The sequence below is a fragment of the Leptospira licerasiae serovar Varillal str. VAR 010 genome (assembly GCF_000244755.1).
Taxonomy (GTDB): Bacteria; Spirochaetota; Leptospiria; order Leptospirales; family Leptospiraceae; genus Leptospira_B; species Leptospira_B licerasiae.
Genome location: NZ_AHOO02000005.1, coordinates 805,653 through 1,262,586 on the forward strand (window position 1 = coordinate 805,653; position 456,934 = coordinate 1,262,586).

A 456,934-nucleotide genomic window follows, 5' to 3' on the forward strand; every position below is an offset into this window, starting at 1 on the left:
ATTTTTTCGATCGAACTTAGTATGAAGCGTAATATTGGAACCGAATGCAAGGCCGGCCATAATAGCTTTGGTCAAAACTTCTTCGTTTAAGACCGGCAAAGAGCCCGGAAGTCCCAAACATACTGAGGAGACTTGAGAATTGGGAGCGGCTCCGAACTTGGAAGGGCTATCGGAGAAAACTTTGGAATCTGTGTTTAATTGAGCGTGTACTTCCAAACCGATGATTACTTCGTATTCCATTAGGGCTCCCTTGCCTCAGTCCCGAAAGAACAGGAAATTTTTTCCTTATTCTTGAAATTTTTGAGGCTTATGGAGTTATTCTTCCAAGAGGACCAGTACGGGCAACGGATTTTTGAATGAAACAAACTCTTTGTATAGCCAATCAAAAAGGGGGAGTAGGAAAAACCACTACGTCTGTCCATCTAGCCGTCGGTCTTGCCAGAAAGGGGGAAAAGGTTTTACTCATAGACCTGGATGCCCAGAACAACGCGAGTTCCGTGTTTCCGGAATCTTTCTCTAAGGATGGAAAGGATTCATTTTTACTTTTTAGTGAGAAGGTCCCAATTCGCGAGCTGATCTCTTCGACCAGGATTCCCGGTTTGAGTTTGCTTCCAGCTTCTTCTAAACTTTCCCAGATAGATGTTCTTCTTTCCGGAAAAATGGACGGATTTTTTGTTCTAAAAGAAGCGTTAGAAACTGTTACGAATGATTTTGATTGGGTAGTGATCGATTGTCCGCCTAGTCTTTCTTTGATCACCATGAATGCATTCGTTGCCGCAACCGGACTTATTGTTCCATTACAGATCTCTAAGTTTTCGTTGGATGGAATAGAAGCGATCTTAGAAGCTAAAAATCACACTGTAAAAAGGTTTAACCCTGGGCTCAAAATTTTGGGAGCATTATTGACCTTATTCCAACAGAGGACTACGATGTCCCAAACGGTAGTTCCGATGATCGAAGAACATCTCCGTCTATTCGAATCTAAAATACCTCCTTCTGTTGCAGTCGAAGAGGCGCATCTTTTGAACCAATCTTTATTCGAATACCAGCCGAAGAACAAAACGACCAAAGCTTACCAACAATTCACGGACGAGGTTTACTCTTTTGGCGGGTAAGAAGGACTTATTAAAAAAAGCGGCAGGAGCGGCCGTCAAAAAAACATTAGGGGGAGAAGTTTCCCCGGAAGAAAAATCTAATCCTAAAGCTTCCTCGGCTTCCGAGGCGCCCGAGCAAAATTCCCAGCCCAAGGTTTCAGAACCAATTTCCACTGCTACTTCCGATCCGCCGCCATCCGGTTCAGTTCCGGATCAAGGTCCTAAATCCGAGACTTATTCTGCTCCTTCCGAATCGCCTGAAAGCCGGGAAAAACAATTGCCCAAAAAAGAGCCCATTTTCAAGCTAAACAACGGTATGAGGATAGAAGAATACACACAAACGGGACTCCGTGATTCCAACGGAAATAAAAAATGGATCCGCATTCTCGGTGTCTTCTTGGTGTTGATCCTTGTTTGGTGGATCTGGCCTTCTAAACACGAGATCTATATGGACGTGGACAAGATGACTCCGGACAAAGTTTCCGGAATGGGTTCCGAAAAAGAATACCATTTCACTCACGGACAGGACTTTTTCATTTATTATAAAAGAGGCGGTTGGTTCTCCCCGGATAAGATCAAACTTACGATCTACAAAGTGGACGAATCTAAGGAAGAGATCAGCGTTCAAGAAAAAGAATTCAAACGCAGATTCGATAAATTCCAGACCTACTATGACGATTCTTTTTTCGACGACGAAGGTTCTTACGAAGCTGAGATCAAAGACGAGAATGGAGAAATTCTCGTAACCAAAAAATTCACCATCGACTAGATGAAGTTTTCAAAATTTATAATATCCTTTCTTTGCTTCTTTACCTTCTTTTGCGAGTCCGCAGAGAGACCTCATGGTTTGCCTGCAGGTGCAAAATACGATAAAAACATGAACGCCTATATTCTGAACGAGCCGGGGCTTGCCAGGATATATTACGATAATGGAAAGTTGTATTTCGAATGCCCTTTAGATGAGAACAAACTATATCACGGGCTATGCAAATCCTATCTCAGATCCGAAGAAGGTATCTCTTCCCAAGGAAAATACGAGCACGGTTCTAAGATCGGAGACTGGGTTTGGTATTTTGCGAACGGCAAACCTTATATCAAACAAAGATTCGGGAGTCAGATCAAGGACGAATTCGCCCAAATTAACGGGGACGAAGGAAACGAAGAAGGTCCGTACGAGAGATACTATCCGGAAGGAGTCCTGGAAGTAAAAGGCAATTATAAGAACGGACAAAAGTCCGATTTCTGGCAGAAATACTTCAAAGACGGAGAATTGGAATATTCTGGGTATTATTCCAAAGGAAAAAAGATCCGCACTTGGTTCTATTATTTCCCGAACAGACAAACTGAGTCTGTCGAAGTTTTCGACGAGAACGGTAATTTCTTATCTAGAACGATCTTTTCCCCGAGTGGAAAAGTTCTCTGCGAAGTTCAGAAAAAAGAATCTCACTGCGGATAATATGGATCCTAGGCATCTCAAACTGGAGAAGTTTGCAGCCTCGGGATTTTTCATAGTCACAGTCTACTTAAGCGTATACCTTACATTGAATCATTATGCGGGAGAGGGTCTTATACTTTCGCTGTTTGTGACCCATCTCGGGATATTTATCGCGTTCAGAAGAGTATTAGATAGATTAAGCTATTCTTTTTTAGCTTTTTCTCACATTGTTCTTTGCTATTGGTTGGGTAAGAACGCCTTAGAGATTTTGTCTACTATCGATGGATGGAAACAGGGATTCTAAGATTCCAAAGTTGATCGTAAGTAGATTGAATAAGAAAAGAATAAATACGATTACCAATACCAGTACCAAAAGTATCATCAAAGCGATCCTGATAAACCTAACCTGTAGATAACTAATACCCAAGGCTAAATTTTGATAGGCGCTTAACTCTGCACTTTTTCCGAATTTGAGATAATTTCTGATATAAAATGCGGAAACGGCAATGACTGCGACTGCGATCAAGATCCCGAAAGGCTCCGAATAATTTTTTTGGAGAACGAATAGAGGAATATACACTAGATTTCCTATCAAGGTTCCTAATGCCACGATCCCTAAAAAGTGCAGAAGGGCTGTAGCAAAAGAATTGTTCCTGCCACTTTCGGATCTGAATTCAGATTCGTCTTCTCTCAGATTTTTAAGGGAATGAAAACGATCCGCTTCCTCTTTAGAGAAAAGTTTTCCGACGGTGAACATCAGATAAATCATACCTATGATCCAAGCGAACGCTAAGAACAGAGAAGGTATTACCCAGAATAAATCTTCCGTTCTTCCGGAACTTGCCGCTGCCAAAGCGATATTCGGCATACTGAATAAACCGTGAATGAAACCGAAAAAGTATAAGATCCGATTTAAGAAGGCATAGAAGAATGCCCTAAAATAAAGAGAAAGAAAAGAAGTTAGAGATAATACGGCTAAGAATACATAAAAGAAGATCTGCAATCTTTGTCCGAGTAAAACTCTTCCTAATCTGTTTTTGATCTCTTCCGGCTGGGAATCGCTTGGAAGGCTTGGATCTTCTATCTCTTTTATGATCTTTTCGGTCAGAAGCATTTGAGAGATTGCCCCACCTTGAAAATAAAATCCGGAGATAGGCTCTCTTGCTGTTCCGTCTAACAAAGCTTCCATAGTAGAAGTGTCGTTGGTGTTCAGAAAAGTAGGTTGCAGGAAAAGTTGAAAACCGCTGACCAATAAAAGTACGAAAGGAATAATGTAAGTGATGGTCAATTTAATGCGAGATTTCATATCGGATCCGTTGCTAGGGCTATGATTTTACTAAGCTGGATTCTCTCCATCCAAAAAGTTGAAAGAGAAAGACCTGAATTTAAAGTAAGAATACAAAAATCGCGATCATTCCGATACCAACAACTCCTAAAGCGATTAGTACCGTCAAAAGTAAACTAGATTCTCCCGCTTCTAAGGAAGCGCTGGATGCAGAGGATACGCTTGAGCCGCCGGATTTAGAAACCGGTTTTTCGCCGGTGTAAAGTCGGACTTTAATGGAATTTTCTTCTTCGTAAATTTTACCGAAAACGTCGTTACCTATTTTGACTACGGTTTCATTTTCCACACCTTTGTTTTCTGTGGCGACGACCGTTGCCGGAATAGGTTTAATACTTCCGTCTTCCGTTTTTAGTTTCATCGAATCTATAATTCCCATAGTAGTCGGGTCGCTTCCCGTGAGCTGTACTACGATTTGATCACCTGGTTTTAGTTGGTTTACCGGGATCCCGGAAACAGGAGAAAGAATAAATTTGAACTGAACTTTTGCGGCAGTAGGAGGAATCGAAGCATCTATCCCTGTCGGAACTCCAACTGGAATTGTGGGAAGATCTTCTTGAGCAGATGTTTCCTGAGATTCTTCGGAATCTAAAGTCTCAAAGGAAGATTTACCGGATCCTGCTTCGTCAATCTTATCACGATCAATCAAAGAATACCAAAGACTGATATCCGGTTTAGAATTTCCCATAGCCTGGTTTTGGATCTGGTTGATCAGGTATTTGATCTTGTCGTCTTCGCGTTTATTGATGTAATGAATGAGCTGCTCCATAAAATCGTCGGAGCGTCCGCTGCTTGAAAATAATTCCTGAAGTTTATTAGTGAGATTTTTAAGTTGTTTGCCTTCGTATTTGATCTTTTGGCAGACATTGGTGATGTCTTTGAAGGTGGTTCCGGATAACGGAATGTTGATCAACTCGCTGTTTCCTACGGCGACTACTTCGAATCTATCGATCCGACTGGAAACCGGATCTACGATTCCCCCAAATAAGATGTAAAGAGAGGAAGCTCCGTCCCTAGACTGGAATAATAAGGAATATACTTGTTCGGATGGCATAAAATTTCGAATGAAAGACCGATCCTACTATGAGGCCAAATCGGTATCGACTTTTTTTTGACATCCTGCATCGGAATCTGATAATTGTCAAACTAAGGAAATTTGCGGATTTGTTTAATTTCAACCGCCCAACTGATGCATTTCTTCTTTCATAGATCCCCCCTAATCCTACTTCTCACTTCCCGATATATCCGAGGATCCAGAGTTACAGGATTGCTATCGATCAAGTCCAGGATTTCGTTTATCGTGATGGCTGTCGGAGTTGCCCTTCTTATCGTAGTACTTTCCATCTTTAACGGCTTTCAAAGGCAACTTAAGGAATCCCTGTGGCAAGGTGGGGAACATATTACAATTGAAAGTAGTTCTAATGGCGGAGAGATCCGAGATTACCAGAAGATCATCAAATACATACAAAACGATCCGGACCTAAAAGACAGGATCATCTCTGTCGAAGGCGGGATTCAAAGTCACGGACTCATCCAAAGATATAACGTATTTTATCCGGTTCTTATCAAAGCGGTCGCCGTTCCAAGCGTGGACGAATTGATAGAACATAAACTTCATAATTTTCCCAGAGTTGTTCATTACGATAGAGAAGAACTCGGTCATCTGAATCGAGAGAACTATATCATTCTAGGAAAAGAAATGGAGGACCTTTACAATTTCGGTTTAGGCAAACAACTTACTTTAGCGGTCCCCGGGGGGAGGTTTTCTCTCGGAAAAGGTGTAGAAGTAAGCGTCCAGAATTTCAGAGTATCCGGATTTTTTAAAACGGGGAACTATAAGTTCGATTCTAGCTTCGTTTATATGGCCTTGCCTGTTGCTCAGAAATTTTTCAAAATGAAAGATTCCGTAAATCAGATCACTATCAAAGCAAAGTCTTTGGATGATCTTGCGATCAGCAAACGTAAACTATACAAATTATTTAACAGCTTAGAGTTCGAACAAGAGATTGATGCGGCTTCTTCTTTATCCGTAAGGACGATCGCAGAAGAACAAGAAAATCTTTTAGCGGCGTTGCAGTTGGAAAAGACGATCATCTCTATTATCGTTTTCTTATTTATTATCTTGGCTGCGCTCGGAATGGTCGCTTCCGTATATTCTTTGGTACGTGCAAAACGTAAGTCTATCGGAGTGTTAAAAGCTCTTGGACTTCCGGCTTCCGATATACTTTTGATCTTTACATTGAATGCGATGCTTGTCGGGATATTAGCTTCTTTAACCGGAGGGGTCGCGGGAATATTTTTAGCAAACTCGCTCGATAGTATTGTCGGCTACATAGAAGAGATCATCAACATGTTAGGACCTTCTTTCACAGGTTCCGATTGGACGCCTGTAGAGCTCGTTCCGAAACGAATCTATTATTTCGATAAACTGCCTGTGGACATCAATATACCTTTTATCTTTATGGTAACCACTGCTGCTACGATACTTTCCGGGATTGCCGGATACTTCCCCGCAAGATGGGCCGCAAGCCTGAATCCTGTCGATACCATAAGGAACGACTAACGTGAGTATTATTAAGATCCGAAATCTGGTTAAAAAGTATCATATCCTGGAAAAGGAATTTTCCGTGTTAGACGGATTGGATATGGATGTAGAAGAAGGACAGATCTTCTCCATCGAAGGAAAATCCGGGATCGGAAAATCCACGTTACTCAATATTCTTGGCGCAATGGACAGTTTTGATTCAGGAGATGTGGAAGTTTGCGGGATCAATCTGAACAACTTGGACGAAAAAGGAAAAGAAAACTTTCGTGCGGAGAAGATCGCATTTATCTTCCAACATCATCTTCTTCTTCCGGATTTTTCGGCTTTGGAGAATGTGAGCATCCCACTTTTGATAAAAGGTTATTCCACTTCTAAAGCGGAGAAAGAAGCGATCTCCATATTGGAAAAAGTCGGATTGAAAGAAAGGATCCATAGTCATCCTTCTCAACTATCCGGAGGAGAAAGTGCAAGAGTAGGTGTGGCAAGAGCGCTTGTTGCAGGAAAAAAACTCATTCTCGCAGATGAACCTACAGGAAACTTGGATAGAGAAAATTCCAGGAATCTAATGAGCCTGATCCAAGAACTCCAAAAGGATCTTAGATTCAGTCTAATACTAGTGACCCACGATATGGAATTGGCGGCTCTCGCTCATAAAAGAAATCAGATCTTCCAAGGAAAGCTTAAACCCGCAGTGGTCCCACAGACGGTTTAAAGGATCATGGATGGCTGTATTTATTGCGGCTTATCCCGTCTCGACTGGAAAAATCGAGGAAAGATAGGATGTGTTCATTGCATCCAGTTTTTGGGAGAGGAATATACTAAGTTTATTCCTCTCCAGGCTCCTTCCGAATGGGAGCCACCTTCTCATTTCACTGCATTTGACACTTGGGAAAAATTCAAAAAAACAAATTGGGAACAAGGTTTGTCCTATATAGATTCTCTTCGTTTGCCTTTCACGTATAGGTTTCGTATTGCTAGAAATCCGAAAAATTCCACATATACCAAACGTACCGAAAAAACGGACCAGTTCTTAAACCGGTTTTTAGAAGAGAATGATTCCCAAATCGAAGATCTGAATTCGGTAAAAAAACATCCGATCTTAGAATTAAAACAAAGAATTCCCTGGAATTCAGGGACATTAGTGATGGGAGACGAGGATCATATTCGCTGGGAATATGTGACTGATTCCCTACTTGAGTTGAACTCTGTCCTAAAATCCGATTTTTTAACGAAATTCGAGGCGAAAGATAAGTTTGATTTTCAAAAAGGGATCGGATTCATCAATTCCTGTCCTACCAACTCCGGTTTTGGAGACAAACTTTCTGTTTCAATTCCGGCAAGACTTGCGGACTCGGGAGAGATACGGGATTTCAGGCTGCCCACAGACTGGGGCTTCTATCGGGAAGAATTGAAGGGCAGATTGGTCTTTTTCCGAAAAAATTTCGGCCCAAATCGAAAAAATTCCTTTTTCAATTTGGTTTCGTATTTAGCCTTACTGGTAATAAGCGGAAAAGACGGGACAAAAGCCTCATTTGACCTGTAATCCTTTTTGGTTAACTAGTCCGATATATTCTTTAAGGGAGATTCCGGCTCCCAGTTGGAATTTGGATGCGAATACAGTCTAACCTACAGAACCCATCAGGAAGGGCGTGCAATTATGTTGGAATTTACTAAAAGAGCAAAACGAGTAATCAACGAGATCGCGCAGGACGAAGCAAAACGTCTAGGCAGCGAATTTATCGGCCCTGAACATATCTTATTAGGTTTGTTAAAGGAAGAAGATTCGGTCGCGATAAAAATACTGAATAACCTGAACATCAACCTGAACGAACTTCGTAAAGAAGTAGAGCGCAGGACCAGGGAGAACTCCGGCACATTGTTGATGGACATGGCCCAAGGACAGGATCGATACCAAAAAATTATCGAACTCTCTAAGGAAGAAGCCAAACGTCTGAAACACAACTATGTTGGAACAGAACATATTCTTCTAGCATTATTAAGAGATAATAATAATATCGCAGGTGGAGCGTTATACTCCTTTAGCGTGAATTATAATGTGATCAAAGGGGAGATACTTCGTTTATTAGGCGCTCCTCCTACTAGCACAGTGGGAGTATCCAGCCAGCCAACCGCTCAACCTGGAACTCCTCGTGCCGAAAAAACTAAAACTCCGATCTTGGACGAGTTTGCTAGAGATCTTACTCAGCTAGCCAGAGATAAAAAACTGGATCCGGTTGTAGGAAGATCCAGCGAGATCCAAAGGGTGATCCAGATCCTTTCTCGTAAAACCAAGAACAATCCGGTATTGGTCGGAGAGTCAGGAGTCGGTAAGACAGCTATCGTAGAAGGGCTAGCACTTGCGATCGTAGAGAAGAATGTCCCTGACCTTCTTTTCGAAAAACGTGTACTTTCCTTGGATCTGGCAAGCCTGATCGCAGGAACCAAGTATCGCGGAGAATTCGAAGAAAGATTAAAGAAGATCATGAAAGAAATTTCTTCTTCTAATAATATCATCATATTTATCGACGAGTTGCACACTCTGATCGGAGCGGGAGCAGCAGAAGGAGCTGTGGATGCAGCTAATATTCTGAAACCTGCACTTGCAAGAGGGGAACTGCAATGTATCGGAGCTACTACCAGCACCGAGTACCGCAAGTATATCGAGCGTGATTCCGCGTTAGAAAGAAGGTTCCAAGTTGTAAAAGTTGCGGAACCTTCCGTAGACGATGCTATCCAAATCCTTACCGGATTGAAAAAAGCTTACGAGGCTCACCATAAGGTGCGTTACTCGGATCGTGCTTTGGACCAAGCGGTTAGGTTATCTCACAGGTATATCAATGATAGATATCTTCCTGACAAAGCGATCGACATCATAGACGAAGCAGGTGCAAAAGCAAGACTTGCGAACTGTGCTCGTCCTCAAGCAGTAAAAGACTTGGAAGAAGAGATCAAATCACTTTCTCAAAAGAAAGAAGATCTGGTTCGTTCCCAAGAGTATGAAAAGGCTGCTGGAGTTCGCGATGAAGTGAACCGCAAAAAACAAGTTCTGGAAGAAAAGATCAGATCTTGGCAGGAGAAACTGGACGATTTCGCAGTTTCTATCGACGAAGACGATATTCTTTCCGTGGTATCTCAATGGACCGGAATTCCGTTACAAAGAATGGAAGAGAATGAGTCTTCCAGATTACTTCGTTTGGAAGAAGAACTCAAACAAAGAGTTGTCGGTCAGGACGAAGCAATCGAGAAGATCGCAAAATCCGTTCGTAGAGCGCGTACTGGATTCAAAGCAGAACGTAGACCTACCGGATCTTTTATATTCTTAGGGCCTACAGGAGTCGGTAAGACCGAGCTTGCAAAAGCGTTGGCTGAGTTCTTATTCGGAGACCAAGACGCTATGCTTCGTGTAGACATGTCCGAGTATATGGAACCGCATGCAGTCAGTAGATTGATCGGAGCTCCTCCTGGTTATGTTGGTTACGATGATGGCGGACAATTGACTGAGTTCGTTCGTAAAAAACCGTATTCAATCATTCTATTGGATGAGATCGAAAAAGCTCACCATGATATTTTCAACGTTCTTCTCCAAGTAATGGAAGAAGGGAACCTGACTGATACAAAAGGTCGTAAGGTAAACTTCAGGGACGCGATCATCATCATGACCTCTAACATCGGTGCTAAGGAAATTTCCAGCAGCGTAAGACTCGGATTCGAGGATCGTTCGGGAGAAGAGGACAAATACAAGTCGGACCAAGCTCGCGAACAGTTGAAAAAACATTTCAACCCGGAATTCTTGAACAGAGTGGACGAGGTTGTTTACTTCAAACCTCTCAGAAAAGAAGAGCTTATGGCGATTATGGATATCATGATCAGAGACACCAATAAGAGATTATTGGATAAGAAGATCAAGATAGACCTGACTCAAGAAGCGAAGGACCACTTTATGGATATAGGCTACGACGAGAAGTTCGGAGCACGTCCATTACGCAGAGTATTCCAACGAGAGTTAGAGGATTATATGGCAGTCCAAACCTTGAAAGGCGCTTACAAAGAGCCTACCAAGATCACAGTTGCCTTCAAAGAGGGTAAACTAGACTTCTTGGAAGAAGTTTGGACAGATTATAAACCTGCAGATCAAGGTTCAGACGGAGGAAGTTCTCCGAACAATCCGGAGCGTTCCGAAGAACCTGCGCTAGTGTAAAAGATTATTGCCCTCCTACGGAAACGAAAGGAGGGCTTTTGATCTAAAAAGGGAGACTTTCTTGGAGAAGGTGTATGCCGTACCTGATTCCCATTATATTCGTGCTCCTTTACCTTTTGGTCCGTAAGGTATGGTTCCATTTACGCAAGATCAGAACCGTCGCCGGGATCGAAAAAATTTCCCTATGTGTTTTCCAGCCTGATTTATTTCTTCCCGAGGTACGCGTCCTCTACAAATACTACTTCCAAGGCGGGGTCTATTTCGGATCCGGTTATATGCTGTTGGCGGATTTCCTCGATCAGGAGGAATACGAGATATACAGAAACTTGGACGGTTTGCCTGTTTTGGAGACCGGGGATTTTCAGATCGTATCTGAGGAAAGAATAGAACATTTCCTTTCTATACGGTATCCGAGTATAATCGTTTTCATCGACCCGGTGGAGCCATTTCATTCCTTAATTGATTGTCTAAATACAAAATCAATGGGGGTCCCCACCTAAAATTTTTCCCGCCTATAAAAAGTGACCAAAAGATGCACAAAGGAAAAATACTCCTACTTACACTGATTCTATTTGTTTTTTCTGCGGGAAATAGTTTCGCTCAGAGCGAACCGGATTATCAAACGGCATTGGCAGAATTCCAAAAAGGAAATTCTGAAAAAGCTTTAGAGATCATTCGTGTACTTCACGAACAAGGAAAAAGATCTTACGAGACTCATTACTTAGCGGCTTTCTGTCATTATAATGCAGGAAGAAATAAATCCGCAGCCACTCATTGGTCCGAAGCATTAAAACTAAAACCTGGAGATCCTGCCGTAAGTGTGGATTTTGCCAGATATTTGATCCAAGTCGGTAGGAATTCCGACGCATTAGAGATCATTTATAATTCTTACCAAGCTAATCCTAAAAATAGAGAAGTAAGACTATTATATGCGACTGCATTATTATATAATAATAAAGCTCGGGAAGCATTATATATCATAGAAAAACTAAAAGCAGAAGACGGGAACGATTATCGTCCTTTAGTTTTAGAGGCTCAGGTGTATTTCTATTTAGGAAGCGCAGAAAAAGCAGAAGTCAGTTTGAAATGGGCTCAGTCTTTAGTTCCTAATAATCCGAATGTATTAAATAATCTCGGATTAGTTTACGAAAAAGCGGGAAACCAAGAAGCAAAAAGAGGGAATATCAAAAAGGCCCTCGAACAATTAAGAAACGCTAAAGAACAATTGGAATCCGCACTTAAGATAAAACCTGATGACGAAAAAATAAAAGGTAATATCAGAAGAATAGAGGCAAGGATCAATGCCCTTTCCGCCGGGTGAAAAAAAGGTATTATTCCATACCTTAGGTTGTAGGCTCAATTTTTTTGAGTCTGACGGTCTATTCTCTTCTTTGAGTAAACACGGGTATTCCGTGGCTGCCGGGGAAGATATCCCTGATGTGGTAGTGGTCAATACTTGTACCGTCACTAACAAAGCAGATTCAAGAAATCGTAATATTATTCGAAATGCGATCAAAAGATATCCGGGAGCTCAGGTCTGGGTGACCGGCTGTTACGCACAAACAGACAAAGAATCTATAGAGTCAATTCCGGGTATCGCGGGTGTGATTGGTAACGAGAACAAATCCGATCTGCCTAGATTGATCTTAGAAAAAGAAGGTGCAGATCCTTCTCATATCCATTCTGTTTCTGATCGATTTGCCTATTCCGATGTTTTACCAAATGGACATACCAGAGCTTATTTAAAGATCCAAGACGGTTGCGATCGCCAATGTTCTTATTGTAAAATTCCTCAAGCAAGAGGCAAGGGTGTCTCCCGAAATTGGTCGGATGTGCTCGATCAAGTTTCCTTTTTACAAGACAATGGAGTAGGAGAGATCATCCTTACCGGTGTGAACCTGGGCTGGTATAGAGATGGGGAAGGCAGAAAGGCATTTCCTAAAATGCTCGAAGCAATCTTAAATAAGTTAGAATATTCGAGACTTAGACTTTCTTCTATCGAGCCGCCTGATGTGGGAGTGGAGCTTGCAGAACTTCTTACTCATCCTAGATTTACTCCTTTTTTACATATTCCTTTACAAAGTGGAAGTAAAGAAATCCTAAAAAGAATGAAACGTAGTTATACTCCTGAAACTTTCCGTAAAAGGATAGAGCTTGCCAAGTCAAAGGTTCCGGATCTATTTTTAGGAACGGATGTGATCGTGGGTTTTCCTGGAGAAACGGAACAAAACTTTGAGGATTCTACTTCTATCCTAGAAGAATTAGGTTTCTCTAAAATACATGCGTTTCCTTTTTCCGTTCGGAAAAACACTTCTGCAGAGCAATTTCCGGAAACAGTTTCTAAGGAAACTAAAAAAGAAAGAGTTCATTCTCTTATGGATCTTTCTCAAAGACTCCATCGCAAATATGCAGAAAGCCAATTCTCCAAAAAAAGAGAGGCAGTTTTGGAAAGAGGCGGGATCGCTGTTACAGATAATTATCTGAAAGCCGTGATCTCGGAGAGCGATCAAAAGAGCCTAAGCCCAGGACAGTTTTTGACCGTGGAGATCGGAGAATATATCCCCGATGAAGCAGATAAAGAAGGCAAGGTCTCTGCAAGAATCTTGGCAGCAATCGGTTAGTATTTTAGATATTTCTAAAATACCTTGCGCCAGCTGCTCTACCGGACTAATTTTTTAAGACCTGATCAATTCTTCGGAGTAAGTTTCTTCTTCTCTTAGGTCGTAATAACCGTATTCGAATTCAGGACCTGATTGGATCTCTAAACCGTATACATGTTCGCTGATTCTCACAGTTTTAACGATCTCTAGTTTATATTGCTCAGCTAAGAATTTCATTTTATCTAAGGAGATCTTGTCGTTGATCCTTGGTCCGACAGGATATTCGTTTTTGACCCAATCAAGAACGATCAATTTGCCGCCCTTCTTCATGGAACGAACTAGACCGTCCATTGCTTGGCCAGGATCCGCAAAGGTAGAAAGTACTAAAGAAGCAAAAATCACTTCTGGGACCGGGATCCATTCCGGCAACAGGGGACGGTCTGCCTTCTCCATATAAAATGGAGTAAATCTTTGGATATCTTCTCTATTTTTCCAATGGAGCACTTCGTCTAGGAAGTCCTGGTTACATTCTGCTCCCCAGACCCAGCCTTCTTTGTGGATTGATTTCAGAAGAGTTTCCGTCCAGAAACCCAGACCCATCCCGAAATCTACGATATTCTGTACGTCCTTTAGGGAAAAATGTTTCAAAACGATTTCCGGAGGAGTAAGCTCACGTCTCTTACTAGAGAGGAGGAAATTCTGATATTCTGGGTCGTAATAATATTCTATATCGTTCATTTAAATGTCGGAAGTCGTATTATGTCTTATGAATGCTTTCATTAGTCAAGATCAAACCGGAGGGAAAAGTTTCAGTATCTTGCGCATTTTATATTATTTTCCCCACATTCTCCTAAAAACCGAAGTAAAAATTTGCGTTGTAGCAACCGATAATCTAATTCGGAACCTTATTTCCAGATGAAAATTCGACTCCGGATCCTATTTATATTCTTCCTGATGGCATTAGGAAATTCTATTTATGCCCAGGATACCTTTCGTCTGGACAATGATAACGCAAGTGTAGCAAATTCCATCAACGTAGAAGTACTTAAGGATGGTAGATCCGTCCGAATCAGTTGGGAAGCTCCAAGAGAAACAGGCGAAATCATTGTGGCTCGCTCTTCTTCCATCATCGATAATCCTGAAAAATGTTATATCTCCGATTCTCTGGGAAAATTTCCGAGCGGTGTAGCTAACGGTGTGAATCAGATCTACGATTATAATCTGAAACCGGGAACTTATTATTATGCGGTTGTACTTGCGAACCATGTAAGGAAGAAGGATGTAAGATTAGTCGCGAATCGTAACTACACTACGATCCCGATCGTGATCGAAAATAACCCGCAACCTCAGACGAATTATCCTCCGACCAACACTCAGAATAATTATCCCCCAGCTACGAATACGAATCAACCTCCGCCGGAAGAGCAGAAGTATCTTTCGGATAACGCTAGAGTTACCGACATCTCTGTAAAAAGAGAAGGTCAATTCCTTCGTATTTCTTGGGAACCTTATCCTAAAGGAATTCCTGGCGAGACAATCTACACTATTTACAAATCCGCAGAACCGATGTCCAGTATGACATTGATGAGGAAAGCGGAAAAGTTAGCGGAAGTTTCTCATCCGGAAAATACTTTCTTGGATCAGGATCTGACAAAGTCGCAAACTCTTTATTACGGTGTTTCCGTAAAACAAGGTTTGAAAGAAGTTTTACCTTTAGTTCAGAACCAATCTTTTATTCGCCAGTTCTATGTCTACGATCAGGACAAGAGAAAACCTCCTAAGGAAGACGACTCTGTAGTTACGAATCCTCAATTTGCGTACGACGAAATGCACGTGAAGGATCTTAAGGCGAGTGTGGTCGATGGGGGAGTTCGTTTAGATTGGAAATCTCCTGATCGTGCCGACGAAAATACGATCTATTCCATCTACCAAGCAGGAAAACCTTTGTCAGGTGGAGTCTCCACGTTCTTAGGAGGCAATGTTAGAAAACTGGGAGAGGTTTCTCATCCGGATACTAATGTTATGGTTAAAATGAAACCATACTCTGGGACGATGTATTTCGGCGTTACTGTCAAACGAGGAGATCTAGAAGATTTTACTCTAACTCAGGATCAATCTTATGTTGCGATTGGTGGAACGAACCCTACGGATAATAATACACAAACCGCAGAGAACGATAAGCCTAACAAGAACGAACCGCAGGAAGAAGAGCAAGTTCCTCAGGATAATCAGAACAACCAAAATGTTCAGAATAATGAAAAACAGCCTCTGATCGTAGAGCAAGAAGAGCCTAGCGAAGAAGAAGTCGATAGAGTTTTAAGATCAACCTATTGGAAAAACGAATACGGAGAAGCTGTAAAACAATTGGCTCCCTATGCAAGTTCTAACGATATTGATATTAGAGGAAAAGCCAAGTTTTTCCTTGGAATGTCTTTCTATAAAAAGGGCGAATATAACAAAGCCCTAAAGTTCTTCGTACAAAAAGATACGAAAAACTATAATCCGGAACGAACCGAGTTCTGGACCAAACAATGTCTGGCCCGGATCGGCGGAGGAAGAAGATGAACCGTTCCATCATATTAGTTACAGGATTTTTATTCGTATGCGCAGGTCTTCTTACCGGGATTTACACTGCGGTGATCCAAGACACGGATTCTACAAATAAAGGGATTATCGAGAAAGTCAGGGAAGGAGAGGAATTTCTAAAACATTCCAATCCTAAATCTTCAGAAAAGGCTTTGGATATTTTTGCGGAATTATCCTCCAAGGATGTGGGTACCGATCTTTCTTTTAGGATCCAGTACGATCTTGCAACCGCTCTGGATAAGACCGGAGATAAGATGAGAGCTCTCGGTATTTTTAGAGAGTTGAACCAAAAAGAAGGTTTGGCTCGTGAAGAGAAGGCTAAGGTTTCCTACGGCCTAGGAAACCTTCTTCTTCTATTAAACAGAGACGAAGAAGGAAAAGGTCACTTGGAGGAAGTTCTCAGAACTTCCGGTGATAATAAACTTAGATCCAACGCGTTATCCGCGATTGCCGATTATTATATGAAAAAGGGCAATTACGATCAGTCCAGAAAGAACTACGTATTGGCCTTACAAGAAGATCCGGAAAACGTAAAAGCTAGGGTAAGATGGGGAAAATCTTTGCGTAGAATGGGCAAGGATTGGTCCGCTTACGATGTGTACGAAGACTATGTTCAGTCGGATGCATATTTCGATCCGGACAAAGTTGCCGTCGATAAAGAATTCCGTTCCGGACTCTTGGAGAAGGGAAGAGAATTATACGTTCGTAAAGAATATTACTCCGCTATCGAAACCTTAAAAAAAGCATTGGATATCGGTGTCAGCGAAAGAGCTAGAGAACAAGCTTGGTATTATATTGCAGAAAGTTACGATGCTTTGGGAAAATCGGAGCAAGCAATCCAGTATCTTAACAAAATTTTGGAAAATTCGGACGGGACCTTGGACCAAGCTGCAATGTTCAGAAAAGGAACCATCTATTTCAGAGGCGGAAAGTATGAGAAAGCCGCTGCGGTTTTCCAAGAATCCGCTGATAGAAATCCTGATACTCCGGTGGGTAAAAAATCCGCTGCTTGGAAGAAGGAAGCCTTGGATCAGATCGAAGACGACCTGAGATATAAGGACGGAGAAGGCGGCGGAAAAGCAAAACCAAGCGACGACGATCGTCAAGACGACGACTGGAAATATTAATAAATTTTAATGAGCTGAAGTCTGAATAAATTCCTGTTCAGACATTTGGATATGTAACCCTAAACAATCGTAGATTGCATGCGGGATATCCTTTAATGCGTGGATCCTGTCCTTCATTTGTTTTGTGTATTTACCGAATAGAATGGTGGGGACTGGATTTATAGTATGAACGTCGACGGTAAGATCTTCTAGGTTTCCGTGATCGGAAGTCAGAATGAGTTGATCTTGTTCCGGATCCATCGCATCTAAAACTCCGAGTAAAAAGTTCTCCAAGTCGGAGATACATTTTTCGGCTCCTTTCCAATTCATCTTATGGCCTACTTTATCCGTGATAAAATACTCATAGATACATAACGTGTGATCTTTCATCGCGGGAATGATCTCTTTTCCGGTTTTGTAAGGATCTTGGAGCTCTAAAACCGGATCATCCTTATCTATAAAATCCTTTCCGAATTTTCGGAGAAAATCACGGCTGATGTCCATATAGAGACCTTTGCCATCTCTAAGATCATCCATATCCTTTAAAGGTTTGTCAGCAGCCATTTGGATGAGAGTAGAAGCGGACACATGCCTAGGATGTTTTTTTATATGTTCCGCAAATCCGGGAGTATAACAGTTCAGTAAATCCGCTTTAAATCCATGTTCTTCTAAAACACGAATAATGGAATATTTTGCGATGATACGTTTTAAGGTGAATGTAGGGAATCCACTCATATGGCGGTTCAACACCTGGCAAGCGTTGATTCCGGTCCAAAGCGAAGTTTGTCCTGTTGCACTTTGGGGAAGACCTTTGATCCCCATACTCGCGTCCGTTTTCAGATAGGTGAGTTGTTTTAAACGGGAGGGAGAATTTTCAGGGATCGTTTTACCGCCCAAGGGTAGAAAAATCCCCTTTGCATACTTGGAGAACGGATTTTTATCCGGATTGTTTTCCCCAAAGCCTATCCCGTCTATAAATACATAAAATATCATTTTATTGGTCTGAGAAGTATCGATTATCCCACTGAATTAGACTGATTCTTTATGATGGAATCGCCGATACTAGAAACGTGAACCCGCGTAAACATAGCAAAAGATCTCGAATTCTAACTCTGATACTGCTATGTATCGTATTGATTTCCATCCCTTTTTTTCCGAGTGCATGGAAGGACGCGGTTTTCTTTTCCCCTATCCAAATTCTTAGTTTGTATCCTAAACTGAAAAAAGAATCTTTCCTAGACTCAATCCTAGAAAGATTTCAGAACAAGTATTACGACTTGGGTTATAGATTCGAATATTTAATGAGAGAACTCCCCAAACCGGAAACGGACAAGGATGCGGAGGTTCTCGGCAAACTTTTCAGTTCTTCTATCCAATTAAAACAGATCCGCATTTACGATTACAATTATAGGACAATGTATTCTTCCGATCCGAAGGGACCTGGATTTCATAAAGGGCTCAGACTACTCGGAATGCAGGTCCCTAAAGCAAGTTGGGCAGAAGATACGGACGGGTTTTTATTATACAGAAATTCTTCCGGAGATCTTTATCTTCAAATCCTAAAAGAAGACGGAGACAGGATCGTACAAGAAGCAAGCGGTTATAAAAAATCTTTTTTGCCTAGAGACTTCTCGGAAGGAATTTTATATTGGGTCTTTAAAAAAAAGGAAGAGGATTCCGAACTGCTAGAAACAAATCTGAATCCCGATAGTACACTATTTCCGGATAATAACGAAGTTCCAACTTCGGAAGAATCCAAGGTGATGATACATGCACTTTTGGATAAAAATTCTAAATCTCAAAATATTTTAGTCCGTCCTGTTTGGGAGAAGATAACTAAGGCAGATCTTGAAATATTCCTATCACAACCTAGAAAGACAAGAGCAGAAGAGTTGTTATTGATCTTAAGCGCTTTTGGAATTTCTTTGATCTCCCTGGTCTGCGGGATACTCGCCTCTCGAGTTTTGTTCACTATCAGAATGGAGAATCGTTTTTCTGAAAGAGAAGAAGTGATCCAAGTGAAAACCGAGCTAATCCGTTTACTCGGACAATTTAGGGAAAAGACAAAATGATCGGCTTTAAATTCAGACTCATACTCGCTCTATCTTTTATTTTTTCCGTCTCAGTATTATTCTTAGAGCCGTATTTTCCTTCCGGGATTTTTTATAAGTCCAGATTGGAGTCAGTCTTCTCTTCTTTTAATAAAGAGATCTTAGAGCTTGAAAAAAAGATACGTGAATCCGATCCGGAAGAGTTGGATACCAATAATCTATTTCTTCCGGTTCGAAACTTTTTATCATGGGATCCGAACTTAAAAAATACTCCGAACCTGGAATTTTCCGGAGATAAAGAAAGATATCTGTTGTCCCAGGCATGGGAAGGTAAGATAAGCCGTCTTCTTTCTTTGGAAAATGAACCTGTATTATTCGTTCCATTATATACAAAGTCGGTTGCGGTGCTTGCAGTACTCGATAAGGAAAAATTCAAAATTTCCTTGGACGACAAAGTAGAATACTTTGTTCCTGAGCCTAGACTCGGCACATTCCAAGATTGGGAAGAAAAAGGAGATAAGACCGATCCAAGAAAAATTTCGGAAGAAGTCCTGAAGTCTATGAAGGAAGGCGGGAACGACTTCAGGGAAATTCGCCTGGGAGATAAATTATACAGAGCCTATTATGCATTCTATCCGGAGGAGAAAATAGGGTTCATTCAGGGCATTCTTCTTTTAGTTCCTTTTGAGCGTAACATTTTCTTAATATTATTCCCGGTGTTTTTCGGGTTACTATTCTTGTTGGATGTTTGCATTCTTTTTGTAAGAAAAAGTAAATCCTCCTCTTCTTACGCAAAATCGGATGTATCCAAACTCATCCAAACTCTTTCCCAAAGAATAGAAGAAACAAATTTTAAACAGGTAGAAGCCGCAAAATTTCCTGAACTTCAAACTGTGCCTGAAATAGTAACCGTTCCTCCCGTTTTGGAAACGAAACCGAACGCAAGCGGCACATTTTATGTTCTACCATTCGACCTACCTGGAGATTCGTTTTTAACTCCTAAATTTTTAAGAGAGAAGAAGGAACCGATCCATATAGAAAGAGAAGCCGTATCCGCTCCTTCTTCCGTATCTGTCGTCGAAATGCCGGAAGCTTTACAGAAGAAGAGAGATTCTATCTTTACGGACGAATTGGCAAGGCTTGTGGAGAAGGTCAAATCTACTTCTCCTGAAATTCCTCAGATAGAAATATCGGATCGTCCTAAAGATTCAGGACTTTTAGCGAAAGCGCTCAGAGTGACCGGGCTTGCAGAGATCGGTTTAAAAGCAGCGAGAGGTCTTGCGCCTCAACATAAGTCCAGATTTTTCCTTTGGGCAAGGGCTTGGTGGGGAATTCGTAAAACGGATCCGAATGAAGAACTTCCACTTTCTGAAAAGTTCAGAAGCTGGCTGGATAAGCAACCTATCCGTGAAAAAAGAAAGATCTTAGAAGTTTTAGATGAGATCCACCAAGGTCTGGATACTCCAATTTCTTCTTTATTAAAATATTATCTTACGATTTTTTCTTCTCTTCATCTGAAATCTTTCAGTATTCATTTTTATGACAGAAGGAGAGGGGCGTATCTCCCTGTTGTGTCTTACGGTTTACAGCCTTATAGTCGCCAGAATATGATCTTTCTATATGGAGACCAGTTTTTAGGAAAAGAAGTGGGAGATGTTTCTATCATAGACGTCACTGAAGAAAGACGTAACGATCATTTTTTCCGTAAAAAATTCGACTCTGCGGATTTGGACGGAGTGATGAGGATTATTTCCTTCCCACTTTTCAGATCCGGTTTGGATTTTAGGTTTTTCTTAATGTTCCCAGATCCGCCTAATAACGATCTGGCGGAGAAGATAAGAGAGAATGTTGAAAATTCCATTGAACCAGTAGAAGACGCATTTTTACAATTAGAGATCGAGCAGGCTTCTCATGCCATCCAAGACAAAAGAGATTTGGTGCAGATCCAATTCTTACTTCTTCGTTGGGCAACCCATGGAGAAAGGAGCAGATGTAATTTATACAAGATCAAATGTACGGGCGACTTGGATTATTCTTCTATAGACAAATGGAGAAAAGAAGTCCTTGAGGAGATCCAACCTAGGCTTGGATCGGAAGATTACGGTTTTGGAGTTTCTCCTTCCGAAATTTTTGTTTTATCCAGAGAGGAAAGAGAATCCGAACTAAAAATGATTTTGGATTCGATCGGTAAAGAGTATAAGATCACTCCTCTTCCTTATCCGGAAAATGGAAAAAATTTATACACGTATATTTAATATTTTCCTAAATCGGATAGAATTGAATCTGAAATGCGCTTTCTCTGTATTGTAATTTTATTTTGTGCCGGTCTATCTGCTTCTTATTCCCAAGAAGAGAATAGAAGGGAATGGAATAAGGCTGCGAAACAGAAAGTTTCACTTCTTCACCAAAGCGGAAAGGAAGCGGAGAGTCTCCCTTTCTTAGAAGAATACGTCAAAAAAAATCCGAACGAGTTAATCTACAAACTCTACCTGGCTCGGGCACTTTTTTGGAGAGCCGATTTGGAATTGCCCGGTCATTCCGAAGATGTATTTTCAAGAATGGAGAAGGTACGAAAAATTCGGGACAATTATCTGCGAGCTGCGAGTCTTTTCGAGGAGAATGTGGGCTATTTAGGAAAGGTAAGTCCAAGAGATCCCGATTTGGGTAAGTGGACCTTTTTATGGGCTATGTCGGAGTGGTATGCGGGGAGGGAAGACCGGGCCATCCAGCTGTTTAAAAAGTCTTTTAAACATGATTTTCGTTTAAACCAGGCGAATTATAATATTGCGGCGATTTACGAAAGCCTGGGACAGATACTAGATTCTCAAATTTATTACGGAACCTACTTGAAAAACGAAAAGGAACTGAAAGAAGAGGAGTAATGGCTCGTGTCGAAAGAAGATTTCAAATGCTCCTCACAGAGGAAGAATTCGAATTATTAAGGACGGAAGCGGAAAAAAGAGACCTCTCAGCTTCCGAGTTACTTCGCTCTTGTTTCAGGAACGAAATTTTTAAATCGGATTCTTATCAAAGATTAGAAGCATTGAGAGAATTATCCAAAATTTATCCGGAAGCAAAAGTTTGAAGTTATTAGTTTCTTCCGATTGTTTTAGGGAATTGCTGCTTGGAAATCCAACTTCTCGACGTTCCGTATCGAACGCGATCGAATCTCTTACCAAAAAAAATCATATTTTCGTTTTGGCTCTTCCTAGTTTGGATGGAGTTCTTGCAAAAGAATCCGATCCTTTAACTAGAGAGATCATTTGGACCCAGTCCAAAAATCTGTTCTTGGATTTTCTTCCCGTAAGAAAAGAAGAGATCTCTCTTGCGATACGACTTTCTGCCTCTAAGAGTTTAGAATGGAAAGAATGGTTGGAGATTGCTACAGCTTCTTTGGCTGATCTGGACGGGATCTTGTGCATAGATCCTAAATGGAAAGAGCAGAATCTAGTAAAGATCTTACTCGCTCAGGAAATAAACCTCGACGGGGTCGCTTAAAGGACTGAGCTGGTCCGGGCCATTCTCCGGATCATACACTGAGTTATAAGCGGCAACTTTGAAATAATACGTTAGTCCCTTTTGGAAGAATAAAAGTTTTTTATCGTAAGGGTCTTTGCGAGGTTTCGGCTTTTTCTTTTTGGATTTTGGACTTTCGTCATCCTCGTCATTTTCTTCGGGTTTTTCCGCGTTCAAAGAAATGAGTCGATTGTCTATACACTGACAAAGTTTAGGACCGCTCATATCATTACGCTTGGGACAGCTGGAATCATCACCCAGGATCGGATCCAAATACTCACTCATTGGATGTTTGGTCTTTCCCTTAGCGGTTAAAACCGGCATTTTTCCTTTTGAGAGTTCTTTACTGGTGCCTTTTAAGATTCCCACCATACGATTCGGGCCGACTCCATAGTGAATGACATAGCCGCCTTTCTGTTGCACATTCCTTTCCGGGTTTTGGGTCCAGCTTAAACAAACACGAGGACCTTGCGCTTCAGGATCAAAATCGTCAAAATTTACAATTTTTAAACCGGCAGGTTTGACCGGCGGAACCGTTTCTCTATAAGAAAATGTTAATGCTTCTAACTCGGGACTGGACTTAGAGCCGGAGTCCGTCTTAAATTTTACTTTTACTTGGTAATATTTGAAATAATAGAGCTTTTTTCCCCATACCTTATCTAAGGGGATACGATAGCTGGAGGTTTTTCCTTTGGGAGATCTTTCTTCTTCCGTTTCTCTGTACGGATCATCCTCTTTAAATTCTTCGTCTATGTTTCTGAGATCTATAGACCTCCAAGCCGGATACTCTTCCGTTTTGGAGAAAATTTTTGGAGATGATCTGAAATATAATTCTAATACGGAAGATTTAGGAACATTCGCTTTTAATAATACTGCTTCCGGTATTGAGTTGGAGAATTTGGTTTTATAAACAGGAGAGATTGCGGTCCCGAATTTTGCATCCGCGGTAAACGATGATGGATCGTATTTTTGTCCGTCGTATTGAGTGGACAAGACTTCAGGATCCGGACTTCCCTTGGAGACCAAAAAATCATCCAACCATCCGTAAAAACTTTCCCCGATCTTAAACGGTGTGCTGTCTTCCGGATGAAAGCCGATCCTAATAATAGGCTCTTTGGAAGAAACAGAGGCTCTATCCGTTTCTTTTCCGTTTATGTATAATACGATCTCTCTTTGAGCAGGTTTGAAATGGATGATAAAATGATTCCAATCCGATCTGGAAAGTCTGGAGTTCCCCGAAAGTTTGAGTGATAGATGGGTCTTGTCCTCTTTCTGAAAAAAATTACGGAATTCTAATATTGGGATCTCGTCTTTTATCCTGAGGTCCCACCCGAATTTTTTCCCTCTTGTGTAAATGTCTTTGGAGAGTAATACAGCTTCCTTATCTAGGTTTCCCGGCAATAAAAAGAAGGAGATATAGAATTCTTCTTTGATATCCGGGCTTGTAAGTATTCCTTTTGTTTTGCCGGATATTTTGATCCCGGATCTTTTACCCACGAAACCCGCTGATCTTTTTCCGGAATGTGCTTTTGCTGAATCCGGAAGATAAGAAGAAGATAATATTCTATAGCCGCCTGACTTATCGCTCAGATCGGCGGCTTCTTTCTCTTCGAAATCTAAAAATAGATCCGAACCTTCTTTACGATCTCGAGGACTTAATTCTAATTTCGGGGCTCCGTTTTCTGTACTTCCCAAACGGACATATTTAAGAACGAATGCGCTTAAAGAAAATGAGTTGGATTCGGCAGAGATCGAGCCTGAGAAAGAGGAAACAAGACCGACCAAACCTAAGAGATAGACCGGATAAAGGATCTTGTTTCGCATTATTAAAAAGTTATTTTTCCGTTTTTAAACGATGGTGTCTAACTGACCCACCCTTCTTTCATGACGTCCAGCTTCGAAAGAAGTATTCAGCCATTTTTGAGCGATGCGGGTAGCAAGTTCTTTGCCTAAAACTCTTCCGCCTAATACCAATACGTTTGCATTGTTATGACGACGAGACATTTCTGCAGTGAACTCGTCATGGCAAAGAGCAGCTCTGATCCCTTTATGACGGTTTGCTGCAATAGAAGCTCCAATTCCTGTTCCACAAAGTGCGATCAGTCCATCCACTTCTTTTGAAAGTACTTTTTTGCAAGCGTCTGCAATTACCAAAGGATAATCCACGGAGGTCTCGTCCTTTACGCCAAAGTCCAGGATCTCAATCGAGTCCGCCAATTCTTTGCGAAGGTATTCTTTGAGTTCGAATCCGCCGTGATCGGAAGCGATGCCAATTTTTTTCATGTTCTATAGGTACCGTACCTACGTGAATTCTCCGATTCAAGCAATTTACAACAAGGATCGGAAAATAAGGAAAATATCCTTAATCGAAGAGTCCTTCTTTCAAGAAATCGGGAGCGGTCTGGTAGAATTCCCAATGTTGGAAGAATAGGGCCATATAGGTGTTTTGGAAAGTCGATAAGGGAAGAAGCTTTTCCGATAAGGATTGATATTCAGCCTGGTGCAGCCTTGCTAAAAGTTCCTTTTTAGCCTCTAAAAAATTACGTAGGTTTTTCTCTTCATATGCGGATAAACGAATGGTCTTTTCGTCCGAGAGCAAAAAGTTTTCGTAATAAGAGAACATAAGCTCTTTAGTTTCCCTGTGATGAGAATGGTCCGCGAGTAAACTTTCCTTTTCTTCATCGGTTAATCCGGACATACGGATACATTCTAAACTTTGGTACGCGGATTTTGCTTCGTGTAAGGCAAGATTTTCGGCGATCTTGGTTCTTTCTTCCGGAGAAAGTTTAGAAGTATAAAATTCCTTTAATTCTTTGGATGTCCCGCCTTGGGATAAACAATGGTTTATCTTAAGTTTTGTAGGAAAGAATAGAGGAGAAGCGGATATCCGACCGATACCTGCACACACTATAGTTAGGATTAGAAGAATGTATTTCATTCTATTTGTCCGGAAGCTTTAGGCCTTCTTCTCGAATTCCTTCATGTATTCCACTAAGGCAATTACACCTTCCTTAGGCATAGAGTTATAGATAGAAGCTCTTAAGCCGCCGACTAGTCTATGACCTTCCAAACCGTGGAGTCCTATTTCTTCTGCTCCCGCCAAAAACTTAGATTCTAAATTTTTGTCATGCAGAGTGAATACGACATTCATTACGGATCTTGAATTCGGTTTTACCGGAGCATTATAGAAGGAAGTGGTGCCCAGATAATCGTAGAGGATTTTTGCCTTCTCTTCGTTCATCTTTTCGATCTTTTCCACTCCACCTAGATCCTTTAACCATTCGAATACAAGTTTGGACATGTAAATGGAATAAGTAGGTGGAGTATTGTACATGGATTTATTTTTTGCGGTCAAAGCATAATCCATCAATATCGGAACTGTTCTGCCAGAGCGACCAAGTAAGTCTTTGCGTATGATGAGCACACTTAAACCGGAAGGCCCGATATTCTTTTGTGCTCCCGCAAATATTGCACCGAATTTACTCACATCTATTTTTCTGGAAAGAATTTCGGAAGTCATATCCGCGATCAAAGGAGCCTTAGTTATATTCGGGATTGTTGCATAACGAGTTCCTAATAAAGTATTATTAGAAGTGATATACACATAACCTGCTCCAGGATTTACCATGGAGTCGTTTAGTTCCGGAGACTCGGTGTATTTATGATCCTCTCCATCGTAAATTTTTTTGACCGGGTTGAATCTAAGTGCTTCTTCCATAGCCTTTTTTGCCCAGATACCTGTGACTGCAAAATCTGCGGACTCTCCTTCTTTTAGGAGATTTAAGGGTAGGGCGGAGAAGTGAAGGCTAGCTCCTCCGGAAAGAAACATAATTTCGTAATTTTCGGGAACGGATAATAATTCTCTGAGCAAGGAAAGGGAAGTATCCAGGACTTCTTCAAAAAGTTTTCCCCTATGACTGTCTTCCATAATGGACATACCGGACCCGCGATAGTTCAGAAACTCGGAAGCTGCCTTTTCCATGACTGGAGTGGGAAGCATCGCAGGGCCTGCGCAAAAATTGTAGATTCGGCGCTCAAATTTGCTCATGAGGTTAGGGTAAAAATCAGGTCTTGGGAGGCAACTTCTTACTGTTCCAACATTCGGTAAGAATTGAAAAATCCTTGGCAGAGTCCTATCTAGAATCGTAAGATAGCCATTCGTCTCTCCCATCTTTTGGGAGGATTCGTTTTTCAAAGGAGTTCCATAATGTCACGGATTCGACTGGCCGTATTTCTAATCTTCCTCGGAAGTTTTAGCTTTCCGATCCTCGCCCAAGAAGGGCCTAAACTTGGAGAAAAGGAAGTTCGTTCTTCCGGAAAAGTGAACTTCGTCAATAGATCCGCGGCAAGAGCGGACGAAGAGACAAAAGGAAGTAATGCAAGAACCGGAGCCGGATTATCCGAGGCATTAAAGAAGGATCCTAAATCGGCAGCTTCTGCGGATGGGATCACTGCGATCCGTATCCTTCCCGATGAGAAAGAAAAAAAATTCGGCGCCGATCTGATCAGCATCGGTAAAGACGCAGATTACGGACATATCAACTCTATCCAAAGGATACTTTCCGGGTATGTTAAAGCAAACTTTGGATATTCAGAAGCGAATTCGGATACATTAGCGACTTATATACTTTATTACAACGCGATCCATCGTAAGGCGACCGATTATGTGAAGCGTAAATACAACACCGAAGTTGTAAAGAACGCACAAAACGATAAGATCGGTATCGGTAGACGTTATACGGAATGGCCTGGAAAAACTCAGATCATCATTCCCATCGTGTTTAACGTTCTTTCCGACGATGGAAAGGATCTGGATACGGATGAGCTGGAGAAAGAAGTCAATAAGGACCTGGACAAAAAGAAAGAAGGCCAAGACGACAAGAAAAAAATGAACGACCTTCAAAACGAGAAGGCAGAAGAAGAGAAGCGTAAACTCCAGGACAAAAAAGAAGAGAATAGAAAAAAACAAGAAGATGCTTCCAACAAAGAAAGAGAAGCTGAAAGAGAGATCCAGGAACTGAACAAAGATCCTGTTAAGAACAAACAAAAGATCGTTCAAAAACAGGAAGAACGTAAACAGGCCCAACAAGAACAACAAAAGGCCAAAAAAGAAGAGCAACAATTAAAGGAAAAAGAGAAAGAGATCGCGAAAAAAGAAGAATCTCGTAAATCTGATTCCAAGTCTTCCTCATCATCTTCCGATTCCAAAAGTTCTTCCTCCGGAGACTCAAAAAAATCAGAAGCTAAGTCCGACGATAATAAATCCAAGGAAGAGTTAAAACAAGAACTGAAGGAAACCAAAAAGGAACTGGAAACGGTAAAAGAGGAACAGAAGAAAAAAGAAGATTTCGATAAGAACGTTGTCGGAGGAAAAATTCTGTTCTTAAAAACCTTAAAGTACACTTCAGATGGGCATTATAGCAATGAGCTTAATGCATTAGATCCTACCAAAGATGATGTAATCTTCAAAGGAGACTTTAATAAGATTTGCGGGCGCACATTCGAAGTAATCGATGGAAAAGCTCTCGTAGTCGGTTACGAGTCAGATCACTCTGCGGCTCACAAACTTATACTGATAGACCAAGAAACATTAAAGCCTGCTGTTTGGTCTGCAGATTCCGTATTCTGGCGTTCTCCAATGATCATCAAAGGTGAAGAGGTTTATGCCTTTGAAGAAAGAAACGGAAAATATTATTTAAGCCGTTACGACAAAGGTTTAAAGAAAACTGCCGGAAGTGAAGAAGAGATCAGCCCGAACTCCAATGTAACTTTCTTCGGTGAAAAAATTTACGTTACGGGCAAGGAAGAAGGTTCCGGAAAAACGGAGATTGCAGTGTTCAGTAAAGCCGATCTTAAATTGATCAAAAAGATCAAACCTTAAGATTTAGGCTTCATTTATATGAAGAAGGCGGGCTTGGACCCGCCTTTTTTATTTTCGGAGAAGTTCCGCTCCCCTTAATTTTTTCTTAAAAGCCAAGCCCCTAAAAATACGGAGACGATCTCAGTAGCCATACTTAAGTAGATGTATTCGTTTCCTGGTCCATCCAGAAATAAAGTGTATAGTCTTGCGATAAACAATCCTGCAGCACTTGCTACTGAAAGAAGAATTGCCTGGGTCCTAAATTCCTGTTTTACTAAGCCGTAATATACTAAAAGCCCGACCCCGAAACATAATCCGGAATACATCGCCCTAAAATCCGCAAGCGCTGCACTGGAATGTATCGTATAACCGATAACATTTGCCAAAGGAATTGGAAACAGAAGGAATGCCACGGTAAATCCGGCGTATACAGCTAAATTTAGAGCCAGAAAAATTTTGGTGATCCAACTGATAAGTGAACCGGTTTGATCTGAAATGGATTGAGTTTGCATCATTGTCCTCTCATTTAGAATGAGAAGAAGATACATCGTTTACGGAGATAGGTCGTCCGGCGTTATAAAGGCTTACACATTTTTCGATAAGAAATCGGGGTTTTTTGGGTAAGTTTTAGAAAAGCCTCATTGAAAGAAGATCGGTTATTAAAACCGACTGTCATAGCGATCTCTAGAACCGTTTTATCCGTTTCGGACAAAAGCCGTTTTGCATCTTCTATCCTATGATGGTTGATGAGCGCGAAATATCCTTTTCCAATCCTATTATTGATCAGCTCCGAAAATTGGTGAGTGGTCAGGGACAATTCTTTTGCAAGTTCTGCCAAGGACAGATCTTCTCTACGATGTATTTTTTCGGATTCGAAAAGAAAGTTTAGTTTTTCTAATATAGGATCGATTTCCAAACCTTCTAATCTGGTCCTGGAATATTTCGACTTTGCTATATCGGAACGAATGGCCTCCGGAAAATCGAAATATTTCCTGCGAATATAATACACAAGCGATACTGCAAGTGTCACCGTCAAAAGTGCAAGTTTCAGAAAGATAGGATCGAATATCAGTCCAATCATTCCGAAAACGGAGACAATCAAACAATCTAGAGCAAATATCCCAAATAAGATCTTAAATTTCAGTTCAGAGATTTGAGGAAGTATCTTAAAGATTGGAAAAACAAAACCTAGCGAGAATATTCCTGCGCCTATATAAAGGATGCCGATACCGGAAATCGGATCTTGGATATTCCGGTGGATCTCGGTAGATGTAGCAGGTCCGGAATATTCTCCCAATCTAAAAAATAAAACGGCGCCCAAACAAACTAAGAATGGAAGGAAGAAGAGCGAATGAACTGCTTTGTATCTGAAGTCTTCTTTCAAGAAAGCAAGAAGAGTTAAAAAAGCAAAAGTAGGCGGGAGATATAAAAGAGGAAGATTCCAAAGTTTTAGGTTTAGATCCTGGCCTGCATTCTGGTTCAGGACGAGGGAACCAGAAAGTTGCATAAATCCCAACGAGACTAGAGTAAAAGAAAGGTAAACTTGGAATCTATGTTTTCTATCGGAAGGAAATTCTCCGATTGCGAGTAAAAACGAAAGAAATCCTCCGAAGAGGATCATCCCGTCAGAAAACCATCCGAGTAACTCAGGCATGGTCTTATTGTATTTTTGGAATAGATAAGTCGAATCGAAATTAGAATGATAAAAATTATCTCATAGAAGTAAGATCTCTGTAAGCTCTTACAACTCCGTCCGCTAAGGTTTTAGTGAATGTGAGAGCCACTCTTGCTTTTTCAGATGCAATCATTACTTCGTGAGCGTCCACACTGTTCGGATCGTATACCATTTTTTGAGTAAGTTCGTCCGCTTCTACTTGCAGATCGTTTACGGATTTGAATGCGTTTCTCATCGCTTCTGAAAAACTTTCAGCAACGTAATCGGGAGCAACGGGCTCTTTAACATCTCCGTAATGACGTTGGTCGTCTATCTTTACGGAAACCTTGTCTCCTTTAGGAGAAAGAGGAAAACGAGAATCGGAATATCCGGAGTTATAAGTGTACCAAAGTTTGGAATTAAAATCTACGTTCATTTTTCTTTCCTATTAAGCTCTTCCGATCTCTAGGGCTTTGTTGAACATTGCCTTGGACCCGTTGATCATCTGGACGTTTGCCTCGTAAGATCTGGAGGCAGAGATCATGTCCGTCATTTCGGTGACTATATTTACGTTCGGCATTTCTACATAGCCTTTTTTAGGTCCGATTTGGATCGCGTCTGGATGAGTTGGATCATAAGTTAATCTTAAAGGACTCATATCCTTCTCGATTTTCATTACTTTCACACCTTTACCCTCGCCAGGAGAAAGGCCAAAAGGATAAACGGGGCTTTTCCATTTGGTTCTAAGATTTACAGGAGTCAGGATCACTCTGTCTCTACGAAAAGGGCCGTCACCGTTTGTATTTCTAGTAGTAGTCGCGTTTGCGATATTGTTCCCGATCACATCCATACGGAGTCTTTGTGCGGAAAGTCCGGTGGCGGAGATATTAACTGCGCTAAATAGTCCCATCTTCTTCCTCTAAACCTTAGCTATGTCTCTATTGAGATTAAGCCAACCTCATTACGTTCTTCAAATCGCGGAAGTTCGCATTCATTCTTTCGACCATCATCATGTATTGCATTTGAGAATTGGAAGCTTCCATTACTTCTTTCTCGGGATCTACGTTATTTCCATCGGCTCTGACTGTGGTCAGATAATCTATGTTTGCCTTGGGTTGTACGGATTTATAATCTAATGGAGTAAAAAAGGAAATATGACGTTCGTCTTCGATCCTGGTCGGGATTGCTTTAGAAGCTTCAATCTTTTCCGATTCTAACGCTCTTTTGATCATGGATTCGAAAAGTACTTCACTTCTCTTAAAATGGGGAACATCTGCATTTGCGATATTGTCTGCGAGGACTTTTCTTTTTAAAGAGGCGGCGTTCATTCCTCTCTCTAATAAGTCCTGAGTCTTCATGAAATGTGTTTTTTGGAACATAAAGCTCTCCCGTATAAAATTTCGGTTGAATTTCAAAATTCCCAAAGATAAAAAAAGGAATCTGGCCGAAAATTTCTTAGAAAAGGCCAAAAAAGGACTCAAATTGAAAATGGGTGAAAATTCGGAGATTATCGAGATCAAGCCGGAGCTGACAGCCCTTTTTAACGACTATTACGCATTTCGAAACCAGTTAATGGATGCGATCGCCAAAAAACCGGCTAAAATCGTCCTGGATCTAAGTAAAATTCCTGTGATGAATTCCATTTCTATCAGTTCCCTGGTTTGGTTCTGCAAAAACGCCAAGTTAGAAGGGATAGCGATCGATATAAGAGAGATACATCCTGATTTAATGAAAACTTTCGAAGTGCTAAAGATCGACGAATACTTTCAGCGGATCTAAAATCTCAGCTCAATCAGCTTAAACTATACCCTCGTTCCTAGGTTCCAGGGCTTCGGGAATTCCCTGGACATCTTTACTATGCGGTATAGCTTGGCTTCCATGAAAAAAATACTTTTTTCCCTATCGGTCTTATCCTTACTCATAGGCTGTCAACCTCCTCTACAGGAGAGAATCTTAGGTATTTGGGAAAGAACTTCCGTTTGTGCTGCAGACGGACAGTGCAAAAATTCAGAGCCGGGCAAGGCTCCTAAACTCTCTATCTTTAGACCAGGACTTGCGATCTATGAAAATCCGGAAGATCCTGAAAACCAGCGCAGGATAGAATATGAGTTTTACGAAAAAGAAACCAAATCCAGAGAGCCTGAACTTATATTTAGATTTTTGAATTTAGGATTCGACATTCGTTATATCGTTAAAAAAGCGAATAAAGAGACTCTGGAACTATTCAGTCCCGAACTCAATAATACCGAAGTTTATAAAAAGTTAGGTCCTGCTCCCGAATGATCTTTTGTCGGAAGAATATTTTTGTGTTACTTCTAAGTTCTGTACTCCTATTCGGAGCTGGCCTAGGATCTAAGGAAACCGAAACTTCCGACGAAAACCAATCCATAATTGCCCCTTCTCCTGAAGGGGAGTTACCTCTTCCTCCTCAACCCACAGACCAAAGCGAAGTTTCTAGAAAAAAATACCAGATCTTGGCTTTGAATACAGAAACGATCAATCTGCTAAGATCCAATGCTTTGGCTCGAGCCCAAGCAAATATAGAACGTTTGAAAAAGTTGGATCCGGATTGTTTGGAGTATCATTATCTAAACGGTGCGTATTTGTACGTGATCGGAAGATATCCACAATCCAAAAAATCACTCTTGAAAGCTGTGGAGATCAATCCAAGCCATGATCCGTCCTATTATCTTCTTGGAATGATCTTTGTTAGAAGGGGTAAATGGGAATCTTCCGTTCAGTATTTCCAAAAAGCTGTGGAGCTTGCGAATTATAATCCTTTTTACAGATTGAATATGGCTTTGGCTTATTTCGAAACGGGGCAATATCTTAAAGCAAAAGCGGAAGCGGAGAAGGGAATAGAACTCAAACCTAATTACAGAAATCTAAAGCTGATCTTATTAAAAGTGAATTTTCTTTTGGGAAATAAAGCGGATGCACTTGCTCAATGTAAGGAATTTGCAAAAGAAGGTTTTATTCACAGGGAATTCGCTTATATCTATGCAAGACTTGCGATGGATATAGATAAAAATTTCCGTAAGGCGATCAAACTTTATAATCAGTTCCCCGATCTCCCTTTTAATGAGAAAAGATTTTTGGCCCATGCATACTTTCATACGGCGAATTACAGGGCCGCTGCAAATATTTATTCTATAATTTCAGGTTCTAAGATCCTTTCGGAAGAAGATAGGGTCAATTATCTCAGATCTTTGGTGTTTATAAAGGATTACAGAAGATTAGAAAATTTTGTAGCTTCTTGGATGTTGGAAGAGCCCGAAAAAAAATTAAAGATCCAAGAAGCGTTGGATACAGCGGAACTTCTAAGAGAGAACGATCCGAAAGTATACCATATGCTTCCTTCTCGATCTCCTTATTAACCGATTATTCCGCTGCTTCTTGCTTTTTTGTGGGAAATCGAAGAATATAATAAATTACGCATATACCGATCACTGCCATTCCGATCCGAACCTGCAAGAGAGGTGCGAATATCGCACTGACTGTCATTGTGATCACTATCGTGGAAACGGAGATGATCTTTGCTTTAAGTGGGATCGCTTTGTGGATCCTCCAATCTCTAATAAAACTTCCGAAATATTTATTATTCATCAGCCAGTTATAGAACTTTTGAGAAGCCCTTGCATAACAGGCAGCGGTTAAAAGTAAGAAAGGTGTAGTAGGAAGGACCGGTGTAAATATCCCGATAATTCCCAAAATCAAGGATATGGTTCCTATTATGATCAATAAATAACGAACGAATCCATATCTGTGAAGTTTTACTTCGTGGCTATAATCCTTCTGTTCTGCCAATGGAATACCTCTTATCTAAGGTGTTTTGTTTTCAATTCAGGTTAATAAAAAAAGGGAGGCCAAAGCCTCCCTTTTGCAAGAATCATTTCCGTTATTTTCGGAAAATCCTTCTTAGGTATCCTTGAGTGCGGTCACTATTTCTTGGGTGGCTTTTTTACCATCTTGGAAATACATGAGGCAGTTTTCTTGGATGAAGAGAGGGTTAGGAACCCCTGCAAATCCAGGACTCAAGGAACGTTTGATCACGATAATGGTTTTTGCTTTGTCCACATCTAAGATCGGCATTCCGGCGATTGGAGAACCTGGATCCGTTTTTGCCAGAGGGTTCACCACGTCGTTAGCACCGTTGATGATGACTACGTCTACAGTGTTGAATGTAGGATTGATCTCGTCCATTTCCTTCATTTTATCGTAAGGAATATCAGCTTCCGCTAATAGAACGTTCATGTGACCAGGCATCCTTCCTGCAACCGGGTGGATCGCAAATTCAACTTCGATTCCTTTATCGGTAAGTTGGTTGTAAAGCTCACGAACTGCGTGTTGCGCTTGAGCGACTGCCATTCCGTAACCTGGAACGATCACCACTCTTTGAGCCATATCCAGTAACATTGCCACTTCTTCTGCGGAAGTAGCTTTTGTTTTACCAGTATAGATGTCTCCGGAATCTGCAGAAGAAGTAGCTGCTCCGATCCCGCCGAAAAGAACGTTCGGAAGAGAACGGTTCATAGCCTTACACATGATCTGAGTAAGAAGGATACCGGAAGCTCCTACAAGAGACCCAGAGATGATAAGAACATTGTTCCCTAAAACGAATCCTGTAGCGGAAGCTGCAAGTCCGGAATAAGAGTTCAAAAGAGCGATTACCACCGGCATATCCGCTCCACCGATAGGAATTACTAACAGAACTCCTAAAACAGAAGCTACTAGTACGACGTACCAATACCATTCTATTTTAGTAGGTTCGGTTACATTCAAGTAACCTAAGTAAAGCGCACCGATCAAAAATAAAACTTTAACAATCTGGTCTCCGAAGTAACGAACCGCTTTTTCAGAGATCAAACCTTGCAGTTTTCCGAAAGCGATCAAACTTCCTGTAAGAGTTACTGCTCCGATAATACCGGTAGCTGCAGTAGAGATTGTGAACTGAAGATCTGCAAGTTGTTTAGTATCATGACCCGGTTGTAGGATCTCCATTAAAGAGTTTCCACCGACTAAAAAGGAAGCAAGTCCTCCGAGTCCGTTCAGAAGCGCCACAAGCTGAGGCATTCCGGTCATTTCTACTTTAAGAGCGATAAAAGTACCGATTGCAGTTCCGACTAGGACTGCAGCACCTATAATGATGATATCGCTTTGGGTAATGGTCCCGTATTCAAAGAATACTCCCACTACCGCAAGGAACATACCGAAAGCTCCGGTAAAATTCCCTCTTACAGCAGTTTTAGGATGAGAAAGTAACTTTAATCCAATGATAAAAAGGATACTTGAAACTAGATAAATGAGGTTAATATACGCTTTTTCCATTTATGGTTTAATCCTTTTTCTTGAACATTCCCAACATGCGGTGAGTTACTACGAACCCCCCGATCACGTTGACGGTTGCAGCAACGATCGCGATAAATCCTAATACTTGAATAATCCAATGATTTGTAGTATGAAGAGTTAAGATCGCTCCGATGACTGTGATCCCCGAAATGGCGTTAGAGCCTGACATAAGAGGGGTATGTAATAGAGGAGGAATACGGTTGATGACCTCGATTCCTACGAACACTGCGATTAAAAATATCGTCAGGTAGCTTACGAACTGTTCCATATTAGCTTCCTATGGACGGCGGCGGGGAAAATTCCTCAAAACCGATGCCTTAAAATCTGTTCGTTCACTTTTCCGGGACGCCTGCTTCCTGAAAACCCTTTTTTCGAAGCAAGCAGGAGTCGCATTTTCCGCAGGGTTTGCCTCCGATGGGATCATAACAAGAATGAGTCATAGAAAACGGAACACCCAATTTAGAGCCCAATAACACGATCTCTTTTTTGTCTAAGAACTGCAAAGGAGTGCAGATCTCAAGAGGGTGACCTTCGGATCCTGTTTTGGTCCCGATTCGGATCGCGTCCGAATATGCTTTTATAAATTCAGGTCTGCAATCCGGATAACCGGAATAATCTAAAGCATTCACACCAATATAGAGTCTTTTGGCTCCGATACCTTCCGCTAAAGAAACTCCGAAAGATAAAAACAAAATATTTCTACCGGGAACATAAGTGTTCGGGATCTCGGAATGTCCTAAAGAATTTTTAGGCACCTTGATCTTCTTTTCAGTAAGAGAAGAACCTTGGAAAAATTCAGGATTTAATTTTTGGATCAGATGAGGCACTTCTAAAAGTTTTGTGATCTTTTTGGCCGATTTCAGTTCTTGTTTATGTTTTTGATTATAATCGAAGGAAAGAGCGATAGGAGAATAACCGTCTTGGACGGCTTGGTACAAACAAGTGGTAGAATCCAATCCGCCTGAAAAAAGAACGACCGCTTTCGGATTTTTAGAATGAGATTTTGTTCGAACACTGTTCGACCTCGAAGAAGAACTCATTTTTTATTTCTCGGAAGGTCCGTTATAAACGCATGCGCTTGTGCAGGTTTCGTTTAAAGTGATCTTGTATAAAAGAGAAAGTTGAGGTTTAAGTTTTTTCCATAACCAGATGCTGATATTTTCGCTGGTTGGATTTTCTAGACCTTCTATTTCATTCAGAAGATAATGGTCTAGATAGTTTTCGAGCAAAGGTTTAACAACCTTGCTGACTTCCGCGAAGTCCATTAACCAACCCGTTTTTTGGTCCACCTTACCTTTCAGATGTAATTTGAATCGAAAGCTATGCCCATGCATCCTTCTGCACTTATGACCTTCCGGAACGTTCGGGAGGAAATGAGCGGCATCGAAACGAAATTCTTTGGTAAGTTCTATTTCTTCCATTTGGATGTTGGACGAATGGTTGGTTCTGGAAAATGAAAGCCCGGTTTCGGAGCGCCGATCCGGAAATACGCAGACCGACTTCGCAAGTCGGTCTTAAGAAGGCCGAGTAGAGATTACTTTTTAACCAGTTCTTTCAGGATTTCCTGTTTTTTCTGGTCCTTCTGAAATTCGTTTAATACCAGCCACTCACGTTTAATCTGTTTCTCATTAATACCTTTTGCTTCCGCGTATTTTTTGAGAAGTTTAGCTGTTTTTTGGTTCATACCAACCAAAATCCGGGTCGTTTCCCCACTGTCAAGTATAGAAGGTTTGCTCTAAGTGCCGCCAAATCAAAATGAGTTCTAACTTAACCGGCCGAAAAGAACTACGATTATGTCCAGAATACTCCCGAATTGGAACGGAATAAACATAGGATTCTGTAGAATTTCGATAAGAACTGTAGATTGTTGAGTTAGTGAATGAAATTGAAAGGTTGATATTTTTCAACGTTAGTTCTTGTTAATTTAGATCTTTTGTCTCGTCATAAATTATCCAAAAGAGTTACGGGAAATTATTCGGCGGGTAAAATGAAAAATTGGAAAATTTGGCAAAAGATATTATTTTTATCCGCTTTCCTTTCCCTACCGTATCCTTTCGTACTCTATTTTTTGATTTCGGAGCAAAATATTCGAATCGAGTTCGCTGAAAAGGAACTCTCGGGAGTTCACTTATTAAGAAGCGTAATGTATCTTTGGAAAGATCAAAAAACCGATTGGCCCACTAAGATAAAAATTTTCGATCAAGAGAATGAAAAATCGGATTTGCAAGAAGGACTTGTTTCGACTTGGGAAGCATCTAAAAGAGAATTTTCCAAAGGAATCTCTTCCGAACGACAAACAACAATACTTTTAGAACTGAATAACCGTATCGGCGATATTTCGAATCTCATCTTAGATCCGGATCTGGATACGTACTACCTTATGGATATCGTGCTAATTCGTATTCCAATGTTTCATAAATTGTTGGGAGAAATAGAGAGTTTGAATCTTCTCCAGCAAGAAACAAAACTTGAAAGTATCCAAGCCCGCCTTATCGCAAAATCAGGATTGTTGACAGAAACGATTTCCGGAATGGATAGAGGACTTTCGGTGATACTCGAAAAAAGTCCGGAATACGGAGAACATCTCCAGGTTCCTTATTCAAAATTTAAATCCGGCGTGGAGAGTTTAAACGGGTTGATATCCGATACAAACGGTTCAAAGGATTATCGTGGTCGTATGTCGGAAGAATTATTAAAAAATTCTTTAAATACCGAAGCCCTATATAGTGCTGCCTCCGCATCTCTCGAAGCAGGTTTGATAAAAAGAATAAACGGGTTGAAGATACGCAATTATTCCATACTCGGATTCATCTTCATTTTGCTTTCAATTCCTGCCATCGGACTTGCGATTACACTATTTAAAGTTTCTTCTCAGATCGGAAATGTCGTAAAAAGAATGGAAGGTATTGCGATCGGAAAGGGAGATCTTACACAACGTTTGGATGAGAATGCGGGTGCGGAATTCGGAGAAATAGCGATCGGTTTTAACACTTTTGTCGAAAGAATTCGTCTGATCTTATCCGATGTGATCCAAGTGACGGAAGGACTAAAGGAAATTGCCGACCTGAATATGTCCGTATCCTATTCCTTGGAAAAGACATCCACTGATAATTTTTCCTCTATCCAAGAACTAAGTGCAACGACGGAAGAAATTGCATCTTCCTCCGAATTTGTCACAAGTACCGTTGAAGAAGAGATCGAAAGTTTATCTTTTCTAACTGAGAAAGCAGGAGAGCTTTCCAATCTGATCGAAAAGATATCCAGCGGAATCCAATTGGTCAAAACTACGACGGAAAGCATGAAACAAGTCGCAAATGAAAGTGAATCCGATTTGAGTTCTCTAGTAAAAACTATAGACGGTATTTCCGAGAGTTCTGACAAAATCGGCAAAATTGTAGATATTATAAATGAAATCGCCGAAAAAGTCGAGTTACTTGCTATCAATGCATCGATTGAGTCCGCTCGCGCTGGAGAAGCTGGAAGAGGATTTGCAGTAGTAGCCTCCGAAATTACAAAATTAGCGGAACAAACTTCTCAGAGTATATTAGAAATAAGAAAAATAGTTACGAATAACTCGGAAGAGGCAAGAGCAGGAAAGGTCGCGGTTGATACTTCCGTAAATTCTTGGCGGAAGATCACCTCCGGAGTTGATTCGATCTTTTTGGGATTGAATGAAATGATTCTTCTACTTCCCGAAGAAATGAAAATTAAGGATAAATTGGAATCCTCCATCGTGGGTATCAAAGAAAAGTCTATGTCCATTAGCGCTAGCACGAGTGAACAAAAGAGCGCATTGCAGGAAATAGCGTCCAAAGTTTATCGGATTAACGATTCGATCGAAGAGTCGAACGGATCGGCAAAATCATTGAAAGTTCGTGCATCCGAGATGAATTCGCAAACAAATAAACTTAGAGAGTTAGTGGATTCATTTCGAATCCAATAATCAACATTCTTGATAAGGACATTCCGCGCCGGCCGGCTCTACTTCCACGGTTGCATGAGGGATATCGAATTCTTTGGTGATATTGCGGATCTTTTCTTTTAGTTTTTGGGCCTGTGCAATAGAAGTTTCCTGAACACCGACATGGAGAGTAAGAACATGATAATCTCCGTCCATGGACCAAAGATGAAGATCATGAACCGAACGAACTCCTTTCAATTGCAATATCCGGTTTTCTAATTCTTTTGTATCGATCCCTTCGGGGGAAGATTGTAAATGTAACAGAAGTATCTTTCTCAAATTACGGAATGATTGGATCCCGACCCAAAGAGAGATCGCGATAGATAAAATAGGATCCACCCAAGACCAACCGAATAGGATCAAAGCGATACTTCCGAAAAATACCGCAACCCATCCTAATACATCTTCCAGAAGATGAAGGAATGCCGTCTTTGCATTCAGGCCGGAACTATTCTTTAATTTGAATAATGCCGCTCCGTTTACGATCACACCTAATATGGAGAGTCCTAACATTCCCCATCCGTTTGGAGAGCCTGGCTCTTTTAATTTGGAAATCGCAAAAAATAAGATACCGAATGAACCTAAAAATAGAACGAAAGAATTTACTAATGCAGCGGAAAGGCTGAGTCTTCTGTAACCGAATGTGAAAGTTTGGTTCCTCGGTTTTGAGGCGATCTTTTGGAAGATCCAAGCAAGAGCTAAAAACCCGCTGTCACCTAGATCATGAAGGGAATCGGAAAGAATTGCCAAACTATTAAAAAAATACCCGCCTACAAATTCGATGCCTGCAAATCCGAAATTTAACAAAAACGCAAATAAGAATGCACGGGAGTTTTCAGGTTTAGAACTAGAATGAGGATCTCCCGAATGAGAATGCGAGTGTCCATGATGATGATCATCGTGAGAATGATGATGCCCGTGCATGGATCTAGGATAAAGAACATATCAAAATTCTTCCAGCCACTTTTTTAGAAATTGGTTGCAGGATAACGGGTTCTCTTTATCGATAAGAGCAGGTATGAGTGAAACTTCTAAAGAACAAGAGCTCGCGATCATCGCAAGAGAAGTGGCTCCTTGCGTTCGATGTAAATTGAGTACGACTCGGACCCAAACCGTTTTCGGAGAAGGGAATCCGAATGCAGAAGTAATGTTCATTGGAGAAGGGCCGGGCAAACAAGAGGATCTGACAGGTAGGCCCTTCGTAGGAAAGGCAGGAGAATTACTAACTAGAATTATAGAAAGAGGGATGGGTGTTCCGAGAGATAGCGTTTACATTGCGAATATTACCAAGTGTAGACCTACTGTGGATCTAAAATTCGAAAAAGACAGACCTCCCGAAGAAGACGAGGTAATCGCATGTTCTCCTTTTTTACTCAGACAAATTTCTATTATACAACCTAAAGTGATTATTACTTTGGGAAATCCTTCCACAAGATTTATTCTGAGAACAAAAGAAGGGATCACCAAACTGCGGGGAAATTGGGGAGATTTCCATGGAATTCCCGTTATGCCGACCTATCATCCTAGCTACGTAATTCGTAACGGCGGAGAGAACAGCCCTTTAAAAAGAGACGTCTGGGAAGATATAAAAAAAGTCTTGGACCGACTGGATTGGAAACGTCCGGGATAGTATAGATAGATCCGATCCCGAAGTAAAAAGGGATCTGCAGTAAATTTGTTTCTTGCAGATGGGAAAACTAGGATCTAATCTGACCCTCTATTTACGATCGGTGTATCCGGCTGATCTTCGAATAGGGAACTCTTTCAGGAGAATCGAATGGAAAATTCAACGACTCGCGCCAAGTTTGACGGGGCCGGATGGGACCTATTTAAATTATATCTTTTTAATGCTTTAGCTACAATCAGTACTTTAGGCATTTATTCCTTTTGGGCAAGAGTTAGGGTCGAAAGATACTTAAGACAACACACTAGTTTTTTAGGACAAAGATTCGATTTCCATGCTACCGGTATGGAAAGGTTTTTAGGATTTTTAAAAGCGGCTCCGATCGCGATCATATTATTCTGCGCGATTAAATTCCCTTTACAATGGTGGGTTTTTTCCGCTGAGTTGGAACCTCTCTCAAACGTAATTCCGATCTTTCTTTTATTATATATCTTAGGACCTTTTATCTTTGTAGGAAGATTAAGATACCATTTAAGTAGGACATCCTACAATAATATCAGATTCCATTTTGCCGGAAGAGTTCTAGAGCTAGTCAAAATTTTCTTGGTAGGACTTCCGCTAACGATCATCACATTAGGATTTTATTCTCCTTGGTTCACGATCCGTCTGAAAAGATTCCAAATTGAGAATACATATTACGGGAATGCAGGATTCAAATTTGACGGAACTGGGGGAGCCTTGTTCTGGATCCATATGAAAGGTTTCCTACTTCTTATACCTACATTAGGTTTTTATGCTTCTTGGTGGCAGGCGAATGTTTATAACTATTTTTGGAATCAAACCACCGTTAACGGGATCAGATTTAAGTCCAATTTAAAGGGAGAAGATATATTGGTTTATACCATTCTCTCCTATATGGCGATCTTGTTCTCTCTCGGTTTGGCATTTCCTTGGATCGCGGTAATTTGGTATAAATTATTCTACGAAGCGATTTCTATGGAGGTGGAACCGGATTTGAGCCAGATCCAGCCTGAGTTTGACAAAGGAGCCTCCGCATTGGCAGAAGGATTCGAAAGCTCGTTAGAAGCTCTTGCGGACATATTCGATTAATTTCAGTCCAATAAAATACGCATGGAAGATAAACTATACGATGGAAAAACCGCTATTCCTTTTGAAGGGAATCTGGTCGCAGAGAAAGACAGATTGGTCTTTCTTTCGGACCAGAAGTCCTTTAGTTTTCAATATTCTGATATTTTAAACCTAGATCCGGTAGGCCGAGAATTCAGAATAGAGATCCGGAATCCGGAGAATCCTAAGTATAGTTTTGTCGTGGTATTCTATTCAAAGGAAAGTTATGGTTCTATCCAAGCAGGAAGAAGGTCCCAAAATAAATTTCCCCTTTTGAACGTATGGCAGAATGCACACTTTGCTCTTAAGCTTGGAGCATTGGTACTGACCGCATTTTTAGCTTTTTCAGTCTATAACGCTGGACTATCCTACGCTTACTTCTTTGTTCCTACTAGTTACGACAAAAAACAATCGGAGGTAATGTCAGGATGGGTCCGGGATTATTTTTCCGAATGTTCTTCTCCGGCTTTAAAATCCACCATGAAGAAGATCAGCAAAAAGCTGAAGGATCCGGAAGATCCTTTCGATTACGATATTATCGTGATTGATGACGAGGTTTTTAATGCCTTTGCTATGCCCGGCGGGACCATTGTAGTTTTCACGGAATTATTAAAAAAGACCGAAACTCCGGAAGAACTTGCGGGAGTATTGGCTCATGAGATGGCCCATATACATAAAAGACACGGGGTTCGCAGACAAATACGTTCCGCTGGAAATGTTGTTTTATTATCTTTAGGAATAGGTTCCGGTTTTGAAGGAGTGGACATGTTGGAAAACATGGATTCTCTTTACGAGGTATTGAGCGTTACAATCTACGATCAAAAATTCTCCAGAGAGTATGAATCCGAAGCGGATGAGATCGCTTTGGAAAAATTAAAAAAATCGAATCTAACCGGAGAAGGTTTCCTAAACTTTTTTAAAAGGATCCAAGAAGAATACGAGGTTCCTCAAGTAGGAGAGGGCGAAGACGCTGCAAGTGAAAACGAAGTCAAGATCCCCGATTTCTTAAGTTCTCATCCTGCCACAGAGGACAGGATCGAATATGTGAAGAATATCATCTCTCATCCGGAATATCCTAAAGGAAAATTAGGGATTTCTAGCAAAGAATGGAATCGTGTTAGGGAACTTTGTTCTCCGGTTAAACCTAGAAAAGAATTCAAGAATCCTTTGGGTCTGTAAACACGGAGCCGCTCCGTTACTCTCCTTTCTTCTTAGCTAGCCAGTCTGCGATTTTCTGATAAATATCCGAAGGAGCGGACTCGTGCGCGAACAGTGAAAGGTGATCGTAATCTATCTTTCCACCATTGTCTCGCCCTGCTTCAAAGAATTGAGTGAATCCTCTTTTTCTACGATATACTGGGTGTATGGATTCGGAAGTTGCGATATTGTCTAACTTGCCTGCAACGAATAATGTCGGAAAATCCATTAACTCGAAGTCCGCCCAAACTTTTGGATTCTCTTCCAATGAAGGAAGATAGTTCCATAATGTTTGGTAAAGGTATAAGGTGGTCGGATTGTCTTCGTCCAATGAAATAAATTTAGAACAGAAACTATCCTTGTTCTTACAAGAATTGGAAAGGTCGGTCCCGAATCGTTTTTCTTTTTTCATATCGTCTATGAAACTATCGTTGTATTTATAATCCATTCCTGTTCCTAAAAAGAAAACCTTAGAGATCGCAGGATCTTTTTTGGATCGGATATAATGAAGAATTGCCTGTCCTCCGACTGAGACTCCGCCTAAAATATAATCTTTACGATTGCTTAAGCCTTGTACCTGAGAGACTGCCTGAGGGATCAGTTTTTCTCCCACTTCTTTCAGATCTAATCCAGGATATACTTCGAAATGTAAAAGGAAAACGGAGAACCCATTTCCGCTTAACACTCCGATCAGTCCATTATAGTCTCCCAGATATAAAGACTTTTTATTCACGAGGATTGGATCCAAAAGTAGAACAGGTGGATAATCGGAGCTGTGCTTTAAAAAGTTTGTGAGATATACGTTAGACGCAATGTTTGCGGTCTGATTTTTAAAAGTTTCTTCCGTGATCACTGCATATCTAGTGCAGTTTAAAAACGGTAGAATGGAAAATAAGAAGAATATGATTTTATTTTTGAATTTCATTTTATGATCCGGAATTAATTTCTTTTGTTTAACCAGTTTATGATCGTCGGAAACACTTCATCATCCGCTTTCTTACCTACTACTAAGTCGGTATGACCGTAGTCTTCGGAAAAACCTTTTCCTTTAGATAATACGAATAATGTTTTATCCGTAGAACCTAACTGGTCGTATACGTACCTGAGAGAATATGCAAATCCAAGTTTGTCCCTTCTGCCAGCGACCAATAGTACTGGGATCTTAATATTACCGAAAGCTTGCGAATAGATGAGCTTGCCGTCCTCGGAACGAAATTGACCCGTTTCCACGATCTTGTCCATCTGTCTTGCTTCTCGTTTTGAAACCGTTGCAATGGAATCAGTAAAGATCCCGGAAACGATTTTAGGATCTATATTGGGTGCGTGCCAAAAAACTTCTTCGAAACTTCTTTTAGGAAAGATCGGAAGTCCTGTTCCTCCTCTGATCCCGGACCAGGTTTCCGTAGGAACTGCGGGCCAAAGATTCATAGCCCATGTAAAGCTAGACCATAATTTTAAAGCGTCTGATGGAGGATCCATGATCGCAGGAGAACCGATTGCTACGAAGTTTGCTACTCTGTTCTCTCCTAAGCTTCCAAGCCTTGCGTATTGGAGCATTCCTCCCATACTATGTCCGATCCAGTTCACTTTTTCTTTGCCGGTGTTTTTTAGAACATATTGGATTGCGGCGTCCGCATCTTGTTTTATATAGTCATCGATAGAATAATCAAAAGTTTTATCTCCCCAGAATAAAGAAGGGGATCCTGCTTCTTGTTTTCCTCTCAACTCCAAAAGCCAAACATCATAACCTTCTTTTTGAAGATGTGCCACTATGGACGACTTTTCGTTTATCTTAAGATAGATACGATTCGCTATGAATCCGTGACAAAGTATCACAGGATATTTTTTATTAGCGCTTCCTTGCAAAGGAGGAAAATGTTCTAGGGTCAGGTCCCAACCGTCGGAGGTTTTAGGGTGAAGGATCTCTCCTTTTAACGCGATATTCGCGGAACAAGAAACGATTAGCGGTACGCATACGAAGAATGCGAAAAGAAAACGAAGCATACCCGCGATCCTCCTCTTTGCCGAAATGGAATCAAGGAAAATTCAAAATCAAATTTGAAGTAAAGAACGATGTTCGTATTAATCGAAGCGGAATAGATTTAGAAAGGAGTTCACCGACTTCTTAACAGTTGGAAAGAATCGGATCTTATGAAGTAGCGGATTCCACCAACCTGTGGTAATACAAAAATAAGTGTCGTATGGAGCCGTATGATGTATTTTATGATGCTCAGGAGAAAGTATCCAACGCTTTTTTTGCATATATTTAATCAGCTTATTCGGCTCGTCTTGATGGGCCCATTTATGGATCTGGTTGGTGAAGAAGATCCCGATCAGAACAAGTATCCAAAATGTTCTGCCCCAAGGAAAGTTCCCGCTCTCCAAAGGTGCAAAAAAACAATACAAAAGAATAGGAAAAGAGACTAGGCAATTATTTCCGTTAGTTTCCACAAAATCGTGTCGAGTAATCCCTTTGGGGTCTACGTGGTGATCTCTAAAGGGAAAAATAAAAGCAGGCCCGATATAAGGTGTGAATTCGTTTCCGAAACTATCTCCCAAAAAATGAACAAAGCCGGAAAGAAAGTCCGCAGTAATATAAGCTAAGAATAAGAGAACTACAAGTTTGGACAAAAAGATCCAAGGCGCATCGTGTAGAATCGACTGAGACAACTTTCCGAACTCATACAGACATAGTCCGGAAAAAACTAAGAATAAAATGATACTTAGAACTTCCACAAGTCTGTGGATCTTAAAAGGAGAAGGAAATAAAATTTTTAGGAAGTTCATAGTTCTCAATTACACATTGCCAGCCGATTTGCAAAAGTTTTTTTTAAATCCCGCTTTTCAATCTCGCATAAGAAATTCTAATTTGAAAGTTCACAGCATTAAGTATGATTTTACGACGTCTTAAACGAGCTATTTATCCTCCGCTATCCGCCGATCCTGAAAAAGACGTTTCGATCAAACTTCTTTACGGTCTGATGTATGTCACCTTTGCAGTTGCCGTATTATATAGGATCATTCATCCGCTCATTTCGGAAAAACCTAAAAATGTCTATTACTCCTTCTATCTCATTCCGACTGCAGTGATCCTGTGCCACCTTCTTGCTAAATCGGGAAGGGTAAAATTAGGCGCAAATATCATGATCTTCTTACAATGGTTGGCCCTTTGTATAGTGTCTATGAGAGAAGGCGGAGTATACGCCACATCGTTTTCTCAGTTCATGATCATAATAGTTCTCTCTTCTTTGATCTTGGGACAAAGTGGGGCATTATTCTACGCACTTCTTTCTTTTTTCACAGGGCTCTTGAGTATTTACTTAAAATCCAAGGGAATGATACCGGCTCCGAATTATCCTTCGGGCGAATGGTCCGTATTCATCGGAAATTCAGTGGGATTCTTTATGTCCTGGGTCCTAATGAAATTCGGTTTATCAGGATTATCTAAAATAAGGGAGGAATTATCCAGGGCACAGATCGATGCTAAGTTAGGAGGGATCACTCTTAATTTGGAGACTAAGGAAGTAACCTTGTCTAAAGAATACCGCATCATGTTGGGAGATAAAACTGCCAAAGAATCTATGACGATGCTTATGGACCAATTTTTGGAAAAATATATAGAAGGAGAAGATAAACAAAGAATACCGGCTATCCTAATGGAAGGAGCAAAAAATTTCAGCGACCCTTCTTATTCCACCGAATTTATTTTTAGAGCCAAGGGAGATGATGGAAAAACCAGATATATTTTAGCCAAAGGAAAATATAAAGATTCCATAATGGGTTATGGAACCGGTCAAGATATTACCGAAAAACATATAGCAGGCGAGGAAATTAAAGCTAGTCAGGAATTATTCTCCAAAGTATTCAAATTAAGTCCATACGCCACTTCAATCTCCAATTTCGACGATGGAAAATATGTGGATATCAACGACGGTTTTACCGAATTGTTAGGCTTCACAAGAGAAGATGCGATCGGCCGTACTAGCATCGAGTTGGGTATATGGTTGAGTTCTTCCGAAAGAGATTATTTTAAGGAAAAGATCAAGAGGGACGGATTTTTATATAATGAAGAAGTTACGTTCAGAGCCAAGGATGGACGTCTGATCCAAGTAGAATTCTCTACTAGATTCACTGTGATCGACGGAGAAACCCGTATGATCAATATGGTAAAAGACGTTTCTTCTAAAAAAGAAGCGGAAGAATTGAGGATCTTGAATAACGAGATCTCCGCTCAGAATGAATTGATCGCAAAACAAAAAGCGGAATTGGAATCCACACTGGAGTATCTTCAAAAGACCCAAAACCAACTCATACTTTCCGAAAAGATGGCCTCCTTAGGACAACTAGTTGCAGGGATAGCGCACGAGATCAATAATCCGATCGGTGTGATCCGAGCCGCGAATGAATCCGTCAAAAACCATTTTGATCGAGTCTTAGATAGAATGCAGGAAGCAGCTTCCGTTTTGGAAAATCTTGGCAATGAAGCAAAGATCGAATTCCAAACCTTATTAAATAAGGGAAGAGCCTACCAAGAAATTATCCCTCCAAAGGAAGTAAGAGCTAAAACGAAAATTTTAGAATCTAGATTGAAAGAGCTTGGAATTTCAGAAGCTAGAAATCTCGCAGAAGGATTAATAGAAGCTGGATTAGAAGCGGCTTTGGAAGATTTTCCAAAACTATTTATCGGTGAAAAAACCCAACAAGTTATCCAATACGCTTTGGACGAGATCCAAGCGAGCAGAAGTTCCAAATTAGTGGATATGTCTGTAGATAGGACTTCTAAGATCGTATACGCGCTTAAAAACTTTTCCCACTTCAGTAATGGTGGGCCGAAAGCTCCGGTGGATATCAGGGAAAGTATCGATACTGTACTCACCATTTATCAAAACCAATTGAAGTCAGGAATCGAGATCATAAAAGAATATGACGCGGAAATTCCAGTCGTCCAAGGATATTCGGACGATCTGTTGCATGTATGGACCAACTTGATCTACAATGCGGCACAGGCGATGGCCTTCAAAGGAATTCTAAAAATTAATGTAGGCAACAGAGAAAGAGATAAGATCTGCATTGAAATTTCGGATAGCGGGCCTGGGATTCCAGAGACGATCCAAGAAAGAATTTTCGAACCGTTCTTTACCACAAAGGCTCCTGGAGAAGGCTCAGGATTGGGATTGGACATAGTGAAACGTATCGTGGAAAACCACGGTGGATCTATCGGGTTCGAAACTTCTCCTAAAGGAACTGCATTCTTAGTGGTCCTGCCTCAGTGAGTTTTCTTTTTCAGGAATTTTTCTATCTTAGGACGGATCACATAATGACAGTAAGGCTGTGCAGGATTTAATCTAAAATAATTTTGGTGATAGTTTTCTGCGGGAAAAAATTTCTCTAAGGCTACGATCTCTGTCACGATCGGAGCAGCAAATTTAGGACCTGCTTCCGATCTGGAAGCTTCTGCAATTTCCTTTTGAGTTAGGTTTTCGTATAAGATAATACTTCTATACTGAGGCCCTTCGTCGTTTCCTTGTTTGTTCCTTGTAGTAGGATCGTGTGCTTCCCAAAAAATTTCTAAAATGTTTTTGTAAGATATCTTACTAGGATCGAATCCTAATCTGATCACTTCTGCATGACCTGTTAGCCCAGTGCAGATCGATTTATAATTTGGCGCAGGATCATGGCCCCCCGCATAGCCGGATACAATGGACTCTACTCCATCCACCAATTGATAGATCGCTTCGACGCACCAAAAACAGCCTCCACCTAAAACTGCATATTCCAGATCTTTTTGTTCCGACATTCTTATCCTCCTCTCTTATTAGATTTGATTCCGGTCGGAAAGTCCGATCACGGAAACATTTTTCCGAATTTCTATCGAAAAAACGTAAGCGCCAAGCTGGACCCAAGACAGGGGCGAGTATGAAGTTCAAATTAATATTAAACCCCAAACCCATCAAAAGTAAATCTTGGAAGGCAAAGTCTCCCCGAGAATCTATGCCGGTCTGCACTCTGATCCTACCGGAAAAATTGTATAAAAATTATCTGAAGAATTGGAACGGATCCAGGCCAGGAGCAACCTGCTTAAAGGATTTATTGGAACTTTACGGACCAGATCTGCAGTTCCAAGAAAAACTAAATCCGGATTCCGCGCTGATGATGTATCAAAAAAAGGAAGAAGGCAGGCAGAAGGATTGGAGTCGCTTAAATTTTAGGCCTGATCTGGAAGATTGGAATCATTTAGGGAACTATGCGAGAAAACACGGAGTTTCCAAGTGCTACTTGTTTACTTTTTTGTTAAATAGATATTTTTCCGATGCTCCTTCTCCGGAGGTTTCTAAAAAGAAGAAGGTAGCCTGACCGGAAATTTATTCTCTACTGCGGGTCGGATGGACTGTCTGTCCTGAACTTAATTTTGCGATCTCGTCTTCTACCGAAACCAATCTTTGGATTGTCGTATTAAGAAGGATCGAAAAAAATTTAGGATTTGTCTGTCCGATCCTATAGAACATTTCCTGATCCAAGATTCCTATTTTTGCTTTTTCAGTGATCACTCTTGCTGTCGCCGCTCTCGGCACATTATTGATCAACGCGATCTCTCCAAAAAAGGATCCAGGTTCCAAATTTCGGATCACCCTTTCTTCTCCATCATACGACTTTCTGATCTCCAGAGTGCCCGTAAATACAAAGTACATCATTCCGTTGGAAGGATCTTTTTCTTTAAAAACTTCTTCTCCGGCTAGATAGGTCTTAACGGATACGTTATTGATGAATTCTAGAATATTAATTCCCATCTTATGATTCCTTGTTTAGTGCCGCTTCCGCGGGAGTTTCTTCTTGGGTTGTTTCCGAGTTTGAAGCTTCAGGAGTTTCCGAAACGTTCTTTTCGTTCTGAGAGACGGAAGTTTCCATTGTTTTGGATTCTTCTTTTTTATGGATCTCCGTATAAAGAGCTTCCAGTTTCATCTCCGCTCGATTCAGTTTTTCGAAAGTGTTTTTGAGAAGTAAGAGTAGGAATTGCGGACTTGTTTTTTCCAGTTTTTCGAAAACTCCCTTGTTCAGAACGCCAACCTTTGCGGAAGGAGAAAGAACTTGGACCGACATTGCTCTAGCTCTTCCAGAAATCAAAGCAAGCTCCCCGAAAAATTCTCCGGGAAAAACTTCCTTTATGGATTTGTCGCCTATTTCCGGCCGGTTCTTGCTAACCTTTAAATGCCCTTGGAAAAGGAAATACATGTTTCCGTCGGAATCTTCGCCTTCTTTGAATATGAAGGAATCTTTGGGATAAACTTTTGTAAAAACGCTATGAACGAAGTCCAGAATGGTCGGCATTTTATGTAAGACGGGAAAAAACCTGCAGATCCAAACCGGATCCGAAATTTTTCAAAATTCGTTTTAAATGAGCCGTTCTAAAACGCTGTTCGACCGGATTTTAATCGAATCCGTCCAAACTAGCAAGTGTCAGAAAAGAGAGCATAAAACTTATATAAACTATAATTTGAAATACTGCCGCGAAGATGAGATAAACTGCTCTGAACTTTAATCCGATCGTTTTAGTTAGAAAATTTTCCCAGGTGGCTACGATTACTATCGGAAATGCCATGAGAAGTTCAGGTGTTTCGACCTCCGTCTTAAACAAACTCCCTAACTTTGAGCCGATTAGAAATAATATAAGACTTACGACACTGAATAATAAAGCTTTAAGACTTCCTAAACCTTCCTGGGATCGCGAAAACTTTTCCAAAAAAAGATTCCGGAAAGATGCCAGGCCTGCATTATATAAAATTAATACGGTAAATACCAACCAAATTAATCCTGCAATTTCAGTATTCGTAGCAGATTCTTGGCTTCGCTCCATAGGAGAAGAGTAAGTCATTACAAAAATGAATATCGATATTGCGGATAGTACGGATAGAATAAAAAGAATTAGAACAGGATTTAAAATTTTGGACTTCAATTGCGCCTTCCGATTTCGGAAAGGATCTAACGCTCTATATTTCAGGCAAGGAAAAGATATTGTTAGAAAGAAAGATCACCTATTTTCAGTAAGGTGATCTTATTCGTTTATGACTTTTTACTAAGCTGAACTTGAGCGCCAATAATAGCTAGTGCGGCGAACAAACAAGTTAACGCAGGCAAAGGAAAGAAGTATGAGAAATCAATCCCTGTAAATGCCAATAAGCAGAACAGTATCGGATAAAGGACTTTTATAACTTCTTTAGGATTGGATGCGGTCAAACCGCTTAAGATCCAGAGTAAAGCTGCAAATGTGAGTAACGCAATCGATAGATTGACACCCATGCCGAAATAAAAATCGTCATAGGTATGGGCGGAATCTTCTCCGAACATCGGGACTTTTACTTCCGACATGGTCTGTAATAATTCCTTTGCCCTGTCTTGGGTGACATTTTTTCTAGAGGCCATTCCGAAAGAATGACCTAAAACATGAAATAGAAGTAAAAAGACCGCGATTCTTAATAGGATTTTGGCCGACATATTCTCTCCGAGAGTTGGAATCTTTTTAGATCTTACCTGAATATAAACTTTGGCTCGATTTTCAATTCCCTTTTCTTAGTATCAGAAAGGAGAGTCCTTTTCTATCCAGTAAAACCGAGTGAAATGATTTATACGTATTATAATCCAAAATCGCCAGGTTCTTGGTTTGATCTGCAGCTGCGTTCAAAGAAAAAGGGATCCATGGTTTAAATTGGCCGGTTTGTGCCAGTCCGAACTCTGACTGATTGACTCCTGAAAGAACAGGGATCGATTTTTCTATAAAAGTAGAAAGACCGGTCGAGAATGGAAAAAGAGGAGCGGAATCCAAACCAGGGGAATAAATAATCGGTTCGATCGGAGCGACTAATCCGTTATCCGCGAGAACTGCGATATCTAGATCGGATAAATGTCTGAGCACATCTCCCACTTTTCCTCCTAATAGATCGTCGGAGAATAAAGAACGTGCAGCGCCTAATAATAGTAAATCGATCTCTTTACTCTTTGCGATCTCTACGATCCCCGGGACGATCCAGTCGGAAGGAAATCCCACTGTCTCAAAGCTAAATTCGGAACCGGCAGCTTCTTCTCTAACTGCTTGGAAAATTTCATCTTCTTCTAATATTGGGAATCCTTCCGATTTGGATTCCACTGAAACGACGTGTAACGCGACTATGGAAAGATTCTCTTTGGATTTGGAGAATAGGGCCCTTGTTAGCCCGAAAAGTTTTGCTCCCATCTTGGGGTTGGCAAATGAAATTAGAACTTTCATTTTCGCCTCCTAGGTTATAATTTCCCCGGAACTATTTCACTAGATGAAAAATCCCGAGGTCAGAATGAGCCGGGAAGATTGGAAGGAACTCCTGTCTTCTCTCCATGCTTACGAAGTTAGCTGACGGGCTAGGAAAGAGAGATTTCCCCCGTGAGAACGGTTAGCCCCAAAATTTGGGTCCTCCGCTCCGACTTCTGTCGGATTAAGCAGACTCTACATGAAGTGTAGCTAGAAAAAGGAATTTGTCAAGTAGTAGATAAACTGTTTAATAACGGCTTCAAGAAAGGGAAAACAAATGGTTTCAGGTCTATTTTAGGCTAGTTTTCTTTTCCGGAATAACCAAGTGGTCGGGACCAAATACATCAGGATCAATATTACAAATCCTGCTATGCTTAACCATACGTTTATAAAGGCAAGAATCGTTACGAAAGAGTAAATATAGGGACCTTTTATAAAATGTTTGGAGATCATTTCAATTTCTGCAAGATCTGCTTCAGGGTTTCTTAGATATTCTTTTTTAACTCCGTATCTCCAGACTAGATTGAAAGGAATCCCTCCCAAAGCCACCCAGCCTCCATAGATCAAAGCTGCAATTTTGGAATTCTCATTGTCTAAAAGAATATATTCCCCCAACATTTCGGAACAAAAAGGAATAATGATTATATTCAACAAAAGTAAATTGTTTAGGATTGTTAAGTTATGATCCACATACTTTACATATCTGAAAATCGTATGGTGATTGGTCCAAACAACCGTGATGATCATAAAGCTGATCAAAAAACTCAGATAAGCGGGCCAAGCTTCTCCTAAGGCAACCAGTAGATTTTTGGATCCGATCTGCTCAGGAGTAGGGATCTTTATTTCAAGCGCCATTAGAGTTAACGCGATGGAAAAGATTGCATCACTATATGCAACAGTCCGTCCAGATTCTGTCAAAACGGGAGTAGGTTGCGAAGTTGTAATAGTCTCGATTTGCTTTTTCGGTCTAGTCTTTTTGGCGGCCATCTTTTTCATAAAAGTCGGGTTTCCCCGACTTTACTAGATTATTTAATATAAGAACAGCAATAGTCGCTGAGCTTTTTGACGTTTAGTTTAAATTTGGAATTGGCAGGAACCTCAAAAGATTGTCCACCTTTGATTTCCTTCCACTCCGGATTTCCAGGGAGCTGGACCAAAAGATCTCCGTCTAAAATTTCCATAATTTCTTTATCGTCTGTTCCGAACTCGTATTCGCCGGGCATTAGGATACCTAAAGTCTTTTTTTCTCCATTGGAGAATAGCACGGTTCTGCTGGTGACTTTTCCGTCAAAATAAACGTTCGCTTTTTTAATTACTGTTACATTCTCGAATTGTTGCATTTTATAGAATCAAGCTCCGAAGCTAAAAATTTAGTACGAAGGTTAGAGTGATACCAAATAATTTCTTATTTGGAAGTCAGCCAACGCATTCCTTCTTTTCTGGATGGAGTATTGATCAAGTCGATGTTACCGGCTTTCATCTACTTAGTATCTATCGAAAGTTTCGAAAGTACTGACTGAGGGATCACTATTGCGATCTTTTTTAAAGGAGAAGCCATTGCTTTCCGGAACCAGGTTTCGTTTACCCAAGTTTGGGCTTCCGCAGAATCTCCTGCTCTTGCAGCTGCGATGGACGCGGGAACTTCTTACGTTGCTGCAGATTGGGATTGAATATTAGATCAGAAGTCCAAAACAACACTTCTCATTTCTCCCTAATCTTGCGGACCTTCTTCTTTCATTTTGAGAGAAATCGGCCGGAAGTTTTTCTACTTGGCGGACGTTAAATTGTTCCTTAAGGGATATTTTTTGAATATTTTTTCTGTCAGTTGGGCAAGGAGACTGCTTAAAATCCAAAATTCTTGACTTTTTTAGAATCTTAAGGAAACTTGAGAGATAGTTTGGCACTCTAACATGCAGAGTGCCAATAAGAATAGATATGGAACTATCCCAAAGACATAGGATGATCCTGAAGGCCACTGTGGACGAGTTTATCCAAGAGAACCGTCCGGTTGGCTCTAAAACCTTATTCGACAAACATGATATTGGTTTGTCCCCGGCCTCTATCCGCACCGTTCTTAAGGAGCTGGAAGAGATGGGGTATCTTGCTTCTCGCCACACTTCGGGGGGAAGGATCCCTACGGAGATAGGTTACCGATTCTATGTGGATTCGTTGGTGGTACTTTATGAGTTAACCATTAAGGAAAAACAGAGGATCCAAGAAGAATACCTAAAAATGCAGTTCAAGCTGGATCAGATCCTGAAGGCGACTGCGAGCGTTCTGGCAAGTCTTTCAAATTCCGCGGGAGTAGTCTTAGGGCCGGCCAAAAGTTTGGACACTCTAAAACATGTGGAATTGATCCATGTTCATGGGGACGAGGTCTTGATGATCATGGTAATGCGCTCCGGAGCAGTACTGAATCGGAACGTATTTTTGGATCGAAATTATAGCCAAGAAGAGTTGTATCAGATCTCAAAGTATCTGAACGATAACGCGAAAGGTTACGATATGTTCGAGATACAGGAAAAGGTAATACCTTCTCTCTTGTTGAGAAAAGATGGACCATTAGATTTTTATAAAGTGTCCGGAGTGATCTCCGCCGCTATGACACCGGATAATTCCGAGGTGTCTTTGTATATCGACGGTCTCAAGAACTTATACGGAAGATTTAAGGACGAAGAGGAAAAGCTCAACCAGGTTCTCTCCCTGCTGGATGACAAACGATTCCTTACCGGAATGTTCGGAGATTATTCCGAACATGATGGAGTGTATACCGTCATAGGAAAGGATGGGGACGGAAGAATGGGCGGAGTAAGTATCATTACTTCCGGATATAGAATGGGAGAAAAAAGGATAGGCGCTATGGGAATCATAGGTCCTCAGCGGATGGATTATCATAGAGCTCTTCCACTTGTGGATTTTACTTCGAAACTAGTTTCGGAGATGATAACGCGCATTAGTAAGTAGTAACGAACCATGCAAGGAAATGATAGAGAGATGAGTCAAGAAGAAGCGGTCGCAACGCCGACCGGAGAAAATTCGGATGATTCCCAAAAACCGGAAAGCGTAGAGGAAACTTTACGTAAGGAATTAGAGGCTGCGAAAAAAGAGATCGAGTCCTTAAAAGATTCTTGGACTAGGGAAAGAGCTGAATTCCAAAATTATAAGAGAAGATCTGCACAAGAATTTTCTCATATTAAGAGAGAAGCTGTTAAGTCTCTAGTAACGGAGTTTTTAAACCCTATCGATAATTTGGACCGCGTAGGTTCGGGAGTCAACGTAACGGAAGAACTAAAACCTTTCGTAGACGGTGTGACAATGATCCTAAAGGAATTTTATTCCGTGTTGGAGAAGTCGAATGTATTCAGACAATATCCTCAGGGAGAAGCTTTCGATCCGACTTTAATGGAAGCATTGTCCTCCGAAGAAGGGGAGCAATACAAAGAAGAGACTGTGATCGAAGTCTATCAGGCAGGATTCTATATTAAGGAAAATGAAGATAAGTTCTCCTTAAGACCTGCAAGGGTAAGGATCGGAAAACCCAAAGCTTAATGCTTTGGGACTTAGGTGCGTAGCGCCTCGAAAAGAACGAATTAAATCATGAAAACCGCCGAGGGAAGGCTCAGATGGCGGAAGGAGAAACCAAAATGTCAAAAGAGAAGATTATCGGAATCGACTTAGGGACCACAAACTCCTGCGTTTCCGTTATGGAAGGTGGGGACCCGGTAGTAATCCAGAACTCCGAAGGTGCTAGAACTACTCCGTCTATCGTTGCTTTTACTGCAAAGGGAGAAACTTTGGTTGGCCAGTTCGCTAAGAACCAAGCAATTACCAATGCGGTAAATACGATCCGTTCCGCTAAAAGATTTATAGGACGTAGATTCAACGAAGCTGAACAAGAAATGAAGCACGTTTCCTATAAAGTGATCCGTAGCGGAAACGATGGATTAAAATTCGAAACTGCTAACGGTGAGTTCACCGCCCAGGAGATCTCTGCTCGAGTTCTTCAGAAGATGAAACAAACTGCAGAAGATTACCTTGGCCAAAAAGTAACCAAGGCAGTGATCACAGTTCCGGCTTATTTCAATGACGAACAACGTCAGGCTACTAAGGATGCGGGAAGGATCGCAGGCTTAGAAGTAGAGAGGATCATCAACGAGCCAACGGCTGCTGCACTTGCTTACGGTTTCGATAAAAAGAAGAGTAATGCTAAGATCGCCGTTTACGACTTGGGTGGGGGAACCTTCGACGTTTCTATCCTTGAGTTGGGAGACGGAGTATTCGAAGTTAAATCCACTAATGGTGACACTCACTTAGGTGGGGACGATTTCGATATGGTCATCATGGAATGGATGATCGAGGAATTCAAAAAACAATACGGGATCGATATCTCTCAAGATAAAAATACCGTACAACGTTTGAAGGAAGCTGCCGAGAAGGCGAAGATCGAACTTTCTGGAACCATGTCCACACAAGTGAACCTTCCGTTCATCACTGCCGATGCAACCGGACCAAAACACTTGGATATGAATCTTACAAGAGCTAAGTTCGATCAGTTGACCGGCCGTTTGGTAGAAAGAACTCGTATTCCATGTGAGAACGCTTTGCGTGACGCAGGCTTAAAAGCTTCCGACATCGACGAAGTGATATTAGTGGGGGGATCCACTCGTATCCCTGCAGTGCAGGAACTTGTAAAAGGAATTTTTGGAAAAGAACCGAATCGTTCCGTAAACCCTGACGAAGTAGTGGCAATCGGTGCCGCTATCCAAGGTGGAGTTTTAGCGGGAGAAGTTTCAGACGTTCTTCTTTTGGATGTTACTCCGCTTTCTCTCGGTATCGAGACTTTGGGCGGTGTGATGACCAAGTTGATCGAAAGAAATACTACGATCCCTACTAAAAAATCTCAGGTGTTCTCTACTGCTGCGGACAATCAAAATGCGGTTTCTATCCATGTTCTCCAAGGAGAAAGGGATATGGCTGCAGGTAACCGTACGCTCGGAAGATTCGATCTAATCGGGATTGCACCTGCACCTAGAGGAGTTCCTCAAATCGAAGTTACATTCGATATAGATGCGAACGGTATCGTACATGTTTCCGCAAAAGATCTGGGAACCGGTAAAGAACAAAAGATACGTATTGAATCCTCTTCCGGACTAAGTGAAGACGAGATTTCTAAAATGGTAAAAGATGCGGAAGCTCACGCTGCTGCAGACAAGGCCGCTAGAGAACTTGTGGAAGCTAAGAACGAGTTGGATACCATCACTTATTCTTTGGAAAAAGCGGTTACTGACGCGGGAGACAAACTTTCCGACAGCGAAAAACAATTGGCGAATGACGAGATCAAACGTGCAAGAGAAGCGATCGAATCTGGGGATATCGGTCGTATTAACGCTGCGAAAGAGTCCATCACTAAGAGAGCTTCGGAAATAGGTTCTAAAATTTATTCCCAAGGCGCTCCAGGTCAGGAAGCAGGCCCAGGACCTAACGGTGCGGGACCAGGAGAAGGTGCCGACAATTCCCAAGCAAAGGAAGAAAAGGTCGTGGACGCCGACTATACCGTAGTGGACGATGAGAAAAAGTAACTAAGACATGAGTGACAAAAGTTACTACGATATCCTCGGAGTTTCCAAAACCGCGACTGACGAAGAGATCAAGTCCGCGTATCGGAAGTTAGCTATCAAATATCACCCTGATAAGAATCAGGGTGATAAGGCTGCAGAAGAGAAATTTAAGGAAGCTACCGAGGCTTACGAAGTTTTAAGAGACGCTAATAAACGTCGCATGTACGACCAGTACGGCAAGGCCGGAGTGGGTGCAGGCGCTCAAGGCGGATTCGGTGGAGGAGCATATACAGACTTCTCCGATATCTTCGGTGATTTCGGAGATATCTTCGGCGATTTCTTCGGAGGTGGAGGAGGGAGAGCCGGGGGCGGCGCTCGTAGGTCCGGTCCTCAACGTGGCTCAGATCTTCGTTATAATCTAGAAGTTACCCTGGAAGACGCGAGCCTAGGCAGGGAATACAAAATCGAGATCCCAAGATTAGAAACTTGCGTAGATTGCGGTGGTTCCGGCGCAAACAAGGGAAGTACTCCTCAGACCTGTCCGGACTGTGGAGGCTCGGGACAAATCCGTAGATCCCAGGGATTTTTCTCAGTGGCGACTACCTGCGGTACTTGTCGTGGAAAAGGTACAATCATCTCTAACCCATGCAAGACCTGTCATGGACAAGGCCTAGTAGAAAAAAGACGTACTATCAATATTAAGATCCCACCTGGCATAGAATCCGGTAGCAGACTAAAAGTTTCCGGAGAAGGAGAAGCAGGACCAAACGGTGGTCCTCATGGCGATCTGTATGTGGTAACACATATTAAGAAACATGAATTATTTGAGCGCCAAGCAAACGACTTGATCTTAAATAAAAAGATCAGCCTAACCCAAGCAATCTTAGGCGGGGATATAGAAGTCCCAACCATTGACGGCAAAAAGGTGAAGATGAAAATTCCGGAAGGAACCGAGTCAGGCCAAGTGTTCCGTTTAAAAGGTCATGGTATTCCGTATCTAGGCGGGTATGGAAAAGGGGACCAACATGTGATCGTACGCATTGAGATCCCTAAAAAACTGACTAGACGACAAAGAGAATTGATCGAAGAATTTGCCCGTGAGTCTGGAGAATCCGTTTCAGGTTCCAAGGGTAAGATTTTTACGAATAAGTAATACCTACAAAAAGGAAGTTTCATGACTAACAAAGTCAAGATCGGAGTAATCGGGACAGGCCATATGGGCCAATACCACGTAAACGTGGCGAAAACGTTAAGCGATGCGGAGTTGATCGGTATTTACGACTCGGATTCCGAAAGAGCTACTCAAATGGCGGAAAAGCATAAAACTTCCGCCTTTTCCACTGTAGACGATCTGATCAAACATACCGATTCGGTTATCATTGCGGTGCCTACATTCTTGCATCATGAGATCGGCAAAAAGGCACTTCTCGCAGGCAAACATGTTTTGGTAGAGAAACCGATCGCTGAAACTTTAGAGCAAGCAAAAGAGTTAGTGGAACTCGCTTCTAAAAACAATCTGGTCTTACAAGTTGGTCACGTAGAACGTTTTAACGGTGCGGTCCTCGAACTTGGCAAGATCGTGACCGAACCTCTGTTAATCGAATCCAGAAGATTAGCCCCTTTTAATCCTAGAATTAAGGATGTGGGAGTAGTTCTGGATATGATGATCCACGATATCGACATTGTTTTGAATCTAGTAAAATCTCCCGTCAAATATCTAAGTGCAGTGGGTACCAAAGTGGTTTCCGGTCACGAGGATATTGCATCCGTTATTCTTCATTTCGAGAACGGCGCGATCGCCAATATTTCAGCGAGCAGAAATACACAATCCAAAATTAGGACCCTGAATATCACTCAAAAAGACGTGTACATCACATTGGATTTTAGCGACCAAGAGATCGAGCTTCATAGACAAGCGACTTCGGACATTTTACTTAGGACCGGAGAGATCAAGTATCGACAAGAATCCATTGTGGAAAAGATCTTTGTTCACAAGGATAACCCTTTAAAACAGGAACATGAACATTTTGTAAAATGTATCCTAAAAGAAACGGAACCTTTAGTAGATGGAAGATCCGATATCCAAACTCTGGAGATCGCGTACAGAATTTTGAAAGAGATACATAAAAACTGATCGGGTATTATGGAAAACGGATTCGGCGGAAAAGTATTAATCTCTAATTCATCAATCGTAACGGATTATTTTAATCGCACTGTGATCCTCATGGTCGAACATGATCAATCCGGTGCATTCGGTCTAGTTCTTAATAAGAAGATGGACGTTGCATTAAACGAAGTGATCCAAGGAATTCCGGAAGGAATAGACGGTTCTTCTCCGATCTATTCCGGAGGTCCCGTAGATCCTACGTTTGTCTCCATTCTTCATGATAATCCTAAATTAAAACAACCAGGTATCGAAGTTATCCCTGGAGTGTTTCTTGCCAGAAGTTTCGAAGCTTTGGTGGAACTATTAGAACATCCTGATAAAACCAAGTTTAATGTGTACCAAGGATATTCCGGTTGGGGAGCTTCTCAACTAGAAGGTGAGATGGAACGTAAATCTTGGGTAGTTCATGATCCGAATGCCGAATGGATCTTTACGGAAGATCCGGAAGCAACTTGGCAAGAAGCCTTAAAAAGCAAAGGTGGATTATATAAGTATTTCGTAGAACATACGAAAGACCCGATGTTGAATTAGGATATGATCTCTTCTTTGATCGGAACGGATATTTTAGCCGGCATGATCGCTCCAGCAGTTTTAATTTCGGCCAGCGCCAGTTTGATATTTTCTACTGCAAATCGATTGGGTAGAATATTCGATCGAGTTAATTTACTCAAGAATGAGATAGAAGGCGTCGTAGACGGAAAACTTTCTTTTCCAGAAGAAAGACAAGCATATCTCAAAAGACAATTAAAGATCCAAAAAAAGAGGGCTAATCTGATCCAGAGATCAATGGCTGCACTTTATACCGCTACTTTGTTTTTTGTTTCTTCTAGCTTGAGTCTCGGCATTATAGTCGCGGTTTCTAGTCCGGCTTCTTGGGTGGCGACTGGGCTCGCTTTGGTAGGTGGGATCTTCTTATTTATCGCAAGCAGTCTTTTACTCTACGAAAGTAGATATAATTTGAATTTTATCCAAGGCCAGATAGAATTTGCCGAATTTCTAGAAGATAAGGTAGAGAAGAAGTCCGACAACTTCCGGAAATAATTAAAGGCCCGATTTCCAAAGAGATATCTTTCAGTCGGTGCCGAGGGTTAAGGAGTTTTCTTTGAAAAAAGTATTATATTCATTTTCTGTCATATTCTTTTTTGCATCCTTAGGATTTATCCAAAATCTATCCGCAGACGGTTGTTACCTTTGTTCCGTAAATAGTTCAGATGTTTGCAGGGACTATTGCAGATTTTCCGGATCTGATTCTTTCGATACCAGAAAACGTTGCGAGAATAAAGGATGTAAGATCACCGGAACCGCAGCTTGTCCGACCGCTTCCAATTATAAGGTTTGTTCTGTAAGAGTTGATTTTAAACCCGAGGATCTGCTCGCAGGTCGTTTGAAATAATTTATTTCATTCTGCAAGCTATTTCACACTATCCTACTTCCTTATTAATTAAACCGGCCGCGACCAACCGGTTCTAATTTAAACTTCCTTCAGATAGAGAGTTGGGCTTCTTTTCCATTCGTTCCTTAAGGCACCGAAGTACATTCCTACTACCGCAACGTTCAGAGATATATAAAAAATCCCTATTTCCAACCAAGGAACGCTCGCTCGTATCTCGAATATCATCTCGGACATATAAGAAGAAACTCCCAAGACCAAAACGAAAGCTAGCACGAAGGATAGATTAGCTAAAAATAAAGATTCCGCCAAAAAGTATTTTCGTAAAAATGTTTTGGTTCCGCCAATGATCCTGAGAAGAGAAGTTTCTTCCAATCTTTCCTTTCTGCTTAGCTCTAAGGAAGAAAGGATCAATAGCAGAGAAGATAGAACGATTAATCCAGTCATCCAACGGATCGCAAATGACATCTTTTCCAATATTCCTAAGAAAGACCTAACTGCCTTTTCAGTATCGACAATCGTAAGATTCGGAAATTCGTTAGATAATTCTTTTTGGAGAGAATATCTTGAGTCGGAAGATTCCAGTAAAAATGAACTTAAATAAAACTTAGGAGCCTTCTCCAAGATACCTTTTGAAAACAGGACCACGAAGTTCGGTCTCATGTCAGACCAGTTGACCGTTCTGAAATTTCGGATGGTTCCGGTTACTTCTACCCCGCCAATGGAGAAGGAAAGTTTGTCTCCTAATTCCACTTTTAGATTTTTGGAAAATTCCTTTTCGACTGAGATCTGGTCTTCTTCTCCTTTTCTCCAAAAATCTCCATCCGTGACATTTTCCGTTGGATATAAATTCTCTCTATAAGATAGGAAATATTCTCTGGTCCTTGCAGTGGATCTCCAATCTCTTCTAAGAGCGGAAAGTTCCATATCTTCTTTTTTAACTAACTCACCGTTTACATGTGTGAGTCTTGCTCCTATCACAGGTGCAGTTAAAAGTTTTTCTACTTTATACTTCTCAGCAGTTTGTTGGAAACTTTCCAGTTGTTCCGGTCGTATATCCAACACGAACATATTCGGTCTTCTTTCCTTATCTTTTGCTCCGCTATATTCCAATAGACTATCGCTTAAAAAAATGCTGAGTAATAGAACGAAAACGGAAGAGCCTAATCCAACAGAAACCCAAGAAAGTCCAGTTCTAGGTCTGTCTAATTTTCGTAATGCCATTCTCACACTTGCGGAGAATTCGGATCTTTGTAATAAAAACCGGATCGCAAAACGTATTCCTAAAATTCCAAGATACATTACCACAGGTAAGAAGAGCAGAGTTGCACAAAGGATCAATCCTTTGATCCAATCTCCGGTTTCCCACCAGGCGAGTACGAAAAATAATCCGAACACAGCAATGAATGAGATCGACTGCCTTAATTTCAATTTCGGAACAGAAGAAAGTTCATTTGCAAAATCCGATTTAAGAGCGTACATCGGACTTAGATTTCGAGTAGTGGAAAGACTTTCCCAGGCAGAAACTAATGGAACCACCCAAGCTAGCACAAACGCCCAGAAAAATGCTTTTAGGTCCGGTATCAACTTCGGTTCGAAAAGGAATTCCTTATCCGCCATATTCGGGATCTGAGTTTGTAAAAAACTTCCGAATAAAAATCCTAATATTGCTCCAACCGTGGATAATATTAAAAGTTCGGAAAGTACAAGACCTAAAACTAGGTTTGGTCCTGCGCCTAAACATTTATAAACTGCGAATGTAGTGGATTTTGATCTAACGACCGCTCTGCTTGTTAGAAGGATAGAAATCCCACCTAGAAAGAATGCGCATAATGCCAATAAGGAAAAGAAATCTAATGTGTTTGTCAGGAATTTTTGGGATCCTGAATTTGCTTCCGTACTTTCGTATAGGATCAGGTCGTTCTTGGCGAATTCCGAAAATTTACTTTTTTTGAATACATTTGCGTCTGTTCCGTTAGGAAGAAGGATCGGCACCTGGTAACTTATCCTAGAACCTCTCTGTTCTAATCCTGTTTCCTCTAAAGATTCCTTTTTTATAATGGAACTAGGCGCCATGGAGAGAAAGTTTCCCGCCATGCCAGGTTCTTTTAAGATACTTCCCTTTAAGATAAAGTTACTTTCTCCTAATTGAACCTTTGAGCCGATCTTAAGTTTTAAGTTTTTGATCAGCCCGCTTTCTAAGAGTATTTCTCCAGGTCTTAATTTGCGAAAAAGGCCTTTAGGCTCCGTTTCTAATTCCCCAAAATATGGATAATCGCCTCGGATCGCTTTGATCAACGATAAGCTGGAATCTTGGGAATCTGGGTTTCGGAGCATTGAAGGGAATTGAACTAATTCGGATAATTTGCTTCCTTTTGGCAATTCCCTCAAAAGAAACGCTGTTTGTTCAGGGGTAAGCGGGGAAGGGCTCGTAACCACCAGATCCGAACCCATGATATTTTTGGCCTCTCTGATAATAGATGAGGTAAATTGATCCCTATACGAATGAACTGCGAGAACGGCTCCGGTCCCGATCGTGATTGCAAGAATGATCTGCAACGAAGATGTTTTTTTAGAAAAGATCTCTCGGAACATTACCCTTAAAAAGAATCTAATATTCATTTTTTCTTCCTGGATGCGGTCTTTTTAACGGTAGCTTTAGGCTTTGCACCGTTTAAGATCACTCCATCTCTCATTTCTAAGATCCTATCAGCCATGGAAGCGACTTTAGGATCATGAGTAACAACTAACAAAGTGGATTTACGATCCCTATTCAGTTGTTTTAGAAGAGACATTATGTTTTCACCGTTCTTCTTATCTAAGTTTGCAGTAGGTTCGTCCGCAAAAAGTAGTTTAGGTTCATGTATAAAAGAGCGAGCGATCGCTACTCTTTGTTCTTCTCCACCTGATAGCTGGCTCGGGAAGTTATGTGCTCTATGTGCAATACCGACCTTCTCCAACCAATACATAGCTTTTTCATGTATCACTTTTTCGGAAAGGTTTGTTGTCAAAGCAAGAGGAAGAGAAACGTTTTCTAAGGCGTTTAACGTTTTGATTAGTTGAAAATTTTGGAATACAAAACCTATCCGCTCTCCTCTGATCTTTGCCAACTCATCTTCCGACTTATCAAATAGAGAGATCCCATCCAAAAGTACTGATCCTGAATCAGCTTTATCTAATCCAGCGGAAACGGCGAGTAATGTGGACTTGCCTGAACCGGAAGGACCTATCACTGCAACGAATTCTCCAGACTTTACATGAAATGAAACATCTTTTAATACGTTAAATGTTTGGTCTGCAACTGTGTAAGACTTGTTTAAGCCTGATATTGATAACAACTGATTACCTTCCTTTCGTTTTGACTGACCTAAACTCGGCACTTGACAGGAAATTTATTTTTACCTGAAAAAAACCGCACTTGAAAATCTATTCCAAATAAAACCGCGCTCAGAATTTTTTTCAAAAAAATTGCGGTCATTTTCACAAACATCCAACCTAATTTTTTTTGACTCTAGAGTGAGCCGATTTTATAAAGTAACTCTCGACGTACGGAGAGAAGTTCCGAAAGCAAGTATCAATCTTCGGACTTATTTACACTCCGTAAATAAAAAGACATTCGATGGAATTTTCTGGGAGCAAAATGCAATTATTAGCAGTGACGGATTTGAACGAAGAAGAAGCGGAACTTACACAAGCGCAAAGTAAGCAATATACATGTAAAGGATGCGGTAAAGAAACACCGAATCTCTTTCAGTACGACCTATGTCGAGATTGTTTGAACCAAACATTTCGTCGATTGATCAAGGTTATTGACTCAGTACGTAAATAAGTCAGATCCACATCCAATATTTTTGTCCGTTTTCTAAGCAAGAGCTTAGAATATCACTCCCAGAGAAAGCCGGTTTCCCTCCGGCTTTCTTCATTTCGGACCCGAATTGATGTCATAGGTTCCCGAGAATTTAAAAACACTTCTTCTAGTAACAAATCCTAATGGCTTTTTTCTTCCTAAAAGGAAAGAAACCTTTCTAATTCTAGAATTTTCAGCTCTATAATCGCCCTCCAGTATAACAAAAAAGAATTGGATTCTAGGCCGGAGGAAAAAACTTCACGGTATGGACTATCCGTTTCGGAAAATTGAATCAAAATGGCAAGATTATTGGGAAAAGAATTCTTCCTTTCGAACGGATCTACGCTCGTCTAAACCAAAGTTCTATTGTTTGGATATGTTTCCCTATCCCTCGGGTGCGGGATTACACGTTGGTCATCCCGAAGGCTATACCGCTACGGACATTATTTCTCGTTACAAGAGAATGAAAGGTTTTGAAGTACTGCATCCTATGGGGTGGGATGCATTCGGTCTCCCTGCGGAAAGATATGCAATGCAGACCGGAATACATCCTGCCATCACTACAAAGCAGAATGTGGACAATTTCAGAAGACAGATCAAATTGATCGGTCTTTCCTATGATTGGGACAGGGAAATTTCCACCACAGATCCGAAATATTACAAATTTACCCAGTGGATCTTCCTGAAGTTATACGATTCCTGGTATGATGCCCAGTCTTCCAAAGCAAAGCCTATCTCTGAATTAGTTCAAAAGCTCGAATCCAAAGGCTCAGAAGGATTTGAGGACCTCGAAACCTTCTCCGCAAAAGATTGGAAAGATTTTTCAAATGCAAAGAAAGAAACCATTCTTTCACAATTCCGCTTAGTATATCAGGCGGAGATACCGGTAAACTGGTGCCCAGGCCTCGGAACAGTTCTCGCAAACGAAGAAGTAGAAGAATGGGTCGGTAAAGGTTACGAAGTAGTTCGTAAACCTATGAGACAGTATATGATGCGTATCACTGCATATGCGGAAAGATTGTTAGAGGACCTTTCTTTAGTTTCTTGGCCAGGCTCTACACTTGAGATGCAGAAAAACTGGATCGGAAAGAGCGAAGGTTTGGAAATCATATTTCCTTTTGATCCTTCTTCCCCGCAAAACGGTATCAAAGTGTATACTACTCGTCCTGATACCATATTTGGGGTAAGTTATATGGTGCTTGCTCCGGAACATCCTTTGGTGGATACGATTACTTCCAAAGAACAATGGGAGAAGGTACAGGAATATAAAAAGACCTCCGCTTTAAAAAGTGATCTAGATAGAACTGAACTTTCCAAAGAAAAGTCAGGCGTATTCACCGGAGCTTATGTTTTAAATCCTGCAGATACTTCTAAAAAGATCCCAGTATGGATCGGCGATTATGTTTTATATGGTTATGGGACCGGTGCGATTATGGCGGTGCCTGCTCATGACCAAAGAGACTATGAGTTTGCAAAAGCTTTCGGGTTGGATATCCTACCAGTGATTGAAGGCGATCTTTCGCAAGGCGCGTTCGATTCCAAAGAATCAGTTTGTATCAATTCTTCTTCTTCCGAAGTGTCGATTAACGGTCTGAAATATAAGGAAGCATTTTCCAAAACTGCTGATTGGGCTGAGAAAAAAGGAATCGGAAGAAGAAAGACCCAATTTAAATTGAGAGACTGGTTATTTGCCCGCCAAAGATACTGGGGAGAACCTATTCCTCTGGTCCATTATCCCTCCGGAGTTACAAAGGCAGTTTCGGAATCGGAACTTCCATTAGAACTTCCTAATTTATCAGAATTTAAACCTTCCGGAACCGGAGAATCTCCTCTTGCTTTAGCTGGAGATTGGTTGAAATATAAAGATCCGGAAACAGGCGAGATCGGGACCAGAGAAACAAATACTATGCCTCAATGGGCAGGTTCTTGTTGGTATTATCTGCGTTATATAGATCCTGAAAATCCGGATAAGTTTGTGGACGCGAACTTGGAAAAAGCATGGATGCCAGTGGATCTATATGTGGGTGGAGCGGAACATGCGGTTCTTCACTTACTATATTCGCGCTTTTGGCATAAGGTATTATTCGATCTAGGTTATGTAACTACTCCGGAACCTTTCAAAAAACTGGTTCACCAAGGTTTGATCTTAGGCGAGGACAAAAGAAAAATGTCCAAGTCTTTAGGGAACGTGATCAATCCGGACGAAGTGGTTACGAATTTCGGAGCGGATAGTTTACGTCTTTTTGAAATGTTTATGGGGCCGTTCGAAATGGTAAAACCTTGGAGCACCAGAGGTGTCGAAGGCGTATTCCGTTTCTTGAATCGTGTTTGGAGATTGTATCATTCAGGTGCAGAAGAGTCTTTCCGTTTAGAAGATATTGAGCCGAACGAAGATGAATTGAAGATCCTTCACAGAACCATCAAAAAAGTGGACGATGATATTAATAATTTTTCATTCAATACCGCTATCTCTCAGTTAATGATCTTTGTGAACGAATTGACTCCGAGCCAACGTAGACCTCGCAAGATCCTAGAACCGTTCTTACTTTTGATCGCTCCATTTGCTCCTCACTTGGCAGAAGAACTTTGGTCCTTGGCAGGAAAGCCTGATTCATTGACTTACCAAGGTTTTCCGGTTTATGAGGAAAAATACCTAACTGACGACGAGATCATGATCGTGGTCCAGGTAAACGGAAAGTTAAGAGCAGAATTCAAGGCAGCGAAAGAGATTGCGGGGGACGAAGCGATTAAGATCGCAAAGTCTTTGGATAAGGTTCAAGTCTTTTTGGATGGAAAACAGATCCGAAAAGAGATCTACGTTCCTGGAAAACTTGTGAACTTAGTAGTTGGGTGATTTGATTTGGTAGCGTGTGTAGGAACTCCTACACGCGGATTCGCTAATTAATAACAAGTTGTTGGAATTCCAACAACGCGGCGATCATAACTAAGTCTGCGAATAAAGCGCAGGCTATCTTATTTCAATAGAATAAACGCCAATAATCCTACTAACAGAACCACTCCAACCAAGATCGCGTAGTTAAGGGTATTATTTCCTTCGGATTGTTTTGCACCCATTCCTGCAGGACGAGGAGCGTTAGCCGCGGTTTTTGGTCTGGCAAGACGAACAGGTCGTTCTTCGAACGCTTGTAAAAGGACTCCTGCAGGGCCTTTTGCAAAAATATGATATTCATTTTTTCCGGAAGCGATCGCTACGAAAGAACCGATCACTGGTTTTACATTCCCGTCTTTGTCCATTGCTCCCAGAGTTTTAGCTAATGCCTTCTCTTCAGGAGAAACGGAAGGAAGTTGTAGTAAGATCTTGTCCCCTTCGTTCAGATCATCGAAGTCTATTCCATTTACAGGCGACAGGATGGTCTTAGCTTGTACCACTCTTCCGAAACCTTTTCGAATGGTTTCGATTTGGCGCATTACTGCGGCCTTTTCGGGATCTAAATTTTCTACCGGAGCGCCGGTTCCTTCAGCAGGTTCTTCAGGCGGTTTGGGAATGGATTGGATGATACCTGCAAAAAAACTTTTGCCTCTGCATTTCAAACTAGATACGTATTCCACATCCGCTTGGATACGTATCATATTGATTTTCATCGCGCTTTTGATCTGGTTCTCCAGCATGTTAACAAGAGCCGCAGTATCATTACGATCCCACATTGGATAATATTGTTCTAATATTTGTTTTGTTAATTTAGTATGAAGAATTCTTCCTACTTGGTCGGACAACCCCGGATCCGGGGCTTCTTGTCTAGCTGCTTCCGCAATATCGTGCGAGATTTGGCCGAAATCTTCGAATGTCCTGATCTTTCGGATCACGGAAGAGTTGGAGAATAAGGAATATAATTCTAAAAATTCGTTCTTATATCTGGATAATAATCCTAAAACTACGCCTGCTTTGTTCTCAACATCGATCCTTAATTTTAAAAGATAGGCATCTTTGATTTTTCCTTGGATAAGTTCGATCGCTTGTTCTTCCGTATGAACGGATTCCAAGGCAAGGTTCATTTGATTTGCCTGTTCTTGGAGTTTACTTGTCTGAGGATTTTGTTCCATATTGCTAAAGACCTAACTGTAGTAAGGAGAACTTTAGGTCATGTTAAGCCGCTAGCCTTTTCTTGTAACCATTTTTGGTATCTTTGTCTTCTGGGCACATAATTCTGATCCAAGGGGATTTCGACTCTCGCAACAGTTCTATTCTCCGCTTGGCGACTGTAGATCGTAAACAAATGGCGGTCATAGCCGCTTTGGGCTACTAGGATCTCCACCATTGTGATACCCATACCCGCACCTTCCGTGGTATCACCATATTTCATATAGTACTCAAATAGATTGTCAAATTCTTTAGAATGAACGAACTTCTCTCGGATCCTTTTCTCTTCTCGGACTGCAAGGGTGAAATTATTTTGAACGAACAGGATGATCCGGTCCGAACTGAAGCTAAGAGTAACTTTTACAAATAGGCCATGCTCTTTCATTTTCCTACGATAGTAGGGAAACTTTCTACTGACTAAATTTTCCTTAAAAGACTCCATTCCCAAATCGTACTGGGAAGGGTCCGCAATATTCAGTCCTAATTCCTTAAATAGAACCCGTTTAATTGCAGCCTTGGTCGCATTTACGATCAGCTCTTTTGCGGAGGTAAATATTAGTTCGGTCAAATCCTCTCTTTTGTATTTAGCGAGGACGGTTTGGATGATATGTTTGAGCTTATTTTCGCCCCGAGTACTCAGGACGTAGGTAATGATAGAAATTGGCTCTTCTTTTTTTACGGCCGTCTCGACCTCGAAGAGGAATTCTTGGGGAAGTTCCTCGATTCCCTCGTACATTTGGATTCTCGATTATATGGACCCCGGCGCGCTTACGAGAAAAAAACGAAATACGCCCGGGAAAAAAGAACGGGAATTTCCGGTGGAAAATGAAAAATTTTAACCTTTCATTTGTAGAAAACCGCTGATTTCGTCCATTACGGCTCCTACTTCCGGTTTGCAGGATCGAATAACGTTAACCAATTTCTGGTCGGTTCCTGGAATTTTTCCCTCATGGAATTTAAGTTTAAATTCGGTGAATTTTAAGCCATGAGCGGTAGAAATTACGACTACTTGCTCACCTTTTGAAATGGTTCCCTTGCTCATCAGTTTGTATAAAGCGGCAAGTGCCACCCCTGTATGAGGGTCATTGTACAATCCAAACAGATCGGTTTTGGCAGAAGCTTCCGAAAGTTCCGCTTCACTTGCCTGCTCCACAATCCCATTGAATTTTTTTAATGTACGAATTGCCTTTTGGACTGAGACCGGATTTCCGATCTGAATAGCAGAAGCAAGAGTAGGCTTTGCATCCACTGGGCTGAACTCTTCGAAATTTTTCAGATAAGAAAGATAAAGTGGATTCGCATTTTCCGCTTGGGCCAAAACGATCCTAGGAAGTTTATCGATTAGTCCTAATTCTTTTGCCATCTCGAAACCTGCTCCGAGAGCCGAAACGTTCCCTAAATTTCCACCAGGGATGATTACCCAATCTGGAACCTTCCATTCTAATTGTTGAACGATCTCAGGCGCGATCGTTTTTTGGCCTTCTATACGAAGACTGTTCATTGAGTTCGCAAGATAGATGCCTGCTTCTTTAGTAACTTCTTTAACGATTTTCATACAGCCGTCAAAGTCGGTTTCGAGCGCGATCACTTTTGCACCGTTGGAAACCGGTTGGATCAATTGCGCTTGGGAAACTTTTCCGGCAGGAAGGAAAATGATAGCAGGTATTCCTGCCTTAGCTGCGTAAGAAGCTAAGGCAGCAGAAGTATCTCCGGAACTTGCACAGGCGACCGCTCTTATCTTAACTCCCTTATTCAACATATGTTTTACTTGGGAGAGAAGGACCGTCATGCCCAGATCCTTAAAAGAACCTGTGTGTGAGATCCCACATTGTTTGATCCAAAGACCGCCTAGACCGAAATGTTTGGTAAGCCTTTCCGAATTGAATAGATGTGAGAGACCTTCGCCCGAGCTTACGATCTCAGAATCTTCCACATGAGGAAGAACCCATTCTCTTTTGTTCCAGATCCCCGAGCTGTTCGGAAATTTTACCGAACCCAATCTGGAATCGAATAGGTCCTTCCATTCTTTGCCTGATCTTTCTTTAAGAGCTCCCATATCATGGGAAACTTGGAGAAGGCTTCCACATTTACGACATTCGTATACGATATCATTCAGATCGTAAGTTGCTCCGCAAGAATCGTTGATACAGCGGAATTCCGCTTTCAACTTGGTGAAGGTAAGGCTCATACTTTAGATAGAATTTAGAATGTCCTTTTTTTTGGCATCAAATTCTTCCTGAGAAATCAGTCCTTGGTCCAACATACTCTTGAGTTTTGTGAGTCTTGCTGTCGCATCGTTCTGGTTGGAATTCCCACCGGCATTGTTCTGTCCCATCATACCGGCCATCATATTGCCCATATTCATTCCCATTCCAAGTCCCATACCCGCGGACATTCCTTGTCCTGCATTCCCGCCTTCGTTCTTTGCTGCTGCTTCTCCTATATCCAACATTCTTTTTTGCTGGTACATCCCACCCAAAGCATCGATCTCGAATTTGTCCGCGAGAACCTTTTGGATCTTTTGGAAGTTCGGATCGTTTTGATCGAAGTTGATGGATTGAACAAAAAAATCCAAAACCTCTATCCCATATTTGGAGAAGTCAGGTTGGATCTTTGTCTTTCCTGCAGAAGAAGCTTCTTCTAAATGTTGATTCAGTCGAGTGATAGGCTCTCCCGATTTTAAAACAACTTCCGCAAGAAAATCGCTTAGCCTAGTCACGATCATCGGTCTTAAAAAATTATCCACCTCGTCTTGTGAATAAGCTCCTCTTGCACCGACTACTCCAACTGCAAACGCTTTTGAATCTACGATCTTAATATTGTAGGAACCGTTTGCTCTGACTCCTAATGTGATCGTGTATTTAGGATCTTCTACTTGGATGGGCGCAGGAGTTCCCCATTTTAATTGGATGAGAGCCTTGTTGATATAGACTACTTCGGCAGTGAACGGAGTTTGGCCTCCGAAAGGAAGGTTCACTAATTTTTCCAAAATAGGAACGTTCCCAGTTTTTAAAGTATGAGTTCCAGGTCCGAAAATATCCAGAGCTTTACCCTCTTTAAAGAAGATAGCTTCCTGGCTTTCATTCACTACCAATTGTCCGAAGGTGCTGATATCGTTACGGGGGAATTTCCATAAGATCTCTCCCGGTTTTCCTTCATATTTTATTACGTCTATTAATGCCATAAGAACTCCTTGGAAATATATTATTCACTACTTAACATTCGGCAAATCAAAAATAAGACTATTGTTTTAAGAAGACATCCTTTCTGCTCTTCAAGGCGGAATCAAACTCGTCCAATTCGGATCTAAAACTACTAACCCAATTCCTTACTACGTCCACTGAAACTTCCGGAGGGAAGTTCGGGGATTTCACTTTTGTAGATAATTCCTCAGCATGATGGATCAATGAATAATCCCATTCTGCCAAAGATTCTAACTCTGACTCGGTCGCCTTAAACCCGGTGCCCAATCCGTTTAGACCGTAACTTGCTCCAATAATTTCGTTTTTGAGTCTTTCTACGATGGAAAGTAAGACCTCAGTGGAGCCGATTAGATCCATTCTTCTTTCTCGGACGAAATTTTCTTCGATCCTACGGATAGGCTCTTTGAGAGAATCCAATTTTTTAGCTAATTCGTTTCGAGCGATCCTGTCCGCTTCGTAATATTGATGGTTCTTTAAGACTTCCCCATAAAAAGGGAATGCGGAAAGAAAGGATAAGATCTTTCCCTTCTCCGCTTTGAATCTGGAAACATATTGTGAGATCGGGCTGTTCGAAGTCATGTAAAGAAGAATGATCCGGAATTTCTTCCCAAGCAAGACAAATACTTATCTTTTCGTATCAGATCCGTGAAATCGTAGCTTGGGCCTAAGTATCCCACGGATTTATTTCTTGCTAGCAGATCCGTGAAAAGTTTTTAATTCAATTCAGGAAATAGAATCTCTTCATTATGAAATCCTATATACTGTCTATCTTTGCTTCCAAAAAGGGAGAAATAGAATCATTAAACGGAATCAGGGCGATCGCAATTTTGATGGTAATGACCAACCATCTATGGGTTTCCAAACAGCCGATCATGGGCGAGATGCCTTTTTGGTTATCTTGGTTTGTCGAGAACCAAACCACTATTGTGGACGTATTCTTCGTAATGGGCGGTTTTCTGAATTATGGAGGAATACTCCAATCTTATAAAAGGGAAAACAGTTTTCCTTACCGCAAATTTATAATCAATCGTTCTTTGAGAATACTTCCGGCTTATTATGCTGCGTTAGCTTTTTCTTATTATTATTTTTCTAAACAAGTAGCGGGTCTGAAAAATATACCGAATCCAAATGCTGACTTGGTTTGGTTGATAGATAAAGGACAAAAAGCGCTGGATTATGTTTGGGCCGATGGGGTCTTCTTATCCAACTTCTTTCCCCGAGTTTTGGATGTCGGTTGGTATATTTCCTTAGAGCAGCAGATCTACTTTATTATGGTGGTTCTCGGCCCATTCTTCTTATTCTCTAAAACAAAGAAAGTCAGAGTAATTATATTATCGATCATATATATTATCCCTTTCTTATCTAGATGTTATCTATATTCCAAAGGTCAAATGAATGCAGAAGCGCTTTTTTGGACGGAGAATCGATTCGATTCCATGATCGCAGGAATGCTTTTGGCGGAATATGTGGATTATAGACCGGTTGGAGAAAGTTTAGGTAAACTGAAATATTCTCTGCTCGGGATCACTGCGATCGCATTCATATCAATCTCTTATTCGTTCGATTGGGATCATTTCGTAAGACTTACACTCGCAAATAATTTTTACAATATAGCATTGGCCTTAATCATATACTTGGCGATCCAGAAAGAAGGAATATTCAAAACTATATTAGGGTTACCGATCTTTCGCCCATTGTCCAGGATCACGTTCACGGTATATTTATGGAATATACCTTTGATGGGAATCGCAACTAGATGGGCTCTCAAAGGAGAAACGTTAGTTACCTTAAGCGTGTTACCTAAACTTTATCTGATCTGTTTTGGTTTTACGATCATCGCCGCTTGGCCGATCTTCTTATTGATAGAACAGCCTTTTATTTGGTGGAAAGAAAAACCGAAAGTTTTGGAAAATAAGAACGAGACCAAGACTGCATAGTCTCGTGCAATAAATACGAAATCCTAATATGAAATTCGATTCGGAAATAACTCGTTCGATCAGGCATTCCGCATTCAGTTGGATCAAACTTTCTTTTCCGATCTTATTTGCAATATTCTTCATATTGTATTTTCGGATTTTCGTAATCCAATTCTATTTGATCAGCGGCACAAGTATGATGCCAAGCTATAAAGAGAACGATTGGGTCCTTGTAAAAAAATGGGGATTCCCGGCTCAAATAGGTCCTTGGGTATTATATATTTTAGAACCGGATATAAATAGATTCGATGTGCTCGTCTTGGATGGGATCGGAGCCGAGCTAAGTTTAAAAAGAGTAGTGGGACTTCCGGGAGATTTTTTCAGATTTTCGGAAGGAAGGATTTTGATAAACGATTCTTCCTTAGAGGAACCTTTCTTAAATTCAGGTTACAAGACCCAAGCGCCTTCCGCATCCATTCTACCTGTGATCGGGGTGTCCGGAAATATAGGCATAGGAGATTCGGGCAGGATCCCGCCAGGTTATGTTTTGGTCTTGGGAGATAACCGAGAATTTTCCACGGATTCGAGAAATTACGGCCTAATTCCTTTCAAAAAGTTAAGAGGGAAGGTAATCACCAGTTTTTAAACCGTTATTCCAACTCGGATTTAACTTGTACTAGAAAAGCTCTTTAATCATTCTGAAAAAGACCGAAATTTATTAAAGCGGTTCACTCATCGATGGATTATAACCCTCTCAATCGAAAAAGATTCACTATCTTATTCATCCTATTATGCGTATTCTTCTCGGGGCTTTTGGTCCGAGTCGGCTATTTAGTCTTCTTTAACGACAGAGAGATCGCATTCAAGAATGGAGAAAGAATAGGCCGAGGAGCTATCTACGATAGAAGAGGGATCGAACTCGCGTTGTCCATAGATTCTTCCACGATCGGGATCTATCCTGGTAACGTTTACGATCCGAATTTTACTGCAGTACAAATTTCTCCTTATTTGGATATTCCCCCCGAAAAGATAGAATCTTTGATCCGAGAAAAAAGCAGATACTTCCTTTTGAAGAGAGAGATAGACGATACAACTGCAAGTCGTATCATGGAGATGGCCCTTCCTGGAGTGAGAAGAGAAAGGGAATTTAAAAGAGTTTATCCACACGGAAGTTTGGCAGCTAGTCTTGTCGGCTTTACGGGAATGGACGACGATAAGGCACTCTCAGGTTTAGAATATTATTATAATCAAGAATTGATGACGCCTACCGAGGCGGATCCTACCAGAGGCGCAAATATACATTTGACCCTAGACGGACTTATCCAATTCAAATTAGAGAAAGCTTTAGGAAAAAGATTCGAAGAAGCCGGTGCCAAAAGAGCTGTAGGACTTTTAATGGAGATCCATACCGGAAGAATATTGGCTATGGCTAGTTTTCCTTCTTTCGACCCGAATCGTTACTCAGCTTTTGAAGAATATTCTCATACAAATTGGGCGATCAGGCATGTGTATGAGCCGGGATCCACAATGAAAATTTTCCTGGCAAGTATTCTACTTAACGAAAACTTAATACATCCTAACGAAAAATTCGATTGTCCGGGATACGTGGATTACGGAAAGACAAGGATCAAATGTACACACGTACATGGAAAAGTGAATTTGGAGGAGATCCTACAATATTCCTGCAATGCAGGTATTATAAAAGCAGCCGCAAAGATCCCGAACGATGTACTTTACGAATATATGAAACGATTCCGTTTCGGGGATAGAGCCGGAATCTTGCCGAACGAATCTGTGGGATATATGCCGATCTTGAACAAATGGACGCCAACCACTCCGATGTTCATGGCGATCGGGCAAGGAATTTCAGTAACTCCTATCCAGTTAGTTGCATCCGCTGCTTCCATCGTAAACGGAGGGAGATTCATCACGCCTAGGGTAGTTTCTCATCTCACCGATTCTTATGGAACAGTCCTGCAAGAATACCAATCGGAAGAAACTCCGGTTGGAATCAAAGAATATTCCACCGAAAGATTATTGAAGGCGATGACTAGAGTTGTTCAAGCAGGAACGGGAAAGAACGCATACATACAAGAATATTCTATCGCTGGGAAAACAGGAACGGGACAAAAAGCAGTGTCCGGCCGAGGCTACCAAGATGGATTATGGTCCGCTTCTTTCTTAGGATTTTTTCCCGCAGATAAACCTAAAGTGGTCGGTTTGATCTTATTCGACGAACCTAGAGGGGATAGTCATACTGGAGGAGGGCTTGCCGCTCCGGTATTTAGAGAAGTGGTGGAAAATATTATCCCCATCATAGAGCAGGGAGAAAGAACGGTTAACGTAAATCTTGCTAAGTTGGATAGAAAGCCGCTTACAGGAAAATCGGAGCGTATTCCGGATCTGATGGGAAGAAGTAAGAGAGAAGTGGTGGAATTATTGGCTCCTTTGGGGGTCCCGTATAAACTTCATGGAAGCGGTTTTTGTTATGAACAAGATCCTTCTCCGGGGTCTTCTTACGAGGGAAAAAGGATAAACGTATTTTTCCAATGAAAGAATTTAGGTCGGATTTGCTCGAAAAAAATTTGGCCTCGCTTCGCAGTTTCGCGCCGGAAGCCTTTGAAAGGATAGAATCTGCTCGGATCGATTTCGATATCGTTCCCACAAAAACAGAAGATCCTAGTTTAAAGATCGGTAATGTTCTTCTGCATAGTTCCATGGATCCGCGAAAGGAAGCGGAAAGGCAACTTGCGGATCTGAAAAAAGGAGACGAAGAAAGAGCGTTTTTATTTTTCGGAGCCGGCCTAGGCTATTCCATCCAATATGCATTAGAATTCGATAAAATAATCTGCGTATGGATGGAGCCTTTTCCCGAGATCATTAAGGCGGCATTTTCACTTTTCGATTTTTCTTCTATGATCCTTTCCGGAAAATTAAGGATTTTTCTTCCTCCATATGAAGAATCCGCATTTTACGAGGGTTTCAAAGGGATCTCCGGATACCCCGTTAGTTTTATACCTCATAGAGGAAGTTTGCAGTGGAAACAGGAAGAATACCAAGAACTCCGATTTCGAGCAGAAACGTTCTTTCATAAAAAAGATGTAAACACTGCTACATTGACTAGATTTGAGAAGGTCTGGACCGGAAATTTTATCCGGAATCTTCCCGAACTTGTGGATATGCAACCTATAAACGAATTGTTCGGTTTATGCAGATCCAAAGTGGATGTAGTCGTTTGTGGGGCCGGGCCTTCCCTGTATCTTTCTTTGCAGGAACTGAAAGAATATAGGGAAAACTTTATATTGATCGCAGTAGATACAGCGCTTCTCATTCTGCAAAGATCGGGAATAGATCCGGATCTGGTTTTTAGCGTGGATCCACAGCCGTTGAATTCCAAATATTTAGAAGGATATTCAGGAAAGGCAAAGTTTATATTCGATCCAACTACTTCTTATCACTCATTAAGAATGCCTTATATAGGAAAAAATCATTTTCTGACTTCTTCTCCGTTTCCTTGGATTAAACTTTTGGAGAACGCTTCCGAAAACGGACTTGGAGCAGTTGATTTCGGGGGTTCCGTTTCTACGAATGCTACAAGTCTCGCCGAGAAAATGGAAGCGAGGTCCATTTTACTTTTAGGCCAAGACCTTTCTTTTCCGGGTTCCCAAGCTCATTGTAAGGGAGCGATCTTAGAAGAAAGATTGAACTTTTTAGAGTCGAGAACTCAAAGAAGAGAACATCATAATTATAAACAAATGACTGCTTTGCCTCCTAAGTGGATCGAGTCCATTGAAGGAAAAAGGCTAAGAACAAATGAAAAACTTTTAATTTTTAAAAAATGGTTCGAAGAAAGACAAAAAGATCGTCCTTGGGTTAACCTGGGAAAAGACGGAGCTAAGTTAGAGGGTATCCGGAATATTACGTTCCAAGATTGGTTTGATCGAAATCCTCCGAATTTTAAAGAGGTATCAGAGGTCAAAGATAAGATCCGGGCCGTCCTTCCCTCTAAGATCAACGGAAAAAAAGTATTAGAAGAATTAACAAAGATCCGAAGCGAGTTAAAAGAATTCGGCGCTCAAGTGAATCTTGGAGAAATCCTTTCCGAAAAAATATACAGCCTTATCCAAGACGGAGAGAAGGATAAAGATTCCATTCGAAAGTCATTATATGATATTTCCTTAATAGATGATCGTATTAGTTCTAAAAAAGGACTCACAGAATTTTTAGGCATCAGTCTGCAAAGAGTGATCTTAGCGATCACAGAAGGATACGATACTGAGCTTACATTGGACGAGAAGAAGAATGAAAGACTTGCAGTCGCGAAAAAGAGCCTTCTTCTTTATTCCGGCCTGAAAAAAAGCACAGAAATGAACCTACAGCTCCTAAGTAAAACAGTGAGGCGTTTTTCCTCTTAAGAAAAGGGGTTTGTTCTCATGTTTAGAAGAAGCTGGTTGTGCATAACCTGTAAATAACCCCGCACAAATCCCTTAAACGTCCATATCGCGTTAGAATTTCAGCAGATTTCTGCCATGTGCGTTGGATTACTCCAGTAGACTTAAATTCACTCTTTAAAACTTTTTTTCGTTTTTTGGTTGACTCCATTTGTGCTACGCACTACAAATGGATTGTGCGCCGCACAACGGTGTGCCAAGGAGCTAAAAATGGAAAAACAAATTCTAGATGTACTGAACGCAGGTCTTGGTTTGGTTAAAAGCGGACAAGAAGGTCTGGATAAAGCGAAAGCAGAATTTACTAAGAGTTTTCAAGAACTTGCAGCAAAAGGCGCTTCCGACAATTCAGAAGCATCTGTTCGTGTTCGTGAGTTCGTAGACAAATTCTTAAACGAAGCAAAAGAATTAACTACTGCTGCTACTAAAACCTACGAAGATTCTCGCGCTAAGGCACTTGAAGTTTATAACCAGATTGCAGAAGAAGCTAAGAAATTAGTTCCTGCTGAACAAATCGAAGCTATCAAGGCAAAATTTAGCGAAGTTACGGAGTCAGTTAAAAAACCTGCTGCTCCAACTAAAAAAACTGCTTAATAAAAGCCTTTTGAACCTCCCAATATCGGCGGGAGATTCTTCCCGCCGAGAATTTTTCCTCTTATCTGTTTTCGATCTTGCACTTCAAAAATTCGGAAGATTCTTATAAACCTCGAATAATCTTTCTATTCCTAACTTTGTCTCTTCTTCCGAGGCGTTGGAGAAGTTCCAGCGAAGATGATTTCTTTCCGGCTTACCGACAAAGAAGGATGATCCCGGAACTGTAGCGAGTCCCTTCTCTAAACATTTTTGGAAGAGTAGATCCGTGTTGATCTCTTGCGGGAACTCCAACCAATAGAATAGCCCACCCTTAGAAATTTGTAATGGAATTGAGTCTCCAAAATTATTCTTTAAATAAGAAAATGTATGAATCGCTTTTTTTCCATAAACACTTCGGATCAAAGATAAATGTTCTTCATACTTAGAAGAAGATACAAATCCGTACACTAATTCCTGATTCAAAGTCGGAGAATGTAAATCCATCGATTGTTTTTGTACGATCAGATCTTTCAGGATTCTTTTGGGTGCCTTGATCCATCCTACTCTCAATGCAGGCGCAAGTGTTTTGGAGAATGTTCCGATAGAGATAGTATGTTCCGGACCTAACTCACATAAAGAAACCGGAAGTTCTTCTTCGAAGTATAATTCTCTGTAAGCGGTGTCTTCTAAGATCGGAACCTCGTTTTCTAAAAGTAATTTCGATATGGAATTTCTAATCTCTAAAGAATATGAATATGCGGAAGGATTTTGGAAATCAGGGATGCAGTAAAAAAATTTAGGTTTTTCAGCGGAATTTCTCAACGCGTATTTTAATTCTTCAATATCGGGGCCTTCTTCCGTATAATTGATACCTAGGAAAGAAGGCGCATATGAGGAGAATACTTGGACAGCACCTAAATAACTCGGCCTTTCTAAAAGAATAGTAGAACCTTCTTCTATAAAGTAACGACTGAGAAGATCCAATGCTTGTTGGGAACCTGCGGTCAAAAGAATTTCATCCGCATTAGAACCGGGATAGTATCTTTCCGCAATCCAGGCACGTAAGTCGAAATGTCCCTGCGTATCAGCGTATTGGAATAGTTTTGAACCTTTTTTAGAAACGGATGTTTCGAAAATATTCCTTAGATCTTGGATAGGGAATAATGAATCGTCCGGAAGCCCTCCCGCGAAAGAGATCATTCCCGGAGTATCGATTACCTTTAAGATATCTCTGGTCACGGACGCAGGCGTTCGTTCAGTCCTTGTCGAAGGTCTGAAAATTTCGGAGCTATTTTCTAGAATTAACTTGCCCATCTTCTTATTCTGTTTATACATTAAATTGAGATTACCATACAGATACAGAAATTGTTTTTATGACCAATACAGATCGACTTATTACTAAATATTCTAAGATCGCAAACTCTCTGATCGGTAGGATAGAATCCGGAGAATTTCCTCCGGGTTCCAAATTACCTTCTCTTCGAAAAATCTGTTTATTTGAAGAGTGTAATCTTTCCACTGCCGTCGAGGCTTTTGGTATCCTTCAAGAGAGAGGTTTTATCAGCGGAAGAGAAAGATCCGGATATTTTGTTCTTCCTCGGCCTGAGTTATATCCAAAATATAAATTGGAAAAGCCTGTAAGAGTTCCGAATCCTTCTGTTCCGGAAGAGGTAAGTTCTTTGATGTCCGAACTTGCAGATCCCGGTTTTATTCCTTTTGGCGCGGCGGTCCCCGATCCTCAATTTTTGCCGTATTCTTCTTTGCAAAAAGCGTATAAGAAATCCTTAAAGGATTCTCAAGTTTATAAATATTCGGATGCGGCAGGAATTTTAGAACTTAGAAAAAAGATCGCGATCCGTTCTTCCGGTAAGGAGAGAAGAGTTCGTTCTGACGAAGTGTTCATCACTTTAGGTTGCTCCGAGGCGGCATTTTTGGCGTTGAGCCTTTCCACAAAACCGGGTGACAAAGTTGCGGTGGAGAGTCCTCTTCATTTTGTTTTGTACCAAATTCTTTCCGAATTAAAATTAAAAGCGATCGAGATCCCTACGGATCCTTTTACGGGTCTTGATCTTCAATCTTATATTTCCGTAATAAAGAAAGAATCTCCTAAGTTTCTCATAACCATTCCTACTTTTTCAAATCCAACCGGAAGCCTTATGCCTTTGGGCTCCAAAAGGGAACTTCTAAAAATCTCTTCTAAATACGGCGTAAAAATTCTAGAGGACGATATCTACGGGGACTTGCAGCATAACGGGGGTATTCGTCCTCCTTCTCTTTTGTCTTTGGATACGGAAGGGATCGTAACTCAGGTTTCTTCTCTTTCTAAATCCGTGAATCCAGGTCTTAGAATCGGTTGGATGATCAGTGATCAAATTAAAGTGGAGAATGCTAGGCGGCTTCGTTTGGCTGAGTCGATCTCTTTGCCTGCGATCCCTCAACTTGCTTCTTCCTATTTTATTGGATCTCTCGCTCATGAAAGACATTTGAGAGAATTTAGACGAAGGTTGGGAGGTTTGGTGCTTTCTTACGCGGATTCCTTTTTGGAATATTTTCCTAAGGGAACCAAGGTCGCGATTCCGAAAGGAGGATTTCTTCTTTGGATAGAACTTCCTAAAGGTAAAGATTCTAGAGTTCTTAGATTCCAAGCGGCGAAAAAGAAGATCAGTATAGTTCCGGGTAATCTTTTCTCTCTTTCCGGAAAGTATGTGAATAATTTCCGGATCAATGCAGGAATTCTTATGGGACCCAAAGTGATCTCCGCCATCCAGACACTCGGAAAAATCGCAAAAGAAATTTAGATTGTGAGTCGGTACAGGCTCCAAGTATTGTCTATTGCGACCATGAATTTAGAAACAGAAATCCAACAACCTACCATTTTATGCGACCCTTCCGGTAAAGTGAATCGGAATGCGATCGGCTGGTCCAAAACTCCCTTACACAGATGTAATGTAAAAGGCCACTGGCTTCGTAAGAAAAAATGGAATTATTGGTGCTTTTATGATCAAAACTTTTTGGCTTCTTTCACTGTTTCGGATATCGATTACGCAGGTGTGATCTTTTGTTATTGGTTGGATAGAAGGACCGGAGAATTCCAGGAAGCGACCGTAATCACTCCTTTCGGCAAAGGTACCATGCTTGGACAAACCGTTTCCAGCAACGCTCGTTACGAAGGTAAAGAAGGGTTTCTGGATTTCCAGATGGACGAAGACGGAAATTACAAGATCAAAGTGGACTTTCTGAAAGGAACACGCAAATCCATCCAAGCCGATCTTACATTACAAGTTCCTAATCAATGGGAAAGCCTGAACGTTGTGGTACCTTGGACTCGAAATCGTTTTCAATTTACACATAAATTATTCGGATTGGGGGCAAAGGGAAAAGTTACAACTGCTTCTAAATCTTACGAGTTCAATCCTAAGGATTCGTTCGGAGTTCTGGATTATGGAAGAGGTGTTTGGCCTTATTTTAGCAAATGGAACTGGGCATCTATGTCTTATCGTCCGGGTGGGAACGAAGTTTATGGAGTGAACTTGGGGGCAGGTTGGACCGACGACACCGGGACTACCGAAAATGCTCTTTTGATCAACGGTAGAATTTATAAAATTCCTTCCGTGATCGCTTTCGAATTCGATAAAAAAGATCCTAAAAAACCTTGGATGATCTATTCCAAGGAAAGTAAAGCGGTGGAACTAGTGTTTACTCCCGATTTTCACAGAAAGGCGTATTCTAATATGGGTTTAATCTCTTCTAAAGTAAATCAGATGATCGGAAGTTTTGATGGCGTTTTCCGAATAGGTAAAAGTGAATTTAGGATTGAAGGTGGACAAGGCTGGGCAGAAGATCATATCGCTCGCTGGTAGGTTAGAATGATCCAACTTTCCGAATACTCAACAGAACCGGACAAGGACCTTTCCAAAGAAAAAGCGGAAGAACTTCGTCTTACGGAATTGGCAAGGATAGAAGAGTTACAGATCCGTCTTTTCGCTAGTAAAAAGAAATCCTTGCTCATCATTCTACAAGGAATGGATGCTTCCGGAAAAGACGGAACGGTCAAAAAACTTTTTTCGGTTTTAAATCCTTTGGGCTGTACTTGTAAAGCTTGGAAAGCGCCCACTCCGGAAGAATTGAGTCGAGATTTTCTCTGGAGGATCCACAAGGAACTTCCTCAAAAGGGTTGGATCCAAATTTTCAATCGTTCCCACTACGAGGATATCTTGGTGCCTTTTGTTTCCGAGAGTCTATCCAAGGATAAGCTCAAAGAAAGATTAGAGTTCATTGATTCATTCGAGGAATTTGTATCAAAAGAAAACCAGACCCATATTCTGAAATTCTTCCTGCATATCTCTCGAGAGGAGCAGATCAAGAGAATAGAAGAAAGATTATCCAATCCGGAAAAGAATTGGAAGTTCGATCCAAGCGATCTAGAAGCTCATAAAAACTTCAAAAAGTATCTAGGAGCTTACGAATGGATATTTTCCCATTCTAAGGATCGTTTTCCTTGGGTGGTCGTTCCTTCCGACAAAAAATGGTACAGGGATTATCTAATCGCTAAGTATGTTCGTAAAGAATTGGAGAATATGGATCTCAAATATCCTAAGTTGGAAGTTCAACCGGGCGGAACCTAGGCCGACTTCTTTTTCATTTTTTTCCAAATTTTTGTAATTTAGAGGTTGACCTCTTTGGTGCGGTGCAATATGAATGGTTTGTGCGCTGCACCAAAATTGCGGCGAAACAGGAGAGAAAAATGGAAAAACAACTGTTGGACATTCTTAACGCCGGAATCGGACTTTTGAAATCTGGACAAGAAGGATTAGACAAAGCGAAAGTAGATTTGGAAAAAACCTACGGAGAATTAGTAGCTAAAGGCGCTGCAGACAATTCTGAAGGTTCCGTAAAAATTCGCGAAACAGTGGATAAACTTTTGAACGAAATCAAAGAAGTTTCTACCGTTGCTGGCAAAAACTACGAAGAAACTCGTGGCAAAATCGTTGAGAAGTACAATCAAATCTCCGAAGAGATCAAAAAACGCGTTCCGGAAGGACAATTGGATGCTGTTAAAGCTAAATTGACCGAAGTAGCTGAAACCATCAAAGCTACTGCAAAAGGAAAAGCTTAATTTCCGACCGAGCGGGCGAAGGGAGACCTCGCCTGCTAATTTCTTTCCCTTCCTCATTTTCCACTGCTTGACATTTTCTTTTTTCGGGTGTCTTTGCTAGGGATGTTCTCACCAAAAAAACCGGTCTCACCGTTTTTTCCGATCTTATTTATCCTTCTTCTGAGTATCTTATCTTCGGAGGGTTGGACCCAAACTACGGAACCTTCTCCGGATAAAACTATAGAGCAAAAACCCAGTCCTATGAATGGACTTCCTCCTGAAAAAACTCCAACCGGACCGAGCCAACCGGAACTGAGGGAAAAATTTAAGAACCAAATCAGCGGTTTTGCATTTGGCCGATCCGAAAAATATTATTCTTTTCAGATCGCCAGAATGTTGGATTCACAATGGGCAATCGGACTTAACGGTTACACTAACTCTTATGTGAATCGTTTTGATAACGATACGGCATATTCTTATTTTCTTCCTCCTCATGATTTTTATGGGAGATTGAGAAATCATCAAGAGAAGTATTGGGGAGGAGCGTTCTTTGTCCAAAGGTTCATTGCAGATTCTCCCTTTTTTGTTTCTTTTTGGTTAGGAAGGGAACATTACCAAAAGAACCAAACTGCTCTTTATTGGGAATCCGCCGGTAACACGTATCGTTTCGAAAAGGATTCTTATAGTTCCGGTCCAAGGAATTACGCGGGCTTCGGTGTAGGATTCAGATTTCAAACTACATCCGGTCTGTTTTTCGGCTGGGAAGGTGTATGGAGTTGGTATTCTCCTTATCATAATTCATTCTCCGTTTCCGATCTGTATTATTCGGATAGGACTGCAAGTATCGGAGATCTATTATACAGAAAATACGCGTATCAGAATTCCGAAAGATTGCCAGGCTCTAGCTTCGGTCTGAATCTTTTTGTGGGTTGGGCTTTCTAATGGATTTTGATCCGTTCGTTCTCCCTAAACCTTGGGTGATCGCTCATAGAGGAGATAGCGGAGAATATCCTGAAAACACAATGAGCTCTTTCCGAAATGCCGTGGAACTCAAAGCGGATTGGATAGAGTTGGATATCATCCATTCTTCCGATGGAAAGATAGTAGTCATTCACGATGATACTTTGGATAGGACTACGAATCAAAAAGGAGAAGTGAAACTTCTTCCATTTAATACGATCCGCAAAGCGGATGCAGGCTCTTGGAAAGATCCAAGATTTAAAGGGGAGAAGGTCCCGGATCTTTGGGAGGTCTGGGATTATTTAAAGTCTAAGAATATCGGATTGAATGTGGAGATTAAATCAGGCGCCTACGAAGAGATCCCGATCGATACTCCGATTGAACAGGAATTGATAGACTACACTAAACAAAATTCTCTTTTTCATAAATCATTATTCTCTTCTTTCTGTTGGGAATCATTAGCGCGTATTCGGGAGTTATCCGTAGACGCAAAACTTGGCATCTTGATCGGAGAAGAAACTTCCTCTTGGATGGAAGCATTGGAACTCGGTTTTAGATTGAATGCATTTAGTTTGAATCTTTCCGCAAGAGGTCTGGATAAAGAAACTGTTTCGAAGATTCAAAAAGAAGGATTTAACGTTTTGGTTTATACGCTGAATACGGAAGAAGAACTGAAGTTCGGAATAGATCTAGGGGTAGACGGGATCTTTACGAATTTTCCAAAAAGAATGAGATCCTTGCTTACTTGATCTCTATTCTTGCAAATTGATCCAGCTCAACCTGCCAATGCTCTATCATATTTTTTAAAACTGTTACTACCTTTTCGGAAGGAACATCATAATTGTCGGAGGAGAATGCGTCGGTCTCTTTAAAGCCGGTTACATTCTTCAAGTCTTCGCCTTCCGCTCTGAATCTATAGATCTCAAATTCTTCTGCGCCTCTTGCTTCTCCGTTTTTAATGAAGAAAGGTTTGATCAGGCTCATTCTATATTTTCCAAAACGAAATCCCTGTAAAGATTGCAGGAATTTATAAGTTCCAAGAGCTAATTCCAACTTCATATGATCTGAGTATTTTTCAGAGCCCAGGAATGTGAGTGCGGAAGTTCCTCCGAATCCTAAATAGACTTCGAATTTAGTTCCCTTCTCGTCTTGTACTTTGACTAGATCGATTTCTTTTAACCTTTCGCCGAATAAGGAAAATGCTGCCATTTTGATCTTTTCCTCTTCGCTTAACTGCGCGTCGGAAAGTATCGTTTTTACTTTCTCTTTAGGTGATTTAGAGCAATAGGATAAATGGGAGAACGCCAGAAAGATGAATAATATGTGAACGATTGTTTTCATAAAAATTCTAAAACCGATCTGCCAAATAATATGACTGATTTTTTAAAAAAAATCTATCGTTAAAAATGCAATTTTGGCGTTCAAGCCTTCAAGTAACGATTTTTTAGAGGAGTTAATTTCTATCGCCTTTATCCCTTAAGGCTCGGCTTTTCATCGTTAGTCTAAATCTTTTCGTTCCGTTTATAATCACCTAATCTGATCTCCGTTATATGTCAGAGCTATGGAAATAAATTTCCATATTTATTGAGAATTGATGTAAAACGACCTAACGTTGACTTGAGGGAAATAATCGATTATTTTAATTGTTAATCGTTAGCCGAAACAGGTAGCCCCCCAGACGAAGAAATTTATTAAAAAAACAGCAACCTAATGCGAGTTTTGTCAAAAAATTTTATGCAGTGTTATACGGAAAATTAAAAACACTTTACTAACTTTGTTGGAATATAACTGTTGTTACGTCAGTTAACATTTATGAAACCAAAGAAAGTCACTAACGATGATTTGGAAAAGATCATCGCCGGGGTAAAAACTCAAGCTGTCGAAGCGATCGGTAATTACCTCTACAAAGGATTTCGGATTCAGGTTAGTAAGTACAACCTGTCTGGGGCGGAGAGGGTTCAGCTCCTTTATCAAAGGAGAAGGAAAGAAGGTCTTTGTATCGTCTGCGGCACTAAAGTAGGTAAAAAAAATCCGTCTACTGGCAGGTTGTATCGCCTCTGCGAATTCCACCGGAAGAAAATAGATAAAAAAAAGTAATTCATAAAATCCGGAAAACGACTGATAATCTATATAGAGCTTAGCTCTGGTAGGTACTCTTGTTTTCCGGATTTTATTTTAAGGGCATACATTCTCCTTTTTTCTTGAACGTGGCTTTCAGACCGTTCGCCCTCTCTCGGATCCTTGTCCTCTTCCTTCTTATTTTTTCATTCTCCTTCTCCGTATTTGGCCAAGGGGAAAATCCCTCCAAACAAGGGCCTTCCGATCCTGACATTTTGTTTCGGATCGCGGAAGAAGCATATAAGGACCGTCGCTTTTATAAAGCAGCGGAAAGTCTTCGTAACTTCCTGGTTCTTTATCCTGGAAATTCTAAAAAAAACAGGGTGCTTAGCCTTCTCAAAGATTGTTTTCTAAAGTTGGATCGTCCTGAGAAAGCTTTGGAAGTGAGTCTGGACCTTTATAAAATGGAACCGACTGGAGAATTCGGGTTAGAATCCTACTTGGAAGCCGGGCGCCTACTAGCCAAGATGGGAGAAATCGACCAGGCGAAGCAGATTTTCTCCTCAATTTGTAGACAATCTTACTCCAGAGCGATGGCAGAAAAGGCTGCTCTGGAATTCTCCGGTATCGATCTACTTTCGGATGGGGAAGAATCTTCTCCGGAAGGGGAATCTTGTCGCGAAAAATAAGGAAATACTCGGATTTCGGTCCGAATTCCCTCATCACGAGCCGATACTAGTTTATAGTTGAATTCCCACGGAAGAAATTTTTAATCTCTGGTAAGTATGTCCAACGGCTTCTTTCAAATCGTGAATTACCCGAAAGGGTCCTATGTCATCGTCGAAGGCAAGAAAGAAGCCCATAATTTCTTTATCATCCGACAAGGCAAGGTCAGGGTCGCCCGTGAGAACCAAGTAGTAGGCGAGGACCCGAACCAACTTTTGGGACCTGGAGATTTTTTCGGAGTGGTTGCTGCAATGAGCCAGCACGCTCAGATCGAATCCGCAATCGCTCTAACTGATGTTTCTTTAATTCAAGTTAGTTACGACCAGTTCGGAACTCTGATCCAAAAAAATACTCCGGTAGCAATGAAGATCATTCGCTACTTCTCTATGAAACTCAGACAGTTCGACTCTACGATCACTCGTCTGTCTTTTCGTACAGCGGTAGAAGAAGATCCGAACCAGTTGTTCGCGATCGGAGAATATTACTTTAACCAAAAGAATACTCTTCACGCCGCATACGCTTTCCAAAAATATCTGCAATATCTTCCTAACGGTCAATTTGCCACTCAGGCCAAACTGAAATTACAGACTGTTAACCAACCGGTTGCCCCTCCTCCGATAGATTATACAAAGTTTAACCGTGCATACGGCGATAACGAGATGATCTTCTGCGAGCACGAGCCTGGTAGAGAATTATACATCATCCAACATGGAAGAGTAAAGATCACCAAGATCGTGGACTCTAACGAAGTGCTTCTCGCAGTTTTACAAAGCGGGGACATTTTTGGAGAGATGGCACTCTTAGATAATAAACCTAGATCTGCTTCTGCAATCGCTTGGGGAGAAGTTCAGTTACTTGCGATCAACAAAGCCAACTTTGAGGGAATGGTTAAGGCCCAGCCTCAATTGGCGACTAGGCTGATCACCCTTCTTTCCGAAAGGATTTGGACCGCTTATAAGCAGCTTGCTAACTTGCTTATTTCAGATCCTCAGGGAAGGATCGCAGATACATTGCTCACTCTTGTTGAGAAGAACAGAGTTAAGGTCATTCCTAAATCCACTTATAATTTCGAGATCGGTACTAAGGACTTGATCAAGATGGTTGGATTGACTTATCCTAAAGATGAGAACCTGGTTCTGGATCTGATCTCCAAAAACAAATTTATCAAATTAGATCAGGGAAAAATTTCCTGCACGGATCTTGTGGAATTAGAAAAACTAGTACAAGCATTCCGTAAAAAATCGCAGATAGACGCTAAGATCAAAAAACGCGCTTAGATATTGATCCCAACTGTTTTGCAGTCTGCCTTGATCATGATCTCTACTAGTTCCTTGAACTTGACCTTAGGTTCCCAACCAAGTTTAGCCTTTGCTTTTGCCGGATCTCCGATCAGAAGATCAACCTCGGTTGGTCTGTAAAAAGAAGGATCTACTTCTATCAAAAGTTTGCCGTCCTTCTTATTATAACCTTTCTCTTGGTCTCCTTTACCTTTCCATTCTACTTGGATGTCCAGATGTCTAAAAGATTCTTCTATAAATTCTCTGACTGTATGTGTTTCGTTTGTCGCTACTACATAATCGTCCGGCTCCGATTGTTGTAACATCATCCACATCATGTTTACGTAATCCGGTGCGTAACCCCAGTCTCTTTTTGCATCCAGGTTTCCTAAATGGATTGGGCCGCCTTTTCCGGAAACCAAGCCTGCGACACCTAGGGTGATCTTTCTGGTTACGAAACCTTCTCCTCTTCTTGGAGATTCGTGATTGAATAAAATTCCGTTGGAGGCATGCAATCCGAATGCTTCTCTATAGTTTACTACAGCCCAGTATGCGTATAATTTCGCGACTGCATAAGGTGATCTCGGATAGAATGGGGTTTTTTCGTCCTGAGGAACAGCCTGTACTTTTCCGTACAATTCGGAAGTAGAAGCTTGGTAGAATCTGGACTTTACTCCGGTTTGTTTGATGGCATCTAAAATCCTTAAAGTTCCGACCGCATCCACTTCTGCAGTGTATTCGGGAACTTCGAAAGAAACTCCTACGTGAGATTGAGCAGCTAAGTTATAAATTTCGTCCGGCTGGACTTTTTCTAAAACCCTGTTTAGGTTACTTGAATCGGTTAAGTCTCCATAATGAAGAAAAAGGTGAGGGTTCCCTCTAAGATGTTCTATCCGGTCCCGGTTCAAAGAACTGGTTCTGCGGACGATCCCGTGCACTTCGTATTTTTTTTCTAAAAGAAGTTCTGTAAGATAGGATCCGTCTTGTCCGGTGATCCCTGTAATAAGCGCCTTTTTCATTCTGGAACCAAAAACCCCGGCTTTGCTATTGGGGCAAGAAGGATTAGATTATTAAACTGGTCTGAAAATCCAAGTTTTGTAGGACTTCCTACAAAGCATTTAAACCGTCCCTTTTACCCAATTTTTCTTTCTAAATTCATAGAAGAAAATTAAGGAAAGTGAAGCGATCCAAACGAATATTGCGGCCCATAGTCCAAGAGTCCCACCTTTCCATACGATCCCGAAAAGATAAGATAAAGGAAGCATTACCATATAAGTGAGAAGAATATAGATCCTAAAGACATAGTTCTGTAAACCGGCCCCTCTCAGGGCGGCACCGATTACCATATGATATGCGTCCCCTATCTGGATGATTCCCAATAATAGAAGCACCGGATAACATTCCTCTACTAGGGCTTGGTCCCTGGTCATCGTATACACGATCGTTTTCCCTAAGAAGATAAAACATAGACCTATAAATCCCATTACGTGTGCAGCGATGAATGCCGCACGAAAAGCGGAATGGTAAGCCAATTTGTATTTTTTGGCTCCCATTGCCTGGCCTAGGATTGTTGTGGCAGCTACTCCAAATGCGTAACCGGGTAAGAACGCAAAACTTAGGGTGGAAAACAGAACGTTGGATGCAGCAACCGCAAGTACGGAGATCAATCCTTGGATCTTGGAGAAGATCACGAATGCAACGTTGACTAAACCTTCTTCAAAACCTGGAGGAATTCCCACTTTAAAAATCTCTATTAAGTGTTCTTTGGTTGGTAAAAGTTTTACTCCTTCGAAATATTTCCCTAATTTATAATAAAAAAAGAATATAGGGAATACTAAGAGCCCTGCGAACCCTGCGATGGAAGAAGCAAGACCGGCTCCTCCGATCCCCATAGGAGAAAATCCCAAGTTTCCATAGATCAATATCCAGTTAAAGATTATGTTTGCGATAGTGGTTACTGCCATGGAAACAAAACCTGCTTTGGTTAGCCCAAGGCCGTCCATGAATCCTCTGAAACAGAACCCTAAAAAATAAAAAGCGCTTCCTATAAATCTAAAATATAAATATTCGCTTCCGAGCGCGTTAACCGTCTTTTCAGGACCGATCCAAAACATGATCCATTCTGAAACCCAAGGTCCTAATATGGATAAAAAACATCCCAAAAGTACGGAGAGATAAAGTGTAGAAACTCCAACCTTACCGATCTCGGATATTCTACCTTCTCCAAATCTTCTTGCTACTATGATCTGTACTCCCATTGAAAATCCGATTAGGAATGCAACAAGAGTGTAATAACATGTCCCGCCTATGCCTATAGCAGCGATTGCATTTTGGCCGAGGTATCCTACCATAACCGTATCGGTTATCCAAACCAAAGATTGGCTTAACATTCCAAAAACAACAGGCAGAGCTAAGGAAAGGATTTTTAGGTTCAATCGACTCGGGCGATATAGTTTGAGTATTTTTTTATAGAATGGAGCCAAGTAGTTTCCAGCTTTGAGAGGAGGGTTGTGCAAACAACATTTTTTCCGCGAAAAACGGTTTATCCCGGTAACGAGAGAGTTAAGATGACTTAAAAGCGTAGAAGATACATGGATTCGAATTTAGGATTTGTAGACCTTCATAATCATCTATACGGTAGTCTGAAACCGGAACTACTTAGGCAAATGGGTTTGAACAATCCTTCTCCTCGTTGGGAAATTTTTACGAAACCTTTCCAAGAACTGTATGGAAAGTCCATCAATACTGAAACATTCTTCGAAGATCATAAGTCTTTGGAAGATTTTAAAAAGATCTACTTATTTAATCACCAAGGCCCTTTTCCTGAATTCCAAGCAAAGTTTAATCTAATCATTGCTCTTTCTAAATTCGATCCTCAAGAGATCAAATTCGTATCCAAACATATAACTAAGGATCAATACGAAGAAGGAGTCGTATTCGGTGAATATCGCATAATGTATTCTCCGCTTGATACTTACGAAGGTATTTATTCCAAAACTTTAGCCGCTTGCGAAGGATTTGAAGAAGCCGAGTCCGAACTTTCCGGAAGGGCAAAATCTCGGTTGGTAGTTTCCTTGCATAGGGATGGTGAGGTTTTTAAAGAATACGAAATGTTAAAGGAGATGATGGAAAAAGATCCCCTCATCAAAAAGTATCTAGTCGGATTAGATTTTTGTTATATTGAAGAAGGATTTCCGCCTAAAGGTAAAAGAGAATTTCTAAAAGAAGTTCAAAAAGATAATATTGCGGAAAATTCCACAGCGCTTACAGTTCTTTATCATGTGGGGGAATCTTTTTTGGACAAAACTCTTCTCTCTGCATCTCGCTGGGTAGTGGAATCTGCGGAATGGGGCGCTCACAGGCTAGGACATGCAATCGCAGTAGGCTTGGATCCGAATGCGTATCTTGGGAAAAAGGTTTTAGAACCTGTCTCCGAAAGGGAAGATACTCTCAGATTTCAATTAGATCATTGGGAAGAAATTTCCAGATATGGAGAATTGCCTCCTAAAAAAAGATTGGAATCGGAATTAGATTCGATCCGACATAAGGAGAAGGTAGAAATTTCCGTTACTGAAAATCTGGTCTCTGAAACAAAGGCATTTCAAGAGTATTGTATGGATCGGATCAAAAATACGAATGCAGTCATCGAATCTTGTCCCAGTTCCAACGAGTATATTGGAATGGTGCGAGATAAAACTCATCATCCTTTAGTTAGATTCGCTCGTAATGATCTAAAATTTACCATCTCCACCGACGATCCTGGGATTTTCGGGACCAATATCAAAGAAGAATACGATAAGGCGGGAAGTTTGGGATTAGACGCTATACTTTTGGAAAAAATCAGAAAGGACTCTTTTCAATATACATCCGAAATTCTTTCCGGAAGAATAAGATCAGAACAAGGAGCAGTCCTATAAAATGAGATCTTTTTCCGGCTTAAACAAGCTCCTTACTTTTTGTTTTCTCTTTGTTTTCTCTTTTCCGATCATTTCCCAGAACCAAAGTGATTTTTCGGATCCGTACGATTATAATTTAAGAAATTATAAAGATGAAAAATCTCCCGACGGATTTAGGGAATATTCCATTCCGCCTAAAATGGATAAACCTGCCTTAGTAAATCCTAGAAATGTGCAAGTTCCTTTCCAAACGGGTTTACCTACCACTTCCGGAAGCCAAGGAACCAGGAGAACTACGAACCCGGTGCAAGGCAGAGGCGATGACGGGCTTTTTAATCCGGTCACTGGGGAAGTAAATACCGAAGCCTTACAAAGACAGCAAGACCAAGCAAGAGATCGCAAAAGAAAATTAGAAGAATTCGGTAGCGAGCCACAACCTTATACGGAATCCAGGCTTCGCCGTTTTTCTATCATATTTTTTATGACGCTGCCAATCGCTGCAGGTGTGACGTATGGTGCGTTAGCCGCTGCTGAACCAGGTTATCAAAAAACTTTCGAGGGAGGATGGATCGTTTTCGGTGTCGCCTCTACACTAGCATTGACGAATGCATGGCTGGATTTAAGAGACTATGATCGTATGAAGTTGGAGAACCAACCACAAAGTCCTACTCCCAACCCGACTGTGCCTGATAAACTTTCCGAAACGATACATCCAAGGGCGATCCCAGGATATGGATTGTATTCCAGAAATTTCGAGTATAGAATGGAATTCGAATTTTTCGGCACTCGTTTTTGATAGAATATGAATTCTTTTTTAGATCCCGACTTGCGGACCAAATTAGTTTCCGAATGGGGAAGGATCTCGCTCTTCTTTGAGGAGAATATCAAACCTTTCTTAAGATTTATATTCGGTGTTTTGGGGATTGTTTCCCTTTTTATACTGATATTTTTGTACGGATTTTATTATCCTCCCCAATGGATTCATCCACTTCGTTTAGTTACCATGACTATAGTTTGGTATTTGGTAATTTACGAATGTTTAAGCTTTCTATTCACTTTAACTCCATATCGTTCTTATTTAAAGTTTCATAAGATAGAAGCAATTGTAGTTTTAGTAGTACTATTACAATTCTTCTTAGAGGAAAAAATAGAATCCATTCTTTCCCAACAAAGAACGGAAGAGGTCATACTTTTATTCTTATCTTTAAGTCAGTTAACTTTGGCTTTCGGAGGGTTTGCGCATTTTTTGAGAAGGGCCAGACTTTCTCTCGGAAAAATTTCTCCTTCATTGGTGATGACGGGAAGTTTTGCGATCCTAATCTTTTTGGGGACCGCTGCATTATGCCTTCCGAGAGCGGAAGCGAGACCGATCCAATTAGTGGATCTTTTTTTTACGGCGGTAAGCGCAGTATGTGTCACAGGTCTTAGCACCATAGATGTTTCACAGGATTTAACCGGGACTGGACAAGTAATCTTGATGGTCCTTGTTCAACTCGGCGGTTTAGGGCTTATGACCTTGACGGTATTCTTTGCATTGGTTTTAGAAGGGCAGGTTTCCGTAACGGAAAAACTGATCGTCAAAGATCTATTTAGCCAAGAATCCATCGGAAGAGCGGGTTCGATCTTAAAACAAGTTGCTTACCAAACATTTGCGATAGAAGGGATCGGTTCAGTCTTCCTTTATCTAACATTCCCAAAAGAACTCGGATTTTCCCAAAAGGAACTTATCTTTCAATCGATCTTTCATTCTATAACAGGATTTTGTAACGCAGGTTTTGCCCTTTTTTCAAAAGGCCTAGCGGAGCCTTATTTTAGAGAATCATATTCATTTCTTTCTACCTTGATGATCTTGATTGTGTTCGGCGGTTTAGGGTTTCCTACTGTGAATCAGCTTTTAAAGAAGATCAGATTTAACGGAGAATCTTTTCGATATCGTTTTTCCCTAGGCTCTAAGCTGATCCTGATCATGACTCTATCTTTATTGATCTTCGGTTGGATATCCTACTGGGTATTAGAAAGAAACTTTAGTTTGAAGGATTTGAGTTGGTACGACCAAGCGTTTCACTCTTTATTCTATTCAGTCACTACAAGGACAGCGGGATTTAATACTTTGGATACTTCTACCATGGGGATACCAATGGTATTCGTGAGTTTATTTTTAATGTGGGTGGGCGCTTCCCCTAATTCTACGGGAGGAGGGATTAAAACTTCCACGTTGGCGCTTGCGTTCTTACAGTTTTATCAATTTTTTACGGGAAAAGAAAGAGTGGACGTTTTCGGAAGGACCGTCGCGGAAAATTCTCTTTCCAGGGCGTCGGTTGCGATCGTACTTTCCATGTTTATAATATTTCTGGGGATCTTCTTTATAGTCTGCTTCGAAAAACCTTTTCCTTTTCTGGATATTTGTTATGAAGTGGTTTCCGCTTATGGGACTACTGGTCTTTCAAGAGGGATCACTTCTAAGTTTGAGACTCCCGGAAAATTACTTTTATGTTTTGTAATGTTTGTGGGAAGAGTAGGGGTATTGACGGTATTATTAGCTTTTGTTCCAAAACGGAAACCTAGAAGATATTGGTATCCTGAAGAATACGTCGTAGTCGGTTAGAGGAAGGTTCGAATGAGAAAGAAAAGGGTCGCAGTCATTGGCCTAGGAGACTTCGGGATAGAACTCGTAAAGAGATTGTATGAAGACGGACAAGAAGTTACGGCAATCGATCAGGACAAAAACAAAATAGATCGTATCAGAGAATTCTCCACATATTGTGTAGCGATAGATTCCACGGATGAATCGGAATTGAAAGAGCACGGTTTGGATGAAATGGACGCTGTAGTTTTGGCTATCGGAGATAATTTCGAAAATCTGATCGTGACTGCGGACGCTTTGAAGAAGATCGGAGCAATCAATATATTTGCCCGTTATCAATCCGATCTTAACAAAAGAGTTTTGCAGATGTTGGGAATAGAGAACTTATTCAATCCGGAAGAACGGGCTGCTCATTCTATGGCAGAACAACTTGCGAATAGTAGTGTAAAAGATGTTACCTTGCTCGGACAAGATTATCGAATTTTGGAGGCTATGGTCCCAAAACATATGCAGGGCAAGACAGTACAAGGTGCAAAGCTCAGAGAAGATTGGAATTTAAATCTGATCACAGTCAAAAGACCCAAAAAGACCAGACGAAAATCGGATCAAAGAGACGAGGAAGTTTTAGGGATTCCTTCTCCGAATCTTGTATTGTCGGAAGGAGATATCTTAGTTCTGTTCGGAAAAGCTGAGGATCTGGAACAGATGATTGGAAATCGTTAACTAAGTTTTTTATACTTTTGAGCAAAACTATCGAATTTTAAATGAAAACGATCCGATTTGGGAGTAAAATTGAATCCAATCCGGTCGAAAGAATATAATGATGAGAGTTCTGATCCTTTTGCTACTATTAGGATGTAATTTTTGTTCTCCTCTCCAGGTAAAGTCCCAGGTAGAGGTAGAAAGATCAGATCATATCCGTTACTACGAAAAAACCTACGCATTTCTTCCGTTCTTCGGCCAAGCTCCTCCCATTATCATCCGTGAAAACGAGGATCTAATACGAGAAAAACTTGCTGAGAAGGGATACAGAGAAGTAGATATCTCAAGAGCGGATCAATTAATACATTATGATATTTTAATTTTTCCGAGAGGTAGCGTGATCGATCATAAAGCGGACTTAGGCGCCTTCGGAGGATGGACCAGCGCAAGAGGAATGAGATACCATTCTTACGGAGGAACTTCCAGTAGATTGGCGGCTGTGCCTATTTTAGGAAGTGTAGGAGGGTATTCTCCGTTTGCATTTATGGGAAATTTCGGCAATTCCAGAATTTCAGGTGCCAGTCCTTATTACGAAAATTTTTACGATGTGATCTTTAAATTAGTGATCTATGACGGAAAACGTTATAGAGGACTTCCTTCCAGTGTACTTTTAAAAGCGAACGTGGAAGGAGAAGGTAGATCCGGACCGATGTTCGATGTTATCCCTTATCTGATCACCGGCTTTTTTAAATCATTTCCTAATTTCGCAGGAGAAAAGAATGAAATCATCTCCGAAGAAGAAGTTTGGAGAGGGCATTGATCATCCCATCGGATACGGTATTTTTTTAGATACCTCGTCTATCTTTTTCAGAATATCGTCTGACAAGATCAGGTCCGCGGCCTTTAAACTTTCTTCCAATTGTTCTACGGTGTTAGCTCCAATAATGGTAGAAGCAACATAATCATGTTGTTTGGACCAAGCGACTGAAAGAGTGGTCACGCTAATTCCTGCCTCCTTCGAGATCTCTATCAATTCCTTTGTAGAAGCAAGAGTTCCTTCGTTCAGAAAGCGATTTGCCATTCTTCTTTGTCTTTCTGTCGGAAGATTTGCATAACGTGTAAACCTTGCATTTTCGGGTGGAGTGGGCCCATTGTATTTTCCAGTCAATACCCCTCCTGCTAATGGAGAGTAAGGAAGAAGGCTTATTTGTTCTCTTCTGCATATATCAGAGAGGGCGTCTTCGAATCTTCTGTTTAAGATACTGAAATTATTCTGGATGGATTCGTATTTGGCGAGTTTGTTCGTGTGGGAAACTTCTAAACTTTTCATAGTTCCCCAAGCGGTTTCGTTACTGCTCCCTATATACCTAACTTTACCTTCGTCTATCAATTCGGTCAAAGCTTCTAACGTTTCTTCATATCCGAAATCATGGTCAGGCCAATGAGTTTGGTATAAGTCTATATAATCTGTTCCGAGTCTTTTTAAACTTCCTTCGATCGCTATTTTTATATTTCTGCGATCTAACGCAGTCTTACCTTCTCTTACCGGAGGAGTGAACCATCCATGACCGGGGCCGCAGACCTTAGTTGCGATCAGGATAGATTCTCTCTTTTTAGTCTTTAACCAATTGCCGAAAATTTTTTCAGTGGCATGAACATACTCCGCTTCCGGAGGAACAGGATAGATTTCCGCTGTATCGTAAAAATCTATCCCGGAATCGAAGGCCTTGTTCAAAATTCGATGAGCTTCTTTCTCGTCGCAACTAGAACCGAAAGTCATAGTTCCCATACAAATTTCGGAAACCACCATTCCCGTTTTTCCAAGCCTTCTTTTTTTCATTCTTTCCTCTTATTATTTTCCTTCCGCCCAGGATTCTTTTCGTGGGTCGGCTCCGCCATATAAAATCCCTGTTTTAGGATCTTTTAAAGAAATACAAGGAGCCCCGAAGTCATATTCCCATTTTTCTCTCTCTTTGACTTCGTAGCCTAGAGCTTCGAGCGCTTTTCCTTCTTTTTTATAGATCTCTTCTTCTAATTCTATTCGCCCCGGATAATATTTATGAGGAGAGAATGCGTCTGGCCAGTTCAAGGAACGGAAACGAGGCGCGTTAACAGCTTCTTGAGGATCCATGCCGAAAACCACTAAATTTAAGAATACCTGGATTACTGCCTGGGTTTGCATGTCTCCGCCTGGAGTCCCAAAGCTCATCCAAAATTTCCCATCCTTAAATACCATAGACGCGTTAGGCGTAATCGTCGGTCTTTTTCCGGGAACCAAGGCGGATGGATGGTTCGGATCTAAACGGAATTGTGTCATTCTAATCCCTAATGTGATATCACCCTCGATGATCGGGGATTGAGGGAAATCACTCGGAGTTAGAGATAAAGAATTTCCTTTAGAGTCGATGATGCTCAAATAAGTTGTATCTCTTCCTATTTTTCCGGATTCCGTTCTTTCCCAAAAGTTTGGAGTAAGATCGAAGAAAGGTTCTTTATTCAGCGCGACAGAATCTTCCTTTTGATATGCGATCTTTTTCGCGTTAGCAGGAGATTCGAATAAGAATGGATTTCCAGATGGGGGAGTTTTTCCGAACGCTTTAGATTGTAGTAGTTTTCTTCTTTCTGCAGCATATTCTTTACTAAGTAGGCCCTTTTCCGGAACGGAAACGTAAGCGGGATCTCCAAAATATTTTTCGCGATCAGCCATCGCTAACTCGATTGCCTGCACGACAGTGTGAACATATTCCTTGGAGTTATGGCCCATTGACTTTAGGTCTATCCCGTCTAAAATTTGTAGAACGATCGGAACGACAGCTCCTTGGTTCCAAGTACGATTCGAGAAGATCGTATAGGGTCCATAATTTCCTTGCAAAGGAACTTCCCAATCCGCGCTGTACCTAACCAGATCCGATTTTACCATTGTGCCATCATGCTCTTCGTGGGCTTTGGCGATCTTATCCGCTATCGGCCCTTTATAAAAATAATCTCTCAGAGCTTCCAGGGAATCCGCACGGTTTTTTCCGGAAGAAGAGGCGAGCCTTTCCGCCTCCGCCAACTCTTTCAGTGTAGCGGATAACGCAGGCCTTCTGAATCTTTCTCCAGGATGAAGAGGTTTCCACCATTTATCTCCCACATAAATTTTTGCATTGTATGGGAGTAAAAATTTAAGGCCCAATCTTTTGAGAACTCCTATGTTTAGATTTCTCATTAAAATTCTATGAACCGGAAAACCTTCTTCCGCAATTTGTATGGCAGGTTTACTTACTTCTTCAAAAGATTTTGTACCGTATTTCTTTAGTAAAGCTACGATCACATCCGGAGAAGCCGGGACCAATTGAGAGGAATATTTTAACATTGGGATATAATCATGCCCACGTGATTTGAAATATTCGATTGTGGCCTTTGCAGGTGCAGTCCCTACTCCGATGTAGCTATGGACTTTTTTGTCGGCCTGATCGTAATAGAGTAAAGGAGCTACTCCCGGAAAAGAAGCTTCTTCTCCTTGTGTTACGTTTAAAACTAAAAGAGCTGCCACTCCTGCATCTGCAGCATTCCCACCCTTCTCTAAAATTTCCAAAGCGGCTTTGGTGGCTAAAGGATGACCGCTTGCTACCATTAACTTAGAACCTTGGGCGGTAGGTCTTTCCGTATGATACGGATCTTGGAAACTTATGGTCTCTCCAGGTTGGGAAGTCGCGTAATAGAATACAACAAGAACTAGAACGACGACTAATATCCCTGACAAAGAATACGCTAGGATTTTTTTCATGATCTCCTCTTCAATGCGAGAGGATCTTTCTAATTCTCACGAAAGAACGAGCAAGAATTTTTTATATTCGAAAGTTCTGAAAGGAATGAACGGAATTTATAACTTTTAAACGGTAGTAGCGGTCGCCGCGTTTGGGATCTCGCGGTATTGACGTAGAGGCAAGAAATGAGACTTTCCGAAACCAACCGAGGCTGCATCATAAAAATATAATGCAACTTGTTAAAAAATTCAGTTATTCCAGAAGTTCTACTTTTCCGGAAATTGGAGCAATGGAACGGATCTTATCTTTTTTATAATCTAATTCGTATAGAGTATAATTATTATAGGGTCTGTATTCCTGATCTTTGGATTGTTTTACAAATTCAGGATCTCCTAAGAAGTAAACGGACCCGTTTTTAACAACGGGAAAACATCCCACAAAGGAAGAATCGTATCTTTGTTTGGTTTTTAGATCTACAACTACTATGTTTCCTAATTTTCCGTCGGCTCTTTCGGTAAAGGAGATCACTTTTCCTTCCGGACCGAAGCTAATATTCACCTGTTCCCTATTTTCCTTAGGTTCTTTGGATTGAGGGTTTACGGGAAATGGATAAAACGGGTCCAAGAAGGTAATCAATTCTCCGGTTAAGGACGGAAGTTTATAAAGTTTGTTTTCCTTGTCGGTCGCTATACGCACTAAAACCAGATCTTCTGCAATAGAATACACATCGGTGATCTGCAATTTTCCGCTTTCGATCCAAGCTAGAGTTTTTAATTCGGAAGTTTCGAGAGAATACTTATGGATCGGAACTCTGAGAGATTCTTCTCCATGTTCCGAGTAACGTACTTCGTTACCTATCAATACAAGATTTTTTTGGTCCGGAGAAACGAAAGGCTGGTAACCGGGGAGTGATTTTATCTCCTTCTCTTTTTCGTAATCGTATAAAACGGTTTCCCATCTATCCGAATTTTTTCTAGAGAAGATCACAATGGATTTATCTTTTAAAAAGCCGCTGTTGCCTGGAAATGCGTCTCTTGTTCCTTTGATTGTTTTAACTTTAGAGTTGGTTAAGTTCAATAAGTTCAGTTCTTTGGAAGTTCTAAAAAGAATATAGTTTTGTTTTCTAAAGACCGGGATCCCTTTCTCTTGGGTGCCTGTATAAACCAATCCGGTTTTTCCGTTGATGGACGAAATAGAAATGAGTCTTAAAATACCCTTATCTTCTTGGACCGCATATACGGGGCTCATAAAAGAAACGGGAGTAGGAGTTACTGAGAGGATCGGATCTTGAAGGATCGATACGATAAAGACAGAACCTAAAATTCGGAAGAGAGCAAGTTTCAGAAAGTTATTTTTATGTATATCCTTCGCTTGCATACAGTCATTCTCCGAAAAAATCCAGGTTTCGTCAGTAAAATTTATCCGATCAACTCGGATCGGTTTCCTAACCGGAAAATTAGATCAACGTTTGATCTCGAAAGTCCTAAACGTACCTTTAGCATCTTCCCATTGGATTGTAGCTTCCGTTACTTTAGCTTTAGAAGGTCCTCTTTGGACTGCTTTGTACAAATCTTCTATAAAAACTTTGTCTCCTTCCACCACTACTTCAACTTCTCCTGTCGGAAGATTCATAGTGTAACCTTTTAGTCGGCATTCTTGCGCTCTTTGTAGCACAAAATATCTAAAACCAACTCCCTGTACGGTTCCTCGGATCCTAATTTTTGCTCTAGATTCGTTTTTCGCAGCCATTCAGTTATTGGAACTCCTACAACTAAATTATACTCCCTCATTCTTGAGAAGAAGCCTTATTTACCATCCAAGAGGAGAAATCCTGCAAAAACTGCCAAAGTATCTCTTTAGATTCTTCGTCCGCTTCCCAATCTTTTATCGCTTTGCGGTAACAGGAAAGCCATACCCTTCTTGCTTTTTCGTCGATCGGAAAAGGAAGATGTCTCGCTCTCATTTTTGGAGGTCCATATTTTTGAACATAATAGGGCGGACCGCCGAGAACTTGTACCATAAAGTCCGCTGACTTTACTTTACTTTCTTCGAGATCTTCCGGAAACATCGGACGAATTTCGCTAACTGCTATTTGATCATAGAAAACGGAAACAAGTTCCCTAATGGAATCTTCTCCAACTTTTGCGAATAATTCTCTGAGACGAGGACTCGGAGGAGGAGGTCCTCCGGGTGGAGTATAAAATGTCGCGCTCATGCAGAAGGTCCCTTCTTCATAAAATCCAAGATCTTAGGTTCGAACTCATGGACCAATTTTTGGTACACGTCTTTTTTAAAGGAGACCACGGTCGAAAGGCATTCTTTAAAAGGAATGAACTTAACTCTTTCAAATTCTTGTTCATGAGCCGTTAGATCACAGTCTTCCGCTTTACCGTTCCAGTATAGAAGATACCATTTTTGGGTTTGGCCTCTATACTTTTTTAGATTAGAGCTTAAATGTAAGGACTCAGGAAAATCATAATTGATCCAACTAGGATATTCATAGATGATCTTAGCGTCTCGGATGCCTACTTCTTCCAAAAGTTCTCTTTGAGCGGCAGAGTTAGGATCTTCTCCATCATCTATTCCACCTTGAGGAAACTGCCAAGAGCCTTTAAAATTCAGTCTCTCTCCTACTAAAACCTCTCCTTTAGAGTTGAAGACCACCATTCCCACGTTCTTTCTATACGGTTTGTCCATCTTAGTAGAGATTTACATCATATATTCGAGAGACAAGCCTATAAAAAAAATGGACCTAAAGTAATACACATTTAGTAGAAAAACATGATAAATCAATTGCGGATGGACAAAGAGAGGGCATAAGATTCTTTGGATTAATATTCCGATTCCAAAAGGAGGATATGTTTCTCACGATGTCGGTCAGATATAAAATTCGCAGACCTCGAGTATTTTCAGAGAAGGATTTCGAAATTAGGGAATCCGAGATACCCGGAATCGGAATGGGACTGTTCTCCAAACAAGACTTAGTCAAGGGCGATACTATCGGATTTTATACCGGTAGGGTGCTTAACGATAAGTCGGCAAACTCCGCTAAATACTGTGAGTCCAAATATTTACTTTGGATCTGCAAAGATCATTGGATCTATGGAGAAGGTAAAGAGTCCAACTATACCCGTTATATCAATCATAGCTCCAAACCGAATGTAAAGTTAGTAGTATCCACTCGTTGGAAGACTGCAAGATTCGAAGCAATGCGTAAGATCAAGGCGGGAGAAGAATTATTCTTCGATTATGGAGACGAATATTGGATCCATATAGATATTTCTCCAGTGGAACAAAACTAAGTTTTACTTTGACGCTATCAATTCCCGTTTAACAACGAATAGCCCGGTTTTTTTCCCATCAGAAACAAAAAGTTTCGGGGATCTTAATCATTAATTTTGATCCTATTTCCTGCAAAGAGTGGATTCCCTTTAAACAAAAAGGAATATTGGAGCCTGGGGCGAGGTTCTGAATTTTTTATCCGACATAAAGAACAGCGGAAGAACTCCCTATATAGAAAATAAGGTCTTACCTTATTGGACTTGGATCCTTCCGTTAATACTATTTCATTTCGCTTCCAAGGCGTCTTTAGCCTTCCAAGTGGATACCGGAGTATCCATATCTTATCTTCCCATTCCTGTCGGTATCATATTATGTTTTTGGTGGGGTCCGGTGCGTACATTACCCGCAATGTACGCGAATTCGTTGTTCAGTGCGCATCTCTGGGGACTTCACGATGTGGACAAATATCCGATCTATTGCCTCTGGGAAGTTTTGGCGGTGGGGATTTCCTGGTTCTTTTTTATCAAATGGAGAAGGGGAAAATCTTGGATACCTGATCTAAGAGAGACAGTTCGATTTTTACTTTGGGTGGCATTTCCGGCAGCGATATGTAACGGATTTCTGGTTGCCGGAGGACTTGTCCTATTCGGAGATCTTTCTCAGGATAAATTGCTCGTATCTAGTTTGTCCGGATTGGTTGCCACGTTATTCGACACATTGAGCGTTTCCGTTCCCATACTATTATGGGTAACTCCTTGGATGGAGAAGAAAGGATGGGCAAAAACGGAAGGCGCCTGGGAAAATAGGGAAACCAGCTGGGACAGAAGCAGACTTAGGAACCTAAAACCAAAAAGGATCGCAGAAATTGTCACAATATTTTTGCTTTGTGGGGTATTCGGCGCGATCATACCTTCTTTGGAATACTGGTTCGTATTCGCGTTATTCGTTCTTTGGGCCGCATTAAGATACGGGATTACGATGGCCCTGACTGCAAATATTTGGGTGCAGATAGTCACTTTGGTATTTCCGGTCTTATTCGATCGTTCAGAACACGACCAATGGTTTAAGGACGATAAAGAACTTATCTTTTTGGTAAACTTGGGAATTTTATGCGTAGTTGCTTTGATCACAGGAAGGGCCACAAGCGATTCCAGAAAAGAGTTACAAAAAAGAAGAAGGATCGAAGGTAAACTATTACAAAGCCGAGAGCAATATCGAAAATTTTTCGAAGAAAATCTTTCCGCAAATTTTATCACAGACATGTCCGGAAATATTCTAGCGGCTAATTCCTCTTTTCTAAAGATGTTCGGATTTGAAACACAATCGGAAGTTTCTCTCAAGAATTTCGCGGATCTTTTTCCCTCTTACGATGATTATTCCTTCTTCTTACAAAAAATACAGATCAATTCTAGATTAGAAACTCACGAAGAGTTTTTTCAGGAAAAGAACGGGCTGCCGGTCCATACCACCGGAAATTATTTCGCTACATTCAATAAATCCGGAAATATAGATTCTATCAGAGGATATCTATTGGATGATACCCTGCGTCGCAAGTTAGAAGATCAGTTGATCGAATCCAAAAAATTAGAAACGATTGGAACTTTGGCGGGTGGGATCGCTCACGATTTTAATAATATTCTTCAAATAATTTCCGGGTATGCGACCCGAATGCAATTGGAATCCTCTAAATTTGCATCTCTTCTAGACATGTCCCGCTCTATCAATGCAGCCGCGGCGAGGGGAGCAATTATAGTTCGCAGACTTCTTTCCTTAGCTAGAAAAGGAGGGGGAGGATTTAAAACGATCTTAGTGGACCAATTGATCAATGAAACGATAGATCTATTGCTGCCAACATTCTCAGAAAAAATAAAATTCAAAAAAGAATATAAAGAAGAACTTCCTACGATCTTGGGAGATTATTCCCAGTTGGAGCAGGTGCTTATCAATCTTTGTTTGAATGCAAGAGATGCGCTTCCGGAAGGAGGAGAGATCTCTCTACGAGCTTTTGCGGTGCAGGGGGCAAATATCCGGGAATCATTTCCGCTTTCAGAACCTGCCGAATATCTTTGTATAGAAATTTCGGACAACGGAGAAGGAATGAGCGAAGAGACCAGGAAAAGGATCTTCGAACCATTCTTTACCACAAAGACGAAGACCCAAGGTAGCGGACTCGGAATGTCCATGGTTTACGGAATTATGCAAAACCACGAAGGAATGGTGCAGGTAAGTTCCCACTTAGGAGCGGGTACGAGTATTCGATTATTTTTCCCGGTGGCAAAAACCAAAACTTCTCAATTTATAGAAACTTCCGGAAAGAGTTCTCAAACCTCTACTGGAATCATATTAGTAGTAGAAGAATCCCCATATCTGTCGGAAATCCTAAAAGACCAAATGTTGGCCATGGGATTTAGGTTGATCAGCGCAGATAGCGAAAAAAAGGCTCATGAAATATTAAATAAATTTAAATCTAGCGCGGTTTTAACCGTAATCGATCTGGATTTTGAAAATTTTTCTTCTTTGGGATTTTTGGAAACCATCAGGCGAGAATGCCCCGAACTGAAAATTTTCGTCTCCGGAACCGACTTCGGAAATGAAACAAAGGAAAAACTTTCCGCACTCGGAATTAGCGATCATTTGGAAAAGCCCTATAAGATCCGGGATCTGATCGAATTCTTTTATACGAAAAGTTTCTGAATTAAGCCGCCTTTGCCTTCTCTTTCACTTTAGCGTTCTTAAAAAAGAATGCAAAGCCCTGCACCAGATCGAAGATCGCAGGGATTTGAGCTAAAGAAATCCCTACATCCCCGTGAGAGATCAAAGGTGTGAGCACCAATTTGGATTTTTTATTAGGAAGATTTTCTTTTAAGATCACTGCTTCTTTTGCCGGGACCACATTATCTCCCAAACCATGAACGATAGAAACATGGCAATCCAGCAGGTGTAATTTATCTTTTACTTGTAATTCTTGTAAGAAGGAACTTTGAGATCCTGCGTTGGCTAAGATTTCTTTCCAGATGTTTTCTCTAAAACTTTTATCTTCTCTTAACTTAAAAAATACTTCTTTATTTTCAGAGCTGATATTTTCCAAAACGGTAGGGAGTTCCAGGGACTCTCTGGAGAAACTTCCGTCCAAAACGCATGCCTTTAACGCGAATTCCAATTCTTGGTTATCCGATTTAAGGGCATACTTTACAAAATTATAAAGAAGTATCATCCTTCCATATTCGTCTCCCTCGTCCGAGGTCATCACATAATCCAAAGTGGATTGCACATCACAATATGCGCCTATAGTAAGGATAGAAGAGATCTTCTTGCCTACCTCGGGATCGGAAGCGGCGATCAACCCCATACTTCCCGAAAAAGAAGGAGCGATATAAGAAAGTTTTTGGTCCGGACAATACTCTTTATTAGAAGAGATATGAAGTATCAGATCTTTTATCTTTTCGATTGTCTCTTTCCGAATTCTGAATTGTGTTACTTCCACTAATAATGGAGAGATTACAGTATAGCCTACCGCAGCCGCTGATCTGCAAACCGCCGCGAATCTTGGGTCCTTATTTCCCAAGTACGCCAATCCGTTTACCGCCAGAATAGTTCCGCAGGATTTTCCTTTCGGTGTATAAAGAATCGCAGGAATTTCAAAATTGTCCGTCTTAACTATGATTTCTTGTTCTGAGACTTTAGGAGGAGTCAATTGGCAATGAAGGGCGAATTTAGCCGCCTTCCAGAAATATTTCATATTTGTATCCAAACCCGAACTCGTTAAGATCGGATAACAATTTTATGACGATTTGAAAAGTCCGGGAACAATCGGACCGCGCTCTAGGCTCCAATCCGCTTCGCGGGATTTCCGCTACGATCGCTGTCGCGATTCCTAAAAGCGGACCTTAGATTATTAGGAAGGATTATTCCAAGTGGAACAGTGATTCCATGTTCCAGTGTTTATCCCGGTAACCACTATTCCGCAAATCCATCAATCGAACTGGCAAATTCTACTTTGCAGCACCTTCTGAACGTTTCACTTTCCGAGAAAAAAAATCAAATGATCACATTAGGGTATTCGAATGAAAAAAAAGAAAAAAAGCAGAACCAAAATTCTGCCTGAGGACAACCCGGCTTTAAGCAAGGAAGAGATCCGTCTCCTTCTAAACGCGTCCAGAACTCACGAAAATCACTATCTTTGGTTTCGAATGTTATACTCTTTCGGGTTGCAACTTTCCGAGTTGGTCTCCTTAAGAGTAGAAGATTTGGACTGGTCCCATCATAAAATATTGATCCATCATTCCCAAACTTTACACCCCAGAAATCCTTCCATTCCACATTCTCTAAGAAGGGACCTCTGGCTCATCTCTCAAGGCAAACAGGGAGAGGACTTTTTATTTTCCGGGAGGATAGGCAAACTTCGTCCCAGGACTGTTCAAAAAATGTTTTCCAAACTAGAGGAAATGACGGGTCTTTCGATTTCAGTTTTTAGGCTAAGAAGAAGTTTAGCTTCTCACCTGATCGAGGCCGGCTGGGACCTGGAAAGTATACAGGAACAGTTAGGGCTGTCCTCCCAAAAATCCCTGAAAGATTTGCTTGGCCAGAAACCTAAGCAGGCCCCGCTCAAGATATTTCCGTTGGAGGAGATTAATGGGTCGGCGGCATAATATTCCAAATTTAGGATTTTCCAACGATAGGAGAATGGAGGAGATGGGAAAAAATTCTTGTAAAACCCCATTTCCTCACTATTTTAGTCTACGGCGAACTTTCCGTTCCCCTTTTGTAACTAAAAAAGGAAATTTTCTTTGTCGGAATATGATCTTATGGATCGTCGCTCGGAGCCTAGCTTGGAAATTAAAACGAAAAAAGTAGGGAAGCATACCCTAGTTCAATTGGACGGCAGGCTGGATATCACGCATTCGGACGAGGTAGAGGCAAAACTTCTAGACGATGTCCAGGCCGGAACAGGTGATATAATCATTAACTTGCAAAATATTTCTTATATATCTTCTTCCGGGATCAGGATATTCGTAGGAATGGTCCGGGAATTAGAAAAGCAGAATCGAAAACTTAAACTTTGCAATATCACGCCTAACGTTAAAAAGGTTTTCGACGTTGTGGAATTGTTGGATCTTTTCGAAGTCTACGAAACCGAACAAGAAGCATTAGCTACCTTAAAATAATCAGCCGGGGGCGCTTTGTATTATGGGTTCCCCCGCTAGCACAGAAGACCGATCCTCCGAAATTTACGGACTCATCGGTCTTTTCTTTTTATCCATACTTTCTCTTTTAATATTTAGGATCTCCGGATTGGAGTTCCCACCGGTTTGGCCTGACGAGGTCTTATTCTATTCTCCTTCCTTGGATTTTGCAGAAAACGGACTCTTCCGCACGGACGTGTTGGAAGGTTTAGTAAAAGGGATGGAAACCAAAACACTTTGGATGCCGCCGGTTTTCTTTTTACTAAACGGATTGGTTTTGAAATTTTGGGGAGAAGGTCTCGAAGTCCTAAGATTATTCGCTGCAATCTTAACCGTCACGAGCGTCTGGGTATTTTGGTTCATACTAAAAACATTCGATTATTCTCCGATCGCAAGACTTGGCGCTTCCTTACTTTTATTCACCGATCTATTGTTCTTAAGAGTGGGTTGGACTGCAAGAATGGAAGCACTCTGTTTGTTTTGGGCACTTCTATCCTTACTAGTACTTGCAAGAAAGGCAAAATGGAAAGGGGATATCCCTCTTGAACAATACGAAGCGTTCTTATCCGGATTTTTTTTAGGGATCTCATTTTTATCACATCCATTCGGTGCAATTTTCGGAGTGCCTGCATTACTTCTGATCCACCAAGCAAAGGCATGGAAGGTTTGGATGTTTTGGTTGGGGGGTGCGCTCCCAATACTAGCTTGGGGAATTTGGATCCATCCTGATTGGGGAATTTTTTTCTACCAATTCGGTGCTCAGTTCGGACGTAAAAAAGATCTATTCCAATCCTTCTCTCCGGTCACAAAGATCAAAGTATTATTGGGCGGATACGAATCTCCAGGACTAAGGTTATTCTTTTATTTGGCATTAGCGTACGGACTTTGGGTGGTGAGAGGGGAAATTAAGGACAAGCCAAAATCTGCATTCTTCTTTTCTGCGTGGACTGTTTCCATCCTATTCTTTTTGATCTTATCCACTGAATATTATTATGTGATGTACTTATGTATCCCTTTATCCGCTTTAGGAGGATTCTTTTTCGAACGGATCAGAAGCAGAAGGGTGCAGTTCATCGCGGCTATATTAGTATTTTCCAATATTGCAATTTTAGTGAATGCTTATAAAAGGATAGGTTTTGGAAATCCTGAATTCGATCTAAAGGATAGATTTTACGAGGTTTTAGGACCGGAGCTAAAAGGTTCTAAAAAGATGTATTTGCAGGCAATTCCGGATCCATACTTCCATATTCGAAAGGAATATCCGAATCTAAAGATCCTCGAATTTATCCCCGGAGAACTTCCAATTCCGAAAGAGGATTTTATCCAAACCTTGGATTCAATAGATACGTTCGTCTTTTCGGATCGCCAGAAAAGGAATGAATTCGTACAGTCTTATCTAGAAGAGAATTCTTCCAAATTTAGAAAATCCAAGATCACCGCAGAACCTTCTACACTTAGAAAAGTAGTAAATGTAGAAGCAGAAGTATATCGCAGAAGATAATTAAACGTTTCCGTTATCTTTGATCTTTTTAACCAGATTACGATTTGATTCCTGGCGGAGTATCGCGTTTTCATATCTTCTGATCTCTGTTTCCGTTTCCGGTTTTAGTTTAGGAATAGGACAGGGCTTCTTATTCTCATCCAAAGCAACGAATGTTAGATATGCCGTGGTTGCGCGAGTGACAACTCCAGAATAAGGATTTTCTTTAGAGACTTGGACGCCGATCTCCATAGAAGTCCTTCCCGCATAGTTTGCGGAAGCCTTTAGGATTACATGATCTCCGAGAGAGATCGGTTCTAGAAAATTCAGTTTGTCCACACTTGCAGTGACTGCTTCTCTTCCACAGTGTCTTTGGGCGACCATTACGGCGATCGAGTCTATCCAAGACATTAAGGTCCCTCCGAAGAGGGTGCCATAATGATTGGTGTGGTCCGGCATAACTATATGCCTAGTTTCCACTGCGGATTGTTTCGGTGTTTTTGTAATTTCTTCCGACATCTATGATTTAGACTAACGATCCCAGTATTACGTTCTTATAATTGGCATTGCAGTATAAAATCGTTGAATACTTGAGCGATATAGACTCTTTCCTTATAACTAAGTGCAGTGCTTCCTGCAGAGATCAATTCTCCTGAGTTGGAAAAAATTTCTTTGATCGAATCGTCCGGAGCGATACTGAATATCTTTGTTGGGGAATGAGATTCAGCATTGCTTGCATGTTTTAGGAATTTCATGACAGAAGGGTGAGTGACCGTGAAGATGGTCCCTTTTTCATCTATCTCCAGATTGTCCGGTCCGCTTCCGAGTAGGATCGATTTAGGTTCCCCTAATACGATCTTTCCATTCTCTCTTTTGATATCGAATTTTAAAACTGTACCTTCGTTAAAGGAAGATCTGTACAAAACTTCTTTTCCATCGGGTCTTTTTACATAAAGGATCCCGTTCCCTAAAGAGACAGGATTACCTAAGGAAGACCAAGATTTTCCGTCATAGTAAGCGATCTCGGAACGTTTCATTCTGAAAAGATCATGAAATAGGTAGAGCATGAATCCTCCTTCTCCATGATCGTTAGAAACGAAAATTTCATTTTCAGACGCGACCGATAGATCGTTAGGACTTGTAACCAAAGGATCTTGCAGAGTTTGGATATGTTTCCATTTTCCTACCTTTGATTTTGCAGAAGGTTTTTCCGTTCTTTCGAAAACCTCTATGGAATGTTCTTTGTATAAAGTGATATGGGAGATCACATACAATCTATATTTTCCGTTTTGGTTCAGAAGGCTCATCCCATGAGGTCTAAAATTTTTAGGATAATCTACTTCCAATAATTTGGGTTCAAGTGGGGAAGAATTCAGATCCAAAAAGTAGATTTTTCCTTCCTGGTCCTTGATCCTTCTTTCGTGAGAAGATATATAAAGTAAACCTGCATCTCTATCGATCGCCAAATCTTCCGGGCCGGGCATTCCGGAAATCTTGGAGCAGCTTTTTAGGGGGATATCTTTGATATCACCGGAACAATTGCTGAAAAACAGCCCAAAAACGGTAAATACTAAGGGGAGAATGAAAACTCGCATGGGGTCCAAGGGTCTGCCCTAAATCCGGCACTGGCAACCAGATTCAAAGCTTGAGGAGGAATTTTATTCTTGCATTTTTTGTGCAGTGCATAAAAATGGAGTGAAAAAGGAATAGCATGGCATGGATAACCAAAAGCTTAACGATTTAATCAATGCCGGAATTGGGGCCGTCCAGACTTCCAAGGAGATTTTCGATAAACTTCTCGAAGATCTTAACGAAGGTAAGGAGAAGGTGGAGCAGAGATTTGACGAACTCAAAGCACAGGGAGAAAAAGACCTGAGTGAGAATGCGTTGAAATTCAAAGTTCCTTTGGCTTGGGGAATCGTTAAAATTGAAGAGATTCGCGAGAATATCTTAAAACAATTTTTAAAGAAATGATGGGCGGATTTTTCCCCTGGAATAGGAAACGATCATGTTTCGATTTTCAGTGGGAAAAAATTCCGCTTTAGGCCGCTTTTTACTCTTTCAACTATCTTCTCTTTTTCTTCTAACACCGTTATACTCCCAAAGTTTTTCTCCAAAAAGTAACTCAAAGGAGTTGATCCTTGTGACTGAGGTCGCTCTAGGTAAGCCTAGGTCAGAAAAGATCTATGGCGCCTCCGAATTCCTGAAAAAGGAATACTCTCCTGCTTCTACATTTAAAACCTATCTAGTTCTCTCTTTGATCGAAAACAATATAATTGATCCTAAAGAAAAGATAGAATGTGCAGACGAACATATTCCTAATTCTCCCAGGCTTTTGGATTTAAGAGATGCTATGTTTTATTCCTCTAATCAGTATTTCGAAAAAGTTTTTCCTAAATTAGGAAAGGAAAAATTGGATATTACTCTACGTAAGATCAATTATTTAGAAAATCCTAATGTGACCGCCAGAATCGAAGATTGGTGGACCGATCTTTCAGGATTGAAACACGGAGGAAAGATTCGATTAACTCCTAAGAGTGTACATTCTTCTTGGTCCAAAATTTTCGAGAATGGTTACGGGTTTAACAAGTATATTATGGAAGAATGGAAAAACGTTCTTTTCTGGTCGAAATGTCCGGAAAGATCGGCTAACGTATATGGCAAAACCGGTTCTTGGGGAGGCAGTTTTTGGTTCCAAGGCGCTTTGGTAAGATCCGAAAACGATTATGTCATATATACGATCTTGGATCGAAGTAAATCAGGCTCCAGAACAGGAACAATCCAAAGATTTTATAATTTAGTCGGATGTAAGGTCCCTAGTTTGGAATGAAGAGAATTTAAGATGAGGACTTTCGGAGTGACTGGACTTGAACCAGCGACCCCTTCCCCCCCAGAGAAGTGCGCTACCACTGCGCTACACCCCGGTCCTCAGGAGTATGATTTTTCAAGATTGATTCCTATGTAAATCGGTTTTTAAGAACAGGTTCGCAGCTTAAGTAAGCGTGAAGGATCAACAAAGAAAGTCGGGAGACACAAACCATATGATCTGTCCCCCTTGGAATTTTTCGCGGGGAATATTCACTGCAAGTGCCGAACCGGGAGTGAATAGAAAAGATTTCCCGACTCCTGAAATTCCCAAGAGAGTTTCCGCAAACACACTCACGTCGGGACTATGGCCCACTAAAAGGATAGCGTCGGAGTTGGAGTTATCCTTAAGAAGAGGACAGATCCTAAAGTAGTCTTCTCCGGGAAGAAGATATTCTGCGGATTCGGTCTCTAATTCCGGTTTTAAAATTTTGGAATAAATTTCAGCGGTGGCTTTTGTGCGAACGTATGGACTGTGATAGATCTTTTTGATCTTGAATCCGGTCTGAAAGAATCGAGCCATCTTTTCTATATCAGTGATTCCCTTGGGAGTTAGTACCCTGGAGGAGTCTTTGCCGTCGTCTGAATGGGGATCGGCTTCCCCATGTCTGGCTATGATAATCTTCATAGAATAAATGTAGAATTGTGCGTACGCGTTCTAATAAAAAGGATTGCTTCGGGAAGCAATGGAACTATCGTCTCCGGCACTTGGTCTAAGGATTTTTGAATGCCTCAATTTGCAATTGAAATAGAGCACCTACGCAAATTTTATCCGAAAGTAAAAGCATTACAAGGAATTGATCTAAAAATTCCACAAGGCGGGATTTTCGGTCTACTCGGACAGAACGGAGCCGGCAAAACTACCTTAGTTCGTATTTTGCTTGGTTTCTCCAAACAGTCCGAAGGTACTTGTAAGGTTTTGGGTTTGGAACCTTCTCCTATTGCTAGGACCAAAATCGGTTATCTTCCGGAAAGAATGGCGGTCCCCACTTATTTGAGTGGGAGAGAATTTTTAGAAGCAAGTTTTAAGCTCGCATTACTTTCGTCTTCCGTTGCCAAAAAGAAAAGTTCGGAGTTTTTAGAAAAGTTAGGATTGGCGGAAGCCGCCGATCGAAAGATTTCCACGTATTCCAAGGGAATGCTCCAGAGATTGGGGCTTGCAAACGCTTTGGGGGCCGAGCCCGAACTTTTGCTATTAGACGAGCCTGGTACCGGTTTGGATCCTGCAGGTTATAAAGAATTCAGGGAATTAATTTTAGAGGAGAATCAGAAGAGAGGAGTCACTATTCTGATCAACTCTCATCGTTTGTTGGAAGTAGAACAGATCTGTACCGAGATCGGTATTCTTCATAAGGGAAATTTAATGGCCCAGGGCAAACTGGATGAATTAAAACAAGGAAAGGATCGTATTCGTATACGTTTGGAATCCGCTCCCGAATCTTATTTAGAAGAAATCTCTTTGGAATATAAGAAAGACGGAAAAATTTGGGAAATACGCCCTAAACCAGAAGTGGATCTGAAAAAACTTCCTGCAATCTTAGTAGAGAAGGGTGCGGAAATTTTTCTCTACGAAAGAAAAACCGAATCTTTAGAGGACGTATTCTTTCGACTGACCCAAGGTCACGAAAATGGAGGATCAAATTGAGCTCTCAATCTGATTTCAAATTTTTTATTTCCTCCGCGTTTCAGCAGATTGGGACGCTACTTCGTCTAACGTTCGTCCAGGTTCTTAGGCGTAAGGCAATATTCTTTTACTTCTCTCTATTAGCCTTTTTCCTATTGGGAGAATGGACCTGTACTACTTCTGTGGGAGGAGAGACCAGCCATGGTGTTTCTTCTTATATGTATTTTATCCTGACCTCTTTTTGGAGTCTGGTCTTTTTAGTGATCTTGACTTCGGACCTTCTCCGCCAAGACATGGACTCTCAGGTTCACACACTTTGGTTGAGTCGTCCGGTGGATCCGTTTGCGTATGTGGGAAGTAAGGGACTTGCGTTGCTAATATGTGTAGTCCTTTTCGTTCTTTTGGCTTTTGGGATCAGTTCTTGGTTCTCTTTGGAAATTCCTTGGGAGTTTCTTTGGTATCAGGGAACCATGATGTTGGTGTATTCGTTTTTTGTTCTATTGGTTCTGTTGATAACTTTATTCTCGAACCAGTCTCTTGCGATCGTAAGTTCTCTCGGTCTTATACTTTTCAGCTGTATTTTGGATTTTGTGGCCTATAACCAAAATATCGATATGTCAGCGGAAGCGAGCGATGTTAAAAAATTCGTTCTAAAAACGATCTACTGGGTCGTTCCCCAGGTCGGGACTGTTTTTTATCATTCTTTCGCACTTTTTTTGGGAAAGGCAGATCCTAAAAATTACTACGGACCTTATTCATTCGTCCAAGTAGGAGCATGGATCGTAATTTTAAAATCCACTCTATGGTTGAGCACTCGGCACAAAGAGATTTAGGCCCTAAGGGATTGGGGGAATTTAATCTAGGGTTGACAAAACCTGCTCAGCAGTAGGATATAGCAGGCCCTTCCGCCGAGCGAAAATGAATATAAACTGGTACCATTTCGAAAAGGAAGGATACTATCTGAGCGTTCGGAACGTAAACGAACGCATTGAAAAGCTAAATCCTCTCTATATCCGTTTTACCACCTTAAACAAAAGTGTGGATAAACTGCTTAGCGTTCTTTTGGACAGGTACCTGGTCTATTTGGATGCGATCTCCCTTAAAGAATCCGTTTTTTCTATCTTAAGAGAAAGTGCGATGAACGCCGTTAAGGCAAATTCCAAACGTATCTTTTTTGCAGAAAATAATCTGAACATTTCCAATCCCGATGATTACATACGAGGAATGGCGAATTTCAAAAAGGAAATGATCAAGGACAAGGAAAGATATGCAGCCTTGTTGGAAAAGGTCAAATTCCATTGTTTGATCACTCTCGCTTTTAATCGAACTAGCTTTTTAATGAGAGTCTCAAATAACGCTCCTATCATTCCGGAAGAGTTGAAACGTGTTGAGAACAGGATCGGTAAGAGTAAAGAGTATAACGACTTGGGCGAAGTTTTTGCAGACCATGCGGACGATTCCGAAGGCGCAGGCCTCGGACTTGCAATGTCCCTTTTGATGTTAAAGAACGAAGGGATCGCTGCTGATTCTTATAAGTTAAAAGCGGAAGGTGGGATCACTTCCGCTTATATTAAAATTCCTTTAGACTTCAAACATCGAAATGTTTCCTACCAACGAACTGTCGAAATTATAGCAGAGATAGACAAACTTCCTACATTTCCTGAAAACCTGAATCAGATCATGAGTTTGATCAATAAACCGGATTCTTCCATCCAGCAGATCACGGAACAGGTCGGAAGGGACGTTTCCTTATCTACCAATATCCTAAAGCTTGCGAACTCTGCGTCCTTTGCGCAAGGAAGAAAGGTAGAAACACTTGAAGATGCGATCAAGCTTATCGGTCTATCTGAATTAAATAATATTCTTTTGAGCCTTGGGACTAAAAAGATCCTGGAAGAAAGATACAAAGAATTCGAACATATTTGGGAAATGTCCAGCCTCTCGGCTTATATCTGCAGAAGGCTCGGAGAAAGAATGGGCTGGAAGAAAACATTCCTGACCAATCTGGTGTGTGCCGCACTTCTTCATAATATCGGGCTTGTACTTTTACTTTCTCTAGAAGGAGATACGATCGAAAAGTTAACCGATATTTCCGGAAAAAAACTTTTACCTTCTACCCTAGGATTAGAAGAGGCTGCCCTAGGTATCACTCATACTTCCTTGGGAGGTATGATCTGTGAAAAATGGAATTTTTCGGATACGATCAAGGTCGCCGCGGAATATCACCATAGACCGTTGATGGCCAAAAAGGAATCCAGGGATGTCGTATTTGCTGTCTATTTATCCGATTGGATCATAGACTGTCTGGATGGAAAAGCGGATCCTGCCGCAATTCACTGGGAAGTTCTTCAACATTTCGGCTTTAAAAAAGACGAAGAATGGTTGGAGTTCGGTAAGAAGGTTATAGAAGAATACAAGGCCTTTCAGAAACATTCCGGATGATTCTATACTTGATCCGGAATATCTCTTGAATCTTAAAAATTTCGAAATAGGTTAAACCGCTAAAGAGTTTGCCCAATCTTTAATTTCATTCAAATCTAGATGCTCTCCTATTAGAGAACTGTAAAATGCGGTCCGGATTTTAAAATTCTCATCAATCAAGAAGTCCGCAGGTATTCTAAAAAAATTAGATCCTTCTTGCGGAACTAATGAAAACCCCGCAGCAGCTGCCTCCTGGATGCGGGATTTTACAATTTCCGACTCCATAGATTTTTGAACTTTCTCCTGCGAAACTTCCACCTCATACAATGAATAAATGGAAGCGTTTGGATCTGGAATTAATTGAAAAGGAGGTTTTTGTTTTCCTACGAATGGGATCATATCCTCCGCCTTGGATTCGAATATCGCAAGAATCGCAAGATTTTCGAATTCCTGGAAATTTTTTATGAGAGAATGCACTCTTAGATTACATAAAGCGCAAGCTCCGTTTCTTAAGAAAGAGATCAAAATCCTTTTTCCTTTTAATTCGGATAAAGAATGTGAATTCCCCTCCAGATCTTTATATTGAAAATCTTTGGCTGTTTGTCCGGTGGTAAGCATTGTTTCACTCCACATTAATTATATAAATAATTATTGCTTAGGCAACTATTATTTATATAATTATGACGGAGGATTCTTTTTTTTGTTCTTTTTATTTCGGGGTAACTTCGGATAAATCCCAATTTTGGAGGATATTCTTTTCTATTTTCTCGGAAATCGATTTCAATACTTCTAAATCTTCCGATTTTAAGCCCTTATACACGATTTTTCGGGCCTCCAACATGAACGGGATCGTATTCTCTAATAGAGACTTGCCTGCTTTGGTGATGGAGATGGTGAACTTTCTACGATCATCCGGATTATCTTGGCGAACGACTAGCCCCTTCTTCTCCAAGCCGTCCAAAAGCCTTGTTATATTCGGTCTGTCTTTGAAAGTTTTGTCTACTAGATCGGTCTGGGAAACGGATTTAAAGAGAGAAAGACGATTTAGCAGGAACCATTGCTCTACGGTTAGATCCGTTTCGTGATCAGACATTAACTTGCTGAAATGAAGACGTAATAGACGATCCGTTCTGGAAAAATAATAAGCGAAAGCTGAATCTATAAGATTTGTTTCTTTTTTGGGATCACTGGCCATATAAAGCCGAGTATAGAGTGGATGTTTCTCCGGCCAAAGAAAAAATTAAACTAGTTCGTTCGATTTGACTTTTAATCCGATACTTTCTCTTTCCATTAAAAAAAACTTTACAACTTCGATCGGACCCGAAAGTCTAAAAGTTATAGTTTGCATATGATTGCCTGTATTTAACAACCTTTTCCTCAAAGGGCCCTCGTATCACGAGGGAGTTATATGAAATAGTCTTATTGACTACCTATAGTTATAGGTTTGGGCAAAATAAAATGGATCAAAAACCATCTTTGAATTTATCCGTATGGGATGCGGATAGAGAAAAAGAATTTATTAAAATTTCAGAAGAGCTATGTATCTCCGATGCGCTCCCTGCAAGGATTATCGGAGAGCAAGGACAAGAGTTTCGTCTCGAGCTAGGAAGTTTAAAAGAAGAGGGTACCGGAATTCTAACCGGCGCTCTTCGTTTTAATGCGGATTCTTGTCTGGATCTGCCGGTTGCAGGCGATTGGGTTCTTGTTACTAAGTTAAGCGGTGAAGAGTATTTAATCCACAAAGTACTTCCAAGAAGAAGTTTATTGGTACGGAAAACCAAAGGAGATACTTTAAAGCCGGATCCGATCTGTGCAAACATGGACAGGATCTTTCTTTTGCAAGGTTTGGATGGGGACTTCCAACCAAGAAGATTGGAAAGGACTTTAATACAAATCTGGGAGAGTAAGGCTACTCCCGTAGTTGTGTTAACCAAAAAAGATCTGTATTCGGACAGAGAAGAAGAGCTAAGGGAGAAGATTGGTATCGTCCAAAGATCTTGTCCAGGAGTAGAGGTATTCTCAGTTTCCAATCATAAACAAGAAGGTTTAGAAGAACTGGAGATGTTTTGGAAGGACGGATCTACCTCCGCTTTTATAGGATCGTCCGGAGTAGGAAAATCTTCCCTTCTGAACTTATTGATCGGAGAAAAGATCAGGTCCGTAAACGAAGTAAGAGAATCGGATTCTAAAGGAAGACATACCACCACGAATAGATGGATGTTCCGATTGGATTCCGGTGCTTGGATCTTGGATACTCCAGGTATGAGAGAGATCCAACTTTGGTCCGATGGTTCGGGTCTAGAAGAAACCTTTCCTGAAATTTTCGAAGCAGCGGAACATTGTAGATTCCAAGATTGTTCTCACATTAGTGAACCTGATTGTGGAGTAAAGATTGCAATCGGATACGGAAAAATTGCGGAAGAAAGATTCAAAAGTTATCTAAAACTCAAAAGGGAACTGGAAAGGACAGCTAACTTAAGCGCTCCCAACTCGGTTGAATTCAGAGAACAAAAAGCGAAGTGGAAATCCATCCACAAAGAGCAAAAAAGGATGCAACAACAACGGGACCGAGAAAGGTATCGTTAGTTTCAGAAAGAGCAGGGGAGATTCTCCTCTGCTCTTTTTAATCGATCCGAAAAAGATCTACAATCTTATAAAAATCTTCTGCCTTTAATTCTTCCGGTCTTTTATCTAAAGAAATTCCAGCAGATTCTACACATTCTTTTAACTTGGATCTTAAATTTTCTTCCGAGATTTGGAGAGGGAGTCCGTTCGGATAAAAGGAATCTAAAGGCGCTTCTTTGATAGAGGAACCTATTTTTTTTCTTTTTCCCCAAAATAAGGTCCTGCATAAAATTTCTAAAACTTGGTAGGACTCTTTTTGGAAAAATCTTTTGTGTGAAATAAAAGTAAGAACGCTTGAATCCACATTGGGAGAAGGATAAAAACATCCCGCCTTGATCGTTTTTTTACTTTGAAATTTTCCGTAAGCTCCCGCATAAATGGAAAGAGAAGAGATTTCTTTAGTAATTCTCTGTGCGAACTCTTTTTGGACCAAAAAAACTGCACCTAGTAGATTCGGAAGTTTTTCCAAGGAAAGAAGAATGAGTTCGGAAGTAATATAATAGGGCAGGTTGCCGAATAAAAAACAGGAGCTGTTTTCTACGTCGGATAAGGTATCTCTTGCATCTCCTAAAATGATCTCAGTTCCAGGTAAAAACTCATTTAGCCATTTATAATATACCGGATCGATCTCGTACAATCTTAGTTTTTTTCCGAGGCCATAGAGTATATGGGAGAGGGCCCCAAGACCAGGGCCGATTTCCAATATCAATTCTGATTTTTGTATTAGTTCGGGTTCTGCACTGGAAAACAAAGTTTTTACAGCGTTCGGGTCTATTAGAAAGTTTTGTCCCCATTTTTTGAGCGGAGCAGAAGATCTTTCTGATAAAAATTCCCGGATCACATTAGGTTTATAAAACGGGTATTCCGGGGAGCTCATCACTTCCAATAAACTTCCAACCGGGAGCGATTCCAAGCTGTTTTCTGAATTGATTCCATTCTCTTGGATCTTCTTTGATCCCGAATCTTGGAAGGATGAGTATGATTCCTTTTCCAGTTTTGGTTCGGTTTGCTAAAGTGAGAAGCGAATCTTTTCCCACCTCAAATCGGATCAATTTTTGACCCGGTTCCGGTAAATGAAATTCTCTTAATTTGGGAATTAAGATCCAATTCTCAAAACCTGCAATTTTCGGTTTTTCTCTTCCTCCATATTTAAGAGAAAAATCTCGATTTCTTTTTAAACACTCTCCGATCCAGTCCATGCAGGATTCGTGTTCTATGTAGATCTCTTTTAGGGTTTTTGAATTTCCGCAGAATCTTTCCGGATCTTTTCCAAAGGAGCCATACAGGATTTTAGAACTGTACTTACATTTGCCAGCAAGAACTAATCGGTTACTTTCTTGAAGGAAGAGAGTGAAGCGATCTCCGAAAAATACCCTCGGAAGTTGGATCCAAGTGGAAGAATAAGCCAGTAAAAATTGGAAATTGCAACAAATACAAAATCCCAGAAGCCAGATCTTTTTAAGTAATGCAGCTTTGCGGACTTTCTTATTCGCAGAATTGGAAAGGTCTAATTTGGAATTTTCTATTTTTCCGGCGGGAAACGATTTCCAGAAGAATAAGAAGATTAGGAATAAAAACCAGATACCTAATCCGAAAAATTTAGTGTTTCCTCTATAATAATGTATCAAATTCCAATCCGATTCTCCCCAATAGAGAGTCGTTTTTTCTAAAATTCCCAAAAGGAATAGAACGATCTGCCAAATAGGATGAGCGAGCGGAGACGGAAATATAAACTCCAATACTAAAGAAAAATATAATAAAGGAAGCAATATTCCGCAGATTGGTACCAAAATCAGATTTAATCCAAGTGATCCGAAACTATAAGTCCCGAAATAATAAATTAAAGAAGGTAAGGTCCCGATTCCGGCAGATAAGGAAACCAAAAGGTTTTCTTTCCAAAATCCTAAAAATTTACTTATGATCGTATTATCTTCCGAGTTTGGGGGAAAACATTTCTGGAAACAGGGGAGCAAAAGTAGAATGCCTGAAACAGCGCCGAAAGATAGTAAAAAAGAAACTCCGAAGGAACGAACTGGATCCCAAAGATAAACTAGTCCGGCCGAAGAGATCAATAGATCAGCAGGTTTGGATTTTCTAAAAAACAAGGACTGTAAAAGTATCCAGGTGGAAAATATCCAAGCCCTTGCAAGAGAAATCGGAAAACCTAAGCAAGCCAAATATAATAATCCGAATAATACCGGAAGTATTCTAGGAATATAATATCCTAATAAAGGAATTCGTTTTAGGATCGTGAACAAACATCCAATTAAGATCCCCAGATGTAAGCCGGAGGCCGCGAATAAATGTAAAATTCCTCCTTCTCTAGCATTCTTCTTAAATTCTTTATCTAAACCCTTTGCATCTCCTAAGACTAATCCTAAGGAAATTTCTCTAGCTCTTCCTTCTATCTTTGCCCTATCCAAAGCTTCGTTGATTTTTATGGAGAATTCTTTTTTCAATAAGCCGGACTCTTTCAGGAAAGGAGCCGATCTTTTTGTATAACCGCAGATCGCCAAAATTAAGAATAAGATCACTCCCCAGGAAAAGTAGGAGATCTTTTTCCCTAAAAATAAAAGAGAAAATAATATTATATTAATCGAATGTATTGCGGCCCAGATTAGGACTATATCCGAAAAGAAAGTATCCAAGAATATAGCGGATAGAAGTCCTAAAACTAAATAGGAAAATAAGGAGGAGGGGATCCAGTCCTGATAGGTTTGTTCCAAGTATTCGCGCATACGAATACTTGTTTTGTAAGCTTGGAATTATGTGCGGAATTCTTATTCCGACACAAATTTCCGCTTTAAACGGAAACTTTTGAGATCCCGATCCCTAGTTTATCTCGAACTTTATCCAAGATCTGTGAAGAAGCGGCTCTTGCCTTGTCCGATCCTTTTTTCATAACGGATCTTACGTAAGCAGGGTCTGCTGAGATCTTCTCTCTTTCTTTTCGGTAAGGTCCGAAATAATCCAATATCGTTTCTAATAATGCTTTTTTGAGATCTCCGTAGCCGGTTCCAGGATTTGTAAATCTAGATCGTAGATCCTTTTTGCCGGATTCGTCTAAAAAGAGAGAATGTATAGAGTATATTATGCTTTTTTCATAATCTTTGGATTCGTCCACTCCAGCCGAGTCGGTGAGGATTCCCATTACCGATTTTTTTAACTTCTTCTCATCGTCGAAAAAGTTGATCGTGTTCCCGTAAGACTTGGACATTTTTGCTCCATCCACTCCCGGCACGATCGCGGTCTCTTCGTCTATCTCAGGTTCCGGTAGTTTGAAGGTTTCTCCGTATTGGGAGTTGAACTTCTCCGCTATATCTCTTGCGTATTCTAAATGTTGTTTTTGGTCTTTTCCTACGGGCACCTTATCGCTATTGAATGCTAGAATGTCCGCCGCCATTAACACAGGATAAAAGAAAAGTCCGCCACTCGGAACTATCCCTTTTGCAACCTTATCTTTATAAGAGTGGGCTAACTCCAATTTAGGAACAGTGATGGACATGCTCAGATACCAGGTAAGTTCGGTAACTTCCGGGACTTCTGATTGGATCCAGAAGGCACATTTATCAGGATCGATCCCTAAGGCTAAAAAATCACAAACAGCGTCATAAGTATTCTCTGTTTGATTTTTTGCAGAACTAAAGGTAGTCAGCGCATGTAAATCGGCCACAAAGCAGAATAGATCGGATTTGTTTTGATAATCGACTAACTTGCGTATTACGGAGAAATAATTTCCTAAATGTAATTTTCCAGAAGGTTGTACTCCTGTCAATATCCTCATTGGTCCTCCGAGGAAGTGATTCGGTTATGTGGATCGTCGAAAGTTTTTCCGGAAAGGCGTTCATACTCCGCTTTTAATGCGCTGAGTTCCGCATCCAATTTTCTGTGAGCAGTCAGTTTGTTTACCGTGAACTTGTCTTTGTATATGACGGCATAGTTAAATAACAACTGAGCCATATCCACAAAAACATACTCCAAGGTTTTTCCGTTCAAACGGTTTCCGGATACCATCGTAGAATCGTAATATGGAATAAATCTATGAAGAACTTTTACTTCTTCGAGTATTTTTTCCTTAGAGGCCAAAACTCTTTCGTTCAGTTGTCCTTTAGCCTCATAATCTTTCGCTAATAAATGGTTCTCTACCAATACGTTGATCTTCTCGGCAAATTTTCCCATAAAAGAGGACGCTTCGGCAAGTAATCTTAACAGATTTACTGTGATCTGATCTTCTACGGATCCGCCTGAAGTGTTTTGGTTAAAATTGGAGAAGGTATACTGAAAGCTAGGGTACTTCTTATTGAACGCATCCAATTGTCTTAGAAGATTATTGATCTCTTCTATCTCCGTTTTGAATAAACCCGGTTGTGTTACCAATACGTCCCTATTATGGTTTTTAGTCCCTATTTTAACTGTTCCTTCTAAGAGAGGTGTGTAACAGGATTGAAAGTCGCGGAGAAGTATATGGATCAGCTTATGAGGCATTCCCTTATAGGAAGATTTGAACGCGGCCGAATTCATATTCTCAGGCATATGATGAGCGAAATAATCGTCTACAACGCCGTTTAAGAAGTCGAATGAGATCTTTCCATTATCGTCTATTTTGAAATAGCGCTGTCTTAGACCGTGTAACTCTTCCTTCTTATTCATTCTGGTCAAAATATCGTCGGATAATTTGATCAATGTCGTTTCTACTTCTTTGGTGATGTCGGGAGATCCTTGGAATTTTGTCTCGTTGATCGGCGGGACATTCAAAGAATCTAATATTTCCTCCCAGCTAATCACCTTTTTATTGGAGACAACATAGAACGCGCGTATCGCATCCGTAAGTTTAGGTCTTCCGTTTTCGAGATTTAATCCGTAATTTAATCCGGAAATAATGGAAGGGAGTTTTACGGATAATTTTTCGTCCTTCTTTACTAACTCTGGGACATGGCCAAGGATAATATCTCTGGCGTCGCTCCTGGATAGATGACGGGCGTAGTACATTTGCATCTTCAAAGATCTGTTCAAAAAGATCTCCGGAGAAATTTCGTCGATGAAGAGCGAATCTAAAGAGATGAAGTTATTAAAGAATTTATTAAAATTCAAGACCACGTTATAGACCAAAGGTCTCCAATGTCTCCAGCCTTGGCTTTCAGCAAGTCTAAGAGCTTGTAATGTGGAGATGATCTGATCTTCTTTTAAGGCTTTGAATAATCTTTCGACGGAAGGTGCGATCTTTGAATTTCTTCCTAAGAAACCTACTTCCACAGTTCCGGTGTCTTTTGCAAATTTTGTAATATTTGCATTTCCACCGAAGAGGTTTGCTAGAAATCCTAAACCTGGTCCGGCATCCTGCTGTTTTTTTACCGGCCTAGGCGCCGCTTTGGAAGAAGCAGAAGAAGACTGGGAAGATTTGGGAGACTTATCTTCTTCTTCCGGTCTTTTACCCGATTCTTCTTTTTTCTTTTGTTCGAACTCTTCATCGACTTTTTTCATCAAGTCGATACGTATAAATATATCGTTCGATTTTTGTATGACTTCGTCTATCTTCTGTTGGTGTTCCGGGGAACGTGTCTTTCGATAGAGGTCTGCGAAGACCTTATGGGCGTCTGTGCGAGAAGTAGACAAACTTATTCCCTCTCGTTAAGCGGGTTCTCCACAATTTGCGCGTTTGCAGGTGCTCCGAAATTGAAGAGAGACGCAGGTAAACCTATACCGGTTTGGACTCCGGAAAAACTTACGGAGGTATATTCTCCGGTGGATCTGCTCTTCATTCTGAGGGAACGAGGAGTATTATCCGGACCTAAGGTGACCACGATCTCTTCGTAAGTCCTTGTCGCGGATTTCAGGCGAAGTGATCCTCCCACAGGAGTTACCTCTTCGTATCCGGAGAGTAGGCCGGCCATTCCTCCGGTCATACCTTTTACGTCTTGTTTTCCCACAATTCCTCTGGATGGGGAATAAAACCAAAGATATCGTCCGTTGGAGGCGATAACCCTTCCGTCGGAAAATTTCACATGTATATGGTTCGGTTTTTGATAAGAAAGAGTTCCGGTGAGTTCGTTATTGATCGTAATACTCGCCCGAAAACTGGAAATTTCGGCCATCTTTCCGATGACGCCGCTTAACCTTTCCTTGCCAGGATCGGATAAAATAGAAGTGCCGCAGACCAGTAGAGCTGCGGCACCCAAAAAGGATAATATACCCTTGGATGAAGCCATAATCGTTCCTACTATGGCTTCATTAGACGAAATTATCCAAGTACTTTTTTAAACTCGTCGGTCAGAGCCGGCACGACTTCGAAAAGATCTCCTACTACTCCGTAGGTTGCCACTTTGAAGATCGGAGCGTCTCCGTCCTTGTTAATAGCCACGATATACTTGGAAGAGCCCATTCCGGCTAAGTGCTGGATCGCTCCGGAAATTCCGCATGCGATATAGCAGTTTGGGGAAACGGTTTTACCAGTTTGACCCACTTGATGGCTATGAGAAATCCAGCCTGCATCGACCGCAGCACGGGAAGCTCCTAAAGCTGCGCCTAAAACGTCCGCCAAACCTTGGAGAACAGGCCAGTTTTCAGGTCCTTTAATTCCGCGTCCGCCGGATACGATGATAGAAGCTTCTGCCAACTGAACTTTGTTCCCGCCGCTTAGATCGGAAGATACGATTTTAACTTTCGCGTCTCCGGCGGATGGACTTGCAGCTTCAGCAGCTCCTGCTCCAGCTTTTTGTACTACTTCTTGAGAGTTTGGACGAACGGTGAAGATCGCAATTGGGCTAGTAATTTTGAAGTTACCGTATGCTTTTCCGGAGTAGATCGGCTTTTTAGCTACTACTTTTCCGCCGTCTACAGAAAGGCCTACTGCGTCTGCTACGATTCCCGCTCCTACTTTTACAGCTACTCTTGGAGAATAATCTTTTCCTTGAGAAGTGTGAGGAACTAAAACAACGGAAGGATTTTTATCCTTAATAACTCCGGCTACTAAATTCGCCCAAGTTTCTGCGTTGAAGTCTCCTGCATTTACAGTAACTACGCTGTCAGCTCCGACTGCTCCCAGGTCTCCTGCGAATTTTTCAACTCCGGATCCGATGAGAAGAGCGGTTACTTTGCCTCCGAGTGCGTCCGCAATTTTGCGGCCAGCGGAAGTGATTTCTTTGGAGATCTTTTTGAGTTCTCCGTTTTTGAGTTCGCCTACGATTAAAACGTTGCTCACGGGTGTTCTCCTTAGATAACCTTAGCTTCTTCGCGAAGAGCTTTTACTAATTGTTCAGCGTAACCTTTCGCATCAGCTGCTTCTAACTTACGACCAGGAATACGAGGTGGAGGAGGCTCGAGGCCCACTACTTCGATCTTGCTTGTAGGATTTCCTAAATCTGCAGGTGTTTTGGTTTCGATAGGCTTTTTCTTAGCTGCCATCAAACCTTTCAAATTAGGATAACGAGGTTCGTTTAATCCTTTTTGAGCAGTGATTGCTACTGGTAGGCTGGTTTCCACAACTTGTGTTCCACCTTCTACTTCTTTAGTAGCTTTTACGGAAGTTCCGCTGATCTCTAAACTAACTGCGAAAGAAATATGAGCGATCCCAAGTCCTTCTGCAACTTGGATCACTACTTGGGAACTATCGCTATCGATAGATTGGCGTCCGCCGATGATGATATCTGCATTTTCAGCTTTCGCGAAATTTGCGATCAGTTCTGCGGTTAAAACGGTGTCGAAAGGAACGTAATTGTCCACTTTGATCTGAACGGCACGGTCCGCTCCCATTGCGTATGCTTGGCGTAAAGACTCTTGAACGCGATCCGGTCCTAGAGAGACTGCAATAACCTCTCCTCCGTTTTTCTCGCGTAATCTAAGTCCTTCTTCAATTGCGAATTCATCGTACGGAGAGATAATCCATTTAATTCCGGCTTCGTTAATGGACTTGTCCCCGACTTTGATATTCGTTTCGGTGTCAGGCACCTGTTTCACTAAAACGATGATCTTCATGAACTTTCGTTCTCCAAATAAATAGGGCTATTTAAAACACGAAAATTCTGAAAAGCTTGAATGCAAACTACTTTTTTGCGGTTATTTCGGGAAATCTCGCCTATCGGAACAGAATGAGTGTTCTGCTCCAAAAATAGATCCAAAATAATCCTAAAATGATAACGAGCACATTTGCGTCCGATTTAAGGAAGAAGGTTAAGCCCCAGAAGAACGGCAAAAGGAAAAAACTAATCAGAAATAAGAACCAGATCCAAGACTTTCCACTAAAAGGGGTAGCGAATGTGGCCTCGATCTCCAAGCGGATCTCATCTAAACTTATGGGAAATTTTCCTAGATTGCGTATCCCTAGAACCAAAGCGAGAAGGCAAACTAAAGTTAATACGACAGAATACAGCATATTGATCCTCGTTCAGGGAATTCTAGATAATTGCAGGGACTTTAAAATTGCCTGTTTGTCCTTTTTGGTGTGAAAGCGGATCTGAACATCGTCTGTTTCCGGATTTTCCACGGAGAATTCGATGCTCATGATCTTATCATTTCCAACGCCAGGGGATTCAGGAAAGAGTATGGAAGAGGATTGGTTCGCAGTCACGCTAAAAGTTGCCTGGCTTAAGGATTCTCCTTCGAATTCTACTCTGAATTTTCCTTTCGGATCTTTCGGAATATAATAATCGTAACCTTTCACTTCTTCGTAAGCATTCGGTTGGTTCTTGCGTTCCGACCTTATTGTCTTTAACATATAAGCAAATTGAGAAGGATCTATAGAAATCGATCTTTTTTCCTGAGCGAAAGGTTTTGGGTTAAATCCTAATTTATAAACTTGTAAGAAGGTTCCTCTGTATAAGAGCATATCAGGGTAACGATTCACAGAATCTAAAGGATACTTTCCTTCTAGTTGAATCTTATCTACTTTTTTCAAAGTAACGGGGCCATCTTCCAGATTCGGGTCCTCATCGATCAAATATACATTCCAACCTAATTCAATTAGTTTGATCGCATTTTCTAAAAAAGGACGGGTTTTGTGGATAAGATAAGTATCTCTTCCACTTAAATAACGAAGAGGGCTTGCAAGGTCTTGTTTTTTAGTGAAATAGATTGCCTTTTCGCTTGGAAGAGAAACTGACAATCTTTCGAATTCTTCCGAATAACCGGATAACATTCTTTCAAAAAAGATCAGCCTGTCTCTATTATAAAGATGATAGATATAACCGGCAAAGACTAACGCAATTAAAGCGAATTTAAGTGCTTGTCTTTTGATAGGCAAAGAATAAAGCCCAATGACTCCCATGATACATGCAAAAGGAATAGGAAACAATACCCAGCGCCTAGATGCCCAGAAATGATCCGGATAAATACTTGGATCGTAAAAATAAACAAACGAGAGAAGGGAGCCTAATAGCAAAAATACCAGAGAACCGGATGATTGTTTTCGGAATACTAATAGATCGTATCCCCCAATTCCGAATAATACCAAGAGTAAAGGAACATATAATAAAAAGAATATAAAACTATTCTTTTTAAAATAAAAGAAATCAGTCAGGTCTTCAGAATTACTTATCACCGGTTGGATGGAATAAGCGAATGTGATCAAAAGAAATAAGCAGGAAAGAATTACTATCCTTAGGAACTTTTTATTTTTGAGGATAGTCTTTTTAAATAATTCAATCGATTGTTTCCCGATCTGTAGATTGGAAAAGAATAAGAGTCCTGATAATAAGACAGTAGAAAAAACGCAGAATAAAGTTAATTTCAGTAATTGCTTACTTTTCCATAGATCCACCATGTACGGTTTGGAATTGATATAACCATATAAGACTCCCAGGATTGAAATCGCCGAATATCCAAATAGAAAATTAAATCCTCTCCAGAGAGATTTCTTTCTTAAGAATAATAGATAACCTACAAAAATCACGATTGCGGGAAAATAAATTAAGCTATCGATCCTATTGAAGCTACTTAGGCCTAAGATCCCACCCGCAAAGAACATCCACCCGTTATTCTTTCTGAAAAAATAAAGAGCTAAATAGGAGGAGAATAAGATCAACATTTGCCCCAGTGGCTCGGATAAAGTTGTCCTAACATTCCAGAGCTGGGCGGGATTGAATGCGCAGAAAAAGACTGCGGTCAATGCGCCCCAAGGCCCTATCCATTTTTTCACGATCAGAAAGATAAAGACTAGGGATAATACTCCGAATATTGAATTCACTCGGAACATTGCATCTAGCCCGAATAGATCGGCGGCTAAGGCCAAATAGGTTGGGAAGAGAGGATAAAAACGAGGAGAAAGAGAGCCGATCGGTACCGACGGGTCCTGAGGTGAGTAGTCCGAATGGATTGCAGGGTAACCGTAAAAGATGTTATTTCCTAAAACCTTGGTTAGGTCCTGGTATCTATAATCATCAAAGTTCAGGCCGCCTGTTTTTTGGATCTTACTTCCGAAGACGACATACAATCCGTGATCCCTATCTCCCTTAATATACTCGATAGGAAAAAGGGAATACATTGCTCCTGCACTCAAGAGCAACAAAGCAAGAAGGATATTAGTAAATAAATTTTTCGAATTATTACTGCCTGAGATAGGGTTCAATCTGGGATCGAGCTTATGAAAGAGAATGTATCCTAAGATTGATCCCGAAACCAAAAGTTGGATCAATACCACATAAAGGATTTTGTAAGATTCGAAAGAAACTAAGAGAAGTGCAATAGATCCGACAATTAAAACGGAAAGTGTGAAAGAGACTAAGTTTCTTGATAAGGGTTGTGGGAGTCCTTTTTTATGAAGAATGACCGATATAAAATAAGTATTTAGGATGATGCCTAAAAAAAATAAGAAATTTACCAAAGAAACCACTACCTTATACGAAATAATATCTTATCCTCGATTTGTAAAGCTTGTATTTAAAGATCGAGATTTAGGTCTTCTTAAATCTGATTAAGCTCAGTAACTCGGTTGCAATTTACACTGGGTCCAAAATACTTAAGTTGAAATTGAATAGGGCATTAGAATGAAGGGAATCCAAGAAAAAAAAATAGATCTATATAATCCGACAGATGATCATCTTTCCTTAAGAGAGAATGTGAATGCTTTTGCAAAAGAAAATCTGGATTTGCAAGCAAAGGATCATGACGACGAAGAGTCCTTTAATAAGGATTTATTCCGCCGATTAGGAGCAGAATTAGGAATATTCGGTGTTACTGTTCCTCAAGAGGACGGAGGAATGGGACTGGACCCCGTGGCAAGTGTGATCATTCACGAGGAATTTTCGGCCTATGATCCCGGATTTACTCTATCATATTTAGCTCATGAAGTACTTTTTGTAAACAATTTCTACCACAGTGGAAATCCTTCCCAGAGAGCGAAATATATGCCTAAGGTTCTCTCAGGGGAATGGATCGGCGGAATGGGAATGACCGAACCTGGAGCCGGAACCGACGTTCTTGGAATGGGAACAGTCGCCACTCGCAAGGGCGATAAATATGTGTTAAACGGCCGAAAGCAGTTTATCACAAATGGGATTGTAGGGCAGGTCTTTTTGGTATATGCAAAAACCAGCAAAGATTCTCGCCGAACCACTTCGTTTATCGTAGAGAGCTCTTATCCCGGATTTAGTTTCGGAAAAAAGGAAGAGAAGATGGGGATGAGGTCCTCTCCTACTACCCAACTGATCTTCGAAAATATGGAAGTTCCTGCTGAAAATTTGATCGGTGCCGAAGATGGCGCTTTGACTCATATGATGAGAAACCTAGAGATAGAAAGAGTGACTCTTGCCGCCCAATCTTTAGGTATAGCTAAACGTTGTATAGACGTGATGTGTGAATATTCTATCCTGCATAGAGAAGCCTTCGATAAGAAACTAATAGAATTTGGACAGATCCAAAGATTGCTAGCCGAGTCTTACGCTGATTACCAAGCAGCTAGAGCATTGGTATATGACGTAGCTTCTAAGATCCATCCTGAAAATCGGAACTCACTCGGAGCTGCTTCAGCAAAACTTGTCTCTACCCAAATGGCGGAAAGGGTTTCCAGAAATGCGATCCAGGTGTTGGGCGGTTACGGTTATTGTAGAGAATATCCTGTAGAAAGATTGCATAGAGATGCAATCTTACTTTCCATCGGCGGTGGAACAAACGAAGCAATGCAAAAGAATATAGCAGCCGACCTGAAGAAGCTATATGCAAGCTCAGGAATGTAATCGAATATTTGCAGAATCGCAGGGTCGTTCTTTTAGAAAGCCGATCCTGCTTTGTATCCTCGCCTCGTAAAGTTCTTCCCGTATAAAAGCCCTTTAATAAGTTCTGTCTGCAAGGGCAGTGATTGCCCAGGGGATGCAGGATTTCATGAGAAAAAAAGGACCTAATACGGTCGTTTTATACAAAAATAAAAAGAATCTATTCTTAACGGTTTTATTCATTTGTTCGGTTTTCTATTTTATCGATTGTTCTGCCGGTCAAGGTCAGGGAGATCATTCTGTTTTCGGTAGAAAAGCTTCCTTAACTAGAGAAGGATTACAACTTTCAGCAATTGATACTCCTCCGGCAGATCGTCATCTGCATGCGGAACATTATCCTTCTTCTAACGAGAGAAGGTTGGACTTGTTTAAATCCAGAGTAGTGGGTTTAGGCGGGGGATATATGGGAGTTGGGACCGATCAGAACTTAACTCTGATAGCTTGGGCGAGAAGTGAGTTTGCTTATCTTTTCGATTTTGATCCTGTCACGGTCTCCATTAATCGACTTCATCTTTATTTTCTCGAAATTTCTCCTACATATCCGGAGTACGAAAAGCTTTGGGATCCTAAGAATAAGAACGATGTTCTTCTTGTCATAGAAAAAAGATTTTCGAACGATCCGGAATATCAAGTAATTCTAAAGTCTTATCAGATCGCTCTCAGAAAAGGAGCAGTCCCTCAACGTTTAGCGGATTTGCATAAGATCTCTAAAGTATATCCTGAGTTTACTTCCTTCCATAACGATACTAAGGACTATGAATACTTAAGGAATCTGGTCCTAGATGGAAAGATAATCGCGGTTGATGGGAATTTGTTGGGAGATAAGACAATAAATTCTATTTCAGAAAAAGCGAAAGAATTGGAGATCCCGATCCGTATTTTATACACTTCTAATGCGGAAGAATATTTCAGATATCCTGAAGGAATGAGAAAGAATTTTCTGAATTTGTACGGAGATACTAAAAGTATAGTGATCCGTACGGTTACAAAAGGTGCTAAAGTATACGGATTCCCGGACGGAGAAATGTTTCCGGTGGCGTTCCCTTTTCATTATAATATCCAGTCTTTGGATAACCTAAAGATATGGCTGAACAAGGAAAATGTTCTATACACGACCATACTTCTCCGGAACCGCAAACCTATCTCAAAAGGATTCTCTTTGATAGAAGCCTTGCCTCCGGAACCTAAAAAATGATCCGAAGCTGTATCTTTTGTTTAGGGATTGCGTTTTTTGTAGTCCCTTGTTCCTCTCAGAACGTTAAGACCGGCTCTCCAACTGACGCAGTTCGAATTGTAGCAGTAGGAGATATCATGTCTCACCAAACTCAGATAGATACAGCTTATGATAAAGAATGTGACTGCTGGAAATTCGACGAGGTATTCCAAGAAGTTTCCTCCACGATATCGGAAGCGGATTTGGCAGTCGGAAATTTAGAAACCACTCTTCCGGGGGACCCAAAACATTATACTGGTTATCCCCAGTTCGGAGCTCCGGATTCTCTTGCAAAAGCGATCAAGGATATTGGCTTCGACGTACTTTCTACTGCAAATAATCATTCTTGCGATAAGGGAAGGTTAGGGGTCGTAAGAACTCTTTCCGTGTTGGACCAACTAGGACTAAAACATTTAGGGACTTATAAGGACAAAGAAGAATATGAAAAAAATAGAATATTATTTGTCCATGTAGGAAATCTAAATCTTGCATTTTTAGATTATACGTATGGTACCAATGGTTTGGAGATTCCCGCAGGCACAGTGGTCAATTTGATAGATAAAGACCAGATTGCTTCCGATATAGCTTTGGCAAAAAAGTCAAAGCCGGATGCAATTATCGTAATGTACCATTACGGAACGGAATATCTCCACCAGCCTGATCCTTTTCAGGTAGAAATGGTGGATCATGCATTTTCTTCCGGAGCGGATATAGTCTTGGGAGGTCACCCCCATACTCTGCAAAAATTCGGTAAAAAGACCGTAAAAGACAAATTCGGGATCTCGAAAGAGAGATTTTATATTTATTCTTTAGGCAACTTTATCTCGGGACAAGACAGACGTTATGTAGATGGAGGAATTATCCTAAAATTTTCCTTATCAAAAGAAAACGATAAATTAAATATTTTTGATATATCTTACGAACCGGTTTGGGTTTATATAGACAGGACCGGCGCCAGAACTCAATTCAGGTTATTGCCCGTTAAAAAATATCTAAACAACGACCAGGAAAGAAAACTTCCCGAAACTTCTTACCAAAGAATGAAACAATTCTATAAAGACACAGTAGATCTGCTCGGTCCTTGATTCGTATTTCGAATCGCCGCCTGAACTCAGGTCGGCGGGAAATCCGCTACCTTCTACTTATCTTTTTCTAATCGCTTTATATAAAAAAGGTTCACTAATGAAGTATTTCTATGTCTAAGATCCGAGGAAAGAAATGAACCTATTATTTACCGAATATACATTAGGAAAAAATAAGCTAAAAAACAGAACCGTAATGGCTCCTATGACCAGATCCAGAGCGATCGGAAATATTCCGAACGATTTGATGGCGGAATATTATTCTCAAAGAGCAAGTGCCGGTCTACTGATTACGGAAGGTGTTTCTCCTTCCCCTAACGGTTTAGGATATGCCAGGATTCCAGGAATTTTTTCCGAAGAACAAGTCCAAGGTTGGAAAAAGGTAACGGATGCGGTGCATACAAAGCAAGGTAGAATATTCGTACAGCTCATGCATTCCGGAAGAGTAGGAAACGATTTGAATCTACCGGAAGGCGCGGAACTTGTCGGCCCTTCTGCTATCGGATTAAAAGGAACAGTTTGGACGGATGCGGAAGGTAACCAACCATACTCATCTCCAAGAGAAATGAATTCAAAAGATATCCAAGTTGCGATCCGTGAATATGTGAATGCAGCAGAGAATGCGATCAAAGCCGGATTTGACGGAGTGGAGCTTCATGGGGCCAACGGATATTTAATAGAACAATTTTTGCATCCGAGTGCAAACCATCGAAACGACGAATACGGTGGAGATTGGAAAAAAAGAAATAGATTCGCATTAGAAGTTGCTACCGCGGTTGTGGAAGCGATAGGCGCAGACAAAGTAGGGATCAGGCTTTCTCCTTACGGAGTTTTTAACGATTTAGAAATTCATAATGAAATAGAAGAGCAATACAAGGATCTTGCCGCTTCTCTAGGAAAATTGGGACTGGTTTACATTCATATCGTGGATCATTCTTCTATGGGCGCTCCTAAGCCGACGGCTTCAGTGGTTACTTTAATCAGGGAATCTTATAAATTCCAAAACCCGAACGGTACTTATATTCTTTCGGGAGGTTACGATCCAAAACGTGCGGATTCCGACCTGAAAGAAAAGAATGCGGATCTGATCGCATTCGGTCGTAACTTTATTTCCAACCCTGATTTGGTGGAAAGATTGGAGAAAGGAATCCCTCTTGCTGAGCCGGACGCTTCTACCTTCTATACTCCCGGAGAAAAAGGATATACCGATTATCCTGTAGCGGCACTTTCTAAGGTTTAAGAAAAATCGAACTCCCGCCGTTTGTAGAGCGGCGGGAAAAAGAAAAAGTTTAACAGGCGTCTCCTGCGCCCCTTAATAATAGCTGCAAGGTCCCGTTCTTTAGTTCATATAAGGATTTAATGGAAGAGTCGTAGCCTATATCAGTAAATAATAATATAGGAACCGGATCTTCTTCCCTATAGATCACTCCTATCAAATGAAAAGAACCTCCATAAAATCCCAACTCCTCGGTAAGTTTTTCGGATTTTTCAAAGGAGATTAAAACTCTGTCTGTCCCGAATTTTCGCCCTAGTAGGTAGAGATACCTTCTTTCTGCGCCTTTTTTATGATAGGCGATCCTTCCGGAGAGAAAGGTCTCTTTTTTATTATTTTTGAAAGTATATACTTCTTCCATTGTGGAATGAAGCCATTCCGTCTCCGGGTATCCTCTTGCTTTCCAAGTTGTTTCAGCTAAGTTTTTGAAAAGAGTATAATCGGGATCCGTTTTGGATAATTCTTGGAGCGGAATAGATTGTAGTCCAAGATCAGGAGAGTATACCAACCAATCCTTTTTGGCTTTCAAATCTCCAGTAGGTTTTACTTTTAAAGCGGGAAATTCTTGGCACCCATACGTAGTGGGTGAGGCAGCGGAAAAGGAAGGACCCTTGTCTCCTTCTAATAATGAAAAAGAAGGAAGCGAAGTATTCACACCGCTTCTGAATTTATAATCGAATTCGTATTCGTCTTTCGCTTCTTGCCAACCTTTTTGGCTGAAAAAAGCAAGTGGAACAAAGATGGGAAGATCTTTAGGATCATATCCGGACCAAACAAATCCGATTAATTTGTATTCGTCCAATGTGTCAGGCGGTGTGAGTCCTAAATATTTTCTGGAAACAAAACCTGTTCTACCGTCCTCCGTTTTGATCTTGCTCCAATCGATCGGGCCTTTTGTTTCGTCAGGAAGGATCTTGACCTTACTTCCTCTGTTCAATGTAAAGACGATCTTTCCGGTTTCAGGAGTTTCCCTAACGTTTAACACTCCTGATGTGATCAGCACATAATGATATGGATCTGAGGTCTGAGCGACCAAAGAAAAATACAATGGAGGTAGAAGTAAGAGTAGTAAGATCCGGAATTTAAGCGCCATTGCAGCCACAGGATCGTTTTGAAATTCGAGTCCGCAAGCTTTTTTAAACTTGGCTAAAACTAAAAGAGGACTCTGTCCCTTGATTGAGGGAATGTTCTGTTTATTAGATTGTAGAGTCCTCGGTGTTAATCTTGGATCAGTCTTTCTATCGTTTTCTCGGAGAGCTGTTTCATCTGAATATCTTTGCCGGAAAGGTTCTCGACCGATTTTCGGAAATTTTCAGGGTTCTTAAGCATTCCGACGGAGAGCACATTCTCGGATTCCACTTCGTATTTGCGGATAGAATCCATTAGTTGGTCCTTTTTCACTTGGACCTGCTCTCTCAATTGGTTTAGATCCTGATTTGGATTTTCTACCAATTCTCTGAACAAAGGAGTTTCACCGAAAAGGATATTGATCAGATCCTCTTTAGGTGTGTTCTTTTCTTCGCTCAGTACTCCGAGTTTCATCTGTTCCTTGGAAAGTTGTTCTTGGAGATTCCCCAAGGTTTCTTGGACTTTCAAGTATCTAGAAGTTAAGCTGCTAGAAAACTCGGTTTTGTCGGCTGCGTTTTGGGCTTCCGAGGGTACTCCCGTTCTTCCTGGGACGGAAGATCTCTTGTCGCGGAGAAGTTTCTCTGCTGATGAGACTAGATTCGTAAGTTGAACGTCCATGTTCTTTACCCTCCTTTCGGTGTAATCCTGGCGACCTCTGGAAAATCGGTAGATAAACCCGATTGTTCATTTTCCACAGAGTTTATGTCGCATCTAAGCGGTTACTCCCTAGGCATATCTGTACTAAGTATCGGACAAACTTTAGAGAACCAATGAATTTTTTTTCAAAATATTCAGTTTTTTCGGAAAAAAATCCGAATAAGTTATATTGGGTTATTTCACCTTTTTTCCGTTCTGTATCTCTTCGGTCGGATACAAAACCACTTCGTCTCCTTCTTGCAGACCTTCCGTTAAAAGGGAAGACTTTCCGCTTCTTGCCTCTATTTTTACGTTAGTCTTAATCGCTTTACCTTTTACCACTTTGAAAACGGACCAATTTTCTCCTTCCCTGAACAATGCGGCTGTAGGTAGAATTAACACATTGTCTTTGCTAAAGGACACTATTTTGGCTTGGACCCGAAAAGAATCTCCCATCGGAGAAGGTGGAGCTATATCTATGATAGTTCTAACCCTTTGTTCTTCTACTCCTAAGGAGGAGATTTTAGTGAATGCTGCAGGCTCTACCAATCTGACTTTTCCTTGGAAAGGTTCCCCTCCCCATCCTTCGATCAAAACAGGATCCCCTACGTGAATATGAGTACTATCTTGGGTAAGTACATCGCACACTATCTCGAGAGAAGATGTATTTCCTATATCTAAGATGGGCGCTCCCATGGCGATGGGGCCTTCACTTTCTCTTTGTATAGATAGGATACTTCCTGAGATCGGTGATTTCACTTTTCTATCATAATCCCAGCGCACGATTGCAACGGTTTCTCCTTTATCGACTCTTTCTCCCACATGTTTTTCTAATCTTTGTAGTACTCCATTTACGGGGGAGAAGAGGGTGAATTTTTCTTTTACCCTCGTGATACCTTCTTCTTCTACGATTTGTCGGTAGGTCCCTTTTTCCACCTTTCCTATATCCACTTGTAAAGGTTTGGGCCGAAAGATCCACCAGCCTAAAAGTAGTAACAAAATACCTGCAATAGAGATACGGGCGATCTTGTTGGAATATAAGTTTAATAGGATTTCCTTAAGTTGCATTTTATTCTCTTACCTTTAATACGGAGATCAGATCCAATGATCTTATTTTGATGTAAAGTATCCAGAAACTAAATAAAGAAGTAGTTAGGACAGTAAAGACAGAAATTACATATGTTTTAGGAGAAACGAATAGAGGGATCTTGAATCCTTCGGTTTCCACCGTATTTAGGATCGCGTATCCGGAAAAATAACCGAGTAAACACCCCAAAGGTAGTGACGCTAAGATCACGATAGTCAACTCTCCGGATAATATGATAAAAACTTCCGTCTTGGTAAAACCTAAGATCCGCAAGCTACCCAATTCGAAGGCTCTTTCGGAAAGCGAGATCAAGGCGGTATTATAGACTACTCCGACTGAAATAATACATGCGAAGATCATTATGATCAACGAGGTCGTTAATATGCTTCTCGACATTAATTCATAAAATATTTTTAGGGTCCTTGCTCGAGTAGATACCCCCGAGATCTTCGGATAGGATTTTAATTCGTTCAATAGAGCTTCTTCTTTGGAGGAGTCCGTCCAAAGTGCCGCAATGTTTACCTGGTCTCCTTCTCTTAACAATCGGTTTAAGGATTGGATCTCCTTATAGGCTCCTTGTCCCAAGATTTCGTTGATGATCCCGGTTACTTCGACTTCCGTCTTAATCCTTTGTCCTTCTAATACTTCTAGTTGTATTTTATCTCCTCTTCGAATCCCGAATTTTTCCGCTATTCCGGAATTTAAGAGGATGCCGTCTTCCGGAACCGGGACGTTTTGTCCATTTTCGTTGATTAATCTTCTGAGATAGGAATTTTGAGGCATTCCAGTTAATCCGATTTCTTTACTGGAATTCCCATAACGAATGCGGACAGGTACGGATCTATATCCTTCCACAAGTAGGATCCCTTCCTTCTTCTCTAATTCCAAGATAGAATCGGAGGAAACCGCATTCTGAAAATTTAATGTAACTGTGTCTCTTTGCAGATCTTCGAATTGTATTTTTACAATGGAAGTCATCGTATCTCTGGAGAACAGGCCCAAGACCATGATCATTACGGAGGAAGAAACTCCTAATATGAATAATAATGTCCTTCCCGGCCTTCGGATCAGATTTCGTATAGCGATCCTATAAACTACTGGTAGGTCTTTCCAGTATTCTTCTAAAAAACTTTTGGAGAAATTTTCCGGAGCAGGAGGTCGCATCGCCTGGGCGGGCTGGAGAGAAGTAACCTTTCGGATCGATAAGAAAGAGCCGGCCATTCCTGAAGCTATTCCGATCAATACACCTTGGATTGCCAATCTAGGGTCGAATAGGAATTTTAGATTCGGAAATCTGTAGTAATCTCCGTATAGACCTACCATTTTTGTGCCTAAGTAATATCCGAATATTATTCCTAATAAGGAACCCATGATACACACTACTAATATTATCTTTAAATAATGGAATGCGATACTTCTATCTCCGTATCCGAGGGCCTTTAAAGTTGCGATCTGTTCCCTTTGTTTGGAGATCATTCGAGAAGTTACGATATGAAGAAGGAATGCCGCTACTCCCAAAAAAACCATCGGAATGGAGAATGCAGTTGTTCTTAATTGTTTGAATTCATCCCTCAGAAAGGAGTGTGACGGAAGTTTGTCCCTGTCGTAAGAGCCTAATCCTCCGAACGCGGTGAGTTTAAGATCCACTTCCTTGAGCACAGAGTTTTTTTCGGCATCCGGCGCAAAATCGAATATGATATCGTTTATTGCACCGCTCATGTCGAAGATTTCTTCGACACTTTCTTTTTTCATCCAAAGGATCCCGTAATGTTTGTCATCCGGTAGGAATCCTCCCGGGCGAAAAACGTATACATATTCGGGCGAAAGTGCGATCCCCGAGACCGTAAGTAGTTTTTTCTTTCCTTCTAAAACTGCAATGAGTTTGGAACCTGGTCCTAATCGATTTGCTAAGGAGAATGCTTCGCTTATGACGGTCTCGTCCTTTTCTCGAGGCAATCTTCCTTGTAATAACGCCAAACGATTTAAGCCTTCCGTTAAGGTAACTATCCTCCCTCCGCTAGGAATAGATTCGGATTCAAAATCCAAAACTATATCTTTGATGATCCTTCCTTCCGCATACGATACTCCAGGTATTTTAGAAATATCTAAAATTATCGATTCGGGTGCTTTATGGAGAGAAACGAACCCCTGGGAAAGAGAATATTCCGCATAAAAATTATTTCTGGAAACTAAAAGAGAATCGTAAGCGCTCAAGGAAGTCAGATAAACCGCGATCCCCGAGGCGATCACTAATGTAATAGTGACAGCTTGGGATTTCCAGGCTAATAATTCCCTTAAGGCCTTTTTGTCTAGGACCTTTACCAATGGAGACTCTCTGTGGTGGATTTATGAAGGTTAGGTTTATCGGATACTATAGACCCGTCCCTCATCTCCACGACCCGATCCGCGATAGAAGCGATGCTGACATTATGCGTTATTATGATCGTGGTAGTGCCTAACTCTTTGTTGATCTTTGCGATCGCATCCAGTACGATCTTTCCTGTTTTGAAATCTAAGGCTCCTGTAGGTTCGTCACAGAGAAGTATTTCGGGTCGTTTGACGATTGCTCTTGCGATCGCGACCCTTTGTTGTTCTCCGCCGGAAAGTTGGGAAGGAAAATGATCTTTTCTATCAGTTAGGCCGACCAATTCTAAAGCTTCCGAAGGGGACATCGGATTGTCGGAAATGTCGGTGACAAGTCTTACATTCTCTTCTGCCGAAAGGCTCGGGATCAAATTATAAAATTGGAATACGAATCCGACGTATTTCCTTCTGAATTCGGTAAGATCATCGTTTTGATCGGCCTGTAAAGGTTTATTATTGAAAAGTATTTTTCCGGAACTAGGAGAATCTAACCCTCCTAATATGTTTAGCAAAGTGGATTTTCCACTGCCGCTTGGGCCCAATAGGACCGAAAATTCGGATCTAAAAAATCGGACGTTAATATCGTTCAAAGCTGGAACCTTGACCTGGCCCATATCGTAAATTTTGCTTAGCTTTTCGGTTTCAAAGACCGGATCTTTCGAATCGTTTTTTCCGGATTTTTTCATACAGGGATCATTTACACCTTATACTCGAAGTAAAATAGTATTTTCAAGAACTACATTGATCTATGTTAATATTTTTTAAAGTTAATATATACGATCGAAGAAAGATACTTAGCCCTTTTTCGGAAAGTAATCTATCCTTTTTTTGCAGATTTAAGACTGCTCACTTCGAAAAAATTTTTGATCCGGATGCTAAAACTTTTCAAAAACGGACTATACCTTTCCTCTGGAAGCATTGACTAAAACGGCTATATCTTTAATATGCAATAAATTATTCACTGCCGGAAATCATTTCGGTAAATGAATAGGTTTCACGGAGTTTAGGAATGAAAAACAGAAATGTATTTAGAGTGATCGCGATTGTTGCGTTTTGTCTGAGTTTATTGCCGACAGGTTTGTTTGCGGAAGAGGATGATCATTACATCCAGCCGGATGATTATTTTGTCTCAAGGGAAGAATATAACGATCAAACTTATATCAACGTATATATCGCCAAGGAAATGACTCCTGCTTCTGCCACCAAAACAAAAGGAGAAGGGGAATTCCTTCAGGTGACCGACGGTAAGAAGTATTGGACCAAAAACTTTTACATGACCCGACTTGCTACTGACAAGGACTTAAAGCTGGGAGTAAAAGTGATCATGTTCGACATGGGAACGGAAGACGGTTATAGAGCCCCTGAATCCAAGGAAGAGGCTCGGACCGGTAACTGGTTTATGGCAAAAATTACGGATACTTCCGACTTATTCAAAGGGATCGTTACCGTTTCCGGAGGATATAAGATCCAAAAAAATAATATAAGAGTGATTGTGCCGAAAGCGACCGTTACACCTAAAGGTGGAAAATAATATTAAAAAAACAGAATTTTCTTTTTATAGAAAAGATCTAAAAGCCTCCCAAGAACAGGAGGCTTTTTTTATTTAAGTTCAGACTTTGAGTCTTTTATAAATTACGAATAGTCCGGATAAAAAGAGTATAGGAGTGATCCAACTTGCAAGCCAGATCGGGATTACCTCGTTCTCTCCTAAGGATTTGAAAGAGGGGTCCATGACCATATAAAGTAAAGCCACTCCGATACTTACTCCAAGAGAGGAAACGATCGCCATCCTTTTGGTAAAAAATCCGCTCGCACATCCTACCAGGGTAAGAACTACGATCAATAATGGTTCCGCAAATAACGTATGTTTTGCTATATCCACGTCTCCGTAAGATAGACCTTTTTTGATCCGATTTTCCTTTTCTTCGGATAGTTCGAAAAAGTTCATCTCTTCCACGGAACCTTTTAATTTTTTGAAATAGTCGGGCTTTTCAGGAAGTTTGTATTCTTTCTCCGCAAACTTTTGTACGGAGACTACTTGCAGATCGTCGTCGAACTTGGTCTCTTCTACACTTTTTAAGATCCAAACTTCTTTTTGGTAATCGTACTTTGCTCTTTGGGCGACCAGTAGATAATCAGGGGTTTGTTCCTGCGTCAGACAGATATAATTGAATCCGCCTTTGATCTCTTCTTCTTTGGTGTCATAATAATAAATATAATAAAAACCTTCTTGGCCCTTGAAATGTTTTTGATAGACCACACCGACTAACGTGTTTTGGTCTCCTTCTTTCAACATTTTATGTTCTTCGTTGGCTCTTGCGTTTAAAGGCGCTACAACAGTTTGTTTTAGGAAGAATGCTGCAAACCAAAGGACACAACTGAACGCCACGATCGGAGCCACAATCCTTCTGAAAGAGATCCCTGCTGCCATCATCGCCACCAGTTCTTTGTTCGCCGAAAATTGTCCCACAGTGAAAGATACTGAGAATAGTATGGCGATGTTCATGATGTACTGGATGAGCATCTGGGGGAGACGGAATAGAATGAAAAGCCAGCCGTGGATCTTTCCACCTTTAGAGGAAGCCATGTCCCCCTTGATATCACTGTAAGAGGACATGAGGGCCAGAAATCCTAAGGTGATCAGAGCCCCGATAAATATTTTTATGAATTCGGAGAATACATACTTATCCAGGATCCGAGGAGGGAAAAACTCCTCCTTTATCCTATGGATCCATTCTTTGGGACGGATTTCGGGAAGACTGAATTGCATTCCGAATCCATCTTCAAAAGGCCGAGGGATTCCTACGAACCATTTATTTGGGTTGACGATCTCGGCTCCCGGGGGAAGATTCCTCGGTTACAGGAGGAGATCATGAAAAAAAGCGCCATTACGTTCGCAATACTCGCCACTCTTATTTTTACAGTTTCGGTTTCTGCCGAAAAAAGTACGGAAGATCATATCAAGGCACTTTCCAGCGGATCCGATCAGGAAAAAATCGAAGCTTCCCTTTATCTGGGGGATAAAAAGGAAAAATCCGCAATCCCGGAATTGATCAACCTTCTGAACCGCTCCAACGATCCTAAAGTAGCAGTTCCTGCGGGGATCGCTTTGGGTCAAATTGGAGAAGCTGGTGATTCCACAATTGCCTTAAAAAACAAAGTGATTAGCTCCGATAACGGAGACATCGTTTACACTGCTCTTGTTTCTATTCTGAATATTGTGATCAAAAATGAGAAAGCAGAAGACGCTGCAAAGGAAGCTCTTGAGTTTGCTGACAAAAACCGCAGATCCGATGAATTCGTTTCCGATTTTTTGAACGTTCTTACTAAAAAGCTGAAGGGTTAATTTTCTTTTCGGTGTTGAGTCCGGAAGAACTGAGCCGCTATTCCAGGAATATTCTTCTAAACGAAGTAAAGCGTGCAGGCCAGGAAAAACTCAAAAAGTCAGTAGTAACGGTAATCGGAGCCGGGGGTCTTGGATCTCCGGCTTTGTTGTATTTAGGGGCCGCCGGAGTAGGAAATATTCGGATCATAGATTCCGATATAGTCGAAACAACCAATCTACAAAGACAAATCATATTCAAACATTCTGATATAGGAAGATCCAAATCTTTAGCGGCTTCCGAGAACCTGAAGTCCTTAAATCCTTACATAAATATAGAAGGTATACAAGCCAGACTTAGCAAAGAGAATGCAAAAGAATTACTGAGAGGGTCCGATCTGGTCTTGGAAGGTTCTGACAATTTCGACACAAAATTTTTGACGAACGATATATGTATAGGGGAGAAGATCCCTTTTGTCACTGCCGGTGTTCTTCGTTTCGAAGGAATGGTAATGGGAGTTCGTCCTGAAATAGATGCATGTTTTAGATGTGTTTATGAGAATCCTCCCGCTCCTGAACATGTACCTTCTTGTGCGGATGCAGGAGTCATAGGCAGTATGGCGGGAATGATCGGTACCATTCAGGCAACGGAGTGTATTCAATTTTTATTAAGTGATTTTGAAAGAGATTCAGGCTTATTCGGTAAAATTTTACAAGTAGATTCCAAATTAATGGAATTCAGGAGCATTTCCACAGTCAGACGTAAAGATTGTATCGTATGCGGCTCAATTCACTGATTTTCTTTTTTAGAAAAATCTAAAGTATATCCTGCTCCTAGATAGATCGCCTTTACTACAGAATTTCCTGCAAGTCCTTGGGTCAAAGATTGGATCAATTCTGCCGTTATATAAGCGCCTAAAGGACTGCCGTTTAGATCCAAATCTCCTCCCATATGTTCCATCTTATAAGTGAGTTTAGAATACTGAAATCCGGTCCAAAAAAAGACAGAATCTCTCCAGCGATAGATTAACTTTCCTGAAATGGATTGAGAGTTCACCTTCCATTGGTTGTTCAATGCCGCTCTTTCTTCGAAAAAACTTCCTACAAGGTAAGCGATTTGGTCCCTTGTATAGATCGAATTTCCATGTAGGAATTGTTTTTGGAACTCCCATCTGGTCTCCCATTTTTCCTTCCATTTGTATTCTAAAGCTGCTCCGACGGAAGGACCACTGAGATAATCGCTGAAACTGACTCCATATTTTATTGTCCAGTCTACTGAATTCGTATTTGCAGGATCTTTTGGAGAAATTTCGTAAGTAGAATCATCCTTTCCCTTCTGCCAAATTTTATGATAACCTAATATAGGTCTGACTTCTAATCCTGATCTTGAAAATACCGTGTAAGAAATTTGAGCATTTATTTGTTTATAACTGATCGAATGATAGGGAACGCCCGGACTAAATGCAGCTTGGGAAACCGTTGTCCCGGAAAGATCCGGATATACTATATTTCCGAAATTGTTTACAGATTCCAAAGAGTTTAAATGAGATCCGCCGAGTTCGGCAACGGTACGTTTCCAAGTATATCTTAGGTTTATAGTTTTCGCGTTTGAATCTTTTCGATCCGGAGAATTATAAAAAAATCCGCCATTGCCTCCTAAGATCGAGCCGTACTGCTCCACACTTCTATGGAAATTTGCGACCTGACTTTCGTAGCCGCTTCTTCCTATTCCTCCTAAAATTTCAAAACTACGACGATCAGAAAGAATGGAAGGAACCTTTTCTTGAGAGACTGCTTTCAATTTTTCTTCGAGTGCCGGATCTGGCTTTTCGATTTTTTCCTGTTTGGCCGGTTCTTTTATATCAGGATTTTTGAATGTAATTCTGCGGATCGACGATTTTAGTATTTCTTCTTCTTTCCCTTCTGCGCTTTTGAATCTGATCTTGAACGCACTTTGATGAAGAACTTCTCCTTTGAGAATTCTCCCGTCTTTCATGTATACGTACTGCGTTTCTGAGAAAATATTTGTGGGAGTGAGTACAAATAAGCTTAAAACGAAAATTCGTTTCAAATAAAACATATTGAAGAAATTAGACGATTTTATTTATTAAAGTCGTACGAGTAAGTCGCACCGATTTGGATTGTGGTTGCTTTTGTTTCTTTGAGTGAACCTGGACCGACGAGAGATTCGAAAAGCAATTTTCCTAGGATATAATTTTGTGGATCCGCACCTGAACCCTCGTTACCCACGTTCAATGCGGTTTCAGACATTGTATAAGTCCAACTCATACTGTTCAATCCCATCCAAAAGCTGACCCCGTATTTCCAAGGATATAGAAATTTCAAATCTATGATCGCTCCTTTTGCGACCCATTTATTGTATACGTCTATATTTTCCGATTGGTTCTGCGAACTTGCAGGTGCATAAGCATTCAAATGTCGATCGTAAGTTCCGTACCCTTTCATTTGAAGAATATGTAATCCAGTGCGGATCTCGAATTTTTCGAACTTTATATCGTATTGGATCCCGTAGGAGAACCCTTTTAAACCTTCTGCAACTGAAGTCGGATCGGTACCGAAATATTGATCGGTAAACAGTGGAGCAACTCCTGTTCCTAATGCCAAAGAATTTGAATTGTCCGTCTTTGTCCAGAACTGGTGGTAACCGATCACAGGACGAATATCATATTTAGGATGAGGGAATACCGAGTAGGAAAAATTTCCATAAACATGTTTCATGGAAACATCATAATTGCCGCGGATAAATTTCGGGAACGTTCCGCTACTTGGGCCGTCTATTCCAACGATATTTTGAGTTGCAGAAGACGTAACGGAGCTTGCGCCTAGTTCTCCTACGAATCTATTCCAAGAATATCTAACTTCGAAAGAATTAGCCTTGCCACTTTTCGGTTTCGGTTCTATCGGATATTCGAATTTACCGCTGTCTTGTCCCAAACTACTTCCGACTGCGATCACGTTGTCGTAAAAATTAGCCCCTTGGAAGTTGACGGTTCCTGATCCGGTCCCTAAAAAAATATCGATACGATTTCGTTTTGCTTCTTCGATTTGTTTTTTTCTTTTTTCCGCTTTTTCGTCTAAGATTGCCTGCTTTTTGGAATCTTCTTCCTGCTGTTTTGCAATTTCTTCCGGAGTGGGTGTAGGAGGTCCAACGGGGGTTTTATCTTTAGGGCCCGGGGCCTTTATTTCTTTGAAAGCGACTCGTTTGATATCTTGTTTTGAAATTTCTTTTGTGGAACCGTCTGGTAATTTGATCACCATCTTGAATGCGGTTTGGGAAATGATCTCAGCGGTGATCACTCTTCCGTCCTTCATATAGATCACCTGATCGTTTGGATGAATAGAAGTTGCAGAGAAGACCATACATACGAAGAAAATTGTAGCTCTGATCTTATTTTTTAGTCTTCTCATTTCCTATCCAGGTCCCATTCAGTTTTGAATTCTAGGAAAGAATCCTTGGAAAGAAAGTAAGATTCAAGCAATAAATTGACACGCCGGAGAACTGAGGTTGTTTATAGTATAACAAATACTACAGTAACAAGAAAAATTTCGGTTAACTGATTTCTTGAATATATAAAGAAGAGAGCAAGGGATCGTTCTATTTTTTGGGAACGTAAATCCGGTTAGAGGAAGCCGCGGACTGATCTTACCAGCTCGGATTCATTTTCCAGGACGGTTTCTAATCTAAGATAGAACCATTTGGAAAAATTTTTATCGCTCCCGATGAGAGAAGAGATTTTCACTCCGTCTTTTTCCGTACATACAATGTAATCTTGGCCGGAAGATCTTTCTAAGATCTGGTTTAGATCCTCCTTCGTATATGAATAATGATCCGGATAGGATTTGGTTTTTAGTTCGGACGGGCTTTGGTCTTTTAAGGAAGAATAAAACGAGTCCGGATTTCCCAAACCGGCAAAACCGAATACTGACTTTCCGGTTAATTCTTTTGCCGAGACTTCGGATGATCCGGATGAAAGTGGAACCAATACGCGGGGAGAAAATCTAAATCTTAAGATTTGAGAAGGTCTGTATTTTTTGATCCATTTAGAAAGTAAGTCCTCGTATTCTTGTGAAAACTTGGAAGCGATCAAAAAATTCGCTCTAGATACGGAAGTATAAGATTCTCTTAATAAACCTAAAGGAAGCACAAATTCCCTTTTGGAAAGTTTGGTACAATCCAATAAAACTAGGTCCAAATCCCTGTTTAAAGCGTGGTGTTGGAATCCGTCATCTAGTAAGGCAAATACCTTTTGATCTTTTTCTATTTTATTCTCGGATCTGAATTGTAAGTAAGAATCGTAGCGATTGCTTCCTACATACACATCAGCAAAGGGAAGATTCTTTTTTAAAAGTAAAGGTTCATCTCCAATTTCAGCGGGAGAGGAATTTTCGCCCACTCTTCTGGTTCCCGTTCCGGAAGAACCGTATCCTCTACTTAAGATCACAATTGGTACATCCGGAAAATTAGAATGGAGTAATTTTGCCAGATGAAGTGTAAAAGGTGTTTTACCTGTTCCACCTACGCTGAAATTTCCAATGCTAATCGTTACGGAAGAAGGAAGGGTTCTTTTTTTCTTTAAACTTCGATCTAGAAAAAATAAGATCTTATAGATCAGGCTAAGTAAAAATAAGATCGGAAAAAATAGGATCTTTCCAAAGGAGATCATCTTCTTTTCTTAAACCGGGGATTCTGCGAATTGCATCTCGTACAATTTCTTATACTTTCCGTCTAAGCGGATCAACTCCGAGTGAGATCCGAATTCTACCACCTTTCCGCCTTCCATAGTGAAAATAGTGTCTGCGATTTGGACTGTGGAAAGCCTGTGAGCGATGATGATAACGGTTCTGTTTTTATACAAGGACTCAAGAGCTTGTTGGACGACTCTTTCTGATTCAGTATCCAACGCGGAAGTTGCCTCGTCCAAGATAAGTATCTCAGGATTATTCAATAATGCTCTTGCAATTGAGATCCTTTGTCTTTGTCCCCCGGACAACATCACTCCTCTTTCGCCTACTACTGTGTCGAAGCCGTCTTCGAAAGATAATATGAAGTCAGTCGCAAATGCGAGTTCCGAAACTTCTCTCATTCTTTCTTCCGTAACGTTTTCCGTTCCATAACAAATATTTTCTCGAATACTTCCGTTGAATAAGAATACTTGTTGGTTTACGATAGAGATCTTTTTTCGTAGAGAAGCCAGATCCAAATTTCTGAGATCCGTTCCATCCCACGTAATAGAACCCTCAGTCGGATCGATTAATCTAGGAACCAGATCGACTAATGTGGATTTTCCAGCACCGGAAGAGCCGACTAACGCAATAGTAGATCCTTTTTGTATGGTAAGATTTAAGTCGGATAAAGCTGGGCCTTTTGCACCGGGATAAGTGTAACCTACCGAATCGAATTTTAATTCTTTAGAAAGTCTTTTAGGAAAAATAGGGTTCGATGTATTTTTTACGTCTGTTTCGCTATCCAACATTTCGAAAACTCTGGTTCCTGCAGCCACCGCACTTTGGATGGAGTTGGATAACATTCCCATCTGCTTGAAAGGCCTGGTTAAAAATACCAAAGTTAGGAAGAAGATCATAAAATGACCTAGAGTTAATTTTTGGAGTTCGATCAAATAAGCACCGAATGCCAAAAATATCACTGCAACAATGGAACTGGAAAGTTCTACTAAAGATGGACCAATCTGGTGATAGAAATGTCCTTTGAATGTTTTGTCGGAAAGATCGTTATTGATCTCCCAAAACCTTCCCGCTTCCGTTTTTTCCATGGAGAATGCACGGATGACCCGGATACCGGAGATCACTTCTTGCAAATGGCCGTTTAATGCGGACAATCTTTCTTGTTGGTTGCGTGTCGCTTTTCTGATCCTATCTGCAAACGAACTTACCGGTCCCATAATCAAAGGGATGACTACTAAAACCGCGATGAACATTTCCCAGCTTAAGAAAAGAAGAATGAGCAAATGTGTAATGATATAGAAAAAATCCACGACGGCATCTTTCAGATCCGAGCTGATCAATTTTGCCAATACTTCCACATCGTTTACGATGCGGCTCATGAAGATCCCTGTCTTCTCTTGAACGAAATGATTGAGTGGAAGTTCTTGCGCCTTGGAATAAAGTTCTAATCTTAAATCTCTGACTGCCAGGTATCCGGCTGAGTTAATGCAGTAAACTGCGCCTGTTAAGAATAAAAGTTTTGCAAGGTAGATGGGAAAGATGAATAAACAAAAAAGTAAAACGAGCTGGTCTTTTGGAAGAGTGGTTAGATAAAAGTTAGTCTTGATCTTTATGTCTGCAACTAGAGCTTCTATCTTTTGAATTGCTTCTAATTCTTTTCCTTCTTCCCTATCTTTTAATGCGATACTCTCTTTTTTAGTGAGTGAAATTTGAAAGTCGGCCTTTCCGCCTTTTCCGATTGCGTTAAAAATCGGAATAACGCTAGTGAGAGAGGCTCCGTTGAGTATGGATACAAAAAAGGATAGTACGACCCCGGTGATTAATCTGTATTTATACTTGAAGGAATACCCCAAGAGGCGTCTATAGACGTTCATAGGTCCGGAATGTTTTATCCTAGATTTCTAGACTCGGTCTCTTTCCATTTTCAGGTCGGACCGAAACCGACTCTTACCTTTTCTCTGGCTTTCCTTCTTTTGTCCCTTCTTTTTTATGATTGTGGAAAAGTGGAAAGAAGTCCCGAAAAACTGGTATTTTCCCTACCTTCCGATCCGATCTCTTTGGACCCGATCCGATCCACCGACTTATCTTCGAGAATTGTTCTAAAATATATTTATCCAAGACTTTTTGATATAAATGAAGAAGGTAAGATCCTCCCTTCTTTAGTAAGATCGTATAAGCTTGAGCAAGGTCCCTCTTCCAAGATCAGAAGATTGATCCTGGAGATCCGCAATGATCTAAAATCGAATGTGAATGCACAAACGGTTCTAGGATCTTTGGAAAGGTTGAGAAATACTCCTGGCCCGAGAAAAAGTACTTATTCTTTCCTAAAAGGTGGAAAGGTCCTCTCAGATTCCAGTTTGGAAATTTATTTCGAAGGCGGACTTAGAGAAACTTTAGAAAAACTTTCTTTGCCGCAGGCTTGGATCTATTGCGGTCCACCTGAATCTGCTTGCGGCGATTTTAAATTAGCCGAGTGGAAGAGAAATAATCATCTAAGATTGGTTGCAAATCATTCCAACGACTTGGGTTCCGAGATAATATTTAGGGTTCTTCCGCAAGCAAGCACAGGGTTGTATTTATTTTTCAAAGACGAATTGGATCTGATGAAATTGCCTGTATTCCTTCTCAAAAATTCATTAGTAAAGGAAGACCATATCTCCGTTCGAAAGGGAGGAGGTGTACAATACGTAGCGATCAATGCAAAAGAGTACTGCTTCGATAGGAACTTTAGAAAAGCGTTAAATTATTCTGTAGATAAACGTACAATTATCCGGGTTTTATTAGAGGGAAAAGGGGAAGTATCGGTAGGTCCTTTTCCAAAGTCGATTTCGGACGCCTGGACTTCTTCCGAAGAAATTTATCCTTACGATCTTTCCAAGGCGAAAGAATTACTTTCTAAGTCGGTTTGTTATCCGGGAATTTTAGAGAAAGAATTAGAATTTAGGATGAGAGGAGACGAAGAGAACCAAGCAAACGGCGCGGCGATCGTTCAGAATTTGAAAGAGTTAGGATTGAAGATCAAGATTCTTCCGATGGAGAAAGCTGCATTATATAAAGAAAATGGAGAAGGTAAAGGAGATCTAACTTTACTATTCTGGTATGCGGATCTTCCCGGACCGTTCGCATTTTTGGATCCATTGTTTGCAGGAGATAGATTCGGGAACGGAGGAAATAGAGCCTTCTACTATAACCCGAAAATGGAAAAAATTTTCCAAGAAATAAGATCTACCGATAAAACGAATATAAGTCCCCAGATCAAAGAAGCATTTTCACTTTTATCCGAAGATGCTCCTTGGATCTTTTTGTGGTCCCCTTACGAGTTGTATTTAGTCGGGGACCGTCTGCCAAAAGGATCTAATCGTCGTTCGGATCTTCCTTAGCTTCAGGAAGTTCTAATTCCACCGCGTCTTCTCCGGAGAGAGCTTCTTCAGAGCCGTTAGTTGAACTTGCTCCTTCCGTCTGTGTTACTGTTGGAGTAGTTGCCCCTCCGCCAGGTTGATCTCCCACGTAATAGTATTGTCCGTAAAGAGGATGTTTACATTCCGCTTCGTTGGATAAAAGTCCGCCGGTTTCGGCACAGATATCCACTTTCACATAATCACCGTTAAATGGAGTGATCAGACTATCGCCAAAACCTAATGTTCTGGCTACATGAGAAACATATCTGAACCAAATAGAACCGCTAGTTCCGGAACCTGAGCCGGGGAAGGGAGCGCCTAAGTCGTTGCCCACCCAAACTGCAGTGACTAAATTAGGATTCACGCCTGCAAACCAAACGTCACGTACTCCTTTTCTTGAGCCCCAACGCTTTTGCGCTTCTTTAGGAGATTGGACAGTTCCCGTCTTTCCGCCTAGGGGGAATTTTTCTCCATCTTTTAATGCGATCTTGAGTGTACCTTCTTCCGAGACGACTGCTTCTAATAAGTTTAAGGTCATGGCGCAGGCTACGGGATCTAAAATTTGTTCCGCATCTTTAGGATCAGGGAGAAGATTCACATAAAGTTCCGAACCTTCGAAATCGGTGATCCTTAGGATCTCCACCGGTTTCACTTTTTTACCGTTATTTGCGATTGTTGCGTAAACGGTTGCCAATTCTTTTGGAGATAACTCTCCGGAGCCGAGAGCTAATGTAAGATTATGTTGGAACCTTCTGCTCAACTCCGAACTATCCAGGTCCAAAATTTTTCCGAGAGTATGGATAAAATCACCAACACCTATTTCGTCCATGAACTTGACTGCGATCGTATTTACGGACTGAGCGAATGCGGTCCTAGTTTGCATTGCTCCTCTATGACCCTTATACCAATTTTTAGGAGCGTAACCTCTGATTTTGATCGGCTCATCCACAACAATAGAAGTCGGAGTGGCGATCCTTTTTTCGAATGCCATCAAGTATACAAGTCCCTTAATGACTGAACCGGGTTGTCTAACGGCGGAAACCGCTCTGTTCATCCTGAATATATTAGAAATTTTGTAACTACCGACCATTGCCTCCACGTATCCGTTCGTCGGATTGATGGAGATCAAACTTCCGTTCATATTCTCTATGATCTTATTTTGTTTGGCGGCTTCTTCCGTTTTGCCTGCTTTTAAATAATTAGCCTTATCTTCGGAAAGTTTTTTGCGGACTGCTTCAATTCCTTCTCTGAGAGAACGTTCTGCTGCCTCTTGTTTGTCATAATCTAATGTGGTATACACATTCATGCCGCGACTTTCCAGATCTATTTCTGAGAAATTCTCGATTACGAATTGCCGGATCCCGAAATTAAAATCGGGAGCCAGGTTGATCGTAAAATCCTTATCGAATCCGTACTTACCTATCTCGGAGGTAATGACTACTTTATCCTCTTCTTCCTTGGTTTCCTCCACAACGTAGAAGGACCTGAACTTTCGGATATTCGCGTCCACCTTCTTCTCAAAATCTCTTTCGATCGATTTAGGATTCGGATGAAGGTTCTGGTTTTTACCCATTACGGTCATTACCATCTTCTGTCTTTTGAGAGCTATCTTAGGATTTCTGACTGCATTATAATTGGAAGGAGCAGGAATTGTTCCTACAAGCAAAGCAGCTTCGGCGGGAGTTAATTCGTATGCAGGTTTATTAAAGTAATAACGGGAGGCTTCTTCGACTCCCGTGTTTCCTTCTCCCAAGAAGATACGATTCAGATACATTGCAAGGATCGTATTCTTATCAAACTTGCTTTCCAGGTAGAATGTGCAGTAAAACTCGGTGAGCTTATTGAACACATTTCGAGCGCCCAAATCCAAAGTTAGTTTTGCCAACTGTTGAGTGAGAGTGGAACCCCCTTGCTTTTGGAAAGTGGTCAGATTGACTATGATCGCTCTAAGTAACGCAGTAAAATTAACTCCATTATGTTCGTAAAAATCCCTGTCCTCGGAGCTAAGAAGAGCCCATATTATATTTCCATGATTTGCCAAATTATCGGTGCGGATCGGTCTGAATTTTCTCCGCGAAAATTCTCCGATCAATTTTCCGTTTTTATCCAAGATCCGGATCGGTTTGATCTCGTTTGGATCGTATGCGTCGGATACTTCCCTCTGGAAAGTTTCCAAATTGCGAGCGACTTCTTCTTGTTTGGTGAGCCATACAACGTAAGATCCGCCGATCAGAAATGAAAGGATCACGATCCCGGAAATGACCGAGTATTTGAGGATGGATCTCCAGTTTGTTTTAGAATATTGGAGGATTGCAGCTAAAATTCCAAGGATACGATCTTTGATGTTCATAAGGTCCGTCGGTAGGTTTTCCGCCGTAAGTTAGAGAAAGAAAAGGACTTTTTTTTAGGGATTTTTGTCCACATTCCCGCTCTCTTATGTCGGCATAGGACATATCCGGAAAGGATGAAAGAACGGACAAATAAATAACGATTCTGGTAGACAGTTCCTAAATTCTATGTCCAATAAAGTTTTGCTTCGGGTAACCGAAGAAATTAGGGATCATGGAAGACCTGCCTTACAAAAAAGAAATTTCTCTTCGCCATCATTCTTCTTTTCCTTCAAAGACGGAGATCTGGCCCAAGGTCAGACTAATATTCGGAAAAGAGGGAATTCCCACAGATCTTTCTCATCTCTATTTGAACGAAGACGGAGAGTCATGGGCCAATCTGGGCTATTGGGAGAAAACTAAAGAATACGGCACGGCATGTGCAAACCTTGCGGAACATTTAGGAACATTAGCAGGTTTGGATCAAAATTCCAAGCTATTGGATCTTGGATTCGGATGTGGGGACCAATTTAGGATTTGGGAAAATACATTTGGAGTAAATGTTTCGAATATCTACGGGATCAATATTTCCAAGATACAGATCGAATTTGCAAAAAGACGTTATCAAGGAAGAGGTAGTTCTCCCAATTTAATTTTAGGAAGTGTAGAAGGTTTGGCGAAATTCGAGGACAAAACCTTTGATGTGGTGCTCGCCTTGGACAGTTTGTATTTTATACCGAACCGAAACAAATTGGTCGGAGAAATTTATAGGATCTTAAAGCCGGGAGGTGTGTTCGTATCCGCGGAGATTTTATTCTCCGATCGGAAAATTTCCTATTGGGAAACTTTCAAAAGGAATTTGATCTCCAAAATGGCCAAAATGTCTTCCGATCTCAAAAAGGTAGAAGGTATTGTCTCGGAATATTCCGCGTTAGGATTCAATTTCGAAGTTTTGGAAAGAATTGATCCTTTCGTATTTCCTGGGTTTTCCCAATTTATATTAGAAAAAATTAAATCGGAAAAAAAGATCCCTAAAAGGCTCGCAGGAAGATACGAAATGTTAGGGGAATACTTCGGATCTGAAACGATCAAAAAACATTTCGAATATTGGATCTATAAGGTCAGAAAACCGGAGTAGATTTTAAGACTTTAGAGAACTTTCTACCCATCTTTTTACATCCAAAGAAGTGGAAACTCCTGCTTCTAAAAGCGGCATTCCATATCTAGCGTAAGAACCGCAGAGCCAAACCTTTCTGTTAGGAAGTTCCTGAAATTCTTTTAACTCTTCTAAGATTTTTCTGGAAGCAAGATCGATTACAGGTCTTTCAAATTTGGATCTGCTGATAAAATCTTTTTCATTCGGTTCTACAAGTGGATTCCAGGTTTGGAATACTGCCTTACCTTTCATAGTAGGCAATACCTTGTTTAAAAGGATAGTAGCAGTCGCAGTAGAGCTGTCTTTTGAAAGGGAAAAACACATAGGAGCCCAATGTTTTTTCTGTTTGGGCATAAACTTTTCGTCCGAATGAACTACTACTTCAGAAGCTTCGTATTTGAGCTTGGAAAGTAACGCTTTCTCTTTTGAATATTCGTCCGGAAGTATGGAAATAGCCTGGTTGGCTGGAGCAGCGACTACTACTCTGTCAAAAAGTTCCTCTCCATTTTCGAAGATCAGTTTTACTTTATCTTTCTCTAAAACGATTTTTTTAGGATCGGTGCTCAAACGAACGGAAGAAGTCCTTTTTGAGAGTTTTTCAGTAACGTCTCTGGTCCCCTTTTCAGGCGTTAAAAATCTGAGGAACTTTAAACCGCTAGAATGATAACCAATCACCACTTCTGCGGGATAATTTTTGGCGCTTTCGGAAGTACAAGTGTTGATCGTGGAGAACATAGGGATCAGATACAGATCTTCGAATTCTACTGAATAACCGAATCTGCTTAAGAATTGAGAGATGGTAAGTTGTTCTCCATCTAACGATTGCAGTTCTCTTTCCGATTCTTCGTAGAAACGGATCGCGTCGGAAAAAATACGTCTAGAAGTTTTATTCGAGAAACAAACCCAATAAGGGATCGGAACAAAATTACCGCCGATACCCAAAGTGGAAAAACCGAAATAAGTAGTACCATCCCCGTAATTTAAGGAAAACGAATAGTCCACAGGTCTTACTTCGATCCCAGCTTCGTTGTAAAGATCCAAAAGACATGGATAGTAATTACGTTTGAATGCTCTAAATGGGACATCCACACGGATAGAATGTCCGTTGGAGAAAAGATCGGTACCGTGAGCATCCATACCGACCAAAGGATGTTTTTCTATAAGAGAGACTTCATGTTCTTTGCCCAAGTACCAAGATGCGCTTAAGCCGGCGATTCCACTACCGATGACCGCTATTTTCATTCCGGATTAGAATCCTTTTTTAAAACAAAAATACAAGGTAAAACCTGAATTTAAGGAAGGAATGCTACAAAAAAGGAACCGAACGAATTCAGTCTACGATCTGTAACACAACTCTTCTGTTCTTTTGACGTTCTGAAGCGTTATCATTGGAAGAAATTGGTTGGCTGTCCCCAAAACCTTGGGTACGAACTCTCAAACTGTCAATTCCGTGTCTAGAAATCAGATAGTCTGCAACTGCTTTCGCTCTGCTTTCGGAAAGTTCCAGGTTATGTTCTTTTTTTCCTACGTTGTCGGTATGACCTTCGACCGAGATTTTGAGTTTAGGATTCGATTTTAAAAAGTTCGCTAGACGATCCAATTCAGGTTCCGAATCTTTGGAGATCTCGAATTTGTTTGTCTCAAAAAATAAATTGTTTAGAAGGATTTGCCTGCCGACCGCTAGAGCGGGAAGACGGAATTCCACATCTAATTTTGCGTCTTCTTGTTTAGATTCGGTAAGATCTATATTTTTAGAAACGGAAAGATGACCCGGCTTCTCCGCGTAAAAACCGTATTTTTCTCCATAAGGGAGGACCAGGCTAAATGAACCGGTTTTGGAATCACTTTTAGCGCTTCCCCTTTTTTCCAAACGTGTTAAGGATTCGTAATGTACTTCGGCGCCTAAAGGATTCCCCTCTTCGTCTAAAACTTTGCCTTTGATGACGACAACCGGATTCGGACGGAAATCGCGGGGGAGATAGGCCATATATAACTGACCTTCTTTACTTACGTAGGCCCAGTCGCTATTTACAGGAATAGAGAAAAAGTTTACACCTTTTAGATTGGCAGAGACTTCGATTGGTTTAGTCCAATTGTCCCAACCTTCTCCGATCCGTTTGGTTACATAGACAGAAAGACCCTTATGACCGTCGCTGCAAAAATAAAGAGTTCTATCATCTCCCGCTAAAAACGGAGCAGTCTCCTCGGAGGAAGTATTCACAACTTCTCCTAAATTTTTGCCGATCGCAAAAGAGCCGTCCGCTTTTTGTATACTTACATATAGATCCAATTTTCCGTAAGAATCTGGCTGCTGGACTGAATAGATCAGTATCCGTCCGGAAGAAGAAAGAGTAGAACCTCCGAAAACGGAAGTATTGTTTTTTAGATAAATATTCGAAAAATCGGGGAAGTTAATCGCCTTAGGATAAGACCAACTTCCTTTTTCTTTATAACTTTTATATAATGGAACCGTTGACTTATTTTGTAGCAGAGTGAGTTTGCGAAGATATTCGTAAGCAAGTTGTTCTTCCTTTAGGCGGAACTCCATCTCGTCTCTGGTGTTCCTTCTTAAATCTTCTTTTTTTTCTTGGAACTCGACTTGGATCTTATGAGTGGCCTCGTCGTCCCCGAAAGATCCGAAAACGAATAATTCATTATTACTTGGGAGGACAGCGATCACTGCGGAGTTCAGATCATTGTTTAATGGAGCGGGCATTTCTTTACCGTCTCTCCAAAATCCTTTATCGTCCTTCTCCGCAAACCAAATCCTTTGAGTGCCGGATTTACCTTTGCTAGAATAGACAGTCCAGAAGATGGATTGTCCATCAGGGGTTACCGTAGGGTTAAAAGCAAAGTAACCTCTGTTCACGTAATTCGGGATTCTCTTTAAAGTCCAATCCGCAAGACCCTTGGATTCGGAAAAAGGATAGGTCTCATAACGTATTGGGTCGCAATTTTCTCCTCTCATCTGGCAGAGAACGCGGATGGTCTGGTTATGAAGTCTGGAAAGTTCGGGACTCAGATCGTTGGAAAGAACTTGGATGAAATCGTTACCGGTACCTAACATTCTACCGAATTGAAGAAGTTTACCCTCGATAATCCTTTCCTCCGCAAGAAGATCTGAAGAGAAAAGGAGTAAGACGGAAGAAAGTAGAACTGAAAGAAGACGGTTCATATTATATGTTTCGGAGAATAATATCCGAACCGGAAGAGGGGAAAAGAAAAAATTAAAATAAGGTAAAGATCAGGCGATCCTGTCCGGGAAAAACTGACGGATCGGAGAAAGTCGTACAATGCTCAAAACTAAGCCGGATATAAATGAAATTTCAGACGAGGTCCTAGATTAACGATTACTCCGGCTTTTAAACTTAATTGCAGCTACAGGCGGAACCTTTTCCTCCGATAGATTGAGCATAATTATCAGCGTCGGAAGAATAATCGAATTCTTTCAGAAGACAAACGTTCGAGCCTCGAGCCGATTTCATCTGATCCAAGGTACGGGAATCCGCTTCAATTTTACCGTCAGCGCAGAATACGCTGTATTTAGTATTCGCAAGAACCCTTGAAGAAGAAAAAGTAAGACCCAAAATCAAAACGCTTCCACAAATCGCTATCCATAACTTGAACATAAAGAAACTCCAAAAACTAAGAAGGGAGAGTATCTTCTTCTGAAACCATTTCAATAAATTTTTGACTAAAATAAAAGATAAAGCTGCTACTTTTGTGAGCAAAAGAAATCAGATCGATTGTGTACGAGGATTTGAAAGGAAGGATTATGATAGCATGTAGTTATTCCAGCATACATACTTATCCACATGTAGGAACTCCAACATTCGTGGCCATCGCCATGCCGAAGCTCCTACAAATAAACAGAGAACTTAGTACGTAAAAGTGTAAGCCCAGTAAATCAGAAGCAACTGCAAAGGAAGTCTGAGAAGAAGAGCCCAAGTAGGAGGATCTTTTCGGGTCCTAGATTGGAAATGATACACGTTAGCCGGAAAAACTGCAATCAATAGAAGTACAACGCCCCAAGCCGCCAACACTTTGGTTTGGGGGAAAAAAAGCCCTACACCCAAAGCGATCTCTGCGATACCGCTGAGTTGTACCATAAGTTTATGATAAGGAATCCAAGGAGGCATGATCCTCATATAAAATTTAGGGATCACAAAATGAAGAATACCGGCGATCGTATAGATGGTCGCCATGATCCAGAGACTGATAGATTTAGCGTCAAGGTTTTCCATGGAAAACCATGATAAGACAACTATGGGGACAAGGTCTGCCTTTTTTCTCTGTTTTTATTACGAAACCTTCTTTGTCTGGAATGAGAAGACTTATTCGCGATTTTTAGAAAGGTGAGATATTTTTCTCTGGTGACGAAGGGACGATTACTTTCTCGATGATCCGTACGAGTGCCGGGAAATTTCAGCATAGGCTTTGCTCCTTGCCGGTAAATTTGCCAGTCATTATAGTAAAGGCGAAGAAAGTACAAGCGAAAAAAGACCGTTTAAAAAAATTCCGAAACAATTTATTATAAGAGTTTGGGCGCATCCCTTGTGTTGCAAGGGTCGGTCTTTAACGGACTCGGTCCTTCGGACCAAGTCCTGCAAAGACCTTGCGCGTTAGTTAAAGAGAAAAATTAAGGAATAGGGAGCCCTAATTCTTTTTTGATTAATTCATATACTTGAGCATGAGTCGAATGATGGATCTTTTTGTTCTGGCAACTTTCTATCAAAAAGTTCTTCACTTTCGCTTTATCGTTAGGATAACGACCGGCAACATAGTTGATCTCATGATCTTCCCCGCAATTGAATAATTCATGGTCTGAAGGCATTTTTCGCACCCCACAATTTATTTAAAACGTCATGACTTTTGAAGATTAAAAACGGATCGTCAATTAGATTTTAAACGAATGTAGGTTGACTATTGCTTATTTTTAAAAAACTGCATAACGTTGCAGGTAAGACCTAAGAACTAACTCCTTACCATTTGCACTTTCAGCTTTATCGCCTTTTTGGACTTCGCAGATTTTTTCTTAGAAAGAGAAAGTTTAGAATAAGTCATTTCCAGAGAATCTGTTACATCTTCCCAAGTGCAAGCAGCTGCGATCTTTCTGGCAGCGAGGCCGAGTCTGGTGGCCAACTTTTTATTTTCCGCTAATAGGCAGGATTGTTCCATAAATTCTTCTTCTTTATCAAAACCGCAAAGTAGGGCGGACTTACCGTGTTTTAGATGTTGGTTGGCGGCCGCGTAGTCGTAAGCAACGATCGGAAGGCCAGACGCCATAGCTTCTACGATCACATTTCCGAAAGTTTCGGTGAGGCTAGGAAATAGAAATAGATCCCCGGTAGCATAATGTTCCGCTAGTTCTTTTCCTTTTCTCATTCCTCTGAATATGAAATCAGGATTTTCCTTTTGCAATTTTTCTTTGGAAGGTCCGCCCCCTACTAAGATCAATTTTGCATTCGTAACTCTTGCTTGGAGCCTGCGGAATGTTCTTACCAATAGGTCCAGATTTTTTTCCGGAGCCAACCTTCCTACGTATAGAACTCCAAGTTCGGAAGATGATAATCCCCATTCCGTTTTTAGTTTGGAATTCCTGCGAGCCGGATGGAATAGATCGGAATCTATCCCTCTGGAGACCACCTGAACGTTAGTGTACCCTTGCGTTGTTAGCTGTTCTTTTATCTGCGCGGTTGGGACCAAAGTTATTTGGGTCCTATTATGAAGTCCTTTTAGGTAATTATGGACTAGTTTTCCCGCAAATCCGAATTTATAATATTTTGCATAAGCATGGAAATTCGTTCTAAAATCGCTGATGATCGGGATCCCGACATGTCTTGCTGCTCTGACTGCAGACCAACCGAGCGGGCCTTCGGTTACCACATGCACTATATCAGGTTTTTCTAATTCGATTAATCTGCGTAATAGATACTTTTCCGGAAATCCGAATCTTAAGTCTTCATACAAAGGGATTTTTGCCCCTCTTACCAATACTTCTCTATAGTTATTGTTTGCTGTTGCGTAATCGTTATGCCCTTGTTTCGGACGGACCAGAATGATCTCGTGACCTCTTTGTAAAAGATCGCCCAGCATTCTGTGAAGCGTTTTTGCGACTCCGTTGATCTCGGGAGGAAATGTCTCGGTCACCACTAAAATTCGAAAGGGACCTGCTTTTGGGTAAGAACTGATATATGTCGATGGAAACATCGACTTTCGATCATCTTAAATTCTTGTATCTACTCCATGAAGAGAGGATTACTTTTTCATTACAGAGTGCGACCGAGGTGCAGTTTATTGTTCGACTCCGGTAGCGAATGCCTTTCTCAAAAGTCTTCCGCAATATACGGATTCCGCATATGCCAAGCCGGAGGTGGAATATCTGGCTATGATCCCATAAGTGGTGACTGTCGGATCTATCCATGGATAGAATCCGAATTTTCCGGGACTGCTAAATGCAGAATCATTTCCCGAAGAATCTTCTACCCAATGTCCGTAAGAATAATGCACATCTTCCAAAACAAAAGGAGAATACTTGGCTTGGGTCGGATGGGCAGAAGGTAAAGTAGGCACAAGATCCGCTCCTAAGTAGGTTCGGATTGTTAAATTGGAATTTAATATTCTTCTTAAGAACTGAGCATAAACGGAAGCAGAAGTCCTAACTCCCCCGGCAGGTTGGGGAACCGCATAATCTATACCCGGATTGGAGCCTCCAAATAATGTGTTTCCGATCTCTGTTGCAAGTTGAGCGCGAGTGTAGTTCGTTAGCGCAGGAGTTAAGCCGCTCGGATTCAAGGCCGCATAGGCTTGGAAATGAGCCCCATTATAATAAAAGTAATTTAGGTCACCTGAATTATAATAATTATTATTGTTCGTTCCGTCTCTTCCCGGGCCGTTCGTGAAACAAGCATTTACAGTAAGAGCAAGGTTACATTTGTTATCGTCCAAATTATCGTAACCTGATCTCATCCTAAGATAAGATTGTTCTATGGATGTTGGAGTTCCTACTTTCTCTAGAACATAAGCTCCCCAGATCCATTTAGATGCGGAAGCAATTAAAAGAACTGTTGATCCGTTGACTGAACCGTTTACGGAAGAATATCCGTAAGCTCCGGTACCATCCCCTATTTCCCAATAAAAAGCGCCTAGTTTGGTACATGTGGAGTTTTTGGTCGCAGTCGCTTCTACCGCATCTAATTGAGTTTGTTTAGTGGAATCTATGACAGTAAATTGCGCAGGGACTTGTATATTAGATAATGCTAATGCAGATACCAGAGAAGAAAGCGGGTCCTCGCTAGGTGGAGGAGGGCAGGCGAATAAAAGGGAAACCGGAAGAAGATACAAATACTTTCGCATATAAATCTCTGTCAATTCGACGCTGTCATTCTATAATAACTCCCGGGTTTAAGCGATTTTTCGCTTAAGTTCATTATTTTTTCTTTTTCTGTTTGGTAACAACCGGGGGATTGCGAAGTTCATTTAGTTTGTCGGTCAGCCATTTTTCGGATTCTACTTCCTTTCCGTCGGGGAATTTGATCTTATAAGGAGTTCCTGTAATAGAGGACTTGCTCGCTAATCCTTTTATAAAATCTTCCGTGCTGCTTATTTTACTTTTGGCGGCGTCATACTTTCTGAGCAAATGAGCCTTTGCCTCGTCCAGTTTATGTTCCGAACCGTTTCGGATAAAAACACAGCCTTTGCAAGAATCTAAGGAAGAAACCAAAGTTTTGATCTCGTCTTCCGGTTCCGATCCGAAAATAAAAGTGAAGCTCAAAATTAGAAAAGAGAAAAGAAGAAAGGATGAGATTTTTTTCATAAATAGTCGGTAGAATTAAATTTGGTCCACTTGCTTATGGCAACCAAGTATTCGAAATTCTATAATTTTCTTAGGTTCCTTTTTTTCGTGACCGTAAAGGTCCGGTTTACGTATTATTCATAAAAGGAAGACTTGGGTGAAAAAATTCGTTTTACTTTGCATATTCTTTTTCGGGTTTGCAGCCGTTTATTCTCAAGAACAGACGACTGCTTTGCCGGAAACGAAAGATAGATCTCGTTGGGACTTGGTCTGGAGAAGTGCAGTTCTTCCTGGTTGGGGACTTCTACATGCAAAAGAATACAGAAAAGCTAGATTAACAATGGTAATCACTTCTATCTTGATTCTTTCGGAACTGAAAGGCCACCAAGAAGAATTGGAAAGAAAAGAAGAGTTTGAAAACTCCAGAAATCTGTTCCTTGTATATTCTAATTTCTATCCGCAGCCTGATCCTGGCGCGATTACCTTTCTCGCAAATTATCAACATAGCAAACAAGACGATCTGGATGCCGTTCGAAGTAGGAATGATCTCAGATTGGCTCTTTTAGGAGCGAAGTATATTCTTCAGTTGGCTTACACATATTGGAGAGGAATTACGTGGGAAGGAGATAATTCTTCCGGATTCGATCTCAATATCCGGACTTATTCACAATCGGATGCGAGGGATCAAGTGAGAGACACATTCGGAATGGATTTGAAATACGGTTTTCATTTTTAGGAACTTCTTCTAATTTACATAATATCCAATCGAAAGAGAATATTACTAAATTAGAATTAAGAAGTGATCTGTCCCAAGATCCGGCATATCTTCTATTTAATATCGGGAGAAAATCTTTGCCATTGTTTTCCTTCTTTCCATACCTGAAATTCTCCGGGTAAAAACTGGGTCCAGATCTCATTTTGGGTCAAAGGGCTGGTGGCTAAGACGGTAACAACATCTTTAGGGCTTGTATATTCTCTAAAATCTATACTTAAGTCCGCATCTATAAGTTTGGCTTCTCCGAAGGGAGCATTTCTTGTGATATAAACTAGTTTTGTAGAACAGTATGCGTATAAATACTTGGAATCCGAGATTAGAATATTCGAAACTCCTTTTTTTCCGAGCTTGGATAACAGCTTGCGGATTTCTTGAGAGAGTTGTGCTTCGTTTTTAGGCCTTGTCTTAAATTTTTTCTTCAATTCGGAAAGCACCCAACAAAAAGCATATTCGCTATCAGTCGTGCCGACAGGAAAAAAAAATTTTAACGGTTCCTTCTTCACTCCTTTCAATTGTCCGTTATGAGCGAATGTCCAATAATAGCCCCAGAGTTCCCGAACAAAAGGATGCGTATTCTTTAGGTCCACCTTACCGCGATTCGCTTTTCGGATATGAGAAATTACTAAATTACTTTTGATCGGGAATGTGCGCACAAGCTCCGCTAATTGAGAATCTGCACTTGCTTGAGGGTCTTGAAAAACTCTACAACCTTTGCCTTCATAAAACGCGATCCCCCATCCATCTTTATGGGGCCCTGTTTTTCCACCTCTTTGGACAAGACCAGTGAAACTAAAGCATATATCTGTAGGAACATTGGCGCTCATTCCTAGAAGTTCACACATTCTGAGCACTCTCCGTTATATTGGAATAATTGTCACTAAGGCGAATCCCGTTTGTCCAGGACTTTTTCCTAAAAAGAAATGGCGGAACTCTTGCAGAATTCAAGCTAGAACCCCAATTTGATCGGGTGATTCTTCATATCGACACGGAAACCGGCTGGAGAGGAGGAGAAAGGCAACTTTTTCTTCTCGCAGAAGGTTTAAAAAAACACAAAATCCCCCAACTCATTCTATGTAAACCAGGCTCTGCATTAGAGACCCGCGCTAATGAGGTTGGACTTCCAACAGTTACTCTCCCTTTAAAAGGAGAATGGGACTTCGGTTCAGTAAAGGCTCTGCAAGAACTGATCGTTTCCAAAGGGATCAAACTCATTCATGCTCATACTGCAAAAGCGCATTCGATCGCTTGGATGGCGAAAGCAAAACATCCTCAAGTGAAGCTTGTAGTGTCCAGAAGAGTGGACTTCAGACTTCGAAAGAATTGGTTCAGCAAACGTAAATATGTTTCTGATAGAGTGGATCTTTACTTAAGTGTTTCTAATCGTATCCGTGAAATTCTGATTATGGATGGGATAGATCCAGCCAAGGTAGTGACTGTTTATAGCGGGATCGATCTAGGCGTTTCCAAGAAAGCAAACGATACTTCTTATCTAAGAAAAGAATTCAATCTTTCTAAAGACGAACTGATTATCGGAAATATTGCCGCGTTAGTAGATCATAAGGACCAAAAAACATTACTCGACGCTTTGTCTAAAGTCGAGACGGATAAAAAATATAAAGTCCTTATCGTAGGTGAAGGCGAGCTCAGGAAAGAACTGGAACGTATCGCTTCCGAAAAGAAACTTTTGGATAAAGTGATCTTCACGGGATTTAGAACGGATATCTCCGAACTTCTTTCCATATTCGATATCTTTACGTTAACTTCCAAAGAAGAAGGACTAGGAACTTCCGTTTTAGACGCGATGGCATCCGGTTTACCGATCGTCGCCACAAACGGCGGCGGCATCGCGGAAATGTTGACGGAAGGAAAAGGTGCATTCATTTCCGAAGTAGGAGATGCGGTATCACTAGCTTCTTCTTATAAAACTCTATTAGAAGATCCTAAAATTCGCAGGTCTATGGGGGCATTTAATAAGGAATCCGTAAAAAGATTTTCAGTTAAAAATACCATCAAGAAGACAGAACTGGCTTATTATAGTTTGTTGGGAGAAGAGATTTATTCCGGTTCGAAAGGAAAATCGGGGGAAGCAGCATGAAAAAATTACTCATAGTTGACGGTCACGCGTTCGCATTCAGGGCATATTACGCCTTTGCAGCTTCTAATTTGAAAAATTCCAAAACCGGACAACCTAGCGGTGCGGTTTTCGGGTTTTTCAGAATGTTATTCAAATTATTCGAAGATTACGCTCCGACTCATGTGGCAATGACTTTCGATCCTGGCGGTCCGTTGGAAAGGGGAGCCACATTTGCGGAATATAAAGCAAATCGTAAACCGATGCCGGAAGATCTACGTCCTCAGTTGAACGAGATCATGGAAACACTGAAAATTTTAGGCTTCAAGATCCTTCGGATAGAGAAACACGAAGCGGACGACATTATAGGGACACTTGCTGAGAATTATAAATCTTCCGCAAAAGAGATACTTATCTTTTCCGGGGACAAAGACTTATATCAATTATTAGAAAAAAAGAATATTAAGATGCTTCGGGGCAAAAAAGGAGTCACCGAATTTGTGGAGATCGACTCCTCCTGGGTAAAAGAAGAACTAGGCGTGGATGTAAAACAGATCCCAGACTATATGGGTATCGTGGGGGATACTTCCGATAATATTCCAGGAGTAAAAGGTATCGGGGAGAAGGGAGCTTCTAAACTGATCCAAGAATATAAAAACCTGGAAGGGATCTATAAGAATATCGAAAAGATCAAAAATCCCGGCATGAAGACCAAGCTTATAGAACACAAAGACAACGCATTCATGTCCAGGGATCTAGCTACGATCAAAAGAGATTTGGATCTTGGGATCAATGAGGATGATCTGAAACTTCCTGATTATGCTTCGGATGAAGGGATCCGATACCTTAAAAACCAAGGGTATAATGTTTTGTCCAGAGATCTGGCGAAATCCGTAGGAAAAGAGCCGCCGAAAGATGAACCGGAAGAAGGACCGGCCGGATCTGCGAAAGCGTCTAACGCTAAAAAAGGAATTTATAAGCGGGTTGAAAGCGTAGAAGAATTAACTAAACTCGCAAGAGCTTGGAAAAAGTCCCCTATCCTTTCAGTGGACACGGAGACAACTTCCCAATATGCTTTCGATGCGGAACTTTTGGGGATCTCGCTATGTAACCAGGAAGGAACCGGCTTTTATATTCCGGTCACTCATAACCAAGAAGGTCTATTTACCAATAAGGATCAGCTTCTTCCTTTGGATCAAGTTCGCGAAATATTGGGCCCTGTATTAGCGGATCCGAATATACCTAAAGTAGGTCAGAATATTAAATACGATCTGATCGTTCTACAGAATCACGGATTCGAAATCGCAAATATCGTTTTTGATACTATGATCGTAGCCTATATTCTCGCGCCGGAAAGTCGCAGATTTAATATGGACGATCTTGCAGAAGATCTTCTGAATTATAAGACGATCACTTATGCAGAGCTAGTGGGAACGGGTAAAAACAAAAAAAATCTTTGGGAAGTCGAACTGGATAAGGTCGCCGAATATGCCGCGGAAGATGCGGATATTACTTTAAGATTATATAATGTTCTTCGCAAGTCGCTTAAACAGTCCGGTTTAGAGAGTGTATTTAAGGAAATAGATCTGCCTTTGATCCCCGTTTTGACCCAAATGGAGAAGGCCGGAATTGCGGTAGATGCGAAATATTTTGCCGAACTCTCGAAAGACTTCCAAAGAGAAGTAAAAGATCTGGAAAAAGGGATTTATCGAGCTGCGGGTAAAGAATTTAATATCGCTTCCACCAAAGAACTCCAAAAAATCCTCTTTGATGAGTTACAACTGAGGGTTGTCAAAAAGACCCAAACAGGTTATTCCACGGACCACGAAGTTTTAGAAGAATTACTCGGTGAACATCCGATTATCGAAAAACTTTTGGACTATAGAAAATATACGAAGTTGATATCCACGTATGTGGATACTCTTCCTAGTATGGCCTCTCCAAAAGATGGAAGAATTCATACCAGTTATAATATGACGATCGCCGCGACGGGAAGACTTTCCTCGACGGACCCAAACTTACAAAATATCCCTATCCGGGAAAAAGAAGGGAGATTGATCCGAAAAGGTTTTATCTCCGGCCATAAGGATTTTGAGATCTTAAGTTTGGATTATTCCCAAATTGAACTAAGGATCATGGCGCATATTTCAAAGGATCCTGCCATGATGGATGCCTATAAAAAAGGGATCGATATCCATAAAAGGACCGCTGCCGCCATCTACGGAGTTGCGGAGGATAAGGTCACTCCTGAGATGAGGGACAAGGCAAAGGTTGTTAACTTTTCCGTAATATACGGAGTCACTCCTTACGGTCTTAGTCGTAACCTTAGGATATCCAGAGAAGAGGCTAAAAATTTTATAGATCGTTATTTAACTCAGTATCCGGGTGTCCAAAAGTATATGGATGATATGATCGCCTTCTGTGAAGAGAAGGGTTATGTGGAGACCATGAAAGGAAGAAGAAGACCTGTCCCGGACATAACATCCACACATCGTCAGGCAAAAGAAGGAGCTAAAAGGGTAGCGATCAACACTCCTATCCAAGGAACCTGCGCCGACATGATCAAGATCGCAATGATCCAGATCCAAGACGAGATCGAAAAAAGAAAATGGAAATCCAAACTTCTTCTCCAAGTGCATGACGAATTGGTATTCGAAGTTTATAAATCGGAGAAGGACGAGTTCCTGAAAGTTTGCAAAAAACTAATGGAGAATGCGCTTCCTTTGGATGTTCCGATCAAGGTAGAGGGAAAATTCGGACAAAACTGGGACGAGGCTCATTAATTTTTAGTTGAGTCTTCTGGCAGACTGTCCTTAAAATTCGGTCGCTTGGGGAGAATTTCATGGAAAGTTCTTATTCCAGAAAAAAGTTCCTGAAACTTTTGGCGTTATCTGCCGCAGGTATAAGTCTTTCGGAGAGAATGATTTCTCCGTTATTTTCTCAAACGTCCGGAGCCTCTAAAATGTTAAAACGTAAGATTCCAAAAACTGGAGAAGAAATTCCTGCAATCGGTTTAGGTACTTGGCAGACTTTAGACGTGGATCCGGATCCTTCTTCTTTGGCTCCTTTAAGGGAAGTTTTGTCGGAGTTCTTACATATCGGCGGAGGTGTAGTAGACTCTTCTCCCATGTATGGTCGTTCGGAAGAGATTTTCGGGATCTTATCTAAGGATTTTACAGATGCGGAAAGAAAAAAATTTTTCTTAGCCACAAAGGTTTGGATTAGGGGAGAAGCTGCCGGAAAATCTCAGATAGAGGCTTCTTTCAAAAAGATGAAAGCCGAGAAGATCGATCTATTCCAAATCCATAATTTACTAGATACTCAAACTCATCTAAAAACATTAAGGGGTTTAAAAGAAAATGGAAAGATCAGATATATCGGCTTAACTCATTTTACAGTTTCAGCATTCGGGGAGATGGAGCGTATCTCCGAAAAGGAAAAGCCGGACTTTTTGCAAATACCTTATTCTATCCAAACAAGAGAAGCTGAAAATAGGATCTTACCTTTTGCCCAAGAACATGGGATCGCGGTTTTGATCAATCGGCCCTTCGAAGAAGGTGGGCTTTTTAGAAATACAAAAGGTAAAACGTTACCTGAATATTTTAAAGAATGGGATTGTTTATCTTTTGCACAGGCCTTCTTAAAATACATTCTTTCTCATCCCGCCGTGACATGTGCTATCCCAGCTACTTCTAAGATTTCTCATCTCAAAGATAATATGGGAGCGGGACTTGGCAGATTTCCGGAAGGCAAAGAAAGAAAAGTTTTTCTATCCAACCTTCTAGATGCGATGGACTAAAATTTCTTTCGCGTTAAAGATTTTGCACTTCCCATTCCGAAAGCACACGATACAATATTGCCTCTTCTGGAGGAGTCTATGTCGGAACCGCTTTGGAGAACCCACCCTTTGGCCTGGAAGGCATCAGGGGCTTTCTTTGAATGGAAAAAAAGAAAACTATTCTATAGGATAGGCGGAGAAGGAGAAGCGCTTCTTCTGTTACATGGTTTTCCCACTTCTTCCTGGGATTGGAAGGATGTATGGGAAACTCTTACTCGTCAATATAAAGTCCTTACCTTCGATTATCTGGGCTTCGGTTTTTCCGAAAAACCGAAAGACGGACATTATTCCATTTTTCAATACGCGGACCAGGCGGAATTTTTCCTACAAGAGCAAGGTATCCAAAAGGTTCACCTTCTTGCCCATGATCTAGGAGATACAGTTGCACAGGAATTAGTAGCAAGATTTAGGGAGAAGTTATCCGGCCAAAGGATCGGCGGTCCCGACTTAGAATCTGTATTCTTTCTGAATGGCGGGATCTTTCCGGAGACCCATAGGCCTAGGGCTGTGCAAAAATTATTAAACGGTCCTTTTGGATTTTTATTCTCTAGGTTAGTGAACAAGACTTCCTTTCAAAAAAATTTTTCTGAAGTATTCGGACCAAACACCAAGCCGGGCAAAGAGGAATTGGACGGATTCTGGGAATGTGTGAACAACGGAGGAGGAAAAGCGATCTATCACAAATTGATAAGATATATGAGAGAAAGAAAAATTTTCAGAGATAGATGGGTGGGAGCGATACTAGACAGTCCGATCCAGTACGCGTTGGCGGACGGTTTAGAAGATCCAGTCAGCGGTAGACATGTAGTGGATCGGTTGAGAGAGATGAGACCGGACGCGAAAGTGTATGAACTCCCAGGCATAGGACATTATCCTCAAACAGAAGCTGCTGATCAGGTTTTGAAAGCCTACTCGAACTTCAGATCTAAACTTTGATATTTCTCAGATAGTTTGGTGACCAGATTTATTTCCTTGAAAAAAGGAAGAAATCTGCCAGACTGTTAAGAAAGCGAAAGATTAGATGGGTAAGGTTGCATACAATAATCCGCGTTTTTTCGATTTTGTATACGACGACTTTTTATGTGCGGCGGTGGACTCTCATGTCGCACAATCCGGAGTTCTATTTCACTCTCTAACCAAAGAAAATGTTTGGGAACTTTTCGAGATCACTGGAGTACTGGCAGAACTCAAAAAAAGAGGATATGACTCATTCCAACTGGATCTATCCGGAAGCGACGATACCTACCAAAAACTCATTCTCACTTTCCAGAACGAAATTTTAGTCCATCTACGTTTAAGCATCCAAGAATATAGGATACGCCTTAACGATTACTTCTTTAAAGAAAAATATCTGGTCGTGAATTGGCTCCAGACACGTCATCCGAAACAGGAAGGTAGAGACGCTACTCGTTTGTATCCTGGACAGGATGTTCCCGGTCTTGGGATCTTCCCAGAGATGTCCGACCTGATCGGATTTTTGATCATCTCACTTAGATTGAACGGCGCAGTGATCCGACCGGAATATTTTCATGATGCGGTACTCTTTTCCCGTAAATTCCATTTTTTGGAAGCAGACTCCAAAGCTCTTTACCAAGCTTTAAGGACAACTTTCCCAAAACATTCTATCAGAGCGATCTCTACATTATTGCAACACGGAAAGATCGTGGATGCAAAACGAGGAGTGATCCAATGGAAACCGATTGAAATGATTCTCTTTCTGGAAAAATCTTTGAACTTCTTCGTATTTAATCGTAAGTTTGAGAAGAAGGTCTCCAAGATACTTTCCACATATAAACTATCTTTAGTTGAAGGAGCAGAGGCAGAGTTGGGACTAAATACTTAGCACTATTTTGAACAAGTGTTACGTGATTATTTTTCGTAAGAAAACCGTTTTCTTCTCTCGTCTTATCCATTTATAATATAGGTTTGGCCATTATTCTATTCCGGAGGGTCCTCGGATGGAGAAAAGAAAACAGGTAAGGGTAGTCCCTTTCCCTAAACAACCAGTTCAACTCCAATTGATGGGAAACGGTTTTTTAGATATTCTTGTCGCCCAGGACGTTAGCGAGGGAGGGATCGCAGTACGTGTTCCTCATAAATTTGATGGATGCGATATACACTCCAGTGTGGAAATTGTGGTTTCTTTGCCCGGGTACAAGCCATTTAAAGCATTAGGCAAGATCAAACACTTGAGCGCTTCCAAGGAAGCACAGGGCCTTTTCGGGCTCCAGTTCACACAAATCGACCTAAAAGGGAAGGAATTCCTCGGCGATTATGTCAAAAAACTTGCCTCTCTCCGCAGAATGGCAGGATAATCGGCCAGTCCAGTCATCGGAATTTCTTTCCAGCGTAATCCGACTGTAACCATTTAGGATGATAGATAGAAGCATCCTAACAAGGAAAAGAAGGACGACAATGGGATCAGGAACAGTCCAAAAAAAGCAAAAAGTAGAACGTAAGCTTGAAGTAAGGATCGCAGAGAACCAACTCGAGATCGAAAGAACTTTAGCTCTTCGTTACGATGTATTCAATCTGGAGTTGGGCGAAGGATTACCTCAATCCGCGGCGACTCGTAAAGACAGAGACGAATACGATTTATTTTGCGACCACCTTATCGTAGTAGATAAGAACAGAAATGATATGATCGTCGGAACTTATCGTATCCTACGCAGAAGTGTCGCTAAAGCAAATATCGGATTTTACTCCGACAACGAATTCGATATCACTAAAATTTACGAATTAGAAAGAGAACCTGCTGAGATCGGACGCAGTTGTGTTCATCCAGAATACAGAGATGGATCCGTAATCTCTCTTCTTTGGGGCGGGCTCGCTCAATATATGAAGAAGAACAATATCGGATACCTATTCGGTTGCGGTTCAGTTCACAGTACGGATGCTCAATCTGCAAATGATGTTTATGCGTTTTTGAAAGATAAACAAGCTCTTGCTGGAGAAGCTTTCGACGTAAAACCGCTCCCTGGATTCGAGATGCCAGGTTTCGACCAGAACTATTCTCCGGAAGATATCAAAGAAGTTTCTAAAAGAATCCCTGCGTTAATCAAGGGGTATATTAGAGCCGGATCGACAATCTGCGGAATTCCAGCATTGGATGCAGTTTTTAAGACTACCGACTTCTTTATAATATTCGATATCAAAGACATCGAATCAAGATACAGTAAACATTACTTAGAATAGAACTTAGGGCAGTCCCTCTAGTTTTTCGTAAGGACGGGTCTCAAATCAAGGCCCGTTTTTATTTTTAGCCCCGTTTTCGACCCCTAAATATGGGCCGATACACCTTGACCGTTTGGGCTTCTCCTTTTTTCCTATACTAAATTAATTCTAAACAAGCGAAACCCTCCGGGTCCCTCATGAATCATATCGATTTCCAACATCCCTCTTTTAAGGACCAGATCCGGTTTTATACATTGGTATTTCTGTCCTTTATGTTCATGAGTGTAGGGTATTATTTGGGGATTTCTTCCTATATACTTGGCTGGTTCGCATTTTGTATCTCCGCATTTTCCGTAGCGGGCAACGACGCTGTCCAAACCGTTGGTACCTTTATCGAAAGTAAAAAATCGGTACATTGGTTACCGAAACTTGCGGCCTTGGGCGGAATTCTTGCTTTGGTGTTCGGATATGCTTGGTGGTCTGCAAGCGGAGAAGTTCATTTTCATAGATTGGATAACTTTACTCCTCCGGCTGAATATAATTTTCTACAATTGATTGCGCCTATCATTCTAGTTGTGATCACTCGGATGAAATCTCCGATCTCTACCACGTTTTTGATCTTAGGATTATTCGGCGGACAGAATATAGAGAAGATGCTGACCAAATCCTTTTTGGGATACATGATCGCATTCATCACTGCGCTGATAGTTTGGGGGATCTTGGTAAAAGTCGATCCGAAAGAATATTACGATGATCATATGCCCGATCCAAGAACCGAAAGAAAATGGGCGATCCTTCAATGGTTTTCCACTTTATTTTTATGGGCAGCTTGGCTTGCTCAAGATGCCGCCAATATAGTCGTATATCTTCCTAGACAATTGAATTGGATGGAGCTTGCAGGCGCTGTTTCCATTCTGATCGGCGCTCTTGGTATCATATTGTATACGAACGGCGGAACTATCCAGGAGATAGTAACGGAGAAGTCCGACATCCAATGGTCCAAGGCAGCCACAATCGTGGACCTGGTATATGCTAGTATTCTAATATTATTCCAAAAGATAAGCAATATGCCTATGTCCACCACCTGGGTATTCTTAGGTATGCTTGCGGGAAGAGAGATTGTGTTAAATTTCCTTACCTACAGGGACGCTCCTTATTTGGAGACATTCCGCAAAGTAGGTAAGGATGTTCTTCTGGCATCTATAGGAATTGCGGTAAGTATTTTTATATTCTTACTTGCTTCTCAGTTTTATCCCGAAAAGACTTCTTTTATTCCTAAGTTCCTAAAATAAACGTCGGATTGTTTAGGTTGTTTTAAACCGCATTTTCTATTCTATAGATACATGCTTTCGAAATCGCAGTACTGTCGATTACGTATGCTTTACAATCCGTGGCCCAACGATCGAACTGATCGGTTTGTTTCAGTTTTATCAAAGCTTTCTCATATAACATGCTGCATAGATATCTCGAAGTAATGATCATTAGATTTTCCGCGACCCTTTCTTTTACATGATCTTCTGCGATTGACCTAAATTTTACTATTGCATCTTCGAAAATTTCGGATTGTTCATTCAGGAATTTAGAAGGGGATTTTATTTCCGCTTTAATCGATTCCAGATATTTTTTGAAGTTTCCTTCCCCCGTCATTCCCGCCACGATTGCGCCGACTGCAATTCTAACATGGATCTGACTTGTTCCTTCGTAGATCGTATTGATCCTAGAATCCCTAAATATCCTAGCCACATCGTAATCTTCGGTATAACCTGCTCCGCCGTGAATTTGGATCGCAAGGCCCGCACATTTATGTCCTTCTTCCGAGCAATAGTATTTAGAGATGGGAGTTAGCACTGAGGCGAGGTTTCCCCATTTTTTTACTCTTTCGTCTTTGCGGATCTCTCTGTCTTCCTTATTCGCTTTTTCCAAACGGATCTGGTGGTGTTGGTACATATCCACAACACGTGCGGTTTCAAATGTGAGAAGTCTGGATGCGTTTACTTCCCTTTTGATTTTATTGAGCATTTCGGCAACGGCTGGGATCTCTGCGATCGGTTTTCCGAATTGGTGCCTTTCTTCCGCGTATTTTCGAGATTCATAATATGCTCCTGCTCCACTACCTGGTCCGCATGCGGCACTTCCGAGTCTCATAAAGTTTGTCATACCGGTAGTATATCTAGTGAGGCCTAGTCCTTCTTGGCCTAAGAGTTCACCATAACTGTTTTCATATACGATTTCGCAGGTAGGAGATGCGTGGATTCCCATTTTTGTTTCAATCCCTGCTACAGCTACATCCTCACTTTTAACTAAGAATACGGATAGTCCTCGAGCTCCTGCATTCCCTGTTCGAGCAAGAGTTAATAGGCTAGATGGGTAGGGACCGAGTCCACAACCTTGGGATATGAAACGTTTCGTTCCGTTTAGACGATAGCTTCCGTCTTCCATTTTTACGGCGGTCGTCCTGACGTTGTTTAGGTCGGATCCGAAATCCGGTTCAGTAAGAGACATTGCAAAAAGAGTTTCGCCGGTTGCCGCTTTCGCCGCAAAATTTTCTATTTGCTCTTCTGTTCCGTATCTGGAAACGATTTGTGCTAGATTGAGAAGAGCGACTGTCATACAAAAAGAAACGTCCGCTCTCGCCATGATCATTCCGTAAAATGCGCTCATGGTTCCCGGTAGCCCAAGCCCTCCCGCTTCTCTGGAAATGGAAAATGGCATTAGTCCTGTGTCCCGGAACTTTTCGTATATCGATGTTGTTTCTTCGGGGAAGATCACTTTTCCATTTTCATAGCGCAAATGTTTCCTATCCATGAGGCTAGAAAGTTGAGAAACATCCTTTCCGAAAAATTCGCCTAAGGATTCAAGACTCGATCTGTATAATTCTACCGCTTCTTGGACGTTAGAAGGAGCCATTTCGTATCTTGGGTTATTCGTCTTCTTATAAAGTTCGTGTTCGAAAAATTCTTCGCCTTCTGTAGAAGTTACAATCGAATTCCAATCGATTAAATGTTCGAAAATTAGTTTTAAATCTTCGTCGTCCGTAAAATAATTATTAGCAATCATATTCCCTTCTTCATCTATACTGTCGCTGCGACTTTGTTTTCTTTTCCAATACTATAGGCCGCATTCAATCCTTCCAGAAACGCTCTCTCTGCATCGATCCCCTTAGAATCCTTTGCTCCACCAATAACGAATATTTGTTTTTGCGGGTATAAAGATTTGTACGTTTCATAGAGAGAACTTTCTTTTTCCTGTCCCACACAAAGGATCAGTGAATCGCATGGATAAAGAACCTCTTCTCCATTTTTCATAGTTATCTTTAGGCCGTCTTTCGTGATTTCCTTATAGTTGAGTCCCTGAAAGAATTCTACTCCGGACGCTTCTAATTCTTGTTTAAGAGCCCAAAAAGTAGTAGGTCCCAAACCGGCGCCATGTTTCCCGCTTCTTCTAAAAATCGCAACATCTCTTTCCGATTTGTGGGGCTGGATAACCGTATTCGTATACGAATCGATATTATATTTTTTTGAATAAGATTCTAGATCAGGATCGTTTTCTTCGGTGAGCTTATGAGCTACATCGACACCGATCCCTCCTCCTCCGATCACGGCCACTTTTTTTCCCGGTTTGAATTTCCCGGTCAAATATTCCGTATAATTTCCAACCGGAAGAGTATTTATGCCAGGTAGGGTAAATTCTCTCGGCTTAACACCGGTTGCAAATATGATCGAATCCGGATCCAATTCTTCCAGCAACTTTAGGTCGCAATTTGTATTTAAACGGATATCCACTCCGAGCGCCGGAAGTTCATTCTTGAAATAACGGATAGTCTCTTTGAATTCCGATTTGCCTGGGATATTCGATGCAAGAAGGAACTGTCCTCCTAGCTGATCGGCTTTTTCGAGCAATATAACTTTATGACCTAGAGAAGCGCTCGCTCTTGCAGCTTCCAGTCCTCCTGGGCCGGAGCCGATCACCACAACTTTTTGAGATTTCACAGCGGGATCTATCTTATATTCCAATTCATTTACTGCTTGAGGATTTACTAGACAGGAAACCGACTTATCCACAAAAGCGTGGTCCAAACAGGATTGGTTGCATGCGATACATGTATTGATCCGGTTTGACATACCTGACTGGATCTTTTTTACGATAAACGGGTCCGCGAGAAACGGCCTCGCCATAGAAATTATATCTGCCTGATTCTTATCAAAAATTCTTTGCGCAGTGATCGGATCATTTACTCGATTCGAGGCAATAATAGGAATACCAGGGGTCTTTTCTTTGATCCGTCCAGCAATGTTTGCCCAAGCTCCTCTCGGAACTAATTGGCTTATAGTAGGTATCCTGGACTCATGCCATCCAATCCCGATATTCAATGCAGATACACCTTCTTGCTTTAAAGTTTGAGCAAGATCGCATACTTCTTCGAAAGTTGGATTTCCTGGGATCAGATCGATTCCGGACATTCTGAAAATTATCGGGAAACCTTCCGGTAGGTTTTTTACGACTGCCCTTAAAACTTCGACAGCCATATTCATTCTTCTTTTTGGATCTCCCCCAAAATGGTCGTCACGATGATTTGTCACAGGAGAGAAGAATTGGTTAATGAGATATCCTTCGCTTCCCATAATTTCCACCGCTCCAAATCCCGTTTCTCTTGCGAGTTTCGCAGCGATCCCGAAATCTTCTGCAGTTTTCCAACATTCTTCTTCTGTGAGAGCTCTAGGAATATATCTATTGATCGGAGCGCGGATGGCAGAAGGGCCCACACAATTCCTATCAAACGCATAACGTCCCGCGTGGAAAAGTTGAGCGCACATAATCCCTTTTCCGTTTAGAAGGTCGTTCATCTTACTAAGTTCGGATGCATGCTCTTCATTTTGTATATTAAAGAAGTGCTTCGATCCTCTTGCTTCCTCGTTCACGCCGATCCCACCGGTTACTATAAGGCCGACGCCTCCTTCAAAACGTTTTCCGTAGAATGCTGCCATTCTTTCTGCGGTTCCAGTTTTTCCCTCTAATCCAAGGTGCATGGATCCCATTACAAATCGGTTTGGAAGGGTAAAACTTCCTATATTTATAGGTAGAAAGGCTTTTTCCATAATACGACTCTCCGCTGAATTCCGTTTAGGGGCTATTATTTACCATTGGTAATATAAATGATATGGAATTCAAGAGATAAATTACCAATGGTAAATATGTTCTTGCAAAGAAAGGAAAATGTCAAAAATCGTTAGTATGCCCGTAAATAAGAAACGCCGCCAACTACATGGGCCAGGAAGGCCGTTTAAAAAGGATAAGATCACTGTAAGGGAAGATCTTATATCCGCGGGTACCGAGCTATTAAAGACGACCCCTCTTGAAGAGATTTCTTTGAGAAAAGTTGCTGCGCTTGCAGGCGTGAGTCATGCCGCATCTTATCACCACTTCGAAAACAAAAACGCTCTACTTGCTGCGATCTCGGAGAGGGGATTTCAGAAATATTTTTCAGAGTATCAAATGGAACTCGAAAAGACAGAAAACGATTTTTTGGGACGTTTCCGTGCTCTTGGCTGGACCTATATTCAGTTTATTTTAAATAACCAGCAATTTGCAAGGATCATGTTCGGTGGGATCGATATAAATTTACATCCGACATTGTCTGCAGTTTCCAGAAGAACTTATCGGCAATTGCATGAAATTATTCGCATGGGCCAAAGGTTAGGCGCGATCAAGTCCGGACAAACACGTGAAAAGACTGTAGCATCCTGGTCTATGATCCACGGGATTGCTATGCTTTTTTTGGAAGGAAGGATAAAACCTCAAAAGAACAAAGAGGATATGAAAAAATTTATCCTGTCCGTGATAGAGTGTGCATACACTGGAATGACATTGCCGCCTCCCGCAACAAAATAGGGACGCGGCTCTGTTTTTCAATACGATCCGGATCTAATTGGTCCGTTTATTAAGCGGAGAGAATTTCATAATCGGATAGATCGATCTTTTTAGTCCGATAAGCATATTCGTAAGTATGACCCGGCCAGTTATTGGTATTTTTACCCGAAGCATTTATATACCAGTTTGTACATCCAGTGTCCCAAACGAATTTATCGAATTTTTTATTTAAAGATGCGTTGTATTTTTGCATACTAGGGACCTTAGGAATTAAGGCCTGGATTCCTCTTTTATTCATTTCATTTAAAGCTGAAATGATATAACGCACCTGAGCTTCGATCATGTATACGATGGAATTATGAGCTAGATTTGTGTTCGGTCCGTATAAAATATAAAAATTCGGAAAACCTGCAACAGTCACGCCTAGGTAGGCTTCCGCTCCGTTCTTCCAAACTTCATTCAGATCCTGGTTTTTAGCCCCTTTAACTTTCATCGGAGAAAGGAATTCAGTAGCTTTAAATCCGGTCCCAAAAACGATCGCATCGAATTTTTTAAGACCCTCTTTGGTTACGATCCCTTCCGCATTTACTTCTTGAATGGGTTCGGAAAGAACTTTTGTATTCGGTTTTGCTAATGCTTCGTAATAATCATTCGAGAGAAGTATACGTTTACATCCTGCGGGATAATTTGGAGTTAATATCTTGCGAAGTTCCGGATCTTTGATGGCCTTTTTCATGTGAGAAAGGCTCATCCATTTTACTATCTTATTCGCATGATTATTCTTTTGGAATGCGATCATTCTGATCTCGTTCCAAATATAGATCTGAAATCTATGTAGTAGTCTATATCCCGGAAGATATTTGAATAGGAACTTTTCAAAACCGAAGTATTTACGATCCGGCTTAGAAACTACCCAAGGTGCAGTTCTTTGGAAAACTGTCACTTCCGCTCCTTGATTTACGATTTGAGGAATGAACTGAATGGCGCTAGCTCCTGTGCCGATCGCCGCTACCTTCTTCCCTGAAAAATTATAAGAAGGATCCCAATTTGCAGAGTGAAAGATCCTACCTTTAAAACTTTCCAAACCTTTGATAGAAGGAAGAGCAGGACGATTCAATTGTCCTACGGCGGAAATAAAAACGTCATGCTCTAACGTTTCATTTTTAGAAGTTTTGATCTTCCAAACCCTTGAGGAATCATCCCAATCCGCCGATCTTACTTCGGTCTCGAAACGAATATGAGGAAGTATCCCGTACTTTTCCGCACAATGTTCTAAGTAGGAGAGTATCTCAGGCTGAGCGGAATATTTTCTCGGCCAGTTCGGATTAGGTTCGAAAGAAAATGAATAAAGATGAGAAGGAACATCGCACGCGGCCCCTGGATACGTATTCTCTCTCCAAGTTCCTCCTACAGAATTTGATTTTTCGTAAATTACGAAATTATGGAATCCATTCTTCTTAAGTTGAATTGCTGCACATAATCCGCCGAAACCTGTACCTACAATCGCGATAGAGATCGATTTTTCCTTTTTGTTTTGTGACTGCATGTTCTCCAAACTCCGACTAACTTTCTAAGTGAACATATGTTCACAGAATTTGATTTTTTAAGTTTCGACTTAAGCGCATCATTGAAAGGAAAATCTTTCTAGCAAGTCGATTTTTAGGATTAAGATTTTGTCGAACCTTGTTAAATATCAATCTAACGTTTAAATTCGGGGAGAAGGAATGAAGATCCGGATTAACGCTTCTTTAGGACTAGGAAATTCCAATGTTAAAGAACCGTGGAAAATTCTCAATAACGCACTATGTATTTTTAGTCCTTGTCCGGAAGAACGGACTGATATAGGATCTTTTCCTATTTCATTTTTAATCTGGATGGATAAACCGTTTTCGTATTGAATACGAATGACGACGCCTGACCTTAAGTCTCCAGAATATTTTACCGCGTTGCGTAAGGATTCTCTGAATGCATAATACAGAACTTCCTGTACTTCTGGGAGATAGTTTTCCACTTCGGAATTTGTTTTTGGATCTATTTCCCAAATTATCCTGAGATCTTTCGCTTCCGTATCCTGCAGCTTTTGGATCATCGGAATAAGACCCAATCTGGAAATTTCCAAACCCGTATCCGACATTTCTCTCAATAGAGACGATATTCTTTTATGAAGTTCCGTTAGGGAATTCGCATATTGGGAGTTGAAGTTTCCGGATTTATCGTTTGAGATCTCCAAAATAAGAGAATGGATTTCCGGAAGTATTTCATCGTGAAGGATTTGTCTAGTCTTTTGATCGGAAAGTCTCTGTTCTTGGATTTTCTTTCTCTGTAGTTCTTCTAAAATATTTCCTGTCTCTTCTAAAAATATAGAATGAACCAGCCAGGTGCCTGTAATCCTTGCGATCTCTATTTCCTCTTCCGCGAATAATCCACCGTTTCCTTTTTGGCCCAGGATCAAATAAGCGTCGCCTGAAAGAGCGCTTTCTATTTTTATTCGGATCACGAAATCCGAGAATAGGTTTTTATCTAAGTATTGAATGTTCGGGTTTTCCTGATTCTGTGTTACTTTAGAAAAATCAAATATTTGTGCAGGCTCATCCTCCGGATAATAAATATTTGTATCGGAGATGTATGGGATTTTGCCTTGGAATATTAGAGCCGCCTTAGTTGTTTCCAATACATCTTTGCATAAATATCCGAAGGAAATTTTGACCGAACCGGAGGATAAGATCTTTTTTAAAACTTTGTTTTGGTCGGAACTGACTCTTTTGTTTTTTCCAACCGTAAAAAATCTGGAAATGAAGAAGGAATATGAGAATACTATAAATATTTCCGCTCTAGGATATCCAAGTTTTGCGAAAATAAAATATAGGGTAGAAAGTGTTAGGGCGGTATATACAGAATTTTTCCATTCTTGTTTTAAACTGATCTTAGGTAATATCCTGCCTGTGAGTATTTCGTAAGATGTTAATGCCCAACCTAAAACTAAAATAGATACACAAATCAAACCTTGAATACAAAGTACGAATGTATAAAAGTATTTCGGTTCTTTTTCCGCTTTTAAGATCGGATTTTCTAAGATCCCAAATTCGTCTCCTACGAATAGAATGGAAACTAGAAGGACTACACCGAATAGAGAAAACCCTATGAGTTTTAAGAAAGGAACCGCTTTTTGCCTTCCCAATTCGGAAAGACTGTTGTCCGAAATTTTGAATTGAAATAGGCAAAGTAAGGAAAGGAAAACGCATGTAAAAATATAGATCAGATATGCGAACTTAAACGAGAATGATACAAATTTCCAATATTCAAATATGCTGATATTCCAGTTTTTTCCCGGATTGTAGACAAGTAAAATGGAGATCGCAATTAATTGGCAGAAGGATAAAAGATAGAATAAGAAGAAAAAGATCCCTTTCTTTTTTAAAAATCCGAAAAACCAAACGATTACGACGAACCATCCGAATGGGATGAGTATTAATAAGATCAGCCCCGGAAAAAAGTATAAGATAGGATAAGAAGATACTACCAAAAATCCGTTTTGGCCGAGGATTGCGGAAAATGAGAAAAGTAAGGAAGATACGATTAAGGTAAAAATACTAAAATACGCTGCTGCGTTCTTCTTTTCCAGATTCGTTCCGGTTGTCGATCCTAACCAAAATAAATTTGTGGAAAGAAAGATAAAGACGGAACAGATTAATATTTCAAGATCTTTCGTCAAAGTTAGGTGTCCATGGGATTCTTTCTCCAGAAGAATTCCTATAAAAGATTTTTTCGTCTTCTTCCCATTCTAAAAATCTATTAGATAGTACGATGAGTGCAGCTCTTGTTCGAGCCACTTTTTCGTCCGAGTTAGTTTCGTTCAGTCCCCAAGCTGAGTAGATCTGACCGTTTATCCTGCTGATCGTTCTTTTGTCTTTGAACCCGAAACGTTGCGCTATCTGTTCGTTGCTGAATCCTTTGGCTAACATTTCTGCAACGGATCTTTCGTTCGGTTCTAAGACTGCGAGAGGAGAATTTTCGTCTTTCTCTCTGACTTCGGTAACCCTGGATTCGATTTCCGGATCTATAAAACTTTTTCCGTCATATGCTAATCGAACGAGCGGTACAACCATTTGAGGAAGAAGGTAATTTGATTTTCGAACGTAGGCATAATGACTTAGGATCCCGGAACTTCTGAATGCCCGAAAATATTCGTCGCTGTCTTGTATGGAATAGATGACTACAGGTTTGCGCGGGAATTCCTTTCGGATAGAGATGATCGTTTCTATTCCGTTCAATTTTCCTGCGAGTCTTACATCTAAAAGAAGAACGTCCGTTTCTCCTTCTAGGCAATAACGAATTGCATCTTCTCCCGAGTCGCAGTCGTATACCGATTTTATTTTTCCAGATTCTTCCAAGCCGGAGATCATCGCTTTTCTGAGTTTCAGATTGTCTTCTGCGACTAGTATCTTAAGAGGCTCGGTTTTCATGTGTTCCAGGAATTTTAGGATAAGTAGAAGATTGAGGTCAAGCACTTGAGTGCTGGGCGTTCTGCACCTGGGAGGTGGGTTAGTTTTCGGAAATAAGATAATCTTCCATTCATGAAACGAGTTTTAGAATTTTATTCGGCTTTAATCGCTTTGGTTGTATTTTTTCCGGTCTTAGCCGGGATCTTTTTACTGATTTCTGTTTTAGATCCCGGTCCCGTTTTTTTTCTGCAAGAAAGGATAGGGTTCGGAAAAAAGATATTTCGGATCTGGAAATTCCGGACTTTAAAGAATGGAGTTCCGACAAGGGTTGGATCTTTTCTCAGAAGCTCCGGTCTAGATGAGCTTCCTCAGATCTGGAATATTTTAAAGGGAGATATGGGTATAGTAGGCCCCAGACCTTTAACTGAACAGGATATTGTCCGATTAGGTTGGAGCGGGAAAAGTTTTGATCGTAGATGGTCCATTCGTCCGGGAATTACCGGACTTTCCCAATTGTATTCTGGAAGAGGCGCCAAATATTCTCTTTGTTTCGATCTTTCTTATTTGAAAAGAAGTAGTTTCATTTTAGATCTCAAGATCATAATTCTAACTTTAGTAATGAACCTTTTCGGAAAGAAAAGGATTAGAGATTTCTTATGGACTCGCCTTCGTAAACGGGACAGAGTTTATCATTGGGGAAATTGGGCTAAACATTTCAGAAAGAATGCCGATCGTCCTTATCCTGTCGTTCAAGAACAGGTCATAGGGTTTATTCCTCAAAAACGTCTTCCTGTAGCTAAATCTCTTGCGATCTTTCAATTAGGAGAATCGGGAGAAGGTAGGATTGCGAAAGATATAGATCATGTAAATATTTACGGAGTGGATCCTAATTACAGGGAAGCTCTCAAACTTTTTGTAAAAGAAGAAGGTAGACACGCGCGTATTTTGGGGGACTGCGTTCGTGCATTAAGGGGGGAACTGATCCAAAGTAACTGGACTGAAAAACTATTTCATTTTGGAAGAAGACTTTTAGGAACTAGGCTCAAATTGATGGTTCTATTAGTTGCAGAAGTTGTCGGTATTTGTTTTTACAAAAAGATCGCCGAAAAAATCCCATTCGGTTCCGTAAAGAATGCGTTACTTCATATCGCAGAAGATGAAGAAAAACATCTGATCTTTCATTGCACCTTTTTCAAAATCCGATTGAAAAACCCGATCACTCGGTTCGTTTTCAGGATCATTTGGAGAATTCTTTCCCTTGCGGCATGCATTTCAGTTTTGATGGATCATCGCAAAACTTTTAAAGCACTAGAGATCCCGATAAAAGACTGCTATTTACAGTTTAAGAATATTTCCAGGAATACCGAGAGAAAGATCCTCCAAACTTTTTTTATCTGAAGGATACTTATATGCATTTGGTCTTGGTGTTTAGGAGAAGGATTTTTGGCTACCGATTCGAATGTAAAGAGGGCGAATCTGTATATGAATCAGACAATATCCGAAATCGTTTGGATCCGTATTTATCGGAGAATAATATTAGAGAAAAATGTTTTGTTTCGAAATATGAAAATTACGGTAGAATTTTGAAAGGGTTTATCGGTTTTTTCGAAGAAGATATTTCCGTCTTTCATGGAGATTTGGAAGAAGTGGTAATTGAAACAGGAAAATATTTGAAATTCGGAAATTCGCGTATCGTAGATGATTTCGGCAAGCAGCAATGTTTTGACGAAAAAATCCAAAATTACTTGTGCGAAAACAATATCAGAACGGATTGGATGAGATTTTCTTCCGGGAGAAATTCCTATCTAAGGGTTATTAATTAGATAATTATAATATATTTTGGATAGCGCCGCGCAACGGATCGTAGCGGAAATCCCGCGCAGCGGATTGGAGCGTAGAGCCGGGTGCTTGCATGCGCCCTTATCCTTAATTCCAGCTAAAAGAGCCGGATTTGTCGAATTTAAATAGGACCGGACCGGTTCCGATCTCGGGGGATTCGGTTGTTGCTTTTCCGCTGAGTCGGAATGCCGCAGATCTTTTGGAAACTGCGTTTGCAATCCCTTGGGTGACCGTTCCGAGTGGGAAGGAAGTGCGGACACTTAGAATGGATTCTTGTCCTTGGTTTTCGATCCGTACAGGTTGGCCTGTTAGGAATTTTTCTTTTTCGAGCGAAAGCTCAAATTCAAATTCGGAAAATTGTAATCTAGATGTGGCCCTATTCTTTAATACGATCTGGAATTCCGTATCTACTTTTAAATCGAGTGAGGATAATCCAGCCGCGACTGCCGAGCCAGGGGACTTTTTTTGAGGGCTGAGTAACGTATCTAAGAATGTTGTGGCCTTTTTCGCCAGATCTTCGGTGCCTGCGGAGCTTAAGATGGTGGAAGGATCCGGTTTGATAATTTTGAAATTTCGGATCTCTATGTCGGGAAGGACTGCGGGAATTTTTCTTTCTTCTTCGAACGGAAAGTCGAGTGACGCAGAGCCCGCGATGGATCTATATTTTTCAGGGATAGGAAGTGAAACGACACCTTGTACTTTGACTACTAAGTCTATCTTACCCGGAACCTTTTTATAAAGTTCAGCCAAGTCATTATATGCAAATGTTAGATCTACCGGGACTGCTTTGTTGGAATTCCCACCGACGGTTGGGATCTTGGTTTTTGCCTTTGTGAATTGTTGTCCTTCGATCAGGATATTCATCTCTAGATTAGTTGCAGGCAAGGAGATTGGATAAGGATTTTTTACTTTCGAATCCACTCTGAGTTTGATCTCGGATAGATTGATTTCCGCAATGGAAACTTTTTCCAAAACGAAAGAAGGTTTGTCAAGATCCTCGATTTTTTCTTTTACTTTTTTTAGATCAACTTTTTGTAACTGAGCGCAACCGAATATAAGATTTGTTACAATAGTAATTCCGATATAAGAATTTAAGGAAGTTTTTCGGATCATAAACTCCTCCTGAAGGTGAAGTCTTTATTTATGTTTTCAGTATTATTGGGAACTAAGTTTTGGAGGATTGGAAATAAAAAATGGAGTTTTGGGATCGATAAAAAGACTTTTGCAAGAGGATTTTTACAACATGCGATGTTGGAATTCCAACATGATGTGGGGGAAAAAGTAGTTTGTAGAGATGAGGGATTTGTGATATTAGAAGAGCACGGGTACCACCGCACCGGCCCCCACCCAATGAAGGGTGGGGATTGAAGTTTACGGTGTTGAATGCGAATTTGACTTCGCTGTGCTCAGTCACCCTCGGGAATCTCGCTCCCTATGGGTCGCTACGATTGGGTGGGGTGCACTTTACAAAACTACTTTTTCTTCTTACTCGTAGTTCCCTTCTTAGGTTTGGATTCCACATCTTGGGCCCATTCGCTTAAGGAGGGTTGGTTATGATTCGTAGATACGGCCGCACTTCCCGAATGAGCGCCCTCGCTGTGAATGGTCGCAGTCATATCAGGGCGGAACTTACCTTCTATCCATTCTCTAAACTTATCGATCCCGCCGAAGATAGAGGGGACGACGATCAAGGTAACTAACGTGGAGAGGATCAGACCTCCGATGATCGCAATACCCATTGCGGTCCTGGATTTTGCAGCTTCTCCGAGGCCTAGTGCTATAGGTACGGTTCCCATGATCATCGCAATAGATGTCATTAGGATTGGACGTAATCTAACAAGACCGGCTTCGAAAATCGCTTCGTCTCTAGTGATACCTCTTTCTCTCACCGCTTGCATTGCATAGTCCACGAGTAAGATCGAGTTTTTGGCAACGAGCCCCATGAGTAAGATGAGTCCGATCATTGAGAATATGTTCAACATTTCTCCAGTTAAGAACAGAGCGAAGAATGCTCCGGAAATTGCAGGAGGGATTGCGAATAAGATCGTGATCGGAGTGATGAAGGACTCATATAGAGAAGCGAGAACCAAGTAGATGAATATCAACGCGAGACCGAATGCCACGATGATGTTCAGGAAAAGTTCTTTTAAGTCTTCCGACTGCCCTTGGAAATTAAAACGAACTCCCGGTGGAGGTGGGATTTCTTTATTTAAGATTTTAGTTGCCTCTTCCATTGCAGTTCCGATCGCACCGCCTGGTGCAAGGTTCGCGTTTACCACGACCGCTCTTGCTCTATCAATACGGTTGATCCTGGAGGGTCCTAAGTTTTCTTTACCGGTACTGATTGCTCCGAGTGGGATCAACCTGTTTGCGATATTCGGGACTTTGGTTTGGGCATAAGCCGCTCTTAAGTTCCTTTGATCGGGCTTAAGCCTCATACGAACCTCATATTCGATCCCTTTGTCATAGAACTTACTGACCTGATCTCCGGCGATCTGGTATCTCAATTCGGAACCTGCAACGCCAGGGAGAACACCGACCAATTGCATTCTGGAATTATCCAAAACGATTTGATATTCAGGTTTTCCACTTCTATAGTCGGAGTCGATATCTGCGAGATCCTTAATACCTTTTAGTCGTTCTATTACTTTTTTAGAATAGGCTTCCACTTCTTCCAGGTTGTTTCCTTTAAGGACTAATTGGAATGGATATTGGACCCCGCCTCCCACTGCGGAATAATCCGAAACTGCGGGCCTTGCATAATCAAAGGCTTTTAACATCTTACGGATCTCTTCTTTGACAGTGGTAGTATCCCTGGATCTTTTTTTGGAAGAAACAAGAGCGATCGCCAACACGGCGGTATTCGGTTCTCCTCCGTCAGGTTTACCGATGGTAATCGCGATCTTATCCATTTCAGGGAATTTTTGGAGTTCTGCTAAAACTTGATCCGAAACCTCTTTTGTTCCCTGTAAGCTAGTACCGGGAGGAAGATCCAAAGTCACCATGAACTCGCCCTGGTCGTTCGCAGGTAAGAATGTCTTTTTTACAAAAGCGCAACTTACGAAAGAAAGAATGAATATTAAGAAAGTGAGAAGTATGATCTTTCCAGGATGCGCCAACGCATAATGCATTGTAATCTTATAAATTTTTTCAAGCCAAGTCTGGAAACGATCGAATGCCTCCACTGCGGCGTTCTTTTTATCGTGAGTGAGTTTTCCGGCGAAGTAAGCCGATAACATAGGAGCTACGAAAAGACCGTCGAACAATGAGATGATCATTGCAAAAACCACAGTCAACCCGAACTGTTTGAAGAACTGGCCTACGATCCCTGATAAGAATCCTACGGGAAAGAATACTGCGATCACAGTTAAGGAAGTTCCGATAACCGCGAGAGCCACTTCCATTGTCCCTTTTTCTGCGGCTTCCATTACGGTCGCACCTTCTTCCAATTTACGGAAGATGTTTTCTCGGACCACGATCGCGTCGTCCACCAAGAGACCTACTGCGAGTGATAATGCCAACAGGGTCATAACGTTGATCGTGAATCCCATGATCCACATGATAATGAATGCGCCCAATAATGAGTTGGGTAATGCAAGGCCGGTGATGATCGTGGATCTTAAGTTCCCTAAAAAGAAATAAACCGTGATGACTGCGAGAAGTATCCCTAAAACGATCGCTTCCGTAACGTCTTCCACATTATATCGGATCCATCTGGAACCGTCGCGGATCAATCTGATCTTAGGTTTTCCTTCCAAAGGTTGGATGTCCGCATTTAACTTATCGATCCTTTTTAAGACCTCGTCCGCAACAGATACTGTGTTTGCTCCGGATTGTTTGTAAACGTCGATGAACAATGCAGGTTTCAGCTCTTTTTCAACGACGGCGCCTTTATTACCGCCGAAAAGTCTTTTGAATCTTTTAGGGACCTGAGTGATCCAAGTGATAGGATGAGTCAAAAGACCTACATCCTCTTCTTCCACCTCGTCGCTTTTAGAAGCCCAAAGATAACCTAACGTCTCTTCGTCCTCAGTTCCATCTCTTACGATTCCTAATTCCTTGATGAGTACTGAATTACCAACGTCGCCTCCGAAGGAAACGATGGTGTTTTCGATTTGGGAAAGAGTTTCGTATCTTCCTAATGTTCTATAAGAAGTTTCTTTCGCACCGGAATCGAATTTACCGACTGGAACGTTTAAGCCTGCGGTTTTCAATCGGTTTGCGATGACTACCATAGGCATTTGATAAGAAACTAATTTATTTCTATCTAATTCGATTTGGATCTCTCTTCTGGTCCCGCCGACTAATTTAACGGAACCGACACCTGCAATTTGTTCTAACTTAGCCTTAACAGTTTCCTTAGCTAGGTCATACATTTTTGCCTGATTTAGATCGGCAAACACTGCCAAACGAATAATTGGCTGATCCGCAGGGTCGAAACGAACTACTTTAGGTTCTTTGATCCCATCCGGAAGTTTGGGGCGGACCGATGCAGTCTTATCACGAAACTGTTGCTCAGCATATTTGATATCAGTAGAAAGAGTGAATTCGCCTAAAACGACGGAAACACCTTCCTGGTTACGGGAAGTGATCTTTTTCAAACCTGCAATGGAAGAAAGTTCTTCTTCCAAAGGTTTAGAGATCAATTCCTCTATCTCTTCCGGACCCGCGCCAGGATAGATCGTAGTTACAGTCACTACAGGAATGTTTACATCCGGAAAAAGATCCACTCCCATCTTACTCAAGGAGAAGATACCGGTGATCAACATTAGGATCACAAGACTGGTAATAAAAATGGGACGTTTGATGGAGAGGAGCGCGATATTCAAGTTGCCTCCGGAGTATCCTCACATTTCGAAAATCGAATGGAGGATCTGCTCAGAGGTCCATTGCCATCCATTCCTGAATTTTCGAAAACAAATTCGCGACCTCATTCTAGAAATTTGGAACGGATGGTTTTGAAAACAGACTAACTTTTCTAGACAAAAGTCGGGGAGTCTGGCCGATCCAGCTTAGCTGGCCGGGCTGCTCAGGCTTGTTCCTTCGGAACGCTTCGCGCCTTTCGCGCTTAGCTCTTAGTAAATTCTGCGGATTGCTTGAGAGATTCTTTGCACATTATCCTTGGTTAGGTTCGGATAGATCGGAATGCAATGACCTCTTTGGTACAATCTTTCGCCATTCGGAAAATCGGAATTAGAAAGTTCGAGAATATGATGGATCGGCTCTGCAACAGTTCTTCGGGTACCAATTTGTAAAGAACGGAAATATCTCTCTACTTGCTCGTAATTGCCAGGAGCAATGATCACGAAACGATTGAAAGTTTCGGAATTCGGATCGTTAAAATGAGATCCTACTTGGGAACCTTGGATGGATTGCAGATATACCTGAGCGATCTTTCTTTTTCTCTCTAAGATCACACCAAGGTTGGATAATTGTTCGATCCCCAATGCAGCTTGGTAATCGATCATATCATAATCCAATCTAGGCTGGCCTTCTTTGCGTGGATAAGGATCTTTGCCTTCTTTTCTGGCTCTGATCTTTTTCGCCAAAGAATCATCGTCAGTGCAGATCAAGGCGCCATTGCCTGTTGTGATCAGATATTCGATAGAAAGACCGCAGATGGAAATTTTTCCCTGTTTACCAGGAGTGAAAGTTTCCGTTCTCGCGCCGACAGCTTCCGAAAAATCTTCGATCACAGGACGATTTTTGAAATCGTATTTGGAGAAGTCCGCCAAGGAGCCGAAAGTATGATCTACAACTACGGCCTTTACTGATTCGTCTTCCAGAGCGGAAGATAATTTTTCAGGGCAGATATGGAAGGAATGTTTCCCCATATCCACAACCAAAGGTTGGGCTTGCATTAAGAAAATTGCGTCTAGAGCGGCAAGAGGAGCAAACGTTGAGATAACAATTTTATCTCCTGGTTGGATCTCGAGCGCCAATAAGGACAAATGATATGCAGCGGTTAAACTGTTTGCAGAAACTACCTGTTTTATCCTAAAAGTGGAAGAGAAAGCTTTCTCAAACTTATGGGTAACAGAGCCGGAAGAAAGATGATCTTCTACCAACGCCTCTAATACAGTCTTCAGGTCTTCCCGAGAAAGAGTCGGTTTATGGAATTCGATATCGGTTTTTTTCCGGCTTGGTTTCTCTAAAACTTCGGTTTCCGCGCTCATCTTCCCTTCTCAGGTTCCAGTAATTTTATTATGTCGCATTGTAACCCATGTACTTGGCTCGTAAAGATCTTTTTCAAAATCTAAAGGAGCCGGACCAACTGGACATCCAATGCAAATAATCAGAATACCAGCGGAAATGTCTAGACGTTTTCGTACAAGAAAAAAAAGGGGGGATCAATCTCCGAAAATTTTCTTACGGATCCCGATCCAGATCTCCGGTAAATAAGCACCCACCAAGATCAGCGCCAAACCGGTATAGGTCCATTTGTTAAAATAAGATTCTCCGGAGAAACGAAGAGTGGCCACATTGATGATAGTTGTCCACCATCCGAGTAGAATAAAAATAAGACCTATAAAATTCGGAAAAAGAAAACCGATGATTTTACCCATAAAAACCTCTAACAAAAAGGGACTAAGACGAGAGAATTATCGGCATCGGATCTTAGCCATCAAGTTGTTTTTTGGGACTTTATTCGAATTCAAAAACAGGGCAGAGATTTTTCCTTGCCCCGGGACTTTACAAAAACCAGAATTTAGAAACGAGCCATGAAAGAAGAACTAGACAAAGATATAGATCAGGAAATCGAGCCCCGTGAGATGAATCCCACAGAATACAGGCTTCTCACATTATTATTCAATTTTTTCAGATTTCCGGATGGAATCACTCTGAGCTCTTTGAGAAAGATCATGGAGGGATTTTACGATAACGAAAACCGAGACTCGGACAGAAGAAAATTATCCAGAGATATAGAAGAGTTAGGCGCTCTAGGGTTTCATATCAAATATTACCCCCAAAAGAACGGAAAGGATTTCGTATACGTGCTCGTAAAAGATCCACTTTCCAAAACTCTTCAGTTTACGGAAGAAGAACTCAGGGAAATTTCCGCACTACTATTAAAGGGATATTCGGAAGCTCCAAAATACGAACTGTATACCGCAGCTAGAAAAATATTTGCAGGAGATCTGGAATATTTTCCTCAAATGACCGAAAACCCGGAGGAAAACCAGGACGAGTTAGGAGAAACCGCATTCCAAATATTGGAAGCTCTCAAAAATCATACTCCGATCCGTATTAAATATTATAAGACCTTTCCTGAAGATTCTTATACAAAAGAGGCCGATCCGATTCGATTGATCCGAAAAGGCGGCCAGGACCATTATTTACTAGCTTACGATCGCGAAGAAAAAACCAAAAAAAGATTCGTTCTTCCAAAGATCTTATCTGTGGAACTCCTACAGGGAGACCCGCTTTATCAGGCAAGAGGAGCCAAAAAAGAAACGGAAGAAGATCTGATCGTACATGCAGGATTATTTCCCGTTCACGAGCCCAAAAATGTGGAGTGGCTTTGTAAAGAAGAAGGTCTGGTAAAAGCGAAACTCTTCCTGGCAGGCATCAAATACACGGAAACGAAAAATAAACTCAGTTTCCAATCCACCAACCTAGAAGGATTATTGCCCTTTCTATGGAGATGGCCGGATACGATTGAAACGATCCTGCCGGAAGAATTGAACTCAGTTTTTCGAAACTCAGTAAAACAGATCTCAGAACTCTACGAAAAAGTATAAAATACCAACCCATGAAACTAAAGAATATTCTAATCTCATTATTTTCCCTACAGATCCTACTCACACTCGTAATGAAGTACTTCTCCTACCAAGGAGATCTATCTCCGGAGTTACATGATAGAATTCTAAAGTATTTTACCCAAGAAGATATAAATTCGGGTATAGACTACGATAGAAGGGGATTCTTTGTTTCTATCATTGGCTCATTATTGGACTTCGCATTAGCGGGAATATTCGTATTCACCCCGATCTCGGTAAAGTTAGAGGAATACTTTCGTAGAAAAACGGGAGATAGATTTTATCTTACCGTATTTCTATTCTTCGTTTCCTTCTATCTTTTGGAATTTATCATTTCATTACCGTTTAGCTATTATTTCGGCTACGTGATAGAACACGAATTTCAATTTTCCAATATGAACTTAGGAGACTGGATCTTATTTAAGGCGAAATCTTTCGGACTAGGATTTGTCTTTGGCGGATTAGTCGTTCTGGTGGTTGCATTCGTATTCAAAAATCTTCCGCGTGCTTGGAAATATATACTTCCGATTTTATCTTTAAGCTTTGGCCTTCTAATGTCCGTATTGTATCCTATCGTTATCACACCGATCTTTTACGACTATGGCCCGATCCAAGAAGGAAGTTTAAAAACAAAAATTTTAGCTCTTAGCCAAAAGGCAAATATCCAAGTAGAGAATATCTACGTGATCAACGAGAGCAAATATTCCGGCCACACAAATGCATACTTCACAGGCTGGGGAGAAAGTAAAAAGATCTTCTTGTATGATACTCTGATCAAAAACCATACCGAAGAAGAAGTTGTAAGCGTACTCGGACACGAGATCGGTCACTGGGTCCACAACCACCAAATGATAGAGATCGCGCTCAGCACTTTGGAAACTTTCTTACTGTGTTTCTTACTTGGATACGTATTCCAAAAAGTAAAAGAAGAAGGGCTAATTCCATTAAAGGAATTTTATTCACCTTCTAGTTTACCTTTCTTATTTTTGGTATTGTCCCTTGTTGGAACAATACTCGGGCCATTCTCTGCGACACTTTCCAGAGCTTTGGAAACACAAGCCGACAGAGAAGCACTCGTGCTAACAAATGATAAAAAATCATTTATCAGCACAGAGATCAAACTAGCAAAAGACAATAAATCCAGACTGAATCCTCACAAACTGGAAGTCATCTTTGAACATTCTCATCCTACAACGATCGAAAGAATAGAATACGCAGAAGGCTGGAAGTAGGATTTCGGCTCCTTCTAATTTTAACTACTTCCTCCAAGGATATTCCATTTGCAAGGCTACAAAATTCGCTGTAGCCGTTCCGTATTTGGATTCGATCTCCGCTAAGTTCTTATTGTAAGCGGTTATTGCAGCTATTCCATTCAGATTTTCTAAAATAGAATCTAAGCTTGCGGTTTCTGATTCATTCTTATCTACAAGTAGCGACAAGCCGTATTTGGTTCGGATCTGTTTTTCGTCTGAGACGGAAAATACTTCTGACTTATACGTTCTAGAAAATGAATCCGCTTGCAGAGCTAAAACCACTTCGTCTATTCCGTCTGAAACTCGAACGCCTAAATTTTCATAATTCCAAAAGCCGAGATAGTTTTTTGCGGCAACATACATATTTTTACCGCTTAGATAAAAATCCGAACTTTTATGATCGGGTCTCCAATCCTTAGCTCCTAAGCCGGATGCGATTTCTAAGGCTTTTTCTTTTCCGGAGACGGCTTCTATTAAAGCCAAGGAAACTGGGATAGATGCTGTGATCCCGGTAGTAGTGATGATCTTTCGATCTGAAACGTACCTTCTATCCTTGGTCCATTTAGTCTCCGGAAACTCTTTCTCCAATTTAGAAAAAGAAAACCAATGACCGGTTGCCTTATGATCTTTAAGAATGCCCGCATTTGCAAGTACCCAGACTCCGTCGCATACACCTACAATTGTAGATCCTTTCGCGGATTGTTTTCGGACAAAGGATAGAAGAGTAGTATCCTCCGAATAATGTACTGCAGGTACTATCACATAATCTGCGCCTTCCGGGTATTCGGAATCGAATTGATCGAAAGACTTCTCCGCTTCTATCTTTAACGCAGGAAACATTTGGACAGGACCGATTTTCGGGAAAACGGAAATCACCTTAGCGATTTTCGCGGAGGTTAAAATTCCGTAAGGGATCATAAAATCTGTAAGTTCGGTCATTCGATTCTCGCCGATCACAATAATGATAGGTTCTTTTCTACCGAATCTAGATTGATAGATCGGGATTTTGGAATCATCTTCTTGGATCTTAGTTTTTGCGATTTCAGAAGAATTTCCGTATTCCACGGATCCGAAGAATAGCAGGAGTGCGAAGCTCCCGTAAAAGAATTTTATAAAACGATTTGGTCGGAGGCTAAGATGTTTCATGCATTCAGGATACGATCTTTTTCGAAAACGGTCGTCCTTCCGTATCCGGACGGACTAAAAAAAGAAAAATCCTGAAAAAATCTGGACATCCAATTCTCATCAGACTCTTTCATTTTTATGGATACGTTTCTGGCGTTTGGGGCAGGACTTTCGTTTTTATTGGCCATTTCCGAATTTATCCGAAAAGCCAAAGTTCGGAAGATCCAAGATGATCTCGTATCTAAAGCCAAATCTGCTTGGAATCAGCCCATCGCATTCTTCTTCCTATCTCTTTCAATAGTGCAATTCCATCTGTATTTGGAATTATCCAGCCAGTTAAAGGAGCAGTTATGGTTTGCAGAAATCCATATCCCTTTCCTATTTTTCACTGGGCCTCTCGCGTATTTATATTTTAGAAGATTAGGAGGGCTTACTGCGAAAGCACTTAACTTGGCGCATTTTCTTCCTGGATTTGCAGCGTTTTTCTTTATTCTACCTTTTATTCTATCGGATCCGAATTCCAAATTGGAATACGTAAGCGTATTCCCTCCCAGAAATATTTATTTCCAATTCTTATTCGGACTTTTGGTATTAGGAACGATCTCCAATCTAGTGTATCCGCTACTTTTGATCGGAAAGATCCGCAAATGGAAAAGTTTCGTCCAAAAAGAAGAAGGTAGGGTATTCTCCCCGTTTCTTGCTCTCTTCTACTCGAGTATATTTGTGATCTTATTGTTTGTGATCGCTCAGATCTTCTTCATGCCTTTATTCACTGTTGCGGCCGCGCTCCTAACTTTAATTGTATGTTCCATCTTTCTAAGCGTTTCCGCTTCTCCCGATCTAATCGTTTCTTTCGAAAAAACGGCAAAGGAGGCCGGGTATAACGAGACAAGGCTCCAAGGCTTGGATGTGGATGCAGTCATCCAAAAGATGGAAGAATTGATGAGAGACAAAAAACTCTATCTGGACGAAGAGCTTACACTTCCTATCCTTTCCGAAGAATTAAAGATCAAAACTCACCAGTTGTCGGAAATACTAAACGATAAGATGAGGATCGGTTTCAGAGAATACATCGCAGGATATCGTTTGGAAGAAGCTTCCAAAATGTTAAGAGAAGAGCCTCAAAGATCGGTGCTTGCAGTAATTTACGCGGCAGGATTCAAATCCAAATCCGCATTCCATAAATTGTTCCAGGAGAAATACGGATGTTCTCCTGGAGAATATCGTTCATCTTTTTCTAAAAAACCTTAAGTAAAGTTTACCATTCTCCCGTATTGCTCATACTTTTCCAAGGTTCTGCGATCTCCAAGGATTTTCCTTTTTGTAGTAATTCAATAGAGATCAGATCAGGAGATCTAATAAAGGCCATTCTGCCATCCCTTGGTGGGCGATTGATAATCACTCCTTTTGCCTGAAGATTTGCGCAGGTTTCGTAAATATTATCCACTTCGAATGCAAGATGACCGAAGTTCCTTCCGCTTGTATAAGCGGAATTTTGGTCCCAATTGTAAGTTAGTTCTATTTCTGGAGAATTTTCATCTGACTCCGATAAGAATACAAGAGTGTATCTTCCTTCCGGATGATCATGTCTTCTTGTTTCTTTTAATCCTAACTTATTGCAGAAAAAATCCAATGCTAGATCCAGATCTTTCACTCGGATCATAGCGTGTAAGTATTTCATTTCGTAATCCCTCTGGAGTATTCCTCTCTAAAAAAGAAGATTTGTTCCTTATTTATGGGAAGCTAATCCGCGGATTTTCCCTATGACAAGCCCAAAGCGAGGATGAAAAATGGAACAAATTAGAAAATTCCGCCATATTGGATTTTTCCGATTTACCCCTAAAAACACCCTTTTTGGCCCTGTTTTTGCCTAATTACTGATCCAAATGCTCAAATTATGTGCTCAAAAAATAAGCATTTTTTGAATTTCTAATAGAGAATCGGCTTGAAAAAAACACCCTTCGGGTCGATACTTGTACTATATTCAAGCAGCGGCATGAGAATTCATCCGATTCCGCTTCTTTTTTGTTCAATATGAATGGATAGAAGCTAGTTGGAACAAGTTGCTTAGAAAATTAGATAATTCTAATAAATGTAAATGTGATAAAGGGTTCTTTGAGTTCGTTTAACAAAAATTTTTAATTTTTCATTCGTTTAAAAATTTTTTTGTTCCATTCGCGTATGCAGATAGGTCATATGGATATAAAGCGAAAACAAGAACAGAAAATATAAAAATAACTTGAGGTTTCAATTTTATGAAAATCAACAAACTCACTTCTCTTCTATTGGTAGTAGGCTTCTTAGCAGGATCTTCCGTTTTCGCAGTTTCTCAAGATACTGAAGATCGTCTTTTAGAGCAAGCTTTGGTGTCCGCTGCGGTTACTAAAGAGCAAAAAGTTGCGGTAGCTACTTACTTGAAAGCAATCGCTCAACAAAAGAACGAAAGAGCAGAAGAGTTAAGAGCATTGGCAAAACGTTCTACCGGTGGAAAATTCCTCGCTAGCAACGCTCAGTCCGAGAAATTCTTAAGACAAGCAAAAGCTCTTGAAGCAGAAGCTGCAAGAACACAAGAATTTCTTAACAATCTCTAATTAGAGAGTATAGGCAACAAATCCTAAAAATCCATCGACTGGAAGGCGCCCAAAAGGCGCCTTTTTTTATGTACTATATTTTCGAGAAGGATGCGCAACGGATCGTAGCGGAAATCCCGCAGAGCGGATTGAAGCGGAGAGCCGGGTGCGAAGCATGCGCCCCGAAACTTTTATTTATAGGTTTGGATAAGTTTTTATTTAGAGACTTTCTTTTCCTTGGGAAAACAACTCATACTAAAACCTTCTATCATATAACAAATAGCGTCTTTGGTCTCACATCTCAAGGCGTCGTTGTAAGTAGTGCTTTGGATCTCCAGGTCCATACGTTCACAGACCATTTTTTCTCTGGTAGAAGTTTGCGTGTTGGTATCCTGACCAAACAGAACTCCGGCGAATAAGAAACAAATTGTGAATAATACCGCTTTTTTCATCATTACTCTCCGGAGAATTCTCTGATTCTATGACCCTTTCAGGTTTCCTTCCTTGAGTCAATCGATTTGGGGAACGCCGGATCTCCGAAAAAAGATTGTGAGACGGTTTGAACCTTCTAATTTGCCCTGATGAGTTTCCCGGGCGGAAAGTTTCACTCTAAATGGACAAAACTTACGTTTTGTTTTCTATTCGTTCTTCCTCTTTTGTATCCATTCCTATTGAAACCAGGCGAACAATTATACTCCGACCATTTGGGGAAATTTATATTGGGAGAGTCCGTCGGTAGGAACGGGTTTCTTTCCGGCAATTTGGTTTTGCCGTCCAGAAGTTTAGACCCGGAAGGAAATTATTGCCCAACAGAATGTATTCGAATCGGGCAAGAATTGATCAGTCCATTCCCGGCCGCTTTGGGTTATGTATATGCGATTTTTCTTCCTTGGAGTGGAATTGTGGGCGTGTATGTCGCAGTTACAATTTTGGTCCTTTTGTCTTTTTTATTTCTTTCTATCTTATGGGATTGGGATCCGATCTACTTGGGAGTTTTGGTTTTAGCTTCTCCTTTTTTGATAAACGGATATTTTTTTCCGGACGTAGGTATCGCTTCCTTTTTGTATATTGGGGGAAGTTTCTTATTTTTAAGATCGGGCGCTTCTTCTTCCTGGTTTAGGTTTGTGGGTTCCGGTTTTATCTGCGCTTCAGCAGCCTGGTTTAGGATTGAAAGTATCGTATTTCCGTTGTCCTTCATCTTTTTCTTAAGTGTATCCAAGTTTTCTAATATAGAAGAAAGAAAAAAGATCTACGGGTATTACTTTGGATTTTTGATTGGGGTAGGACTTTTGCTCGGGATACAATATCTTTTATACGGGCATCCGTTGGGTCCAAGATTTTCTTTTAATCAGCCGACAATGTTTTTGCTGCCTTGGAAGAAGTGGAAAATTTTCACAGGACTTCTGATCGCAAATCCGAATCGGATCGGTTTTTTCGGCTATACTCCTGCATTCTTGATCGTTCTGTTTTTCTCCGTATATTATATTTTCTTTAAAAAGAATCCTTTTAAAAGAAGTGTCGCATCGGAGATCTCGAATAGGGATCTGTTCGTTTATTCCGGCTTGGTCGCATTTTTAGCGCTTGTGATCTCCGCACCAAATGATGGAATTATAGATTTCGGTTCCAGATATCTTCATTTGAGTCTTCCCGCTTTTGCAGGGATGTTTTTGATCTTGGTCGGAAATATACAGGAGAAGTTCCGTAAGATCGGTAAAATTGTTCTGTTTGCGATCCTTTTCTATTCCGTTTATATCAGTTTTTCTTATACCCAGATCTTGGGAAAATACGGAAGAAAAACCACTAAAATGAACTCGATCTATTTGGAACAAAAACCCGATTTAGTTGTGGTTCAGATCAGAACGTATTCCCAAATTTTAGGTAAATACTTTTTTCAAACTCCTTCCGTTTGGTTGATGAGAGAAAGTCATATTAAAAATTTTTTCTCTAAGAATGATCCGGAGCAGTTTAAAAAAATATTATTCGTTCAAACAAAAGCTTCTATCCTGGAAAGTTTGAACGATGCCGATCCATTTTTGAAAAATAAATATTATGAGAGTATTACTCAAAGTTTAGGTCCAGATTTCCAAAAAGTTTGGTCTGAAAATAAGGAAGATGTTTTGATCTTTTCTATGGAAAGAAAAGGTAAAATCAGGGAATGAAGGAACATTTTGCGCTGCTTCCCCCGGCTGGAAAGATTTTAGGGTTTACCCTTTATTTTGCAGCCGGACAGAGGCAGGCAAACGAAGTGCGGACTTGTTCCGACCTTACTCGTTCAAAAAGAAGAAGAAAAAGAATCCTGCCGCTTGCGCTCTTGGAATTCCCACTGCACTTCCGATCAAGGAACCATTTTTTCGTACGTCTCCATTGCTATCAATGCGTCCGATCAGACTTCCGTTCTTGCGTATATCTCCGCTGGAATCAATCGATCCGACTAGTGATCCGTTCATTCGAATATCTCCGTTGGAGTCTATTCTGCCGATCAGGCTTCCATTTTTCCGAACATCCCCGCCGGATTCGAATCTTCCCACGAGAGACCCGTTCAGTCTTACATCCCCATTGGAGTCGATACTTCCGATAAGAGAGCCGTTCTTTCTCAGATCACCTGCTTGCAGAGAACTCAAGCCTGCGCTCAAAAAGAGGACCGCAGCTACTAGTTTCAAAATTGGTTTCATTCATGTATCTCCGTGTATGTCTAAGGCAACAAGTATGGGGATAATTCTTGCAGAATATTTTCTTGGAATAGATTATTCACTCCTCTTCTCAAAGCTCCGAGTCACTTCTTTACTTCCGATTCATTGAACAAAATGTATCGTTCATTCCTTTTACAGAAGACGATTCGTTTTGGATTGTAACGTTATTCGCTATCCGATATCCTCGTCGCATTCTAATTCCAGTTCGCAAAGTTTAGAATAATATTTGGATTGTATCTCTTTTCTTTCTTTTACTATGCCGGAGATCGGAATATAAAAACTGGATTTAAGTCCGTACAACCTTCCGTAAACTCCGTCTCCCTTTTTATAGGAAACTCTGGAATCGATCCGAAATCTTAGATTCCTTTTTCCGACTTTTTGTGCCGCTGCCAAGAATACTTGATCTGAATCGAATAACTCCAGATAAAATTTAGGAAGAAGTCTAAATGTATTTTTTAAAAAAGACGTTTGAGTCATATAAGCGAATTCTATTAGAAATGCCGGACAAATCGGTATCATCCGTCTTAAAATCCCATGTTTTCGGTTACGATCCTGTAAAAAGAAGGGCTCGAAAAAATCCTTCTCAAATGATACGTATTTTTGATTGTCTCTAAATTTCCGAAAAGAAAGAATGTCCGGCATGAATCCAAGTACGAAAAAACTCCAAACCAAGTTGGCAGTGATTCATCTTTTGCAGGAAAACAAAAGGATGAGTTTGGAGGATCTTTCCAAATATTCCGGTATCGACGATATAAAGGATCTTAAAAAAGAACTCGGAAAATTGTACATGGTGGGTTCTTATCCTTATACTCCCGACCAATTTGTGGAATTGGATTACGACGGAGAGACGATCGGCATTCGTATGCCTTTGAGTCTTGAACAAGGTTTGGTCTTAAGTGTTAAAGAATGGGCCACGATCCGAAAACTATTTTTAGAAGAGGACGAAAAAGAAACAGGTCCTTCCCGAAAAAAGATCCTAAGATCTATATTAGATAAAATTCATACAGTTCTTCCTTCTGCAGGAATTCCGAGTGAGAACGAATTAAAAAAAGATATTGAGGATTCCATCTCCGAAGGTAAATCTTTACAGATTAAATACCGTGCTCAAGGAGAGGCAGAACCGGGATCCAGAAAGGTAGATCCTTGGGCATTATTAAGTTTCAGGGAGGATTATCTGATCGGTTATTGCCATTCCAGAAAAGCCCCAAGAACATTTAGATTGGACTCCATTCTCCAATTAAATAAAACCCAGGAGAATGTTGCGGAAATCCCTGACGAAGAAAGAAAGAATGCGATCTTCAAATTAAAAAAATTTCTCCAAGGAGGAGAGGGGGACTCGAATTTTGCAGAGATCTATCATACTGCGGAAGTGTATTTTAATCTACACTCTCGCTTACATTTGGAAAGGACCTCTGTCAAAAAGCAGATGGGGGATACCACATATTATCTTTCTAAAGCAAGGATCAGGAACCAAGATTGGTTCTTGTCAGTTTTAAAAGGTTTTGGTCCAAACGTAATTTTGCATAGTCCTCCCGCATTAAAGGAAAGAATGACTGCTTATTGGGAGACTATTTCTTCCGGTTCTTGACATGGGAATCGATTGACTCCTCGTTATTTACGATCGATTCAGGATATACCTTGCTTTCTCCCGCAAAGATCAACTTAGGATTAGAGATCCCTTACAAAAGGCCTGACGGATTTCATGAAATTCGAAGCGTATTCTTACGTTTGAATTGGGGAGATGATATTCAGATAGAGCCGATCTCCTCCGGATCTTTCGAATTGGTTTCTAATAACCAGATCATTTTAGAAAAGAGGCATTTATACGACGAAGTTTCGGAGAAAGGAGACCTAAGTAAGAATATTCTTTTCAAAACATTCTCCAAGATCCGTGCTCATTATAGAGAGCTTCCTGGCGTGAGGATCTATCTTACTAAAAAAATCCCACCGGCTGCAGGACTTGGAGGTGGATCCACAAACGCCGCTTCCCTTTTCTCTTTTTATTTCGGTTTAAGTCCCGAGTTTAATTCGGATGATATTTTTAAACTGGCAGCCGAGATCGGAGCCGATGTTCCTTTCTTCTTGTCCGAAAGTCATTGTTTGGTGTCAGGAAAAGGTGAGATCCTGAAAGAAATACAAGTGCATCCAGGGCAGGGAATTCTGGCTTTAACTCCTCAGGTACTCTCGACTGCCGAAATGTACGCAGGTCTCAAAAAGCCTTTACAAGCCGACCCTCCCTCGAAAAGATGGATTTCTCTAGGCAATGACGTCGAGTTTTCTTTAAAAGAAGGAAATTGGGCGGCTTTGAGAGAAAAGCTCGTAAACGACTTCGAGCCTCTTGCCTTCCAAAAGTTTCCCCAACTAGGGAAATTAAAGGAAAGTTTTTTGGCGAATGGAGCTAGTTACTCCTCCTTAACCGGATCAGGATCTTGTATCTATGGTTTGGTGCAAGGATTGGAGATACGGGAAGAGCTGTTAGCCAAAATGCAAACGGAATTTCCCGACCTTACGTTTGTAAGCTTTAATTATTAAAGAATGAAACTGGGCCGTCGCCAAGTGGTAAGGCAGCGGTTTTTGGTACCGCCATTTCATAGGTTCGAATCCTATCGGCCCAGCCACTGTTTGATTTCACCGGATTACTGAATGGACGCCAAAAAGGAAGCAGTCGCCGTAGTATTAGCTGCGGGAAAGGGAACCCGCATGAAGACGGAGCTCCCAAAGGTGGCTGTTCCTTTAAATGGAAAGCCTCTTTTAAACCATGTTATTGATCACCTCAAAGAAGCAGGTATCAATGACATAGTCATAGTTGTAGGCTATAAAAAAGAAGAAGTCCAAGCTCTTTGTGCAGGAATTTCAGGCATTCGTTTCGCCGAACAAAAAGAGCAATTAGGCACAGCTCACGCAGTATTAAGTGCCGAAGAATTTGTTAAGTCCCATAAAGGCCCTATTCTTGTAGCTTGTGGTGATGTTCCAATGATCACTGGGGACACATTCGGTTCTCTCGTTTCTACTCATGTCCAAAATGGATTCTCCGCTACTCTTCTTTCCGCTAAGGTGGATGTTCCTACCGGTTACGGAAGGATCGTTCGTAATTCTTCCGGAGAAGTAACCGCAATCGTAGAAGAAAAAGACGCAGATGCGGAACAGAAAAAAATAAACGAGATCAACACCGGAACTTATGTTTTCAGTTCTGAAATTCTTTTCGAATCTCTTAGAAAAATAGGAAACAGCAACGCTCAGGGAGAATATTATCTTCCTGATCTAGTAGAGTTGTATAAAAAAGAAGGAAAAAAGTTGGGCGCAGTAATTCTTAAAAACAGCGGAGAAAGCCAAGGCGTAAATTCTCCTGCAGATCTGGAAAACTTAGCGGCAGTTTTAAATGGAGCGGTTGCAAAATGAGCGGCTCTAACATTGCGGTTTTTTCAGGATCTTCCAATCGTACGATTGCAAATGAGATTTGCCAGGAACTCGGGATCGAGCCGGGCAAGATCAACCTTCGAAAATTTTCCGACGGAGAGATCGCGGTTAAAATAGAAGAGAACGTTCGAGGAAGAGACGTATTCGTTATCCAATCCACTTCCGCTCCTGCAAACGACAACTTGATGGAATTACTTTTGATCATGGACGCCTTAAGACGTGCTTCCGCAAAAAGTATTTCAGTGGTTGTTCCTTATTACGGTTACGGACGCCAAGATAGAAAAGCGGAACCTAGAGTCCCAATTTCCGCAAGAGTTGTCGCGGATCTGATCGAAACTTTAGGGCCGACAAGAGTGATCGTGATGGATCTTCATGCGGACCAGATACAAGGTTTCTTTAAAGTCCCTGTGGATAATTTACATTTCAATCCCGTACTGGTAGAATACATTTTAAGCAAGAAGTTCGATGACCTAGTCATCGTTTCTCCGGATTCTGGCGGTGCGGAAAGAGCCAGATCTTTCGGTAAAAAAGTGAACGCAACTTTAGCGATCATAGACAAGAGAAGACCGAAGGCAAACGTTTCCGAAGTGATGAACGTGATCGGAGAGATAGAAGGTAAAAATTGTATCCTTCTGGACGATATGATCGATACTGCTGGGACAATCTGCAAAGCAGCTGACGCACTCTTAAAGAACGGAGCCAAGTCGGTATATTGCGCAGCTACTCACGGAGTACTTTCCGGAGAAGCTATAGATCGTTTGAACTCAACTCCTTTCACCGAGGTCGTATTGTCTAATACGATCGAGATTCCGGAGTCCAAAAGAATCACTAAGTTAAAAACTCTTTCCGTAGCTCCGTTATTCGCAGCTGCGATCCAGAGAATATCGACCAATCAATCGGTCAGCGACCTATTTATATAAGAACAAGGGTAAAGAAAATGAGCCACAAATTAGCTGTTAAAAAAAGGACTGAAACCGGCAAGAACGTAAACAATCGTCTTCGTGCCGACGGACAAGTTCCTATTAACATTATCGGAGGCGGAAATGCCGCATCCGGTTCCGTAAACGAGAAAGAACTTGAAAAACTAGTTCATTCCGGTATCCGCCAATCCACTCTGATCGAGTTGGAAGTTGAGGGAGAAGGAGTCCAAAAGGTTTTCGTAAAAGAAGTACAACGTTTTCCTGAGATCGACAGGATCCGCCACGTAGACTTCTACAAAGTAGAGCCTGGTAAAAAGATCGTTACTAAGATCGGAATTCGCACCGAAGGGACTGCGAAAGGTTCTAAGATGGGAGGCCAGTTCGACCATTTGATCCACGAGATCCGTGTGAAAACTGTTCCTGAGGATCTGGTTGAGACTCTTGTTTTAGATGTAACCGATCTAGATGTAGGCGATTTTATCAAAGTTAGTAATTTAAAAGTTCCTGCAAGTTGGGAAATTTTGGTTAACGGAGATCCGATCGTAGCAGCAGTTCTGAAAACCAAAGCTTTACTTGCTCAAGAAAGAGCGGAAGCTAAGGAAGCTGCTGGAGCAAAACCAGGTAAAAAAGGGAAATAATTTCCCCGTCCCGAGATCTAAAAATTTGGAGTACATTATTGTATGAAGCTAATCGTCGGATTGGGTAATCCCGGAGACAAATACAATAATAACCGAGCGAATATCGGCTTCAAAATTTTGGACGTGATCGCCAATAATATCAACGTCGAGATCAAGACTAAAAAGAAAAAGTCTTTGATCGGGCGAGGTGATTTCGAAGGAGAAGAGGTCGTATTATTGAAACCTCAGACCTTCAGCGATCTGTCGGGAGAATCCGTTCTGTACATAGCTTCCTTCCTGAAAATTCAGGTACAGGATATTCTTGTGATCCACGAAGATTGGACCTTACCCTTGGGTAAAATCGTAGTGGATAAGGGAGCTAACGGGAACGAAAATCCAGGGATCAAATCAGTGATCCAATCCTTACGTTCTCCAAACTTTATCCGCATTCGAATTGGGATAGGCAACGACCAATTTGACGGAACTAACCTAGATGGATTTTTGAAGGAAGATTTCCAGCCTTTAGAAAACTTGAGTTTGATCCAGATCATCAACGATGCAGAAGCAGCGATTCGCTCTATCAGTTTGGGCGATATCGAAGACGTGATCGAAAAATACAGACTGTAAAAATCCTTTACTTTTCCGGAAAAAAAGGGACTCTGATTGTGGGAACTTTTTCTACAGAATCGGTTTCCAAATATTATACCGGTTTACGATTCCGGCAGGTCCAATGCCTGCTTCCTTTAGTCTAATTCTACGGGAAGAATGTGGCTCCGAAGAGATGGCGGAGCTTGGGAGTTACACATGAATAACAATAATAAAGGTCTTAGATTACTTATCCTTTTTATCTTAGTAATCCTAGGATTAGCACTTCTAGTACCGCAGATCCAAACTGCTCTGGGAAAACCTAGAATATTACCGTTCTCCCAATTTATGAACATGGTAGAACCGGAAGCTTCTTCCAAACCGAAAGGTAAACTGGTTAAGACAACTGATTCCAATTTTCCCGGTTGCGACAAGCTGATCCTGGAAGGGGACATGATCAAAGGTTGTTACGAACCATTTGAAGAAGGAGCAGCAAAGGCACCTGTCCGCTTTGAGACCAGGATTGCTCCTATAGACAAAGAATTCCTTTCTTCCTTAAGAAAAACGAATATCGATCTGGAAGTAGTTCCTTCAGAGAACGGACATGGATTCGGAATGTTAAGTTCCTTCCTTCTGATCGCTGTGATCGGTATTTTCGTATTTTACTTTTTTATTATGCGCCAAGTCCAGTCTACAGGTAATAAGGCTTTTTCTTTCGGAAAATCCAAAGCCAAGATGACTGTGGATCCAAAGGTTAAGGTAAGTTTTGCGGACGTTGCGGGATGCGAAGAAGCCAAAACCGAATTGGTAGAAATTATAGAGTTCTTAAAAGATCCTAAAAAATTCCAAGCAATGGGTGCAAGGATCCCTACCGGAGTTCTTTTAGTAGGTCCTCCAGGAACAGGTAAGACCTTGCTTGCTAGAGCCGTTGCTGGAGAAGCAGGCGTACCATTCTTCAGCATCTCCGGTTCCGATTTCGTAGAAATGTTTGTGGGTGTGGGAGCTTCTCGTGTTCGCGACTTGTTCGAACAAGGTAAGAAAAACTCTCCATGTATCATCTTTATCGACGAGATCGATGCAGTCGGAAGATTGAGAGGAGCCGGATGGGGCGGCGGTCACGACGAAAGAGAACAGACCCTGAACCAGATGCTCGTTGAGATGGACGGTTTCGAGAAAAACGAAGGTGTGATCGTAATGGCAGCTACAAACCGTGCTGACGTTTTAGATCCTGCGTTACTCAGACCTGGTCGTTTCGACCGCCAAGTAATGGTAGATCTTCCTGATTTAGTGGGAAGAGAGCAGATCCTGAAAGTGCATTCTAGAAAAGTGCCTTTAACCAGCGATATCTCTTTGAATTCTATAGCGAGAGGAACCCCTGGATTTACAGGTGCGGATCTTTCTAACCTGATCAATGAGGCAGCTCTACTTGCTGCACGTAAGAATAAAAAACGTGTAACTCAAGAAGAATTGGAAGAGGCTCGCGACAAAGTGATGATGGGTCCTGAGCGTAGATCCTTCTTCATTTCCGAAAAGGAAAAAGAAGTGATTGCGTATCATGAAGCAGGTCACGCGATCTTAGGAACACTTTTGGCTTACACGGAGCCTGTTCACAAAGTGACTATCATTCCAAGAGGAAGAGCGTTAGGGCTTACTCAGTCTCTCCCTACGGAAGACAAACATATTCATACTAAAGCATATTGGTTGGATCAGATCGTAGTTTGTATGGGTGGGTTCATCGCGGAAGAGTATAAGTTTAAAATGACTTCCACCGGTTCCAGCAATGATATCCAACAAGCTACCAATATCGCAAGAAGAATGGTCTGCGATTGGGGAATGTCCGAAAAACTGGGTACGATCAATTACGGAAGCGGTCACGAGAGTCCTTTCTTAGGAAGGGATATGGGTCAGAGCAATAAGGCTTATAGCGAAGAATTTGCCGCAATGATCGACAAAGAGATTCGCAATATCGTGCAAACCTGTCTGGACAAAGGCCGTGAGTTGGTCCGTAAAAACTCTACCAAGTTCGAGAATTTGGCAAAAGCGCTTCTTGCAAAGGAAACTGTTTCTCACGACGAGTTGATGGCGATCGTTCATCCTTCTCACGAAGAAACTAAAAAGAAAGCAGAACGTTCTAGCAAAAAGGAAAAGTCGGGAGAAATTCCTAACAAACCTGCATATTCTACCGGCATTGAATGAAATTTTGGCTTTTTAAGACCGAGCCTGACGTTTTTTCCATAGATACCTTGGCTTCTTCTCCCGGCAAAACAGCGCCGTGGGAGGGAGTCAGAGGATATGGCGCGAGAAATTACCTTAGGGATGAGATCAAAAAAAAGGATCTCATCCTTTTCTACCATAGCAGTTGTAAACCTCCTCATGTAGCAGGACTTGCGGAAGTAGTCAAAGAAGGTTATCCGGATCATTTCGCTTTCGATAAGAAACATAAGTATTATGATCCCAAAAGTGATCCCCAAAAACCGACCTGGTTCATGGTGGATGTGAAATTTAAGGAAAAATTTTCTCGCCCAATTTCGCTAGAAGAATTAAGATCCCACGGGCAACTAAAAGGAATGGTCCTTTTGCAGCCGGGGGGGAGACTTTCGATCCAACCGGTTAGCGAAGAACATTTTCATTATATTTGTAAATTGGCCGGGGCAAAAAGTCTTCCCGGTTAGGGAGATTTTTGGTGAATATTTTCCGAAAAATTCGGAACTTCAGCTTTATTCTGCTGACCCTTATCCTAGCTATAGGCTCTCTATATTCTCAGGAAGATGTTCCCGTTTTTCCGATCTCCGGTTCCATGTCCGGAACTCCCATAAATAAATTTACTTTTGTCCGAAAGATCCGTCCGGGAGAAGTGAAAACTCCGACTGACTTAGAATCAGGTGACTGGACTAGGATGGATAAGGACAGTCTCTCTTTCAGTTTTACAGACGATCAGTTTTTAATTAAGTTCAAGATACAAGCTCCTCCTAAGGAAGGAACCATCTCTTGGTATTTGGTTCTGAATAACCCGGGAATGGAAAATCTCACTGTCTTCAAAAGAGTCTGGGGACCACAAGGATGGATCTGGTCGGAACTTTCCAGAGATACGAGGATGTCCTACATCCAACCGGCATTCTTGATAGAAACTCCTCCAAATAAGCAGGAAGAATTTTTAATACATGCTTCCACTAGAAGATCCTTGGTCTTGAATTTCCAAGCCTGGGCTCCTAAGGAATTCGCCGCTCATATCCAAATGGAGAATCTTTTTTTAGGGATCTTCTTTGGAGCGATCGGGATCATGTTGGTGTATAATGGATTTCTTGCATTCGTAGTGAAGGACTCCAGTTATTTCTTCTACGTTTTTTATCTATTATTCTACGGGCTTTGGCAGATGGCAGTTACAGGTGTCGGGGCCCAATATCTGATCCCGGCTCCGGCTACTTCCTGGAACGATTATCTGACCGGATTCGCTTTCTTGTCAGTGGCATTTTCCCTTTTATTTACTCGTTCTTTCTTACATATGGAAAGAGAGACAGGCTGGAAGAATTATGCTTTTTTAATATTGGCGGCATTCGCTATTTTCGGGTTTATCGCATCTTTGTTCTCCAGCATTTATGGACCGATGATCTGGGCGGTGTCCTGGTATCCTTTCCTTGCAGCCGTTTTAGTGATCTATTCGGCTGCGATCCGATTAAGAAGGGGCTATCGTCCGGCACGTTATTTCCTATTGGCCTGGTCCGTTCTTATCCTTTTCGTTTTGATAACCGCACTTAGGAATTTATCCATAATCCAAGATACGGAACTCACTCATTGGTCCGCTCAGTTCGGCTCCTTAGTGGAGATGACCCTTCTTTCTTTTGCTTTGGCAGATAGGATCAAAACATTAGAGAAAGATTCTCTGCAAGCTCGACTGGAAAATTACGAAAGCCAATTAAAGTTAACCGAAATCGAGCAAGAGCTTAAGATCGCGAGAGAACTGCAAGAGTCAATTCTTCCCGATCGTTTGCCCGAAGTGAAAAATCTCAAACTTTCGGTTCGAAGCGAATTTGCAAGTTCCGTGGGCGGGGACTTCTATGATTTCCAACACTTGGAGTCCGGCAAGTTAGGCATCTTTTTATCGGATGTTTCCGGCCATGGTGTTCCTGCTGCGATTATTTCTTCGATGGTTAAGTTGGCATTTTCAATCGAATCCAGAAAGAATGAAGATCCTGCGGAAGTTTTGAGAAGTATTAATAGATCTTTGAGCGGCAAGTATGGAAAACATTTCATCACCGCGGCCTATCTTCTGATCGATCCGGAGAACGGAAAGGTGACCTATTCTAATGCGGGACATCCTCCTATTGTTGCAATAGATAAGGAATCGGGAGAGACAAAAGAAATTTTCTTACCCGGCTGGATTATGGGAATGGACCCGAATCTGAAAAACTCTGTGGTCGAGTTCCAGATGAAACCAGGAGATCGTTTGATAGTTTATACGGATGGGATCACCGAAGCCAGAAGTAAAAACGGTGAAATTTTCGGATTCCAGAGATTTTATAAATTATTAAGCGATCAAATGAAATCGCACGGAGAAAAACTCGGGGAAGATCTGTTTGCAACTGTGAGAAGTTTTACCGGGGGCAGAAAACATTTCGAAGACGATCTAACTTTTCTCGTCTTAGATTATTTGCCGATCCCCGATGAGAGCCGAAAAAAGGAAACTACTTCGAGTTTTTCAAAAAGCTGATCAGATCGTTGGAAACTTGGATCGGACGTTTTCTGTAGCTCTTCTTATATTCTTTTTTATATTCCTTGTGACAGTTTTTGCAGGAAGATTCCAGATCTCCTGAAGCAAGAGCGGTGTCTGTGATCTCTTTCCACTTTGCTTTTTGTTCGTCCAAGGCCCAGTTTGGAACTTCTTTCAAGATCCGTTCGAGAGCTGCTTTATCTCCTTTTTTAGCTTTTTTGGAAGCAGGTTTTGTATAATCTTCCATAAAGTCGTGTAACGTGGTTTCCGTAGTTCCGGATTGGGCATAGGAGGCGGAAACCCCTAATAAGAATAATAAAGTGAAACAAATATTTTTAAGTGTACGGTTCATCTGAGAAAGTCCTCTTTTTCCTATATTTTTAAGTCTTTATAAGTTTAGGGAAGTTCTTTCCACTTTTTAAGAAAGAATCATAGTTTCGAAAAATTAGCATGCTTACAAAATTTTGGGAACTTGAGAGAAAGGAGAAGTTCGGATCTCAATCTAAGATTCGATTCCATTCCTGGTCGTAATAACGTACAAGACTTTGATTGTCTAATCGATTCGGTTCAGTAGGGACTCTGGACATATCTTGTGGAAATTCCGAAATGGATTTGAGTTCTGTTTCATTCAGGAATTTTAATCCTACAGGCAGGTCTTTTCTGTATCCTCCCAATTTTCCGACACTTCCTAAAACAAATCCCCATTCTCCGAAGGAAGGAACGTAAACGTGCAAGGCTTTGGTATTAAATCCTGATTCCCTGAGAGTTGCTTCTACACACCAGAAAGACATTCTAGCGAATAGAGGAGAAGTAGATTGTATCTCTACAACCGAAAATTCGTTGAGCCTTCTTTTTAAACTTCTGTAAAATGCGGTGCTGTATAATTTTCCGATGGAGAAGTTGCTTGGGTCGGGAAAATCTATCAGCACCACGTCGAAGACCGAATTCGATTCTTCTAACCATAAAAAGGCGTCCGCGTTTTGGACTGTTACTTTAGGATTTTTTAAACTAGATCCGTTGATCTCCGTAAGAAGGGGTTGCTCCGAAAAGATCCGTGTCATCTCAGGGTCCAAGTCCACTAATGTGATAGATTCAATGCCTGGATATTTTAAGATCTCTCTTACCGCTAAACCGTCTCCCCCTCCTAAAACCAATACTCTTTTCGGGTTCGGATGAGAGAGAAGGGCAGGGTGCGCTAATGTTTCATGATATCTATATTCGTCCCTGGAACTGAATTGCAAATGCCCGTTCAGGAAAAGTCTGAGTTCGTTTTTGTATCTGGTGACTATGATCTTTTGGAAATTGGTTTGTTTGGAGTAGATGATCTCGTCTGAAAAAAGATTTTCTTCACTATAATAAGTGATCATTTCGGAAAATGCAAAACCCAATCCTAATAGGGTCAATACAAGTGCGGATTTTGCTCTTAATAGATTTTTGTGCTTTTCGGATAGGGGAAGGACGAATGTGCCCCATAGTGCGGTCCCCGCATTTAGCAATCCGAAAAAGAAAGAAGTCCTAACCATTCCTAGTTTAGGAGCGAAAAAGATTGGAAATGCCAACGAGGCAAGAAGCGCTCCGGCATAATCTAAGCTGAGCACTTTGGAAACCATATCACGAAATCCTAATTTATTTTTTAGGATACGAAGAAGTAGGGGTATCTCCATACCAACCAGGGTTCCGACGGCAACTACGATACTGAAAAGTGGGATTTGAAAAATTCGAGTCTGTCCGAAACTTAGGAATAGAATTGCCGCGCTGAATCCGCCTAATAATCCTAAGGCGAGTTCCACATCTAAAAATTTAGGGATCAGGTCTTCGATTAAGTATCTGGAAAGCCAACTACCGATCCCCATGGAGAACAAATACACTCCGATGACTAAAGAGAATTGAGTGACTGTTTCTCCGAGTAAATAACTCGCCACAGTGCCTGCTAACAGCTCGTATACTAAACCGCAGGAAGAAAGGATTAAGACGGAGATTAATAAGGCTCTCTGCAGTTTATTTTCCCCCCGGGAAATTTCTAGTGAACCAAGCGTAATGAGAACGATAGATGCCTGGGTTCTGTCTGACAGTCTTAGGGACCTGGCTCACTTCTTCAAAATCGGTGGAGGCTCCACCTTTCGAGTATTCCGAAAGAAATCCCAGCCCTATTGAGGCTGCAAACAGAGGATAAACAAGGCCTTTTACAAAATCCCACATAATAAATCCTTAAACTCTTTTGGATTCGAAAGAATAACTTCTGAAAAAAGTATAGATCAATGGAAGCCACAGAAAGATGGAAAATAAGAAGAATGGAGCAGGACTCATCACATCTCTGATAACTTTCACATTATAATCGGAACCCCAACCTACGGGAAAGTCAGATTGGCTCTCTAATCTAAGATAATATCTTCCGGGAGGAATCTCCGCCAAAGATTTAGAATCCGATTTGGAACCTTCCGACCAGGATTCTCCGTCGTCCACTCCGTGATAATAGCTGGTCTCAATAGAAGTATCGTAAGCTGTGTCCGTATCTTCGTTAATTAGAACGGCGGAAAAGAACAGATATTTATTATCTAGTTCGGGCGCTTCGATCTGGATCTCCACATTCTCGCTGGCTTCTCCTTTTAGTTCGAACACATCGGTAACGAAGGAGTTATCCCTAAAATTTGCACTGCCGATATCGGTATTTGGTGTGGAAGTCTGGACGTATTTGAATTTTCCCTGATAGACTACTTGGTTTTTTGCCTTGATACATCCGTATACTTGGAAAACGAAAAATACCGCGGTGAGTATTGTTGCCACCCAAAGATTCCTTTTTAGTCTGATCTTGAATGGATTAGGTTCGCATACGCCGACGATTTCTGGCTTTCTTAATTTGGAAGCAGCATCCAAAGGTACAGCGGATTTCATCGTTTCGAAAGGAATAAATACTCCTTTTGACCAGAATAGTTCCTTATCGGTTCTTTCGGAAGAGATCATATAAGGAGGAGAAATATAATCCTCCATATATGCCTTCTCGCCGGCTGAAACTTTCCAATAGAATTCGCCTAACGCGAAATCGGTATGAGCATCCGTATTTGCGAACCATTTGTAGGATCTTTTTTGGAAGATTCGCTTTAATCCAGGCGCCCATTTTGGAACTCCTGGAAGCGGCTCGAAATAGGTCCAGTTGTCCCCATTCTCATTTAGCCAGGCGTATCCGCCTTTGTATCGAAGAAGATAGTCGGTCCAAGTATAAGTTTCGTCGTCTACTTCAGTAGATTTTCGTAATACTCCGATAACCTTAGATTCGGGAAAATTGGGTAACTTGACCGGAGTTCCCAATGGAAGAAGAACATTGTCTTTGGAAACCTGATCGAATTTAGCTATGATCTTTAGATCGGCGCTTTCAGTATCCATTACGGATCCGCAATACTCGCAGGCCAGGGATTTGGAAAAATCGGGACTGAATTGATTGAGGGAAGCTCCGCATCCTTTACATTCTATGGACTTTGCAGGGATTTGTGTTTGGTTGTATGCGACTTCCTCTTCTCTGAGACCGGTTAAATTCAATTCTTCTAATGGAGCGAAACTTCCTGAGAATAATAATGGAGGAGCTTCCGAGTAGTCCAAAGTTCCGAATATTCCGTCTTCGCTTGCAAGATCCAATAGGACCGCTTCATATCCGGTTTGGAACCCTATGGGGAGTTCGCCTTCTCCGCCTATGCAGGTGGCTTTCATGATCTCTTTTAGGGTCCAGTTCTCTCCTAAAAAGAAAGTATCTCCCGGAGTGATCCTTTCTCTTCTACCTGAGGCGATTACAATCGGATCTTGGTCGCCTTCTAAGGTCGGGATCTTATCTGTCGGAATTCCAACATTTAGTTTTGTATAATAATAAGAACCTTGGGCTTCTCCCAACCAAGCTGAATTTCCATCTCCTTCGACGACATACCATTCGTTCCAGAAGCCTAATTCGAATTTAAGTTGGATCCGTCCGATGACTCTAAATGGAGTGCCTTTATAGTTCCCTTGAGTACCGAGTTGAATTATGGAATGGTCGTCAGCAAGTTCTCCCGCTGTGCCGATCTTTTCCAGATTCACATCTTTTTTGAGGGAGAGAGTTTTGCAACTGGAGCAAACCGCATAAACGGATGCCTTATTGATAATGGGGACAGGGGCTCCGCAATTAGGACAACTTAGTTCGGACACAAAGAAAGGTGATAACTTCGGGAGGATACTCTGTCAATCCTGGTTTTGAGGGAGAGAAAGAAATTTCCAGAATTTTTAGGGGATAACGGAGCGCTTCGCCATTCTCCTCGCGCGATCACTGGCTGGATCTATATCCCCCAAAGCTTTTTCCAATTCTTGCAAACCTGGATTTTCCCAGGTAGCTTCGTACAAGTTGGGAGAATTGAAAATATGAAAATGGTTATCAAAGTGGATCCGATTATAATAATCTGCCTTGCTGAACATTGCCCGGTTGATCTCATTATAAATTTCTTCGAATTCTGTGGTTTGCAGATCCGGTTCAAAATCGGAAAGAAATTTTAAGGAAAGAAGAATAACATATTCTCTGGATTGTTTTAATAATTTCAGAGCTTCATACAAGTATTGGGTTTTTATCCCTGGCAAATAAGGCCTTGTATTGTCTGCGATTGTTTTCTTTTGGTTGGAAGCTCCGTATTCTCTATATCCCATTTCCAAATGATGTCTTGCTTCCGCGTCCTTAGTTCTGAGGGCATACTTGGATAAAAAATCCAATTCTCTTCTTACGCTGGAGGCAGAGGCTTCCACAACCTTAGCATATAATATCACCAATAGTCTTTGGGTTTGGCGCATTTCATCGTAAGAATGTGCAAGGTCGAATTGTAAGTACAGAGTGAACGTCTCTATATGATGCTGCAAACATCTTCGGAATAACGCTTTATCTTCTTCCGTTCCGTAATTCGAAATCGTACTATTGATCGCTTTCAGATGGAATTCGTTTTGTTTTAATCCTCTTTCTACACGCAATAAAGCAGTGGCTCTATTGCTGTCGAGGTCCGCTTTTGTTTGTCCGAATGGAAGGATCAGAAATGCGAAAAGAAATATGAAGTAAGTAAGATTTCTTTTCGATCCCATATTAGGATTTTCGGAAATAGGAGGGGTCCAAATTGAACCCCATTACAAGATAAATTTTACTGAACTATTTTTTGTCTTATGTCCTTTTTCCTAAGTCGGAGAGCATTTAGGACCACGGAAACCGAACTGAACGCCATCATAGCGCCCGCGATCCAAGGAGCCAAAAATCCTGCGGCTGCGATCGGGATTCCTAGAGTGTTATAAGCGAGCGCCCAGAAAAAATTTTGTCGGATATTTCTTGTTGTAGCTTTCGCAATCAGTATTGCTTCCGCAATTTTTTCCAGATCTCCCTTGACCAAAACCACTCCTGCAGTTTCGATCGCGACTCCTGTTCCAGTGCCCATTGCAAATCCTACATCGGCTTTTGCTAATGCAGGTGAATCGTTGATACCGTCGCCTGTCATTCCTACAATTTTTCCTTTGGATTGCAGGTTGGAAAGTATCTCAGCTTTGTCTTTGGGGAGAAGAGAAGCATGCACATTTTTGATCCCGACTTTAGAGGAGATGTTTTCCGCCACGGAAGCATGGTCTCCGGTTAATAATAAGGTTTCGATACCGAGAGTATCCAGTTTTTCTAAAGCGGATTTTGCATTTTGACGGATCGTATCTTCTATCGCAAAGATGATCCACGCGGGAGTTTCAATATCGGCCTGCGGAGTTGAATCAGCCTTAAAACCGGCGGCGCTATTAGAATTAGCGGATACTTCGTTTTCCGATCTTGCCCACACTACCGTTTTACCTTCTTTCTCCCAAGAATTAGAAGTTTCTAATAAATCCTTCGGGAAGCTTTCCTTCTCATCGAAAAATTCCAACTTTCCTATTTTGATCTTATTTTGGTTTACCTTAGCGGTGATCCCGAGTCCCGGAACAGTCTGTAAATTTTCGGGAGAAGGAATCTGATTACTTTTTGATTTTACAAAGGAAACTATCGCTTTCCCTAAAGGATGAGAGGATGCAGATTCTGCGGATGCCGAAGAGGAAAGTAGATCCGATTCTTTTCCTACGAACTTATAACCCGTTACAGAAGGATTTCCTTCGGTGATTGTGCCGGTTTTATCGAATGCGATCAGATTTAAGGAAGCTGTGGTCTCTAAAACTTCGGAAGTTCTGAATAAGATCCCTTGGCTGGCAGCCTTTCCTGTTCCGACTAAAATTGAGATCGGAGTGGCAAGTCCTAATGCGCATGGACATGCAATCACTAGGATAGCGATCGATTTTTCCAAAGCAGGTCCTAATTCCCCAGCTTCCAAAAAGAAAAACCATAATAGAAAGTTAAACAATGAGATTAAGATCACTGCTGGAACAAATACTGCGGAGATTTTATCCGCAATTTTTTGGATGGGAGCCTTCGAACTTTGCGCTTCTTCGACGGTTTTAATGATGGAAGCGAGTACTGTCTCGGAGCCGACAGACGTTGCTTGAGCGATCAGGTTTCCGTTTCCATTGACTGTTCCTCCGAATACTTGGCTGTCCTTTTTTTTATCTAGAGGGAGACTTTCGCCCGTTAACATGGATTCGTCTACAGAGCTAAAACCTTCCAACACAACTCCGTCTACAGGAAATTTTTCTCCCGGTCTGACTTGTAGGATATCCCCTTTTTTTACGTATTCTGTCGGGATCTCTGACCAACCTTCTTCTTTTTTAATACGAGCAGTTTCCGGCTTTAGTTCCAAAAGTGTTTGGATTGCGGAAGAACTTTTTCCCTTTGCCTCTGCCTCCATCCATTTTCCGGCGAGTATAAAACAAAGTAATACTGCAGACGTTTCGTAGTATAGAGGTGGAAGTGAATGTATATGCGCGCCTTCTTCCCAAAAGGACGAGAAGAACAAGTCTCCTTGTCGAAGTCCTTGTATTAGAGAAAGAATAAAGCTATATCCGAATGCCGCAGAAGTTCCTAGGGAAACTAACACATCCATGTTTGCACTTGCATTTCTGATGGCTCGGAATGCACTTTTATAAAATGGAAATCCTATCCAAAACTGGACAGGGAATGCTAATACGAACTGCACCCAAGGATGCATAAGCGCTTTTGGGTTCGGCAAAAATTCCAAAAAAGAAAAATGCGAAACCATGGAATAGAATAAGGGCGCTGAAAATAAAAGTGAGATAAAAAATCTATATCTTAATTTGGATCTTTCTTTTTTATGCAGTTCTTCCGTTTCTTTATGATTATTTTCCGAATGCTCTTTCGCTGAATAACCTAAGGACTCTACTTTAGAAAATAATTGTGATGCTTCTATCGATTCTTTAAATCTTACAAATGCGGTTTCTCTTCCGAAATTTACACGAGCCTCTTCTACTCCAGGAACTTTGTTTAGGCCTGTTTCGATCCTTCTTGCACAGTTGGCGCAGGTCATACCGAAAAGATCTAACGTTATCTCGGATGTTTTATTTTCGGGTGAGAAGGTTTTAATTTCTTCTCTAATTTCTGTGCTCATCCATTTACTCCTGATTGATGGAAACCACAGGATAACCTTCTTCTTCTAACATTTTGGAAAGGGAAGAAATATCCTTTTTGGTTTCGAAACGTGCCGTTTGGGAGTTTAGATCCACTACTGGTTTAGACTCCGGATCGAAAGATCGGATTGTTTTAGATACGGTTCCTACGCAATGGTTGCAGGTCATGCCTGATACTTTGATCTCGTACATTTTATTTCTCCTTGATCTATAATCCTATTGTCAACCTTCCAATAGTGGGAAGGTCAAGGCTCAAATCCAAAAAAAAATTGTTTTTCATAAAAAAATAGGATTTTTTAACCTTCTAATCATTGGAAGGTTATGGATTATGAACATCGGAGAAGTCGCCAAATTATCGGGAGTAAACCCGAAATTAGTCCGGCATTATGAATCCATCGGATTAGTGTCCAAACCCATTCGTGCAGACTCCGGATATAGATTGTATTCGGAAAAAGACATACATACATTGAGATTTATCAAAAGGGCGAGAGGTCTTGGATTTTCTCTAGCCGAGATCAAACAGTTACTGGGACTTTGGAAGAATAAATCTAGGGCAAGCGCTCAGGTAAAATCTTTAGCCATGGCGCATGTAAAAGAAATGCAGGCCAAAATTTTAGAATTACAATCCATGTGCGATACACTCACTCATTTAGCGAAACATTGTCATGGAGATCATAGACCGGATTGTCCTATTTTAGAGGAGTTAGAAGGGGATTAAGATACAATTAGGAATATAGATAAATGTATTCCTAATTGTTTTTCCTGCATAATAGAAGGGATCAAAAATTTTTAGGAGTCTCTGATAAAAGGATTTTTGTTCTCAGCCAGAGTGGTGCTATCCTTCCTATTCGAGTAGCCAAAGCGGTTCCGTATGGAAATCGGTTTTCTTTCCATTCTTTCCGGAAACCTTTGAGGACCAGAGCAGCTGCCTCATTCTCGCTGATTTGGTTCGGAGCAGGAATCCCGTCGTTCTTTACCGCTTCCGTATCCACAAATCCAGGATGTATTGTTTGGATCTTTATATGTTTTATTCCGAAATGTTCCAATTCCATTCTTGCAGTTTCTAAAAAAAGACGTGCCGCTCCCTTGGAAGCAGTATAATCCCCTTGCATAGGGATCCCGAAATAAGTCGCCAATGAGTTCATATGTGAGATCATACATACTTCTTTTTGTTTTTTCATTTGCCTCATAAGAGGAACATAAAAGTTAATTAAAGAAGCATAATTTATATTCATACAGTCTAAGATCGTTTTGGCGGTTGCGGTTAATGTATTGGAAGGAGGTCCGATCCCGATATTAAGTAGAGCTATATCTATCTTTCCATACTTCTTTACTATTTCTTGTATTACAAATTCTGCGTGGGTCTCGTCTCTTCCGTCTCCTGCAAAAGTAATACAATCACTTCCTAATTTTTTGATCTCTTTCGAGACTTCTTGTAAGAGATTTTCTCTTCTTGCAGTAAGTATTATTTTATTTTGGAATTTAGCCAGGGCTAATGCCGTGGCTTTTCCGATACCGGAAGAAGCTCCCGTGATTAAAATTACCTTGTTTTTGTAGTCCATACGAACCGACCGATGAGAAATAGTTGATTAAAAAGTGAGTAAATGCTCACTTTTGTAAAGTAAAATCTTTTCTTAAATCTTTTCGGAAAAAGGTAAGATTTGGCCTTTGGGTCTTACTTTCCGGATCTGAAAAGAGAATGCCTCATAAAATAGAATGAAACAGTTACGGAAACTAAAGCCGAGATAAGGAACATACTTTTAGGTCCGGAATAAAACCAGATCAACCCACCTAGATTACTTGCAATCAATGCGGCAATACTATTCAAACCGGCAAATGTTCCGATAGCCGAGGCTGAATCTGTAGTGGGTGTGATATTTGTGATCAACGCCTTTGAAATCCCTTCCGTGCTAGCGGCATAGACCCCGTATAAGAAGAATAAGGAATAAAAATGGATCTTGTCTTCCGCAAACGCCATTCCTCCATATACTAAAGCAAATACGAGTAAACCGAAGACCAAAGTGGGTTTGAGCCCGATCTTGTCTGCTAAGATGCCTGCAGGAAGAGAAGATAAAGCGTAAATTAAATTATAAAATATGTATATTCCGATTACTTGAGAATCTTCTAAACCTTTACTTTTTGCCATTAGTAGAAGAAAAAGGTCGGAGCTATTAACTAGTCCGAAGAATAAAAGTCCGATCACTAATTTTTTATATGAGATAGGAGCGTTCTTCCAATAGATAAAATATGAGAGAAAGTTCGATTTCCCTTGTGTAGGCGGTTTAGTTTCGTTCTTTTCGTTTAGGAGGCCCGAGATCAGAAATGCGGAGAGTCCGGGGATCGCTGCTATAAAAAATAGAACGGAATAATTTTCCGGATAAAAATATAAAAATACTAAAGCGAATACAGGTCCGATTACTGCTCCTAATGTATCCATAGAGCGATGGAATCCGAAAACTGTGCCCTTGGTTTCAGGTGTTGCCTCGTCAGAAAGTAATGCGTCCCTTGCACCTGTTCTGATCCCTTTGCCCAGTCGATCCATAGTTCTGGCTAAGAAGATCCAAAACGGAAAGGTGAAAAATCCCATAATAGGTTTAGAGATTGCGCTTAATAAATATCCGAGCTGAACGAATGGAACTCTCTTACCGTTTTGGTCTGACAGTTTTCCGAAATAACCTTTACTGAGTCCTGCAATCGCTTCTGCAAATCCTTCCAAAACTCCGATCAGTACTACTGAAAATCCGATGCTTTTTAGATAGAGAGGCATAATCGGATACAACATCTCGCTGGATACGTCCGTAAAAAGGCTGATGAACGAAAGGATCCAGACTGCTTTGCTGATTTTTTTCATTTTGCTTCTTTTTGATAAATGCTAGTTGTATTCCGAGTAAAAAAAAGTATTTTTTAATAAAAGAATCTAGTATCTATTTATGACATGGACGAACATTCACATAGCCAACACAGCCATCATTCGGTAGCGCAAAAAGTTTCCGAACCCGTAAAACCTTTTAGGAAAACGGAATATGTTTGTCCGATGCATCCTGAAATACGCCGAGATCGACCGGGAGATTGTCCGATCTGTGGAATGACTTTGGTGGCTCAAGGAGGGGAACCGGACTCCGAAGCAGAAGATAAGGAGCTCCGTTCCTTATTTAGGAAATTTATATTATCTACGGTCTTTTCTCTTCCGTTATTTTTTTTGGCAATGTCCGAAATGTTTTTTCCTCATTTAGTTTTCGAGTTCACTGTAGGCCTCGGAGATCGTATCCAATTTGTTTTGGCTTCACTCGTATTTTGGGGGCCCGGATTCTTTTTAGTAAGAAAAGGAATTGTCTCTTTCAAGAGTATGAATCTAAACATGTACAGCCTGATCCTAATAGGAGTAGGGGCCGCGTATTTGTTCTCTGTCGCCGCTCTTTTCTTCTCCGATTTTTTCCCTCAGTCATTACACTCTCACGGCAAGGTAGCGCTGTACTTCGAAGCAGCTTCCGTTATTCTTACCTTGGTCATATTAGGCGAATATCTGCAAGCTAGGGCCCAGAGAAGGACTGGAGGCGCTATCCAAGCTCTCTTAGGATTGTCGCCTAAAACGGCTCATCTACTAAACGGAAATTCGGAGAGAGAAATACGAATAGAAGAGATCCGTGTCGGAGACAGACTCCGAGTTAAACCGGGAGAAAAGATCCCAATCGACGGCAAGATAGAAGAAGGTTCCAGCTATGTGGAAGAGTCTATGCTGACCGGAGAACCTCTTCCTGTGAAAAAAGAAAAAGGAGATCGTGTTTTTGGGGCCACTATCAATCAAACCGGAAGTTTTGTTTTAATTGCGGACAAGATAGGATCCGAAACAGCTCTATCACAAATTATTCATATGGTGGAAGAAGCGCAGAGAAGTAAGGCTCCTATACAAGGTTTGGCGGATAGAGTAGCAGGTTGGCTTGTTCCTTTTGTTTTACTGATCTCTGTTCTTACCTTTTGTGCCTGGTATTTTTTCGGTCCGGAACCTTCTCTATCTTATGCAGTTTTAAATTCATTATCCGTTCTGATCATCGCATGTCCTTGTGCTTTAGGACTTGCGACTCCTATTTCAGTAATGGTTGGAGTAGGTATCGGAGCTCAAAACGGAATATTGATACGAAATGCCGAAGCCCTGGAAAAAACCGAAAAGGGAACGGTGCTATTTACCGACAAAACTGGAACATTGACCGAAGGGCGTCCTAGAGTGATCGAGGTCTATCCCGAGAATGAACAGATCCTAAGGTTTGCTGCTGCACTTGAATCTAGAAGCGAGCATCCTATCGCTAAAGCAATCGTTCGTAAAGCCGAAGAGTCGGGACTTATGATCCCGGATGTGATCGATTTTTCCTCGATTACGGGTAACGGAGTCTCAGGCAAAATAGAAGGGAAATCAGTATATGTAGGTAAGAAGAAATATTGGAACGTAAAAGAAGTACCGCAAGATCTTTTAAAGAAAGAGGAGTTCTTTTTAAACCAAGGCAAAACTGTCGTTTGGGTTGCAGACGATCAGAAATATCTAGGTGTCATAACAGTTACTGATCCAATCAAGGAAACTACTCCTAAAGCGGTTTCGGATATAGAAGCTTTTGGTATCCGGATCGTAATGCTAACAGGAGATGCAAAAACTTCCGCCCAAAAAGTGGGAGATCAGATTGGGATTCGAGAGATCTATTCCGAATTAAGTCCGGAAGGGAAGAAGGAGATAGTAAAATCTGCCAAAAAAGAAAACGAGATCATACTGGTGGCTGGGGACGGAATTAACGATGCTCCGTCGCTTTCAGAATCTGATGTAGGGATCGCTATGGGATCTGGAACGGAAATCGCAATCCAAAGTGCGTCCATTACGCTGGTCAAGGGAGATCTATTAGGAATTTCGAAAGCGATCCGTTTAAGTAAGGCGACTATGAATAATATAAAAATGAACCTATTCTTTTCGTTCGCATACAATTTTTTAGGAATACCGATCGCTGCAGGACTACTCTATCCTTTTCTTGGGATATTGCTTTCTCCAATGATCGCAGGAGCTGCTATGAGCCTGAGTTCCGTCTCAGTAGTGATGAATGCGCTTCGTTTAAGAAAAACTAAATTATGACCATTCAAGCGGTAATTGGTCGGACGCTTTCAGGATAGAGGCTTTTTGTCTTTGTCGAAGAATTTTTTGTGGATCAAGTCTTGGATAAGATCTCTGTCTTCCTCGGAGAGGCTGATAAAGATAACATTCGCTTTTTTTCCGGAGACTCGGATTACTTCCGATTCAAGTTCCATATTTTTGCCGTTGATATTTCCGAATAGGATGATCCTGTCTCCCTCGAAAACGGAAGTGCGGGTTTCAATGCCTGCTCCTCCAGTTCCTATATCAACGATGAATACCGGAAATCTTTGGGTCTTACCCTTGACTATGAAATCACCGTCAATGGTGATTTTGACGCGAGCGTTCTTTCTCTTCTGTTGAGAAGGGTCCCGGTATTCGTATTTGTCGTCGAAAAGGGAATTAGTGCCCGCCATACGACAATCATGCAGAAGTTCGAAATTCAGTCAAAGTGAAATTGTAATCTTCTTCAGGTCCGTCTTCGCAGGGCTGAGAATTCTTATAAGAGAAATAAACAGAAGCTCCATCCAAAACAATTACGGTCCTGGAAACGGAATGTGCGTCTCTTCTGTGCATACAAGGCGATAGAGCGCCTTGTTCCGGTAGATGAGAAGATAAGAATGACTTTGCGATGTTTGTAAAACCTGTGGCATCCGGATGGGAAGAAGGACGAAAATTCGAATCGAATGTTTCTCTTCTGACTACTTGGGCCTTGGGTCCTTGTGTGAAAGAGCTTCCAAATACTGTAAATGTTTCGGAGTCCGTTTCTGTTTGGTACGTTTTACCGTCCCAGATAAAAATTTCGGTCTTCTCTCTCCTTACCTTGAATAGTTTGAATGGATAATAATTTTCCAACTCGGTGTTTGTATAAGATTCAGGCGTTCTTTCTCCGAGTAGAATTGAACGGACTAACAGCCCTCTACTCACAGGATTGCGTAGCAGCTTTAATGTAGCCTCGTAATAATTTAATAGACAGATGATCTCTCCCGATTGGGTAACTCCGATCCAAGTGCCTCCCGCTTCTCCGTCGATCGGTGCGATCGCTTTTCCTGAATTGGATTCGAGTAACTGAGGAGAGAGAGAAGGTTTTCTTTTGAAAGACTCGTCTCTGTTAAATCCGATTCCGAGTATTCCTTTATTTGGATCTCTATAGATCAGTGATGTGCACATTTTATTTTCCTACGCTCAAAAAGAAATCTACTCTTTCGTTTCGATCCACTTCATAAGCTCCGTTACCAGGGATCAAAGGTAATGTTTCTCCATAGCCTCTGTATCTATATCGCCCGAATTCATAATCTTTTCCGAATAAGGATTGGAATACTTTTTTAGCTTTTTCTTCGGAAGCCCTTAGATTGAATTCGTCATCTCCTCTGTGAGATGTGTGGATCTGTAACTCTACTTTGTATCCTGGAAATTTACTTAAGACGGATTTTAGTTTAGAAGGTAATGTCCACCATTTGTCCTCGTAGATCCGATTTGGGACAGAGAATCTGAAACCTTCTTTTTCTTTTACTACTAGAATGTCGGTTTTGATATCTCCTAACTCTAATTCTTCTTCTCCGCCGAATACGTCTTTGTAAGAGAGAACAAATCTGAGTTCCGCGAGAGATCCGATTCTTCTGCCTTGATCGTCCAAACCGTACCAGATTAATTTGTCCGGGCCGTTCCCGATCCCGTTCCAGCTTCGTACGATCCGTTCTTCTTGTTTGTCACCGTCGTAATAGGATTCCATAATATTAATCTTCCAGGATACGATCGGAAGTCCTTTGGATCTTAAGCGGATCTCAACCAGATCTTTTTGCCAGTCTCCATCGGGTGTAAATCCGCTAGGTGAAACATCGTAGGAAAATTTAGGTTTTTGGTCCGAAAGCTGGAATTTTTTAGGAATGCTTGTGTACTTATCGTATCTGTTGAATACCGTTAGACGATATAGATAAGTTCCGGGACCTAAAGGTTTGTTTTCTTTGTTTTTAGGCTCCCAAATAAGCTCAGCGGGAGGTTCTCCCAGTGATTTTTGAGAGAAGACGATATTATCTTCTTTTGCTTCGTTCTTGAAAATTTCCAATTCATAAGAATCGGATTTTAATCTGGAGGAAACATATGAGTTAAATTTAATGCGATTCAAAGGATTGTTCGGATCGGAAGGAAATAGATCCCCTTCTACATTTAGATCCACCCCGAAAGAATCGTTTTTAACCGTCAGGTTCTCGATCTTATCGATTGATTCGTTTCCTGCAGGATCTCTTCCGGTGAGTTTATAAGTATACAAACCTGGAGGAACAGATTTACCGTTGGAATCGGTTCCGTCCCATACGAGTTGGAAAGGAACTTCTCTATATCTCCATGTATAAGCTTTTAGCGACCTACCTTCAAAATCCAAAAATTCTCCGATAAAGATGTCCGCAGATTCTCCGGAGGTTTTTTGCTGTATAATGATCTTGGATAAATTTCTGTCTTCGCTTAATAATAACTTTGTCTTACAATTCGCCTCCGCTTTGGGAGGTCTTGCATCCAAGTAGAATGTGGACTCTTCGGAAAGTATTCTTTCTTTGTTTGCTGTGAGCAAAAATAACTGATAGGTATAATATCCATCGCCCACCGGAATTCCGTTCTCGTTCTCTCCATCCCATTCCAGGATAGAAGGTAGATAAATATCTTCCGGAGCGAATTCATTCTCGTCTGAAAATAGTGTGAATCCTTTTTTGCGGATCTTGCTCGCTTCGAATTTTTTTACGGTTTCTCCGGAGGCGCTTCTGATAGTCAATTCCCAGTCTTGCAGTTTTGGTAAGGAAGAAGTTTGTATCTTGAATCGTAAAATATCGGAGACTCCGTCCCAGTTCGGAGAGAAGGAGCCGGATTCCGTGCTAATGAGCGAGTTTGCAGAAGCGGAAGAGGAGTATAGAATTCCTAAGAGGACTAAAAAAGGAAAAAATTTTCCGAACATGCTACTAGGAAATTCCTTCCGAGAAAAAATGCACTTATGTTTTGTCCTCTAGTTTTCTGTTGCGGATCGAACCCAAATGAGTTCCGGCATCGATTATCTCGGATCTTTCGGTATAACGTTTTAATGCGAATGTGACCGAAGCAAATGCGATCTCTTCCCAAGGGATCTCTTCCGGAGAGAATAGTTTTACTTCTTCCGATTCGGGACTTTCCGAAAATAGTCCGTCCACCAAGTTTGCAAGAAAGAACATATAAACTTGGCTGATATGAGGAATGCTATATACTGAATGAAGGCGGACAATATCTATCTTTGCATTTGCTTCCTCCGAGGTTTCTCTCGCGGCGCCTTCTTCTACAGTTTCCCTGTTCTCTAAAAATCCTGCGGGTAAGGTCCAGTATCCTTTTCTGGGTTCGATTGCACGTTTGCAGAGCAGTATTTTTCCTTCCCAGATAGGAATGGTGCCGACGATTACCTTCGGATTTTGGTAATGTATGGTACCACAATTCTCGCAAACATATCTTGCGAGACTGTCTCCTTCCGGGACTTTTTGGACTACTTCGGAGCCGCAAACGCTGCAAAACTTCATGCTTTAGAAAACCTTCTCCAAGCTAGGATCGCTTCTAGTAGTAACCAAACGGTTAGAAAGATCAAAATTCCTCCGACTGTTGCAAGCAAATAGCTAGGCGACTTGGAGAATAAGAAATCGTAGAAGTTGATGACCATTGCCCAGAGTGTAGCTCCTAATACGAATATCATAGGTATAAAACTGATCCATGTCTTTTTCTTAGAATACAACAGATATATCGTGATTACAAGCAAAGCTAAGCCGGCTAACAATTGATTTGTGGTGCCGAATAGCTTCCAAAGTGCCAACCCCGCCGTGGTTTTTTTGCCACCTTGGTCTATCTGCAAGAACGCAAAAAAACCGATCGCAATGCATGCGATGATGCTGGAAACATAACGATTCCCTAAAGTTTTTTTGATCGTTACCGATCCGAAACTTTCGGCAATCTCTTCTATATTATATCTTAATAGTCTAGTTGCGGAATCGAGGGAAGTTAAAGCGAAGCTTACAACGACAAGTGCGATAAAACCTTGCGCAAAACCTTCGTCAAAACCTAATTGAGAGATAAATCTTCCTGTCCCATAGATATAAGCTCCAACGGAAGGCGCTAAACCCTGGATCCCTGACCAAGACTTATAAAAGGAAGACCATTCTCCTGCGGATGCAAAACCAATCGTGCATGCGACAACCGATGTAAGACCTAACAGAGATTCGCCGATCATACCGCCATATCCGATCACTCTTGCGTCGATTTCCCTATCCAATTGTTTTGCGGTAGTCCCGGAACTTACCAATGCATGGAAACCCGATACTGCTCCGCAAGCGATCGTGATAAACACGAACGGAATAATATCCATGTCCACTTTTTCCGTGCGGATCGCTTCCGCGTTAAAAGAGGAAAATTCTCCGAGGATACTTCCTTTTACGAAACCGAAATAGATAGCAATGATCCCCAAATACAATAAGAAGGAATTGATATAATCCCTACTTTGAAGAAGTAGCCAGACTGGAGTTACGGAAGCCAGAAAAGCATATGCGAGAAGTATAATTTTCCAGATCGGAACTCCCGGCGACTTATCTATATCGTTGAGGCCCGTCCAAGAAAGAATGGAGTCATTCATTCCAAGCACCATTACTACCAAGGTGAGAGCCACTGAAGCGAATGTAAGAGGTCCAAGCTTCATTCCTTTTTTATAATGGAGCCAGCCCACTAAGATCGCAAATAGCATGATCCCTGCGGTAGGAATTACGGCCTCCGGAAAATGACTTCTGAGTTTGATGGGAGAAGAAGGAGTTTCCACCCTAACTTCGGAAGGGTGGACATGGTCCTTTATGCTTGGAGCGCTAGGACTGTTTTGCATTTGTTCAATTTTAGGAGGAGAAGCGATCGGAGCTTGCTTCAACTTAGGATCTGCGGAAAACATTTCTGCAAGAACGATCACGAACACACCCATTGCCAGAGCTACTAAGAAAAAAATGATCGCGTGAAATAAACTCCTAGCTCTCGGTCCTAAAAGATCCTGAGCAACTTGGCCGATCGATTTTCCTTGGTTGCGAACAGAAATTACAATTGCTCCGAAGTCATGGACACAGCCTATAAAAATTGCACCGAATACAACCCAAAGCATCGCAGGCAGCCATCCCCAGATCACTGCCACCGCGGGTCCTAAAATGGGAGCGAGTCCCGCAATGGACGCATAATGGTGTCCGAATAGAACGGCTGGTTTTGTAGGAAGATAATCCACGCCGTCATTGAATTTATGAGCTGGAGTATCACCTACGGTATCTTTGAGTTGGAAGATGGACTTGGATAAAAATCCCGAGTAAAACTTATAACCTAAAAAATAAAGAGTGAAACAACCAAAAACCGCGAGAAGGGGTAACATGTGGGAAAAATCTCGTTTTATGCGGCCTGGATCAAATCTTTTTTCTCGGGAAAATGAATGGACAAACTCGGTTACGGGCAGAGGGTCTAAGTATAGGTTCTCACTTTGAACGCCCGCAGTTTCGATCAGGTCAAATCATCCTTAGAAGACGTAATCTTCGAATTACAGTCCGGGAGCAATGATTGTGAGTGGTTCATTTCCTCCGAAAAACTGATCGAAATTTTAGAGATCCGACGAGAGGACTATTTTAAACTTCTATATGCTCTCAGAGGAGAAAGGGAATACTCTTCTAAGGGGTCCCAAGGATTCACTCAGGACAATGCGGATCTTCTCATTTTATTATTGGAGAAGGTCCTAAAAATAGAAGGATTATCCTACGAGTTCGCCAAAGCCGGAGTGTATTTTGACGACGCTTATCTGGACGAGTTCCGGGCTTATTTGAAAGAGATAGTTCTTTCAAAATTGGAAAGGCACGATCTAGACAAGGAACTCCTACTTTTACTTATCTCCTCCACCAAAAAATTCGAAGACGCATTCGATTCCTACTTCGACGATAAATTCGATCTGCAAAGATTAGTGGATAATGGGATTTCGGAGTTCTTGGACAAAAAAAGTTTTTCTGGAGATTACGGAGCGGACGTATTCTTAAGAAGTCATTTCTTTCAGATCCTAAATACAAAGTTATTTCCGATCCGACAAATCACTTCGGAATATAGGGACCGAGCTTATTACGAAATTTTCGGAAGATTCAGAGAAGAAGAAAGAGAAAAGACTAAAAAGAAAAAATCCAACTTCCGCAAAAAATTCTCCTCTAAGTCGTTTTATGAGGACGAAGATGCAGAGACTCGAGAACATCGCGAGTTTTTAGGACTCGCGGAAGAGTATACGAAAACTGAATTAAAAAATAAATACAAAGAGATGATCAAAAAATATCATCCGGACGTAAACAAAGACGGTCTGGAGATGACACAAAGGATCATCGCTTCCTATAATTTTTTAGTAATGAAAGACCGCTAATTAAGGATTTGTTTCCTTTATAGGCAATACCTTCCACTGGTTATCCGCTTTTATAATATTTCCCGGAACATCTCTTTCCCAAAAACCGTGGACCTTTTCGTTATAGTTCAAATATAATTTTCCGGAGACAATTTTCCAAGCTTTAGGATCCGTTTCATAAGTTTCTCCATCTCTCATTGCGTAAGCACAATAGCCTCCATATTGAGGAGCGAAGCGTTCGGGAGACTTCTTAAAAGATTCCAAATTTTTTTCGGAAGAGAATCTCCAGTCAGCTCCTTTCCAACGATAACTGAATTTAGGATTTCCTTCTTTAGGTTTGGATTCGGTAAAATAGGAAACCGGATCGTAACCGTGAATGGCTGTTTTTCCGTCCTGTTTGAAAACAGGATCCGCGAGTTGTCTACCCGAGCAATTCCACAGAAGTAAAAATACGATCGGTAAAAAATACGACTTGTTCATGTATCCTTCTTCGGATGGAATCGAAATAGGTTACATCGGAGAATATATGTCTTCCATTGGAGTAGGGCTTAGAAAAGAACATTATCCTTATTTAAGAAAAGGTGAACCTGTCAGAATTTCTTGGTTCGAAGCAATCACCGAAAATTATATGGATACACAAGGTCGCCCTTTGGAGATGTTGGAGTCCGTCCGCAAAAATTTTCCGATCGCGCTGCACGGAGTTTCCTTATCTATTCTTGGTGGGAATTTCCCGGATAAAAATTATCTACAAAGATGGAAAGATCTTATCCGATTGATTGATCCGTTCTTGGTCTCTGATCATCTTTGCTGGACGGAACAATCCGGAAATTATCTGCACGATCTTTTGCCTTTTCCATTCACAAAAGAATTTCTACAATTTGCTATAGATAGAGCCGAACAAGTCCAAGAAATTTTAGGAAGAAAGATCTTATTGGAGAATGTCTCCACCTATTTGAGCTTCCCACAGAGCGAAATGCCGGAATGGGAATTTATATCGGAACTTTCCAAAAGAAGCGGATGCGGGATTCTATTAGATATAAATAATATATATGTAAATTCGATAAACCATGGATTTTCCGCATCCGAATATTTAAGTTCAATTCCTTGGGAGAATGTGGGGCAGATCCATCTTGCCGGCCACACCGATACTGGAGAATTCCTATTCGACACTCATTCCAGGCCGGTCGCCAAAGAAGTTTGGGATCTATTCTCTTTGTTCGCAGATAAGATCCGAGGGATTCCGATACTATTGGAATGGGACGAGGACATTCCCAGTTTTCCTGAAATGGAAGAAGAAGCCCTGAAAGCAAAATCGATTATAGGGTCCCTAACTATATGAACCCGGAAGAATTCAGAGAACTTTTTTCGAGCGTCTTATTAGGAAAAGAAGAAGATCCGCTATTGACGGACCAAATACTTCCTGGTGGAAAATTGGATATTAGATCCGCAATTTCCGTTTATCAAAACGCTTATAGCGCTAGATTTACGGAAGCATTGGGAGAAAAATACGAAACAGTCTGGAAAATTTTAGGGGACGAGGACTTTTTTGGAACGGCAAAGAGTTTTATTCAAAAGAATGCATCATATTCTTATAATATATCTAATTATGGAGAGAATTTTCCAAACTTCTTGAAAGAGAATTTTCCGGAACATCCGGTATTAGCGGAAATTGCAAATTTCGAACTTCATGTTTTTAAAATATTCCACCTTGGTAAAAATGATGGGGCCGCCCCGCAAAACGGCTTACTTCAAAGAGAAGCGGAAGATCTAAAGGTTACTTTTCATTCTTCCGTTCTGTTTTTAGAATATTCTTATCCGGTTTATGATCTCTGGAAAACGGAAGATCCGAACGATCTTCCCCGATTTTTAGAAAAACGAAAACAATATTTGGTCCTTGGAAAAAAAGGATCTGATTTATTTGTCTCGGAGATTGGAGAATGGGATTGGTCCTTCGGTAAAAGTTTGTACGAAGGAAAAAGTATCTTAGCATCTTTAGAGATTTCGGGAAATCCCCCGAAAGGACTCGGATCTATTTCCGAATTCCTCTCGGGGATGACCAGAAACGGTTTGGTCGTCCAGGTTAGCTCTTGAATGTGCCTTTCTTGGAATCACATTCTTTCTTAGTAAGAGAGATCCAACCTTCTCCTTTGCAGGAATTTTTTCCGGCACAGCTATGGCCTTTTCCACCGCAGTCACCAGTACCTTTACAAGAATTGATCCCGTAACATTCTCCTTTCGGTTCTTCGGGTTTTGCTTCCTTCTTTTCCGCCATTACTCCGGTGGTAAATAAGCCGGTAAGAGCGGCTCCTATGATCATACTTTTAGTCAGATCGTTCATACTTTCAGATTCTCCAAACGATTTAATAGAGATCGGATCCAAATCATTCGATCCGTTTTCAATTCGATAAGAATGGAAGAAGGTTACGTAAAAAAAAAGAAGAAAGGGAAGGGCGGGAAAAAGTTTAGGAATGTCGGGACCTTCTTCCGAAAGTCCCGATCGTATAAAAAAATTATTCTGGAAGCGCTTCGCCTTCGATACGGATAGAAACTTCTTCTCCGATCAAAAGTCCGCCTTTTTCCAAAGGTTTGTTCCAAGCGATATCAAAATCAGCTCTTTTGATCTTAGTTTCCGCTTCGAAACCTAGGTGAGTGTTTCCCCACGGGTCTTTCGCAGAGCCGGAAAATTTAACTTCTAAAGTAACCGGTTTAGTCACTCCTTTGATAGTCAATTCTCCTTGGACTTTAGAAACTCCGCCTTTTTTAACGGTCGCTTTTTTAGCTTTGAAAGTAAGAGAAGGATGATCGTCTACGTTGAAAAAATCTTTTCCCTTCAAGTGTCCGTCTCTTTTTTCATCGTTAGTGTGAATGGAGGCCGCTTTAATGGTTACGTCTAGGTCGGTAAGGGTACCGGTAGCTTCGTCGTAAGCGAATTTTCCGCTGAAGTCTTTAAAACTTCCGGATACGTTGGAAATGGTAAGGTGTTTGATCTTGAAGCCAACGCCGGTATGAGCGTTATCTAATTTGAAATTTCCTGCTTGAAGACCGCCGAAAGTTAAAAGCACCAGAAGGCTAGGGACTAGATAAAGTTTCGTTTTCACGAGTGATTTTCTCCTTTGAGAATGTTTGGGTTTTAGACTGATCTCCCGGTGTAATTATTGGAATTACAAGTAAAAATACAAAATTTATTTCGAAAAACTAGAAAGGTGGTGTTTGTACCGGCAAGAATTCGTTTCATAAATTAGGGGGTGGGGGATGCTTGCCTTCGATCATGAAGATAACCGGAATTTCAAAAGGATTCTTTCTATTTAGCGTATTTTATTTTGGGATCCTAATTTTACTAAAACCATGGGAGGCGCTTTTTTCGGATCAGTTTTTGAAATACCACCAAGCTTATTCCATGTTCCAATCCGGTTTCAGCACCGAAAATCTGATCTATCCCTCTTTGGATCTGGATCCTAAATACAGTTATTTTCTTTGGAAGGCCCCAATGGTTTTCCAGATAGGCGACAGAATGATCGGTCAATATCCGATCTTTCTCACTCTTCTGATCGCACCTTTTTTAGTTTTCGGATGGGTCCCGATCGTTTCCATTTTGATGGGAATATTCAATCTGATCTCTGCTTTTATTTTGAGAAGGTTCTGGGATCTCTCCTGGTTCTGGCTGGTATTCACTTTTTTCGGGACTTATATCTTTTTGATGGGCCCCGAACTTTCGGAACATCCTCCTCTTCTTCTTTTAGAATTAATCGGACTCACTTTCTTTTATAAAACGGAAGATAAGATTTCGAATAAACTGATCGGGGGAATCGCTCTAGGACTTGGTGTTTGGTTAAGGCTAGAAGTTCTGATCTTCTTTGTAGTCTTCTGGACCGCAGGTTGGATTGCTTTCGGGAAAGATTGGTGGAAAAAATCTTTTTGGTTCTCTGTATCTTTTTCCTTAGTTGTACTCCTTTTATTCTTATTCCATACTTTGGATTACCAGCATCCGATCGGACCTAGATATTTCCAAAATTTTAATACAGGAGAAGACCAAGGCACGGTTCTTTCCAGGGCTTTTACGATCCTGATCGGGACTTATTCTATGCCTGGGCTTTTGGTCTATTTGCCTATACTTCTTCCTCTTCTTTATTTTTTCGTAAAAAGGTCCAAAGAAGGAAAGATCCAAGCGTCATTTTTCCATTTAGGGATCAGCGCTTATGTGTTTGTCATATTGATCGCTTTTTTAGCCCCGAACGACGGGGTTTCCAATTGGGGACCAAGATATGTAGGACTTGCATTGATCCCATTTGTTTTAGTTTTGAAAGATATTACCGAGGTTTCCGAATGGAAACTAGGAAGATCGGGTAAAAATTTAGCGTTTTCCATTTTACTATTTTATTCTTTCGGAATGACCCTTGCAGGTTTTGTGAATTACCAAAGAAGTTCCAAGGAGATCCGAGCTATCCGCTCCATTTATGTGGATTCCCAGGCTACTAGTTTATTGTTCCTGGACGATGTACTTTGTGGATCTATAGGGCCTTCTTATTTCCAAAAAAGAGTATTATGTATTCATAATGAAACTTCCGGGCAAGGAATGGATCATATCGTCTCTTTCCTTTCTAAAAAACATCCGGGCGAAAAAGTAGGATTTATCTCTTATTCAGACGCTGTGGTGGAATATGCCGCAAAACTTCCCGAGTCCAATAATGTCTTGATGCACAAATATCGCATGAAAGTACTCGCAGAGGCGGAGATACGTCCCGTTTGGATGGAATTATTCAGTCATGCTTGGAAAGAGAAAGAAGTGAAAACGAAAGGTCTTTGGGAATATCGAGAATACGAAATTCCCAAAGAACAAAATGGAATATTAAGAAAATAGATTGTATCTTAGGATACAATAGATGGCTCTAAATCCGTCTTTCCAACCTATCTTTTTGCCTTCTGCGTAAGTGCGTCCGTAATAGGAGATCCCTACTTCAAAAATCCGAATGTCCGGAATTTTGGAGATCTTTGCAGTAATCTCAGGTTCGAATCCGAAACGATTCTCTTTAATATCGATCCCTTGGATCACTTCTCTACGGAATGCTTTATAGCAGGTTTCCATATCGGTCAGATTAATGTTCGTGAACATATTGGAAAGAGTGGTCAAGAATAGATTTCCGAGTCTATGCCAGTAGTATACGACTCTGTGAGCTCTTCCTCCCATAAATCTGCTTCCGAAAACTACATCCGCTTTTCCCTTGTAGATCGGATCGATCACATCCGGAATTTCGAACGGATCATATTCCAGATCTGCGTCTTGTACTATGACTATATCACCTTTGGCGGCCTTGAATCCCGTACGGAGCGCTGCACCTTTTCCCTGGTTTTTTTCGTGGAATACGAGTTGGTCCACCAACTTCTTAAAAGGAGCTGTCTTTAGGAGCTCCCTCGTTCCGTCCGTGGAAAAATCGTCCACAAGTATGATCTCCTTATCCTTGTAAGGGACCTTTTTTACGGTTTCTAGAATATTTTTGATGGTATGTTTTTCGTTATAACAGGGAATTACGATGGAAAGTTTCATTTAGCGTCCAGACCGACTAAGTCGCTCATCCGGAAATCCCGGATGATATTTTCGGCTTTAACGATTATTTTTTCCAATGCGATGCCGAAAAGTAAATTCTTATACGCTTCCGAAGCTTTCGGATAGTCTCTATCGTTGACTTGTACGGTCATTCTGTCGCTGACCCTGTTTTTCTCCACACATTCCAGCGCTGTCTTTCGGAGAGCAGCGAGTGCTATGCATACTTCTTTCAGAATGTTCTGGGAGTCCCTTTCCATTGCAGATTGATTTCCGTTCGCATCTAATAAAGCCTTTATATGCTCTGAAATACGAAGAGAAGGCATCCCTCTCTTAGTGACTCCTACCCTTTCGATCATGGAGATACTATCTTGGAAGGCGGAATATTCAGGAGTTCCTCTAAATATATGAACTAGGACCGGAAGGTCGGTTTCCGCGAAGGAAGTCATTGCACCGTAAAAATATCTCATTTCCGGTCTGGCTAATGGGTGGAAATCCACCCTTTGGTATTTGGAAAGTTTCTCTTCTTGTTCGTCCAGGATACGATTGATCGTTTCTCCCTTGGAGGCGTTCCTTCTTTCCGTAAGTTCTTTGTGTTTAGTTTTGATCTTTTCCAGAAAGTCCACTTCGTCTTTCAGGAAATTGTCCAGATTTCCCCTATGTTTCAGGGTTTGGATGTAACGATCCTCGAAACCTTTGGCGTCGAAAATTTTAGGACTTTGTTTTGCCCCTTCCCGGTATTCGGTTCGGAGTTTTTCTACGATTGTTTTTATCTCTTGATCGCTAAGTGCCATGCAAAAGGTTTCTATCCTTCGCTATCGGCCCATTTTTGCAAGGAGATAAGTAGGGCTCCTATATCTTCCGAGCAATATAATAATGCACTTCTGGCGTCCTTATACATCTGCTGTTGGTTATAGGCCACTTGTTTCAGATGGTTTTCGTTTTTAGTATTCAGTACGTTTAAGGCATTCAAGACCATTTTTTTGAGCTTTCTTGCCAGATCCAAGAGAAGTTCCTGCATTTCCCAGCGGATCACTAGTTTTAATTTTTCCATATCGGAAGTTTTGGACTGTAATGCCTGTTTACGATGAGACTCGTATTTTGCCACATAATAGGTGACGGATCTAGGATAAGAAGTCAGCTCTTTGTGATAGTTCAATATCTTATCTAACTTTTGGAAGAATTCTATATCGAATTCTCTCCCCAAATTCCCTACTATGTTCTTGTTCTCGGAAGGATCTCCGGTCGCCTCGAAAATTTTAGAATTTCGAATATTGTTTAATACGGATTCGATCCTATCCTTTATCTTCTGGAATTGTTGAACGCTATCTTCTATATATTTCGTTTCTCTGTTGGAGCCTGCTTCTATATTTTCTATAAAAACCGGAGCATCTTCTTTTCCGGCATTAGTCGCAATTCCTGCATCGGAAATATTCAGGTCAACTTTGGAAAGATCGAATATATCGTTTTGGACAGAATTCATTCTGGCAGATAGATCCGGACCTTCGGAAGGAGCGATGTCTAATTCTTTTTGAGCGTTAGCTGCAAAAGCAGGTTTTTCGGAATTTGCGGAGCTCGGCTTACTATGTTTTGTTTTTTCAGCCAGATGCTCCACCCACTCAGCACTAGGATGTTTGGTACTTTTAAGAAGATTGGATAATTTCTGTAGATCTAAAGGATTGGATGTAGCCTTAGGATTTACTCTGCCTAATTTAGGTTTATTCGCTTCCGCTTCGGAAGCTTTTTGAAGAGTGATCCGAATGATTTCCGCTTTTCTGCTCTCTTTGTTGAAACGAACCGCATAACGGTTCCCGTTCCTGTCCAAATATTTGGTCCCTAATTGAGCCAAAGAAAGTTTATTAGGATCGATCTCGTCGATCGAGTTCACAATGATATAGTCTTGTGCTTGTCTAGATATCATGCGATGCGTCCTTGGATATCCTAATAGGACGAACAATTAATTTCCAATCTTTCGGATTACAAAAAATAGGAGTAAAATCCTTCTAAGCAAAGCAAAAAATTCTTCATAATCTTAGTTTAGTAAATTTATTTCAGATATACCTCGTTTAAGGTAGAAGTCCGGTTTAATGCCAATTGTTGGAACTCCAACATGGAGATTGCTCTAGTCATTATTTAAGAACAAATAACGCAATCTTCAAATTCGAAGTCGATGCCGACAGAAAAGAACGGTTCTTCTGCTTAATCGCCGAGACTTGGGCGGATCTTTATGCGACAGCGATCGTAGCGGAAATCCCGCGAAGCGGATTGGAGCGTAGAGCGCGACGCGAGCAAAGCGAAGCGAGTCGCCCTTCATTCGAACAAAAGACGTAAAAGCTCGTTGACAGGCTGCCTGGGTACGAAAATCTGGGTTTAATCCCTTTAATAGGAAGTAGAGATCCTTGGCGAATATTAAATCTTCAGAAAAAGATATCCGTAGAACGAAACGCAGAAATGCGGCGAATTCTCAAAACAGGAATCGCCTTAGGACCCAAGCTAAAAAGATCCTAAAAGCGCTCCAAGACGGAGAGAAAGACTCCTTAAAATCTTTGTTCAGTCAATATTCTTCTCTTCTGGACAAAGCTGCGAAAACCAACCTGATCCACTCTAGAAATGCTGACCGCAAAAAGAGTCGGATGGCATTGCGTATCAATCAGGCTGCAACCGCATAATAACCGTAATAATAACGGGCGATTAGCTCAGCTGGGAGAGCGCCTCCCTTACAAGGAGGATGTCGGCAGTTCGATCCTGTCATCGCCCATGTTCTCATCCCAATTCATAAAACATTCCCCGGAATCATGGCTCTAAATCATCAAAAACCTGTCTTCCAACACCCGGATTTGATGGTTTCTGTATCCGGAATCCGGGGAATCATTCCCACCGGATTAAGCCCTGACGTCATTTTCCATTCACTTATGGCCTTTGGGTCCAGACTCAAAGGAAATTCAGTCGTTATCGGAAGAGATTCTCGTCCGAGCGGCGCTTATATAGAAAATATCGCGATCGGGATCATGCTCGCAATGGGCAAAAATGTGATCCGTTTGGGGATTGTTCCAACTCCAACTGTCAAGGCAGTTGTGGCTCAGTCTGGAGCTGCCGGCGGGATCATGATCTCTGCTTCTCATAACCCGGTGATCTGGAATGCATTTAAATTTATAGGACCTGGCGGATTTTTTACCAATGCGCAGGATTTGGAAGGTCTCTTGGATCTTGTCCGAAAAGAGGACTACAAACCTTTCCAATTCAAACCGAATACCGATGTAGAAGATGGGACCGACAGGATCCAAGCACATATCGACTCAGTTTTGGCCCGAGTGGATGTTTCCGCCATCAAACGTAAAAAGTTTACCGTATTTTTGGACGCTGTTAACGGCGGTGGAAGTTTCGTTTTACCCGAATTGTTAAGGCGCTTGGGTTGTAAGGTAATTTTGCAACATTGTACTCCTGATGGAACGTTTCCTCGTCCGCCAGAGCCTACACCTGAGGCGCTTAAACAATCTTCTCGTCTGATCAAAAAATCCAAAGCAGATATAGGTTTCGCTTTGGACCCTGACGCGGATAGACTTGTAGTTTTATCTCCTAAAAAGGGAGCTATCTCGGAAGAATTAACTCTTCCGCTTAGCTTTATGTCCTACCTTGCTTATAATTCGATTCCTAAGAAGGCATCGATCACCGTGAACCTCTCCACAAGTTTTGTGAACGATTGGGTCGCAGATTCCGTTGGAATTCCGACTTATCGATCTAAGGTGGGAGAAGCGAACGTTGTGGCAGAAATGATACACCGTAAGTCTGTTTTTGGTGGAGAAGGGAACGGAGGAGTCATCGATCCGGCGATCCCTTCTTTCGGAAGAGACTCTCTTTCCGGGGTGGCTCATATACTGAATCTGCTTGCCCTAAAGGGGGAAGATGCTGAAACTGTGATAGGTAGTCTTCCTGCGGTCCATATGCGCAAGATCGCCTATAAGATCGCAGGGCAGAAGACGGAGCAGATTTATTCTAAGTTTCGCAGCGCCTTCTCCGAATATAAAGAAGATTCGAGAGACGGTTTACGTTTAGCAAACCAGGACTCTTGGATACATATTCGACCTTCGAATACCGAGCCGATCCTCCGGTTGATTGGAGAGGCCAGAACCAAAAAGGATCTGGAATCCCTTTTAAATAAAGCCGGAAAGATCATGGAGAATTCATAATATATGTGTGGAATCGTAGGATACGCTGGCGATAAGAACGTAGAATCCGTACTCATAGTAGGGCTCATCGGTTTGGAGTATCGTGGATACGATTCGGCCGGTATCGCGGTCCTGGACAAGGGAGAGATCCAAGTCCGTAAACAAAAAGGCAAAATTAAGGATCTGGAAAATTACCTAAAGGAACATCCGATCCGAGGTAATGTCGGGATCGGCCATACTCGCTGGGCCACTCATGGCGAACCGAATCAGATCAACGCTCACCCTCATACAGATTCCAAATCTACCGTTGCAGTAGTTCATAACGGGATCATAGAAAATTACTCGGAACTCAGACAAGAGCTCAAACAAAAAGGTTTCGTATTCCATAGTATGACGGATACCGAAGTCATTCCCAATCTTTTGGCTGAGAGCAGAAAAAGAGGATTATCCAACAGAGAAGCCTTTTTAGAATTATTTAATAGAGTTCATGGCAAATGGGCAATTGCAGCCGTGTTCGACAACGAGCCGGATCGTGTGTATTTCGCACAAGACGGAGCGCCTTTACTATTAGGAAAAGGTAAGGAAGAATATTATCTAGCTTCAGATATTTCTCCTCTTACTAGGAATTGTAGAGAAGTTTATTATATCAACTCCAAAGAATGGGGATACTTTACAAAAACTGAATGTAAGATCTTCGGATTCGACGGCTCCGAAAAAGAATTCGAATTTAAGACCCAAGATATCAAGTTTGAGGACGTGGACAAGGGCGGTTATCCTCATTTTATGATCAAGGAGATCCATGAGCAACCGGGGATCTTCCGTAGGATCATCCAATCCCGTATCAGCGAAAGTGGAGAGATAGAATTTCCTGAGAGTACAATCTCCAGAGAGATGATGTCCAAAGTAAATCGGATCATTATCCAAGCTGCAGGGACCAGTTATTATGCAGGAATGCTCGGAAAACATTATTTGGAGAATTTCGCAAAGATCCAAACAGATACTGAAACTTCTTCCGAGTTTCGTTATAGAAATCCTGTAGTCGAAGGCGATACTCTGATCGTGGGGATTTCTCAGTCCGGAGAAACTGCGGATACTCTTGCCTCTCTCTTGGAAGCAAAAGCAAAGTTCATCAAAGTACTTTCTTTGGTGAATAATGTGAACTCTACGATCGCAAGAGAATCGGATTCATTCATCAGAACGGATGCTGGACCTGAGATAGGTGTCGCGAGTACAAAAGCATTTACCGCGCAGGTAATCAACCTTCTTCTTTTTTCATTATATGTGGCTCGTTTGAAATGGATCGTTTCCGACGAAGAATTGAAAACCCTCTTGGAAGAGATCCGACTTCTTCCGGGTAAAATGGAAAGGATCTTAGCTCAGGCTCATATACTGGAAACTTGGGCCGCGGATTTTACTAAGACCAAAGACTTTGTATTCTTAGGTAGGACTTACAACCATCCGGTAGCCTTAGAAGGTGCTTTAAAATTAAAAGAGGTCTCTTATATCCATGCTTCCGGTTATGCGGGTGGGGAATTCAAACACGGACCGATTGCGCTGATTACGAACGAAGTGCCGGTTGTATGTATCGCGACCAAATCAGAAATTTATAGCAAAATGCTTTCCAATATTCAGGAAATCAAAGCCCGAAACGGTATTATTATCTCTATCGTAACGGAAGGGGATAGGGAGGCAAAAGAGCTTTCGGACTACTGTTTTGAAGTTCCGGACTGTCCGGAAATTTTAAGTCCGATCCTGAATGTTCTTCCTCTCCAACTTCTGGCCTATTATTCTGCCGTGGCTAGGGGTTGTCCTCCGGACCAACCTAGAAACCTAGCGAAGTCCGTCACAGTGGAGTAGTGAGCGTGGGCAGAATTCAGAGAATTTGGATCGACGAGAGGGAAACTCCTCCTGGTTTGGGAGCCTTGACCAGGATTCGATCTTTCTCGGAGATTCGAGACGGGGTTTTGACCCCTCTCCAACGTTTAAGAGAGCAATATCCTGACGCAAAGATACTCTACTCAAACTCTAATTCAGCCTTTCAAAAAACATTCTTCGAAAGAAATCCTAAAATATCGGAATACGACGACAAAGACGTGGACTTGATCATTCGTCCCGAGGAATTTCTGCCGTGGAAATCCTTAGAGTCTGTAGGAAAGAACATTGTCCTGGATTTGGAAAATCATAAGGACCTACGTAAATGGGCTCGTAAGCTCAAGGTAAAGTCCGGGGATTTCCAAGTAGTAGGAAAGTCCAAACACGTTCATATTCATCCTTCCGCTAAAATTTATCCGGGTGTGGTCATAGACGTAACTTCAGGACCTGTGATCATAGACAAGGACGTAAAAGTAACTTCTTTTAGCTTTTTAGAAGGTCCGTTGTACATAGGCCAAGGCACTCATGTGGACAATGCACGCATCACAGGGAACACTTCTATAGGGAACGTCTGCAGGATAGGCGGAGAAGTAGGCGATAGCATTATATTAGATTTTACGAATAAACATCACGAAGGATTTTTGGGACATTCCGTTGTGGGAAGCTGGGTCAACCTGGGTGCATTATCCACCACCTCCGATCTTAAGAATAACTACGGTGTGGTCAAGATCAGAGAAGAGCATACGGAGATCACTACAGGTTCCATCAAATTCGGTTCTATCATCGGGGATTTTTCCAAGATAGGGATCGGAGTGATGTTGAATACCGGGACAGTGATAGACTTCGGATGTAATGTGGTCTCTTCTAGAGCAAGCGGATATATTCCTCCTTTTTTATGGGCGGACGGACAACCATATATCTTGGATCTATTCCTACGGGACTCCCGCAAGATCATGGCAAGAAGGAACAGAGAGCTTTCTCATTCCGAATCGGAACTTATTAGAATTTTATACGAAACCAAGGTCCGGAAATAAAAAAGGACCGGAGGCTCCATGGAAGTTTTGGAATCGCGTATTAGTACGTCTTCCCCTGAATATAAAGAGAATTTTAAAGACCTTTCAGAGAAGGTCGCGGATTTACGTAAACTTCTCCAAAAAGCCGGACAAGGCGGAGGAGAAAAATCCATCCAGAAACATAAGAGCAGAGGAAAGCTCACTGCAAGAGAAAGGATCCAAGGATTGATCGATCCGAATACTCCTTTCTTGGAATTCTCCGCTTTGGCCGGGGAGAAGGTTTACGCGGACGATGTTCCTTCTGCAGGTATCGTAACCGGAATCGGAAAAATTTCCGGAACTCCTTGTGTGATCGTTGCAAACGATGCCACAGTAAAGGGCGGCACCTATTATCCTCTCACTGTCAAAAAACATATCCGTGCTCAAGAGATCGCGTTAGAGAATCGTCTTCCTTGTGTATATTTGGTGGATTCCGGCGGGGCATTTCTTCCGATGCAGGACGATGTATTCCCTGATAAATGGCATTTCGGTAGGATCTTTTATAACCAGGCAAATCTTTCCAGAGTAGGGATCCCTCAGATCTCTGTCGTAATGGGAAGTTGCACTGCGGGCGGCGCTTATATCCCTGCGATGTCCGACGAATCTGTGATCGTAAAAGGAAACGGGACCATCTTTTTAGGAGGGCCTCCTCTTGTAAAAGCGGCAACTGGAGAAATTGTCACTCCGGAAGAATTGGGTGGGGCTGACGTTCACTGTAGGATCTCAGGAGTGACCGATCATTATGCGGAGAATGATCCACATGCATTGGAGATCGCTAGGCATATCGTCTCTAGCCTAGGAGCAAGGGCGAAGAAGTTAGAAGACCAGATCTATTACGAAGAACCTCTTTATCCCGCAGAAGAAATTTATGGGATCATCCAGAAAGATATCCGCAAACCGTACGATGTAAGAGAAGTGATCGCAAGGGTAGTGGACGGATCCAGATTCCAAGAATTCAAAAAATATTATGGAACTACCATTGTTACCGGCTTTGCGAATATATACGGAAAGACAGTAGGTATCATTGCAAACAACGGAGTTTTATTCTCCGAAAGTTCTTTGAAGGCAGCTCATTTCATCCAGCTTTGTAACCAAAGGGAGATCCCTTTACTCTTCCTACAAAACATCACAGGTTTTATGGTAGGGAAGAAGTATGAAAACTCTGGGATCGCGAAAGACGGCGCCAAAATGGTAAACGCAGTCTCCACTTCCGTTGTTCCAAAATACACTGTGGTGATCGGCGGCTCCTACGGAGCGGGAAATTACGGAATGTGCGGCCGGGCATTCGGACCTAGATTCTTATGGATGTGGCCAAACGCTCGAATTTCCGTGATGGGAGGTGAACAGGCTGCAAATGTTCTTCTCACAGTAAAACAGGAACAATTGGAGAAGGAAGGAAGATCTCTCTCCGATGCGGAACAGGCAGAGTTCAAAAGACCTATATTAGAAGATTATGATAATCGTTCTTCTTGTATCTATTCTACTGCAAGACTTTGGGACGATGGTGTCTTGGATCCTGCCCGTACGAGGGAAGCTTTAGGTTTGGCATTGTATTCCGATCTTTCCCCTAAAGGTATAGAGCCTTCTTACGCGATCTTCCGGATGTGATTTTTCTTCCGAAAGATTGGTACCTAAGTATAGGTTTTCACTTTTAAAATTTATTTTTCCGGCAGATCCCAAAAATCTGCCTAATAAGTACGCAAACTGCTAGACTCGGCCGGGAAGTTATCTCCTAAAACTAGGAAAAAATCTGCCTCCGTTAGAAATTTAGGTCCGGCTTTCTAGAGAAAACCTCATATAAACCCTTTCAGATTCCTATTCTGCTTTTTTAATCTTTTTTTAGATTAATTTTTAATTCAGGTACTCTTCTTGCATTATTTGGAATAAACATATTTTCGAGATGAGATTTGAGAAAATGAAAATTGCCCAAAAACTTATCGCGCTCTTGATCTTAATCGCTCCAGTACTGATCTGGGGTCAAGACGCTACACCAGCACCAGAAGCCGCTCCTGCTGCTCCTACTTTAGATAAAGGGGATACCGCATGGATGATCGTGGCTTCCACTTTCGTGTTCTTTATGATCCCAGGACTCGCGCTGTTCTACGGCGGTATCGTAAGATCTAAGAACGTTCTTTCAACAATGATGCACAGCTTTGTTGCGATTCTTGTCTTAACTATCCAGTGGACAGTATTCGGATACAGCTTAGCATTTTCCGGTGATAGTCCGTTTTTCGGCGATTTTCAACTTCTATTGTTGAATGGGATTACCGACGAAACATTGGAAGGAACCATCCCGAAATACATTCACTTCCTTTTCCAAGGAATGTTTGCGCTTATCACTCCGGCCCTGATTTCCGGTGCGATCGCAGAAAGAGTGAAACTTTCCGGTTATATCGTATTCATTCTGGCATGGTCTACTTTGGTTTACGATCCAGTCGCACACTGGGTTTGGTCAGCTAACGGTTGGCTTTTCAAAAAGACCGCTCTGGATTTCGCAGGTGGAACAGTAGTTCACTTGATCTCCGGTATCGCAGGTTTGGCTGCGGCAATCGTATTAGGAAAACGTAAAGGAGAAGGCCCTGCCCTTATCGCTCCGAACAATTTGACCTACACTCTTATCGGTGCGGGATTCCTTTGGTTCGGATGGTTCGGATTTAACGCAGGTTCCGGTCTCGCTACAAACGGTCAGGCTGCAAGAGCTTTCGTTGTAACTCTGGTAGCTCCGGCAACTGCGGGTGCAGTTTGGTTACTGATCGAATATCTTCATACTAAAAAAGCTACCGCTCTTGGAGCAGCTTCCGGAATCGTTGCCGGTCTGGTTGTGATCACTCCTGCTGCAGGTTTTGTCGACGCTACAGGCGCATTGATCATGGGAGCATTAGTTTCTCCGATCTGTTACGGTGCGATCCTTCTGAAAGGTAAACTTGGATACGACGACTCTTTGGACGCTTTCGGAATCCACGGCGTTGGTGGAGCTATAGGTGCTATCCTTACAGGTGTATTTGCGCTTGCGAATTACATTCCTGAAGGAGTCACTCGCGGAGACCAGATTATCGTTCAGATCATCAGCGTTGTAGCAACCGGTGCTTACTCTATCGTAGTATCCTTGATCTTAGTGTTTATCATCGAGAAGACGATCGGATTTAGGATTTCCGAAGAGAAAGAGATTGCTGGACTCGATTCCGAGATTCACGGAGAAAAAGGTTATATTATATAACCTTTTGGATTTATACATTAAGTAAAGGAGAGCATATGAAATTAATCGTAGCAATTATCCAGCCCCATAAACTGGAAGAGGTTAAAGCGGAGCTTACTAAAAATGAAATTTATAGACTTACCGTAAGCGACGTGCAAGGCTACGGGCAGCAAAAAGGTAAGACTGAAGTATTCCGTGGACATGAATACCAAGTAAACCTTCTTAGAAAAGTAAGATTGGAGATCGCGGTAAACGACGAGTTCGTAAAGCCTACCGTTGACGCTATCTTGAAAGCTGCCAAAACCGGTGACGGAAAGATCGGAGACGGAAAAATTTTGATCCTTCCTTTGGAAGACGTGATCCGGATTCGCACCGGAGAAAGAGGAAGCTCGGCGATTTAATTCTTCCCCAATACGAGTCGAAACTAGCTTCGGGGTCGGTGGATTTACCGACCCCATTTTTATGTACAGGGCAAATATCGCCTGTTTTTTGTTAGACGATCCGATCCTAAAAGAGTATATCTAATCCGTGCGTCTTATGATTAGATTTCTAAAATACTTCTCTGTAGCACTTTATACGACATTCTTGTTAGGATGTTTTTCAAATTACCAATCCGCATATGTAAATAATGGAGCCGGTCTTAGGATACGTTCCGCTCCAAAACTTTCTTCCGAAAAGATGGGAACAGTTCCTTATAAGGGAGAAGTAAAAATCGTAGAAAAGGACCAAAGATTAGCTCATATAGATGGGTTCGAAAATTATTGGTATAAGATCAAAAGTGAAGAAGGAGAAGGGTGGGTTTTCGGAGGATATTTAAGCTTTAAACATCCGGATTTTTTACCTCCGGGATCCAATTCCTATACTGGACTAGTATATCATAATCCTATCCAATCCTTAAAATTGATCCGCACTCATATCATAAATGAGAATCTCTATCTAAATATTTACCAAGCAGATCCAAAGCATATCTTCGCGTTTTTAGAAAGAAAGAATCAGATCTCGGAAAATTTAACCGAATGGAGAATATTGCATGCGATCACTTTGGACATTCCTCAAAAAGACGAAGAGATATTAAATAGAGTCACTGCCCAATGTTTTACTCCCGGGTTGGATGGAAAAGAGATCATACTTGCGATCTTAAAAATACAAATGCACAAGACTGGTGTGACGATGGGAAACCATTACGAATTGGCATTAGATAGGCTCAAAGTCCGCAAAGCTTGGACTCTAAGCGAAGATGAATCTTTCCTTCAGCCGGTTTTGAGAACGAAAGGGATAGAATGTACGATCTTTGATCCAGGGAATCAGCTGAAAGCAATTTCGGAGTAAAGGTCCCGATCCCGTCCGGAAGAGGCCGCTCAATCTCTCGCAGGAAGCAGGTAAAACCGGGAGATCCAAATGACCCCTGAAAAATAATCCTATAACTTTAATCTGACGAAACTATCTCTACCCGAAAGATCTTTTTTTAGATCCGCTTCGGAGTATCCTAGAGAAAGTGCGGTATCTTTTAACCAGCCGGAATAGCGAGGGTGGGTTTCCAAATACAATCTACCTTGCGGTTTTAGTTTAGCCTTCGCTTCCGTTAGGATCTTTGTATGAAACTCTTGGAAATCGGAGACGAATAATGCAAGATGAGGTTCATATTCTACTACGTCCGGCATGATAGTCGCTTTATCAGCCTCAGGAATATATGGCGGATTGGAAACTATCAGATCGAATTTAGTTTCGCTCGGAATTGGGGAGAGCAGATCCCCGTGATATACTTCGAAATTTTTTTCCGTATTTAAGATTTCTTGAATATTCTTTCTATTGATCTCCAAGGCAGATTCGGAAGCATCCGAAAACGATACATTCCATTCTTTTCTGGCTTTGGCAAGGCTAATCCCGATACAACCGCTTCCCGAGCAAAGGTCCAGAACTTCTAAACTGTTTTCTTTGTCGGGATATTCTTCTAATACCCAAGCGACCAATTCTTCCGTCTCCGGTCTTGGGATAAGTACCGATTCGTTTACATGGAATTCCGAATCGAAGAATGCCTTTTTTCCTATGATATATGCGGTAGGTCTAAATTTGGATCTTTGGACGATCCTTTCTCTGTAATCGTCTTTTTCGGATAAAGAAAGCGGTCTTTCAAAATCGATATAGAGTTTGACTCTTTGGATCTTGAGTAGGTCTGCGAGTAATATCTCCGCGTCCAATCTAGCGGAAGGTATGTTTTTCTTTTTTAAGAATTCTTCCGATTTCTTGAGTAGGTTCAGAACGTTGTCTTGGGAATCTGCCATGATTTGATGGTGGCCCCGAGAGGATTCGAACCTCCGACCAAAAGTTTAGGAAACTTCTGCTCTGTCCACCTGAGCTACGGGACCTTTATCTTTAGAACGCGGATATTCGGTTAAGAAGGTTTGCGCTTCTGAGAGACTATTCTCTGGAAGTCGTTAATATTGTGAATTACGATTTTATCGGAGTAGATCTCGATTTTACCGCTTTTAGCGAATTGGTTCACTACTTTTTGGACCTCTCCCACCGGCTGGGCGCACCAATCTGCCACATCTTCTACTGTGACGTTGAGCACAACCTCTTTGAATTCGGTGTGAGTGTGCATCTTTTCATACAACATTAAGAATACGTCTGCTACTTTTCCGATGATATCATCCAGTAATAGGATGAGTAACCTTCGTTTTGCGTCGTAAATCCTGACGGAGAATATTGTGAGGATCTTGAGCGCAAGTGTAGGGTTCTTGGTCATCAAAAGCTCGAAGTTTGCTCTATTAAAGTTGAGAACTTTCACTTCCGAGATTGCGATCGCTGTAGCACTTCTGGGTTGTTCTTCTAAGATCGCCATCTCTCCGAAGATATCTCCTTGTTCCAAGATATCCAGAGTTTTGATGGAATTTCCGACGGTTTTGGTGATCTTTACTTTTCCGGCTTGGATCAGAAAGAAATCGTTTCCGGGTTCGTTTTCGCAGAATATGATCTGGTTTGGTTCGAAAGTTTTTCCGAACTTTGAGAACATCGACTCGAGCATTAAATCCATTTAGGCGCTGAGCTCCTTTGCTTTTTGGCGAGCCTTTTGGGAGAGACTGTCTCTTTCCGGAGGAAGTAACGCTACCTTTCCGAATAACATTCCCGCTCTCTGACGATCTCCCTGTTGTTCCGCGATCTCTGCCAAATGAAATAAAGACTCTTTCACCGATTCCCCGGACGGATGTTTTTTAATATAAGCGGAGAATGTATTACTCGCAGTGTCCAAATTGTTCAGCTTTAAGAAACAAACCCCCATTTGGAAAAGTGCATTGTCTACGAGCTTCTTCTCACTATCGTATTTGAAATCTGTTCGGACCATCAGGTCTTTGAAGATAGCAGCAGCTTCTTCGAATTTTCCTACATTCAAGAAGGTATGAGCTCGGTTATAAAGAGAAGTAATCGTATTGTCCGTGCCTGCGCCCAGATTCGTTTTCTCCGCTGCAGGTTTCATAATATTCTGCAGATTTTCCTGGGACATAGGCGCCCTGGTAGAAGCAGCGTCGTAAACCAATGGAGGCATATTGATCGGGTAAGGTGTGCCTTTTCTTGCAAGATCCTGCAGTTCGGTTGCTCTTCCCGCATAAGGCCCACTAGGATAATGTTCTAAGTATTTTCCGAATCCGTAAGCTGCGTGTTCGAAGTTATTGTTTTTATAAAAAACTTCGGCTACGTTCATTAACTCGAACGCAGGATTCCTCGCTTCTGCCTGGCCCAAGATCTCTCTCAATTTTTTGTGGACCAGTCGCAATTGGCTGGAGAATACCTTCATCATCTTTAAGATGAGATGAGTTTTTTCTGCGACGAATGTTTCGAAGTCTGAAAGTTTGAAAACTAGGACTGTGGCTCCGCCAACAACCTGAGCAGTTTCTTCCCTAGGATACTTTCCGAGTGCGGATTTGACTCCGAAAAATTCTCCCAGTCTTACGTCTTCTTTTACTTCGTAACCGGAATCGATCGCGGTGTACGTGAGAACGACTCGACCTTGTCTGAGGACGTAAATATCCTCCGATCGATCTTTCTCGAAGTAAATAATAGAACCGCCTTTATAAGTTCGGATTATGGGCCCAGCCAAGACCGTTACCTTCCACTCTAAATCTCACCCGACAGGAAAAAATGCCAAATCCTTTTTGTAACCAAGGGCCCGGGTGACCGATTCTAGCAACCCTAGGGGGTCTCCTGCAAGGTATTTATCGGTTCCGGCGATCTTAATTTCGCGCCCTGTCACACCAGTTTCGTCAAAAAAATCTTTCAAAGAAAGGTCGCCGTAGGAAGGTTTTCCGTCCTTCACTACCAAACGTACGGACTTAAGATCCGCAGAGCAGAGAGTTTGGTAGGCGTCCTCTTTTTCGGAAGAAAGAACTAATAGATCCGCCTTTTTTCCGATTTCCAATTTGCCTAGATCGTTCTCTACCCTAAGAGCCTTTGCGGGATTTTCAGTGACCATCTTAAAAACAATTTTAGGATCCAATTCTTTTCCGTATTCTTTGGCAAAAAAATCCCGAGCGGATTTGATTTCTTGGAAAATATTTATAGACCCGGACATCGGAGAATCGGTGCCTAAACTCACATTGATCCCTGCTTCCAGGATTTCTCGGATCGGTGCTGTCTTGCCGAACATAAATAGATTGGATTCAGGGCACCAAACCAGGTTTGCCTTCGTTTTGGAAACGGTTTTGATATCTTCTCCATCGAAAGCGATCCCATGAACGAGTACTGCGTTTTCTCCTAAACAACCCAGAGCGTTTAGCTCTCTCAGGGCATTTTTGGATTCTTCGTCGAATCCTTCCGAGATATGGGTCACAAAAGGAAGGTTCCCTTCTTTTGCTCTCGCGTATTCTATTTGAGGCCCGTCTCCCCAGCCAAGAGAATAAGAACAAATACTATGGGCCAGAGTAAAACGTTCCAGGATACGAATTGGAGATTTGTCTAGAAAAGGTTTTTGGACGAAGTGGGGAATATGATCCAAAACGGATGTCACACCGCTGATCAGATTTTTATACGAGCCTAATAGATAGAGCTGCTCCGGCTCAAGCTGTTGTCTTTCCGCATATACTACGGATGACTTTAGATCATTGTCCCAGGGAAGCCAGTTCAAATAGGGACGGTTTGTTCCAACCTTAGGAAGATAGGTGCCAAGAAGATGGTCGTGGGCGTTGATCAGTCCTGGATAAACGAAATTGCCCCTTAGATTGATCCGGATCGGTAAAACGTCTTTAGGGACCCCGGGAGAGATAGAAGAGATCCTTCCGTCTTTGATACGGATAGTCGCGTTCTCCATTACTCCTTGGGGGGTTACGGCCTTAGAATTTACGATTTCCCATTCCATTTAATTGCAAAAACCTAATATACTTAATAGCCGCGATCAGTATTTTAAAAGTGGGATCGGATCCACTGCCTTGGCGCCTTGGTTGATCTGGAAGTATAGCCCTTTGCCTTCTTCCAATTCACCTAAGGAATCTCCCGTTTTTACCGTTTCGCCTTCTTTGACGGAAACGGATCTGAGATTTGCATATACGCTGGAGTATCCGCCCTTATGCTCTAAAATAATATATTTCCGGTAACCGTCCATTTGGTCCAGTACAACTACTTTACCGGAACGGACCGGATGTACGTCTTTATGTCTGCTTGCCTTAAACAGAACTCCCTTGTTCGGATAATAAGATAGATTAGAATAAGGAAGAGAAACAGGAGGAAGTACTTTTAACGGAGAACGGAACTTAGGAGCTGCAGAGGAAGTATCCTCAGGTAAATTTTTTTCGATCTTAGAAGAATAGGATAGATTTTGGGGGATTTTCAATTTTTCTCCCGCCTTCAAACCTTCGTTTTCTTTTTTCCCGTTCCATTCTAAAAGCATTCTCCAATCCAGTTTGTATTTTTGGGAGATAGAAAATGCGGTCTCCTTCGGTTGGACAGTATGGATCTTTAATGGAGTTCCTGCGGAGTTGATCCTAGAGGGAAAAAAGATGAGCAACATTGCGAAACATATCAGACGAATGAAATGAAGCTCCCGCATACTCTAAAATATCGGCAAATTTTGTTCCCCGCCAAAAAGAAAAGGGAGCCGGATCGGCTCCCTTTTTCCCAAAAAGAAGGGTCTTTTGAAAGATCAATCTTCGTCTTTGGAGTTCGGTTTGTATTTTTTCATCAATTCTTCCGCTACGTTTCTTGGAACAGGAGCGTAACGAGAGAATTCCATAGAGAACTCCGCCTTTCCTTGGGTGGAAGAACGGATCACGGTAGAATACCCGAACATATCGGAAAGAGGAACTTCCGCTTCCACTTTGCAATATCCGTCTTGCTCAGTGGTGTTTAGGATCATTCCTCGTCTTTGGTTCAAGGAAGCAAGGATTGGACCTTGGAATTCCGCAGGACCGTCAACTTCTACTCTCATGATAGGCTCGAGGATCTGAGGATTTGCTTTGCTGAATCCTTGGCGGAATGCATAGCGTCCTGCGATCTGGAAGGCCATATCGGAAGAGTCCACGTCGTGGTAAGAACCGTCGTTGATGGTCAGTTTTACTCCGATGATAGGGAATCCGATCATACTTCCACGATCCAAACAACTTCTGAATCCTTTGTCTACGGAAGAGATAAATTCGCGAGGGATCGCTCCACCCACTACGCTGTTTACGAATTCGTAATTCTTATCTTCTTCCAATGGGATAGGCTCGATGAATCCCGCAACACGACCGAACTGACCCTGACCACCCGTTTGTTTTTTGTGGGTATAATCGAAGTCCGCGCGGCTTGTGATAGTTTCACGATACGCAACCTGAGGAGCGCCTGTGATCAGCTCCACTCCGTATTCCCTTTTCATCCTTTCGATATAAACTTCGAGGTGAAGTTCTCCCATCCCTTTGATGATGGTTTGTCCGGATTCTTGGTCTACGTGAGTTTGGAACGTAGGATCTTCCTTGGTAAAGCGGTTGAGAGCTTTTGCCAGGTTGTTCAAGTGTTTAGATTCTTTAGCCTCGATTGTAAGAGAGATTACCGGAGCCGGAACGAACATGGATTCCATGGAAACGTTCATTTTTCCGTCGGTAAAAGTATCCCCGGAAGCACAATCGATACCGAATAATGCGATGATATCACCCGCTTCTGCGTAGTCGATATCTTCCATCTCGTCGGAGTGCATACGGCATAGACGACCAACGTTATGTTTCTTGTTGTTGGACATGTTATAGATGGTCATACCTTTTTGGATCTTTCCTTGGTAGACACGAACATAAGTCAACTGGCCGTAACGTCCGTCCTCGAGTTTAAATGCGAGGCAAACGAGAGGTTTGTCTTTATCGGATGGTAAAACTACTTTTTCGGATTCGTTTTTAACGTCCAAAGCGGAGTTTACTACATCCACAGGAGAAGCGAGATAATCCAAAACTCCATCTAGAAGTTTTTGAACTCCTTTGTTCTTGAAAGCGGAACCCATAAAAACCGGGGTCAGTTTCAAAGAGATCGCTCCGTTGCGGATCGCAGTTTTGATCTGCTCTACTGTAGGCTCTCCTTCCAGCATAGCTTCAGTCAATTCGTCTGAGAACATAGAAGCTGCATCTAAGAGTTCTTCTCTCTTCTTTTGGGCTAGCTCTTGTAATTCTGCAGGAATCTCTTTTTCAGTGATTTCCATTCCGTCTTTTCCTTCGAAATAAACGGCTTTCATCGTAACTAGGTCAACAATCCCTGCTAAGTCTCCTTCGAGACCGATTGGAATTTGGACTGGAACAGCATTATGCTTTAATTTCTCACGTAATTGGTCGATCACGCGGAAAGGATTCGCTCCTGTACGGTCTAGCTTATTAATAAAAGCTACACGAGGAACGTTATAACGGCGCATCTGTCTGTCCACAGTAATGGACTGGGACTGAACTCCGGAAACTCCGCAAAGAACTAAGATAGCGGAATCCAGAACCCGTAGGGAACGTTCTACCTCTACGGTAAAGTCAACGTGGCCCGGAGTATCGATGATGTTGATAGTATAACCTTTCCACTGGCAGTAGGTTGCTGCGGATTGGATAGTAATCCCTCTCTCGCGCTCCAATTCCATACTGTCCATTTTCGCGCCGACACCATCTTTACCGCGAACTTCGTGGATCGCGTGGATACGGTTAGTATAGAATAGAATCCTCTCGGTCAGAGTGGTTTTCCCTGAATCGATATGGGCGGAAATACCGATGTTCCTAGTTTTTAGGAGTTTTTCGGTGGGTTTGAAGTCCGCAACTGCAGTGCTCATTAGAGTCCTCTTTAAAAGTTCACACGTAAGTTCTTTACTCCCTTTAACAGAGCAGAATAAAAACTTTACGCGGATACTAATCTGACTGGGTTCCCTAGGTAAAGGAACCCTAATTCTTACCAATTTTCTGAAAGGGGCGTGTTTGTAAAGATCGTTTCCAAGAATAGGTGCCCGATGCTTGTCTTTAGAACCTTTTCTTGAATAAAATACGGATTATAATTTCATTCTGATTTCAGGAACGATCCGGGTTTGTTTCCCGGACTAGGAAATTCATTGCCCGGGTTTGCCGGGGTCAAAATAGTTTCTGGAAGGGCAGTTTTTCCCTTCTGCATGAGCCCATACAAATTCCTAAAACGAAATGTAAACCGAATTGCCCGGGCGTTTTTGCTACTATCGGTAGCAAGGATACTTTGCCTAGCGTTTGCAGGAGCGATCTTGGTTGGGTCATTTATGATCTTCGCTTCGGAGGAAGGTAGGATCTCCTACGCGGATTCTTTCTACGTGGCCGCTTCCGCCATTTGTGTTACCGGATTGACCACGGTTAGTATCAGTGAGCTGGCATTTTCCACCCAAGTAATCATTATGTTCTTATTCCAGATCGGTGGATTGGGGATTATTACATTTACGGTCCTTGTAGGGATCTTAGTAGTTCGAGGACTTTCCAGAAGTACCCGGATCGCTGCGTTCGTATTCGAGGCAATCGACTCTCACGAATCCGCAGACGGGAAGAGCAAGAATGCACCTTATGTTCGAAGGATCTTATTATCAATTTTGAATATATCCGTATCGATAGAATTGTTGGGCGCATTCTTATTGTATTGGGCGATGCCGGAAGATCTAAGCGGATTGCCCGGAGATCCGAATCGGGTCTTTTTAAGTTTATTCACTGCGGTTTCCGCATTTAATAACGCGGGATTTTCGATTGTAGACGATCTTACATTCTTATCCAGAGAACCACTTTCTCTTTTAGTGGTGGAAAGTTTAGTGGTGATGGGGGGTATAGGTTTTCCCGTTATCTTATTCTTTGAAAAAACTTTACTCGAGGCTTTCCGGAACGTAATGCATCGGGTAGAGGTCGTCATGGAAACCTATCTGATGTCCCGCGCATTAGAAGAAGGTAAAGAACCTTCTTGGATCTATCTCATTCTGATCCGTATGTCTTTCTGGGCGGAAGAAAGACTCGCTCTTTATAGAATGGCGCTTAAGGGTGAAGCGAATAGGATCCAGATGAAACTCTTACTTTATGGAACTTTAATATTGGTCCATGTGGGCGGGATCGGGTTTTTATTATCCGAATGGGACAATCCCGAGACGATCGGAAAATTCGATTTCGTAGATAAACTATTCAACTCCTTCTTCCTTTCCGTATCCTCCAGAACTGCCGGATTTAACACGTTCGATATTTCCGAAATGAGAAGTCCTACCTACGTTCTTCTTTGTTCTTTGATGTTCGTGGGGGGCGGTCCTCAGGGAGCAGCGGGCGGTATTAAAATCACAACATTCGTAATTTTATTAATGTATCTAAGGAACGTGATCAATCCTCAAGCGAGAGTAACGATCATGGGAGAAGAAGTTTCTAAAAACTCTATCGCTATTTCTACTCGGATCTATTTTTTAGCTACGATATCCATCGTATTCTTTATGCTGGTGATCACGATCGCAAACGGACATAGGCACGGGATCGAGGAAATATTTTTCGAAGTCATGTCCGCTTTCGGTACTGTAGGATTAACGAAAGGATTAACTCCCTATATCACTGGAGTGGAAAAGTTCTTATATCCTTGTATTATGTATGTAGGAAGAGTAGGAGTATTTACTCTTCTGATCGCATTTACGGGCCATTCAGGATTAGGGACTTTGGGAGCGCAAGACGACGGAGTCAAGATCCAAGTAGGATAACTCTGTTGTTTTAGGAAAGCTGATGAGCTTCCGCCAACTTGAAGTAATAAATATAACGATCCATCTTTAGGTCATGAACTACTGAGATGAGCTCATAACCTAATGCTCCTAACGGATCGAACGCATCTTGTGTCAAAGGATCTTTACTTTCCACGATCTTGTATGTGATTTTCCTATGCATAGTGGAAATTTGATAAGCTAACAAAGAGTAATCGTAAAGCTTAAAATTAAAAAGTGAAGATATAGATTTTAGTCCTTTCAGACTAGTTTTTTGATTTTGTCTCTTGTGGAATGTATAGGCCAAAACCTGAGGAATCTCTTCCCTTTTTGAAGCCAAAATTCCCTTGCAAGCCTTCTATTTCAGATCAATCTGGCCCCTAAAGCGAACTGATTTCGGGAGAGAGAATGTTATTTTCCTATATAAAACTTTTAAGACCCCACCAATGGATTAAAAATATCATCCTATTTGCTGGGATCATATTCGGGAAAAAATTAGGAGACCTGGAATCGGTAGAAAGGGCAATTTACGCGTTTTTTCTATTTTCACTCACCGCAAGTTGCCAATACGTTCTAAACGATTTTCTGGATAGAAAGGAAGATGCACTTCATCCCGAAAAAAAGCATAGGCCTCTCGCTTCCGGAGCAATTTCTCCTACTATAGCGCTTTTACTGACGGCAATTTTACTTTCTATAACCTTAGTCCTGTCTTTCAAACTGCAACCCGAGTTTTTCTATTGGGTCGCTGGTTATCTCATCTTCAATATCGTTTATAGCCGCTTCCTAAAACATATGGTCATTCTAGATGTGATGAGCATTTCTTTCGGATTTGTGGTAAGAGCGATCGCAGGTTCAGTAGTAGTAGGAGTGAGTTTCTCTTCTTGGTTGCTTCTCTGCACATTCATGTTGGCTCTGTACTGGGGATTCGGAAAAAGAAGAGGAGAGCTTATCATCCTGGAAGAAGGAGCCAAAGGTCACAGAAAGATCTTGGAAGAATACTCCGTCAATTTTCTAGATCTGATGATGGGGATCGTCGCCACTATGACCTTGGTAACATACGTTATGTACGTTACTAGTCCTCATACGATCGAAAATTTAGGCACGGATAAAATGGTATATACCATCCCGATCGTAGTCTACGCCATCTTTAGATCCTTGTATATAATCTATATCAAGAACATGGGCCATAATCCTACTAAGGCTATTTTGACCGACTGGGGTGTCCTTGTGGCGGGATTTTTATGGCTTTTGTTAGTTGTCTGGATCATGTACTCTGGTTCCGGACAAAGTCTTCCTTTTCACTTATAGTCTAGGTCTAACTAAGGCATGAACAAAAATGTAAAGGCAGGATTGCAGTATGGAGGAGCGTTAGCCCTTCTACTTTCTGCGACTTTTTTTCTCGCCTGGTTTAGAGCCTTGGATACGGAACCTGTAGTAAGTTTGGATGGAAAAGAATTCAGGACACCTATAGGTGAAAAAGCGAATATAAAAGGTAAGACTACGGTAGTATATTTCTGGGCGACTTGGTGCGGAGTTTGTAATACAAATCTGCCTCTAGTCAAATGGTATGCATCCACACTCAAAGATCAGAATCATTTTGCATTTATAAGCGTAGAAGAAGGAGAAAATTCCTCCGCTCTCAAAGACTATCTCGAAAAACAAGCGGTGGATTTTCCGGTGATCGTAGGAAACCCGATGTTACTTAGAGATTGGGGGATCAGAGGTTATCCTAGCTTTTATATTTTGGACGGAGAAGGAAAGGTCAGATTCGCGGAATCCGGAATTATGAGCCCATTGGGTATGTTCCTAAGACTGATCTGGGCAAGAATTTTCTGGTCCTGATCGTGCTAAAAGTTTTCAGTCTTACTTCTCATCTTTGAATTTCTGACCCAAAATTTCCGATAATCAATCCGATGGACTCGTACAAACCGAAACCACTCTTAAACAAATCGGAACTTAAACAGATTAAACGTTCCAGGACTCGGGTTCACGGCCAAAAAGTAATCACAGATGACGTCAAAAAGTTAAAATCGCTGAGCGTCACTCCCGATCTACCGGAAGAAGAATTAGTAAATTATTATAAAGAACCGATCTGGATAGAATATTATATCCCAAGAGAATCCAGATTTGCTTATGAGATCAAATATCTTTATGTTTATCTTGTGAACTCGGAGCCTAGACCAGCTCCGATGGATTCTATCTTAAGAGAGGCTTTAAAGAACGATCAGTTTGTGGACTTGCTAGAGGTCGCAAGGCTTCATCCAGAAAAGGAAAAACTGATCCGAACTTCTTATACGAATTCTTGGCCGTTCTTCGAATCCATTTCTAACGGATTTCAACAGTACCAACAAACCAAGGACCCTTATTACTTAAGAGTTCCTCTGTATCATACTGAAAATCTAATGAAAAGAGAACCTTCTCTTTCCACTTTAGAGTTCACCGGGAACTTTTTTATTCATAATCTGAATTGGCTAATTAGAAGATTAAATCGAGGCGGAAAAGAATTTTCCTTAGAAGATGAGACTATCTCCGTTTTGATCAAAAGAAGGAACGAATACTGGGAGAAAAAAAATCTTCCGGCAGACGAGGATTTCGATCTGTTTGCCGCTCTATTTTACGAGCAGGCGTTTCCTAATAGAGGTCTGGAAGAAATAGAAGCAGCGGAACTTCTGGACGAAGATTAATTCCTACATACTTCATCAAAAAAAGAATGCGATTTTTTACCGACTTGTAAGTCTAAGAATTACAGGGGAAAGGCATTGGAAACTAGTATCTCAATTTATTCGGACGTAGTTTGTCCTTGGTGTTATATCGGCAAAAAAAGATTGGAGAAGGCGATTGAATCTTGGGAATCCGATCATCCCGAAGATAAGATCAAAGTAGAATGGAAACCATTCCAATTAAACCCCGATCTTCCTGAACAAGGAGAAGATAGAGAAGCCCATATGGTCAAAAAATTCGGTTCTCTGGATAGAGTAATAATGATGACCCAAAGGGTTTCCGATCTCGCAAAAGAAGACGGTTTACAGTTTGCTAATATTCTGCAAGGCCATCAACCGAATACATTTTTACTACATGCTCTTATCCGAAAGGCCAGAAATTACGGAAAGGAAGCAGAACTCGCCGAAGTATTTTTCGAAAAGTTTTTCTCGGAGGGGAAAAATCTTTCTGACGACTCTATCATCTTGGAAAGTTTAGCTCAGGTCGGAGTTCCGGCATCCGAATTAGAGGAAGTTCGTAAGGATACTTCTCTTCTAGCCCAAATAGAAGCAGAAGAGAATGAAGGTAAGATGCTGGGAGTAACCGGTGTACCTTTCTATATATTTAACGATAAATATGCGGTTTCAGGAGCACAGCCTGTAGATCTGTTTTTACAGGTGTTTGGAAAGTTACAATCGGAAGCGAGCGCTTAGGCAGAGATCTCAGTTCCTCTATTGGCTCCTTCTCCCATCCATAAAAATAAACGGCGGATCCTGTACAAATAGGCAGCTTCCGCCCTTTCTAACATTCCGTCCGGAACGTTAGGAAATTCATATTCCCTGATGTTTCTGGGACTTCCCGACCAATCGATTGCTTGGAAGAACGAATCCTTAGGGGGAGAGGCGAGAGCAAGCCTATCTCTCAAAAAAAGAAGAAGATCCTTATGTTCAAAGAAGGCCCTAGCGATATCCTTCAAACCGGTCGCCAAATTTTGGTACACATTTTCCTTGTTAAAATCTATCAAACAAAAGCTGAGGGGAAAATAAGGAGTTCCTAAAAGACTTTTCATTTTAGGAACAAGTTCTCTGATAGAAAATGATTCGGAGTCCAAGACTAAAACTCCAGGCTTGGTCTCCTTTAACATATTAGGAAGTCCTAATATATCTTTGCACCAATGAGCGTTCGATCCGCAGGCTCTAAGTAGGGATCTATATTTGGAAAAAAGATCCGAGCTTTGTGTGAGCACTACCATTTCCGGATGTAGAGGTTTTGAAAATTTAAAGAATGGAAATTCTTCTAATGGAAAGGAATTCAGATCGTAGATACGGTTTGCTCCGGCTCTGATAAACGAATTCTTTTCTTCTGCATCGAATCTTCCGATCAGACTAACTTCTCTAGACCAATCCCCCGCGGAACGGATATCCTCCGGACTTGCATCCTTTTTCCAAACTAAAACTTCTTTAGTGGTGGAGGGGAATCCGGAACTTCTTACCCATTCTAGATTCTCTATCCCCTTCCACTTTAATAAAGCGATTAGGAACTCTTGTTCATCCGAGCTGAGTCGGTGCAGAAGTAAGGCATCGGATAGTAAGTTCATCTCTTTACAAAGGACGGGTTTTTTCCTTGACCTTGGGGATTTTCGTCCGATCCTAGAATTGGTGCATTGCGGAAAACCCGCAACTAGAAAGGGGAATCGGAAAGAAAAACAAGTTTGCCTTCCTGGCGAACTGCTTTTGCGGGCTTGTCCTGAAAGCGTTGATTACGAGTAAAAACCAAGAATGAAAGTTCTGAAAAGATACGCAAACAGAAGGCTGTACGATCCCGAAACCAGCAAAACGATTACTCTAGAAGATGTCGCCGAGATGATTATCGCAGGCGAAGAGATCAAAGTGATCGATAATATGAGCGGTCAGGATATCACTCCTAAGATACTCGGCCAGACATTTCTTAAGGTAAGTTTGGGTCAGAGAAACGAAGAATTTTCCAACTACATGCTTTCCGCACTGATCCGAGAAACTGGCAAAGATATCAGCGCATTATTTGGCCGTTTGGTCTTGGGAGGAATAGGTCTTGCCTATCTAACCAAGGAAAAGATGGACAAGATCTTGCAAAGTATGGTGGCCTTGGGCGAACTTAGACTGGAAGAGGTCAAAGGTTACCGCGAGGACCTACTCACCCATTTGGCCCAAAGAGCGAGCGAAAACAGCGAACAGATCCAGGAAGACCTTAAAAAAGTGGGTCGAGAATTGGAAGAAGGCGGTGAAAAGGAATTGGCTGTCGAGGATCTATCGGAGAAAATTCGCAAGATTGCGGAAAGAGTCAAGGAAACCGAGTCCTTATAATCGGATTTGCGGCCTCCTAAAGTTAAGATCGACCTTACCAAATCCGATAAACAACATAGGGGGAACCCATGTCGACCTTAAGAATCCTAGTCTTCGGAATCATATTATCACTAACTACTCAGATCTCCGCAAAGGAAATGATCTATGAGAAGTTGGACCAATTGTTTTACGACCAAGTCGAAAAATTGCAGAGTGGCAATCTAGAAGAACGGATCCAGGCTGCGGATTATCTAAAATTCGTAAGCAGTAAACTGGCTGTTCGTCCTCTTCTGAAGGCGTTAAAAGGAAATGTAAATGTTCCTAAGTCTGAGGAAAATTCCCCGACTTTAAAATTCACCATTGCCCAAGCTCTAGGAGCAATGGAGTCCGATATTGCCGGACCGGGAATGGTGGAAGAATTTAAAAAAATTTCCGCTAACGTTCAAGAAGGCGACTACCCTGCATTCAGCTCACCGGAAGGTTATAATTTGGTGATCGCTGCGGGAGAGTTGATCCGAAATGTGGGACTTCTTCCTTATTCGAAAGAAAACCAAGAAGCGATCATAAACGCTCTAAATCATCCGAATTTTTATGTAAGAGCTTCTGCAGCGGACGGATTAAAAAATCTGAACCGTAAAGATGCACTTTCTCAATTGAACTCGGCGATCGATAAGGAAAAAAATTCTTTTGCTAAGGTTGCTATCTTAAACGCGATCGTATATATCAACCGGATCGCGAACCAAAAGTTTTATGATCTATGCGCTTTCTTAAAAGATGAATCTCCTATGGTGCGTTACAGGGCTTCTATCGCAGTGGGAGAAGTGGATCTAAAGGCGGGAGAATATTCTCTCAGAGAAGCGTTACTCGTCGAACACGACAAAATGGTAAGAGAGCAGATCAAAAAAGACCTGGCGAGTGTGACCGGATTTAAGATGCCTGCGAATACTATCTTATTCACCGATTGATATTTTTTAATCGTCTCATTGAAGTAAAAAGCCTCCGATTTCGGGGGCTTTTTTATTTTTAGGAAGGGGAAGGAAGGGAGTAAATAAAACCCCTGGGAGATACTGGGATCGAACCAGTGACCTCTACCATGTCAAGGTAGCGCTCTAACCAGCTGAGCTAATCCCCCGGTAATAGTCAGTATTTAGTCCTATAGCTCAGCGTAAAGCCTTTGTTGTCTCTAAAGCTTCCAGGAAGAAGTTTCCATCTTCTCCGACAGAAAGCTCCTCTCCGCATTTTTAGAAAAAGAAGAAGGTCTGGCGAATCCAAAATTCGCGGATTTGATTGCCGATTTTTCACAAAACGAATGTTATAAAAAAGACTTTCTGGAAAAAATTCCCTTCTTTTTCTGGCCGATTTCGAAATCGGCAAGGGTTTTCCGGGATCGGCGGGCGGATCGTTTTGCAAAGGTTTATAGTAAGTCTCACGAAACCCGAAAAAAAAGGGGAGATAGAAATGTCAGTGAAGACAGAAAAAAAAGAACGGACTATTAAACCGATCAACGGTGATTCTCCAAGCGTTCGTAAGATGGACTTTGAAGGGTTGGACCAATTATCAGATTATTATGTGGCTGGAAATTCTTTCCTAACCCATACGGTAAACGCTTACCATGTGATCTTTCCGGAAGGAGAAAGGTTTTTTATTAAGAGCGTAAAAGCTTTTGCAGATCAAGTCAAGGATCCTGCATTACAAAATAGTATTAAAGGTTTTATCGGACAAGAAGTACAACACGGAAAAGAACATGAAAAAGCTCTGGAGATGTTGGTAAAACAAGGACGTCCAGTTTCGAAGATCCTGAATTTTTATGTAAAGACCGCTTATGGATTCTTCTGGCCGGTTTTGGAATTTATCTTCGGTAAAAAGTTGAAACTTGCAGTGACCGCCGGTTTGGAACATTATACCGCTTCTTTGGGAGAAGTGACTCTAAGATTCGGACTTCATGAACAAGCGGAAGGAGAAATGAGAAACCTCCTTCTTTGGCATGCGTGCGAAGAAATAGAGCATAAGTCTGTTGCATATGATGTTCTTCAGACGGTTTCCAAAAGTTATATTCTAAGGACTTTAGGGTTTATCGTAGCTTCCATCATGTTCTGGGGTTACGCTTTCACCCTTCAGCATATGTTTATCTTTTCTGATCCGAAGATCGGATTCAAAAGATATTTTTCGGACCTTATCTCTGCGCGTTCTTATGCAAGATTGATCGTTATAGAAGTCGGAAAATTGGCGCTCTTATATTTCAAACCCGGTTTCCACCCGAACCAAACCGGCGGTTATGATCTAGCAAACGCTGCGTTAGCGACTATTTAATAGGAGAATACAATGAATACACAAAGTAAGAATAAAAATCTAAAATCAATAGATGCGAATTCTCCTACCGTTCGTAAGATGAATTTCGAAGGTCTAGAAAATTTACCGGACCATTATATCGCAAATAACTCGTTCATGACTCACACTGTGAATGCGTATCATATTCTATTTCCGGAAGGAGAAAGATTTTTTATTAAGAGTGTAAAAGCTTTTGCGGATCAAGTAAAAGATCCGGGACTTTCTTCCAGGGTAAAATCCTTTATCGGACAAGAAGTTCAACATGGAAAAGAGCATGAAAAGATCCTAGAGATCTTAAAAGGCCAAGGAAGGCCTATCACTCTTATGGAGAAGGTCTATAAATGGACTGCTTTCGGTTTTTTCTTGCCTGTGTTTGAATTTTTCTTCGGTAAAAAACTGAAACTCGCGGTGACTGCTGGATTGGAACATTATACCGCAAGTATGGCTGAAATTTCCATCCGAAATAATTTCCATGATGATGCATACGGAGATATGAGAAGTCTACTTCTTTGGCATGCGTGCGAAGAGATAGAGCATAAGTCTGTCGCATATGACGTTCTTCAGACGGTTTCTAAAAGTCATTTCCTGAGAATCATGGGATTCATCGTAGCATCCTTCATGTTCTGGGGATATGCTTTAAGCCTGCAACATTGGTTCTTAATTACCGATAAGAAAGTGGGATTCCGTAAATACTTCCAAGATATGAAGTCTGCACGTAAGATCGGAAGGATCTTATATCCGCAACTTTTCAGTGCGGCGCTTTTATATTTCAAAAAAGATTTTCATCCGGACCAAACAGGCGGATACGAGCTTGCGAATGCGGCTCTGATAACTATCTAGCACCCATCCAATCACTTTGCTCCCCGCTTCCCGTGCTCCGAAAGGAGTCGGGAGGCGGTTTTTTTCTTTAGCCTTCCAGCCAATTTTTGAGGAATGTTTGGTGTTTTACCGGATGGAACTCTGTGTATTTATAATTTGCATAACCTAATTTTGCGAAAGGATCGTCTTTCATTATTTCGCTGATCTTTTCTAAGGAGATAGATTTTGCTATGATCATTCCGCCGTTTCTTGGTTCTTTCGGTCCGGAAAGCAGAAGGGTCCCAACATCATACAAGGTTTGTAAAAACTCTCTATGAGCAGGGACCGCTTGGTCTAGTTTTTCGAGTGGTACTAAATATTCTAATTCGATCAGGAAAAATTTCATTCTGGAAATAAACTTGCCAGCTTACTTTAAAAAGCAATTCCCAATCGTTTTAGATAGAAATTTTTAGGTGGTCGCAGTTTCCAACTCAGGTTCGGACTCATCCTCGTCGTTGAACGCTTCCGAGTAGGTCATCCATTTTCCGGTATCCGGGTCCATAAGCTTACATTTGGATGTGGACTCCAAATAATCTTTCCAAATGGATTTTCTTTCCACAACGTAAGGTCCGTAATGTACTTTGATCTCTTCTAAGGCTTGGCCTAATTTATAGAAAGGGATTTTCATATGAACATGATGAGGAGAGTGAATGAAAATATTATGCATAAAAAAGTTCAGTAGTTTAGGCACATGATAATTTACTGTCCCTCTCATTTGTCCGTAAAAAGGAGTCCAGTCATTCGCGTCTTTCCAAGGAACTTCCGGACGGATGTGATGAACATATACGGTAATTCCGATGAAATAATTCCAAGAAATAAAGGGAAGAAGCCAAACTTTTAAGAAAAACCAAGTTCCAAGCCCTAAATCGAATCCGTTTGGAGTGTTCCCGCCGAAATAAAAAACCGCTCCCGCTGAACCGAATGCAAAGGTAAGCATGAGCAATTTATCTCTAAGAGCTTCTTTCATTGGAGCAGTAAAAAGGACCATTCCTTTTAGCCAGATCTCCACTAGATAATAGATGCCTCCGCCGAACGCGGACCAGGAAAGCCTATGGAATGCCTTTCTGAATATTCCGAAATTTTTATATTGTTCGGGAGTTACCGGATGCCATACGAAATCTCCCTTTAGTTTGATCGTATGTCCGTGATGGACTCGATTATGTCCATATCCCCATTGATTGTAGGCATGAAGTGAGGGAAGCATTGCGATCTGTCCGATCCAATAGGAAAGTTTTTCACTTTTGAATAAGGCGCCATGACATGCGTCATGACCGATAATAAAGAGAGAAGCGATGCTTAAGCCCGCAAATACCCAAAGAAAAGGAAGATAATACCAAGTTTCGACATTCCAAAGCAGGAACATAGTGACCGAGAAAAAAAATAGATCTCGGAAAAAATATAAGATCCCTAGATAACTAGGATTGTCGAAGCTGCTATCGGAGATAATCTCCCTTACACTTCCAAGAGTTTCTTTCATTTCTGTATTCTTTTTCATCTTTTATCCTATGTTCCTATAACTAGGAGGTTTTTTTACGGATTGTTAGATGAGAGCAGATCATATTCGCTTTGTTGCAGAAAAAAATCGGGATTCAAAATAATTCTACGATTCAAGATCTAAAGAGCGGTATATCTCTCTTAAAATAAGAGAAAAATAAGTCCTCTGCGGTTTCCCTACTTGAACCTGTCTTTTTACCTAAGATAATGAGACAATCTTTGGCTCTGGAAAGTGCAACGTATAGGACTCTATGTTCTTCTTCTCTGATTTGTTCCGGAGAATCTTTTCTGAGATTCCAGCCGTCGGCTAAATCCACGATCACAGTGTGGAATTCCAGACCTTTGGCGGAATGAATTGTGAGTAATAGTTCAGGTGGAACTCCTGCACGTAAATATTCCCTGATCCTATGATTGGAACGGCATAATATTCTCAATTCTCCTTCACTTCGCTTATACAATTCTCCCAAATAAGCGAATAACTCCGGGATCTTATCTATTTTGATCCTAGAAACGACAGCTTTTCCTTTACGATGGGCGATCACTTTCTTCTCTATTTTGTTCTTATTTTTGGAAATAGGTATGGAAGAAGTGTCTACGATCTTCGGTAGAGATCTATAATTCGTATTCAGAAATTTTCGGGTGCAGGGCCGGAACATTTCAGGAAAATTCAAAAAATTGAATATATCCGCATTCCTGAAGGAGTATATACTTTGACTATCATCTCCAACTACCAAAATTCTGGAATGTTCTGAAAGTAATCTCAAAAATCTAAGTTGTTCCGGGTCTGTGTCTTGGAATTCATCTACTAAGATCCTTTTTAAACTTTTTTTCGGACTTTCCGTCCAGGCTTCTCCGTTTTCTAGAGAATCCAAAAATATAGAGACCAAATCGTCAAGGTCCAGTTTTCCTTCTTTTCGTTTGAAGTTTTTGTAATCTTCTAATAACGGATTTTTCCAAGTTTGGGGAAAATTGGAGGGTAATGTAGAAGTTTCGATCAGAAGCCTATACGGAACTCCTCCGATAAAGTCCGATTCCTTACGGAACCATTCTCTAAAAAACCGATTTTTTTCGGAAGAGGTTAGAATGGAGGGTCTTTTGTTCTTAAAATCAGGATGCCAAGTGATCAGCGCTCTTAAACAGAATGCATGGAACGTATGAACTCTTACAGAATCTATATTAGTTTTCTTTTTGATTCTTTCTTTGATTTCACCCGCTGCTTTTCTGGTGAAACTTAGGACTAGTATTTCTTCTCCTCTTGAACCGTGATAGAGCTCATTTTGTACGACTCCTACTAAGGTGCTGGTCTTTCCAGACCCTGCTGCGGCTATTACTTGTAAAAATCTGGAACGATCTTGTATGATCTCTTGTTGAGCTTCGCTGAATTGGGAAAGGTCCATACGGAACCGTTTCCCGAATTTTATTCAGCGCGCGTAATTTTTGGAAAGAAAGGACCTTTTTCTTTATTTATCTCCGGAAGGAGGAAGATCTATAGCTTTAGGACCATCCGTCGGAGTATTTATGATCATAGGTAGAGAATCTTTCCCGGTTGGAACGAATAAAAGTTTCGTGTTCGGATTTTCGAAAGCTTTTAGTTGTATATATTGTTTTGTCAACTGGGCTGCGATCATCTTCTGAGCTTTTGCTCTCGCTTGTGCTTCGATTACCGTTGCTTGAGCGGTTCCTTCCGCTTCAATCACTGTGGATTTTGCTTTAGCTTCTGCGTGGATCACGGTGATTTCCGCGTCCTTCTTCGCTATATTGATCTCGAACTTCATCTGCTCTTGTTCTTGCTCTTTAGTAAGTTTACCTTCTATCGCAGTCAGGATGGGGCGGCTATATTCTATGTCGTCTATGATCACATCGTCTATTTCTATATGTTTTCCTCTCAGCTTTTCTCCTAACGCCTGGCGAATGTCCTGAGAGACTTTAGGTGTTTCCTTAGAGATCCTGATCATACTATACGCGGATAATGCGTTACGCACGGATGTCCTAAACTGAGGGCGTACCACTTTTTCATAATAATCCGGACCTATCTCTATCTGAAGATTATAAATTTCCGAATGTACAGGTCTCAAGATAACCGCTGCCACTACATTGATGGTCAGATCATCTCTAGTAAGGACATCTACTTTTTCCTTATAGGAAGTCCACTGGGTTTGGTACAATACTACATCGTTCCATGGGGCATAGAAATAGATTGCATTCGTTAATAAGTCCTTTTGGAGCCCGCTCGTTAAAAGGTGATATCTGAGTCCAGCCTCTCCCGGACGAATGTTCGTATAACAACCCGTTCCTGCGAGCAAGCTCATGGAAAGAAGGGCGAATAAACTCAAACTTTTTGTGAATAATTGAAACCTGGTCATATAAATCTCCGTAGGACCCGTGTTTAATTGGACCAGGTTCGGATTCGGAACGTTTCCTGTTCATACGAAATCGGAATGGACAACGATGAAAAACGAATGTACGAAACTGTACTTTTGATTTGAATTGACCTAACGGATGAAAGGCATGGAAGACAATCTCCAAGACTTGCCTAAAATCAGGACCAGATTCAGAGGGACTGTGGAATCTATTTCAACCGACCCGAATCCGGAAAAAGCAAGGATCTTGATCAAAGACATAAAACTGTTGGTTTCCGGTAGAAAGGTGATCTACGCTCAGGACTTTTATTATTCGTATCGTTTTAGAAAGCAAAATTTGAAACAGGGGGATCCTGTAGAATTCGACGCCAGGATTCGACCCGACAAAAGAGGAGTTTCCTCCGGAAAAATCCGATTAAATTATCCTACAAAAATTTATAAACAGGGCCCGGACCAAGCAGGCCTATTTCCGGAAGTACGCTCTAACATTTGACTTCCCCGCCAGGCCCTTGAATCTGACTTTCGGAGCTGAAATTGGAAACTATTAAATATCTTTTGGACTTCTTTTTGCATCTGGAAAATCATTTGGATGCACTGATCATTGCTTATGGCACTTGGATCTATCTGATCCTATTTTTGATCATCTTTTGTGAAACCGGTCTTGTTGTAACTCCTATACTTCCCGGAGATAGCTTGCTCTTTGCTTTGGGTGCATTTGCAGCCAGAGGAAGTTTGGATCTAGGGACATTGCTGATCCTTCTTATCATTGCCGCGATCTTAGGTGACACAGTTAATTATGCGATCGGTCATTTAGCAGGAGAACAGATACTCGCAAAGGAGAAGGTCCCATTCTTAAATAAAAAACATTTGGAAAAGGCTCACCGTTTTTACGAGATATACGGCGGAAAAACAATCATCATAGCGAGATTTATTCCTATCGTTAGGACATTCGCTCCTTTCGTAGCAGGGATCGGGAGTATGACTTATACTAAATTCATTTTGTATAATATAGTCGGCGGGGTTATTTGGATCGCTATTTTCTTATTCGGCGGTTATAAGTTCGGGAATTTAGAGTTCGTTCAAAGGAACTTTAAGATAGTCATACTTGCGATCATAATCATCTCTGTAATGCCTGCAGTGATCGAATTCATAAGAGAAAGAAGAAAGGCGATCTCTCGCGAAAAGTAATCTTCTTTATTGACTACAATCCTTGGTCTGATTTAGATTTTTGACCAAGGGTTTGTCCCTATAACGTTTGAATGGCGGAGGTTCCATGTCCCTTGCGATGTCCGAATCTCCTCCTTTTCCTCCCGGACTGATCCCTACTGGTCCGAAACTAGACGCTGGATAAAAACAAACCGGAAATTCCTTCGCTTCCTCTAATTTCTTGGATTTTTCATTCGTTTTGAAAACTCGGTCTTGTACCCGAACGTATAGAAGATCCGAATTTTCAGACCAACGGATCTTGAATTCGGGAGTTTCTTCCCATTTTGCTAAAGGGAACTCGAAATAAGATCTATCATAAGAAGAAGATTGTCCGTTTACGTCCGCGATAATCAGTATCGGAGATTCTATTCCCAAGTCTAATTTCAATTTTCCTAATATAATTGCGGCTTTTCCACCGTTAGGAGAAGGTACGAATTGAAAGATCGTTTGGTCTTCTTTTTGGAAACTTTTAGGTTCGAAGGAGCGAAATCCTTTCGGAGACCAGACTGCAGGAAAACGAATAGATCCACCGTATTCATCGTTTGTGCCTTGGATCCAAAATAGGCGATTGGTTGCTGAATGAAAGTAGACCGATCCAGGTAATGTCCAAGATCCTACTTCGTAAGAATAGATCGGCGGATCTCCGGAATCACTCCCGGTTCCAGATATTTCATAAATTCTGAATTTAGTTCTGTAGTTCTTTTTGTGAGTGGTCCCGCTCAAAGGATTCCATGCGTCCTTCTCTTCGTAGATCACTTCGGTTTGGACTATGTTTTTGCCTGTTTCAGACCAGCCCCTTTCGACCGCTAGGCTTGCGGGTCTCCATTGGATCTGTGAGCAGTGGAATATAAAGAAGGGAAGTAAAGTAACTAAGATTTTCATAAACGATAGCGCGCCGGTTTTTCGACGCGCTATTTTGGATTGGATTATCTCCAGCCTTCGTTTTTCAATTCACTGTGGTTCAAGTATAGTCCTGAGGATCCTACGGAAGGAGCTCTCGTGTGACCTTGGAACTGAGTATAGGTTACGTTCGAGTTGAACGGCCAAATACCTTCGCTCTGAGTCAACGATGATTGGCAAACGCTTACTCCGCCCGACTTGTTGTAAGCACAGGAAGAATGGAAAGCGACTGCGTAATCGTCCTCGCCCGGAAGAATCAAGGAAGCACCAGCCATACCTTTATAACCTGGTACTTGGTATACGGTGATACCTGCAGTGTTGTTGTGGTTGTAAGCGCCACGAGCAGTTCCAACGATCAGGGATTTATCCATTGCGTTACCGCCGAATCCGAATGTAATACCATTCAGAGCGGAAGCAAGCTCGGATCCGCCGGAAGCAGAAGCTAAAGCTGTAACTTTAGTTAAGTTATAACCTTTGCTAGATGCAGTGGCTCCCAGATTAGACAACCAATACTCAATCGCATAACAACCCGCGCTATGACATACGATCTTGCAGGAGTTTGTGCCCTTGCAATATGTATTCAAGCCCGTAGTGACATTGGTTTGCGCTCTTGCCGTTCCATAAGTTCTTGGGTCAGTAGTTCCGTCGTAACCAACGAAAATTTTAGCTCCGGACACTGAGTTCGGTGCGCTTCCCCAATAGTTATTCACGTCAGTAGTTCCCACTCCGTTGTGATTGCTGTCAGATTTTCCGTGAATGAAAACCGTATAGGTTTGCGCAGAAAGCGAACCAGCAAACAACGATGCGAAAACACATCCCAATACCATACTTTTCCAATTTTTCATCTTCTCTATTCTCCGATCTTTTGGGAAAACCAAAACCATAGCTTTTGATTTTCCCGGTCTACAAGTATGGGCTAAGTGGTCTCTTACGTCAAGTGATTGGGCTTTTTTTAACATAACGGGTTGAATGTAAAAACGAATGTAATCGCAAGAACGTATTACTAAATTATAATATATAACGAATGCTACAATACCGTGCAGTGTTAGTTACAATTTATTTCCAAACAATTGTTACGACGATTTGTAAGCGAGATATAAGAAGATTGGCAAACCAAACAATAAGATCTAAAAGAATCCGTTCTAATAAAACTAGTCCAAAAGGGCTATCCTGTTCCTCCTTTAAAGATCCTTAAAATAAAGGTTGAGAAAGGCTTCGCTATTTCATATACAGGTGAGCCTGTACTGGGCATTGAAAAATTAGAGATGAGTCAAAAAAAAATTTTTATCTACCTTGGCCTCGCGATTGCGGCCGCTTTGGTTTTCTATCTATTAAGGGATGAAGCTGAAGAAAACGGTTGGTTCCTATCAGAAGAGGAGAAAAAGGCAAAAGCAGAGTGGATGGCGAAAGGAAGTCCGCCAGGCGGTGGTACTGCCGCAGACAATCCCAACTTTTTAGAAAGTTTGGACGAATCCATTCCTCCCGAAAAAATCCTGAAAGATTATTTAGAATGGTCGGAGTATCCGCCTAACTCAAGACCTTTGACAAAGTATAATGAAGATCTAACAAATCCATATTTTATACAAATTTCTCCGATTGTGATGGTGGATAAACCCGAGGATAAAAAACCAAACGGATATTCCTGCAAATTACAACCTTTACAATGGGCTGCAATAGGAGTTAAGGAACCTCTTCATATCACTTTGGAATGTTTTAATACGGGGAATTTTGAGAAAGTTCCATTAAATATCCGTAATGTTAAGCTTTGGAAAGAATTTGACGGCAACAAATTTGTGGCCTTACCTCCCGACGGGAACGACAAGGGAATAGACGGAGATGCTCATGCCAAAGACAATGTTTTTACGTTCGAATGGAGACCTACCTACAAGGATTGGGGCGATATGTTCCTAGAAGTAGAATTCGAATATGCAAAGGAGAAGAAGCAGGGAAAAGTTCTTTCGTCCTTCTTTTCCTCTCCGTACCAACCTGCAGAATGGAGCGGTTATTTTTTGGACGTTCCGAAAGACGGTTCTTTGAGCGTAAAGACCGGTGTGAACGTATTCAAGGCAGGGAACTATCATTTAGAAGCCAATCTTGTGAATGCTGGGAATGGGGATCCTATCGCTTGGGCTAGCTATGACGGTAAGTTGAGTGCAGGCAGACAAGAAGTGGAGTTCTTATTTTTCGGTAAATTAATCCGAGAGAGCGGATATGAAGGTCCTTACGCTTTAACCCAATTAAGAGGCCATAGGGTAAATCTCGCAGTAGATCCGGAATGGTTCGGTCAAGGGGAAGAGGGAATGAGAAAGATCCTGTCTGCAAAAACCACAGAGCCTGATAAAGAGTTAGTAGCCCCTTATAAGGAAAACTATACGACTAAAGAATATAATCTGAATACATTCTCCTTAAAGGCGTATGAGTCTCAGGAAAAGGACCAGAAGGTCAAACAATTACAAGACCTAGCACGTTAGACTGAATATAGAAGTTGGGAAGTTTAGTCGGGTGATCGTTTCGGCTCACTTGGAGGTATGGGTGAATGTTCGCCGATATATTTTCGATATTGCTAAATTTGATTTTTTCTTCTATTATAAGAAAAGGATAATATCATGAGAAAATTAATAATGTGGAATGTAGTTACCCTAGATGGATACTTTGAGGGTGAGAAGAATTGGGACTTGAGCTTTCATGGACTTGTTTGGGGAAAAGAGCTTGAAGAATTAAGCCTCACTCAATTGAAGTCAGCGGATATGCTTGTGTTCGGTGCGACAACATACAAAGGTATGGCAGATTACTGGACAAATGCGGAAGGTGGTGACGAAGGGGAAGTCGCCAAATTTATGAACGGGCTTCAAAAAATCGCCTGTTCCTCTTCTCTCAACACTGCCGACTGGAACAACACGATCATTGTAAAGGATGCTGTAGCCGAAATTCCTAAATTGAAACAGCAAGGTAACGGGGATATGTACGTATTCGGTAGCGGTAACCTTTCCGAATCTTTAATGAAGGCCGGGTTATTTGATGAAATTCGCCTATGTATTGCGCCGGTATTCTTAGGGAAGGGGAGGCTTTTGTTCAACCAAGGGATACCTCATAAAAAACTCAAATTGATTGAGGCTCGCCCGCTTGCAACCGGCGGCATTCTAGTTTGTTATACCCCCGAATCTGAATAAGGGCTAAAACGATACCTAAACAATCCCGAATCCAGAGACTATAGTCAACGTAAGTATATCTTGATGATACAAAAAGGATTGACATTTTTTCATTATATAACTATATGATTATATAAGTAATTGGCTATGCAAACTCTCGATTCTACCTTTGCAGCACTTTCCGACCCTACTCGCCGCGCGATACTTATGCGTCTCGCGAAAGGCGATTTAACGGTTATGGAGCTGGCTAAGCCCTTCAAAATGAGCCAGCCGGCCATCTCGAGGCACCTCAAGGTTCTGGAGGAAGCCGGTCTTATCTCGACCACAATCCGCGCGCAAGAGCGTCCACGCAGACTTAAAACTGCGCCACTCAAAGAGGCTACGGATTGGATCGAAAAATACCGGCAGATGTGGGAGAAGCGCTATCAATCTCTTGATGGGCTACTCGAAGAATTGCAAACCATGCAAACAAAAGGAGATGAATAGAAATGAAAGCAGATCTAAAAGAATTGAAGGTAGAACTTCGAGGCGAAACGGAAGTTGTTGGCACACGTTACTTTGCCGCACCGCGTAAATTGGTATTCGATTGTTTTACTAAGCCTGAGCTAATACTTCGTTGGCTAACTGGCCCTGAAGGCTGGACGCTTGAAACTTGTGAGAACGACCTTAAGGTTGGCGGCAAATACCTGTATGTCTTTGCAGATGCAAAGGGAACTAAAATGGGTATTTATGGAAAATTTACAGAGGTAGTTATATCTGAGAAGTTTGCAAATACAGAGAATTATGCTACTGACATGTCTGCGTTTGATCCGAATGGCCCGGAAAATCCGGAGGCTACCGTAGAGTCTCGCACCTTTACAACGGAAGGTGATTTAACTCTTATGACTCACGTAATAAAATATGCATCTGCCGAAATTCGTGAGATGGAGCTAGGCGCGATGGAGGGCTGGGTGCCACTTTGCCAAGCGCTTGATAAATTATTATTGGAGCTTGCAGGATAATCTGAAACATTATGTGGAGATTGCGCATGGGCGCTTGTTCGCCCATGCAGCGGGTCCAAGGAGTTGACTAAATGTTACCTTCTGCAATTCAGAATGTAACGATCCGTTACACAGATCCGCGTAATATTTTTTCCATTGCCTTTCCTTTCGCCAGTTCGTCGATCAACTTATCTAGGTAACGGATTTTCTGCATAAGTTTATCTTCAACTTCTTCTACACGAATACCGCAGACTACACCTTTGATCAGAGAAACATTTTCGTTAAGATGAGGTGCTTGGTCGAAAAATTCTTCGAAATTCACTTCATTCTTAAGTTGTTTTTGAAAACTTTTAGAATCGTATCCGGTGAGCCAAAAAATGATTTTATCTACTTCTGCTTTTGTTCTCCCTTTTCTTTCTGCCTTTTGAACATACATAGGATAAACACTTGCAAAGGATGTGGTAAAGATTCTATGTTTTTCCATCTGATAGACCTTATTGATTGTGATTAATTTTGTTTAATGATAACGGTTTTATTTGAGTTCTTCGGCTAGTGCGATGATAAATCCTTCAGGTGTACGCAAGTAGCATAAAAGGTAGCTATCCTCATACTGCTCCAGCTTGCCTACAAGTTTGACCCCGTGTTTTTCGAGCCGGGTAACCGTATCTTTAATATCTTCGACAGCAAACATTACGCGAAGGTAACCTAAGGTATTTGCGGGAGCATTTTTCGGCTCTCGGCTTACCGGGGTAGGTCTGATAAACTTAGACAATTCCAAACGACTATGTCCGTCAGGCGTTCTCATCATAGCCATGTCGACTTGCATACCTTCGAGGCCTACAACGTGGTCCGCCCAAGAACCTTCGACTCGCATTTGTCCTTCTAACTCTAAGCCAAGTTCTTTAAATAAAGCAATCGTGGCCTCGAGATCTTCGACGACGATACCAACATTGTCCATTCGTTTCACTGTCATTTTTTCCGGTCCTCCGTTTGGCAGTATAACTTCCACTTTTGATCGGTTGGTCGACTGATTTATCCAACTATTTGTAGGTAATTTTCCGGGGATTCTGCTTGACATGCAGGTATTTACCTGCATATTATTTTTCTGAATCGTAACGAATGGATGCTGATAATGTTTTTAAAGCCTTGGGAGATCCAACACGCAGAAAGCTGCTGGACCTTCTTTATGAGAAAAATGGCCAAACTTTGGGCCAGCTTTGTGAGCACTTGGAGATGACCAGGCAATCTGCTACTCAGCATATCGGGATTCTTGAGGCGGCCAATCTGATAAGCACGGTTTGGCGTGGACGGGAGAAGTTACATTTCATCAACCCGGTGCCGCTGCATGAGGTTTATGAACGATGGGTCCGAAAATTCGAACACCAGAGGCTTAGCCTGCTGCATGACCTGAAGAAGGAACTTGAAGGAGAGAAAAATGAGTAAAGAGAAAACGAGCTTTGTTTACGTGACCTATATCCGCTCAACACCGGAGAAAGTTTTCGAGGCAATCATGAAACCGGAGATCACCTGCCTTTATTGGGGTCATGAAAATATTTCCGATTGGAAGCCAGAATCAACCTGGGAACATGTGCGTGCCAACGATCGCACAGTCAATATAGTAGGTAAGGTTGTAGAAGTGATTCCACCTACTCGTCTTGTAATTACTTGGACGAGTCCTTCCCAGGCGAATGATCCGGAAAGCTACAGTCGTGTGACCTTTAACGTAGAAGAATACGATAATATGGTTAGATTAACAGTTACTCATGATGAACTCGAGGCAGGTAGCGGAATGGCAAAAGGTATCCAGCAAGGTTGGCCGATCGTTCTTTCCAGTCTGAAATCGTTATTGGAAACAGGGCAGGGAATTGACGTATTTGCTAAGCCGAAGTCCGGTTCCAGCGGGATCCTTTCATGACCAAGCCTTACACCGGCGGATGCGCATGTGGTGCCGTCCGCTACGAAACCAAACATGAACCGATCTTTCAAAACCATTGTCAGTGCCGGGATTGCCAACAGAGAAGTGGCACTGGACATGGATCTTATCTGACCTTTCCCTCAAGAGAAGAGATGACAATCACAGGTGAGACGACTCATTGGGAAGTCAAGGGTGACAGTGGTAACATAAAGATCCATTCCTTCTGCCCCGTTTGTGGAACGCCAGTATACTTACGCTTTGCAGCGATGCCGGACTTGATTGCAATTCATGCGGGAAGTTTAGATGAGCCTAACCGATTTGTACCTCATGTGCTCACTTATAAAGTTCGTGGATTGGCATGGGACGCGATCGACCCTTCTTTGAAAGCGTTTGAAAAGATGCCTACAGGTTGATAGTTGCGCGTTCGCCCATGCACAATCAGCTTAAAAAAGGGGAGAATTCTCCCCTTATCATCAATGAGTTTGCAACCAGTTTACTAGATCGCCTAAAACCTTTGCCTTGTCTTGGGGAAGTTCGTTCATTGTTTCATGATACAGACCATCGTAAATTTTCATGGTCTTGTCGGAAGAAGGGATAACTTTGAAAGCTTCTTCTGTTCCGATACAAAGTGCGATCGAATCTTCTTTTCCATGAAATAGATAGACTGGGAAATTGATTCGACCGGCTTTCTCCAAAGCTTTTTCTTTGGAATTCAAAAGGAAGTCTCCCAAATACGCTCCTACAGAACCGTGAACTAAAGGATCTTTTTTATAGGCCTCTACAACCGATTTGTCTCTGGATAAAGCGTTCACATCGAGTCCGGTGGGAACAGTGAGAGTGGGGAATACTCCGGCGAGTAAACTTCCCGCACCTTTTTTGATATTCATGACTAAGTCTGTTTTTACTGCGATAGGCAATCCACTCAGCACAAGCCTGTCCAAGTTTGCTTGGTGAGAAGGTTCTCCAGCGTAAAACAATGAGATCAACGCTCCCATAGAATGTCCCATTAGAGTGACTTGTTTGACCCCTTCTTTTTGTTTTGCGATGCCGATCAGTCTGTCCAGGTCCGCTAAAAATTGGTTAAAATGTGTGACTACTCCTCTACTTCCACCGGACTTTCCGTGACCTCGGGCATCTATTAGATAAACATTATATCCTTTTCCGGAAAGAGCTTCGAGTAGGTTGTCGTATCTTTTTCCGTGTTCTCCTATCCCGTGATGGACCACTAAGGTCCTAGGATTGTTTGCGTCTTTTGCACGGTAGGCTCTATAATAGATGGATACGTCGCCTGCTCCTACAAAGGTTCCGTCTTCCAGATGGTAGTTTTGTTCCCAATTCATTCGGTAAATATCCGATCTGTCTGAAAAATGGGGAAGGAAATTTCTATCCAATTCTCTTGTTTCTTTCTACTATTTCGAACGAACGTAATGGTTGCGAACTGAATTGCGCTCCTTATTCCGGAAAGAGCCCCGGTAGGAATTCCTCTCGTTTTTCCTTTTTGAGAAGATAGCGAGAAGGGACAGCGAATAAATCGGTTCTTAACTCTATTCTTTTAGTGAGCCCGAATCTTTTTATGCAGATAGAAAATCTTTTTTGGAGAAGATCTGCATAATTTCCTGCTCCTCTCATTCTTTCTCCCCAATTTGCTTTGTATAATTTCCCTCCTCTTGCTTCCGAAATGACTTTTAACACTTTTTCTTTTTTAAGTGGAAAATGCCTGGTGAGCCAATCTTCGAATAAAGGAGCTACTTCGAATGGAAGTCTTATAAATACCATTCCGGCTGATTCTGCGCCCGATAAAGATGCCTGTTCCAATAGATGTTCCATTTCAAAATCGTTGATGAATGGAATTACAGGAGCGAATAAAACTCCTGTTGGAATTCCTACATCCGTAAGTTTTCTAAGAGTTTCCATTCTTCTTGCTGGAGCCGGAGCCCTAGGCTCTAGCTTGGACCAAAGTTCTTTGTCCAAGGTTGTGATGGAAAGATACACTTTCAAAATTCCTAATCTTCCCATTTCAGAAAGAATATCAGTATCTCTTTGGATAAGAGAAGATTTGGTGATGATTGCGGCAGGTTGTTTGAATTCCAACAAGACTTCTAATAATGATCTTGTGTTTTTGTAGATCCTCTCTCCAGGTTGGTAGGGATCTGTGGCTGTGCCTAATGTAATCGGTGCGAGCGCTTGTTTTTTCTTTCTTAATTCTTCGGCTAAAAGTTTGGCCGGCTCTTTTTTGACGAATATTTTTGTTTCGAAATCCAATCCCGGAGAAAGATCCACATAAGAATGATTTGGTCTTGCAAAACAATAGATACATCCATGTTCGCAACCTCTATACGGATTGATACTTGCATCGAATGGAATATCCGGTGATTTATTTCGAGTTAGGACTGATTTGGAATCTTCCCAAAAAAATTGAGTAGAAGGAGAGACTTCCTCTCCTAGATCTATCCTATCTTCCAGCCAAACTTCTCTTTGGGTCTTATCAAATCTACTTGGAGGAAGTTCTTCAGTGCCTCTTTTTTTAGAATTCATACGTTTGAATTCTAAAAAATACTAATCAAAAAACAAGCAAAATTATGTTTGTATTTTGTGGGATCTCCTACAAAATGATCTGATTCAGTTGATCTCTAATTTTGCTCCTTCTCCCCAAGATTTGTAAGAAGGTAGATTAGAGATTGTCTGCACATACTCGCTTGCTTTAGGTCCAAGTTTTACTCCGTAGGTTATAAATCTGGAAACTACCGGAGCATAGAATGCATCCGCAATGGAGAAGTTTTGGCCGAATAAGAATGGTCCGCCGTAGGAGCTCAAACATTCCTCCCAAAGTGTTTGGATCCTATCTATGTCTTTCTTAGCATCTTCTGGTACGGAGAAGTCGGATTTTCTGCCATGAAAATTCATACTTAGATTAGATCTTAGGCCGGTAAATCCTGAGTGCATTTCCGCAGTTACAGATCTTGCTTTGGCTCTTGCGGTCCGATCCTTGGGCCAGAGTCCCTTCTCCGCATATTTTTCTGCCAAATATTCCGCGATGCTAAGGCTATCCCAAATTCTTAGATCTCCATCGTTTAAGACGGGTACTTTTTTGGAAGGAGAGTACTTATCGATTATGGCTGCGTATTCAGGGGTGAATAGTTTCAAGGAGATCTCTTCGAAAGGAATTCCGAATTGAGTGAGTAGGATCCATGGGCGGAAAGACCAGGAGGAGATGTTTTTATTTCCGATTACAAGTTTTAGATCGCTCATAACTTTAAGGTCTCTCAAGGCGGGATGATTCTGCAAGAAAGTAATCCTTTCGAATTAGTAAGTTTTGTAGGGATTGATACAGACGCATTGAACCGGTTTGCCTTTCTTTTGCAACAATTAGCTTCGAGAATCTATAAGATCGAGTGCACATAATCCTGTTAAGGTTAGAAGTCTTCATTTAACAGTGAGGCATCTTCTTAGTATTCTAGGAATGCTTTGTAGGATTTTTTTAAAAATCCGTGTCTTAAGTTATTAATAAGAGAGAAATCTTTTCGAACAGGATCGAGCGGTTTCTTAGATACAAAACAAATCGGATGGATCTAAGCTTGGAAAACGTTAAAGAAATTATTCAAACACAAGAAAGTATGCCCGATATTTTGTTAATTTGCGATTCGAGTGGAAGGATCCTTCATATTAACGAGAATGGAAGGAAGATCCTCAGTATCGCTTCATTAGAATCCGCTAAGAATATGAGTATTACCGATCTCCTTTCAGAGACGGATCAAAAATATTTCGAAACAGTTATACTACCAAATGTAAGCAAGTCCGGAGAGTTTGAGGGAAGAGGACTTCGTTTGATGAGGAAAGACGGAAGTTTTTTACAAACAAAACAACATGCTTATTTAATGCCGGAGAAATCTTATCTGTTCGTGTTTACGGAAGATAAAGAATCGGAAGCTGGGAAGAAGGAAGCTATATACAATGCATTTCAACAATCCCAGAACGGAATGTTCTTAACGGATAAAGAAGGTGTAATTCTTGCTGTAAACAAACAGTTCGAAAAAATTTCCGGTTTAAAAGAGAATGAGCTCATAGGAAAAACTCCTAAAGCATTCCAGTCCGGAATGGGAGCATCCAAAACTTTTTATGATGAATTTTGGGAATCCGTTCTGCAAGGTTCGGTCTCCATCTCTAATTCAAATCTCAAAAACAGTTTTGTAAAAGATTGGAAACAAAATGTTCTTCCTATCAAAGATCGTAATGGGGAAGTTTCCAGCTTCTTAAGCACTATCCTTGCAAATCCTGAACTTTCAGAATCCGGAGAAGTAAAGAACGCGGATTTTGCAAAATCTCCATCTGATACTTTCAGAAAATATGAAGGTATGGATAGAGAGGCTCTTATCGGGACTTTAAGAGATAAGACAAAACTCACCAAAAAAGAGACTGAGATCTGTGCGGGAATCGCTTCCGGTAAGGATAAGAGTCGGATCAGTGAAGATTTAGGTATCCATCCTGGGACGATGAAAAACCATTTGAAGTCGATTTATAGAAAAACTATCGATCTAGAAAAAGAGATCCCAGGTCCGGAGCGAGATAAGCTTCAAAGACTTACAATTTATTTGTTCCGTCTACTCGGGGAATGAGAAGTAGAGTTTACAAGAGCCACTGAGTTTATTCTCACGCAGAGACACGGAGGCGCAGAGGTAAAACACCTAAAAAATTCTCTGCGGCTCGGCGAGTCTGCCTGCAAATATCTTTGTTTCTATTTCTGCGCCTCTTCCCCCCAGGTTTTATTCACATAATCTTCTCTTCCGGAACCTTTTCTGTATTGTTTGTAGTGAGTAGGGTTCTTCTTATAATAATCCTGATGGTATTCTTCCGCAGGATAAAATTCTGATGCAGGCAATATTTCTACAGCGATAGGTGAGGAGAATTTTCCGGAAGCTCCTATTTTGTCCTTAAATTCTTGGGCCAATTTTTTCTGTGCATCATTCTTATAGTAAATTGCAGCTCTGTATTGGTTGCCTCTATCGGCGAATTGTCCTCCGTTATCTGTCGGATCTATCTGCCTCCAATACGTGTCCAAAAGTTTTGCATAATCGATCTTTTTAGGATCATAGGTGATCAATACGGATTCTCTATGTCCTGTTCTTCCGTATCCTACGTCTTCATAAGTGGGATTTTTTTCTTTCCCGCCTGTATAACCTGAAATTACGGATATAACACCGGGTAGTTTTTCGAAAGGTCTTTCCATGCACCAGAAACATCCGCCTGCAAAGATGGCTGTCTCCGTTTTCGGGTTTTCTTTAGAATGAAGTATATTCGAAAAACTAAATATTACGAATATTATAAGTATGGATTCTAATCTTATAAGTTTGAACAAATTTGTTCTCATAAAGTTCCTCATGATCTCGTTTTTTTATAAATTTTCAATCTATCTAATCTTACCGATCGGTTGTTCGTATTTTGATTTTTTTCAAAAAAGCCTGGTAAGGACAAGCTAGATCAATTTCAGTAGCCTGTAGATACTTTCGACTGACGTCGGAAAAAGTTACGGACTTATCAACCGTTTCCAATTCTGGGTTTTTATTCTTCATGTAGAATATGCCCGCCCGTGCGAGTATCATGAATTTAAAAACAAAACAATTTCTTTCCAATCTTCCTTACGATCTTTCCTCAAGTATCGCAGTCTTTCTAGTAGCAATTCCTCTTTGTTTGGGGATCGCTCATGCATCCGGTGCTCCTTTATTTTCAGGGATTATCTCTGGTTTTATAGGTGGAATCGTAGTAGGAACCTTTAGTAAATCCGCCTTAAGTGTCTCAGGGCCCACGGCAAGTTTGACTGCGATCGTTCTTTCCGGCATTAAAGACCTCGGGAATTTCGAAACATTCCTTCTTGCACTTCTTTTTGCAGGAATGATCCAAACCTTGCTTGGGATCTTAAGGACAGGCGCCTTATCCGCTTATCTTCCTTCTGCAACCGTAGTGGGAATGTCAGTCGCGATCGGTTTACTTTTAGTCATCAAACAATTGCCTCACTTGATCGGTTACGATGTAGAAGAATTCGGGGTAGAAGAGTTCGATCTCACTAAAGAGGACATTAATGAATCTTATCACGATCCTCATGAAGCAAAAGAGACAAACTCTCTTATGTTGCTCTTGCATGCGTTCAGGAATTTGCAGAGTAACGTACTGATAATTGGAATAATTTCCCTTTTATCCTTCTGGGTTTGGGATAGATACTTCGCTAAAAAATTCAAATATGTTCCTGCTTCCTTAGTTGCGATCATACTGGGAACCGCTTCGAATTTACTTTTAGGTCATCTTCTTCCTGGGGGAGCTTTAAGCCAGGATCACTTGGTTACTCTTCCGATTTTTAAAAATCCTTCCGAACTTTTTGCTCATTTGGATTTCCCTAACTTCTCCTATTGGGACCAGGCTCCCGTGTGGACCTTGGCATTGACGATAGCGTTTGCTTCTTCTTTGGAATCCTTACTCTCTGTGGAAGTGGTTGATAAACTGGATGAAGAGAATCGTAAAACTCCCATGTCCCAGGAATTGATAGCTCAAGGTTTAGGAAATATGGCCTGCGGACTCGCGGGTGGAATCCCGATCACGAGTGTAGTGGTCAGAGGTTCTGTAAACGCTTCTTCCGGTGCCAAGACAAAGTTTTCGGCCATCTTTCATGGGGCTTGGATAGGGACCAGTGTATTACTTTTTCCTAAATTTATGAATACCATTCCGCTTGCGTCTCTTGCTGCGATTTTGACTTTTACAGGCTTAAAACTCGCCAAACCTGCAATGTTCAAGCTGATGTTCCAAAAAGGGTATTCTCAGTTCTTACCGTTCTTGGTCACTGTGGCAGTAACATTTTTCACTAATGTTCTGATCGGAACATTCTGCGGTATCTTAGTAGCCTTAGTTTTTGTTTTATATGAAGATCATAGGACTGCGATCTACAGAGAAGAGCGTTATGGTAAGTTTAGAAGAATCATATTAGGGGAAAATTTAGGCTTCTTCCATAAGGCAAAGATCAAGGCGGTATTAGAAAGCCAACCTACCGGGATCACGTTAGAGATTGACGGAACTAGAACACTTCATATGGATCAGGACATCAAAGAACTGATCCACGAGTTTAGAAAAAATGCCCACCGTAAAGGGATTACGGTGATCCTAGGAGGAATACCTAATATGGAAAATGATATGGAATCCTTGAAAAAAGAAATGAGCGAGTCTTATCAAAAATTATTGAGGAACAACCAAGAATGGGTGGAAGAGAGGACTGCGGAAGATCCGGAGTTTTTCGCAAGACATGCGGAGGGACAAGCGCCTCAAACACTATTCATCGGATGTAGCGATTCTAGGGTACCGGTAAATGTGATCACTAAAACGAACCCTGGGGAAATTTTCGTCACCAGAAACATTGCTAACGTGGTCTCCGTTGATGATATGTCTCTGTTTAGCGTGGTCCAATATGCGATCGATGCGTTGAACGTAAAACATATCATTGTTTGCGGTCATATCGGCTGCGGCGGGGTTAGGGCGGCTCTCCAAGGAAAGGCTACCGGTCTTATAGACAACTGGATCACTCATATTAAGGATGTGTATCTAAAACATAGAGAAGAATTGGATGCTCTTCCTGAAGAAAAAAGAGAAGAAAGGCTGATCCACCTGAATGTTGCGGAGCAGGTTGTGAACTTGTACAAAACTGGAATGATACAGAATGCTTTGGCAAAGTACGGCTTTCCGGAAATACACGGCTGGGTGTACGATATCCGAAACGGACAGATCAGCGAGGTGGATTATAAGGACATTCTCTCCAAGGAACTTGGAGGATTGTACGGTTATCCTAAATAGCAGTCGGTTGGTAGAGTAGTTCTTGGACTCTTAAATATTTGTCCATTCCGTTGATTTCCCACCGGACTACTTCTCCCACTCTAGCGCCTAGTACTGCGGAACCGTGGGCGGAAAATAAGGACAGTTTACCGTTAGCAGGAGCGTTTTCAGTATATTCTTCCGGATAAACTAAAGTAAATTGGAATGCCTCAGCGTTGCCTAGGTCTTTGAGCACGAATTTGGAATTCATAGTGATCAGGTCTTGGGGAACTTGATTCTGATCTATTTTTTTGGCTTTAGATAACGTCTTACGTATAATCTCTAAAATGCTGGGTTGGACTACTGCGGACTGGGAGGAAACCTCAAGAGTGGAAAGGATCCTTTGATGATCATTCTTTGAAAGAAATCTTTTCCCACTCATAACTCATTGCCTCCCTTAGAAAACAAATCCGAAACTTACATATCCGTAAAATGTACTCAAGCGTTTTTCCTTTTCTTTAATTTTACAAAAACTGCATTCGTTTATGCGACATAGAATTTCTTCTTTATGATAAATTATACTAAACGAAAGATAAGTTTCGTTCGACATAAGAAGAAGACATGTTCGTGACTTTGTTCCAGCCGACTAGAAATAAATCCTTCGCCTTAGTTAAGTACCTGTTTCGTTTGGTCCGCAAAGACGTTCGTCCCATTTTGATCCTTCCTAAAGGTAGTTTAGGTCTCGAAGACGGACTTAGTTTTGGAAGAATGATCTCTAAAATTTCCAACGATCATACTTCCGCAGTGTTAGGCTTCGCCGAAAATTTTTCCCAAGCGGTTCACTTCTGTAAAGAGATACGATCCGGTTCTTTAGGTCATGCCGGGAGAGAGCTTCCCATCTTTGTGGATGCGACTAGACTTACTCTCGGGTCTGAGTCCGAAGATCTAGAAGAGGCCATCCTAGGTTTGGGGGAAAATTGGAGCAGGATTTTTCCACTGACTTGTTTTATAGAAATAGGAAGGGACAGTTCCAGATTGGAAGAGGCAAGCGGCCGTACTTCTTTGTTCCGAATTTCTTCTTTAGTCATGGAAAGAAAGGGGAAGGGCTGGAGGTCTCTCAAGAGTGAGAAGAAGGATGAAGATCCGTACGGGGACTGGACCTACGAACTGATCTCCGATCTTCTTCCTGATCGAGGCGTTTAAAATTTTTTTCCAATTATGAATAAGACCCGTTGGGACCGGTCTTTCTTTTTTAGTGGCCGAGCTAGGGGGTATTTCATATTTTTAATTGAAGTTTTTTCGATCTCGGTCTTGACTGATAAAAATTTTGCCCCTAATGGGGAAGAGCAGGTTGATCTTGCATGATCGAAAGACGCACGAACAAGTTCGGGGAAAACGGAATCTTCGCCTCTCAACCAATCGCTAAAGGAACTTTACTGTTTAGCTATAGCGAGTGGATCGAAGATGAGGAATTCGGATGGAAAGTACTCTCCGTCTCGGAAGCCGATGAACTTCCGGAAGAGGAAAAGGAAATCTTCATGAAATACGGCTATGACGTAGACTTCGGCCTAGTCACCGGCCCTTCCGGCCCTGAATTTGTTATCAATCATTCCAACTTTATGAACCATTCCTGCGATCCGAACATGTGGTACGATCAAACGGACAATATTATAGCCAAAAGGGATATAGAAGTTGGGGAAGAGCTGAATATCGACTACGGTAACTTCGTAGTGAACTTCGACCAGACATTTGAATGCGCTTGCGGGTCTCCTAATTGCCGTAAATTCATTCGTAAGGACGATTGGAAACTTCTACTACCTCAGTATAATCTCAACTTTCCGACATTCATGCATAAGGAAATTAAGAAGATCTTGGTAAAAGTCCCTGCTTAAGGGACTTTTTTGTTTCTAAATCCGGGATCATTTCCTGATCCTGGATTGCCTTCTCCACAGGATGCGGGCAAAACTCTCTCCTTCTTGTCCGGAATCCTTCCATAATTCCGGGTCGCTCGTCTTACGAGCATTCTCAATCGTATAAAAGGCGCCTGGAGCCGTATTCTTTAATATTCCAAGCACTATAGGTATATCCTTTCTTCTTAATAAGGATAGAATAACTTTAACCGGTCCTCTGGCTCCTTGTGCTTCCAATGTGGTGGTGCGATAGCCGGCTTGGGTCAGATTTTGGACGATCTCTTCTCCCTTTTCCGGGACGATGATACGGATGAATGAGTGTCCTAAGGCTAGTTTTTCTTCGACCACCATTCCTAAAAAAGTGCCTGTGGCAAATCCGCCTGCGTAAGCTATATAACAGAAAACATTGCTTAGGTTTCTCATGATCTGAGTGATTACGATCAGCCAGAGAAGCACTTCTACAAAGCCTAGGAGGGCCGCCAGGACCTTTCTTTCTCTAGAGATTAGAATGATACGGACCGTGCCTATGCTAACGTCCGTCATTCTAGCTAAATAAATTCCGAGGGGTAAAAATATATAATCAAAGGCCCAGTTAGGCATTCGATTATCTTGGAGGATCTTGAGCGCTTGGCCAGCAATTTACGGTTTGCAGTACACTTCCACCGTCTTGGTGGTATAGAAGGGACCGATCAGAGTATGAATGACCAGGTCCACAAATCCGGTCTTGATGATCACTTCCGGATGGTTCCTATCGCAGCTTGCTTCCATCGGGGCCGTGGTTGGGTAGATCCCGAAGACTGTGCTTCCTTGTTTTGCTTTTTTATCCGGACCAGGAGTTTCCTTTGCCAATGCGTAAGGAGTCTCTCCTCCTTTATGGACCACTGTGGTAGTATGACAGCCTGCAGAGAATCCTAGGATTAGAACTAAGATCAGAATTTTGATTATCTGTAACATTCTATCTCCACTGTTTGGGGGGAATAGATCGCAAGAGTTAACTGCTCCCAAAATCCGTTCCAAAAACTGGTGTACTGATGGACGGATCTAGGTCCTTCCGCGCAGTACTTAGAAGTATCCAAGACCAGATTTCCGGGATAAAGTCCGAAAAAATAGTAGGTATGTTGGACCTTATGGACTTCTCCACCTTGTTCCGCCTGCGCGGATCTTAGGTCCAAAGCACGTTTACATTCTCTGGAAGTAGGATAGATCCTGCAAGCTTCCGGAGGACTTTGTGGATAACGGACCATTGCATGCCTGCAAGATTCTCCGAATCCTAGGCTTAGGAATACGATAAAGAGGATCGTTAGAATTTTATCTGCGCGCAACTTCTTCCTCCCAAATTACCGAGGCATAACCGGGGCCATGTACTGCGGCGAATATTCTGTAAGAAAGAACTTCCGACGGATCGGAAGAAAGATGCTTTAATACCAAGGAATAATCTCCTTTTTCAGGATTGTTTATTTCTAATTTGCAGGGAGTGAGTTGGCTGATCTTTTCTCCACATTTGATCTTGGTATCGAATAAGATCCCTTTTCGGAATAAGGAAACTCCCAGGTCGGGCTTATCCGTTAAGACTTCCACAATTAAGGAAACTCTATCGGCCTGTTTGATCCTAAATCTATATTCCCAAGAGCCGGAGAGGATAGTTCCATCCACTTGTGCTTGGAAAGCGGAAGACTCCGGCCTGGTGACTTTTTCAAAACGTAAAGGTTCGTATCTCTGATCCTCTCTACAATTATAAAGAAGGACCAAAACGAATAAGCTGAATACAAAACAGATGCTAAATTTCTTCTTCATAAGTTCTGCTGTCTGTAAACCCTTACAGGGGTATTGTTCTTTCCGACACTCACGTAGAGATAATAGACCCCTCCGGTGTTTACGGACACTGCGGAGAATATCTGTTGCACGTTAGTTGAGTCTGTGAGTCCACCGCTTGCAACTTGGGTCCATACGTTCGAAGCTGATCCAGGATTCGCAGTATTCGTACGATAGATCCTGATACCGTTCGGATTATCGAATCCTACATACAGATAAGATCCGTTTTTAGCAACCATCGTGATCGTCTTGTTGGTGGAATCTCCGAAGTTGGTGATACCGTTCCCATCATCTCCCACTACACTCCAGTCTCCTGCATCACATTCGGTGCTACCTCCTGTGGCGGTAGGATCACATTTCCATAATTGAGCTCTACGATTCGTGTCGGTTCCGTCCGTACAACCGGATACTGTGCCAGCAGCTGTGCGGATTCCGCTTGCCTGAGTTCCTTGGATACAGATGGTCCGAGTTACGTATAGTCTATCATTGAATTCGGCAAACTGAGCGAATGCTCTATCTGCCGGGATCAGATCGTAGAATTTTGCAAGTTCCAGAGAGAACCAATTGTTAGTGGTGCTATTATGCCATTTTTGGTTGCTTCTAGGTCCTATTTCGGTCCAATCCGTGCAGGTGTTTTTGGTGGAACAAGCGGTCGTCGGGTTTGCCGAATTAGAACGGATGATCGATCCATTATGCCCCACTGCATGCAAACCTCCGTTTGCCGCATAGATCCTGTTCTTAAATACGATGGAAGAATCCACTCCGATATAATATCCCCAGTTCGGGCTACTGTTTACGTTCCCGTTTCCTCCGTTTGAAGGTCCGCCGAAGTAAGGCATATAATCGATACGTATCCTTCTACCATTGCTGCCGTCGTAAGCATCGCAGTTAGAACCCGCGGTACAGTTGCCTGTTCCTCCGGAGTCGGAGCTATTGAATGTGATGAACCCGAAGTCGGGAGCATTCAATCCTCCTCCAGTTCCACTTCCATCGTTACTTGGTTTTGCAAATCCTGGGAACACTCTATCGTTCAAAACGCTGATAGAAGAAGTACCTGCAGTCACAGTTCCGGTAATGGAACCCATATCTATGTATTTATAGTTTAGGTTGGTCGAAGTATCATTCGAATAGTAGATATAGTCAAAATTGTAATTCGATCCGCTCGGAACGGTTTTTGCAGCGGCAATAAAGATGAACGGATTACCGCCCAACGATCCAGTGGTGAAAAGTCCCCTTCCACTTTCGTTATCCGGACCACAACCGTTTGCCAGAGTCGCATCGTTTTGGGTACAACCGGAGTGTCCTAAGGTTACATACGGAGGAACAGCGATGCTGTTCTCTCGGGTAGTCGCTGAGTTATTACTAACGTTAGAGGAATCCGAGTTTTGGCCATTTGTATCTTTTCCGAAAGCGAACTGAACGGATTCAGGACCACCGCCATCATAAGCAAAGCGTAATGCTCCGTTACCTGCGTTATTCGGACCCGTATAGATCTTACTATTAAAGTCCGCAAGATAACCGAATGTAGAACCGTTCGGATCAATTGAGATCGGACCGTCGCTGAAGTTTACAGGAGAAGTTCCGCAACCTAAGAAGGAAGCCCTATCTCTAGGCGAAGATTGGATATTTTCGGAGTCTCCGGAATCACGGATGGATCCCCAAGATGTATTGTCGAATCCGTCCCCGTTCACGTTATTTGCAGCTATAATAGAATACTGTGCTCCTGTTTGTAATAAGCTGTGGGTCACACAAACTTTTGTGGAGTCTGCATTCACACCGCCGCAAACAACGCCATCCAGAATCTTAGCGGAACTGATCGTTCCAAGGTCAGTTGTTCCTACGAAAGCGTAGCGATTCGCACATTCTGCGGTGCTGCTACATTCTGCGGAGCCGCTAACGTTATTACCCGATTTGATCGGTTTGGAGAAGTTGATGATCACTGTGCTCGTGCTTGCGCAAGAAGCGGAACTTACTTTTAACTGTTCTTGTCCAACGAAGTCCCCGTAGTTCGCACAACCTAAATTGTTCGGGCTTCCGGAGAGATCTTGGATACCGCTCTTATTCACTATCACGGTATAGTTGGTTCCGGAAGTCTGAGAAGAAGCCAAGGTTAAAGTATAGACCGCTCCACTACCGCTTACCGAAGAAACGGAAATATTGGAAGTAGAGGAGAAGTTACTATTGTCCGAACAAGAGCCGCTTACTGCAGAGGTCAGAGCCAATTTATAATTGGCAGCGGTCGTTGCCTGAGTCGTATTTACGGACTCCGAGAATGTTACTCTCACTGTGGTTGGGCTCAAAGAAGCCACGTTAGATACGGTCGGAGCAGTAGTGTCCAAGAACACAACGGTCAACTGGGTGTTTCCACTTACTGAGCCGCTGGTCGCGGAAATAGTGATTGTTCCGGCAGCAACACCGGTCGCTCTACCTTCCGTTCCGGAAGCATTACTGATCGTAGCCTTGCTTGTATCGGAAGAAGCCCAAGTAACCGAAGTTGTCAAGTTCTGGGTAGTGGAGTCGGAATAAGTTCCGGTCGCAGTGAAGTCCTTGGTCTGAGTGGTGTAAACGTTACTATTCGTAGGAGACACCGCAATAGAGACAAGCACCGCAGCAGTCACGGTAAAGTTGGTAGAAGCGGATACTGAACCTAAAGTAGCAGAGATAGTACTTGTTCCAACCGCAACTGCAGTAGCCACACCTTCATTTCCGCTCGAATTACTGATCGTAGAAGAAGAAGTATTGGAAGAAGCCCAGGTCACTTGAGCGGTAATATCCAATGTAGTGGCATCCGAATACACACCGTTTGCAGTGAACGGAGTTGTATATCCTTTCGCCAAACTAGAATTAGTCGGAGTGATGGAGATACTGTCCAGGGCCGCAGCAGTTACGGTAACTGCCGTATCCGTGCTGGTTATCGAGCTATAACTTGCGGAAATCTGAGTACTTCCTTCTTGTAGAGCTGTCAATTTACCGTTGGTTCCGGAAGTATTGCTCACTGTCGCTTTAGTTTGATCAAAAGAACTCCAAGTCACCTGAGTTGTCAGATCCGAAGTGGAACTGTCCGTATAATGCCCGGTCGCTGTGAAGTTTTGAGTCCGTCCTTTCGCAATACTTAAAGTAGGAGAAGGAGCAATCGTAATACTTGTGAGAGCAGCTGCGGTCACAGTCAATACGCTTGCCGGTGAAGTAACCGATCCCAGAGTCGCGGTGATATTTGTAGTCCCGGTCGCAAGAGTAGTTGCAAGACCCTTACTTCCACCTGCATTGCTGATCGTCGCCTTGCTCGTGCTGGAAGAAGCCCAGGTAACCGAATTGGTCAGGTCTTGGGTGCTTGCATCCGTGTAAGTTCCGGTCGCGGTAAAGTTCTGAGTGAGTCCTTTCGCTACACTTGGATTAGTCGGATCTACTTGGATAGAGACCAAAGTAGCCGCAGTTACGGTCAAGTCGGCGTTTCCGCTGATACTTCCTAAAGTTGCCGTAATATTAGATATTCCTAAAGAACCGTTATTTGGAGAAGTTAGGGTCTTTTTAGGTACGGCAGTCAAGGCTCCCAATTGGATGATAGAAGTCTGAGAACTACCCCATACAACTTGGTCAGTGATATCCGCGTTGGTTCCATCCGAATAAGTTCCTTCTGCTTGTGCAACAGTAGAAGTTCCCTTCGCGATGGAAGAATCCATAATATGCACTTCGATCGAATCCAGAACCGCGGAGGTTACCGTAAATGTTATCGAATTGGATACGGAGCCTAAGGTCGCGGTGATTGTTGCAGTTCCGACAGAAACACCTGTGGCCTTTCCTTGGGTTCCGCTGGCGTTGCTTACGCCTACTGTGGAGCTGCTAGAGCTACTCCAAGTTACCGAAGTTGTCAGATCCTGAGTGGAATTGTCCGAGTAAGTTCCAGTCGCGCTTAAATTCTCCGACCTTCCTTTCGCAACGCTTGGATTAGAAGGAGTGATCGTAATCGATTGCAAAACGGCAGCGGTAACGGTCAACGTGGTAGAAGGAGAGGTAATCGTTCCTAAGGTTGCAGTGATATTCGAGGTCCCGATCGCAAGAGCGGTTGCTTTACCTTCCGTTCCGGAAGCGTTACTGATCGTAGCCTTGCTCGTATCGGAAGAAGCCCAAGTAACAGAAGTTGTTAGGTTCTGAGTAGAACTGTCCGTGTAAGTTCCGGTTGCGGTAAAGTCCTTGGTTAGACCTTTTGCGACGCTTGGATTTGTAGGAGTTACGGCAATCGAGACTAACTTTGCGGCAGTAACTGTGATATCCACGGTGCCGCTGATACTTCCAGAAGTTGCAGTGATTGTGGAAGTTCCGAGAGAACCGTTATTCGGAGAGTTCACATGTTTTTTAGGAGTCGCAGTTAAAGTCCCCAATTGAAGAACGGAAGTAAGAGAACTGCTCCAAGAAACCGAGCCGGTGATATTTTGAGAAGTCCCGTCGGAGTAAACCCCGGTTGCTAAGATAGTAGTGCTTGTCCCTTTTGCGATGGAGGAATCATCCGCAGTTAATTGGATAGATTCTAATACGGCTGCAGTTACCGAGAAGGAAACGGTTTCCGAGATTCCCCCGATTTCCGCAGTGACGTCTACCGTTCCCACATTTATACCGGAAGCTCTACCTTCAAATCCGGAACCGTTATCCACAGTTGCGATAGAATTGTTATCGCTAGTCCAGGTTACTTGGTCTGTGATATTTTCGTTATGGCCGTCCGAGAAAATACCTGTGGCTACCAGATTTAAGTTTCTTCCTTTAGGAGTGCTTGGACTGGAAGGAGTGATAGAGATACTTTCCAAAACTGCTGCGGTAACTGTGACATCGGTACTTCCTCCGATAGAACTCAAGGTAGCAGTAATGGTAGAAGTTCCCATGTCTTCTGTGGATAAAAAACCTCTGGATCCTGCAGTATTGCTGATAGTAGCCACCGCAGTATCGGAAGAATTCCAAGTTACGGAATTCGTAATGTCTTGGTTTGAATTATCCGAATAAGTTCCAGTAGCAGTGTATTGTTGATTTTTTCCTAATGCTAAAGACTTGTTCGTAGGAGTTACTGCGATCGAAACTAAAGCCGCGGAACTAACGGTTAAAGATAAATTAGTGGCATTGAATGAATTATAGGAAGCTCGGATCGAAGTAGTTCCCGAATCCACTGCAGTCACAAGACCTGCAGAATCTATCGTAGCAACTGCAGAACTTCCTGTACTCCATGTAGTATTCGGGTCGTTTGTCAAATCTTGGTTAGAGCCGTCGGCAAAATTACCGGTCAAAGTACATTGTCTTGTGATACCTTTAGGCAAACTATCCGTTTGGTTTAAGCAGGAAATGGAGATTGTACTCAAAGGAGCCGAAGTAACTGAAAGAGAAATTTGTGCAGTTTTACTTTCGTAAGTGATACTGATGTCCGCAGCTCCTACTCCCATTCCTGTGGCCTGTCCGCCTGAAGACATAGAAATAATACTGGAATCGCTGGAGCTCCATACCGCGTCCGCTGTAATATCTTTATGAGTTCCGTTGGAATACGCTGCAGTCGCTACTAAGGACATGCTTGTAGTTTTTGCAAAACTGGAATTAGGAGAAGAGATCTCTACTCTGCTTAATGTAGGAGTTCCTCCTCCGGGTAGAAAGAATAATCCTCCACCTCCTTTTTTTCCCGCCGCGAGCCCGACAGCTCCCGTTAGTAAAGGCCAGGCTACGCATCCTTGGAAAAGAAGGAAGGAACACGCCAGTGCAGCATAGAATTTTTTGGTAGGGTTGATTCCGGAGCTCATATATTTCTCTTTCGGTTCGACAGTCGCTATTGATTTTACTATCGACCTAATTCTATCGGACGATACATATCTAACGACTATTTCAAGAAAAAATAAATAATATGGACTAGTTTTGTAAGTAAATGCTTACATCAGCCAAGTAAGAAACTTGGGAAACGTTGAGTGTGCAGAACTTGTTTTAATAATAGAAAACTATCACTTGAGTGAGTGAAAATTATCCGAGAGCACCGTTCTGCTATTTACTTCTAAAAATGTTTACTCTTAAAAACTAGAAAATACGACTAGCAGACTTAAAATATAAATCAAAAATAAGTAAGTAAATGTACGATTACATTTGCGGACTTAAGATGGAACATATCTGTACCTTTTTCGAGTTAATTTATCGAACTCTTTGACCCGAATTTTACACAGATACGAATATTGTTTCCGCGACCCCAAAGAATTAGAGCATATTCGATATTGGAACAGGTTTCGACTAACGTGAAAAAAATCACCTGATGCGTTCTTTATGTCGCTATCGGCCAAAATTATTTAAAATCGGGAAGGATCCAATCTTTAGGAAAGAAGTCGTCCTTCACTTTCATTAGATCTCTCTTTGGATCGACGAATGGAAGGCCCTTTTTGCCGTTTAAAGAAACCCTTACTTCTGCGTAAACTGCAGCGTCGTCACCGGTCCTTTTCTTTTCCTTCTCGCCCAAAAAGTGGGCGAATTGAAGTATCAGATCTGGTTGAGTGCTCATCATCGTTTTCTGGATTTCGTTCAAATAAGATTCAGGCAGAACGTATTGGACTTCTCCTGTCCGCAAATTGACCACTTGGAAACTTGCGATACCATTCTTTTGGATAAGCATGATATGCCATGCGAATCTAAAGCCTTGCTCCGTCCAAAGATGATTTCCAGGATACAAAAAATGTCTGAGAGGAAAAAGTATTTGGATTAAAATATAGAAGGAAATCGCCCAAGTCCCGAACTTGGAAGAAAATAGGGAAGTGAACTCGTATAGCTTAGTTTCGAGGTTTTTCCCCCATATATTTGGTTTTTTTAAAGTTTGCAAAAGTATTAACAAAGTTTTTGCAGAAAGAAATCGGAAGGTTACGGGAAGTTTGATCCAAACCGTTTTGAATAAGTTTCTCAATTCTCCGTAAGGAAAAATCCCTCTCCTTTTCAGAAATCCTCTGGCTTTGATTGGCCAGTCCGGCGGAAAAAACAATAAAGCGGAGAAGATCATGATCCAAGGAAACATTCCAATCGGAAACAACCTCCATGTGAGAATATGAAAGATCAGAACGAAACCGTAGGCCCAAGGCCTCAAACTTTTTTTCAAAAGACAGAAAGGAATAAACAGATCAAAAAATAATCCGGCATAACTAAAAATGTAACCTGCGATCGGATAAGAAAAAAATCCGCCAATCACAGGAAAGTCGGTATTTCGAACCAACCAGATCCTAAGAGGCTGGGCATAAAACAACCAGTCCGGAACTAATTTTGCTAAGCCCCCAAAAAAATAAACGCAACCGATTTGGAATCTTAAGATCCACAAGGACCAATTCGGGATTTTAGGAGTATTCCATTTTCCGTTTCGGTATGCTTCTAAAAAATGAGATAAAGAAAAACAGCGATCCGCCGGGATCCAAAACAAAAGAAATAACAATAGAAAAACTAAATAATAATGATTCAGATAAGTGGAAACATCTATAAGATTAAAATAGGAAAATCCTACCCAATAAATAAAAATGGAGGTCCTATATAAAACTCCCAGGGAAATAAATAAAGCAGTTATGCATAATATTATAAATACGGAATATAGAAGAGGTCCTGGAATTACCCCTACCCAAGAAAATCCGAAATGTTTAAAATGAAAGCTGGGCTCTATAAAATACTTTTGCACCCAGCCGTAATGAAGATAGCGAGCCGATATGAAAAATAAAATAATACCGAACCCAAATCTGAAAAATCCTAAGGACCAAGCTGGAGATTGTTCGAATAATTCGGACCTATACCGATTCCAGAGAGACAAGTTTGATTCCTTTTTTATTTATTGAACGGATTGAATGAAGCCGTTCCCTATATCGATCCAATTACCATTCAATTTGTTTTTTCCCAATCGAGCAAGCATTCCGGGAACTTCTTCGAAGGTGGATGGAAGAATTTCTTCCAAATGGAAAATTTTCTCTCCTTCTTTTTGACAATTATCAAAGGAGGCAAAAGTAGCTCCTTCAAAGAGCAATTTTTTTCCGCCTTGGTTCTGAGTTTGTAAGGGATGATCAAAAACAAAAACATCTCTATCTTGTGAGATCGCATTAAATGCTGAAGATAATGCTCCGCTTTTAGAAGGAGCTTCCATGACTAATAGGGAAGGTGAGATCCCAGTGATGATCCTGTTTCTTTTTGGGAACGCATATTTTCTGACTTCAAAACCGGGAGGACATTCGGTGATCACTAAACCGTTGATGGAAGATTTCATTCTCTTATATAAATTCCTATTTTCGTAGGGGTATTCTTTTTCGGGTCCGGTGCCCATGACTCCGATTACAGGCATTTCTTGATCCAAGGCTTGTAACATTGCCGCCTTATCAACTCCTAACGCTAGGCCGGAAACAATGCCGTCTAGTCCAAGAGAATTTACAAAATCCGGAATTAGTTTAGAATAATTTAATGTAATTGGAGAAACTTTTCTTGTTCCTACAACTGCCAAATAAGAAAGTTTTAAGAGTTCTATGTTGCCGAAGCAGAATAAATTCGGCGGTGGATCGTAGATCTCTTTTAAAAGATCCGGGTATTCCGGATCGAAGTAGGAAACGATCTCCGTTCCCAGCTTTTTTAGGGAAGAAGAATAATTTTTAGAATCGAACTTCGCTTTTTCTTTTAGGTCTTTGGGGAGTATTCTTTCTAATTTTTCCAGAACCTCCGATGGAGAGAGGCTCTGGGATAAAAATCCGGATCTGCTTAGGATCTTATATAAACTTGGAGAAGAAAGAGAAAGAAAATCCATGCGGATCTCCGTATTAATTCTCGGAGGATTCCATTTTGTTTAGATTGTTAATTACATTTTTATAAGATTCGTTCTCATTCAGATCTTCTTTGATGAACCCGTCTTTTTTAAGGCCTTCTATCGTGTTTTTTAAATGTAGATAGATATCTTTTGCTTCTTGCACCTTTCCTGATCTATATAAAAAATTTCCTTTAGCGAATAACACTGGAACATTGCGAGGTTCTTTTTTTAGGATAGAATCCAAAAGAGTAAATGCTTTCTCTTGGTCTTGGAAACCCGCATTGATCCCTTCCCAAGAGGAGTCCGCCATAGACGAATCAAAGTAGATCAAAGCCAATTGGTATGGAAATCTTGAATCCCTAATATCCTGTCTTGAAAGCGATTGGAAAATCTCGATTGCGATCTGTCTTCTTTTAGGTTCCCAACCTCTGTCCTTGGAAGCGTTGGCATAAGAGAGAGCGGTTTCGAAAAGTAGCTGTTGATCCACAGGCATTAAAAGTTGCGCTTTATCGAAATATGGTAGGGAAGATTCGAAAAAGTGAACGTCTGCGCCGATCACTTCCGTTTTTCCGGAACCTTCTTCTTGGATAGCTTTATTATAATATTTAGATGCTAGATCGTAATCTCCGATCTTCATATACCCTTGCGCGATCTTCCAACTAAGAGCTCCCGCGGATCTGGTTTTGGAGGCCATTTCTCGGATCTTCTTTTCTAATTCTATGATCTCGGATTCGTCCATATTCAAACGGCGTTTCCAAGCTTCTAGATCCTCGACGGTTGGAGGTTTTGTATTCTTTCCTGAGAATTTACTTAGGTTCTTACAATCTGAAATCAGAAATATAAAAAGAAGAAGGAATATAATCCTCATTTGATTCTACCTCGGGAAGAAATCGTATTTGAAATACCATGTCCGAGAATTGTGCGGATGGTCCACGGAAAATCCTATGAAAGGATTTTTTTTGGAAGGAAAAAGGAAGATGCCGGAACGGAAAGGGAGAAGGTATTGGATCCTTCTCCCTTTATAAATTAAGCGTTGTCTCTGGAAATTCCAGCGATTACTAAAGCTCCGCCTAAAAGACCAAGGTCTTTTAAGGCCATAGCGATGGACAATTGGTTACCCTGTGTCACTCCCGGTACATGGATGAGTACGATGAATAGACCAAGCAGAACTGCCAAAAGGATCATCGCGAGTTTGGTTTTTTTGTTAATAAAAATACTGAGCGCTGCCGCTAATAATGCAGCTCCTGTGACATAGATCCAGATCACTCCTCCTGGAACCGGAACCATTCCTGCCATTGCATTTGCGTTAATAAAATGGTTAATCCCAAAAACTAAAAGCGGGACAGCGTAAACATATTTCCCGATTGTTTGCATAAAAATTTTCTCCTCGAGTTTGATCGAAAATTGCTTTCGCAAAGCGACCGTTAATTAGTATGGATGATTCCGCCTCACGCAAGGAGAAAATGGATTGGATCAGGGAAAAAAGAACAATCTGCCCCAAGGTTGGAGAATTGCCCGACCGGAAGATTTACAAATTCTGATCCAAATGGAAAAAGTGGTCTTTGGAAATTCTTCCTGGTCCAATTATTCCATCCAAAGTCATATCGAAAATCATCCAGCTTGGATAAAAGAAGATACCGGTTATCTACTATATATGGATCTAGACGATTTTTCGGAATTACTTCGGATAGGTATCCTTCCCGAAAAACGTAAAAAAGGAGAAGCGGAGTCCGTTTTAAAAAAATTGTGCGATCTATTTCCTAAAACTATTTTAGAAGTTTCTAATTTGAATTTTTCCGCTATTTCTTTATATACTAAATTAGGTTTTATGGAATCGGGAAGAAGGAAATCCTACTATGGCCCCGGAGAAGACGCGATCTTAATGGAGAAGTTCCGTTAAAAGGGAAATGATTTTTTGATCACTCGGATCTGCACTAATTGTTGATTCGAAAATAAAAAGTATAATCTCACTCTTAATGGAAAAGGTTTTTTCCAAAATCTGAATTCTTTCGGATTCACATACATTCCCAAATTCACTTCAATATAACTTGTCTCGGTTGGTATCCAATGGAATGCATTGGATTGGATCGTTCCTTTTTTGGTGAATACCATAATATCCGAAACATATTCAGGATCGTCAGGAAATTGTCCCTGATGAAAACCTACCAGGTCTAGTTTTTTTCTTTTGATATAATCCATTACCTTTCGTTTAGAACTTCCGAGAGGTAATTCCTCCAGCACTTCTCTTCTTAATAGATAAGAAGAAGTTTCCAAATACGGATCTTTGAGAATATATAAGAATATCGTAATGAATATGAATAAAATTGCGGCCGATTTGATCGCGATTTTATGAGAAGGTTTTAATTTTTCTGCAAAAGTACCACGCAACTTGCGCCCAATCCTTCGGTTCTGCCCAAGGCTCCCATTTTTTCGGTAGTAGTCGCTTTCACTGAAACACAATCTTCAGGAAGTCCTAATAAATTAGAAAGAGAAGATTGTATTTTAATTCTATGCGGAGCAATTTTGGGTCTTTCACCTATCAAAGTGCAGTCGATATTTACCAAGCTGAAATTTTTCTCTTTAGCAAGATCTAAAACTTTTTGCAGGATCAATTTAGAATCCATATTTTTGAGAGAAGGATCGGTATCCGGAAAATACTGTCCAATATCTCCCAATCCCATCGCTCCCAAAATTGCGTCAGCTAACGCATGTATTACGATATCCGCATCGGAATGGCCGATAAGCGCGTATTCCGAATCGATGATAGCTCCGCCTAAAATTAACGGACGAGTTTGGTTTGTTTCCAGTCTGTGAAAGTCTAGTCCTTGGCCAATTCTATACATTAAGCTATTTGTAACTCACTTCCAGCATTCTTTGGACTGCCATTCTTCCTTTTTCTACAATTTCGGGATCTAGCTTGATCTCGAATTGTTCGTATAAGAGTGCATCTTTAATTTTTTCTAATGTAATTCGTTTCATATGAGGACAGGTCCTGCAAGAAGAAACAAACTGTCTATCCGGGAACTCGGATCTTAGATTATCTCCCATAGAACATTCGGTAACCAAGAACACATCCTTTGCTCCTGAATCACGGATATACTTGGACATTTGAGAAGTGGATCCGGCGAAGTCGGAAACTTCGACCACGTCAGTGTTACATTCCGGGTGAGAGATTACTGTGACTCCAGGCCATTGTCTTCGGACAGAAAGAATGTCTTCCGCAGTATACATTTCATGTACCATACAACGTCCGGGAAAGGAGATGATCTTTTTGTTCGTTTGTTTTTGCACATTCCCCGCAAGGTATTCGTCCGGAAGAAAAATGACTGTGTCGCTATCCAATGAATTTACGATCTGGACTGCGTTTGCAGAAGTACAGCAAATATCTGTCTCTGCTTTCACTTCCGCAGTACAGTTAACGTAAGTCACTACTGGAACTCCAGGATATTGGCTTTTTAGTTTTTTGACATCTTCTCTAGTGATACTTTCCGCGAGGGAGCAACCGGCTTTTAGGTCGGCGATAAGTACCTTCTTTTCCGGAGACATAAGCTTTGCAGTCTCCGCCATAAAATGGACCCCGTTAAAAAGAATAATGTCTGCGTCCGTTTCCGCAGCGGCTTTACTCAGAAAGAGTGAATCCCCGAGTATGTCCGAAACTCCGTGGAAAACATCCGGAGTCATATAATTATGTCCTAAAAGTACTGCGTTTTTTTCTTTTTTGAGACGGTTGATCTCCTGGATGAGAGGAAGTTTTTCCTCTATCTCATGTTCCATGTAAGTGGATTCCAGGGATTTTCGAATATCCTCTATGGTTTTCATTAGGCCCCCCGGCCAGTCTAGGCGGTTCTATCTATTTTAATTTGGACTCCCGGATTTTGGAGTCAGGCAACCTAAATGTAAAATCGCCGAAAGAACTAGGTTTTGCAAGTGTTTATAATCCGTTCGGAGCCCAAAACCAGTCGTAGATTCCGCCGACCTCAAGTTTTTTGCCGAGGACCGACCCTGTCTTAAAATAAATTGACAGAAAACGAAATGCCGGAACAAATACGAAGTTATTCCTAAAAATCATCCATAAAGGATTGGTATTAACCCAATGAAAAAAATCTCTGCTCTGCTCCTCGCAGGAGCTATTGCATTTTCGGTTTCCAACTGCGGCGAAAAAGTTGAAGTCGAATACCCTGTTTTTCCTAAATCAAAAGAGGGACGCCAGCTTCAAAAATTCCTAGGCTCTATCCGCAATGTTGGATTAGCAGTCGAAAAACCCCAAAAAAGTCTTTGGGAAACCGTTTTCGGAGCAGGTTCCAGCTTTATCGATCAAATGCCTTCTAAAGTTTTCGAAGCTTTCGACAAGGAAACTTATTACAAACTGATCGACCTAAGCAAAAGAGCTGACTCTATCAATGAGGCTTCTTTAACTCTTACCGGAATTACTAAAAGTCGTGTGAAACTCGGAAACCAATTAGGTGCTGAGGCAATTCTTCATATCGGTTATCAAAAACCATACACTGAATGCGGAAGCGAGATGATGGTAGATTACGGCGCGGCTGCGTTGAAAGTAGGTGGAGCTATCGCTTCTATGGCATCTGGCAGAAATGTTGATACCGGAAGCGGACCTGTTAGCAAACAAACCGGTATCCGTTATATGTTGATTCCTCTAGATGCTACTTTGATCAAAGTAGAAACTGGAGAAGTTAAAAAGGCTGTAGTTTCTAACCCTGCAAAAGTTGACGCAGGAGTTGGTAACTTGGATTGCCCTTCCGTTCTTGACTCTTTCGGAAAAGCTTTAGACGAAGCTGCTCTTTACATCAAAGACAGACTTTCTCCAAAAGTTAAAACCGAGTATATCAAAGTATTCAAAGAAGACGAAGATCCTGAAGTTGCAGGATACCTTGACGACGGATACCAAGAGATCACCGGAGAAACTCCTAGCTTCAAAAAAGCGAAAGAGAACTGGGAAAAGGCTGATAAAAAAGCTGGTGGAAAGTCTTGGGGAGCGAAAGCAAACCTAGGAACCTACTACTTCCAGGCTGGAGACTTCGAAAAAGCTATCAAGTTTTACGAAGACGCGATGAAACTCAACGGAGCTGACAAGAACTACGTGAGAGAACTTCGTAAACGTGTAGAAGCTGCTGCTGCAGTTGATGACACTGAAAAATAAGAAATTTCAACTTTCTTTCGGTTTCGAGAAAAGCGGGCGGATAACGTCCGCTTTTCTTTTATGTAGCGTATTCTTCTTGTCCGACTGCAACAGAACGAAACCGAATTTAGAAGAATGTTCCGACGCTCAAATCCATATTTCCAAACTGATCGCGAACGACGAAACTATGGAAAAAGGTGTCCAAGCATTAATGCTCAGGTCCATACTAAAACCTGAGACCAGCGAAGCGATCATCAGAAGTTGTGTGCAGAACAAAAGTTTACTCCAAGTGCAATGTGAACTCTCTAAGGAAAAGTATTCGGAACTACAGGATTGCAAAAAACACGCGCCTAAAAGAGAAGAGAACGAAGGTTGAGCATAGTTTTTACTTCTATTTCCGGATTGTAGAAACCGGAGAAGTCTAAAGTTTTGTACTCCAAGACTTCTTATGGCAAAGTTAAAATTAGTTCAATTGCCTGTTCCTCCTCCTACGGCCTTTGCCGCTACTGGAAATGTTCCTTTGGCAGCGGGCTGTTTGGCTGTTTCCGCTCGAGAGAATGGCCTGGAAAAAAAAGGACTGGAGTTGGAAGTTCTGGATCCTGATATCACCGATAAAGAAGGCGATAGCCAACTTGCCGACAGGATCGCAAAAGATGAGCCAGAGTTTTTAGGATTCTCACTGTATCTCTGGAATACGGAACGAAGTCTTCATCTCGCAAAAGAAGTAAAACGTAGATCTCCATCCACTAAAATACTCATCGGTGGACCGGAAGTAAATCCCGACAATCCGTTCGTTCTTTCCGAAACAGGTTACGATATAGCGGTTTCCGGAGAAGCAGAACATACATTCTTTGCTTTGATGGATACTCTTCTCAAAAAAGAAGATCCGAGAAAATTACCGAACATAGCGGTTAGGGAACAAAATGGAAAGATGGGAATGTTTTCCAGAGAAGAGAATGCTTCCTTTCCGTTGACTAGTTATCCTTCTCCTTATCTACAAGGATTTGTGCCGGTAGATCCTGCTAGATCCACTTATTTGGAAACCGTAAGAGGATGTAGATCACAATGTACATACTGTTTTTATCCTAAGAGCAGCAATGTACTAAGGACTTTGGATATACCTGAGACGATTAAACTTCTCGCTAACTTAAAAGATAAAGGTGCTAAAGAGTTAGTATTCTTAGACCCGACATTCAACCATCGCCCGGGATTCGAAGAATTTTTAGATGCGATTATAGATGTAAACTCGGACAGGTCCATGACTATGTTCGGAGAATTAAGATCCGAGGGAATTACAGAGAAGATTGCGGACAAACTTGCGTTAGCCGGCTTTAATCGAATTGAACTCGGAATGCAATCCATTAATAAGGAAACCTTAAAGAGAGTAAAACGTTTTGGAAGTCCTGAAAAAGTTGCAGAGGCCGCCAGAATGTTAGCAGATCGAGGAATTGAACTTTTATTGGATCTGATAATAGGACTTCCCGGGGATACTCCGGATGATGTGATGGAAGGGATCGAATTCTTTTATGGCCACGGACTGGGAGAATGGGTCCAAGTATTTCCGTTATCGATCCTGCCAGGAACAGCTATGAGAAAAGACGCGGAATCGGAAGGTTTGATATATCTTCCAAAACCTCCTTATAGAGTGATCCGCACTCCTAATTTTAGTCCGGAAGAGCTTAGTTCGACTTTGTTTCGTTCGGAAGACAGATTGGATAGAAGGTTGGATGAGACTCCTCGAAGTCTATTATCCGATCCTGATCCTAAAGTTCCCGATATATTTTCCTTTTCTCCGGGTTTGTCCGAAAAATTCGGATTAGAAGATTTTTCACTTTCAGGCGCTAGACATGTTTCTATCTGGTGGAGAGGAGATAATTTAGAAAAATCTAAAAAAGAATTCTTTGATAGATTGAATGACAGATTTACCAAAGATCCTTTTGCGGTCACAGACATCGTTTTATATCCTAGATCCACATTCGATCCCGAACTCGTGACGGAGATTATGGAAGAATTTTCCAAAGTCCCTGCATCTTATCTTTCTAGAACTCTCGCTCATAGAGGAGAAAATATGCTGCATAGGATAGTACTCGTACTTCCTTATGGGATCTCTTTTCCTTTGGAATGGGTTTCCGAGATCCGAGAATATATCCCAGTCTTCCAGGAAATGGAATGGGAAGAAGCGGTCCGAAAATCGTCCGAACTCGGGGGAGAATTTCCTGGAGCAAGGATCATTTCTAAAAATGAGAATTCCGCGGCATGGAAAATCTTAAAAGAAAATTCGGATCCAGAGTCAGTTACTTTCGCCGATAGAGTTTTGGAAAAGCGTTGGTGTTGGGAAGTTTTAGGTTACTCGGAGAAGTAGATCGTCGGTTACGCATTGGGAGCGATCGTAACCTTTCATTTGGGACAAACACTCGGAAAATAAGATCGACTTTTCTTCTTAAAAAGTAGGATCTTTGAACGAAAAATCGCTTCTTGACGATTTTATACAATTTTTCTCCTCGGTTTGCGGTTAGCATCTCTCCATTGTCGGAGAATGAAATGCAAAACAACCGTAAGAAAGTATACGATTTCCCTCATAAGGCTCTACGTTACGGGATCTCGAAATTAGTACAAGAAGCAGGTAGGACGAATTATTCCGATCCGAGAGATGTGACTCAACTTTTCGAATTGGGTAAAGAGATCTTTCAAATGTTAAAGATCCATGCAAGAGATGAAGAAGGAGTGAGTTTAAAACATTTAGAAGAAAAAGACCCCCAAGCTTCTCTCAAAGATAAAGAAGAACATAAATATCTGGAAAAAAAAATAGTAGAGCTGGATTCTCTTTTAGATCGGATCAAAAAAGAAGGCGAACAGGCTCCGGTCCTCGCAGAGGAATTTTATACGAAACTAATTCGTTTCCAAACGGATTACTTCTCTCATATGACCAGGGAAGAAGAGGAAACCCAAGTTAGTCTGCATTTATATTTTTCCGATCCTGAGCTTGACGATCACCAAAAAGAGATTATGAGTTCCTTGGGTGGAGACGAGTTTAAGATCTGGGCCAAATATTTGATCCCGAATGTTCCGACTCCGATCAAAAATAGATTCGAGGAAATGTTAAAAACTTTTACTTGAACCACGGTATTGTTTCTTTATAAACCGAGTTACTCACTTGATTTTCGGACCGACTTCTTATAAGATCCTTCTATGAAGTCGGATAAATCCGAGATATTAAAAGAATTTCGCACTCTTCCCGGAGTGGGCAAAGTGATCGCGGAAGATCTTTGGAATCTAGGAGTTCGCAGTAGAGCGGAACTTGCTAAATTAGATCCAGAAAAATTGTACGAAGAGATTTGCGAATACCAAGGTACTAAAGTAGATCCATGTATGTTGTACGTATTTCGTTGTGCCGTTTACGTTTCCGCAACTCCCAATCCCGAACCTGAAAAAATGAAATGGTGGTTCTGGAAGGACAAACAGCTTGTCTGAGTTGGTTCGAATTTCCTGGAGCCATAAGGAATCTCCCGAAACTTACACGGTTCTTCCTGGAGAAGAATGTGTGATTGGAGTCCAAACCAAGGGAAGGATTTCTTTACATTGGGATAAACAGTCCAAGACGCTTTCCAAGGCAGGGATCACAGGGATCTTAAGAGGCCCCAGGACATTCTTTTCCGAAAAAAATACAAAATCACTTTTAGTCTATATTTCTCCTTTAGTTCTTTCCAGAATGATCTCTCTTCCGATGGACCAGATCAGCGATTGTAGTTTGTCTTTAGAGGATCTGTTTTCCAAAGATATGATTTCCCGATTGATTGCGGACTGCGAAGAAGCGGATTGGGAAGGGCAGGAGGCAACTCGGACCTTGGAAAAATTTCGGCACATTCTTCCTTTAAGAGAAGAAAAGGAAAAATTTGTCTCAGAAGCGGTTCTTAGGATCAAATCCTCTTTCGGAGAGATCGGGATCAAAGGTTTGGCGGAAGATTTGGGAGTAAGCCAAAGTAGCTTGGAAAGAGGTTTTAGATCCAGAGTAGGTCTAAGTCCGAAAGAGTATGCCGGACTGGTGCGATTCAGAAATATATTCAGATTTTATAATTCTTCTTCCAGCCTGACTGAATTAGCTTTAGAAGCCGGTTATTACGACCAGGCGCATTTTATTAGGGAATTTAAAAAGAAGACCGGTTTTAGTCCGAAACAATGGTTTCGTCAAAATGCTGGCGCACGATTTGAGCTTAATTTTTAGAAAAAAATTCTCGTTTGATCGAAGGATGTTTTCGGATCAAATCCAGGGATTTTGCGATCAGTATTTTACCTTCTTGCGTATGATTCCAAACATTTAGTCCGGATGGATGAGGTAAAGGTATCCAATCCAATTCTACTCCGTAAAAGTTTTTTTTAAACTTCTTACCTATGACCTCATCCAGTTTGTACTTTTTATTTTCCACTAATTGATCGATCGCCAATTTGCCGATGGGGATGATGAGTTCAGGTCGATTAAATTCCACTTCGAAGCGCATATACCTAGAACAATTCTCCACTTCGGAAGGATTCGGTTTTCTATCTCCGCTCTTTGCTTTGCCGGGAAAACATCTACATACTGCCGCCATATTCACTTTGGATCTGTAGATTTCTTCTTCTATTCCAATGGATAAAAACCATTTGAATAAAGTTTTACCTGCTGTATAAGCGAAGGGTTTTCCGAATTTTTCTTCGTGGATCCCTGGAGCCTGTCCTATGCTCATGATCTTTGCGCCTGGAATACCGCCATGCACAGGATTGCCCACCATGTCCGGACAAAGTCTGCAATGAATTAACGTATCTAGATGTTTTTTGAATTTTTGAGAATCGTTCATCCGAAACGGATCAAGGTGATAAAAGTTTCCAAGCCTCTTTGGAAGTGCTGCCGACTCGGATCAGACTTTTTAATTTGGTCAGTTCTAAAATTTTATTCACTTGAGAAGAAGGGGAGAAGACTGCGATACCGCCCTTGCCACTCTTGACTAGTCTGGAATGTGTCGCCATAAAAACTCCCAATCCGGAAGAATCTATATACTTTACATTTTCCATGTTCACTAGAAGATAAATGAATCCCCGATCTAGTAGATGAAAGAATCTTTCTTTCATTATCTGCGCGGAATATAAATTGATCTCGCCTGAAATTTTTACGACCACAGCTTCCTTAGGAAGGCCATCCGGAATATTGTCCTGATCAAGAAATACACCTAACTCGGGTGCATCATGATCGAAATCTTTACTGTCCAGGTTCCAAGGAGTATCTGCCATAGTGTGGTCGCTTATTTTTACCGATTGCGAAGACTATCGAAGTACTAGCGGTTTCTGCAAGGATTTTATCCCGTTTTTTCAACGATCTTGAAATGAGAAGAATACATCGTCCTCGCTTTTTATATGAAAAATACTTATCTCTTAAGGGTCTTCAATAGTCTTCTCTTACGCCTTCCGAGATGGAAAATTTATATATCTTTGCATTTAGTCCGAATTTTTGGAAGTATTCCTTTTCGAGTTTAGAGAATAAGGAAGAAGATCTACCTTCTTTGTCCAAGACTAAGACACAACCTCCGAAACCTCCCCCTATCATTCTGGCCCCCAACACTTTTTCGGAACGAAACCATTCTACTATAAAATCTGTCTCTGCACACGATACTTGGAAGTTTTTGGAAAGAGATTCGTGACATGCGAATAGTTCTTTTCCTACATTCTCTGCGTCTTTATCCTTTAAGGAGCGGATAACGTTTTGAGCTCTGGATCTTTCTCCTAAGATGTGGGTGGCTCTTTTGAATTCGGAAGGAGTGAGTCCTGCTTTTTCTATAAGGGAGAAGTCCGCTTGGCTTAATGTTCGGACTTGAGGAGAAATTTTATTACATTTTGAAGTCGCGGATTCTACTTCCTTTCTTCTGTCATTGTATTCACTCTCTTTTAGGCTATGTTTTACGTTCGAATCGATCAGATAGAATTCGTGACCGGGAAGATCCAGACTATGATAAGAATATTCCAAACTTTCAGTATTTAAGGAAATACAAGAAGAAGGTTTGGCCACAGCGATCACGAACTGGTCCATGATCCCGCAGTTAACACCTACAAATCTATTTTCCGCAGCTTGAGCAAGTAATGCGATCTTCTCCTTGCTGATGTCCCAAGAGAAAATTTTAGAAAGAGCAAATGTTGTCCCCACTTCCACTGCCGCTGAGGAAGAAAGTCCGGCTCCTTGCGGGATGTTTCCCGTAAACGCAAGATCGAATCCTTCTACCTTTAAGCCTAACTTAAGGGCTTCCGAGACCACTCCTAAAATGTAATTCGCCCATGGATTTTTTTCGGAATAGATCGGGTCTTTTGTTACAAATTCGGATTGGAAATCCAAGGAGTACAATCTAAAGAGACCGAGGCCGTTGGTCCGAACTGCAAAGTTCGTTCTGAAATCGATTGCAGCAGGAAATACTATACCTCCTGCGTAATCCACATGTTCGCCAATAATATTTACTCTACCTGGGGCGGAGAAAAATCGAATCGTACCAAGGTTAGGAACGTTCGGAAAAATACTAGAAAGAGAAGCGGAAAGATTCTCTCGGATTGAAAGAGTCATTCTGAAAATAAAATCTAAGACTTAAATACTTACAAGGGATTTTGGAAAATTAGCAGCTTGGATTATTTCGTTTTTCCTTGCTATTCCAATTAACATAAGTAATTTGTCTCGGATGTCCGATTTTGAGGAATACCGATGGCCTTTTCTTTAGAAATAAACGATAGATTTGCCTCGGAGTTTGCAGATCTCCAAACCTATAGGCTCTTATTAAAAGATTCGGGGTTCGCTTTACAAAATCTTCTCGCCGGAAAATCCCCAGGCTCCGAATTTTTAGGCTGGGTTGGACTTCCAAAAGAGATCCAAAAATCGGAATTAGAAAGAATTCACTCCGAGGCTCAAAGGTTCAGGAAACAATCCGAGACTATAGTTGTGATCGGAATCGGAGGTTCTTATCTAGGAGCCAAAGCGGTCATCGAGGCTTCCAAACCATATTTCGAAACTCCAAGTCTAGGATCGCCCGAGATCGTTTATGCGGGTCATCATTTAGACGCACGTTATCATTCCGAACTTTTAGAATATTTGGAGGACAAGGAGTTCTCCATCAATGTGGTTTCCAAGTCCGGAACTACAACCGAACCTGCTTTGGCATTTCGTTTACTTTGGGATCTTACCAAAAAAAAATACGGAGCCAAGGCAAAAGATAGAGTAGTCGCAACAACCGATAGTTCCAAAGGCGCATTGCGAAAAATGTCGGATGAGTTAGGATTTACGACCTTTTCTATTCCGGATAACGTAGGAGGGAGATATTCCGTTCTGACACCCGTTGGACTCTTTCCGATTGCTGCTTCCGGGGTGGATATATTTTCATTTTGGGAAGGGTTCTCTGAAGCGGCTGACTTTTTGATTTCGGAAACTTCTCCGCATAAAAACCCTGCATGTATTTATTCGGCTTACAGAAATCTATTTTATAGGTCCGGAAAGAAGATCGAAGTCATTGCGAATTATAATCCTTCAATCAGAACTTTAACCGAGTGGTGGAAACAATTGTTCGGAGAAAGTGAAGGCAAACAAGGTAAGGGGATTTTTCCTGCTTCCGTCGAATTGACTACCGATTTACATTCTTTAGGGCAATACCTGCAAGAGGGGGAACGTAATATTTTCGAAACTGTGCTTTATTCCAAAAATGCCGGAGCAACGGTATTGGTTCCCAAAGACAGCGACGATTTGGATGGCCTGAACTTCTTAGCTTCTAAAAACTTAGAGGAAGTAAACTTACAGGCATTTCTTGGCACTTTAGTGGCACATTCGGAAGGCGGAATACCATGTTTGGAGATTTTGTTTCCGGATACGGGCCCTAAAAGTCTAGGCCAAATTATGTATTTTTTTGAATTAGCCTGTGGGATCTCCGGGAATGTGCTGGGTGTAAATCCATTCGACCAGCCTGGAGTAGAAGCTTATAAAAAAAATATGTTCGCATTACTTGGAAAACCTGGTTTTGAAAGTTTAAGAGAATCCCTTCGTAAAAAGGGAGTCTAATAAAAAAGGTTTTTCTAAAAGCTTGACAGAGATTCGTTCAGGTTTCGGATTAGATTCAGTATGGTCCTAAGAGGAAAAAAATTAAGGTTCGTTTCGGCTTCCTTAGCCCTTTTTACTCTATTATTCTTTCTACATTCCGGACCATCCAACAGCCCTTATCCCGGGAAGAAGTCCGACCAATCACAAACAATCATCGGACAAGAGACCGATATAGAAGAATTAAGCGATCTCGCCGAAACCTCCGATCCTTCGGAAACGGTTTGGGGAGATTTTTTAGCTTCTAAGATACATACTCCCGGTCTCTCTAACTCAAATCCTTCCCGCCAGGATAGGTTTCAATTCCAACACAATAAATTATTGTCTCAGCATCTGCTGAATATCCCTCCACCATTCCTTTCTTAATCTAAAATTCGAAAGCCGTATGGCCTCTAGCCGTACTTCGCTTTCAGAGTTTATGCGTACCTAGTTTTGCGCTCAAAATAGAATTTTCGGAGATCCATTTTCGTAATATTTTCCCATCCAATATAGCACCAATTTAGCCGGTCCCAGGTTATGGGTTTAGGCCCTTCGCCGGGGACCGGTTTCTTTTTCAATTTTAGATCGATAAAAAAAGGCAGACAGAGACCCAAATCTCCCGATACTTTTGCGGGGAGCCAGAACTCCATAAGCGGATGGAAATAGAATTAACCAAAAAGGAACGTTTGATCCGAGGAATGGAACTCGGAAAGAAGATCGTCCTTCACGGAGTTGTGCTTTCCCAATATTATAAATCCAACGTGGAGAATTATCTCCGGTTCTGTTTGGAATATTATCAAAAAACGGATATTCTTCCTCCTTCTCTCTCTCTGGTTTATTCCCTTTTAGAAATGGCATTCAAAGAGAATTGTAGGAATTCCTACTATATGGAGAAGGGCTGGGATCCTCTGAGTTCGGAATCCTTGACTGAAAGAGAAGCTGAATTTGAGACCAATTGGGACTTCTCCGATCCGCTAAAATTAAGGAATCGATTAAAAGGAGAAGGGGCCGTACTTAGGACCACAATCCACCATTCCGGTTCGGGAATCTCCTTAGAGATCGCGAATTTAGCTCCCATTACTTCGGAAGCGGAAGAAGCGCTGACTGAATATCTTTCCAGAGCAAAGTCCTACCAAGATCTTTCCGAATACTACGAAGATTATCCTTTCGATGAAGAAGGCAGAGAGATAGGGATCGCTTTAGCTATATTACAATTTAAGGAAATAGGATTAGATCCGAACCTTCTTAGATTCGATACGGCAGAAGGAGAACATGTATTTCGATTAGAGATCGGTTTCGGCGAGGGGTTTCTTTCTCTTAGGAACAAATTGGAGAATGACGAAGATGTTCGACCTTTCCGCTTTCATTCCCAAGAAGAAAAGGACGGAGAAACTATTTCTCCATGGAAGATCTCGGTCTGTAAGATCTGTGGAAGGACGGTGGATGATAGGATCTTCTTTCATACCGTTCCGCAAGATGTGGTTGCAAAAGCGAAAGATCTCCCATTTACTGAAGAAGTTTGTGCTTGGTGTTTGTCGGGCTATTTGAAGTTATAGATCGAGCAGACAATTCCTGTTATATTATAAAATTTTGATTCATTTTACATATTACCCTCATAAACCTGTTCGTCTTTCCGGTGATCGTATAGAACTTGTACCTCTTACATCGGAACATACCTTTGTTTAGATTAGGAAAACCTCAGGTTTAAACAAACTTCATCTTACTTCCAGTTTTCCAAAACTCCGTCGATCACTCCGTAAATTTGTGCCTCAGTTGGAGTGAGCCAAAGATCTCTGTCGGTATCCCTTTCCACCACTTCTAAAGGTTGGCCGGTCCTTTCGGAAACGATACGATTGATCTCCTTCTTATCCTTTTCGATCATCGAAGCAAAAATCCCTATGTCGGTTGCCTTTGCCTGATAAGTTCCGGGGACATGAGGTTGGTGTAACATGATCCTGCTATGAGGGAATGCGAATCTTTTACCTTTTGTTCCGGAAAGAAGAAGTAGAGCACCGAAACTTGCAGCGAGTCCCATACAAACTGTGCTTACATCATTCGGGATCAGATCCATCGTGTCCAAAATAGACATACCGGAAGTGTTGGCGCCTCCAGGGCTATTGATCACAAGAGTGATATCTTTCTCCGGATCTTGATTAGAAAGATATAATAGACGTTCCACCACATGTTTTGCAGAAAGATCGTCCACTTGCCCCCAAAGAAAAATTTTTCTCTCCTTGAGCTGGTTGTCCTCTAAGCGAAGTCCAGGAAATTGGATCGGTTCTACTAAAGTATCGGTCATTCTATTCTCCAATCAGGAAGCGATCGCCATAGGTCCATGTAGGACTTCCAACCAATCTTTTCTATCCGATTTATTCAAAAGTTGTCTGCGTAATAATTCTCTACTTCTTCTCAAACGGTTTTTCAGATTACCGATCGGGATGCCTGTTTTTTCGGTGATCTCTTCGTAACTCATCTCACCGAAATATCTCAGATTCAGAAGTTGTTTTTCTTCGTTCGGAAGTTCTTCTAACGCATCCAAGACTTCCGTCCTCCAACTATCCCCGGAGCGAGGGGCAGCTTTAGTGATCTCCGGATTTAACTCTGTCCCAAGCAGATCTTTTTTTCTTAAGATACGATCCGAATGTTTCAGCACCAACCTTCTAAGTAAGAAGGGAAACGCTTCCGGTTGCCGTAGCGTTGGAAGAACTTTCCAAGCTTCTAAAAACACTTCTTGGCTAAGGTCCTCCGCCTTGGATTGATCTCGGATCCGTTTGATGGCCTGGCTACTTACGTATTTTTCGAAACGGGTCATCAACTCCGTCCAAGCCGGTTCTTCTCCTTTGGAAGCTTCTGTAACTAGTACTTTAAAATCGCGCATATCTGTTAGAGGGTCCCAGTTTCCATTTTGGGGTGTACGGATCTAAACTATTTTTGCATTTTCGGGACTCTTGACCCCGGTCTAAAGGGGCCGTAAACCGCGATGTTGGAGAGGGGGAAGTATCCCCCTCGCTTCAGCCGCGAAACGCGTCTTCCGCTACCCCCTCTCCGGGGGAAATTTTTTGCTCCGAACCCCGGACCCAATTTTGATTTTTTTATTTTTCTCACACAGAGGCACAGAGCCGCGGAGATATGATGGCCGATGTGTTGGAGTTCGGACAATGCGCTTACTCAGAATAAAGTAGTCTTAAAACCTCCGTGTCTTCGTGACTCTGTGTGAAAAAAGAATTCGCTACCGATCTCAAAGAAAATCTGCAAATAGCGGAAATTCTTTATATAAATTAGAAAAAGTTTAAGAAGAAATTCTGTTTTTGAACTCTATCCAATTCGCCGAAAGCCGATCCGAAAAATCGGTATCCTTATATTTCTCATAAAACTGCTTTTCACCCAGATCCAAAAATCTGCCTGGGAAAATTTTACCGCCGAGTCTGTTTTGGGCGGAAAGTTTACGAAACGTATCCGCAAGATCATAAGTTTTGTTCGGTTCCAGATCGGAAAGACATTCTGCTTTCATCCAAGAAAGTCCCAAATAAAAATATCCTCCCACTTCGAATCGGACTAAATCGGCATGTAAGCTCAGGCCTGTGTAATTTGCATTTTCGGGAATTTTAGCTAAATATAATATACAGTCGAACTTTTTTTGATCTTCTTTGCTTGGCCAGGGATTAAATCCAGGCTCTGGAAAAAGAATAAAATCCGGATTTAAAATTAAAAAGTCGTCCTGTAAATTCCAGAATCTATCGATCCCTGTGCGAATTCCGCCGCCGGTTCCTAAAATTTCAGGAGTTTCCATCGAGAAATGTAGTCGGAAGTCCTTAAAATCTTTTAACTCTTCTTGGATTTTCTCGCCTAAATAATGTAGGTTTAAGATTCCGTCTTCTACGCCCCAGGATTTTGCATGAAATAGAGAATAATAGATGAGAGGAATATTATTGATCTTTAAAATAGGTTTAGGGAGCGACTTGGTCCATTCTCCCATTCTGGTCCCAAAACCCGCACATGGAAAAAATGCCTTCATCCTAGAGTTTTTCCAAAAATAGAGTATTATCGGATAATTCTTTTTTTAAAAGATGAAAGAATAAGAACAATTGATCCGGAAAAAGTCCTACTTGAACGATCTCTAATAGATTATCCAAACAGTTCAATACACTCTGTCTGTATTTATCCTGTTTCTTATCCGCCACCAACATAAAATAAGATCCTAGCGCTTTGTAAGATCTTTGTAAACACTGCAAATAATAACATTCTCTCGGTTTTTTGAATCTATTATCGCTTAGTTTTAGAAAGAGTAGAAAAAGTCCCTGTCTCATTGCAAATGGGATCGGCCTATAAGCGTCGTATAACAGACTGGAAAGATCGTAAAATGGAGTTCCCATTCTTGCGTCCTGGAAATCGATCAGAGTCAACTCTCCAGTAGGGGAAAGCATGATATTTCGAGCGTGAAAGTCCCTATGACAGAATACCTTCTCCTTATACTCCGCTAAAAATCCGGAAGCTTCTTCCAGAAAAAAAACCACCTCAGGTCTGAGCTTTGTCTTAAGTTTAAACATCTCGGAGAAGTTTATATATGAAGAAAATGTAAACTTATTTTCAAAATTCAATTTTTCATAGTCGAACTCCCGAGTGGAAACAGGAGGTTCCGGCCTGGTTTTTTGAAGGGAGACTAAAATTTCCAAAGATTTTACTAAGTAGGTCCTGTATTCTGCGTCTTCTCGGATAGAGCTTAGATCGGAATCTCCTTCGTCGGAAAGAAGCATGAGCTTATTGAATATATCTGTCTTATATATTTTAGGTACCTTGAAACCGTGGTGTTCTAGAAAATGGCCCACTTCTTGAAAGTCGTGCTGAAAGACTTGGTCTTTGCATAATATCTTTGTAGAACTGTCCGGATATGTTGCTCGATAATATCTGCGTGCGGAAGCCTCCGGATTGATTGAGTCTATCTTTTCAGGAAATTTTCCGTCTATCGCAAGGAAGCGAAAATCTATCTCGCTTAAAACTTCGTTCATAGCCACGTATGGCTAGTTCTGCAATTTGTCCGGAAAGACCAAGCGGAATTCGGTGCCTTTTTCCGGCTCAGAATCGATTTCTATTCTAATTCCGAACACGTCAGCTATCTCTTTTGCTACGAACATTCCAAGGCCTGTACCTTGGCCGGTTTTTTTAGTAGTGAAATAGGGTTGGAATATTTTATTCAAAATATCTTTGCTCATCCCGATCCCGTTATCCTTGATCTTAACCATTGGATGATGATTTTTTTCGCCCACAGAGATCTCAATTCTTCCTTTGTTATCCGTTGCATCCGCTGAATTTAAAAAGATATTAGAGAATAAAAGACTCAATTGATCCGCGTTAGAATGTACGGATGTTCTTTCGGAATTTCTATTAAATACGATCTCGCAATATTTTAAACGGGTTGTCTTTCTGAAAACCTCTATTACGGATTCCACTACTTCGTTTAGATCCAGATCTTCTTTGTCTCTACCTGAATCTCCAGGTTTTCCGAGTTGTAATAGGTTGAAAGTGAGATTCTTCAGTTTGGTGATCTGGTTCCAAGTGACCGAGATTGCTTTGTCTTTAATCGGTTCGTCGGCATCCGGAAGTCTTGCAACTTCTATAAATCCTTGGATGGCTGTGAGTGCGTTATTGATCTCATGACCGATACTAGATGCGATTGTCGTTAAGAACGCTCTTCTTTCTGCATCAATGAGTTTTTCGGAGATGATATTCTTTTGAGTGATATCTCTTGCGATCCCGGTATAATATGTTTTACCGTTCAATTCGTATCTACATACCGAAATATCGAAATTGAATTTTTCTCCGTTTCGACTGATCAATTCCGCATTATGCAATCTTGCTATATTATGATCCGATTTACGGCTCATCAAATGAGCGATCCTTTCCAGATACGCCTCTGTGTTCTCTTCAGAGATCAGAAGTGTGATCTTTTGTCCTACGATCTCATTCTCTTCATATCCGAAATTTCGGACGGCAGCTTCGTTCGCTCCCCGGATCAATAGATCTTCATCCAAAGTGATCACGCAGTCGCCGGTAGTTTCTAAGATTAAACTATTACGATAATTTAAATCTTTGGATTGTTGTGCAAGATGGGTTTTTTCTCGGACCGCTTTCAGGATCTTTTTGGATTTTCTATCTCTATCCTCTTTTTCTTTACGGGCATTCTCCAGAGCGGCTAGAATGTTTTGTCTACTGACAGGTTTGGAAATATAATCGAATACTCTATTTCTAAGAGCTTCTTCCGCAGTATGAAGTTGAGGGTTGCCTGTAATAAGTATGACGGGAATATTAGAATTATATTTTTTGATCTCTCTTGCGACTTCGATCCCATCTTTGCCGCCCATTAGAATATCTGAAATTACGATATCTACCGCGTAATCTCTCACAATCCTCATTGCGGATTCAAAATCCTCCGCAAGAAAGACGTGATATCCTTCTCTAGAGATCACTCGTTCCAGAGCGGTTCTGATTTCCGCTTCGTCGTCGATGATCAGGACGTTGGGATTTCTTTCCCTTGTCATATAATTTTAAAGAATAAGTTCATCATACCTTTCCTACAGGCACTCGGACAGTGACCTTGGTGCCTTGTCCCGGATTGGATTCCAAATGAATGGTCCCGCCGTGATCGGTGATGATCCGCTGAGAGATAGTCAATCCAAGTCCTGTTCCCTGTTTGGTTCTCCTGGTCGTATACAAAGGTAGAAAGGCCTTTTCTGCGACTTCGGCGTTCATTCCGGGACCGTTATCTTGAATGGTAAAACTCACCATCTCTCCGTTCAAATATAATTCTTTTCGTGCGGAAACTTGTATTAATGGAGTGGTCGGTTTATGTTCCATTTCCGAAATTGCGTTAACTGCATTTACTAGACAATTGATCAATACTTGTTCGATTTCCTGCCAAGCAACATGGATTTGAGGAAGTTCCGGATTAGTGACTCGTTTCAATTCGATTCCATTCTTTTTACAACTCACTTCGATGAGCTCGCAGGCTCTTAGAAGGATAAAATAAGGAGAGACCAATTCTTTTTTCCTAGGCGCTCTTCTTCCCAAGTCCAAAAGGCCTTTGATTAGATCTCTGATCCTTAAAGCGGCTCCTTCAATTCTTTTGTAGACTTTTTTTCTTTCAATCGGGTCCGGATCTTCATGTTCTAAAAGATCTTCTAAATATAATAAACTGGATTGGAGCGGGTTGTTGACCTCGTGAGCGATACCTGCCGCTATCTCTCCGATCGAGGCGAATTTTGCGGTCTCATACAATTGTCTGTCCAATATCTTTGTTTGGGTCACATCCGAGAATATTAACATTGCAGCGACAGGGAGATCTTGGTATTTTTTGAGAGGAAGAAACTTTATAGAAAAGTAATTTTCTTCTTCTCCCAACAATACCATCGAGAAATCGAAGTAGGCCGCTCTTTGTGTGCGGATACATTCTTCCAATTTGACCAAAATACCTTTTTGAGCTTCTTCAGGGAAGAGGGAAGGGAAATCGTCCTCCACATCCACATTCAAGAATTGGAATAGATAAAATTTCAGAATGGGAGCTACTTCCAGTACTTTCCCCTGCGGATCTAATATTACGATCCCGTTATTCATTGAGGCGAATAAATTCCGAAGTTTCATTTCGGAGGCGCGGATCAACTCTTCATTCTTCTTTTGTTCGGAAATATCTAAAAGAAGTAAGATTGTCCCGATCCTGTTCCCATAATCGTCTTTTAACGAGGAAGAAGCTAATAAGAACGGGACTTCATGCCTGCCGCGTATCGTGATCCTGGTTTCCGCCCTGGAACCCAAAAGGATCATATCCATAGCTTCCGGTTCTAATTTTAAAAGTTCCCTGACCTGGACTCCAATGATCTCTTCTTTAGAAATCCCTAATAGAGTGCTGATATTATTGTTCACATAAGTGATAAATCCTTCGTCGTCCGTTGATAAAAGAGGGACTTCCAGTGAATTTAAGAGTGCGCCTTGGAATTGTAGGATTTTTGCGGTTTCCCTTCTTTGTTTTTCGATCCTTAAATATTGAAGAGAAGAAAGAAGATCCTCCACTATCTCGAAATACAGATAATTCTCACCGGAATCGAATGCCATGTTCTCTCTAGAAATGATCTGGATCCCGCCTATAATTTTACCTTCCTCTCGAATGATCAGGCTTAAAGACCGTTTGAAATCTTTTGCGACTAACGCTTCTTCCCATTCCGGATATACATTGGAACCGAATTCATGAATATGGAATTGTTCCTTTCCTTCTATAAGAGTTTCGAAAGGAGATTTGGATTTTTTTTCTTCCCAAGCGGATTCTAAATTTTTTCTCCACTTAGAATCTAGATCGGATTGGATCAGTATCTGATCGGTTCCGTCTTCTCTTCTATAAAAACCCCAGACCAAACTATAATGAGGATTTTCCTTAAGGGTATCGCAGATCTTTTGGAAGAGTGTGCTCTCCGAACTCAAACGGAGAGATCTTAAATTCAATTTTAAAAGTCGGAGAGACCTCAGAATACTTTGTAGATAATATAATCTGAGTTCTATCTCTCTGATCTCCGATCTTTGGTAGATATGAAAAATTAAAGGTGAGTTTGGAGTTTCGGAGAATGCGTTGATCGTAAAGTCGGCGAGAAGAAGTGATCCGTTCCTTTTCCTCAAATTCCAGAGGAGAGAGATGCCTAATTCTTCCGCTCCGTTCCCGTAACTCCCGATGCTGTCCGGTCGAGCGAGTAGGTCGCTGAGGCTAAGTGTATTTAATTCATCCGGATCGTATCCTAAGATGGAGCATGCCTTAGGATTTGAACCGAGTATACTATAACTCCCGGGTTCTAAGATTAGAATTCCTTCCTGGGCGGGAAAGAAGGCCTTTTCTAATAATAGAACTAATTCCCGGTTCTTCATGAATTGTACATAATATCGGAATTCCAGATCGCAAAATTGATTTGGATTCCTTGCTAGATTCGACTAGAGAGGGAATCATTGACCCAATCTATGGATTTTGTATACGAACTTTTTCTTCGAAATTATACCAGACAAAAAATTAAGTTTATGGAGAAGGAACTGGGCTTTCAGCGCCTTCATGTAGACCTCGGCGGGCACAAAATTTTCTTCTTAAAGAGACCTTCTGCCCAAGGTTCCGACAAAACTCTTTTTTTCATACACGGACTACTGGATTCTGCCACAGGATTCAGGAGACTGGCTCCTTTTTTACGAAATGACTTCAATCTTTTGGTTCCGGATATGCCGGGTTTTGGATTAAGTCCTCTTCCTAAAGTGAAATATTTGTACCAAGTTGACGTATTTGCTGATCTTCTTTACAATTCGATCCGCAAACTCGTGTTAAACGATCTGGTCTTGGCGGGACATTCTATGGGATCTTTGATCGCGATGATGATCGCAATTCGAGATTCTGAAAAAGAAAAAAGGGTTCGGAGACTTGTGTTGCTCTCTCCCGGCGGAATTCCGCATCCACAAAGAGACGAAATGAGGAAATTACTCTTTCCATCTAAAACGGAAGAGATCGAAAGGCTTCTTACCGCTTTGTATCAGGAGAATATTCCGGAATTAGGCTGTATCGCCAAAAGGGCTCTGCTAAGTCAGTGGAATAATTTAGCCCACAAATTCTTAACGGAAAACACTCTGGACAGAGAAAAAGAAATTTTTCTAGGTAAAAAACTCTCCGTAGTTTCCCAAAAAGCTCTGATCATTTCCGGGACGGAAGATCCGATCACAGATCCTCCTATGGTGAAAAAATTACATTCTTATTTAAAGGGAAGCAAACTGGTCTGGATCCCGAATGCGAAACACGCTCTCCATATGGAAAGACCGAAAGAAGTCGCCGAGAAGATCAATTCCTGGCTTTGAGGATCAATGTTAACTGATCTTTATTCCTCGAATGGGGGAGAAGAAGAGACGTTATCAAATATTGGATACGATTGGAAATAAATTATTAATTATAAAAATATAATACTCTTTATTTCTACTTCTCTCTTCGTAAAGCCTATCTATAAAATGAAAAAGACAGACACATGAATTGCAAAAAATCCATGAAAAAATTTCGAATAATATTATTTCAAAAAAATCGGATCAACTCTTGATCCAGATCATATTATATAAAATTAAAAAATTTTTCCGCACCTTCGTCCGAGTTTTTTGAAAAACGAATATAGAAATTAGAATCAAAAAACCGTAATACAAGGGGCCGGTTGGCGGATAAAAAAATGGAAAAAGTAAAGATCGCTATAGTTGAAGATAATTCCGAGTTTGCTCAGACTTGTGCAAACACTCTCTCCGTGATGGAAGAAGTAGATCAGGTAGAAGTTTTTTCTTCTACCGAAGACTTATCGCAAAATCATCGGGATAAATTCGATCTTGTATTTATGGATATAGTCCTGCCTGGAAAATCAGGGATAGACTATATAAAAGAAAGGTCCGATTTTGATAACGATCCTAAATATATTATGCTTTCTACGTTAGATACCGATGATGCTTTGATACAGGCTATGAAGGCAGGCGCAGTCGGATTCGTTCTTAAAAAGGATCTAAAAGATATAAAAGAAGTAGCGAGAATGGTGATGAGAGAAGGCGGAATACTTTCTCCGGGTGCTGCGGCAAAAGTGATTTCATTTTTTAGAAAACCTCCGACCAAAGAGACACATTCTTTAACTCCAAGAGAAAGAGAAATTTTGGATCATATAATCAACGGTTATAGAACTAAAGAAATCGCACGTAACTTTGGAACTAAAGAAGGTACTGTTCGGATCCAGATCAAAAGTATTTTCAAAAAATTACAGGTAAACTCGAGGGTAGATCTGGTCCGTAAGTATTCTCGCTTCTAAAAATATCACTAACCCAAAGTGTCTAATTTTACTGTGACAGTACTCATTAGTTTTTGCGACACCGAATGATTAGTTTTATAGTAGTTTTGAATAAAAACTTAGTTAATTAAAAATTCTCAGGAAACTTGCTTTCATCGAATTGTTACTAGTGTATGGTATACGGCATGATGGAGATCCGAGAAACGGAATGGTCCGAAGCTCTGGCTCGTCTCGCTGTAGTAGTATCCACTTACAAACATGTTGGAAGTACTACGGATCAGGTCTTTCTGGCTTGCGAGTCATTATGGGCTGATTGGGACGACTTCGAGCCTACGGGGCCTGATTGGTTACAGGGTTTCGAGGAATCCATGGACGAGGGAGAAATGCAATATGCTGCAAACTCCTTTTCTCAAGTAAGATCCTTATTGAGAGAAAAATTAGACCAGGTCAATCACACATTCGAGAATGGCGAAGATTCTGCAATCGGCGGTTTGATATTAGAATTGTCCGACGGGATATATTCTTTATTAAACGGACCGGAAGAACCGGATAAAACCGTTGAATCCATACTTATAGAGGCGGAAAAACTTTTAGAAATACTTCTAGAATCAAACGATCTTAAATTTCCCGAAGACGAGAATTTAGCTTCCATCGATTTGGAGCTGGTTTCCGACTTGGGAGAAAGAGAAATTTTAAGAGAGTTGATCTCCGCTTTCGAATCCGCAGTAGAATCCAAACAGAACGGAAAGGCGTTATATCTATTGATGTCCAGGATCTTTATAGTTCACTGGAGTTTTTACAGATTAAGAGTAGCTTAATTAGGAATTCTTAATTTTATTTATGAGTTCTTTTAGTTTCCGCTGCGAGCCTTACCTCTTCCCGTAAATTTTCCGCTTCTTGCTGGGAAATTCCTATTTGATCCAACATGAATGTCTCGAATTTTTTTCTCCAAATTTCGAGATCTCCTTCACCCTTTAGTTTTGGAACGTAAAACGGTTCCGATATAAAAAATTCAGCCTTTGAGAACAGTTTTGGAACAGGAGTCCGGTCCCAACTTTGTACGATCTTATAATGGTCATACTTAGCGTAATAGGATAATATGGGAAACCCCGTCAAGGATGCCAATTGGATGATCCCCGGTTTGAGAGTATAAACTGGGCCGGTGGGGCCGTCGGGGGTGATCAGACTGATACTTCCTTTTTTAGCGTCTTGGACCAATGCTTTAAGCGCGGAAGCTCCTCCTCTTTTACTGGAACCTCTTTTTGGTCTCATTCCGAAATGAGCGATCACTCTAGTTACTAATTCTCCGTCTTTTGATTGAGAGGCCATTGGGATAACTTCTAAGCCGTAACGTTTTACGTAAAATTTATATGTAAAATCTATAATGAACGGGATTTGATTATGCCAAAGCGCAAGAACGAAACCTTTTTTTTGGAGAAGTAGCTCTTCCGATTTTTTTGGGACATGTATGCCTGTCCAGCGAACGGTCATATAAATAATTTTTAATATGGTGGTGGCAAGGAATGAAAAAATCGCGATCTTCATGCTCTGTTTCTCCCTTGGAAAAAAGGTAGCAGGAAGAGCCAAACGGATGACAGAGTGAGCCCGACACTATCTTTGAAAACTTCGGAATCCAGATCCGGTTTAGGATTGTCTAAAAAATTATAAAACCCCCAAACAAAATATCCTATACCGATCGATTTTCCTAAACCGGCGATTAAGATCCTTCTTCCTTGATCATGAAAATAGGAGTACCATTCAGTAGAATATAAAAGGCTCACGGTTAGATAAGTCGGGATCCAAACTTCGGGCTCCGACTTTATATAACTAAGACCCGCAAATACGATCCAGGTAATTACGGTTAGAAACCTAAAAAAACCGGATAGTTTTCTTTTCATGACCTTAGGGGAGAATTTTCCCCGGATTCAAAAGATTTTTAGGATCTAAAGCTTTTTTGATCATTTTCATCACTTCTATCTCGGCGGAAGAACGAGAAAAATGTAAAAAGTCTTTTTTCAAAAGACCGATCCCATGTTCCGCGCTAATCGATCCATGATGTTTTTGTAATAGTTCAAACATAGAAGGGTCTACTTTTTTGCATTGGGAGAAAAACTCCGCGTCCGAAAGATCCTTCGGTTTTACTATATTCAAGTGAAGATTTCCATCTCCGATATGACCGAAAAGTGCAATCTCAAAACCTGGATATTTGGAGGAAAGTAAAGCCTGCATATCTTCCAAGAAAGGATTCATATTTCGCAAAGGGAGAGATATATCGTTCTTATGAACCGTATAGTCTATGGAAATGGATTCGCTGATACCTTCTCTGTATTTCCAAAAGGTCTCTGCTTGTCTGGAGTTCTGGGCAAGGCTTCCGTCGGAAACATAACCTTTTTCCATAATGGTCTCTAAAAATGAGAATAATTTATCATCGTCGGATTCTTCGGTGATCTCGAATTCCATTAAAACATAATATGGACTTGCTTCGGGAAAAGGATCCGGAACATCTAAATGGTCCATCACCTTATCTAAACAATATTTGGTCAAAAACTCAAATGCCAGAATGGGCAGAGACATATTATGAGTTTCTTTAAATAATTCTAATATGGAAGGAAAATCAGGAACTGCAGTGAAAAGTATCCGATTGTCCGCCGGTTTTTTAGTAAGCTTTAAGGTGCATTCGGTGATGATCCCCAATGTTCCTTCGGAGCCTATGAATAGATGTTTGAGATCGTAGCCGGTATTGTTCTTTAGGATCTCTCCGTTAAACTCGAGGATTTCTCCCGTTCCGGTTACTACTTTTAGTCCTAAGACCCATTGGCGGATCAATCCGTAATGAACTACTCGGACTCCGCCTGCGTTAGTCGCAATATTTCCGCCTATATGAGAAGAGCCTGTGGCGGCAAAATCTACAGGAAAATAAAATCCTCTCTCTTCCGCTTCTTTGTGCAGGTTTTTTGTGATCATCCCTGCTTGTACGGTTAAGGAGCCGAAGAACGGATCGAAATCCAAAACTTGATCCATTTTAGTAAGAGAGATCACTATTTCTCCGGATTTAGCTACTGCTCCGCCTGCGTAACCGGTCCTTCCTCCGGATGGAACGATCTTAATATCGTTCTCGAATGCGAACTTTACAATTTCCGAAACTTCTTGCGTGTTTTTAGGAAATGTTAGAATTTCGTAATCCGGAACATATACTTTTGTCCTGTCCATTCCGAAAGAAAGGAATGTGGTTTGATCCATTCGGGTTTCATCCCTGAAAAAAACCCTTTCTTCTCCCAATAGGGACTTGAGTTTATTTTTATTTTCCTGGCTAATACTCATATTTATTCCGTGAAGTTCATTCTTTCGATCTGGCTATCGACAGGTTTTTCGCCTTCTACTCGTTCTCTTTTGCGATAGATCCCATCGGAGGAAAGAAGTCTGGCCTTTACATTGTCCCTGATCTGAACGTCTAAGATCTTTTTGATCCTGTCTTTGTTCTTAGGTTCGAGTATTGGAAATAAGACCTCGATCCTTCTTTCAAAGTTTCTAGGCATACAATCTGCGGAAGCGAGGAAGATACTTTCTTCTCCGCCTGAAAGGAAATAATAGATACGCGTATGTTCTAAAAATCTTCCTACTATGGAGATCACTGTGATATTTTCGGAGATCCCAGGAAGCCCGGGTTTTAGGCAACAGATCCCACGGATAATCAGTTCTATGATCACTCCTGCCCGGCTAGCATTATACATTGCTAATATGATATGGGGATCCACTAAACTGTTCATCTTGAAAATGATACGCGCAGGTTTTCCTGCTTTCGCATTTTCGGTCTCCTTTTCGATCAGATTCAGGAATACCGTTTTTAAGTTATGCGGAGAAGCTGCCAGCTTGTTCAAGAAAGGCATCTTTGCGTAACTAGTTATCGTATTGAATATGGTGGAAACGTCTTCCGTGATATCTTTGTTCACGGTAAAAAAACTGAGGTCCGTATAATATTTACTGGTTGTAGAGTTGTAATTTCCGGTTCCAAGATGCACATAACGGACTAGATGTTCTTCTTCTCTTCTTACGATAAGGAGCATTTTGCTGTGGATCTTGAGTCCTACCACTCCATATACTACGTGGACTCCTCTTTCTTCCAGTTTTTGGGCCCATTTGATATTTCGTTCTTCGTCGAATCTTGCCTTTAACTCTACGAGTACTGTGACCTGTTTTCCGTTTTCTGCGGCCTGCCCTAAATACTGGATAATAGGAGAGTCTCCGCTTGTGCGATACAGGGTCATCTTTATTCCCAAAACTTTCGGATCTTCGCTAGAAATCCTGAGTAGATCTTCGATAGCTCCGAAAGATTGGTATGGGTGATGCAGCAATCTATCTTTCTTTTTGATTGCATCAAAAATTTTCTCGGGAGATTCGAACTTTAAAGTGGTCTTCTGTTGGAAAAAAGGATACTTGAACTTGGAAGTATGTTCCAATCCGTAGAAATACATTGTATCACTAATATTTAATATAGAAGACACATCAAATATTTCATGGTCCTGCAGTTCCATGAGTTCTTTTAGAGTGTTTCGCACGAAGGAAGAAGTTCCTTCGTAAATATCCATTCGTACCGCATCTCCCCAAATACGGTTTCGAATCTCTTTTTTCATAGTGATAAGTAAGTCTTTTACGGAGGCTTCTTCGTCGATCGAGATATCGGCGTCCCTTAGAATACGGAAAGGATAAACTTCTTTAACCGTCATTCCGTAAAACAGGTCATCCACATGTAGCTTTATGATCTCTTCTAAAGGAAAAAATCTTCTGATCTTACCTTCCCCCTTAAGTTGTAAAAACCGGGGTAAGACGGAAGGTACTTGAACTACCGCGAACAGATCTTTTTTAAGTCCTGTTTTTTCGTCGTCCGTCGAGAGGACGATCGCTAAGTTTAAGGATTTATTAAGTATGTGAGGGAACGGGTGCGAAGGATCTATCGAAAGAGGCGTTAGGATAGGAGATACGTCTTCTTTATAATAATGTTTGATATCTTCTATTTCGTTTTTATTTAATTCGTCCGGATTTAAAATAAGATGTATACCATTCTCTTTCATCTGCTCCAGAGTATGGGTCAGGGTTTCGTATTGAACGTTTACGAAACTTCTCACTTTTTTGGATAACTCGGTCAGGATCTCGGAAGCTCTTTGGCCGTTCAGGCTTTTTTCGTCGTTACCTTCCGCCAATAGGTTTCTTAAACCAGCGACGCGGACCATATAGAACTCGTCCAAGTTGGATTCAGTGATGCATAAAAATTTGAGACGTTCCAGAAGCGGATTTTCAGGATCGTTCGCTTCTTCTAAAACCCGTTTGTTAAAATCCACCCAGGAGAGTTCCCGATCGAAAAAGATATCGGAGTTACCGATATGGATCGGTCCCTTGTTTCCATTTCCTCCACTTCCTAAGGTTTGGGTTTCTGGAGATTTTATCTTTTGGGCCACTAATTTAGTCCTACTTTCTTCTGGTTTAAAATGGACGGGCCGGCAGTCAAGTCTGCTTTTAAGAAGGCCAATTCTGCGCATTCTCTGTTTGGGATCAGAAAGAAAGATACCTAGACAGTCATTTCTTTTAGATCTTTATATGTATTGACCGATTAAGATCGTTACTTAGAATTTCAGTATGATAGATCCGGAATATTGTGTCGCATTGGCAGAATACAATCGTTGGCAAAACGAATCCTTATTAAACGTTTCTGAAAAATTGAAGCCGGGGGAATTGGAAGAAGACAAAAAACTATTCTTCGGATCGATAGCGAAGACTTGGAATCATATCATCATGATGGATCTTTCCTGGTTAGATAGATTCCATTCTAGACCGATCCAAAAATTGGATTTTCAGGAAATACAATTTTCGGACTTTGCAGAACTCAAAAAACTTAGGACTGAATTAGATTCGACGATTTCGGAATGGGTAAAAACCATTACCTCAGAGTGGCTTGCAAAAGATCTGAAGTTTTACAGTTACATGTACAAAAAAGAGATCACGTTGCCGATCTGGCTTCTGATCACTCATTTTTTCAATCATCAGACCCATCATCGCAGTCAAATTTCCACAGCATTATTACAAAGCGGATTGGATTATGGAGTCACTGATATTCCTTGGAATCCTTTTTATCCGAAATCTAGATAATATATTCAGGAAAACGAATGAAGCAGATTTTCACATTCTTTTTGACTTTTATCTCTCTTTTAGTTTGGAATTGCGCCTCTGCAGAAAAAGTGGAACCTCGTAAGATCGAAAAGATCATGAAGGTCCAAGCGGGAGGAGGTCTTCGTTTGAGGATCGCTCCTAATATAGAAGCTAAAAAGATTGATTTGGTCCCTGACGGCGACGTTGTAGAAACTTTCGGCGAGACTGGAGAGGTGGAGATCCAAGACGGTAAGCAAGGTCGTTGGGTTAAAGTGAAGTGGAAGAAAAAAGACGGATATGTATTCGGCGGATTTTTAGAATTTATCAACGTCAAATAATTTTATACTTTTTGAATATTCTCCTAATTTAAAGGAATTCCATTGAGAAGATTAAGAAACCAATTTATAGATATTATTTCATTCCAAAACGCAGCGGGATATTTCGCTGCAATTACGTTCTTTGTGAGTTTATTTTCCTTATTGATCGATCCTAAGATCGGCGTATTGACTTCTGACATGCTGGAAGGGGGAAGATGGTGGAATGCAGGTTTATTCGTATTTCATCTACTTTCTCCCGCTGAGATCCAGGCCGGAACTTATATGCCTTGGATCTTTTTGATCTTTTACACATATCTTGTTTTTTCCGTAGGCAAAATTTTAGAAGAGGATATGGGTTCTCTTCGATTCAATCTATTTCTGTTTTCTTTAATGTTCTTCATTACGATAGGCGGGGTTCTTTCTTTATATTATCCGTTGTTTGTGGAGACAAAGATGATCTATGATTGTCTTTTATTAGCTCTCGCAATTCGTATGCCCAATCTGGAATTTTTCATCATTCCGATCCGAATGAAATGGATCGGGATCGCTTTATTCGTGTATTTGTTCTGGGAAAGAGGAGATGAAATGAGAATGTTCAACTCTATCTTACCGTGGGCGGGATTGTTTTTCGGGTTCTCCAGCTTGTTATTATTTTTCGGAAGGGATATCTTAGGTACTAAGATCCGGGAGCATAAAACTTCTACCTGGAAGGCCAAACAATCCGAAGTATTCACAGTTCATAAATGTTATGTTTGTGGAGCCACTGAGGCCACGGATCCTCTATTGGAATTCCGTTATTGTGTGGATTGTGAAGATAAGGAATACTGCGAGAACCATCTTCATAATCATGTTCATTCTTGAGAGATCTTAATTCTATCCCTTAAGCACGGTTTTTTGCAGTCTTTAAGTTTATAAATTATTCAATTTTTTTTAAACCGGATTGACTTTCTTTAGGTAAGCTGTGAAATTTTCCGGCGCTCCAAATTCCCCCATCCTGGCAGGGAATTTTGCAGGAAACCTTCCGTGAATTCGATTGTCTACTGGTTTGAAGAATTATTTGCCTCCCTTCCTTTACCCTTTTTAGACATTTGGGGGAGATTCGGCTATATAGTAGGGATCGTTTTAATGGTCTGTGCCTACGGCGGTTTTACCTTTAATCCGGGAGGCAAATTCGGTTTTGGTCGCCAAAAACAAAGTTGGGATACTCAGGCCTTTTTAAGTATTCCATTCACTTTTGTTTCTATTTTTATTACCGGCTATATAGGTTCTTTTATCGTATTGGTTCCAGGTGCTCAGACCTTTGAATCTCTAAAGGACCTAACTGTCTTTCTTTGTATTCTTTTGTTCGGCTATCCGGCACTACTTGCTGTTCCATTTGCTTACGGACTTTCTGATCTTATCGAAGGTGTTCCTCCCGATTTTCTATTCGATTGGCTTTTAGGATATTTTATCAACCCTTCTTGCTTTTGGGTGGCTTATCAGCTGATAGGGAGGGACCCCGATTTTAAAAAACTGAAAACATGGGCATTATATTCGATTTTCGTAATTATTTTCATGAGTATAGAACCTCAGCTCTGGGGATATATATGTTCCGAACAATTCACTAAAGAGATCTCTTACCGAAATATAACTCCTGCGCTCTTTTTTACCACAGGAGTCACTTGGGTGGTCGCCCCTTTTGCCATGTTGGTCGCATTACCGCTGGCTAAGAAGTACGGATTGTTTTGGGCGGAAATTCCGAGCCACACTAGAGAGTTTCTATTAAGTTATAAAGAGTGGTACTGGCAGGAAGAAAAATTAGGAAAAGACGGAGTTCCATCGGCCCAAGGACTTCCTATCCGGATGTTCTTAGTGACTCCGTTTATTCTTTTGGTCTTGATCATGGTCGCTGCCACTGCCTATCTAACTTTGAGAAGTTCGGAAGTGGCATCCGGAAAACTCGCTTCTAGATTGCACCAAGAGATTTCGGAAAATATCAATCTGAGGCTGGATGATTATTTGGCTCGTTCAGTTCAGAAAAAGCCGGAAGAAATCTCTCTTTTATTAAAAAATACGAATATAGCTAGGCACGGTAAGGCGTTTATCGTGGATAGGGAAGCCAGAATCATCGCTTCTTCCGATTTGCGTTTTAGCAATATCGGGTCGGCTATAGAGAGCGGGGATCCTGTAATACGAAATTCTATCCTTTCCGTGCTCAAGGATTACGGGGATTTGTATTCGGTCAAGGTGGCGTTTCAGTTCAGATTTGATATCGTTAATGCTAAACCCGTTTCCAGAGAGACCTGGCTTACTCAGGTAAACCCCTATAGTGATAATGAGGGTAAGCATGATTGGATCGTCATTACTGCGATGCCAGCTTCTTATTATTTGGAAGGTGTGCAGATCGGAAATAGCGAGTCTGCAAAAGTATTTGCCGTTGCATTGACTCTTTCCCTTTTGATCGCAGCATTTCTGGCCGGAATTGTTACATCACCGATCCGTAATATTTCTAGAGCGACTAGGGCAATGGCGGAAGGGGACTTCTCCCAAAGAGTCCCTCCAAGCAAATTGGAGGAGATCGGAACCCTTGCATTTTCCTTCAACCATATGGCGCAGCAGTTGCAGGAAGCGTTCCGAAGGACTAAAGCCAGTGAAGAACAATACAGGGATCTTGTGGATACCACTCCGGGTATTGTTTGGGAAGCGGATGCAATTACTTTCAATTTCACATTCGTGAGTAAACAGGCAGTCGATCTGCTCGGGTATTCCGTGGAAGATTGGAAAACTCCCGGATTTTGGGCAGATCATATCCATCCGGAAGATAAAGATTATGCGGTAAATTATTGTGTAGCCTGTACAGGACGATTAGAGGCCCACGATTTCGAATATAGGTTCTTAAAGAAAGACGGAACGGTTGTTTGGCTGAGAGATATGGTGAAAGTGATCTCCGAGGGTAACAAGGAAAAATGGCTTCGCGGGGTTATGGTAGATATCACCGAACGTAAAAACTTCGAAGAGAAGTTTTTGGAGAGGAACAGATTTATCGAATCCATTTTGGATATTAGTCCGGACATATTATATATTTATGATATAAGAGAGAAAAGGAACGTATACAGCAATATAGGAGTAGAGAGGCTGCTGGGGTATTCAGTAGAAGAGATCCAGGAGATGGGGAATTCCTTTCTTAAATCATTGATGCATCCAGATGATTATCAGGTCCATTTAAACGATATTATTCCGAAATATTTGAACGCGTTAGACAAAGATGTAATAGAACACCAATACCGGATGCATAATAAGGACCAAAAATGGCGTTGGTTTGTTTCCAGAGAATTAATTTATAAGAGGGATCCGGATGGAATTCCTACTCAGATTTTCGGTATCTCCAATGATATTACAAAGAGTAAGGAAGCGGAAGAAACTATCCTGGATCTAAATGCAAATCTGGAACGTAAGATCGATCAAAGAACGGAAGAATTAAAGAGAACGAATATGGATCTGAAGGAATCATTGGAATATCAGAAAAAAATATCCAATGAACTAAAAGAAACACAAAGCCAACTTCTTCTTTCGGAAAAATTAGCTGCCTTAGGGCAGCTTGCTGCCGGGATGACTCACGAGTTAAATACGCCATTGGGAGCGATTGTCTCATCAAATCGTGCAATTTTGGATATCCTATACGAAGAGATCAGGGAAATACCTGACCTTCTTCTTTCTTTAAATAAAGTAGAAGTGGAACATTTTAAATTTCTGTTGGATGAAAGTTTGAAGGAAATCTCCCAAACGGAGATCTTGCCGAACCGATCCTTAAGAAGAGAGCTCGTTCGAATATTTAAAGAAGCTTCCGTTCCGGATCCGGATAACGCGGTAAATATGGTCTTAGAATTGGGGATCCATAGATTGGGAGAAAAACTCCCTGATCTGTTGAGAACGGAAAATTCTATGAAAATTCTGGCGGCGGTTTCCTCCATCGCTTCGGTCGTAAGATTCAGTAACGTAATCTCAATCGCTACAGGAAAAGCGTCTTACGTGGTGGACGCTCTTAAAAATTATCTGAACCCAGGAACGCATAACGGAGATGAGGAGCTTGTGCCGGTCGATGTGGAAGTTGAATTGGAGACGATCATCGCGTTATACCATAATAAGATCAAATACGGTGTAGAAGTAGTTAAACATTATCGAACTAACGAGCTTTGTTTAGGAGACCCGGATAAGTTGAATCAAGTATGGATCAATCTATTAAATAATGGATTGCAGGCCATGAATTATAAAGGTAAAATCGAAATTTCGATAGAGAGACGAGAATCTTGGATTATAGTTTCTTTCATCGATTCCGGGTCAGGGATCTCGAAAGAGATACAGGACAGAATTTTTGATCCATTCTTCACTACTAAAAATCCTGGAGAAGGTATCGGCTTAGGTCTGGATATTTGCAAAAAGATCATAGAGAAGATGGGCGGAAAAATAGAGTTTGAGAGCGAACCTGGGCGCACCAAGTTCGAAGTTTGGCTGAAACCGGCGAACCGTAAAAAAGAGGAATCTATTGGAAACTGAAACATCACAGAATGCGATCCTATGCGTGGATGACGAGGCGATCATTTTAATTACCTTACAAAAGGAATTAAAAAAACAGCTTGGAAATTTATTCCAGTACGAGACCGCACTAAACGCAGAAGAAGCTATGGAAGTTATAGATGATCTGGTGAGCGCCGGTGTGAATGTTATCTTGATCTTATCCGATTGGTTGATGCCGGGGATTAAGGGAGATGAATTCTTAATTTTGGTCCATCAAAAATATCCTAAGATCCGTTCCATTTTGATCACTGGACATGTGGATGCCGCCGCAGTGGATAGGGTAAAAAAAGAAGCAGGCACTTATACTGTGATCCCAAAACCTTGGGATGTAAACAAACTGATGGAAGCTGTTCGGGTCTGCTGTAACTTGAATTAGAGCGAGCGTTACGTAAATCTCCATAGGAAACCATTCGCCCGTTTCGATATTTTGCACTTCAAACTAACACCGGTTCATTCGGATGCTTCCAAATTGAAAACGAATTGACCTTTCCTTTTCCAAGAAGATACTTTATTATCTCTTAGAGGAATCTTCTGATCATGCTGCAAAATAACTACTTTAACGATGTGTCCGACCTTAGGTTACATTTCGATCATATTATAAACTGGAAGGAAATTGTAGATTCCTACGAAGGCGGATTTACTGACGCGGCAAAATATAGGGCAGGAGACGAAAGATTTGCCGCTGCACCATCTTCTCTTGACGAAGCATTAGAATATTATAAAATCTTATTAGACTCTGTCGGAGAATTTGCAGGTAAAGAGATTGCTCCTTACGTTGCCGAATTGGATAAAGTAGGCGTTAAATTCGAGAATGGAAAAGTCGTATTTCCTGAAAAATTATTGGAAATCGTCCGAAAGGCAAGAGATGCAGGATTACAACCGACCGGTTTTTCCAGAAAATACGGCGGTTTAGGGGTTCCTTGGACTGTTCGCGCATTCTTCAGTGAAATATTATATAGAGTGGATGCATCCGTTTGTATCTCCATTGGTTGTGTAAACTTAGCGGAGATCGTAGAGAAGAACGGAAGCGAAGAATTAAAGGACGAATGGTTGCCTCGTTTGGCCGCCGGAGAATTTGCATGTGCGATGGGACTCACGGAGCCTGACCATGGTTCCGATCTACCGGGACTTCGCACTAAAGCCACACATAAAGAAGGAAATATTTATCTATTAAACGGAACTAAAAGATTTATCACTCAAGGCTGCGGCACGGGTGAGATCCCTGCGATCCTTTTGTTACTAGCCCGAACTGGAAATCCGGGAAGCGGTGCAAGAGGACTTTCATTCTTCTTGGTCCAATCCAAGGATGTACAAGTTGCCGGGATCGAAAAAAAGATGGGACTACATTGTTCCCCTACTTGCGAGATCGTTTTAGAAAATACTCCAGGTATCTTGATCGGAGAAGAAGGTCACGGACTCATCAAACATACGATGGGAATGTTGAACGGGGCCCGTATGGGAATTTCCCAACAAGGAGTCGGGATCGCGCAAGCAGCGTTAGCCGAAACTAAAAAGTATACTTCCGAAAGAATACAATTCGGAAAACCGATCGGGACGATTCCGGCTGTTCGTAAAATTTTACGCAGAATGGAAAGAGAAACCATGGCAATGCGCTGCTTAATGTTAGAAGGCGCCAGAGCAATGGATCTGTATTATTTCAGAGGAGATCATCTCAAGGAAAAAGGTGCTACGGAAAGAGATCTAAAATCCGATGTGGTCCTAAAATATTGGGAAAAGTTAGCCGGAATACTCACACCGATTTCCAAATTTTACTGCTCCGAGTCCTGCGTTAAGATTGCAGGTGATGCAGTTCAACTTCATGGAGGAGCAGGCTTCACTGAGGATTATGACGTCTCCAGAATTTACAGAGACTCTAGGATCACTACTATCTACGATGGAACTTCTCAAATCCAAGTCAATGCTAGCATCGGTGGGATCGTAACCGGTATGAGTGGTCATGGTTTCTTGCGAGAATATATAGATAACGAATGGTCCCATTTTCCGACCGAAGAGACCAAAGTCCTTTCAGATGTTTGGGACGGTTTCCAAGAGGCAGTTGCGATGTACAAGGATCTTGCTACTTCCGAAGAGAGAGAAGAGACTGCGGATGAGATCGTATGGGCAAGCGCCAGACTTCTTTCCGGTTTATTATTCTATCGTTCCACTCTTCGTATTCCGGAAGAACTTAGAACGGAAAGACTTTCTCATGTGGACGAATATAATCTGGATAGCCTCGGTTATATGGAAGGCCTAAAAGCAAAGTTAAGAGTAAAACTTTCCGCAAGACAGGCGGTTTAGGGGGAGGTCTCCCCCTCGCTCCAGCCGCGTATTCACGCGTCTTTCGCGACCCCCTCTCCGGGGAATTCCAACCTACGGACCCCGGAGCCGGAAAAAAACCGTTTTTGCACTTATACTTTTAGGAAATAGGTCGATGGAATTAGAAGGAGGGGACTATGCCCGCATTCTCTATTCCGGGACTGAGTTCCGGCCAGGATACGAACCAAATCGTAAAAAAACTGGTAGAGCTGGAAGCAAAGCCGATTCGCCGTTTGGAAAGACAAAACGGTTTCAATCAGGCTCAGGTCAAGGCATGGTCCGATCTTAAAACTCTCACTACAGACCTCCAAAACAAAACTAGAGAAATTATTTCCTTCACGGCGCCTTTTGCTACCAAGTCGATCGTTTCCGATCCGGAAGGTGTGATCACAGGTGATGCTGCGCGTTCTGCAAGCAGCGGAAAACGTAAGATAGAAGTAAAAGAACTCGCAACATTTCATCAGATCTCAGGCGATCCTATTGATTCCGAGAGAAAAATACCTGCGGGGACTTTCAAAGTTATTTCTGGAGAGATAGAGAAGGAGATAGAGTTCCAAGGCGGGACCATTCGAGATCTTTATCTTACAATCCGCACTGCTGCTGCAGGGATTGTACAACCCACGATCGTAAAAGTGGATCAAGACAAGACCGTCCTAACATTAGCCGCTTCTCAATCCGGTAAAGACAACCAATTGAAATTCGATGATCCGAACGGAGTGTTGAAGGCTGCTTCACTTGTAGGCGGAATGCTCCCTCAGGACCCTCCTCAGTCTTTTTATCTTCCATGGGAAGCAAGCCAGACAAATCCTTTCCAACCGGATAAGTACGGTATGGCCGCTACAGCTAAGCCTACATTTATCGCTGCGGATCCGGAGAAAAAAGAACCTTCTAAGATCAAACTGAGTTCTAAACAAGCGTTCCAATTTCATATGGACGCTAAAGAAGGTAAGAAGGGTGCAAGAATTGAAGCTACTCTTTCCGAACCTTTGGAAGAAGGAGAGACTATCTCCTTGGGCGTGATCTACGATCAGGACGAACAAGACAAAGTATTTTTAGAAACCGCCTATCATAAGGAAGGAAAGGTCCGTGTCACTTTCAAATCCAATATGGATGGAAAGAAGATCCATAAGGTAATTGTAATCAACCAAACCGGAAAGGAGAAGGAATTCTCTAATTTCAGATTTGTACTTCCTGCCGAGTTCAACGGAGCTAAACCTGCAAAAACAATTGTAGAAGCTAAAGACGCGGTCTTTCTGGTAGACGGGATCGAGATCACTCGACCTAAAAACGAAGGTCTTACCGACGTTTTGGACGGAGTCCTTCTGAACCTGAACAAAAAGAGCGAAGGTGGTCCTGCAACCGTAGATATCAAGGTGGATTCCGCAAAAGGGATCCGAATGATCAAAGAATTTATAGAAGCATATAATAATGTTCTAAAATACTCAAAAGATGCGACCGCAGTCAATAGGGAAAGCGGGATCAGCGATTCCAAACTGGAGGATCCAGATATTACCAGATCTTTCTGGGAAGGAAAAACCAAAACAGGTATTTTAGCCGGCGAGAATTCGGTCATACGTTTGGTGGCTGGTATGAAAACGGTGACCACTTCTTCTTTCCCTGCCTATCCTAACTCCGAGATCAGAACGCTTTCCGATGTTGGAATTTCAACAGGAGAGGTGGGAAGCAAATGGGCGGACATCCAAGAAGGTTTTCTCGCTTTGGACGAGGCGAAACTTGCTGCAAAGCTTGCAGAGAATCCGGATGCGGTCCGTCATTTATTCGCTCAAGATACGAATTCCGACGCTCGAATGGACACGGGAGTCGGCGTAAATCTGGTAGAACATTTGAAACCTTATACCCAGTTCGCAGGCGGACTGGTCACGAGCAAGATCAAGTTATTAGAAGAACAAGTTTCCGATAATAATAAAAAAATCAAAAATTTCGAATCCCATCTGATGAGTTATGAAAAAAAACTCAAAGAGAAGTTCCTGTATATGGAACAGGGGGTGGGTAGAAACAAGGCCGTCGGTTCCTATCTGAATAATAATCTCAGCAGAGGACAGGGCGGAGATGATAAATAAAGTAATTATAATATAACCGGAGGAATCACCGTGGAAATATTCGTAAACGAGCAAAAATTGGAAAGCGTGATCGAAAATGAAAAGAACCTAGGAGAGGTTTTCGACGCGGTACGCCGTTGGGTGGAGACTAACGGTAAATTTTTATTATCCTGTGTTGTGGACGGAGAGGAATTTACCCAGAACACAATGCGTGATTCTTCCATTTCAAATGTTTCCAAGATGGAATTTTTTGTGGGAGAGGAACTGGATATTCTTATCAGTTCTCTTCACGAATTGGATTCTTATGTTGATAAGGTCGGGACTACTTTACTTGGTAGGGATTCTCTGACTGAAAAAGAATCCAAAGAGCTAACGGATGGTATAGAATGGATCCGTAGCCTTTTGGAATCCGCAGGTAAACTTTTAAAACTGAAATACGATCAGATCAAGCCTATGGGAACCGGTTCCACTGTAAGCGATATTCTGGATGCATTGAGCCGTAATTCCTCTAAGTTAGACGGAACCACTGCCATCGAAGAATTTTTGGAATATCTGAGAGATTTGAAATTATTCGTGATGGATCTCGTAGCGAGAGCTTCCGTTTTGGATCTGGAACTTCCTACTTTGAGAGAAATTTTAGATACTTTCATCAAGGCGGTTCCTGCTCTGAAGGAAAGTTTCGTAAAGGTAAACGAAAGTTATCAGGCGGGAAAAGACGAGGTGGCGACACATCTTCTTACTCAATCCGTATCTCAGATCAATGTTCTTCTGACGTCGTTTATCACTTTGAGACAAAAACTTCCCGGTATGGACTTCTCTAAGATCCAAATAGCAGAAAGGACTTTTGAAGAAAAAACAAACGACCTGAACGATACACTTGCATCCGTTGCTTTAGCATTGGAAGAAAAAGATATAATTCGTGCAGGAGATATTATCGAGTATGAGATCCCTGCCGTTCTGGATGAATTTCTTCCTTTCTTGGAAAAAGTAAAAGAGCAGGCTGATTCTCTCGCGGTATAGTCGTTTCACTCTTGGAACCAGCACCGCAGATTATAGTCGATAGCCTAGCTGGCGATTAATCTCTAATTTCTAAACAGAATAGGGTTAGATCGTCCGTCATGATCCCGTCTCCGAAGGATTCCGAATAGGATACTAAGGAGCGGATCAGACTGTCAGAATCCTGATATGAAAGTTTTTTTACCGCCTCCACAAGTGTGGAATTTCCCATCGGTATTCCTTTAGATCCCCTCACCTCAAATAGACCGTCTGAATACAATAATACTCTGTCTCCAGGCCTTAGTTGTATCTGAAAATCCTCCAAGATAGGAGTTCCTACGGCAAGTAGGACTCCTCCTTTGCCTTGTAAATCCAAAGTCTGTCCATCTCTAAGTAGAAGTCCGACATGGTGGCCTGCATAACTATATTCTAATATTTTTGTGTTCGGATTATATCTAAGGAAAACCGCGGAGATAAAATGTTGGGTTACGACGGAAGAAAGTAGATCATTCGTGAATAATAAACCTTCCTTAGGTTTATTCCCTTTTCTGGAGAACACATTAAAAGATATGGATGCCATTGCGGCTACCATGGCAGAGGAGATCCCATGCCCGGAAACGTCTGCAAATAGGACTTCTAGGCTTCCGTCTGCGCTTTCGGAACAATTTAGAACATCTCCTCCTACTCGATCATATGGACGAAAATAAGAGAATATTTTATATTTGGGAGAAGAAGGGAAATCCCTGGTAGTGATCGTATTCTGTACTTCTCTTGCGATGTCCAAATCTCGGATCACTCTGGAATAAAGCATATTGATCCGTTCGGATGCTTCTTTTTTTTCAGTGATATCTCGGAGTACGTAAACCTTGCCTAAGTCTCTGCCAGAGATCGGTATTTCCGATTTGGAAACTTCTAAATAAACCGAATCGGAGGAGGGGAGTATATCTTCTTCAGAAATAATTCGTTTTGTTTCCGAAAATTTTCTTTTAAAGTCCATTCTGGAAAATGGTCTTCTTGTAAAACCTTCCAAAAATTTTCCCAAATCCAATTTCTCCGGAGCGGCGGTTACTTTAGGGAAACCTAACATTTCCTTTGCACTTTCATTCCAATACAACAGGTCATCGGAAGCGGATAATAGGATCACTCCCTCTCTTAGCTTTGAGTATAATTGGAGTGCGATCTTCTCCAATCGGATCTCTAAAAATCCGTATTTTGCGATTGCGATGAATACACAGGCGGATTGGATTACACTTACACTCCCGCTTAAAGGCGGATAATGTAGGTCTCCTTGGGATAAGATCCTCGGAAGGACTGTGGTCAAAAATCCAAGCACAGAAGACAAGAATGTTCCGAAAGCCAAAAGATAACATTGTTTTCTAAATCCGATCTCTTCTTTCCTGGATTCGAAAATCAAAAGATATATTGCATATACCGGAGGAGAAACCGTAAGTAAATTGATCCCGTAAACGTAAAAGGGACCTTGGATGAGCATGTCTCCCCAATATTTTCTTTCTACTCCTGCGACGATCCAATCCGTCGTTAACGTAATAGGAAAGATCGCGAGCGCTAATCCTCTCAAAAGATATAGGACAATATTCGGATTTTTCGATAAGAATGCGAATACGAACTCTAAAAATAAAGGACCGACTAATAACCAGGAAATGGAGCTGATCTTAAAGATCCAAGTCATCCAATGGAGCGGTAAGAAGGACCAATACAAAATAATGGAAATGATCCAGAGACTTAAGGCTCCCGAATATAAAAGATATAAATGAACTACTTTATGTTTTCCTTTTAGCGCCAAAACGTAGGTGAATAACCATAGATTGATGAATAATGCGAATAGTGGAAGGATCAGATATGGGTTCATGGTCCTATCTCCAAGGCCAACATCGCCAAATCGTCGTTATGTTTTCCATTTCCAAATTCTAACGCTTTTCTGTGAGCCGCTTCTAATAGAGAGCGAGTATCTCTATCCGCCATCGTTCCGATCCATTCTAAGAATTCTTCGTAACCGAAAATTTCTCCTAAAACGTTCTTCACCTCGTACAAACCGTCTGAATAGAATAATAATCTGTCTGAAGTTTGTAGATCGAAATCGTAATCGTTCAGATGTAATTCCTTAATTGCGAGTAAGATCCTTCCTTCTCCTTCCAGAGGGTAAATTTTACCTTCTCTAAAAACAAGCATGGGGTGATGTCCCGCATAAGAGAACTTGAGTTTATTTTCGTTCGGATAAAAACTCGCATAGACTGCGGAGATGTGATGGTGTAATACAACCTTAGAAAGCATCTCATGGATCTCTGATAAACTTTCCTTGGGAGAAAGTTTTTTGTCCGATACTATCTGAAATGCTATAGAAAGCATTCCTCCCACCATGGCAGAAGCGATCCCGTGTCCGGAAACATCCGCGAACAGAATATCCACTCTCTCTCCCGGATGTTCTATTACTCTCAACATGTCCCCTCCCACCTTGTCTATGGGTTGGAAAAAAGAATGGATCCGATAAGAACCTTTATCCGGAAATTTTTGGGTGATAATGGAAGCTTGTGTAACTCGCGCAATTTCTAGGTCGTTTACGATTTGTGAATATAGTTGATGGATTTTTTCTTGAGCGGCTTTCTTTTCGGTGATGTCTCGCAAAAGATATAATGTTCCGGACTCATTCTCCGTGATCTTGATCTCCGAAACGGTGAGTTCTATGAATTGTAGGACGGAGTTACCTATTAATTGGTAATCTCTGGGAATATGGTCCTGCTCCTCCCTATAATTTACAAAATGCCATTCCGGTTTGAACAGACCTTCTTTAGAAGGGGAGCCGTCTAAGATTGCGATTGCCGCTTGGTTTGCAAAGAAAAACTCATGGTTTTCCTTTGTAAGAATGATCCCGTCGTGGATATCCCGGAATAATTCCACTGCTATCCTTTCCAAACTAATATTTAAAAAACCGTAACGTGTAATTGCGATAAATATGAAGAATGCCTGAATGCTTATTGCTGCAGGACTTAAAGGGACGAATAAAAATCTGCCTTGTTCATCTAGATTGAACAACTCAGTGTAAGCGCTGATCCCGAGTGCGATAGTGGTTCCCAAGATCCAATAATTCAGTTGTTGTCTGATCTTTTTTTGTTTTGTCTTAAACCTTTCCTTTAACAGAAGATATAGTCCCCAGATAGCGGGGCCGCTTACCGCAATCGTACTAAATGGAACGAATAAGATCCCGGGTTCTAATTCGTAACCCCAATCGTATAAAATAGAACCTTTGATGATCCAATCTGTGGACGCTGTCAGAAAGATAGTCAATACCACCGAAAAACGAAAGAATGGAAGAAGGATTGTCGAACGAATGTTTAAAAATCTATATACAGTTTCTAAAAATAGTAGGCCTACAGGGATCCAAGTAAAACAAGAAAGCTTAAAAATCGGGGTCATCCATTCCGGAGGAAGCATGCTCCAATATAGAATGTAAGAAACGAGCCAAAGATTTAGGAATAGAACGAATCGTAAAAAGTCCCTGATAACGGCGCTTCGGAACCTTCTGGCAAAAACGTATGAAATAAGAAGAGTATTTATTATTAGAGCGCTTATTGGCAGAAAAAGGTAATAATTCATAGGCCCGACGCTTCGAGGCATCCTAACCGGGTCCTAATTCGGAATCAATCCCGAATGACTTGTCGACGGACCTTTTTTAGGCCTGAAAACCGCAGATTTTATAGAGTTTAAAATCGCGGAAAATTAGGATTTGTTTATTAAGAAAATGAATTGCGTTAGACGACATTGTATATAGGATTGACGCGACTAACGCTCCGTCGCGGTCTAAGAGGAAAATCGAATGAGTGGACTGGATCCGGTAGGAACGATGGAACCTAGCTCCGATTATTTGATCCAAGAATCGATACCCTTTCCTTCTAAAGAGGCTCCTATACTTTCCCTTAAGGGAGTCATTCTTACTCCAGTGTGTATCTGTCCTGAATGCGGGGCGATTAGCAAAACTCCTTGGTACAAATCTAGGGGAAGACTTAGAGATTGGGCTGCATTTATAGAAGAAGTAAGATATATCGTCTGTTCCAACGAGTCTTGTCAGGCAAAATACCCTCAAAAGTATCTTTTGGATTTTCCGAAAGGGATCAGTATTTTAAATAAATCGAATTTACTGAATTCTTTAAAGTCTTGGTTCGAGGAATTCGCAGGCAAAGAGATCGTTTGGACGGAAGAAGTGGACGCGGACTCTTTATATTGGGACCCATTCTTTCAATCTGTGCCAAATTGGGCGGATCATATCCCTATCCATTTATTTGCGAACATTCTAAGATATACTCCTCCCAAGGATTTGGAAGGGATTCTTTTAGGAAGAAAGGGGATCCAACTGTTCGGCGGATATAAATTCTAAGAAAATGTTATACTCGGACTTCTTAAATTGCCGAGATGTTTGCACATTCGTATTTATTTGTCCTCGTGCGGCTAATTTGGAAGTTTCGTAGTATTTTATCTTTCTTGTAGGATCTTTCTGGAAAGAGTTTCGTCCTTCTTCAATTGTGAGATTAGAGCGTCCACTCCCGGGAACTTGATCTCTTCCCTGATCTTTTTAGTAAAAATTACATTGACCTTCTTTCCGTAAATATCATCAGAAAAATCGAATATATGGCTTTCTAAAGTGACTGCCTGGTCGCCAAAGGTAGGATTATTTCCTATATTGATCATCGAAGGATAAGTTTTACCTTCTACCTCGGTTCTTCCTGCATAGACTCCGACTCCGGGAAGAATAAGTTCAGGTAAAGGTTGTACATTCGCAGTTGGAAATCCTATGGTTCTTCCTCTTTGGTGGCCATGGACAACGGTTCCGGTAACTGAAAATTCTCTCCCGAGACATTCTTCCGCATCTTCTACCTTTCCTTCTCTCAATAAGGAGCGAATATAGGAGCTGGAAAGTTTTGTGGCGCCAAGAAACACAGGATCTAATTTTTCCAGATCGTATCCGTATTCGGAGGAGTATTTTTTTAGGAGTTCATAATCTCCTCTTCTTCCTTTTCCGAAACAATGATTGAATCCGATCAAAATCGATTTTGCTCCCAGTTGGTTAATTAGGATTTCTTTTAGGAATGTTTCCGCCTCTATCTGTGCGAATTCGAGTGTGAATGGAACAACGACTAACCAATCGATCCCATAAGATTCTATTAGATTTTCCTTATCTGCCTGAGTGGTAATTCCTCCCAGGTCCTTGTCCTTTCCTAAAACAAGAGCAGGGTTGGGATGATATGTGACAACGCACGAGGGGAGACCTTTTTCCAGGGAAATTTCCTTGGTTCTTTCTAAAAGAGCCTGGTGGCCCAGGTGGATCCCGTCAAAATTCCCCAAAGTTACGACTGTGGAAGTCTTCAGGTTGCTTTTTAAGTTCTCCAGACTTCTAAGAATTTTCAAGTTTCTCTCCAAAGGACGGTCGATATTCTAAAAAGATGGACTGGCGCCGAATTGCAATACTCTTATTCTTAATTCTTGCCGCTGGCGGACAGGGTCCGATCGGTCAGGAAAATCGGGAAACGAAAAATTTTGAGAATTTCTCCAAACCGATGGGGGGAGAAAACTATATTTCCGAGGATTATAGAACCTTCCCCGAACTTTCGATTTGGGGATATCATAATGGTCTGAAATTAGCTCCGGACAGAAAAGATCCAGCGCCGGGAGCCGGGACAGGACGACTATTTGATAACCAATGTAGAATGGTTCCTGAGACCGGGTTGGATATCCTACTTATTGCCAATCCGAACAGAAAAGACATTATCTACGTGTATTTCGACCTGACCTTATTCTCCAAAACGGAAAATGCAGCGATTTTACCTGATAGGGAACTTAGAATTTCCGCGAACGGGACCTTAAAAAGGACAATTCGTTTTCCGAACGAAAACTTATACTCCAGAGCCATCTACGCAGGAACTCCTCCGGTATACATCACAGTAGATCCGTCTGAGTTGAGAGAAGGTAGACTGAATTTAAATCTGACTCCGCTCGCGGGAGAAAAGGGTAGATTTTGGGGAGTTTGGGACGTGTTTTTATCCTACACCGCCCCGGAATATCCTTGAGGATCAGGGAAATTGGCTCGTGAATTCGGACTCTGAAAGAGTTTGGAAATATGAAGTTAGTCCAGCCACTTTGAAAACTTTTTCGATCGCAGGTTTCATATTCGCGATGAAAAATTTTCCGCTGAGTTCTTGGACATAATTCAGTTGTTTAATTAGCATCCCGATTCCTGAGGAATCTATATAATTTAACTTTTCCAGATTGATCACAACGTTATTGTTATTTCGGTCAATGTTCTGTTCGAAAAAGTTTTTGAGATCGATGGACGTATAGATGTCCAGGCTCCCGGAGAGGCTGATTATATTTGTTTCGCTGGATTTTCTAATGCTAATTTCCATATCGGTCCCTTCCCTTTTCGTAGAATCCGGCCGGAATTCAACGAATTTTTAGGAAAAATCCGGGCTTTTTGACGGAATGGACGACACTAAATATAGGAATCATCCGGACTCATACGAATGAAGAAACCGTTTATCTTACTTCTTTTGATCTGCTTATTCAGTTGGGAAATATCTTCTCAGGACTTTGAGAAGGACGGTCAGATCAAAATACTTCCTTATGAACCAATGCAGGTCCGTGATATAGAAGGTCTGACAAAAGACATTAAGGACTTTCATAAAAGAATAGAAGATATGCTCCCTTTCCTGAATAGAAGGAAGAAAATTATTGATAACGAGTATTTTCAATTTGTTCCTGCGATGGAAAATTTCAATTTCCCGGTCCGTGATAGATTTTTAGTGGATAAAAAGTTTTATCTAAAAGTTTCAGGGGGAGAAGGTTCCCTAAAACTGGATGGAGTTCGTTTTATTACCCGAAAATCTCTGGTCACTAAGCTCAGGCCGATAAACGACGAGATCGGAGAATTAAAAAACGAGAAGGTAGCGGCCTCTGATCCTGCAAATATAGTTTTAGTCGTAAAAAGAAAAACGGATGCCGGAACGAAAGAAGAGGTGTATAGTCTCGGAAATATCAGGAGTCCGAACCAAAGGGTAAAGTTCGTCCGTTCTTATCGTGACAATCTTGCAGAAGTGGTCCAAGCAATAGATAAATATGTGGAAGGAACGATCCGAGCAGACAGGAAGGATGTGGATACGATGCTGGACGGTTTGGAAAGCGGCGGCTCCTTCCAAGAATATAATTCGAATCGTTAAATCATTTTTAGAGTCTAAAATTTTACCATGAGTTCGGCCTGGACAGATCATTATCGAGTTCTGGGCCTGAACTTCGGTGCCAGTCCGGATTCTATCAAACATAGATATAGAGAGCTCGCCAAAATTTTTCATCCGGATAATAGGCTTACCGGTTCTAAACCTGTCTTCTTAAAAGTTTTAGAGTCTTATCAGATACTTTCCAAACCGGAAGAACGTTCTCGTTTCGACCAAGAATTCAAGATCCGTAAAAGACAAGAACATGCAAAAAATGGAATTCACCTGATCCCGCCGTCTCGGATCCTATTCGCTACCCAAGCGGTTGAATTTGCAAGAAGGGGACTTCTTCGTGCCGGAATGAGAAGTAGAGATCGCAAAAAATACACAGGCATCTATCACGATATTCGAATTTGTCTCAAGCCGGAAGAGTTGTTGGGCAGAATATTTGCCGCCATTCCCTTGGTAGTCAGATCCATTTGCCCTGAATGTAGAGGTTCGGATCTAAACTGCGCTTCCTGCGGAGGAAAGGGAAGTTACAAAAGTTATAGATACTTAAAATGGAGCCCGGAACCGGGTAGCTTAGTTCCCGGTCGGATCTATACATTGGATCTATCCGGGTTTCGCCCCGACGTATTTACTCATTTCAAGAAGCGGATCTTAAAAGTTAAAATTGAACTCTTCCAGGGTCAAAAAAAATAGGCATATATGCAGAAGGTTTTCAAATTCGAGCCCATCTATAAGGAAAAAGTCTGGGGCGGTAGAAAATTAGAAACCGTATTGGGACGAGCTATCCCCTCGGGAGATATAGGTGAGTCCTGGGAGATTTCGGATTACGGTTCCGATCTTTCCAAAATTACCAACGGAGAATGTTCCGGAAAAACTTTTAGAGAAGTATATACTTCAGATTACGAGTCAGTGCTTGGAAAACCCTTCAAAGGACAAAGTTTTCCTTTATTGATCAAGCTTATAGACGCGAAGGAAAAATTATCAGTACAAGTCCATCCGGACGACGCATACGCGGAGAAGTTCGATCCTGAAAGTGCAGGTAAAAAGGAAGCTTGGACAGTTCTGCAAGCAGACAAAGGTTCCAAACTAGTTTGCGGATTTTCAAAACAAACTAATAAGCAAGAATTTTCAGAGTATGTAAGAACAAATAGAGTAGAAGAAATCCTAAACGAAGTAGAGGTAAAAGAACTAGATTCTTTTCTTCTAAACCCGGGAAGAATTCACGCAATCGGCGGAGGGATTCTTTTGATGGAAGTACAACAATCTTCTGATTCCACTTATAGAGTGTATGATTACGGAAGACCAAGAGAGTTACATCTTAAAAAAGCGTTGGATGTTTTGGATTTTTCTTCCGCCGATCCTAAGGACAGATTGAGTCCTAAACAAATCGATTCTTTCGGTTTCTCCCGCTCCGTTCTGACAGCAAATGATAAGTTTAGAATGGAAATTTTAGAGATCGATTCCGCTAAGAAATTTTCTCTTCCTTCTTTTTCATCCGAGCCGGTATTCCATGTTTTGATGGTATTGAATGGAGAATGTAAATTAGAAGATCTGGATCTGAAAACCGGAGATACTGTTTTAGTAACAGCTTCCGGGATCAAAGAGGGAATTAATTGCGAATCTAAATCTTCTTTTTTACGTTTGGCCTGGTCCGGTCCAGGTTCGGATTGGATCCAATATTCATAATATGAACGGCCCGGGAGAATATTCGGAAGAGCCCCTTCTTTGGGTTAGCGAATCCGAGATCAAAAAACAAAGACAGATCGCTAAAGAATTACGCAAAACTCCTTGGTGGAGAAAAAAGAAAGCGGACGGGATCTGTTACTACTGCGGTAAAAAATTCCCTCCGGATGAACTTACAATGGATCATCTCATCCCGTTAGCGAAAGGAGGAAAGTCTATCAAAGCGAATTTGGTTCCTGCCTGCAAAGATTGCAATAATTCCAAAAAGAACAAACTTCCTTTCGAAGAATTTTGACATTATTACCAACAATGGGCGTGGTAAACCGCTTCCAATAAATATAGATCGCACACGCTTTGGTTGCTACGATCCGTTAAGCATGCCGCCTGCAACATCTCGGCGATTTTTTTATCTGTAGGAGTGGATCTACCGCAATCCTGTTTTCCTCCCGAATTACAATGGTAGGATCCGATTATAATGAATGAAACAAATATGATGAAAAATATATTACGCATTTTGAATGGATTAACCTGAAGGTTTCGGTCTACTTTGCACGTATCTTTCTAAAAACAGGATCCAATCCCTTTTGAGAGAAGGTTTTTTGAGATAAGAGTCGAATCCTGAACTTTCGAAAAATTCTTCAGAGCCTGGCAAAGCATGAGCGGTCCAAGCGACAAGATAGGGAGGATGGGCGAATGTTTCCTTAATTCTTTTGGAAACTTCTACGCCGCTAATATCCGGAAGATCGATATCTAAGAGTATTATTTCGTAAGTTTCTCTGTCCAATTGAGCGATTGCGTCTTTTCCCATTCCTAAAGAATGTACTTTCATTCCGAGTTTAGTGAGAATATCGAATGCAACTCTTCTAGAAAATTCTTGGTCTTCTACGAGTAGGATTTTAAGAGGAGGTAGAACGATAGGTGGTGCAGACTCTTCTTCCAATTCTTGTTTTTCAGGTTCTTCTTGAGGGAAGGGAAGTAAAAAAGAAAATTTGGACCCTTTGCCTGGAGAACTTATGATACGGATGCTTCCCCCCATGAGTTCTACCAATTTTTTGGAAATGGTTAGGCCCAAACCGCTTCCGCCAAATTTTCTGGCAACGGAAGAATCCGCTTGGACGAAAGGTTCGAATAATACCGCGGCTTGTTCTTCTGCGATCCCGACTCCGTTGTCTTCTACCCAAAATTCTAAAACTCTGGAGAAAAGATCTTCTCCATAAAAACGAACTCCAAGACAAACCTTTCCGCCTGAACCGGTGAACTTGATCGCATTACTCAAAAGATTTAAGAGGACTTGCTGTATCCTTCCTTCATCTCCTAAGAAGATCCCGGGATGGTGTTCCGGATATGAAATATCGACTAAGACCCTTTTTTCTTCCGCTCTAGCTTTAACCACTCTTGCTGCCCTTTGTAAAACCGCAAAAGGATCGAACGGGAGGATCTCCAATACGAAACGATGATTTTCTATTTTAGAAAGATCTAATAGTTGATTCACTAAGTGAAGAAGGTTCTCGCCGGAGGCTTGGATAATATCCGCGTATTCCTTCTGTTCTTGTGTTAAAGTAGTTTCGGACAAAAGATTGGAAGTTCCTAAAAGCCCGTTTAAAGGAGTGCGGATCTCGTGGCTCATTATTGCCAAGAAATCGTATCTGTATTTTGCTTCCCATTCCGCTTTTTCTTTTGCTGCGGTAAGTTGGACCGTTCTGGATTCTACTTTGCTTTCAAGTTCCGTTTTTAGCTCGTTCAGGTTTTGGTTGGCAATCAGTAATCCCTTCTCCGCTTCCATAGAAGTCCTTAAAACCCTGGAGAAGGAGAACGAAAAGCCGAGGCTATGGAAGAATATGAAGAAAAAGATCGCAGGAGCTAATATATAATGGTTATTTAATATATAGTTGGAGGACAAAATGTCGTTTATGCCGGCGATAATTATAAAAGAGATCCCTACTAAGAAAAATCGGGAACCCGGCCTTGCGTGGAGGACTGCTCTTGTACATCCCAGTAAAGTGTAGGCGCCTCCTATAAGAATTACGAATTGGAACGGGAAAAGCAGTTTTGCATAGAATTCCGCGGGAAATACCAGAGTGGGAATTGCGAACAATAACATTATGATCAGGGATATCCTTTCCGTTTTAGGATGGAAATCCTGTTTAAATGCGGTGGCAGAATAAGATAAAAATCCGGAACAGAGTACGTAGGTACTCAGATATTCCAACCTGTAGCTGATCTCCCAAGGAACCTCCGGAAATACATAATTAAATAACCGATTTCCCGTTAGGAAAAATCGGAATACTGAGGCCAAGGAGAATAATGCAAAGTACAATTGACTTTTTTCTTCTCGAGTCCTGAGAAACGCCATAATTTGGTAGATCGCAAGCACCAGGACCGCAGCGGAACTTGCCACATCCATCGCTTGGCTAGAATGCAGTTTTTTTAATATAAGAGAAGGTATCCCTATCTCAGGAGTAAACCAAAGGCCTCCGTTGATATGAGCAAAATTGGAGATCTCAAAGTCTAATCTTTTCAGATTTTGAGGTAGAAGAACGATTGAAGTTTGCAGGAACGGGACAGTGGTGTCCGGAGTTTTTCCTACCTTACCGACAGTTTCTAAAAGTTTTCCATCCGCGTAAATAGAGTATGACGTTCCTAGATCCGGAACTTTTAACATCAGCTCGGGGCAATTTTCGGGAAGTTGTACATGGAGAGAGTAGGTCCCGAAACCTTTTCCATTCGGAAATAAAAGTTTTCCATCTTTTGATAGTTCATTCCAGGTCTGAGGAATGGGCGCGTAGATCCTCTCTTGGATTTGTCCAGACTCAGGCTCGGATGCCAAAAATTTTCCCGGAACCAATTCCCAATCTCCCCTCAAAGAAAGAATGGTTTTGCTCGGGTCCCAAGTTTTCGCGTCTAGTTTACCTTCTCGAATTTCTCCCGAATCGTAATCAGCCCTTCCGCAATTCCAGGAGAGTAGCAGGCAGAGAAAAAAAATCGGGAAAATTACGAGTCTTGAATGCATAAATAAACGGAATTTCATCCTATAAATGATGGATTTTCAGGTTTGTCCACCTTTTACGGCAAAGACGAATCCTTTTTTGGGCCGATCTTTATCATAAGGAGCAATTCTTTATGTTGGAATCTTACGATCAGGAAACTGAATCCACAGAGCACGAGGAGTTAGGCGACGAACTTTTACACTTGTTGGACGAAGATGGAAATCCGTACTCTTTTATCGTAGGAGAAGTAGTGGATTTGGGCGAGCACCAATATTTTTTGCTCATACCTTCTTCAGAAGACGAAAAGGATTTCATCAATTTGGATGTTGGATTTTTAAAAGGAGAAGAAACTTTCGGATACTTCGCAGTGAAGATAGAAGCGGATGAATTCGGAGAAGATAGATTGGTAGAGGTTACCGACCCAAGAGAGTTAGAAGATTTATTGTATGAACTGAACTCAGACGTAGTCTAATGGGTCCAAGCTCTTGAAGCCCCGGAATTGATCTCGGTCACTTACCTAAGTTTTAATGCGGATTATAAAAAAAGAAATCGCATAATTTTCAACGGATTAGAATCTATCATAGTGGAATTGAACGCTCTTAACTTCGAGTTTCAAATTTTAGCTCTCTCAAGTCTCATCATCTTGAGCATCGGCTTGTTGCGCGTTTCCACAAAATTCGGAATTCCATCGTTACTCATATTCTTATCGATAGGAATGCTGGCAGGTTCCGACGGCATTCTAAAGATCTGGTTTAACGACGCGGATCTGACCCGTAAGGTCGGCTCCATAGCATTGGCATTTATTTTGTTCTCGGGAGGTTTGGAGACCGATTGGATCAAGGTAAAGCCTGTCCTTTGGAAAGGAATTTCTCTAGGAACCTTGGGAGTCCTTCTTACCTGTTTATTTGTCGCCCTATTTGCAATTTTTGTAATGGGTTTCGATCCTATTATCGGATTTCTTTTGGGCGCGATCGTTTCTTCTACCGATGCTGCGGCTGTTTTTAACGTTCTTCGAACCAGTAATATAGGTATGAGGAAAGGACTCACTTCTCTTTTGGAATTGGAATCCGGTAGTAACGATCCCCTTGCAGTATTATTAACTACTTCCGTGTTAGGTTTTGTAGGATCTTCTTCCCCTTCTTGGGATGCGCTTGTATGGACGGTTTTCCAGCAATTCAGTTTAGGAATTATCTTAGGTTTACTTTTAGGATACTGGATCTATCGAGGAATGAACCGGATCAAATTGGATTACGAAGGTTTGTATCCAGTGCTACTTTCGGCTTCCGTTTTATTCGTTTATTCCGCTACGGATCTGATCGGGGGGAACCCGTTCTTAGCGGTATATATTGCGGGGATCATCATAGGGAATAGATCTTTCGTACATAAACGAAGTAATGTTCGTTTTATGGATGGAATTGCATGGTTGATGCAGATCGTGATGTTCCTTACCTTAGGACTTCTGGTATTTCCTTCTAAAATTCCTTCCGTTGCTGCGTTAGGAATAGCGTTTTCCATTTTTCTAACAGTGATAGCTCGACCTGCGGCGGTATTCTTGGCTCTTACCGGATTTAATGTGGACTGGAGAGAAAAACTTTTGGTTTCTTGGGTGGGATTAAGAGGGGCTGCTCCGATCATTCTGGCAACATTCCCTTTTGCAAAACAACTTCCAGAGTCGGAGATGATCTTTCATATAGTCTTCTTTACGGTATTAACTTCTCTGTTATTACAAGGTTCTACTATTCCATTCGCGGTCCGAATTTTAGGACTCGAGGCAGCATTGGAACAAAGAGCTTCTTATCCATTCGAATTTGAAAACAAGGAGAAGAGCGATACACAACTTTTGGAATATATCGTTCCGTACGGCTCTGCTTCCGTAGGTAAATTTGTTTACGAATTGGATTTCCCTGAAAACTCTTTGATCACCTTGATCTACAGAGGAGACTCACATTTGGTTCCAACCGGTAAGACAAAGATGGAAGACGGTGACGTTCTTTTAGTTTTAACTCCGGAAGGTGCAGAAGATAAGATCAGAGAAATTCTTTCCAGAATGGGAGAAAGAAAGGAAGCTTGATTTCGTGAAATTTTTGAAAAGAATTAGCGCTGTTCGATATTCGGACTTAATTTTAGCGATCATCTTTTTTTGCTATATATCTTATCAACATGCTTGGTTGTCCGACGATGCATTCATTAGTTTCAGGGTGGTGGATAATTTTGCTAATGGATATGGATTGCGTTGGAATATTGCCGAAAGGGTGCAAGTATTCACAAATCCTCTTTTAGTTTTATTGTTACTTTTTCCTTATATTGTTTGGAATGATATAGTCTCCCTTTCCTTCATAACTTCATTTTTCTTCGGGATAGGAACTTTACTGTTTCTTAAAAGAATATCCGGATCTAAAGTATCGTTTTTGATCTCTGTTGCCTTTCTCTTTTCTTCTAAATCTTTTTTTGATTATATGTATTCTGGATTGGAAAATTCTTTAAATTACCTTATCCAAGCGGCATTTTTTTACTTTTTTTGGAAGGATTATAGATTTGAAAAAGAATCTAAACTTCCTATTTTATTTTTTTTGATTTCCATCGGTATCGTTTCTCGAATGGACTTCGTTTTAATTTTTATCATTCCAATTGTTTACTGTTTTTGGAAAGAATATGAGGAAAGACGTGTCACTCGAAAGTCCCTAACAATTTCCTTTTTGGCATCTTTGCCAGCAATTTTATGGTTTTCCTTTGCTGCAGTATATTATGGTTCTCTTTTGCCCAATACATACTATGCGAAAACGAATACTGTGGATTCTTTGAGCCAAGTTTTCCATCAGGGTTTTCTATATTATTATAAACAAGTCATATGGGATCCAATTTCGATCACTTTCCTACCTTTCGTTTATGCTCTAAATTTGGTCTTTAGGAACAAACGAAATGAGTTAGTTATCGGCTTTCTTTTTTCCCTGCCATATTTAGTTTATATTTTGTTCGTAGGTGGAGATTTTATGGCGGGACGTTTTTTCACTTACGTCATTTTAATGTTTGGACTAGTAATATCCAAGACTTCTAAATTTAGTAAAAAGGAAGTTGTTAGTCTCATCGGACTATTTTTAGCATACAATATATTCTTTTCCACATCTCCGTTCCATCGTATGCCTAAATCTGTTTTTGATTACGCTCAAAGTTTTGAGAACGGCATTTCGGACGAAAAGTTCTACTACTTTCATAGTAGCGGCTTTTCGAAAAGAAATGAGCCTACCTCCATCTTAAATAAACTGAGAGAAAAAGCCCCCATCTACATCGTGGATGAAAAGATTCCAAGGATTAGTAATATTGGTTATGTGGGGTATTCTTTAGGGCCAAAATATCATATTGTTGATCATTGGGCTTTAACAGATCCTTTATTATCTCGTTTGAAGGGAAGGGGACGGATTGGTCATAAGATTCGCGGGATCCCTCGAGGATATATAGAAAGCTTGGAATCGAATTCTAATATGATTTCAGAAGAACCATTGCGAGAATATTACCAGGGAATTCGAATTTTAACAATGGGTCCAATTTGTGATAGGCATAGGTGGGATTTGTTTTGGAAATACCAATTTGGATCCTTTCGAAAATATCCGTTGGATAATTATATTTTAGATCCAGAAAAATCCAAAAAATCAGAAATTAAATTCAATTTACCTCCTGACGTATTAAAAGACTTTATTCCCTGATGTTAAGTAAGAAGTGGGGAGATATTCTCTGGAGTTCTAAATATGCAGAATCAATACTAATCCTTATCATATTCTCTTATATTTCTTACCAAAACGCCTGGCTAAGTGATGATTCATTTATTAGCTTCAGGGTCTTAGATCATTTTGTAAACGGTTACGGATTGAGATGGAATATCGCAGAACGTGTGCAGGCTTTTACGAATCCACTTTTGATCCTAATACTTTCGCCTTTTTATTATGCGTATCAAAACATTGTGGTCTGGTCTTTTTTTAGTTCCTTTGTCTGGACATTCTCTGCATTTTACTTTTTACGAAAGATGTCCGTTTCTAAAGCTTCCTTTTGGTTAGGATTTGGATTTCTTTTGTCGTCCAGATCCTTTGTGGATTATTCCTACTCAGGTTTGGAAAATTCTCTTAATTATCTGCTCGAAGCGACCTTCTTCTATTTATATTTTAAAGAAGAAGAGGCTGTTTCCAAACTGCCCGGGCTTGTCCTTCTTGCTAGTCTTGGCCTGGTTTCCAGGATCGACTTCATTCTGATCTTCTTGATCCCTCTTTTGATCGTTTTTATCCAAGCTTGGAAAGATAATAATATTAATTTTTCATTATGTGTTAGAGTCTCCTTTTGCGGATCGCCCGCGCTTCTTTGGTTTCTCTTTTCTGCGATCTATTATGGTTCTATTTTGCCGAATACATATTATTCTAAAACGAATGTAGAAGATCCTTTTATCCAGATTGTTTTGCAAGGCTTGCAGTACTATATTTATGAACTAAATTGGGATTCGGTTGTCTTTGCATTTCTTCCGATAGTAGCTATTATGCGGACGGTATTACGGAAAGACTCGAATCCTATTTTAGGATCTCTGGTCTTTTCTTTGCCGTATTTAACGTATATCCTCTTTGTAGGAGGTGATTTTATGGCTGGAAGATTTTTTACTTATGTGATCCTTCTTTTTGGGATCGCTTTGGTTCGCCTTAAAAATTTCGAAAAAAAAGAGATGTATATATTAGGGGCGATTTTGCTTTTTTATAATGTTTTTCTTCCTTCGACTCCTGTTCACTCTATAAAACAACAGGTTAGAAAAAATCCTTGGATCTTGGATAAAGTAGGAATTACTGACGAGAAGTTTTGGTATTACCTCGGGACTGGTCTTGCTTGGTGCAACAAAGAAGGCTCTCTTCTTCCCTATGTGGCGAATAAAAAGCCTTTTTTCCCTCCTACAGATCAAAAGGTATTCATTAAATATAATACTGGCGTGATCGGATTTTTTCTGCCGACCCAGTATATTATAGATATAATTGCATTAGGTGATCCGCTCCTATCAAGGATCCAAGGGAAGGGCAGAGTCGGTCATAAGATCAGACATTTACCTTCCGGCTATTTTGAATCTGTGGAATCCGGAGAAAATAAGATCCAAGACCCTAATCTCAAGGAATATTATGATTCTTTAAACTTGTTGACAAGAGGAGAGTTGCTCGATCCCAGGAGATGGGATTTATTCTGGAAGTTTCAGTTCGGTTCTCTTCGAAAATATAAAGAGCCTTATTTGATAGATGAGGTCCGCGAAAATAAGATGTGGGAAGAAGAGAATCGCAAGAAGAACGAAGGAATAAATTCGATCTAGGAAAATCATTTCGCGCCGAATTGTAGGAGTTCCTACAAGTTTATTACGCGAAAATACGGTTGAAGAAATTAGAATTTTATGATAATAGGGAGACAGGCTCTCCCACGGGCCCTCCTCCGCCTCCCAACTCGGGTGGGGGCCGCACTTTACCCCCTGTAGGAGTTCCTACAAAAAAGGCGCCATTCTCTCGACAAGGATCCTTCTGTTGTCTCCCGTTTGTAGAGAAATAATTCCTCTAATAATTGCTTGTCTTCTTCTGTCTCTGGAAAATGCCCAAGTCCTAAGTCTGTTCGCCAATGGAAAGTAAGCTAAGTTTGCAAACGCGATTCCGTAGAAAGTTGCGATAAACGCAGTTGCAATCCCTTCTCCAAGAGCTCTTGTCCCAGCTCCCAAATTTTCCAATACGCTCACGAGTCCCATCACGGTTCCGATAATCCCGATCGTAGGAGAAAATCCTCCGGCGGTTTCTAAAATTTTTGCAGAACGGGTTTCCTTATTCTCCAAACCTTCTGCTGCCTCGAATAAAATTTCTTCTACAGCTCTTGGATCTGTTCCGTCTACGATGAGTTGGATCCCTTTTCTTAAAAATGCGTCAGGTACACCTGCGAGTTGGTCTTCCAACGAAAGTAATCCATTCTTGCGGGCCTTCTCCGCAAAGTCCAAGAATACATCTGAAAGAGAAAAATCTCTTTTGGGAAAAAGAGATTCTCTTAAGTGAATGATTAGGTTTGCAAATTCTTCAGGAGTATAGCTCGCGAATGTAGCGCCTGCAGTTCCGCCCAAGATCAATACGAGTGCAGATAGTTTGAGAAAGGAAAGAAAATGCGCTTCTTCCAACAAGATGGCTAATAGAACGGAAGCAAATGCGGCAATTAAACCTAAGATAGCCGAACGCATGAGAGCAAATTAGGTAGATTATGTCTTAGAGACAAGTCTTTTCGCGATACTCAATGGAAGTTTGGCCGCCTCCTCACTTCGTTCGGACCGGGCTCTCCGCTTCGGTCGCTTTGCGACGCCCGCATCGATCCCTGGCGGGTAGGTAGATCTGAAATTTTCTTCTCTTCAAACTCAAAGTTTCGCACGGAAGTAGATTTTGTAGGAATTCCTACACGGATTCGATGAAGAGGATTTCGTTGACGGAGGAAGGGTTCTGTGATAGGGAAAACGAGCTTTCCCACGGGCCACTCCCCCCAATCCCAACGCAGGGTGGGGGCCACCTTTATTTCAACGTAGGAACTCCTACAGTCCGAGCAGCTTTCGGGTGTTCAGGGAAGCTAAGAAAAAAATAAGGGACGGTTTCGTCCATCCCCTCTACAAGAAAGTGAAAATTCGCAGTGGATTGACTTTAACCAGGGAGGCTAAAGGTCCATCCGGTTTAAAATATCGGATTTCAAAGTTCGGACCTTAGGGCTTGGGAGGATTTTTTCCCGGAGAACCAGGATTTAATTTAGGAGCGAAAAATGTGGCTTCGAATGTTGCGCTGCAAAATCCATTGACTTTTTAGGTATTTCTAAAATTTTTGTCCCAAATGCTCACTGTAGTCACTGTTCTGTTTTTGGGAATTTACGCCCTAGATATTCTAGGATTATTTTTCTTTGGAATCCATACGTATATCATGGTGTATCTTTACAAAAAGTACAACACCAATTGTGATACAGACCCGAGCAGAAACCTTTCTTTGGACGATCCGAGCCTTCCGGTAGTCACTGTCCAACTTCCTATTTTTAACGAATTTTACGTAGTAGATCGTCTGATCGACTCCACAGTTGCATTAAAATATCCCAAAGATAAATTAGAGATCCAAGTTCTGGACGACTCCACCGACGAAACCATCCAAAAAGCTGCTTCCTTAGTGGCAAAATACAAGGCCCAAGGTTTCGATATCCATCACCTTCACAGAACAAATCGTGTAGGTCATAAGGCAGGCGCCTTGGACGAAGGTATGAGAGTTTGTAAGGGAGACTACATTGCAATCTTCGATGCGGATTTTATGCCCGATCCTGACTTCCTTCTCAAAACCATGGCTTATTTCGACGATCCACAGATCGGAATGGTGCAAGCACGTTGGGGACATATCAACGCTGATTATAATATTCTAACCAAAGCTCAAAGTTTCGGTATCGACGGTCACTTCATGATCGAACAGGTTGCTCGTAACGGTTCTAAACTTTGGATGAACTTCAACGGTACCGCAGGTACTTGGAGAAAGAAAACTATCGAGGATGCAGGCGGATGGGAGCACGATACCCTTACCGAAGACTTCGATCTTTCTTACCGTGCCGAACTAAGAGGCTGGAAGTTCCGTTATTTTAAAGATGTGGTTTGCCCTGCAGAAATTCCTGCGATGATGTCTGCATACAAATCCCAACAGTTCCGTTGGTGCAAAGGTTCTATCCAAACCGCAGTAAAACTTCTTCCTCGTATTTGGAAAGCGGACCTACCTTGGAAAACTAAGGCTGAGGCCGTGACCCACCTGATCAATTATTCCGTTCACCCACTTATGATTGTGAACATTCTATTCAGTGCTCCATTATTATTGATGGAATACTGGTCCGGTTTCAGCTTCTACGATCTTCCGTTAGAAGTATTGTCCGGAACTGCGGCTGTCCTTTCTATAGGATCGGTTGGACCCCTATTCTTCTACGCATACTCACAAAAGACTTTATACAAAGATTGGAAAAAGAGATTAGTTTATCTTCCAATCCTGATCATGATCGGAACCGGGATCGCGATCGTAAACACAAGAGCTTGGTTAGAAGCAGTTCTTGGCATCCAATCTTCCTTTAAAAGAACACCTAAACTGAGAATCGAAAAAAACACGGACGCTCTGAAAGATAGGCTGAAATACACCGTTCCTTTGGACTTCCATGTAGTTCTTGAGTTCCTTTTGGGTTGTTATTGTGTGTTTTCCGTTGTGCTATCTTTCTTAGTAGGACGTCCTTATATTGTGGGCTTCCTATTGATCTACGGGATCGGTTTCTTCTTCGTAGCTTTTAAATCTTTCCAAGAATTTACCTGGAAATACAAAGAAGCAAGAAACGCAGCTCAGGAAGAGATCCCTCAGGAAGCCTGACACAGCTTCTGCCATACAAAAGGCGAGGAAACGGGTTGACTCCCTGTGCCCTCGCCTAAATCTGTCAAATACCCCAGGAAACAGGATAACCGATGAGTGAGAAAGTCTATTGCGCCAACTGCCTGCATTGTGTAACCGTCAGACAGTATGAATCCGAGGCGGACAAATACATCCTCCGGGTCAAATGTACCAAGAAAAAATGGTCCAAACGTTCCGGCGAAGAGAAGTTATACAAATACTTCACAGTGGCTCGCCGTATGCAAACTGATTGCGAATTCTACGAGCCGATGGGAGAAATCCTTCCTTATATCAAAAATTTAAAGAAAGAACTTCCCATTAAAGACGAAATCTACATGGTGAAGTCGCCTAACTAAAAAGGGCATTGTTCTCCAAACCGTTCCTCCTCCAACCCAGGACCGTAAAAGAAACGGGAAATCGCAAAACGGTCCTGGACGAACCCTACACCCTCTTCCCGGATAGAGACGCCTTATTACTTAAGGATTTTCCAGTCCGGGTAAGTGTAGGAGATCCTCTCTACAAACAATCTTCAGGTTCGGTTCTGTCTCCTGTAAACGGAATAGCCTCACTAGAACATAGCGAAGAAGGATCCAAAATCCGTATCGTTCAAGACGGAAACTTTATCGGTTCCAAACCTTGGATCCCAAAAGTTCTCAAAAAAGAAGAAGTACTAGAGCCGATGGACAGACTCGGTTTGGTCAGTCTGGACTTTCCTGAACACTCTCTTTTATCTTATCTCAAATCCAGGCAAAAAACATCTCTAATCATCTTGTCCCCGTTTACAAGAACACAAGACGTGGATTATCTTCCCGAGCTAAAAAAGAACTTAGAATGCCACACTCGTTTTCTGGAAGTTTTAAAAACCCTTTTTCCGGAAGCTCAGATCAGAGATTATATTTCCGGTTTGAGATCTCCCGTTAAAAATTATGCATATCCTTGGGGAATTCCCGAATATTTCGTTTCTCAAACCGAAAAATTACCTTTTTCTAAGATTAAAGAAATCTTATATTTAGGACCGGAAACATTATATAATCTTTATAGAGCCTTATTCGCCGATTTCCCTTTTATAGAAAGAGAGATCGCTCTATATTTCTTGGGAAAGAATGGTGGTCTCAGAAAAGCGGATTCAACCGTTCGTATCCGTAACGGCCAAAGCCTTAAGTTCTTATTCGAAGAATACGGTGCTAAGTATTCCAACTTTACTCTCAATTCCTTTTATGAAAAAAATCCGGTCAGAGATATCAAAAAGGGATTCTATTGGGATATCAGGCAGAATTATTCTTTAGTATTTTTGACCAAACATGATCCAAGCAGAAGAGAATTTCCATGCGTAGAATGTGGAGAATGTTCTTACAATTGTCCTACCCAGGCAAATCCTATGGCCTTGGTTTCCAGTTTCGGCAATTTTAATTCTTCTCTTTGTATGGAATGTGGGATCTGCACATTTCTTTGTCCTTCTACCATTTCCCTAAGGAATAAGATCAGAACATGGAAGGAGGCGAATCATGGCTTTTAGCTATGTTCTCTCCACTCAAAACGGTTTTTTTAGAAGAAAGGATCTTCTTCTGCCCGATATCCTTTTTACGATTTTAGCGATCGGTCTTTTGGTTTTAGGTTCAGGCGGATCTTATTATCTATTGGTTCCCGCAGGTTTCGGGATTTTGTTCGGAGCCGCTGCTTATTTTCTTCTCACCGGCGGAAAGTCTTATCCGCTCTATTGGGTGAACCATGCATTAAGTTTTACTCTTCTTCTTCCCAGAGATTCAAGATATGCATTGCATGCGGTTCTTGCTTTAGGAATAGGACTCGGCCTATGGTGGATTTTAGAACAGAGATTTAAGATCAGATTTCCGTTGGCGCTGCTACAATTTTTGCTTTTTCTAATATTCTATTTTATACCAGGGATAGATAGCTGGGCTTCAGAACCTTCTCCCGTATTCAGAGGATCTTCTTACCCTGATATTTATACTCCTGGTTTTTTTACGGAAGGAATTTTGCCAGGATTTAGGTATTCCGCTTTGGAAGCATGCGGCGGATTCGGGATACTTTTAGCAGTACCTTTGTTGCTAAGAAGCAGTTTAGCTCTCCTTTTGCCTTTTGGGTTTTTTATTCTTCTTTCTATTTGGATCCATCTTGCTAAAATTCCAGGTTGGGAAACTGTTTCCGGTCCGGTTTGGCTCGGAACCTTCTCTTTCGTTTTACTTCTAAATTTACCGGGAAGAAATATGGGCTCACTTTTGCCTCTTTCTTTTTTGAGTCTGGCGCCTCTTGGGTTGGCAATTTTTTTCCTTCCCCCGGTATTTGTTCCTACATTCCTGTGGGTCTCATCGTTTTTTTTCATTGAATCCATCCTGATTCGTATTTTCCTAGGAGATAGGACAGAGGCATGAACCAGCTCCTCGCTTTACTTAAGCCAGAGACTGTAATTTTTGAAATAGAAGGTTCCTCTAAGGAAGAAGTGATCAATCAACTTCTCCAAAAGGCTGTCGACTCGGCGTTAATTGCTAGAGACGATAGGGACCTTGTGTACGAATCTCTCATGGCGAGAGAAAAATCCATGTCGACAGGCATTGGCAGCGGGGTAGCTATCCCTCATTGTTCTGTCAATCTGGTGGATGAACTCAAATGTGTGATGGGCCTTTCTCGAAAGGGAATCGATTTTGATGCAATCGACCATCTGCCCGTTCATATTTTTATCCTCCTGATCGTTCCCAAATCCAAATTCCAAGAACATATCAAAACCCTGGCACAAATCGCAAAAACCCTCAATGTAAAAGAGGATCGCGAAAAGTTGATCCTTTCTAAAAATTTCGAAGAGATCCGGAAAGCTTTCTCCGCTTGAGAGGGTGAGAGTTTGTTAGAAGAAGCGAAACGCTTTTTGATCTTTGCGGTTTTTCTTTCCGCGATTTCAGTATTTTTTTCTCAGCTTAGATCTCTAAATAAGGAATTTTTAGAGGCAGATTCAGGTATCCAAGTCCAGGATTCCGCGGAAAAATCAACTAACACGGATTTTGCGGAAAAGTATCTGCAATTTTGGAAAGGTCTGGTAAGTTTCGATCTAGGAGAAACTGAATTGGGAGATCCTGTTCTTTCTCATATTCTTTCTAGATTTTGGCCTACATTACATTTGGCAGGGTTCGCAGTTTTAACAGGCTCATTCTTTTCCGTTTTTTTGGCTCTAGTTTCTTTACTTCCTCGTTTTGGTTTCTTGGGAGAAATTTTCGGATTTATCAGCCAACTCATCTTATCAACTCCCGTATTCGTAGTCTCCGTTTTTCTACTAGTATTTTTCTTTTTGATACTGGGTTGGCTTCCTCCCGGAGGCTATGAGCCTGGAAATACTGCGTATGTGATCTTGCCCGGAGTCGCGTTAGGTTCTAGAGTGTTTGCTCGGCTGTTTATTTTTGCTCACCAATTGGCGGGAACAGAAAAAAAGTCCGCTTATACAAATGTTCTTAAGGCGAGAGGATATTCGGAAAATAGAATATTATTTCGGCATATCCTGCTGAAAGTTTCTCCCGTACTTCTTATCTTAATATTATTGGATCTGAGTTCTTTATTATCCGGCGCTATCGTAGTAGAAGAAATATTCTTTTTCCCTGGGATAGGGAAATCCATGTATCACGCGATACGGACTATGGATTCTGCATTACTTTCCGCACTTTTGTTTTATAGCGGCACAATATTCTATATCCTGACTAGAGTTTCAGAAAGAATAAGAGACAGCCTTCTGGGTTGGGAGGCCGGCACAGCTTGAAAACTCTAAACCTGCTTCGTTATGGCACAATCTTTCTATATCTAGTTTTGGTAATATTGGGGATAGTATTCAAATCCGCGCCTACTGAATTGAATTTAAAGGAATCTTTTCTCCCTCCATCCTTTGATTTTCCATTCGGTAAGGATAGATTAGGAAGAGATGTTTTCTCCATGTTTGCGTATGGGAGTTTGGCAACGTTCTTATTTGCATTTCCGGCAAGAGTTCTTACATTAGTTGCGGCTTCCTTGATCGGTTTGGCGTCTTATACTAGTCCATTCTTTAAAAAGAATGTATTCTCTCCCTTGTCTTCCGTGTTTGTTTCTCTTCCTTCTTTACTATTGGCTTTGCTTGTAGTCCAAGTTTTCGGAGCCGGGCCGATCCCTTTGTTTTTAGCGATCGTACTTGGAGATTGGGCGCAAGCTTACGAAACAGTTCGGGCTAAGATAGACGAGGTAAGCACAAGCGGATATGCATTAGCCGCTTCTTGTTTTGGAGCAAGCAAGTCTTATGTTTTTAGGGCACATCTTCTTCCGCAGGCATTTCAAATATTGAGAGTGCTTTTGTTTACGGGACTTCCTGCCGTGGTGATGACTCTTGCAATATTCGGATTTTTAGGAATTTCGGCAGGGGGAGAAGTATTCGGACCAGGCCTCGGAGAACAAATTGCGTTTTCTAAAGATTATGCACAGAATGCTCCTTGGTCTTTGGTGTTTCCTACACTGGGAATTTTGGGATTAGTAATGGCTGTAGGGGGAAAACGTTCTTGAAATTGTTTTTCTTCAGAAAGCTATCTGCGCTTACATTATTAATTTGTTTTGTTCCCGCTTTTGTAGGAACTCCTACATACGCGATAGACGAATATTATCGTTTTCCTGAATATTCTTCTCCCGAAAAGATCCAATTCGAGAAAGAAAGAAAACTTTGCATTTTTCCTCTTAGGAATCTATCGGGAGACACATCTTTGGATTTTTATTCTTCCGGCTATGCTTCCGTTCTTTATTCGGGTTTAAAATCTTTAGTTCAGATCTATGACGAATCTCTGATCCCTAAATCCATTCAGCATTCTTTCGGCCCGAATCCTTCAGGTATTAAACCGAATTTGAGGGAAGGTGAATGGGATTATACGGGACTCGAAAAATTAAAGAAGGGAGAACTTTCCTTAAATGTATCCAGGGACCCTCGATACTTAATTTTAAAAGTGCAACCTTACGAAACAGAATCCGCTCCTGACGAAGGTTTTCTCATTCCGATTTCCAGAAAATACGACTGTTTTTATTCCACTTACGGAGAGTTCGAGAAGAAGGGAGAAGAACTCCGAATTAGTATCCGGATGAGATCTTCTAAAGACGGATCTAAAAAGGAATTCTCTCACAAAACGAGTATTAGGCGATCTTACCAGGAATTAAATCCGGTGATAGAGGAGATCCGCAAAACATTATTAGGAAAAAATACCAAAGCGCTTTCCGTCAAAACCGGAAACCAATACGATTCATTAGTATTTTTGGACGGAAACTATATAGGTAAAACTCCTTTAAAAAGGAACGATATTCTTTCCGGGATCCATGATATTCGGATCACTAAAAACGGATATTCTGACTGGATTGGACAGGTAGATCTTAGAGAATCACCTAAAGATCTGGATATCGTATTAGAAAAAGATAAAAAAGAAGGTTTTCTTTCCGTAGATTCCGATCCTCAAGGTGCTAAGGTTTATTTAGGTTCCGAATATTTGGGAGTCACTCCGCTGGTAAAAGTCCCTGTAAAAATAGGCTGGAACAGATTAAGGTTCGTCTTAGCGGATCATGTGGATCAATTCAAAGGAGTGGAGATCAAAAAAGGGGAAGTGTCCGAGATCAAAGCCAAGCTGAAAGAAGGAGAATCCGTTTCTTATTATCGAAATAAAAAATATTTATTCTTGGATCATACTTATGACGATTTCGCCATCTATTCACTTTACGGAAGTTTGTTCTTTTATGCGGGATATTATTATTTTAATTTGAGAGCGGATCAAGCTTTAGAAAACGCAAGGCCAATGGTCCAGATCACAAATTTTGTAGCTCTACAGGAATTACAGCAATCTTCTCCTAATACCCAAACATTCGCACTTTCCTATTTTTATCAGGAAAGTATCTATAACGATGCTAAGAACAAGTCCGATTATTTCAGATCTATTTCAGGAAGATTCGGAAAACACCAAGGGATCCATGGCGGACTCATGTTGTATGGGATCGGGACAATGCTACTTTTATCCGCGACATTCTATGCTCTTGGATTGGATTCCGAAACTTTAGAAGTAGGGGTGGCTCCCGTAAAAACTATGCCTACATTCGTAAGGGGTTTAGAAGGTCAGTATGAAACCGAGTCTTACGCAAAATTCAATTTGAAGTTTTGATATAAGAGTATAATCTGAAACTTCCTAAAACTAAGATCCCATCTTCTTGTCCGGATGGTTTTAGGATTTCGGAAAGTTTTTCCGGCGGAATGGAATTGGATCGGTATCCTTCCGGAAGTTTAAATTCTTTCGAATCTAAAAAATAAAAATTCGTATTTTGCTCTTTCGTATAATTCAAAATTTTTTCCGCCATGGATTCTCCTTCTTTGTCAGGTAAAAATCCGGCTAAGATGGAAAATCTTTTGCCTGGGAATACAGAAGATAATGATGCAAGTGTAACTCGTATTGCATCCGGATTATGCGCTGGATCAAATATGATCATTGGAGAATTGGATATAATTTCTAATCTGCCAGGTGGACGGGGAACAGGCTTAGAATTTGTTTGTCCAGTCTTTTCTAAAAAAGGCAGTTTCTTGGAAATAATCTCTTCTAATCTATGTACAATAAACTTTACGTATTCTTGATTATGATCCAAATATGATCTTCCTTCCGGCAATGCAGGATAAAGATATAGTTTTAGATCTTTTTCAGAGCAAAACTCTTTCAGTATCTTTAAAAGAGAAGGTTCCGGTTCTAATGCGAATACGATCTTAGTTCTTGCGGAAACTATTCCTAATTTTTCCTTTAAGATGGCTTCTTTGGTATTGCCCAAGACCGCCTTATGATCTTCTCCGATTGCACAGACTACGAGAATATCCGGATCTGCCAGTTTCGTGGCGTCTAATCTTCCTCCTAGACCTGCTTCGTAAACTTGGACAGCAATATCTCTTTTTTCGAATAAAACGAAAGATCCCAAAGTAAACCATTCAAACCAAGAAAGGAAAGAAAGTTCTTCTGCATTACTCTGTGAAAATAGTATATTAGAAATTTCTTTTAGATCTTCGTTGCTCACTGGCTCAAAATTAGGACTAAGCCTGATCCTTTCTTTCGGATCGAATAAATGGGGAGAAGTATATAGGCCAGTTTTATATCCTAAATTCGAAAAACTTGCCGCCAAAAAATGGGAAACGGAACCTTTTCCGTTTGTGCCTACTACTGAGATCCTAAGTCTTTCTTTTTTTCTAATTCTCCAGCCGTACGAATCTAAAAGATTTCGGAACGGATCCAGGGAATAATCCCCAAATACGTTAAAATTCCTCGTCTTCTCTAAATTGGTCAGTTTCGATCCGAATTCTAAAAAATCAGGGATAGACATTTAAAATTTTCTAATATTGTCTCAGGTGTATCCGAGTGCTTTTAAAAGCCTGGATCTACCTTTTTGGATCAACTCAGGGCTTAAACTTACACCGGTGAATAATCTGAATTGTTCCACTGCTTGGTAGAGTAACATTTCCGTTCCAGGCACAATCTTCGCTCCCATCTTCTTGGCTCCTAAAACCAAAGTAGTTTCCAATGGATTGTAGACTATATCGAATACCACTTGTCCTTCCCTAAAACAAGACTCCGGGATAGCGGGTCCCGGATCTTTTCCTTTCATTCCGAGAGGAGTGGTGTGGATGATAAGAGAATATTCCGAAAAATCCTTTTGGACTTCATTTAAATCTTTGGACTGAATCTTTGAGGAAGATACTTTGGAGAGTAATCCGGTTAATTCTTCCGAAGTTATACGATTTCTTGCTGCGATGGTTAGATCTTTTACGGACGCTTCTTTCAATAATGTGAAAGAAATTCCACGAGCGCTACCGCCGCTTCCGATCAATAAAACTTTTCCTTTTAAACTTTCCGGAAAAGATTCTATTATTGCACGAACAGCACCGATCCCGTCCGTATTATGCGCGCTAATCGATCCGTTCTCAAAAACTAAAGTGTTACTTGCTCGGACTGTTTGGGAGGTTTCGTCCGTTTTATCCGCAAGTTGAAACGCGATTTCTTTATGAGGAATGGTTACCGATAAACCTCTGACCCCGAACTTTGACAAAGTAAGAAGTTCCTTTTTTTCCAAAGTTTCCACAGGAAAAACCAAATATCCGCAGTCCAGGCTCAGGTCTTCGTACCATGAGCTATGTAACAAGGGCGATAAGGTATGAGATAAGGGCTGGCCCACGATCCCGAAGTATTTTGAGCTGTCTCGAAAGATTTTCAATTGGTTCCGCTTCTTTTTTACTAAAATTCTCGACTTTATCCGAAAACCCGGAAAACCTGTAATGCAGATGGGAATCCTGGCCTCGCTCAACGATTTTCTCCCTTTACTCGGCACTCAACCCTTTTTAGTTTTAGCTTCTTCTTCGGGTTGGTGGACGACATTCACGGATATACTATTCGTCCTATCCATTAGCGGCGGTCTCGCCTGGTATTTTTATTATTATAAAAGAAAGGATCTTTTAGGAGGTTACTGGGTGGCGTTTTTAGTCGCTATTCTGGGATCTCTGATCATTCTTTCTATCTTTCAAGACCTGATCCGAGAAGTGGTGTATTGGTTGATCTCACCAAAGATCGGGATCTACCAGGTTGCCAATGTAAATTTGATCGCGGTTATTTTGGGCGGATACTCCATGCTCTATATCATGAACCGTATCAATCACAATAAAGAACGTAGAGATTAAACGGGGCGACTCCTTCGGACCGCGCTCTTCGCTCAATCAGCAAAGCGCCATAAACGGCGCATTGCAGGATTTCCGCTTCGATCGCTGTCGCGCACTAAGACAGAATTCATCAATATATAATATGAATTTCCGGTTTTAGTTACCGGTTTTCTTAACTTTTTCCGCCAAAGTCATTTCGAATACCTTAGCATATTTTAGGAAATTATAATAGAATCCCATAATGGCGAGGATCAATCCTCTCCTTCCGTCCAAAAACCCTAGTCTTACAAAATACATCCAAAAGGATTTATATCCTGCTTCAAGTAATGCTATAAATAAGCCGGACCGTTTTCCTTTTCCGAATTTTTCGGTGGCCGCGAGTTCGGAGTATCTATTTATAAAGGACACATGATCGAATAGGTTTTCGTAAGAATAATGGAATACCGGATGTTTTAACTTCTTTCTTTTTCCGGACAAAGCGACCGCTTCGTGGACTTTTCCACCCACAAATTTTCCTTTTGATTTTAGGAATAGTCTGGCCCTATAATTCGGATACCAACCTCCGTGTCGGATCCATTTTCCCATGTACATTGTAAGTCTTGGGATTATGAATCCGTCTTCTTCCGGTTCTCCGTTCTTGAATAGGTTTTTGATCTCTTCTTTTAGACCGGGAGAAAGTTCTTCGTCCGCATCCAAGGTAAGTATCCAAGGATTTACGGCTAAAGAGATCACATGGTTTTTTTGGGAAACGTAATCGTCGAATTTCCGGAGAACTACTTTGGCTCCCTTTTGTTTTGCGATACTTTCCGTTCTATCCTTGGAACCGGAATCCAATACTATGATCTCGTTTACGAAATCTAGAGAAGAAAGACATCTTTCGATATTATCTTCTTCGTTTAATGTGATGATACAAGCTGAGATTGGGAGCATCTAAGCGCGGGAAAAATCCTGATCTCGTACGGATTTAAAATTAGACGAAAGAGGAACTTCTAATCTGGCGATCGTTACATCTTTACGGATGATGATCCTGAAAAAAGAAGGATCGATACCTTCTCCTTTTAGCATAATTAGTATGAGCGCGAGTCCTAGTCCCGCTCCTTCCGTGTTATCGGCGTTATCTAAATAGAATTGGGCGATGTCTCCGTACTGCATTCCTTTTTCTAATTTTTCTCGGAGGGATTTTTCTTCCTCTATAGTGACTGGTGTATTGTTTGTGACTTCGACCCGAATTCCGTCCATGGAATAGTCGAATGTGATCAGACAAAAATATCCCTTCTTTTTGGATTTGTTTCCGTATTCTTCCGCCATACTTTCGGAGAATAATTCCTTATATTCGGAGACTCCTTTTTTGTACTGGATCGGATTCTCTATATCGTAGCCTTTTTCCTCAAAGAAGATCCTTTTTTGATTTGCCTTGCAGGCGTTGATCGATAATTCTTTTACGATAGTGTAAATCGTTGGAACAAGGGTGGGATAAGTGACCTTATCCAAGATGAGCTCGATCGCTTGTTGGATATGTTCCTCGACCGATCTGGTGATCCGATGGGTCTTTAGAGAGAGGATTCTTCCGTCCTCCACCGTAAGCCGGATATTGTCTGATATATCCCGGATTTCCTGACCCATTAACCTTGAACTTTTCGGAACTCGATTTGTTTGTCAAGAGACTCATTCTAATAGCTTTAAAAAAGGTCCGTTCTAATTCGGTCCGAATTTTGTCGAAATTCTTCCCTTTCGTTTTGGGGTGCCTTCTTTTTTCCGGGAACACGTATGCCGATTCCTGGTCTTGGAGCGGAGTTTATCTGATCCAACCGGAAACCTTGGAGTATTCCGGTCCTGTCCAAATTCAGGTAAAAGACGGTTTGGTGGAAAAAATATCTCCTTCGTCTTCTTCCAAAGAACCTCTGTTCATTTTGCCAGGATTCTGTGATTCTCATGTAACCTTGGGGGTAAATTCTCTGGGAGGTTGGAAAGATCGTACAGAATTAGAATCCGATCTGAAACAATTTCTGCTACATGGATTCACGAATCTCCAGAGTATAGGAGATCCTCCATGGGCTTCCGAACTTTCCGAGACCAGAAAGAAAAATTCCCAGTATCCGCGTATCTTCGTTCTTCCTCCTGTCTTGCTTGCAGAGTCCAAAGAACTTCCTTCCTCCAAAGTTTCAGGTTATAAGATCCTAAAATCACCCGAAGAAGCGATGTCTTCTGTCTCCGGTAAAAAAGGAAAGATACATTTATTCTTAAGGCATAACGAGGGAGAAACTTTCGAAGTAGACGGAAAACTTCTCTATAGAATGAGAAGTGAAGCGGAGAAGAACGGACTGGAATTATCTGTCTCCACTTTCGGAGAAGAATTCGCAAACTGGGAAGCGTTATCTTCCGAGACAAAGGTATTATATCATCCAATTCCGGAAACTTCTTCTATTCGTCCGGTTGCTCATAATTTAGTGAAACAAATTTGGGCTCCTCTTTTCGGGATCTATTTTACAAGAAAAGGAATAGGAACTTCTTCCTTTGCGGAAGAATGGGAAAAATGGACTGGGTGGAGTCCAATATTTAAGGAGAGAGCATTGTCAAAAGAAGCTCTTTCCACGATCCCCGGATTGTCCGAACCGGAAAGAGAAGAAGCGGAGAAAGAATACGAATCCTATCTTGCTTTCTTGAGGGCCCGCAAGAATCTGTCCTTAAGGATCTTACTCGGCTCTGGTGCCGGTCACCAACTACAGTTCCCAGGAATTTCCGGCTGGAAGGAACTTAGAATTTTATCCGAACTTCTGGGACCTAAAGAAGCATTGAGAGCGGCAACGGAAACCACCTGCCAATATTTGGGGGCGGCTCATGAGGGGAAGATCCGAGTAGGAAAACCGGCTCATCTTTTGATTTTTAGAGAAGACCCTCTCCAAAATTGGGATAAACTAAAAACATTAAGAACGATCGTGACGGAGAGAGTGAAAACAGAGATCTCTTCGCCGGAAAAAAAGAAAACCAAGGGGCAGAGACGATGAAAGAAGATCAAAAAGAACTGTTTCAAAAATTACTGGATGAAAGTTTCCGGAAAAAGGCGGCCTTAGAACCCGGGGCAAAAGTTTCTGCGTTAGTCACTAGTTCAAAATCGGATTACGTTTTCATAAAGATACAAGAAGCAGGTCTTTCCGGGATTATTGCGGCCGACGAATTCACGGAAGCTCCTCCTAAACAGGGAGAAACAATTGAGGCTTACTTTTTACAGGAATCTTCCGGAGACCAATACTTCACCACTTGTTTGAACGGGGACACAATCTCCAAAGATATGGTATCTGTGGCTCATTCCGCAGAGATCCCTGTTTTGGGTCATATCATAGGAGAGAATGATGCGGGCGTAGAAGTCAAGTTAGGCGAACTTACCGGTTTCTGTCCGTTTTCCCAATTAGACCCAGAGCTAAAAAAACAAAATAATGGAGTAGGCAAAAGGGTTCGTTTCCTCATTTCAGAAGTGGGAAATAAGGGAAAGATCATCGTTTCCCAAAAGAAAATCGCAGATAAGGAAAGAGAGGCCAAAATTTCAGTCCTAAAAGGCGAGCTTAAACCTGGAATGTTCGTAACCTGCAAGGTCAAATCAGTTCATACTTTCGGATTGATCGTAGAAGCAGACGGACTCACTGCACTCGTTCCCGCTTCCGAAGCTACTTTCAAAAAAGGAGCGGACCTAACCAAAGAATTCCATCCTGGCCAAGTTCTGAGAGCCAAAGTTTTAAAATTAGATTGGGAAGAAGAAAAACACAGTTTTACTGTTAAGGATTTTCTAAAAGATCCTTGGGCCCAAAACGTTCCTTTCAAAGAAGGTGATTTAGTCAATGGAACGGTAGAAAGTGTGAAACCTTTCGGAGTATTCGTAAAATTGAATGAACATTTCTCCGGGCTTGTCCCGAACAGAGAAACCGGATTACAAAATCGTACACCCGCCGCTCAACATTTCAAGATTGGAGATTCGGTTTCCGCGTTTGTGACAGAAGTGAATATAGGCAAAAGGCAGATCTCACTTTCACTTGTGAAAGCGAAAGAAGTTCAGGAAAGATTGGATTACAGCGGATATCTTTCCGAGGAAACTTCTTCCACCGGATCTTTCGGGGCTATTCTTGCAAAATCCTTAAACAAAGGACAGAAAAAGGGTTAAATGGCTCTCCGGATCGCATTGTATCGACCGGAGATACCTCCCAATACGGGAAATATCGCCCGACTCTGTGTAGCATTAGGAGCAGAGTTGCATATCGTAGGAGAACCTGCCTTCGAGCTGTCTGAAAAAGCGGCAAGAAGAGCAGGGTTAGATTATTGGGATAAACTAAAATTGACCCTCCATCCAAACTGGGAGGATTTTTCAAAATCCTTACCTTTTGATTCCAAATTATATTTAATATCCACTAAGGGCAAAGTCTCTTATACAACTCCGAAGTACGGGGAGAATGACGTATTTTTGTTCGGAAATGAAACATCAGGATTACCTCAGGAAATTTTTCAATCAGAGATCCCTAATGGGATCCTTAGAATTCCGATGGAAGAAGATTGTAGATGTTTGAATTTGAGTAACGCAGTTGCCGTAATTGCGTACGAGGCATTGCGCCAAATCCGTCGCTGGTGAATCGGAAACTGTCTTCCGAAAAAAATCGGATTTACACCCCTCGAAAAAAACAGTCCTATGGAAAAATATGGGAATGTCCTTTTCCCTAGGAGAGATAGAAGCCCGCATTAGGGAACTCCTAGCAAACGGTTTAACAGGTAATTCCCAGGATTTCCATGCGTGGATCCGTATGGACACTCTTCGCAAATTCAGAGAAGAGCCTTCCTTCGCTCCGGATTGGGTTCCCAAAGTTCTAGACGAGCTCGTTGTTTCCGGAGAAGCAGCAAAGAGTAAATTAGATCCGAGAGAATATACTCTCTCTGCACAATCCACTCTTCGCAAAAAAACATCCAAGAGCGAAGAATACCTTATACTAGGCCGCACCGAATTCCAGCCGATGCAATATGTAAGAAGCAGAATGGAATCTTTCCTAAGAGCCAACGGAATTGACGAGGACATGATCGTGGACTTGACCATCGGTTCCATCGAAGCGGTGGAAAATGCAGTCAAATACGGTGACGGTGGAAATGTAGAAGTCGCTTATACAATCGAAAAAAGCGGAATTTTCAAGATCCGACTGGTGAACAACCTGAGAGAATTGAATATCGAAGAAGATATAGAAAGAGGAAAATTTTCTTCCACTGCCACTCTTATGAGAGGAATGATGGTAATGCAAAAATTATTCGATAAAATGGATCTAGAGATCTTAGAGGATAAAAGACAGGCCTTATTTATGGCCGAAAAAATCCTTCCGAAGTAAAATCCGCGGTTTTTTACGTTTTACACTTCTTCCATTTTCGGGTCTTTCTTTCTAAGAGTATGTCTTCGATTTTTAAAATTCATTCCAACTACAAAGCGGCCGGAGATCAAGTCCAGGCGATAGAAAAAATAGGCCAAGCGTTCAAAAGGGGAGAAGATAAGGTCACCTTAGTGGGTGTGACCGGCTCCGGAAAAACATTCACAATGGCTCAGGTGATCGCAAATATGGGACTTCCCACCTTGGTCCTGTCGCATAACAAAACGTTGGCGGCACAGTTATTCCGCGAGTTTAAGGAGTTTTTCCCGGAGAATGCCGTAGAATACTTCGTTTCTTATTACGATTATTACCAACCTGAGGCTTACGTACCTTCTTCCGATACATTTATCGAAAAAGATATGTCCATGAACGAGGAAATAGACAAGCTTAGGCTTCGCGCTACTTCTTCTTTATTAGAAAGAGACGATGTTGTGATAGTAAGTTCCGTCTCTTGTATTTACGGTTTAGGATCTCCGGAAGAATATGTGAACTCTGTGGTCGCCGTTCAAAAAGGAGATATTATAGATAGAGATCAGGTGATCCGTAAACTTCTTCATATACAATACAATCGTAATGATACCGATTTTTCTCGCGGGAATTTCAGAGTAAGAGGAGACTCTATCGAAGTATATCCTGCTTATCATACGGACGCTTTCCGGATCGAATTTTTCGGCGACGAAGTTGATTCAATTTCCAGGATACATCCGGTTACCGCTCAGGTTATCGCAAAACAGGAAAAGTGTTTTATCTATCCGGCAAAACACTTCATCATGTCCGCCCCTTTGGTAAAGGACGCCGTCAAAAGAATTAAAGACGAGATGGCGGAACAAGAGGCCAAGTTCACCAAAGAAAATAAATTTTTAGAAGCACAGCGTATTGTATCCAGAACGAATTACGATATGGAGATGCTGCAAGAGATGGGTTATTGCAACGGGATCGAAAATTATTCCCGCCATCTTACCGGAAGGAAAGAAGGAGAAAGGCCTGCTTGTCTTATCGATTATTTCCGCGGGGATTTTTTACTCATAGTGGATGAGTCTCACGTTACAATTCCTCAGGTTGGAGGAATGTACGCAGGCGATAGAGCTCGTAAACAAACTCTGGTGGATTTCGGATTTAGATTACCTTCCGCCCTAGATAACCGGCCTTTAAACTTTACGGAATTCGAATCTTTAACACCTAAAACTCTATATGTATCCGCGACTCCTGCGGAATACGAATTGGAGAAGAGCAAAACAAGAGTAGAACAGATCATTCGTCCTACCGGTCTTTTAGATCCGAATGTGGAAGTCCGACCTACTAAAAATCAGGTGGAGGATCTTTTGGTAGAGATCCGAAAAAGGATCGATCTGGGAGAGAGAGTGCTTGTCACCACGTTGACCAAAAAGATGGCCGAAGATCTTTCGGACTATTATAAAGAATTAGGTCTCAAAGTTTCTTATCTACACTCCGAAGTGGATACCTTGGAAAGAGTCGAGATTATCCGAGATCTTAGAAAGGGGATTTATGACGTTCTGATCGGTATCAACCTTTTGAGAGAGGGCTTGGATATCCCTGAGGTTTCTCTTGTCGCCATTTTGGACGCAGACAAAGAAGGTTTTTTAAGAAATTATAAATCCTTAATACAGACGATAGGTAGAGCCGCAAGGAATATCAACGGAACTGCAATATTATACGCGGATAAGGTCACAGATTCTATGACCAAAGCCATTGAAGAGACCAAAAGAAGAAGAACTATCCAGGAAGAACATAACGTTAAATACAGGATCTCTCCTCAAACGATCAAAAAGGAAATTGCCGATATGATCGAAAGGACCGAAAAAGAACTGGCTCCTGAAGAACAAGCGGCAGAAGAGATCAACAAGAAGTTCAGAGAGAAAAACTTCTCATCAAAAGAGGTAATGAAAGAAAAGATCCGAGAAGAGATGTTAAAAGCTGCCAAGGAACTGGATTTCGAAAGGGCAGCGCTACTCAGGGACAAAATGCTTTCTATCAAAGTGAATCCTACAGAGGAAAAATGAGATTAGATATTACACTTATTACCATACTAGTCACCGGAGCAATAAGCCTTTACACATTATATGTGGACCAAAATCTTTTGGATAAACTGATCCTAAGGCCTTTTCGAGATTCTAAGGAGGGGAATTATTATACCTTAGCCACTAGCGGATTCGTCCACGCCGACTTTTCTCATTTATTCTTTAATATGCTGACCCTTTATTTTTTCGGAAGGCATGTGGATATGGTGCTCGGGCCCCTGGGATTTATGGGCTTGTATTTGGCGAGCATCCTGATCGCAAATTTAGTTTCTTATCAAAAAAATAAAACGGATGCGAATTATGCAAGCCTTGGCGCTTCCGGCGGGACTTCCGGGATCGTCTTTGCTTCTATCTTATTCTATCCTTATTCTAAAATTTTCTTTTTCTTTATACCGATCCCGATACCCGGACCTTTATATGCGATCTTATATTTAGGATATTCCTATTACGCTTCTAAGAATAGGCAAGATGGGATCAATCACGATGCTCACTTTTACGGAGCGTTAACAGGACTCGCGGTTGCTATCTTAGTACAACCGCTTTCGTTAATTGCTTTTATCCAATATGTGTTAGGCGCGTTTATATAAGAATTTTCTAACGTGAAAGGGTTAGCCTCCTTTCGCAATTTTATCCTTTATAAAAGCCTTAAACTTATCGGAACCGAAACTTACATCCATTTTGATGATCTCCGGAGCGAGATAAGGATGTTTTTTCATGATATATTCTTCGATTGCGGCATACTTATCCGCTTTCGCTTTTAGAAGAATTTTATTTTCAGAATCGATTGTGAGCTTTCCTTCCCACTGGTATAAAAGAGCCACTTCCGGAAAAATGGTGCCGCTTACGATGATACCTAACTGAAGCATTTCCGCGATATATTCTTCAGCAAGGTCGCGATCCGCCAGAGTAGTGAAGACTAAAATTTCTTGAGATGAAGACATGATCCCTCCGAAAAAAAGGAGGATAAGAAGTATTCATTCTTTGTCCAGTCTTTCTTTGGAATGGAGCGGATCAGTATCTGGGAGCGTTCGGGTCGGAATAATTTCCTTTGCCGGAGTTCGGCATGGAACCTCTGGAAGTGGAAGGAGTATAATCGTCGCAAAGATTACTGCATCTCGCAATACAATTTTCTCTCTTACGATCCACAGTGATTGCCGTAAAAACAGTCTCTACTTTAGGGATAGGATATTGGGTCCAACATTGGCTTTTGCAATTTCCATACTTTGTGGCGCAATTCCGAGCAGTGTTTTGGTCCGTGCCGGAGGAGATCATCATATCGAAAAGTTCCTGTTCTTCTCTGGTTTTGAAACCTCCCTTTTTGGATCTTTTGGAAAGTTCTTCCTTGCTCAGATTTGCATTTTCAGGCTCCGGAAAATCTTCCACGGAACCTTTTCCTTTGACTTTGCCGGATTCGTCGGAACTCCAATCCACTGCAAAAAAGCAATTTAGGACCAAGAAGCATAGTAGTATGCCGAATTTAATTTTCATCAGATTTTTAAAAACTAAACCTTTGGGATTAGGATTCCGTAAATATTTTCGTCGTTTAACAAATAAATACATAAATTTTGCACTCTTTTGCGCTGAAATCGGCTGGAAAAAAATTTCCAACTAAGGTCTCAATAGTATTGAATGTTGGATAACCTACAATAGAGTCTGTCTAAGCAGTACTTAAGACCTAAGAAATCGAATGGGGGGTCTTTTAGTGAATAGTTTTTTTGCAAGTACATCAGTAAAACGTTTCTTTCTTCTCTCCTCAGTAATACTTTTTATTTCCAATTGTAGCGCCTTGGATTGGGGCTGGGTTAAACTTCCTTCCGGACTTGCTTGGGAGCAAAACGAGACCTTAGATAGAAACCCAGTAGAAGGTTTCCGGGTGGAATTTCCGGAAGAGCTTGGAATGGATTCCAGACCCTTGATCGAACTTTCGAAAAAACTCAGAAAAGAGAAAACCGAGGTCCGCTCCCTTCTCATTCTGAAAGAAGGAAACCTGGTCTTTGAAAGATATGCAGGTGGGATCTCGAGAAATCATAATCATAATATGTATTCGGTGACCAAGTCCGTGGTCTCCATGTTATTAGGAATTTGTTATACAGCTGATTGCGGAGTGGACTTGGAGGATAGTCTTTCTTCGATAGAGTCAGGTTTACCTGGCCTTCTTCCTTCCGAATTGAAAGGAAAAGAATCAATCCGACTTAAAGACGCGTTACGTATGAGTTCCGGAATGGGTTGGGATTCCTTTCCCAAAAAGGAAGATATCAGGACCGATGCAGATCCTCTTGCGATCGCTTGGACTCCCTCAGTATCCTCTGCTCCCGGAACTAAATTCGAATATTCTAATGGAGATACACAATTAGTTGCAGGTTATTTGGAAGCAAAGACCGGGAAAACATTATACGAGTATTCTAAGACCACCGCATTCTCTTGGTTGGGATTTAAGGGAGAAGAGTGGAATACCTCCAAATCGGGAAGGCAGACGGCCGGTTTCGGACTTCGGTTGAGACCGATCGATATGGCAAAGTTAGGGCAGCTTTATCTTGATGGAGGAAAATGGCAGGGCCGTCAGATCTTAAAACCCGAATGGATCGCTTGGACCTTAGAGCCGGGTGTTGAGAAAAGGTACGGGCTCCAATTCTGGATCCATGAATTCGAAGGAAAGCCTAGCTTCATGGCAAACGGAAAAGGTGGTCAATTCATCTATGTGATCCCTCACCGTAAGATCGTTTTAGTAATGACCAGCGCCATATGGGACAAGGCTCCTGATCTAGTTTTAACATCCGCTTTGGATGCAATAAGGGCGTCTTTACTATCTAATGATAAGATTCCTTCCCCTGATAGGGAGGAAGCTCTGCTTAGAGAACTCAAAATATCTGCCAGAACTTCTTTAGACCCTAAGTTGAAAGAAGGAGCGGATGAAACAAGGATTGCAGCAGAACCAGGGATGAAACAAAATCATCCTTAAATGAAGACTGTTCTAATACCTATCCCACAAATCGATTTCGATCCCACAGAAGTTTCCGTCCCATGGAAGGTTTTGAAAGAAAACGGATATAAGATCGTCTTTGCCACACCAAGCGGCGCCTCCGGAGAAGCGGATTTCAGAATGGTTACCGGAAAAGGTTTAGGCATTCTATCTCCCGTGTTAAAGGCGAAGAGCGACGATGTTCTTCTTTATAGAGAATTAGAAAAATCGAATGAGTTTTTGAATCCAAAAAAATACGAGTCTGTCAAATTAGATTCTTTCGATGTATTACTTCTTCCTGGAGGACATGCTAAAGGAATGAGAATATATCTAGAATCCGAGTCTTTGCAGAATTTGGTGGGAAACACCTTCGCAGAAGGAAAGCCTGTGGCCGCGATCTGCCATGGAGTTTTGCTTGCTGCAAGATCTAAAAATCCTAAAACGAAAAAGTCCAGCTTATACGGACTGAAAACGACGGGGCTTTTGAAGTCCCAGGAACTTCTGGCTTGGAATCTGACTCGGGCCTGGCTTGGTGATTATTATAGGACTTATCCTACACCGTTGCAGGACGAGGTGATTTCTTTTTTGGAATACAACACTGATTTCCAGGAAGGACCCATGCCGATTGCGAGGGATAGTTTTTCTAATATTAAACCGGGGTTCAGTGTTTTAGATAAGTCTTATCTTTCCGCAAGATGGCCCGGAGATGCGCATAAGTTTGCTCTTGAGCTTCCCGAATTCTTCGGATAGTTATAGTTTTTGATTTTCCTCTAATATAGTCTATGCATACTGACTATATTAGAGTTCGACACGATCTTTCTACCGATGACCAAATGAGTTCCAAAGAACATTACATTTTTCTAGATGTGGGGGATACTCTCCTTACGATGAAAAAACCCGCTGGGGAAGTGTATTTCGAAGTTTTAAAAGAATTCGGCCTGGACGGTTCTAAACATCCCAGTGGCTATATGGAAAGAGCCTTTCGTAAAGCCTATGCACACATGACGCGTCACCCGCTTCCGGACTTTAGAGATAAGTTCCACGTGCATGAAGATGGAAGCGAAGGATGGTGGAGAGAACTGTTGGGCTTCTTCTTAAAAGAGATAGGATCGGATCTGGAACCGGATCCTATTTTTCAATCCATATTCAAACGTTTTGATGAACCTTCTGTCTGGGAAATAGATCCTGGTTTTTACGAATTAGTTGAATTTGCAAAACAAAGAGGTTCCGGTCTCGGGATCATCTCCAACTGGGATCATAGACTCAAACAATTATTGGCAAGCGTAGGTGTTTTGGATTATTTCTATCCGATAATCGTCTCTGCGGAATTTGGATATGAAAAACCTTCTCCTTTGATCTTCCAAGAAGCTGAAAAGCTTGTAGGACTTTCTCCGGACAAACTGATTTATTGCGGAGACAAGGTTGAGTTGGATATTGTGCCGACAAGATCCAGAGGATGGACCGCATTTCATAAACATGCAGAAGGGGATATCCGAGATCTGAGGGAACTGGCTGCGATACTGAAAAAAGGCTAGTTTATTCTCTTTCCAGTTCTTTTCTTCCACCAAATAAGTCTAACCGAATACAAAAAAGAATCGAGTTAGAACAAAAATGAAAGTCCTCGCCGTCTCCGGAAGTTTAAGAAAAGGTTCTTCCAATACAGCCTTATTACTCGCAGCAAAAAGGATCGCAAATGATTCTTTACAAATTACACTCGCCGATCCATTGGATCGGATCCCACATTTTAATCCGGATCTAGATACTGATTCTCCTCCTAGGGAAGTTACGGAATGGAGAAGGGAGTTGAAAGAGGCTGACGCCATTCTTTTCTCCAGTCCTGAGTATGCGTTTGCGATCCCAGGCGTTTTGAAGAATGCACTGGACTGGATCGTTTCTAGTGCGGAACTTTATGGAAAGCCTGTTGGACTTATCAATGCATCTCCAGGTTATGGTGGGGCTTCTAAAGCTCAGGAAGCTCTTTTACATTTATTGAATGTTCTCACGGTTAAGATAAACGATGATTGTGTTCTGAGCATACCTTCGGTGAATAAGAAGGTAGATCCGGAGGGAAATATCATGGATGAACAAACGGAGAAGGAGCTAAAAAGCTGTTTAGAAAGTTTAGAACGTTTGGTCCAAGATTCTAAACTTTCTTAAATCCTTCCCAATCTCCTCGATATAAATATCCATAACAGGATGTGATCATCGTTCCTTCCGTTTCCGATGAGGATACTGAGAAAAAATTCCGAAAAGGAGTCCTTGGGCTCCTTTTTTATACAAATGGGAATTTTCCGTATTCAGAAATTGTTTTGTCGATTGAACCTGTGATTTTAATAATACTTTCTATCGAATGGGGTATATAAGAATAATGCAATATTTCTTGGAAAGAAAGACTTCTACCTTTTCTATCGTTTAACCATTTTTCACAAACTTGATAGCCTCCTATTTTGTATTCCCATACCTCGTTCGAAATTTTTGCAAAATATTGTTTTGAATTGATCCAGACCCTTTCTTTTTCAATTTCATAACTTAATTTATCTACTACAGTATCCCCGGAGACTGGAAATTTTACTTTGGATGCGGTTTTGTTTTGCATCAATTGTAGGGAGACGATTTTTTCTCCGTATTTTGAAAGTTTTCTGAATAGCTCCTTGTTAGAAGTGATAGGAATACGAGGAAAGTCTCTCTTTAAAAATTCGGCATATCTCTTTCTGTATTCAGAGGAGTATAATATCGAAAATATATAATAAAATACTTCTTCATGGGTCGAAGATATATCTTTCGAATGCAACAGATCCAAAAATTCCTTTGAAAAATTTACGGACTTTTCCGTAAAAAGACCGGAATCATCTCCCACTAAATATAGTGGAAAGAAAAATGCATTATTCGATGTTTTGGGAGATAGGCCGATTACTTCTCCAGGGAGATCGGTAACAAGCGCATGAGCGAAATTCTCTCCCTTAGTCATCCTAGAAGTTATCAATGCTAAATTTTCATTCTGCAAAAGATGTTTCATTATCTCTTTTCTAGGGTAGCAAAGAAATCCTTTGGTTTTTCCAGTGTAATATGTGTATCTATAGTCAAAAGGTCGATAAAGTATCTTTGTGATATATTTCTTATTTGGGCCGGAGTCTAAAAGGTCCTTTTGGGCATAACTTACCTTCCAATCTCTTACGTCTTCACCTAGCTGAAATTCAACCCTTGCCTCCTCAGTCTCCATTTCGGAAAATCCGATTATAGTCTTCCATACTTCTTCGGGAGTAAAATGGATCGTGAGTTTGTCTCGAGCAGTCAATAGTCCTACTGAATGAGAAGGCATTATTTCGGTAATCTTAGGATATTTTTCATATTCGATCCTACGCTTGCTATCCTGAGGAACGAATAAACAAAGATCTTTAGAAGGTTCGATTTGATTCCAATTTGTATCAGAGAGGTCATGTTCCCTTAACCATTTATATTTTGTTTCCCTATCTCCCAATAACTCGGAATAGAATATTCGAGCAGGCTCTTTCACTTCGCCATTCTTCTTTTTAATAAATATGCTAAGCGCGACTCCTTGCGCTATTTCAAATACATTCTGATCGGAACTACCGTCTTTTTGTTTTTCGGCCTTGCCGGAGTTCCCATGTAAGTCTAATATATAAATATCATCGAAAGTATTTCGTAAACTTTCTCTCATTCCCCTAAATGTAGGGTTATCTAAATAGGCGTGATTCGTAATGAATGCAAGTATCCCTTCACCATTCTGTTCTATTTTCCATTGAGAGAAGCGGATAAATTTTACATAATCATCATTCAACCATTTAGGGTTCTTTTCATTGAGAGGCTTCCCGCCGAATTCAAAGTAATTTCCTGTGCCTTTATGTAATAAGTTATATATCCAATCTCCGTTATTCTTGGATTCTCCGAAATAAGGTGGGTTACCGAGTATTACTGCAATCGGCTTGTTCTCTTTGATTTCTCCGGCTTCTCTTGATTCATTTACCAAAAATTTATCGAAAATATCTTCTTCCTTAAAATGGACCGACTCTTCTAGAGTGTTAGTTAAGAAGATCCTGAGCCTATCGTCCGCTTCAAAATCATATCCTGTTTCTTTTAAATATAAACCTATCTTAAGGTGTGCAATCGCATAAGGTGCCATTAATAATTCAAAACCGAAGATCCTCGGAAGTAAATGTTTCGGGACGTATTTTTTCCATTGTCCTTCGTTCCCTTGAAAGGAAGCTTTGATCATCTTTATTACTTCGAATAAGAAAGTTCCGGTTCCTACTGCGGGATCTAAAATTTGGATCCTATGAGACTCTTCTCCATTCTGATCTGAAGAATTCTTCGAAATTGTGTCTGAATTGGCTAAACCGCCTTTAAATCCAAAATACTTTTTGTTTCTCAGAATATAATCTACGGTTTTAACCAGATATTTTACAACGGGATCGGGCGTATAATAGACTCCCTTTTTTTCCCGTATCTTGGAGTCATATGAAGCTAGAAAAGTTTCATAAAAATGAATTACCGGATCTTCATGTTTCGTCTTCTTGCCAAAGTCCTTTAAGATGGCTTGGAAATCCGCTCTATCCAATAGGTATGCTAAATTATCGACTGCCCAAGTCACTCTATCGTCTAACTCGGTGCCTGCGATAGTATTGAATAATCTTCTTAAAAATGGATTCGTTTTGGGAACTTCGAAACCGGCTGTTTTTCGAGTAAATTCTCCCGAAGAATGATTCGCTCTTGCGGCAAATAGACCGTAACAAATTGTCTGAGCGTACATATCGGCAAATTCCGCTTCTGAGAGTTGTTTGATTAAACGGGAATGAAAGGTTTTCATTTGATCCTTTAGTGCGGAGTCTTCCTTGGATTGAAGGGCCGAAAGGATTGTATTACGAATAACTAATGCGATTTTTCCCATCCTTTGGGCTAAATCTTTAGGGTCTTTGGCGACTCTTGTTTGCTCGTTTGCGAAACAATCTAAAAGGTCGATTACTTCTGATTCATATCCCGGAAAGGGAACTATTTTACTTCCCTTTCTGCTTGCGATTTTAACGGATGATCTTTTTTCTCCTTCTACGAACCATCTGAATTCGAGATAGTCGGTAACGATCAAATTTCCTAAACTTTCTTTATACCTTTGAATTTGTTCTGATTTTTCGATTTTATCTAAATTTTCCCCTATATCTTTAGTTTCTATATAACCGATAGGCGTGTTATTTCTTAAGATTACGTAGTCTGGAGCCCCATATTCGGTTCTTCTCGGCTCATTGTTTGCCAATAAAGAGTTATCGATTGAATGAAGAAGTTCAGCAAGGGGTGCACGATATGAAAGTTCCGTCGATACTCCGGTAGACGAAATTTCAGATAGAGAATGTATATATTTGGATAGGAATCCTATTCTAACGGTGCTGGATTGTTGTGGGCCGCCCTTGCTCATTGTATTCTAAAATAGAATATCCTATAATAGAATATTTTGGGTCAATGCGGAATTTTGATGTTTTTTCTAGAAAATGTCCGAAAAGGGGAGAATGGAGCCTTTTCCGGCCCGCTACACGGAATAAGCCAGCAGAGGCTTTAATTCGAATATTTCTTCTTTGTATTTTAAACGAGTCATTCTATATATTCTATTTCTGGAATATTCATTCCGGAACTGAATTTTTAAGTAAAAGTACACGCGAAAATCAATATTCCGGACCTGAGCCTCATAACGGGGAATTTCGAATTGCATACGTCTCCGTTAGGAGCATAATTATGGCAATGCCAATGTTTCGCAGAATACCGCGAAAGTTAGAAGAAATATTAGGTGATGAAGGAACGAACGAGTTTTCCGATTTTATCAACGATTCTTTCGCAGCTAACAAGGAGAATGTGATGGAACTTGTTTCGGATAGATTTGAGAACAGACTTTCGGAAGAATTGAATGTATTCCGCTCTGAATACAAAACAGATCTGGCAGATTTAAGAGCAGAATTCAAATCGGATATAGCTGAACTTCGGGCCGAAGTAAAAGAGGACATAGCAGAACTTCGTGCAGAATTAAAGGAGGATATTGCAGAGCTTCGAACAGAATTAAAAGAGGATATTGCAGAGCTTCGGGCGGAATTAAAGGAAGATATCGCCGAACTCAGAGCAGAGCTAAAAGGAGAAATAGCAGAACTCCGTGTCGAAATGAATGAAAAAATCTCAGAGCTCCGAATAGAAATTCACAAACTCATTTCTGCTCAGACAAGATGGATGTTAGGTGCGATCATAGCCTTGACGGGAATTTTCTCGATCATAGTCAAAATGTAAATTCTCGAAAGGGTTTTAAGATTTGGAAAGTTTTTCGATCGATCTGGCAGCGATCTCTTTTCTGAGATCTTGGGCTTTTATTTTAGAGGTCCTTGTTTCTGAAACTAGGTTTGGGTTCGCGGTTTTAGGATGTCCGCTCAAAAAGGGAGGTTCAGGATTATATTCGATCATCAATTGGATTTCTTCTGCGGCCATTTGGCCTTGGATCTCCGCTACAACTTGGAGTGCAAAATCGATCCCAGCGGTGACCCCACCTCCGGTGATTCTGTCTCGATCGATTACCACTCTATCTTCTTGTACGTCAATTTTGGGAAAAAGTCTTAATACATCGAGAGATAGCCAATGTGTGGTCGCTTTATATCCATTTAATAGACCTGCTGCAGCCAAAACCAAAGAGCCGGTGCAAACGGAGCTAATGTATTTGGAAGTTTTTGATTTTTCTCTCAGCCAATTCAGAATTCTTTCATTTTCCATGAGTCGATTGACTCCGAGTCCACCGGGAACTAAGACCAAGTCCAAGTCTATATTTTCATACAAACTTCTGTCCGGAAGAATGAAAAGCCCTCTTTCGGAAGGGACTGGGTCCTTTGTTTCGGCTATAACATGGACTTTGGAATTTTTCATTCTGGAAAATACTTCGTAAGGACCTACAAAATCCAGCGGAGTTAGGTCCGGAAAGATAAGTAATCCGATATTGAACGGCTCTTGCATAGATAAGATTGGATAGAACTAGGATAACTCTTCAAGTCGAATTCGAAGGAAAAACTTCCGGTAAAGTCGATGAAATCCTCTTCAGGAAATTTGAAAGGAGGGAAGAAAGAACGTTAATTGATAAATATCTGGGATATTAAATGAACTTCTATCTAATATCCTGATTTGGTATATTCTGAATTGGGAAGTAGAATTAGTTTTGCTTGGCTAAAACAATCTACACCGAAGAATATAAGATTTTCCAAAAGTTGCTAAAGAAGGCCCGGGAAGACGCAGGCTTAACTCAAGTGGATGTTGCAGACGCGCTCAAAACACCCCAATCTTTTATTTCCAAAGTCGAGGCGGGAGACAGAAGGATAGACGTTATCGAATTCTGGAACCTGGCAAAACTTTATAAAAAGCCTGTGGAATTCTTCTTCAAGTTTGAAGATAAAGCAGAACATAAATCTAAGAAGAAGTCTTTAAAAGCCGCAAGTTCTACTAAAAGAAAGTCCAAATAGCGTACGTTTTTGATCCGTTGGATTGCCAACCATTCTTTTCCTTCTGAGAAAAGAATAGCCAAGAACAACAGCTTCTCTAAAAAATTCCAATTGCCTTAAGGCAAAAAGCTAAATGAAGCCGAATCGAATTTCGAATCCATGGATCTATGGGATCATTCTGATCCTGACTGCCTACTTTTCCTTTTGGGCCGGAAGGCTAGGCTTGGATAATATGGAGCTACCTTTTTCGGATATCGGATATGAGACGGAAAGTATTGTTGATTCGCATTATTTCATCAGGCCGCGATTAATTCTCAAGAACGTTAGGTTTTATTGGCAGAAGGGTATTTTCGTCGAAGCGGATCGTCTCTCTTTGGAGGCTATTCCTAAAAACGGAGAAATTTTGCCTTTTGATCAGCCGGAACTTTTTAGCCTTAAGATCTTAAACGGTAATATCCATATTTCTTTCGAAAGTCTGGAAAAACTGATTAACGAAAGATTGTTCTCTTTTCCGGAATCTACCCTTCGTAAAATTAAACTTCGTCCGATTTTTCATAATGGTGTTTGGAAACTTAAGATCTCAGGGGAGGTCAAACTAGTAGTTTGGGTCTCATTCGAAGGAATTGCCACAGTTAAGATCGATCCTGAATCAGGTAGGATCTTGGTGGAGAACGAGTCCGTTCGAGCATTATTAAATCCTTATACAAAAGAACTTTTAAATACAGTTGGCGTGTCCATCGAAGACCTGATCCGTTTTCCTAAGGGGAAAGGATTGGTCTTTTCGGGGAATAAAGTGTTTTTTGAACCGTTTTCCGTTTTTCCCGATCCGGAAGTGGAAGGTAAGATTAAAGATCTTAAATTGAATGAAAATACCCTAGATATAGAGTTTATTGCGGAACAGGAGATTCCTTCTCCTAAAACAAATTCCAAAAATTATATCTATGTTACCGGAGGAAAATTACTCTTCGGAGGGATTCAAGTTCACCAAGGCAAGGTCTTACTTATAGACAGAGAAGAATCCTCTTTGTTCGATTTCTCCTTTTCCGAATATAAAAAGGCTTTGTCTCTCTCTAATGTAAGAATGGAGGAAGATGGGCGTATCCTCATCTTTATGCCTGATTCTCCGCCTCTTGAATAATCTTGCCGATTAATAAAATATTTCCAATCTTATAAAAATTTCTCTAATCGGGAACGTTCTTATTCGAAGTCGGTCCTCTTGTTGAAGAGGATACTTATGAATCTTTTCACTTCCAAGTCGCAGTTCCCCATATTTTGTATTAAGGGCGGGTTGCTCTTTTTATGGATTTTTTTGACGAGTTGTATTTCTCCTCAATTTGCAATGAGTGGGGGAGGGGGAAGCCCTTATCCTTCCGACTTTGTCTATAAAGGAGATCTATTCGGTTTACAAAATTGTTTGAGAGCAGGTTATTCAGTAGATACAAGAGATCCTTTTACTAGGAATTTTACGCCTTTAATGATCGCGGCAAGAGAAGGAGAAGTTGAGATTGCAGAATTTTTAGTTCGGAACGGCGCAGACATTAACGCTAAAACTAGAGATGGACATACCGCTCTAATGATGGCCGTTTACAATCGGAACCTTGATATAGTGAAACTACTTTTGAAGAATGGTGCCAATGTACATATCAAAAGTAAACAAGGACATACAGCATTTTCGGAAGCTAGTTTAGAAGAAGCAATTCAGATCAAAGAACTACTTCTTCCATATGAGATCGGTCCAAAAAGATGAAATCAGCATTTCAGATCGTTCTTGTTCTTTTATTTCTAGAATCTTGCATGAATGACGATCGCTGCATAAGGGACTGCGATAAGAACTTTTCCATCTGTCTGTTGGTTGCGAGCAATGAGAATTCTCTTGGGATCGGATTCATTTGCAAAGTAATTTGCGACGATTGTAAATCAGACTGTTATAGGGTAACCTCTTCCGGAAGGACAACCAGTACTTCCAGAGGTGGATCGGGTGGAGGAGGGGGAGGCGGTAGTTCAGGCGGAGACAGTGGTGGTGGCCACGGCGGAGGTGGTCATGGAGGAAGCGGAATCATATTCTAAGGTATAGATACAAAAAAAGGGAAACCGAGTCATTCGGTTTCCAGTTTGAGCTATTATGAAAATTTTATATAGAAAGTCTACTTCGCAAATCCTATCTGAGAAGTTATCGGCGTTTTTTCATAGTCTTCTTTCTTACCGGCTACCTCGTCAAAATAGGTTTCGTAATTCGGGAAATTTGTTCCCATGATCCGGTCCCAAAAATTAAAATAGAGACTATAATTCCCATGAAACTTTTGGTGGTGAAGGTTATGATGGGTGGAGGTGTTGATCCACTTTGTAATAGGATGACTCGCCCATCCTTTCGGTAAAAATTCATATCCTAAATGCCACCAAATATTCATTACCATCGCATAGAATGTGTGGAATATGAACACTCCGAAATGGATCGGCACTAAACTGATGAACGGCACAACGTAAATCGCTTCTAAGAAAGCTTCTGCCCAATGGAAATTGTATGCAGCTAAAGGAGAAGGGTTAACGGATTTATGATGGATCGCATGTACGAAAGAATAGACCTTTTTGTGATGCATAAGTCTATGAGCCCAATAAAACCAAGTTTCATGCCAGACGGTGATCAGGATATAACTTAAGATCGCATAAGCCCAACCTCTTTCGGAGATATCGAAGTAGAGCGCTCTCGGAAGATATCCTAACTTTTGAAGGCTGAAAGAAACGACCGCAACCAAGCTGAACATTATCATCGTGACTGCAGATTGTTTGATCTCATATACGACCTTCTCCCATTTTGGGAAATTTTTCTGGATCCTGTATTTTTCGAAGTATCCTTTTTTCCAAATCCAGAATATAAAGAATGCGAGTCCTGCTAATGGATAGTATCTGATAAAGTTCATTGAAAGTTGGAATAGTCCGAAATTCCGAACGCATTCCCAACTGAAATCACAAGCGTTAAATGCCATTTTTCCTCCGATCTCTGCATTCAGTTTACGTCGGATCCCGAAAGAAATCGTCCTCCCCGATCGGAGCGGAATAAAATATACGTCCAGACCGATCGAAACGGACTATTTGGACTTATTTTTGCGGATCTTGTTTCTGTATTCGGAGGGTGTAAATCCGGTTTCCTTTCGGAAAACCTCGTTAAAAGCTGATTTTGAGCCAAATCCCGAAGAGTAGGCGATGGACAACAAAACTTCTTGAGGATCGGATTCTATTTTCTTTTTTGCCTCTTCTACCCTGTGTTCATTCAATAATTGAAAGAAATTTTTTCCAATTTCATTGTTCAAATATTCAGAGAGTTGGTGCGTACTAATCTCTAATCTGCCTGCCAAAAATCCGAGTGTCAGATCTTCTTTTAAGAATACCTTCTCCTTTTGAAATAGGTCTTCTAAGTTTTGTTTGATACCATCTAGATCCAACCCGATTAGTTGGGAGGCTCTGTATTTTTTTTCCTCTTCCACTACTCTTTGTACTTCTAAGAAAAATTCGGGGAATCCTTGGCGCAGAATATACAAAGAGCATAAAAAGATCCCGATCAAAGAACCTACACCTTCTAAGCCTCTGATAGATCCTAAGAATACGGATATGGAGCCATATAATAAAATGATCAGAATACAAACGCTTACTCCTAAGATCGTAAGCATTCTTGGGTCTTTGTATATGACCGAAAACCGAAAACCCCAAAACAAACGAACAAATGTGGAAAGTAAAAATGCGAACACGACTCCCATGGCGCTTAAAACCGGGATTTTTAAAAATACTGGAAGCCCGGTGGTCTGCAGACTTTTGAGTAATTCGATCTTTTCCGGGCTTCCGGAAAAATAAAAGGGCGCCATCCAAATAAATATCAGTAGTGCGGGGATCATCTTGAGATAAAATATTTTTTTGGATTCCGGAGTGTTTCCCATGGCAAGAAGTAGATAACGTTCAATAAAAGGTCCCATGAGTCCGGAAACAGGAAGATGTGTAAGATACAAACCAGGGAAGTGGATGATCATTTTACAAGTCAGTAAGAATGCATGAGATAGAAAGATCCCCACTAAGAAAAAAATAATCGCTAGTAAGTTTTGTTTTTCTCCCCTCGGTGAAGAAAATATTTCTCCCAAAGAAAACAAAAATGCGAGTCCGATCGAGAAGACTAAAAATAAGGAAGTATAAGATTGGATTCCGAACTCGTTCATGTTGTAATTTCCGCGATACCAATCTTCTCCGCGGCCTTTACTAAAGACAAATCCGCAGAATATAATTTTGCGCTTCCTAAGATGCAACTTGCAAGCAAATGTGCATCTATCCAGCCGATTCCTAGTCCCGCCAAGGAATTTCTTTCTGAAAAGATCATGGTCTCTTTATGGTTTGCGATCGGAACTTCTTTCAGGAGGGCATATTCAGTGAGAAAAGAGTTCTTATTTTTAAAATTACCCAGACTGAGCTCTCCCTCTACCATAGGATGACGTCGAACCAAACCTTGGTGTAGAAGTTCCACTAGTTTTGGATCGGATCTGCGCAGGTGATTGATCCAAACGGAAGTGTCTACTAGTACCGCCGTCATTTAGGGGATTTTTTTCGGATAGGGCCTTCTGCTTTAGGATCGGTCCCTCCTAAAAGAGCCATTCTTTCTGCAGATTTTTCTCGAATAAGTGCGCGTAATCCTTCTTGGACGAGACGTGTCTTTTCTAAGATCCCGGTATAGTCTTGGGCGCTGGAGATCAGCTCGTCTGGGATGTATAGGGTGGTTTTGACAGCTGTCATATATGGTAATATATGGTTAAAATTGCCATATGTCAAGAGAGTAGGACCGGAAAAGTGATTTGGGGACAGAAAATTGATTCCGCTTCGTGGTTGATGGGGAAAATTCTGAATGTATGCACCCTTCTTCCCAAATGAATCGCTCACTTATGTCGCATAAGAACGAGGACATCACACTAAAGTCGAGTAGTGCTTTGGGGAAGAAGGCCCAAAAATTTCTCTTCCTTGCATAAATAATGCCATCTGGCTGGGAATCTTGGCTAAAACCTTGACCAGGGACCCTGGGTAAAAATACTGTGTATTTCTAGCTCCTATCTCTGGGAGCGGGTAGATAGACATGCCCTCTTAGCTCAGTGGTAGAGCACTTCCATGGTAAGGAAGGGGTCACCAGTTCAAGCCTGGTAGAGGGCTAAGTTCGAATAGGTCTGTAGTTTAATGGTAGAACAAGGATCTCCAAAGTCCTTGGTGGGAGTTCGATTCTCTCCAGACCTGGAGTTTTGATCCTAAAGGTTCGACAAAGTTTAGGAAGGATTTATAGTGAAGTTTGGCGCATTTATACAAGAGTGTAGAGAAGAACTGAAAAAAGTTCAATGGCCGAATAGACAAGAGGTGATGCAGTCCACCATCGTAGTTCTAGTCACGGTTTTATTTTTCTCTGCTTTCCTATTCTTTTCGGATACTGCGTTTGTGAAGCTTCTTACCGGATTCTGGAATCTGTAAGAACTTAGGATTAAGTGTGATTATGATGGCTGATTTGAAATGGTATGCGTTACAGACTTATTCCGGTCACGAGAATAAGGTCCAGAAGAATCTGGAAAAGCTGATCCAACAGCGCAAGCTGGAGGAGAAGATTTCTCAAGTGCGTATTCCTACCATGGAAGTCGCCGAGATGAAGAACGGCAAAAAGAAGGTTACTAAGAAAAAACTTATGCCGGGCTACGTTCTTGTTGAGATGGATATGGACGAGGACCTTCGATTCATGATCCAAAGTCTTCCTTCTGTTTCTACTTTTGTGGGATCCAAAGATGGGGGACCGGAGCCTCTTTCCGTTGACGAAGTGAAAAATCTTTTCGCGGAAACCGGAGAGTTCCAATCAGAGGAGCCAGTTACTCCTCGCTTATTGTTTAAAGTGGGAGATAGCCTGAAGATTATCGACGGGCCTTTCGCGAATTTTACTGGAGTCGTAGACGAGATCTTCCCGGACAAAGGAAGACTCAGAGTGAAGGTGGAGATTTTCGGACGCTCTACCCCTGTGGAATTAGATTATCTACAGGTCAAAACCGAACCCTGACCGGTGGGAGAACCGGGAGAAACAAATAAGGTGTTTCGCCAATGGCAGCAAAAAAAGTAGTAAAGCAGATTAAGCTCCAGGTTGAAGCCGGTAAGGCCAACCCTGCTCCTCCAGTCGGACCGGCACTCGGTCAGGCAGGATTGAACATTATGGAGTTCTGCAAGCAGTTCAACGAGAGATCTAAAAACCAAATGGGTTATAAGCTCCCCGTTGTAATCACAGTATTCTCCGACAGGAGTTTTACATTCATTACCAAGTCCCCTCCGGCAGCTCTTCTTGTTAAGAAAGCGATCGGATTAGAGACCGGTTCCGCAACTCCTCATACTGTTAAGGTAGGGAAGATTTCTCGTAAGCAATTAGAAGAAATTGCTAAAACCAAAATGGAAGACTTAAACGCGAACGATCTGGACGCAGCTGTTCAAATTATCGCCGGAACTTGTCGTTCTATGGGCGTTACGGTAGAGGGTTAATCATGAAACGCGGAAAAAAATATCGCGCGGCTAAAGAGAAAGTCGACGCAACTAAAGTTTATCCGATCGATAAAGCCGTAGAATTAGCTCAGGCTTCTTCTTACTCTAAATTTGACGGTACGATCGAGATCTCTACAAAAGTTAATTATAAATCTCTCCAAAACGTGAGAGGGACTATCTCTCTTCCTCACGGAACCGGTAAACTGGTTCGGGTTCTTGTTTTCTGCAAAGGAGACAAACAAAACGACGCGAAAAACGCAGGTGCGGAATTCGTGGGCGATATGGACCTGATCGAGAAAGTAGCCGGTGGTTGGACCGACTTCGATGCTTGCGTTGCTACTCCTGACATGATGAAGGAAGTAGGTAAGCTGGGACCGATCTTAGGACGTAAAGGTTTAATGCCTAAGCCTAAGGCTGGAACAGTGACTAACGATGTTGCGAAAGCAGTTGGCGAACTGAAATCAGGACGTATCGAATATCGTCCGGACAAAGGCGGAGTCGTTCACCTAGGAGTTGGTAAAGTCAGTTTTGATCATACCAAACTAGTAGAAAACATTCGTACAGTAGTTCAAACTCTTCTCCGAGATAAACCTTCGGATGCAAAGGGTGATTATCTGAAAACTTTCTCCGTTTCCCCTACTATGGGTGCCGGTGTGAAAGTAGACGTTAAGGAACTGGTCAACACATCCCTATAAGGGTGTAGTAGACGGGAGTAGGAACAATGCCCAGCCAGGAAAAAATTGAAGCAGTTGCCGAATTAAAAGGCAGATTAGAAAAACGTAGCGACTTTATCCTAGCCAGCTACAGCGGACTCACAGTAGAAGAGATCACAAATCTTCGCGCGAAACTTCGTAAAGAAGGTTCCGAGATGAAAGTGATCAAGAACAATCTCTTTCTACTCGCATTAAAAGAATCCGAGAAGCATAAGGATAAGAACATCGCATTTGGGGACGAATACCAAGGCCCCCTTGCTGCGATTTTTGCGGATGCCAATCTTCCAAGCGCAGCCAAAATCCTAAAAGAATACGCTAAGACGAATAAGAATCTTATTCTGAAAGCTGGATACTTAGACGGATCGGTTTTGAATGCAGAAGATGTGGAAGCAATCGCGGGTCTTCCGAGCAGAGAACAACTTCTTGCTCAGATCGCGGGCGGTATCAATGGTCCGGCAAGAAGCATCGCTTCCGGCCTGAACCAAATTATCGCAGGACTTGCAAGAGCTATCCAAGCAGTCGCAGAGAAGAACAATCAGTAGAACCAATTTAGTAGTTAAAAGGACCAAACGGAATCAAAGGAGCACCAAATGTCTACCACTGAAGCGTTATTAGAGCAACTCGGCAAACTTACACTTGTAGAAGCAGCCGACCTAGTTAAAAAAATGGAGGAGAAGTTCGGAATTTCCGCAGCGGCTCCAGTAGCAGTAGCAGCTGCGGCACCAGCAGGTGGCGGAGCAGCGGCAGGAGCAGATGAGCCTGCTTCCTTCAACGTTGTATTGAAAGGTTTCGGCGATAAAAAAATCGAAGTTATCAAGGTTGTTCGCGAGATCACCGGTCTTGGCTTGAAAGAAGCAAAAGACTTGGTAGAAGCTGGCGGAAAGTCTGTTAAAGACGGCGTTGCGAAAGCAGAAGCTGACGACATTAAAAAGAAATTAGAAGCTGTCGGAGCTCAAATCGAACTTAAGGCTGTCTAATCAGGGAGCCGAGGCTTTGTCTCCTCGATATCTGATTAAAATCCTTTCACTCAGGCAAGGAGGCCAGCGTACTTCCTTGCCTTATTGCATTTTTTCGCGCAGTTATAATTTTCCATCATCCCAGGGAGCACACGAATGTACGGTCAAGTAGAAAGAAAACGGGTAAACTTCGGTAAGATCACCAATTTGGATTACCTTCCTAACTTGATTCAGATTCAGAAGAAGTCTTTCGATTGGTTTCTTCAATCAGAAGTTAAGGATCCCACTAAAAGAAAAAATCAGGGACTAGAAGCGGTTTTTAGAGAAACCTTCCCGATCGAAAGTCCGAATAACGACATGGTGATGGAATACAGTCACTATGTTTTAGGAGACGCTAAAAAATCTCCTCAAGAATGTAAGGACACAGATGCTACTTTTGCTCTTCCTTTAAAAGCGGTCATTCGACTCATCATCAAAGAAACCGGAGAGATCCGCGAGCAGGTCGTCTATATGGGCGATCTTCCTGTAATGACAGAGCAGGGAACTTTTATCATCAACGGAGCTGAGCGTGTTGTAGTTTCTCAGCTTCACCGTTCTCCTGGTATCTTCTTCTCTTACGACGAAGAAAGAGATACTTACTCTGCCAGAGTAATCCCTTATCGCGGGTCCTGGCTGGAATTCGAAATGGACAATAAGGGAATTTTGGTCGCAAAGATCGACCGTAAGAAAAAATTCCCTGCAACTCTTCTTGTTAAGTCTTTAGGACACGGAACAAACGAAGAGATCTTGCGTCTTTTTTACAAATCCTCCAAAGCAAAAATCGGCGGAGCTTCTACTAAAGAACTCAAACGTCTGATCGGACGCAGAGTGATCGCCGACGTGATCAATATGGAAACCGGAGAGGTTATGCTCGATGCCGGTTCCAAGATCAACGAAGATAATATCTCCATCTTAAAAGAGATGAAGGTGAAGGAAGTCGAATTAGTAGAATATCCTAGAGATAAGGATAATCCGGTTTTAGTGAACTGCTTGGAAAAAGACGGTGTCAACGATTACGAAGACGCAGTTCTGAAATTCCATGGCATCATGAGACAGGGTGAACCTTCTACGATCGAGAACGCAGAAGCAGAATTGAATCGTCTGTTCTTCTCTCCTAAATCTTTTGATCTGGGCGATGTAGGTCGTTACAAGATCAATAGCAAATTCGAGTTCAATAACCCGAAAGAGTTCACAAGCGCGACAGAAAGAGTTCTTCGTCCTGCGGATATTATTGAGACTGTACGTTACCTTCTCAACTTGATTTCCGAAACAGAGAACTACTATCCGGACGATATCGACCACTTAGGTAACCGTCGTATCCGTTCCGTTGGTGAGCTTATCGCTAACCAATTGAAAGTCGGTTTCACTCGTGTGGAAAGAGTGATCAAAGAAAGAATGACTGTCCAAGAAGTTGGAACTCAAACACCGCAACTTCTGATCTCCATTAAACCGATCACTGCAGTAATCAATGAGTTCTTCGGATCCAGCCAATTGTCCCAGTTTATGGACCAGACAAACCCTCTGGCTGAGTTAACTCATAAACGTCGTTTGAACGCTTTAGGACCTGGCGGTCTTTCTAGAGATAGAGCGGGATTCGAAGTGCGTGACGTTCACTACAGCCACTATGGCCGTATGTGTCCGATTGAAACTCCTGAGGGTCCAAACATCGGTCTCATTCTCTCCATGTCTTCCTATGCGAGAGTGAACGATTACGGATTTTTGGAAACTCCTTACAGAGTAGTAAAAAACAGCAAAGTATCCAATAACATAGAATATTTAACCGCAGATAAGGAAGAATATCATTCTATCGCGGTATCTTCTTCTCCTGTAGATGAGAAGGGAGAGTTTAAGAATAAACTGATCTCTACTCGTCACAGATCGGATTACCCTTTCCGCAACCCGAACGAAATCCAATACATGGACTTAGCTCCAATGCAGGTGGTTTCCGTTTCTACTGCGTTAATCCCATTCTTAGAGCATGATGACGCGAACCGTGCGCTCATGGGTTCTAACATGCAACGTCAGGCGGTTCCTCTTCTTAGACAAGAGGCGCCTTTCGTTGGAACTGGAATGGAAACTCGTGCAGCTTACGATTCTCGTATTTGTATCATCTCCAGACATGATGGTGTGGTTACTTACGTAGACGCGGAGAAGGTTGTAATCGAGCGTAAGGGCGGAAAAGAATCCGATACTTACGATCTTACTAAATTTAAGAAGACCAACCAAGGTACTTGTTTTAACCAAACTCCGGTTGTTGGAGTGGTTCACTCAGAGATCGACGGTAAAGTTACTAAAGTCAGCAAAGAGAAAATCGAAGTGACTGCGGATAACGGAAACGTTCGCGAATACAATCTGATCTCCGGTAATAAACAATACCAACCGATCGTTTCCAACGGAGAAGAAGTTCGTAGAGGAACAACTATCGCAGGACAGATCGTTTCCGGCGAAAGAATGGATGAGAACGGTAACATTCTACAAAAGGGAACTGTCCTTGCAGACGGTCCTGCGGTGGACAACGGAACTCTCGCACTCGGACGTAACGTTCTTGTGGCTTTTATGCCTTGGGAAGGTTACAACTTCGAGGATGCGATCCTAATCTCCGAAAAAGTTGTAAAAGACGATATTTTCTCTTCTATCCACATCGAAGAGTTCGAGATCCAAGCAAGAGAAACCAAACTTGGACAAGAGCAGATCACAAGAGATATTCCGAACCTTTCAGACAAAGCTTTCCGCGATCTGGATGAAACCGGTGTGATCCGTGTTGGTGCAGAAGTAAAACCGGGAGATATCCTGGTAGGTATGGTGACTCCAAAAGGAGAAACTGATCTAACTCCTGAATATAAACTTCTTCACTCTATCTTCGGTGAGAAGGCGAAAGAAGTACGAGATTCTTCTCTTCGTATGCCGAACGGTTTCGAAGGAACTGTAATCGATATCAAACGTTTTTCACGCGAGAAGGGAGATGAACTTCCTGCTGGTGTAGAAGAAATGGTGAAAGTTTTCGTGGCTCGTAAACGTAAACTTCTGGTCGGAGATAAAATGGCAGGACGCCACGGTAACAAGGGTGTCGTTGCACGTATCATGGCAGAAGAAGACATGCCTTACATGGAAGACGGTACTCCGATGGATATCGTTCTGAACCCGTTAGGTGTTCCTTCTCGTATGAACCTCGGCCAGATTTTCGAAACTCAACTCGGACTTGCTGCAAGCAAATTGGGGATCAATTTCGAAACTCCTGTTTTCGACGGAGCTACTGAAGCGGATGTAGAGAAGTATTGCAAAGAAGCAAATCTTCCTCTCAGCTCTAAATTCAAATTATACGACGGACGTACCGGATTACCTTTCATGAACGAGGTATTCTGCGGTTACATCTACATGTTGAAACTTGCTCACTTGGTGGATGATAAGATCCACGCTCGTTCTACCGGACCTTACTCCTTGGTTACTCAACAACCGCTCGGAGGAAAGGCTCAATTCGGTGGTCAGCGTTTGGGAGAGATGGAGGTCTGGGCTCTCGAAGCTTACGGCGCTTCTCATACTCTTCAGGAACTTCTTACCATCAAGTCGGACGATATGCTTGGAAGAGCGAGAATCTATGAAGCGATCGTTAAAGGGATCCATTCCATTAAACCTGGAATTCCGGAATCCTTCAACGTATTGGTGCAGGAACTCAGGGGACTTGCATTGGATATCGTCATCACTGACTCGGAAGGTAACAGCGTTGATATCTCCGACTACGAAGACGAATATTCCAAGAGCAAGAAGAAGATTAAGTTCGAAACGATCGAGAACGCCTAAGGGAAGAATGGTAGCATGAGATCCAATAACGATTTTGAATCAATAACAATCAGATTAGCGTCTCCGGAAAGGATCAAAGAATGGTCTTACGGAGAAGTCAAAAAACCTGAGACAATCAACTACCGTACTCTAAAGCCCGAGAGAGACGGTCTTTTCTGCGAGAAAATTTTCGGAACTACTAAGGACTGGGAATGTTACTGCGGAAAATTCAAGTCCATCCGTTACAAGGGTGTGGTTTGCGATAAGTGCGGTGTCGAGGTAACTCACTCCAAAGTTCGTCGCGAACGTATGGGGCATATCGAGCTTGCTGCTCCGGTTTCTCATATCTGGTACTATCGTTCCGTTCCTTCCAGAATGGGACTTCTCTTGGACATGACGATCAATCAGCTCAAGAGCGTTCTTTATTTCGAAAAATATGTGATCATCGATCCGGCTGATACCGGAAGAAATCGTGGTGAGCTCATCGACGAAGAGGAATATCACGCATACCTAGACGAATACGGCGACAAGTTTGTTGCTGGTATCGGTGCGGACGCGATCAAAGAACTTCTTTCTCGTATCGATGTGGATGCGGAAGCACGTATCATCCGCCAAAAGATCCAAGAAAAAGAAAAGATCTCCGATAAAAGAATCCTAAAACGTCTCGAAGTTCTCGAGGCTTTCCGCGATTCAGGAAACCGTCCTGAGTGGATGGTTCTTGATGTGGTTCCTGTCATTCCACCTGAACTTCGTCCAATGGTCCAGTTAGAAGGTGGACGTTTTGCTACTTCCGACTTGAACGATCTATATCGTCGTGTTATCAACAGAAACAACCGTCTAAAACGCCTTCTTGCGTTAAAAGCTCCTGAGATCATCGTTCGTAACGAAAAACGTATGCTCCAAGAAGCGGTTGACGCGTTATTCGATAATAGCCGTCGCAAACGTACCGTAAAAGGTAAAGGTAACAGACCTCTAAAATCCATTTCGGACATGCTGAAAGGAAAACAAGGTCGTTTCCGCCAAAACCTACTCGGTAAGCGTGTGGACTACTCCGGTCGTTCCGTGATCGTAGTCGGTCCTGAATTGAAATATCACGAGATGGGTCTTCCTAAGAAGATGGCTCTCGAGCTATTTAAACCTTTTATAATGAAACGTTTGGTGGATCTGGACTTAGCTCCTAACATCAAATCTGCTAAGAAGAAAGTAGAAGCAGAAGAAAAGGAAGTTTTCGACGTTCTTGAAACAGTAGTTAAAGAGCACCCGGTTATGTTAAACCGTGCACCTACTCTTCACCGTTTAGGGATCCAAGCATTCCTTCCGGTCCTTGTAGAAGGAAAGGCAATCAAACTTCACCCTCTTGTATGCCACGCGTTCAACGCTGACTTCGACGGTGACCAGATGGCGATCCACGTTCCGCTGACTCCAAAGGCTCAGTTGGAAGTATGGATGCTTATGCTTTCTCCACACAATATCTTGAACCCTGCAAACGGTCACCCGATCTGCGGACCTACTCAGGATATCGTACTCGGAATTTATTATCTAACTTCTGAACTTCCAACCGAAGCAGGAGTTCCTCTTAAGTCATTCGCGAACCTTGACGAGGTTACTTACGCGATCGATAGAGGAGTGATAGAGTATAGAACTAAAATTTCCGTTCTTCACCAAGGAAAGATCCTGGAGACAACTGCGGGTCGTTTGATCTTCAACACAGTTCTTCCGGAAGGATATCCTTATGTGAACCGTGCTCTCTCCGATAAAGAGACCAACAGGATCATTGCGGAAGTTTATGAGAAATACGGACCGGCTCAAACCGTTCTGATGCTGGACGATATTAAAAAATTAGGATATCGTTATGCTACAATTTTCAGCCCGACTATCTCTATCGAAGACATTAGAGTGTCTCCGGGTAAAGTTACTCTTGTTGGCGACGCTAACAAAGAAGTAGAAAGAGCCGACGGAGAATATCGTAAAGGTATTATCACTAACGAAGAACGTAAGAAAAAAGTGATCGAGATCTGGACTAAGACCAACGACCTCATCACCGACTCCATGTTCAAGGAACTTGAAAAGGACAAAGGTGGATACAATCCTGTATTCATCATGGCTGCTTCCGGTGCTCGTGGATCTAAACAACAGATCCGTCAGTTGGCAGGTATGCGCGGTCTGATGGCGAAACCTTCCGGTGAGATCATCGAACTAGCGATCCGTTCTAACTTCCGCGAAGGATTGAGCGTTCTTGAATTCTTTATCTCTACTCACGGTGCTCGTAAAGGTCTTGCGGATACCGCGCTAAAAACTGCGGACGCAGGTTATCTGACTCGTCGTTTGGTGGATATTTCTCAAGACGTGATCGTCGCTGAAGATGATTGCGGAACCGAAGAATGTATCACTCTTGGAACCGTAAAAGAAGGAGAGAACGTTATCGTTTCTCTAAGCGACCGTGTATTCGGACGTTATACTTCGGAAGACATCGTCGATCCTGTTACTGAAAGTGTGGTTTATCCTAAAGGATCTTTGATCACTAGAGAAGTAGGACAGAAGTTAGAGAACCTGGGTTACGAAAAAATCAAGGTTCGTTCTCCTCTCACATGTGAAGCTCGTTGGGGAATCTGTATAAAATGTTACGGAATGGATATGGCTCGTCTGACTCCAGCAGAGATTGGAGAAGCGGTCGGAACCATCGCTGCTCAGTCTATCGGACAGCCTGGAACCCAGTTGACGATGAGGACATTCCACATCGGTGGTGCGGCTTCCGCAAAAGTTCAGGAGAAAGAACATAAAGTCGGATACCGTGCAGTCGTTAATGCGATCAACGGTAGAACTTTACAAACTAATGATAGAGGTTTGATCTTCTCTCGTCGTGGATCCATCGTAGTTCAAAGATTGATCCAGCAGTTCAATTCTTCCGACCTTACCAACCTTAGGGTTGAGAACGGACAGAAGGTGGATAAAGGTGAGTTGGTTGCAACTCTTGCTTCCGGGGAGAACGTAACTTCCGAAGCTCCAGGAACAGTAAAAATTGCGGATGGACTCTTCAGAATTCTGGGAGAAGAAACCGTTGTTCCTGTTAAAACTTCTACCACTCTGATCGTAAAAGTAGGACAGATTACCGAGCCTAACCAAGCATTAGGAGAATTCGACCCGTTCAACGAGATCGGAGTTACCGAGATCGAAGGAACTGCAACATGGGTGGATCTGGAAGTCGGTAAAAACGTTCGTAGGGACGAGGACGTTAAGACATCTAACGTTAATTATAAGGTAATCGAGCAACGTAGGGAAAAATTGATCCCAAGGATCGTGGTATCTTCCGGCGGAAGCAAAGAAGAATACTTAGTTCCTGTGGATGCGATCATCTCCGTACAGAACGGAGACAAAGTGAAAGCGGGAGATATTCTCTTCAAGATCCCAACCGTTGCAGAAAAAACCCGGGATATTACCGGTGGTCTTCCAAGGGTAGACGAACTTTTCGAGGCTCGTCGTCCTAAAGACGCAACCACTCTTGCAGAAACTGACGGAAGAATAGAAGATAACGGAGAGATCGTAAAAGAAAAACGAGTTCTCTATATCGTTCCTGATAACGAAGAGCTGGATAAAGTAAAAGTAACCATTCCGATCGGAAAACAATTGCGTGTTCGTCACGGAGACTTCGTAAAACGCGGAGATCAAATGGATGATGGAAACCTGGATCCACACGATATCTTGAGAGTTAAAGGTGTAACCGCACTCCAAGTGTATCTTGTGCAAGAGGTCCAAGAGGTTTATAGACTACAAGGGGTGCATATCAACGATAAGCATATCGAAGTAGTCGTTCGCCAGATGATGCGTAAGGTGTTAATTACCGATTCCGGAGACACATCTTTCGTAAACCAACAACAAGTGGATCGTTTCGCTTTCTTGGAAGAAAATAAGAGAGTGATAGCTGAAGGAGGATCTCCTGCTCAGTGTGTTCCGATCTTGTTAGGATTAACGAAAGCATCTTTGAATACTGAGTCGTTCTTCTCGGCTGCTTCCTTCCAGGAAACAACTAAGGTGTTAACTGACGCTGCAATCAAAGGAAAAACTGATAACTTAGCGGGACTTAAAGAGAACGTTATTATCGGTCACATGATCCCTGCGGGAACCGGAATGAGAAAATATCGCGATGTCGCGGTGTTCAAAGAAACTTACGGGGATCTAGATCGTCCTCTGGAAGTGGAAGAGGAAGAAATTCCGATGGCCATTCCGGAAGACAACGAGAATTAAAGGAAAGCTTTACAATAGAGCAGGGTCGGTAGAACTGGTAAAATAGGTCACCGGCCTGCTAAAAAGAAGAAACTCATGCCTACAATTAGCCAACTTATACGTCACGGCAGGAAGAAACAGGTTAACAAATCTAAATCTCCTGCATTAAAAAGTAGCCCCCAACGTCGGGGAGTGTGCACGAAGGTGACTACCTTCACGCCGAAAAAACCGAACTCAGCTTTAAGAAAAGTTGCAAGGGTTCGTTTAACAACCGGTATCGAAGTGACCGCTTATATTCCCGGAGAGGGACATAACCTGCAAGAGCACAACGTTGTTCTGATCCGCGGGGGAAGGGTAAAAGACCTTCCAGGGGTTCGTTATCATATTATCCGTGGTACCTTGGACACTCTCGGTATCGATAAACGTCGTAAGAGTCGTTCTAAGTATGGAACGAAAAAACCTAAGGCGTAAGGGAGTTTAGGATGTCTAGAAGAAGAGGAAAAGTAGAACCACGCAAGATCCAGCCGGATTCGGTTTATGGAGATGCAAACATCGCTAAGTTTATCAACTGCTTGATGTTGGACGGAAAAAAATCCGTAGCAGAGTCTTTATTTTATGATGCTTTGGATCTCATCCAAAAGAAGACAGGAAACGATCCTTACGTTACTTTTAAAGAAGCATTAGAAAACGTTAAACCTCAGGTGGAAGTAAAATCCCGCCGCGTGGGTGGTGTGACTTACCAAGTTCCTATCGAAGTTCGTCCAGAAAGACGTTTGGCTCTTGGGATCAGATGGTTGATCCGTTATTCCAGGGACAGAAACGAGAAAGGTATGGCGAACAAACTTGCTGCAGAATTTATCGAGGCTCAAAAAGGCACCGGAGCAGCAATCAAGAAGAAAGAAGATATCCGTAAAATGGCAGATGCTAACAAAGCATTCAGCCACTATCGCTGGTAAGAATCTTTTAATAATAGTTCGCGGTTGCATGAGACCGCGAATAAGCTTGATGAAGGGACTCCTAAAAGGGTCCCTTTTTTATTTCTATATACCCGATACCGATCTCTCCTTCTTTTATATCGACAAAAGAATTTCGAAGGAAAGAATCAGGCCATGGGACAAAAACTTTCTATCTTACTTCTTTTCTCCTTGGTATTCTCCACTTCCTGCGGGGGACCTTACGTAAAAATCCCGGATTCGGCAGAACTTGGAAAAGAGTATCCTTTTCCTGAGGAAGAATCTATCGCTAAACGGACTTTGGAGCTGACCCTTACCTCGATTAAGGAATCTTATAAAGATGGAGCTGTCGTCAGAAGGGACGCGCATCCAAAACATCATGGCTGCGTGGCGGCTACCTTTAACGTAAAAAAAGATATAGATCCTCAGTATAAATTGGGGATTTTTCAGCCTGGAAAATCCTACCAAAGTTTAATTCGTTTTTCTAATGGATCTCAAAAGCCGAAAGCGGATCTGGAAGGAGATATTCGAGGAATAGGGATCAAACTTTTCGATGTGCCAGGAAAAAAGATCCTGATTGAAGAGGCACAAGAAAAGACTCAGGATTTTTTACTGATAAATCATCCTGTTCTTCCAGTTGGCGCTCCGGACGAATATCTTGCTTTATTTGAGGCAGCTTTTGCCGGTAAACCGGGTTCCTACTTTTTCGGCTGGAATCCATTTACTTGGAAACTAGGAGGCCTATCCAAAGTAAGAGCAATCCGAGGTAAAAAAATATCCAGTCCATTAGAAATTCGTTATTGGTCTACGACTCCTTATGCTTTTGGAGAAGGAAAAGCGGTTAAATACTCTGTAAAACCTTGTTCTGAAACTAAATTGGAAATACCAGATACTCCTACGGAAAATTATTTGAGAGAAACGATGAGTAAACAACTGAAGGAGTCTTCTGCTTGTTTTACTTTTATGGTCCAGATCCAAAAAGACGCTAAGTCTATGCCAATAGAAGATCCTGCAGTCGTTTGGGACGAAGAGGTTTCTTCGTTTTATCCTGTCGCGGAAATTCTAATACCTAAGCAAGAATTTACAAATGATAAGATGGATTCACTTTGTGAGAACGTTTCTTATACACCATGGCATTCTCTTCCGGAGCATAAACCTCTTGGAGGGATTAATCGAGTTAGAAAATCGGTCTACCAGGCTATTTCCGATTACAGACACAGTCAGAATAAAACCCAGAGGAAAGAAATCGATAGAAAGGATATACCTTCTAAATTAATTCCATAAACGATCGATCATCTATTTAGTTTGGGCCCGGTTATTCAGACCGGGCCTATCTATTTATAATTTATGGTACAAGTTAGAAGGGTTTTTGTTCTCTAATAAATCACCCTAAACGCTCCCTTAGTTCCGGCCGGAACATCCTTGATAGGTTCAAACTTTAAACCTGTATCTTGTGCGTTATCGAAAACGGTTTGGGTAATTAAGATCTCTCCCGCTTCCGCAGTATCTTCTCCCAACTTACTTGCTGTGTTTACTTCCGAGCCGAAGACGTCTGAGTCTCCTATTTTTAAAACTTTGCCGTAACCGAGTCCTACACAGAGAAGTATTTTTTCTTCAGGGATCTTGTCCTTATTATATTCTAATAATTCCTTTTGCATTCTGATCGCAGCTTGTAATCCTTTGGCTACGTTTCGGAAGATCACTAAAAAACTATCTCCCTCCGATTTGAGAAGGATCCCATCATGATCCTCTATGACCGGCACTAATACTCTTTCAGACTCATGGATGGTCTGTAGAAAATGAATGATTCCGAATTTTTCTACACCTCTCGAAAATCCGGAAAGGTCGGTGAACATAATACACCAAACTTCTCCGAATAAGTCCCAGATTCGGGCATCTATTTTTTCCTTATCGGCTCCCGGTTTTAATCTTTCTAAAACTAGGTTTTCCAATCTGTCTTCGGACGCGCTTGCGAATATACTTCTTTTGAATGCCATAAGAATCGATTAGTAGGACGGTTTTGTTCGGATCCGTCGATCTATTTTTTGAAAGACTAATTCTTTAAAATCGGTTATTCTAAAAGGTGGAAGGTTAGAATGAGATTCGTTTGTGAATTAAGTTGGGAATATTGCATTTCTGGCTTTGCTCTTTATCAATTAAAAATGAATTTCCTGCGGTATTATCCGATTGCAGGTCTTGCGTTTCTGATCTTTTGGGTTTGGAAAAAGGACCTTTTTCAAAAATTCAGGATCCAAAAGGATTTTCCTAAAAAGGAAAGGATTATCTTCGAATTAAAACAATCTGCGATCACTCTAATCATGTTCAGCACAATTGCCGTTTCTGTATATGTTCTAGGAAAACTAAAGATACTTCATATCAAAACCTATAAGGACTTTGCAGAATATGGACTGAGTTACGCGATATTCAGCTTTATATTACTTACGATTTGGCATGAGACTTGGTTTTATTGGGCCCATCGAATAATGCATCACCGAAAAATTTATCCTTATGTGCATTCCATCCATCATAAATCCGTAAACCCTTCTCCTATGGCTGCTTATAATTTCCATTGGGTAGAGGCTTTTCTGGAAGGTGTATATGTTGTTCCCGCACTTTGTATACTTCCTCTGCACTTTTATGTTTTTTTAATCCATACATTCTATGCAATGATCATGAATATATGGTGGCATTTAGGTTATGAATTTTTTCCTAAAGGTTGGACTACTCATCCGATCTTGAAATGGATCAATACCTCTACCCATCATAATCTACATCACCAGAAGTTTCATGGGAATTACAGTCTATATTTCAATTTTTGGGATAGAATAATGGGAACGAACTTTAGGGATTATTCCGAAATTTTCGAGAGTAACGCGGGTGCGGGGAAGGCGGAGGAGATCTCCGTTATCCCCTCCAGCTATTTGCAAAAATCTTAATTTATTCTTTGACCCTGACTTTTAGGTATCTTCTTCTCAGGCGAATTTCTTCTTCTAAGGATTTGGATAATGCGCTAAATTTCTTATTTTGGAGATCTATGGTTTCCACTAACGTTTCATACATCGGATTCGTTTTGCCGTCCGGAACCAAGAAGCCAGGTTTTATTTCTCCTTCCGTATAAACCTTAAATGAAGCCACGTTTGCATCTTCATCGATAAATAACACTGCGCCTCCGTGAGAGGTCATCGGTTGGATGGTGTCCACTACCCATCCACCTGTGTTGAACACTTCTTTACTTTGAACTTTTAACCCTAGATCTTGGGTCTCCACAGCGAATGGTTTATGTGTATGACCGAAGATGAATGTATAATCATTAGGGAATTCTCTTTTACTCTTTCGTGTCTCCGCTTTCCATTGCGCAGGAAGGGTTTCCCCTAAGTAAGAATCCATATTATGGACTACCTCATCGCTTAGGACGGAATTCGACATTCCTCTTTCCGCCTGTCCTACCTTTACTACGATTTTAGTAAGAATGTAAGAAAAACCTTTATAGAGAAGCCATTTGATCCCTAATATACGAAGTAAAAAGGGAAGATTCAAATTTCTTAATAAATAGGCGGATACGTTTTGTGCTAATTTTCCGACTGCTTTTGAGTCCTGGAGCATATCATAAATAAGTCCGATGCCTGTTCCCACTTTTCCGGATCTTCCGAGTGTGGACCAGAAGAAGTCGATCCATGCAAAATTCTCTCGCTCGAGAACGTAAATGGATTTCGGGGTGGTGATTTCTTTAGCCCTTTTAAATGGGTTATAATCGTTCATTTTACTCCAAACGGATCGATTACGTTTAGGAGCATCCGGAGTTTCATCAATATCAGGGAGTAAGATCCTTTGCATCGTACTCATTAAAGAATAAATATTTTCTAAAAAATGTCCATGAGTTAAGAATACGGAACGTTTTCCGTTCTTAGAAGAAATTTCCAAATTCGGATAGGCAATCACTGCTTCCGCTCTTTTTAATTTCTTATTTCTTCTTAGAATTCCTGTGAGCAAATCGGATTGTATGAAGTCCGGATTTACCATCTTTGTAGTGTGCCAAGTGTCGTTGATATATTGATTCGGCTTTAAGTTCGCTATGTAGTCTATATACTGCTTTTCTCTTGCAGTTTCCCAAAGATGATGATCGTGGTTTCCCGGAATATAGAGAATACTTTCCGAAAAGTGATGTTTCGTTTCCTTATATGCAACTTCCAAAAATCTTTCGAAAGTCATGGATGCCGCGTTAATATCCCCTAACGCTAATTCGAGCACGTCGCCTAATAATATGAACTGAGGAGGCTTGGAAGAACCGTTTACCGAGTGAACGATATGTTTTAAACAGTTTAGAAGTTCCGCAAGTGCAGGAGAAGTTTTTTGAGGATTTACTTTGAACTTATCCGAATCTTTTACAGGATCAGGGAACTCTTCGATGTATGTAAGTAAACTGTTATATGCTCCCAGGTGAATGTCGGAGATTACGATATATTTAATTTTACTCTTTGGCATTTAGGATGTGAATCATTCAAAAAACGTAAATAAAATCAATTAATTATTGCTATTTTTAGCTAAATGCGGCAAATAAGTAGATTTTTCGACGTTAGGAGGCCTACTTGAAATTTTACGAGGCTATAATAATCGGAACCGGATTTGGCGGTTCGATCAATGCCTGTCGTTTGTCTAAAAAATGGCCAGGCAAAGTTTTAGTACTCGAACGAGGGAAAGAATATCCTAAAGGTTCTTTTCCTAGATCTCCGGAGGGAATGTCAAAAAACTTCTGGAACATTCCGGAAGAAGGTCCTATTCCTAGATCTTCCAAGTTCAAAAGGGCAGGCAGGCAAACTGGATTATTCGATATTCGTAATTATCCAAAACTAGATGTAGTTCTCTCCGCAGGTCTTGGCGGGGGTTCTTTGATCTATGCAAATGTTTTTTTGGAACCGCCTGATCATATTTTCGATCATCGTTGGCCTGAAACTGTTAAAAAGAAACATTTAAAACCTTATTATAAAATAGTAAAAGATATCTTAGGCTCCCGACCTATTCCGGACAATGGAGAGGACAGGCGAAAGGTAGTCCGTACTGAATTATATGAAAATTTTGCTAAACATGAATCCAGAGTTTCCAAAAAAGCCGACATAAACGTCTTCTTTGGGAATGATTTTAAAAAGCCTACTCCGATCGGGGTTCAGGAAAAAAACCGCTTTGGAGCGATTCAAACTTCCTGTATCTACTGCGCAGAATGCGATGTGGGATGCAACACACATTCTAAAAACACCCTGGACTTGAATTATCTATTTGTAGCTAGGAATTCCAACAAAGCTGAGATCAAAACGGAACATCTTGCCACTAAAATTGTACCTTTGAATAAAAAAGGAGAAGAGGATCCTTCTCAGTCGGGAGAGTTCGGCTATAGGGTTCACTATTTGAACTTACAAAATGGAAATTCTTCAGCGTCTTTTGCAGACACGAAACGTATCGTGGTTTCTGCGGGAACCCTCGGATCTACGGAACTTCTGCTAAAATGTAAGACAAAGTTTAAGACCTTAACCAAGATCTCGGATAAACTCGGGACTCAATTTTCAGGGAATGGTGACTTTCTTTCTTTTACTGCAAAAGGGAAGAAGCCCGCAGACCCTAATTATGGCCCGGTAATCACTCAGTATACGGATTATAATTTATTTTCCAGTTTTGATCCAAAAAAAGCATTCTTACTAGAAGATGCAAGCTATCCGGTATTTGCTTCTTATTTTGTTTCGGGCGCAATACCAATCATCTTCAAGTTGAACTATATTTTCCATTTTATCGGAGAGTTATTCAAAAGTATCATAAACGGAAAAATTTTCGGAAGAGTCGGATTTCTTTTTAGCGAAGCTTTAAAAGGAGATCTTTCTTATACTTCCGCAGTTCTTCTGTGTATGGGGATAGATACTTCCGATGGGAAGATGTATCTGGATAAAAAGGGAAATCTTCAGATACAGTGGCCTCAAAAAGAAAATCTAACACTTTATAATACTATAATGGACGTGAACAAAAAGTTCGCGAAATTCACAGACGCAAAGACTAGGTTTCCGATGCCGACTTATTCATGGCCTGTCCGTAATAACGTTACTGTTCATCCTCTTGGAGGTTGCGTTTTGGGGACTTCGGTCAATACTGGAGTTTGCTCTTCGGATCCTAAAACTTTCGGTAAGGTTTTCGGTTACGAAGGTTTGTACGTTGCGGACGGTAGTTTATTACCTACTGCAGTGGGTGCTAATCCTTCTATGACTATTTCCGCCCTTTCGGAAATGGTGGCGGAAGGAATTACGGGCAAGAAGCCGAATACAAGTTTAAGGTAGGATATTCGATTGGCTACAGCGACAAAAAATAAATCAAAGAAGAATGCCGGCAAATCCAAGCTAGGCAAGACAGGAGTCAATTCGCATCCGGTAAGTTTGGAATTCACTGAGGAAATGAAAGGTTTCGTTTCCATGCCCGGATCTTTTAATTATCAAGAAGATTATAATGCGGGAAAGAAGGCTGGGAATTATTTGATGTTTCACCTAACTATCCGCGTGAACGACACTCAGTTTTTCGTATACGATCCCGACGAAACAGGAGAAGCGATCGGTTGGGTAGAATGCCAACCTCTAGGCGGAAGATTCGAAGTAGAAAAAGGGATCTTTAACTGCTTTGTGGATTATGGCAAACCCTCTGCCAATGAAAAACATATGAAATACCGTTTGTTCCTAAAGAACAAAGCGGGAAAGAAAATCACTTTAAACGGATTTAAGAAGGTAGTGGACGACGGTATCTTGAATATCTGGAGAGATACTTCAACATTATATACAACCGTATACGAAGGATACGTGGATGAAAAAGCGGAACCTAAGGCCAAAGTACTTGCAAAAGGGATCTTACATATATTAGAAAAAGATTTTATTAAGCAGATGACGACCTTCAAATCCAACGGTCGTACTTTTTCTGAACGAAAGGATGCTTTATTCAGATTCGGCGAATTGTTCATGGGAAATCTATGGGAAATCTATGGTGCCCAATTCAGAAAAGCGGAACCTGAGTTATGGAGAGAAAGAGATATTCCCGTATTTACTTTGGATGGAGTTAAAAATGCAAAGGTTAGTTTTCATCCATTCACTACGGATGATAAAATTTCTCTCAATTTAGTACGTTTTCAGAAGAAGGAGAGTAAGGACGTCGTAGTTCTTATGCACGGACTTACTACTTCGACGGACATGTTCGTTATGCCCGAGCATAAGAACCTTGTGACATACCTGCATGAGAACAGATTTACCGATGTCTGGAGTTTTGACTGGAGAGGAAGTTTACGTTTCAGTTATAATCTTTTCCCTCATAGATATACTTTGGACGATATAGCTCTTTATGATGTGCCGGCGGCTTTAAAAGTGATAAGAGATGCTGTCGGTCCTGGAAAAAGGATCCACTTCGTCGTACATTGTGTGGGATCCATCTCCTTCTTCATGAGCTTGTTCGGAGGAAAGATCGACGGGGTCACTAGCGTGGTCTCGAATAGTGTGTCTCTAACTCCTAACGTGCCTACGTGGTCTAAGATCAAGCTGTCATTTTCTCCATTCTTAATGGAATCCGTTTTTAGATTTCCGAACGTGAATCCACGTTGGCATTATCTACCGGGATTTGCCTCAGGTAAGGTTCTTGCAAAGTTCGTAAGTTTATTTCATCACGAATGTGACGAGCCTGCTTGCCATATGCTGAGCTTGATGTGGGGGACAGGATGGCCTGCTTGTTACGAACATGCAAATCTTCCCGATATTACTCACAGAAGAGTGGGTGACCTATTCGGGGCGACTTCTATGAACTATTATCGACATATCAGGAAAGCTGTAGGGCGCAAGGCTATGATCAAGTTTAGACCTACAGACGGTCGTTATGATTCCCTTCCAAACAATTATTTGGATAATGCCTCCGAGGTCAAAACTCCGGTCCTTTTTATGACCGGAGATAAAAATAAAGTATTCAAAGATTCTAATATTATAGCTTACGAAACATTGAATCGATTGAATCCTGGAAATAAAAACGAACTGTTTATCGCCGAGGGTTATGGCCATCAGGATACTTTGATGGGGAAAAAGAGCGATAAGGACGTGTTCCCTAGGATAGTGGAGTTCCTGCGTAAGAATTCCAACGGAGTTAAAAAAGGATAAATATGTCTGAGAAAGGCCGCCCAGTCGTTTTTCTAACAGGAGCAGCAGGAGGGATCGGCAGGGAAACTGCAACCCTTCTTTCCGAAAAGGGATATCTCCTCTTTTTGACCGATCTGCAAAAGCAATCCTCGGATCTAAAAAGGTTCGCAGATACATTAGGAAAAGATCATATTGTGTTTCCTTGCGACATTTCGAAAGCCGCAGATTCGGAAAAAGCGATCAAAGAATGTATTAAACAATTCGGAAAAATCGATGTCCTCGTGAATAATGCGGGGATTATGAGGCCTTCCAAATTTGAAAACCTTAGCCAGGATGAGATAGATGAGCAGATAGAGATCAATATAATCGGCACCATTCGCTTGACTAAGCTCGGAATGCCTTATCTCAAAAATTCCAAAGGAAAATTGGTGATCTTATCCTCTTTAGCGGGGATTGTTCCGGCTCCTAATCATTCGATTTACAGTGCGACTAAATTTGCGCTTAGAGGGTTTGCTTTAAGTTTGTATCTGGAATGGAAAGAAATCGGTGTACGGGTGAGTTCTATTCTGCCAGGAACAATTCAATCTCCCATGACCAAGTATATGGCGTCTAGAGATAGTTCTCCGATGGCTTATATCAATCCGCCTTTACCGCCTTCTGCGGTTGCTAAAGCAATTTGGAAAGCGATCCAAACTGATAAGGCGGAGATCTATGTTCCTTATTCACAAGGACTGCTTGCTAGAGTTGCGCTATTATTTCCTTCTTTATTGTCTTTGATCTATCCGATCATGGCCAAAAAAGGAGCTCGAAATTTCGAATCATGGAAGAGAAAAGGAGTTTTTGATTGATAAGCGAATTAAAAATTATCTTCGCTTAACTCTTTTAACTTTTGGTTCATTTTTATATGTGAATTACGTACTGCGGTTTGGATATGCGAACTAAATACACTAGGCATAATCCCTGATAAGATCGCAGTATGGCTGAATTTGGTGCGTCCTGGGGTGATCTTTTCGAAAGTGAAACGATGATCTCCGGCAAACATGTATTTGAAAAAGAGTGGGAAGGCACCTTTCCAAGATATGGATTTAGAATTGGTGAGTTCGTATATCAATGCCTTAGTAGGCAAATACACTCCCGTAAAATAATAATCGAAAACAATAATCGTTCCGTCTTGCACCGGTTTGCCGAGAATCCTTTTTAAGAACGGATTCCAAGAAGGAAATTTGGAGAAGTCGGTAAAAATACTCCATATTTTTTCAGGAGATGCCTGGATTTCTATCGAGGTGACGATTGTTTGAGGATTCATTCGTCACATATCTGATGTTCCATCTGAAAAATGTCCATCTAATAAATGTTTAAAATTCGGTAATTTATGAATTGTAAAAGTATTATTCTCTATATCATTTCCGCTGCGTTATTCGCAAGCTCTTCCTTGTCTGCAGAAGATAAGATCTATGTTAATAAAGATATTGAACGACTACCTTTAGGTAAGTCCGTATATTATCTTGAAGATCCGGAGAGAAAGTTGACCTTTGAGGACATTTCTAAACCGGACATAGAATCTAAGTTTATAAAATCCGATAAGGATTCCTTGGATTTCGGTCAGTTGAATTACAATTATTGGTTTCGACTAACTTTCGAAAACGATACTCCCGAGTCCGTTTCCAAACTTGTGGAGATCAATTATAGTAATATTGATATAGTGCAATTTTATAAACCGAATTCTGACGGCACATACTCTAAAGAAGAAAGCGGGATGCTTTTTCCGTTTTCCGCCAGAAGTTTTAAGAATAGAAATTTCGTTTATCAGATCGATTTGCAGCCCGGGCAGCAAAAAACTTATTATCTGATGACTTGGACCAGTGGAGGCTTGAATATTCCGCTTACTCTTTGGGATAAGGATACATTTTCTCAGTACAATGCGGACGTTCAACACGGTTTAGGTTTATATTATGGAGTGATGATCGTAATGATCCTCTATAATATTTTCATCTTCTTCTCCGTAAGAGATGTAAGTTATTTTTACTATGTCTGTTATATTTTAGGATTTTTAGGAATACAGTTAGTTTTAACAGGACATGGATTCCAGTATCTATGGCCTGCGTTTCCTTTTTTACAAAGGAATTTTTATGTGGTTTTTACAGGAATCTCTATCGCCTCCGTTTTACTTTTTACCAAAAGATTTTTAAATACTAAGGAAAATGTTCCGAAGTGGTTGGACAAATCCATGAAAGTGACGGTAGTAGCACATGGGTTACTGTTATTTACCCCATTGGTTCTACCTCCGGAAGTTACCGTAAAACTAGCATTGGTTCTCACTCTGCCGGCTCTGATTTTAATACCGACGGCTACTATAATTAGCTTCTTGAAAAAATTTCGTCCTGCACGTTATTTCCTCTTGGCGTTCACAGTTCTTACAGTTTCAGGAACAGTTGTAGTTCTTCGTTTTATTAACGTTTTGGGTCCCGGTTTTCTTGCGGATTATGGTCTGTATCTTGGTTCCACTATGGAAGTCATTCTTCTTTCCATCGCTTTGGCGGATCGTATTAATATTATGAAGAAGGAGAAGGAAGAAGCTCAGGCAAAAACTTTAGAGATGCAAAAAATTCTCACAGAGTCGTATGCTAGATTTGTTCCGAAGGACTTTTTGGCAAATTTAGGAAAAGACTCTATTCTGGATGTGAGATTGGGGGATCAGATCCAAAAAGAGATGGCAGTCCTTTTTAGCGATATTCGTTCCTTTACTACATTATCCGAGCAAATGACTCCAGCGGAGAATTTTAATTTTATCAATTCTTACTTAAGTAGGATGAGCCCAATTATACAAAGGCATAACGGGTTTATTGATAAGTTTATCGGAGATGCGATCATGGCATTATTTCAAAGAAACGTAATAGATGCGGTGTCCGCCGGCGTCGAAATGCAGAGATATTTAAAGGAATATAACGAGCACAGACATCGCCAAGGATATATTCCTATTCAGATTGGAGTAGGAATACATTCAGGTTCCTTGATGCTTGGGACGATAGGAGCGGAAGAAAGATTGGAAGGTACTGTAATCTCCGACACGGTCAACCTTGCTTCTCGAATTGAAAGTCTTACTAAGGTATATGGATCTAGGATCGCAGTCAGTGAGAGTACGATTGAAGAGGTCAAAAAAGACGGCAAGTTTCATTTCCGCTTTTTGGACAGAGTTAAAGTAAAAGGAAAACAAAGACCTGTTTCCGTTTATGAAGTGTTCGATGGGGATGAACCGCAATATCAGGATCTGAAATTAAAGACCAAAGAATCCTACGAAAAGGGTGTAAAAGCATTCTATTCCAACTCGTTCGAAGATGCAAAACAACAGTTTGAGAATGTAATCTCGATCTTCCCGGATGATAAGGCCACTCAACTTTACTTAAAACGTTTATACCCCGTGACTCACGAGCGTAAATTAGAAGAAGTGGAAGAATAGCCGGATCCCTCCGGCGGGATTCGGCACTGACAAATCATCCGTTATTGGGAACTTGAAAAGGCTATTTTATTCTTTCCTAAAGAAGGGAGGAGTAAAATATTCCTACAAACGTATTCCAATGTACTTATTAAGGGCTTTTGTTCTAATTTTATGTTTTTCGGCCTCGTCTTTATTTTCGGAGGAGGCCATCCCTTTATCTTCCCAAGTAGAACGTAAAAGAATTAGTACTGAGGTCTATTTTTTGGAAGATCCGCATAAGGGGCTCGGAATAGAGAAGGTATCCTCAGCGGAATATTCCAAAAAATTCAAGAAATCGGATATGGACCCGTTAAACTTCGGGCAGACTAACTTCGATTATTGGATCAGGATAACCCTTAAAAACCCGGAAAAAACACAGATCCGAAAAATTTTAGAAATAGATTATACGAATATTGACCGCGTGGACTTTTTTGCGGAGAATACTTCTGGTAAACAGGAGTTAGTCAATTCCAGCGGGATGGCTTTTCCTTATCCAGTTAGAAAAGTAAATCACAGAAATTTCATCTATACCTTAGATTTCCAACCCGAACAGACCCGTACTTTTTACCTGAAGTTAAACACGAGTGGCGGTTTGGTTTTTCCTTTGTTACTATGGAATCCCGAAACATTCTACCATCATAACGCGGATATTCATTTAGGTCTTGGATTATATTATGGGATCATGTGTGTGATGATCCTTTATCATTTATTGATATTCTTATCCACTCGAGATATAAGTTATCTGTTTTTTGTGATTAATATTTTCGGATTTTTCGGGATACAATTGGTGCTTACCGGTCACGGATTCCAATATCTTTGGTCCGAACATCCGGATCTACAGAGGAATTTGTATGTAGTCTTTACCGGAATATGTATGTCTTCCTTGGTTTTATTTGCCCAAAAGTTTTTGAATACGGAAGAAAATATAAATCGTTATTTGAATTATTCTCTTCATTTCACTTGGGGAATTCATGTTCTTCTGACTTTTTCTCCTTTGTTTTTTCCTCCTGAGCTTACAGTTAAAGTAGGTTTGGCTTTGAGCATTCTTGCTCCTTCTTTGGTTTTGATTGCCGCTTCTATTTGCTTTTTTAAAAATTATAGACCCGCTAGATACTTTTTATTGGCATTCAGTTTCCTATGTATTTCCGGAATGTTTGTAGTTTTAAAATTCGCTAATATTGTAGGAGTTTCCAATTGGGCGGACGATGGACTGTATATAGGTTCTTCCATGTCTGCCCTGATATTCTCGTTCGCATTAGCGGATAAGATCAATATTCTCAAAAAAGAAAAAGAAGATGCGCAGCGTAAGATTTTCGAAGCACAGAAAGAAAATCTGGAGATGCAAAAGACTCTAAACGATTCCTTGGAAACCTTAGTGATCGAAAGGACTAAGACGATAGAAGAGCAAAAATTGGAAATAGAAGCTAAGGCAAAATTGATAGAAAAAGACCTTGCTATCGCAGGCAAGATCCAATTTTCACTTCTTCCTTCCGTTCTTCCTAAAACACATAACGTAAGAATTGCATATAGATGTATTCCGATGCTTCATGTGGGAGGAGACTTCGTAGATCTGATTTCCGATCGGACCGGCAGAGCTCTCGGGATATTTATATGCGATGTGACCGGGCATGGAACAGGAGCTGCGATGTTGGCTGCCATGGTAAAAATGGCTCTCGCAGATTGGTCCGACTATTTAAGTGATCCAGGATACATGCTTGCAAAAATGAGAGCTCAGCTTATGGGGAAGCTGAACGGAAATTTTGTGACTGCGACCATGATCACATTCTATCCGGAATCGGGGCGGATCTTGATCGCAAACGCGGGACATCCGGAAGCGATATTGATACGTAAAGCGAATGGAAAACATGAGACTTATCGCCCTACAGGAATTGCGATCAATGAGTTTTTATCCACTCCGAACTATCAAACCTTAAAGACTGAATTGACTAAAGGAGATAAGCTCATTCTTTATACCGATGGTCTCCCTGAAGCAAGGTCTAAAGAAGGGGATTTTTACGGAGACGACAGATTTCTAGATCTTCTCAAAAACTTTTCGGAATTAGAGCCTGAACTATTTTGCAATTCAGTGATCGGAAAGATCCAACATTTTACGGAAGAAGAACAAAGTTCCCATGACGACATGGCAATGGTCGTTCTGGAATATTTAGGTTAACTCTTTTTATATTTTTCTTTTGTTCTCCTGTAGGAATGATTTTATTCCGTCCGATATGTATAACAACCTTTCGGTAAAGTTATGATAACCTTGAAAAATCGGATTAGGGTTTATTGGGATATACTTGTATTTATCTGTATCTTTTGGGCTTCCCTTGAATCCCCCCTGCGGATCGTTATTAACTACGACCCGAACTTACTCCTTACCTGCATTTATTTCTTCATCGATTTCGTTTTCGCTTTGGATATTCTTTGGAATTGTTTTACTCCGGAATATAAAGACGGTAAATGGATCTTAACCCGTTCGCAAGTGATCAAGGACTATTTGGGATCGTGGTTTATTATCGACCTGATTGCTGCTCTACCTTTGGAATATGCCACAACCACGATTTTCGGGCTCCAACAGTCCCAATATCCTTATTTGTATCTATTATTAGGCGTTACCCGTATCTTAAAGGTATTTCGGATATCGGATATCTTGCAAAGGATCAATCTTGCGTTCCAGCCGACTCCTGGAATACTGAGATTGGTCCTCTTTGCTTTTTGGGCAACATTAGTCGCTCATTGGTGCGCCGTCGGATGGTTATATGTGGATGATCTCTTGGATTATCAAACCGGATGGTCCGAGTATATTATCGCTCTGTATTGGACCGTGGCGACTATTGCAACGGTAGGTTATGGGGATATCACACCTTCGACCGATTCGCAAAGGATATATACGATATTCGTAATGATATTGGGTGCGGGCGTGTATGCTACCGTCATCGGAAATATAGCCAGTATTTTAGGAAGCCTGGATCTTGCTAAAGCCGCTCAAAGGAAAAAAATGGCTCAGGTAGATTCGTTTTTGAAAGCCAGAAATATTTCCCAAAATATTCGCAGAAGGGTCCGCGATTATTACATGTACATTATAGACAGAGGATGGGGAGAGGACGAGAACGCTCTTTTGAACGATCTTCCTATATCATTAAGAAGAGAAGTAAAGATCCAATTACACCGTGATCTATTGGAGAAGGTACCTTTTTTGAAAGGTGCGGATCCGGCATTGGTAACTAGTCTCGTCTTTTCAATGAAACCAATGATCTTTTTGGAAGGGGATACGATTTTCAGAAGAGGGGAAAAAGGAGACGACCTATATATTTTAAGCGAAGGATCTGTCGACATTTTGGACTCCGACGAGAAAACGATCTTGTTGAGCTTACAAGAAGGACAATTTTTCGGGGAACTAGCGCTGGTGATGGACGCACCAAGGTCCGCAACTGTTCGAGCTACAACTACATGCGAGATCTATACTTTAAGTAAAACGGATTTTGATAACGTTTTGAAAAGATTTTCTCAATTTAGGTCGGCGATCGAGGAATCCGTAGCTCATTTAAAAAAGAGATAACGGTATTTTGGATCCAGTAGTTTCCTTTCAAAATTAGTTGACCAAGCAAAGTAGTCTGTTAAAAAGCACGGGGAGAAATAGGAGTCTTTATGTTACCGGTAATACCGTTAAATTATTTAGCAATTTTGGTTGGAGTTCTTGCAAACGTAGTCATCGGATTTCTTTGGTTCGGTCCGATCTTCGGTAAGGTCTGGGCAAAAGAAATGGGTTATGAAAATATGCAACCCGATAACAAGGCGATGATTAGATCTATGGTCATCATGATCATAGGTTCTTTTCTAACGGCATACGTTTTAGCTCACAGCTTATTTGTTTGGAAGCCTTCTTCTTGGAACCTTCCTGGAGATGGACCTGCTTGGATGTACGGAGCTTATGCTGCTTTTTATACTTGGCTAGGTTTTTATATACCGATGCTTTTAGGCTCTGTGGCTTGGGAATCAAAATCATGGAAATTATTTTTTATAAATGCCGGATATAATTTGGTTTCTTTGGCCGCAATCGGGCTTATCCTCGCTGTTTGGCCTGCTTAATAGAGCGGTTAGAATTCATAATATTTAAAAAAGGGATTCCAAATCGGAATCCCTTTTTATATCCTAAGCTAAAATCAGAAATTTTTTTCCGAAGGATATCCGGAAGTTCTCTTGAAAAGTAAGCATAACGCATTAATTCTTATTCCCTCATTGATCGGATCTTTGGTCTTAATCGGCTGGTTATTGGATATTGAGATCTTAAAGCGACCGAGAGAGAATATGGTGGCAATGAATCCGATGTCCGCTGTTTCTTTCGTATTTATAGGATTTGCACTTTATCTTATCTTAAATCGGCCCGATTCAAAGACATCTCGCAATTGTATTCGTTTAATTGCGTTACTCGTCTTCTTTGTGGGTCTTTCTAAATTGTATTCCATCGTTAGCGGATTCGACCTCGGGATGGATAAAGTCCTTTTTTCGGATAAGATCGCAAAAGATATTATAAAAGGTGTTCCGAACCGAATGGCTCCGAATACGGCGTTAGATTTTGTAGTACTTAGTTCCGCTGTTTTTTTAACTTCCTTTCGAAAGGAAGTTTTAAGTTCCATCTCTAATTACCTATGTATTTTGGTGCTTTTGATCGGCCTTTTTTCTGTGATCGGTTATGTATATCAGGTCCAGGAATTTTATGGGATCCTTTCTTACATTCCGATGGCGATACACACAGCCATTAGTTTCATTTTATTTTCTTTTGCTCTACTATTGATCAATGGAAATTCCGGATTTATGAAGGTATTTACGAGCAAAAGTTCCGGAGGGATATTAGCTCGCGTATTAATCCCATTTTTGATCATCGTTCCCGTTCTGTTCGGTTATCTTCGTATCTATTTGAACAAATTGAACCCAGTCAGTTTGGAACTAGGGGTAGGGTTCTTGATGACAGGAATCATACTTACCTTTTTTGTTCTTGTCTGGTTTGTCGCCACACAATTGGAAAGATCGGATATGGCAAGGGCAAACGCGGAGCAAAAACTTTCGGAGTTGAATCACGAATTGGAGAAGTTAGTCACCTCCAAAACGATGGACCTATTCAAGAGCGAGAATAGATTCAGGACAATTATAGAACAATTCCCTTATCCAGTATTGACATACGATCCTGGAGGAGTTTGTACCGGAGCGAATTTTGCCTGGGAAGAAATGTGGAACACCAGGAGAGATGTATTAGTCGATTATAATATATTAAAAGATCCACAAATAAAGGAAGCAGGATTTTTTCCTTATGTGGAGAAAGCGTTTAATGGAGATCCCGCTATATCCGAACCATTTCCTTATGATCCTAAGTTGATCGGAAGTTCAGGAAGAGATCGTTGGCTACAAATGGTGCTTTATCCAGTCAAAAATACTGCCGGAAATATCTTAGAAGTGATCGTAGTCCACCAGGATATTACCGCAAGTAAGGAAGCTGAGAATGAGATCAGATCATTGAACAATGAATTGGAAGAAAGAGTAAAGGTTCGCACTGAACAGTTGGTTTTGGCCAATAAGGAATTGGAATCCTTCTCTTATTCCGTCTCTCACGATTTAAGAGCGCCCATCAGAGGGATTAACGGTTTCACTCAGATCCTTCTCGAAGATTACGGAGAGAATTTAGATGCGGAGGGGAGGAGGATCATAGGCAAAATTATAGAGAATGCTAAACAGATGGGGCATTTGGTGGATGATCTTTTGGAGTTTTCCAGGTTGGGAAGAACAGAGCTTGCCGAAAGAGAAATTTCCATGAAAGAATTAGCCGTGACAGTATATAAAGAATTAATGAACTTCGAATCGGGAAGAGAAATCCGTTTTGAAATACAAGATATTCCGAATGTAAGAGCGGATCCGCCTGCAGTGCGACAACTTTTGGTGAATTTGATCTCGAATGCGATCAAGTACACCAAAAAAGTAGAATCACCTGTCATTCAGATCGGTTCTACTGAATCCGAAAAAGGAACCGTTTTTTATATTAAAGACAACGGTGCGGGTTTCAATATGCAATATTATCATAAATTATTCGGTGTCTTTCAGAGATTACATTCCAATTCGGATTTCGAAGGTACCGGAGTAGGGCTTGCCATAGTCAAAAGAATTGCTTTCCGCCACGGCGGGAACGTATGGGCTGAATCCAAAGAAGGAGAAGGCGCGACCTTTTATTTTACTTTGCCAGGACAAGATCCTAAGTTAAAGTGATTCTAAAAATTTAACTAGTCGGCTTCTTTGGTCTCCTTCTTTTTCCAGGTGACTGCATCTATCCTTTTTTGGGATTTGGAATCGAAGATAAGGATATCCAACCTTTTGAGTCTGGTTTCTTCCTTTTTTGGGCTAATCACCCACCAAATGGATGTTCGCTGGTAATAAGGTGCCTGGTTCTTAAAGAACTCCCAGGCCTTTGTATTTTCCTGGAATTGTCTTTTATAAGGCGAGGGCAGCTTTATTTCACTCTGTTCGAATGAATATTGTGCGGTCTTCTTTTTATCAGAATGGAAGGCTTGCAAACCGGACTCTTGGACTAAACCTTCTTGGATCAACTCTTGGATACGTTTTATATTGACCTTACTCCAAATACTCCCTCTTTTTCTGGGGGTAAAGCGGGCAGAATAACTGTCTTCGTCTATTCCCTTTCTGATCCCATCTATCCAACCGAAACATAATGCTTGGTCTATCGCTTCTCCGTAAGAAATTCCTTTTTTAGAGGATTTCGTTTTATAGAACCCTAAAAGAAGTTCGGATTCTTTATTATGATTTTTGGAAAGCCAGGAACGGAATTCCTTTCCGGTCTTAAAGAACTTTGGTGTCATTAGGAATTTCTACTTGGCAGAAGTTTAAAGTGTATATAACTTTATGAAAGTTATTTTCGGTAGGTAGTATGAACATAGTAGGCTCCAGGTCCATTTTTTTTAGCTTTTTGACTGCGGTCGTATTATTACAGAACTGTCTGACTTCTTCCGCAAATATCCAGGACTATAAGGAACATTTTATCGGTAATGATCCAAAAGATCTTTCTTCGGAGATCCCAAAGGGAAAGGTAAGAGCGGTATTTTTAGGGACCAGCTCCATTCTGTTAGATGACGGCGAAACCCAGATCTTAACGGATGGATTTTTTTCCCGACCTTCCCTCTTACATACTATGTTCTCGAAAATTTCTTCCGATGAACAGGAGATCAAATACGTTATGCTTCTTGCAGGCATTAAACGTTTAAAGGGAATTTTCGTATGCCATTCCCATTACGATCATTCTATGGATTCTCCTTTTATTGCCAAGGAGACCGGAGCAAAGTTATATGGCTCTCTTTCCACAATTCAGATCGGAAAGGGGGGAGGGGTTCCGGAAGAACAGCTGGTATTATTCCAACCCGGCAAAAAGATCCAGATCGGTAAATTTAGGATCACTGTGCTGAATTCAAAACATACTCCTCCTTTTCAAATTTTAGGAAAAACGAATGCAGCGGACCCTAACAGACCGGATTTAACGGAAGCTCTGTCTCAACCTGCTAAGGCGGAGGATTATATAGAAGGTGGGACCTACGACTTTTTTGTGGAACATGGAAAACATTCTATCTTGATCAAAGGAAGTACGAATTATGTAGAGAACGCTTTGGACGGCCTAAAGGCTGATATCCTATTCTTAGGGATTGCAATGCTTGGCAAACAAGAAGAAGATTTTAAGGCTAAATATTACGAAGAAACCGTTGCGAAAACTTCACCCAAGATGGTAATTCCCGTACATTGGGATAATTTTTTTAAACCTTTAAGTGAACCCTTGGAGCCTAACTTGAGCTTGGGAGACGATGTAAAAACAGGGATGGAATATTTGATACGAAAAACTTCCGAGAATGGGATCCAGTTCAAGATCCTAAGAGGTTTTGAGAGTATTCTGTTATTTTAATATAATAGTTCATAGAGATCAAGACGGATAGGGCTATATGGAAGAAGAGGACACGATGGAAAAAGTTTTAGAATATTTGGAACCTTTCGGTCCCGACCTAAAAAACGGATTAAGCAATCATGCTCCTATGGCCTGCGAGGCATTGCTAACCATGGGCAAAAAGGAAAGTCTGTTTCCTTGGTTGGAAAGATACGGAAACCAGTTCCTAGAAAAAAAGAAACCTAGAAACAAAATTTATAGCGGTGATTGGAAAGACTTTTTAGGAATGCCGGACACTTATCCTGAGTGGGAGAATTTTTTTAATACAGAGCTGGAAGTAGGCCCCTGGCAAAAAACTATTTCCGAATGGGCGGTTAAACTTGCTCCAGGGATTTGTGCAGATGCTACTCATGGAGTGATCCGCACGGGACACGCAGCCAGAAGTTTATCCAGAAAAGAAACTAAACGTAGGAAGAGAGAGCTTGCATCCGGTTTAGCGGTTTGGGCATCTTCATATTTAGAATTGCCTACTTCTTTCGATTCGTTGCTGGGTTTACAGCCGGAAGATGCGATTCGAAAAGTGGACTTTGTACCGGAAGAATCTAAAAATTTTTCAGGCACAATTGTTTCTTCTCTGCAAGGATTAGGAGATTATGAGAATTTTTCACCTGTGATCGGATATCTAAACGTTTCTAATCAGCCGGAGGAAACTATCTCGGGTCTTTCGGAAGGATTTTCCAGAGTAGTGCTGAATAATGTGGAAGATAATCTATCTGCGATCGTTTTCATTCATTCCGTAACAAGTGTTTCCGCGCTCAGAAGTATATTGCCTTTTTTGAATGAGTATGAAAAAAAATCCATTTTGAGATATTCATGGCAGTCCGGAGCTGCACTGTTTTCCGCATTCGGTAAAAAGTTAAATTTGGAACTTCCTCAAAGAATAGAAAATGAATCTAGAGAGGAAATGATAGAAAAGGCGATAGAACACGGAGACGAACACGCGATCAAATTTACCGAAGTTTGTTTGAAGGAGTTTGAATTTAATCCTTCTCCCGCATATTATGCTGCGGCTAATTTAGCTCGAAAATTTTTAGAACCCCTGTCTTAATAAAGCATAGTTCTGAAAGTCAAATTTACTCTGGGTTGTTTTACCGATTTGGTTTTAGGCAAACTATGGAGCCAGGATTCTTGCGCTTCTTTCATGACCAATAAACTTCCATGCTCTAATATCAAACAAATCCGTTCTTTAGTGGATTTATGTTTGAAGTAGAATTTTCTTTCTGCTCCGAATGATAAGGAAGCGATTGTGGAATTTTTTCCCAAAGCTTTTTCGTCGTCGCTATGCCAAGCCATTCCTTCTTCTCCATTATTGTATAAATTGAGTAAGCAAGAATTGAATTTGGTTTTAGTAATTTCTTCCGTTAAAATTTTTAATTCGGAAAGTTCTTTTGTCCAAGGCAGCGCTTTTTTCGTCGTATTTGAATAAGTGTATTGGTAATCCGAATCTCCGAACCAGGCTACCATCCTTTTGGTTACGATATGTTTCCCGAAAATAATTGCCTCGTCGTTTTTCCAGGGAATATCTCTTAAAAGCAGATCTAAATAATCGTCAGCAGAACTATCGGAAATAATCGGCCCGAAATATTGTACGATCCCATCGTAAGGTAAATAATTTCGGTCAGTTTTTTGTCGGAATAAATTCATAGATCGTTCCTATTGATCAGGTCCGTTTTGGCGGCTTCCCAACCGATCATGGCAACTTTACGAGAATTTCCCCAATGATATTCTCCGAATTCTCCCGAAGAACGGATGACTCTATGACAAGGGATCAGAAATGCCACAGGATTATTTCCGATCGCGGTACCTATGGCCCTGGTCGCTTTAGGGTTTCCCATTTGTTCACCGATATGTCCGTAAGTGGAAAGTTTTCCCATAGGGACTTTCAAAAGAGTTTCCCATACTTTGAGTTGGAAGTCTGTACCTTTCAGATGTAATTTTATTTTACTAAGTTGGCTCCAATCATGTGTAAATATGAATAAAGCGTTTTGCTGGATCATATCCACAGTTTGGTTATAAGTAGCATTTGGAAAAATAGACTTTAGATCTTGGAATACCTTCTTTTCACTTTCGAAAAAAGAAATATAACAAATTCCTTTTGGAGTGGAAGCCACAAGTAATTTTCCAAAAGGACATTCCGCATAACTATAGTTAATCGAAAGATCCTTTCCTCCGTTTTTATATTCTCCGGGAGTCATTCCTTCGATATTAATAAACAGATCGTGAAGCCTTCCCGTACCTGAAAGTCCGGAATCCAAGGCGATGTCCAACAATGAGGAGCCAGTCTCTTTTAACAGACTTTTTGCATATTCTAAAGTTGTGTATTGTAAGAACTTCTTCGGACTTACTCCTGCCCAGTCTGTGAACATTCTCTGGAAATGATGAGGGCTAAGTTTTAATTTGCCTGCGACATCCTCAAGGCTAGGTTGCGTTTTAAAGTTTTTACGAAGATAAAAGATCGCATCAGCGATCCTATCGAAGTCCGTGTTTTGTTGTCCTTTCATGGTATAGGAGTATAAGAAGAATGTCCGGATATAGAAACCCGATACTTGCTATTTTTACAGTAAAAAAGTTTCAACCCGGATCTTATGGACATAAAAATAAAGGTATGTCCATTTTTCTGGAGATCCTGAACGCGGAATTCATTAATCCCACGTGACTGTAGGCTTGGGGAAAATTTCCCCATTGAGACCCGTTTGCCGGATCCACGTCTTCCGAAAAAAGCCCCAGATGATTGGTATAATTCAGAAGATTTAAAAAATATTCTTTAGCCTCTTCCAACCTTCCCACGCAGGCTAATGCATCCACATACCAGAACGCGCAAACAAGAAAAGCCGTTTTAGGAGCTCCGAAATCGTCGTTATGTTTATAACGAAAAAATAATCCTTCTTTAGTTTTTAATTCCGATTCCAGAACGGCCAAGTGTCGATTCGCTTTTTCCGGATCTTCTTTCAGATAACCCAAGCTAATTAGTTGTAATAAACTGGCATCCAAATGTTCAGAGCCTTCCGCTTGCGTATAAACACCTCTTTTTTTATCGTAACATGCTTCGATATTTAGAGCGGATCTTTCCTTTAAGAAAACTGCTAAATCGCATATTTCCCGGTCGTTTAATTTTTCTCCGATCTTTTCCGCCGCTGAGCTTCCCGCCCAATGGAATAAAAAAGTATAACAATGTTTCTGCTGGAGGTTCCTGAATTCCCATAATCCTGCATCCGGTTCATCCATCGTTCTTTCGATATGTTTAAGAAGATTTAATATGGACTCTCCGGAGGAAGATTTACTTTTTTTATGAAATCTTGCGTCCAGATATAAAGGCATAATAGAAAGTAGGATCTGTCCATAAACATCGTTTTGAATATGGGTGAATGCTTGATTGCCTATACGAACCGGTTTATTCCCGAGATAACCGTCTAGATCTAAGATCTTCTCCTCCAGAATTTCCTCTCCTAAAATAGAAAATAATGGTTGTATTCTTTCTCTTTTAGTCGAGGCGATATTCTCCAAAAAATGAGAGTAATGCTCCATCTCCTCAAAATGTCCAATGCCGTTTAACGCACTCAAAGTATAGTAAGCGTCCCTGATCCAACAATACCTATAGTCCCAATTCCTACCACTAGATGGAGATTCGGGAAGACTTGTAGTTCCTGAGGCGATAATCGCTCCCGTATCCTGGAATTGGTGGAGTTTGAGAGCTAAAGCGGAGCGAATGACTGCTTCCTGCTGGAATTCCCCTATAGAACAGTGCTTTACCCAATTTCTCCAATATTCTCTGGTCCGATCCAATAAATCCTGGACCTTTCTTTCCGACGGATTTTCGAGATGATCTCCGTAACTTAGAACCAGATATTTTGTTTCGTTTAAAACAAACGAAGTATTTTGAAGAACATAATGGAGAGATATATTCGTTGTTAGGCGAAGATCGGATCCCAAACCTGAAAATAGGATATGGTTGCTTGCTATACTTGCCTTAGGCAGAAAACTACCGTAAGAGTCTCTCGGATCGCAAACGACATTTATTTTCGGAGAGTCTTCTATCGGCTCGATTTTCCGCAGGAATATTAAAGGTTTATAATGCATTTCTCCTTCGAAAAATCTTGGAGCGAAATCCGTAACTAAAAAAGTACCGTCATGACAAGTCACTTTAGTTCGGATGATATTCGTATTTTCCTCGTATTTTTGTTCGAAGATTGCGTCTCGATCTTCCGGAATGATACGAAAGGAGCCACCTTTGTCCCGATCTAAAAGAGATCCGAAAATAAAGGAAGAGTCGAACTTAGGCCAGCACAACCATTCTACTTCCGTATTCTTGGAGATATAAGCCAAAAAGGAACAATTCCCGATAATCCCGGAGGAATAAGTATGTTTATCCAAAATTTTCATCTCCCGGAATAGGTTTAACTAATGATTCGATTAAATTTAAGACCTGCTCGGAGGACCTGAGATAGTAACGCGCTTCCGTAGGACCGATCCCTACCTTTATAGAATACGTATACTTGGGAAGTTCACGGAACATATCCTCGTCGGTCCAATCGTCTCCCACTGCTAAGATAAAATCTGCGGAAATTTCAGCGGCGATCTGTTTAGAAGAAATTCCTTTATTAACTCCGGAACATTTTACTTCGATCACCTTATTTCCTTTTAGGACTTGTACATCTAAATTTCCCGTATAGTTGACTAGATCGTTCAAAAGTTCCCGGGACATAGGATCCGCTGTGTCGTTTTCCGCTCCGCGATAATGCCAAGCTAGGGAAAATTCTTTCTCTTCGATAAATGTTCCGGGAAGGCGTCTACAGTATTCCTCCAATATAGGATAAAGATCCGATTTCCAGCCGGAGGATAGTTCTCTGAATAATTTCCAATCCCCGTTTACTTTGTACCATACGCCATGTTCTGCGATAAAACTTAATCCAAGGCCAGAAAGAGTTTTATCCAGCCAATGCCTATCTCTTCCGCTGACTATACACACTGTATTTTGGGGATCCGAGGAAAGACGTAACAATAAATGTCTTAGTCTGAATTCCGGGATCGCTTCCGATGGGTTCTTCGCAAAAGGTACTAAGGTGCCGTCATAGTCTAAAAATAAAACCCTTTTGGATGAATTCTTGAATCTAGTCAGGATCTCACCTTGGATCTTGCCTTCGATAATTTTTGCTGAAAGGTCTTTGGCATTTTTTTTGGTTTCTTCCAAGCGGGTCAAAAAATCCGAAGCCCATTTTATCACGTCGTATTTACGGATACGTTCCACCATTGGAAGGTTCCGTGCAATTTGTTCTTCTAAAGAACTTGTGAGCGCTTCCAGGATTGCGTCACTTACGTCTTGGGGATTATTCGGATTGATGAGGATCGCTTCTCCTAATTCTTTTGCGGCTCCTGTCATTTCGGATAAAACAAGTACGCCGGAAAGATCTGGTCTAGAGGCGAGAAATTCCTTTGCGACCAAATTCATTCCGTCGCGGAGAGGTGTGACTAATGCTACATCTGAAATCCCGTAAAATGCGACCAACTCCTCGAAAGAAAAATATTTATAACGGTAAATGATCGGAGACCATTCCATAGTGGCGTAAAGACCGTTGATCCTGCCCACCATTCTCTCAATCGATTCTCTCATTTTACCGTATTCTTCCACTTCCGAGCGGGAAGGGACGATGATCATTAGCAGGACTACTTTTTCTTTCCATTCAGGATGTTCTTCCAGGAATAATTGGAATGCCTCCAACCTTTTTGCTATCCCCTTTGAATAATCCAGTCTATCTACAGTCAGTAAGAGTTCTTTATCTTTGATCCCTCTTCCTAATTCTTGTTTTAGAATTTCACAAGAATTCGTAAGAGAGAATTGCCTGAACTTTTCGAAATCGATCCCCATCGGAAAAGTTTCCACTTTAATGAATCTGTCTCCGTGGTTGATCAGTCCGAAATGATTATCTAATCCTAATATTCTAAGAACCGATCTTAAAAAATACTGGGTGTAGTCGTTTGTATGGAATCCGACCAAATCGCTTCCTAAAATCCCTAAAAGGAGTTCTTTTCTCCATGACATCGGTAAGAGCCTATAGACTTCGAAATGAGGAAACGGGATATGTAGAAAAAAACCGATCTTAATATCCGGAACGATCTCCCTGAGTAGGGAAGGTAAAAGAAAAAGATGATAATCGTGTATCCACACGGTATCTCCGGCTTCGTAGATCTGGAGGACTTTTTGTGCGAATCTTCGATTGATCTCTTTGTAAGACTGCCATTCTTCCTGGGAGTAATTCGTATAACTCGGAAAGTAATGGAATAAAGGCCAGATGGTGCGATTACAGAAACCGGAATAAAACTGTTTGATCTCTAATTCGGAAAGATAAACGGGGAAATACCCGAATCCTTGCTCGAGAGTTTTGTTTACTTCTTCTATCTTCGTTTCGGCAACGATGCTTCCAGGCCAACCTACCCAAACGAATTTATTCTCAGGTCCTAACTTTTCTAAAAAAGAAGAGACCCCTGTTGCAAGACCTCCCGCACTTTTTCGATAGGAGTATTTACCTTTACGAAGTGTAAGATTAACGGGGAGACGGTTCGATACGATGATTAGTTTGTTCTTTTGAAGTTTCATAGCTTCATTTGGAACTAATTCCCACCTTGAGAGCCATGAAGAACAAATTAATATTTCATAATATACTCAAGGTCAGTTCATTCGATTCGGGAATATAATACAGAATATTGCTTCGTTCGGAGCTTAACAGTACTTTTTTAAAAGAGATCCGAAAATGACACTATTCATTTGTCTGCGCGAAAACGGAGAGCATTCTCAGAGATGAACTCAGGAGAAGTAGAATCGAGCGAAAAATCGCACAAATGACTTGACTCTTTAGATTTACTGATTAAACAAATGTCACATATTGTGACATTTGAAAGAGAAGAAATGTGGGAACAAGAGAGCAGACCAGAGAACTTGTCTTAGAAGCCGCGGAATCCCTGTTTCTGGCCAAAGGGCTCCTGGATGTTTCCATGGAAGAAATCGCTGCCAAGGCGGCCTGTACTAGGCGAAATCTGTATCGTTATTTCGATACGAAAGAATCGCTGAGTATCGAGGTTCTCAGAAAACTTTTAGCTCCTTGGAACAATTTCCAGCTCCAAACGTTTGAACAACTTAGAAGTTCCAATCTTTCAGGAAGGGAAGAGCTAGTTTCCTTTCTCAAAACTCTGGCGAAATATTTAGAAACTCATAAACCAATGCTTCGCTTTACTGCGGAGTTCGATTTTGTATTCAGAGAGCGTAGTTCTTTTCAATTGGATGTTTCTTCCGAAGAATCTTTATTCGCAGAGTTCTTATTCACTGAAAAACTTATTACAAAAATTTTAGAAAGGGGGGAAGCGGATGGAAGTCTCAGAGTCCCTTCTTCCTTAGCGATACTAGTTCCTACGATCACCACAGTTCTTTGGGGACTCGGACAGAGAGTGTCTCTTAGAGAAACTTTGATCCCAAGCGAATTTGGAGTGAATGGAATGGAACTAGTACAAACACAAATTGATCTATTGGTGCTTGCTCTAGAAACGAAATAAGGTCACTGAGAATAGAAGGAGAATTAACATGTCTAAAAGTTTCGAACTTCCTAAGGATTTTTTATTGGGTTCTGCAACTGCAGCGACTCAGATAGAGGGTGGAGACATCTACAATAATTGGTATGCATGGTCTCTTATCGGAAAAGTCGGAAATGGAGAATCTTCCATTACTGGAGCGGATCATTACCGCAGATACGTGGAAGATATAGAACTTCTTTCTCAGCTTCACCAAGAATGTTATCGTATGAGTATTGAGTGGAGTCGTATTGAACCGAAACAAGGAGAATGGTCTGCAGAAGGAGTGGAACATTATCGTGACGAATTCAAAAGACTTATCAAAGCAGGGATCAAACCTCTCGTAACTCTTCATCATTTTTCTTGCCCTCAATGGTTCCAGGAAAAAGGGGGATGGCTTTCTGAAAATGCAGTAGAGGACTTTATTCGATTCACGGATTTCTCCGTCAAAAGTTTCGGTGATCTGGTTTCAGAATGGTGCACCATTAATGAACCGAACGTATTCGCAAACGATAGCTATATGGATGGAAAATATCCGCCCGGAAGCCACGGAGATATAGCAGCCTATATGAAGGTTACTAAACGTCTAGTGATCGCACATTTGAGATCATACAAACTCATTCACAAGATCCGTAAAGAAAAAGGTTTTGCAGGAGAAACAAAAGTAGGTTTTGCTCATCATCTAGCTATATTCGAACCTTTTAATTCTCATCCGCTCGCTAAGCTCGGCCGTTTCTTGAGTGATTATCTATTTCACGAAATTCAAATGAAAGGTTTTGTAGAAGGTAAACTTTGTTTTCCTATTGGATTCGGATACCCGGAAGGAAAAGGTATCTTTTGCGATTTTATAGGGATCAATTATTATTCCAGACATCTATTCAAGGCAAGTTATAATCCTGGAAATCTATTCGCAACTCCAATGGTGGACCCTAAAATTGGAAACGCGGAGAAGAATGATCTCGGCTGGGAAATTTATCCGGAAGGTCTTTACAAAGTTTGTCACCGTGCTTGGGATAGATACAAACTTCCGATATATATCACGGAGAATGGTATCCCGGATGAGAAAGACGAAAAGAGAGAAAAATATATAGTAGACCATCTTTATCAGATCAAACTACTTCTGGATGAAGGCGTAAAAGTAGAGCGCTATTATCATTGGTCCTTTTTGGATAATTTAGAATGGAACGACGGTTACGGTCCTCGATTCGGTCTGGTAGAAGTGGATTATACTACTATGAAAAGGAAACCACGCCTAAGCGCTCTTCGTTATGCGGAGATTTGTAGGACCAAGAGGATCGAAAATAGATCTATCTGATTGAATTTCGTTTTGCAGTCGAGATCGATTGCAGATAATTCTTCATCATGTTCAGAAAGTGACCGCATAATTTTCGGTCACCCGATCCTTTTAAGAAGCCGTAGACTCCTTCATGGAACATCACGATAAAGGAAGCGGCTTCCTGCGTATTAATATTCTCCAGGATCAGTCCGTTCTCTTTCGCTCGTACCAATTCTTTTTCTAATTCTTGTATCCAAAGTTGAAGAGCCGATTTCAGCCGAGTCTGAAATCCTTTGTCCACAGGCGACATCTCCTGCATGAAATTATTTAAAGGGCACCCATAACGGATTAGATCGGGCTTAATATCGCAGATATGTTTTTGCATCAGGTCCAGTATCCCTTGCAATGGATCATCGTAATCCTGGAGAGGGCGGATCCAACGATTTAGGATCAGAGGCCGGATAACTTCTTCTACCACCGCATAACCTAAAATGAACTTGGTAGGAAATTGATGGTAAAATGCTCCCTTGCTCAGATCCGTTTCCTTTACTAGGTCGTCCATGCTTGTGGCCTGAAAACCCGATTGAAAGAACTTCTGAAAGGCAGTGTATAAGATCTTCTCTCTGGTTTTCTGCAGATCTCTGGTTTTTGGTGATTCTTTAACTGCCTTTTTTTTCATTTGTTTCAAACGTAATCTCTCCTACTAACTAAGCTATTTTCCCGAATTCGGCAACAAAAAAGGACTCACGAAAAAATTTTTCTTGTAACATACTAATTGGTATGTTAATGAAGTGCATCCGCTTGCAAAATAGTATGCGGCGGAAAAATCTATTGGATAATAATATGTTACCGATCAATTTAATTTCAGTGTTGTTGGCCACCCTTGCCGCTATGGTTTTAGGTTTTCTTTTGCACGGACCCATCCTCGGCAAAGTTTGGATGAGGCTCGCGAATATCGTACCCACAGGAAATGAAAAGTTCTCCGATATGCTCCCGAATCTATTTTGGAACTTAGTCGCAAACTTTGTGACCGCTTACGTGATAGCAGTCATTTATTTGTTCGCCATGCCTTCTCCTTATTTAGCAGGAGAGGGCATTTGGAGAGGAGTGGTGTGTGCACTTTGGCTTTGGATCGGTTTTGTAGTAACTTCCAGTTCTATGGAAGTGATCTGGATGGGAAGAAAACTCGGTCTTTGGTTATTCGAATGTGGATGCTCTTTCCTTGTAATGTCCGTCATGGGTGCGATCATCGCAGGCTATTAAAAATATCTGAGTAGTCTGTCTGACTTATATCCACATGAGCTTTGAGAATTGACTTACATGTTCATCGACGAACGAATGGACTTTCGATCGGCCGATAATGAATCTACCATTTTTAAATCCAGGGATATTTGCGCATATCGATGCGGGTAAAACCACACTCTTAGAAAGGATCTTATTCGAGACCGGCAAAATTTCAGCGCCGGGAAGAATAGAGGAAGGTACCACCGAATCCGACTATCTTCCCGAGGAGATAGAAAGAGGGATCTCTATCCAATCTACGGTTGCAAGGATCCCATATCCCAATCCTGAAAAGCCTAGGGTCATTCTACAATTCGTGGATAATCCTGGGCATTTGGATTTTCAATCCCAGGCAAATGCCTCTTTGCTTGTTTCCGATTTCGGCTTAGTTCTCATCGATTCCTTTGAAGGATTAAAGTCCCAAACCTTCCAGAATGTGGAAGCGTTAAGAAAGTCACAAAAACCAATATTATTTTTTCTAAATAAACTGGATCGTCCTGGTGCGGATATACTTTCCCCTCTAGTGGACTTGGAAGTTGCGTTAGGGAAAGAACCGGTCCTTCTATTCAAGGAAGACGGGTCCATTCCGGTGCTAAGTGGAGAAGGAAAGGAGTCTGAGTTTCTAGCGCTCATCGAATGGGATCATGGACTTTCGGAAGAATATCTCAAGGATCATAAACTTCTTCCTAAGCTTGCACTTAAAGGGTTGGTAAAAGGATTTTGGGAAGGCAAAATTTTCCCTGTGCTCGGGGGTTCCGCACTCCAAGGTCTCGGAGTAAAAGAACTACTTTCTTTTTTGGAGGTCCTCTCTCAGGGGAAGCCTGCGATAGCTTCTTCCCAAGAACAAATTGGAGTAGCTTTCAAAAGAGAGATCCATCCTGAACTAGGGAAACTTCTTCATTTTCAGGCATTGGCTCCAATCAAAGTTGGGGACATCTTTATACATGGGCAAACAAGACATAAGATAGAGAACTTATACCAAATTTCCGCAAGAGACTATGAAGAAGTTTCTAAAGCGGGATCCGGAGAACTGCTTGCAACGACTTCTCTTTTAGATTGGGTGCCTGGGGAGATACTTTCTAGACATAATGCAGAAGGTGAGGTCAAAACACTGCTCTCTCCCGTCAGAAAACAATTTCAGATCTTGATAGAACCTGAAAAAGAAGAAGATCGACAAGAGCTTTGGGAGCGCTTGCAAGATCTGGCTTGGCTGGACGAAGCGGTGAGTGTGGACATTCTTTCCGAGACCGGACAATTTCGTTTATCAGGTACCGGTGAATTACATCTAGAGATCTCTCTTTCTCGTTTAAAGGAGTCTTTTCGGAAAAGATTTCAAACAAGCGGAATCAAGGTTGCAAGATTTGCTCTATGGAAAAATTTGGTTCAAAAGGTCGCATTTCAGCATACCGCGTTCGATCAAAAGATCTCGAGCGGTCAGGTGCTCGCGTCCTTGGAAAGTTCTCACAACTTTTCCAAGGGAGTGCGGTTTAATGTTCAGCTAGCTGATCCAATCAAAGAGGCGATTTCATCCGCATTTACGGAAGTCACCGCCCGGGGAGTAGACGGAGAAGAAGTTCTCGGTCTACAGATGATCGTCGAGAGTTACGAGCCTCCAAGTGAGACAAAGTCTTTCGATCTTTCTTCCCTGATCAAAGTAGCTGTCATCAAAGGTTTAAAGGACATAATTCCGGATCATTCGGATTTCATTGGTCCCCTTTCCGAGTTGGAGATTCTTACGCCGAATCAATATCTCGGAGATATATTGGCCAGTTTGGCTAAGAGGGACGCGAAGATTCGTAAGGTCACTGAGGTGACCGAAGGGCGCCATTTGATCCAGGCAAGCGCTTCTGCGCAAAACTTGCTTGGCTTTAGCGGTGTCCTTAGAAATATGGCACAGGGAAGGGGCGTCCTGTCTTTGGACACCCTTTTTGACTTTGATAACCATTCTGTATTGTTTTAACAAACAAGTCTGAATTCAGATTTGTTAATAAAGTAAGGAGTTAAAAACGCTATGGCTAAGGAGAAATTCGACAGGTCCAAACCACACTTAAACGTTGGTACAATCGGACACGTTGACCATGGAAAAACCACGCTAACGGCAGCAATCACCACTACGCTTGCAAAAGTATTGGGTGGAAAAAACAAAGCCGTAGCTTACGACCAAATTGATAACGCACCTGAGGAAAAAGCTCGTGGAATCACCATCGCTACTTCTCACCAAGAGTACGAGACTGCGAATCGCCACTATGCTCACGTAGACTGCCCAGGTCACGCTGACTATGTTAAAAACATGATCACCGGTGCTGCTCAGATGGACGCTGCGATCCTAGTTGTTTCTGCAACTGACGGACCAATGCCTCAAACGAAAGAGCATATCCTGCTCGCTCGTCAGGTAGGTGTTCCTTACATCATCGTATTCATCAACAAAGCGGACATGCTTGCTGCGGACGAACGCGAAGAGATGATCCAAATGGTTGAGATGGACGTTCGCGACCTTCTTAACAAATACAGCTTCCCTGGCGACGATACCCCTATCGTTTACGGATCCGCTCTTAAGGCTCTCGAAGGAGACGAATCTGAGCTTGGAACTCAATCTATCGTTAAATTGATGGAAGCTCTGGACACTTACGTTCCAAATCCAAAACGTATTACCGACAAACCTTTCCTAATGCCAGTAGAGGACGTATTCTCTATCACTGGTCGTGGAACTGTTGCAACTGGAAGAGTAGAGCAAGGAACCTTGAAAATCAACGACGAAGTTGAGATCGTTGGTATCCGTCCTACTACTAAAACCGTTGTTACCGGTATCGAAATGTTCCGTAAACTTTTAGATTCTGCAGAAGCTGGAGACAATATCGGTGCTCTTCTTCGTGGAACTAAAAAAGAGGACATCGAGAGAGGACAAGTCCTTGCTAAGCCTGGATCAATCACTCCTCACAAAAAATTCAACGCGGAAGTTTACGTTCTTACTAAGGACGAAGGTGGACGTCACACTCCATTCTTCAATAACTACCGTCCACAGTTCTATTTTAGAACTACCGACATCACTGGCGTTTGTAACCTGCCTAACGGTATGGAAATGGTAATGCCTGGTGACAACGTTACGATGAGCATCGAGTTGATTCACCCGATCGCTATGGACAAAGGTCTTAAATTCGCGATCCGCGAAGGTGGAAAGACTATCGGTTCTGGCGTAGTGGCTGAGATCACCGAGTAAGAGAAAGGTAATGGCTGGCCAAAAGATCAGAGTAAAGCTTAAAGCTTTCGATCATAAGTTGATCGACCAATCAACTTACGAGATCGTTGCGACTGCCAAAAGGACCGGAGCTACTGTCTCCGGTCCGATTCCTCTTCCAACGAAGAAGGAAATATACACAGTCCTCCGTTCTCCACACGTAAATAAAAAATCAAGAGAGCAGTTTGAGATGAAAACTCACAAAAGGCTCATAGACATTCTGGACACCAACGAAGACACAGTTGAGGCTCTGATGAAGCTACAACTCCCTGCAGGTGTTTCAGTGGATATTAAATCCTAAGGGAAGAAGAAATGGCAAAGGGATTAATCGGTAAAAAGATAGGGATGTCCCAAATCTTCGACGAGCAAGGAAACATTATTCCTGTAACCGTCTTAGAGGTAGGTCCCTGCGCAGTTTCCCAAGTCAAGTCCGTAGCTACGGACGGTTACGACGCGATTCAGTTAGCTTATCAGGATGATAAAGAAAAACACCTGACCAAATCAGAAGTTAAACATTTGGCAAAAGCTGGACTAACTCCTAAGAGAGTGTTGAAGGAATTCCGGAATTTCGGCGAAGAGCCGGCTGCCGGAGCTGAGTTAAAAGCACAAGACGTGTTTGCGGTTTCCGACACTGTGAAAGTTACAGGAACTAGCAAAGGTAAAGGTTTCCAAGGTGTTATCAAAAGATACGGACACCATGGTGGACCAGGCGCTCACGGTTCTCGTTTTCATAGACACCCAGGATCCATGGGATCCAACACCACTCCGGGAAGAGTATTCAAAGGTCGTAAATTACCGGGCCGTATGGGCTTCGATACAAAGACAGTATTGAACCTAAAAGTGGTTCGTATTCACGAAGCAGAAAATTTGGTTTTTGTAAGCGGATCAGTTCCGGGACCTGCAAACTCCATCATCACTATTGAGAAGATATAAAGACCGCGGTTAGTCATGAAAGCACAGAAGTACTCAAAAGAAGGAAAACTGCTCTCGGAAATCGAACTTCCTGCAGCGTTGTTCGAATCCAGATACAGCAGTGGCGCGATTTACGACGCCATCAAAGCGGAGAATGCTAACCTTCGCTCCGGGAATCATCATACCAAGACCCGCTCGGAAGTTTCCGGGGGTGGTAAAAAGCCTTGGTCCCAAAAAGGAACCGGTAGAGCTCGTCAGGGTTCTATCCGTGCTCCTCAATGGGTGGGCGGTGGTACTGTTCACGGACCTCGCAAGAGAGATTATTCTTACAACGTTTCTCCGAAAGTGAAACGCAGAGCGGTTCTTTCCGTTTTGAATAAGAAAGCTCAAGACGCGGTCATTAAAGTAGTAGAAGATCTGGATCCGAAAGAATTTAGCACTAAAGCGTTCTCTACTTTATTCAATAATATCGGATTAAAGAACACCGGAGTGATCGGATTCTTAGTAGGCGGAGAGAACGACTTCCTTAAAAAGTCAGTTCGCAATATTCCTACAGTAAAATACATCAACTCCAAACGTATTGCGGTGAGAGACATTCTATATAATAGAAATCTTGTAATTACCGAAGGCGCTTTGGGAGAAATCCTCAAGCATTACGGAGAAGGAAAATGAATCTGAATGAAGTGATCTTATCTCCGATCATCACTGAAAAGTCCCAAGACCTGGAGACTATCGGTGAAAAAGCCGGTAAAAGAACCGTAAAATACACTGTGGAAATCCATCCTAGAGCAAATAAAACTCTAGTGAAGGAAGCTTTTCGCAAAATTTACAACGTAGTACCTTCTTCCGTAAACATTCAAGTGTATCGCGGAAAAGTAAAAAGATTCCGTCATCTACCCGCTCCAAAAGCTCATTGGAAAAAAGCAATCGTGACTTTCCAAGACGGAGCGAGCATCGACTTCGGAAAGGAAGCATAAGAAATGGGAATTAAAAAGTTTAAACCCGTTACTTCCGCCAGCCGTTTTAAATCGGTATTAACTTTCGAGGAAATCACCGAAACGGAACCGTATCGTCCTTTAACGATCAGCTTAAATTACAAAGCGGGTCGTGGAGAAGGCGGTAAAATTGCGGTTCGCAGAAAAGGCGGAAGAGTAAAACGCAAATATCGTATCATCGACTTCAAACGTCGTAAGACCGGGATCCCAGCTACTGTTAAAACAGTAGAATACGATCCATATCGTTCCGCATTCATTTCTCTCGTTAGTTATTCTGACGGAGAATATGCTTACATCCTGAATGCAGAAGGATTGAAAGTTGGGGACAAAGTTTCCAATGGAGAAGGAGCTGAAATCAAAGTCGGAAACGCACTTCCACTCGGAAAAATTCCTCCAGGCACTAACGTGCATAACGTGGAATTGAAGATCGGAAGAGGCGGGCAGATCGCAAGAACTGCAGGATCCTTCGCTACTATCGCAGGTAGAGACGGAGAATACGTTCTTCTCAAACTTCCGAGCTCCGAAGTTCGTAAAGTTCACCAGAACTGCTACGCTACGGTAGGAATTTGCAGCAATAGAGATCATAACCTCGTTTCCATCGGTAAAGCCGGTAGAAACAGATGGTTGGGTAAACGTCCTAAGGTCAGAGGGGTCGTAATGAACCCGGTTGATCACCCACATGGTGGTGGTGAGGGACGTACTTCCGGAGGTCGTCACCCAGTGACTCCTTGGGGTATTCCAACCAAAGGATACAAAACTCGTCGCAGGGCTAAACCTTCTGACAAGTTTATCATCCAGAAGAGAAAGGGAAATAGGAGCAGGTAATCATCATGAGATCTTCTAAAAAAGGTCCGTTCATCGACAGTCACCTCATGAGCAAGGTGATCAAGCTGAACTCTGAAAACCAAAAGAAACCGTTTAAAACCTGGTCTCGTAGAAGTACGATTTTCCCGGACATGATCGGTCACACAATCATGGTTCATAACGGAAACAAATTTATCCCTGTTTTCATCAATGACAACATGGTAGGGCACAAGTTGGGAGAATTTGCTCCAACTCGTACTTATCGTGGTCATGGAAACACTGATAAAAAGGCGGCTAAGAAGTAATGGAAGCCGTAGCAATCGCAAGATTTGTCAGAATGTCCCCTCGTAAACTTCGTCTTGTAGCGGATGAGATCCGTGGCTACGAAGTTGCAGAAGCTCTGGATATTCTGAAATATACGAACAAGAGAGCGATCGAGCCTATCTTCAAACTTATCAAATCTGCTTCTGCAAACGCAGTTGTAAAAAGTGATAACGCTGATCCAGGCAAAATGTTCATTAAAAAGATCCTGGTGGACGAAGGCCCAATCCTTAAACGCTTCCGTCCTCGCGCTCGCGGTAGAGCTGCAAGGATCCGTAAGAGAACCAGCCACGTAACTGTGGTAATCTCGGATTAATAGGGGAAATCATGGGACAGAAAGTTAACCCAATAGGACTTCGTATCGGAATTACCCGCGGATGGGATTCCATTTGGTTCTCTCAAGGAGATTATAAAAAGAATCTTCACGAAGATATTAGAATTCGTAGATTTATCCAAGGCCGTTTTAAAGAAGCAGGCGTTGTAAAAGTTGTAGTGGAGCGTTTCCCTGAGAAGATCAACGTTAACCTTCACACTGCTAAGCCTGGTGTGGTAATCGGTAAGAACGGAGCGAATATCGAAGCCGTTAAAAAAGTCCTTAAGACTATGACCGAAAAACCTCTTAATCTTAACATTATAGAAGTTAAGAAGCCTGAGACTATTGCGCAATGTATCGCTGAGTCCATCGCGATCCAGATCCAAGAGCGTCAACCGTTCCGTCGTGTGATGAAACAAGAACTTCGTCGTGCTATGAGAGGTGGAGTAGAAGGAATTAAGATCCTGATCTCCGGTCGTTTGAACGGAGCGGATATGGCTCGTCGCGAAGGTTATCGTGAAGGAAGAATTCCTCTTCATACACTTAGAGCGAAAATCGATCTAGGATTCCGTGAAGCCAGCACCACTTTCGGACAAATCGGAGTGAAGGTTTGGACTTATACCGGAGACTTCATCAACAATAAAGAAGAATCCGAAGAAGATAAATACGCCGTTAAAAGAAGGACCAACTGATCGTCTCTGATGATCCAAAGGTAAAAAACGATGTTATCACCTAAAAGAGTTAAGTTCAGAAAAAGACAAAGGGGCCGCTTGAAAGGAAACGACGAGCGTGGTTCCAAAGTGTCCTTCGGAGAGTTCGGTTTGAAAGCTGTTACTTCCGGACGTTTGACTGCAAGACAGATCGAAGCGGCAAGGATCACTATCAACCGTCAGGTAAAAAGAGGCGGGAAACTTTGGATTAGGATCTTCCCTCATCTACCTATTACCAAAAAACCAGCGGAAACTCGTATGGGTAAAGGTAAAGGTAACCCTGAGTTCTGGATCGCAGAGATCAGACCTGGTAGAGTTTTATTCGAAATGAGCGGTATCGATGAAGCAACCGCTAAAAAAGCTTTGGATCTGGCTGCTTATAAACTGCCTGTTCAAACTGAATTTGTGAAGAGGTCTACGCTGTGAAAAAGATCAAACTCGCAGAGTTGAAAGACGCAGAAATTTTAGCACAATTGGAAGATGCTCGTAAGATCATTCGTACAGCACGTTTCCAATACGGAGTGGCTCGTTCTTTGGAGAACCCGAAGGTGATCACTAACGCGAAGAAAAAGATCGCGCGCCTTCTTACTATCCAAAGAAACAGAGAGTTAGCTGCGAAGCCTGGTTCTACTAAGGCCAGACGTTATTCAAGAGCTACTCGTAAGACGCAAGCTTTAGCAAAAGCGAATGCTTCCGCTAAAAAGGCTGCTAAGGGAACGAACTGATTATGGAAACTGCAAAGAAGCACATAAAAAAATCACTTCTTAGCGAAGGTAAAGTTGTGAGCACTGCTATGGATAAAACCCTAGTGATGTTAGTGGAAGCACGCAAGACTCACCCTAAGTTTAAGAAGATCGTTCGTAGAACCGTTAAAATGAAGGTTCATGACGAAAAAAATGAATGCCAAGTAGGAGATAGGATTCTGGCGATCGAAACCAGGCCTCTATCCCGTGAAAAGCGTCACCGTCTATTTAAGATCGTAGAAAAGGCAAAGTAAGATGATCCAACAGGAAACCATCCTCCAAGTCGCCGATAACTCCGGAATCAAAAGAGTTATGTGTATTAAAGTCTTAGGAGGCTCTAAAAAACGTTACGCCTCCGTAGGAGACGAGATCATCGTCGCCGTGAAAGACGCACAACCTGCTTATGGGTTAAAAGATTCCACGGGGAAAAAGGTCCATAACAAGGCCGTTCAACGCGCAGTAGTCGTCAGAACTAAAAAAGAGATCCGTCGCCCGGATGGTTCTTATATTCGTTTCGATGATAACGCAGTCGCAATTATCGACGACAAAGGAAACCCGAAAGGGACCCGTATTTTCGGGCCAGTAGCTCGCGAACTTCGCGATAAAAAATACGCTAAGATCATCTCCCTAGCGCCGGAGGTTCTATAATGTCTAAGCTGACGTATCGGGGATCCGAATATACAAAATTCAAATCCGTTCGCCTGCACAAAGATGACGAAGTAGTCGTTATCGCAGGAAAAGAGAAAGGAAAAAAAGGCAAGATCCTAGTTATCGATAAGAAAAGGGATCGTGTAGTAGTAGAAGGACTGAACAAACGTAAACGTTTCTTAAGACCTACCCAAGAAAACCCTCAAGGTGGTATCGTAGAGGTGGAAGCTCCAATGCACATCTCCAACGTAATGTTCTACGATTCCAAAAAGAAGAAGGGAGTTCGTCTGGGCTACCAAGAGAATAAAGGTAAAAAAGTCCGCGTTTCTAAGCCGGAGGGGAAAGAGATCTAAGTCATGGCAGCAGCTAGATTGAGAGATAAATACGGGAAAGAAATCGTTCCCGCTCTTCAGAAACAATATAACTTCAAGTCCATTATGCAAGTTCCTCGTTTGGAAAAAATCGTTCTGAACGTGGGAATGGGAGAGGCTCATACCAACCCTAAAGCATTGGAAGCGGCTGTAGAAGAACTCGCATTGATCACCGGACAACGTCCGGTTAAAACTAAGGCTAAAAAATCCATCGCGGGATTCAAACTCCGCGAAGGTATGAGCCTCGGAACCACTGTTACCCTACGTGGAAACTATATGTATGAGTTTCTAGATCGTTTGGTGAATGTGGCTCTACCAAGGGTGCGTGACTTTAAAGGAGTTTCCGAGAAAGGTTTCGACGGACGCGGAAACTATAACTTCAGCATCAAAGAACAAATCATTTTCCCAGAGATCAAAGTGGATAAGATCAACACTCTCTATGGGATGAACCTGACCTTCGTAACGAACACCAAGGTAGACGCAGAAGCTTATAGCCTTCTCGCTGCTTTCGGTATGCCGTTCCGGAACCTGAGATAAGGAGCCCGCAATCATGGCTAAGACCTCTTTAATCGAAAGACATAAGAAAAAAAAGAAATTCAAAGTACGGGTTCACAACCGTTGCCCACTTTGCGGACGCCCTCGCGGTTACCTAAGAAGATTCGACATGTGCAGAATTTGCTTCCGGAAGCTTGCTAGCCAAGCTCAAATCCCGGGAGTAGTTAAGGCATCTTGGTAAGGACTGGAGGACATTATAATGAGTTTATCTGATCCAATCGGTGATATGCTGACCCGCATTCGTAATGCTGGTCGTGCGAAACATGAAAGTTGTGTGATTCCAGGAAGTAAGATCAAACGTTCTATTCTGGAGTTATTGAAAGAAGAAGGATTTATCAACGGCTATGAGCCGGTGACTAACGGAAGTTTCGAAGATTTCAAAGTTGCTTTGAAATACGATGTAACTAAAAGACCGGTGATCCGCGAGTTAGTTCGTGTATCAAAACCAGGTCGTAGAGTTTACATGAAAAGCGAAGAGATCCGCCCGTATAAAAACAATATGGGAACTATGATTCTCTCCACTTCCAAAGGAGTTATGACCGGCAAAAAAGCTCGGAAATTACGGGTAGGAGGAGAGGTTATCTGTAAACTCTCTTAAGAGTGAAGGAAAACTTATAAAGACCTATGTCCAGGATTGGAAAAGCAGAAATCAAACTTCCGGATAAAGTGGAAGTAAAACAGGACAGCACCGTAATTAAAGTGAAAGGTCCTCTAGGCGAGTTACAAACTCCTATTTTTGCAGGAATCTCTCTGAAAAACGAGGGCGGGACTGTGAAATTGGAAAGATCCAGCGAAGAGCAAAACATAGTAGCTCTTCACGGATTGACCCGAGCTCTTCTTATGAATAGCGTAAAGGGTGTGACCGCTGGTTGGGAAAAAAACCTGGAGATCACAGGGGTTGGTTATCGTGCTGCTAAGCGCGGTGAAGATCTGGTGATGAACCTTGGATATTCCCACGAGGTTGTTTACAAGGCTCCTAAAGGAATTAAGATCGAAGTCATTGAACAAGTGAAGATCAAAATTTCCGGAATCGACAAACAACTAGTCGGGCAAGTTGCGGCAGATATCCGTTCTAAGAGACCTCCTGAGCCTTATAAAGGTAAAGGGATCAAGTACAACGACGAATTTATCAAGAGAAAGGCCGGAAAAACCGGTAAGAAGTAAGGCCATGATTAATAAACTGAAAAAAATCGCAGCCAAACGCAGAAGAGCAGAGCGTTCCAGATTTAAACTGAGACAATCCAGCTCTCGCCCTAGATTGGTATTTAATAAATCCAATCGTTATCTTTCCTGCCAGATCGTGGATGATGGCCAAGGAACAACTTTGGTAGCTGCCTCTACATTAGAAGCTACCTTTGCAGGTAAAAGCCGCAAAGATAAAGAAGCTGCTAAGGCTTTGGGAAAAGCGATCGGAGAGAGAGCCGCTTCTAAAGGTGTAAAGGTAGTTATGCTGGATCGTTCCGGAATGATCTACCACGGAAGAATCGCGGCTTTCGCGGACGCGGCTAGAGCCGCGGGACTGGAGTTCTAATAATGGCATACGAACAAGATCAAGAACAGAAAGAGTTTAACGAGAAGGTCGTAAAGATCGATCGCGTTGCTAAAGTTGTAAAAGGTGGACGTCGTTTCTCCTTTAACGCTCTGACAGTAGTCGGAGATGCAAAAGGTAAAGTAGGGATCGGATTCGGTAAAGCGAATGAGGTTCCGGACGCGATCCGTAAATCTATCGAGTCAGCTAAGAAAAATTTGGTGAAAATCCAATTTAGAGGACATACCATTCCTCACGAAGTGATCGGAAAATTCAAATCGGCAAGAGTGATCCTGAAACCGTCTACTGCGGGAACCGGGATTATCGCCGGAGGATCCGTTCGTTCCGTAGTGGAGAAGGCTGGGATCCAAGATATTCTTAGCAAATCCTGGGGTTCTTCGAATCCTGTAAATATCGTAAAGGCGACTCTGGACGCTCTTCAACAATTGGAGACTCCGGTTTTAGCAGCTCGTAAAAGAGGGATCACTCTGGCTCGTCTTTTCGGAAACGACGTAGGATAATTAACATGGAAACCGTAATCGTTACTCAGATCAAAAGTAATATCGGGATTAAAAAAGGCCAGAAGCTAACTCTGGCTGCTTTGGGGCTCCGTAAGACCGGACAACAAAGAAAACATACTCTAACTCCGCAGGTGAAAGGGATGATCAATGACGTTCAACACCTGGTCCGAGTCGAAAAGGCGTAATTAGGTAAGGGAAATGAGTAAAGAAAGAATTAAGGCTGCCCTGGCGTTCGGAAAAGAGCGCGAAGAAAAGGGAGATAAGCCGGCAGGGAACATCATTCCAGTTCCAGCAGGTTCTACTAAGAATAAAAAACGTTTAGGTCGTGGTATCGGTTCCAAAACCGGTAAAACGGGAGGACGTGGTTCTAAAGGACAGTATGCTCGTAATACAGTTCGTCGAGGATTCGAAGGTGGGCAGATGCCTATCCATAGAAGACTTCCTAAGCGCGGGTTTACTTCCATATTTCATAAGGACTTCTTCCCAATCAACCTCAGAGATATTGAGAAAAGCGGGTTGACCGGCAACATAGATGCCAAAAATATGGTTGAATCGAAGATTCTTGATAACGAGAGCACTCCTTTCAAGATTCTGGGAACCGGTGAGATCACGAAAGCCGTTCATATAGTAGCGGATCGCGTTTCCGCTTCCGCCAAGGAAAAGATAGAGAAAGCAGGCGGTTCCGTAAAACTTCGCTCAGAGTTAGCTTCTAAAGAAGCTTAAATCCTGAGTCGTTTTCGACCGTTTGGAAGACCGATTCTTTTATTTTGTAGAGGGACTCAAGCTTTGAGTCCCTTTTGCCCGCAAGGGGAGACCAAGGACTAAGGAAAGAGAACAAAGCCGCATGCTGACTTCGATTGCAAATATTTTCAAAATTCCAGAGTTGAGAAACAAGGTGTTCTTTACTCTTGGCATGCTTTTACTTTTCCGTCTCGGAACTCATATTACTATTCCTGGTATTGATCCTAAAGTAGTTTCCGCAATCGCTTTGGATGCAAATGCAGCCGAAGGTCTTGTAGGAATGTTCGATATGTTCGCTGGAGGAGCTCTTCTGAACTTCTCCATCTTTGCGCTCGGGATCATGCCTTATATTTCCTCTTCCATCATTATGCAATTAGTGATGGTACTTGTTCCTTCTTTACAAAAACTCCAAAAAGAAGGAGAAGAAGGTCGCAAGAAGATCGGACAATACACCAAATACGGAACGATTTTACTTTGCGGAGTCCAGTCTTTAGCGGTGATCCGTTTGGCTCAACGTTGGTCCTACGGTGCGGACAATGCTCCGGCTCTTCACCCGGGTTTGATCCATTCTTCTGTTGAATCTTGGTTCTTCTTTATTGCATTATTATCCATCACCACCGGAACTGTTCTTTTGATCTGGTTAGGTGAGCAAATTACTGAGAGAGGGATCGGTAACGGTATTTCTCTTTTGATCTTTGCAGGTATCGTAGGGCGTCTTCCAGTTTCCGTAGCTCAGTTGTTCCGTGAGAACTTCGTAGACGGACTGAACATTATCATCCTTCTTCTTTTATTCATCCTACTCATCGCGTTAACAGTTCTTCTTACCCAAGGAGTCCGTAAGGTTCCTTTACAGTACGGAAAACAAATGGTAGGAAGAAAGATGGTCCAAGCTAAGTCTCAAAGTATTCCTTTTAAAGTGAATGGCGCAAGCGTAATGCCGATCATATTCGCTTCTTCTTTATTACTTTTTCCGCAAACGATCATCCAACAGATCTCCGAGCTTCCTAACTGGGCAGGTTGGGTTTTACTATTGGATTATCTGAACCCATTCTCTCAGACTTGGTATCACGCTGCATTCTACTTCTTTGTGTATATTGCGCTCATCGTGTTCTTTGCATATTTCTATACTGCAATCCAATTCAATCCTGGAGAACTAGCGGAAAATCTTCGTAAGTATAATGGATTTATCCCTGGAATTCGTCCAGGATCTCATACTAAGGAATATATAGAGAAGGTCCTAAACAGGATCACTCTTCCCGGTGCGGTTTTCTTAGCAGGACTCGCATTAGCACCTTATATCATTATTCGTTTCTTGAATTTAGGAACAAACTCCGGTGGTGGATCCTTGGTTTACACCTTCGGGGGAACTTCTCTGCTAATCATGGTAGGGGTTGCTTTGGAAACTCTGAAACAATTAGAGTCCCAATTGCTGATGAGAAACTACGATGGTTTCTTGAAAAAGACCAAGATTAAGGGAAGGTCTTAAGAAAATGAATTCTATCATTTTCATGGGGCCACCGGGTGCAGGTAAAGGCACTCAAGCAAAGATACTTTGCGACACTTTGGGAATTCCTCAGATCTCTACCGGAGATATTCTGAGAGCAGCCGTCAAAAACGGTACCCAGATGGGATTAGAAGCAAAGAAATACATGGATGCCGGAGATCTTGTTCCGGATTCTGTAGTTATCGGCATTATAAAAGATCGTCTTGTGGAGCCTGATTGCAAGAACGGATTCTTATTGGATGGATTTCCAAGAACCGTAGAGCAAGCAGATGCTTTAGATAAGATCTTAAACACAGAAGGTTTAAAGATCAAAAGAGCGATCAACTTGGAAGTTCCTGATGAGGAACTTCTGCAACGTTTATTAAAACGTGCGGAAATCGAAGGTCGTTCCGACGACAACGAAACAACGATCAAGAGTCGTTTGGAAACTTATAACAAAAAGACTCTTCCGTTACTGGACTACTATGCTGCAAAAGGAAATCTCTCCCGTGTAAACGGTGTGGGTAACTTGGATACAGTCACAAAACTCATCGAGAAGGAGTTAGCTTAACTTGGCGAAAGAAGATGCAATCACCGTGGACGGTACCGTTTTGGAACCTCTCCCAAACGCAATGTTCCGCGTTGAGCTGGAAAATGGTCACAAGGTTTTGGCCCATATTTCCGGTAAAATGAGAATGCATTATATCAGGATCCTCCCAGGCGACAAAGTCACCGTGGAACTCTCTCCTTACGATTTGACCAAGGGTAGGATTACCTACCGCAAAAAATAGGAACACGTTATGAAAGTAAGAACTTCCGTAAAAAAAATCTGCACTAGCTGCAAAGTTATCAGAAGAAAAGGTGTGATCAGAGTGATTTGCACCAACCCTAAACACAAGCAAAGGCAAGCATAATCATGGCTCGTATCGCAGGTATCGATCTTCCAAGAGAAAAAAGAATCGTTGTTGGTCTAACGTATATTTACGGAATCGGCCGATCCACTTCTCGCAAACTTCTCGCGAAAGCGGGAGTTGATGAGGCAATCAGAGTGAAAGATCTTTCTGACGCTCAAGAAGCTGCTCTAAGAAAAGCGATCGAAGAAAGTATCAAGGTAGAAGGAGATCTTCGCTCCGAAAACCAACTCAATATCAAAAGATTGATGGATATCGGATGTTACAGAGGCCTGCGTCATAGAAGAGGTCTTCCAGTTCGCGGTCAGAGAACCAGAACCAATGCCCGTACTCGTAAGGGTGTTAAGAAGACCGTTGCCAATAAGAAGAAGGTGACTAAGTAATCATGGCTGAAGATAAAAAAGGCAAAAAAGAGAAAAAGGTTAAGAAGAAGGAGAAAAAGGTCGTTCCTCGCGGAAAGGTCTATATCACCGCTTCTTTTAACAATACCATCATCACCATTACTGACTTGGCAGGAAACACTCTGTCTTGGTCAACAGCTGGTGCTATGGGTTTCCGTGGATCCAAAAAATCTACTCCGTATGCGGCTCAGATCGCAGCGGGGAATGCTGCCGAGAAGGCGATCGATTCTACCGGTTTAGCCGAAGTGGATGTTCTGGTTTCCGGCCCAGGTATCGGACGCGAATCTGCGATCCGTTCCTTAGTCGCTAGAGGACTTTCCATTAAAATGATCAAAGACGTAACACCTTTACCGCATAACGGTTGTCGTCCCCGTAAAAGAAGAAGGGTTTAAGGTAGGAATAATATGGCAAGATATAGAGGACCTGTCGTTAAACTAATGAGGAGAGAAGGTGTTAACCTTTACCTCAAATCCAGTTTTACTTTCAATAGAGATAAGTTCCATAAAAAGGGACCTCCTGGAATGCAACCTAAAAGGAAACCGAAAGTTTCCGAGTACGGTTCTCAGCTTCGTGAAAAACAGAAGTTGAAAAGAGCTTACGGACTTTTAGAAAAACAATTCCGTAGCCTTTACGAAGAAGCATCTCACGCTCACGGTGTAACTGGTGAAATTCTTCTCCAACTTTTGGAAAGAAGATTGGATAACGTTGTATATCGTTTAGGTTTTGCTGTGACTAGACGTCAGGCGAGAAACTTCATCGCTCACAACCATATTTTGGTAAATGGAGAGAAAGTGGATATCCCGTCTTTCCGTTTGAAAGTAGGCGATAAGATCGAGATCAAACCTAAATTTAGAACTTCTGGTTTTATTACCCAGAATATCCAATTGGCTCAGTCTCTGAATAATATTCCTTCTTGGGTGTCTTCTGATTTCATTCAGTTTTCAGGAGAAATTCTGTCTTTGCCGGAACGTCATCATATCGACATTCCAGTGAAAGAACAGGTGATCGTGGAGTTGTACTCCAAGTAATTTTATTGGGAAGGGTTTCTAAGTGTCTCTAAAAAGTTTACTCAAAGGATTTAAACGTCCCAAAAAGATCGAATTTACTACGGAAGCGAATACTCCTAACTACGGAAAATTCGTAGCGGAGCCTTTCGAGCGCGGTTTCGCGACCACGATCGGAAACTCTCTTCGTAGAACTCTCATGTCTTCTATCGAAGGTGCCGCTATTTCTGCTCTTCGTATCGAAGGAGTGAACCACGAGTTCTCTTATATCGAAGGAGTAGCTGAAGACGTTACTCGTATCATCCTAAACCTTAAACAAGTTCGTATCAAATACGAGCCTGAGGACAAGGACCAAAGCAAAGTTATCCATTTGGAATTGAAAGGTGCGGGATATTTCAGAGCCGGAGACCTGGCTGTGGATTCTTCCATCGAGATCATGAACCCGGATCTACATATCGCAACTTTGAATGAAGATGCGAACCTTGTATTGGATCTGGAAATCCAAAGAGGAAGAGGATACGTTCCTGCAGAAGATAAGAAGAAGGATATCGAAGTTCTTGGAACTATTCCGATCGACTCTATCTTCTCTCCAGTTCAAAAAGTAATTTTCGAGATTTCAGAGACCCGTGTGGCTCAGAGATCCGACTACGAAAAACTGACTCTGGAAGTTTGGACAGACGGATCGATTTCTCCGGAGGATGCAGTTGCTCAAGCGGCTAAGATCCTAAAAGAACACCTCACAGTATTTATCAACTTCGAAGAAGAATTAGAGGAAGAAGAAGACGAGTTAGACGAAGCGGACGAGAAGTTGAAAGCTTCCCTTTCCAAACACGTGGAAGAACTCGAACTTTCCGTACGTTCCCTGAACGTTCTTCGCAGTTTGGAAATCGACTTCGTTGGAGACCTTGTTAAGAGATCCGAAGAAGAGATGTCCAAATCCAAACATTATAGCGAGCAAGGTCTCGCAGAACTTAAGTCTAAACTTGCTGGTTTGGGACTTTCGTTCGGAATGAGAGATTTCTAATATGAACAAAAGAAATAAAGTAAAACATCTCAACCGCGAAAAAGGTCATAGAGACGCTCTGATCAATAACATGATCACTAGTCTTTTCAAATACGAGAGAATCGAATCCACTCAAGCGAAACTGAAAGTGGTTCGTTCTCACGCCGAAAAGATCATCACCAGAGCGAAAAGAAACCTTGCGACTGATATCGCTCCTGCGGTTGCACTTCACAATAAACGTGAAGTTCTAAAAAGAGTAAAGGACCGCAATATCGTTACGAAACTTTTCGAAGATATCGCAGTTCGTTATGCTGCTGTAAATGGCGGATATACTAGAATCCTGAAAAAGATCAATAGAGCTTCCGATAATTCCGAGGTAGGAATTTTAGAACTCACTAACAGAAAGGATCGTTCCTCTCTAATCAAAGAGATCAAAGATAAGAGAGAAGCTATTTCCGACGCTAAAAAGGAAAAAGCGGCGGCTCCTCCTCCGGCTAAAAAGGAAAAAGCTCCTAAAAAAGAAGCTGCTCCTAAAGCTAAGGCAGCTAAGAAGCCTGCAGCTCCAAAAAAGGCGGTTAAAAAAGCCGCTCCTAAGAAGAAAAAATAATATAAATAATCCCCGAAGAGATGGGAGATATGTGGGCCCCGGTGTTGGAGACAGCATCGGGGTTTTTCTTTTTAGAACCCTTTTGCTTTTAAAAACTCGTCCAGTTTTCCTACGAGTGGGCTTTCACCGTCTAGCTCTTTCGCTTTTTCCAGCACGGACCTTGCGTCTTCGAATTTATTTAATAACCTGTAATTGTCAGAAAGATTGATTAGGTTCGCAAGACGGTGAGGTTGAGTTTGACGGACCTTCTCCGCTGCGTCAGCCGCATGTTGAAATTCCTTCATATGTTTATAACATAAGGACAATAAGAACCAGATATTATGCGATTCCGGATCTAAGTTTAGATAACGTTCTAACCATTTGGAAGCTTTAGAGAATTCTTTTTTATCGTAATAGATCTGTCCGATCAGTCTAGCGGATTCTTTAAAATTTGGAGCCAAGTTCCAGGAGAATTCTAGTAGCTCGAGTGCTACCGGTACTTCTTTTTTCGCTAGATGTTGTTTCGCTTGATTGTACTTTGCTACTGCATCGTTATACTTAGGATGTTCCGGATCTATTAGCTCTTTGTATCCTATCCTAATCAGGGAAAGGTCGTCCGCGATCGCTCCTACTCCGTGTAGTTTTCCCGCGATCGTATCCAAATCTCCTTTGGAATCTTCCACAATTCGAACGAATAAATTCTCGTCTTCGTTCATCTTCCAGTTGATCCCATCCGAACTGATATTGATATCGTCCCTTCCATCAGAACCTAAAAACAGAACGTCTCCGGGCTGCAAATGGGATTCATGGATTTTGATATTCGCTCCGAATGGAGATCCTAATTTCCATGCCGAAAGTTCGGGAGCTAAGAAGGAAGATCTATCGTCTCTGAATAATACAGGCCAAGGATGTTCTGCGTTCAGTATCAGTATTTTTCCGGTTTTATCGTGGATCAGTCCGAAGATCGCAGAGGCCATCATCGTTCCGTCGAATGTTCTAAAAATTTCGTCCAGTTCTCTATGAGTCTGTAACATCCAAGCTTCAGGATGAATATCGATCGTCTTTCCATGGCTTGCGGAACGAGATAGAATATTATTGACTGCAGTTCCAAGAACGATTGCTCCTCCCGCTCCTTGGAGAGATTTTCCCATCGCATCACCGTTTAAGAAGAAGGTCCATTTTTCCTTTTCGGATCCGAATAAAAGGTTTCCACTAATGCAGATGTCTCCACCCAGCTCTGACTCTCGATTCTTAAACGTAAACTTTTTCTTTTGTTCTATATAGAAGATGGTGCTAACGTCTTGGGATGTATTCCAATTTGTCATGAGAGGTTTGCTCAAGAGAGAAGTGAGATAATAGTCCCCATCCTGCTGCACTTTGAGAGCATGGATCTCTTCCATTCTTTTGGTGACTTCCATCGTTCTTTCGTCGACTTTTTGCTCTAAAGTGTTTGCATATTCTTCTTCCACTGCTCCGATCCTGCGAAAGATCAAGATCACACTTTGTGTGATATAGGATACCACCGCTAAAAATACCAATTTTAATGATTGTTCCGAAATGGATGCGTATCCCGGAGAGATAACCTTGAGTTCATCTTCGGTGAATTCTACTCCCCTAAAGATCGTATTTAAGATCACGAGTCCCTGTCCGACTACGCTAAATATTCCTGAAAGTTTTGCAACCGTTGGAGATAAAAGTAATACGGAATATACTATGAAGATCATATTGATCGCATATAGAATGATTTGGCGTATTACTCCTGATGCCATATTCCTGTCAGTCCAAGAGGCAACGAACATGACTATGGATAAGATGGTAATATCTGCGAGTACGGAAACTTTGCCGACCATAGAAGGTATCTTACCGAATTTTTTGTAACAATACTGGTTATAGACTGCATATCCGAGCATAGACCCTATCCCGATCAAATACACGATATTTTGAATCATGGAGCTCTGGGTCCAAGCGGCAGCGAGAGAAATGAGGAATAATATCGCTAAGCCGAATCGGATCCGATTGATCGTAAGTGGACCGGAGGCTATAATTCTCTCCGTGATGAGTTCCTTTTTTTCTTCCATCCCTAATCGGCCTCTTTTTAAATCGCCTATAGTATTTGGATAAGTGAATATATTTTTGAACGTATCATCTACAAATTTTTTAAAGAATGTAGGATAGTTGTAAAAATATAATTCCTCCTCCAAATACTTGAGACGGAAAAAATAAGAGAAAAGTAAGTGCCTCCATTAAAAACAATCTCGCATTTTAGAACTTTCTTTTGTTGTTCGGCCGGATAACCTCCATAAGTCATTTTGTCGGTAAAGTAAATTGGCTCTTCTTTTCGTTTAGGGTCCGAACATTCGGTCCTGCTTGTAGAGTTTGTAATGCCTGGATATCAAATGTAGAACTTGATCCATCTACCAAAAGTGCATAATGTATGCTTTCGTTCGATTCTTGTAATCAGATCCCTGGAATCTGTTTGTTATAGATACGTTTTTCTGGAACTCAGGTGATTGCGCGGATAGTCACTATGCAATTGTATATTTTTGTAATTTCTTCATGGGCTCGCAAGATAACGATCTCGTTTAAGAATCCAAACTTTATTCGTGAAAGTAAAAATTAATCGGCTCTCGCAGTTTTCATCTTAATAAATAATTTAATTCAAATTAAGTTTTTTGAAATTGTTTTATAATTGAAAGGGTTTTGATTTACTCATATTTCATTTAATCGAAACTAAAGGAGAGAACGGATGAAAATTATTGAAGAAGGTTTTGTGACGAATCCTTTGTTTAGAGTTCTTTCTAAGTTCGTATTCGGTCATGACGCAACAATGAAAACATATTTAGCAGATCTAAGTAGGAAATTGGAGACATCGCGAAATTGACCTTTCAAGAAAGAGCGGTTAGAAGAACTGGGATTGGGTTGTAAATAGGAATCTTATTGTATTTTTGTTGGAATTCCAACAAGGTTAAGATGGCAAATTCTGATTGTAGGGAATTAGGTTTTGTGATAAAGAGCGAGGAGTGTGAATTTTTCCACCGCTACGCTCCGGCCCCCACCCAAAATAGGGTGGGGCTATCCTAAACCAAATCCAAATTACAGTAGATCTAGCTTAGCAACAGAAGAACCTTCTATCCTCGGTTCTTCTCCGCTTGTTTAGAATATTTTCTCTGGTAGACAAATCGGATTGCTTCAGCCTCTAACCAAGGAACCGGTTTTCCGCCGCCTAGGATTCTAGATTCTACGAATGCCTTGCTTGCTTTTTCCAGAACCATACAAACTGCATGAGCATCATCCAGACTTTTATGAGCGCATAATGCTCCTGCATTTTGAAGATACACCGCATTTCTTCTTCCTATAGCGGAGACAATCTTTTTCAGTCCTTTCGCATCGGACGCATTAGATACAACCTTTGCGTTAGGTCCTACAATTTGGGCCATATCATCTAAATAAGGACGAACAGTCTCTCCAGCCATCGAACAGGTCATCACATTCTCCTGAGTGGAATGAAAGATAACGCTGAATTCAGGTCTTGCTAGATAAAGAGAGAGATGTTGTATAGCTTCGTCAGGAATATCTTTGGGAAAGATTTGATTCTCCTCCAAAGGAATTTCTAACAGTGCCGTTTTAGTCTTTTTACCGATCGCATTTAGATCCGCTTTTTTAGGAGTGATCCAAATACTCTTTCCGATCTTAACACTGGCGCATCCATTCTTTGCTAAAATTCCTTCCTTCACAAGTTGAGGGAGAAATTTTTGAAGATCCATCGGGCTATCCGGAGCTTTCATGCTGTTTTTACCAGTCCATAGTTTTTGAGATACCAAGAGCGAATGGAATCCCTGTCGCCTTTTTTATAACCGGAAACCTTTAAGAATTCTTTCTCAATGAATAGTTGGCAGACTCTTTCGAGCTCTAGAGCTACTTGAAAAGCGTCTTCCATATCTTTCCCGACGCAAAGAGTTCCATGGTTTGCTAAAAGAACTGCCTTACTTCCGGACTTATCTAAAGCGTGGATCGCCATTTTGATAAGTTTTTTAGTTCCAGGTAGAGAGTAGTCCGTGCAAAGAACAGGCCCACCGATGATCTTTTTCATCTGAGGATTTAGAACAGGAACATCCTTTCTTGCCGCCGCAACCACTGCTGCTTGCAATTGGTGAGTATGGATTACGGCACCTATATTCGAACGAAGTTTATAGGCGGCGGAATGAAGTCCTTTCTCATAAGACGGTTTGATCTTGCCGATATGGGTCAGATCATCGATGTTTACTTGTACGATCTCTTCCGGAGTTAGGTCTTCATAAGTCCTACCGGTAGGAGTAATCGCAAAATAATTCTCATCGATACGTTGGCTGATATTCCCCCAAGTTCTTGCGATCAGACCCGACTTAAGAAGTCGGATCCCAGTATCTCGTACGATTTTTTTGGCCTTATCTATTTCCATATTCTTCTCCTATTTTGTGGACAGGTGAGTTATACACCTTCGACTTTTTGGAAAACTCTTTCGAATCTTTTTAAAGCGTCATCGATCACTGCATCAGTATCCGCAGCGCTTGTATACAGACGGCTTCCTGCAAGGGTAACGATACCTTCGGCCATGTAAGCTGCTCCCATTTCTTCCATCGCCTTTTTACGGGTATGAGCCTCTTTGATGGTGGATTTGATCTTCCAGAATTTCTTTATATCGATCTCTAAAAGCATAGTTCCAACAGTTTCCAAATGACAGATAGATCCTTGGTTGAACGCTACGAAAGGTAGATTATACTTCTTAATTAGTTTTTGTAAACCAGCAGTGATCCTGTCTCCAGCTCTTCCTGCTTTTTCACAGGCCTTTTGTTTTTCAATTTCAAGAAGAGTATAATAACCTGCAGCTGAGCTAAGAGGGTTTGCTGCCATAGTTCCGCCGATCAGAGCTTTTTTTACGCCTGTTTGGAGTCCTGCAGAAAGATACTTCATGTATTCCTTCTTTCCGCCTAATCCACCGGCAGAAGGATAACCTCCGGCAACTACTTTACCGAATACGGTTAAATCCGGAGTAATACCATAGTAACCTTGGGCACCGCTTAATCCGATACGGAATGCAGTAACAACTTCATCAAAAATCAGTAATGCTCCATACTTGTCGCAAAGTTCTCTGACTCCTTTATTGAAGTCCATATCGATAGGGCGAGTTCCGCTTTCCGGTCCGATCGGTTCCAAGATAACTGCAGCAGTGCCGCCTCTCCAACGATTTCTTTTTAAAGTTCTTTCTAATGCGTTTAGATCGTTTGGATAGAATTCTTGGGTATATTTGAATACATGTTTAGGAATTCCGTGAGACTCAAAATGTCTGGTGCCAGGTAGGCGAAGTCCATATGCAAGCTGGTCGCTCCAACCGTGATAAGCTCCACCCATCTTTACTATATTTTTCTTTTTGGTCGCAAGTCTTGCCACCCGGATAGATGCCATACAAGCCTCTGTTCCGGATCCCAACATACGAAACATTTGCACAGAAGGCATATGCTCCACGATCTTCTCCGCAAGTCTTAACTCATACTCATGGAACAAACCGGTCACTGGTCCTGTGGTTTCCAGAAGTTGAACAACCTTCTTACGAATATTCGTAGGGTTACTACCTAAAACTGTAGGACCTCCTGCTTGCAGGAAGTCTATGTATTTGTTCCCATCTAGATCGTATAAATGCGCTCCGGAAGCCTTGGTGAAAACAAGAGGGAAGGGATAATTGAATGCGAGATTATGCTGTACTCCGCCCGGAATATATTCGGAGGCTTCCGCTATCATCAATTTGGATTTAGAACATTTCTTTTCGAAATACTCCTGAAGGTACTTCTCCATTTCATTCTTCTTGATAGACCGAATTGGCTGGCGAATCAGGTCATGAAGTTGTTTATAAACCCCTTTTACGTCTGGGTATTGGGTAATTGCGAAGCCGGTAGACATATCTTTTTCCTTTTTTTACGGAATATAGGTTGACAGTGAGTGAATACTCACTCACTGTCAACTAGAAAATACAGAAAAGAACCTTCCGGGAAAATTTTCCGTATTCCGGTGGTTAGGAACCGCTTACGTAGTAAATATAGGGAAGTACTGTGGCTGAATTTACCGCTTCAAAATACAATAGAGATACTTTCGATAAGATCCCGGAAGAAAAAAGGACCAGGATACTTTCCGTTGCGATCGCAGAATTTGCAAACCGAGGTTTCAATAATGCGAACACAAATATTATTGCTAAGAAGGCCGGCATCAGCGTTGGCTCTTTATACAAATACTTCGATACAAAAGAAGACTTTTTTCTTACCGCTGTAGGTTACGGTATCCATCAGCTAGAAAAAACCTTAGAAGAAGTCCTGAACGAAGAAAGCGACCTTTTCGGAAAGGTGGAAAGAATATTAAGAATTATCCAAAAACATTCCAGAGAGAATAGAGATATTATCCGCTTATACAATGAGATCACTGCGGAAGGAAATTCTGAGCTGATCCGAGGACTTTCCTCCGATATGGAAAGTGTTTCCGCTAAAGTTTATACTTCTTTATTGGCAGAAGCCAAAAAGTCCGGTTCTGTAGGCAAGGAAGTGGACGAGAAAATTTTTGCCTTCTGCATAGATAATCTTTTTATGATACTTCAATTCTCTTATGCGACCGAGTATTATAGGGAAAGAATGAAAGTCTACCTGGGAAAAGACTTCGATAACGACGAAAAGGTCGTGAAGGGGATGATGTCTTTTATTCGTAGGGCGTTAGAGAAAAAGTAGGTTTTTTTCCTATCTCATTGCCGTAAAAAATCCAATCTATATATTACTCCGAAATCCAAAGAGTTCGATTTGCTAACAGATGTGGCTCCTTTCCCGATCGCGGTTTGGATCAGATTGTTTAATAATACATCTCCCGGTGCTCTAGGCGAGGAAGAGTCGAAAGCATATCTGATCTCATTAGAAGTTTGATCTAAATTGTATTTCCATTCGTACGCCGATATGCCGGCCCAAACGGAAAATGTCGGAGTAAGTCTATAGACGAATTTATAGGATAGTTGGTATCCTTTTGCTGCCCATGCGGATTTTTGCGCGACTTCTCCATAAAAAGCGGAAGTTGAATCCGGAAAAACGGTCGCGTGTATGGTATTGTCCTGATTTCCCTTTAGAGTTAAGTAATATAGTTCAATCCTATTCTCGATCCTTTCTCCAGCTCTGATCGTAGTTTTTAAGCCGAGAGAAGGGCCTTTCATTCGTTCATGGACTTGAAAGAAATAATTTCCGTATAAATACAATCCCGAAGAAGAGAATGCCTTTAAGCTCGTGTTATTATCGTCCGTGTTTCCCCAAAACTGGAAGTAACCAACGCTCGGTCTTAGATCAAAACGAGAGTTCGTAAATGCAAGATAGGATATATCGGCCTTTAGGGTTGTCTGTTTTTCTGGAAAAGTTCCGTTAGTGGTATTGAACTCGTTTCCGGAATTGATTGTTAGTGTGTTTAGTGTGGTATCCGAGCGGAAGTTACTTCCAGATAAGGATCCCGAAAGTTTTCGAAACGTGTATGTTAGACCGTAGTGATCGGAAAGTCCCGCTTTATAGCTCGGCTTTTCCGTAATTGTAGGATTACTCCCTGTCAGTAAGTTTACGGAATTTTGCAATCTAAGTAGGAAGGTTTCCGAATCAGGTTTATAATATCCGTATCCTATACCCCCGAAAAATTCTAGATCGTGTCTCTTCGTTTGGTCCAATTGAAAATTCGTCACTTTTCTCGGAGGTGATTCCTGAGGAGAAGGTTCAACTATGAGAGGAGGAGGTTCTTGGGGGCTTTGTTTTAACTTGTCTTCGGAATCCTTTAATTCTTTTACGGTAGGCTCTTTATAACTTACTCTTTGGATTTCCGTTTTATTTAATTGTTTAGTTTTGCCGTCTGCTATTTTGATCTGAATGAAGGTCGCTGTC

Annotated in this window: 449 protein-coding genes, 7 tRNA genes and 1 riboswitch (2 of these 457 only partly in view); of the genes, 257 read left to right on the forward strand and 199 right to left on the reverse strand. The window is 41.4% G+C overall.

Annotated features, from left to right (window positions below; translation table 11 throughout):
* Positions 1-240 carry the 5' end (the start) of an Asp-tRNA(Asn)/Glu-tRNA(Gln) amidotransferase subunit GatB gene (gatB, locus tag LEP1GSC185_RS04160; RefSeq protein WP_008593731.1) on the reverse strand. It extends 1,218 nt beyond the left edge of the window, so the window shows 240 of its 1,458 coding nt (coding positions 1-240); the start codon lies at positions 238-240; the stop codon falls past the left edge of the window.
* A 116-nt stretch (positions 241-356) separates the two neighbouring features.
* Between gatB and LEP1GSC185_RS04165 the strand changes: the two genes are divergently transcribed.
* From LEP1GSC185_RS04165 to LEP1GSC185_RS04175, 3 genes are read left to right on the forward strand one after another with little or no spacing between them, the layout of a single operon-like run.
* On the forward strand, positions 357-1,115 hold the full coding sequence (locus LEP1GSC185_RS04165; protein WP_008595863.1) for a ParA family protein: 759 nt from the start codon (positions 357-359) through the stop codon (positions 1,113-1,115).
* Positions 1,105-1,863 carry a hypothetical protein gene (locus LEP1GSC185_RS04170; protein ID WP_008594474.1) on the forward strand — a complete coding sequence of 253 codons (759 nt, stop codon included), beginning with the start codon at positions 1,105-1,107 and terminating at the stop codon, positions 1,861-1,863. Before LEP1GSC185_RS04165 ends, LEP1GSC185_RS04170 begins: the two co-directional genes overlap by 11 nt.
* Complete coding sequence (locus LEP1GSC185_RS04175) at positions 1,864-2,550, forward strand: toxin-antitoxin system YwqK family antitoxin (protein ID WP_008595534.1); 687 nt, start codon at positions 1,864-1,866, stop codon at positions 2,548-2,550.
* A gap of 238 nt (positions 2,551-2,788) precedes the next feature.
* Here LEP1GSC185_RS04175 and LEP1GSC185_RS04185 read toward each other — a convergent pair whose 3' ends face one another.
* The gene (locus LEP1GSC185_RS04185; protein ID WP_008594030.1) at positions 2,789-3,835 is read right to left on the reverse strand and encodes an LIC_10230 family protein; all 1,047 of its coding nucleotides are present in this window, start codon (positions 3,833-3,835) and stop codon (positions 2,789-2,791) included.
* A gap of 79 nt (positions 3,836-3,914) precedes the next feature.
* Positions 3,915-4,925 carry a hypothetical protein gene (locus tag LEP1GSC185_RS04190; RefSeq protein ID WP_008593567.1) on the reverse strand — a complete coding sequence of 337 codons (1,011 nt, stop codon included), beginning with the start codon at positions 4,923-4,925 and terminating at the stop codon, positions 3,915-3,917.
* Positions 4,926-5,060: 135 nt separating this feature from the next.
* On the opposite strand from LEP1GSC185_RS04190, the gene LEP1GSC185_RS04195 reads away from it, so the two are divergent.
* The 7 genes from LEP1GSC185_RS04195 (at position 5,061) to mtaB (ending at position 13,235) form a co-directional block, all read left to right on the forward strand.
* Positions 5,061-6,434 carry an ABC transporter permease gene (locus tag LEP1GSC185_RS04195; RefSeq protein ID WP_008594942.1) on the forward strand — a complete coding sequence of 458 codons (1,374 nt, stop codon included), beginning with the start codon at positions 5,061-5,063 and terminating at the stop codon, positions 6,432-6,434.
* Position 6,435: 1 nt separating this feature from the next.
* A complete protein-coding gene (locus LEP1GSC185_RS04200; protein ID WP_008593648.1) occupies positions 6,436-7,128 on the forward strand; it encodes an ABC transporter ATP-binding protein in 693 nt (230 codons plus the stop codon).
* 6 nt (positions 7,129-7,134) lie between these two features.
* Positions 7,135-7,959: an ATP--guanido phosphotransferase gene (locus tag LEP1GSC185_RS04205; RefSeq protein ID WP_010513927.1), complete on the forward strand. Its 825-nt coding sequence runs from the start codon at positions 7,135-7,137 to the stop codon at positions 7,957-7,959.
* 114 nt (positions 7,960-8,073) lie between these two features.
* The gene (locus LEP1GSC185_RS04210) at positions 8,074-10,614 is read left to right on the forward strand and encodes an ATP-dependent Clp protease ATP-binding subunit (RefSeq protein ID WP_008594171.1); all 2,541 of its coding nucleotides are present in this window, start codon (positions 8,074-8,076) and stop codon (positions 10,612-10,614) included.
* 74 nt (positions 10,615-10,688) lie between these two features.
* Positions 10,689-11,114, forward strand: a complete 426-nt coding sequence (locus tag LEP1GSC185_RS04215) for a hypothetical protein (protein WP_008596319.1) — start codon at positions 10,689-10,691, stop codon at positions 11,112-11,114.
* Between the two features lie 32 nt (positions 11,115-11,146).
* Entirely contained in the window at positions 11,147-11,935 is a 789-nt protein-coding gene (locus LEP1GSC185_RS04220; RefSeq protein ID WP_008593586.1) for a tetratricopeptide repeat protein, read from the forward strand.
* Positions 11,916-13,235, forward strand: coding sequence for a tRNA (N(6)-L-threonylcarbamoyladenosine(37)-C(2))-methylthiotransferase MtaB (gene mtaB / locus LEP1GSC185_RS04225; RefSeq protein ID WP_008594431.1), 1,320 nt, complete (start codon positions 11,916-11,918; stop codon positions 13,233-13,235). The genes LEP1GSC185_RS04220 and mtaB overlap by 20 nt, the downstream gene beginning before the upstream one ends.
* 54 nt (positions 13,236-13,289) lie before the next feature.
* Here mtaB and LEP1GSC185_RS04230 read toward each other — a convergent pair whose 3' ends face one another.
* Positions 13,290-13,952, reverse strand: a complete 663-nt coding sequence (locus tag LEP1GSC185_RS04230) for a class I SAM-dependent methyltransferase (protein ID WP_008595518.1) — start codon at positions 13,950-13,952, stop codon at positions 13,290-13,292.
* Between the two features lie 177 nt (positions 13,953-14,129).
* Between LEP1GSC185_RS04230 and LEP1GSC185_RS04235 the strand changes: the two genes are divergently transcribed.
* Complete coding sequence (locus LEP1GSC185_RS04235; protein ID WP_008594373.1) at positions 14,130-15,779, forward strand: hypothetical protein; 1,650 nt, start codon at positions 14,130-14,132, stop codon at positions 15,777-15,779.
* Positions 15,776-16,927 (forward strand): tetratricopeptide repeat protein, encoded by a 1,152-nt coding sequence (locus tag LEP1GSC185_RS04240; protein WP_008595291.1) that lies wholly within the window; start codon positions 15,776-15,778, stop codon positions 16,925-16,927. Before LEP1GSC185_RS04235 ends, LEP1GSC185_RS04240 begins: the two co-directional genes overlap by 4 nt.
* A 6-nt stretch (positions 16,928-16,933) precedes the next feature.
* Here LEP1GSC185_RS04240 and LEP1GSC185_RS04245 read toward each other — a convergent pair whose 3' ends face one another.
* Positions 16,934-17,899, reverse strand: a complete 966-nt coding sequence (locus tag LEP1GSC185_RS04245; protein WP_008593938.1) for an alkaline phosphatase family protein — start codon at positions 17,897-17,899, stop codon at positions 16,934-16,936.
* Positions 17,900-17,976: 77 nt separating this feature from the next.
* On the opposite strand from LEP1GSC185_RS04245, the gene LEP1GSC185_RS04250 reads away from it, so the two are divergent.
* From LEP1GSC185_RS04250 to LEP1GSC185_RS04270, 5 genes are read left to right on the forward strand one after another with little or no spacing between them, the layout of a single operon-like run.
* Complete coding sequence (locus LEP1GSC185_RS04250; RefSeq protein ID WP_232298480.1) at positions 17,977-18,978, forward strand: hypothetical protein; 1,002 nt, start codon at positions 17,977-17,979, stop codon at positions 18,976-18,978.
* Complete coding sequence (locus LEP1GSC185_RS04255; protein ID WP_008593591.1) at positions 18,975-21,212, forward strand: hypothetical protein; 2,238 nt, start codon at positions 18,975-18,977, stop codon at positions 21,210-21,212. Before LEP1GSC185_RS04250 ends, LEP1GSC185_RS04255 begins: the two co-directional genes overlap by 4 nt.
* A 33-nt stretch (positions 21,213-21,245) precedes the next feature.
* The gene (locus LEP1GSC185_RS04260; RefSeq protein ID WP_008594641.1) at positions 21,246-21,839 is read left to right on the forward strand and encodes a tetratricopeptide repeat protein; all 594 of its coding nucleotides are present in this window, start codon (positions 21,246-21,248) and stop codon (positions 21,837-21,839) included.
* Positions 21,839-22,042, forward strand: coding sequence for a hypothetical protein (locus tag LEP1GSC185_RS04265; protein WP_010513917.1), 204 nt, complete (start codon positions 21,839-21,841; stop codon positions 22,040-22,042). The genes LEP1GSC185_RS04260 and LEP1GSC185_RS04265 overlap by 1 nt, the downstream gene beginning before the upstream one ends.
* Positions 22,039-22,455: a hypothetical protein gene (locus LEP1GSC185_RS04270; RefSeq protein ID WP_008594971.1), complete on the forward strand. Its 417-nt coding sequence runs from the start codon at positions 22,039-22,041 to the stop codon at positions 22,453-22,455. Before LEP1GSC185_RS04265 ends, LEP1GSC185_RS04270 begins: the two co-directional genes overlap by 4 nt.
* On the opposite strand, the gene LEP1GSC185_RS04275 is transcribed toward LEP1GSC185_RS04270, so the two are convergent.
* The 4 genes from LEP1GSC185_RS04275 to serC all read right to left on the reverse strand — a co-directional run bounded on the left by LEP1GSC185_RS04275 (position 22,417) and on the right by serC (position 26,521).
* Entirely contained in the window at positions 22,417-24,297 is a 1,881-nt protein-coding gene (locus LEP1GSC185_RS04275; RefSeq protein ID WP_008594553.1) for a hypothetical protein, read from the reverse strand. The two genes, LEP1GSC185_RS04270 and LEP1GSC185_RS04275, sit on opposite strands and share 39 nt — an antisense overlap.
* A 24-nt stretch (positions 24,298-24,321) precedes the next feature.
* On the reverse strand, positions 24,322-24,756 hold the full coding sequence (gene rpiB / locus LEP1GSC185_RS04280) for a ribose 5-phosphate isomerase B (protein ID WP_008595093.1): 435 nt from the start codon (positions 24,754-24,756) through the stop codon (positions 24,322-24,324).
* A gap of 79 nt (positions 24,757-24,835) precedes the next feature.
* Positions 24,836-25,411 (reverse strand): hypothetical protein, encoded by a 576-nt coding sequence (locus LEP1GSC185_RS04285; protein ID WP_008594010.1) that lies wholly within the window; start codon positions 25,409-25,411, stop codon positions 24,836-24,838.
* 18 nt (positions 25,412-25,429) lie between these two features.
* Positions 25,430-26,521, reverse strand: a complete 1,092-nt coding sequence (gene serC / locus LEP1GSC185_RS04290) for a 3-phosphoserine/phosphohydroxythreonine transaminase (protein ID WP_024863903.1) — start codon at positions 26,519-26,521, stop codon at positions 25,430-25,432.
* 159 nt (positions 26,522-26,680) lie between these two features.
* Here serC and LEP1GSC185_RS04295 point away from each other — a divergent pair, with 159 nt between their 5' ends.
* On the forward strand, positions 26,681-28,354 hold the full coding sequence (locus LEP1GSC185_RS04295) for a P83/100 family protein (RefSeq protein ID WP_008593750.1): 1,674 nt from the start codon (positions 26,681-26,683) through the stop codon (positions 28,352-28,354).
* Between the two features lie 74 nt (positions 28,355-28,428).
* Here the strand turns inward: LEP1GSC185_RS04295 and LEP1GSC185_RS04300 are convergent, their stop codons facing one another.
* Genes LEP1GSC185_RS04300 through flgB form a run of 5 tightly spaced genes read right to left on the reverse strand, consistent with a single transcriptional unit; the run spans position 28,429 to position 31,366 of the window.
* Positions 28,429-28,848 carry a DUF4345 family protein gene (locus LEP1GSC185_RS04300; protein WP_232298481.1) on the reverse strand — a complete coding sequence of 140 codons (420 nt, stop codon included), beginning with the start codon at positions 28,846-28,848 and terminating at the stop codon, positions 28,429-28,431.
* Between the two features lie 59 nt (positions 28,849-28,907).
* Positions 28,908-29,987, reverse strand: coding sequence for a helix-turn-helix domain-containing protein (locus LEP1GSC185_RS04305; protein ID WP_008594384.1), 1,080 nt, complete (start codon positions 29,985-29,987; stop codon positions 28,908-28,910).
* A gap of 55 nt (positions 29,988-30,042) precedes the next feature.
* Positions 30,043-30,423 (reverse strand): flagellar hook-basal body complex protein FliE, encoded by a 381-nt coding sequence (fliE, locus tag LEP1GSC185_RS04310; protein WP_008594907.1) that lies wholly within the window; start codon positions 30,421-30,423, stop codon positions 30,043-30,045.
* Positions 30,424-30,435: 12 nt separating this feature from the next.
* Positions 30,436-30,897 (reverse strand): flagellar basal body rod protein FlgC, encoded by a 462-nt coding sequence (gene flgC, locus LEP1GSC185_RS04315; RefSeq protein ID WP_008594730.1) that lies wholly within the window; start codon positions 30,895-30,897, stop codon positions 30,436-30,438.
* Positions 30,898-30,934: 37 nt separating this feature from the next.
* A complete protein-coding gene (gene flgB / locus LEP1GSC185_RS04320) occupies positions 30,935-31,366 on the reverse strand; it encodes a flagellar basal body rod protein FlgB (RefSeq protein WP_008595201.1) in 432 nt (143 codons plus the stop codon).
* Positions 31,367-31,475: 109 nt separating this feature from the next.
* Between flgB and LEP1GSC185_RS04325 the strand changes: the two genes are divergently transcribed.
* The 3 genes from LEP1GSC185_RS04325 (at position 31,476) to LEP1GSC185_RS04335 (ending at position 33,364) form a co-directional block, all read left to right on the forward strand.
* The gene (locus tag LEP1GSC185_RS04325) at positions 31,476-31,766 is read left to right on the forward strand and encodes an STAS domain-containing protein (RefSeq protein ID WP_024863904.1); all 291 of its coding nucleotides are present in this window, start codon (positions 31,476-31,478) and stop codon (positions 31,764-31,766) included.
* A 99-nt stretch (positions 31,767-31,865) separates the two neighbouring features.
* Complete coding sequence (locus LEP1GSC185_RS04330) at positions 31,866-32,270, forward strand: LIC10301 family lipoprotein (protein ID WP_232298482.1); 405 nt, start codon at positions 31,866-31,868, stop codon at positions 32,268-32,270.
* Positions 32,267-33,364 (forward strand): tetratricopeptide repeat protein, encoded by a 1,098-nt coding sequence (locus tag LEP1GSC185_RS04335; RefSeq protein WP_175284887.1) that lies wholly within the window; start codon positions 32,267-32,269, stop codon positions 33,362-33,364. Before LEP1GSC185_RS04330 ends, LEP1GSC185_RS04335 begins: the two co-directional genes overlap by 4 nt.
* Before the next feature lie 4 nt (positions 33,365-33,368).
* On the opposite strand, the gene LEP1GSC185_RS04340 is transcribed toward LEP1GSC185_RS04335, so the two are convergent.
* The 6 genes from LEP1GSC185_RS04340 to LEP1GSC185_RS20015 all read right to left on the reverse strand — a co-directional run bounded on the left by LEP1GSC185_RS04340 (position 33,369) and on the right by LEP1GSC185_RS20015 (position 37,020).
* Positions 33,369-33,794 (reverse strand): YbaN family protein, encoded by a 426-nt coding sequence (locus LEP1GSC185_RS04340; protein WP_008595724.1) that lies wholly within the window; start codon positions 33,792-33,794, stop codon positions 33,369-33,371.
* 111 nt (positions 33,795-33,905) lie between these two features.
* Positions 33,906-35,315, reverse strand: a complete 1,410-nt coding sequence (locus LEP1GSC185_RS04345) for an NAD(P)(+) transhydrogenase (Re/Si-specific) subunit beta (protein WP_008594404.1) — start codon at positions 35,313-35,315, stop codon at positions 33,906-33,908.
* A gap of 7 nt (positions 35,316-35,322) precedes the next feature.
* Positions 35,323-35,604 (reverse strand): NAD(P) transhydrogenase subunit alpha part 2, encoded by a 282-nt coding sequence (locus LEP1GSC185_RS04350; RefSeq protein WP_008594681.1) that lies wholly within the window; start codon positions 35,602-35,604, stop codon positions 35,323-35,325.
* A 64-nt stretch (positions 35,605-35,668) separates the two neighbouring features.
* Positions 35,669-36,376: a 7-cyano-7-deazaguanine synthase QueC gene (gene queC / locus LEP1GSC185_RS04355; RefSeq protein ID WP_008595794.1), complete on the reverse strand. Its 708-nt coding sequence runs from the start codon at positions 36,374-36,376 to the stop codon at positions 35,669-35,671.
* A 3-nt stretch (positions 36,377-36,379) separates the two neighbouring features.
* The gene (gene queD / locus LEP1GSC185_RS04360; protein ID WP_008595161.1) at positions 36,380-36,757 is read right to left on the reverse strand and encodes a 6-carboxytetrahydropterin synthase QueD; all 378 of its coding nucleotides are present in this window, start codon (positions 36,755-36,757) and stop codon (positions 36,380-36,382) included.
* A 113-nt stretch (positions 36,758-36,870) separates the two neighbouring features.
* Positions 36,871-37,020: a hypothetical protein gene (locus LEP1GSC185_RS20015; RefSeq protein ID WP_008594055.1), complete on the reverse strand. Its 150-nt coding sequence runs from the start codon at positions 37,018-37,020 to the stop codon at positions 36,871-36,873.
* A 303-nt stretch (positions 37,021-37,323) separates the two neighbouring features.
* Between LEP1GSC185_RS20015 and LEP1GSC185_RS04365 the strand changes: the two genes are divergently transcribed.
* Positions 37,324-39,279: a methyl-accepting chemotaxis protein gene (locus tag LEP1GSC185_RS04365; protein ID WP_010513900.1), complete on the forward strand. Its 1,956-nt coding sequence runs from the start codon at positions 37,324-37,326 to the stop codon at positions 39,277-39,279.
* Here the strand turns inward: LEP1GSC185_RS04365 and LEP1GSC185_RS04370 are convergent, their stop codons facing one another.
* Positions 39,280-40,221, reverse strand: a complete 942-nt coding sequence (locus LEP1GSC185_RS04370) for a cation diffusion facilitator family transporter (RefSeq protein WP_008594350.1) — start codon at positions 40,219-40,221, stop codon at positions 39,280-39,282.
* 94 nt (positions 40,222-40,315) lie between these two features.
* On the opposite strand from LEP1GSC185_RS04370, the gene LEP1GSC185_RS04375 reads away from it, so the two are divergent.
* The 3 genes from LEP1GSC185_RS04375 to LEP1GSC185_RS04385 all read left to right on the forward strand — a co-directional run bounded on the left by LEP1GSC185_RS04375 (position 40,316) and on the right by LEP1GSC185_RS04385 (position 43,228).
* Entirely contained in the window at positions 40,316-40,927 is a 612-nt protein-coding gene (locus tag LEP1GSC185_RS04375; protein ID WP_008594800.1) for a uracil-DNA glycosylase, read from the forward strand.
* Positions 40,928-41,074: 147 nt separating this feature from the next.
* The gene (locus LEP1GSC185_RS04380) at positions 41,075-42,031 is read left to right on the forward strand and encodes a YjgN family protein (RefSeq protein WP_008593727.1); all 957 of its coding nucleotides are present in this window, start codon (positions 41,075-41,077) and stop codon (positions 42,029-42,031) included.
* A gap of 21 nt (positions 42,032-42,052) precedes the next feature.
* Positions 42,053-43,228, forward strand: a complete 1,176-nt coding sequence (locus LEP1GSC185_RS04385) for a M48 family metallopeptidase (protein ID WP_008594468.1) — start codon at positions 42,053-42,055, stop codon at positions 43,226-43,228.
* 16 nt (positions 43,229-43,244) lie between these two features.
* On the opposite strand, the gene LEP1GSC185_RS04390 is transcribed toward LEP1GSC185_RS04385, so the two are convergent.
* The 3 genes from LEP1GSC185_RS04390 to LEP1GSC185_RS04400 form a co-directional block, all read right to left on the reverse strand.
* Entirely contained in the window at positions 43,245-44,171 is a 927-nt protein-coding gene (locus tag LEP1GSC185_RS04390) for a hypothetical protein (RefSeq protein ID WP_008595852.1), read from the reverse strand.
* 14 nt (positions 44,172-44,185) lie between these two features.
* A complete protein-coding gene (locus LEP1GSC185_RS04395; protein WP_008593896.1) occupies positions 44,186-45,250 on the reverse strand; it encodes an alpha/beta fold hydrolase in 1,065 nt (354 codons plus the stop codon).
* A 78-nt stretch (positions 45,251-45,328) separates the two neighbouring features.
* Entirely contained in the window at positions 45,329-46,033 is a 705-nt protein-coding gene (locus tag LEP1GSC185_RS04400; RefSeq protein WP_010513893.1) for a fatty acid desaturase CarF family protein, read from the reverse strand.
* A 104-nt stretch (positions 46,034-46,137) separates the two neighbouring features.
* On the opposite strand from LEP1GSC185_RS04400, the gene LEP1GSC185_RS04405 reads away from it, so the two are divergent.
* Complete coding sequence (locus LEP1GSC185_RS04405; RefSeq protein ID WP_008594004.1) at positions 46,138-48,519, forward strand: PAS domain-containing sensor histidine kinase; 2,382 nt, start codon at positions 46,138-46,140, stop codon at positions 48,517-48,519.
* Here LEP1GSC185_RS04405 and msrA (LEP1GSC185_RS04410) read toward each other — a convergent pair.
* Positions 48,513-49,043, reverse strand: coding sequence for a peptide-methionine (S)-S-oxide reductase MsrA (gene msrA, locus LEP1GSC185_RS04410; protein WP_008595071.1), 531 nt, complete (start codon positions 49,041-49,043; stop codon positions 48,513-48,515). The genes LEP1GSC185_RS04405 and msrA (LEP1GSC185_RS04410) overlap by 7 nt on opposite strands.
* Positions 49,044-49,162: 119 nt before the next feature.
* Between msrA (LEP1GSC185_RS04410) and LEP1GSC185_RS04415 the strand changes: the two genes are divergently transcribed.
* Positions 49,163-49,600, forward strand: coding sequence for a DUF1564 family protein (locus LEP1GSC185_RS04415; protein ID WP_008595710.1), 438 nt, complete (start codon positions 49,163-49,165; stop codon positions 49,598-49,600).
* An 8-nt stretch (positions 49,601-49,608) separates the two neighbouring features.
* Here the strand turns inward: LEP1GSC185_RS04415 and LEP1GSC185_RS04420 are convergent, their stop codons facing one another.
* The 7 genes from LEP1GSC185_RS04420 to ppnP form a co-directional block, all read right to left on the reverse strand.
* Positions 49,609-50,034, reverse strand: a complete 426-nt coding sequence (locus LEP1GSC185_RS04420; RefSeq protein WP_008595783.1) for a cyclic nucleotide-binding domain-containing protein — start codon at positions 50,032-50,034, stop codon at positions 49,609-49,611.
* A gap of 1 nt (position 50,035) precedes the next feature.
* Complete coding sequence (locus LEP1GSC185_RS04425; protein ID WP_008594728.1) at positions 50,036-50,572, reverse strand: Crp/Fnr family transcriptional regulator; 537 nt, start codon at positions 50,570-50,572, stop codon at positions 50,036-50,038.
* Positions 50,573-50,672: 100 nt separating this feature from the next.
* Complete coding sequence (locus LEP1GSC185_RS04430) at positions 50,673-51,197, reverse strand: transient-receptor-potential channel family protein (protein WP_008594804.1); 525 nt, start codon at positions 51,195-51,197, stop codon at positions 50,673-50,675.
* A 107-nt stretch (positions 51,198-51,304) separates the two neighbouring features.
* Positions 51,305-51,736 carry an LIC_13387 family protein gene (locus tag LEP1GSC185_RS04435; RefSeq protein ID WP_008593862.1) on the reverse strand — a complete coding sequence of 144 codons (432 nt, stop codon included), beginning with the start codon at positions 51,734-51,736 and terminating at the stop codon, positions 51,305-51,307.
* A 61-nt stretch (positions 51,737-51,797) separates the two neighbouring features.
* Positions 51,798-52,505 carry a universal stress protein gene (locus tag LEP1GSC185_RS04440; protein WP_008595357.1) on the reverse strand — a complete coding sequence of 236 codons (708 nt, stop codon included), beginning with the start codon at positions 52,503-52,505 and terminating at the stop codon, positions 51,798-51,800.
* Between the two features lie 91 nt (positions 52,506-52,596).
* A riboswitch (cyclic di-AMP (ydaO/yuaA leader) is annotated at positions 52,597-52,724 on the reverse strand.
* Between the two features lie 93 nt (positions 52,725-52,817).
* Positions 52,818-53,519 carry a TMEM175 family protein gene (locus LEP1GSC185_RS04445; protein ID WP_008594255.1) on the reverse strand — a complete coding sequence of 234 codons (702 nt, stop codon included), beginning with the start codon at positions 53,517-53,519 and terminating at the stop codon, positions 52,818-52,820.
* Between the two features lie 29 nt (positions 53,520-53,548).
* Complete coding sequence (gene ppnP / locus LEP1GSC185_RS04450; RefSeq protein ID WP_008595637.1) at positions 53,549-53,863, reverse strand: pyrimidine/purine nucleoside phosphorylase; 315 nt, start codon at positions 53,861-53,863, stop codon at positions 53,549-53,551.
* A gap of 595 nt (positions 53,864-54,458) precedes the next feature.
* On the opposite strand from ppnP, the gene hrcA reads away from it, so the two are divergent.
* From hrcA to LEP1GSC185_RS04495, 8 genes are all read left to right on the forward strand, one after another.
* A complete protein-coding gene (hrcA, locus tag LEP1GSC185_RS04460; RefSeq protein ID WP_008595457.1) occupies positions 54,459-55,487 on the forward strand; it encodes a heat-inducible transcriptional repressor HrcA in 1,029 nt (342 codons plus the stop codon).
* Positions 55,488-55,517: 30 nt separating this feature from the next.
* Positions 55,518-56,072: a nucleotide exchange factor GrpE gene (gene grpE, locus LEP1GSC185_RS04465; protein ID WP_008594274.1), complete on the forward strand. Its 555-nt coding sequence runs from the start codon at positions 55,518-55,520 to the stop codon at positions 56,070-56,072.
* Positions 56,073-56,167: 95 nt separating this feature from the next.
* Entirely contained in the window at positions 56,168-58,102 is a 1,935-nt protein-coding gene (gene dnaK, locus LEP1GSC185_RS04470; RefSeq protein ID WP_010513885.1) for a molecular chaperone DnaK, read from the forward strand.
* A 7-nt stretch (positions 58,103-58,109) separates the two neighbouring features.
* Positions 58,110-59,234: a molecular chaperone DnaJ gene (gene dnaJ / locus LEP1GSC185_RS04475; RefSeq protein ID WP_008593849.1), complete on the forward strand. Its 1,125-nt coding sequence runs from the start codon at positions 58,110-58,112 to the stop codon at positions 59,232-59,234.
* Between the two features lie 21 nt (positions 59,235-59,255).
* A complete protein-coding gene (locus LEP1GSC185_RS04480; RefSeq protein WP_008594689.1) occupies positions 59,256-60,215 on the forward strand; it encodes a Gfo/Idh/MocA family protein in 960 nt (319 codons plus the stop codon).
* A gap of 9 nt (positions 60,216-60,224) precedes the next feature.
* Positions 60,225-60,779, forward strand: a complete 555-nt coding sequence (locus LEP1GSC185_RS04485; protein ID WP_008593606.1) for a YqgE/AlgH family protein — start codon at positions 60,225-60,227, stop codon at positions 60,777-60,779.
* Between the two features lie 3 nt (positions 60,780-60,782).
* A complete protein-coding gene (locus LEP1GSC185_RS04490) occupies positions 60,783-61,289 on the forward strand; it encodes a DUF2721 domain-containing protein (RefSeq protein WP_008594385.1) in 507 nt (168 codons plus the stop codon).
* A 61-nt stretch (positions 61,290-61,350) separates the two neighbouring features.
* Positions 61,351-61,641, forward strand: coding sequence for a hypothetical protein (locus tag LEP1GSC185_RS04495; protein WP_008595743.1), 291 nt, complete (start codon positions 61,351-61,353; stop codon positions 61,639-61,641).
* A 78-nt stretch (positions 61,642-61,719) separates the two neighbouring features.
* On the opposite strand, the gene LEP1GSC185_RS04500 is transcribed toward LEP1GSC185_RS04495, so the two are convergent.
* Together LEP1GSC185_RS04500 and LEP1GSC185_RS04505 are read right to left on the reverse strand one after the other, a co-directional pair.
* Positions 61,720-64,260, reverse strand: coding sequence for an ABC transporter permease (locus tag LEP1GSC185_RS04500; RefSeq protein ID WP_008596450.1), 2,541 nt, complete (start codon positions 64,258-64,260; stop codon positions 61,720-61,722).
* Positions 64,257-64,976, reverse strand: coding sequence for an ABC transporter ATP-binding protein (locus LEP1GSC185_RS04505; protein ID WP_008594515.1), 720 nt, complete (start codon positions 64,974-64,976; stop codon positions 64,257-64,259). Before LEP1GSC185_RS04505 ends, LEP1GSC185_RS04500 begins: the two co-directional genes overlap by 4 nt.
* 302 nt (positions 64,977-65,278) lie before the next feature.
* On the opposite strand from LEP1GSC185_RS04505, the gene LEP1GSC185_RS04510 reads away from it, so the two are divergent.
* Both LEP1GSC185_RS04510 and leuS read left to right on the forward strand, forming a co-directional pair.
* The gene (locus LEP1GSC185_RS04510) at positions 65,279-65,467 is read left to right on the forward strand and encodes a PIN domain-containing protein (protein WP_033271995.1); all 189 of its coding nucleotides are present in this window, start codon (positions 65,279-65,281) and stop codon (positions 65,465-65,467) included.
* A gap of 283 nt (positions 65,468-65,750) precedes the next feature.
* On the forward strand, positions 65,751-68,339 hold the full coding sequence (leuS, locus tag LEP1GSC185_RS04515; protein ID WP_008595668.1) for a leucine--tRNA ligase: 2,589 nt from the start codon (positions 65,751-65,753) through the stop codon (positions 68,337-68,339).
* A gap of 119 nt (positions 68,340-68,458) precedes the next feature.
* Here the strand turns inward: leuS and LEP1GSC185_RS04520 are convergent, their stop codons facing one another.
* The 5 genes from LEP1GSC185_RS04520 to LEP1GSC185_RS04540 form a co-directional block, all read right to left on the reverse strand.
* Positions 68,459-69,547, reverse strand: coding sequence for an LIC10486 family protein (locus LEP1GSC185_RS04520; RefSeq protein WP_008594570.1), 1,089 nt, complete (start codon positions 69,545-69,547; stop codon positions 68,459-68,461).
* Positions 69,548-69,585: 38 nt separating this feature from the next.
* A complete protein-coding gene (locus LEP1GSC185_RS04525; RefSeq protein ID WP_008593546.1) occupies positions 69,586-70,320 on the reverse strand; it encodes a hypothetical protein in 735 nt (244 codons plus the stop codon).
* A gap of 99 nt (positions 70,321-70,419) precedes the next feature.
* Complete coding sequence (gene thrC / locus LEP1GSC185_RS04530) at positions 70,420-71,772, reverse strand: threonine synthase (RefSeq protein ID WP_008594947.1); 1,353 nt, start codon at positions 71,770-71,772, stop codon at positions 70,420-70,422.
* Between the two features lie 3 nt (positions 71,773-71,775).
* Positions 71,776-72,768, reverse strand: coding sequence for an SPFH domain-containing protein (locus LEP1GSC185_RS04535; RefSeq protein ID WP_008595324.1), 993 nt, complete (start codon positions 72,766-72,768; stop codon positions 71,776-71,778).
* A gap of 58 nt (positions 72,769-72,826) precedes the next feature.
* Positions 72,827-73,366, reverse strand: coding sequence for an LIMLP_15305 family protein (locus tag LEP1GSC185_RS04540; protein ID WP_008593493.1), 540 nt, complete (start codon positions 73,364-73,366; stop codon positions 72,827-72,829).
* Between the two features lie 167 nt (positions 73,367-73,533).
* Here LEP1GSC185_RS04540 and LEP1GSC185_RS04545 point away from each other — a divergent pair, with 167 nt between their 5' ends.
* The 5 genes from LEP1GSC185_RS04545 to LEP1GSC185_RS04565 all read left to right on the forward strand — a co-directional run bounded on the left by LEP1GSC185_RS04545 (position 73,534) and on the right by LEP1GSC185_RS04565 (position 79,745).
* A complete protein-coding gene (locus LEP1GSC185_RS04545) occupies positions 73,534-74,724 on the forward strand; it encodes an acyltransferase family protein (protein ID WP_008594276.1) in 1,191 nt (396 codons plus the stop codon).
* A gap of 28 nt (positions 74,725-74,752) precedes the next feature.
* Positions 74,753-75,349: a signal peptidase I gene (lepB, locus tag LEP1GSC185_RS04550; protein WP_008595030.1), complete on the forward strand. Its 597-nt coding sequence runs from the start codon at positions 74,753-74,755 to the stop codon at positions 75,347-75,349.
* A 92-nt stretch (positions 75,350-75,441) separates the two neighbouring features.
* Positions 75,442-77,256, forward strand: a complete 1,815-nt coding sequence (locus tag LEP1GSC185_RS04555; protein WP_008594012.1) for a penicillin-binding protein — start codon at positions 75,442-75,444, stop codon at positions 77,254-77,256.
* On the forward strand, positions 77,253-79,118 hold the full coding sequence (locus LEP1GSC185_RS04560; protein ID WP_008593624.1) for a motility associated factor glycosyltransferase family protein: 1,866 nt from the start codon (positions 77,253-77,255) through the stop codon (positions 79,116-79,118). Before LEP1GSC185_RS04555 ends, LEP1GSC185_RS04560 begins: the two co-directional genes overlap by 4 nt.
* 246 nt (positions 79,119-79,364) lie before the next feature.
* Entirely contained in the window at positions 79,365-79,745 is a 381-nt protein-coding gene (locus LEP1GSC185_RS04565) for a phasin-related domain-containing protein (RefSeq protein WP_008595019.1), read from the forward strand.
* Between the two features lie 84 nt (positions 79,746-79,829).
* Here the strand turns inward: LEP1GSC185_RS04565 and LEP1GSC185_RS04570 are convergent, their stop codons facing one another.
* Positions 79,830-81,059 carry an aminotransferase-like domain-containing protein gene (locus LEP1GSC185_RS04570; RefSeq protein WP_008595674.1) on the reverse strand — a complete coding sequence of 410 codons (1,230 nt, stop codon included), beginning with the start codon at positions 81,057-81,059 and terminating at the stop codon, positions 79,830-79,832.
* 38 nt (positions 81,060-81,097) lie between these two features.
* On the opposite strand from LEP1GSC185_RS04570, the gene LEP1GSC185_RS04575 reads away from it, so the two are divergent.
* The 6 genes from LEP1GSC185_RS04575 (at position 81,098) to LEP1GSC185_RS04600 (ending at position 86,528) form a co-directional block, all read left to right on the forward strand.
* Positions 81,098-82,522 (forward strand): aminotransferase-like domain-containing protein, encoded by a 1,425-nt coding sequence (locus LEP1GSC185_RS04575; protein WP_008594706.1) that lies wholly within the window; start codon positions 81,098-81,100, stop codon positions 82,520-82,522.
* A 42-nt stretch (positions 82,523-82,564) separates the two neighbouring features.
* Positions 82,565-83,584: a DUF2804 domain-containing protein gene (locus LEP1GSC185_RS04580; protein WP_008595714.1), complete on the forward strand. Its 1,020-nt coding sequence runs from the start codon at positions 82,565-82,567 to the stop codon at positions 83,582-83,584.
* 6 nt (positions 83,585-83,590) lie between these two features.
* Entirely contained in the window at positions 83,591-84,349 is a 759-nt protein-coding gene (locus LEP1GSC185_RS04585; protein WP_008594714.1) for a PPK2 family polyphosphate kinase, read from the forward strand.
* A gap of 119 nt (positions 84,350-84,468) precedes the next feature.
* Positions 84,469-84,840 (forward strand): phasin-related domain-containing protein, encoded by a 372-nt coding sequence (locus tag LEP1GSC185_RS04590; protein WP_008594027.1) that lies wholly within the window; start codon positions 84,469-84,471, stop codon positions 84,838-84,840.
* 102 nt (positions 84,841-84,942) lie between these two features.
* Positions 84,943-85,761 (forward strand): hypothetical protein, encoded by an 819-nt coding sequence (locus tag LEP1GSC185_RS04595; RefSeq protein ID WP_008594549.1) that lies wholly within the window; start codon positions 84,943-84,945, stop codon positions 85,759-85,761.
* The gene (locus LEP1GSC185_RS04600; RefSeq protein WP_008593973.1) at positions 85,761-86,528 is read left to right on the forward strand and encodes a glycerophosphodiester phosphodiesterase; all 768 of its coding nucleotides are present in this window, start codon (positions 85,761-85,763) and stop codon (positions 86,526-86,528) included. Before LEP1GSC185_RS04595 ends, LEP1GSC185_RS04600 begins: the two co-directional genes overlap by 1 nt.
* Here the strand turns inward: LEP1GSC185_RS04600 and LEP1GSC185_RS04605 are convergent.
* On the reverse strand, positions 86,521-87,120 hold the full coding sequence (locus tag LEP1GSC185_RS04605) for a hypothetical protein (protein WP_008595042.1): 600 nt from the start codon (positions 87,118-87,120) through the stop codon (positions 86,521-86,523). The two genes, LEP1GSC185_RS04600 and LEP1GSC185_RS04605, sit on opposite strands and share 8 nt — an antisense overlap.
* A gap of 471 nt (positions 87,121-87,591) precedes the next feature.
* Between LEP1GSC185_RS04605 and LEP1GSC185_RS04610 the strand changes: the two genes are divergently transcribed.
* From LEP1GSC185_RS04610 to LEP1GSC185_RS04620, 3 genes are all read left to right on the forward strand, one after another.
* Positions 87,592-87,876, forward strand: a complete 285-nt coding sequence (locus LEP1GSC185_RS04610) for an LIC10235 family protein (protein WP_010513869.1) — start codon at positions 87,592-87,594, stop codon at positions 87,874-87,876.
* Between the two features lie 236 nt (positions 87,877-88,112).
* Positions 88,113-88,526: a tetratricopeptide repeat protein gene (locus tag LEP1GSC185_RS04615; RefSeq protein WP_008595542.1), complete on the forward strand. Its 414-nt coding sequence runs from the start codon at positions 88,113-88,115 to the stop codon at positions 88,524-88,526.
* Positions 88,527-88,622: 96 nt separating this feature from the next.
* Entirely contained in the window at positions 88,623-89,840 is a 1,218-nt protein-coding gene (locus tag LEP1GSC185_RS04620; RefSeq protein WP_008595689.1) for a Crp/Fnr family transcriptional regulator, read from the forward strand.
* Here the strand turns inward: LEP1GSC185_RS04620 and gmd are convergent.
* Complete coding sequence (gene gmd, locus LEP1GSC185_RS04625; RefSeq protein ID WP_008594157.1) at positions 89,837-90,859, reverse strand: GDP-mannose 4,6-dehydratase; 1,023 nt, start codon at positions 90,857-90,859, stop codon at positions 89,837-89,839. The two genes, LEP1GSC185_RS04620 and gmd, sit on opposite strands and share 4 nt — an antisense overlap.
* Before the next feature lie 99 nt (positions 90,860-90,958).
* The gene (locus tag LEP1GSC185_RS04630) at positions 90,959-92,323 is read right to left on the reverse strand and encodes an MATE family efflux transporter (RefSeq protein WP_175284888.1); all 1,365 of its coding nucleotides are present in this window, start codon (positions 92,321-92,323) and stop codon (positions 90,959-90,961) included.
* 108 nt (positions 92,324-92,431) lie between these two features.
* On the opposite strand from LEP1GSC185_RS04630, the gene LEP1GSC185_RS04635 reads away from it, so the two are divergent.
* The 5 genes from LEP1GSC185_RS04635 (at position 92,432) to LEP1GSC185_RS04655 (ending at position 97,842) form a co-directional block, all read left to right on the forward strand.
* Complete coding sequence (locus LEP1GSC185_RS04635; RefSeq protein WP_008595678.1) at positions 92,432-93,757, forward strand: amidohydrolase family protein; 1,326 nt, start codon at positions 92,432-92,434, stop codon at positions 93,755-93,757.
* Between the two features lies 1 nt (position 93,758).
* A complete protein-coding gene (locus tag LEP1GSC185_RS04640) occupies positions 93,759-94,532 on the forward strand; it encodes a hypothetical protein (protein WP_008593717.1) in 774 nt (257 codons plus the stop codon).
* A 6-nt stretch (positions 94,533-94,538) separates the two neighbouring features.
* Complete coding sequence (locus tag LEP1GSC185_RS04645) at positions 94,539-96,341, forward strand: TrkH family potassium uptake protein (RefSeq protein WP_008594949.1); 1,803 nt, start codon at positions 94,539-94,541, stop codon at positions 96,339-96,341.
* Positions 96,342-96,353: 12 nt separating this feature from the next.
* The gene (locus tag LEP1GSC185_RS04650; RefSeq protein ID WP_008594654.1) at positions 96,354-97,043 is read left to right on the forward strand and encodes a potassium channel family protein; all 690 of its coding nucleotides are present in this window, start codon (positions 96,354-96,356) and stop codon (positions 97,041-97,043) included.
* A gap of 100 nt (positions 97,044-97,143) precedes the next feature.
* Entirely contained in the window at positions 97,144-97,842 is a 699-nt protein-coding gene (locus LEP1GSC185_RS04655; RefSeq protein WP_008595461.1) for a DUF4136 domain-containing protein, read from the forward strand.
* On the opposite strand, the gene LEP1GSC185_RS04660 is transcribed toward LEP1GSC185_RS04655, so the two are convergent.
* From LEP1GSC185_RS04660 to LEP1GSC185_RS04685, 6 genes are all read right to left on the reverse strand, one after another.
* Complete coding sequence (locus tag LEP1GSC185_RS04660) at positions 97,843-98,862, reverse strand: aldo/keto reductase (protein WP_008593575.1); 1,020 nt, start codon at positions 98,860-98,862, stop codon at positions 97,843-97,845.
* A 12-nt stretch (positions 98,863-98,874) separates the two neighbouring features.
* A complete protein-coding gene (locus LEP1GSC185_RS04665) occupies positions 98,875-100,791 on the reverse strand; it encodes a gamma-glutamyltransferase family protein (protein ID WP_008594917.1) in 1,917 nt (638 codons plus the stop codon).
* 232 nt (positions 100,792-101,023) lie between these two features.
* Positions 101,024-102,148: a hypothetical protein gene (locus tag LEP1GSC185_RS04670; RefSeq protein WP_008594454.1), complete on the reverse strand. Its 1,125-nt coding sequence runs from the start codon at positions 102,146-102,148 to the stop codon at positions 101,024-101,026.
* Between the two features lie 84 nt (positions 102,149-102,232).
* Positions 102,233-102,520: an acylphosphatase gene (locus LEP1GSC185_RS04675; RefSeq protein WP_008595830.1), complete on the reverse strand. Its 288-nt coding sequence runs from the start codon at positions 102,518-102,520 to the stop codon at positions 102,233-102,235.
* A gap of 37 nt (positions 102,521-102,557) precedes the next feature.
* Complete coding sequence (locus LEP1GSC185_RS04680) at positions 102,558-102,986, reverse strand: globin domain-containing protein (protein WP_008595870.1); 429 nt, start codon at positions 102,984-102,986, stop codon at positions 102,558-102,560.
* Complete coding sequence (locus LEP1GSC185_RS04685) at positions 102,983-103,468, reverse strand: RNA pyrophosphohydrolase (protein ID WP_008594978.1); 486 nt, start codon at positions 103,466-103,468, stop codon at positions 102,983-102,985. The genes LEP1GSC185_RS04680 and LEP1GSC185_RS04685 overlap by 4 nt, the downstream gene beginning before the upstream one ends.
* Before the next feature lie 173 nt (positions 103,469-103,641).
* Between LEP1GSC185_RS04685 and LEP1GSC185_RS04690 the strand changes: the two genes are divergently transcribed.
* Entirely contained in the window at positions 103,642-104,073 is a 432-nt protein-coding gene (locus LEP1GSC185_RS04690) for an SET domain-containing protein (protein ID WP_008593581.1), read from the forward strand.
* A 298-nt stretch (positions 104,074-104,371) separates the two neighbouring features.
* Complete coding sequence (locus LEP1GSC185_RS04695; RefSeq protein WP_008594577.1) at positions 104,372-106,747, forward strand: ATP-binding protein; 2,376 nt, start codon at positions 104,372-104,374, stop codon at positions 106,745-106,747.
* Position 106,748: 1 nt separating this feature from the next.
* Here LEP1GSC185_RS04695 and LEP1GSC185_RS04700 read toward each other — a convergent pair whose 3' ends face one another.
* Positions 106,749-107,792, reverse strand: coding sequence for a hypothetical protein (locus LEP1GSC185_RS04700; protein WP_008595413.1), 1,044 nt, complete (start codon positions 107,790-107,792; stop codon positions 106,749-106,751).
* A 325-nt stretch (positions 107,793-108,117) separates the two neighbouring features.
* Between LEP1GSC185_RS04700 and LEP1GSC185_RS04710 the strand changes: the two genes are divergently transcribed.
* From LEP1GSC185_RS04710 to LEP1GSC185_RS04720, 3 genes are all read left to right on the forward strand, one after another.
* The gene (locus tag LEP1GSC185_RS04710; RefSeq protein ID WP_008594106.1) at positions 108,118-108,702 is read left to right on the forward strand and encodes a tyrosine-type recombinase/integrase; all 585 of its coding nucleotides are present in this window, start codon (positions 108,118-108,120) and stop codon (positions 108,700-108,702) included.
* 180 nt (positions 108,703-108,882) lie between these two features.
* Positions 108,883-109,218: an STAS domain-containing protein gene (locus tag LEP1GSC185_RS04715; RefSeq protein ID WP_008596352.1), complete on the forward strand. Its 336-nt coding sequence runs from the start codon at positions 108,883-108,885 to the stop codon at positions 109,216-109,218.
* Between the two features lie 22 nt (positions 109,219-109,240).
* The gene (locus LEP1GSC185_RS04720; RefSeq protein WP_008594982.1) at positions 109,241-110,737 is read left to right on the forward strand and encodes an ArnT family glycosyltransferase; all 1,497 of its coding nucleotides are present in this window, start codon (positions 109,241-109,243) and stop codon (positions 110,735-110,737) included.
* On the opposite strand, the gene LEP1GSC185_RS04725 is transcribed toward LEP1GSC185_RS04720, so the two are convergent.
* Positions 110,738-111,235 (reverse strand): acyl-CoA thioesterase, encoded by a 498-nt coding sequence (locus tag LEP1GSC185_RS04725; protein WP_008596393.1) that lies wholly within the window; start codon positions 111,233-111,235, stop codon positions 110,738-110,740.
* Between the two features lie 35 nt (positions 111,236-111,270).
* Positions 111,271-112,311 carry an SMP-30/gluconolactonase/LRE family protein gene (locus tag LEP1GSC185_RS04730; protein ID WP_008593711.1) on the reverse strand — a complete coding sequence of 347 codons (1,041 nt, stop codon included), beginning with the start codon at positions 112,309-112,311 and terminating at the stop codon, positions 111,271-111,273.
* A 121-nt stretch (positions 112,312-112,432) separates the two neighbouring features.
* On the opposite strand from LEP1GSC185_RS04730, the gene LEP1GSC185_RS04735 reads away from it, so the two are divergent.
* Positions 112,433-112,690, forward strand: a complete 258-nt coding sequence (locus LEP1GSC185_RS04735; RefSeq protein WP_008595605.1) for an LIMLP_16025 family protein — start codon at positions 112,433-112,435, stop codon at positions 112,688-112,690.
* Between the two features lie 34 nt (positions 112,691-112,724).
* Positions 112,725-113,546 (forward strand): penicillin-binding transpeptidase domain-containing protein, encoded by an 822-nt coding sequence (locus tag LEP1GSC185_RS04740; protein ID WP_008594270.1) that lies wholly within the window; start codon positions 112,725-112,727, stop codon positions 113,544-113,546.
* 22 nt (positions 113,547-113,568) lie between these two features.
* Here LEP1GSC185_RS04740 and LEP1GSC185_RS04745 read toward each other — a convergent pair.
* Positions 113,569-113,640: transfer RNA gene (locus LEP1GSC185_RS04745), tRNA-Pro, on the reverse strand.
* An 86-nt stretch (positions 113,641-113,726) separates the two neighbouring features.
* Entirely contained in the window at positions 113,727-114,209 is a 483-nt protein-coding gene (sixA, locus tag LEP1GSC185_RS04750; RefSeq protein ID WP_008593499.1) for a phosphohistidine phosphatase SixA, read from the reverse strand.
* Between the two features lie 99 nt (positions 114,210-114,308).
* On the opposite strand from sixA, the gene LEP1GSC185_RS04755 reads away from it, so the two are divergent.
* From LEP1GSC185_RS04755 to LEP1GSC185_RS04765, 3 genes are all read left to right on the forward strand, one after another.
* The gene (locus LEP1GSC185_RS04755; RefSeq protein WP_008595232.1) at positions 114,309-115,226 is read left to right on the forward strand and encodes an ABC transporter ATP-binding protein; all 918 of its coding nucleotides are present in this window, start codon (positions 114,309-114,311) and stop codon (positions 115,224-115,226) included.
* Entirely contained in the window at positions 115,223-116,038 is an 816-nt protein-coding gene (locus tag LEP1GSC185_RS04760) for an ABC transporter permease (RefSeq protein WP_008596203.1), read from the forward strand. Before LEP1GSC185_RS04755 ends, LEP1GSC185_RS04760 begins: the two co-directional genes overlap by 4 nt.
* A gap of 85 nt (positions 116,039-116,123) precedes the next feature.
* The gene (locus tag LEP1GSC185_RS04765) at positions 116,124-117,647 is read left to right on the forward strand and encodes an HDOD domain-containing protein (RefSeq protein ID WP_008595619.1); all 1,524 of its coding nucleotides are present in this window, start codon (positions 116,124-116,126) and stop codon (positions 117,645-117,647) included.
* Positions 117,648-117,698: 51 nt separating this feature from the next.
* Here the strand turns inward: LEP1GSC185_RS04765 and LEP1GSC185_RS04770 are convergent, their stop codons facing one another.
* Together LEP1GSC185_RS04770 and LEP1GSC185_RS04775 are read right to left on the reverse strand one after the other, a co-directional pair.
* On the reverse strand, positions 117,699-118,244 hold the full coding sequence (locus LEP1GSC185_RS04770; RefSeq protein WP_008594449.1) for a peroxiredoxin family protein: 546 nt from the start codon (positions 118,242-118,244) through the stop codon (positions 117,699-117,701).
* A 91-nt stretch (positions 118,245-118,335) separates the two neighbouring features.
* Positions 118,336-118,821, reverse strand: a complete 486-nt coding sequence (locus LEP1GSC185_RS04775; RefSeq protein ID WP_008595795.1) for a MarR family winged helix-turn-helix transcriptional regulator — start codon at positions 118,819-118,821, stop codon at positions 118,336-118,338.
* Between the two features lie 263 nt (positions 118,822-119,084).
* Here LEP1GSC185_RS04775 and rsgA point away from each other — a divergent pair, with 263 nt between their 5' ends.
* Complete coding sequence (gene rsgA / locus LEP1GSC185_RS04780) at positions 119,085-120,212, forward strand: ribosome small subunit-dependent GTPase A (protein ID WP_008594015.1); 1,128 nt, start codon at positions 119,085-119,087, stop codon at positions 120,210-120,212.
* A gap of 37 nt (positions 120,213-120,249) precedes the next feature.
* Here the strand turns inward: rsgA and rsmA are convergent, their stop codons facing one another.
* The 9 genes from rsmA to LEP1GSC185_RS04825 all read right to left on the reverse strand — a co-directional run bounded on the left by rsmA (position 120,250) and on the right by LEP1GSC185_RS04825 (position 131,073).
* On the reverse strand, positions 120,250-121,128 hold the full coding sequence (rsmA, locus tag LEP1GSC185_RS04785) for a 16S rRNA (adenine(1518)-N(6)/adenine(1519)-N(6))-dimethyltransferase RsmA (RefSeq protein WP_010513842.1): 879 nt from the start codon (positions 121,126-121,128) through the stop codon (positions 120,250-120,252).
* A complete protein-coding gene (locus LEP1GSC185_RS04790) occupies positions 121,100-122,989 on the reverse strand; it encodes a ComEC/Rec2 family competence protein (protein WP_008594304.1) in 1,890 nt (629 codons plus the stop codon). Before LEP1GSC185_RS04790 ends, rsmA begins: the two co-directional genes overlap by 29 nt.
* Before the next feature lie 65 nt (positions 122,990-123,054).
* Positions 123,055-124,035, reverse strand: a complete 981-nt coding sequence (gene trpS, locus LEP1GSC185_RS04795; RefSeq protein WP_008593792.1) for a tryptophan--tRNA ligase — start codon at positions 124,033-124,035, stop codon at positions 123,055-123,057.
* Entirely contained in the window at positions 124,032-125,864 is a 1,833-nt protein-coding gene (locus tag LEP1GSC185_RS04800; RefSeq protein WP_008595203.1) for a hypothetical protein, read from the reverse strand. Before LEP1GSC185_RS04800 ends, trpS begins: the two co-directional genes overlap by 4 nt.
* Before the next feature lie 2 nt (positions 125,865-125,866).
* Complete coding sequence (locus LEP1GSC185_RS04805) at positions 125,867-126,457, reverse strand: LolA family protein (protein ID WP_008594884.1); 591 nt, start codon at positions 126,455-126,457, stop codon at positions 125,867-125,869.
* A gap of 32 nt (positions 126,458-126,489) precedes the next feature.
* Positions 126,490-127,449, reverse strand: coding sequence for an electron transfer flavoprotein subunit alpha/FixB family protein (locus LEP1GSC185_RS04810; protein WP_008593724.1), 960 nt, complete (start codon positions 127,447-127,449; stop codon positions 126,490-126,492).
* Positions 127,450-127,460: 11 nt separating this feature from the next.
* The gene (locus tag LEP1GSC185_RS04815) at positions 127,461-128,222 is read right to left on the reverse strand and encodes an electron transfer flavoprotein subunit beta/FixA family protein (RefSeq protein WP_008595687.1); all 762 of its coding nucleotides are present in this window, start codon (positions 128,220-128,222) and stop codon (positions 127,461-127,463) included.
* A 100-nt stretch (positions 128,223-128,322) separates the two neighbouring features.
* Positions 128,323-128,619, reverse strand: a complete 297-nt coding sequence (locus LEP1GSC185_RS04820; protein ID WP_008594617.1) for an LIC10362 family protein — start codon at positions 128,617-128,619, stop codon at positions 128,323-128,325.
* Positions 128,620-128,631: 12 nt separating this feature from the next.
* Positions 128,632-131,073, reverse strand: a complete 2,442-nt coding sequence (locus tag LEP1GSC185_RS04825; RefSeq protein ID WP_010513836.1) for a glycosyltransferase family 39 protein — start codon at positions 131,071-131,073, stop codon at positions 128,632-128,634.
* A 154-nt stretch (positions 131,074-131,227) separates the two neighbouring features.
* Here LEP1GSC185_RS04825 and LEP1GSC185_RS04830 point away from each other — a divergent pair, with 154 nt between their 5' ends.
* The 4 genes from LEP1GSC185_RS04830 (at position 131,228) to LEP1GSC185_RS04845 (ending at position 135,986) form a co-directional block, all read left to right on the forward strand.
* The gene (locus LEP1GSC185_RS04830) at positions 131,228-132,415 is read left to right on the forward strand and encodes an acyl-CoA dehydrogenase family protein (RefSeq protein ID WP_008594868.1); all 1,188 of its coding nucleotides are present in this window, start codon (positions 131,228-131,230) and stop codon (positions 132,413-132,415) included.
* Between the two features lie 145 nt (positions 132,416-132,560).
* The gene (locus tag LEP1GSC185_RS04835) at positions 132,561-133,646 is read left to right on the forward strand and encodes an LIC_10091 family lipoprotein (RefSeq protein ID WP_008593949.1); all 1,086 of its coding nucleotides are present in this window, start codon (positions 132,561-132,563) and stop codon (positions 133,644-133,646) included.
* Entirely contained in the window at positions 133,643-134,749 is a 1,107-nt protein-coding gene (locus LEP1GSC185_RS04840; RefSeq protein ID WP_008595088.1) for a CapA family protein, read from the forward strand. The genes LEP1GSC185_RS04835 and LEP1GSC185_RS04840 overlap by 4 nt, the downstream gene beginning before the upstream one ends.
* Positions 134,750-134,882: 133 nt before the next feature.
* Positions 134,883-135,986: an alkene reductase gene (locus tag LEP1GSC185_RS04845; RefSeq protein WP_008593709.1), complete on the forward strand. Its 1,104-nt coding sequence runs from the start codon at positions 134,883-134,885 to the stop codon at positions 135,984-135,986.
* Between the two features lie 49 nt (positions 135,987-136,035).
* Here the strand turns inward: LEP1GSC185_RS04845 and LEP1GSC185_RS04850 are convergent, their stop codons facing one another.
* The 5 genes from LEP1GSC185_RS04850 to LEP1GSC185_RS04870 all read right to left on the reverse strand — a co-directional run bounded on the left by LEP1GSC185_RS04850 (position 136,036) and on the right by LEP1GSC185_RS04870 (position 141,920).
* Positions 136,036-137,121 (reverse strand): SH3 domain-containing protein, encoded by a 1,086-nt coding sequence (locus tag LEP1GSC185_RS04850; protein WP_008595696.1) that lies wholly within the window; start codon positions 137,119-137,121, stop codon positions 136,036-136,038.
* 116 nt (positions 137,122-137,237) lie between these two features.
* Entirely contained in the window at positions 137,238-137,765 is a 528-nt protein-coding gene (locus LEP1GSC185_RS04855; protein WP_008593682.1) for an LIC10415 family protein, read from the reverse strand.
* A gap of 213 nt (positions 137,766-137,978) precedes the next feature.
* The gene (locus LEP1GSC185_RS04860) at positions 137,979-138,851 is read right to left on the reverse strand and encodes an efflux RND transporter periplasmic adaptor subunit (protein WP_008595047.1); all 873 of its coding nucleotides are present in this window, start codon (positions 138,849-138,851) and stop codon (positions 137,979-137,981) included.
* A gap of 1 nt (position 138,852) precedes the next feature.
* Entirely contained in the window at positions 138,853-141,195 is a 2,343-nt protein-coding gene (locus LEP1GSC185_RS04865; protein WP_008593997.1) for an ABC transporter permease, read from the reverse strand.
* Entirely contained in the window at positions 141,189-141,920 is a 732-nt protein-coding gene (locus LEP1GSC185_RS04870) for an ABC transporter ATP-binding protein (RefSeq protein ID WP_008594210.1), read from the reverse strand. The genes LEP1GSC185_RS04865 and LEP1GSC185_RS04870 overlap by 7 nt, the downstream gene beginning before the upstream one ends.
* A 323-nt stretch (positions 141,921-142,243) precedes the next feature.
* Here LEP1GSC185_RS04870 and LEP1GSC185_RS04875 point away from each other — a divergent pair, with 323 nt between their 5' ends.
* Positions 142,244-142,765 carry a hypothetical protein gene (locus LEP1GSC185_RS04875; protein ID WP_008594419.1) on the forward strand — a complete coding sequence of 174 codons (522 nt, stop codon included), beginning with the start codon at positions 142,244-142,246 and terminating at the stop codon, positions 142,763-142,765.
* A gap of 78 nt (positions 142,766-142,843) precedes the next feature.
* Here the strand turns inward: LEP1GSC185_RS04875 and LEP1GSC185_RS04880 are convergent, their stop codons facing one another.
* Positions 142,844-144,004 carry an LptF/LptG family permease gene (locus LEP1GSC185_RS04880; protein WP_008593764.1) on the reverse strand — a complete coding sequence of 387 codons (1,161 nt, stop codon included), beginning with the start codon at positions 144,002-144,004 and terminating at the stop codon, positions 142,844-142,846.
* 102 nt (positions 144,005-144,106) lie between these two features.
* On the opposite strand from LEP1GSC185_RS04880, the gene LEP1GSC185_RS04885 reads away from it, so the two are divergent.
* Positions 144,107-144,580 carry a HEAT repeat domain-containing protein gene (locus LEP1GSC185_RS04885; RefSeq protein WP_008594278.1) on the forward strand — a complete coding sequence of 158 codons (474 nt, stop codon included), beginning with the start codon at positions 144,107-144,109 and terminating at the stop codon, positions 144,578-144,580.
* Between the two features lie 11 nt (positions 144,581-144,591).
* Complete coding sequence (locus tag LEP1GSC185_RS04890; RefSeq protein ID WP_008594421.1) at positions 144,592-145,353, forward strand: HesA/MoeB/ThiF family protein; 762 nt, start codon at positions 144,592-144,594, stop codon at positions 145,351-145,353.
* Here the strand turns inward: LEP1GSC185_RS04890 and LEP1GSC185_RS04895 are convergent.
* From LEP1GSC185_RS04895 to LEP1GSC185_RS04910, 4 genes are all read right to left on the reverse strand, one after another.
* Positions 145,347-146,636: an LA_0442/LA_0875 N-terminal domain-containing protein gene (locus tag LEP1GSC185_RS04895; protein WP_415857741.1), complete on the reverse strand. Its 1,290-nt coding sequence runs from the start codon at positions 146,634-146,636 to the stop codon at positions 145,347-145,349. The two genes, LEP1GSC185_RS04890 and LEP1GSC185_RS04895, sit on opposite strands and share 7 nt — an antisense overlap.
* A 20-nt stretch (positions 146,637-146,656) precedes the next feature.
* Positions 146,657-147,985 (reverse strand): LA_0442/LA_0875 N-terminal domain-containing protein, encoded by a 1,329-nt coding sequence (locus tag LEP1GSC185_RS04900; protein WP_008595792.1) that lies wholly within the window; start codon positions 147,983-147,985, stop codon positions 146,657-146,659.
* A gap of 212 nt (positions 147,986-148,197) precedes the next feature.
* Positions 148,198-149,241, reverse strand: a complete 1,044-nt coding sequence (gene lpxK / locus LEP1GSC185_RS04905) for a tetraacyldisaccharide 4'-kinase (RefSeq protein ID WP_008593490.1) — start codon at positions 149,239-149,241, stop codon at positions 148,198-148,200.
* Between the two features lie 9 nt (positions 149,242-149,250).
* On the reverse strand, positions 149,251-151,134 hold the full coding sequence (locus LEP1GSC185_RS04910) for an ABC transporter ATP-binding protein (protein WP_010513824.1): 1,884 nt from the start codon (positions 151,132-151,134) through the stop codon (positions 149,251-149,253).
* Between the two features lie 9 nt (positions 151,135-151,143).
* On the opposite strand from LEP1GSC185_RS04910, the gene LEP1GSC185_RS04915 reads away from it, so the two are divergent.
* Entirely contained in the window at positions 151,144-152,640 is a 1,497-nt protein-coding gene (locus tag LEP1GSC185_RS04915) for an ABC transporter substrate-binding protein (RefSeq protein WP_008595198.1), read from the forward strand.
* On the opposite strand, the gene LEP1GSC185_RS04920 is transcribed toward LEP1GSC185_RS04915, so the two are convergent.
* Positions 152,615-155,008, reverse strand: a complete 2,394-nt coding sequence (locus tag LEP1GSC185_RS04920) for a transglycosylase domain-containing protein (RefSeq protein WP_008593834.1) — start codon at positions 155,006-155,008, stop codon at positions 152,615-152,617. The two genes, LEP1GSC185_RS04915 and LEP1GSC185_RS04920, sit on opposite strands and share 26 nt — an antisense overlap.
* Before the next feature lie 212 nt (positions 155,009-155,220).
* Between LEP1GSC185_RS04920 and LEP1GSC185_RS04925 the strand changes: the two genes are divergently transcribed.
* Positions 155,221-156,123: a class I SAM-dependent methyltransferase gene (locus tag LEP1GSC185_RS04925; RefSeq protein ID WP_008595408.1), complete on the forward strand. Its 903-nt coding sequence runs from the start codon at positions 155,221-155,223 to the stop codon at positions 156,121-156,123.
* Positions 156,124-156,126: 3 nt separating this feature from the next.
* Here the strand turns inward: LEP1GSC185_RS04925 and LEP1GSC185_RS04930 are convergent, their stop codons facing one another.
* The 8 genes from LEP1GSC185_RS04930 to LEP1GSC185_RS04965 form a co-directional block, all read right to left on the reverse strand.
* Positions 156,127-157,383, reverse strand: coding sequence for an NAD(P)-binding protein (locus LEP1GSC185_RS04930; RefSeq protein WP_008595360.1), 1,257 nt, complete (start codon positions 157,381-157,383; stop codon positions 156,127-156,129).
* Positions 157,384-157,471: 88 nt separating this feature from the next.
* Positions 157,472-159,316, reverse strand: a complete 1,845-nt coding sequence (locus LEP1GSC185_RS04935; protein WP_008593695.1) for an OmpA family protein — start codon at positions 159,314-159,316, stop codon at positions 157,472-157,474.
* A gap of 193 nt (positions 159,317-159,509) precedes the next feature.
* Positions 159,510-159,770 carry a hypothetical protein gene (locus LEP1GSC185_RS04940; protein WP_008595001.1) on the reverse strand — a complete coding sequence of 87 codons (261 nt, stop codon included), beginning with the start codon at positions 159,768-159,770 and terminating at the stop codon, positions 159,510-159,512.
* Between the two features lie 249 nt (positions 159,771-160,019).
* Complete coding sequence (locus LEP1GSC185_RS04945; RefSeq protein WP_008594562.1) at positions 160,020-160,385, reverse strand: DoxX family protein; 366 nt, start codon at positions 160,383-160,385, stop codon at positions 160,020-160,022.
* A gap of 395 nt (positions 160,386-160,780) precedes the next feature.
* Positions 160,781-160,975, reverse strand: a complete 195-nt coding sequence (locus LEP1GSC185_RS04950; protein ID WP_008595552.1) for a hypothetical protein — start codon at positions 160,973-160,975, stop codon at positions 160,781-160,783.
* A 140-nt stretch (positions 160,976-161,115) separates the two neighbouring features.
* Positions 161,116-162,351: a glycosyltransferase family 4 protein gene (locus LEP1GSC185_RS04955; RefSeq protein WP_008596186.1), complete on the reverse strand. Its 1,236-nt coding sequence runs from the start codon at positions 162,349-162,351 to the stop codon at positions 161,116-161,118.
* Between the two features lie 84 nt (positions 162,352-162,435).
* Positions 162,436-163,497, reverse strand: coding sequence for a hypothetical protein (locus LEP1GSC185_RS04960; RefSeq protein ID WP_008594188.1), 1,062 nt, complete (start codon positions 163,495-163,497; stop codon positions 162,436-162,438).
* A 73-nt stretch (positions 163,498-163,570) separates the two neighbouring features.
* Positions 163,571-163,957: a YfeK family protein gene (locus LEP1GSC185_RS04965; protein WP_008594999.1), complete on the reverse strand. Its 387-nt coding sequence runs from the start codon at positions 163,955-163,957 to the stop codon at positions 163,571-163,573.
* Positions 163,958-164,093: 136 nt separating this feature from the next.
* On the opposite strand from LEP1GSC185_RS04965, the gene LEP1GSC185_RS04970 reads away from it, so the two are divergent.
* Positions 164,094-164,672, forward strand: a complete 579-nt coding sequence (locus tag LEP1GSC185_RS04970) for a hypothetical protein (RefSeq protein WP_008595810.1) — start codon at positions 164,094-164,096, stop codon at positions 164,670-164,672.
* 92 nt (positions 164,673-164,764) lie between these two features.
* Here LEP1GSC185_RS04970 and LEP1GSC185_RS04975 read toward each other — a convergent pair whose 3' ends face one another.
* Positions 164,765-165,553 carry a class II glutamine amidotransferase gene (locus tag LEP1GSC185_RS04975; protein WP_008595045.1) on the reverse strand — a complete coding sequence of 263 codons (789 nt, stop codon included), beginning with the start codon at positions 165,551-165,553 and terminating at the stop codon, positions 164,765-164,767.
* A gap of 125 nt (positions 165,554-165,678) precedes the next feature.
* On the opposite strand from LEP1GSC185_RS04975, the gene LEP1GSC185_RS04980 reads away from it, so the two are divergent.
* The 8 genes from LEP1GSC185_RS04980 to LEP1GSC185_RS05015 all read left to right on the forward strand — a co-directional run bounded on the left by LEP1GSC185_RS04980 (position 165,679) and on the right by LEP1GSC185_RS05015 (position 175,086).
* Positions 165,679-166,806, forward strand: a complete 1,128-nt coding sequence (locus LEP1GSC185_RS04980; RefSeq protein WP_008593608.1) for a glycosyltransferase — start codon at positions 165,679-165,681, stop codon at positions 166,804-166,806.
* Positions 166,803-169,565: a DNA polymerase I gene (polA, locus tag LEP1GSC185_RS04985; RefSeq protein ID WP_008595425.1), complete on the forward strand. Its 2,763-nt coding sequence runs from the start codon at positions 166,803-166,805 to the stop codon at positions 169,563-169,565. The genes LEP1GSC185_RS04980 and polA overlap by 4 nt, the downstream gene beginning before the upstream one ends.
* Before the next feature lie 59 nt (positions 169,566-169,624).
* The gene (locus LEP1GSC185_RS04990) at positions 169,625-170,581 is read left to right on the forward strand and encodes an aldo/keto reductase (RefSeq protein ID WP_008594006.1); all 957 of its coding nucleotides are present in this window, start codon (positions 169,625-169,627) and stop codon (positions 170,579-170,581) included.
* Between the two features lie 78 nt (positions 170,582-170,659).
* Positions 170,660-171,556 carry an alpha/beta fold hydrolase gene (locus LEP1GSC185_RS04995; protein WP_008595663.1) on the forward strand — a complete coding sequence of 299 codons (897 nt, stop codon included), beginning with the start codon at positions 170,660-170,662 and terminating at the stop codon, positions 171,554-171,556.
* Positions 171,557-171,641: 85 nt separating this feature from the next.
* Positions 171,642-172,463 (forward strand): hypothetical protein, encoded by an 822-nt coding sequence (locus LEP1GSC185_RS05000; RefSeq protein ID WP_008595164.1) that lies wholly within the window; start codon positions 171,642-171,644, stop codon positions 172,461-172,463.
* A 115-nt stretch (positions 172,464-172,578) separates the two neighbouring features.
* A complete protein-coding gene (locus LEP1GSC185_RS05005; RefSeq protein WP_008593603.1) occupies positions 172,579-172,935 on the forward strand; it encodes a PilZ domain-containing protein in 357 nt (118 codons plus the stop codon).
* 100 nt (positions 172,936-173,035) lie between these two features.
* Entirely contained in the window at positions 173,036-173,815 is a 780-nt protein-coding gene (locus tag LEP1GSC185_RS05010; RefSeq protein ID WP_008594732.1) for a GNAT family N-acetyltransferase, read from the forward strand.
* A 176-nt stretch (positions 173,816-173,991) separates the two neighbouring features.
* On the forward strand, positions 173,992-175,086 hold the full coding sequence (locus LEP1GSC185_RS05015; RefSeq protein ID WP_008593798.1) for a hypothetical protein: 1,095 nt from the start codon (positions 173,992-173,994) through the stop codon (positions 175,084-175,086).
* A 22-nt stretch (positions 175,087-175,108) separates the two neighbouring features.
* On the opposite strand, the gene LEP1GSC185_RS05020 is transcribed toward LEP1GSC185_RS05015, so the two are convergent.
* Positions 175,109-176,851 (reverse strand): acyl-CoA dehydrogenase family protein, encoded by a 1,743-nt coding sequence (locus tag LEP1GSC185_RS05020; RefSeq protein WP_008593668.1) that lies wholly within the window; start codon positions 176,849-176,851, stop codon positions 175,109-175,111.
* A gap of 14 nt (positions 176,852-176,865) precedes the next feature.
* Positions 176,866-178,890 carry an oxidoreductase gene (locus LEP1GSC185_RS05025; RefSeq protein ID WP_008595694.1) on the reverse strand — a complete coding sequence of 675 codons (2,025 nt, stop codon included), beginning with the start codon at positions 178,888-178,890 and terminating at the stop codon, positions 176,866-176,868.
* A 136-nt stretch (positions 178,891-179,026) separates the two neighbouring features.
* Between LEP1GSC185_RS05025 and LEP1GSC185_RS05030 the strand changes: the two genes are divergently transcribed.
* On the forward strand, positions 179,027-179,683 hold the full coding sequence (locus LEP1GSC185_RS05030; protein WP_008594621.1) for a TetR/AcrR family transcriptional regulator: 657 nt from the start codon (positions 179,027-179,029) through the stop codon (positions 179,681-179,683).
* Positions 179,684-179,732: 49 nt separating this feature from the next.
* Here the strand turns inward: LEP1GSC185_RS05030 and LEP1GSC185_RS05035 are convergent, their stop codons facing one another.
* The 3 genes from LEP1GSC185_RS05035 to LEP1GSC185_RS05045 all read right to left on the reverse strand — a co-directional run bounded on the left by LEP1GSC185_RS05035 (position 179,733) and on the right by LEP1GSC185_RS05045 (position 184,125).
* Positions 179,733-181,208: a flavin-containing monooxygenase gene (locus tag LEP1GSC185_RS05035; protein ID WP_008594033.1), complete on the reverse strand. Its 1,476-nt coding sequence runs from the start codon at positions 181,206-181,208 to the stop codon at positions 179,733-179,735.
* A gap of 159 nt (positions 181,209-181,367) precedes the next feature.
* Entirely contained in the window at positions 181,368-183,374 is a 2,007-nt protein-coding gene (locus tag LEP1GSC185_RS05040; RefSeq protein WP_008594166.1) for a sensor histidine kinase, read from the reverse strand.
* Positions 183,358-184,125, reverse strand: a complete 768-nt coding sequence (locus tag LEP1GSC185_RS05045) for a response regulator transcription factor (RefSeq protein ID WP_008594559.1) — start codon at positions 184,123-184,125, stop codon at positions 183,358-183,360. Before LEP1GSC185_RS05045 ends, LEP1GSC185_RS05040 begins: the two co-directional genes overlap by 17 nt.
* Before the next feature lie 111 nt (positions 184,126-184,236).
* On the opposite strand from LEP1GSC185_RS05045, the gene LEP1GSC185_RS05050 reads away from it, so the two are divergent.
* On the forward strand, positions 184,237-185,502 hold the full coding sequence (locus LEP1GSC185_RS05050; RefSeq protein WP_008594738.1) for a sugar transferase: 1,266 nt from the start codon (positions 184,237-184,239) through the stop codon (positions 185,500-185,502).
* An 11-nt stretch (positions 185,503-185,513) separates the two neighbouring features.
* Complete coding sequence (locus tag LEP1GSC185_RS05055; RefSeq protein ID WP_008594159.1) at positions 185,514-185,927, forward strand: hypothetical protein; 414 nt, start codon at positions 185,514-185,516, stop codon at positions 185,925-185,927.
* Positions 185,928-186,030: 103 nt separating this feature from the next.
* Here LEP1GSC185_RS05055 and LEP1GSC185_RS05060 read toward each other — a convergent pair whose 3' ends face one another.
* On the reverse strand, positions 186,031-187,056 hold the full coding sequence (locus LEP1GSC185_RS05060; protein WP_008595549.1) for an LEA type 2 family protein: 1,026 nt from the start codon (positions 187,054-187,056) through the stop codon (positions 186,031-186,033).
* 30 nt (positions 187,057-187,086) lie between these two features.
* On the opposite strand from LEP1GSC185_RS05060, the gene LEP1GSC185_RS05065 reads away from it, so the two are divergent.
* Positions 187,087-187,311, forward strand: coding sequence for a hypothetical protein (locus tag LEP1GSC185_RS05065; RefSeq protein ID WP_008595162.1), 225 nt, complete (start codon positions 187,087-187,089; stop codon positions 187,309-187,311).
* Positions 187,312-187,415: 104 nt separating this feature from the next.
* Here LEP1GSC185_RS05065 and LEP1GSC185_RS05070 read toward each other — a convergent pair whose 3' ends face one another.
* The 3 genes from LEP1GSC185_RS05070 to LEP1GSC185_RS05080 all read right to left on the reverse strand — a co-directional run bounded on the left by LEP1GSC185_RS05070 (position 187,416) and on the right by LEP1GSC185_RS05080 (position 192,509).
* Positions 187,416-190,772: an efflux RND transporter permease subunit gene (locus LEP1GSC185_RS05070; protein ID WP_008595467.1), complete on the reverse strand. Its 3,357-nt coding sequence runs from the start codon at positions 190,770-190,772 to the stop codon at positions 187,416-187,418.
* 246 nt (positions 190,773-191,018) lie between these two features.
* Positions 191,019-192,119 carry a DegT/DnrJ/EryC1/StrS family aminotransferase gene (locus LEP1GSC185_RS05075; protein WP_008593646.1) on the reverse strand — a complete coding sequence of 367 codons (1,101 nt, stop codon included), beginning with the start codon at positions 192,117-192,119 and terminating at the stop codon, positions 191,019-191,021.
* 174 nt (positions 192,120-192,293) lie between these two features.
* Complete coding sequence (locus LEP1GSC185_RS05080) at positions 192,294-192,509, reverse strand: hypothetical protein (RefSeq protein WP_008593673.1); 216 nt, start codon at positions 192,507-192,509, stop codon at positions 192,294-192,296.
* Between the two features lie 156 nt (positions 192,510-192,665).
* Between LEP1GSC185_RS05080 and LEP1GSC185_RS05085 the strand changes: the two genes are divergently transcribed.
* Both LEP1GSC185_RS05085 and LEP1GSC185_RS05090 read left to right on the forward strand, forming a co-directional pair.
* On the forward strand, positions 192,666-193,685 hold the full coding sequence (locus LEP1GSC185_RS05085) for a helix-turn-helix transcriptional regulator (protein WP_008594887.1): 1,020 nt from the start codon (positions 192,666-192,668) through the stop codon (positions 193,683-193,685).
* Between the two features lie 11 nt (positions 193,686-193,696).
* On the forward strand, positions 193,697-194,935 hold the full coding sequence (locus tag LEP1GSC185_RS05090; RefSeq protein WP_008594637.1) for a M48 family metallopeptidase: 1,239 nt from the start codon (positions 193,697-193,699) through the stop codon (positions 194,933-194,935).
* A gap of 24 nt (positions 194,936-194,959) precedes the next feature.
* On the opposite strand, the gene LEP1GSC185_RS05095 is transcribed toward LEP1GSC185_RS05090, so the two are convergent.
* Positions 194,960-196,102, reverse strand: a complete 1,143-nt coding sequence (locus LEP1GSC185_RS05095) for a DJ-1/PfpI family protein (RefSeq protein ID WP_008595775.1) — start codon at positions 196,100-196,102, stop codon at positions 194,960-194,962.
* A 117-nt stretch (positions 196,103-196,219) separates the two neighbouring features.
* Between LEP1GSC185_RS05095 and LEP1GSC185_RS05100 the strand changes: the two genes are divergently transcribed.
* Positions 196,220-197,332 (forward strand): AraC family transcriptional regulator, encoded by a 1,113-nt coding sequence (locus tag LEP1GSC185_RS05100; protein ID WP_010513808.1) that lies wholly within the window; start codon positions 196,220-196,222, stop codon positions 197,330-197,332.
* Between the two features lie 7 nt (positions 197,333-197,339).
* On the opposite strand, the gene LEP1GSC185_RS05105 is transcribed toward LEP1GSC185_RS05100, so the two are convergent.
* Complete coding sequence (locus tag LEP1GSC185_RS05105) at positions 197,340-197,762, reverse strand: VOC family protein (RefSeq protein WP_008594612.1); 423 nt, start codon at positions 197,760-197,762, stop codon at positions 197,340-197,342.
* Positions 197,763-198,336: 574 nt separating this feature from the next.
* Between LEP1GSC185_RS05105 and LEP1GSC185_RS05110 the strand changes: the two genes are divergently transcribed.
* A complete protein-coding gene (locus LEP1GSC185_RS05110) occupies positions 198,337-198,672 on the forward strand; it encodes an LIC10421/LIC12816 family protein (RefSeq protein ID WP_008595389.1) in 336 nt (111 codons plus the stop codon).
* A 194-nt stretch (positions 198,673-198,866) separates the two neighbouring features.
* Here LEP1GSC185_RS05110 and LEP1GSC185_RS05115 read toward each other — a convergent pair whose 3' ends face one another.
* Positions 198,867-199,103 carry a hypothetical protein gene (locus tag LEP1GSC185_RS05115; RefSeq protein ID WP_008593988.1) on the reverse strand — a complete coding sequence of 79 codons (237 nt, stop codon included), beginning with the start codon at positions 199,101-199,103 and terminating at the stop codon, positions 198,867-198,869.
* 129 nt (positions 199,104-199,232) lie between these two features.
* On the opposite strand from LEP1GSC185_RS05115, the gene LEP1GSC185_RS05120 reads away from it, so the two are divergent.
* Entirely contained in the window at positions 199,233-200,810 is a 1,578-nt protein-coding gene (locus LEP1GSC185_RS05120; protein WP_008594992.1) for an LA_3751/LA_3752 family putative glycosyltransferase, read from the forward strand.
* Between the two features lie 105 nt (positions 200,811-200,915).
* Here the strand turns inward: LEP1GSC185_RS05120 and LEP1GSC185_RS05125 are convergent, their stop codons facing one another.
* Both LEP1GSC185_RS05125 and LEP1GSC185_RS05130 read right to left on the reverse strand, forming a co-directional pair.
* Positions 200,916-201,323: a 5-fold beta-flower protein gene (locus LEP1GSC185_RS05125; protein ID WP_008593540.1), complete on the reverse strand. Its 408-nt coding sequence runs from the start codon at positions 201,321-201,323 to the stop codon at positions 200,916-200,918.
* Positions 201,324-201,512: 189 nt separating this feature from the next.
* Positions 201,513-201,818 (reverse strand): hypothetical protein, encoded by a 306-nt coding sequence (locus LEP1GSC185_RS05130; protein WP_008593965.1) that lies wholly within the window; start codon positions 201,816-201,818, stop codon positions 201,513-201,515.
* Positions 201,819-201,981: 163 nt separating this feature from the next.
* Between LEP1GSC185_RS05130 and LEP1GSC185_RS05135 the strand changes: the two genes are divergently transcribed.
* From LEP1GSC185_RS05135 to LEP1GSC185_RS05180, 10 genes are all read left to right on the forward strand, one after another.
* Entirely contained in the window at positions 201,982-202,929 is a 948-nt protein-coding gene (locus tag LEP1GSC185_RS05135; protein WP_010513802.1) for a helix-turn-helix transcriptional regulator, read from the forward strand.
* A 50-nt stretch (positions 202,930-202,979) separates the two neighbouring features.
* Positions 202,980-203,873, forward strand: coding sequence for a 4-(cytidine 5'-diphospho)-2-C-methyl-D-erythritol kinase (locus LEP1GSC185_RS05140; protein WP_008594783.1), 894 nt, complete (start codon positions 202,980-202,982; stop codon positions 203,871-203,873).
* A gap of 10 nt (positions 203,874-203,883) precedes the next feature.
* Positions 203,884-203,959, forward strand: a tRNA-Gln gene (locus LEP1GSC185_RS05145).
* 25 nt (positions 203,960-203,984) lie between these two features.
* The gene (locus tag LEP1GSC185_RS05150; protein ID WP_008594694.1) at positions 203,985-204,740 is read left to right on the forward strand and encodes a sugar phosphate nucleotidyltransferase; all 756 of its coding nucleotides are present in this window, start codon (positions 203,985-203,987) and stop codon (positions 204,738-204,740) included.
* Positions 204,737-205,678: a ribose-phosphate diphosphokinase gene (locus tag LEP1GSC185_RS05155; RefSeq protein WP_008595009.1), complete on the forward strand. Its 942-nt coding sequence runs from the start codon at positions 204,737-204,739 to the stop codon at positions 205,676-205,678. The genes LEP1GSC185_RS05150 and LEP1GSC185_RS05155 overlap by 4 nt, the downstream gene beginning before the upstream one ends.
* 17 nt (positions 205,679-205,695) lie before the next feature.
* Positions 205,696-206,316: a 50S ribosomal protein L25/general stress protein Ctc gene (locus LEP1GSC185_RS05160; RefSeq protein ID WP_008593816.1), complete on the forward strand. Its 621-nt coding sequence runs from the start codon at positions 205,696-205,698 to the stop codon at positions 206,314-206,316.
* A gap of 42 nt (positions 206,317-206,358) precedes the next feature.
* On the forward strand, positions 206,359-206,922 hold the full coding sequence (gene pth / locus LEP1GSC185_RS05165; RefSeq protein ID WP_008595885.1) for an aminoacyl-tRNA hydrolase: 564 nt from the start codon (positions 206,359-206,361) through the stop codon (positions 206,920-206,922).
* 177 nt (positions 206,923-207,099) lie between these two features.
* The gene (gene ftsH / locus LEP1GSC185_RS05170) at positions 207,100-209,076 is read left to right on the forward strand and encodes an ATP-dependent zinc metalloprotease FtsH (RefSeq protein WP_008596411.1); all 1,977 of its coding nucleotides are present in this window, start codon (positions 207,100-207,102) and stop codon (positions 209,074-209,076) included.
* Positions 209,073-209,552, forward strand: coding sequence for an EVE domain-containing protein (locus LEP1GSC185_RS05175; RefSeq protein ID WP_008595364.1), 480 nt, complete (start codon positions 209,073-209,075; stop codon positions 209,550-209,552). Before ftsH ends, LEP1GSC185_RS05175 begins: the two co-directional genes overlap by 4 nt.
* 11 nt (positions 209,553-209,563) lie before the next feature.
* Complete coding sequence (locus LEP1GSC185_RS05180) at positions 209,564-211,588, forward strand: PP2C family protein-serine/threonine phosphatase (RefSeq protein ID WP_008594149.1); 2,025 nt, start codon at positions 209,564-209,566, stop codon at positions 211,586-211,588.
* Here the strand turns inward: LEP1GSC185_RS05180 and LEP1GSC185_RS05185 are convergent.
* The 7 genes from LEP1GSC185_RS05185 to LEP1GSC185_RS05215 all read right to left on the reverse strand — a co-directional run bounded on the left by LEP1GSC185_RS05185 (position 211,563) and on the right by LEP1GSC185_RS05215 (position 219,319).
* Positions 211,563-211,940, reverse strand: a complete 378-nt coding sequence (locus tag LEP1GSC185_RS05185) for a hypothetical protein (protein ID WP_008594293.1) — start codon at positions 211,938-211,940, stop codon at positions 211,563-211,565. The genes LEP1GSC185_RS05180 and LEP1GSC185_RS05185 overlap by 26 nt on opposite strands.
* Positions 211,941-212,085: 145 nt before the next feature.
* Positions 212,086-213,585, reverse strand: a complete 1,500-nt coding sequence (locus LEP1GSC185_RS05190; RefSeq protein ID WP_024863908.1) for a polyamine aminopropyltransferase — start codon at positions 213,583-213,585, stop codon at positions 212,086-212,088.
* 1 nt (position 213,586) lies between these two features.
* Complete coding sequence (locus LEP1GSC185_RS05195) at positions 213,587-213,787, reverse strand: hypothetical protein (RefSeq protein WP_008593650.1); 201 nt, start codon at positions 213,785-213,787, stop codon at positions 213,587-213,589.
* Positions 213,788-213,796: 9 nt separating this feature from the next.
* A complete protein-coding gene (locus tag LEP1GSC185_RS05200) occupies positions 213,797-215,758 on the reverse strand; it encodes a DUF4178 domain-containing protein (RefSeq protein WP_008595659.1) in 1,962 nt (653 codons plus the stop codon).
* Between the two features lie 75 nt (positions 215,759-215,833).
* The gene (locus LEP1GSC185_RS05205; RefSeq protein ID WP_008594802.1) at positions 215,834-216,670 is read right to left on the reverse strand and encodes an adhesin OmpL37 family surface protein; all 837 of its coding nucleotides are present in this window, start codon (positions 216,668-216,670) and stop codon (positions 215,834-215,836) included.
* Between the two features lie 56 nt (positions 216,671-216,726).
* Complete coding sequence (locus LEP1GSC185_RS05210; RefSeq protein WP_008593652.1) at positions 216,727-219,108, reverse strand: heavy metal translocating P-type ATPase; 2,382 nt, start codon at positions 219,106-219,108, stop codon at positions 216,727-216,729.
* A 4-nt stretch (positions 219,109-219,112) separates the two neighbouring features.
* On the reverse strand, positions 219,113-219,319 hold the full coding sequence (locus LEP1GSC185_RS05215) for a heavy-metal-associated domain-containing protein (RefSeq protein WP_008594321.1): 207 nt from the start codon (positions 219,317-219,319) through the stop codon (positions 219,113-219,115).
* 136 nt (positions 219,320-219,455) lie between these two features.
* Between LEP1GSC185_RS05215 and cueR the strand changes: the two genes are divergently transcribed.
* A complete protein-coding gene (gene cueR, locus LEP1GSC185_RS05220) occupies positions 219,456-219,845 on the forward strand; it encodes a Cu(I)-responsive transcriptional regulator (protein ID WP_008595822.1) in 390 nt (129 codons plus the stop codon).
* A 61-nt stretch (positions 219,846-219,906) separates the two neighbouring features.
* Here the strand turns inward: cueR and LEP1GSC185_RS05225 are convergent, their stop codons facing one another.
* Positions 219,907-220,689, reverse strand: a complete 783-nt coding sequence (locus tag LEP1GSC185_RS05225; protein WP_008595588.1) for an SDR family NAD(P)-dependent oxidoreductase — start codon at positions 220,687-220,689, stop codon at positions 219,907-219,909.
* A gap of 113 nt (positions 220,690-220,802) precedes the next feature.
* A complete protein-coding gene (locus LEP1GSC185_RS05230; RefSeq protein ID WP_008594564.1) occupies positions 220,803-221,978 on the reverse strand; it encodes an MFS transporter in 1,176 nt (391 codons plus the stop codon).
* A gap of 84 nt (positions 221,979-222,062) precedes the next feature.
* Between LEP1GSC185_RS05230 and LEP1GSC185_RS05235 the strand changes: the two genes are divergently transcribed.
* Complete coding sequence (locus LEP1GSC185_RS05235; protein WP_008596316.1) at positions 222,063-224,237, forward strand: copper-transporting P-type ATPase; 2,175 nt, start codon at positions 222,063-222,065, stop codon at positions 224,235-224,237.
* 29 nt (positions 224,238-224,266) lie between these two features.
* Here LEP1GSC185_RS05235 and LEP1GSC185_RS05240 read toward each other — a convergent pair whose 3' ends face one another.
* The 5 genes from LEP1GSC185_RS05240 to LEP1GSC185_RS05260 are packed head-to-tail and all read right to left on the reverse strand — an operon-like array spanning position 224,267 to position 229,629.
* Positions 224,267-224,650: a PilZ domain-containing protein gene (locus LEP1GSC185_RS05240; protein ID WP_008593911.1), complete on the reverse strand. Its 384-nt coding sequence runs from the start codon at positions 224,648-224,650 to the stop codon at positions 224,267-224,269.
* 7 nt (positions 224,651-224,657) lie between these two features.
* On the reverse strand, positions 224,658-225,404 hold the full coding sequence (locus LEP1GSC185_RS05245) for an NRDE family protein (RefSeq protein ID WP_008593602.1): 747 nt from the start codon (positions 225,402-225,404) through the stop codon (positions 224,658-224,660).
* A 1-nt stretch (position 225,405) separates the two neighbouring features.
* On the reverse strand, positions 225,406-227,178 hold the full coding sequence (lsa66, locus tag LEP1GSC185_RS05250) for a fibronectin-binding adhesin Lsa66 (protein WP_008595328.1): 1,773 nt from the start codon (positions 227,176-227,178) through the stop codon (positions 225,406-225,408).
* Between the two features lie 34 nt (positions 227,179-227,212).
* On the reverse strand, positions 227,213-227,764 hold the full coding sequence (locus tag LEP1GSC185_RS05255; RefSeq protein ID WP_008594608.1) for an NUDIX hydrolase: 552 nt from the start codon (positions 227,762-227,764) through the stop codon (positions 227,213-227,215).
* Complete coding sequence (locus LEP1GSC185_RS05260) at positions 227,761-229,629, reverse strand: carbon starvation CstA family protein (RefSeq protein WP_008595722.1); 1,869 nt, start codon at positions 229,627-229,629, stop codon at positions 227,761-227,763. Before LEP1GSC185_RS05260 ends, LEP1GSC185_RS05255 begins: the two co-directional genes overlap by 4 nt.
* A 105-nt stretch (positions 229,630-229,734) precedes the next feature.
* Between LEP1GSC185_RS05260 and LEP1GSC185_RS05265 the strand changes: the two genes are divergently transcribed.
* Positions 229,735-230,646, forward strand: a complete 912-nt coding sequence (locus LEP1GSC185_RS05265; RefSeq protein ID WP_008594108.1) for a DnaJ domain-containing protein — start codon at positions 229,735-229,737, stop codon at positions 230,644-230,646.
* Here the strand turns inward: LEP1GSC185_RS05265 and LEP1GSC185_RS05270 are convergent, their stop codons facing one another.
* Positions 230,647-231,105 carry a YHS domain-containing (seleno)protein gene (locus LEP1GSC185_RS05270; protein WP_008593934.1) on the reverse strand — a complete coding sequence of 153 codons (459 nt, stop codon included), beginning with the start codon at positions 231,103-231,105 and terminating at the stop codon, positions 230,647-230,649.
* 46 nt (positions 231,106-231,151) lie between these two features.
* On the opposite strand from LEP1GSC185_RS05270, the gene bufB reads away from it, so the two are divergent.
* Complete coding sequence (gene bufB, locus LEP1GSC185_RS05275) at positions 231,152-231,964, forward strand: MNIO family bufferin maturase (protein WP_008595299.1); 813 nt, start codon at positions 231,152-231,154, stop codon at positions 231,962-231,964.
* Positions 231,961-232,716 (forward strand): HvfC/BufC N-terminal domain-containing protein, encoded by a 756-nt coding sequence (locus tag LEP1GSC185_RS05280; protein WP_008594965.1) that lies wholly within the window; start codon positions 231,961-231,963, stop codon positions 232,714-232,716. The genes bufB and LEP1GSC185_RS05280 overlap by 4 nt, the downstream gene beginning before the upstream one ends.
* Here the strand turns inward: LEP1GSC185_RS05280 and bufA2 are convergent.
* Both bufA2 and LEP1GSC185_RS05290 read right to left on the reverse strand, forming a co-directional pair.
* Positions 232,706-232,963 (reverse strand): BufA2 family periplasmic bufferin-type metallophore, encoded by a 258-nt coding sequence (gene bufA2, locus LEP1GSC185_RS05285; protein ID WP_010513772.1) that lies wholly within the window; start codon positions 232,961-232,963, stop codon positions 232,706-232,708. The genes LEP1GSC185_RS05280 and bufA2 overlap by 11 nt on opposite strands.
* 172 nt (positions 232,964-233,135) lie before the next feature.
* The gene (locus LEP1GSC185_RS05290) at positions 233,136-233,723 is read right to left on the reverse strand and encodes a YceI family protein (RefSeq protein WP_008594674.1); all 588 of its coding nucleotides are present in this window, start codon (positions 233,721-233,723) and stop codon (positions 233,136-233,138) included.
* 170 nt (positions 233,724-233,893) lie between these two features.
* Here LEP1GSC185_RS05290 and LEP1GSC185_RS05295 point away from each other — a divergent pair, with 170 nt between their 5' ends.
* The gene (locus tag LEP1GSC185_RS05295) at positions 233,894-235,483 is read left to right on the forward strand and encodes an LA_3751/LA_3752 family putative glycosyltransferase (RefSeq protein ID WP_008595648.1); all 1,590 of its coding nucleotides are present in this window, start codon (positions 233,894-233,896) and stop codon (positions 235,481-235,483) included.
* On the opposite strand, the gene LEP1GSC185_RS05300 is transcribed toward LEP1GSC185_RS05295, so the two are convergent.
* Genes LEP1GSC185_RS05300 through LEP1GSC185_RS05310 form a run of 3 tightly spaced genes read right to left on the reverse strand, consistent with a single transcriptional unit; the run spans position 235,472 to position 238,085 of the window.
* Positions 235,472-236,167: a glycosyltransferase family 2 protein gene (locus tag LEP1GSC185_RS05300; RefSeq protein ID WP_008594140.1), complete on the reverse strand. Its 696-nt coding sequence runs from the start codon at positions 236,165-236,167 to the stop codon at positions 235,472-235,474. The two genes, LEP1GSC185_RS05295 and LEP1GSC185_RS05300, sit on opposite strands and share 12 nt — an antisense overlap.
* On the reverse strand, positions 236,164-236,958 hold the full coding sequence (locus LEP1GSC185_RS05305; RefSeq protein ID WP_008594185.1) for a hypothetical protein: 795 nt from the start codon (positions 236,956-236,958) through the stop codon (positions 236,164-236,166). The genes LEP1GSC185_RS05300 and LEP1GSC185_RS05305 overlap by 4 nt, the downstream gene beginning before the upstream one ends.
* A gap of 11 nt (positions 236,959-236,969) precedes the next feature.
* The gene (locus tag LEP1GSC185_RS05310) at positions 236,970-238,085 is read right to left on the reverse strand and encodes an LIC_10450 family protein (RefSeq protein WP_008595286.1); all 1,116 of its coding nucleotides are present in this window, start codon (positions 238,083-238,085) and stop codon (positions 236,970-236,972) included.
* A gap of 478 nt (positions 238,086-238,563) precedes the next feature.
* Here LEP1GSC185_RS05310 and rpsT point away from each other — a divergent pair, with 478 nt between their 5' ends.
* The 9 genes from rpsT to LEP1GSC185_RS05360 all read left to right on the forward strand — a co-directional run bounded on the left by rpsT (position 238,564) and on the right by LEP1GSC185_RS05360 (position 247,779).
* Entirely contained in the window at positions 238,564-238,833 is a 270-nt protein-coding gene (rpsT, locus tag LEP1GSC185_RS05320) for a 30S ribosomal protein S20 (protein WP_008594460.1), read from the forward strand.
* Positions 238,834-238,849: 16 nt separating this feature from the next.
* Positions 238,850-238,922, forward strand: a tRNA-Val gene (locus LEP1GSC185_RS05325).
* 37 nt (positions 238,923-238,959) lie between these two features.
* Complete coding sequence (glmM, locus tag LEP1GSC185_RS05330; RefSeq protein ID WP_008595839.1) at positions 238,960-240,351, forward strand: phosphoglucosamine mutase; 1,392 nt, start codon at positions 238,960-238,962, stop codon at positions 240,349-240,351.
* Between the two features lie 3 nt (positions 240,352-240,354).
* Entirely contained in the window at positions 240,355-242,187 is a 1,833-nt protein-coding gene (glmS, locus tag LEP1GSC185_RS05335; RefSeq protein ID WP_008594984.1) for a glutamine--fructose-6-phosphate transaminase (isomerizing), read from the forward strand.
* A 5-nt stretch (positions 242,188-242,192) separates the two neighbouring features.
* Positions 242,193-243,236 (forward strand): GlmU family protein, encoded by a 1,044-nt coding sequence (locus LEP1GSC185_RS05340; protein WP_008593927.1) that lies wholly within the window; start codon positions 242,193-242,195, stop codon positions 243,234-243,236.
* An 18-nt stretch (positions 243,237-243,254) separates the two neighbouring features.
* Positions 243,255-244,862, forward strand: coding sequence for a carboxyl transferase domain-containing protein (locus LEP1GSC185_RS05345; protein WP_008595247.1), 1,608 nt, complete (start codon positions 243,255-243,257; stop codon positions 244,860-244,862).
* A gap of 307 nt (positions 244,863-245,169) precedes the next feature.
* Entirely contained in the window at positions 245,170-246,471 is a 1,302-nt protein-coding gene (locus tag LEP1GSC185_RS05350) for an ammonium transporter (protein ID WP_008593827.1), read from the forward strand.
* 35 nt (positions 246,472-246,506) lie between these two features.
* Positions 246,507-246,851 (forward strand): P-II family nitrogen regulator, encoded by a 345-nt coding sequence (locus LEP1GSC185_RS05355; protein ID WP_008595143.1) that lies wholly within the window; start codon positions 246,507-246,509, stop codon positions 246,849-246,851.
* Positions 246,852-246,987: 136 nt separating this feature from the next.
* Positions 246,988-247,779, forward strand: a complete 792-nt coding sequence (locus LEP1GSC185_RS05360) for an SH3 domain-containing protein (RefSeq protein ID WP_008595908.1) — start codon at positions 246,988-246,990, stop codon at positions 247,777-247,779.
* Between the two features lie 89 nt (positions 247,780-247,868).
* Here LEP1GSC185_RS05360 and prmC read toward each other — a convergent pair whose 3' ends face one another.
* The 7 genes from prmC to fusA form a co-directional block, all read right to left on the reverse strand.
* Positions 247,869-248,732, reverse strand: coding sequence for a peptide chain release factor N(5)-glutamine methyltransferase (gene prmC / locus LEP1GSC185_RS05365; RefSeq protein WP_008594839.1), 864 nt, complete (start codon positions 248,730-248,732; stop codon positions 247,869-247,871).
* Between the two features lie 7 nt (positions 248,733-248,739).
* Positions 248,740-248,816 (reverse strand) — tRNA-Arg (locus LEP1GSC185_RS05370).
* 26 nt (positions 248,817-248,842) lie between these two features.
* Positions 248,843-249,484 (reverse strand): Crp/Fnr family transcriptional regulator, encoded by a 642-nt coding sequence (locus tag LEP1GSC185_RS05375; RefSeq protein ID WP_008594423.1) that lies wholly within the window; start codon positions 249,482-249,484, stop codon positions 248,843-248,845.
* Positions 249,485-250,546 (reverse strand): tetratricopeptide repeat protein, encoded by a 1,062-nt coding sequence (locus LEP1GSC185_RS05380; RefSeq protein ID WP_008595801.1) that lies wholly within the window; start codon positions 250,544-250,546, stop codon positions 249,485-249,487.
* Between the two features lie 24 nt (positions 250,547-250,570).
* On the reverse strand, positions 250,571-251,800 hold the full coding sequence (locus tag LEP1GSC185_RS05385; protein WP_008594200.1) for an amidohydrolase family protein: 1,230 nt from the start codon (positions 251,798-251,800) through the stop codon (positions 250,571-250,573).
* 36 nt (positions 251,801-251,836) lie between these two features.
* A complete protein-coding gene (locus LEP1GSC185_RS05390) occupies positions 251,837-252,487 on the reverse strand; it encodes an LIC_10271 family cell wall hydrolase (protein WP_029607858.1) in 651 nt (216 codons plus the stop codon).
* Positions 252,488-252,580: 93 nt separating this feature from the next.
* Entirely contained in the window at positions 252,581-254,701 is a 2,121-nt protein-coding gene (gene fusA / locus LEP1GSC185_RS05395) for an elongation factor G (RefSeq protein ID WP_008594796.1), read from the reverse strand.
* A 330-nt stretch (positions 254,702-255,031) separates the two neighbouring features.
* Between fusA and LEP1GSC185_RS05400 the strand changes: the two genes are divergently transcribed.
* Positions 255,032-256,600 (forward strand): TrkH family potassium uptake protein, encoded by a 1,569-nt coding sequence (locus LEP1GSC185_RS05400; RefSeq protein ID WP_024863909.1) that lies wholly within the window; start codon positions 255,032-255,034, stop codon positions 256,598-256,600.
* A 10-nt stretch (positions 256,601-256,610) separates the two neighbouring features.
* On the opposite strand, the gene LEP1GSC185_RS05405 is transcribed toward LEP1GSC185_RS05400, so the two are convergent.
* A complete protein-coding gene (locus LEP1GSC185_RS05405) occupies positions 256,611-256,937 on the reverse strand; it encodes a hypothetical protein (protein WP_010513755.1) in 327 nt (108 codons plus the stop codon).
* Between the two features lie 68 nt (positions 256,938-257,005).
* Here LEP1GSC185_RS05405 and LEP1GSC185_RS05410 point away from each other — a divergent pair, with 68 nt between their 5' ends.
* The 4 genes from LEP1GSC185_RS05410 to LEP1GSC185_RS05425 all read left to right on the forward strand — a co-directional run bounded on the left by LEP1GSC185_RS05410 (position 257,006) and on the right by LEP1GSC185_RS05425 (position 260,010).
* Complete coding sequence (locus LEP1GSC185_RS05410) at positions 257,006-257,905, forward strand: decaprenyl-phosphate phosphoribosyltransferase (protein WP_008595229.1); 900 nt, start codon at positions 257,006-257,008, stop codon at positions 257,903-257,905.
* A gap of 18 nt (positions 257,906-257,923) precedes the next feature.
* Complete coding sequence (locus LEP1GSC185_RS05415; RefSeq protein ID WP_008594302.1) at positions 257,924-258,439, forward strand: TlpA family protein disulfide reductase; 516 nt, start codon at positions 257,924-257,926, stop codon at positions 258,437-258,439.
* A 71-nt stretch (positions 258,440-258,510) separates the two neighbouring features.
* Positions 258,511-259,281 (forward strand): hypothetical protein, encoded by a 771-nt coding sequence (locus LEP1GSC185_RS05420; RefSeq protein WP_008595394.1) that lies wholly within the window; start codon positions 258,511-258,513, stop codon positions 259,279-259,281.
* A 75-nt stretch (positions 259,282-259,356) separates the two neighbouring features.
* The gene (locus tag LEP1GSC185_RS05425; RefSeq protein WP_008594986.1) at positions 259,357-260,010 is read left to right on the forward strand and encodes a DsbA family oxidoreductase; all 654 of its coding nucleotides are present in this window, start codon (positions 259,357-259,359) and stop codon (positions 260,008-260,010) included.
* Here the strand turns inward: LEP1GSC185_RS05425 and LEP1GSC185_RS05430 are convergent.
* Positions 260,007-260,894 carry a hypothetical protein gene (locus LEP1GSC185_RS05430; protein ID WP_008594644.1) on the reverse strand — a complete coding sequence of 296 codons (888 nt, stop codon included), beginning with the start codon at positions 260,892-260,894 and terminating at the stop codon, positions 260,007-260,009. The genes LEP1GSC185_RS05425 and LEP1GSC185_RS05430 overlap by 4 nt on opposite strands.
* 181 nt (positions 260,895-261,075) lie before the next feature.
* Here LEP1GSC185_RS05430 and LEP1GSC185_RS05435 point away from each other — a divergent pair, with 181 nt between their 5' ends.
* Complete coding sequence (locus LEP1GSC185_RS05435; RefSeq protein WP_008595449.1) at positions 261,076-261,639, forward strand: polyhydroxyalkanoate synthesis regulator DNA-binding domain-containing protein; 564 nt, start codon at positions 261,076-261,078, stop codon at positions 261,637-261,639.
* A gap of 68 nt (positions 261,640-261,707) precedes the next feature.
* Positions 261,708-262,583: a HEAT repeat domain-containing protein gene (locus LEP1GSC185_RS05440; RefSeq protein WP_008594029.1), complete on the forward strand. Its 876-nt coding sequence runs from the start codon at positions 261,708-261,710 to the stop codon at positions 262,581-262,583.
* Positions 262,584-262,676: 93 nt separating this feature from the next.
* Here LEP1GSC185_RS05440 and LEP1GSC185_RS05445 read toward each other — a convergent pair.
* Positions 262,677-262,750, reverse strand: a tRNA-Val gene (locus LEP1GSC185_RS05445).
* A gap of 326 nt (positions 262,751-263,076) precedes the next feature.
* Between LEP1GSC185_RS05445 and LEP1GSC185_RS05450 the strand changes: the two genes are divergently transcribed.
* Together LEP1GSC185_RS05450 and LEP1GSC185_RS05455 are read left to right on the forward strand one after the other, a co-directional pair.
* Entirely contained in the window at positions 263,077-263,928 is an 852-nt protein-coding gene (locus LEP1GSC185_RS05450) for a metal-dependent hydrolase (RefSeq protein ID WP_024863910.1), read from the forward strand.
* Positions 263,929-263,940: 12 nt separating this feature from the next.
* A complete protein-coding gene (locus LEP1GSC185_RS05455) occupies positions 263,941-264,786 on the forward strand; it encodes a metal-dependent hydrolase (protein ID WP_008595044.1) in 846 nt (281 codons plus the stop codon).
* Between the two features lie 67 nt (positions 264,787-264,853).
* Here LEP1GSC185_RS05455 and LEP1GSC185_RS05460 read toward each other — a convergent pair whose 3' ends face one another.
* The 4 genes from LEP1GSC185_RS05460 to LEP1GSC185_RS05475 form a co-directional block, all read right to left on the reverse strand.
* Positions 264,854-265,150: a YciI family protein gene (locus LEP1GSC185_RS05460; RefSeq protein WP_008593671.1), complete on the reverse strand. Its 297-nt coding sequence runs from the start codon at positions 265,148-265,150 to the stop codon at positions 264,854-264,856.
* Between the two features lie 63 nt (positions 265,151-265,213).
* On the reverse strand, positions 265,214-266,299 hold the full coding sequence (locus LEP1GSC185_RS05465; protein ID WP_008594799.1) for a fatty acid desaturase: 1,086 nt from the start codon (positions 266,297-266,299) through the stop codon (positions 265,214-265,216).
* A gap of 112 nt (positions 266,300-266,411) precedes the next feature.
* Positions 266,412-267,695, reverse strand: a complete 1,284-nt coding sequence (locus LEP1GSC185_RS05470) for a UvrD-helicase domain-containing protein (RefSeq protein WP_008593939.1) — start codon at positions 267,693-267,695, stop codon at positions 266,412-266,414.
* A gap of 63 nt (positions 267,696-267,758) precedes the next feature.
* Positions 267,759-268,661 (reverse strand): prohibitin family protein, encoded by a 903-nt coding sequence (locus tag LEP1GSC185_RS05475; RefSeq protein WP_008594019.1) that lies wholly within the window; start codon positions 268,659-268,661, stop codon positions 267,759-267,761.
* A 145-nt stretch (positions 268,662-268,806) separates the two neighbouring features.
* Between LEP1GSC185_RS05475 and LEP1GSC185_RS05480 the strand changes: the two genes are divergently transcribed.
* Together LEP1GSC185_RS05480 and LEP1GSC185_RS05485 are read left to right on the forward strand one after the other, a co-directional pair.
* Positions 268,807-269,151 carry a hypothetical protein gene (locus tag LEP1GSC185_RS05480; RefSeq protein WP_008595100.1) on the forward strand — a complete coding sequence of 115 codons (345 nt, stop codon included), beginning with the start codon at positions 268,807-268,809 and terminating at the stop codon, positions 269,149-269,151.
* Positions 269,152-269,192: 41 nt separating this feature from the next.
* Positions 269,193-269,846 carry a DedA family protein gene (locus tag LEP1GSC185_RS05485; protein ID WP_008594287.1) on the forward strand — a complete coding sequence of 218 codons (654 nt, stop codon included), beginning with the start codon at positions 269,193-269,195 and terminating at the stop codon, positions 269,844-269,846.
* A gap of 6 nt (positions 269,847-269,852) precedes the next feature.
* On the opposite strand, the gene LEP1GSC185_RS05490 is transcribed toward LEP1GSC185_RS05485, so the two are convergent.
* Positions 269,853-270,746: a hypothetical protein gene (locus LEP1GSC185_RS05490; protein ID WP_008595417.1), complete on the reverse strand. Its 894-nt coding sequence runs from the start codon at positions 270,744-270,746 to the stop codon at positions 269,853-269,855.
* A gap of 44 nt (positions 270,747-270,790) precedes the next feature.
* Positions 270,791-271,609 carry a hypothetical protein gene (locus LEP1GSC185_RS05495; protein WP_024863912.1) on the reverse strand — a complete coding sequence of 273 codons (819 nt, stop codon included), beginning with the start codon at positions 271,607-271,609 and terminating at the stop codon, positions 270,791-270,793.
* A 420-nt stretch (positions 271,610-272,029) separates the two neighbouring features.
* Here LEP1GSC185_RS05495 and LEP1GSC185_RS05500 point away from each other — a divergent pair, with 420 nt between their 5' ends.
* The 4 genes from LEP1GSC185_RS05500 (at position 272,030) to LEP1GSC185_RS05515 (ending at position 274,914) form a co-directional block, all read left to right on the forward strand.
* Complete coding sequence (locus LEP1GSC185_RS05500) at positions 272,030-273,235, forward strand: DUF4785 family immunoglobulin-like domain-containing protein (RefSeq protein ID WP_008594552.1); 1,206 nt, start codon at positions 272,030-272,032, stop codon at positions 273,233-273,235.
* Positions 273,236-273,370: 135 nt separating this feature from the next.
* Positions 273,371-273,934 carry a dihydrofolate reductase family protein gene (locus LEP1GSC185_RS05505; protein WP_008593748.1) on the forward strand — a complete coding sequence of 188 codons (564 nt, stop codon included), beginning with the start codon at positions 273,371-273,373 and terminating at the stop codon, positions 273,932-273,934.
* Positions 273,935-274,060: 126 nt separating this feature from the next.
* A complete protein-coding gene (locus tag LEP1GSC185_RS05510) occupies positions 274,061-274,399 on the forward strand; it encodes an ArsR/SmtB family transcription factor (protein WP_010513741.1) in 339 nt (112 codons plus the stop codon).
* Positions 274,400-274,401: 2 nt separating this feature from the next.
* Positions 274,402-274,914 (forward strand): SRPBCC domain-containing protein, encoded by a 513-nt coding sequence (locus LEP1GSC185_RS05515; RefSeq protein ID WP_008595245.1) that lies wholly within the window; start codon positions 274,402-274,404, stop codon positions 274,912-274,914.
* Between the two features lie 106 nt (positions 274,915-275,020).
* Here LEP1GSC185_RS05515 and LEP1GSC185_RS05520 read toward each other — a convergent pair whose 3' ends face one another.
* Both LEP1GSC185_RS05520 and LEP1GSC185_RS05525 read right to left on the reverse strand, forming a co-directional pair.
* Positions 275,021-275,377: a DUF2200 domain-containing protein gene (locus LEP1GSC185_RS05520; RefSeq protein WP_008593844.1), complete on the reverse strand. Its 357-nt coding sequence runs from the start codon at positions 275,375-275,377 to the stop codon at positions 275,021-275,023.
* A gap of 48 nt (positions 275,378-275,425) precedes the next feature.
* A complete protein-coding gene (locus LEP1GSC185_RS05525) occupies positions 275,426-275,971 on the reverse strand; it encodes a VOC family protein (RefSeq protein WP_332306302.1) in 546 nt (181 codons plus the stop codon).
* Positions 275,972-276,012: 41 nt separating this feature from the next.
* Between LEP1GSC185_RS05525 and LEP1GSC185_RS05530 the strand changes: the two genes are divergently transcribed.
* Genes LEP1GSC185_RS05530 through LEP1GSC185_RS05540 form a run of 3 tightly spaced genes read left to right on the forward strand, consistent with a single transcriptional unit; the run spans position 276,013 to position 277,221 of the window.
* On the forward strand, positions 276,013-276,336 hold the full coding sequence (locus LEP1GSC185_RS05530) for an ArsR/SmtB family transcription factor (RefSeq protein WP_010513737.1): 324 nt from the start codon (positions 276,013-276,015) through the stop codon (positions 276,334-276,336).
* Positions 276,329-276,808, forward strand: a complete 480-nt coding sequence (locus LEP1GSC185_RS05535) for an SRPBCC family protein (protein ID WP_008594618.1) — start codon at positions 276,329-276,331, stop codon at positions 276,806-276,808. Before LEP1GSC185_RS05530 ends, LEP1GSC185_RS05535 begins: the two co-directional genes overlap by 8 nt.
* The gene (locus LEP1GSC185_RS05540; RefSeq protein WP_010513735.1) at positions 276,805-277,221 is read left to right on the forward strand and encodes a GFA family protein; all 417 of its coding nucleotides are present in this window, start codon (positions 276,805-276,807) and stop codon (positions 277,219-277,221) included. Before LEP1GSC185_RS05535 ends, LEP1GSC185_RS05540 begins: the two co-directional genes overlap by 4 nt.
* A 60-nt stretch (positions 277,222-277,281) precedes the next feature.
* On the opposite strand, the gene LEP1GSC185_RS05545 is transcribed toward LEP1GSC185_RS05540, so the two are convergent.
* The 3 genes from LEP1GSC185_RS05545 to LEP1GSC185_RS05555 form a co-directional block, all read right to left on the reverse strand.
* Positions 277,282-278,148 carry an alpha/beta hydrolase gene (locus LEP1GSC185_RS05545; RefSeq protein ID WP_008595415.1) on the reverse strand — a complete coding sequence of 289 codons (867 nt, stop codon included), beginning with the start codon at positions 278,146-278,148 and terminating at the stop codon, positions 277,282-277,284.
* A gap of 112 nt (positions 278,149-278,260) precedes the next feature.
* Positions 278,261-279,343, reverse strand: a complete 1,083-nt coding sequence (locus LEP1GSC185_RS05550; RefSeq protein WP_008594253.1) for a PA0069 family radical SAM protein — start codon at positions 279,341-279,343, stop codon at positions 278,261-278,263.
* Positions 279,344-279,427: 84 nt separating this feature from the next.
* A complete protein-coding gene (locus LEP1GSC185_RS05555) occupies positions 279,428-280,057 on the reverse strand; it encodes a glutathione S-transferase family protein (RefSeq protein WP_024863913.1) in 630 nt (209 codons plus the stop codon).
* A 326-nt stretch (positions 280,058-280,383) separates the two neighbouring features.
* Between LEP1GSC185_RS05555 and LEP1GSC185_RS05560 the strand changes: the two genes are divergently transcribed.
* The gene (locus LEP1GSC185_RS05560) at positions 280,384-281,421 is read left to right on the forward strand and encodes a PAS domain-containing protein (RefSeq protein WP_232298485.1); all 1,038 of its coding nucleotides are present in this window, start codon (positions 280,384-280,386) and stop codon (positions 281,419-281,421) included.
* A gap of 119 nt (positions 281,422-281,540) precedes the next feature.
* Here LEP1GSC185_RS05560 and msrA (LEP1GSC185_RS05565) read toward each other — a convergent pair whose 3' ends face one another.
* Positions 281,541-282,173 (reverse strand): peptide-methionine (S)-S-oxide reductase MsrA, encoded by a 633-nt coding sequence (gene msrA / locus LEP1GSC185_RS05565; protein ID WP_008594573.1) that lies wholly within the window; start codon positions 282,171-282,173, stop codon positions 281,541-281,543.
* A gap of 230 nt (positions 282,174-282,403) precedes the next feature.
* Here msrA (LEP1GSC185_RS05565) and LEP1GSC185_RS05575 point away from each other — a divergent pair, with 230 nt between their 5' ends.
* The gene (locus LEP1GSC185_RS05575; protein WP_008594072.1) at positions 282,404-284,635 is read left to right on the forward strand and encodes a SulP family inorganic anion transporter; all 2,232 of its coding nucleotides are present in this window, start codon (positions 282,404-282,406) and stop codon (positions 284,633-284,635) included.
* On the opposite strand, the gene LEP1GSC185_RS05580 is transcribed toward LEP1GSC185_RS05575, so the two are convergent.
* Positions 284,628-285,035 carry a GreA/GreB family elongation factor gene (locus LEP1GSC185_RS05580; RefSeq protein WP_008593734.1) on the reverse strand — a complete coding sequence of 136 codons (408 nt, stop codon included), beginning with the start codon at positions 285,033-285,035 and terminating at the stop codon, positions 284,628-284,630. The genes LEP1GSC185_RS05575 and LEP1GSC185_RS05580 overlap by 8 nt on opposite strands.
* Positions 285,036-285,214: 179 nt before the next feature.
* Here LEP1GSC185_RS05580 and LEP1GSC185_RS05585 point away from each other — a divergent pair, with 179 nt between their 5' ends.
* Together LEP1GSC185_RS05585 and LEP1GSC185_RS05590 are read left to right on the forward strand one after the other, a co-directional pair.
* A complete protein-coding gene (locus LEP1GSC185_RS05585) occupies positions 285,215-285,796 on the forward strand; it encodes a hypothetical protein (RefSeq protein ID WP_008596137.1) in 582 nt (193 codons plus the stop codon).
* A 158-nt stretch (positions 285,797-285,954) separates the two neighbouring features.
* A complete protein-coding gene (locus LEP1GSC185_RS05590) occupies positions 285,955-286,485 on the forward strand; it encodes an SET domain-containing protein (protein WP_008595090.1) in 531 nt (176 codons plus the stop codon).
* Between the two features lie 27 nt (positions 286,486-286,512).
* On the opposite strand, the gene LEP1GSC185_RS05595 is transcribed toward LEP1GSC185_RS05590, so the two are convergent.
* From LEP1GSC185_RS05595 to LEP1GSC185_RS05635, 9 genes are all read right to left on the reverse strand, one after another.
* Entirely contained in the window at positions 286,513-287,103 is a 591-nt protein-coding gene (locus LEP1GSC185_RS05595) for a DUF2179 domain-containing protein (protein WP_008595806.1), read from the reverse strand.
* Between the two features lie 39 nt (positions 287,104-287,142).
* A complete protein-coding gene (locus tag LEP1GSC185_RS05600; RefSeq protein ID WP_008595013.1) occupies positions 287,143-287,457 on the reverse strand; it encodes an LIC_10461 domain-containing protein in 315 nt (104 codons plus the stop codon).
* Positions 287,445-287,825 (reverse strand): Bor/Iss family lipoprotein, encoded by a 381-nt coding sequence (locus tag LEP1GSC185_RS05605; RefSeq protein ID WP_008594095.1) that lies wholly within the window; start codon positions 287,823-287,825, stop codon positions 287,445-287,447. The genes LEP1GSC185_RS05600 and LEP1GSC185_RS05605 overlap by 13 nt, the downstream gene beginning before the upstream one ends.
* Positions 287,812-288,297, reverse strand: coding sequence for an LIC_10463 family lipoprotein (locus LEP1GSC185_RS05610; protein WP_008595556.1), 486 nt, complete (start codon positions 288,295-288,297; stop codon positions 287,812-287,814). Before LEP1GSC185_RS05610 ends, LEP1GSC185_RS05605 begins: the two co-directional genes overlap by 14 nt.
* Entirely contained in the window at positions 288,294-294,086 is a 5,793-nt protein-coding gene (locus LEP1GSC185_RS05615; protein ID WP_008595048.1) for a beta strand repeat-containing protein, read from the reverse strand. The genes LEP1GSC185_RS05610 and LEP1GSC185_RS05615 overlap by 4 nt, the downstream gene beginning before the upstream one ends.
* 527 nt (positions 294,087-294,613) lie before the next feature.
* Positions 294,614-296,104: an HTTM domain-containing protein gene (locus tag LEP1GSC185_RS05620; RefSeq protein ID WP_008594070.1), complete on the reverse strand. Its 1,491-nt coding sequence runs from the start codon at positions 296,102-296,104 to the stop codon at positions 294,614-294,616.
* A gap of 18 nt (positions 296,105-296,122) precedes the next feature.
* Positions 296,123-297,079 carry a DNA-processing protein DprA gene (locus LEP1GSC185_RS05625; RefSeq protein ID WP_008594877.1) on the reverse strand — a complete coding sequence of 319 codons (957 nt, stop codon included), beginning with the start codon at positions 297,077-297,079 and terminating at the stop codon, positions 296,123-296,125.
* Positions 297,080-297,092: 13 nt separating this feature from the next.
* Complete coding sequence (locus LEP1GSC185_RS05630) at positions 297,093-297,947, reverse strand: tetratricopeptide repeat protein (RefSeq protein ID WP_008593643.1); 855 nt, start codon at positions 297,945-297,947, stop codon at positions 297,093-297,095.
* A gap of 158 nt (positions 297,948-298,105) precedes the next feature.
* Entirely contained in the window at positions 298,106-298,453 is a 348-nt protein-coding gene (locus LEP1GSC185_RS05635) for a DoxX family protein (RefSeq protein WP_008595610.1), read from the reverse strand.
* Between the two features lie 94 nt (positions 298,454-298,547).
* Here LEP1GSC185_RS05635 and LEP1GSC185_RS05640 point away from each other — a divergent pair, with 94 nt between their 5' ends.
* The gene (locus LEP1GSC185_RS05640; RefSeq protein ID WP_008594698.1) at positions 298,548-298,979 is read left to right on the forward strand and encodes a GNAT family N-acetyltransferase; all 432 of its coding nucleotides are present in this window, start codon (positions 298,548-298,550) and stop codon (positions 298,977-298,979) included.
* Here LEP1GSC185_RS05640 and LEP1GSC185_RS05645 read toward each other — a convergent pair.
* Genes LEP1GSC185_RS05645 through nadA form a run of 3 tightly spaced genes read right to left on the reverse strand, consistent with a single transcriptional unit; the run spans position 298,976 to position 300,898 of the window.
* On the reverse strand, positions 298,976-299,467 hold the full coding sequence (locus LEP1GSC185_RS05645; protein WP_008595729.1) for a hypothetical protein: 492 nt from the start codon (positions 299,465-299,467) through the stop codon (positions 298,976-298,978). The two genes, LEP1GSC185_RS05640 and LEP1GSC185_RS05645, sit on opposite strands and share 4 nt — an antisense overlap.
* The gene (gene ispF, locus LEP1GSC185_RS05650; protein ID WP_008595110.1) at positions 299,440-299,922 is read right to left on the reverse strand and encodes a 2-C-methyl-D-erythritol 2,4-cyclodiphosphate synthase; all 483 of its coding nucleotides are present in this window, start codon (positions 299,920-299,922) and stop codon (positions 299,440-299,442) included. The genes LEP1GSC185_RS05645 and ispF overlap by 28 nt, the downstream gene beginning before the upstream one ends.
* 4 nt (positions 299,923-299,926) lie before the next feature.
* On the reverse strand, positions 299,927-300,898 hold the full coding sequence (gene nadA / locus LEP1GSC185_RS05655; protein WP_008593830.1) for a quinolinate synthase NadA: 972 nt from the start codon (positions 300,896-300,898) through the stop codon (positions 299,927-299,929).
* Positions 300,899-301,172: 274 nt separating this feature from the next.
* Here nadA and LEP1GSC185_RS05660 point away from each other — a divergent pair, with 274 nt between their 5' ends.
* From LEP1GSC185_RS05660 to LEP1GSC185_RS05685, 6 genes are all read left to right on the forward strand, one after another.
* Positions 301,173-302,237, forward strand: coding sequence for a lipoprotein LipL41 (locus tag LEP1GSC185_RS05660; RefSeq protein ID WP_008594352.1), 1,065 nt, complete (start codon positions 301,173-301,175; stop codon positions 302,235-302,237).
* Positions 302,221-302,592: a LipL41-expression chaperone Lep gene (gene lep / locus LEP1GSC185_RS05665; RefSeq protein WP_008595028.1), complete on the forward strand. Its 372-nt coding sequence runs from the start codon at positions 302,221-302,223 to the stop codon at positions 302,590-302,592. Before LEP1GSC185_RS05660 ends, lep begins: the two co-directional genes overlap by 17 nt.
* A 72-nt stretch (positions 302,593-302,664) precedes the next feature.
* Entirely contained in the window at positions 302,665-304,578 is a 1,914-nt protein-coding gene (locus LEP1GSC185_RS05670) for a B12-binding domain-containing radical SAM protein (RefSeq protein WP_008593814.1), read from the forward strand.
* Between the two features lie 179 nt (positions 304,579-304,757).
* Entirely contained in the window at positions 304,758-305,333 is a 576-nt protein-coding gene (locus tag LEP1GSC185_RS05675; protein WP_008594279.1) for a hemerythrin domain-containing protein, read from the forward strand.
* A 72-nt stretch (positions 305,334-305,405) separates the two neighbouring features.
* Positions 305,406-305,687 carry a helix-hairpin-helix domain-containing protein gene (locus tag LEP1GSC185_RS05680; RefSeq protein WP_008595465.1) on the forward strand — a complete coding sequence of 94 codons (282 nt, stop codon included), beginning with the start codon at positions 305,406-305,408 and terminating at the stop codon, positions 305,685-305,687.
* Positions 305,680-306,438, forward strand: coding sequence for an AraC family transcriptional regulator (locus LEP1GSC185_RS05685; protein ID WP_008594463.1), 759 nt, complete (start codon positions 305,680-305,682; stop codon positions 306,436-306,438). The genes LEP1GSC185_RS05680 and LEP1GSC185_RS05685 overlap by 8 nt, the downstream gene beginning before the upstream one ends.
* On the opposite strand, the gene LEP1GSC185_RS05690 is transcribed toward LEP1GSC185_RS05685, so the two are convergent.
* The 3 genes from LEP1GSC185_RS05690 to galK all read right to left on the reverse strand — a co-directional run bounded on the left by LEP1GSC185_RS05690 (position 306,428) and on the right by galK (position 308,793).
* Complete coding sequence (locus LEP1GSC185_RS05690) at positions 306,428-307,048, reverse strand: uracil-DNA glycosylase family protein (RefSeq protein WP_008595363.1); 621 nt, start codon at positions 307,046-307,048, stop codon at positions 306,428-306,430. The genes LEP1GSC185_RS05685 and LEP1GSC185_RS05690 overlap by 11 nt on opposite strands.
* 10 nt (positions 307,049-307,058) lie before the next feature.
* Entirely contained in the window at positions 307,059-307,478 is a 420-nt protein-coding gene (locus LEP1GSC185_RS05695) for an STAS domain-containing protein (protein ID WP_008594332.1), read from the reverse strand.
* A 151-nt stretch (positions 307,479-307,629) separates the two neighbouring features.
* On the reverse strand, positions 307,630-308,793 hold the full coding sequence (gene galK, locus LEP1GSC185_RS05700; RefSeq protein ID WP_008595473.1) for a galactokinase: 1,164 nt from the start codon (positions 308,791-308,793) through the stop codon (positions 307,630-307,632).
* A gap of 135 nt (positions 308,794-308,928) precedes the next feature.
* On the opposite strand from galK, the gene LEP1GSC185_RS05705 reads away from it, so the two are divergent.
* The 3 genes from LEP1GSC185_RS05705 (at position 308,929) to LEP1GSC185_RS05715 (ending at position 311,840) form a co-directional block, all read left to right on the forward strand.
* A complete protein-coding gene (locus LEP1GSC185_RS05705; protein WP_008593943.1) occupies positions 308,929-310,269 on the forward strand; it encodes a glucose-6-phosphate isomerase in 1,341 nt (446 codons plus the stop codon).
* Positions 310,270-310,329: 60 nt separating this feature from the next.
* The gene (locus LEP1GSC185_RS05710; RefSeq protein WP_008595168.1) at positions 310,330-310,671 is read left to right on the forward strand and encodes a hypothetical protein; all 342 of its coding nucleotides are present in this window, start codon (positions 310,330-310,332) and stop codon (positions 310,669-310,671) included.
* 269 nt (positions 310,672-310,940) lie between these two features.
* A complete protein-coding gene (locus tag LEP1GSC185_RS05715; protein ID WP_008593787.1) occupies positions 310,941-311,840 on the forward strand; it encodes a hypothetical protein in 900 nt (299 codons plus the stop codon).
* A gap of 164 nt (positions 311,841-312,004) precedes the next feature.
* Here LEP1GSC185_RS05715 and LEP1GSC185_RS05720 read toward each other — a convergent pair whose 3' ends face one another.
* From LEP1GSC185_RS05720 to LEP1GSC185_RS05745, 6 genes are all read right to left on the reverse strand, one after another.
* Complete coding sequence (locus LEP1GSC185_RS05720) at positions 312,005-312,583, reverse strand: ClpP family protease (RefSeq protein ID WP_008594880.1); 579 nt, start codon at positions 312,581-312,583, stop codon at positions 312,005-312,007.
* Positions 312,584-312,595: 12 nt separating this feature from the next.
* On the reverse strand, positions 312,596-313,162 hold the full coding sequence (locus LEP1GSC185_RS05725; RefSeq protein ID WP_008593957.1) for an RNA polymerase sigma factor: 567 nt from the start codon (positions 313,160-313,162) through the stop codon (positions 312,596-312,598).
* A 411-nt stretch (positions 313,163-313,573) separates the two neighbouring features.
* Positions 313,574-314,299, reverse strand: coding sequence for an NTP transferase domain-containing protein (locus tag LEP1GSC185_RS05730; RefSeq protein WP_008595063.1), 726 nt, complete (start codon positions 314,297-314,299; stop codon positions 313,574-313,576).
* Between the two features lies 1 nt (position 314,300).
* Entirely contained in the window at positions 314,301-315,290 is a 990-nt protein-coding gene (locus LEP1GSC185_RS05735; protein ID WP_008593779.1) for a phosphotransferase, read from the reverse strand.
* Between the two features lie 12 nt (positions 315,291-315,302).
* Positions 315,303-316,820, reverse strand: a complete 1,518-nt coding sequence (locus LEP1GSC185_RS05740) for a hybrid sensor histidine kinase/response regulator (protein WP_008594772.1) — start codon at positions 316,818-316,820, stop codon at positions 315,303-315,305.
* A gap of 22 nt (positions 316,821-316,842) precedes the next feature.
* Positions 316,843-319,185, reverse strand: a complete 2,343-nt coding sequence (locus LEP1GSC185_RS05745) for an ATP-binding protein (protein ID WP_008595772.1) — start codon at positions 319,183-319,185, stop codon at positions 316,843-316,845.
* Positions 319,186-319,275: 90 nt separating this feature from the next.
* On the opposite strand from LEP1GSC185_RS05745, the gene LEP1GSC185_RS05750 reads away from it, so the two are divergent.
* The 3 genes from LEP1GSC185_RS05750 to LEP1GSC185_RS05760 all read left to right on the forward strand — a co-directional run bounded on the left by LEP1GSC185_RS05750 (position 319,276) and on the right by LEP1GSC185_RS05760 (position 321,919).
* Entirely contained in the window at positions 319,276-320,148 is an 873-nt protein-coding gene (locus tag LEP1GSC185_RS05750) for an alpha/beta fold hydrolase (protein ID WP_008594664.1), read from the forward strand.
* A 356-nt stretch (positions 320,149-320,504) separates the two neighbouring features.
* Positions 320,505-321,122, forward strand: coding sequence for a response regulator (locus tag LEP1GSC185_RS05755; protein WP_008594323.1), 618 nt, complete (start codon positions 320,505-320,507; stop codon positions 321,120-321,122).
* 164 nt (positions 321,123-321,286) lie between these two features.
* Positions 321,287-321,919, forward strand: a complete 633-nt coding sequence (locus tag LEP1GSC185_RS05760; protein WP_008595032.1) for a hypothetical protein — start codon at positions 321,287-321,289, stop codon at positions 321,917-321,919.
* A 16-nt stretch (positions 321,920-321,935) separates the two neighbouring features.
* Here the strand turns inward: LEP1GSC185_RS05760 and LEP1GSC185_RS05765 are convergent, their stop codons facing one another.
* The 4 genes from LEP1GSC185_RS05765 to ppk1 are packed head-to-tail and all read right to left on the reverse strand — an operon-like array spanning position 321,936 to position 326,554.
* Complete coding sequence (locus LEP1GSC185_RS05765; protein WP_008593554.1) at positions 321,936-322,646, reverse strand: lysophospholipid acyltransferase family protein; 711 nt, start codon at positions 322,644-322,646, stop codon at positions 321,936-321,938.
* Positions 322,643-322,999, reverse strand: a complete 357-nt coding sequence (locus LEP1GSC185_RS05770) for a hypothetical protein (RefSeq protein ID WP_008595429.1) — start codon at positions 322,997-322,999, stop codon at positions 322,643-322,645. Before LEP1GSC185_RS05770 ends, LEP1GSC185_RS05765 begins: the two co-directional genes overlap by 4 nt.
* 4 nt (positions 323,000-323,003) lie before the next feature.
* Positions 323,004-324,422: an FAD-binding oxidoreductase gene (locus LEP1GSC185_RS05775; RefSeq protein ID WP_008593996.1), complete on the reverse strand. Its 1,419-nt coding sequence runs from the start codon at positions 324,420-324,422 to the stop codon at positions 323,004-323,006.
* Positions 324,423-324,424: 2 nt separating this feature from the next.
* The gene (ppk1, locus tag LEP1GSC185_RS05780) at positions 324,425-326,554 is read right to left on the reverse strand and encodes a polyphosphate kinase 1 (protein ID WP_008594414.1); all 2,130 of its coding nucleotides are present in this window, start codon (positions 326,552-326,554) and stop codon (positions 324,425-324,427) included.
* Positions 326,555-326,732: 178 nt separating this feature from the next.
* Here ppk1 and LEP1GSC185_RS05785 point away from each other — a divergent pair, with 178 nt between their 5' ends.
* The 8 genes from LEP1GSC185_RS05785 (at position 326,733) to LEP1GSC185_RS05820 (ending at position 337,509) form a co-directional block, all read left to right on the forward strand.
* On the forward strand, positions 326,733-327,242 hold the full coding sequence (locus LEP1GSC185_RS05785) for a DinB family protein (protein WP_008595355.1): 510 nt from the start codon (positions 326,733-326,735) through the stop codon (positions 327,240-327,242).
* Positions 327,243-327,259: 17 nt separating this feature from the next.
* On the forward strand, positions 327,260-327,580 hold the full coding sequence (locus LEP1GSC185_RS05790; RefSeq protein WP_008595878.1) for an SH3 domain-containing protein: 321 nt from the start codon (positions 327,260-327,262) through the stop codon (positions 327,578-327,580).
* Between the two features lie 42 nt (positions 327,581-327,622).
* Complete coding sequence (locus tag LEP1GSC185_RS05795; protein WP_008594439.1) at positions 327,623-328,420, forward strand: hypothetical protein; 798 nt, start codon at positions 327,623-327,625, stop codon at positions 328,418-328,420.
* A gap of 162 nt (positions 328,421-328,582) precedes the next feature.
* The gene (locus tag LEP1GSC185_RS05800; protein ID WP_008594362.1) at positions 328,583-332,092 is read left to right on the forward strand and encodes a PAS domain-containing protein; all 3,510 of its coding nucleotides are present in this window, start codon (positions 328,583-328,585) and stop codon (positions 332,090-332,092) included.
* Positions 332,082-332,489: a response regulator gene (locus tag LEP1GSC185_RS05805; RefSeq protein WP_008595443.1), complete on the forward strand. Its 408-nt coding sequence runs from the start codon at positions 332,082-332,084 to the stop codon at positions 332,487-332,489. The genes LEP1GSC185_RS05800 and LEP1GSC185_RS05805 overlap by 11 nt, the downstream gene beginning before the upstream one ends.
* Before the next feature lie 161 nt (positions 332,490-332,650).
* Positions 332,651-334,411, forward strand: a complete 1,761-nt coding sequence (locus tag LEP1GSC185_RS05810; protein WP_008594415.1) for an acyl-CoA dehydrogenase family protein — start codon at positions 332,651-332,653, stop codon at positions 334,409-334,411.
* Positions 334,412-334,566: 155 nt separating this feature from the next.
* Positions 334,567-336,510, forward strand: coding sequence for a flagellar filament capping protein FliD (gene fliD, locus LEP1GSC185_RS05815; RefSeq protein WP_008593908.1), 1,944 nt, complete (start codon positions 334,567-334,569; stop codon positions 336,508-336,510).
* A 30-nt stretch (positions 336,511-336,540) separates the two neighbouring features.
* Positions 336,541-337,509, forward strand: coding sequence for a hypothetical protein (locus tag LEP1GSC185_RS05820; RefSeq protein WP_008593783.1), 969 nt, complete (start codon positions 336,541-336,543; stop codon positions 337,507-337,509).
* A 55-nt stretch (positions 337,510-337,564) separates the two neighbouring features.
* Here the strand turns inward: LEP1GSC185_RS05820 and LEP1GSC185_RS05825 are convergent, their stop codons facing one another.
* Both LEP1GSC185_RS05825 and LEP1GSC185_RS05830 read right to left on the reverse strand, forming a co-directional pair.
* Positions 337,565-339,355 carry a SpoIIE family protein phosphatase gene (locus tag LEP1GSC185_RS05825; RefSeq protein WP_008594824.1) on the reverse strand — a complete coding sequence of 597 codons (1,791 nt, stop codon included), beginning with the start codon at positions 339,353-339,355 and terminating at the stop codon, positions 337,565-337,567.
* Positions 339,352-341,097 carry a SpoIIE family protein phosphatase gene (locus LEP1GSC185_RS05830; RefSeq protein ID WP_008594490.1) on the reverse strand — a complete coding sequence of 582 codons (1,746 nt, stop codon included), beginning with the start codon at positions 341,095-341,097 and terminating at the stop codon, positions 339,352-339,354. Before LEP1GSC185_RS05830 ends, LEP1GSC185_RS05825 begins: the two co-directional genes overlap by 4 nt.
* Positions 341,098-341,317: 220 nt before the next feature.
* Here LEP1GSC185_RS05830 and LEP1GSC185_RS05835 point away from each other — a divergent pair, with 220 nt between their 5' ends.
* Positions 341,318-341,875, forward strand: coding sequence for a hypothetical protein (locus LEP1GSC185_RS05835; RefSeq protein WP_008595545.1), 558 nt, complete (start codon positions 341,318-341,320; stop codon positions 341,873-341,875).
* A gap of 95 nt (positions 341,876-341,970) precedes the next feature.
* On the opposite strand, the gene LEP1GSC185_RS05840 is transcribed toward LEP1GSC185_RS05835, so the two are convergent.
* Positions 341,971-342,903: a bifunctional riboflavin kinase/FAD synthetase gene (locus tag LEP1GSC185_RS05840; protein ID WP_008594586.1), complete on the reverse strand. Its 933-nt coding sequence runs from the start codon at positions 342,901-342,903 to the stop codon at positions 341,971-341,973.
* Positions 342,904-342,938: 35 nt separating this feature from the next.
* Between LEP1GSC185_RS05840 and LEP1GSC185_RS05845 the strand changes: the two genes are divergently transcribed.
* Positions 342,939-343,562, forward strand: coding sequence for an LIC10729 family protein (locus tag LEP1GSC185_RS05845; protein WP_008594258.1), 624 nt, complete (start codon positions 342,939-342,941; stop codon positions 343,560-343,562).
* Positions 343,563-343,565: 3 nt separating this feature from the next.
* Here LEP1GSC185_RS05845 and LEP1GSC185_RS05850 read toward each other — a convergent pair whose 3' ends face one another.
* Entirely contained in the window at positions 343,566-343,898 is a 333-nt protein-coding gene (locus LEP1GSC185_RS05850) for an STAS domain-containing protein (protein WP_008595407.1), read from the reverse strand.
* Positions 343,899-344,015: 117 nt separating this feature from the next.
* Here LEP1GSC185_RS05850 and LEP1GSC185_RS05855 point away from each other — a divergent pair, with 117 nt between their 5' ends.
* The 4 genes from LEP1GSC185_RS05855 to LEP1GSC185_RS05870 are packed head-to-tail and all read left to right on the forward strand — an operon-like array spanning position 344,016 to position 346,689.
* Entirely contained in the window at positions 344,016-344,708 is a 693-nt protein-coding gene (locus LEP1GSC185_RS05855; RefSeq protein WP_008595214.1) for an LIC_12936 family protein, read from the forward strand.
* 27 nt (positions 344,709-344,735) lie between these two features.
* Positions 344,736-345,404, forward strand: coding sequence for a J domain-containing protein (locus LEP1GSC185_RS05860; protein WP_008595642.1), 669 nt, complete (start codon positions 344,736-344,738; stop codon positions 345,402-345,404).
* Between the two features lie 6 nt (positions 345,405-345,410).
* Positions 345,411-346,397 carry a type I phosphomannose isomerase catalytic subunit gene (locus LEP1GSC185_RS05865; protein ID WP_008594893.1) on the forward strand — a complete coding sequence of 329 codons (987 nt, stop codon included), beginning with the start codon at positions 345,411-345,413 and terminating at the stop codon, positions 346,395-346,397.
* A gap of 1 nt (position 346,398) precedes the next feature.
* Entirely contained in the window at positions 346,399-346,689 is a 291-nt protein-coding gene (locus LEP1GSC185_RS05870; RefSeq protein ID WP_008594056.1) for an HNH endonuclease, read from the forward strand.
* Positions 346,690-346,917: 228 nt separating this feature from the next.
* On the opposite strand, the gene LEP1GSC185_RS05880 is transcribed toward LEP1GSC185_RS05870, so the two are convergent.
* Positions 346,918-349,404: an ATP-binding protein gene (locus LEP1GSC185_RS05880; protein ID WP_008595239.1), complete on the reverse strand. Its 2,487-nt coding sequence runs from the start codon at positions 349,402-349,404 to the stop codon at positions 346,918-346,920.
* A 110-nt stretch (positions 349,405-349,514) separates the two neighbouring features.
* Between LEP1GSC185_RS05880 and LEP1GSC185_RS05885 the strand changes: the two genes are divergently transcribed.
* The 4 genes from LEP1GSC185_RS05885 (at position 349,515) to LEP1GSC185_RS05900 (ending at position 354,707) form a co-directional block, all read left to right on the forward strand.
* Positions 349,515-349,853 carry a DUF1292 domain-containing protein gene (locus LEP1GSC185_RS05885; RefSeq protein ID WP_008594403.1) on the forward strand — a complete coding sequence of 113 codons (339 nt, stop codon included), beginning with the start codon at positions 349,515-349,517 and terminating at the stop codon, positions 349,851-349,853.
* Between the two features lie 117 nt (positions 349,854-349,970).
* Entirely contained in the window at positions 349,971-351,452 is a 1,482-nt protein-coding gene (locus LEP1GSC185_RS05890) for a potassium/proton antiporter (protein WP_033271997.1), read from the forward strand.
* A 4-nt stretch (positions 351,453-351,456) separates the two neighbouring features.
* Complete coding sequence (locus tag LEP1GSC185_RS05895; RefSeq protein ID WP_008595592.1) at positions 351,457-353,082, forward strand: hypothetical protein; 1,626 nt, start codon at positions 351,457-351,459, stop codon at positions 353,080-353,082.
* On the forward strand, positions 353,082-354,707 hold the full coding sequence (locus LEP1GSC185_RS05900) for a hypothetical protein (protein WP_008594212.1): 1,626 nt from the start codon (positions 353,082-353,084) through the stop codon (positions 354,705-354,707). Before LEP1GSC185_RS05895 ends, LEP1GSC185_RS05900 begins: the two co-directional genes overlap by 1 nt.
* A gap of 165 nt (positions 354,708-354,872) precedes the next feature.
* Here LEP1GSC185_RS05900 and LEP1GSC185_RS05905 read toward each other — a convergent pair whose 3' ends face one another.
* The gene (locus LEP1GSC185_RS05905; RefSeq protein ID WP_008595029.1) at positions 354,873-355,604 is read right to left on the reverse strand and encodes a motility protein A; all 732 of its coding nucleotides are present in this window, start codon (positions 355,602-355,604) and stop codon (positions 354,873-354,875) included.
* Between the two features lie 631 nt (positions 355,605-356,235).
* Between LEP1GSC185_RS05905 and LEP1GSC185_RS05910 the strand changes: the two genes are divergently transcribed.
* From LEP1GSC185_RS05910 to LEP1GSC185_RS05945, 8 genes are all read left to right on the forward strand, one after another.
* Positions 356,236-357,780: a cellulose synthase family protein gene (locus LEP1GSC185_RS05910; RefSeq protein WP_010513696.1), complete on the forward strand. Its 1,545-nt coding sequence runs from the start codon at positions 356,236-356,238 to the stop codon at positions 357,778-357,780.
* 92 nt (positions 357,781-357,872) lie between these two features.
* Entirely contained in the window at positions 357,873-358,154 is a 282-nt protein-coding gene (locus LEP1GSC185_RS05915; protein WP_010414765.1) for a hypothetical protein, read from the forward strand.
* Between the two features lie 8 nt (positions 358,155-358,162).
* The gene (locus tag LEP1GSC185_RS05920) at positions 358,163-359,314 is read left to right on the forward strand and encodes a 4Fe-4S dicluster domain-containing protein (RefSeq protein WP_008593617.1); all 1,152 of its coding nucleotides are present in this window, start codon (positions 358,163-358,165) and stop codon (positions 359,312-359,314) included.
* Complete coding sequence (locus tag LEP1GSC185_RS05925) at positions 359,304-360,188, forward strand: hypothetical protein (RefSeq protein WP_008595041.1); 885 nt, start codon at positions 359,304-359,306, stop codon at positions 360,186-360,188. Before LEP1GSC185_RS05920 ends, LEP1GSC185_RS05925 begins: the two co-directional genes overlap by 11 nt.
* Positions 360,185-360,640: a PTS sugar transporter subunit IIA gene (locus LEP1GSC185_RS05930; protein WP_008593707.1), complete on the forward strand. Its 456-nt coding sequence runs from the start codon at positions 360,185-360,187 to the stop codon at positions 360,638-360,640. The genes LEP1GSC185_RS05925 and LEP1GSC185_RS05930 overlap by 4 nt, the downstream gene beginning before the upstream one ends.
* Before the next feature lie 12 nt (positions 360,641-360,652).
* Positions 360,653-361,555: an ABC transporter permease subunit gene (locus tag LEP1GSC185_RS05935; protein WP_008594126.1), complete on the forward strand. Its 903-nt coding sequence runs from the start codon at positions 360,653-360,655 to the stop codon at positions 361,553-361,555.
* Positions 361,552-362,322, forward strand: a complete 771-nt coding sequence (locus tag LEP1GSC185_RS05940; RefSeq protein ID WP_008593994.1) for an ABC transporter permease subunit — start codon at positions 361,552-361,554, stop codon at positions 362,320-362,322. Before LEP1GSC185_RS05935 ends, LEP1GSC185_RS05940 begins: the two co-directional genes overlap by 4 nt.
* Positions 362,319-363,947: a PEGA domain-containing protein gene (locus tag LEP1GSC185_RS05945; RefSeq protein WP_008595220.1), complete on the forward strand. Its 1,629-nt coding sequence runs from the start codon at positions 362,319-362,321 to the stop codon at positions 363,945-363,947. Before LEP1GSC185_RS05940 ends, LEP1GSC185_RS05945 begins: the two co-directional genes overlap by 4 nt.
* Here LEP1GSC185_RS05945 and LEP1GSC185_RS05950 read toward each other — a convergent pair.
* Positions 363,931-365,142, reverse strand: coding sequence for a bifunctional folylpolyglutamate synthase/dihydrofolate synthase (locus LEP1GSC185_RS05950; protein WP_008594065.1), 1,212 nt, complete (start codon positions 365,140-365,142; stop codon positions 363,931-363,933). The two genes, LEP1GSC185_RS05945 and LEP1GSC185_RS05950, sit on opposite strands and share 17 nt — an antisense overlap.
* 21 nt (positions 365,143-365,163) lie before the next feature.
* Positions 365,164-366,069, reverse strand: a complete 906-nt coding sequence (gene aroE / locus LEP1GSC185_RS05955) for a shikimate dehydrogenase (RefSeq protein WP_029607850.1) — start codon at positions 366,067-366,069, stop codon at positions 365,164-365,166.
* A 28-nt stretch (positions 366,070-366,097) separates the two neighbouring features.
* On the opposite strand from aroE, the gene LEP1GSC185_RS05960 reads away from it, so the two are divergent.
* Positions 366,098-366,490: a hypothetical protein gene (locus LEP1GSC185_RS05960; RefSeq protein WP_024863917.1), complete on the forward strand. Its 393-nt coding sequence runs from the start codon at positions 366,098-366,100 to the stop codon at positions 366,488-366,490.
* Between the two features lie 135 nt (positions 366,491-366,625).
* Here LEP1GSC185_RS05960 and LEP1GSC185_RS05965 read toward each other — a convergent pair whose 3' ends face one another.
* The gene (locus LEP1GSC185_RS05965) at positions 366,626-367,399 is read right to left on the reverse strand and encodes a glycosyltransferase family 2 protein (RefSeq protein ID WP_008595007.1); all 774 of its coding nucleotides are present in this window, start codon (positions 367,397-367,399) and stop codon (positions 366,626-366,628) included.
* The gene (locus LEP1GSC185_RS05970) at positions 367,400-368,092 is read right to left on the reverse strand and encodes an ATP-binding protein (RefSeq protein WP_008593904.1); all 693 of its coding nucleotides are present in this window, start codon (positions 368,090-368,092) and stop codon (positions 367,400-367,402) included.
* A gap of 26 nt (positions 368,093-368,118) precedes the next feature.
* Here LEP1GSC185_RS05970 and LEP1GSC185_RS05975 point away from each other — a divergent pair, with 26 nt between their 5' ends.
* The 6 genes from LEP1GSC185_RS05975 (at position 368,119) to LEP1GSC185_RS06000 (ending at position 374,485) form a co-directional block, all read left to right on the forward strand.
* Entirely contained in the window at positions 368,119-369,474 is a 1,356-nt protein-coding gene (locus LEP1GSC185_RS05975) for an amidohydrolase family protein (RefSeq protein ID WP_008595911.1), read from the forward strand.
* Positions 369,471-370,622, forward strand: a complete 1,152-nt coding sequence (locus LEP1GSC185_RS05980; RefSeq protein WP_008593550.1) for a S1 RNA-binding domain-containing protein — start codon at positions 369,471-369,473, stop codon at positions 370,620-370,622. The genes LEP1GSC185_RS05975 and LEP1GSC185_RS05980 overlap by 4 nt, the downstream gene beginning before the upstream one ends.
* The gene (locus tag LEP1GSC185_RS05985) at positions 370,623-371,084 is read left to right on the forward strand and encodes a tRNA (cytidine(34)-2'-O)-methyltransferase (RefSeq protein WP_008594424.1); all 462 of its coding nucleotides are present in this window, start codon (positions 370,623-370,625) and stop codon (positions 371,082-371,084) included.
* A gap of 73 nt (positions 371,085-371,157) precedes the next feature.
* Positions 371,158-371,823 carry an ATP-binding protein gene (locus LEP1GSC185_RS05990; RefSeq protein WP_008595790.1) on the forward strand — a complete coding sequence of 222 codons (666 nt, stop codon included), beginning with the start codon at positions 371,158-371,160 and terminating at the stop codon, positions 371,821-371,823.
* A gap of 59 nt (positions 371,824-371,882) precedes the next feature.
* On the forward strand, positions 371,883-373,880 hold the full coding sequence (gene uvrB / locus LEP1GSC185_RS05995) for an excinuclease ABC subunit UvrB (RefSeq protein ID WP_008595153.1): 1,998 nt from the start codon (positions 371,883-371,885) through the stop codon (positions 373,878-373,880).
* Positions 373,877-374,485, forward strand: a complete 609-nt coding sequence (locus LEP1GSC185_RS06000; protein ID WP_008593955.1) for a rhomboid family intramembrane serine protease — start codon at positions 373,877-373,879, stop codon at positions 374,483-374,485. The genes uvrB and LEP1GSC185_RS06000 overlap by 4 nt, the downstream gene beginning before the upstream one ends.
* Positions 374,486-374,506: 21 nt before the next feature.
* Here LEP1GSC185_RS06000 and cutA read toward each other — a convergent pair whose 3' ends face one another.
* Positions 374,507-374,839 (reverse strand): divalent-cation tolerance protein CutA, encoded by a 333-nt coding sequence (gene cutA / locus LEP1GSC185_RS06005; protein WP_008593982.1) that lies wholly within the window; start codon positions 374,837-374,839, stop codon positions 374,507-374,509.
* A gap of 70 nt (positions 374,840-374,909) precedes the next feature.
* Entirely contained in the window at positions 374,910-375,386 is a 477-nt protein-coding gene (locus LEP1GSC185_RS06010) for an LIC_10730 family protein (protein ID WP_010513682.1), read from the reverse strand.
* Positions 375,387-375,585: 199 nt separating this feature from the next.
* Here LEP1GSC185_RS06010 and LEP1GSC185_RS06015 point away from each other — a divergent pair, with 199 nt between their 5' ends.
* The 4 genes from LEP1GSC185_RS06015 to LEP1GSC185_RS06030 all read left to right on the forward strand — a co-directional run bounded on the left by LEP1GSC185_RS06015 (position 375,586) and on the right by LEP1GSC185_RS06030 (position 379,014).
* Positions 375,586-376,857 (forward strand): serine hydrolase domain-containing protein, encoded by a 1,272-nt coding sequence (locus tag LEP1GSC185_RS06015; protein ID WP_008595497.1) that lies wholly within the window; start codon positions 375,586-375,588, stop codon positions 376,855-376,857.
* Positions 376,858-377,607, forward strand: a complete 750-nt coding sequence (locus tag LEP1GSC185_RS06020) for a type 1 glutamine amidotransferase domain-containing protein (protein WP_008594735.1) — start codon at positions 376,858-376,860, stop codon at positions 377,605-377,607.
* A gap of 83 nt (positions 377,608-377,690) precedes the next feature.
* Entirely contained in the window at positions 377,691-378,392 is a 702-nt protein-coding gene (locus tag LEP1GSC185_RS06025; RefSeq protein WP_010513679.1) for an HAD-IA family hydrolase, read from the forward strand.
* A 76-nt stretch (positions 378,393-378,468) separates the two neighbouring features.
* Positions 378,469-379,014 (forward strand): NADPH-dependent FMN reductase, encoded by a 546-nt coding sequence (locus tag LEP1GSC185_RS06030; RefSeq protein ID WP_008595557.1) that lies wholly within the window; start codon positions 378,469-378,471, stop codon positions 379,012-379,014.
* Positions 379,015-379,129: 115 nt separating this feature from the next.
* On the opposite strand, the gene LEP1GSC185_RS06035 is transcribed toward LEP1GSC185_RS06030, so the two are convergent.
* Positions 379,130-382,282 (reverse strand): type ISP restriction/modification enzyme, encoded by a 3,153-nt coding sequence (locus LEP1GSC185_RS06035; RefSeq protein WP_008593868.1) that lies wholly within the window; start codon positions 382,280-382,282, stop codon positions 379,130-379,132.
* Between the two features lie 326 nt (positions 382,283-382,608).
* Here LEP1GSC185_RS06035 and LEP1GSC185_RS06045 point away from each other — a divergent pair, with 326 nt between their 5' ends.
* Positions 382,609-383,136 (forward strand): LA_3696 family protein, encoded by a 528-nt coding sequence (locus LEP1GSC185_RS06045; protein WP_010513675.1) that lies wholly within the window; start codon positions 382,609-382,611, stop codon positions 383,134-383,136.
* 15 nt (positions 383,137-383,151) lie between these two features.
* Here the strand turns inward: LEP1GSC185_RS06045 and LEP1GSC185_RS06050 are convergent, their stop codons facing one another.
* The gene (locus LEP1GSC185_RS06050) at positions 383,152-383,847 is read right to left on the reverse strand and encodes a DJ-1/PfpI family protein (protein ID WP_008595384.1); all 696 of its coding nucleotides are present in this window, start codon (positions 383,845-383,847) and stop codon (positions 383,152-383,154) included.
* Positions 383,848-384,050: 203 nt separating this feature from the next.
* Between LEP1GSC185_RS06050 and LEP1GSC185_RS06055 the strand changes: the two genes are divergently transcribed.
* From LEP1GSC185_RS06055 to LEP1GSC185_RS06070, 4 genes are all read left to right on the forward strand, one after another.
* A complete protein-coding gene (locus tag LEP1GSC185_RS06055; RefSeq protein WP_008595078.1) occupies positions 384,051-384,347 on the forward strand; it encodes a helix-turn-helix domain-containing protein in 297 nt (98 codons plus the stop codon).
* Between the two features lie 112 nt (positions 384,348-384,459).
* On the forward strand, positions 384,460-385,464 hold the full coding sequence (locus tag LEP1GSC185_RS06060) for a hypothetical protein (protein WP_008594640.1): 1,005 nt from the start codon (positions 384,460-384,462) through the stop codon (positions 385,462-385,464).
* A 96-nt stretch (positions 385,465-385,560) separates the two neighbouring features.
* Positions 385,561-386,073, forward strand: a complete 513-nt coding sequence (locus tag LEP1GSC185_RS06065; RefSeq protein WP_008596227.1) for an ankyrin repeat domain-containing protein — start codon at positions 385,561-385,563, stop codon at positions 386,071-386,073.
* Positions 386,070-386,393 (forward strand): hypothetical protein, encoded by a 324-nt coding sequence (locus LEP1GSC185_RS06070; RefSeq protein ID WP_010513670.1) that lies wholly within the window; start codon positions 386,070-386,072, stop codon positions 386,391-386,393. The genes LEP1GSC185_RS06065 and LEP1GSC185_RS06070 overlap by 4 nt, the downstream gene beginning before the upstream one ends.
* Before the next feature lie 77 nt (positions 386,394-386,470).
* Here the strand turns inward: LEP1GSC185_RS06070 and LEP1GSC185_RS06075 are convergent, their stop codons facing one another.
* The 4 genes from LEP1GSC185_RS06075 to LEP1GSC185_RS06090 form a co-directional block, all read right to left on the reverse strand.
* Complete coding sequence (locus LEP1GSC185_RS06075; protein ID WP_008594666.1) at positions 386,471-387,310, reverse strand: sterol desaturase family protein; 840 nt, start codon at positions 387,308-387,310, stop codon at positions 386,471-386,473.
* 102 nt (positions 387,311-387,412) lie between these two features.
* The gene (locus tag LEP1GSC185_RS06080; RefSeq protein ID WP_008593963.1) at positions 387,413-388,528 is read right to left on the reverse strand and encodes a helix-turn-helix domain-containing protein; all 1,116 of its coding nucleotides are present in this window, start codon (positions 388,526-388,528) and stop codon (positions 387,413-387,415) included.
* Entirely contained in the window at positions 388,525-388,896 is a 372-nt protein-coding gene (locus LEP1GSC185_RS06085) for a type II toxin-antitoxin system VapC family toxin (RefSeq protein ID WP_008594380.1), read from the reverse strand. Before LEP1GSC185_RS06085 ends, LEP1GSC185_RS06080 begins: the two co-directional genes overlap by 4 nt.
* Entirely contained in the window at positions 388,893-389,096 is a 204-nt protein-coding gene (locus tag LEP1GSC185_RS06090; protein WP_008594013.1) for a type II toxin-antitoxin system VapB family antitoxin, read from the reverse strand. The genes LEP1GSC185_RS06085 and LEP1GSC185_RS06090 overlap by 4 nt, the downstream gene beginning before the upstream one ends.
* Before the next feature lie 336 nt (positions 389,097-389,432).
* Between LEP1GSC185_RS06090 and LEP1GSC185_RS06095 the strand changes: the two genes are divergently transcribed.
* From LEP1GSC185_RS06095 to LEP1GSC185_RS06155, 13 genes are all read left to right on the forward strand, one after another.
* Positions 389,433-389,504: transfer RNA gene (locus tag LEP1GSC185_RS06095), tRNA-Thr, on the forward strand.
* A gap of 10 nt (positions 389,505-389,514) precedes the next feature.
* Positions 389,515-389,585: transfer RNA gene (locus tag LEP1GSC185_RS06100), tRNA-Trp, on the forward strand.
* 45 nt (positions 389,586-389,630) lie between these two features.
* Positions 389,631-389,813 carry a preprotein translocase subunit SecE gene (gene secE, locus LEP1GSC185_RS06105; protein WP_008595351.1) on the forward strand — a complete coding sequence of 61 codons (183 nt, stop codon included), beginning with the start codon at positions 389,631-389,633 and terminating at the stop codon, positions 389,811-389,813.
* Between the two features lie 25 nt (positions 389,814-389,838).
* Positions 389,839-390,384, forward strand: a complete 546-nt coding sequence (gene nusG / locus LEP1GSC185_RS06110; RefSeq protein ID WP_020770487.1) for a transcription termination/antitermination protein NusG — start codon at positions 389,839-389,841, stop codon at positions 390,382-390,384.
* A gap of 41 nt (positions 390,385-390,425) precedes the next feature.
* Entirely contained in the window at positions 390,426-390,854 is a 429-nt protein-coding gene (gene rplK / locus LEP1GSC185_RS06115; RefSeq protein ID WP_008594039.1) for a 50S ribosomal protein L11, read from the forward strand.
* A gap of 2 nt (positions 390,855-390,856) precedes the next feature.
* Positions 390,857-391,549 (forward strand): 50S ribosomal protein L1, encoded by a 693-nt coding sequence (gene rplA / locus LEP1GSC185_RS06120; protein ID WP_008594629.1) that lies wholly within the window; start codon positions 390,857-390,859, stop codon positions 391,547-391,549.
* A 26-nt stretch (positions 391,550-391,575) separates the two neighbouring features.
* On the forward strand, positions 391,576-392,109 hold the full coding sequence (rplJ, locus tag LEP1GSC185_RS06125) for a 50S ribosomal protein L10 (RefSeq protein ID WP_008593683.1): 534 nt from the start codon (positions 391,576-391,578) through the stop codon (positions 392,107-392,109).
* Between the two features lie 48 nt (positions 392,110-392,157).
* Positions 392,158-392,544, forward strand: coding sequence for a 50S ribosomal protein L7/L12 (gene rplL, locus LEP1GSC185_RS06130; RefSeq protein WP_008595726.1), 387 nt, complete (start codon positions 392,158-392,160; stop codon positions 392,542-392,544).
* A gap of 135 nt (positions 392,545-392,679) precedes the next feature.
* The gene (gene rpoB, locus LEP1GSC185_RS06135) at positions 392,680-396,360 is read left to right on the forward strand and encodes a DNA-directed RNA polymerase subunit beta (RefSeq protein ID WP_008594196.1); all 3,681 of its coding nucleotides are present in this window, start codon (positions 392,680-392,682) and stop codon (positions 396,358-396,360) included.
* 15 nt (positions 396,361-396,375) lie between these two features.
* Positions 396,376-400,581, forward strand: coding sequence for a DNA-directed RNA polymerase subunit beta' (gene rpoC / locus LEP1GSC185_RS06140; RefSeq protein WP_008593534.1), 4,206 nt, complete (start codon positions 396,376-396,378; stop codon positions 400,579-400,581).
* A gap of 75 nt (positions 400,582-400,656) precedes the next feature.
* Positions 400,657-401,031: a 30S ribosomal protein S12 gene (gene rpsL / locus LEP1GSC185_RS06145; protein ID WP_008596375.1), complete on the forward strand. Its 375-nt coding sequence runs from the start codon at positions 400,657-400,659 to the stop codon at positions 401,029-401,031.
* An 11-nt stretch (positions 401,032-401,042) separates the two neighbouring features.
* The gene (rpsG, locus tag LEP1GSC185_RS06150; RefSeq protein ID WP_008594381.1) at positions 401,043-401,516 is read left to right on the forward strand and encodes a 30S ribosomal protein S7; all 474 of its coding nucleotides are present in this window, start codon (positions 401,043-401,045) and stop codon (positions 401,514-401,516) included.
* Positions 401,517-401,669: 153 nt separating this feature from the next.
* On the forward strand, positions 401,670-402,797 hold the full coding sequence (locus LEP1GSC185_RS06155; protein ID WP_008595470.1) for a catalase family protein: 1,128 nt from the start codon (positions 401,670-401,672) through the stop codon (positions 402,795-402,797).
* Between the two features lie 92 nt (positions 402,798-402,889).
* Here the strand turns inward: LEP1GSC185_RS06155 and LEP1GSC185_RS06160 are convergent, their stop codons facing one another.
* A complete protein-coding gene (locus LEP1GSC185_RS06160) occupies positions 402,890-403,510 on the reverse strand; it encodes an adenylate/guanylate cyclase domain-containing protein (RefSeq protein WP_008594412.1) in 621 nt (206 codons plus the stop codon).
* Positions 403,511-403,609: 99 nt separating this feature from the next.
* Between LEP1GSC185_RS06160 and LEP1GSC185_RS06165 the strand changes: the two genes are divergently transcribed.
* The gene (locus tag LEP1GSC185_RS06165; protein ID WP_008595720.1) at positions 403,610-404,449 is read left to right on the forward strand and encodes a sterol desaturase family protein; all 840 of its coding nucleotides are present in this window, start codon (positions 403,610-403,612) and stop codon (positions 404,447-404,449) included.
* A gap of 1 nt (position 404,450) precedes the next feature.
* Here the strand turns inward: LEP1GSC185_RS06165 and LEP1GSC185_RS06170 are convergent, their stop codons facing one another.
* Positions 404,451-405,995, reverse strand: coding sequence for a metallophosphoesterase (locus tag LEP1GSC185_RS06170; RefSeq protein WP_008594582.1), 1,545 nt, complete (start codon positions 405,993-405,995; stop codon positions 404,451-404,453).
* Between the two features lie 104 nt (positions 405,996-406,099).
* Here LEP1GSC185_RS06170 and LEP1GSC185_RS06175 point away from each other — a divergent pair, with 104 nt between their 5' ends.
* The 3 genes from LEP1GSC185_RS06175 to LEP1GSC185_RS06185 are packed head-to-tail and all read left to right on the forward strand — an operon-like array spanning position 406,100 to position 410,496.
* Complete coding sequence (locus LEP1GSC185_RS06175) at positions 406,100-407,827, forward strand: GMC oxidoreductase (RefSeq protein ID WP_008595037.1); 1,728 nt, start codon at positions 406,100-406,102, stop codon at positions 407,825-407,827.
* 9 nt (positions 407,828-407,836) lie between these two features.
* Entirely contained in the window at positions 407,837-409,669 is a 1,833-nt protein-coding gene (locus LEP1GSC185_RS06180) for an alpha/beta hydrolase (protein WP_008593639.1), read from the forward strand.
* A gap of 2 nt (positions 409,670-409,671) precedes the next feature.
* Entirely contained in the window at positions 409,672-410,496 is an 825-nt protein-coding gene (locus LEP1GSC185_RS06185; protein ID WP_008595040.1) for an SDR family NAD(P)-dependent oxidoreductase, read from the forward strand.
* Positions 410,497-410,504: 8 nt separating this feature from the next.
* Here LEP1GSC185_RS06185 and LEP1GSC185_RS06190 read toward each other — a convergent pair whose 3' ends face one another.
* Positions 410,505-410,954 (reverse strand): SRPBCC domain-containing protein, encoded by a 450-nt coding sequence (locus LEP1GSC185_RS06190; protein ID WP_008593860.1) that lies wholly within the window; start codon positions 410,952-410,954, stop codon positions 410,505-410,507.
* A 66-nt stretch (positions 410,955-411,020) separates the two neighbouring features.
* Between LEP1GSC185_RS06190 and LEP1GSC185_RS06195 the strand changes: the two genes are divergently transcribed.
* From LEP1GSC185_RS06195 to LEP1GSC185_RS06215, 5 genes are all read left to right on the forward strand, one after another.
* Entirely contained in the window at positions 411,021-413,105 is a 2,085-nt protein-coding gene (locus tag LEP1GSC185_RS06195; protein ID WP_008593610.1) for a 7TM diverse intracellular signaling domain-containing protein, read from the forward strand.
* A 52-nt stretch (positions 413,106-413,157) separates the two neighbouring features.
* Positions 413,158-415,296 (forward strand): 7TM diverse intracellular signaling domain-containing protein, encoded by a 2,139-nt coding sequence (locus LEP1GSC185_RS06200; protein WP_008594713.1) that lies wholly within the window; start codon positions 413,158-413,160, stop codon positions 415,294-415,296.
* A gap of 81 nt (positions 415,297-415,377) precedes the next feature.
* Positions 415,378-416,682 (forward strand): cyclic nucleotide-binding domain-containing protein, encoded by a 1,305-nt coding sequence (locus LEP1GSC185_RS06205; protein ID WP_008595756.1) that lies wholly within the window; start codon positions 415,378-415,380, stop codon positions 416,680-416,682.
* 89 nt (positions 416,683-416,771) lie between these two features.
* Entirely contained in the window at positions 416,772-417,212 is a 441-nt protein-coding gene (locus LEP1GSC185_RS06210) for a DUF1761 domain-containing protein (protein WP_008594879.1), read from the forward strand.
* A 111-nt stretch (positions 417,213-417,323) separates the two neighbouring features.
* Positions 417,324-419,378 carry a sensor histidine kinase gene (locus LEP1GSC185_RS06215; protein WP_008594022.1) on the forward strand — a complete coding sequence of 685 codons (2,055 nt, stop codon included), beginning with the start codon at positions 417,324-417,326 and terminating at the stop codon, positions 419,376-419,378.
* 14 nt (positions 419,379-419,392) lie between these two features.
* Here LEP1GSC185_RS06215 and LEP1GSC185_RS06220 read toward each other — a convergent pair whose 3' ends face one another.
* Entirely contained in the window at positions 419,393-419,986 is a 594-nt protein-coding gene (locus LEP1GSC185_RS06220) for a YdeI/OmpD-associated family protein (protein WP_008594598.1), read from the reverse strand.
* Between the two features lie 68 nt (positions 419,987-420,054).
* Between LEP1GSC185_RS06220 and LEP1GSC185_RS06225 the strand changes: the two genes are divergently transcribed.
* Positions 420,055-421,074 (forward strand): MBL fold metallo-hydrolase, encoded by a 1,020-nt coding sequence (locus LEP1GSC185_RS06225; RefSeq protein WP_008595438.1) that lies wholly within the window; start codon positions 420,055-420,057, stop codon positions 421,072-421,074.
* 37 nt (positions 421,075-421,111) lie between these two features.
* Positions 421,112-422,161: a questin oxidase family protein gene (locus tag LEP1GSC185_RS06230; RefSeq protein ID WP_008595148.1), complete on the forward strand. Its 1,050-nt coding sequence runs from the start codon at positions 421,112-421,114 to the stop codon at positions 422,159-422,161.
* Here the strand turns inward: LEP1GSC185_RS06230 and LEP1GSC185_RS06235 are convergent.
* The 4 genes from LEP1GSC185_RS06235 to LEP1GSC185_RS06250 all read right to left on the reverse strand — a co-directional run bounded on the left by LEP1GSC185_RS06235 (position 422,158) and on the right by LEP1GSC185_RS06250 (position 427,705).
* Positions 422,158-422,757: an alpha-ketoglutarate-dependent dioxygenase AlkB family protein gene (locus LEP1GSC185_RS06235; protein WP_008593729.1), complete on the reverse strand. Its 600-nt coding sequence runs from the start codon at positions 422,755-422,757 to the stop codon at positions 422,158-422,160. The genes LEP1GSC185_RS06230 and LEP1GSC185_RS06235 overlap by 4 nt on opposite strands.
* A complete protein-coding gene (locus LEP1GSC185_RS06240) occupies positions 422,754-423,614 on the reverse strand; it encodes a bifunctional helix-turn-helix domain-containing protein/methylated-DNA--[protein]-cysteine S-methyltransferase (RefSeq protein WP_008594105.1) in 861 nt (286 codons plus the stop codon). Before LEP1GSC185_RS06240 ends, LEP1GSC185_RS06235 begins: the two co-directional genes overlap by 4 nt.
* Before the next feature lie 82 nt (positions 423,615-423,696).
* Positions 423,697-425,493 (reverse strand): glycoside hydrolase family 15 protein, encoded by a 1,797-nt coding sequence (locus LEP1GSC185_RS06245; protein ID WP_010513652.1) that lies wholly within the window; start codon positions 425,491-425,493, stop codon positions 423,697-423,699.
* A complete protein-coding gene (locus LEP1GSC185_RS06250) occupies positions 425,477-427,705 on the reverse strand; it encodes a bifunctional alpha,alpha-trehalose-phosphate synthase (UDP-forming)/trehalose-phosphatase (RefSeq protein ID WP_008594417.1) in 2,229 nt (742 codons plus the stop codon). The genes LEP1GSC185_RS06245 and LEP1GSC185_RS06250 overlap by 17 nt, the downstream gene beginning before the upstream one ends.
* Positions 427,706-428,016: 311 nt before the next feature.
* On the opposite strand from LEP1GSC185_RS06250, the gene LEP1GSC185_RS06255 reads away from it, so the two are divergent.
* Complete coding sequence (locus LEP1GSC185_RS06255; protein WP_008595433.1) at positions 428,017-428,655, forward strand: TetR/AcrR family transcriptional regulator; 639 nt, start codon at positions 428,017-428,019, stop codon at positions 428,653-428,655.
* A 28-nt stretch (positions 428,656-428,683) separates the two neighbouring features.
* Positions 428,684-429,985: a glycoside hydrolase family 1 protein gene (locus LEP1GSC185_RS06260; RefSeq protein WP_008595746.1), complete on the forward strand. Its 1,302-nt coding sequence runs from the start codon at positions 428,684-428,686 to the stop codon at positions 429,983-429,985.
* Here the strand turns inward: LEP1GSC185_RS06260 and LEP1GSC185_RS06265 are convergent.
* Complete coding sequence (locus tag LEP1GSC185_RS06265) at positions 429,978-430,625, reverse strand: TetR/AcrR family transcriptional regulator (RefSeq protein WP_010513650.1); 648 nt, start codon at positions 430,623-430,625, stop codon at positions 429,978-429,980. The genes LEP1GSC185_RS06260 and LEP1GSC185_RS06265 overlap by 8 nt on opposite strands.
* A gap of 164 nt (positions 430,626-430,789) precedes the next feature.
* Between LEP1GSC185_RS06265 and LEP1GSC185_RS06270 the strand changes: the two genes are divergently transcribed.
* The 33 genes from LEP1GSC185_RS06270 to rplQ all read left to right on the forward strand — a co-directional run bounded on the left by LEP1GSC185_RS06270 (position 430,790) and on the right by rplQ (position 449,033).
* On the forward strand, positions 430,790-431,209 hold the full coding sequence (locus LEP1GSC185_RS06270; RefSeq protein WP_008594854.1) for a DUF1761 domain-containing protein: 420 nt from the start codon (positions 430,790-430,792) through the stop codon (positions 431,207-431,209).
* A gap of 97 nt (positions 431,210-431,306) precedes the next feature.
* Positions 431,307-433,187, forward strand: a complete 1,881-nt coding sequence (locus LEP1GSC185_RS06275) for an elongation factor G-like protein (protein WP_008593565.1) — start codon at positions 431,307-431,309, stop codon at positions 433,185-433,187.
* A 51-nt stretch (positions 433,188-433,238) separates the two neighbouring features.
* A complete protein-coding gene (gene tuf, locus LEP1GSC185_RS06280; RefSeq protein WP_008594996.1) occupies positions 433,239-434,444 on the forward strand; it encodes an elongation factor Tu in 1,206 nt (401 codons plus the stop codon).
* A gap of 10 nt (positions 434,445-434,454) precedes the next feature.
* On the forward strand, positions 434,455-434,763 hold the full coding sequence (gene rpsJ / locus LEP1GSC185_RS06285) for a 30S ribosomal protein S10 (RefSeq protein WP_008593919.1): 309 nt from the start codon (positions 434,455-434,457) through the stop codon (positions 434,761-434,763).
* Positions 434,764-434,774: 11 nt separating this feature from the next.
* A complete protein-coding gene (gene rplC, locus LEP1GSC185_RS06290) occupies positions 434,775-435,395 on the forward strand; it encodes a 50S ribosomal protein L3 (protein ID WP_008593769.1) in 621 nt (206 codons plus the stop codon).
* A gap of 15 nt (positions 435,396-435,410) precedes the next feature.
* Positions 435,411-436,046, forward strand: coding sequence for a 50S ribosomal protein L4 (rplD, locus tag LEP1GSC185_RS06295; RefSeq protein WP_008595270.1), 636 nt, complete (start codon positions 435,411-435,413; stop codon positions 436,044-436,046).
* On the forward strand, positions 436,043-436,351 hold the full coding sequence (locus tag LEP1GSC185_RS06300) for a 50S ribosomal protein L23 (protein ID WP_008594677.1): 309 nt from the start codon (positions 436,043-436,045) through the stop codon (positions 436,349-436,351). The genes rplD and LEP1GSC185_RS06300 overlap by 4 nt, the downstream gene beginning before the upstream one ends.
* Before the next feature lie 3 nt (positions 436,352-436,354).
* Positions 436,355-437,194, forward strand: coding sequence for a 50S ribosomal protein L2 (rplB, locus tag LEP1GSC185_RS06305; RefSeq protein ID WP_008595708.1), 840 nt, complete (start codon positions 436,355-436,357; stop codon positions 437,192-437,194).
* Between the two features lie 2 nt (positions 437,195-437,196).
* Positions 437,197-437,478, forward strand: coding sequence for a 30S ribosomal protein S19 (gene rpsS / locus LEP1GSC185_RS06310; protein ID WP_024863921.1), 282 nt, complete (start codon positions 437,197-437,199; stop codon positions 437,476-437,478).
* On the forward strand, positions 437,478-437,810 hold the full coding sequence (rplV, locus tag LEP1GSC185_RS06315; protein WP_008593579.1) for a 50S ribosomal protein L22: 333 nt from the start codon (positions 437,478-437,480) through the stop codon (positions 437,808-437,810). The genes rpsS and rplV overlap by 1 nt, the downstream gene beginning before the upstream one ends.
* A gap of 11 nt (positions 437,811-437,821) precedes the next feature.
* The gene (gene rpsC, locus LEP1GSC185_RS06320; protein ID WP_008594250.1) at positions 437,822-438,499 is read left to right on the forward strand and encodes a 30S ribosomal protein S3; all 678 of its coding nucleotides are present in this window, start codon (positions 437,822-437,824) and stop codon (positions 438,497-438,499) included.
* Between the two features lie 30 nt (positions 438,500-438,529).
* Positions 438,530-438,943, forward strand: a complete 414-nt coding sequence (rplP, locus tag LEP1GSC185_RS06325; RefSeq protein WP_008593851.1) for a 50S ribosomal protein L16 — start codon at positions 438,530-438,532, stop codon at positions 438,941-438,943.
* A complete protein-coding gene (rpmC, locus tag LEP1GSC185_RS06330) occupies positions 438,940-439,242 on the forward strand; it encodes a 50S ribosomal protein L29 (RefSeq protein WP_008595762.1) in 303 nt (100 codons plus the stop codon). The genes rplP and rpmC overlap by 4 nt, the downstream gene beginning before the upstream one ends.
* Before the next feature lie 2 nt (positions 439,243-439,244).
* Positions 439,245-439,514: a 30S ribosomal protein S17 gene (gene rpsQ / locus LEP1GSC185_RS06335; protein WP_008596401.1), complete on the forward strand. Its 270-nt coding sequence runs from the start codon at positions 439,245-439,247 to the stop codon at positions 439,512-439,514.
* A gap of 1 nt (position 439,515) precedes the next feature.
* The gene (gene rplN, locus LEP1GSC185_RS06340) at positions 439,516-439,908 is read left to right on the forward strand and encodes a 50S ribosomal protein L14 (RefSeq protein WP_008596038.1); all 393 of its coding nucleotides are present in this window, start codon (positions 439,516-439,518) and stop codon (positions 439,906-439,908) included.
* Positions 439,908-440,261 carry a 50S ribosomal protein L24 gene (gene rplX / locus LEP1GSC185_RS06345; protein WP_008595860.1) on the forward strand — a complete coding sequence of 118 codons (354 nt, stop codon included), beginning with the start codon at positions 439,908-439,910 and terminating at the stop codon, positions 440,259-440,261. Before rplN ends, rplX begins: the two co-directional genes overlap by 1 nt.
* 3 nt (positions 440,262-440,264) lie before the next feature.
* Positions 440,265-440,816 (forward strand): 50S ribosomal protein L5, encoded by a 552-nt coding sequence (gene rplE / locus LEP1GSC185_RS06350; protein ID WP_008594895.1) that lies wholly within the window; start codon positions 440,265-440,267, stop codon positions 440,814-440,816.
* Between the two features lie 13 nt (positions 440,817-440,829).
* Entirely contained in the window at positions 440,830-441,015 is a 186-nt protein-coding gene (locus LEP1GSC185_RS19680) for a type Z 30S ribosomal protein S14 (protein WP_010513640.1), read from the forward strand.
* An 18-nt stretch (positions 441,016-441,033) separates the two neighbouring features.
* Positions 441,034-441,432: a 30S ribosomal protein S8 gene (rpsH, locus tag LEP1GSC185_RS06355; RefSeq protein ID WP_008594088.1), complete on the forward strand. Its 399-nt coding sequence runs from the start codon at positions 441,034-441,036 to the stop codon at positions 441,430-441,432.
* 26 nt (positions 441,433-441,458) lie between these two features.
* Positions 441,459-441,998 carry a 50S ribosomal protein L6 gene (rplF, locus tag LEP1GSC185_RS06360; protein WP_008594183.1) on the forward strand — a complete coding sequence of 180 codons (540 nt, stop codon included), beginning with the start codon at positions 441,459-441,461 and terminating at the stop codon, positions 441,996-441,998.
* Positions 441,999-442,002: 4 nt separating this feature from the next.
* Positions 442,003-442,365, forward strand: coding sequence for a 50S ribosomal protein L18 (gene rplR, locus LEP1GSC185_RS06365; protein ID WP_008595439.1), 363 nt, complete (start codon positions 442,003-442,005; stop codon positions 442,363-442,365).
* Positions 442,366-442,367: 2 nt separating this feature from the next.
* Positions 442,368-442,883, forward strand: coding sequence for a 30S ribosomal protein S5 (gene rpsE / locus LEP1GSC185_RS06370; protein WP_008595672.1), 516 nt, complete (start codon positions 442,368-442,370; stop codon positions 442,881-442,883).
* A 5-nt stretch (positions 442,884-442,888) separates the two neighbouring features.
* Positions 442,889-443,068, forward strand: coding sequence for a 50S ribosomal protein L30 (gene rpmD / locus LEP1GSC185_RS06375; RefSeq protein WP_008594182.1), 180 nt, complete (start codon positions 442,889-442,891; stop codon positions 443,066-443,068).
* A 13-nt stretch (positions 443,069-443,081) separates the two neighbouring features.
* Positions 443,082-443,606, forward strand: a complete 525-nt coding sequence (gene rplO / locus LEP1GSC185_RS06380) for a 50S ribosomal protein L15 (protein ID WP_008594755.1) — start codon at positions 443,082-443,084, stop codon at positions 443,604-443,606.
* A gap of 121 nt (positions 443,607-443,727) precedes the next feature.
* Positions 443,728-445,110, forward strand: a complete 1,383-nt coding sequence (gene secY, locus LEP1GSC185_RS06385; RefSeq protein ID WP_008593660.1) for a preprotein translocase subunit SecY — start codon at positions 443,728-443,730, stop codon at positions 445,108-445,110.
* A 4-nt stretch (positions 445,111-445,114) separates the two neighbouring features.
* Positions 445,115-445,678 (forward strand): adenylate kinase, encoded by a 564-nt coding sequence (locus LEP1GSC185_RS06390; protein ID WP_008595434.1) that lies wholly within the window; start codon positions 445,115-445,117, stop codon positions 445,676-445,678.
* A gap of 1 nt (position 445,679) precedes the next feature.
* Positions 445,680-445,898, forward strand: coding sequence for a translation initiation factor IF-1 (gene infA / locus LEP1GSC185_RS06395; RefSeq protein WP_008595303.1), 219 nt, complete (start codon positions 445,680-445,682; stop codon positions 445,896-445,898).
* Positions 445,899-445,907: 9 nt separating this feature from the next.
* A complete protein-coding gene (rpmJ, locus tag LEP1GSC185_RS06400) occupies positions 445,908-446,021 on the forward strand; it encodes a 50S ribosomal protein L36 (RefSeq protein ID WP_008594142.1) in 114 nt (37 codons plus the stop codon).
* Positions 446,022-446,023: 2 nt separating this feature from the next.
* Complete coding sequence (gene rpsM, locus LEP1GSC185_RS06405) at positions 446,024-446,401, forward strand: 30S ribosomal protein S13 (RefSeq protein ID WP_008595550.1); 378 nt, start codon at positions 446,024-446,026, stop codon at positions 446,399-446,401.
* Between the two features lie 2 nt (positions 446,402-446,403).
* Positions 446,404-446,811: a 30S ribosomal protein S11 gene (gene rpsK / locus LEP1GSC185_RS06410; RefSeq protein WP_008595617.1), complete on the forward strand. Its 408-nt coding sequence runs from the start codon at positions 446,404-446,406 to the stop codon at positions 446,809-446,811.
* Between the two features lie 12 nt (positions 446,812-446,823).
* Positions 446,824-447,447 (forward strand): 30S ribosomal protein S4, encoded by a 624-nt coding sequence (rpsD, locus tag LEP1GSC185_RS06415; protein WP_008595182.1) that lies wholly within the window; start codon positions 446,824-446,826, stop codon positions 447,445-447,447.
* Between the two features lie 22 nt (positions 447,448-447,469).
* Positions 447,470-448,447: a DNA-directed RNA polymerase subunit alpha gene (locus LEP1GSC185_RS06420; protein ID WP_008593478.1), complete on the forward strand. Its 978-nt coding sequence runs from the start codon at positions 447,470-447,472 to the stop codon at positions 448,445-448,447.
* 1 nt (position 448,448) lies between these two features.
* Complete coding sequence (gene rplQ / locus LEP1GSC185_RS06425; protein ID WP_008594891.1) at positions 448,449-449,033, forward strand: 50S ribosomal protein L17; 585 nt, start codon at positions 448,449-448,451, stop codon at positions 449,031-449,033.
* A gap of 71 nt (positions 449,034-449,104) precedes the next feature.
* Here rplQ and LEP1GSC185_RS06430 read toward each other — a convergent pair whose 3' ends face one another.
* Positions 449,105-451,090 carry a PP2C family protein-serine/threonine phosphatase gene (locus tag LEP1GSC185_RS06430; protein ID WP_008596338.1) on the reverse strand — a complete coding sequence of 662 codons (1,986 nt, stop codon included), beginning with the start codon at positions 451,088-451,090 and terminating at the stop codon, positions 449,105-449,107.
* 668 nt (positions 451,091-451,758) lie between these two features.
* On the opposite strand from LEP1GSC185_RS06430, the gene LEP1GSC185_RS20250 reads away from it, so the two are divergent.
* Positions 451,759-451,893, forward strand: a complete 135-nt coding sequence (locus tag LEP1GSC185_RS20250) for a hypothetical protein (RefSeq protein WP_008593946.1) — start codon at positions 451,759-451,761, stop codon at positions 451,891-451,893.
* 247 nt (positions 451,894-452,140) lie between these two features.
* Here LEP1GSC185_RS20250 and LEP1GSC185_RS06435 read toward each other — a convergent pair whose 3' ends face one another.
* From LEP1GSC185_RS06435 to LEP1GSC185_RS06445, 3 genes are read right to left on the reverse strand one after another with little or no spacing between them, the layout of a single operon-like run.
* Positions 452,141-452,776: a class II aldolase/adducin family protein gene (locus LEP1GSC185_RS06435; protein WP_008595266.1), complete on the reverse strand. Its 636-nt coding sequence runs from the start codon at positions 452,774-452,776 to the stop codon at positions 452,141-452,143.
* 17 nt (positions 452,777-452,793) lie between these two features.
* Positions 452,794-453,450, reverse strand: a complete 657-nt coding sequence (locus LEP1GSC185_RS06440) for a class II aldolase/adducin family protein (protein ID WP_008594098.1) — start codon at positions 453,448-453,450, stop codon at positions 452,794-452,796.
* A gap of 29 nt (positions 453,451-453,479) precedes the next feature.
* Positions 453,480-454,946, reverse strand: coding sequence for an aspartate aminotransferase family protein (locus LEP1GSC185_RS06445; protein ID WP_008595555.1), 1,467 nt, complete (start codon positions 454,944-454,946; stop codon positions 453,480-453,482).
* Positions 454,947-455,095: 149 nt separating this feature from the next.
* Between LEP1GSC185_RS06445 and LEP1GSC185_RS06450 the strand changes: the two genes are divergently transcribed.
* A complete protein-coding gene (locus LEP1GSC185_RS06450; protein WP_008594470.1) occupies positions 455,096-455,758 on the forward strand; it encodes a TetR/AcrR family transcriptional regulator in 663 nt (220 codons plus the stop codon).
* A gap of 14 nt (positions 455,759-455,772) precedes the next feature.
* Here the strand turns inward: LEP1GSC185_RS06450 and LEP1GSC185_RS06455 are convergent, their stop codons facing one another.
* Positions 455,773-456,934, reverse strand: the 3' portion of a protein-coding gene (locus tag LEP1GSC185_RS06455) for an LA_0442/LA_0875 N-terminal domain-containing protein (RefSeq protein ID WP_008595845.1). It continues 128 nt past the right edge of the window; only the last 1,162 of its 1,290 coding nucleotides appear in the window; the start codon falls outside the window, past its right edge; the stop codon is at positions 455,773-455,775.

Bases quoted from the DNA above. Each gene is read 5' to 3' on its own strand.
- LEP1GSC185_RS05630 (WP_008593643.1), bottom strand. From the start codon at position 297,947: ATGAGGATTATATTCCTTCTTCTTTTTATATTTCTGATTTCAGATTGT.
- LEP1GSC185_RS05050 (WP_008594738.1), top strand. From the start codon at position 184,237: ATGAAACGAGTTTTAGAATTTTATTCGGCTTTAATCGCTTTGGTTGTA.
- LEP1GSC185_RS06275 (WP_008593565.1), top strand. From the start codon at position 431,307: ATGAATCTACCATTTTTAAATCCAGGGATATTTGCGCATATCGATGCG.
- LEP1GSC185_RS04635 (WP_008595678.1), top strand. From the start codon at position 92,432: ATGGATTCGAATTTAGGATTTGTAGACCTTCATAATCATCTATACGGT.
- LEP1GSC185_RS06185 (WP_008595040.1), top strand. From the start codon at position 409,672: ATGTCTGAGAAAGGCCGCCCAGTCGTTTTTCTAACAGGAGCAGCAGGA.
- rpsD (WP_008595182.1), top strand. From the start codon at position 446,824: ATGGCAAGATATAGAGGACCTGTCGTTAAACTAATGAGGAGAGAAGGT.
- LEP1GSC185_RS06240 (WP_008594105.1), bottom strand. From the start codon at position 423,614: ATGAAAGGACAACAAAACACGGACTTCGATAGGATCGCTGATGCGATC.
- LEP1GSC185_RS04395 (WP_008593896.1), bottom strand. From the start codon at position 45,250: ATGCTTCGTTTTCTTTTCGCATTCTTCGTATGCGTACCGCTAATCGTT.
- LEP1GSC185_RS05810 (WP_008594415.1), top strand. From the start codon at position 332,651: ATGCTGCAAAATAACTACTTTAACGATGTGTCCGACCTTAGGTTACAT.
- LEP1GSC185_RS04690 (WP_008593581.1), top strand. From the start codon at position 103,642: ATGTCGGTCAGATATAAAATTCGCAGACCTCGAGTATTTTCAGAGAAG.
- LEP1GSC185_RS04765 (WP_008595619.1), top strand. From the start codon at position 116,124: ATGAATATAAACTGGTACCATTTCGAAAAGGAAGGATACTATCTGAGC.
- lep (WP_008595028.1), top strand. From the start codon at position 302,221: ATGACACTGAAAAATAAGAAATTTCAACTTTCTTTCGGTTTCGAGAAA.
- LEP1GSC185_RS05185 (WP_008594293.1), bottom strand. From the start codon at position 211,940: ATGAACCGTACACTTAAAAATATTTGTTTCACTTTATTATTCTTATTA.
- LEP1GSC185_RS04565 (WP_008595019.1), top strand. From the start codon at position 79,365: ATGGAAAAACAAATTCTAGATGTACTGAACGCAGGTCTTGGTTTGGTT.
- LEP1GSC185_RS05060 (WP_008595549.1), bottom strand. From the start codon at position 187,056: ATGATCCGAAAAACTTCCTTAAATTCTTATATCGGAATTACTATTGTA.
- LEP1GSC185_RS05015 (WP_008593798.1), top strand. From the start codon at position 173,992: ATGAATCATATCGATTTCCAACATCCCTCTTTTAAGGACCAGATCCGG.
- bufB (WP_008595299.1), top strand. From the start codon at position 231,152: ATGTCTTCCATTGGAGTAGGGCTTAGAAAAGAACATTATCCTTATTTA.
- LEP1GSC185_RS05765 (WP_008593554.1), bottom strand. From the start codon at position 322,646: ATGAAGATCGCGATTTTTTCATTCCTTGCCACCACCATATTAAAAATT.
- LEP1GSC185_RS05990 (WP_008595790.1), top strand. From the start codon at position 371,158: ATGTCCTTTTCCCTAGGAGAGATAGAAGCCCGCATTAGGGAACTCCTA.
- LEP1GSC185_RS06015 (WP_008595497.1), top strand. From the start codon at position 375,586: ATGGGGGGTCTTTTAGTGAATAGTTTTTTTGCAAGTACATCAGTAAAA.
- LEP1GSC185_RS05005 (WP_008593603.1), top strand. From the start codon at position 172,579: ATGGAGAAAAGAAAACAGGTAAGGGTAGTCCCTTTCCCTAAACAACCA.
- rplE (WP_008594895.1), top strand. From the start codon at position 440,265: ATGGCAGCAGCTAGATTGAGAGATAAATACGGGAAAGAAATCGTTCCC.
- rplA (WP_008594629.1), top strand. From the start codon at position 390,857: ATGAAACGCGGAAAAAAATATCGCGCGGCTAAAGAGAAAGTCGACGCA.
- LEP1GSC185_RS05580 (WP_008593734.1), bottom strand. From the start codon at position 285,035: ATGAGTGGGAAAAGATTTCTTTCAAAGAATGATCATCAAAGGATCCTT.
- LEP1GSC185_RS20250 (WP_008593946.1), top strand. From the start codon at position 451,759: ATGAAAATTATTGAAGAAGGTTTTGTGACGAATCCTTTGTTTAGAGTT.
- LEP1GSC185_RS05725 (WP_008593957.1), bottom strand. From the start codon at position 313,162: ATGCGCGATTTTAAAGTACTAGTTACAGAAGCTTCCAAAGGAGAAGAA.
- prmC (WP_008594839.1), bottom strand. From the start codon at position 248,732: ATGGCAGATTCCCAAGACAACGTTCTGAACCTACTCAAGAAATCGGAA.
- LEP1GSC185_RS04730 (WP_008593711.1), bottom strand. From the start codon at position 112,311: ATGCGAGTTTTCATTCTCCCCTTAGTATTTACCGTTTTTGGGCTGTTT.
- LEP1GSC185_RS05880 (WP_008595239.1), bottom strand. From the start codon at position 349,404: ATGCATTCAAGACTCGTAATTTTCCCGATTTTTTTTCTCTGCCTGCTA.
- LEP1GSC185_RS19680 (WP_010513640.1), top strand. From the start codon at position 440,830: ATGGCTAAGACCTCTTTAATCGAAAGACATAAGAAAAAAAAGAAATTC.
- LEP1GSC185_RS05400 (WP_024863909.1), top strand. From the start codon at position 255,032: ATGAGCCCATACAAATTCCTAAAACGAAATGTAAACCGAATTGCCCGG.
- LEP1GSC185_RS05855 (WP_008595214.1), top strand. From the start codon at position 344,016: ATGAAGAAACCGTTTATCTTACTTCTTTTGATCTGCTTATTCAGTTGG.
- LEP1GSC185_RS04265 (WP_010513917.1), top strand. From the start codon at position 21,839: ATGGCTCGTGTCGAAAGAAGATTTCAAATGCTCCTCACAGAGGAAGAA.
- LEP1GSC185_RS05110 (WP_008595389.1), top strand. From the start codon at position 198,337: ATGAAAATCAACAAACTCACTTCTCTTCTATTGGTAGTAGGCTTCTTA.
- LEP1GSC185_RS05310 (WP_008595286.1), bottom strand. From the start codon at position 238,085: ATGATATCTAGACAAGCACAAGACTATATCATTGTGAACTCGATCGAC.
- LEP1GSC185_RS06250 (WP_008594417.1), bottom strand. From the start codon at position 427,705: ATGAAACTTCAAAAGAACAAACTAATCATCGTATCGAACCGTCTCCCC.
- dnaJ (WP_008593849.1), top strand. From the start codon at position 58,110: ATGAGTGACAAAAGTTACTACGATATCCTCGGAGTTTCCAAAACCGCG.
- LEP1GSC185_RS05680 (WP_008595465.1), top strand. From the start codon at position 305,406: ATGAAGTCGGATAAATCCGAGATATTAAAAGAATTTCGCACTCTTCCC.
- rpsE (WP_008595672.1), top strand. From the start codon at position 442,368: ATGGCATACGAACAAGATCAAGAACAGAAAGAGTTTAACGAGAAGGTC.
- LEP1GSC185_RS04940 (WP_008595001.1), bottom strand. From the start codon at position 159,770: ATGTTCAAGTTATGGATAGCGATTTGTGGAAGCGTTTTGATTTTGGGT.
- LEP1GSC185_RS04490 (WP_008594385.1), top strand. From the start codon at position 60,783: ATGATCTCTTCTTTGATCGGAACGGATATTTTAGCCGGCATGATCGCT.
- LEP1GSC185_RS04855 (WP_008593682.1), bottom strand. From the start codon at position 137,765: ATGGACGTTCAACTTACGAATCTAGTCTCATCAGCAGAGAAACTTCTC.
- rpsH (WP_008594088.1), top strand. From the start codon at position 441,034: ATGAGTTTATCTGATCCAATCGGTGATATGCTGACCCGCATTCGTAAT.
- LEP1GSC185_RS05450 (WP_024863910.1), top strand. From the start codon at position 263,077: ATGTCAGTGAAGACAGAAAAAAAAGAACGGACTATTAAACCGATCAAC.
- LEP1GSC185_RS06230 (WP_008595148.1), top strand. From the start codon at position 421,112: ATGGAAGAAGAGGACACGATGGAAAAAGTTTTAGAATATTTGGAACCT.
- lpxK (WP_008593490.1), bottom strand. From the start codon at position 149,241: ATGATCTCCTTTGGAAAGATCCTATTTTTTCCGATCTTATTTTTACTT.
- LEP1GSC185_RS05150 (WP_008594694.1), top strand. From the start codon at position 203,985: ATGGACGCCAAAAAGGAAGCAGTCGCCGTAGTATTAGCTGCGGGAAAG.
- rpsK (WP_008595617.1), top strand. From the start codon at position 446,404: ATGGCTGAAGATAAAAAAGGCAAAAAAGAGAAAAAGGTTAAGAAGAAG.
- LEP1GSC185_RS06165 (WP_008595720.1), top strand. From the start codon at position 403,610: ATGAGATTCGTTTGTGAATTAAGTTGGGAATATTGCATTTCTGGCTTT.
- LEP1GSC185_RS04535 (WP_008595324.1), bottom strand. From the start codon at position 72,768: ATGGCATTAATAGACGTAATAAAATATGAAGGAAAACCGGGAGAGATC.
- LEP1GSC185_RS05530 (WP_010513737.1), top strand. From the start codon at position 276,013: ATGGATGCTGATAATGTTTTTAAAGCCTTGGGAGATCCAACACGCAGA.
- LEP1GSC185_RS04875 (WP_008594419.1), top strand. From the start codon at position 142,244: ATGAAAAACAGAAATGTATTTAGAGTGATCGCGATTGTTGCGTTTTGT.
- LEP1GSC185_RS04960 (WP_008594188.1), bottom strand. From the start codon at position 163,497: ATGCGAAAGTATTTGTATCTTCTTCCGGTTTCCCTTTTATTCGCCTGC.
- LEP1GSC185_RS05510 (WP_010513741.1), top strand. From the start codon at position 274,061: ATGCAAACTCTCGATTCTACCTTTGCAGCACTTTCCGACCCTACTCGC.
- LEP1GSC185_RS05245 (WP_008593602.1), bottom strand. From the start codon at position 225,404: ATGTGCACATCACTGATCTATAGAGATCCAAATAAAGGAATACTCGGA.
- pth (WP_008595885.1), top strand. From the start codon at position 206,359: ATGAAGCTAATCGTCGGATTGGGTAATCCCGGAGACAAATACAATAAT.
- LEP1GSC185_RS04585 (WP_008594714.1), top strand. From the start codon at position 83,591: ATGATCCAACTTTCCGAATACTCAACAGAACCGGACAAGGACCTTTCC.
- LEP1GSC185_RS04845 (WP_008593709.1), top strand. From the start codon at position 134,883: ATGAACCTATTATTTACCGAATATACATTAGGAAAAAATAAGCTAAAA.
- fliD (WP_008593908.1), top strand. From the start codon at position 334,567: ATGCCCGCATTCTCTATTCCGGGACTGAGTTCCGGCCAGGATACGAAC.
- LEP1GSC185_RS05255 (WP_008594608.1), bottom strand. From the start codon at position 227,764: ATGAAGTTTTGCAGCGTTTGCGGCTCCGAAGTAGTCCAAAAAGTCCCG.
- rplQ (WP_008594891.1), top strand. From the start codon at position 448,449: ATGAACAAAAGAAATAAAGTAAAACATCTCAACCGCGAAAAAGGTCAT.
- LEP1GSC185_RS04935 (WP_008593695.1), bottom strand. From the start codon at position 159,316: ATGAACCGTCTTCTTTCAGTTCTACTTTCTTCCGTCTTACTCCTTTTC.
- LEP1GSC185_RS04420 (WP_008595783.1), bottom strand. From the start codon at position 50,034: ATGGGAATTAATATTCTAGAATTCATCAATAACGTATCCGTTAAGACC.
- LEP1GSC185_RS05845 (WP_008594258.1), top strand. From the start codon at position 342,939: ATGGACTGGCGCCGAATTGCAATACTCTTATTCTTAATTCTTGCCGCT.
- LEP1GSC185_RS04655 (WP_008595461.1), top strand. From the start codon at position 97,144: ATGAGAGTTCTGATCCTTTTGCTACTATTAGGATGTAATTTTTGTTCT.
- glmM (WP_008595839.1), top strand. From the start codon at position 238,960: ATGGCTCTAAATCATCAAAAACCTGTCTTCCAACACCCGGATTTGATG.
- LEP1GSC185_RS05410 (WP_008595229.1), top strand. From the start codon at position 257,006: ATGTTATTTTCCTATATAAAACTTTTAAGACCCCACCAATGGATTAAA.
- LEP1GSC185_RS05085 (WP_008594887.1), top strand. From the start codon at position 192,666: ATGAAAGAAGAACTAGACAAAGATATAGATCAGGAAATCGAGCCCCGT.
- secY (WP_008593660.1), top strand. From the start codon at position 443,728: ATGCTGACTTCGATTGCAAATATTTTCAAAATTCCAGAGTTGAGAAAC.
- LEP1GSC185_RS04605 (WP_008595042.1), bottom strand. From the start codon at position 87,120: ATGAAAACAATCGTTCACATATTATTCATCTTTCTGGCGTTCTCCCAT.
- rplO (WP_008594755.1), top strand. From the start codon at position 443,082: ATGAGTAAAGAAAGAATTAAGGCTGCCCTGGCGTTCGGAAAAGAGCGC.
- rpsL (WP_008596375.1), top strand. From the start codon at position 400,657: ATGCCTACAATTAGCCAACTTATACGTCACGGCAGGAAGAAACAGGTT.
- LEP1GSC185_RS05900 (WP_008594212.1), top strand. From the start codon at position 353,082: ATGTTAAGTAAGAAGTGGGGAGATATTCTCTGGAGTTCTAAATATGCA.
- LEP1GSC185_RS05550 (WP_008594253.1), bottom strand. From the start codon at position 279,343: ATGAATTCTAAAAAAAGAGGCACTGAAGAACTTCCTCCAAGTAGATTT.
- LEP1GSC185_RS05555 (WP_024863913.1), bottom strand. From the start codon at position 280,057: ATGAGCGATCTAAAACTTGTAATCGGAAATAAAAACATCTCCTCCTGG.
- LEP1GSC185_RS05295 (WP_008595648.1), top strand. From the start codon at position 233,894: ATGAAGATAACCGGAATTTCAAAAGGATTCTTTCTATTTAGCGTATTT.
- LEP1GSC185_RS05600 (WP_008595013.1), bottom strand. From the start codon at position 287,457: ATGTTACAGATAATCAAAATTCTGATCTTAGTTCTAATCCTAGGATTC.
- LEP1GSC185_RS04390 (WP_008595852.1), bottom strand. From the start codon at position 44,171: ATGAAATTCAAAAATAAAATCATATTCTTCTTATTTTCCATTCTACCG.
- LEP1GSC185_RS05755 (WP_008594323.1), top strand. From the start codon at position 320,505: ATGGAAAAAGTAAAGATCGCTATAGTTGAAGATAATTCCGAGTTTGCT.
- LEP1GSC185_RS05970 (WP_008593904.1), bottom strand. From the start codon at position 368,092: ATGGGTCAGGAAATCCGGGATATATCAGACAATATCCGGCTTACGGTG.
- LEP1GSC185_RS06070 (WP_010513670.1), top strand. From the start codon at position 386,070: ATGAAATCAGCATTTCAGATCGTTCTTGTTCTTTTATTTCTAGAATCT.
- LEP1GSC185_RS05360 (WP_008595908.1), top strand. From the start codon at position 246,988: ATGATTAGATTTCTAAAATACTTCTCTGTAGCACTTTATACGACATTC.
- LEP1GSC185_RS05985 (WP_008594424.1), top strand. From the start codon at position 370,623: ATGGCTCTCCGGATCGCATTGTATCGACCGGAGATACCTCCCAATACG.
- rpmD (WP_008594182.1), top strand. From the start codon at position 442,889: ATGGAAACCGTAATCGTTACTCAGATCAAAAGTAATATCGGGATTAAA.
- LEP1GSC185_RS04285 (WP_008594010.1), bottom strand. From the start codon at position 25,411: ATGAAATACATTCTTCTAATCCTAACTATAGTGTGTGCAGGTATCGGT.
- LEP1GSC185_RS05865 (WP_008594893.1), top strand. From the start codon at position 345,411: ATGCAGAAGGTTTTCAAATTCGAGCCCATCTATAAGGAAAAAGTCTGG.
- LEP1GSC185_RS05785 (WP_008595355.1), top strand. From the start codon at position 326,733: ATGATAGATCCGGAATATTGTGTCGCATTGGCAGAATACAATCGTTGG.
- LEP1GSC185_RS05020 (WP_008593668.1), bottom strand. From the start codon at position 176,851: ATGATTGCTAATAATTATTTTACGGACGACGAAGATTTAAAACTAATT.
- fliE (WP_008594907.1), bottom strand. From the start codon at position 30,423: ATGAACGTAGATTTTAATTCCAAACTTTGGTACACTTATAACTCCGGA.
- LEP1GSC185_RS05235 (WP_008596316.1), top strand. From the start codon at position 222,063: ATGGACGAACATTCACATAGCCAACACAGCCATCATTCGGTAGCGCAA.
- LEP1GSC185_RS05710 (WP_008595168.1), top strand. From the start codon at position 310,330: ATGGTCCTAAGAGGAAAAAAATTAAGGTTCGTTTCGGCTTCCTTAGCC.
- LEP1GSC185_RS05660 (WP_008594352.1), top strand. From the start codon at position 301,173: ATGAAAAAAATCTCTGCTCTGCTCCTCGCAGGAGCTATTGCATTTTCG.
- LEP1GSC185_RS06270 (WP_008594854.1), top strand. From the start codon at position 430,790: ATGTTACCGATCAATTTAATTTCAGTGTTGTTGGCCACCCTTGCCGCT.
- rplK (WP_008594039.1), top strand. From the start codon at position 390,426: ATGGCAGCAAAAAAAGTAGTAAAGCAGATTAAGCTCCAGGTTGAAGCC.
- bufA2 (WP_010513772.1), bottom strand. From the start codon at position 232,963: ATGAACGATCTGACTAAAAGTATGATCATAGGAGCCGCTCTTACCGGC.
- LEP1GSC185_RS04500 (WP_008596450.1), bottom strand. From the start codon at position 64,260: ATGAATATTAGATTCTTTTTAAGGGTAATGTTCCGAGAGATCTTTTCT.
- LEP1GSC185_RS04520 (WP_008594570.1), bottom strand. From the start codon at position 69,547: ATGGAACAAAATCCTCAGACAAGTAAACTCCAAGAACAGGCAAATCAA.
- LEP1GSC185_RS05100 (WP_010513808.1), top strand. From the start codon at position 196,220: ATGGATACGTTTCTGGCGTTTGGGGCAGGACTTTCGTTTTTATTGGCC.
- LEP1GSC185_RS05980 (WP_008593550.1), top strand. From the start codon at position 369,471: ATGAAAGAAGATCAAAAAGAACTGTTTCAAAAATTACTGGATGAAAGT.
- LEP1GSC185_RS04650 (WP_008594654.1), top strand. From the start codon at position 96,354: ATGAGAAAGAAAAGGGTCGCAGTCATTGGCCTAGGAGACTTCGGGATA.
- LEP1GSC185_RS05760 (WP_008595032.1), top strand. From the start codon at position 321,287: ATGATGGAGATCCGAGAAACGGAATGGTCCGAAGCTCTGGCTCGTCTC.
- LEP1GSC185_RS04400 (WP_010513893.1), bottom strand. From the start codon at position 46,033: ATGAACTTCCTAAAAATTTTATTTCCTTCTCCTTTTAAGATCCACAGA.
- LEP1GSC185_RS05575 (WP_008594072.1), top strand. From the start codon at position 282,404: ATGAATTTAAAAACAAAACAATTTCTTTCCAATCTTCCTTACGATCTT.
- rplF (WP_008594183.1), top strand. From the start codon at position 441,459: ATGTCCAGGATTGGAAAAGCAGAAATCAAACTTCCGGATAAAGTGGAA.
- LEP1GSC185_RS04955 (WP_008596186.1), bottom strand. From the start codon at position 162,351: ATGTTTCCATCGACATATATCAGTTCTTACCCAAAAGCAGGTCCCTTT.
- LEP1GSC185_RS04300 (WP_232298481.1), bottom strand. From the start codon at position 28,848: ATGATGCAAACTCAATCCATTTCAGATCAAACCGGTTCACTTATCAGT.
- rplD (WP_008595270.1), top strand. From the start codon at position 435,411: ATGAAAGCACAGAAGTACTCAAAAGAAGGAAAACTGCTCTCGGAAATC.
- LEP1GSC185_RS05525 (WP_332306302.1), bottom strand. From the start codon at position 275,971: ATGTCAAGCAGAATCCCCGGAAAATTACCTACAAATAGTTGGATAAAT.
- LEP1GSC185_RS05135 (WP_010513802.1), top strand. From the start codon at position 201,982: ATGAATCCAAGTACGAAAAAACTCCAAACCAAGTTGGCAGTGATTCAT.
- LEP1GSC185_RS04950 (WP_008595552.1), bottom strand. From the start codon at position 160,975: ATGCCTTCAGACCATGAATTATTCAATTGCGGGGAAGATCATGAGATC.
- rplB (WP_008595708.1), top strand. From the start codon at position 436,355: ATGGGAATTAAAAAGTTTAAACCCGTTACTTCCGCCAGCCGTTTTAAA.
- LEP1GSC185_RS05205 (WP_008594802.1), bottom strand. From the start codon at position 216,670: ATGGGATCGAAAAGAAATCTTACTTACTTCATATTTCTTTTCGCATTT.
- LEP1GSC185_RS05705 (WP_008593943.1), top strand. From the start codon at position 308,929: ATGGCCTTTTCTTTAGAAATAAACGATAGATTTGCCTCGGAGTTTGCA.
- LEP1GSC185_RS05105 (WP_008594612.1), bottom strand. From the start codon at position 197,762: ATGAAATACTTACACGCTATGATCCGAGTGAAAGATCTGGATCTAGCA.
- LEP1GSC185_RS04975 (WP_008595045.1), bottom strand. From the start codon at position 165,553: ATGTGTGAACTTCTAGGAATGAGCGCCAATGTTCCTACAGATATATGC.
- LEP1GSC185_RS05375 (WP_008594423.1), bottom strand. From the start codon at position 249,484: ATGGATTTAATGCTCGAGTCGATGTTCTCAAAGTTCGGAAAAACTTTC.
- LEP1GSC185_RS05175 (WP_008595364.1), top strand. From the start codon at position 209,073: ATGAAATTTTGGCTTTTTAAGACCGAGCCTGACGTTTTTTCCATAGAT.
- LEP1GSC185_RS04560 (WP_008593624.1), top strand. From the start codon at position 77,253: ATGAAAGAATTTAGGTCGGATTTGCTCGAAAAAAATTTGGCCTCGCTT.
- LEP1GSC185_RS06225 (WP_008595438.1), top strand. From the start codon at position 420,055: ATGAACATAGTAGGCTCCAGGTCCATTTTTTTTAGCTTTTTGACTGCG.
- hrcA (WP_008595457.1), top strand. From the start codon at position 54,459: ATGGAACTATCCCAAAGACATAGGATGATCCTGAAGGCCACTGTGGAC.
- nadA (WP_008593830.1), bottom strand. From the start codon at position 300,898: ATGAAAACCATAGAGGATATTCGAAAATCCCTGGAATCCACTTACATG.
- LEP1GSC185_RS05045 (WP_008594559.1), bottom strand. From the start codon at position 184,125: ATGAAAACCGAGCCTCTTAAGATACTAGTCGCAGAAGACAATCTGAAA.
- LEP1GSC185_RS04215 (WP_008596319.1), top strand. From the start codon at position 10,689: ATGCCGTACCTGATTCCCATTATATTCGTGCTCCTTTACCTTTTGGTC.
- LEP1GSC185_RS05025 (WP_008595694.1), bottom strand. From the start codon at position 178,890: ATGGAAAAAGCCTTTCTACCTATAAATATAGGAAGTTTTACCCTTCCA.
- LEP1GSC185_RS05675 (WP_008594279.1), top strand. From the start codon at position 304,758: ATGCAAAACAACCGTAAGAAAGTATACGATTTCCCTCATAAGGCTCTA.
- flgB (WP_008595201.1), bottom strand. From the start codon at position 31,366: ATGTTCCAAAAAACACATTTCATGAAGACTCAGGACTTATTAGAGAGA.
- LEP1GSC185_RS04405 (WP_008594004.1), top strand. From the start codon at position 46,138: ATGATTTTACGACGTCTTAAACGAGCTATTTATCCTCCGCTATCCGCC.
- LEP1GSC185_RS04440 (WP_008595357.1), bottom strand. From the start codon at position 52,505: ATGAAAGTTCTAATTTCATTTGCCAACCCCAAGATGGGAGCAAAACTT.
- LEP1GSC185_RS05390 (WP_029607858.1), bottom strand. From the start codon at position 252,487: ATGCGGGAGCTTCATTTCATTCGTCTGATATGTTTCGCAATGTTGCTC.
- LEP1GSC185_RS05095 (WP_008595775.1), bottom strand. From the start codon at position 196,102: ATGAAACATCTTAGCCTCCGACCAAATCGTTTTATAAAATTCTTTTAC.
- LEP1GSC185_RS04885 (WP_008594278.1), top strand. From the start codon at position 144,107: ATGAAAAAAAGCGCCATTACGTTCGCAATACTCGCCACTCTTATTTTT.
- serC (WP_024863903.1), bottom strand. From the start codon at position 26,521: ATGAGCAAATTTGAGCGCCGAATCTACAATTTTTGCGCAGGCCCTGCG.
- queD (WP_008595161.1), bottom strand. From the start codon at position 36,757: ATGGAAGAAATAGAACTTACCAAAGAATTTCGTTTCGATGCCGCTCAT.
- ppnP (WP_008595637.1), bottom strand. From the start codon at position 53,863: ATGCAACAATTCGAGAATGTAACAGTAATTAAAAAAGCGAACGTTTAT.
- msrA (WP_008595071.1), bottom strand. From the start codon at position 49,043: ATGTCGGAACAAAAAGATCTGGAATATGCAGTTTTAGGTGGAGGCTGT.
- LEP1GSC185_RS04510 (WP_033271995.1), top strand. From the start codon at position 65,279: ATGCAATTATTAGCAGTGACGGATTTGAACGAAGAAGAAGCGGAACTT.
- LEP1GSC185_RS04425 (WP_008594728.1), bottom strand. From the start codon at position 50,572: ATGCCGACCATTCTGGACTTCGTTCATAGCGTTTTTACAAAAGTTTAT.
- LEP1GSC185_RS04380 (WP_008593727.1), top strand. From the start codon at position 41,075: ATGGAAAATTCAACGACTCGCGCCAAGTTTGACGGGGCCGGATGGGAC.
- LEP1GSC185_RS05080 (WP_008593673.1), bottom strand. From the start codon at position 192,509: ATGGGTAAAATCATCGGTTTTCTTTTTCCGAATTTTATAGGTCTTATT.
- LEP1GSC185_RS04685 (WP_008594978.1), bottom strand. From the start codon at position 103,468: ATGGACAAACCGTATAGAAAGAACGTGGGAATGGTGGTCTTCAACTCT.
- LEP1GSC185_RS04675 (WP_008595830.1), bottom strand. From the start codon at position 102,520: ATGGCTGCGAAAAACGAATCTAGAGCAAAAATTAGGATCCGAGGAACC.
- LEP1GSC185_RS04895 (WP_415857741.1), bottom strand. From the start codon at position 146,636: ATGTTTTATTTGAAACGAATTTTCGTTTTAAGCTTATTTGTACTCACT.
- LEP1GSC185_RS04995 (WP_008595663.1), top strand. From the start codon at position 170,660: ATGTCGGAACCGCTTTGGAGAACCCACCCTTTGGCCTGGAAGGCATCA.
- LEP1GSC185_RS05860 (WP_008595642.1), top strand. From the start codon at position 344,736: ATGAGTTCGGCCTGGACAGATCATTATCGAGTTCTGGGCCTGAACTTC.
- ispF (WP_008595110.1), bottom strand. From the start codon at position 299,922: ATGTATAGAATTGGCCAAGGACTAGACTTTCACAGACTGGAAACAAAC.
- uvrB (WP_008595153.1), top strand. From the start codon at position 371,883: ATGTCTTCGATTTTTAAAATTCATTCCAACTACAAAGCGGCCGGAGAT.
- LEP1GSC185_RS05545 (WP_008595415.1), bottom strand. From the start codon at position 278,148: ATGAATTGGGAACAAAACTACCATCTGGAAGACGGAACCTTTGTAGGA.
- LEP1GSC185_RS06245 (WP_010513652.1), bottom strand. From the start codon at position 425,493: ATGAAAATTTTGGATAAACATACTTATTCCTCCGGGATTATCGGGAAT.
- LEP1GSC185_RS04275 (WP_008594553.1), bottom strand. From the start codon at position 24,297: ATGCGAAACAAGATCCTTTATCCGGTCTATCTCTTAGGTTTGGTCGGT.
- LEP1GSC185_RS05625 (WP_008594877.1), bottom strand. From the start codon at position 297,079: ATGGATTTTCTTTCTCTTTCTTCTCCAAGTTTATATAAGATCCTAAGC.
- LEP1GSC185_RS06155 (WP_008595470.1), top strand. From the start codon at position 401,670: ATGGGACAAAAACTTTCTATCTTACTTCTTTTCTCCTTGGTATTCTCC.
- lsa66 (WP_008595328.1), bottom strand. From the start codon at position 227,178: ATGTTCGGAAAATTTTTTCCTTTTTTAGTCCTCTTAGGAATTCTATAC.
- LEP1GSC185_RS04660 (WP_008593575.1), bottom strand. From the start codon at position 98,862: ATGAAAAAAAGAAGGCTTGGAAAAACGGGAATGGTGGTTTCCGAAATT.
- LEP1GSC185_RS06045 (WP_010513675.1), top strand. From the start codon at position 382,609: ATGTTTCGCAGAATACCGCGAAAGTTAGAAGAAATATTAGGTGATGAA.
- LEP1GSC185_RS06390 (WP_008595434.1), top strand. From the start codon at position 445,115: ATGAATTCTATCATTTTCATGGGGCCACCGGGTGCAGGTAAAGGCACT.
- LEP1GSC185_RS05610 (WP_008595556.1), bottom strand. From the start codon at position 288,297: ATGAAGAAGAAATTTAGCATCTGTTTTGTATTCAGCTTATTCGTTTTG.
- LEP1GSC185_RS05505 (WP_008593748.1), top strand. From the start codon at position 273,371: ATGAGAAAATTAATAATGTGGAATGTAGTTACCCTAGATGGATACTTT.
- LEP1GSC185_RS05420 (WP_008595394.1), top strand. From the start codon at position 258,511: ATGGACTCGTACAAACCGAAACCACTCTTAAACAAATCGGAACTTAAA.
- LEP1GSC185_RS04350 (WP_008594681.1), bottom strand. From the start codon at position 35,604: ATGGAACAGTTCGTAAGCTACCTGACGATATTTTTAATCGCAGTGTTC.
- rplX (WP_008595860.1), top strand. From the start codon at position 439,908: ATGTCTAAGCTGACGTATCGGGGATCCGAATATACAAAATTCAAATCC.
- LEP1GSC185_RS06190 (WP_008593860.1), bottom strand. From the start codon at position 410,954: ATGAATCCTCAAACAATCGTCACCTCGATAGAAATCCAGGCATCTCCT.
- lepB (WP_008595030.1), top strand. From the start codon at position 74,753: ATGAAATTCGATTCGGAAATAACTCGTTCGATCAGGCATTCCGCATTC.
- LEP1GSC185_RS04365 (WP_010513900.1), top strand. From the start codon at position 37,324: ATGAAAAATTGGAAAATTTGGCAAAAGATATTATTTTTATCCGCTTTC.
- rplN (WP_008596038.1), top strand. From the start codon at position 439,516: ATGATCCAACAGGAAACCATCCTCCAAGTCGCCGATAACTCCGGAATC.
- LEP1GSC185_RS05075 (WP_008593646.1), bottom strand. From the start codon at position 192,119: ATGAGCGCGGAAACCGAAGTTTTAGAGAAACCAAGCCGGAAAAAAACC.
- LEP1GSC185_RS05260 (WP_008595722.1), bottom strand. From the start codon at position 229,629: ATGTTACCCCTTCTCGCGGTTTTTGGTTGTTTCACTCTTTATTTTTTA.
- LEP1GSC185_RS04245 (WP_008593938.1), bottom strand. From the start codon at position 17,899: ATGATATTTTATGTATTTATAGACGGGATAGGCTTTGGGGAAAACAAT.
- LEP1GSC185_RS05035 (WP_008594033.1), bottom strand. From the start codon at position 181,208: ATGCAGTCACAAAACAAAAAGGAAAAATCGATCTCTATCGCGATTGTA.
- rplV (WP_008593579.1), top strand. From the start codon at position 437,478: ATGGAAGCCGTAGCAATCGCAAGATTTGTCAGAATGTCCCCTCGTAAA.
- LEP1GSC185_RS05930 (WP_008593707.1), top strand. From the start codon at position 360,185: ATGAACCAGCTCCTCGCTTTACTTAAGCCAGAGACTGTAATTTTTGAA.
- LEP1GSC185_RS04740 (WP_008594270.1), top strand. From the start codon at position 112,725: ATGTTTCGATTTTCAGTGGGAAAAAATTCCGCTTTAGGCCGCTTTTTA.
- LEP1GSC185_RS05440 (WP_008594029.1), top strand. From the start codon at position 261,708: ATGTCGACCTTAAGAATCCTAGTCTTCGGAATCATATTATCACTAACT.
- LEP1GSC185_RS05500 (WP_008594552.1), top strand. From the start codon at position 272,030: ATGAGTCAAAAAAAAATTTTTATCTACCTTGGCCTCGCGATTGCGGCC.
- ftsH (WP_008596411.1), top strand. From the start codon at position 207,100: ATGAATAACAATAATAAAGGTCTTAGATTACTTATCCTTTTTATCTTA.
- LEP1GSC185_RS05160 (WP_008593816.1), top strand. From the start codon at position 205,696: ATGAGCCACAAATTAGCTGTTAAAAAAAGGACTGAAACCGGCAAGAAC.
- LEP1GSC185_RS05835 (WP_008595545.1), top strand. From the start codon at position 341,318: ATGAGTGGACTGGATCCGGTAGGAACGATGGAACCTAGCTCCGATTAT.
- rpsJ (WP_008593919.1), top strand. From the start codon at position 434,455: ATGGCTGGCCAAAAGATCAGAGTAAAGCTTAAAGCTTTCGATCATAAG.
- LEP1GSC185_RS04335 (WP_175284887.1), top strand. From the start codon at position 32,267: ATGATCTTTTGTCGGAAGAATATTTTTGTGTTACTTCTAAGTTCTGTA.
- LEP1GSC185_RS04370 (WP_008594350.1), bottom strand. From the start codon at position 40,221: ATGCACGGGCATCATCATTCTCACGATGATCATCATCATGGACACTCG.
- LEP1GSC185_RS04175 (WP_008595534.1), top strand. From the start codon at position 1,864: ATGAAGTTTTCAAAATTTATAATATCCTTTCTTTGCTTCTTTACCTTC.
- LEP1GSC185_RS05355 (WP_008595143.1), top strand. From the start codon at position 246,507: ATGAAATTAATCGTAGCAATTATCCAGCCCCATAAACTGGAAGAGGTT.
- LEP1GSC185_RS05720 (WP_008594880.1), bottom strand. From the start codon at position 312,583: ATGACCGATACTTTAGTAGAACCGATCCAATTTCCTGGACTTCGCTTA.
- LEP1GSC185_RS04210 (WP_008594171.1), top strand. From the start codon at position 8,074: ATGTTGGAATTTACTAAAAGAGCAAAACGAGTAATCAACGAGATCGCG.
- rpiB (WP_008595093.1), bottom strand. From the start codon at position 24,756: ATGAAAAAAATTGGCATCGCTTCCGATCACGGCGGATTCGAACTCAAA.
- LEP1GSC185_RS06220 (WP_008594598.1), bottom strand. From the start codon at position 419,986: ATGACACCAAAGTTCTTTAAGACCGGAAAGGAATTCCGTTCCTGGCTT.
- sixA (WP_008593499.1), bottom strand. From the start codon at position 114,209: ATGAAGATTATCATAGCCAGACATGGGGAAGCCGATCCCCATTCAGAC.
- LEP1GSC185_RS06035 (WP_008593868.1), bottom strand. From the start codon at position 382,282: ATGAGCAAGGGCGGCCCACAACAATCCAGCACCGTTAGAATAGGATTC.
- LEP1GSC185_RS04755 (WP_008595232.1), top strand. From the start codon at position 114,309: ATGCCTCAATTTGCAATTGAAATAGAGCACCTACGCAAATTTTATCCG.
- LEP1GSC185_RS04640 (WP_008593717.1), top strand. From the start codon at position 93,759: ATGAGATCTTTTTCCGGCTTAAACAAGCTCCTTACTTTTTGTTTTCTC.
- LEP1GSC185_RS05090 (WP_008594637.1), top strand. From the start codon at position 193,697: ATGAAACTAAAGAATATTCTAATCTCATTATTTTCCCTACAGATCCTA.
- LEP1GSC185_RS04485 (WP_008593606.1), top strand. From the start codon at position 60,225: ATGGAAAACGGATTCGGCGGAAAAGTATTAATCTCTAATTCATCAATC.
- LEP1GSC185_RS05130 (WP_008593965.1), bottom strand. From the start codon at position 201,818: ATGACTCAAACGTCTTTTTTAAAAAATACATTTAGACTTCTTCCTAAA.
- gmd (WP_008594157.1), bottom strand. From the start codon at position 90,859: ATGAAAAAGGCGCTTATTACAGGGATCACCGGACAAGACGGATCCTAT.
- LEP1GSC185_RS04790 (WP_008594304.1), bottom strand. From the start codon at position 122,989: ATGCGCGAATACTTGGAACAAACCTATCAGGACTGGATCCCCTCCTCC.
- LEP1GSC185_RS04445 (WP_008594255.1), bottom strand. From the start codon at position 53,519: ATGAAAAAGATGGCCGCCAAAAAGACTAGACCGAAAAAGCAAATCGAG.
- LEP1GSC185_RS04580 (WP_008595714.1), top strand. From the start codon at position 82,565: ATGAATTTAGAAACAGAAATCCAACAACCTACCATTTTATGCGACCCT.
- tuf (WP_008594996.1), top strand. From the start codon at position 433,239: ATGGCTAAGGAGAAATTCGACAGGTCCAAACCACACTTAAACGTTGGT.
- LEP1GSC185_RS04830 (WP_008594868.1), top strand. From the start codon at position 131,228: ATGAAGGGAATCCAAGAAAAAAAAATAGATCTATATAATCCGACAGAT.
- LEP1GSC185_RS05740 (WP_008594772.1), bottom strand. From the start codon at position 316,820: ATGACAAGGGAAAGAAATCCCAACGTCCTGATCATCGACGACGAAGCG.
- LEP1GSC185_RS04920 (WP_008593834.1), bottom strand. From the start codon at position 155,008: ATGAACATCAAAGATCGTATCCTTGGAATTTTAGCTGCAATCCTCCAA.
- LEP1GSC185_RS05925 (WP_008595041.1), top strand. From the start codon at position 359,304: ATGGCTTTTAGCTATGTTCTCTCCACTCAAAACGGTTTTTTTAGAAGA.
- LEP1GSC185_RS05225 (WP_008595588.1), bottom strand. From the start codon at position 220,689: ATGGACTACAAAAACAAGGTAATTTTAATCACGGGAGCTTCTTCCGGT.
- LEP1GSC185_RS05870 (WP_008594056.1), top strand. From the start codon at position 346,399: ATGAACGGCCCGGGAGAATATTCGGAAGAGCCCCTTCTTTGGGTTAGC.
- LEP1GSC185_RS05690 (WP_008595363.1), bottom strand. From the start codon at position 307,048: ATGAACGATTCTCAAAAATTCAAAAAACATCTAGATACGTTAATTCAT.
- flgC (WP_008594730.1), bottom strand. From the start codon at position 30,897: ATGGGACTATTTAGCGCAGTTAATATCTCCGCCACCGGACTTTCCGCA.
- LEP1GSC185_RS04645 (WP_008594949.1), top strand. From the start codon at position 94,539: ATGAATTCTTTTTTAGATCCCGACTTGCGGACCAAATTAGTTTCCGAA.
- LEP1GSC185_RS04930 (WP_008595360.1), bottom strand. From the start codon at position 157,383: ATGAAAATAGCGGTCATCGGTAGTGGAATCGCCGGCTTAAGCGCATCT.
- rplL (WP_008595726.1), top strand. From the start codon at position 392,158: ATGTCTACCACTGAAGCGTTATTAGAGCAACTCGGCAAACTTACACTT.
- LEP1GSC185_RS05215 (WP_008594321.1), bottom strand. From the start codon at position 219,319: ATGTACGAGATCAAAGTATCAGGCATGACCTGCAACCATTGCGTAGGA.
- dnaK (WP_010513885.1), top strand. From the start codon at position 56,168: ATGTCAAAAGAGAAGATTATCGGAATCGACTTAGGGACCACAAACTCC.
- LEP1GSC185_RS05590 (WP_008595090.1), top strand. From the start codon at position 285,955: ATGATCGAAAGACGCACGAACAAGTTCGGGGAAAACGGAATCTTCGCC.
- LEP1GSC185_RS04840 (WP_008595088.1), top strand. From the start codon at position 133,643: ATGATCCGAAGCTGTATCTTTTGTTTAGGGATTGCGTTTTTTGTAGTC.
- LEP1GSC185_RS04805 (WP_008594884.1), bottom strand. From the start codon at position 126,457: ATGGCTTCATCCAAGGGTATATTATCCTTTTTGGGTGCCGCAGCTCTA.
- LEP1GSC185_RS06265 (WP_010513650.1), bottom strand. From the start codon at position 430,625: ATGAAAAAAAAGGCAGTTAAAGAATCACCAAAAACCAGAGATCTGCAG.
- LEP1GSC185_RS05790 (WP_008595878.1), top strand. From the start codon at position 327,260: ATGAAGCAGATTTTCACATTCTTTTTGACTTTTATCTCTCTTTTAGTT.
- polA (WP_008595425.1), top strand. From the start codon at position 166,803: ATGAAAAAATTACTCATAGTTGACGGTCACGCGTTCGCATTCAGGGCA.
- rpmJ (WP_008594142.1), top strand. From the start codon at position 445,908: ATGAAAGTAAGAACTTCCGTAAAAAAAATCTGCACTAGCTGCAAAGTT.
- LEP1GSC185_RS05195 (WP_008593650.1), bottom strand. From the start codon at position 213,787: ATGTGGGATTTTGTAAAAGGCCTTGTTTATCCTCTGTTTGCAGCCTCA.
- LEP1GSC185_RS06080 (WP_008593963.1), bottom strand. From the start codon at position 388,528: ATGAACGAGTTCGGAATCCAATCTTATACTTCCTTATTTTTAGTCTTC.
- LEP1GSC185_RS04570 (WP_008595674.1), bottom strand. From the start codon at position 81,059: ATGTATAAACAGAATAAGAAGATGGGCAAGTTAATTCTAGAAAATAGC.
- rpsC (WP_008594250.1), top strand. From the start codon at position 437,822: ATGGGACAGAAAGTTAACCCAATAGGACTTCGTATCGGAATTACCCGC.
- LEP1GSC185_RS05670 (WP_008593814.1), top strand. From the start codon at position 302,665: ATGGCAAAGTTAAAATTAGTTCAATTGCCTGTTCCTCCTCCTACGGCC.
- LEP1GSC185_RS04545 (WP_008594276.1), top strand. From the start codon at position 73,534: ATGAAATCCTATATACTGTCTATCTTTGCTTCCAAAAAGGGAGAAATA.
- LEP1GSC185_RS04165 (WP_008595863.1), top strand. From the start codon at position 357: ATGAAACAAACTCTTTGTATAGCCAATCAAAAAGGGGGAGTAGGAAAA.
- msrA (WP_008594573.1), bottom strand. From the start codon at position 282,173: ATGAGAACAAATTTGTTCAAACTTATAAGATTAGAATCCATACTTATA.
- LEP1GSC185_RS05270 (WP_008593934.1), bottom strand. From the start codon at position 231,105: ATGAACAAGTCGTATTTTTTACCGATCGTATTTTTACTTCTGTGGAAT.
- LEP1GSC185_RS05000 (WP_008595164.1), top strand. From the start codon at position 171,642: ATGGGTAAGGTTGCATACAATAATCCGCGTTTTTTCGATTTTGTATAC.
- rplJ (WP_008593683.1), top strand. From the start codon at position 391,576: ATGCCCAGCCAGGAAAAAATTGAAGCAGTTGCCGAATTAAAAGGCAGA.
- LEP1GSC185_RS06210 (WP_008594879.1), top strand. From the start codon at position 416,772: ATGTTACCGGTAATACCGTTAAATTATTTAGCAATTTTGGTTGGAGTT.
- LEP1GSC185_RS05240 (WP_008593911.1), bottom strand. From the start codon at position 224,650: ATGGCGGGCACTAATTCCCTTTTCGACGACAAATACGAATACCGGGAC.
- LEP1GSC185_RS05455 (WP_008595044.1), top strand. From the start codon at position 263,941: ATGAATACACAAAGTAAGAATAAAAATCTAAAATCAATAGATGCGAAT.
- LEP1GSC185_RS04770 (WP_008594449.1), bottom strand. From the start codon at position 118,244: ATGCTTACCACCGGACAAACAGCCAAAGATTTTCAATATAAAGATCTG.
- LEP1GSC185_RS04205 (WP_010513927.1), top strand. From the start codon at position 7,135: ATGGATGGCTGTATTTATTGCGGCTTATCCCGTCTCGACTGGAAAAAT.
- LEP1GSC185_RS04575 (WP_008594706.1), top strand. From the start codon at position 81,098: ATGACCAATACAGATCGACTTATTACTAAATATTCTAAGATCGCAAAC.
- LEP1GSC185_RS05515 (WP_008595245.1), top strand. From the start codon at position 274,402: ATGAAAGCAGATCTAAAAGAATTGAAGGTAGAACTTCGAGGCGAAACG.
- LEP1GSC185_RS04900 (WP_008595792.1), bottom strand. From the start codon at position 147,985: ATGAGAAGACTAAAAAATAAGATCAGAGCTACAATTTTCTTCGTATGT.
- LEP1GSC185_RS04295 (WP_008593750.1), top strand. From the start codon at position 26,681: ATGTCACGGATTCGACTGGCCGTATTTCTAATCTTCCTCGGAAGTTTT.
- LEP1GSC185_RS06445 (WP_008595555.1), bottom strand. From the start codon at position 454,946: ATGTCTACCGGCTTCGCAATTACCCAATACCCAGACGTAAAAGGGGTT.
- LEP1GSC185_RS04710 (WP_008594106.1), top strand. From the start codon at position 108,118: ATGAAAAAAAAGAAAAAAAGCAGAACCAAAATTCTGCCTGAGGACAAC.
- LEP1GSC185_RS06440 (WP_008594098.1), bottom strand. From the start codon at position 453,450: ATGGAAATAGATAAGGCCAAAAAAATCGTACGAGATACTGGGATCCGA.
- LEP1GSC185_RS05540 (WP_010513735.1), top strand. From the start codon at position 276,805: ATGACCAAGCCTTACACCGGCGGATGCGCATGTGGTGCCGTCCGCTAC.
- LEP1GSC185_RS20015 (WP_008594055.1), bottom strand. From the start codon at position 37,020: ATGAACCAAAAAACAGCTAAACTTCTCAAAAAATACGCGGAAGCAAAA.
- rpoC (WP_008593534.1), top strand. From the start codon at position 396,376: ATGAGATCCAATAACGATTTTGAATCAATAACAATCAGATTAGCGTCT.
- LEP1GSC185_RS05460 (WP_008593671.1), bottom strand. From the start codon at position 265,150: ATGAAATTTTTCCTGATCGAATTAGAATATTTAGTACCACTCGAAAAA.
- nusG (WP_020770487.1), top strand. From the start codon at position 389,839: ATGGCTGATTTGAAATGGTATGCGTTACAGACTTATTCCGGTCACGAG.
- LEP1GSC185_RS04670 (WP_008594454.1), bottom strand. From the start codon at position 102,148: ATGCAAGCGAAGGATATACATAAAAATAACTTTCTGAAACTTGCTCTC.
- LEP1GSC185_RS04860 (WP_008595047.1), bottom strand. From the start codon at position 138,851: ATGCAACTTAAGGAAATCCTATTAAACTTATATTCCAACAAGATCGCC.
- LEP1GSC185_RS06430 (WP_008596338.1), bottom strand. From the start codon at position 451,090: ATGGAAGAAAAAAAGGAACTCATCACGGAGAGAATTATAGCCTCCGGT.
- LEP1GSC185_RS04835 (WP_008593949.1), top strand. From the start codon at position 132,561: ATGAGAAAAAAAGGACCTAATACGGTCGTTTTATACAAAAATAAAAAG.
- LEP1GSC185_RS05030 (WP_008594621.1), top strand. From the start codon at position 179,027: ATGCCCGTAAATAAGAAACGCCGCCAACTACATGGGCCAGGAAGGCCG.
- LEP1GSC185_RS05415 (WP_008594302.1), top strand. From the start codon at position 257,924: ATGAACAAAAATGTAAAGGCAGGATTGCAGTATGGAGGAGCGTTAGCC.
- LEP1GSC185_RS04385 (WP_008594468.1), top strand. From the start codon at position 42,053: ATGGAAGATAAACTATACGATGGAAAAACCGCTATTCCTTTTGAAGGG.
- LEP1GSC185_RS05210 (WP_008593652.1), bottom strand. From the start codon at position 219,108: ATGAGCACAGAAATTAGAGAAGAAATTAAAACCTTCTCACCCGAAAAT.
- LEP1GSC185_RS04375 (WP_008594800.1), top strand. From the start codon at position 40,316: ATGAGTGAAACTTCTAAAGAACAAGAGCTCGCGATCATCGCAAGAGAA.
- grpE (WP_008594274.1), top strand. From the start codon at position 55,518: ATGAGTCAAGAAGAAGCGGTCGCAACGCCGACCGGAGAAAATTCGGAT.
- LEP1GSC185_RS05730 (WP_008595063.1), bottom strand. From the start codon at position 314,299: ATGAAGGCATTTTTTCCATGTGCGGGTTTTGGGACCAGAATGGGAGAA.
- fusA (WP_008594796.1), bottom strand. From the start codon at position 254,701: ATGAGCACTGCAGTTGCGGACTTCAAACCCACCGAAAAACTCCTAAAA.
- LEP1GSC185_RS04195 (WP_008594942.1), top strand. From the start codon at position 5,061: ATGCATTTCTTCTTTCATAGATCCCCCCTAATCCTACTTCTCACTTCC.
- LEP1GSC185_RS04720 (WP_008594982.1), top strand. From the start codon at position 109,241: ATGGGTTCCCCCGCTAGCACAGAAGACCGATCCTCCGAAATTTACGGA.
- LEP1GSC185_RS05715 (WP_008593787.1), top strand. From the start codon at position 310,941: ATGGAAATAGAATTAACCAAAAAGGAACGTTTGATCCGAGGAATGGAA.
- LEP1GSC185_RS05960 (WP_024863917.1), top strand. From the start codon at position 366,098: ATGGGAATCCTGGCCTCGCTCAACGATTTTCTCCCTTTACTCGGCACT.
- LEP1GSC185_RS06195 (WP_008593610.1), top strand. From the start codon at position 411,021: ATGAATTGTAAAAGTATTATTCTCTATATCATTTCCGCTGCGTTATTC.
- LEP1GSC185_RS05910 (WP_010513696.1), top strand. From the start codon at position 356,236: ATGCTCACTGTAGTCACTGTTCTGTTTTTGGGAATTTACGCCCTAGAT.
- LEP1GSC185_RS04255 (WP_008593591.1), top strand. From the start codon at position 18,975: ATGATCGGCTTTAAATTCAGACTCATACTCGCTCTATCTTTTATTTTT.
- LEP1GSC185_RS04620 (WP_008595689.1), top strand. From the start codon at position 88,623: ATGTCCAACGGCTTCTTTCAAATCGTGAATTACCCGAAAGGGTCCTAT.
- LEP1GSC185_RS05825 (WP_008594824.1), bottom strand. From the start codon at position 339,355: ATGAACCCATATCTGATCCTTCCACTATTCGCATTATTCATCAATCTA.
- LEP1GSC185_RS06435 (WP_008595266.1), bottom strand. From the start codon at position 452,776: ATGGATCTTCAAAAATTTCTCCCTCAACTTGTGAAGGAAGGAATTTTA.
- LEP1GSC185_RS05635 (WP_008595610.1), bottom strand. From the start codon at position 298,453: ATGCAAACAATCGGGAAATATGTTTACGCTGTCCCGCTTTTAGTTTTT.
- LEP1GSC185_RS04525 (WP_008593546.1), bottom strand. From the start codon at position 70,320: ATGTACGAGGGAATCGAGGAACTTCCCCAAGAATTCCTCTTCGAGGTC.
- LEP1GSC185_RS05615 (WP_008595048.1), bottom strand. From the start codon at position 294,086: ATGAGCTCCGGAATCAACCCTACCAAAAAATTCTATGCTGCACTGGCG.
- LEP1GSC185_RS04330 (WP_232298482.1), top strand. From the start codon at position 31,866: ATGAAAAAAATACTTTTTTCCCTATCGGTCTTATCCTTACTCATAGGC.
- LEP1GSC185_RS05885 (WP_008594403.1), top strand. From the start codon at position 349,515: ATGTTGGAATCTTACGATCAGGAAACTGAATCCACAGAGCACGAGGAG.
- LEP1GSC185_RS04595 (WP_008594549.1), top strand. From the start codon at position 84,943: ATGTTCTCACCAAAAAAACCGGTCTCACCGTTTTTTCCGATCTTATTT.
- rpsQ (WP_008596401.1), top strand. From the start codon at position 439,245: ATGGAAACTGCAAAGAAGCACATAAAAAAATCACTTCTTAGCGAAGGT.
- LEP1GSC185_RS04990 (WP_008594006.1), top strand. From the start codon at position 169,625: ATGGAAAGTTCTTATTCCAGAAAAAAGTTCCTGAAACTTTTGGCGTTA.
- LEP1GSC185_RS04230 (WP_008595518.1), bottom strand. From the start codon at position 13,952: ATGAACGATATAGAATATTATTACGACCCAGAATATCAGAATTTCCTC.
- LEP1GSC185_RS06065 (WP_008596227.1), top strand. From the start codon at position 385,561: ATGAATCTTTTCACTTCCAAGTCGCAGTTCCCCATATTTTGTATTAAG.
- LEP1GSC185_RS05465 (WP_008594799.1), bottom strand. From the start codon at position 266,299: ATGAAAAAGAATACAGAAATGAAAGAAACTCTTGGAAGTGTAAGGGAG.
- LEP1GSC185_RS04345 (WP_008594404.1), bottom strand. From the start codon at position 35,315: ATGGAAAAAGCGTATATTAACCTCATTTATCTAGTTTCAAGTATCCTT.
- LEP1GSC185_RS05535 (WP_008594618.1), top strand. From the start codon at position 276,329: ATGAGTAAAGAGAAAACGAGCTTTGTTTACGTGACCTATATCCGCTCA.
- LEP1GSC185_RS05120 (WP_008594992.1), top strand. From the start codon at position 199,233: ATGAGTTTCCCGGGCGGAAAGTTTCACTCTAAATGGACAAAACTTACG.
- LEP1GSC185_RS06000 (WP_008593955.1), top strand. From the start codon at position 373,877: ATGAGATTAGATATTACACTTATTACCATACTAGTCACCGGAGCAATA.
- LEP1GSC185_RS06160 (WP_008594412.1), bottom strand. From the start codon at position 403,510: ATGGCATTCAAAAGAAGTATATTCGCAAGCGCGTCCGAAGACAGATTG.
- LEP1GSC185_RS06260 (WP_008595746.1), top strand. From the start codon at position 428,684: ATGTCTAAAAGTTTCGAACTTCCTAAGGATTTTTTATTGGGTTCTGCA.
- LEP1GSC185_RS05490 (WP_008595417.1), bottom strand. From the start codon at position 270,746: ATGAAAATCTTAGTTACTTTACTTCCCTTCTTTATATTCCACTGCTCA.
- LEP1GSC185_RS05830 (WP_008594490.1), bottom strand. From the start codon at position 341,097: ATGAATTATTACCTTTTTCTGCCAATAAGCGCTCTAATAATAAATACT.
- LEP1GSC185_RS05435 (WP_008595449.1), top strand. From the start codon at position 261,076: ATGAAAGTTCTGAAAAGATACGCAAACAGAAGGCTGTACGATCCCGAA.
- LEP1GSC185_RS04725 (WP_008596393.1), bottom strand. From the start codon at position 111,235: ATGTCGGAAGAAATTACAAAAACACCGAAACAATCCGCAGTGGAAACT.
- LEP1GSC185_RS04915 (WP_008595198.1), top strand. From the start codon at position 151,144: ATGTTTTATCCTAGATTTCTAGACTCGGTCTCTTTCCATTTTCAGGTC.
- LEP1GSC185_RS05850 (WP_008595407.1), bottom strand. From the start codon at position 343,898: ATGGAAATTAGCATTAGAAAATCCAGCGAAACAAATATAATCAGCCTC.
- LEP1GSC185_RS04665 (WP_008594917.1), bottom strand. From the start codon at position 100,791: ATGAAAAAAATCCTAGCGTATTCTTTGTCAGGGATATTAGTCGTCGTT.
- trpS (WP_008593792.1), bottom strand. From the start codon at position 124,035: ATGAGGATATTGACAGGAGTACAACCTTCTGGAAAATTACATTTAGGA.
- LEP1GSC185_RS05750 (WP_008594664.1), top strand. From the start codon at position 319,276: ATGGATTTTGTATACGAACTTTTTCTTCGAAATTATACCAGACAAAAA.
- LEP1GSC185_RS04260 (WP_008594641.1), top strand. From the start codon at position 21,246: ATGCGCTTTCTCTGTATTGTAATTTTATTTTGTGCCGGTCTATCTGCT.
- LEP1GSC185_RS04680 (WP_008595870.1), bottom strand. From the start codon at position 102,986: ATGAGCGCGACATTTTATACTCCACCCGGAGGACCTCCTCCTCCGAGT.
- LEP1GSC185_RS04590 (WP_008594027.1), top strand. From the start codon at position 84,469: ATGGAAAAACAACTGTTGGACATTCTTAACGCCGGAATCGGACTTTTG.
- LEP1GSC185_RS04305 (WP_008594384.1), bottom strand. From the start codon at position 29,987: ATGCCTGAGTTACTCGGATGGTTTTCTGACGGGATGATCCTCTTCGGA.
- LEP1GSC185_RS04775 (WP_008595795.1), bottom strand. From the start codon at position 118,821: ATGGCCAGTGATCCCAAAAAAGAAACAAATCTTATAGATTCAGCTTTC.
- rpoB (WP_008594196.1), top strand. From the start codon at position 392,680: ATGTACGGTCAAGTAGAAAGAAAACGGGTAAACTTCGGTAAGATCACC.
- LEP1GSC185_RS04185 (WP_008594030.1), bottom strand. From the start codon at position 3,835: ATGAAATCTCGCATTAAATTGACCATCACTTACATTATTCCTTTCGTA.
- LEP1GSC185_RS04880 (WP_008593764.1), bottom strand. From the start codon at position 144,004: ATGCAATTCAGTCTTCCCGAAATCCGTCCCAAAGAATGGATCCATAGG.
- LEP1GSC185_RS05950 (WP_008594065.1), bottom strand. From the start codon at position 365,142: ATGTCTATCCCTGATTTTTTAGAATTCGGATCGAAACTGACCAATTTA.
- LEP1GSC185_RS05010 (WP_008594732.1), top strand. From the start codon at position 173,036: ATGGGATCAGGAACAGTCCAAAAAAAGCAAAAAGTAGAACGTAAGCTT.
- LEP1GSC185_RS05745 (WP_008595772.1), bottom strand. From the start codon at position 319,185: ATGAAGAACCGGGAATTAGTTCTATTATTAGAAAAGGCCTTCTTTCCC.
- queC (WP_008595794.1), bottom strand. From the start codon at position 36,376: ATGAGTTCTTCTTCGAGGTCGAACAGTGTTCGAACAAAATCTCATTCT.
- thrC (WP_008594947.1), bottom strand. From the start codon at position 71,772: ATGAGCCTTACCTTCACCAAGTTGAAAGCGGAATTCCGCTGTATCAAC.
- LEP1GSC185_RS04820 (WP_008594617.1), bottom strand. From the start codon at position 128,619: ATGCTGTATTCTGTCGTATTAACTTTAGTTTGCCTTCTCGCTTTGGTT.
- LEP1GSC185_RS05430 (WP_008594644.1), bottom strand. From the start codon at position 260,894: ATGAACTTACTATCCGATGCCTTACTTCTGCACCGACTCAGCTCGGAT.
- LEP1GSC185_RS04700 (WP_008595413.1), bottom strand. From the start codon at position 107,792: ATGAAATATTTCTGGAAGGCGGCTAAATTCGCCCTTCATTGCCAATTG.
- LEP1GSC185_RS04555 (WP_008594012.1), top strand. From the start codon at position 75,442: ATGGATTATAACCCTCTCAATCGAAAAAGATTCACTATCTTATTCATC.
- LEP1GSC185_RS05775 (WP_008593996.1), bottom strand. From the start codon at position 324,422: ATGAGTATTAGCCAGGAAAATAAAAATAAACTCAAGTCCCTATTGGGA.
- cutA (WP_008593982.1), bottom strand. From the start codon at position 374,839: ATGTCTTCATCTCAAGAAATTTTAGTCTTCACTACTCTGGCGGATCGC.
- LEP1GSC185_RS06300 (WP_008594677.1), top strand. From the start codon at position 436,043: ATGAATCTGAATGAAGTGATCTTATCTCCGATCATCACTGAAAAGTCC.
- cueR (WP_008595822.1), top strand. From the start codon at position 219,456: ATGAACATCGGAGAAGTCGCCAAATTATCGGGAGTAAACCCGAAATTA.
- LEP1GSC185_RS06085 (WP_008594380.1), bottom strand. From the start codon at position 388,896: ATGACGGCGGTACTAGTAGACACTTCCGTTTGGATCAATCACCTGCGC.
- LEP1GSC185_RS05770 (WP_008595429.1), bottom strand. From the start codon at position 322,999: ATGAAAAGAAAACTATCCGGTTTTTTTAGGTTTCTAACCGTAATTACC.
- LEP1GSC185_RS05345 (WP_008595247.1), top strand. From the start codon at position 243,255: ATGGAAGTTTTGGAATCGCGTATTAGTACGTCTTCCCCTGAATATAAA.
- LEP1GSC185_RS06030 (WP_008595557.1), top strand. From the start codon at position 378,469: ATGAAAGTCCTCGCCGTCTCCGGAAGTTTAAGAAAAGGTTCTTCCAAT.
- LEP1GSC185_RS05495 (WP_024863912.1), bottom strand. From the start codon at position 271,609: ATGAAAAATTGGAAAAGTATGGTATTGGGATGTGTTTTCGCATCGTTG.
- LEP1GSC185_RS04325 (WP_024863904.1), top strand. From the start codon at position 31,476: ATGGGTGAAAATTCGGAGATTATCGAGATCAAGCCGGAGCTGACAGCC.
- LEP1GSC185_RS06050 (WP_008595384.1), bottom strand. From the start codon at position 383,847: ATGCAAGAGCCGTTCAATATCGGATTACTTATCTTTCCGGACCTAACT.
- LEP1GSC185_RS06090 (WP_008594013.1), bottom strand. From the start codon at position 389,096: ATGACAGCTGTCAAAACCACCCTATACATCCCAGACGAGCTGATCTCC.
- LEP1GSC185_RS06060 (WP_008594640.1), top strand. From the start codon at position 384,460: ATGAAGCCGAATCGAATTTCGAATCCATGGATCTATGGGATCATTCTG.
- LEP1GSC185_RS04735 (WP_008595605.1), top strand. From the start codon at position 112,433: ATGGATAACCAAAAGCTTAACGATTTAATCAATGCCGGAATTGGGGCC.
- LEP1GSC185_RS05520 (WP_008593844.1), bottom strand. From the start codon at position 275,377: ATGGAAAAACATAGAATCTTTACCACATCCTTTGCAAGTGTTTATCCT.
- LEP1GSC185_RS04480 (WP_008594689.1), top strand. From the start codon at position 59,256: ATGACTAACAAAGTCAAGATCGGAGTAATCGGGACAGGCCATATGGGC.
- mtaB (WP_008594431.1), top strand. From the start codon at position 11,916: ATGCCCTTTCCGCCGGGTGAAAAAAAGGTATTATTCCATACCTTAGGT.
- rsgA (WP_008594015.1), top strand. From the start codon at position 119,085: ATGGATCAAAAACCATCTTTGAATTTATCCGTATGGGATGCGGATAGA.
- LEP1GSC185_RS05735 (WP_008593779.1), bottom strand. From the start codon at position 315,290: ATGAACGAAGTTTTAAGCGAGATAGATTTTCGCTTCCTTGCGATAGAC.
- LEP1GSC185_RS06075 (WP_008594666.1), bottom strand. From the start codon at position 387,310: ATGGCATTTAACGCTTGTGATTTCAGTTGGGAATGCGTTCGGAATTTC.
- LEP1GSC185_RS06020 (WP_008594735.1), top strand. From the start codon at position 376,858: ATGAAGACTGTTCTAATACCTATCCCACAAATCGATTTCGATCCCACA.
- LEP1GSC185_RS04965 (WP_008594999.1), bottom strand. From the start codon at position 163,957: ATGAAAAAAATCTCATCCTTTCTTCTTTTCTCTTTTCTAATTTTGAGC.
- LEP1GSC185_RS05480 (WP_008595100.1), top strand. From the start codon at position 268,807: ATGGAAGACAATCTCCAAGACTTGCCTAAAATCAGGACCAGATTCAGA.
- galK (WP_008595473.1), bottom strand. From the start codon at position 308,793: ATGACTCTTTCAATCCGAGAGAATCTTTCCGCTTCTCTTTCTAGTATT.
- LEP1GSC185_RS05280 (WP_008594965.1), top strand. From the start codon at position 231,961: ATGAACCCGGAAGAATTCAGAGAACTTTTTTCGAGCGTCTTATTAGGA.
- LEP1GSC185_RS06025 (WP_010513679.1), top strand. From the start codon at position 377,691: ATGAGTTCCAAAGAACATTACATTTTTCTAGATGTGGGGGATACTCTC.
- LEP1GSC185_RS05350 (WP_008593827.1), top strand. From the start codon at position 245,170: ATGAAAATTGCCCAAAAACTTATCGCGCTCTTGATCTTAATCGCTCCA.
- LEP1GSC185_RS05585 (WP_008596137.1), top strand. From the start codon at position 285,215: ATGTTCGTGACTTTGTTCCAGCCGACTAGAAATAAATCCTTCGCCTTA.
- LEP1GSC185_RS05155 (WP_008595009.1), top strand. From the start codon at position 204,737: ATGAGCGGCTCTAACATTGCGGTTTTTTCAGGATCTTCCAATCGTACG.
- LEP1GSC185_RS04540 (WP_008593493.1), bottom strand. From the start codon at position 73,366: ATGACTTCGAACAGCCCGATCTCACAATATGTTTCCAGATTCAAAGCG.
- LEP1GSC185_RS04435 (WP_008593862.1), bottom strand. From the start codon at position 51,736: ATGTCGGCCAAAATCCTATTAAGAATCGCGGTCTTTTTACTTCTATTT.
- rplP (WP_008593851.1), top strand. From the start codon at position 438,530: ATGTTATCACCTAAAAGAGTTAAGTTCAGAAAAAGACAAAGGGGCCGC.
- LEP1GSC185_RS05065 (WP_008595162.1), top strand. From the start codon at position 187,087: ATGTTTTCAGTATTATTGGGAACTAAGTTTTGGAGGATTGGAAATAAA.
- LEP1GSC185_RS05965 (WP_008595007.1), bottom strand. From the start codon at position 367,399: ATGCTCCCAATCTCAGCTTGTATCATCACATTAAACGAAGAAGATAAT.
- LEP1GSC185_RS04925 (WP_008595408.1), top strand. From the start codon at position 155,221: ATGGAAGACCTGCCTTACAAAAAAGAAATTTCTCTTCGCCATCATTCT.
- LEP1GSC185_RS05595 (WP_008595806.1), bottom strand. From the start codon at position 287,103: ATGCCTAACTGGGCCTTTGATTATATATTTTTACCCCTCGGAATTTAT.
- LEP1GSC185_RS04415 (WP_008595710.1), top strand. From the start codon at position 49,163: ATGAAGTTCAAATTAATATTAAACCCCAAACCCATCAAAAGTAAATCT.
- LEP1GSC185_RS04610 (WP_010513869.1), top strand. From the start codon at position 87,592: ATGAAACCAAAGAAAGTCACTAACGATGATTTGGAAAAGATCATCGCC.
- LEP1GSC185_RS05115 (WP_008593988.1), bottom strand. From the start codon at position 199,103: ATGAAAAAAGCGGTATTATTCACAATTTGTTTCTTATTCGCCGGAGTT.
- LEP1GSC185_RS05305 (WP_008594185.1), bottom strand. From the start codon at position 236,958: ATGGCACTTAGCGATCAAGAGATAAAAACAATCGTAGAAAAACTCCGA.
- LEP1GSC185_RS06205 (WP_008595756.1), top strand. From the start codon at position 415,378: ATGATAACCTTGAAAAATCGGATTAGGGTTTATTGGGATATACTTGTA.
- LEP1GSC185_RS05125 (WP_008593540.1), bottom strand. From the start codon at position 201,323: ATGAAACCAATTTTGAAACTAGTAGCTGCGGTCCTCTTTTTGAGCGCA.
- leuS (WP_008595668.1), top strand. From the start codon at position 65,751: ATGGACTATCCGTTTCGGAAAATTGAATCAAAATGGCAAGATTATTGG.
- rsmA (WP_010513842.1), bottom strand. From the start codon at position 121,128: ATGAGCTCCCCGGAATACCCGTTTTATAAACCTAATGTGATCCGGGAA.
- LEP1GSC185_RS04870 (WP_008594210.1), bottom strand. From the start codon at position 141,920: ATGAAAAAATCCGGAAAAAACGATTCGAAAGATCCGGTCTTTGAAACC.
- LEP1GSC185_RS05230 (WP_008594564.1), bottom strand. From the start codon at position 221,978: ATGAAAAAAATCAGCAAAGCAGTCTGGATCCTTTCGTTCATCAGCCTT.
- LEP1GSC185_RS05475 (WP_008594019.1), bottom strand. From the start codon at position 268,661: ATGACCAGGTTTCAATTATTCACAAAAAGTTTGAGTTTATTCGCCCTT.
- LEP1GSC185_RS04910 (WP_010513824.1), bottom strand. From the start codon at position 151,134: ATGAACGTCTATAGACGCCTCTTGGGGTATTCCTTCAAGTATAAATAC.
- LEP1GSC185_RS04190 (WP_008593567.1), bottom strand. From the start codon at position 4,925: ATGCCATCCGAACAAGTATATTCCTTATTATTCCAGTCTAGGGACGGA.
- rpsG (WP_008594381.1), top strand. From the start codon at position 401,043: ATGTCTAGAAGAAGAGGAAAAGTAGAACCACGCAAGATCCAGCCGGAT.
- LEP1GSC185_RS04220 (WP_008593586.1), top strand. From the start codon at position 11,147: ATGCACAAAGGAAAAATACTCCTACTTACACTGATTCTATTTGTTTTT.
- LEP1GSC185_RS05905 (WP_008595029.1), bottom strand. From the start codon at position 355,604: ATGCGTTCGGCTATCTTAGGTTTAATTGCCGCATTTGCTTCCGTTCTA.
- rplR (WP_008595439.1), top strand. From the start codon at position 442,003: ATGATTAATAAACTGAAAAAAATCGCAGCCAAACGCAGAAGAGCAGAG.
- glmS (WP_008594984.1), top strand. From the start codon at position 240,355: ATGTGTGGAATCGTAGGATACGCTGGCGATAAGAACGTAGAATCCGTA.
- LEP1GSC185_RS04945 (WP_008594562.1), bottom strand. From the start codon at position 160,385: ATGGAAAACCTTGACGCTAAATCTATCAGTCTCTGGATCATGGCGACC.
- LEP1GSC185_RS04240 (WP_008595291.1), top strand. From the start codon at position 15,776: ATGAACCGTTCCATCATATTAGTTACAGGATTTTTATTCGTATGCGCA.
- LEP1GSC185_RS06010 (WP_010513682.1), bottom strand. From the start codon at position 375,386: ATGAAAATTAAATTCGGCATACTACTATGCTTCTTGGTCCTAAATTGC.
- LEP1GSC185_RS06170 (WP_008594582.1), bottom strand. From the start codon at position 405,995: ATGCCAAAGAGTAAAATTAAATATATCGTAATCTCCGACATTCACCTG.
- LEP1GSC185_RS05055 (WP_008594159.1), top strand. From the start codon at position 185,514: ATGCATTTGGTCTTGGTGTTTAGGAGAAGGATTTTTGGCTACCGATTC.
- rplC (WP_008593769.1), top strand. From the start codon at position 434,775: ATGGCAAAGGGATTAATCGGTAAAAAGATAGGGATGTCCCAAATCTTC.
- LEP1GSC185_RS06235 (WP_008593729.1), bottom strand. From the start codon at position 422,757: ATGAATTTATTCCGACAAAAAACTGACCGAAATTATTTACCTTACGAT.
- LEP1GSC185_RS04600 (WP_008593973.1), top strand. From the start codon at position 85,761: ATGGATTTTGATCCGTTCGTTCTCCCTAAACCTTGGGTGATCGCTCAT.
- LEP1GSC185_RS05300 (WP_008594140.1), bottom strand. From the start codon at position 236,167: ATGAAACTTTCCATCGTAATTCCCTGTTATAACGAAAAACATACCATC.
- LEP1GSC185_RS05470 (WP_008593939.1), bottom strand. From the start codon at position 267,695: ATGGACCTTTCCCAATTCAGCGAAGCTCAACAAGAGATCATACAAGAT.
- LEP1GSC185_RS04815 (WP_008595687.1), bottom strand. From the start codon at position 128,222: ATGAAGATCATCGTTTTAGTGAAACAGGTGCCTGACACCGAAACGAAT.
- rpsM (WP_008595550.1), top strand. From the start codon at position 446,024: ATGGCTCGTATCGCAGGTATCGATCTTCCAAGAGAAAAAAGAATCGTT.
- LEP1GSC185_RS05385 (WP_008594200.1), bottom strand. From the start codon at position 251,800: ATGGAATGGGAAATCGTAAATTCTAAGGCCGTAACCCCCCAAGGAGTA.
- LEP1GSC185_RS05695 (WP_008594332.1), bottom strand. From the start codon at position 307,478: ATGGCAGATACTCCTTGGAACCTGGACAGTAAAGATTTCGATCATGAT.
- LEP1GSC185_RS04235 (WP_008594373.1), top strand. From the start codon at position 14,130: ATGAAAATTCGACTCCGGATCCTATTTATATTCTTCCTGATGGCATTA.
- LEP1GSC185_RS05915 (WP_010414765.1), top strand. From the start codon at position 357,873: ATGAGTGAGAAAGTCTATTGCGCCAACTGCCTGCATTGTGTAACCGTC.